This is a genomic window from Geobacillus sp. PLS 41 (assembly GCF_056494105.1).
In genome coordinates, this window is record NZ_CM151395.1 from 2,181,059 (window position 1) to 2,642,431 (window position 461,373).

Annotated in this window: 433 protein-coding genes, 11 tRNA genes, 1 rRNA gene, 2 other RNA genes, 27 pseudogenes and 2 riboswitches (2 of these 476 only partly in view); of the genes and pseudogenes, 203 read left to right on the forward strand and 271 right to left on the reverse strand. The window is 52.8% G+C overall.

All coding sequences use genetic code 11. The features are described from left to right. From ACVX3G_RS10895 to ACVX3G_RS10975, 17 genes are all read left to right on the forward strand, one after another. Positions 1-480: the end of a GntR family transcriptional regulator gene (locus ACVX3G_RS10895; RefSeq protein ID WP_011231396.1), read on the forward strand. It extends 615 nt beyond the left edge of the window; the window shows 480 of its 1,095 coding nt (coding positions 616-1,095); its start codon lies beyond the left edge, outside the window; it ends in the stop codon at positions 478-480. Between the two features lie 92 nt (positions 481-572). Further along, positions 573-1,259: an L-ribulose-5-phosphate 4-epimerase gene (gene araD / locus ACVX3G_RS10900; protein WP_025038918.1), complete on the forward strand. Its 687-nt coding sequence runs from the start codon at positions 573-575 to the stop codon at positions 1,257-1,259. A gap of 16 nt (positions 1,260-1,275) precedes the next feature. Beyond that, complete coding sequence (locus ACVX3G_RS10905; RefSeq protein WP_011231394.1) at positions 1,276-2,970, forward strand: ribulokinase; 1,695 nt, start codon at positions 1,276-1,278, stop codon at positions 2,968-2,970. Between the two features lie 16 nt (positions 2,971-2,986). Continuing rightward, entirely contained in the window at positions 2,987-4,477 is a 1,491-nt protein-coding gene (gene araA, locus ACVX3G_RS10910; RefSeq protein WP_014195981.1) for an L-arabinose isomerase, read from the forward strand. Between the two features lie 432 nt (positions 4,478-4,909). After that, positions 4,910-5,956 carry an aldose epimerase family protein gene (locus ACVX3G_RS10915; protein WP_014195979.1) on the forward strand — a complete coding sequence of 349 codons (1,047 nt, stop codon included), beginning with the start codon at positions 4,910-4,912 and terminating at the stop codon, positions 5,954-5,956. Between the two features lie 264 nt (positions 5,957-6,220). Continuing rightward, positions 6,221-7,558 carry a xylose isomerase gene (gene xylA / locus ACVX3G_RS10920; protein ID WP_014195978.1) on the forward strand — a complete coding sequence of 446 codons (1,338 nt, stop codon included), beginning with the start codon at positions 6,221-6,223 and terminating at the stop codon, positions 7,556-7,558. Positions 7,559-7,571: 13 nt separating this feature from the next. Beyond that, on the forward strand, positions 7,572-9,071 hold the full coding sequence (gene xylB / locus ACVX3G_RS10925; RefSeq protein WP_014195977.1) for a xylulokinase: 1,500 nt from the start codon (positions 7,572-7,574) through the stop codon (positions 9,069-9,071). A gap of 115 nt (positions 9,072-9,186) precedes the next feature. Next, positions 9,187-9,489, forward strand: coding sequence for a hypothetical protein (locus ACVX3G_RS10930; protein WP_014195976.1), 303 nt, complete (start codon positions 9,187-9,189; stop codon positions 9,487-9,489). A 304-nt stretch (positions 9,490-9,793) separates the two neighbouring features. Then, a complete protein-coding gene (locus ACVX3G_RS10935) occupies positions 9,794-10,828 on the forward strand; it encodes a nitronate monooxygenase (RefSeq protein WP_014195975.1) in 1,035 nt (344 codons plus the stop codon). Positions 10,829-10,904: 76 nt separating this feature from the next. Next, positions 10,905-12,092: an iron-containing alcohol dehydrogenase gene (locus ACVX3G_RS10940; RefSeq protein ID WP_014195974.1), complete on the forward strand. Its 1,188-nt coding sequence runs from the start codon at positions 10,905-10,907 to the stop codon at positions 12,090-12,092. A 221-nt stretch (positions 12,093-12,313) separates the two neighbouring features. After that, positions 12,314-12,715 carry an acyl-CoA thioesterase gene (locus ACVX3G_RS10945; protein ID WP_014195973.1) on the forward strand — a complete coding sequence of 134 codons (402 nt, stop codon included), beginning with the start codon at positions 12,314-12,316 and terminating at the stop codon, positions 12,713-12,715. 18 nt (positions 12,716-12,733) lie between these two features. Further along, entirely contained in the window at positions 12,734-13,138 is a 405-nt protein-coding gene (locus ACVX3G_RS10950; RefSeq protein WP_014195972.1) for a DnaA N-terminal domain-containing protein, read from the forward strand. A gap of 337 nt (positions 13,139-13,475) precedes the next feature. Next, on the forward strand, positions 13,476-15,902 hold the full coding sequence (gene nirB / locus ACVX3G_RS10955; RefSeq protein ID WP_014195970.1) for a nitrite reductase large subunit NirB: 2,427 nt from the start codon (positions 13,476-13,478) through the stop codon (positions 15,900-15,902). A gap of 151 nt (positions 15,903-16,053) precedes the next feature. Next, positions 16,054-16,374 (forward strand): nitrite reductase small subunit NirD, encoded by a 321-nt coding sequence (gene nirD / locus ACVX3G_RS10960; protein WP_014195968.1) that lies wholly within the window; start codon positions 16,054-16,056, stop codon positions 16,372-16,374. Further along, positions 16,371-18,518: an assimilatory nitrate reductase catalytic subunit NasC gene (gene nasC, locus ACVX3G_RS10965; protein WP_014195967.1), complete on the forward strand. Its 2,148-nt coding sequence runs from the start codon at positions 16,371-16,373 to the stop codon at positions 18,516-18,518. Before nirD ends, nasC begins: the two co-directional genes overlap by 4 nt. Positions 18,519-18,752: 234 nt before the next feature. Beyond that, positions 18,753-19,955, forward strand: a complete 1,203-nt coding sequence (locus tag ACVX3G_RS10970; protein ID WP_014195966.1) for a nitrate/nitrite transporter — start codon at positions 18,753-18,755, stop codon at positions 19,953-19,955. Between the two features lie 276 nt (positions 19,956-20,231). Next, positions 20,232-20,738: a MarR family winged helix-turn-helix transcriptional regulator gene (locus ACVX3G_RS10975; RefSeq protein WP_014195965.1), complete on the forward strand. Its 507-nt coding sequence runs from the start codon at positions 20,232-20,234 to the stop codon at positions 20,736-20,738. A gap of 81 nt (positions 20,739-20,819) precedes the next feature. On the opposite strand, the gene ACVX3G_RS10980 is transcribed toward ACVX3G_RS10975, so the two are convergent. Next, positions 20,820-20,957 (reverse strand): hypothetical protein, encoded by a 138-nt coding sequence (locus ACVX3G_RS10980; RefSeq protein ID WP_011231352.1) that lies wholly within the window; start codon positions 20,955-20,957, stop codon positions 20,820-20,822. Next, positions 20,917-21,132 (reverse strand): Fur-regulated basic protein FbpA, encoded by a 216-nt coding sequence (locus ACVX3G_RS10985; protein WP_014195964.1) that lies wholly within the window; start codon positions 21,130-21,132, stop codon positions 20,917-20,919. Before ACVX3G_RS10985 ends, ACVX3G_RS10980 begins: the two co-directional genes overlap by 41 nt. Before the next feature lie 180 nt (positions 21,133-21,312). Here ACVX3G_RS10985 and ACVX3G_RS10990 point away from each other — a divergent pair, with 180 nt between their 5' ends. The 4 genes and pseudogenes from ACVX3G_RS10990 to ACVX3G_RS11005 all read left to right on the forward strand — a co-directional run. After that, a complete protein-coding gene (locus ACVX3G_RS10990) occupies positions 21,313-21,618 on the forward strand; it encodes a MerR family transcriptional regulator (protein ID WP_011231350.1) in 306 nt (101 codons plus the stop codon). A 299-nt stretch (positions 21,619-21,917) separates the two neighbouring features. Then, the gene (locus tag ACVX3G_RS10995; protein WP_011231349.1) at positions 21,918-22,229 is read left to right on the forward strand and encodes a PTS sugar transporter subunit IIB; all 312 of its coding nucleotides are present in this window, start codon (positions 21,918-21,920) and stop codon (positions 22,227-22,229) included. Position 22,230: 1 nt separating this feature from the next. Then, the gene (locus ACVX3G_RS11000) at positions 22,231-22,563 is read left to right on the forward strand and encodes a PTS sugar transporter subunit IIA (protein WP_014195963.1); all 333 of its coding nucleotides are present in this window, start codon (positions 22,231-22,233) and stop codon (positions 22,561-22,563) included. A 14-nt stretch (positions 22,564-22,577) separates the two neighbouring features. Continuing rightward, positions 22,578-23,231 (forward strand): annotated as a pseudogene (locus ACVX3G_RS11005) (PTS transporter subunit EIIC); the annotation flags it as partial. A 139-nt stretch (positions 23,232-23,370) separates the two neighbouring features. Here ACVX3G_RS11005 and ACVX3G_RS11010 read toward each other — a convergent pair. Then, positions 23,371-24,735, reverse strand: a complete 1,365-nt coding sequence (locus ACVX3G_RS11010; protein ID WP_014194571.1) for an ISLre2 family transposase — start codon at positions 24,733-24,735, stop codon at positions 23,371-23,373. Between the two features lie 191 nt (positions 24,736-24,926). On the opposite strand from ACVX3G_RS11010, the pseudogene ACVX3G_RS11015 reads away from it, so the two are divergent. From ACVX3G_RS11015 to ACVX3G_RS11045, 7 genes and pseudogenes are all read left to right on the forward strand, one after another. Next, positions 24,927-25,613, forward strand: a pseudogene (locus ACVX3G_RS11015) (PTS transporter subunit EIIC); the annotation flags it as partial. Positions 25,614-25,639: 26 nt separating this feature from the next. Beyond that, positions 25,640-27,052, forward strand: coding sequence for a glycoside hydrolase family 1 protein (locus ACVX3G_RS11020; protein WP_014195961.1), 1,413 nt, complete (start codon positions 25,640-25,642; stop codon positions 27,050-27,052). 158 nt (positions 27,053-27,210) lie between these two features. Beyond that, on the forward strand, positions 27,211-27,924 hold the full coding sequence (locus ACVX3G_RS11025) for a GntR family transcriptional regulator (RefSeq protein WP_023634484.1): 714 nt from the start codon (positions 27,211-27,213) through the stop codon (positions 27,922-27,924). Between the two features lie 445 nt (positions 27,925-28,369). Further along, positions 28,370-28,945, forward strand: a complete 576-nt coding sequence (locus tag ACVX3G_RS11030; protein ID WP_020279320.1) for a YkoP family protein — start codon at positions 28,370-28,372, stop codon at positions 28,943-28,945. 60 nt (positions 28,946-29,005) lie between these two features. Further along, positions 29,006-29,854, forward strand: a complete 849-nt coding sequence (locus ACVX3G_RS11035) for a metallophosphoesterase (protein ID WP_014195957.1) — start codon at positions 29,006-29,008, stop codon at positions 29,852-29,854. 174 nt (positions 29,855-30,028) lie between these two features. Next, a complete protein-coding gene (locus ACVX3G_RS11040; protein WP_014195955.1) occupies positions 30,029-31,534 on the forward strand; it encodes a Na+/H+ antiporter NhaC family protein in 1,506 nt (501 codons plus the stop codon). Between the two features lie 63 nt (positions 31,535-31,597). Then, on the forward strand, positions 31,598-32,524 hold the full coding sequence (locus ACVX3G_RS11045; protein WP_014195954.1) for an endonuclease I family protein: 927 nt from the start codon (positions 31,598-31,600) through the stop codon (positions 32,522-32,524). Positions 32,525-32,662: 138 nt separating this feature from the next. Here ACVX3G_RS11045 and ACVX3G_RS11050 read toward each other — a convergent pair whose 3' ends face one another. After that, positions 32,663-33,619: a bile acid:sodium symporter family protein gene (locus ACVX3G_RS11050; RefSeq protein ID WP_025038914.1), complete on the reverse strand. Its 957-nt coding sequence runs from the start codon at positions 33,617-33,619 to the stop codon at positions 32,663-32,665. Positions 33,620-33,846: 227 nt separating this feature from the next. Here ACVX3G_RS11050 and ACVX3G_RS11055 point away from each other — a divergent pair, with 227 nt between their 5' ends. The 4 genes from ACVX3G_RS11055 to ACVX3G_RS11070 all read left to right on the forward strand — a co-directional run bounded on the left by ACVX3G_RS11055 (position 33,847) and on the right by ACVX3G_RS11070 (position 36,529). Further along, on the forward strand, positions 33,847-34,068 hold the full coding sequence (locus tag ACVX3G_RS11055) for a FeoA family protein (protein ID WP_014195952.1): 222 nt from the start codon (positions 33,847-33,849) through the stop codon (positions 34,066-34,068). Further along, a complete protein-coding gene (gene feoB / locus ACVX3G_RS11060; protein WP_014195951.1) occupies positions 34,068-36,062 on the forward strand; it encodes a ferrous iron transport protein B in 1,995 nt (664 codons plus the stop codon). Before ACVX3G_RS11055 ends, feoB begins: the two co-directional genes overlap by 1 nt. 15 nt (positions 36,063-36,077) lie before the next feature. Further along, positions 36,078-36,224 (forward strand): FeoB-associated Cys-rich membrane protein, encoded by a 147-nt coding sequence (locus ACVX3G_RS11065; RefSeq protein ID WP_014195950.1) that lies wholly within the window; start codon positions 36,078-36,080, stop codon positions 36,222-36,224. 113 nt (positions 36,225-36,337) lie between these two features. Next, on the forward strand, positions 36,338-36,529 hold the full coding sequence (locus ACVX3G_RS11070) for a hypothetical protein (RefSeq protein ID WP_014195948.1): 192 nt from the start codon (positions 36,338-36,340) through the stop codon (positions 36,527-36,529). Between the two features lie 170 nt (positions 36,530-36,699). On the opposite strand, the gene ACVX3G_RS11075 is transcribed toward ACVX3G_RS11070, so the two are convergent. Both ACVX3G_RS11075 and ACVX3G_RS11080 read right to left on the reverse strand, forming a co-directional pair. Then, a complete protein-coding gene (locus ACVX3G_RS11075; RefSeq protein ID WP_014195947.1) occupies positions 36,700-37,122 on the reverse strand; it encodes a type II toxin-antitoxin system death-on-curing family toxin in 423 nt (140 codons plus the stop codon). Positions 37,123-37,142: 20 nt separating this feature from the next. After that, entirely contained in the window at positions 37,143-37,424 is a 282-nt protein-coding gene (locus ACVX3G_RS11080) for an AbrB/MazE/SpoVT family DNA-binding domain-containing protein (RefSeq protein ID WP_014195946.1), read from the reverse strand. 191 nt (positions 37,425-37,615) lie between these two features. On the opposite strand from ACVX3G_RS11080, the gene ACVX3G_RS11085 reads away from it, so the two are divergent. The 3 genes and pseudogenes from ACVX3G_RS11085 to ACVX3G_RS11095 all read left to right on the forward strand — a co-directional run. Beyond that, entirely contained in the window at positions 37,616-37,897 is a 282-nt protein-coding gene (locus ACVX3G_RS11085) for a hypothetical protein (protein ID WP_155824524.1), read from the forward strand. Between the two features lie 312 nt (positions 37,898-38,209). Then, on the forward strand, positions 38,210-38,806 hold the full coding sequence (locus ACVX3G_RS11090) for a DUF5317 domain-containing protein (protein ID WP_014195942.1): 597 nt from the start codon (positions 38,210-38,212) through the stop codon (positions 38,804-38,806). 253 nt (positions 38,807-39,059) lie between these two features. After that, a pseudogene (locus tag ACVX3G_RS11095) lies at positions 39,060-40,355 on the forward strand (GGDEF domain-containing protein); the annotation flags it as partial. A 144-nt stretch (positions 40,356-40,499) separates the two neighbouring features. Here the strand turns inward: ACVX3G_RS11095 and ACVX3G_RS11100 are convergent. Continuing rightward, complete coding sequence (locus ACVX3G_RS11100; RefSeq protein WP_479454545.1) at positions 40,500-41,813, reverse strand: ISLre2 family transposase; 1,314 nt, start codon at positions 41,811-41,813, stop codon at positions 40,500-40,502. Positions 41,814-41,927: 114 nt separating this feature from the next. Then, positions 41,928-43,586, reverse strand: coding sequence for an IS1634 family transposase (locus tag ACVX3G_RS11105; protein ID WP_014194949.1), 1,659 nt, complete (start codon positions 43,584-43,586; stop codon positions 41,928-41,930). A 362-nt stretch (positions 43,587-43,948) separates the two neighbouring features. Between ACVX3G_RS11105 and ACVX3G_RS11110 the strand changes: the two are divergent. The 6 genes and pseudogenes from ACVX3G_RS11110 to ACVX3G_RS11135 form a co-directional block, all read left to right on the forward strand. Then, a pseudogene (locus tag ACVX3G_RS11110) lies at positions 43,949-44,434 on the forward strand (HD-GYP domain-containing protein); the annotation flags it as partial. Positions 44,435-44,769: 335 nt separating this feature from the next. Next, on the forward strand, positions 44,770-45,522 hold the full coding sequence (locus ACVX3G_RS11115; RefSeq protein WP_014195939.1) for a DeoR/GlpR family DNA-binding transcription regulator: 753 nt from the start codon (positions 44,770-44,772) through the stop codon (positions 45,520-45,522). Then, positions 45,519-46,430, forward strand: coding sequence for a 1-phosphofructokinase (gene pfkB / locus ACVX3G_RS11120; RefSeq protein ID WP_014195938.1), 912 nt, complete (start codon positions 45,519-45,521; stop codon positions 46,428-46,430). The genes ACVX3G_RS11115 and pfkB overlap by 4 nt, the downstream gene beginning before the upstream one ends. 24 nt (positions 46,431-46,454) lie before the next feature. Beyond that, positions 46,455-48,326: a PTS fructose transporter subunit IIABC gene (locus ACVX3G_RS11125; protein ID WP_020278816.1), complete on the forward strand. Its 1,872-nt coding sequence runs from the start codon at positions 46,455-46,457 to the stop codon at positions 48,324-48,326. Between the two features lie 132 nt (positions 48,327-48,458). Further along, entirely contained in the window at positions 48,459-49,325 is an 867-nt protein-coding gene (locus ACVX3G_RS11130; protein ID WP_047757904.1) for a permease, read from the forward strand. A gap of 15 nt (positions 49,326-49,340) precedes the next feature. Then, positions 49,341-50,189: a TIGR03943 family putative permease subunit gene (locus tag ACVX3G_RS11135; protein ID WP_047757903.1), complete on the forward strand. Its 849-nt coding sequence runs from the start codon at positions 49,341-49,343 to the stop codon at positions 50,187-50,189. Positions 50,190-50,232: 43 nt separating this feature from the next. On the opposite strand, the gene ACVX3G_RS11140 is transcribed toward ACVX3G_RS11135, so the two are convergent. Beyond that, positions 50,233-51,240, reverse strand: coding sequence for an MBL fold metallo-hydrolase (locus tag ACVX3G_RS11140; protein ID WP_047757902.1), 1,008 nt, complete (start codon positions 51,238-51,240; stop codon positions 50,233-50,235). A 90-nt stretch (positions 51,241-51,330) separates the two neighbouring features. Here ACVX3G_RS11140 and ACVX3G_RS11145 point away from each other — a divergent pair, with 90 nt between their 5' ends. Beyond that, positions 51,331-51,732: a secondary thiamine-phosphate synthase enzyme YjbQ gene (locus ACVX3G_RS11145; RefSeq protein ID WP_014195933.1), complete on the forward strand. Its 402-nt coding sequence runs from the start codon at positions 51,331-51,333 to the stop codon at positions 51,730-51,732. A gap of 126 nt (positions 51,733-51,858) precedes the next feature. On the opposite strand, the gene map is transcribed toward ACVX3G_RS11145, so the two are convergent. Both map and ACVX3G_RS11155 read right to left on the reverse strand, forming a co-directional pair. Beyond that, positions 51,859-52,608 carry a type I methionyl aminopeptidase gene (gene map, locus ACVX3G_RS11150; RefSeq protein ID WP_014195932.1) on the reverse strand — a complete coding sequence of 250 codons (750 nt, stop codon included), beginning with the start codon at positions 52,606-52,608 and terminating at the stop codon, positions 51,859-51,861. Positions 52,609-52,871: 263 nt separating this feature from the next. Next, the gene (locus ACVX3G_RS11155; RefSeq protein WP_014195931.1) at positions 52,872-54,176 is read right to left on the reverse strand and encodes an ATP-binding protein; all 1,305 of its coding nucleotides are present in this window, start codon (positions 54,174-54,176) and stop codon (positions 52,872-52,874) included. 269 nt (positions 54,177-54,445) lie between these two features. Here ACVX3G_RS11155 and ACVX3G_RS11160 point away from each other — a divergent pair, with 269 nt between their 5' ends. Together ACVX3G_RS11160 and ACVX3G_RS11165 are read left to right on the forward strand one after the other, a co-directional pair. Continuing rightward, complete coding sequence (locus ACVX3G_RS11160; protein WP_158534153.1) at positions 54,446-56,812, forward strand: immune inhibitor A domain-containing protein; 2,367 nt, start codon at positions 54,446-54,448, stop codon at positions 56,810-56,812. Positions 56,813-56,971: 159 nt separating this feature from the next. Further along, entirely contained in the window at positions 56,972-57,148 is a 177-nt protein-coding gene (locus ACVX3G_RS11165) for a hypothetical protein (protein WP_014195929.1), read from the forward strand. 102 nt (positions 57,149-57,250) lie between these two features. Here ACVX3G_RS11165 and ACVX3G_RS11170 read toward each other — a convergent pair whose 3' ends face one another. Continuing rightward, a complete protein-coding gene (locus ACVX3G_RS11170; RefSeq protein ID WP_025039430.1) occupies positions 57,251-58,369 on the reverse strand; it encodes an RNA-guided endonuclease InsQ/TnpB family protein in 1,119 nt (372 codons plus the stop codon). A gap of 146 nt (positions 58,370-58,515) precedes the next feature. On the opposite strand from ACVX3G_RS11170, the gene ACVX3G_RS11175 reads away from it, so the two are divergent. Continuing rightward, positions 58,516-60,174 (forward strand): IS1634 family transposase, encoded by a 1,659-nt coding sequence (locus ACVX3G_RS11175; RefSeq protein ID WP_014195927.1) that lies wholly within the window; start codon positions 58,516-58,518, stop codon positions 60,172-60,174. A gap of 411 nt (positions 60,175-60,585) precedes the next feature. On the opposite strand, the gene ltrA (ACVX3G_RS11180) is transcribed toward ACVX3G_RS11175, so the two are convergent. Beyond that, entirely contained in the window at positions 60,586-61,845 is a 1,260-nt protein-coding gene (gene ltrA / locus ACVX3G_RS11180; RefSeq protein WP_011230853.1) for a group II intron reverse transcriptase/maturase, read from the reverse strand. Positions 61,846-62,607: 762 nt separating this feature from the next. Here ltrA (ACVX3G_RS11180) and ACVX3G_RS11185 point away from each other — a divergent pair. The 3 genes and pseudogenes from ACVX3G_RS11185 to ACVX3G_RS11195 all read left to right on the forward strand — a co-directional run bounded on the left by ACVX3G_RS11185 (position 62,608) and on the right by ACVX3G_RS11195 (position 64,165). Beyond that, entirely contained in the window at positions 62,608-63,402 is a 795-nt protein-coding gene (locus ACVX3G_RS11185; RefSeq protein WP_014195925.1) for a uroporphyrinogen-III synthase, read from the forward strand. A 22-nt stretch (positions 63,403-63,424) separates the two neighbouring features. Further along, positions 63,425-63,526: pseudogene (locus ACVX3G_RS11190) on the forward strand (pyruvate synthase alpha chain); the annotation flags it as partial. Between the two features lie 111 nt (positions 63,527-63,637). Further along, entirely contained in the window at positions 63,638-64,165 is a 528-nt protein-coding gene (locus ACVX3G_RS11195) for a hemerythrin domain-containing protein (protein ID WP_021322595.1), read from the forward strand. A 217-nt stretch (positions 64,166-64,382) separates the two neighbouring features. Here the strand turns inward: ACVX3G_RS11195 and narI are convergent, their stop codons facing one another. From narI to ACVX3G_RS11215, 4 genes are read right to left on the reverse strand one after another with little or no spacing between them, the layout of a single operon-like run. Further along, a complete protein-coding gene (narI, locus tag ACVX3G_RS11200; protein ID WP_014195922.1) occupies positions 64,383-65,087 on the reverse strand; it encodes a respiratory nitrate reductase subunit gamma in 705 nt (234 codons plus the stop codon). Next, complete coding sequence (gene narJ / locus ACVX3G_RS11205; RefSeq protein ID WP_014195921.1) at positions 65,063-65,638, reverse strand: nitrate reductase molybdenum cofactor assembly chaperone; 576 nt, start codon at positions 65,636-65,638, stop codon at positions 65,063-65,065. The genes narI and narJ overlap by 25 nt, the downstream gene beginning before the upstream one ends. A 53-nt stretch (positions 65,639-65,691) precedes the next feature. Beyond that, positions 65,692-67,161: a nitrate reductase subunit beta gene (gene narH / locus ACVX3G_RS11210; RefSeq protein WP_021322596.1), complete on the reverse strand. Its 1,470-nt coding sequence runs from the start codon at positions 67,159-67,161 to the stop codon at positions 65,692-65,694. Further along, positions 67,151-70,837: a nitrate reductase subunit alpha gene (locus ACVX3G_RS11215; protein ID WP_021322597.1), complete on the reverse strand. Its 3,687-nt coding sequence runs from the start codon at positions 70,835-70,837 to the stop codon at positions 67,151-67,153. Before ACVX3G_RS11215 ends, narH begins: the two co-directional genes overlap by 11 nt. A 171-nt stretch (positions 70,838-71,008) precedes the next feature. Here ACVX3G_RS11215 and ACVX3G_RS11220 point away from each other — a divergent pair, with 171 nt between their 5' ends. From ACVX3G_RS11220 to yidC, 5 genes are all read left to right on the forward strand, one after another. Further along, positions 71,009-71,512: a metal-dependent hydrolase gene (locus tag ACVX3G_RS11220; RefSeq protein WP_011231316.1), complete on the forward strand. Its 504-nt coding sequence runs from the start codon at positions 71,009-71,011 to the stop codon at positions 71,510-71,512. 86 nt (positions 71,513-71,598) lie between these two features. Beyond that, positions 71,599-72,351, forward strand: a complete 753-nt coding sequence (locus ACVX3G_RS11225) for an alpha/beta hydrolase (RefSeq protein ID WP_014195917.1) — start codon at positions 71,599-71,601, stop codon at positions 72,349-72,351. Positions 72,352-72,496: 145 nt separating this feature from the next. Continuing rightward, on the forward strand, positions 72,497-76,657 hold the full coding sequence (locus tag ACVX3G_RS11230; protein WP_014195915.1) for a bacteriocin-processing peptidase family protein: 4,161 nt from the start codon (positions 72,497-72,499) through the stop codon (positions 76,655-76,657). Between the two features lie 85 nt (positions 76,658-76,742). After that, positions 76,743-77,009, forward strand: coding sequence for a hypothetical protein (locus tag ACVX3G_RS11235; RefSeq protein WP_011231313.1), 267 nt, complete (start codon positions 76,743-76,745; stop codon positions 77,007-77,009). Between the two features lie 44 nt (positions 77,010-77,053). After that, entirely contained in the window at positions 77,054-77,803 is a 750-nt protein-coding gene (yidC, locus tag ACVX3G_RS11240; RefSeq protein ID WP_014195914.1) for a membrane protein insertase YidC, read from the forward strand. 57 nt (positions 77,804-77,860) lie between these two features. On the opposite strand, the gene ACVX3G_RS11245 is transcribed toward yidC, so the two are convergent. Beyond that, positions 77,861-78,043, reverse strand: coding sequence for a hypothetical protein (locus tag ACVX3G_RS11245; protein ID WP_236620464.1), 183 nt, complete (start codon positions 78,041-78,043; stop codon positions 77,861-77,863). A gap of 226 nt (positions 78,044-78,269) precedes the next feature. Here ACVX3G_RS11245 and ACVX3G_RS11250 point away from each other — a divergent pair, with 226 nt between their 5' ends. Then, on the forward strand, positions 78,270-78,821 hold the full coding sequence (locus ACVX3G_RS11250) for a cysteine hydrolase family protein (RefSeq protein WP_014195912.1): 552 nt from the start codon (positions 78,270-78,272) through the stop codon (positions 78,819-78,821). Between the two features lie 86 nt (positions 78,822-78,907). Beyond that, positions 78,908-80,377, forward strand: a complete 1,470-nt coding sequence (locus ACVX3G_RS11255; protein ID WP_014195911.1) for a nicotinate phosphoribosyltransferase — start codon at positions 78,908-78,910, stop codon at positions 80,375-80,377. A 143-nt stretch (positions 80,378-80,520) separates the two neighbouring features. Here the strand turns inward: ACVX3G_RS11255 and pepF are convergent, their stop codons facing one another. Then, positions 80,521-82,377, reverse strand: coding sequence for an oligoendopeptidase F (pepF, locus tag ACVX3G_RS11260; RefSeq protein ID WP_014195910.1), 1,857 nt, complete (start codon positions 82,375-82,377; stop codon positions 80,521-80,523). A gap of 93 nt (positions 82,378-82,470) precedes the next feature. On the opposite strand from pepF, the gene ACVX3G_RS11265 reads away from it, so the two are divergent. Together ACVX3G_RS11265 and ACVX3G_RS11270 are read left to right on the forward strand one after the other, a co-directional pair. Beyond that, positions 82,471-83,361 (forward strand): aldo/keto reductase, encoded by an 891-nt coding sequence (locus ACVX3G_RS11265; protein WP_014195909.1) that lies wholly within the window; start codon positions 82,471-82,473, stop codon positions 83,359-83,361. 12 nt (positions 83,362-83,373) lie between these two features. Further along, the gene (locus ACVX3G_RS11270) at positions 83,374-85,530 is read left to right on the forward strand and encodes a DNA topoisomerase III (protein WP_020278829.1); all 2,157 of its coding nucleotides are present in this window, start codon (positions 83,374-83,376) and stop codon (positions 85,528-85,530) included. A 75-nt stretch (positions 85,531-85,605) separates the two neighbouring features. Here ACVX3G_RS11270 and ACVX3G_RS11275 read toward each other — a convergent pair whose 3' ends face one another. Beyond that, positions 85,606-86,049, reverse strand: a complete 444-nt coding sequence (locus ACVX3G_RS11275; RefSeq protein ID WP_014195907.1) for a GNAT family N-acetyltransferase — start codon at positions 86,047-86,049, stop codon at positions 85,606-85,608. Positions 86,050-86,171: 122 nt separating this feature from the next. After that, the gene (locus tag ACVX3G_RS11280; RefSeq protein WP_025039122.1) at positions 86,172-87,053 is read right to left on the reverse strand and encodes a glycerophosphodiester phosphodiesterase family protein; all 882 of its coding nucleotides are present in this window, start codon (positions 87,051-87,053) and stop codon (positions 86,172-86,174) included. A gap of 176 nt (positions 87,054-87,229) precedes the next feature. Here ACVX3G_RS11280 and ACVX3G_RS11285 point away from each other — a divergent pair. The 21 genes and pseudogenes from ACVX3G_RS11285 to cobO all read left to right on the forward strand — a co-directional run bounded on the left by ACVX3G_RS11285 (position 87,230) and on the right by cobO (position 104,881). Continuing rightward, a tRNA-Gln gene (locus ACVX3G_RS11285) sits at positions 87,230-87,302 on the forward strand. Between the two features lie 257 nt (positions 87,303-87,559). Next, positions 87,560-88,045: a ribonuclease E activity regulator RraA gene (gene rraA, locus ACVX3G_RS11290; protein WP_008880144.1), complete on the forward strand. Its 486-nt coding sequence runs from the start codon at positions 87,560-87,562 to the stop codon at positions 88,043-88,045. Positions 88,046-88,096: 51 nt separating this feature from the next. After that, positions 88,097-88,351 (forward strand): hypothetical protein, encoded by a 255-nt coding sequence (locus tag ACVX3G_RS11295; protein ID WP_008880145.1) that lies wholly within the window; start codon positions 88,097-88,099, stop codon positions 88,349-88,351. After that, positions 88,341-88,721, forward strand: a complete 381-nt coding sequence (locus ACVX3G_RS11300; RefSeq protein WP_008880146.1) for a retropepsin-like aspartic protease — start codon at positions 88,341-88,343, stop codon at positions 88,719-88,721. Before ACVX3G_RS11295 ends, ACVX3G_RS11300 begins: the two co-directional genes overlap by 11 nt. A 17-nt stretch (positions 88,722-88,738) precedes the next feature. Beyond that, positions 88,739-88,879, forward strand: a pseudogene (locus tag ACVX3G_RS11305) (RraA family protein); the annotation flags it as partial. A 60-nt stretch (positions 88,880-88,939) separates the two neighbouring features. Beyond that, a riboswitch (cobalamin riboswitch) is annotated at positions 88,940-89,132 on the forward strand. A gap of 181 nt (positions 89,133-89,313) precedes the next feature. After that, positions 89,314-89,688 carry a (2Fe-2S) ferredoxin domain-containing protein gene (locus tag ACVX3G_RS11310; RefSeq protein ID WP_025039121.1) on the forward strand — a complete coding sequence of 125 codons (375 nt, stop codon included), beginning with the start codon at positions 89,314-89,316 and terminating at the stop codon, positions 89,686-89,688. Between the two features lie 2 nt (positions 89,689-89,690). Continuing rightward, entirely contained in the window at positions 89,691-90,398 is a 708-nt protein-coding gene (locus ACVX3G_RS11315) for a HoxN/HupN/NixA family nickel/cobalt transporter (protein ID WP_223812636.1), read from the forward strand. Position 90,399: 1 nt separating this feature from the next. Continuing rightward, on the forward strand, positions 90,400-92,181 hold the full coding sequence (gene cobJ, locus ACVX3G_RS11320) for a precorrin-3B C(17)-methyltransferase (RefSeq protein ID WP_014195899.1): 1,782 nt from the start codon (positions 90,400-90,402) through the stop codon (positions 92,179-92,181). Positions 92,182-92,216: 35 nt separating this feature from the next. Further along, entirely contained in the window at positions 92,217-93,044 is an 828-nt protein-coding gene (locus ACVX3G_RS11325) for a sirohydrochlorin chelatase (protein ID WP_008880154.1), read from the forward strand. 15 nt (positions 93,045-93,059) lie between these two features. Beyond that, positions 93,060-93,836, forward strand: coding sequence for a precorrin-6A reductase (gene cobK / locus ACVX3G_RS11330; RefSeq protein ID WP_008880155.1), 777 nt, complete (start codon positions 93,060-93,062; stop codon positions 93,834-93,836). A 58-nt stretch (positions 93,837-93,894) separates the two neighbouring features. Next, complete coding sequence (locus ACVX3G_RS11335) at positions 93,895-94,542, forward strand: precorrin-8X methylmutase (protein ID WP_014195898.1); 648 nt, start codon at positions 93,895-93,897, stop codon at positions 94,540-94,542. A 6-nt stretch (positions 94,543-94,548) separates the two neighbouring features. Next, positions 94,549-95,667 carry a cobalt-precorrin-5B (C(1))-methyltransferase gene (locus ACVX3G_RS11340; RefSeq protein ID WP_014195897.1) on the forward strand — a complete coding sequence of 373 codons (1,119 nt, stop codon included), beginning with the start codon at positions 94,549-94,551 and terminating at the stop codon, positions 95,665-95,667. Beyond that, complete coding sequence (locus tag ACVX3G_RS11345; RefSeq protein ID WP_031206571.1) at positions 95,633-96,838, forward strand: bifunctional cobalt-precorrin-7 (C(5))-methyltransferase/cobalt-precorrin-6B (C(15))-methyltransferase; 1,206 nt, start codon at positions 95,633-95,635, stop codon at positions 96,836-96,838. The genes ACVX3G_RS11340 and ACVX3G_RS11345 overlap by 35 nt, the downstream gene beginning before the upstream one ends. Continuing rightward, on the forward strand, positions 96,835-97,536 hold the full coding sequence (cobI, locus tag ACVX3G_RS11350; RefSeq protein WP_015374899.1) for a precorrin-2 C(20)-methyltransferase: 702 nt from the start codon (positions 96,835-96,837) through the stop codon (positions 97,534-97,536). Before ACVX3G_RS11345 ends, cobI begins: the two co-directional genes overlap by 4 nt. Next, positions 97,533-98,306: a precorrin-4 C(11)-methyltransferase gene (gene cobM / locus ACVX3G_RS11355; RefSeq protein ID WP_011231288.1), complete on the forward strand. Its 774-nt coding sequence runs from the start codon at positions 97,533-97,535 to the stop codon at positions 98,304-98,306. The genes cobI and cobM overlap by 4 nt, the downstream gene beginning before the upstream one ends. 1 nt (position 98,307) lies before the next feature. Next, positions 98,308-99,507 (forward strand): cobalt-precorrin 5A hydrolase, encoded by a 1,200-nt coding sequence (locus ACVX3G_RS11360; protein WP_021322610.1) that lies wholly within the window; start codon positions 98,308-98,310, stop codon positions 99,505-99,507. Beyond that, positions 99,453-100,817 carry a cobyrinic acid a,c-diamide synthase CobB gene (locus ACVX3G_RS11365; protein ID WP_021322611.1) on the forward strand — a complete coding sequence of 455 codons (1,365 nt, stop codon included), beginning with the start codon at positions 99,453-99,455 and terminating at the stop codon, positions 100,815-100,817. The genes ACVX3G_RS11360 and ACVX3G_RS11365 overlap by 55 nt, the downstream gene beginning before the upstream one ends. Continuing rightward, positions 100,810-102,312 carry a cobyric acid synthase gene (locus ACVX3G_RS11370; RefSeq protein WP_014195893.1) on the forward strand — a complete coding sequence of 501 codons (1,503 nt, stop codon included), beginning with the start codon at positions 100,810-100,812 and terminating at the stop codon, positions 102,310-102,312. The genes ACVX3G_RS11365 and ACVX3G_RS11370 overlap by 8 nt, the downstream gene beginning before the upstream one ends. A 220-nt stretch (positions 102,313-102,532) precedes the next feature. After that, positions 102,533-103,588 (forward strand): nicotinate-nucleotide--dimethylbenzimidazole phosphoribosyltransferase, encoded by a 1,056-nt coding sequence (gene cobT / locus ACVX3G_RS11375; protein ID WP_011231284.1) that lies wholly within the window; start codon positions 102,533-102,535, stop codon positions 103,586-103,588. Continuing rightward, positions 103,585-104,355: a uroporphyrinogen-III C-methyltransferase gene (gene cobA / locus ACVX3G_RS11380; RefSeq protein WP_008880165.1), complete on the forward strand. Its 771-nt coding sequence runs from the start codon at positions 103,585-103,587 to the stop codon at positions 104,353-104,355. Before cobT ends, cobA begins: the two co-directional genes overlap by 4 nt. Next, entirely contained in the window at positions 104,336-104,881 is a 546-nt protein-coding gene (gene cobO, locus ACVX3G_RS11385) for a cob(I)yrinic acid a,c-diamide adenosyltransferase (protein ID WP_479454546.1), read from the forward strand. Before cobA ends, cobO begins: the two co-directional genes overlap by 20 nt. 40 nt (positions 104,882-104,921) lie before the next feature. Here cobO and ACVX3G_RS11390 read toward each other — a convergent pair whose 3' ends face one another. The 3 genes from ACVX3G_RS11390 to metA all read right to left on the reverse strand — a co-directional run bounded on the left by ACVX3G_RS11390 (position 104,922) and on the right by metA (position 106,436). Next, positions 104,922-105,071: a hypothetical protein gene (locus ACVX3G_RS11390; RefSeq protein WP_011231282.1), complete on the reverse strand. Its 150-nt coding sequence runs from the start codon at positions 105,069-105,071 to the stop codon at positions 104,922-104,924. Between the two features lie 185 nt (positions 105,072-105,256). Further along, complete coding sequence (locus ACVX3G_RS11395; protein WP_011231280.1) at positions 105,257-105,355, reverse strand: YjcZ family sporulation protein; 99 nt, start codon at positions 105,353-105,355, stop codon at positions 105,257-105,259. A gap of 172 nt (positions 105,356-105,527) precedes the next feature. Next, the gene (gene metA / locus ACVX3G_RS11400) at positions 105,528-106,436 is read right to left on the reverse strand and encodes a homoserine O-acetyltransferase MetA (RefSeq protein ID WP_014195890.1); all 909 of its coding nucleotides are present in this window, start codon (positions 106,434-106,436) and stop codon (positions 105,528-105,530) included. A 119-nt stretch (positions 106,437-106,555) separates the two neighbouring features. On the opposite strand from metA, the gene ACVX3G_RS11405 reads away from it, so the two are divergent. The 3 genes from ACVX3G_RS11405 to ACVX3G_RS11415 are packed head-to-tail and all read left to right on the forward strand — an operon-like array spanning position 106,556 to position 108,772. Further along, the gene (locus tag ACVX3G_RS11405) at positions 106,556-107,071 is read left to right on the forward strand and encodes a hypothetical protein (RefSeq protein WP_014195889.1); all 516 of its coding nucleotides are present in this window, start codon (positions 106,556-106,558) and stop codon (positions 107,069-107,071) included. Positions 107,072-107,131: 60 nt separating this feature from the next. Beyond that, the gene (locus ACVX3G_RS11410) at positions 107,132-107,608 is read left to right on the forward strand and encodes a glutathione peroxidase (protein ID WP_014195888.1); all 477 of its coding nucleotides are present in this window, start codon (positions 107,132-107,134) and stop codon (positions 107,606-107,608) included. 18 nt (positions 107,609-107,626) lie between these two features. Further along, positions 107,627-108,772 (forward strand): conserved virulence factor C family protein, encoded by a 1,146-nt coding sequence (locus ACVX3G_RS11415; RefSeq protein WP_014195887.1) that lies wholly within the window; start codon positions 107,627-107,629, stop codon positions 108,770-108,772. Between the two features lie 53 nt (positions 108,773-108,825). Here the strand turns inward: ACVX3G_RS11415 and ACVX3G_RS11420 are convergent, their stop codons facing one another. Further along, a complete protein-coding gene (locus ACVX3G_RS11420) occupies positions 108,826-109,209 on the reverse strand; it encodes a DUF4183 domain-containing protein (RefSeq protein WP_011231275.1) in 384 nt (127 codons plus the stop codon). A 441-nt stretch (positions 109,210-109,650) separates the two neighbouring features. Here ACVX3G_RS11420 and ACVX3G_RS11425 point away from each other — a divergent pair, with 441 nt between their 5' ends. Further along, positions 109,651-110,034, forward strand: a complete 384-nt coding sequence (locus ACVX3G_RS11425) for a DUF4183 domain-containing protein (protein WP_015374894.1) — start codon at positions 109,651-109,653, stop codon at positions 110,032-110,034. 93 nt (positions 110,035-110,127) lie between these two features. Here the strand turns inward: ACVX3G_RS11425 and ACVX3G_RS11430 are convergent, their stop codons facing one another. Continuing rightward, positions 110,128-110,574, reverse strand: a complete 447-nt coding sequence (locus ACVX3G_RS11430) for an NUDIX hydrolase (protein WP_011231274.1) — start codon at positions 110,572-110,574, stop codon at positions 110,128-110,130. A 250-nt stretch (positions 110,575-110,824) separates the two neighbouring features. On the opposite strand from ACVX3G_RS11430, the gene ACVX3G_RS11435 reads away from it, so the two are divergent. The 14 genes from ACVX3G_RS11435 to ACVX3G_RS11500 all read left to right on the forward strand — a co-directional run bounded on the left by ACVX3G_RS11435 (position 110,825) and on the right by ACVX3G_RS11500 (position 121,683). Then, positions 110,825-111,262: a BrxA/BrxB family bacilliredoxin gene (locus tag ACVX3G_RS11435; protein WP_011231273.1), complete on the forward strand. Its 438-nt coding sequence runs from the start codon at positions 110,825-110,827 to the stop codon at positions 111,260-111,262. Between the two features lie 98 nt (positions 111,263-111,360). Next, a complete protein-coding gene (locus ACVX3G_RS11440) occupies positions 111,361-111,492 on the forward strand; it encodes a YuzL family protein (protein WP_011231272.1) in 132 nt (43 codons plus the stop codon). 647 nt (positions 111,493-112,139) lie between these two features. Further along, entirely contained in the window at positions 112,140-113,324 is a 1,185-nt protein-coding gene (locus ACVX3G_RS11445) for an LL-diaminopimelate aminotransferase (protein WP_014195882.1), read from the forward strand. Between the two features lie 21 nt (positions 113,325-113,345). Continuing rightward, positions 113,346-113,924, forward strand: a complete 579-nt coding sequence (locus ACVX3G_RS11450) for a YpjP family protein (RefSeq protein WP_025039120.1) — start codon at positions 113,346-113,348, stop codon at positions 113,922-113,924. A gap of 91 nt (positions 113,925-114,015) precedes the next feature. Beyond that, complete coding sequence (locus tag ACVX3G_RS11455; protein WP_011231269.1) at positions 114,016-114,720, forward strand: anthrax toxin lethal factor-related metalloendopeptidase; 705 nt, start codon at positions 114,016-114,018, stop codon at positions 114,718-114,720. 74 nt (positions 114,721-114,794) lie between these two features. Next, positions 114,795-115,589 carry a thymidylate synthase gene (gene thyA / locus ACVX3G_RS11460; RefSeq protein ID WP_011231268.1) on the forward strand — a complete coding sequence of 265 codons (795 nt, stop codon included), beginning with the start codon at positions 114,795-114,797 and terminating at the stop codon, positions 115,587-115,589. A gap of 13 nt (positions 115,590-115,602) precedes the next feature. Next, positions 115,603-116,097 carry a dihydrofolate reductase gene (locus ACVX3G_RS11465; RefSeq protein WP_011231267.1) on the forward strand — a complete coding sequence of 165 codons (495 nt, stop codon included), beginning with the start codon at positions 115,603-115,605 and terminating at the stop codon, positions 116,095-116,097. A gap of 179 nt (positions 116,098-116,276) precedes the next feature. Then, positions 116,277-116,720 (forward strand): YndM family protein, encoded by a 444-nt coding sequence (locus tag ACVX3G_RS11470; RefSeq protein WP_011231266.1) that lies wholly within the window; start codon positions 116,277-116,279, stop codon positions 116,718-116,720. Between the two features lie 315 nt (positions 116,721-117,035). Continuing rightward, positions 117,036-118,307, forward strand: a complete 1,272-nt coding sequence (gene ilvA / locus ACVX3G_RS11475; protein ID WP_011231265.1) for a threonine ammonia-lyase IlvA — start codon at positions 117,036-117,038, stop codon at positions 118,305-118,307. A gap of 106 nt (positions 118,308-118,413) precedes the next feature. Beyond that, positions 118,414-118,665, forward strand: a complete 252-nt coding sequence (locus ACVX3G_RS11480) for a YpmP family protein (protein ID WP_021322613.1) — start codon at positions 118,414-118,416, stop codon at positions 118,663-118,665. A gap of 107 nt (positions 118,666-118,772) precedes the next feature. After that, positions 118,773-119,645 (forward strand): DegV family protein, encoded by an 873-nt coding sequence (locus tag ACVX3G_RS11485; protein WP_014195877.1) that lies wholly within the window; start codon positions 118,773-118,775, stop codon positions 119,643-119,645. Positions 119,646-119,681: 36 nt separating this feature from the next. Continuing rightward, positions 119,682-120,254, forward strand: coding sequence for an SCO family protein (locus ACVX3G_RS11490; RefSeq protein WP_014195876.1), 573 nt, complete (start codon positions 119,682-119,684; stop codon positions 120,252-120,254). Between the two features lie 74 nt (positions 120,255-120,328). Beyond that, a complete protein-coding gene (locus tag ACVX3G_RS11495; RefSeq protein ID WP_011231261.1) occupies positions 120,329-121,111 on the forward strand; it encodes an SGNH/GDSL hydrolase family protein in 783 nt (260 codons plus the stop codon). After that, positions 121,108-121,683: a YpmS family protein gene (locus tag ACVX3G_RS11500; protein ID WP_014195875.1), complete on the forward strand. Its 576-nt coding sequence runs from the start codon at positions 121,108-121,110 to the stop codon at positions 121,681-121,683. Before ACVX3G_RS11495 ends, ACVX3G_RS11500 begins: the two co-directional genes overlap by 4 nt. Before the next feature lie 88 nt (positions 121,684-121,771). Here the strand turns inward: ACVX3G_RS11500 and ACVX3G_RS11505 are convergent, their stop codons facing one another. Then, positions 121,772-123,136, reverse strand: coding sequence for an RsmF rRNA methyltransferase first C-terminal domain-containing protein (locus ACVX3G_RS11505; RefSeq protein ID WP_014195874.1), 1,365 nt, complete (start codon positions 123,134-123,136; stop codon positions 121,772-121,774). 28 nt (positions 123,137-123,164) lie between these two features. After that, entirely contained in the window at positions 123,165-123,758 is a 594-nt protein-coding gene (gene plsY, locus ACVX3G_RS11510) for a glycerol-3-phosphate 1-O-acyltransferase PlsY (RefSeq protein WP_011231258.1), read from the reverse strand. A 175-nt stretch (positions 123,759-123,933) separates the two neighbouring features. On the opposite strand from plsY, the gene ACVX3G_RS11515 reads away from it, so the two are divergent. From ACVX3G_RS11515 to ACVX3G_RS11530, 4 genes and pseudogenes are all read left to right on the forward strand, one after another. Beyond that, the gene (locus tag ACVX3G_RS11515; protein ID WP_021322616.1) at positions 123,934-124,359 is read left to right on the forward strand and encodes an OsmC family protein; all 426 of its coding nucleotides are present in this window, start codon (positions 123,934-123,936) and stop codon (positions 124,357-124,359) included. 83 nt (positions 124,360-124,442) lie between these two features. Further along, positions 124,443-124,595, forward strand: a pseudogene (locus tag ACVX3G_RS11520) (P-II family nitrogen regulator); the annotation flags it as partial. Continuing rightward, a pseudogene (locus ACVX3G_RS11525) lies at positions 124,592-125,446 on the forward strand (ammonium transporter); the annotation flags it as partial. The pseudogenes ACVX3G_RS11520 and ACVX3G_RS11525, both read left to right, overlap by 4 nt. 265 nt (positions 125,447-125,711) lie before the next feature. After that, the gene (locus ACVX3G_RS11530) at positions 125,712-127,334 is read left to right on the forward strand and encodes a bifunctional metallophosphatase/5'-nucleotidase (RefSeq protein WP_011231255.1); all 1,623 of its coding nucleotides are present in this window, start codon (positions 125,712-125,714) and stop codon (positions 127,332-127,334) included. Positions 127,335-127,503: 169 nt separating this feature from the next. Here ACVX3G_RS11530 and pepT read toward each other — a convergent pair whose 3' ends face one another. Beyond that, on the reverse strand, positions 127,504-128,739 hold the full coding sequence (gene pepT, locus ACVX3G_RS11535; protein ID WP_011231254.1) for a peptidase T: 1,236 nt from the start codon (positions 128,737-128,739) through the stop codon (positions 127,504-127,506). A 310-nt stretch (positions 128,740-129,049) separates the two neighbouring features. Between pepT and ACVX3G_RS11540 the strand changes: the two genes are divergently transcribed. Next, a complete protein-coding gene (locus tag ACVX3G_RS11540) occupies positions 129,050-130,267 on the forward strand; it encodes a threonine synthase (RefSeq protein WP_020279619.1) in 1,218 nt (405 codons plus the stop codon). Positions 130,268-130,352: 85 nt separating this feature from the next. Then, positions 130,353-130,485: riboswitch (FMN riboswitch) on the forward strand. Positions 130,486-130,641: 156 nt separating this feature from the next. After that, a complete protein-coding gene (locus tag ACVX3G_RS11545) occupies positions 130,642-131,226 on the forward strand; it encodes an ECF transporter S component (protein ID WP_011231252.1) in 585 nt (194 codons plus the stop codon). A 44-nt stretch (positions 131,227-131,270) separates the two neighbouring features. On the opposite strand, the gene ACVX3G_RS11550 is transcribed toward ACVX3G_RS11545, so the two are convergent. Then, positions 131,271-131,885, reverse strand: a complete 615-nt coding sequence (locus ACVX3G_RS11550; protein ID WP_021322617.1) for a sulfite oxidase-like oxidoreductase — start codon at positions 131,883-131,885, stop codon at positions 131,271-131,273. A gap of 332 nt (positions 131,886-132,217) precedes the next feature. On the opposite strand from ACVX3G_RS11550, the gene ACVX3G_RS11555 reads away from it, so the two are divergent. The 5 genes and pseudogenes from ACVX3G_RS11555 to ACVX3G_RS11575 all read left to right on the forward strand — a co-directional run bounded on the left by ACVX3G_RS11555 (position 132,218) and on the right by ACVX3G_RS11575 (position 136,774). Beyond that, entirely contained in the window at positions 132,218-132,904 is a 687-nt protein-coding gene (locus tag ACVX3G_RS11555) for a DUF969 domain-containing protein (protein ID WP_014195864.1), read from the forward strand. Then, on the forward strand, positions 132,905-133,867 hold the full coding sequence (locus ACVX3G_RS11560) for a DUF979 domain-containing protein (protein WP_014195863.1): 963 nt from the start codon (positions 132,905-132,907) through the stop codon (positions 133,865-133,867). 29 nt (positions 133,868-133,896) lie between these two features. Beyond that, complete coding sequence (gene pcp / locus ACVX3G_RS11565; protein ID WP_429894050.1) at positions 133,897-134,544, forward strand: pyroglutamyl-peptidase I; 648 nt, start codon at positions 133,897-133,899, stop codon at positions 134,542-134,544. Between the two features lie 41 nt (positions 134,545-134,585). After that, a pseudogene (locus ACVX3G_RS11570) lies at positions 134,586-134,825 on the forward strand (transporter, sodium/bile acid symporter family protein); the annotation flags it as partial. 278 nt (positions 134,826-135,103) lie between these two features. Then, positions 135,104-136,774: a DUF6044 family protein gene (locus ACVX3G_RS11575; RefSeq protein ID WP_021322620.1), complete on the forward strand. Its 1,671-nt coding sequence runs from the start codon at positions 135,104-135,106 to the stop codon at positions 136,772-136,774. A gap of 44 nt (positions 136,775-136,818) precedes the next feature. Here the strand turns inward: ACVX3G_RS11575 and ACVX3G_RS11580 are convergent, their stop codons facing one another. Beyond that, entirely contained in the window at positions 136,819-137,451 is a 633-nt protein-coding gene (locus tag ACVX3G_RS11580) for a DUF2238 domain-containing protein (protein ID WP_020279622.1), read from the reverse strand. Between the two features lie 307 nt (positions 137,452-137,758). Between ACVX3G_RS11580 and ACVX3G_RS11585 the strand changes: the two genes are divergently transcribed. The 9 genes from ACVX3G_RS11585 to ACVX3G_RS11625 all read left to right on the forward strand — a co-directional run bounded on the left by ACVX3G_RS11585 (position 137,759) and on the right by ACVX3G_RS11625 (position 139,509). Continuing rightward, positions 137,759-137,848: a putative holin-like toxin gene (locus ACVX3G_RS11585; RefSeq protein WP_021322622.1), complete on the forward strand. Its 90-nt coding sequence runs from the start codon at positions 137,759-137,761 to the stop codon at positions 137,846-137,848. A 342-nt stretch (positions 137,849-138,190) separates the two neighbouring features. Then, a 5S ribosomal RNA gene (gene rrf / locus ACVX3G_RS11590) occupies positions 138,191-138,307 on the forward strand. A gap of 9 nt (positions 138,308-138,316) precedes the next feature. Continuing rightward, a tRNA-Val gene (locus ACVX3G_RS11595) sits at positions 138,317-138,391 on the forward strand. Positions 138,392-138,395: 4 nt separating this feature from the next. After that, positions 138,396-138,467, forward strand: a tRNA-Ala gene (locus ACVX3G_RS11600). A gap of 6 nt (positions 138,468-138,473) precedes the next feature. Continuing rightward, positions 138,474-138,556, forward strand: a tRNA-Leu gene (locus ACVX3G_RS11605). 17 nt (positions 138,557-138,573) lie between these two features. After that, a tRNA-Ser gene (locus ACVX3G_RS11610) sits at positions 138,574-138,666 on the forward strand. A gap of 586 nt (positions 138,667-139,252) precedes the next feature. Further along, a tRNA-Thr gene (locus tag ACVX3G_RS11615) sits at positions 139,253-139,325 on the forward strand. A gap of 10 nt (positions 139,326-139,335) precedes the next feature. Further along, positions 139,336-139,417, forward strand: a tRNA-Tyr gene (locus tag ACVX3G_RS11620). A gap of 18 nt (positions 139,418-139,435) precedes the next feature. Next, a tRNA-Ile gene (locus ACVX3G_RS11625) sits at positions 139,436-139,509 on the forward strand. Positions 139,510-139,738: 229 nt separating this feature from the next. On the opposite strand, the gene ACVX3G_RS11630 is transcribed toward ACVX3G_RS11625, so the two are convergent. Then, positions 139,739-140,587, reverse strand: coding sequence for an MBL fold metallo-hydrolase (locus ACVX3G_RS11630; RefSeq protein WP_011231248.1), 849 nt, complete (start codon positions 140,585-140,587; stop codon positions 139,739-139,741). A gap of 146 nt (positions 140,588-140,733) precedes the next feature. Here ACVX3G_RS11630 and ACVX3G_RS11635 point away from each other — a divergent pair, with 146 nt between their 5' ends. From ACVX3G_RS11635 to ACVX3G_RS11665, 7 genes are all read left to right on the forward strand, one after another. Further along, entirely contained in the window at positions 140,734-141,033 is a 300-nt protein-coding gene (locus ACVX3G_RS11635; protein ID WP_011231247.1) for a phasin family protein, read from the forward strand. Positions 141,034-141,084: 51 nt separating this feature from the next. Then, positions 141,085-142,761: an ABC1 kinase family protein gene (locus ACVX3G_RS11640; protein WP_014195854.1), complete on the forward strand. Its 1,677-nt coding sequence runs from the start codon at positions 141,085-141,087 to the stop codon at positions 142,759-142,761. Between the two features lie 365 nt (positions 142,762-143,126). Beyond that, a complete protein-coding gene (locus tag ACVX3G_RS11645) occupies positions 143,127-143,717 on the forward strand; it encodes a CBO0543 family protein (RefSeq protein WP_021322623.1) in 591 nt (196 codons plus the stop codon). A 491-nt stretch (positions 143,718-144,208) separates the two neighbouring features. Further along, positions 144,209-144,628, forward strand: a complete 420-nt coding sequence (locus ACVX3G_RS11650) for a CoA-binding protein (protein WP_031205874.1) — start codon at positions 144,209-144,211, stop codon at positions 144,626-144,628. A gap of 175 nt (positions 144,629-144,803) precedes the next feature. After that, positions 144,804-146,741 (forward strand): DNA topoisomerase IV subunit B, encoded by a 1,938-nt coding sequence (gene parE / locus ACVX3G_RS11655; protein ID WP_021321610.1) that lies wholly within the window; start codon positions 144,804-144,806, stop codon positions 146,739-146,741. Positions 146,742-146,800: 59 nt separating this feature from the next. Continuing rightward, positions 146,801-149,245 (forward strand): DNA topoisomerase IV subunit A, encoded by a 2,445-nt coding sequence (gene parC, locus ACVX3G_RS11660; protein ID WP_014195852.1) that lies wholly within the window; start codon positions 146,801-146,803, stop codon positions 149,243-149,245. Next, positions 149,242-149,586 carry a PilZ domain-containing protein gene (locus tag ACVX3G_RS11665; protein ID WP_013145319.1) on the forward strand — a complete coding sequence of 115 codons (345 nt, stop codon included), beginning with the start codon at positions 149,242-149,244 and terminating at the stop codon, positions 149,584-149,586. The genes parC and ACVX3G_RS11665 overlap by 4 nt, the downstream gene beginning before the upstream one ends. Positions 149,587-149,690: 104 nt before the next feature. On the opposite strand, the gene ACVX3G_RS11670 is transcribed toward ACVX3G_RS11665, so the two are convergent. Next, positions 149,691-150,422 carry a MerR family transcriptional regulator gene (locus ACVX3G_RS11670; RefSeq protein ID WP_014195851.1) on the reverse strand — a complete coding sequence of 244 codons (732 nt, stop codon included), beginning with the start codon at positions 150,420-150,422 and terminating at the stop codon, positions 149,691-149,693. 296 nt (positions 150,423-150,718) lie between these two features. Between ACVX3G_RS11670 and treP the strand changes: the two genes are divergently transcribed. The 7 genes and pseudogenes from treP (at position 150,719) to ACVX3G_RS11705 (ending at position 160,077) form a co-directional block, all read left to right on the forward strand. Next, positions 150,719-152,137 carry a PTS system trehalose-specific EIIBC component gene (gene treP, locus ACVX3G_RS11675; protein WP_011231239.1) on the forward strand — a complete coding sequence of 473 codons (1,419 nt, stop codon included), beginning with the start codon at positions 150,719-150,721 and terminating at the stop codon, positions 152,135-152,137. A 114-nt stretch (positions 152,138-152,251) separates the two neighbouring features. Further along, positions 152,252-153,943, forward strand: coding sequence for an alpha,alpha-phosphotrehalase (gene treC / locus ACVX3G_RS11680; RefSeq protein ID WP_318549777.1), 1,692 nt, complete (start codon positions 152,252-152,254; stop codon positions 153,941-153,943). Positions 153,944-153,965: 22 nt separating this feature from the next. After that, positions 153,966-154,679, forward strand: a complete 714-nt coding sequence (gene treR / locus ACVX3G_RS11685; RefSeq protein WP_014195847.1) for a trehalose operon repressor — start codon at positions 153,966-153,968, stop codon at positions 154,677-154,679. A gap of 215 nt (positions 154,680-154,894) precedes the next feature. Continuing rightward, positions 154,895-156,307: a Na+/H+ antiporter NhaC family protein gene (locus ACVX3G_RS11690; RefSeq protein WP_011231236.1), complete on the forward strand. Its 1,413-nt coding sequence runs from the start codon at positions 154,895-154,897 to the stop codon at positions 156,305-156,307. 408 nt (positions 156,308-156,715) lie between these two features. After that, a pseudogene (locus ACVX3G_RS11695) lies at positions 156,716-157,159 on the forward strand (acyl-CoA thioesterase); the annotation flags it as partial. 135 nt (positions 157,160-157,294) lie between these two features. Next, complete coding sequence (locus ACVX3G_RS11700) at positions 157,295-158,794, forward strand: aminotransferase class V-fold PLP-dependent enzyme (RefSeq protein ID WP_014195845.1); 1,500 nt, start codon at positions 157,295-157,297, stop codon at positions 158,792-158,794. A gap of 104 nt (positions 158,795-158,898) precedes the next feature. Next, the gene (locus tag ACVX3G_RS11705; protein ID WP_011231233.1) at positions 158,899-160,077 is read left to right on the forward strand and encodes an acyl-CoA dehydrogenase family protein; all 1,179 of its coding nucleotides are present in this window, start codon (positions 158,899-158,901) and stop codon (positions 160,075-160,077) included. Positions 160,078-160,174: 97 nt separating this feature from the next. Here ACVX3G_RS11705 and speE read toward each other — a convergent pair whose 3' ends face one another. Next, the gene (gene speE, locus ACVX3G_RS11710) at positions 160,175-161,050 is read right to left on the reverse strand and encodes a polyamine aminopropyltransferase (RefSeq protein ID WP_011231232.1); all 876 of its coding nucleotides are present in this window, start codon (positions 161,048-161,050) and stop codon (positions 160,175-160,177) included. 296 nt (positions 161,051-161,346) lie between these two features. Then, on the reverse strand, positions 161,347-161,790 hold the full coding sequence (gene nsrR, locus ACVX3G_RS11715) for a nitric oxide-sensing transcriptional repressor NsrR (protein WP_011231230.1): 444 nt from the start codon (positions 161,788-161,790) through the stop codon (positions 161,347-161,349). A 171-nt stretch (positions 161,791-161,961) separates the two neighbouring features. Between nsrR and hmpA the strand changes: the two genes are divergently transcribed. The 7 genes from hmpA (at position 161,962) to ACVX3G_RS11750 (ending at position 169,436) form a co-directional block, all read left to right on the forward strand. Continuing rightward, positions 161,962-163,197, forward strand: a complete 1,236-nt coding sequence (hmpA, locus tag ACVX3G_RS11720; RefSeq protein ID WP_020279469.1) for an NO-inducible flavohemoprotein — start codon at positions 161,962-161,964, stop codon at positions 163,195-163,197. A 223-nt stretch (positions 163,198-163,420) separates the two neighbouring features. Then, the gene (gene purU, locus ACVX3G_RS11725; protein ID WP_014195843.1) at positions 163,421-164,323 is read left to right on the forward strand and encodes a formyltetrahydrofolate deformylase; all 903 of its coding nucleotides are present in this window, start codon (positions 163,421-163,423) and stop codon (positions 164,321-164,323) included. 109 nt (positions 164,324-164,432) lie between these two features. Then, the gene (locus ACVX3G_RS11730; RefSeq protein WP_011231227.1) at positions 164,433-164,807 is read left to right on the forward strand and encodes a replication termination protein; all 375 of its coding nucleotides are present in this window, start codon (positions 164,433-164,435) and stop codon (positions 164,805-164,807) included. A 159-nt stretch (positions 164,808-164,966) separates the two neighbouring features. Then, the gene (locus tag ACVX3G_RS11735) at positions 164,967-165,809 is read left to right on the forward strand and encodes an ATP-binding protein (RefSeq protein WP_369792898.1); all 843 of its coding nucleotides are present in this window, start codon (positions 164,967-164,969) and stop codon (positions 165,807-165,809) included. Positions 165,810-165,819: 10 nt separating this feature from the next. After that, positions 165,820-167,724 (forward strand): nitric oxide reductase activation protein NorD, encoded by a 1,905-nt coding sequence (locus tag ACVX3G_RS11740; protein ID WP_020279470.1) that lies wholly within the window; start codon positions 165,820-165,822, stop codon positions 167,722-167,724. Positions 167,725-167,741: 17 nt separating this feature from the next. Continuing rightward, entirely contained in the window at positions 167,742-168,983 is a 1,242-nt protein-coding gene (locus ACVX3G_RS11745; RefSeq protein WP_020279471.1) for a DHH family phosphoesterase, read from the forward strand. A 258-nt stretch (positions 168,984-169,241) separates the two neighbouring features. Continuing rightward, a complete protein-coding gene (locus ACVX3G_RS11750) occupies positions 169,242-169,436 on the forward strand; it encodes a hypothetical protein (protein WP_021321620.1) in 195 nt (64 codons plus the stop codon). A 255-nt stretch (positions 169,437-169,691) separates the two neighbouring features. Here ACVX3G_RS11750 and ACVX3G_RS11755 read toward each other — a convergent pair whose 3' ends face one another. Beyond that, positions 169,692-170,531 carry an LAGLIDADG family homing endonuclease gene (locus ACVX3G_RS11755; protein WP_317889445.1) on the reverse strand — a complete coding sequence of 280 codons (840 nt, stop codon included), beginning with the start codon at positions 170,529-170,531 and terminating at the stop codon, positions 169,692-169,694. A gap of 533 nt (positions 170,532-171,064) precedes the next feature. On the opposite strand from ACVX3G_RS11755, the gene ACVX3G_RS11760 reads away from it, so the two are divergent. Next, positions 171,065-172,201, forward strand: a complete 1,137-nt coding sequence (locus ACVX3G_RS11760) for an IS110 family RNA-guided transposase (protein WP_020959521.1) — start codon at positions 171,065-171,067, stop codon at positions 172,199-172,201. 510 nt (positions 172,202-172,711) lie between these two features. On the opposite strand, the gene istB is transcribed toward ACVX3G_RS11760, so the two are convergent. Both istB and istA read right to left on the reverse strand, forming a co-directional pair. Further along, positions 172,712-173,467, reverse strand: a complete 756-nt coding sequence (gene istB / locus ACVX3G_RS11765) for an IS21-like element IS5376 family helper ATPase IstB (protein ID WP_014195837.1) — start codon at positions 173,465-173,467, stop codon at positions 172,712-172,714. Continuing rightward, entirely contained in the window at positions 173,464-174,666 is a 1,203-nt protein-coding gene (istA, locus tag ACVX3G_RS11770; RefSeq protein WP_014195836.1) for an IS21-like element IS5376 family transposase, read from the reverse strand. The genes istB and istA overlap by 4 nt, the downstream gene beginning before the upstream one ends. A 270-nt stretch (positions 174,667-174,936) precedes the next feature. On the opposite strand from istA, the gene ACVX3G_RS11775 reads away from it, so the two are divergent. The 3 genes and pseudogenes from ACVX3G_RS11775 to ACVX3G_RS11785 all read left to right on the forward strand — a co-directional run bounded on the left by ACVX3G_RS11775 (position 174,937) and on the right by ACVX3G_RS11785 (position 177,687). Next, positions 174,937-175,500 carry a DUF6431 domain-containing protein gene (locus tag ACVX3G_RS11775; protein WP_011229674.1) on the forward strand — a complete coding sequence of 188 codons (564 nt, stop codon included), beginning with the start codon at positions 174,937-174,939 and terminating at the stop codon, positions 175,498-175,500. A gap of 142 nt (positions 175,501-175,642) precedes the next feature. Continuing rightward, positions 175,643-176,894, forward strand: a pseudogene (locus ACVX3G_RS11780) (IS481 family transposase). Continuing rightward, the gene (locus tag ACVX3G_RS11785) at positions 176,887-177,687 is read left to right on the forward strand and encodes an ExeA family protein (RefSeq protein ID WP_033845196.1); all 801 of its coding nucleotides are present in this window, start codon (positions 176,887-176,889) and stop codon (positions 177,685-177,687) included. Before ACVX3G_RS11780 ends, ACVX3G_RS11785 begins: the two are co-directional and overlap by 8 nt. Before the next feature lie 390 nt (positions 177,688-178,077). Here the strand turns inward: ACVX3G_RS11785 and ACVX3G_RS11790 are convergent, their stop codons facing one another. Beyond that, positions 178,078-179,214 (reverse strand): IS110 family RNA-guided transposase, encoded by a 1,137-nt coding sequence (locus ACVX3G_RS11790; RefSeq protein ID WP_020959521.1) that lies wholly within the window; start codon positions 179,212-179,214, stop codon positions 178,078-178,080. 448 nt (positions 179,215-179,662) lie between these two features. On the opposite strand from ACVX3G_RS11790, the gene ACVX3G_RS11795 reads away from it, so the two are divergent. Both ACVX3G_RS11795 and ACVX3G_RS11800 read left to right on the forward strand, forming a co-directional pair. Then, positions 179,663-180,850 carry an IS701 family transposase gene (locus tag ACVX3G_RS11795; protein ID WP_011229811.1) on the forward strand — a complete coding sequence of 396 codons (1,188 nt, stop codon included), beginning with the start codon at positions 179,663-179,665 and terminating at the stop codon, positions 180,848-180,850. A 534-nt stretch (positions 180,851-181,384) separates the two neighbouring features. Further along, positions 181,385-181,813, forward strand: coding sequence for a DUF3888 domain-containing protein (locus tag ACVX3G_RS11800; protein ID WP_011230515.1), 429 nt, complete (start codon positions 181,385-181,387; stop codon positions 181,811-181,813). 175 nt (positions 181,814-181,988) lie between these two features. Here ACVX3G_RS11800 and ACVX3G_RS11805 read toward each other — a convergent pair. The 3 genes and pseudogenes from ACVX3G_RS11805 to ACVX3G_RS11815 form a co-directional block, all read right to left on the reverse strand. Continuing rightward, a pseudogene (locus tag ACVX3G_RS11805) lies at positions 181,989-182,402 on the reverse strand (IS1634 family transposase); the annotation flags it as partial. 267 nt (positions 182,403-182,669) lie between these two features. Beyond that, positions 182,670-183,116 (reverse strand): RlpA-like double-psi beta-barrel domain-containing protein, encoded by a 447-nt coding sequence (locus ACVX3G_RS11810; RefSeq protein WP_011230514.1) that lies wholly within the window; start codon positions 183,114-183,116, stop codon positions 182,670-182,672. A gap of 58 nt (positions 183,117-183,174) precedes the next feature. Continuing rightward, positions 183,175-183,750, reverse strand: coding sequence for a hypothetical protein (locus ACVX3G_RS11815; RefSeq protein ID WP_025039373.1), 576 nt, complete (start codon positions 183,748-183,750; stop codon positions 183,175-183,177). 720 nt (positions 183,751-184,470) lie between these two features. On the opposite strand from ACVX3G_RS11815, the pseudogene ACVX3G_RS11820 reads away from it, so the two are divergent. The 3 genes and pseudogenes from ACVX3G_RS11820 to ACVX3G_RS11830 all read left to right on the forward strand — a co-directional run bounded on the left by ACVX3G_RS11820 (position 184,471) and on the right by ACVX3G_RS11830 (position 187,300). Further along, positions 184,471-185,607, forward strand: a pseudogene (locus tag ACVX3G_RS11820) (IS4 family transposase). A gap of 363 nt (positions 185,608-185,970) precedes the next feature. After that, the gene (locus ACVX3G_RS11825) at positions 185,971-186,849 is read left to right on the forward strand and encodes an IS982-like element ISGsp1 family transposase (protein WP_014195149.1); all 879 of its coding nucleotides are present in this window, start codon (positions 185,971-185,973) and stop codon (positions 186,847-186,849) included. After that, positions 186,839-187,300 carry a hypothetical protein gene (locus ACVX3G_RS11830; protein WP_081472550.1) on the forward strand — a complete coding sequence of 154 codons (462 nt, stop codon included), beginning with the start codon at positions 186,839-186,841 and terminating at the stop codon, positions 187,298-187,300. Before ACVX3G_RS11825 ends, ACVX3G_RS11830 begins: the two co-directional genes overlap by 11 nt. A 211-nt stretch (positions 187,301-187,511) precedes the next feature. Here the strand turns inward: ACVX3G_RS11830 and ACVX3G_RS11835 are convergent, their stop codons facing one another. Then, positions 187,512-188,087 carry a ZIP family metal transporter gene (locus ACVX3G_RS11835; protein WP_014195148.1) on the reverse strand — a complete coding sequence of 192 codons (576 nt, stop codon included), beginning with the start codon at positions 188,085-188,087 and terminating at the stop codon, positions 187,512-187,514. Between the two features lie 167 nt (positions 188,088-188,254). Further along, positions 188,255-189,913: an IS1634 family transposase gene (locus ACVX3G_RS11840; RefSeq protein ID WP_110107765.1), complete on the reverse strand. Its 1,659-nt coding sequence runs from the start codon at positions 189,911-189,913 to the stop codon at positions 188,255-188,257. Between the two features lie 399 nt (positions 189,914-190,312). On the opposite strand from ACVX3G_RS11840, the gene ACVX3G_RS11845 reads away from it, so the two are divergent. Both ACVX3G_RS11845 and ACVX3G_RS11850 read left to right on the forward strand, forming a co-directional pair. Then, positions 190,313-190,762, forward strand: coding sequence for a MarR family winged helix-turn-helix transcriptional regulator (locus tag ACVX3G_RS11845; RefSeq protein ID WP_014195805.1), 450 nt, complete (start codon positions 190,313-190,315; stop codon positions 190,760-190,762). An 86-nt stretch (positions 190,763-190,848) separates the two neighbouring features. After that, positions 190,849-191,946 (forward strand): hypothetical protein, encoded by a 1,098-nt coding sequence (locus ACVX3G_RS11850; protein WP_014195804.1) that lies wholly within the window; start codon positions 190,849-190,851, stop codon positions 191,944-191,946. Positions 191,947-191,965: 19 nt separating this feature from the next. On the opposite strand, the gene ACVX3G_RS11855 is transcribed toward ACVX3G_RS11850, so the two are convergent. The 11 genes from ACVX3G_RS11855 to ACVX3G_RS11905 all read right to left on the reverse strand — a co-directional run bounded on the left by ACVX3G_RS11855 (position 191,966) and on the right by ACVX3G_RS11905 (position 200,913). Beyond that, complete coding sequence (locus tag ACVX3G_RS11855) at positions 191,966-192,112, reverse strand: MerR family transcriptional regulator (protein ID WP_223812633.1); 147 nt, start codon at positions 192,110-192,112, stop codon at positions 191,966-191,968. 37 nt (positions 192,113-192,149) lie between these two features. Further along, complete coding sequence (locus ACVX3G_RS11860; RefSeq protein WP_223812632.1) at positions 192,150-192,353, reverse strand: hypothetical protein; 204 nt, start codon at positions 192,351-192,353, stop codon at positions 192,150-192,152. A gap of 27 nt (positions 192,354-192,380) precedes the next feature. Continuing rightward, the gene (locus tag ACVX3G_RS11865; protein WP_015374815.1) at positions 192,381-192,806 is read right to left on the reverse strand and encodes an NUDIX hydrolase; all 426 of its coding nucleotides are present in this window, start codon (positions 192,804-192,806) and stop codon (positions 192,381-192,383) included. Positions 192,807-193,202: 396 nt separating this feature from the next. Continuing rightward, positions 193,203-195,410 carry a catalase/peroxidase HPI gene (gene katG, locus ACVX3G_RS11870; RefSeq protein ID WP_014195800.1) on the reverse strand — a complete coding sequence of 736 codons (2,208 nt, stop codon included), beginning with the start codon at positions 195,408-195,410 and terminating at the stop codon, positions 193,203-193,205. Between the two features lie 311 nt (positions 195,411-195,721). After that, the gene (locus ACVX3G_RS11875; RefSeq protein WP_014195799.1) at positions 195,722-196,969 is read right to left on the reverse strand and encodes an RNA-guided endonuclease InsQ/TnpB family protein; all 1,248 of its coding nucleotides are present in this window, start codon (positions 196,967-196,969) and stop codon (positions 195,722-195,724) included. A gap of 245 nt (positions 196,970-197,214) precedes the next feature. Then, the gene (locus ACVX3G_RS11880) at positions 197,215-197,484 is read right to left on the reverse strand and encodes a hypothetical protein (protein WP_014195798.1); all 270 of its coding nucleotides are present in this window, start codon (positions 197,482-197,484) and stop codon (positions 197,215-197,217) included. Between the two features lie 24 nt (positions 197,485-197,508). Next, on the reverse strand, positions 197,509-198,009 hold the full coding sequence (locus ACVX3G_RS11885) for a hypothetical protein (protein WP_014195797.1): 501 nt from the start codon (positions 198,007-198,009) through the stop codon (positions 197,509-197,511). A 300-nt stretch (positions 198,010-198,309) separates the two neighbouring features. Further along, positions 198,310-198,498 (reverse strand): hypothetical protein, encoded by a 189-nt coding sequence (locus ACVX3G_RS11890; protein ID WP_049787568.1) that lies wholly within the window; start codon positions 198,496-198,498, stop codon positions 198,310-198,312. Positions 198,499-198,633: 135 nt separating this feature from the next. After that, the gene (locus ACVX3G_RS11895; RefSeq protein WP_014195795.1) at positions 198,634-198,996 is read right to left on the reverse strand and encodes a LysE/ArgO family amino acid transporter; all 363 of its coding nucleotides are present in this window, start codon (positions 198,994-198,996) and stop codon (positions 198,634-198,636) included. Beyond that, positions 198,993-200,441 carry a PH domain-containing protein gene (locus tag ACVX3G_RS11900; protein ID WP_014195794.1) on the reverse strand — a complete coding sequence of 483 codons (1,449 nt, stop codon included), beginning with the start codon at positions 200,439-200,441 and terminating at the stop codon, positions 198,993-198,995. Before ACVX3G_RS11900 ends, ACVX3G_RS11895 begins: the two co-directional genes overlap by 4 nt. After that, on the reverse strand, positions 200,431-200,913 hold the full coding sequence (locus ACVX3G_RS11905) for a PH domain-containing protein (RefSeq protein ID WP_014195793.1): 483 nt from the start codon (positions 200,911-200,913) through the stop codon (positions 200,431-200,433). Before ACVX3G_RS11905 ends, ACVX3G_RS11900 begins: the two co-directional genes overlap by 11 nt. A gap of 205 nt (positions 200,914-201,118) precedes the next feature. Between ACVX3G_RS11905 and ACVX3G_RS11910 the strand changes: the two genes are divergently transcribed. Next, positions 201,119-202,483, forward strand: a complete 1,365-nt coding sequence (locus ACVX3G_RS11910; protein WP_020279720.1) for an amino acid permease — start codon at positions 201,119-201,121, stop codon at positions 202,481-202,483. A 51-nt stretch (positions 202,484-202,534) separates the two neighbouring features. Here the strand turns inward: ACVX3G_RS11910 and ACVX3G_RS11915 are convergent, their stop codons facing one another. The 5 genes from ACVX3G_RS11915 to ACVX3G_RS11935 form a co-directional block, all read right to left on the reverse strand. Beyond that, the gene (locus ACVX3G_RS11915) at positions 202,535-202,711 is read right to left on the reverse strand and encodes a hypothetical protein (protein ID WP_223812631.1); all 177 of its coding nucleotides are present in this window, start codon (positions 202,709-202,711) and stop codon (positions 202,535-202,537) included. Positions 202,712-202,951: 240 nt separating this feature from the next. Beyond that, positions 202,952-203,518: a YdhK family protein gene (locus tag ACVX3G_RS11920; RefSeq protein ID WP_025039082.1), complete on the reverse strand. Its 567-nt coding sequence runs from the start codon at positions 203,516-203,518 to the stop codon at positions 202,952-202,954. Positions 203,519-203,644: 126 nt separating this feature from the next. Then, entirely contained in the window at positions 203,645-204,202 is a 558-nt protein-coding gene (locus ACVX3G_RS11925; protein WP_025039083.1) for a TVP38/TMEM64 family protein, read from the reverse strand. Positions 204,203-204,233: 31 nt separating this feature from the next. Further along, on the reverse strand, positions 204,234-204,914 hold the full coding sequence (locus ACVX3G_RS11930) for a response regulator transcription factor (RefSeq protein ID WP_011231185.1): 681 nt from the start codon (positions 204,912-204,914) through the stop codon (positions 204,234-204,236). A gap of 2 nt (positions 204,915-204,916) precedes the next feature. After that, positions 204,917-206,290: a sensor histidine kinase gene (locus tag ACVX3G_RS11935; protein WP_013523746.1), complete on the reverse strand. Its 1,374-nt coding sequence runs from the start codon at positions 206,288-206,290 to the stop codon at positions 204,917-204,919. 215 nt (positions 206,291-206,505) lie between these two features. On the opposite strand from ACVX3G_RS11935, the gene ACVX3G_RS11940 reads away from it, so the two are divergent. The 3 genes from ACVX3G_RS11940 to ACVX3G_RS11950 all read left to right on the forward strand — a co-directional run bounded on the left by ACVX3G_RS11940 (position 206,506) and on the right by ACVX3G_RS11950 (position 209,745). After that, positions 206,506-208,599: a DNA topoisomerase III gene (locus ACVX3G_RS11940; protein WP_025039084.1), complete on the forward strand. Its 2,094-nt coding sequence runs from the start codon at positions 206,506-206,508 to the stop codon at positions 208,597-208,599. Between the two features lie 121 nt (positions 208,600-208,720). Beyond that, complete coding sequence (locus tag ACVX3G_RS11945) at positions 208,721-208,918, forward strand: hypothetical protein (protein ID WP_014195787.1); 198 nt, start codon at positions 208,721-208,723, stop codon at positions 208,916-208,918. Then, complete coding sequence (locus ACVX3G_RS11950; protein WP_014195786.1) at positions 208,918-209,745, forward strand: serine/threonine protein kinase; 828 nt, start codon at positions 208,918-208,920, stop codon at positions 209,743-209,745. Before ACVX3G_RS11945 ends, ACVX3G_RS11950 begins: the two co-directional genes overlap by 1 nt. A gap of 149 nt (positions 209,746-209,894) precedes the next feature. On the opposite strand, the gene ACVX3G_RS11955 is transcribed toward ACVX3G_RS11950, so the two are convergent. The 7 genes and pseudogenes from ACVX3G_RS11955 to ACVX3G_RS11985 all read right to left on the reverse strand — a co-directional run bounded on the left by ACVX3G_RS11955 (position 209,895) and on the right by ACVX3G_RS11985 (position 214,945). Next, positions 209,895-210,674 carry an enoyl-CoA hydratase/isomerase family protein gene (locus ACVX3G_RS11955; RefSeq protein ID WP_014195785.1) on the reverse strand — a complete coding sequence of 260 codons (780 nt, stop codon included), beginning with the start codon at positions 210,672-210,674 and terminating at the stop codon, positions 209,895-209,897. A 39-nt stretch (positions 210,675-210,713) separates the two neighbouring features. Then, complete coding sequence (locus ACVX3G_RS11960) at positions 210,714-211,484, reverse strand: SDR family NAD(P)-dependent oxidoreductase (protein ID WP_014195784.1); 771 nt, start codon at positions 211,482-211,484, stop codon at positions 210,714-210,716. Positions 211,485-211,553: 69 nt separating this feature from the next. Next, positions 211,554-212,153 (reverse strand): annotated as a pseudogene (locus ACVX3G_RS11965) (SDR family NAD(P)-dependent oxidoreductase); the annotation flags it as partial. Positions 212,154-212,533: 380 nt separating this feature from the next. After that, complete coding sequence (locus ACVX3G_RS11970) at positions 212,534-213,814, reverse strand: IS110 family RNA-guided transposase (RefSeq protein ID WP_012749415.1); 1,281 nt, start codon at positions 213,812-213,814, stop codon at positions 212,534-212,536. Positions 213,815-213,918: 104 nt separating this feature from the next. Beyond that, positions 213,919-214,077: pseudogene (locus ACVX3G_RS11975) on the reverse strand (SDR family NAD(P)-dependent oxidoreductase); the annotation flags it as partial. 307 nt (positions 214,078-214,384) lie between these two features. Then, complete coding sequence (locus ACVX3G_RS11980; protein WP_011231177.1) at positions 214,385-214,648, reverse strand: hypothetical protein; 264 nt, start codon at positions 214,646-214,648, stop codon at positions 214,385-214,387. A 30-nt stretch (positions 214,649-214,678) separates the two neighbouring features. Further along, positions 214,679-214,945 (reverse strand): hypothetical protein, encoded by a 267-nt coding sequence (locus tag ACVX3G_RS11985; RefSeq protein ID WP_011231176.1) that lies wholly within the window; start codon positions 214,943-214,945, stop codon positions 214,679-214,681. Between the two features lie 153 nt (positions 214,946-215,098). Here ACVX3G_RS11985 and ACVX3G_RS11990 point away from each other — a divergent pair, with 153 nt between their 5' ends. Together ACVX3G_RS11990 and ACVX3G_RS11995 are read left to right on the forward strand one after the other, a co-directional pair. After that, on the forward strand, positions 215,099-215,305 hold the full coding sequence (locus tag ACVX3G_RS11990; RefSeq protein WP_011231175.1) for a hypothetical protein: 207 nt from the start codon (positions 215,099-215,101) through the stop codon (positions 215,303-215,305). A 154-nt stretch (positions 215,306-215,459) separates the two neighbouring features. Further along, complete coding sequence (locus ACVX3G_RS11995; RefSeq protein WP_014195782.1) at positions 215,460-216,710, forward strand: trehalase family glycosidase; 1,251 nt, start codon at positions 215,460-215,462, stop codon at positions 216,708-216,710. 35 nt (positions 216,711-216,745) lie between these two features. On the opposite strand, the gene ACVX3G_RS12000 is transcribed toward ACVX3G_RS11995, so the two are convergent. The 5 genes from ACVX3G_RS12000 to chrA form a co-directional block, all read right to left on the reverse strand. Continuing rightward, positions 216,746-217,531, reverse strand: coding sequence for an ABC transporter ATP-binding protein (locus ACVX3G_RS12000; RefSeq protein WP_014195781.1), 786 nt, complete (start codon positions 217,529-217,531; stop codon positions 216,746-216,748). Then, the gene (locus ACVX3G_RS12005; protein WP_212744051.1) at positions 217,528-218,655 is read right to left on the reverse strand and encodes a nitric oxide synthase oxygenase; all 1,128 of its coding nucleotides are present in this window, start codon (positions 218,653-218,655) and stop codon (positions 217,528-217,530) included. Before ACVX3G_RS12005 ends, ACVX3G_RS12000 begins: the two co-directional genes overlap by 4 nt. A gap of 280 nt (positions 218,656-218,935) precedes the next feature. Then, positions 218,936-221,053: a YhgE/Pip domain-containing protein gene (locus ACVX3G_RS12010; RefSeq protein WP_025039061.1), complete on the reverse strand. Its 2,118-nt coding sequence runs from the start codon at positions 221,051-221,053 to the stop codon at positions 218,936-218,938. Between the two features lie 87 nt (positions 221,054-221,140). Next, positions 221,141-221,575: a DMT family transporter gene (locus ACVX3G_RS12015; RefSeq protein ID WP_025039060.1), complete on the reverse strand. Its 435-nt coding sequence runs from the start codon at positions 221,573-221,575 to the stop codon at positions 221,141-221,143. Positions 221,576-222,015: 440 nt separating this feature from the next. Continuing rightward, positions 222,016-223,224, reverse strand: a complete 1,209-nt coding sequence (gene chrA / locus ACVX3G_RS12020) for a chromate efflux transporter (protein WP_025039059.1) — start codon at positions 223,222-223,224, stop codon at positions 222,016-222,018. 75 nt (positions 223,225-223,299) lie between these two features. Here chrA and ACVX3G_RS12025 point away from each other — a divergent pair, with 75 nt between their 5' ends. Next, positions 223,300-223,806 (forward strand): QueT transporter family protein, encoded by a 507-nt coding sequence (locus ACVX3G_RS12025; protein WP_011231162.1) that lies wholly within the window; start codon positions 223,300-223,302, stop codon positions 223,804-223,806. 10 nt (positions 223,807-223,816) lie between these two features. Here the strand turns inward: ACVX3G_RS12025 and ACVX3G_RS12030 are convergent, their stop codons facing one another. Beyond that, entirely contained in the window at positions 223,817-224,068 is a 252-nt protein-coding gene (locus ACVX3G_RS12030) for a hypothetical protein (protein ID WP_227016070.1), read from the reverse strand. 2 nt (positions 224,069-224,070) lie between these two features. Beyond that, positions 224,071-225,073 (reverse strand): annotated as a pseudogene (locus ACVX3G_RS12035) (DMT family transporter). 302 nt (positions 225,074-225,375) lie between these two features. Between ACVX3G_RS12035 and ACVX3G_RS12040 the strand changes: the two are divergent. Beyond that, on the forward strand, positions 225,376-225,819 hold the full coding sequence (locus ACVX3G_RS12040) for an OsmC family protein (protein ID WP_011231160.1): 444 nt from the start codon (positions 225,376-225,378) through the stop codon (positions 225,817-225,819). Between the two features lie 191 nt (positions 225,820-226,010). Here the strand turns inward: ACVX3G_RS12040 and ACVX3G_RS12045 are convergent, their stop codons facing one another. From ACVX3G_RS12045 to ACVX3G_RS12140, 20 genes are all read right to left on the reverse strand, one after another. Beyond that, a complete protein-coding gene (locus ACVX3G_RS12045; protein WP_025039057.1) occupies positions 226,011-227,225 on the reverse strand; it encodes an ABC transporter substrate-binding protein in 1,215 nt (404 codons plus the stop codon). 126 nt (positions 227,226-227,351) lie between these two features. Continuing rightward, the gene (locus tag ACVX3G_RS12050; RefSeq protein ID WP_025039056.1) at positions 227,352-228,059 is read right to left on the reverse strand and encodes an ABC transporter ATP-binding protein; all 708 of its coding nucleotides are present in this window, start codon (positions 228,057-228,059) and stop codon (positions 227,352-227,354) included. Further along, positions 228,052-228,816 (reverse strand): ABC transporter ATP-binding protein, encoded by a 765-nt coding sequence (locus tag ACVX3G_RS12055; RefSeq protein ID WP_011231157.1) that lies wholly within the window; start codon positions 228,814-228,816, stop codon positions 228,052-228,054. The genes ACVX3G_RS12050 and ACVX3G_RS12055 overlap by 8 nt, the downstream gene beginning before the upstream one ends. A 2-nt stretch (positions 228,817-228,818) precedes the next feature. Further along, on the reverse strand, positions 228,819-229,856 hold the full coding sequence (locus ACVX3G_RS12060; protein WP_011231156.1) for a branched-chain amino acid ABC transporter permease: 1,038 nt from the start codon (positions 229,854-229,856) through the stop codon (positions 228,819-228,821). Continuing rightward, a complete protein-coding gene (locus ACVX3G_RS12065) occupies positions 229,856-230,719 on the reverse strand; it encodes a branched-chain amino acid ABC transporter permease (protein WP_025039055.1) in 864 nt (287 codons plus the stop codon). Before ACVX3G_RS12065 ends, ACVX3G_RS12060 begins: the two co-directional genes overlap by 1 nt. A gap of 95 nt (positions 230,720-230,814) precedes the next feature. Continuing rightward, the gene (locus ACVX3G_RS12070; protein ID WP_020279659.1) at positions 230,815-231,405 is read right to left on the reverse strand and encodes a TetR/AcrR family transcriptional regulator; all 591 of its coding nucleotides are present in this window, start codon (positions 231,403-231,405) and stop codon (positions 230,815-230,817) included. A gap of 20 nt (positions 231,406-231,425) precedes the next feature. Then, positions 231,426-232,595 carry a thiolase family protein gene (locus ACVX3G_RS12075; RefSeq protein WP_011231153.1) on the reverse strand — a complete coding sequence of 390 codons (1,170 nt, stop codon included), beginning with the start codon at positions 232,593-232,595 and terminating at the stop codon, positions 231,426-231,428. 80 nt (positions 232,596-232,675) lie between these two features. Further along, positions 232,676-233,080 (reverse strand): MaoC family dehydratase, encoded by a 405-nt coding sequence (locus ACVX3G_RS12080; protein ID WP_011231152.1) that lies wholly within the window; start codon positions 233,078-233,080, stop codon positions 232,676-232,678. After that, positions 233,077-233,526, reverse strand: coding sequence for a MaoC family dehydratase N-terminal domain-containing protein (locus ACVX3G_RS12085; RefSeq protein ID WP_011231151.1), 450 nt, complete (start codon positions 233,524-233,526; stop codon positions 233,077-233,079). The genes ACVX3G_RS12080 and ACVX3G_RS12085 overlap by 4 nt, the downstream gene beginning before the upstream one ends. Before the next feature lie 18 nt (positions 233,527-233,544). Next, on the reverse strand, positions 233,545-234,309 hold the full coding sequence (fabG, locus tag ACVX3G_RS12090) for a 3-oxoacyl-ACP reductase FabG (RefSeq protein ID WP_011231150.1): 765 nt from the start codon (positions 234,307-234,309) through the stop codon (positions 233,545-233,547). Positions 234,310-234,345: 36 nt separating this feature from the next. Then, the gene (locus tag ACVX3G_RS12095) at positions 234,346-235,524 is read right to left on the reverse strand and encodes an acyl-CoA dehydrogenase family protein (protein WP_011231149.1); all 1,179 of its coding nucleotides are present in this window, start codon (positions 235,522-235,524) and stop codon (positions 234,346-234,348) included. A 179-nt stretch (positions 235,525-235,703) separates the two neighbouring features. Further along, the gene (locus ACVX3G_RS12100; RefSeq protein WP_011231148.1) at positions 235,704-236,447 is read right to left on the reverse strand and encodes an NAD-dependent protein deacylase; all 744 of its coding nucleotides are present in this window, start codon (positions 236,445-236,447) and stop codon (positions 235,704-235,706) included. A gap of 189 nt (positions 236,448-236,636) precedes the next feature. After that, positions 236,637-237,386 (reverse strand): oxygen-insensitive NADPH nitroreductase, encoded by a 750-nt coding sequence (gene nfsA / locus ACVX3G_RS12105; RefSeq protein WP_011231147.1) that lies wholly within the window; start codon positions 237,384-237,386, stop codon positions 236,637-236,639. A gap of 95 nt (positions 237,387-237,481) precedes the next feature. Beyond that, positions 237,482-238,315: a pirin family protein gene (locus tag ACVX3G_RS12110; protein ID WP_011231146.1), complete on the reverse strand. Its 834-nt coding sequence runs from the start codon at positions 238,313-238,315 to the stop codon at positions 237,482-237,484. 452 nt (positions 238,316-238,767) lie between these two features. Further along, complete coding sequence (locus tag ACVX3G_RS12115; protein ID WP_011231143.1) at positions 238,768-239,097, reverse strand: type II toxin-antitoxin system PemK/MazF family toxin; 330 nt, start codon at positions 239,095-239,097, stop codon at positions 238,768-238,770. Then, positions 239,097-239,366, reverse strand: a complete 270-nt coding sequence (locus ACVX3G_RS12120) for an AbrB/MazE/SpoVT family DNA-binding domain-containing protein (protein ID WP_011231142.1) — start codon at positions 239,364-239,366, stop codon at positions 239,097-239,099. Before ACVX3G_RS12120 ends, ACVX3G_RS12115 begins: the two co-directional genes overlap by 1 nt. 233 nt (positions 239,367-239,599) lie before the next feature. Continuing rightward, a tRNA-Ser gene (locus ACVX3G_RS12125) sits at positions 239,600-239,689 on the reverse strand. A 9-nt stretch (positions 239,690-239,698) separates the two neighbouring features. Continuing rightward, positions 239,699-239,771 (reverse strand) — tRNA-Ala (locus tag ACVX3G_RS12130). 10 nt (positions 239,772-239,781) lie between these two features. After that, positions 239,782-239,858, reverse strand: a tRNA-Pro gene (locus tag ACVX3G_RS12135). A 331-nt stretch (positions 239,859-240,189) separates the two neighbouring features. After that, complete coding sequence (locus ACVX3G_RS12140) at positions 240,190-241,245, reverse strand: RNA-guided endonuclease TnpB family protein (RefSeq protein ID WP_011231141.1); 1,056 nt, start codon at positions 241,243-241,245, stop codon at positions 240,190-240,192. Positions 241,246-241,371: 126 nt separating this feature from the next. Here ACVX3G_RS12140 and ACVX3G_RS12145 point away from each other — a divergent pair, with 126 nt between their 5' ends. After that, positions 241,372-242,136 carry a hypothetical protein gene (locus tag ACVX3G_RS12145; protein ID WP_011231140.1) on the forward strand — a complete coding sequence of 255 codons (765 nt, stop codon included), beginning with the start codon at positions 241,372-241,374 and terminating at the stop codon, positions 242,134-242,136. A gap of 13 nt (positions 242,137-242,149) precedes the next feature. Next, positions 242,150-242,617, forward strand: a complete 468-nt coding sequence (locus ACVX3G_RS12150; RefSeq protein ID WP_021321939.1) for a hypothetical protein — start codon at positions 242,150-242,152, stop codon at positions 242,615-242,617. Positions 242,618-242,685: 68 nt separating this feature from the next. On the opposite strand, the gene ACVX3G_RS12155 is transcribed toward ACVX3G_RS12150, so the two are convergent. From ACVX3G_RS12155 to ACVX3G_RS12195, 9 genes are all read right to left on the reverse strand, one after another. Next, positions 242,686-243,666 (reverse strand): ABC transporter permease, encoded by a 981-nt coding sequence (locus ACVX3G_RS12155; RefSeq protein WP_011231139.1) that lies wholly within the window; start codon positions 243,664-243,666, stop codon positions 242,686-242,688. After that, positions 243,659-244,573: an ABC transporter ATP-binding protein gene (locus ACVX3G_RS12160; RefSeq protein WP_011231138.1), complete on the reverse strand. Its 915-nt coding sequence runs from the start codon at positions 244,571-244,573 to the stop codon at positions 243,659-243,661. Before ACVX3G_RS12160 ends, ACVX3G_RS12155 begins: the two co-directional genes overlap by 8 nt. Further along, the gene (locus ACVX3G_RS12165) at positions 244,570-245,367 is read right to left on the reverse strand and encodes an SGNH/GDSL hydrolase family protein (RefSeq protein WP_011231137.1); all 798 of its coding nucleotides are present in this window, start codon (positions 245,365-245,367) and stop codon (positions 244,570-244,572) included. The genes ACVX3G_RS12160 and ACVX3G_RS12165 overlap by 4 nt, the downstream gene beginning before the upstream one ends. 9 nt (positions 245,368-245,376) lie before the next feature. After that, a complete protein-coding gene (locus tag ACVX3G_RS12170; RefSeq protein ID WP_011231136.1) occupies positions 245,377-245,676 on the reverse strand; it encodes a transporter suffix domain-containing protein in 300 nt (99 codons plus the stop codon). Positions 245,677-245,900: 224 nt separating this feature from the next. Next, entirely contained in the window at positions 245,901-246,857 is a 957-nt protein-coding gene (locus ACVX3G_RS12175) for an MBL fold metallo-hydrolase (RefSeq protein WP_011231135.1), read from the reverse strand. Positions 246,858-247,144: 287 nt separating this feature from the next. Then, positions 247,145-248,032, reverse strand: coding sequence for a sulfite exporter TauE/SafE family protein (locus ACVX3G_RS12180; RefSeq protein ID WP_479454547.1), 888 nt, complete (start codon positions 248,030-248,032; stop codon positions 247,145-247,147). 266 nt (positions 248,033-248,298) lie between these two features. After that, complete coding sequence (gene glnA / locus ACVX3G_RS12185; RefSeq protein ID WP_011231132.1) at positions 248,299-249,657, reverse strand: type I glutamate--ammonia ligase; 1,359 nt, start codon at positions 249,655-249,657, stop codon at positions 248,299-248,301. A 225-nt stretch (positions 249,658-249,882) separates the two neighbouring features. Beyond that, positions 249,883-250,269 (reverse strand): gamma-glutamylcyclotransferase family protein, encoded by a 387-nt coding sequence (locus tag ACVX3G_RS12190; protein ID WP_011231131.1) that lies wholly within the window; start codon positions 250,267-250,269, stop codon positions 249,883-249,885. A 259-nt stretch (positions 250,270-250,528) separates the two neighbouring features. Then, positions 250,529-251,092, reverse strand: coding sequence for a thioredoxin family protein (locus ACVX3G_RS12195; protein WP_033004757.1), 564 nt, complete (start codon positions 251,090-251,092; stop codon positions 250,529-250,531). Positions 251,093-251,228: 136 nt separating this feature from the next. On the opposite strand from ACVX3G_RS12195, the gene ACVX3G_RS12200 reads away from it, so the two are divergent. The 3 genes from ACVX3G_RS12200 to ACVX3G_RS12210 all read left to right on the forward strand — a co-directional run bounded on the left by ACVX3G_RS12200 (position 251,229) and on the right by ACVX3G_RS12210 (position 254,017). Beyond that, a complete protein-coding gene (locus ACVX3G_RS12200) occupies positions 251,229-252,203 on the forward strand; it encodes a coiled-coil domain-containing protein (RefSeq protein WP_020753905.1) in 975 nt (324 codons plus the stop codon). A gap of 156 nt (positions 252,204-252,359) precedes the next feature. Beyond that, a complete protein-coding gene (locus ACVX3G_RS12205) occupies positions 252,360-253,364 on the forward strand; it encodes an LLM class flavin-dependent oxidoreductase (protein WP_047757850.1) in 1,005 nt (334 codons plus the stop codon). 5 nt (positions 253,365-253,369) lie between these two features. Then, a complete protein-coding gene (locus ACVX3G_RS12210) occupies positions 253,370-254,017 on the forward strand; it encodes an MOSC domain-containing protein (RefSeq protein WP_068896060.1) in 648 nt (215 codons plus the stop codon). 159 nt (positions 254,018-254,176) lie between these two features. Here the strand turns inward: ACVX3G_RS12210 and ACVX3G_RS12215 are convergent, their stop codons facing one another. The 8 genes and pseudogenes from ACVX3G_RS12215 to ACVX3G_RS12250 all read right to left on the reverse strand — a co-directional run bounded on the left by ACVX3G_RS12215 (position 254,177) and on the right by ACVX3G_RS12250 (position 264,721). Beyond that, positions 254,177-255,982 carry an ABC transporter ATP-binding protein gene (locus ACVX3G_RS12215; protein WP_047757848.1) on the reverse strand — a complete coding sequence of 602 codons (1,806 nt, stop codon included), beginning with the start codon at positions 255,980-255,982 and terminating at the stop codon, positions 254,177-254,179. Further along, positions 255,966-257,702 (reverse strand): ABC transporter ATP-binding protein, encoded by a 1,737-nt coding sequence (locus ACVX3G_RS12220; RefSeq protein ID WP_047757847.1) that lies wholly within the window; start codon positions 257,700-257,702, stop codon positions 255,966-255,968. Before ACVX3G_RS12220 ends, ACVX3G_RS12215 begins: the two co-directional genes overlap by 17 nt. Before the next feature lie 406 nt (positions 257,703-258,108). Continuing rightward, positions 258,109-258,534, reverse strand: coding sequence for an STAS domain-containing protein (locus ACVX3G_RS12225; protein ID WP_011231124.1), 426 nt, complete (start codon positions 258,532-258,534; stop codon positions 258,109-258,111). A gap of 93 nt (positions 258,535-258,627) precedes the next feature. After that, entirely contained in the window at positions 258,628-259,050 is a 423-nt protein-coding gene (locus ACVX3G_RS12230; RefSeq protein ID WP_011231123.1) for an ATP-binding protein, read from the reverse strand. Between the two features lie 15 nt (positions 259,051-259,065). Beyond that, entirely contained in the window at positions 259,066-260,511 is a 1,446-nt protein-coding gene (locus ACVX3G_RS12235; protein WP_068896054.1) for a SpoIIE family protein phosphatase, read from the reverse strand. Between the two features lie 228 nt (positions 260,512-260,739). Beyond that, a complete protein-coding gene (locus ACVX3G_RS12240; RefSeq protein ID WP_060787786.1) occupies positions 260,740-261,843 on the reverse strand; it encodes a GerAB/ArcD/ProY family transporter in 1,104 nt (367 codons plus the stop codon). Positions 261,844-261,897: 54 nt separating this feature from the next. Further along, positions 261,898-263,100 (reverse strand): Ger(x)C family spore germination protein, encoded by a 1,203-nt coding sequence (locus ACVX3G_RS12245; RefSeq protein ID WP_318550112.1) that lies wholly within the window; start codon positions 263,098-263,100, stop codon positions 261,898-261,900. Then, positions 263,097-264,721: pseudogene (locus ACVX3G_RS12250) on the reverse strand (spore germination protein). The gene ACVX3G_RS12245 and the pseudogene ACVX3G_RS12250 overlap by 4 nt, the downstream one beginning before the upstream one ends. A gap of 125 nt (positions 264,722-264,846) precedes the next feature. Here ACVX3G_RS12250 and ACVX3G_RS12255 point away from each other — a divergent pair. Continuing rightward, positions 264,847-265,074: a YczF family membrane protein gene (locus tag ACVX3G_RS12255; protein WP_021322398.1), complete on the forward strand. Its 228-nt coding sequence runs from the start codon at positions 264,847-264,849 to the stop codon at positions 265,072-265,074. A 69-nt stretch (positions 265,075-265,143) separates the two neighbouring features. Here ACVX3G_RS12255 and ACVX3G_RS12260 read toward each other — a convergent pair whose 3' ends face one another. The 4 genes from ACVX3G_RS12260 to ACVX3G_RS12275 form a co-directional block, all read right to left on the reverse strand. Then, positions 265,144-266,853, reverse strand: coding sequence for an ABC transporter permease (locus ACVX3G_RS12260; RefSeq protein WP_479454548.1), 1,710 nt, complete (start codon positions 266,851-266,853; stop codon positions 265,144-265,146). Beyond that, positions 266,828-267,727: an ABC transporter ATP-binding protein gene (locus ACVX3G_RS12265; protein WP_031206536.1), complete on the reverse strand. Its 900-nt coding sequence runs from the start codon at positions 267,725-267,727 to the stop codon at positions 266,828-266,830. The genes ACVX3G_RS12260 and ACVX3G_RS12265 overlap by 26 nt, the downstream gene beginning before the upstream one ends. Beyond that, entirely contained in the window at positions 267,693-268,100 is a 408-nt protein-coding gene (locus ACVX3G_RS12270) for a GntR family transcriptional regulator (protein ID WP_021322395.1), read from the reverse strand. The genes ACVX3G_RS12265 and ACVX3G_RS12270 overlap by 35 nt, the downstream gene beginning before the upstream one ends. 120 nt (positions 268,101-268,220) lie before the next feature. Beyond that, positions 268,221-268,499, reverse strand: a complete 279-nt coding sequence (locus ACVX3G_RS12275; protein WP_014195736.1) for a YetF domain-containing protein — start codon at positions 268,497-268,499, stop codon at positions 268,221-268,223. A gap of 262 nt (positions 268,500-268,761) precedes the next feature. Between ACVX3G_RS12275 and ACVX3G_RS12280 the strand changes: the two genes are divergently transcribed. The 5 genes and pseudogenes from ACVX3G_RS12280 to ACVX3G_RS12300 all read left to right on the forward strand — a co-directional run bounded on the left by ACVX3G_RS12280 (position 268,762) and on the right by ACVX3G_RS12300 (position 274,232). After that, positions 268,762-269,856: a GerAB/ArcD/ProY family transporter gene (locus ACVX3G_RS12280; RefSeq protein ID WP_021322393.1), complete on the forward strand. Its 1,095-nt coding sequence runs from the start codon at positions 268,762-268,764 to the stop codon at positions 269,854-269,856. Continuing rightward, positions 269,853-271,388, forward strand: a complete 1,536-nt coding sequence (locus ACVX3G_RS12285) for a spore germination protein (protein ID WP_014195734.1) — start codon at positions 269,853-269,855, stop codon at positions 271,386-271,388. The genes ACVX3G_RS12280 and ACVX3G_RS12285 overlap by 4 nt, the downstream gene beginning before the upstream one ends. Beyond that, on the forward strand, positions 271,385-272,533 hold the full coding sequence (locus ACVX3G_RS12290; RefSeq protein ID WP_014195733.1) for a Ger(x)C family spore germination protein: 1,149 nt from the start codon (positions 271,385-271,387) through the stop codon (positions 272,531-272,533). The genes ACVX3G_RS12285 and ACVX3G_RS12290 overlap by 4 nt, the downstream gene beginning before the upstream one ends. 121 nt (positions 272,534-272,654) lie before the next feature. Next, positions 272,655-272,791: pseudogene (locus ACVX3G_RS12295) on the forward strand (MFS transporter); the annotation flags it as partial. Positions 272,792-272,939: 148 nt separating this feature from the next. Then, a complete protein-coding gene (locus tag ACVX3G_RS12300; RefSeq protein ID WP_014195731.1) occupies positions 272,940-274,232 on the forward strand; it encodes a sensor histidine kinase in 1,293 nt (430 codons plus the stop codon). 74 nt (positions 274,233-274,306) lie between these two features. Here the strand turns inward: ACVX3G_RS12300 and ltrA (ACVX3G_RS12305) are convergent, their stop codons facing one another. From ltrA (ACVX3G_RS12305) to ACVX3G_RS12405, 21 genes and pseudogenes are all read right to left on the reverse strand, one after another. Then, positions 274,307-275,566, reverse strand: a complete 1,260-nt coding sequence (ltrA, locus tag ACVX3G_RS12305) for a group II intron reverse transcriptase/maturase (protein WP_011230853.1) — start codon at positions 275,564-275,566, stop codon at positions 274,307-274,309. Positions 275,567-276,175: 609 nt separating this feature from the next. Continuing rightward, positions 276,176-276,382 carry a DUF6501 family protein gene (locus tag ACVX3G_RS12310; RefSeq protein WP_014195730.1) on the reverse strand — a complete coding sequence of 69 codons (207 nt, stop codon included), beginning with the start codon at positions 276,380-276,382 and terminating at the stop codon, positions 276,176-276,178. A 146-nt stretch (positions 276,383-276,528) separates the two neighbouring features. Continuing rightward, positions 276,529-276,723, reverse strand: a complete 195-nt coding sequence (locus tag ACVX3G_RS12315) for an NETI motif-containing protein (RefSeq protein ID WP_015374752.1) — start codon at positions 276,721-276,723, stop codon at positions 276,529-276,531. Between the two features lie 124 nt (positions 276,724-276,847). Continuing rightward, the gene (locus ACVX3G_RS12320) at positions 276,848-276,997 is read right to left on the reverse strand and encodes a YflJ family protein (RefSeq protein ID WP_011231104.1); all 150 of its coding nucleotides are present in this window, start codon (positions 276,995-276,997) and stop codon (positions 276,848-276,850) included. A 156-nt stretch (positions 276,998-277,153) separates the two neighbouring features. Next, positions 277,154-277,564: pseudogene (locus ACVX3G_RS12325) on the reverse strand (zinc ribbon domain-containing protein); the annotation flags it as partial. Between the two features lie 197 nt (positions 277,565-277,761). Next, the gene (locus ACVX3G_RS12330) at positions 277,762-278,895 is read right to left on the reverse strand and encodes an IS4 family transposase (protein ID WP_110107770.1); all 1,134 of its coding nucleotides are present in this window, start codon (positions 278,893-278,895) and stop codon (positions 277,762-277,764) included. Positions 278,896-279,278: 383 nt separating this feature from the next. Then, entirely contained in the window at positions 279,279-279,728 is a 450-nt protein-coding gene (locus ACVX3G_RS12335; RefSeq protein WP_025039205.1) for a hypothetical protein, read from the reverse strand. 190 nt (positions 279,729-279,918) lie between these two features. Then, complete coding sequence (locus tag ACVX3G_RS12340; protein ID WP_014195725.1) at positions 279,919-281,862, reverse strand: hypothetical protein; 1,944 nt, start codon at positions 281,860-281,862, stop codon at positions 279,919-279,921. Beyond that, the gene (locus ACVX3G_RS12345; RefSeq protein ID WP_014195724.1) at positions 281,855-282,106 is read right to left on the reverse strand and encodes a hypothetical protein; all 252 of its coding nucleotides are present in this window, start codon (positions 282,104-282,106) and stop codon (positions 281,855-281,857) included. Before ACVX3G_RS12345 ends, ACVX3G_RS12340 begins: the two co-directional genes overlap by 8 nt. A gap of 280 nt (positions 282,107-282,386) precedes the next feature. After that, positions 282,387-284,099, reverse strand: coding sequence for a DHA2 family efflux MFS transporter permease subunit (locus tag ACVX3G_RS12350; RefSeq protein ID WP_014195722.1), 1,713 nt, complete (start codon positions 284,097-284,099; stop codon positions 282,387-282,389). 10 nt (positions 284,100-284,109) lie between these two features. Beyond that, entirely contained in the window at positions 284,110-284,748 is a 639-nt protein-coding gene (locus ACVX3G_RS12355) for an HlyD family secretion protein (protein ID WP_014195721.1), read from the reverse strand. Positions 284,749-284,751: 3 nt separating this feature from the next. Then, complete coding sequence (locus tag ACVX3G_RS12360) at positions 284,752-285,192, reverse strand: MarR family winged helix-turn-helix transcriptional regulator (RefSeq protein ID WP_011231100.1); 441 nt, start codon at positions 285,190-285,192, stop codon at positions 284,752-284,754. 203 nt (positions 285,193-285,395) lie between these two features. Then, positions 285,396-285,584, reverse strand: a non-coding RNA gene (ssrS, locus tag ACVX3G_RS12365) — 6S RNA. A 63-nt stretch (positions 285,585-285,647) separates the two neighbouring features. Beyond that, complete coding sequence (locus tag ACVX3G_RS12370; RefSeq protein WP_025039203.1) at positions 285,648-287,201, reverse strand: acyl-CoA carboxylase subunit beta; 1,554 nt, start codon at positions 287,199-287,201, stop codon at positions 285,648-285,650. Between the two features lie 170 nt (positions 287,202-287,371). Then, positions 287,372-288,154 (reverse strand): enoyl-CoA hydratase, encoded by a 783-nt coding sequence (locus ACVX3G_RS12375; RefSeq protein WP_014195719.1) that lies wholly within the window; start codon positions 288,152-288,154, stop codon positions 287,372-287,374. 13 nt (positions 288,155-288,167) lie between these two features. Next, complete coding sequence (locus tag ACVX3G_RS12380) at positions 288,168-289,067, reverse strand: hydroxymethylglutaryl-CoA lyase (protein ID WP_014195718.1); 900 nt, start codon at positions 289,065-289,067, stop codon at positions 288,168-288,170. A 14-nt stretch (positions 289,068-289,081) separates the two neighbouring features. Next, positions 289,082-289,294, reverse strand: a complete 213-nt coding sequence (locus ACVX3G_RS12385) for an acetyl-CoA carboxylase biotin carboxyl carrier protein subunit (protein WP_014195717.1) — start codon at positions 289,292-289,294, stop codon at positions 289,082-289,084. 22 nt (positions 289,295-289,316) lie between these two features. Further along, positions 289,317-290,669, reverse strand: coding sequence for an acetyl-CoA carboxylase biotin carboxylase subunit (gene accC, locus ACVX3G_RS12390; protein ID WP_014195716.1), 1,353 nt, complete (start codon positions 290,667-290,669; stop codon positions 289,317-289,319). Between the two features lie 64 nt (positions 290,670-290,733). Beyond that, positions 290,734-292,368 (reverse strand): AMP-binding protein, encoded by a 1,635-nt coding sequence (locus ACVX3G_RS12395; protein ID WP_011231093.1) that lies wholly within the window; start codon positions 292,366-292,368, stop codon positions 290,734-290,736. A 59-nt stretch (positions 292,369-292,427) separates the two neighbouring features. Continuing rightward, positions 292,428-293,570 carry an acyl-CoA dehydrogenase gene (locus ACVX3G_RS12400; RefSeq protein ID WP_011231092.1) on the reverse strand — a complete coding sequence of 381 codons (1,143 nt, stop codon included), beginning with the start codon at positions 293,568-293,570 and terminating at the stop codon, positions 292,428-292,430. A 136-nt stretch (positions 293,571-293,706) separates the two neighbouring features. Further along, positions 293,707-294,333 (reverse strand): TetR/AcrR family transcriptional regulator, encoded by a 627-nt coding sequence (locus ACVX3G_RS12405; protein ID WP_011231091.1) that lies wholly within the window; start codon positions 294,331-294,333, stop codon positions 293,707-293,709. 258 nt (positions 294,334-294,591) lie between these two features. On the opposite strand from ACVX3G_RS12405, the gene ACVX3G_RS12410 reads away from it, so the two are divergent. Both ACVX3G_RS12410 and ACVX3G_RS12415 read left to right on the forward strand, forming a co-directional pair. Beyond that, positions 294,592-294,840, forward strand: coding sequence for a hypothetical protein (locus ACVX3G_RS12410; protein WP_013145420.1), 249 nt, complete (start codon positions 294,592-294,594; stop codon positions 294,838-294,840). Positions 294,841-294,846: 6 nt separating this feature from the next. Beyond that, the gene (locus ACVX3G_RS12415; RefSeq protein ID WP_014195715.1) at positions 294,847-294,981 is read left to right on the forward strand and encodes a hypothetical protein; all 135 of its coding nucleotides are present in this window, start codon (positions 294,847-294,849) and stop codon (positions 294,979-294,981) included. A gap of 49 nt (positions 294,982-295,030) precedes the next feature. On the opposite strand, the gene ACVX3G_RS12420 is transcribed toward ACVX3G_RS12415, so the two are convergent. Beyond that, positions 295,031-295,819, reverse strand: a complete 789-nt coding sequence (locus tag ACVX3G_RS12420; RefSeq protein ID WP_011231089.1) for a GNAT family N-acetyltransferase — start codon at positions 295,817-295,819, stop codon at positions 295,031-295,033. Positions 295,820-295,986: 167 nt separating this feature from the next. On the opposite strand from ACVX3G_RS12420, the gene ACVX3G_RS12425 reads away from it, so the two are divergent. Further along, a complete protein-coding gene (locus ACVX3G_RS12425) occupies positions 295,987-296,244 on the forward strand; it encodes a DUF6154 family protein (protein ID WP_015374743.1) in 258 nt (85 codons plus the stop codon). Positions 296,245-296,812: 568 nt separating this feature from the next. Here ACVX3G_RS12425 and ilvA (ACVX3G_RS12430) read toward each other — a convergent pair. Then, positions 296,813-298,021, reverse strand: coding sequence for a threonine ammonia-lyase (gene ilvA / locus ACVX3G_RS12430; protein ID WP_011231086.1), 1,209 nt, complete (start codon positions 298,019-298,021; stop codon positions 296,813-296,815). 528 nt (positions 298,022-298,549) lie between these two features. On the opposite strand from ilvA (ACVX3G_RS12430), the gene ACVX3G_RS12435 reads away from it, so the two are divergent. The 3 genes from ACVX3G_RS12435 (at position 298,550) to ACVX3G_RS12445 (ending at position 301,446) form a co-directional block, all read left to right on the forward strand. Beyond that, a complete protein-coding gene (locus ACVX3G_RS12435; protein WP_014195711.1) occupies positions 298,550-298,681 on the forward strand; it encodes a hypothetical protein in 132 nt (43 codons plus the stop codon). A 38-nt stretch (positions 298,682-298,719) separates the two neighbouring features. After that, positions 298,720-299,982 (forward strand): two-component system sensor histidine kinase NtrB, encoded by a 1,263-nt coding sequence (locus ACVX3G_RS12440; RefSeq protein WP_011231085.1) that lies wholly within the window; start codon positions 298,720-298,722, stop codon positions 299,980-299,982. Positions 299,983-300,078: 96 nt separating this feature from the next. Next, the gene (locus ACVX3G_RS12445) at positions 300,079-301,446 is read left to right on the forward strand and encodes an MATE family efflux transporter (RefSeq protein WP_011231084.1); all 1,368 of its coding nucleotides are present in this window, start codon (positions 300,079-300,081) and stop codon (positions 301,444-301,446) included. A 98-nt stretch (positions 301,447-301,544) separates the two neighbouring features. On the opposite strand, the gene ACVX3G_RS12450 is transcribed toward ACVX3G_RS12445, so the two are convergent. The 7 genes from ACVX3G_RS12450 to ACVX3G_RS12480 form a co-directional block, all read right to left on the reverse strand. After that, the gene (locus ACVX3G_RS12450; RefSeq protein WP_011231083.1) at positions 301,545-302,438 is read right to left on the reverse strand and encodes a DUF1028 domain-containing protein; all 894 of its coding nucleotides are present in this window, start codon (positions 302,436-302,438) and stop codon (positions 301,545-301,547) included. A 139-nt stretch (positions 302,439-302,577) separates the two neighbouring features. Beyond that, entirely contained in the window at positions 302,578-302,718 is a 141-nt protein-coding gene (locus ACVX3G_RS12455; RefSeq protein ID WP_011231082.1) for a YjcZ family sporulation protein, read from the reverse strand. 33 nt (positions 302,719-302,751) lie between these two features. Next, on the reverse strand, positions 302,752-302,850 hold the full coding sequence (locus ACVX3G_RS12460) for a YjcZ family sporulation protein (protein WP_011231081.1): 99 nt from the start codon (positions 302,848-302,850) through the stop codon (positions 302,752-302,754). A gap of 125 nt (positions 302,851-302,975) precedes the next feature. After that, a complete protein-coding gene (rarD, locus tag ACVX3G_RS12465) occupies positions 302,976-303,905 on the reverse strand; it encodes an EamA family transporter RarD (protein ID WP_011231080.1) in 930 nt (309 codons plus the stop codon). 185 nt (positions 303,906-304,090) lie between these two features. Continuing rightward, the gene (locus tag ACVX3G_RS12470) at positions 304,091-304,195 is read right to left on the reverse strand and encodes a YjcZ family sporulation protein (RefSeq protein WP_013145431.1); all 105 of its coding nucleotides are present in this window, start codon (positions 304,193-304,195) and stop codon (positions 304,091-304,093) included. 197 nt (positions 304,196-304,392) lie between these two features. Next, a complete protein-coding gene (gene corA, locus ACVX3G_RS12475; RefSeq protein WP_011231079.1) occupies positions 304,393-305,349 on the reverse strand; it encodes a magnesium/cobalt transporter CorA in 957 nt (318 codons plus the stop codon). A 237-nt stretch (positions 305,350-305,586) separates the two neighbouring features. Then, a complete protein-coding gene (locus ACVX3G_RS12480) occupies positions 305,587-306,465 on the reverse strand; it encodes a cation diffusion facilitator family transporter (RefSeq protein WP_014195708.1) in 879 nt (292 codons plus the stop codon). A 177-nt stretch (positions 306,466-306,642) separates the two neighbouring features. On the opposite strand from ACVX3G_RS12480, the gene ACVX3G_RS12485 reads away from it, so the two are divergent. Further along, on the forward strand, positions 306,643-307,341 hold the full coding sequence (locus ACVX3G_RS12485; RefSeq protein ID WP_011231077.1) for a class I SAM-dependent methyltransferase: 699 nt from the start codon (positions 306,643-306,645) through the stop codon (positions 307,339-307,341). Between the two features lie 38 nt (positions 307,342-307,379). Here ACVX3G_RS12485 and ACVX3G_RS12490 read toward each other — a convergent pair whose 3' ends face one another. The 3 genes from ACVX3G_RS12490 to ACVX3G_RS12500 form a co-directional block, all read right to left on the reverse strand. Then, positions 307,380-308,198, reverse strand: coding sequence for a M15 family metallopeptidase (locus tag ACVX3G_RS12490; protein WP_011231076.1), 819 nt, complete (start codon positions 308,196-308,198; stop codon positions 307,380-307,382). 49 nt (positions 308,199-308,247) lie between these two features. Next, positions 308,248-308,958, reverse strand: a complete 711-nt coding sequence (deoD, locus tag ACVX3G_RS12495; protein WP_014195705.1) for a purine-nucleoside phosphorylase — start codon at positions 308,956-308,958, stop codon at positions 308,248-308,250. A 515-nt stretch (positions 308,959-309,473) separates the two neighbouring features. Further along, positions 309,474-309,881: a hypothetical protein gene (locus ACVX3G_RS12500; RefSeq protein WP_011231073.1), complete on the reverse strand. Its 408-nt coding sequence runs from the start codon at positions 309,879-309,881 to the stop codon at positions 309,474-309,476. A 126-nt stretch (positions 309,882-310,007) separates the two neighbouring features. Here ACVX3G_RS12500 and ACVX3G_RS12505 point away from each other — a divergent pair, with 126 nt between their 5' ends. After that, the gene (locus tag ACVX3G_RS12505) at positions 310,008-310,166 is read left to right on the forward strand and encodes a hypothetical protein (protein ID WP_008879283.1); all 159 of its coding nucleotides are present in this window, start codon (positions 310,008-310,010) and stop codon (positions 310,164-310,166) included. A gap of 35 nt (positions 310,167-310,201) precedes the next feature. Here the strand turns inward: ACVX3G_RS12505 and ACVX3G_RS12510 are convergent, their stop codons facing one another. Together ACVX3G_RS12510 and ACVX3G_RS12515 are read right to left on the reverse strand one after the other, a co-directional pair. Beyond that, positions 310,202-310,366: a hypothetical protein gene (locus ACVX3G_RS12510; RefSeq protein ID WP_011231072.1), complete on the reverse strand. Its 165-nt coding sequence runs from the start codon at positions 310,364-310,366 to the stop codon at positions 310,202-310,204. A 105-nt stretch (positions 310,367-310,471) separates the two neighbouring features. After that, a complete protein-coding gene (locus ACVX3G_RS12515; protein WP_013145439.1) occupies positions 310,472-310,789 on the reverse strand; it encodes a hypothetical protein in 318 nt (105 codons plus the stop codon). Between the two features lie 222 nt (positions 310,790-311,011). Here ACVX3G_RS12515 and ACVX3G_RS12520 point away from each other — a divergent pair, with 222 nt between their 5' ends. Then, on the forward strand, positions 311,012-312,133 hold the full coding sequence (locus ACVX3G_RS12520; protein WP_011231070.1) for a DUF2515 domain-containing protein: 1,122 nt from the start codon (positions 311,012-311,014) through the stop codon (positions 312,131-312,133). Between the two features lie 11 nt (positions 312,134-312,144). Here ACVX3G_RS12520 and ACVX3G_RS12525 read toward each other — a convergent pair whose 3' ends face one another. Continuing rightward, positions 312,145-312,324, reverse strand: coding sequence for a YozD family protein (locus ACVX3G_RS12525; RefSeq protein WP_011231069.1), 180 nt, complete (start codon positions 312,322-312,324; stop codon positions 312,145-312,147). Between the two features lie 130 nt (positions 312,325-312,454). On the opposite strand from ACVX3G_RS12525, the gene ACVX3G_RS12530 reads away from it, so the two are divergent. Beyond that, the gene (locus ACVX3G_RS12530; protein WP_013145441.1) at positions 312,455-312,577 is read left to right on the forward strand and encodes a hypothetical protein; all 123 of its coding nucleotides are present in this window, start codon (positions 312,455-312,457) and stop codon (positions 312,575-312,577) included. Here ACVX3G_RS12530 and ACVX3G_RS12535 read toward each other — a convergent pair. The 4 genes from ACVX3G_RS12535 to ACVX3G_RS12550 form a co-directional block, all read right to left on the reverse strand. Further along, positions 312,559-313,203, reverse strand: coding sequence for a hypothetical protein (locus tag ACVX3G_RS12535; RefSeq protein WP_011231068.1), 645 nt, complete (start codon positions 313,201-313,203; stop codon positions 312,559-312,561). The genes ACVX3G_RS12530 and ACVX3G_RS12535 overlap by 19 nt on opposite strands. A 131-nt stretch (positions 313,204-313,334) precedes the next feature. Further along, a complete protein-coding gene (locus tag ACVX3G_RS12540; RefSeq protein WP_011231067.1) occupies positions 313,335-313,553 on the reverse strand; it encodes a YozE family protein in 219 nt (72 codons plus the stop codon). A gap of 346 nt (positions 313,554-313,899) precedes the next feature. Further along, positions 313,900-314,901 carry a biotin synthase BioB gene (gene bioB / locus ACVX3G_RS12545; RefSeq protein WP_011231066.1) on the reverse strand — a complete coding sequence of 334 codons (1,002 nt, stop codon included), beginning with the start codon at positions 314,899-314,901 and terminating at the stop codon, positions 313,900-313,902. A 157-nt stretch (positions 314,902-315,058) separates the two neighbouring features. Further along, positions 315,059-316,498: an NAD(P)/FAD-dependent oxidoreductase gene (locus tag ACVX3G_RS12550; RefSeq protein ID WP_014195700.1), complete on the reverse strand. Its 1,440-nt coding sequence runs from the start codon at positions 316,496-316,498 to the stop codon at positions 315,059-315,061. Between the two features lie 179 nt (positions 316,499-316,677). Here ACVX3G_RS12550 and ACVX3G_RS12555 point away from each other — a divergent pair, with 179 nt between their 5' ends. Beyond that, complete coding sequence (locus tag ACVX3G_RS12555; protein WP_011231064.1) at positions 316,678-317,271, forward strand: DUF502 domain-containing protein; 594 nt, start codon at positions 316,678-316,680, stop codon at positions 317,269-317,271. Between the two features lie 42 nt (positions 317,272-317,313). On the opposite strand, the gene ACVX3G_RS12560 is transcribed toward ACVX3G_RS12555, so the two are convergent. Both ACVX3G_RS12560 and ACVX3G_RS12565 read right to left on the reverse strand, forming a co-directional pair. Continuing rightward, positions 317,314-318,252 carry a magnesium transporter CorA family protein gene (locus ACVX3G_RS12560; protein WP_014195699.1) on the reverse strand — a complete coding sequence of 313 codons (939 nt, stop codon included), beginning with the start codon at positions 318,250-318,252 and terminating at the stop codon, positions 317,314-317,316. 315 nt (positions 318,253-318,567) lie between these two features. Continuing rightward, positions 318,568-318,714 carry a hypothetical protein gene (locus tag ACVX3G_RS12565; RefSeq protein ID WP_011231062.1) on the reverse strand — a complete coding sequence of 49 codons (147 nt, stop codon included), beginning with the start codon at positions 318,712-318,714 and terminating at the stop codon, positions 318,568-318,570. Between the two features lie 181 nt (positions 318,715-318,895). Between ACVX3G_RS12565 and ACVX3G_RS12570 the strand changes: the two genes are divergently transcribed. Next, a complete protein-coding gene (locus ACVX3G_RS12570; RefSeq protein ID WP_011231061.1) occupies positions 318,896-319,186 on the forward strand; it encodes a HesB/YadR/YfhF family protein in 291 nt (96 codons plus the stop codon). 23 nt (positions 319,187-319,209) lie between these two features. Here the strand turns inward: ACVX3G_RS12570 and ACVX3G_RS12575 are convergent, their stop codons facing one another. The 18 genes and pseudogenes from ACVX3G_RS12575 to ACVX3G_RS12660 all read right to left on the reverse strand — a co-directional run. Next, positions 319,210-319,629: a PaaI family thioesterase gene (locus tag ACVX3G_RS12575; RefSeq protein WP_020279119.1), complete on the reverse strand. Its 420-nt coding sequence runs from the start codon at positions 319,627-319,629 to the stop codon at positions 319,210-319,212. Beyond that, on the reverse strand, positions 319,629-319,895 hold the full coding sequence (locus ACVX3G_RS12580) for a hypothetical protein (protein ID WP_014195697.1): 267 nt from the start codon (positions 319,893-319,895) through the stop codon (positions 319,629-319,631). Before ACVX3G_RS12580 ends, ACVX3G_RS12575 begins: the two co-directional genes overlap by 1 nt. A 130-nt stretch (positions 319,896-320,025) precedes the next feature. Continuing rightward, positions 320,026-321,684: an IS1634 family transposase gene (locus ACVX3G_RS12585; RefSeq protein WP_014194949.1), complete on the reverse strand. Its 1,659-nt coding sequence runs from the start codon at positions 321,682-321,684 to the stop codon at positions 320,026-320,028. A 166-nt stretch (positions 321,685-321,850) separates the two neighbouring features. Then, positions 321,851-322,267, reverse strand: a complete 417-nt coding sequence (locus ACVX3G_RS12590) for an acyl-CoA thioesterase (RefSeq protein WP_011231058.1) — start codon at positions 322,265-322,267, stop codon at positions 321,851-321,853. Positions 322,268-322,383: 116 nt separating this feature from the next. After that, entirely contained in the window at positions 322,384-322,611 is a 228-nt protein-coding gene (gene tlp / locus ACVX3G_RS12595) for a small acid-soluble spore protein Tlp (RefSeq protein WP_014195696.1), read from the reverse strand. A 30-nt stretch (positions 322,612-322,641) separates the two neighbouring features. Beyond that, positions 322,642-322,785: an acid-soluble spore protein N gene (locus ACVX3G_RS12600; RefSeq protein ID WP_011231056.1), complete on the reverse strand. Its 144-nt coding sequence runs from the start codon at positions 322,783-322,785 to the stop codon at positions 322,642-322,644. Positions 322,786-322,840: 55 nt separating this feature from the next. Continuing rightward, complete coding sequence (locus ACVX3G_RS12605; protein WP_011231055.1) at positions 322,841-322,972, reverse strand: FbpB family small basic protein; 132 nt, start codon at positions 322,970-322,972, stop codon at positions 322,841-322,843. Positions 322,973-323,093: 121 nt separating this feature from the next. Beyond that, the gene (locus tag ACVX3G_RS12610) at positions 323,094-323,615 is read right to left on the reverse strand and encodes a TlpA family protein disulfide reductase (RefSeq protein ID WP_011231054.1); all 522 of its coding nucleotides are present in this window, start codon (positions 323,613-323,615) and stop codon (positions 323,094-323,096) included. A 112-nt stretch (positions 323,616-323,727) separates the two neighbouring features. Continuing rightward, positions 323,728-323,880, reverse strand: a complete 153-nt coding sequence (locus tag ACVX3G_RS12615; protein WP_014195694.1) for a hypothetical protein — start codon at positions 323,878-323,880, stop codon at positions 323,728-323,730. A gap of 249 nt (positions 323,881-324,129) precedes the next feature. Beyond that, on the reverse strand, positions 324,130-324,978 hold the full coding sequence (locus ACVX3G_RS12620) for a sulfurtransferase (RefSeq protein WP_014195692.1): 849 nt from the start codon (positions 324,976-324,978) through the stop codon (positions 324,130-324,132). A 120-nt stretch (positions 324,979-325,098) separates the two neighbouring features. Continuing rightward, positions 325,099-325,374, reverse strand: coding sequence for a YpbS family protein (locus tag ACVX3G_RS12625; protein WP_011231051.1), 276 nt, complete (start codon positions 325,372-325,374; stop codon positions 325,099-325,101). After that, a complete protein-coding gene (locus ACVX3G_RS12630; RefSeq protein WP_013145453.1) occupies positions 325,371-325,559 on the reverse strand; it encodes a hypothetical protein in 189 nt (62 codons plus the stop codon). The genes ACVX3G_RS12625 and ACVX3G_RS12630 overlap by 4 nt, the downstream gene beginning before the upstream one ends. After that, positions 325,559-329,308 carry a dynamin family protein gene (locus ACVX3G_RS12635; protein ID WP_025039383.1) on the reverse strand — a complete coding sequence of 1,250 codons (3,750 nt, stop codon included), beginning with the start codon at positions 329,306-329,308 and terminating at the stop codon, positions 325,559-325,561. Before ACVX3G_RS12635 ends, ACVX3G_RS12630 begins: the two co-directional genes overlap by 1 nt. A 178-nt stretch (positions 329,309-329,486) precedes the next feature. After that, positions 329,487-330,110, reverse strand: coding sequence for an isoprenylcysteine carboxyl methyltransferase family protein (locus ACVX3G_RS12640; RefSeq protein ID WP_025039382.1), 624 nt, complete (start codon positions 330,108-330,110; stop codon positions 329,487-329,489). Continuing rightward, positions 330,107-331,174, reverse strand: coding sequence for a type III polyketide synthase (locus ACVX3G_RS12645; RefSeq protein WP_011231047.1), 1,068 nt, complete (start codon positions 331,172-331,174; stop codon positions 330,107-330,109). The genes ACVX3G_RS12640 and ACVX3G_RS12645 overlap by 4 nt, the downstream gene beginning before the upstream one ends. Positions 331,175-331,414: 240 nt before the next feature. Then, a complete protein-coding gene (locus ACVX3G_RS12650) occupies positions 331,415-332,128 on the reverse strand; it encodes a hypothetical protein (RefSeq protein WP_033845428.1) in 714 nt (237 codons plus the stop codon). Between the two features lie 157 nt (positions 332,129-332,285). Continuing rightward, positions 332,286-332,588: pseudogene (locus tag ACVX3G_RS12655) on the reverse strand (solute carrier family 23 protein); the annotation flags it as partial. An 80-nt stretch (positions 332,589-332,668) separates the two neighbouring features. Then, a pseudogene (locus ACVX3G_RS12660) lies at positions 332,669-332,893 on the reverse strand (type I phosphoribosyltransferase); the annotation flags it as partial. Between the two features lie 294 nt (positions 332,894-333,187). Between ACVX3G_RS12660 and ACVX3G_RS12665 the strand changes: the two are divergent. The 3 genes from ACVX3G_RS12665 to ACVX3G_RS12675 are packed head-to-tail and all read left to right on the forward strand — an operon-like array spanning position 333,188 to position 335,477. Then, positions 333,188-333,334: a cytochrome c oxidase subunit 2A gene (locus tag ACVX3G_RS12665; protein WP_011231044.1), complete on the forward strand. Its 147-nt coding sequence runs from the start codon at positions 333,188-333,190 to the stop codon at positions 333,332-333,334. A 21-nt stretch (positions 333,335-333,355) separates the two neighbouring features. Continuing rightward, complete coding sequence (locus ACVX3G_RS12670; protein WP_011231043.1) at positions 333,356-333,826, forward strand: cytochrome c oxidase subunit II; 471 nt, start codon at positions 333,356-333,358, stop codon at positions 333,824-333,826. A gap of 1 nt (position 333,827) precedes the next feature. Further along, entirely contained in the window at positions 333,828-335,477 is a 1,650-nt protein-coding gene (locus ACVX3G_RS12675; RefSeq protein ID WP_011231042.1) for a b(o/a)3-type cytochrome-c oxidase subunit 1, read from the forward strand. Positions 335,478-335,610: 133 nt separating this feature from the next. Here ACVX3G_RS12675 and ACVX3G_RS12680 read toward each other — a convergent pair whose 3' ends face one another. From ACVX3G_RS12680 to gpsB, 5 genes are all read right to left on the reverse strand, one after another. After that, positions 335,611-337,113 carry a carboxypeptidase M32 gene (locus ACVX3G_RS12680; protein ID WP_014195688.1) on the reverse strand — a complete coding sequence of 501 codons (1,503 nt, stop codon included), beginning with the start codon at positions 337,111-337,113 and terminating at the stop codon, positions 335,611-335,613. A 118-nt stretch (positions 337,114-337,231) separates the two neighbouring features. After that, positions 337,232-339,169, reverse strand: coding sequence for an ATP-dependent DNA helicase (locus ACVX3G_RS12685; RefSeq protein ID WP_011231040.1), 1,938 nt, complete (start codon positions 339,167-339,169; stop codon positions 337,232-337,234). Positions 339,170-339,291: 122 nt separating this feature from the next. Continuing rightward, entirely contained in the window at positions 339,292-340,434 is a 1,143-nt protein-coding gene (locus ACVX3G_RS12690; protein WP_014195686.1) for a THUMP domain-containing class I SAM-dependent RNA methyltransferase, read from the reverse strand. Positions 340,435-340,581: 147 nt separating this feature from the next. Next, positions 340,582-340,978, reverse strand: an RNA gene (gene rnpB, locus ACVX3G_RS12695) — RNase P RNA component class B. A gap of 99 nt (positions 340,979-341,077) precedes the next feature. Further along, the gene (gpsB, locus tag ACVX3G_RS12700) at positions 341,078-341,374 is read right to left on the reverse strand and encodes a cell division regulator GpsB (RefSeq protein ID WP_011231037.1); all 297 of its coding nucleotides are present in this window, start codon (positions 341,372-341,374) and stop codon (positions 341,078-341,080) included. Here gpsB and ACVX3G_RS12705 point away from each other — a divergent pair. Next, a complete protein-coding gene (locus ACVX3G_RS12705; protein ID WP_014195685.1) occupies positions 341,373-341,567 on the forward strand; it encodes a hypothetical protein in 195 nt (64 codons plus the stop codon). The genes gpsB and ACVX3G_RS12705 overlap by 2 nt on opposite strands. A gap of 42 nt (positions 341,568-341,609) precedes the next feature. Here ACVX3G_RS12705 and ACVX3G_RS12710 read toward each other — a convergent pair whose 3' ends face one another. The 15 genes and pseudogenes from ACVX3G_RS12710 to cysK form a co-directional block, all read right to left on the reverse strand. Continuing rightward, on the reverse strand, positions 341,610-341,855 hold the full coding sequence (locus ACVX3G_RS12710) for a CotD family spore coat protein (RefSeq protein ID WP_014195684.1): 246 nt from the start codon (positions 341,853-341,855) through the stop codon (positions 341,610-341,612). Positions 341,856-342,293: 438 nt separating this feature from the next. Next, positions 342,294-343,559 carry a ribonuclease H-like domain-containing protein gene (locus ACVX3G_RS12715; RefSeq protein WP_011231034.1) on the reverse strand — a complete coding sequence of 422 codons (1,266 nt, stop codon included), beginning with the start codon at positions 343,557-343,559 and terminating at the stop codon, positions 342,294-342,296. 83 nt (positions 343,560-343,642) lie between these two features. Beyond that, positions 343,643-345,919 (reverse strand): DEAD/DEAH box helicase, encoded by a 2,277-nt coding sequence (locus ACVX3G_RS12720; protein ID WP_011231033.1) that lies wholly within the window; start codon positions 345,917-345,919, stop codon positions 343,643-343,645. 245 nt (positions 345,920-346,164) lie between these two features. Then, on the reverse strand, positions 346,165-346,950 hold the full coding sequence (locus tag ACVX3G_RS12725) for an IclR family transcriptional regulator (protein ID WP_025039208.1): 786 nt from the start codon (positions 346,948-346,950) through the stop codon (positions 346,165-346,167). A 175-nt stretch (positions 346,951-347,125) separates the two neighbouring features. Next, entirely contained in the window at positions 347,126-347,914 is a 789-nt protein-coding gene (locus ACVX3G_RS12730; protein ID WP_023634476.1) for a fumarylacetoacetate hydrolase family protein, read from the reverse strand. 6 nt (positions 347,915-347,920) lie between these two features. Beyond that, a complete protein-coding gene (locus ACVX3G_RS12735; RefSeq protein ID WP_011231030.1) occupies positions 347,921-349,138 on the reverse strand; it encodes an NAD(P)-dependent malic enzyme in 1,218 nt (405 codons plus the stop codon). Positions 349,139-349,326: 188 nt separating this feature from the next. Beyond that, positions 349,327-351,511, reverse strand: a pseudogene (locus tag ACVX3G_RS12740) (malate synthase G). A gap of 107 nt (positions 351,512-351,618) precedes the next feature. Beyond that, positions 351,619-353,064 (reverse strand): FAD-linked oxidase C-terminal domain-containing protein, encoded by a 1,446-nt coding sequence (locus ACVX3G_RS12745; protein WP_014195677.1) that lies wholly within the window; start codon positions 353,062-353,064, stop codon positions 351,619-351,621. Next, positions 353,061-354,422 carry a (Fe-S)-binding protein gene (locus ACVX3G_RS12750; protein ID WP_014195676.1) on the reverse strand — a complete coding sequence of 454 codons (1,362 nt, stop codon included), beginning with the start codon at positions 354,420-354,422 and terminating at the stop codon, positions 353,061-353,063. The genes ACVX3G_RS12745 and ACVX3G_RS12750 overlap by 4 nt, the downstream gene beginning before the upstream one ends. Continuing rightward, entirely contained in the window at positions 354,422-355,744 is a 1,323-nt protein-coding gene (locus ACVX3G_RS12755) for an FAD-binding oxidoreductase (protein WP_033012479.1), read from the reverse strand. The genes ACVX3G_RS12750 and ACVX3G_RS12755 overlap by 1 nt, the downstream gene beginning before the upstream one ends. Positions 355,745-355,996: 252 nt before the next feature. Continuing rightward, positions 355,997-356,893 (reverse strand): NAD(P)-dependent oxidoreductase, encoded by an 897-nt coding sequence (locus ACVX3G_RS12760; RefSeq protein ID WP_011231025.1) that lies wholly within the window; start codon positions 356,891-356,893, stop codon positions 355,997-355,999. Next, on the reverse strand, positions 356,890-357,687 hold the full coding sequence (hyi, locus tag ACVX3G_RS12765) for a hydroxypyruvate isomerase (protein WP_031213236.1): 798 nt from the start codon (positions 357,685-357,687) through the stop codon (positions 356,890-356,892). The genes ACVX3G_RS12760 and hyi overlap by 4 nt, the downstream gene beginning before the upstream one ends. Positions 357,688-357,870: 183 nt before the next feature. Further along, complete coding sequence (locus tag ACVX3G_RS12770) at positions 357,871-358,509, reverse strand: Bax inhibitor-1/YccA family protein (RefSeq protein ID WP_013523641.1); 639 nt, start codon at positions 358,507-358,509, stop codon at positions 357,871-357,873. A gap of 48 nt (positions 358,510-358,557) precedes the next feature. Then, on the reverse strand, positions 358,558-359,679 hold the full coding sequence (locus ACVX3G_RS12775; protein ID WP_020278860.1) for an AbrB family transcriptional regulator: 1,122 nt from the start codon (positions 359,677-359,679) through the stop codon (positions 358,558-358,560). A 556-nt stretch (positions 359,680-360,235) separates the two neighbouring features. Then, complete coding sequence (cysK, locus tag ACVX3G_RS12780; RefSeq protein WP_011231021.1) at positions 360,236-361,159, reverse strand: cysteine synthase A; 924 nt, start codon at positions 361,157-361,159, stop codon at positions 360,236-360,238. A 222-nt stretch (positions 361,160-361,381) separates the two neighbouring features. On the opposite strand from cysK, the gene ACVX3G_RS12785 reads away from it, so the two are divergent. Continuing rightward, a complete protein-coding gene (locus ACVX3G_RS12785) occupies positions 361,382-362,485 on the forward strand; it encodes a sensor histidine kinase (protein WP_014195670.1) in 1,104 nt (367 codons plus the stop codon). A 187-nt stretch (positions 362,486-362,672) separates the two neighbouring features. Here the strand turns inward: ACVX3G_RS12785 and ACVX3G_RS12790 are convergent, their stop codons facing one another. Then, positions 362,673-364,607, reverse strand: coding sequence for a hypothetical protein (locus ACVX3G_RS12790; RefSeq protein ID WP_021321814.1), 1,935 nt, complete (start codon positions 364,605-364,607; stop codon positions 362,673-362,675). A gap of 195 nt (positions 364,608-364,802) precedes the next feature. On the opposite strand from ACVX3G_RS12790, the gene ACVX3G_RS12795 reads away from it, so the two are divergent. From ACVX3G_RS12795 to ACVX3G_RS12805, 3 genes are all read left to right on the forward strand, one after another. Then, positions 364,803-364,988 (forward strand): DUF892 family protein, encoded by a 186-nt coding sequence (locus tag ACVX3G_RS12795; protein WP_011231015.1) that lies wholly within the window; start codon positions 364,803-364,805, stop codon positions 364,986-364,988. Positions 364,989-365,008: 20 nt separating this feature from the next. After that, positions 365,009-365,305 (forward strand): spore coat protein, encoded by a 297-nt coding sequence (locus ACVX3G_RS12800; RefSeq protein WP_011231014.1) that lies wholly within the window; start codon positions 365,009-365,011, stop codon positions 365,303-365,305. A 331-nt stretch (positions 365,306-365,636) separates the two neighbouring features. Continuing rightward, the gene (locus tag ACVX3G_RS12805) at positions 365,637-366,998 is read left to right on the forward strand and encodes a S8 family peptidase (RefSeq protein ID WP_011231013.1); all 1,362 of its coding nucleotides are present in this window, start codon (positions 365,637-365,639) and stop codon (positions 366,996-366,998) included. A gap of 279 nt (positions 366,999-367,277) precedes the next feature. Here the strand turns inward: ACVX3G_RS12805 and ltrA (ACVX3G_RS12810) are convergent, their stop codons facing one another. The 5 genes from ltrA (ACVX3G_RS12810) to ACVX3G_RS12830 form a co-directional block, all read right to left on the reverse strand. Further along, a complete protein-coding gene (ltrA, locus tag ACVX3G_RS12810; RefSeq protein ID WP_011230853.1) occupies positions 367,278-368,537 on the reverse strand; it encodes a group II intron reverse transcriptase/maturase in 1,260 nt (419 codons plus the stop codon). 576 nt (positions 368,538-369,113) lie between these two features. Beyond that, positions 369,114-369,689, reverse strand: coding sequence for a YitT family protein (locus tag ACVX3G_RS12815; protein ID WP_014195667.1), 576 nt, complete (start codon positions 369,687-369,689; stop codon positions 369,114-369,116). 167 nt (positions 369,690-369,856) lie between these two features. Continuing rightward, positions 369,857-370,027 (reverse strand): twin-arginine translocase TatA/TatE family subunit, encoded by a 171-nt coding sequence (locus tag ACVX3G_RS12820; protein ID WP_011231011.1) that lies wholly within the window; start codon positions 370,025-370,027, stop codon positions 369,857-369,859. Positions 370,028-370,135: 108 nt separating this feature from the next. After that, entirely contained in the window at positions 370,136-370,315 is a 180-nt protein-coding gene (locus tag ACVX3G_RS12825) for an H-type small acid-soluble spore protein (RefSeq protein WP_011231010.1), read from the reverse strand. Further along, positions 370,316-370,477, reverse strand: coding sequence for a hypothetical protein (locus tag ACVX3G_RS12830; protein WP_235046464.1), 162 nt, complete (start codon positions 370,475-370,477; stop codon positions 370,316-370,318). 125 nt (positions 370,478-370,602) lie between these two features. Between ACVX3G_RS12830 and ACVX3G_RS12835 the strand changes: the two genes are divergently transcribed. Beyond that, entirely contained in the window at positions 370,603-371,598 is a 996-nt protein-coding gene (locus ACVX3G_RS12835; protein WP_011231008.1) for an acyltransferase family protein, read from the forward strand. A 90-nt stretch (positions 371,599-371,688) separates the two neighbouring features. On the opposite strand, the gene thiE is transcribed toward ACVX3G_RS12835, so the two are convergent. The 25 genes from thiE to ACVX3G_RS12960 all read right to left on the reverse strand — a co-directional run bounded on the left by thiE (position 371,689) and on the right by ACVX3G_RS12960 (position 396,236). Further along, complete coding sequence (thiE, locus tag ACVX3G_RS12840; RefSeq protein WP_011231007.1) at positions 371,689-372,354, reverse strand: thiamine phosphate synthase; 666 nt, start codon at positions 372,352-372,354, stop codon at positions 371,689-371,691. 5 nt (positions 372,355-372,359) lie between these two features. After that, the gene (gene thiD / locus ACVX3G_RS12845) at positions 372,360-373,160 is read right to left on the reverse strand and encodes a bifunctional hydroxymethylpyrimidine kinase/phosphomethylpyrimidine kinase (RefSeq protein ID WP_011231006.1); all 801 of its coding nucleotides are present in this window, start codon (positions 373,158-373,160) and stop codon (positions 372,360-372,362) included. Positions 373,161-373,178: 18 nt separating this feature from the next. Then, complete coding sequence (thiM, locus tag ACVX3G_RS12850) at positions 373,179-373,988, reverse strand: hydroxyethylthiazole kinase (RefSeq protein WP_011231005.1); 810 nt, start codon at positions 373,986-373,988, stop codon at positions 373,179-373,181. A 172-nt stretch (positions 373,989-374,160) separates the two neighbouring features. Further along, entirely contained in the window at positions 374,161-375,183 is a 1,023-nt protein-coding gene (locus tag ACVX3G_RS12855) for a glycosyltransferase family 2 protein (RefSeq protein ID WP_014195663.1), read from the reverse strand. 1 nt (position 375,184) lies between these two features. Next, positions 375,185-376,864, reverse strand: coding sequence for a DUF6044 family protein (locus ACVX3G_RS12860; RefSeq protein WP_011231003.1), 1,680 nt, complete (start codon positions 376,862-376,864; stop codon positions 375,185-375,187). A gap of 385 nt (positions 376,865-377,249) precedes the next feature. After that, positions 377,250-378,230 carry a phosphotriesterase family protein gene (locus ACVX3G_RS12865; protein ID WP_033845429.1) on the reverse strand — a complete coding sequence of 327 codons (981 nt, stop codon included), beginning with the start codon at positions 378,228-378,230 and terminating at the stop codon, positions 377,250-377,252. Then, the gene (locus ACVX3G_RS12870; protein WP_033845430.1) at positions 378,230-379,912 is read right to left on the reverse strand and encodes a long-chain fatty acid--CoA ligase; all 1,683 of its coding nucleotides are present in this window, start codon (positions 379,910-379,912) and stop codon (positions 378,230-378,232) included. The genes ACVX3G_RS12865 and ACVX3G_RS12870 overlap by 1 nt, the downstream gene beginning before the upstream one ends. A 100-nt stretch (positions 379,913-380,012) precedes the next feature. Then, complete coding sequence (locus ACVX3G_RS12875) at positions 380,013-380,252, reverse strand: HAD family hydrolase (protein WP_011231000.1); 240 nt, start codon at positions 380,250-380,252, stop codon at positions 380,013-380,015. 26 nt (positions 380,253-380,278) lie between these two features. Next, positions 380,279-380,809, reverse strand: coding sequence for a 2-thiouracil desulfurase family protein (locus tag ACVX3G_RS12880; protein WP_021322571.1), 531 nt, complete (start codon positions 380,807-380,809; stop codon positions 380,279-380,281). Positions 380,810-381,075: 266 nt separating this feature from the next. Then, positions 381,076-381,846: a 5-oxoprolinase subunit PxpA gene (locus ACVX3G_RS12885; RefSeq protein ID WP_011230998.1), complete on the reverse strand. Its 771-nt coding sequence runs from the start codon at positions 381,844-381,846 to the stop codon at positions 381,076-381,078. Then, positions 381,843-382,814 carry a 5-oxoprolinase subunit C family protein gene (locus ACVX3G_RS12890; RefSeq protein ID WP_014195657.1) on the reverse strand — a complete coding sequence of 324 codons (972 nt, stop codon included), beginning with the start codon at positions 382,812-382,814 and terminating at the stop codon, positions 381,843-381,845. Before ACVX3G_RS12890 ends, ACVX3G_RS12885 begins: the two co-directional genes overlap by 4 nt. Beyond that, positions 382,807-383,499, reverse strand: a complete 693-nt coding sequence (gene pxpB, locus ACVX3G_RS12895; RefSeq protein WP_013145505.1) for a 5-oxoprolinase subunit PxpB — start codon at positions 383,497-383,499, stop codon at positions 382,807-382,809. The genes ACVX3G_RS12890 and pxpB overlap by 8 nt, the downstream gene beginning before the upstream one ends. Then, positions 383,496-384,245, reverse strand: a complete 750-nt coding sequence (locus ACVX3G_RS12900) for an IclR family transcriptional regulator (RefSeq protein WP_013145506.1) — start codon at positions 384,243-384,245, stop codon at positions 383,496-383,498. The genes pxpB and ACVX3G_RS12900 overlap by 4 nt, the downstream gene beginning before the upstream one ends. Before the next feature lie 131 nt (positions 384,246-384,376). After that, positions 384,377-384,811 (reverse strand): GNAT family N-acetyltransferase, encoded by a 435-nt coding sequence (locus tag ACVX3G_RS12905; RefSeq protein WP_021322570.1) that lies wholly within the window; start codon positions 384,809-384,811, stop codon positions 384,377-384,379. A gap of 333 nt (positions 384,812-385,144) precedes the next feature. Next, positions 385,145-386,665: a bifunctional ADP-dependent NAD(P)H-hydrate dehydratase/NAD(P)H-hydrate epimerase gene (locus ACVX3G_RS12910; RefSeq protein WP_011230993.1), complete on the reverse strand. Its 1,521-nt coding sequence runs from the start codon at positions 386,663-386,665 to the stop codon at positions 385,145-385,147. A gap of 340 nt (positions 386,666-387,005) precedes the next feature. Continuing rightward, positions 387,006-387,404 (reverse strand): hypothetical protein, encoded by a 399-nt coding sequence (locus ACVX3G_RS12915; RefSeq protein WP_021322568.1) that lies wholly within the window; start codon positions 387,402-387,404, stop codon positions 387,006-387,008. A gap of 63 nt (positions 387,405-387,467) precedes the next feature. Beyond that, positions 387,468-387,875: a thiol-disulfide oxidoreductase DCC family protein gene (locus ACVX3G_RS12920; protein WP_011230991.1), complete on the reverse strand. Its 408-nt coding sequence runs from the start codon at positions 387,873-387,875 to the stop codon at positions 387,468-387,470. Then, complete coding sequence (locus ACVX3G_RS12925; protein ID WP_011230990.1) at positions 387,875-388,558, reverse strand: SOS response-associated peptidase; 684 nt, start codon at positions 388,556-388,558, stop codon at positions 387,875-387,877. Before ACVX3G_RS12925 ends, ACVX3G_RS12920 begins: the two co-directional genes overlap by 1 nt. Before the next feature lie 95 nt (positions 388,559-388,653). Further along, positions 388,654-389,589 carry an alpha/beta hydrolase gene (locus ACVX3G_RS12930; protein ID WP_011230989.1) on the reverse strand — a complete coding sequence of 312 codons (936 nt, stop codon included), beginning with the start codon at positions 389,587-389,589 and terminating at the stop codon, positions 388,654-388,656. A gap of 122 nt (positions 389,590-389,711) precedes the next feature. Further along, a complete protein-coding gene (locus ACVX3G_RS12935) occupies positions 389,712-391,394 on the reverse strand; it encodes an acyl-CoA dehydrogenase family protein (protein WP_011230988.1) in 1,683 nt (560 codons plus the stop codon). A 23-nt stretch (positions 391,395-391,417) separates the two neighbouring features. Further along, positions 391,418-392,953 (reverse strand): class I adenylate-forming enzyme family protein, encoded by a 1,536-nt coding sequence (locus ACVX3G_RS12940; RefSeq protein ID WP_014195650.1) that lies wholly within the window; start codon positions 392,951-392,953, stop codon positions 391,418-391,420. Continuing rightward, positions 392,950-393,339: a MerR family transcriptional regulator gene (locus ACVX3G_RS12945; protein ID WP_011230986.1), complete on the reverse strand. Its 390-nt coding sequence runs from the start codon at positions 393,337-393,339 to the stop codon at positions 392,950-392,952. The genes ACVX3G_RS12940 and ACVX3G_RS12945 overlap by 4 nt, the downstream gene beginning before the upstream one ends. 364 nt (positions 393,340-393,703) lie before the next feature. Continuing rightward, positions 393,704-394,492 carry an ABC transporter permease gene (locus tag ACVX3G_RS12950; protein ID WP_011230985.1) on the reverse strand — a complete coding sequence of 263 codons (789 nt, stop codon included), beginning with the start codon at positions 394,490-394,492 and terminating at the stop codon, positions 393,704-393,706. 2 nt (positions 394,493-394,494) lie between these two features. Next, entirely contained in the window at positions 394,495-395,268 is a 774-nt protein-coding gene (locus ACVX3G_RS12955) for an ABC transporter permease (RefSeq protein ID WP_014195648.1), read from the reverse strand. After that, positions 395,265-396,236, reverse strand: a complete 972-nt coding sequence (locus ACVX3G_RS12960; RefSeq protein WP_011230983.1) for an ABC transporter ATP-binding protein — start codon at positions 396,234-396,236, stop codon at positions 395,265-395,267. The genes ACVX3G_RS12955 and ACVX3G_RS12960 overlap by 4 nt, the downstream gene beginning before the upstream one ends. A gap of 161 nt (positions 396,237-396,397) precedes the next feature. On the opposite strand from ACVX3G_RS12960, the gene ACVX3G_RS12965 reads away from it, so the two are divergent. Beyond that, positions 396,398-396,784, forward strand: a complete 387-nt coding sequence (locus ACVX3G_RS12965; protein WP_014195646.1) for an Mce/MlaD family protein — start codon at positions 396,398-396,400, stop codon at positions 396,782-396,784. A 376-nt stretch (positions 396,785-397,160) separates the two neighbouring features. Here the strand turns inward: ACVX3G_RS12965 and ACVX3G_RS12970 are convergent, their stop codons facing one another. Continuing rightward, complete coding sequence (locus tag ACVX3G_RS12970; RefSeq protein WP_033007621.1) at positions 397,161-399,149, reverse strand: acetoacetate--CoA ligase; 1,989 nt, start codon at positions 399,147-399,149, stop codon at positions 397,161-397,163. 237 nt (positions 399,150-399,386) lie between these two features. On the opposite strand from ACVX3G_RS12970, the gene ACVX3G_RS12975 reads away from it, so the two are divergent. From ACVX3G_RS12975 to ACVX3G_RS12985, 3 genes are read left to right on the forward strand one after another with little or no spacing between them, the layout of a single operon-like run. Beyond that, positions 399,387-399,644, forward strand: a complete 258-nt coding sequence (locus ACVX3G_RS12975; protein ID WP_014195644.1) for a FeoA family protein — start codon at positions 399,387-399,389, stop codon at positions 399,642-399,644. Continuing rightward, positions 399,634-400,368 (forward strand): FeoB small GTPase domain-containing protein, encoded by a 735-nt coding sequence (locus ACVX3G_RS12980; RefSeq protein ID WP_014195643.1) that lies wholly within the window; start codon positions 399,634-399,636, stop codon positions 400,366-400,368. The genes ACVX3G_RS12975 and ACVX3G_RS12980 overlap by 11 nt, the downstream gene beginning before the upstream one ends. Continuing rightward, entirely contained in the window at positions 400,337-401,731 is a 1,395-nt protein-coding gene (locus ACVX3G_RS12985) for a nucleoside recognition domain-containing protein (RefSeq protein WP_014195642.1), read from the forward strand. Before ACVX3G_RS12980 ends, ACVX3G_RS12985 begins: the two co-directional genes overlap by 32 nt. 249 nt (positions 401,732-401,980) lie before the next feature. Here ACVX3G_RS12985 and ACVX3G_RS12990 read toward each other — a convergent pair whose 3' ends face one another. The 11 genes from ACVX3G_RS12990 to ACVX3G_RS13040 all read right to left on the reverse strand — a co-directional run bounded on the left by ACVX3G_RS12990 (position 401,981) and on the right by ACVX3G_RS13040 (position 412,637). Then, positions 401,981-402,607 (reverse strand): histidine phosphatase family protein, encoded by a 627-nt coding sequence (locus ACVX3G_RS12990; protein WP_025039197.1) that lies wholly within the window; start codon positions 402,605-402,607, stop codon positions 401,981-401,983. A gap of 36 nt (positions 402,608-402,643) precedes the next feature. Continuing rightward, a complete protein-coding gene (locus ACVX3G_RS12995) occupies positions 402,644-402,796 on the reverse strand; it encodes a peptidase U61 (RefSeq protein ID WP_013145567.1) in 153 nt (50 codons plus the stop codon). Then, entirely contained in the window at positions 402,793-403,248 is a 456-nt protein-coding gene (locus tag ACVX3G_RS13000; protein ID WP_011230961.1) for a GNAT family N-acetyltransferase, read from the reverse strand. Before ACVX3G_RS13000 ends, ACVX3G_RS12995 begins: the two co-directional genes overlap by 4 nt. A gap of 48 nt (positions 403,249-403,296) precedes the next feature. Then, positions 403,297-403,599, reverse strand: a complete 303-nt coding sequence (locus tag ACVX3G_RS13005) for a DUF5634 family protein (protein ID WP_013145569.1) — start codon at positions 403,597-403,599, stop codon at positions 403,297-403,299. Between the two features lie 77 nt (positions 403,600-403,676). Then, positions 403,677-405,656 carry a putative bifunctional diguanylate cyclase/phosphodiesterase gene (locus ACVX3G_RS13010; protein ID WP_025039196.1) on the reverse strand — a complete coding sequence of 660 codons (1,980 nt, stop codon included), beginning with the start codon at positions 405,654-405,656 and terminating at the stop codon, positions 403,677-403,679. A 134-nt stretch (positions 405,657-405,790) separates the two neighbouring features. Continuing rightward, on the reverse strand, positions 405,791-406,528 hold the full coding sequence (locus ACVX3G_RS13015; RefSeq protein ID WP_014195638.1) for an IucA/IucC family C-terminal-domain containing protein: 738 nt from the start codon (positions 406,526-406,528) through the stop codon (positions 405,791-405,793). Beyond that, the gene (locus tag ACVX3G_RS13020; protein ID WP_011230957.1) at positions 406,528-407,340 is read right to left on the reverse strand and encodes an ABC transporter ATP-binding protein; all 813 of its coding nucleotides are present in this window, start codon (positions 407,338-407,340) and stop codon (positions 406,528-406,530) included. Before ACVX3G_RS13020 ends, ACVX3G_RS13015 begins: the two co-directional genes overlap by 1 nt. 12 nt (positions 407,341-407,352) lie before the next feature. Beyond that, on the reverse strand, positions 407,353-408,405 hold the full coding sequence (locus ACVX3G_RS13025; RefSeq protein WP_014195636.1) for a FecCD family ABC transporter permease: 1,053 nt from the start codon (positions 408,403-408,405) through the stop codon (positions 407,353-407,355). After that, positions 408,402-409,403: a FecCD family ABC transporter permease gene (locus tag ACVX3G_RS13030; RefSeq protein WP_014195635.1), complete on the reverse strand. Its 1,002-nt coding sequence runs from the start codon at positions 409,401-409,403 to the stop codon at positions 408,402-408,404. The genes ACVX3G_RS13025 and ACVX3G_RS13030 overlap by 4 nt, the downstream gene beginning before the upstream one ends. A 234-nt stretch (positions 409,404-409,637) precedes the next feature. Further along, positions 409,638-410,774 carry an IS110 family RNA-guided transposase gene (locus ACVX3G_RS13035; RefSeq protein WP_020959521.1) on the reverse strand — a complete coding sequence of 379 codons (1,137 nt, stop codon included), beginning with the start codon at positions 410,772-410,774 and terminating at the stop codon, positions 409,638-409,640. Between the two features lie 582 nt (positions 410,775-411,356). Beyond that, positions 411,357-412,637 carry an IS110 family RNA-guided transposase gene (locus ACVX3G_RS13040; RefSeq protein WP_012749415.1) on the reverse strand — a complete coding sequence of 427 codons (1,281 nt, stop codon included), beginning with the start codon at positions 412,635-412,637 and terminating at the stop codon, positions 411,357-411,359. A 278-nt stretch (positions 412,638-412,915) separates the two neighbouring features. Here ACVX3G_RS13040 and ACVX3G_RS13045 point away from each other — a divergent pair, with 278 nt between their 5' ends. Beyond that, positions 412,916-413,887, forward strand: a complete 972-nt coding sequence (locus ACVX3G_RS13045) for an ABC transporter substrate-binding protein (RefSeq protein ID WP_014195632.1) — start codon at positions 412,916-412,918, stop codon at positions 413,885-413,887. Positions 413,888-413,971: 84 nt separating this feature from the next. On the opposite strand, the gene ltrA (ACVX3G_RS13050) is transcribed toward ACVX3G_RS13045, so the two are convergent. Next, on the reverse strand, positions 413,972-415,231 hold the full coding sequence (ltrA, locus tag ACVX3G_RS13050) for a group II intron reverse transcriptase/maturase (protein WP_479454549.1): 1,260 nt from the start codon (positions 415,229-415,231) through the stop codon (positions 413,972-413,974). A gap of 960 nt (positions 415,232-416,191) precedes the next feature. Here ltrA (ACVX3G_RS13050) and ACVX3G_RS13055 point away from each other — a divergent pair. After that, positions 416,192-416,683 carry a PCYCGC motif-containing (lipo)protein gene (locus ACVX3G_RS13055; protein ID WP_014195631.1) on the forward strand — a complete coding sequence of 164 codons (492 nt, stop codon included), beginning with the start codon at positions 416,192-416,194 and terminating at the stop codon, positions 416,681-416,683. A 163-nt stretch (positions 416,684-416,846) separates the two neighbouring features. Here the strand turns inward: ACVX3G_RS13055 and ACVX3G_RS13060 are convergent, their stop codons facing one another. From ACVX3G_RS13060 to ACVX3G_RS13080, 5 genes are all read right to left on the reverse strand, one after another. Further along, positions 416,847-417,575: a 3'-5' exonuclease gene (locus ACVX3G_RS13060; protein WP_014195630.1), complete on the reverse strand. Its 729-nt coding sequence runs from the start codon at positions 417,573-417,575 to the stop codon at positions 416,847-416,849. Next, positions 417,568-418,620, reverse strand: coding sequence for a DUF294 nucleotidyltransferase-like domain-containing protein (locus ACVX3G_RS13065; protein WP_021322064.1), 1,053 nt, complete (start codon positions 418,618-418,620; stop codon positions 417,568-417,570). Before ACVX3G_RS13065 ends, ACVX3G_RS13060 begins: the two co-directional genes overlap by 8 nt. A gap of 17 nt (positions 418,621-418,637) precedes the next feature. Beyond that, positions 418,638-419,939: an ammonium transporter gene (locus ACVX3G_RS13070; protein WP_014195628.1), complete on the reverse strand. Its 1,302-nt coding sequence runs from the start codon at positions 419,937-419,939 to the stop codon at positions 418,638-418,640. Positions 419,940-420,114: 175 nt separating this feature from the next. Further along, positions 420,115-420,522 carry a VWA-like domain-containing protein gene (locus ACVX3G_RS13075; protein ID WP_014195627.1) on the reverse strand — a complete coding sequence of 136 codons (408 nt, stop codon included), beginning with the start codon at positions 420,520-420,522 and terminating at the stop codon, positions 420,115-420,117. A 153-nt stretch (positions 420,523-420,675) separates the two neighbouring features. Further along, complete coding sequence (locus tag ACVX3G_RS13080; RefSeq protein WP_014195626.1) at positions 420,676-420,864, reverse strand: YozQ family protein; 189 nt, start codon at positions 420,862-420,864, stop codon at positions 420,676-420,678. Between the two features lie 154 nt (positions 420,865-421,018). Here ACVX3G_RS13080 and ACVX3G_RS13085 point away from each other — a divergent pair, with 154 nt between their 5' ends. Together ACVX3G_RS13085 and ACVX3G_RS13090 are read left to right on the forward strand one after the other, a co-directional pair. Continuing rightward, on the forward strand, positions 421,019-421,147 hold the full coding sequence (locus tag ACVX3G_RS13085) for a hypothetical protein (protein ID WP_014195625.1): 129 nt from the start codon (positions 421,019-421,021) through the stop codon (positions 421,145-421,147). 15 nt (positions 421,148-421,162) lie between these two features. Further along, positions 421,163-421,675, forward strand: coding sequence for a YndM family protein (locus tag ACVX3G_RS13090; RefSeq protein ID WP_013145584.1), 513 nt, complete (start codon positions 421,163-421,165; stop codon positions 421,673-421,675). Positions 421,676-422,013: 338 nt separating this feature from the next. Here the strand turns inward: ACVX3G_RS13090 and ACVX3G_RS13095 are convergent, their stop codons facing one another. Continuing rightward, positions 422,014-423,204 carry a toxic anion resistance protein gene (locus ACVX3G_RS13095; protein ID WP_014195623.1) on the reverse strand — a complete coding sequence of 397 codons (1,191 nt, stop codon included), beginning with the start codon at positions 423,202-423,204 and terminating at the stop codon, positions 422,014-422,016. A gap of 2 nt (positions 423,205-423,206) precedes the next feature. Further along, on the reverse strand, positions 423,207-423,851 hold the full coding sequence (locus ACVX3G_RS13100; protein WP_014195622.1) for a 5-bromo-4-chloroindolyl phosphate hydrolysis family protein: 645 nt from the start codon (positions 423,849-423,851) through the stop codon (positions 423,207-423,209). Between the two features lie 159 nt (positions 423,852-424,010). On the opposite strand from ACVX3G_RS13100, the gene ACVX3G_RS13105 reads away from it, so the two are divergent. Both ACVX3G_RS13105 and ACVX3G_RS13110 read left to right on the forward strand, forming a co-directional pair. Then, entirely contained in the window at positions 424,011-424,139 is a 129-nt protein-coding gene (locus ACVX3G_RS13105; protein WP_013145587.1) for a hypothetical protein, read from the forward strand. A 20-nt stretch (positions 424,140-424,159) separates the two neighbouring features. Then, positions 424,160-424,822: an SIMPL domain-containing protein gene (locus tag ACVX3G_RS13110; protein WP_014195621.1), complete on the forward strand. Its 663-nt coding sequence runs from the start codon at positions 424,160-424,162 to the stop codon at positions 424,820-424,822. Here ACVX3G_RS13110 and ACVX3G_RS13115 read toward each other — a convergent pair. From ACVX3G_RS13115 to ACVX3G_RS13135, 5 genes and pseudogenes are all read right to left on the reverse strand, one after another. After that, positions 424,812-425,561, reverse strand: a complete 750-nt coding sequence (locus tag ACVX3G_RS13115; protein ID WP_011230940.1) for a zinc ribbon domain-containing protein — start codon at positions 425,559-425,561, stop codon at positions 424,812-424,814. The two genes, ACVX3G_RS13110 and ACVX3G_RS13115, sit on opposite strands and share 11 nt — an antisense overlap. A 134-nt stretch (positions 425,562-425,695) precedes the next feature. Beyond that, a pseudogene (locus tag ACVX3G_RS13120) lies at positions 425,696-426,250 on the reverse strand (MFS transporter); the annotation flags it as partial. 159 nt (positions 426,251-426,409) lie between these two features. After that, on the reverse strand, positions 426,410-427,465 hold the full coding sequence (locus ACVX3G_RS13125) for an RNA-guided endonuclease TnpB family protein (RefSeq protein ID WP_014195619.1): 1,056 nt from the start codon (positions 427,463-427,465) through the stop codon (positions 426,410-426,412). Between the two features lie 4 nt (positions 427,466-427,469). Next, positions 427,470-427,876: pseudogene (tnpA, locus tag ACVX3G_RS13130) on the reverse strand (IS200/IS605 family transposase). Positions 427,877-428,020: 144 nt separating this feature from the next. Continuing rightward, positions 428,021-428,263: pseudogene (locus tag ACVX3G_RS13135) on the reverse strand (MFS transporter); the annotation flags it as partial. Positions 428,264-428,534: 271 nt separating this feature from the next. Between ACVX3G_RS13135 and ACVX3G_RS13140 the strand changes: the two are divergent. Beyond that, a complete protein-coding gene (locus tag ACVX3G_RS13140) occupies positions 428,535-429,671 on the forward strand; it encodes an IS110-like element ISGka2 family transposase (RefSeq protein ID WP_014195317.1) in 1,137 nt (378 codons plus the stop codon). 445 nt (positions 429,672-430,116) lie between these two features. Here the strand turns inward: ACVX3G_RS13140 and ACVX3G_RS13145 are convergent, their stop codons facing one another. From ACVX3G_RS13145 to ACVX3G_RS13165, 5 genes are all read right to left on the reverse strand, one after another. Continuing rightward, positions 430,117-430,851: a CAP domain-containing protein gene (locus tag ACVX3G_RS13145; RefSeq protein ID WP_011230938.1), complete on the reverse strand. Its 735-nt coding sequence runs from the start codon at positions 430,849-430,851 to the stop codon at positions 430,117-430,119. Positions 430,852-431,317: 466 nt separating this feature from the next. Then, positions 431,318-431,542, reverse strand: coding sequence for a glycosyl hydrolase-related protein (locus ACVX3G_RS13150; protein WP_013145591.1), 225 nt, complete (start codon positions 431,540-431,542; stop codon positions 431,318-431,320). Between the two features lie 79 nt (positions 431,543-431,621). After that, complete coding sequence (locus ACVX3G_RS13155; protein WP_014195616.1) at positions 431,622-432,377, reverse strand: SIS domain-containing protein; 756 nt, start codon at positions 432,375-432,377, stop codon at positions 431,622-431,624. Between the two features lie 145 nt (positions 432,378-432,522). Next, the gene (locus ACVX3G_RS13160) at positions 432,523-433,959 is read right to left on the reverse strand and encodes an NAD-dependent malic enzyme (RefSeq protein WP_014195615.1); all 1,437 of its coding nucleotides are present in this window, start codon (positions 433,957-433,959) and stop codon (positions 432,523-432,525) included. Positions 433,960-434,317: 358 nt separating this feature from the next. After that, on the reverse strand, positions 434,318-434,869 hold the full coding sequence (locus ACVX3G_RS13165; protein ID WP_011230934.1) for a DJ-1/PfpI family protein: 552 nt from the start codon (positions 434,867-434,869) through the stop codon (positions 434,318-434,320). Between the two features lie 145 nt (positions 434,870-435,014). Between ACVX3G_RS13165 and ACVX3G_RS13170 the strand changes: the two genes are divergently transcribed. Next, positions 435,015-435,743 (forward strand): NAD-dependent deacylase, encoded by a 729-nt coding sequence (locus ACVX3G_RS13170; RefSeq protein ID WP_014195614.1) that lies wholly within the window; start codon positions 435,015-435,017, stop codon positions 435,741-435,743. Beyond that, on the forward strand, positions 435,740-436,612 hold the full coding sequence (locus ACVX3G_RS13175) for a fructosamine kinase family protein (protein ID WP_014195613.1): 873 nt from the start codon (positions 435,740-435,742) through the stop codon (positions 436,610-436,612). Before ACVX3G_RS13170 ends, ACVX3G_RS13175 begins: the two co-directional genes overlap by 4 nt. A 24-nt stretch (positions 436,613-436,636) precedes the next feature. Here ACVX3G_RS13175 and ACVX3G_RS13180 read toward each other — a convergent pair whose 3' ends face one another. From ACVX3G_RS13180 to gltB, 5 genes are all read right to left on the reverse strand, one after another. Continuing rightward, positions 436,637-438,730 carry a GDYXXLXY domain-containing protein gene (locus ACVX3G_RS13180; RefSeq protein WP_014195612.1) on the reverse strand — a complete coding sequence of 698 codons (2,094 nt, stop codon included), beginning with the start codon at positions 438,728-438,730 and terminating at the stop codon, positions 436,637-436,639. Between the two features lie 151 nt (positions 438,731-438,881). Beyond that, positions 438,882-439,586: a hypothetical protein gene (locus tag ACVX3G_RS13185; RefSeq protein WP_021322065.1), complete on the reverse strand. Its 705-nt coding sequence runs from the start codon at positions 439,584-439,586 to the stop codon at positions 438,882-438,884. A 167-nt stretch (positions 439,587-439,753) separates the two neighbouring features. After that, positions 439,754-440,338: a phosphatase PAP2 family protein gene (locus tag ACVX3G_RS13190; RefSeq protein ID WP_021322066.1), complete on the reverse strand. Its 585-nt coding sequence runs from the start codon at positions 440,336-440,338 to the stop codon at positions 439,754-439,756. Between the two features lie 212 nt (positions 440,339-440,550). Next, positions 440,551-442,035, reverse strand: a complete 1,485-nt coding sequence (locus ACVX3G_RS13195) for a glutamate synthase subunit beta (protein ID WP_011230928.1) — start codon at positions 442,033-442,035, stop codon at positions 440,551-440,553. A 146-nt stretch (positions 442,036-442,181) separates the two neighbouring features. After that, on the reverse strand, positions 442,182-446,741 hold the full coding sequence (gltB, locus tag ACVX3G_RS13200) for a glutamate synthase large subunit (protein ID WP_021322067.1): 4,560 nt from the start codon (positions 446,739-446,741) through the stop codon (positions 442,182-442,184). 125 nt (positions 446,742-446,866) lie between these two features. Here gltB and gltC point away from each other — a divergent pair, with 125 nt between their 5' ends. Continuing rightward, on the forward strand, positions 446,867-447,778 hold the full coding sequence (gltC, locus tag ACVX3G_RS13205) for a glutamate biosynthesis transcriptional regulator GltC (protein WP_479454550.1): 912 nt from the start codon (positions 446,867-446,869) through the stop codon (positions 447,776-447,778). A 301-nt stretch (positions 447,779-448,079) separates the two neighbouring features. Here the strand turns inward: gltC and ACVX3G_RS13210 are convergent, their stop codons facing one another. Beyond that, positions 448,080-449,066, reverse strand: coding sequence for an NADPH:quinone oxidoreductase family protein (locus ACVX3G_RS13210; RefSeq protein ID WP_021322068.1), 987 nt, complete (start codon positions 449,064-449,066; stop codon positions 448,080-448,082). A gap of 220 nt (positions 449,067-449,286) precedes the next feature. On the opposite strand from ACVX3G_RS13210, the gene ACVX3G_RS13215 reads away from it, so the two are divergent. Further along, on the forward strand, positions 449,287-449,856 hold the full coding sequence (locus tag ACVX3G_RS13215) for a Uma2 family endonuclease (protein WP_011230924.1): 570 nt from the start codon (positions 449,287-449,289) through the stop codon (positions 449,854-449,856). 248 nt (positions 449,857-450,104) lie between these two features. Here ACVX3G_RS13215 and ACVX3G_RS13220 read toward each other — a convergent pair whose 3' ends face one another. The 9 genes and pseudogenes from ACVX3G_RS13220 to preA form a co-directional block, all read right to left on the reverse strand. Further along, positions 450,105-451,457: an aspartate aminotransferase family protein gene (locus ACVX3G_RS13220; protein ID WP_011230923.1), complete on the reverse strand. Its 1,353-nt coding sequence runs from the start codon at positions 451,455-451,457 to the stop codon at positions 450,105-450,107. A gap of 29 nt (positions 451,458-451,486) precedes the next feature. Further along, entirely contained in the window at positions 451,487-452,953 is a 1,467-nt protein-coding gene (locus tag ACVX3G_RS13225) for a CoA-acylating methylmalonate-semialdehyde dehydrogenase (RefSeq protein WP_033845442.1), read from the reverse strand. Between the two features lie 396 nt (positions 452,954-453,349). Beyond that, positions 453,350-454,630, reverse strand: a complete 1,281-nt coding sequence (locus ACVX3G_RS13230) for an IS110 family RNA-guided transposase (protein ID WP_012749415.1) — start codon at positions 454,628-454,630, stop codon at positions 453,350-453,352. Between the two features lie 378 nt (positions 454,631-455,008). Further along, positions 455,009-456,186 (reverse strand): annotated as a pseudogene (locus ACVX3G_RS13235) (PucR family transcriptional regulator); the annotation flags it as partial. Between the two features lie 61 nt (positions 456,187-456,247). Continuing rightward, positions 456,248-457,906: an IS1634 family transposase gene (locus ACVX3G_RS13240; protein ID WP_014194949.1), complete on the reverse strand. Its 1,659-nt coding sequence runs from the start codon at positions 457,904-457,906 to the stop codon at positions 456,248-456,250. 102 nt (positions 457,907-458,008) lie between these two features. Further along, a pseudogene (locus tag ACVX3G_RS13245) lies at positions 458,009-458,530 on the reverse strand (PucR family transcriptional regulator ligand-binding domain-containing protein); the annotation flags it as partial. Positions 458,531-458,836: 306 nt separating this feature from the next. Next, entirely contained in the window at positions 458,837-459,067 is a 231-nt protein-coding gene (locus ACVX3G_RS13250) for a hypothetical protein (protein ID WP_011230920.1), read from the reverse strand. Positions 459,068-459,146: 79 nt separating this feature from the next. Beyond that, complete coding sequence (gene hydA, locus ACVX3G_RS13255) at positions 459,147-460,562, reverse strand: dihydropyrimidinase (protein WP_011230919.1); 1,416 nt, start codon at positions 460,560-460,562, stop codon at positions 459,147-459,149. An 18-nt stretch (positions 460,563-460,580) separates the two neighbouring features. Beyond that, positions 460,581-461,373: the 3' portion of an NAD-dependent dihydropyrimidine dehydrogenase subunit PreA gene (preA, locus tag ACVX3G_RS13260; protein WP_011230918.1), read on the reverse strand. Its footprint extends 497 nt past the window's final position; only the last 793 of its 1,290 coding nucleotides appear in the window; its start codon lies beyond the right edge, outside the window; it ends in the stop codon at positions 460,581-460,583.

Sequence of the window (461,373 nt, forward strand, 5' to 3'; positions counted from 1 at the left end):
CGGATTGCTGGTTTCTTTAAAACCGACGATTTGCAAGGGGTGGATCGTTTGCGCGGCTTTATTCGCGCCCATCAGCAACACGAGGTGCCTGTGGCCACGGAGTATCTTCTTTCCTACGCAACAGAGGAGAAATGGACAAAGCCGCTTGAGGTGGCGCGGGAGTTTTTGCAACGGCCGAAAGAGGAGCGCCCGACAGCCTTTGTGTGCTACAACGATGAGCTGGCGATTTTGCTTCTTGAAGTCATTCGCCAACAAGGGTTATCGGTTCCCGATGACATTTCGATCGTTGGCTTTGATGACTCTACATTTGCGACAGCGACGGAGGTGAAATTGACGACGATTCGCCATCCGAAAACAGAAATGGGCGTTCAAGCGGCTGAGATGCTCATTCAAATGATCGAACAACGATCAGTCGATAAAATTGGCGATATCATTTATCGACCGGAGCTAATTGTCCGTAACTCAACAAAGGAAATTTAAAAAATGTATGAGATATCAAAAAAATTATAGAAAAATTGTACGTACAATAGTATAATGGAGGTGAGGAGTTTTTTCATAGGGAGTGGGAGCCAATGCTTGAGGAGTTGAAACAAGCCGTATTAAAGGCCAACCTGCAGCTCCCGCAATACCGCCTCGTGACATTTACGTGGGGAAATGTGAGCGGGATTGATCGGGAGCGCGGGTTGGTTGTCATTAAACCAAGTGGAGTGGCGTATGACAAGCTGACCATTGATGATATGGTGGTCGTGGATTTAACTGGAAATGTGGTGGAAGGGGACTTAAAACCGTCGTCGGACACCCCGACCCACCTCTGGTTGTATAAAAAATTTTCTGGTATCGGTGGAGTTGTTCACACCCATTCGACTTGGGCGACGATTTGGGCGCAGGCTGGAAAAGGAATTCCAGTATTAGGGACGACGCACGCGGACTATTTTTATGGGGAAATTCCATGCACTCGTCCGATGACCAATGAAGAAATTCAAGGAGCTTATGAACTAGAGACCGGAAAGGTCATTACGGAAACGTTTCGTTTTCTCGATCCGCTGCAAATGCCAGGTGTCTTGGTGCACGGCCACGGACCGTTTGCTTGGGGGAAAGATCCAGCGAACGCGGTTCATAATGCCGTTGTCTTGGAAGAAGTGGCGAAAATGGCGGCAAGAACGTACATGCTCAATCCAAATGCAAAGCCGATCAGCCAAACGTTGCTTGATCGCCACTATTTGCGCAAGCATGGCGCAAACGCTTACTATGGGCAGTAAAGGGAGGGAGACCGAGATGGGGAAAAAGTATGTCATTGGCATTGACTATGGCACCGAATCGGGACGAGCCGTTCTCGTTGATCTAGAAGGAAACGAAATTGCGGACCATGTCACTCCGTACCCCCACGGAGTTATTGATGAAGTATTGCCAGAATCGAACGTACAACTCGAGCCAGACTGGGCGCTGCAACACCCGGCTGATTATATTGAAGTATTGGCGACCGCTGTTCCAACGGTATTGCAAAAGTCTGGGGTCAACCCAGCTGATGTGATCGGGGTCGGCATTGATTTTACTTCATGCACGATGCTGCCGGTCGATGCTTCTGGCGAGCCGCTTTGTCTAAAGCCAGAATTCAGGAACCGTCCGCACAGTTGGGTGAAATTGTGGAAGCACCATGCCGCTCAAGATGAGGCGAACTTGCTCAATGAAATTGCGGCCAAACGAGGCGAAGCATTTTTGCCGAGATACGGCGGAAAAATTTCATCCGAATGGATGATTGCGAAAATTTGGCAGATTCTAAACGAAGATCCGGAGATTTACGAACAAACTGATCTTTTCCTCGAGGCGACTGATTGGGTCATTTTCAAAATGACCGGCAATATCGTCCGGAATAGCTGTGCGGCGGGCTATAAGTCCATTTGGCATAAACAGGACGGCTATCCAAGCAAGGAGTTTTTCCGGGCGCTCGACCCGCGGCTGGAACACTTAACAGAAACGAAACTGCGCGGCCCGATCGTTCCGCTTGGTACGAGAGCAGGTGTGCTGACCAATGAAATGGCCGCTATGATGGGCCTCCTTCCGGGAACAGCCGTTGCCGTCGGAAATGTCGATGCCCATGCGGCCGTACCAGGCGTCGGGGTTGTCGAGCCCGGCAAGCTGGTGATGGCGATGGGAACATCGATTTGCCACATGTTGCTTGGCACGGAAGAAAAATATGTCGAAGGCATGTGCGGCGTTGTGGAAGACGGCATCATTCCAGGATATTTCGGCTATGAAGCCGGGCAGTCAGCGGTCGGCGACATTTTCGCTTGGTATGTTGAACAAGGCGTCCCGGCTTATGTGAAAGAAGCAGCGGAAAAAGAAGGAGTTAGTGTCCATGAGTGGCTGGAAAAGCGCGCTGCTGCCTATCGTCCGGGGGAAACCGGGCTGCTCGCGTTGGACTGGTGGAACGGCAACCGCTCCGTGTTGGTCGATACCGATTTAACCGGGCTCATCGTCGGATATACACTGCTGACAAAACCAGAAGAGATTTACCGCGCATTGCTTGAAGCAACGGCCTTTGGCACACGCAAAATTATCGATGCTTTCGTTGAAAACGGTGTCAAGGTTGACGAATTGTACGCATGCGGCGGATTGCCGCAAAAAAATAAGCTGCTCATGCAAATTTATGCCGATGTGACCAACCGCGAGATCAAAATCGCGGCGTCGAAGCAAACCCCGGCAGTGGGGGCTGCCATGTTCGCGGCGGTCGCGGCCGGCAAAGAGAACGGCGGTTATGAATCAATCGTTGAGGCGGCGCGAAACATGGGAAAAGTGCGTGAAGAGACGTTCAAACCGATTCCGGAGAATGTCGCGATGTACGAGCAGTTGTACCAAGAATATACGAAGTTGCATGACTACTTCGGCCGTGGGGAAAACGATGTCATGAAACGGCTTAAACATTGGAAAGAAACCGCACGAGCGGCGAAAGAATCTATGACTTTATCGTGAACGGGGAGGAGCAATGATGCTGTCATTACGTCCTTATGAATTTTGGTTTGTGACAGGAAGTCAGCACTTGTACGGAGAAGAAGCGTTAAAACAAGTCGAAGAACATTCAAGAATCATGGTCAATGAATGGAATCGCGATTCGGTATTTCCGTTCCCATTCGTTTTGAAACCGGTCGTCACGACGCCAGAGGAAATCCGGCGCGTTTGCCTTGAGGCGAATGCGAGCGAACAATGTGCCGGCGTTGTCACATGGATGCATACGTTCTCGCCAGCGAAAATGTGGATTGGCGGCCTTTTGGAGTTGAGAAAACCGTTATTGCATCTTCACACCCAGTTTAACCGTGATATTCCGTGGGACAGCATCGATATGGACTTTATGAACTTAAACCAATCAGCTCACGGTGACCGAGAATACGGATTTATCGGTGCGAGAATGGGAGTTGCCCGGAAAGTGGTCGTTGGTCATTGGGAAGACCCAGAAGTCCGCGAGCGGCTGGCGAAATGGATGCGGACGGCCGTCGCCTTTGCGGAAAGCCGACATCTTAAAGTTGCCCGTTTCGGCGATAACATGCGTGAAGTGGCAGTGACGGAAGGGGATAAAGTCGGAGCGCAAATCCAATTCGGTTGGTCGGTCAACGGCTATGGCATCGGGGATTTAGTCCAATCCATCCGCGATGTTTCCGAACAAAAAGTGAATGAGTTGCTCGATGAATACGAGGAGCTATATGACATTGTGCCCGCCGGCCGCCAAGAAGGGCCCGTTCGCGAATCAATTCGTGAACAGGCGCGGATTGAACTCGGGCTGAAAGCCTTTTTGCAGGATGGGAACTTTACCGCTTTCACGACGACGTTCGAGGACTTGCATGGGATGAAGCAGCTCCCGGGACTTGCCGTTCAGCGACTCATGGCGGAAGGATACGGTTTTGGAGGCGAGGGAGACTGGAAAACGGCTGCGCTTGTCCGGCTAATGAAAGTGATGGCTGATGGAAAAGGGACGTCATTTATGGAAGATTACACGTACCACCTTGAGCCGGGCAACGAACTGATTCTTGGCGCGCATATGCTCGAAGTATGCCCGACGATTGCCGCAACCCGGCCGCGCATCGAAGTCCATCCGCTTTCGATCGGTGGAAAAGAAGATCCGGCCCGTCTTGTGTTTGACGGCGGCGAGGGTGCGGCGGTCAACGCGTCATTGATCGACTTAGGGCACCGTTTCCGACTCATCGTCAATGAAGTCGATGCGGTGAAACCGGAACACGACATGCCGAAATTACCAGTCGCCCGCATTTTATGGAAGCCTCGCCCGTCGCTCCGCGACTCCGCTGAAGCATGGATTTTAGCTGGCGGCGCCCACCATACGTGCTTCTCATTTGCGGTTACAACAGAACAGCTGCAAGACTTTGCGGAAATGGCGGGCATTGAATGCGTCGTGATCAATGAACATACGTCCGTCTCGTCCTTCAAAAATGAACTAAAATGGAACGAAGTGTTTTGGCGGGGGCGGTAAGATTAAACCAGCGTGTAAATCCATATGGCACGACATCAAGGGCATGGGCTGGAAGAAGGGTTCATGTCCTTGTTTTCCATCAAGTATTTTTATGTAAAAGTTGGCAATCAATAGAGGAGGTGATCTCTAATGTTTAACCAAAGCAATCAACGCGGGAGAAGTTATATGGACATCTTTTAGCATCAATTTGAGTTGGACAAAAATATTTCTTAATTTTTTGAATTTTGTATTGAAAAAAATATACACAATGGTACAATTAAGTTAAAAGTTATACGTACAATATATAATATAATCTACGTAAAACATGTAGTTGTAAGGTCAAATTGTTTTCGGATCCTTTAAAAAGGATTTGAAATAAACTAGGGAGGAGAGGTGGTTAATTTTAAAAGCGTTTTCAATAGTAGTGACAGCTCATAAAGGAGGAGAATCGAGATGAACATTACATACGAAAAGTGGTCCGAATGGAATGGAAACGACGTGTTCTTATTCACCTTGACAAACGACCGCGGCATGGGACTGTCGGCGACAAACTACGGATGCATCGTGACGGACATCCGCGTTCCCGACCGGAACGGCAAGATCGAAAATGTCGTGCTCGGGTTTGGCCGGTTTGAACCGTATTTAACCAACGCTCCTTATTTTGGGGCGGTGATCGGCCGGGTGGCGGGGCGCATTCAAGGGGCGAGTTTTGAGCTTGATGGCGTCACGTACCGGTTGGCGAAAAATGAGAACAACAACCACTTGCACGGCGGCCCGAACGGATTCCATCGTGTGCTTTGGCAGGCGGAACCGGTTCAGCGCGATGATGCGGTTGGGATCGTCTTTTCGTACACAAGCCCGGACGGGGAGGAGGGATATCCGGGAACGGTTCATGTTCAAGTAGCGTATTGGCTCAATAATAACAACGAATGGACCGTCACGTACCGGGCTCGTTCGGACAAAACGACGCTCGTCAATTTGACGAACCATACGTATTTTAACTTGAGCGGCAACGGCAAGCGTGATATTTTGGATCACACGCTGACCATCCAAAGCTCCCGTGTGTTGGAGCTGAATGAGGAGTTGATTCCGACAGGCCGCGTCTTGGATGTCGCCGGCACGCCGTTTGATTTGCGGCAAGGAAAGACGATACGGGAGGCGGTCGAATCCGGGCATCCGCAAATCGAACTCGTTGGCGGGGGCTATGACCATCCGTTTTGGCTCGACCGGCATCATGACAAAGAGATTGTGCTTTCCGATCCAGAGAGTGGGCGGATATTGACCGTCGAGACGGATGAAGTCGGCGTCGTCGTGTACACGTCGAACCAGTTGCCGGAAGGGTTGGATTTGGGCGGCGTGCCGTCGCGGAAATATCTCGGCATTTGCTTAGAAACGCAAGGGCTGCCGGATGCGGTTCACCATCCGCAGTTTCCGTCGATCGTATTGCCGGCTGACAAGGAGCAGGTGTCGATGACAAGGTATCGATTTAGTGTTGACTAAGTTGAATTTTAAAATCTGAAAGCAGTTGTGGAAACAGAAAGTCATCATAACAAGTGTCGGGATGTAAAGCATTACGTAATAAAAAACGGTAACATCTAGAGTGTGGGGGATCGTATGCCCATCCCCCCTGTAAAACTTCAACCAACATAGTTGTGGTTTTACAGGTGAGAATACTTTGTTTATATGATAGACAAACAAATATGAAAGCGTTATAATGAAACTAAAGCCAATCATTCTTGCTTATTTCAGAAGGAGGACTTGAATATGGCATACTTCCCGAATGTCGGCACCATTCCATATGAAGGACCGGAGTCGCGCAATCCGTTGGCGTTTAAGTTTTATAATCCGGAAGAAAAAGTCGGCGACAAAACAATGGAGGAGCATTTGCGCTTTTCAGTGGCCTATTGGCATACGTTTACGGGGGATGGGTCGGATCCGTTTGGCGTCGGCAATATGATTCGTCCATGGAATAAGTACAGCGGCATGGATCTGGCGAAGGCGCGCGTGGAGGCGGCGTTTGAGCTGTTTGAAAAGCTGAACGTTCCGTTTTTCTGCTTCCATGACGTCGACATTGCGCCAGAAGGGGAAACGCTCAGCGAGACGTATAAAAACTTGGATGAAATCGTTGATATGATTGAAGAGTACATGAAAACAAGCAAAACGAAGTTGCTGTGGAATACGGCGAATTTGTTCAGCCATCCGCGCTTCGTTCACGGGGCGGCGACGTCGTGCAACGCCGATGTGTTCGCCTATGCGGCGGCGAAAGTGAAAAAAGGGCTCGAGATCGCCAAACGGCTCGGGGCGGAAAACTACGTGTTTTGGGGCGGCCGGGAAGGTTATGAGACGCTTTTGAACACAGATATGAAGCTCGAACTTGACAATTTGGCCCGCTTCTTGCACATGGCGGTTGACTATGCGAAAGAAATCGGCTTTGACGGCCAGTTTTTGATCGAGCCGAAACCGAAAGAACCGACGAAGCATCAATATGACTTTGACGTGGCGACGGCGTTGGCGTTCTTGCAGACGTATGGGCTGAAAGATCATTTCAAATTCAATATTGAAGCGAACCATGCGACATTGGCCGGGCATACGTTTGAGCATGAGCTGCGCGTCGCCCGCATTCATGGCATGTTGGGCTCGGTCGATGCCAACCAAGGCGATACGCTGCTTGGCTGGGATACGGACGAATTCCCGACCGACTTGTATGCGACGACGCTGGCGATGTACGAAATTTTGCAAAACGGCGGCCTTGGACGCGGCGGCTTGAACTTTGACGCGAAAGTGCGAAGAGGCTCGTTCGAACCGGAAGACTTGTTCTACGCTCATATCGCCGGGATGGACAGCTTTGCGATCGGCTTAAAAGTCGCGCATCGATTGTTGGAAGACCGCGTGTTTGAACAGTTCATCGAAGAACGGTACAAAAGCTATACGGAAGGCATTGGCCGCGAAATTGTCGAAGGAACGGCCGATTTCAAAAAACTCGAGGAGTATGCCTTGCAGCTCGGCGACATTCGCAATACGTCCGGACGTCTTGAGCGCTTGAAAACGTTGCTGAATCAATATTTGCTCGAAGTCAGCGCGCCGAGTGGATCTCGTTCGTGAAAGAGGGATGAGCGTGGAATATGTCATTGGCGTCGATTTAGGAACAAGTGCGGTGAAAGTGTTGCTTGTCGACCGCAATGGGCAAGTCAGAGGGGAATGGACCGAGTCCTATCCCCTCTACCAGCCTCATTCCGGCTATAGTGAGCAGCGCCCGGACGATTGGGTGGAGAAGACGATTACGGCGTTGCGCCGCGTTTGGGAGACCGCGGGCATTTCCCCAGAGTCGATTGTGGGCTTGAGTTTTTCTGGGCAAATGCACGGGCTTGTGCTACTTGATGGCGACGGGAACGTCGTGCGCAACGCGATTTTATGGAATGACACGAGAACGACAGCCGAGTGCCGGGAAATTGAAGCGAAAGTCGGTCGAGAGACGTTGCTTTCGATCGCAAAAAACGAGGCGCTTGAAGGGTTTACGCTGCCAAAACTGTTGTGGGTGAAAAACCATGAACCCGAGCTGTATGAGCGGGCGCGGGTGTTTTTGTTGCCGAAAGATTATGTCCGCTTCCGCTTGACCGGGCACATGGCGATGGATGTATCGGATGCGGCGGGGACGCTGCTGTTGGATATCAAAACGAAAACGTGGAGCGAGGAGATCGCCCGGGCGGTGGATGTCGACCTTTCGCTTTGCCCGCCGCTTGTTGAGGCGACGGCATGGGTCGGGACGCTGCGTCCGGAGGTGGCGGAACAGACCGGGCTGCCGGCATCGGTGAACGTGTTCGCCGGCGGGGCGGACAACGCTTGCGGCGCGGTGGGCGCCGGCATTTTGGCGGAAGGGAAGATGATGTCAAGCATCGGCACATCCGGCGTTGTGCTTGCCTATGAACAAAGCGGGGAAAAAGATTTCGCTGGACGAGTGCATTACTTCAACCATGCCGAGCCGAACGCCTACTATATTATGGGGGTGACGCTGGCGGCGGGCTACAGCTTTGACTGGTGGAAGCGGACGTTTGCCGAGGACGTGCCGTTTGCCGAGATCGTCCAGCGCGCTGCCGAGTCGCCGATTGGCGCCAACGGCTTGTTGTTTACGCCATATTTGGTCGGCGAGCGGACGCCTTATGCGGACGCCGATATTCGCGGGTCGTTTGTCGGCATTGATTCGGCGCAGACGAAATGGGATTTCGCCCGCGCGGTCATCGAAGGCATTACGTTCTCGCTCAACGAGTCGGTGGAGATCATCAAAGCGAGCGGCAAAACGATCGATTCGGTCGTCTCGATCGGCGGCGGGGCGAAAAGCGCTGAGTGGCTGCAAATCCAAGCCGATATTTTCGGCATCCCGGTGGAAAAACTGAAAAACGAACAAGGGCCGGGACTGGGCGCCGCGATGATCGCCGCCTGCGGCGTCGGCTGGTTTGATTCGCTCAAGGAATGCGCCGACGCGTTCAAACAAGTCGATTCCATCGTCGAACCGCGGCCGGATGCGGCGGCGAAATACAAAGAGCTGTTTGCGATTTATCGCGATGTATATCCGCGTACGAAAGAACTGGCGAAACGGTTAAAGGTGTTTCGGCCGTGACGATAAACTCCCTAAACCAGTGGATGGTTTGGGGAGTTTTTTGTTTGATCAAGCAATAAGGCAGGATGACCCGCCACGTTTGTCGAAAGGAGAACTTGAAAGGTGGAGATGAAACATGGACATTCGAAAAGAATTCGAACATCTTCAATATTTCTTTGACTCGTATTACAATCAGACGTTTTACAATGCTCAATTAGAAGAACAGTTTTTGCGATTTCTAGCGGATGAACCGGAGTGGGTGGTTCGTGCCTTGAAGCTGGAAGTAGAGAAGCTCGAACGCATCCACCATCGCCGCGATACGGAGACATGGGCAAAAATCGAAGAACTTGTTCATGAAAACAGCATGCGCTATTTTTCGTTTGAGGATGGCAAAACGTTTATCGAAGTGGCCAGCCGTTTGTTAAAGGATATTGAGTAAAGGGACAAATCATGAACAAACAGCCTGTTTATTGGACGTCAGGTGACAGCGATTAGGCATGGATCGTATTGTTCGCTTTATGTTTCGATCGATTGATTGAACAACGGATAACACCTGTTCTTACCATATGTATGTGAGATGTTGAAAACGCGCCGCGTTGGCCGGACAGCTGTCGTTCATGGAGCGTGCAAAAGACATAGTCGGCGTAAAGATTGATTCGACAAAGGGGGAGGAAATCCGAGCACGAAGCGCGAAAAAATAGGAGAGGGGCAAAACGGTTTTAGCCGAAAGAAGGGAGATACGTATGTTCTCTACACTTCCCATCCCGATCATCCAAGCCCCGATGGCTGGCGGAGTGTCGACGCCTAAACTGGCGGCGGCGGTGTCGAACGCCGGAGGGCTTGGTTTTTTGGCCGGCGGGTACAAGACAGCGGAGGCCATGAGGAAGGAAATTCACAAGCTGCGGACGTTGACGGACCGGCCGTTTGGGGTGAATGTGTTTGTGCCGGGGGATAAAACAGTGGATGAAAAGGCGCTCGAACGCTACCGCGCCGTGCTCGAATCCGAGGCGGAGCGGCTTGGGGCGTCAGTCGGCGAGCCGAAATGGGAGGACGACGACTGGGCGGCGAAGCTTGATGTGCTTCTTCAGGAGCGAGTGCCGGTTGTGAGCTTTACATTTGGTTGCCCGGACAAAGAAGTGATCGCCGCCTTGCAAAAGGCGGGATCGTTTGTGATCGTGACGGTCACGGCGGTGGAGGAAGCTGAAATGGCAGCCGAAGCTGGGGCGAATGCGCTTTGTGTGCAAGGGGCGGAAGCGGGCGGGCATCGGGCGTCGTTTGGCAACGATCCGGAACAGGATGAGGCGCTTGAGTTGTTTCCGCTGCTGGCCCGAGTGCGGGCGGCGGTTCAGGTTCCGCTTGTGGTGGCGGGCGGGATCATGGATGGGCGCGGCATTGCGGCGGCTCTTAAAGCCGGGGCGAGCGCGGTGCAGCTCGGGACGGCGTTTTTGCGCTGCCCGGAAAGCGGGGCGCACCCGCTTCATAAACAGGCGCTTGCCGATCCGCGGTTTGTGGAGACGGCCGTGACGAGGGCGTTTACCGGCCGGCCGGCGCGCGGGCTTGTGAACCGGTTTATGGCGGAGTATCGCGCCATGGCGCCGGCGGCGTATCCGCATGTGCACCATATGACGAAGCCGCTGCGCGCCGCATCCGCCAAGGCGGGCGACCCGGAGGGAATGTCGCTTTGGGCCGGGACGGGATATCGGCTGGCGCGGGAGCTTCCGGCGGCGGAGCTTGTCGAAGAGCTGAAGCGGGAGCTCGAGGAAGCTTGGCGAGCATAGGAGTTTGGTTATGCGGAATGGAAAGAAAACGCGTTCATTCTTCCGAAAAAATGTTGAATAAGGGGGAGAGAAAACCATGACCGCATCCCGCATCGTCTTTCCACCGCTCAGCCATGTCGGCTGGGGGGCGCTTGGCCAGTTAGTTCCAGAAGTAAAAAGGCTTGGGGCAAAACACGTGTTGGTGATCACCGATCCAGCGCTTGAAAAACTCGGCCTCGTCGAGCAAGTGGCATCTCCGCTCCGGCAAGCAGGGTGCAGCGTGCATGTGTATACGGATGTTGTGCCGGAGCCGCCGCTTGAAACGGGGGAAAAGGCGGTGGCGTTTGTCCGCGACGGAGAGTTTGATCTCGTCATCGGGGTCGGCGGCGGCAGCGCGCTGGATTTGGCGAAACTGGCCGCTGTTTTGGCCGTGCATGAAGGTTCGGTCGCCGATTATTTAAACTTAACTGGAACGAGAACACTTGAGAAAAAAGGATTGCCGAAAATATTGATTCCGACGACATCAGGCACCGGGTCGGAGGTGACGAACATCTCCGTGTTGTCCTTAGAAACGACGAAAGACGTCGTGACGCATGATTATTTGTTGGCGGATGTGGCGATCGTCGACCCGCAGCTTACGGTTTCCGTCCCGCCGCGGGTGACGGCGGCGACGGGCATTGATGCGCTTACCCATGCGGTTGAAGCGTACGTGTCGGTCAACGCGAGCCCGACATCGGATGGGTTGGCCATCGCCGCCATGCGCCTGATTTCTCGCTCATTGCGCAAAGCGGTGGAAAACGGAACGGACAAACAGGCGCGCACCGATATGGCGAACGGCAGCTACCTGGCCGGTTTGGCGTTTTTCAACGCCGGGGTGGCCGGCGTGCATGCGCTCGCTTATCCGCTTGGCGGACAGTTTCATATCGCCCATGGCGAATCAAATGCCGTGCTCTTGCCATATGTGATGGGCTACATTCGCCAAAGCTGCACGAAACGAATGGCTGATATCTTAAACGCCCTCGGTGGCAACTCGAGCTTTTTATCAGAGGAGGAGGCGTCGCACCGCTGCGTCGAGGAGCTCGAGCGCCTCGTCGCCGATGTCGGCATTCCGAAGACGCTCGGCGGTTTTGGCATTCCGGAAAGCGCATTAGAAAGTCTGACGAAAGACGCCGTCCAGCAAAAACGGCTGCTCGCCCGCAGCCCGATGCCGCTTTTGGAAGCCGACATCCGCGCGATTTATCAAGCAGCGTTTGCCGGGACGATCATGGAACCGAACAACAAGTGAGAACACAAAAACAGGGGCTGCTTCAGGCTCCTGTTTTTTCTTTGGCTGTTGGAAATAGGGTCTCGCTCCTCAGGTTGGATCCCCCTTCCGCTCAAGGGGTGACGTTTTTCACGTTTTCTTGATGGTGAAGCAGGAATTTCCGCATCGTGGAGCGAACCCATATACATCAGTCGCCTAAATTCGACAAAAGAAGATTCCGGTTCTGTTGAGGGGGAGCGTTTATGTTTACGACTGTCATTACGCCGCGCGTCTCGGAGACGGACGGCGTCGGCCATATTAACAATACGACCGTGCCCGTTTGGTTTGAAGCGGGGCGGCATGAAATTTTCAAGCTGTTTACGCCTGATTTGTCATTCAAACGTTGGCGAATGGTGATCATCCGCATGGAAGTCGATTATGTCAACCAAATGTATTATGGGCAAGATGTGACCGTGTATACCGGCATTGAACGCATCGGCAACACAAGCCTTACGATTTATGAAGAAATTCATCAAAACGGTGTGGTCTGCGCGAAAGGGCGGTCGGTGTATGTCAATTTCAATTTTGACACCGGGCGGCCCGAGCCGATTCCGGATGACATTCGGGCGAAATTGCGCGAACATGTATGGCAGCCAAGAGAGTAGATGAAAGGAGGTGACAGTGTGAAGGAGCATCATCTTTGGGAGCAAGTGAAAACGAAGCTTGCGCAAAAGCTGCCCGGCCCGTCGTTTGACACGTGGTTTGCCTCGACGTCGGCGACGGTGGATGACGATTGGCTCATCATTGAATGCCTCAACGACATTCAATGTGAATGGCTGCAAACAAGATACGGCGAACTCATCAGTGAAACCGTCCGCGAAGTGTTCGGCCGCGAGATGCGCATCTTCGTCTCTGTCCACGGCGAGCGGCAGAAAATCGAAGAGCGGCTCGAACAGCGATTCGGCGCTCCGATGACCTTCCGTCAATACGTCACCCGCCTTGAGCGGCAGATGGAGGAGCTGGAGCGGCGCATTGACCACTACGCGCGCATCATCGATGAACTGCTGGAATCCCGTCCGATTCACTGATGATCCCCCTAATAAAGCACCCTCCAAACAAGAAGCGGCCTCCGCTCCATCAAGCGGAAGGTCGCTTCTTTATGTGATAAAAAGTTACATGGTTCCAACAAATACGTATATTACTCTGATTTTTCATGCGATTATTCATGTTTTTTGTTAAAAGTGTGTTATATAAACTTACATAAAAAATACATGCTTCATGTTTGACGTGATATGATGGGCACAACCAAGGCAAAGGGGGAATGTGAGGGTGATGAAAACAAGAACGGTCGGATTATGGGAGATGCTGGTGATGACGATCCGGCTTTGGCTGCATCGATGACAAGAAGTATGGAGGGATGACGATATGAAACGAAAACTCGTGTTAATCGGCAACGGCATGGCGGGGGTTCGCTGCATCGAGGAGATTTTAAAACTTGACCGCGAGGCGTTTGAGATCACGATTTTTGGCAGCGAACCGCATCCGAATTATAACCGCATTTTGTTGTCGAAGGTGCTGCAAGGAGATACGCGCCTTGATGACATTACGTTGAACAGTTGGGAATGGTACGAACGAAACGGCATTCGGCTGTTTGCCGGCGAAACGGTGACGGAAGTCGACATCAAGCGGCGGCTTGTTCGGACCGACCGTGGGCGGGTAGTCGAATACGATGAATTGATTTTCGCGACAGGGTCGAATCCGTTTATCTTGCCGGTGCCGGGGGCGGATTTGCCCGGGGTGACGGCGTTTCGCGATATCCAAGATTGCGAGCGGATGATCGAATATGCGAAGACGTACAAAAAAGCGGCGGTCATTGGCGGCGGCTTGCTTGGCTTGGAGGCGGCGCGCGGCCTGCTTCACTTAGGAATGGATGTCGATGTCATCCATATTTTCGACTATTTGATGGAACGCCAGCTTGATCCGACCGCTTCGAAGCTGCTGCAGCGGGAGCTGGAGAAACAAGGGATGAACGTTTTGCTTCGCAAGGAGACGGCCGAATTGTTCGGCAACGGCCGTGTGGAGGGAGTGCGGTTTAAGGACGGTACGTCCATTGCCGCCGACTTGGTGGTGATGGCGGTCGGTATTCGTCCGAATGTTGATTTAGCGCGGAGAAGCGGCATTGAAGTGAATCGAGGGATCGTTGTCAATGACTACTTGGAAACGAGCGTGCCGCACATTTACGCGGTCGGTGAATGCGCGGAACATCGCGGTGTTGTGTATGGGCTCGTCGCTCCGCTTTATGAGCAGGGGAAAGTGCTGGCAGAGGCGATTTGCGGCCGAAAAGGAAAGCCGTATGAAGGATCTGTCGTTGCGACTCAGCTGAAAGTGTCCGGTGTCGACGTGTTCTCGGCTGGTGAATTTATGGATGGCGAAGGGACGGAGTCGATCAAACTGTATGACGAAGCGCGCTCGGTGTACAAGAAAGTCGTCGTTCGCCAAGGGAAAATCGTTGGGGCGGTGCTGTTTGGCGATACGAGCGAAGGTCGAAAGCTGTTCGATATGATCCAGCGCGGCGATTCGGTTGAGGCGCTTTCTCTTTCGTTATTGGCGCCGGCTTCATCGGGAGGAAAAGGAAGCCTTGTGGCGGCGATGGCGGATACCGATGTCGTCTGTGGCTGCAACGGGGTGACAAAAGGCGCGATTTGTCAGGCGATCGCCGAACACGGGCTCAAGACGGTCGCCGAGGTGCGCGACTATACGAACGCGTCCCGCTCATGCGGCGGGTGTAAAGGGCTTGTCGCCGAGCTGCTTGAGCATATGCTCGGCGAGGAAGCGAATCGGTATGCGGTGAAAGAAACGATCTGCGGCTGCACGGACCTAAGCCGTGAGGAAGTGCTCGAGGCCATCGAACAAAGACGGTTGATGACGGTCAAAGAAGTCATGAGCGTATTGGGATGGAAAAACGAGGAAGGCTGTTCCAAATGCCGTCCGGCGCTCAATTATTACCTGGGCATGTTGTATCCGGGTGAGTACGATGAAGAAGCGGAATCTTTGTTTGTCAATGAACGGCTGCACGCCAACATCCAGGCCGATGGCACGTACTCCGTTGTGCCGCGCATATACGGCGGGGTGACCACAGCCGAGCAGCTGCGGAACATCGCCGATGTCGCGGAAAAATACAACGTGCCGATGATTAAGATCACAGGCGGGCAGCGCATCGACTTGCTTGGGGTGAAAAAAGAAGATTTGCCGCGCATTTGGGCCGATCTCGGCATGCCGTCAGGCTACGCCTACGCCAAGGCGCTGCGGACGGTGAAAACGTGCGTCGGCAAGCAGTTTTGCCGCTTTGGCACGCAAGATTCAACCGGGCTTGGCATTCGGATGGAACAAACATTTGAGCGGCTGAAAACGCCGCATAAAGTGAAAATGGCCGTCTCCGCCTGCCCGCGCAACTGCGCGGAATCGGGCATTAAAGATGTCGGCATCGTCGGCGTCGAGGGCGGATGGGAGATTTATGTCGGCGGCAACGGCGGCACCCATTTGCGTGCAGCTGACTTGCTTTGCACGGTCAAGACGGAAGACGAAGTGATCGAGATGACCGGCGCTTTTTTGCAATATTACCGCGAGTCCGCGCATTATTTGGAACGGACGTCCAAATGGGTCGAGCGCGTTGGGCTTGAGCATATCCGCGAAGTGCTGTTCGATGTGGAAACGCGCCGCGCGCTGCTTGAGCGGCTTCACAAAGCTCTTTCGGCGACAAAAGATCCGTGGCGGGAAATCGTCGAAAACGAGAGACTGCAGCAACTGTTGTTCCGCGATATCGGCGACAAAGAGCCGGTGCCGGTGAAATGAAGGGGGATGACGGCGGGCGAACGGAAAGATGGGCGGGCAAAAAAGCCGGTTGCTTCCGCCGCCCAGCCTTATCCAGCGTTTCAGCGGAGAGAAAAGAGGCTGCCCAACAGGCTGGCCTTTGACTATGCATCCATGCGAGGAGGATCAAGTGATGATGAGAGTAGAAGTGGGAACATTGGAACAGCTGCCGAAGCGGCTCGGAAAATGCGTGCGGGTCGGGAATCGTGAGCTGGCGTTGTTCCGGACGGGTGACGATCAAGTATTTGCCGTTGAAAACCGCTGTCCGCATAAAGGAGGTGATCTGTCGCAAGGCATTGTCAGCGGCGAGTATGTGTTTTGTCCGCTTCATGATTGGAAAATTTGCTTAAGAGACGGTCAGGCGCAGGCGCCGGATGAAGGGTGTGTCAAAACGTACCGCGTGGCTGTGGAAGACGGCTGTGTATATGTCGAGTTGCAGGAAACGGGTGAATGACGATGACGAATGAATTGCTGCGCTACTTTCGCGCCAAGGAAAAAGAACGGGCGTCGGAAACGGCGGCCGCGACGCAATGTCCGTTTTGCAGCGTCCAGTGCACGCTTCAGCTGGTGGAGGAGCGGATTGTAGAGCGGCGCCGCTACAAGGCGGTCCCGACCGACAACCCGACGTCCAACGGCCGCCTTTGTTTAAAGGGGATGAACGCCCACCAGCACGCTTTGCATCCCGAGCGGCTGTTGGTTCCGCTTGCGAAAGTGGACGGCCGGTTTGTGCGGGTAAGTTGGGAGGAGGCGCTTTCGCTGATCGCGGAACGAATCATCTCCATTCAGAAGGAAGATGGAGTTGATGCGTTTGCCGTTTACGGCGGCGGATCCTTGACGAACGAGGAGGCGTATTTGCTTGGAAAATTTGCCCGCGTGGCGCTCAAGACGCGGCACATCGACTACAACGGACGCTTTTGCATGTCGGCAGCCGCAGCGGCCATGAACGACGCATTCGGTCTTGACCGCGGGTTGACGAATCCACTGTCCGATATTCCGCTCGCTCAGACGATCATTTTGGCTGGGACCAATATCGCCGAATGCCAGCCGACGTTGATGCCGTATTTTTATGAAGCGAAGAAAAACGGCGCTTTTATCATCGTGGTGGATCCGCGGGAAACGAAAACGGCGGCGTTGGCGGATCTGCACCTGCCGCTCAAGCCCGGAACGGATGCGGCGCTGGCCGTCGGCATCGGGAAAGTGCTGCTTGACGAAGGATATATCGATGAAGCGTTTGTGCGCGAGCGGACGGTTGGGTTTGCCGAATGGAAACAGCACATAGAAGCAGTGGAGATGGATGAGATCGTCCGGCTGACTGACGTGCCGGAAGAGAAGATTCGCTTGGCGGCGCGAAAGTACGGGGAGGCGGCCGATGCGATCGTGCTCACGGCGCGCGGCTTGGAGCAGCAGGCGGACGGCTATGCGGCGGTCAGACACTGGATGAATGTCGTATTGGCGACAGGGAAAATCGGCCGTCCCGGTTCGGGTTTTGGATCGATCACTGGGCAAGGAAACGGACAAGGCGGCCGCGAGCATGGACAAAAAGCCGATCAGCTGCCGGGCTACCGAAGCATTGAGCATCCGGAACACCGCCGGTATATTGCGAACATATGGGGCATTTCGCCGGATGAGCTGCCGCGAAAGGGGGTGTCAGCATATGAAATGATGCAAAAGATCGATGCGGGCGAGATCACCGGGCTGTTGGTCATGGGGTCGAACCCCGTCGTCTCGAGCCCGAATGCGGCGTTTGTGGCCAAAGCGATGCAAAAACTGAAGTTTCTTGTCGTTGCGGATATGTTTTTGTCCGAAACAGCCGAGCTGGCCGATCTCGTGCTGCCTGTTTCGTCGTATTTGGAAGACGAAGGCACGGTGACGAACGTCGAAGGGCGGGTGTGCTTTCGGCCGGCGGCTCGGAAGCGTCCTGGGGAGGTGAAACATGATTGGGAAATTTTATGCGCGATTGCGCACAAGCTTGGCAAGGGCCGCTGCTTTTCCTTTACGTCAGCCGAAGAGATTTTCAACGAACTGCGGCTGGCAAGCCGCGGCGGCAAAGCGGATTATTACGGTGTGACGTATGAGCGGCTTCGGCGCGAACGTGTCTACTGGCCTTGCCCCGATGCACATCATCCTGGGACTCCTCGACTGTTTACGGAACGGTTTGCTCATCCGGACGGCAAGGCTCGGTTTGCGGTTTTGCCGTTTCGGCCGGAGAAAGAGGAGACGGATGAATGGTATCCGCTTTATTTAACGACCGGACGGGTGCTTGCTCATTATTTGAGCGGAACGCAAACGCGGCGGAGCCCGGCGCTTTCGGCGCGGCAGCCGGAGGCGACCGTCGAGATCCACCCGAGGACAGCCAAACGATACGGGATCGGCCCAGGGATGCTTGTGCGCATTGAAACGCGGCGCGGTGCGGCGGTCGTCCGCAGCCGTTACAATGACCAAATTCGCGAGGATACCATTTTTGTCCCATTCCACTGGAGCGGCCTTGGGCAAATCAACAACGTCACGTCCGATGAGCTCGATCCGCATTGCCGGATGCCGGCGTTTAAGCGGTGCGCAGCTCGGGTGCGGCCGGTTGTTGATTTAGGGAGAAATTAGCCATCAAGATTCAAACATCGTTCTGCCTCTCATCAGCAGTTGGAAACCGCACTCATCAAGGTTCGCGAGCGGGGAACGCTATGGTGATGGGTCTAGTCAATCGCCGAATTTTTCAATGAATCACGAATGCAGAAAAAAACTTCCCAGCAATACGGCGGGAAGTAGGTGGAGAAATCGCTTTCATTTCCATTTTAACATAACAAACACTCTGTGCCAAGGGGGAGTCGGGGGAAGATGGCGAGGAAATCGTTTTGGCGCGTCGGGCATGCGCCGACGCTATTGTCGTCGTTTCTCTATTTTGATATTAGTTTCATGATTTGGAACTTGCTTGGTGCGCTCGGGGTGTTTGTCGCTGAACAGTTTGCGCTCACGCCGGCGGAAAAAGGGATGATGGTCGCCATTCCCGTGTTGGGCGGGGCGCTGCTTCGCATTCCGATGGGGATGCTCGCCGACCGCTGGGGCGGGAAGCGGGCTGGTCTGCTTGGCATGGCGGTGACAGCTGTGCCGCTTGTGTGGGGGTGGCAGTTCGCTGACCGGATGTCGGATGTGTATGCGCTCGGATTTTTATTAGGGGTGGGCGGAGCCAGCTTTGCCGTTGCGTTGCCGCTTGCGAGCCGCTGGTATCCGAAAGAATATCAAGGGCTGGCCATGGGGATCGCTGGGGCCGGAAACAGCGGGACGGTGCTGGCAACGCTGTTTGGCCCGCGGCTGGCGGAGGCGTATGGGTGGAACGCGGTGTTCGGATTGGCGCTCGTCCCGCTAGTTGTTGTCTTTTTTCTATTCGCTTGGCTGGCGCGTGAATGTCCAACAGCGGTGAAACCCGTTTCGTTGCGTGAATACGGAGCCGTTCTCCGTCGAAAAGAAGCATGGCTGTTTTGTTTCTTCTACAGCTTGTCATTCGGCGGATTTGTCGGGCTGACGGGATACTTAGGCATTTTCTTCTTTGATGAATACGGCGTCAGTAAAGTCACGGCCGGCGATTTCGTCACCGCCGTCGTGTTTGCGGGCAGTTTCATCCGCCCGATTGGCGGCTATCTCGCCGACCGGATCGGCGGAATGCGGCTTCTTTCCTTGTTGTTTGCCGCTGGGACTTTGTTGCTGGCTTGCATCGGTACATTGCCGTCTCTTTTCGTCCTGTTCGGATTGATGGTTGCTCTTTTCCTTTGTTTTGGCGCGGCGAACGGTGCTTTGTTCCAAGTCGTTCCAACCTGGTTTCCGAAAGAAGTCGGTTTGTTGACGGGCATCATTGGCGCCGCTGGCGGACTGGGAGGGTTTTTGCTGCCGAACGTGCTCGGGGTGATGAAGCAGTGGACCGGCTCTTCGGCGTATGGGTTTTGGATGCTTGCTTTCGTTTTCGCGATCGCGGTGATGGCTGCTCGTCGCCTTCAAGGGACGACGGTTACGATCGAACATTTCTCTCAAAAAGCAGCAGAATGAATGGGGCAACCCAAAGAGGCGCTGCAAACTTTCAAAGGAAATCGTTTGATTGAACGAAAAAACTGGTGGAAAACAGTCCTTTCTTTAGGTTGACAAAGAGGGGGCGGTTTTGCGACGTCCACCCTTATCACTGATTTCGGAAGGCTCTCGCCTCTGTAAGGAAACAGGCGGAGCCTTCTTCATCATCTTCCTTCAGAAAGCCTCCAACGGGTTTCAGACGAAGAGGGAGATCGATATAGTAGGGAGAAGGAGGCAGGTGTCCAACCTTGAAAAGAAATGGAGGAAGAAATCGTGTCAAACGATCATGCGCTGCGTTTAGACCATCAGCTTTGTTTTGCCATTTATGCTTGTTCTCGTGAATTGACGAAGTTATATCGTCCTTTTCTTGAAGAAATAGGGATTACATATCCGCAATATCTCGTTTTGCTCGTGTTGTGGGAACAAGGGGAGACAACGATGAAAGAGCTTGGAAAACGATTGTATTTGGATTCTGGCACACTGACGCCAATGTTGAAAAGAATGGAGGAGAATGGTCTCGTTCAACGGTTGAGATCGCCAGAAGACGAACGGGTTGTGCGCATTGTTTTAACAGAACAGGGCGAGAAAATCAAACAAAAGGCACAATGCATACCAGAAGAAATTGTCAAACGAGTAGGGCTTTCCAATCAAGAGTGGAGCGAATTGTTGATGTTGCTGCGGTCGTTGCTTGTGCGGCTGAATGATGAACAACATTCTTCTTGGTCAAATGTGCCCGTACTCCAAAGCTGTCCGCGGCAATATTGATGTAACCCTGTCTATTGAAGAATGATGATGAGAAAAGGTGCCCGTGAAGAAATTCAGGGCACTTTCTCATTTGCGATCGTTTTACAATCGATTTTGCAAAAATCGAAGCAGTTCATCTGCTCGGTTGCCGATGAGCGCGATCAGTTGCTCAAACATCGCATCGCGCTCCAGATCGAGCTCAATGATGCGCTTGGCCAGTTCGAGCGCTTGTTTGTCCATGGCGGCGTCCTCCTTCGATCGTCTGGGCGGGGTGGAATCGTTCGTATTCGCGTCGCAGTTCGGCCATTGTCCATTCTTCAAGCCGATCACGGTCAGCGGCTAAGCCGAACCGTACGAGCTGTTCAATATAAAATTGCTTTTTCTTCCGCACGGCGCTTCTCATCCATGTCCCCATTCGATTCCCTCCCTGTTTTTACCTTTACCATACTATCTTTTTCTTCAGTGTACAGCAAATGTGTTAAGCTCATTTACAGGAAATTTAAAAAATATGTTAATTTTATTTACAAAAGTTAACGAGCTAACATCATTTTTTGTATAATTACGTTAGAAAATATAACGCATTGAGGTGAGGAGTATGACAGCTCATCCGCAAGAAGATCACTACAAATACAAAAAAGTCATTTCGATCGGGGTTGTCAGCGAACTGACCGGGCTGTCGCAACGGCAAATTCGTTATTACGAGGAACGGAAGCTTGTGTTCCCTGACCGTTCGAAAGGCATCCGCAAATATTCGTTCGCCGATGTGGAGCAGTTGATGAAAATCGCCAATCAGCGCGAAGAAGGGGTATCGACTTGGGAAATCCGTCAAGAGATGACCAAAGAGCTGCGCGAGCGGATGTTGAAAGGGCAAATGAATGCGCATTTTCGGAGGCGTTCCTAGGGGCGCGGGCAGATTCGAATTTTGGATGCATCCCCTGCTTGGAAGCAAAGCATGCGGAAAACCGCCTGGCCGTGTGCCAACAGGACGTAAACACAGCGGCGTTTGTCCAATCGTAAGAGCATAGTTGTTTGGCGCGCACAGAGATTCGTGCGTGCTTTTTTGTTTGCAGGATTAAAAGGTTGATTTTAAAAATATTAATCTTTTTTATTAAATGACTAGACAAATAAAAATAAATGTATATAATTTAAATTGAAAACGATATCATTTATTTTACTCAATGAAAAGAGGAGGAATGAATCATGAAACGGATTTTATTGGCGTGCAGTTCTGGCATGTCGACAAGCTTGCTAGTGACGAAAATGCAGGAGTATGCAAAATCCGTCGGTGAGGAGGCAGAGATTTGGGCGGTCGGCCAAGATCAGGCGAAAAAAGAGATGGCCCAAGCCGATGTCATTCTTATTGGCCCACAAATGAGCTTTTTGAAAGAGGAATTGCAAAAAGAAGCGCAAAAATACGGCATTCCAGTCGATGTCATTGACATGGTGGCTTATGGGATGGCGGATGGCAAAAAAGTGTATGAGCAGGCATTGAAATTGATGGGGGACAAGTAAGATGGAAAAAATCGATGTCAATCAACTCACCAATGAACAAGTCGCTTTCCAGTTGATTTTGCATAGCGGCAATGCCCGCAGCAAAATCGTCCAAGCCATCCGTGAATACCGGACCGGACAGGTCGGAGAAGCGGAGCGGCTGATTCAAGAAGCAGAGCAAGATTTAAGCGTCGCCCACGATGTTCATTTTCAGCTCATTCAAAAAGAAGCGGGCGGAGAAGAAACAAATCTTACGTTGCTTCTTATGCATGCGGAAGACCATGTCATGTCAACGCTGGCGATGAAAGAGATTGTAAAAGAAATGCTTGCGCTGTTGAAAGAACGAAATCTATAAAAGGGGGCTGCTTGATGAGCCAAACATTATTTGAAACATTAAGCAAAGTGCTCGTTCCGATTGCTGGGAAATTGAACAATAGCCGTTATTTGCAAGTGTTGCGCGACGCGTTTATGTTGGCGTTTCCGTTGACGATTTTCGGTTCGATCGCGGTCGTCATCGCCAACTTGCCGTTTTTGGACAAGGTGATGAGTGAAAACAGCCTCAATACACTCAAGGAGATGCTCGGCGTTGCTCCAAATGCAACAATGGGCGTGATGACGATTTTCGTTGTATTCGGCATTGGCTACTATTTATCGAAAAGTTATGAAGTCGAAGGGATTTTCGGTGGTGCGATCGCGCTGGCATCTTTTCTCTTGTTGACGCCATTCGTTTTGCAGGTTGAAGGGAAAGAGGCTGTGCAAGGAGTCATCCCGCTTGACCGTCTAGGAGCAAAAGGGATGTTTCTTGGCATGATTACCGCATTTGTCGCTGGGGAAATTTATAGGAAGATTGTGCAAAAAAATATTACCATCAAAATGCCGGCCGGGGTGCCGCCGGCGGTTGCGAAGTCGTTTGCGGCGTTGATTCCGGCGGTAGTCACCCTGACCTTCTTCCTCGTCGTCAATATCATTGTAACACAAATTTTTAAAACAAACATGCATGATGTCATTTACGAGTCAGTCAAGACTTTGTGGAGAACATTTTTTCGGTTCACTACGGGTGTTGTCAATCACTAGTTAGCGAACCATTTTCAGGAATTGATATCGTAAGCGCTTTCGGACTCTCATCCCTCATCTTGAGGCGATGATACGATATTCCATTTTTTTACACCCAACCACCATCCCGGAGCGCCGACAACGCTTGATGGATCGGCGTCCCGGATGACCGCTGCAGACACGGTAGATTCTGACGCACCACATCTGCCCATAACCGTCCGGCCTTCCGTTTGGCCTGTTCGATCCGCTTGGACTTTGTTGAGGCCGAGACGGCCGACTGGGGCTCTTGCTCCTCCCACCGTCCCTTTCTCCACCCGATCCCGTCGATTCGGGCTGCCATCGCCCTCAGAAACGCCCGAAGCCCTTGGTCTTTCCAGCTGCGGCGGGATTTCACCCGATGCGCAAACCGGCTCATCACGCTCTCGGCGTGGCCCATCGGACGCATGCCGGTCGTCTCCACCCCTTGCTCCGACAGCCACTCCCGATAGTCCCGGATGCATCCCGGCATCGACTCGATCCGGCGGATCATGGCAGCCATCTGCTTCTCTTTCGCTTCGTCCTCCAACGTGCCGACCGCGCTGTTCAGCTCCACGAGAAGCCCCTCTTCGTCTTGTTTCGCCAGCTTCTTCCGCACCTCCCGCCAACGCGAATGGCCGGACAGACACTGACGCAACTCCCGCGCCACATGAAATCGATCCAGCTGAAAGCACGCCCGCTTCCCAAAATACTCCCGGCAGGCCGTGATCCACGACGCCGCGTCGCCGTTGATGATCAAAAGGTCCCGGCACGGATCATAGGCATATTCGTTCATCAGCCACTCTTCAAACCGTTCCCACACGTCTCCCTCCCCTTCATGGAGGTAGTGGCGCCGGTTCACGAGCTCAAGCTGCGAACCGTTTCGTTTCCATCCCTCGTGAATCGCCAGGATTTTCTCTTCTTTCGCCCGTTTCCCTTTCCCCTGGCGGGAAATGAACAGCCCATCCGCCTCCACAAACAGCACTCGGCCGTGCCGTTGGGAAACAGGGTGGTGCAGCGAGACAGGGGCCTCCAGCACCAGTTGGCGAATCGCCTCGTGGCTTAGGACCGCATACCCCACGATCGACTCCAACGTACGGGCCGCTTTGCGGTAGGAAGAGCACTCTACGGCCAACTCGACCGCCGTTTCCTCGAGGCAAGGGCTGATCGACTGCGCTCCATCAAAGCCCAGTTCGGCATCCAGCAAGAAGGTATACGCCCCCGCCTGCCGATCATAGTAGTAGTTCCGTCGAAACGTCACTTCTCCAAACAGCGTTTGGATCGTGGTCGGCCGTTTGTCTTTCAGCTGATACCGGCGCTTGTCCCGCGCTTCCGCCAGTTGTTGATCAATCTCCTCCAAAAGGGCCGCCAACAAGACAGCGAACACCTTTTGAAGAGTTCTGACTAATTGTTCCTCCAGCTCTTTTAATAAAGGCCATTCTGTGGTAAGATGTTTCATGGACTCTCTCCCTCCTGTTTTCGGTTGATGTTGACAATCACCATCATAGCAGGGAGAGAGTCCTTTTTGCATGACATTTGCTTTTTTCTACCGCGCTTCGCTTGGTGGCCCCGACGAGCGTCGCGAACAAAAGTTCGCAACCCTCGTCGGGGATCATTTCGGAATGTCACCCACAAATATTTTACTCACACGTCATTTACAACACAGTGCAGGCTCCGCTTGTTGGGCTCGGAAGCGGCATTGTTCCAACGCTGATCGCGATTTTTGTTACGCAAATTTTATGGTTTTTCGGGTTGCACGGGCAAATCATTATCAATTCGGTGATGGATCCGATTTGGAACACACTGTCGCTCGAAAACTTAAATGCGTATACGAAAACGGGGGAAGTTCCGCATGTCGTCAGCAAGCAGTTCATTGAAATTTACACGGTTGGCATGGGCGGAACGGGGATGACGCTTGCTGTCATTTTCGCCATCTTGCTCTTTATGAAGAGCAAGCAAATGAAGCAGGTGGCCAAGCTCGGGCTTGGACCGGGAATCTTTAACGTCAATGAACCGATTATTTTCGGCTTGCCGGTTGTGATGAATCCGCTTGTCATCGTCCCGTGGATTTTGGCGCCGATGGTCGTCACGTTGGTGACGTATTTGGCGATGTCCTCAGGCCTTGTCCCGCCGCCTAACGGCGTAGCGGTGCCATGGACGGTGCCGATTTTCATCAACGGCATTATGGCGACGAACTCGCTGGCCGGCGGATTGCTGCAAGTGGTCAATTTCCTGATTGTGCTTGTCATTTGGTTTCCATTCTTAAAGTTCATTGACCGGATGAACTTGCAAAAAGAGCGGGAAGAGGGGCAAGACGCTGCGAAAAGTGCATCATAACGATACAGCAAATGAGGTGAATCACGATGGAACAACGATCAAAGCAACCAATCACGTATCGCTTTCCTGCCGGATTTTGGTGGGGAAGTGCGACATCAGCGACGCAAATCGAAGGAGCGGCAAACGAAGGGGGGAAAGGGAAGAACATTTGGGATCATTGGTATGAGCAAGAGCCTCATCGCTTTTTTCAAGGCGTCGGCCCAGAAGTGACATCCGATTTTTATCATCGTTACAAAGAAGATATTGCGTTAATGAAGGAGATCGGCCATAATTCATTCCGGTTTTCCATTTCATGGTCGCGCTTGATTCCGGATGGGGTTGGTGAGGTCAACTCGGAGGCGGTGCGGTTTTACAATGCGGTCATCGATGAATTGCTGGCGAATGGGATTGAACCGTTTGTGAATTTGTACCATTTTGATATGCCGCTGGTGATGCAAAACATTGGCGGATGGGAAAATCGCGAGGTTATCGATGCTTATGCCCGCTATGCCAGCCTTTGCTTTCAATTGTTTGGCGATCGGGTGAAAACATGGTTTACGCACAATGAACCCATTGTCCCTGTAGAAGGCGGGTATTTGTACGATTTCCACTATCCGAATGTAGTTGACTTCCGCCGCGCCGTGCAGGTGGCTTACCATACGATGATCGCCCATGCCAAAGCGGTTGCCGCCTTCCGCAGGGCGGCGATACAGGGTGGAAAGATCGGCATTATTTTGAATTTAACGCCGTCTTATCCGCGCAGCCAACATCCGGCTGATGTGAAAGCAGCGCATATCGCTGATTTGTTGTTTAACCGCAGTTTTTTAGATCCTGCGGTAAAAGGAGAATACCCGCAAGATTTAATCGAGTTGTTGGCTGAACACCGTTTTTTGCCGGTGATGGAAGTCGGTGACCGCGAACTCATCAAAGAAAATACGATCGATTTGCTTGGGATCAACTACTATCAACCGCGACGTGTGAAGGCGAAAGAACATCTGCCCAACCCGGACGCCCCGTTTTTGCCTGAACGGTTTTTCGATTACTATGCCATGCCGGGGCGGAAAATGAATCCGTATCGCGGTTGGGAAATTTATGAAAAAGGTATTTATGATATTTTAATTAATATAAAAGAAAAATATGGAAACATTGAGTGCTTTATTTCTGAAAACGGGATGGGTGTTGAAGGAGAAGAACGGTTCCGTGATGAAAGCGGCATGATTCACGATGACTACCGGATTGAATTCATTCAAGAGCATTTAAAATGGGTGCATCGCGCGATTGAAGAAGGAACAAATGTTAAAGGTTACCATATTTGGACGTTTATGGACAATTGGTCGTGGACCAATGCCTATAAAAATCGGTATGGGCTCGTGGCAGTCGACTTGGAGAACGGTTTGAAACGAACCATTAAAAAAAGTGGTTATTGGTTTAAATCGTTGGCAGAAAACAACGGATTTTAAACGGAAAGCAAGGCGTCCCGGGCAGCGGGGCGCTTTTTGTCGGTTGGGAGGACGGAGCGGCAACGCAAAAGCAGTGAAGGAGAAAGCCGCATTGGCTATTGTGCAAACAGATGATTGTTCGTACAATGAAAATAGGACAATGACGAGGGATGAAAACGATGCCAAAATATGAGCAAATTTCTAACGAAATACGCAGACGAATTAAAGAGGGAGTGTATTCCCTAGACGAGCCGATTCCTGATGAAATCTCGCTCGCTGAGGAGTTTGGCTGCAGCCGGATGACCGTGAAACGGGCGCTTGATCTGCTTGTGTCCGAAGGGCTGTTGTATCGAAAGCGCGGCCATGGCACGTTTATTGTAAAATCCGCCATGCTTGATGGATTGGTGAACGTCGTCAGCAACGAAACGCTCGGCTTGACGAGTTTATTGAAAGGTCGAAAGGTGACAAGCCATATTATCACGTTTGAAGTGCTGTTTCCATCTGATGAGGTGGCTGCTCATTTGTGCATCGACGCGAACACACCGGTGTACCACTTAATCCGGCTGCGCAATGTGGATGGCGAACCGTACGTCATTGAACGGACGTATATGCCCGTCCATTTGATCCCGGGGCTCAACGAAACGGTGCTTCATGGCTCGATTTATCGTTACATCACTCACGAACTCGGCTTAACGATTGCAGGGTCGCACCGAAAGATCCGCGCGGATAAGCCGAATGAGCTTGATCGCCAGTACTTGCAGTGCGCACCCGACGATCCGGTGTTGGAATTGGAACAGGTTGGTTTTTTGAACAATGGAGAGCCCTTTGAATACTCCTTTTCCCGTCATCGGTACGACAAATTCGTATTCGTCACCGTCAGCACCCGCCGCTAAACGGCGCCTGCTTTCGCGATCCGGGAAGGCAGGCGCGTTTTGTTTGCCGTTCAGGGTTGTTCTTTCCGTCTTTCTTCTAGAGAGTTGGTGGTTTATTGAACGCTCTCCCACCTACGCTAACGCTTAGAGGTGGGAGATTCTTGGGAACACCCGCCCAACGGCAGGCTATGAACCAAGCCATCCCCGTGCGTCCCACGGTTCGACTGCCCTACAACGACAGCAAACGAAGCCCTTCCTGCAAAAACCCGATCGTTTGGTTGATCAGCTCCGCTTGTGTTCGGGTGGGATACAGCCTGGGGCAGGGGGTGAAATGGAACTGGACCTCAGTACGCGCGTCTCCCGACTGGTTATGCAGCGATTTTTTCTCCTTTTTTCTCCATTTATAATGGCGCTCGATCGATTCCATAATGTAAATGGATAGAACGAGCAGGGAAGGATGCCGCCAATGAGAAGCAAAGCGACGCAGTGGCTGTTGTCTGTATGGGGACTGATGGATCCGCTCTATTATGCATGTTCCCGCCTCGAATATGTTGGTGGGAAAGAGAACGGCTGTCGTTCCATTTTCCGCGTCCGTTTGCTTCGATACAAGGGTGAAACCATTCACCTTTCGGACGGAACGACGATCGCGGCCAATGACTGGCTGTTGAAAATTCACCTTCATAATGTTCGTCTGCTTCGCGAACTGATGCAGTATCGAAGCGATATTCAAAAAGGACGTTATATTTTCGAACAAGTGAAAGCCGGTTTGCCGTATGTTGCCCATCATCTTTACCATCACAAACAGTCCTCCCGCATAAAAGGGATCATCGGCGTGACGATGTTAAACAAAGGTTGTGAGAGACTCGGATTTGATGCCATTGACATTGGCAATTCATTTTATCGTTGGTTTAAAATGGCATCCCATTGGCCGATGATGACAGTGGCCCAACACCGTCTCATGCCGCTTGTCCGCCCGCCGAAATATTTGGTGATGTCAAAGGAAAAATTGTTTTCGTTGTACGGCTGCCATCTCATCCACTAACTCCCTCTTTCTTCTCTCCTCCGTTTCACTATAATGGGTATCGAGGGAGGAGAGAAGACGATGACTTTCTTTTTTGTTTTTCTTGCAATCTTGTTATTGCTTGCTTTGGCCATTCGCAAAGCCCACCGCAACACGTATGAAGCGGTTTTGCATAAAGTCCAAGTCGGCCGTTCAGAGGATGGAGACGGAGCCCTTCGGATTTTGCAGCTATCGGATTTGCATCTTGAAAAACTGTCGATCACCCCAGACGATTTATACGAAAAGCTGAAAGAGGAAGCGATCGATTTGATCGCGTTGACGGGCGACTTTTTGGACCGTGAGGAAAGCATCGCCAAGCTCAGTCCGTATTTGGCCGCGCTGAATGCATTGAAACCGACGTACGGCATGTATGCGGTGTTTGGCAACCACGATTACGTGCTTCAAGGCGAACCGTTTGCGCGCTTGAAAGCGACGCTTGAGGCGCACGGCTGCGTCGTCTTGCAAAACGAGACGAAAACGATCACCGTCAACGGTCAAACCGTCAATATCATCGGCATCGATGACTTTTACACGGGGCGCAGCGACATCAAAAAGGCATACGCCGGCGTGAAAGACGGCATCAACCTCGTGTTGACGCACGATCCGGACATCGTGCCGCATATGAAAGACTATCATTTTGACTACTTGTTGTCCGGCCATTTCCACGGCGGGCAAATTCATTGGCCAAAGCCGTACCATTTGGCGAAAATGAGCAAAACGCTCACCGAGCGGAACATGATCAAAGGTTATCATGAATGGGAGGGGAAACCGTTTTATATCAACGAAGGGCTTGGGCAAACCGGGGTGAACATTCGAATCGGCTCGAAGCCGGAAGTGACGCTCCACTTGTTGGCGCTGCCGTCCCGAAGAGAAGCAGTGAAAGCTGTCTAATTGGCAGCTTTTTATTTTTTTATTAGGCAGGAAAGCGGTTTCGCTTGCGCGTGCCACCATGCGGCGCGCTTTTTGTGTGGACTCGTCTCCCTGTTGTTGGGGGAAAATCAATGACCGTTTGCATAGACAAGGGAAACAATCGCCATACTTTTTAAAGAAAGGAGTGAATGGCCAATGGAACCGTCGTGGAAAGCTCTCTTGCCATTTTTAGTTGTCATCCCGATTTCAATTTGGACGAAGCAAGTGATCCCTGGACTGTTTGTCGGGCTGTTGGTCGGCAGCTATTTCATGACGCCGTCGTTGCTTGGCGGGCTGCGGACGATGCTTCATTACGTCGTCGATAACTTGATGCAGACGAACAACATTCGCATCATCATTTTCTTGTATGTGTTCGCCGGTCTTGTCAGCATGATCAAATATACCGGGGGAATCAAAGGGTTCGTCCATCTCGTCAGCAAAAAAGTGAAATCGGCCAAAACCGCCATGCTGCTGACGTGGATTTCGACGATGGTGACGTTTAGCGACCCCGATTTTCGCATCGTCACCGTCGCGCCGATCATGAAGGCGCTGCGCAAACGGCTTGGGCTGTCGTCCCAGCAAATCGGCTTTGCCATTGAGGTGACATCCAACCCGGTTGTCGCGCTCATCCCAATTGCCACCGCGTTTGTCGGCTATATGGTGTCGGTCATCGATAAGGCGCTTGATACGGCTGGCATCGGAGCGGAGCCGTACATCGTGTACGTCCGAAGCATTCCGTTTAACTTTTTCTCGTATGCCATTATTGCCGTCGGGCTCTACTACAGTTTTTTTGTCTATTCGCGCCAAAAACAAGCAGCAGTAAGCGAAAAGCGGAAAGAGGCGCCGATTCGGAGCTGGAACGAGCGGTTGGCGCTCGAAATGGCGGAAGAACAGCGGCCGGCTGACAATGAACCCAATGAAGCGCAAGGGGAAGAAGGAGACGCGATGCAGACGTGCCCGCGCGCCTACCAAAAAGAAACGCCGGTCAAGCCGTGGAATTTGATCGTTCCGCTTTCGATCGTGCTTGTCTTGACGTTGTTTTTAAGCTGGTGGGACGGCCGCCGGGGGGCAAGAACGTTTTGGCAGGCGTTTTTGCAAAGCGATGCGCTCGGTGCGATGTTGGAGGCGCTGTTGTTTACCGTGATCATTACAGTGGCCTTTTTCCTTTGGCAAAAGTTTAAGCTGAACGATTTATTGACTCATTTTGTTAAAGGCGGCAATGAGCTGATTTCCGTCATTTTAATGCTGGCGCTCATTTGGGCGCTGTCGGCTGTGGCGGAGGATTTAGGGTTTTCGCAATACATTACGGGCCATGTCAAAGAATGGATTCCGCCGTTTTTCGTCGCTCCGATTTTGTTTTTGCTTGGCGCCGTCATTTCCTATTTCATCGGCTCGTCATGGGGGACGTGGGGGATGTTGATGCCGCTTGGTGTAACGCTCGCGAGCCAGTCAGGAGCGAATATTTTGCCGGTCATCGGCGCTGTGTTTGCAAGCGGCACATTCGGGGCGTTCGCGTCGCCGCTCAGCGACAATACAGTGACGCTTTGCACCATTTTGGATTTGCCGGTGATGGAATACGCGCGCACGAAGTTGATCCCATCGTTGATCGCCGCCGGCATCGCCGCCGTTTTGTTCGGCGCGACATCGTTTCTTTTGCATTAACGCTGTTGTCGCCCTCTTTCGCCTTCCATGATACACTAAAAGAAAAAAGAAAGGGGAGCGCCGATGGGAGAGGCGGAACGGCGGCTTGAGGAGCTTGGCCAATGGCAAACGGAAGATGTTGCCGCCCAGCTGGAGCAGTTGAACGAGCGACTCGCGGTGGAGGACGCGTATTATCGTGCGGATGAAGACCAACGGGCGCGCGAACGGTATTACCGCCATCTGCCGCTTGAAGGGGACGGATTGGTGTTGTTTGTCTGCTATCACGAACTGGTGGCGCATACCCATAAGCGACGGCTGCCGTATTTTTTCAGCAAGGACGAATATTTGTACACATGGGTCGACTTGCAGCCGGACGGAACGGTGCGAAGCTTGTACTCCGGCGAGCGAAAAGACCCGAAGATGTTGATCGTCCAAGATGTCCAAACGATGAAACGGCGCTACGATGAATTTCGCCAGTTGTTGAAAAAAATGAAGCATGGGCTCGGCGATGTGCACGAGCGGGTGAAAACGATCGAGCAGCAATGGAAATTCAATGCCGAACATGTCGTGCCGCAGTCTTGGTTTGGCGCCCGCGAACCGATGAAAGGCGATTTGCATCATTTATTCGTTTGCCAGCCGGAGTGCAATACGATGCGGTCGAATTTTCCGTACGCGGATTTCCCGTTTTACAATCCGGAAGATCCCGACGAGCAAATCCAAAACCGTTGCGGAGTCGTTCATAATGGCTATTTCGAGCCGGAATACGGCAAAGGGACGGCGGCAAGGGCGATGTTGTACTTTCTGCTTCGCTACCCAAAGGCGATCGCAAAGTCGTTTCGGCGCAAAATCGATATTCCGCTCCTTGTCCGTTGGCACGAACAATTTCCACCGACGGTGTATGAACATCATCGCAACAGCGCGATTTTTTTCATCCAAGGCAACCGCAACCCGTTCATTGATTTTCCTGAACTGGCAGGGCGGATGGTGTTTCCGTTTGAAGGGGCGCTGTGAAATGAGGTGAAAGGCGGGTGCCTGCCTTTTGTCCCGGGTGTCAAGGAATAAGAAAGATGAGCGGAAAAGCTGTCTCCGAAAAACGATCATTCATTTCGGAAGACAGCTTTTTTGTTGCTAGGCAAAGCGTGAGAGGGGTTAAGCGGAAATCGTTTGTTCATCCGCCTGGCGATCTGCTTGTTTGCGGAAGTATGTTGCGACCATCGGACCGGAAATATTGTGCCAGACGCTGAAAATGGCGCTCGGAACAGCGGCGAGCGGCGAAAAATGGGCGGTCGCTAAGGCCGCACCAAGCCCGGAGTTTTGCATGCCAACTTCGATGGAAATCGCCTTTTGTTTTGGCGGTGACAGGCGAAACAGTTTGGCAAACCAATACCCAAGCAGCAAGCCCAATCCGTTATGAACAACGACAATAAGAAAAATAAGCAGTCCGCTTTTGGCAATGGCCGCCTGGTTTTGTCCGACGACGGCGGCGACAATGGCCACGATGGCGATGACCGAAACGAGCGGCAGCGCCGGGATGCACGCTTTGACTTGCTTTTGGAACAGAGCCTGGGCGATGAGTCCTAAAAGGATCGGAATCAGGACGACTTTGACGATCGACCAAAACAAAGCTGCGGCCGATACGGACAGCCATTTTCCCGCTAAAAGCAAGATGAGCGAAGGCGTCAAAATCGGCGCTAAAATCGTCGAAACAGACGTGACGGCGACCGACAGAGCCGTATCTCCTTTCGCCAAATACGTCATGACGTTGGACGCCGTTCCGCCCGGACAGCAGCCGACTAAAATAATGCCGAGCGCCACTTCGCGCGAAACCGGCAGAAAGTAAGCGAGCAAAAACGCGATAAGCGGCATGATCAGAAATTGGGCAACGACGCCGATCAACACATCAAGCGGACGTTTGAATACTTCTTTGAAATCATCTGCTGAAAGCGTCAATCCCATGCCAAACATCACGATGCCTAAAAGCGGCACAATATACGGGGCGATCCACGTAAACGCGCCGGGAGCGAAAAAAGCAAGCGCTCCGAACAAAAGCACCCAAATCGCAAACGTATTGCCGACAAAGTTGCTGATTTTTCCTAGTGTGTTCATTGAGCTTCCTCCTTGAGCAAAGATGGGAAAGATATACAAAAGATTATATACACTTTTCAGAAAAATTCAACTGATGAGGTAGCGAATTTTGAAGAAATGGTGACAATGAGGAATGATTGTGAAAAAAGTCACTCCTTTTTTCTTTGCTTATGGTATGATTGAAATTGAGAAGAAGAATCATTATTGACCTACATGAGAGACGGATAGAAAAACAGGGGGAAATGATCATGGTGCTGACTGATTTGCATAAAGGGGAAACAGCGGTCGTCGTCCATTTGGCCGTCGAGCAGGAGGCACTGAAACAGAGCCTCCTTCATCTAGGGGTCAAAGAAGGAAAAATGGTGCGGTTGAAAGCTGCGATGCCGTTTGGCGGACCGGTGATGATCGAAGTTGATGGGCAGGCCATCGGCTTACGGCGCAAAGAAGCGTCGGCGATTGAGGTGAAATGATGGCGTACGTAGCGCTGTTTGGCAACCCCAATACTGGCAAAACGTCATTGTTTAACTGTTTAACCGGCTCTTATGAATATGTTGGCAACTGGAGCGGGGTAACGGTCGAGAAGAAAGTAGGAGTGCTTCGCCAACACGGTGTGCCGGTCGTCGATTTGCCCGGCATTTACTCGCTCCAGCCGCTGTCCCGTGATGAAGGAGTGGCGACTGATTTCTTATTGACCGAGCCGTGTTCAGTGATCGTCAATATCGTTGACGCGTCGCAACTCAAGCGCAACTTGCATTTGACGGTTCAGCTATTGGAATTTGGCCGCCCACTCATCATCGCTTTGAATATGGTGGATGTCGCTGAAAAGCGCGGCGTCAAAATCGATGCCGCCAAGCTGTCGCGCCATCTCGGCGTCCCAGTTGTTCCGGTCATCGCCCGGACGGGAAAGGGGACAAAGGAGTTATCCCGCACCATTTTGTCGGCAAAAGACGGACACCATTCCCGCATTTTTATTGATTACGGCGTTGAGGTGGAACGCGCGATCTGTCGCATTGCCGAGCAACTTCCCGATGACATGCCGGGAGATAAGCGCTGGATGGCGTTGCAATTTCTAGAAGGAAACGAGCGCATCGCCGCCTATTTGCGCGGGCGGTTGGATCTTTCTCCGCTTCTGGAAGCCCGCGCAGAGGCGGAACAGAAGCTCGGATCTTCGGTCGCCGAACAGATTTATGAGACGCGTGACCGCTGGATCGGTGAGGCAATCGCTGTTGCGGCGATCGCGCTTGAGAACAAACCGTTGACATGGACGGAAAAAATCGATGTGGTTGTGACAAACCGTTATGTCGGGCTGCCGATTTTTTTGGCGCTGATGTATCTCGTGTTTATGCTCACGTTTAACTGGCTTGGGACGCCGCTTGCCGATCAGCTTGACGCTTTCTTCTCAGGGCCGCTCACTGATTGGCTGTCCCGTCTTCTCGACTGGGCGGGGGCGTCGCCGTTTATCAAGGCACTCGTTTTGGACGGGATTGTCGCTGGGGTCGGCGGGGTTCTGGTGTTTGTTCCGCAAATTTTCATTTTGTTCTTTTTCATCTCGCTTCTCGAAGACTCCGGGTACATGGCGCGCGTGGCGATGGTGATGGACCGGATGATGGAAGCGATCGGGTTAAACGGCAAGGCGTTTATCCCGATGATCATCGGCTTTGGCTGCAACGTTCCCGGGGTGATGGCGGCGCGCACGATCGAGCAGCCGAAAGAACGGCTGTTGACGATCTTGGCGCTGCCGTTTATGTCGTGTTCCGCCCGCTTGCCGGTGTACGCCTTGTTTGCCGGCACGTTTTTCGTCCGCGAGCAGGCGCTTGTCGTGTTTTCACTTTACGTGCTTGGCATTGTAGTGGCTTTGGGGCTCGCCAAGTTGTTCTCATCGACGCTCTTGAAAAACGAAAGTTCGCTGTTTGTCATTGAATTGCCGCCATACCGCGTGCCGCAGGCGCTCACGTTATGGCGGAGCACATGGGAGAAAGGGAAAGGGTTCGTTCGCAAAGCCGGCACGTTTATTTTTGGCGGTTCGGTCGCCATTTGGCTGTTGACGTACATCGGGCCGCATGGGGTCGGCGTCGCGATGGATGACAGTTTTCTCGCCGCCATTGGCGGCCTCATCGCTCCGTTGCTCGCCCCGCTTGGCTTTGGCGCCTGGCAGGCGGGCGCGGCTTTGATCACCGGTTTTTTGGCGAAAGAAGTTGTGGTGTCGACGATGAATATTATTTACCACGTTCATGAAGCAAGCGGGCTGAAGAAAGTGATTGCTGCCCAGTTTACGCCGCTGTCGGCGTTCAGCTTTATGGTGTTCGTTTTGCTTTACACTCCGTGTCTGGCAACCGTGGCGGCGATCCGCAAAGAAACCGGATCGTGGAAATGGACGCTGTTGTCAATCGGATGCGCGCTGACGGTTGCGTATGTCATTTCGTTTGCCGTCTATCAGTTTGGGCATATGCTTGGTTATTCATGAAAGGAGAGAGAATCGATGATCGCGAATCTTGTGATCGGCGGAGCGATTTTTGCCTACGCCGGCTGGACGCTGGTTCGCCACGTGAAAAAAAGCGCCAAAGGGGCGTGCGCGTCATGCCATGCGGCTGACCATTGCCGAGGCAGCTGCGGGACGGAGAGGTAACCCGTTCAAGACGAACGGATTCCTGACGATGATCGGAATCCGTTTTTCTCATTTTCCGACGAAAGACTTTCGCTTCCATGTTGTAGGATAGCCAAAAAATAAGCGGGGATACAATGGGCAAACTTTCGTTTCAACGGGATCTGGAGGACAAAAGATCAGGCCGCCCTTTGTTTTGGCTGTTGGGTGTTGTTGCCTCAATGATGGCCGAAACACCGGGGGTAGAAAGCTTTTTTCGTTCAACCGTTGAAACTCAAGGGAAGACCGTGAGTGTGGAGGATAAACTTTTGACAATACCTAAAAATTGAGGATAGCGAAAAGGCGGCTTTGGATCAAGGTTCGCACAGTTGTGTAAAAACAAAGCAGCAAAAAACGATGTTGTTGTCCTGTCATCCAAGTTTACTGGGTTGGCGATGGAATTTCACGCAATAATTGAACTTGACCCGGCTTTGGCCCGCTCTTTTCCTCACTCTTTTCCTCATTCTTTTCGTTTTTGGATGGGACGGATGTAACTCTCTAATTCGTGGGCAAGATGCTGGATGCAATCATTTCCCCGGAACTTGGCATCCTCGACAAGGTACACCGTGAAATCTTCCGCTTCTTTATTGGTCATAGTGAATTCATATCCATTCAAATCAAGGAACGTGACGAATACGGTTAAAGCCGTCCGCTTATTGCCGTTGTGGAAAATATGACCTGTCGCGATGGAATGGTAATAGCAGCAAGCCTTTTCAATAATCGAAGGGAACTGTTCCTCCCCGAACAATTTCGTTTTCGGTCTTTCCAACATCCACGCGAATTTATCGGGGAATTGGATCCCCGCTTGTTCTGCGTCGTCGTACATTTCCATGACCGTGTAATGGATAAATATGATTTCTTCCGCTGTCAAATAATAAACCATGTTTTCCTCCGGTTGCTCCTTTATCTATATTTCAAGTTGCGCAGCGCTTCGTCATATTTGGAGATCGCGCGGTTCATCGCCATCACGACTTCAGGACGGACTTCTTTTGGAATTCGGTTTGCGCGTTTCATCACGATTTCCCCTCGTTCCTTGTCGTAATATATTTCGATTTCATCGCCTTTATTTAGGTTTAGCATCGTGGCTAAATCTTTCGGGATGCTAACGGACAAACTATTCCCGACTTGGCTAATCCGACGTGTATACGTTTTGTCATTCTTGCTTCCCAACATTTCCGCGTCCATTTCTTTTTCATCTCCTTTCCATAATATGGACAAAAAGGACGTTTTTATCCATAAAATTATTACTGTATAAACAATTATAACAATGATCTTCCGAAAAGCAATACGGAATAATAAAAAAGGGCTTTTTGTCTTTCAACGAGAAAAACGCATGCCGCATTTCTAGAATCGATGTCGTTAGGAGGGAAAGAGGAGTGCCGCATAAAGTGAGCTTGTACGGATATACCGTCTGTGTGTTATGCCATGCCGGACATAGTGAGGTCGGAAGCGTCAAGCAGTGGAACATGAAACAGCCGCGTCACGGAACGGATCAACGACGGCTATCTTTATTATTGCTTGGGGGATTTAGTTGGTTTATCAAATATCTTTGTCTTGCAGAAGGAATGAGGGATATTCATTGTTGCGACGGACCATCCGTTTATTATCTTGCGCGTGAAGCCAATCCACATAAGCTTGGAAGCGGAACGGTGAGATGAACGAGGATGGCTTGCTGGCTGTGGGCAGGCGCGCCCAAGAATCTCCTGCCGCTAAGTGTTTGCGCAGTCGGGGGATCATTCCATTGAGGGTAGGTTCTTTGTCACTATTCAATGGATATACATGCCGCTGTTTTTGTCGTTTCTTGTTTCGAAGAATGGCGAAAATGAAAAGAAGGAAACGATATTCATCAAAATTTGTTTGCAGTTAGGACGAACGGACTATTTACATGGAATGAAAAAAACGGTAAAAATAGAAGTGAGGATAGCAGTTTAGAAAAAAGAGAAAATTCTGTTTATCAAGGGGACAGCATTATGGTTTACGATGGAATCATTTTGTCGTTGTTGATCGGCTGGTTTCGCGGCGGAAGCCTGAAAGGGTTGGCCAACATGAAATTGCGCTTCGGTTGGCTGTTCCCGATCTTATTGGCGGTGCAGTTTGTGGTCTTTTTCCTGCAAGAGCGGGTCGCATGGATCTCGAGCATGAGCAACGGCATTTTTCTCCTCGTCTACATCACCGGGCTCGCGTTTTTATGGCTCAACCGCCATCAGCCGGGGTTTTCGGTCATCTTCGCCGGCGTCTTGCTCAACTTTATCGTCATGGCCGTAAACGGCGGACGGATGCCGGTATCGATCGAAGCCGCCCAATTTCTCGGCCGCGAATACATCGAAGCGTTAAAAGCCGGTCTGTACGGCAAGCACCAGGCGATTACATCGGATACGCTTCTGCCGTTTCTTGGCGACATCATCCCGCTGTCTCCGCCGTACCCGCGCCAACAAGTCATCAGCATCGGCGACGTCGTGATGAACGTAGGGGCGTTCTTGTTCATCCAGCATCTGATGCTCAGCGCACCGCGGCATAGAGCAGATGATGCTGAAGAAACAACGGGTGCTCCTGCGATCAATAAATAAAATGTTAAGGGGGAAAAGGACATGAAATTCAAAGCAAAACAAGTATTGATCAATTTGTTCATCCTCGGTTCGGTGATTGTGGCGTTGACGTCGGGGTTTAAACTCATTGAGTAGAAAATAATAATGTTGATCTAATAAAGAGGGAGGCGATACTCCTTCTTTAAAATTTTTTAGCTGAGAGTGATTTTGTATGGTTTTTGAACGGTTAAAAAACAAAGAAAAACTATATACTGTTGTTGTCTCTCTTTTAGGGATGTGTATATTTGCTACAGAGGTTCATATCCATTCTCAATCCTTAAAAGATTGGGTTTTAGTATATATATTGACTGGTTCTGTCGTTTTGTTGAATCTTTTTCCTATTATCTTGCCCCCTAAAGCTAATTCTTTTTCAATGGATTCTGCTGTTTACTTGGCTACCCTGTTTTTATATGGATTGAACTTTACGTTACAGGTTCTTTTTATTTTTAGTTTGATAGAATTGTATCGTAATCAACGAATGTCTGCATGGAGACATTTATTTAATTTCTCAATGTATTGTTTGATGATATCAGGTGCTTATTACTCATTTTTATTCTTCGATGGGAATATTGGGAAGATAAATGTCCATCATTTACTTCCTTATTTGATTAGTTTGCTAGTTTATTTTAGTATTAATGTATTATTGATTTTTCTTTTCTTCTATTTCATTGGACAAATATTTAAAGGTGCTCTAGAGTTAGGCGTCTTAAAAGAGGCGTGTGTTGGTTATTCAGTAACATTGCTTCTTTCAATGGTTTTAGCCATTTTATTGTCGGAAGAGAAATATTTTGGCTTGTCCTTATTTATTATTTTAGTAACGATATTGTCTATTGTTTTTAGGAAATTTTTGGAATTATACCAGTTAGTATCCAACCGCGCCAACAGAGATCACCTCACCGGCCTATACAACCACGGTTTTTTCAAAGAAACGCTCAAGGAGCAGTTTTCCGACTGCAAACTGCTTAAACAGCCGTTGACATTGGCGTTCCTTGATCTAGACGATTTTAAAAAATACAATGACCGAAACGGCCATTTGCAAGGCGATCGTTTGTTGACTTTTTTCGGGAAACTGCTGCAAAAAGCAGTCGAAGGGACGAACTTCACGGTCGCCCGCTATGGCGGAGAAGAGTTTGCCATTTTAATGCCCAACACGACGAAAGAAGACGCGTACGCGTTTTTAAACCGGTTGCGCAAAGAAGTGAACGATACATATTTTGAAGGCGTCGAGCATATTCCGTATCGTTGCCTGTCGTTTTCGTGCGGCATCGCCGAGATGGAAAAAGATATGTACGAAAGCGAGGAATTGATCCATCGCGCCGATCAAGCGCTGTATTACGCCAAGGCGCAAGGGAAAAACAACGTGCAGCTGTATGATAAGCACAATATGTGCTTGGATGAGATTAAGTTTAAGCAAGATTTGGAAGCGCTCGAGCAGCAAGTGAAATTTTTTCTTTCCAAAGATGTCTATACATACCGCCATAGCAAACGGGTGTTTAAATATGCGTTGGAGTTTGGCAGTCGTCTGAGTCAGTCAAGACTTTGTGGAGAACATTTTTTCGGTTCACTACGGGTGTTGTCAATCACTAGTTAGCGAACCATTTTCAGGAATTGATATCGTAAGCGCTTTCGGACTCTCATCCCTCATCTTGAGGCGATGATACGATATTCCATTTTTTTACACCCAACCACCATCCCGGAGCGCCGACAACGCTTGATGGATCGGCGTCCCGGATGACCGCTGCAGACACGGTAGATTCTGACGCACCACATCTGCCCATAACCGTCCGGCCTTCCGTTTGGCCTGTTCGATCCGCTTGGACTTTGTTGAGGCCGAGACGGCCGACTGGGGCTCTTGCTCCTCCCACCGTCCCTTTCTCCACCCGATCCCGTCGATTCGGGCTGCCATCGCCCTCAGAAACGCCCGAAGCCCTTGGTCTTTCCAGCTGCGGCGGGATTTCACCCGATGCGCAAACCGGCTCATCACGCTCTCGGCGTGGCCCATCGGACGCATGCCGGTCGTCTCCACCCCTTGCTCCGACAGCCACTCCCGATAGTCCCGGATGCATCCCGGCATCGACTCGATCCGGCGGATCATGGCAGCCATCTGCTTCTCTTTCGCTTCGTCCTCCAACGTGCCGACCGCGCTGTTCAGCTCCACGAGAAGCCCCTCTTCGTCTTGTTTCGCCAGCTTCTTCCGCACCTCCCGCCAACGCGAATGGCCGGACAGACACTGACGCAACTCCCGCGCCACATGAAATCGATCCAGCTGAAAGCACGCCCGCTTCCCAAAATACTCCCGGCAGGCCGTGATCCACGACGCCGCGTCGCCGTTGATGATCAAAAGGTCCCGGCACGGATCATAGGCATATTCGTTCATCAGCCACTCTTCAAACCGTTCCCACACGTCTCCCTCCCCTTCATGGAGGTAGTGGCGCCGGTTCACGAGCTCAAGCTGCGAACCGTTTCGTTTCCATCCCTCGTGAATCGCCAGGATTTTCTCTTCTTTCGCCCGTTTCCCTTTCCCCTGGCGGGAAATGAACAGCCCATCCGCCTCCACAAACAGCACTCGGCCGTGCCGTTGGGAAACAGGGTGGTGCAGCGAGACAGGGGCCTCCAGCACCAGTTGGCGAATCGCCTCGTGGCTTAGGACCGCATACCCCACGATCGACTCCAACGTACGGGCCGCTTTGCGGTAGGAAGAGCACTCTACGGCCAACTCGACCGCCGTTTCCTCGAGGCAAGGGCTGATCGACTGCGCTCCATCAAAGCCCAGTTCGGCATCCAGCAAGAAGGTATACGCCCCCGCCTGCCGATCATAGTAGTAGTTCCGTCGAAACGTCACTTCTCCAAACAGCGTTTGGATCGTGGTCGGCCGTTTGTCTTTCAGCTGATACCGGCGCTTGTCCCGCGCTTCCGCCAGTTGTTGATCAATCTCCTCCAAAAGGGCCGCCAACAAGACAGCGAACACCTTTTGACTCACATTTCGCACCCTAACAAGGTCAAAACAAAGGATTTTTTATTTAGTTTTTCAGAATAACTTTTTGACCAACACAACGAGCGATGGCAATCCTTTTTTTACCATCGCTGGTCGTTCCGTATCACGTTACACGTAGATGCTCTCATCCATGCCCAATCCCTGCAGAATCCTTCGCTGATCAGGGGTAAGGGAGCGATCCAGTGAGCGTTGGATGCGCCCATCCGGCAGCTTGAACAGGACGACGTTCACATATTGAAACAGCTGAAAAATCGCCTGTCCCGTCGGCCGGGTCAGCTTGCGGCCTCCAGGACCCTTCAACGGGTGTTCTGGAGTAATAAACTGACGCACTCGGCGCTGAAAAACGCGGTAAATCGCCAAGGCCAACAGAAACAAATAGCCTAATACTGCGACCCGTTCTGGTTTTTTGACGTAAATCTCATCCGTGAAAAACGGATCTTTCAAAAAAGCGAAGTTCATTTCCACCGAGATCTGCCCTTTATACAGCTTCAAGATCTCTTGGGCATCCATGGGTTGGCCCTTCCATTCCTTCGGAACGGTCGTGACGAGGACAAACCGGGACGCTTTCCGTCTCGCCTGTTCCCACGCGTCTTGGTCGAATTCGACGTCAAGGTGCAAGAAATACAGCGTCTCCACCTCGGGTTCCGCCCCTTTTTTCGGCCGTCCGCGCCGTTTTTTCAGGCGTACGATCTCTTCGACCGCGGCCTCAACCCGATGAAACCGGGGGCGAAGGGACGCCTTGAGGGACGCCAAGGCTTGTTCGGCATCTTCCCGGCAGGAGAAGGGGTGACGCTCCCAACGGGCTTGTTCCTCGCGAAGAAGCTCCGCTTCTTTGGTTCGTTCTTTTTCAAGCGTCTTTCCTTTTCGCTGGTCGAGCGCGCTCGATTCAACAACGATCAGCCGAACGGGGTGGCCTTCATACGTCGAGGCCGTTTCCCATACCCGGTACGTGGCGCCGTTTCTCTCCGCCAACGTAAAGGGATCGCTCCACGTCGTGTCCTCAGCATCCGCTTCGGCCAGCGCGGTTTTCACGATCCGGAGCGACGAAGGGCCTCTGGTGATCAAAAAGGCGTTGGCCGCTTTGGTTTGCGCCAGGGTCTCTTTCGTCATCGCGGCGGAATCGGCCACGTAAATCCATTCGTCTTCGATTTTGGCCTGCTTCAGCTGTTCATGGACACGAGACAGCACCTCGGGATTCCATGTTTTATCGGGCAGGTTGCCATCGTGCACATCGCCGTAAAACGGGATGCCGTCCTCGTTGCCGACCAGTCCGAAACCGATCTGTTTTTGCCAACGATGATGGCGGTTGTAGCCATGTGTGATCTGCAAAGCCTCTAATGAGGCCGATTCATACGCGCCGTAAACCGTCTTGTCCGTCGTATCGGCGTGAAAGGCTCGGAGGGAAAGGCCTTCTTTGCGATAAATGTGAATCAAGCAAGTGCTGATCACCTTGTGAATATCGGCCTCATACAAGCGGTCGAGATGACGAGCCAAGGCATCGTCGTTCAACCAGGAAGGATGGAGACCGGGACGGATGAGTTTCTCTAGATCGATCTCCTGAGCCCATCGTTCCACGTGAACGAGGGCTTGCCGGCCGTCAAACATATTGTAGATGATGGCCTGAACGGCATCGCTGACTCGAGTCTGGCACTGTGGATCAACGGGAACGAGATGGTCAATCAATTGGGGCAGGCCCAGTTTCTTGAATAGGGCACTTATTATATTCAAATAATGATTGCGATAGACCTTTTTGACTTGAACGTTCATAAGAGAAAAACTCCTTTACGTTCCTTGTGTGTCAAGGATTCATTCGACATCGGAACGAAAAAATCCTCCCGATTTTCGTCGAGAGGGTGCGAAATGTGAGTTTTGAAGAGTTCTGACTAATTGTTCCTCCAGCTCTTTTAATAAAGGCCATTCTGTGGTAAGATGTTTCATGGACTCTCTCCCTCCTGTTTTCGGTTGATGTTGACAATCACCATCATAGCAGGGAGAGAGTCCTTTTTGCATGACATTTGCTTTTTTCTACCGCGCTTCGCTTGGTGGCCCCGACGAGCGTCGCGAACAAAAGTTCGCAACCCTCGTCGGGGATCATTTCGGAATGTCACCCACAAATATTTTACTCACACAGTCGTCTTGATGAGTTGACCGACCATGAACGGCAGACGCTCATTTTAGGGGCGCTCATCCATGACATTGGCAAAATTGAAGTGCCGCGCGATATTTTAAATAAGCGGGGAAAGTTGGAGAAGCATGAATGGGAGATCATTAAAAAGCACGTAACGTGGGGACGCGAGATTGTGGCGGCGGAGAAGCGGTTTGATGATTTGCTTCCGCTTGTCGAGCTGCACCACGAACGATATGATGGGAAAGGGTATCCGTACGGGCTGAAAGGGGAAGAAATCCCGAAACTGGCCCGCATTTTGTGTATTATCGATTCGTTTGACGCCATGACAACCGAGCGTCCGTACCAGCCGACGAAAACGTTTGAAGAGGCGCTTGAGGAAATCAAGCGCTGCGCAGGAACGCAGTTTGATCCGGTCTATGCGGCGAAGTTTATCGCGTTTGTGCGGAAGCATTATTTGCCGCTTGCCGAGATGGAGCAACTGAATTAAGTGAAAGAAGGCACTTGCCGATGGCAAGTGTTTTTATTTTTGGCTTTCCGTGAAAATCCTGCGCCGGCAAGCGGTGATTTTCAATCCCCGGGTGGAGGGCAAACCATTGCCCATGGACCTTTCTGTGAAAAATCAAGCGTCGGTGGGCTGTGACGTTCATGTGCTGGGAGTAGAGAGGAACATTTACTTATGGATGAGATTTTGATCGATTTTGATTGATTGAATTATTTATTTGATTTATATTGATAGAAAATGAATGTTTTTGATTGATTTTTTCACTATCTTGGGATATGATAGAGTTGTAAGCGATATCCCCGATGATCGGAGGTGGGAGTGTGCTGACAGAAGAACGTCACCGCTTCATTTTGGACCTGTTGGCGCAAAAAGGAGTCATCAAGCTGCAAGAGCTCGTGGAGGCGACTGGGGCGTCGGAGTCGACGATTCGCCGCGATTTGACGCAGCTTGAAACCGAAAAGAAACTGCGCCGTGTGCACGGCGGGGCGGCCTTGTTGCAGCAGAAGCGCGAAGAGTTAAGCGTATCGGAAAAGTCGCTGAAATATATCGAAGAAAAGCGGCGGATTGCCGCGTATGCGGCCAGTTTGGTCCAAAAAGGAAACTGCATTTATTTAGATGCGGGAACGACAACGTGGGAAATGATTCCACATTTGGCTGACAAAGAGGTCATCGTTGTCACGAACGGCGTGATGCATGTCGAGCGGTTGCTTGAGCAAAATGTGGCGACGTATTTGATCGGCGGCATGATCAAGCCGAAAACGAAGGCGTTGATCGGGCGCGGCGCCATCGAGTCGCTGCGGCAGTATCGCTTTGACCAATGCTTCATCGGCGCCAACGGCGTTCATTACGACTATGGTTATACGACGCCGGATCCGGAAGAAGCGCTGGTGAAATATACGGCGATGCAGCTGGCGCAACGCGCGTATGTGCTTGCTGACCATTCGAAGTTGAATGAAAGCGCGTTTGCGAAAATTGCTGATTTGCATGAAGCGGTGTTGATCACCGATGAATTGGATGAAGAGTGGAAAGATTTGTATCGAACAAAAACAACAGTAGAGGTTGTGGCTCCGTGATTTACACATGCACGTTGAATCCATCTGTTGATTATATCGTTCACCTCGATGAGCTGCATGTTGGTGAACTGAATCGTTCGGTGAAAACGTTCACATTTCCGGGCGGGAAAGGGATCAATGTATCGCGCGTGTTGAAGCGTTTGGATGTTGACAGCACGGCGCTTGGATTTGTCGGGGGATTTACCGGCGGGTTCATTGAAAGCGAGCTTCGGAAAGAAGGCATTGCCTGCGATTTTGTTCATGTCCCAGGGCAAACGCGCATTAACGTCAAACTGAAAGCTGGGCGGGAGACGGAAATTAACGGTGAAGGCCCGATGATTGCCGATGACGATGCAACGCAATTGATAGCGAAAATCGGAGCGCTTTCGGCCGGTGATGTGCTTGTGCTCGCCGGAAGCGCGCCGATGTCGCTGTCGGCGGACATGTACGAGCGATTGGCGGCTCGAGCGGTGAAACGGCGTGTTCGTCTTGTTGTCGATACGAGCGGTCCGGCGCTCGAGGCGCTGCTCGCCTGCCGGCCGTTTCTTGCCAAGCCGAACCACCATGAGCTGGCCGAACTGTTTGGCGCCGCTGTGCTGACGAAAGAAGACATCATCCTCTATGGCCGCCGGTTGGTTGAAAGAGGAGTAGAGCATCTCATCGTCTCGATGGGCGGCGCGGGGGCGTTTTACTTCGGCCGGGAAGCAACGCTGTTTGCCGAAGCGCCAAAAGGAACGGTGAAAAATTCGGTCGGGGCGGGTGATTCGATGGTCGCTGGGTTTTTAGCCGCCCATACGAGCGGAAAACCGATCGAGGAAGCGTTCGCTTACAGTGTCGCCGCCGGAAGCGCGACCGCGTTTTCGGAAGATTTATGCACGAAAGAGGAAGTCGAAGCGCTCGTCGACCGCGTCCGCGTCGTGCGTTTATAGGAGGAAATCAAGGGGGGCGTACAGATGAACGTCACGGATTTGTTAACAAAGGAAACGATGATTCTTGAACTTCGGGCAAAGACAAAAGAGGAAGTGATTGATGAATTGGCCGCGAAACTCGCCGAGGCGGGGGCGGTCAGCGATGTGGAGGCGTTCAAACGAGCGATTTGGGCGCGCGAACAACAAAGCACGACCGGCGTTGGAGATGGCGTTGCCATTCCGCACGCCAAAACGGCGGCGGTCAAGCGCCCGGCGGTGGCGTTTGGCCGTTCGACCGCCGGGATTGATTACGAGTCGCTGGACGGCCAGCCAAGCCATTTGTTTTTCATGATTGCGGCCCCGGAAGGCGGGGAACAGACGCATTTGCAGGCGTTGGCGAAACTATCGTCGCTGTTGATGGATGCCTCGTTCCGCACCCGGTTGGAGCGTGCTTCGGATGAAGAGGAGATCCTCCGTTTGTTCAAAGAGAAAGAGAACAAAAGGGAAGAACCGTCTCTGCAAGGCGCCCCATCTGGCGGCCGACGGAAAGTGCTGGCGGTGACCGCTTGTCCGACAGGAATCGCTCATACGTATATGGCCGCTGATGCACTGAAAGCGAAAGCGGCGGAAATGGGGGTGGCGATCAAAGTCGAGACAAACGGCTCCGATGGAGTGAAAAACGCTCTGACGGCGCAGGAGATTGAAGAGGCAACGGCGATCATTGTCGCAGCCGATAAACAAGTCGAAATGGACCGCTTCAACGGCAAACACGTCATTCAAGTGCCAGTCGCCCAGGCGATTCGTCAGCCGGAGAAGCTGATCGAGCAGGCGTTGCGCCAAGATGCACCGATTTATCGGGCGAGCAGCACGGCGCGAGGCAGCGCGGGAGCGGCGAAGCCGCGCACCGGTTTTTACAAGCATTTGATGAACGGTGTATCGAATATGCTTCCGTTTGTCGTCGGCGGCGGGATTTTGATTGCGCTTTCCTTCACCTTCGGCATTAAAGCGTTTGATCCGAAAGATCCGTCGTATCATCCGTTTGCCAAACTGTTAATGGACATTGGCGGCGGCAATGCGTTTGCGTTAATGGTTCCTGTGCTGGCCGCGTTCATCGCCATGAGCATTGCCGACCGGCCGGGGTTTGCGCCGGGGATGGTCGGCGGTTTTCTGGCGGCGAACGGCGGGGCGGGTTTCTTGGGCGGATTGATCGCTGGCTTTCTGGCCGGGTATTTGGTCGTCGGGCTGCGCAAACTGTTCAGCCGCTTGCCGCAGTCGCTTGAGGGGATTAAACCGGTGCTGCTCTATCCGGTATTCGGCATTTTCCTCACCGGCGTCATTATGATGTATGTGGTCATCGATCCTGTCAAGGCGTTGAATGAAGGGCTGAAACATTGGCTTTCCGGCATGGGAACCGCCAACTTAGTGCTGCTTGGCGCGGTGTTGGGCGGCATGATGGCGGTCGATATGGGCGGACCAATCAACAAAGCGGCGTATACGTTTGGCCTGGCGATGATTGAAGCTGGCAACTTTGCGCCGCATGCAGCGATTATGGCTGGCGGGATGGTGCCGCCGCTCGGATTGGCGCTGGCGACAACGTTCTTTAAAAAGAAATTCACGAAAGCCGAGCGGGAAGCCGGAAAAACGTGCTATATCATGGGCGCTTCGTTCATTACCGAAGGGGCGATTCCGTTTGCCGCGGCTGACCCGGTGCGGGTCATTCCATCGATTATCGTCGGATCGGCTGTTGCGGGAGCGTTGACGATGTGGTTCCATATCGGGCTGCCGGCGCCGCACGGAGGGATTTTCGTCATCCCGATCGTCAAAGGCAGTGCATGGCTTTATATCTTGGCTATTTTGATTGGTTCCATCGTAACCGCATTGATGGTCGGGTTGTGGAAAAAAGAAGTGGAAGAATAATAGAAGAAGAGGCGTTTCGCCAAAGGCGGAGCGCCTTTTTTGTTATGGAGTTTGCTATTTTTCTTACCAAATTTTCATGACAATGGTCATTTATCATGATAAAATGAACGGTTGTAAATGAGAGGAGAACCCATGATGAACACGTTTTTGCAGCTGAATACGATTTTTATCAGCATATTGATTGAATCATTGCCGTTCGTTGTGCTCGGGGTGTTTGTTTCCGGAGTCATTCAAATGTTTGTCAGTGAAGAGGCCGCACAACGGTGGATACCGAAAAACCGCCTTTTGGCCATTGTTTATGCCACATTGCTTGGGGTGTTTTTCCCTTCATGCGAATGCAGCATCGTGCCGATCACTCGGCGGCTCGTCGCCAAGGGGGTGCCGCTTTACGCGGCCGTGCCGTTTATGTTAACGGCGCCCGTCATCAATCCGGTTGTGCTGTTTTCGACGTATATCGCTTTCGGAAGCAGTTGGACGATGGTATTGTGTCGGGCGCTGTTCGCTTGCGCTGTCGCCGTCGCTGTCGGTGTCGTGATGGCGATTCGGCATGAAGGCAGCGAGTTGCGCCATGAACGGCGCGAGATGCCGATGATGCCCCGTACTTGGAAAGAGAAAATCGTTGGCACCCTGCGCCATACGATCGATGAATTTTTTGCGACCGGGAAGTATTTGATCATTGGGGCGTTCATTGCTTCGGCGATGCAAACGTATGTGAAAACGTCGGCGCTTGTGGCGATCGGCAATGGGAAAGTGGCGGCCTCTTTGGTCATGATGGCGCTCGCCTTCGTGCTGTCGCTCTGTTCCGAGGCGGACGCATTTATCGCCTCGTCGTTTCAAAGCACATTTCCGTTTCACGCGCTGGCAGCGTTTCTCGTTTACGGGCCGATGCTCGATGTGAAAAATACGCTCATGTTGTTTCAGTCATTCCGAGCCCGGTTTGTGTGGAAACTGATTTCCTATATCACGTTGTTTGTGTTTGCCGGATCGCTATTGATCTAGCAAGGAGGTGGCGGCATGATTCGCATGTATATTTTGCTTGGGTTTGCGTTTTTGTTTTTTCATTTATATATTACTGGAGAGTTGAGCAAATACATTAATATGCGGTATTCGTATATTTCGTTTAGTGCGATGTTTGTGTTTGCTTTTTTAACGATTGTGCAATTTGTGCTGGCAAGCCGCAACGAGGAACCGCGCGATCATGGGGAAGAGTGCTGCGGCCATCACCATCATGAGCCGTCCGCACGCTGGAAGCGGGCGGTGAATTACCTTATTTTTGTTTTTCCGCTGGCTTCCGCCTTCTTGTTTCCCGTTGCGACGCTGGATTCTGAAGTCGTAAAGGCGAAAGGGATTCATGTTCCTGGGATGGCGGCTGACGGCAGCGATCCGTTTGCCCAGCGGCAGTTTTTGCGTCCGGATACGAGCATGTATTATGGGCGGGACGATTATCAAAATGCCATGGAAAAAGAGCTGAAAAAATACGGTCGTCTTGCTCGCTTGGAGTTGAATGATCAAAACTATTTAAATGCCATGGAAACGATTTATCAGTTTCCCGGTGCATTCGCCGCCCGCGACATTGAATTCACCGGGTTTGTTTACCGTGAGGAAACGACGCGCGCCAATGAGGCGTTTCTCCTTCGCTTTGGAATCATTCATTGTGTTGCGGATTCAGGGGTGTACGGGTTGCTCCTTCAGTTTCCAAAGACGGTGCCGCTTCAAAATGATGAATGGATTCATGTGAAAGGTACGCTATCCACCATGTATTACCAGCCGTTTCATATGACGCTTCCGTATGTAAAAGTGACGTCATGGGAGAGGGTGGCCAAACCGAAGGAGCCGTACGTATACCGCCAATTCAATGAATAAGAGCGAGCCGCGGACTGGCTCGCTCTTTTGGATAAAGTTGCGCTCATTCCTTTTGCCGCGCTTGTTTCACCATGGTGATTGCGCTTGTTTGGCTGAACGAATTGTCGAATTGGGAAAGGGCCGTCAACGCTTGGGCGGCATCGATCACCTCGCCGAGCTTCAAGCAAAGCAAGCGCTCCTCTTCCAACCCGCGCCGCCGCCACTCGGTCCATAGACGGTCGAGCGCTTCTTTCGGCGTATCATCGGCGAGGCGGAACGCCCCGTAATGCATCGGCACAAACAGGCGGGCCCGGCAGTCCAAAAACGCCTGCACTGCTTCTTCCGGTGTGGTGTGCTGCGGCCCCATAAACCATTCCGGTTCGTACGCGCCGATCGGCAAGAGCGCATAGTCGATGGAAAAGCGTTCGCCGATGTCGCAAAAGCCGCGGAAGTAGCCGCTGTCGCCAGCAAAATAAACCGTCGGTGCGTCGTCCGCTTCAATGACCCACCCGCCCCAGTGCGACGTATTCGTATCCCAAAGCGTTCGCCGCGTCCAATGTTGGGCGGGAACAAATGTGAGCGATACGCCGTGAAAGGAGGCCGTTTCCCACCATGACAGTTCGGTGACACGGCGATAGCCGCGGCGGCGGAACAAGCGGCCGAGCCCCTCGGGCACGAATATGTGCGGGTCACCGTGCAAACGGCGGAGGCTGCCGAAATGCAAATGGTCATAGTGGCCGTGGGAAATGAGCACAACGTCCACGGGCGGCATCTTGTCAAGCGGAACACCAGGAGCCGTCAAGCGTTTGGCCGCGCCCATCCAATTCGCCCAGACGGGATCGGTGACGATGGTGATGCCATGAAGTTGAACGACAAAGGTCGAATGGCCGACCCAGCAGAGCTGCGGCCGTCCGTTCGGCTTCTGAAGCCGCTCGTATTGAGGCGGTGAAACATGCGGCACGACGTAGGACAAATCTTTTTGTTTTTGTTTCCGCTCCCGCTGCCAGCGGCGGAAATCGGCCCATGTTTTGTGCGTCGAGACGCCGTCTAAGTTTTCATAGCGCTTGGCCAATGATTTCTCACTCCATTTTTTGTATTATATTATTTAGAGTAGCAAACCTTTTTTGCGAAGTACAAAATGTTTGCCCAGGTGGTGGAATGTATGCTTCGTTCGTTTACAATCCGCACGGCAAAGCGGGATGACATGATCGACATTACTTCATTCGTCGAGGAGACGGTGCGCCAGGCTAACGTGACGGAAGGGATCGCTGTCGTTTATTGTCCGCATACAACGGCTGGCATCACCATTAACGAAAACGCGGATCCAGATGTCAAGCGCGACATGATGCGCCGTTTTGATGAAACGTATCCGTGGGAGCATCCGCTTGACCGCCATATGGAAGGAAACACGGCCGCTCATATGAAAGCGAGCACGGTTGGCGCGTCGCAGCACGTCATTATTCACGAAGGCCGGCTGCTGCTTGGACGCTGGCAAGGTGTGTATTTTTGTGAATACGATGGGCCGCGCCAGCGGACGTTGTATGTGAAGGTGATCGAAGGTTAGCAACCATAATTTTATTATGTAAACAAAAGGAAAAGAATAAGGCGGAGAGACGATAGATAGGTTAGCAAGAAGTTTGGGCGAATTATGGATAACCCCCGGACAAAGTGTTTTGTCCGGGGGTTACCGTTACGCCGGCGTCGTTAAAATGAGCGGCCCGTTTTTTGTAATGGCGATCGTATGTTCATATTGCGCTGAATACGAGCCGTCGATCGTTCGCGCCGTCCAGCCGTTCGGATCCATTTTGCTTTGCCATGCCCCCATGTTGACCATCGGTTCGATCGTGATGACCATCCCTTCCTTTAAACGCATCCCTTTTCCTTTTTCACCGAAGTGGGGGACATACGGCTCTTCGTGAATCGTCGGGCCGATGCCGTGTCCGGTGAAATCGCGGACGACGGAAAAGCCGTGCGCTTCGACGTACGTTTGAATGGCGTGGCCGATGTCGCCGATCCGATTGCCGAGAACGGCTTGCTCGATTCCTTTATAGAGCGACTGCTCGGTGACGTTAAGCAGCTTTTCCACGTCTTTGCCGACGTCGCCGATGGCGTACGTCCAGGCGGAATCGGCGAGCGCTCCGCGCAAATTGACGACAAAATCGATCGTGACGATATCGCCTTCTTTCAGCGGCTCATTGCGCGGAAACCCGTGGCAAATTTCATCGTTAATGGAAGCGCATGTCGCATACGGATAGCCGCGGTATCCTTTTTGTTCCGGTTTGGCGCCGTATTTGGCCAAAAACGTTTCAACGAACCGGTCGATTTCCATCGTTGTGACGCCCGGTCCGATGCGTTTGGCGATCTCTTGATGACAGGCGGCGAGCAGCTTCCCCGCCTCGCGCATCAATTGAATTTCCCGTTCCGTTTTGACGTGAATCATGCAACTGTCTCCTTTTCCCTCGATGTGTTTCGCTTCGATAGTATTGTAGCAGAAACCGCTGTGATGTTAAACTAGGGCGATCCGTTCGCAACTGGGGATCTATTCCTGAATTTTACCCAAAAATAGTTTACTCATCTGTGCGAAGGGCGGCTAAAGGAAAAGATGCCCAGACCAAAAGAAAAGGCCCTTTGATGGCTGGGCATACAGGATATCGATATGTTGACCTTTGTTCACAAGAGCCCTTGCGGCCGGTCTTCGCTATATCATAAGGCGGCAAACAGCTGTTTTTCTTTATCAGAAATCGTTGAGGAAGAAGGAGACGGTGCGAGCGGCAAATAAATCGACACCGTCGTTCCTTTATGTATTTCGCTTTCGATGCGAATCGTTCCGTTCATCGATTCAATGATGCGGTAGACGACCATCATTCCGAGCCCCGTGCCTTTGACGCCTTTCGTCGTAAAATACGGTTCGCCAAGCCGTTCGAGCTGTTCTTTCGTCATGCCAACGCCGGTATCAGCGATGCGGATGAGCACACGTCCGTTGTCAATGGAGACGTATACTTGCAACGTCCCGCCGTTAGGCATCGCTTCGATGGCGTTTTTCATTACATTGAGCAAACATTGACGGAATTTTTCGCGCTCACCGATGACGGAAAATGGGGCAAGCGTCGCTTGAATATCGACGCAGCTCATATTGGCGAGCGGGCGGAGGATGTCAATGACTCGCTCGATTTCGAGCTTCACGTTCAGCTTTTCCGGCGTCTCGGGCGCCGGCTTGGCAAACGTCAAGTAATCGGTGATGATCGCTTCAGCTCGGTCAAGCTCCTCAATGGCGATGCGCGCATACTGGCGGCGTTTGTCGGCAGCGAGCGGCTGCTCTTCGATCAGTTGGATAAACCCACGCGCCGCGGTGAGTGGATTGCGAATTTCATGAGAGATGGAAGCAGCTAAATGGGTGACGGCTTCCATTTTCTCGGCGCGAATCACTCGTTTGCGCAGCGCGATGTTATGGTGCACCATTTCCTGAAACGAACAAACGATGAGCATGCTGATGGGCTGTACAAACAAAAAGATAAGCGCAACGGAAGGCGGAGGAGAAACCGCAGCAGCCATCCACTCCGCTATGGCGACGGTCAATAGGCCAGAGCCGAAGCTGAGCGATGCAGCGAACAGCGTGCGCTGTTTGGTTGGCAGCTCGACAAACCGTTTTGTCAATAAACTGCTTGTTGCAGCGATGGCGATGGAAACGACGACGGTGACGAAGACGCCAGCTCCGCCGAACAGCGAGCGGTAGGCGATCGCCGTAAACGCTAAAACCGTCGCCGCCCCCGCTCCGCCGTACAAACCGCCAAGCCACAGAGGAATTTGCCGCAAGTCGAAGATGAAATCGCTCTCTGTTCCGACCGGGAGGGTGATGCATAACATGATCACGACGGCGTAACAAATGGTCGGCAAATAAAGGCGGAATCGTTTTGGTCTCTTCTCCTGCTCCGTACAGAGGGGAACGAGGAACACCGGCAGAAGGATGAAAAACAAGTTGAGCAAAAAGTCTTTGAAAATATTCAGCATCGCGGCACCTTCTTTCCCATCGTCAAGCTGCATAACCAGAATTTCTACAAAAACTGCGAATATATTACATTGTAACTGGAAAACTGTCTGGATGTTAAGGTGAAATCGATAGCCTTTTTTTGCTATAAATCTCGTTTTTTCGACAAATATAGGTAAAAAGAACTATTTTGTTCTTGATAAAAAATACCCTTTATTTTTTTATATTATTCTATAATATTTTAATTGTATATATTTTCTATCAACCTTTTATTTGATATGGAGGGATATTTTTGAAAAAACGGTCGATTCCATCACTTGTTGCGGCGCTGTCGCTCGGCATCGGGCTGTGGGCATCTCCGGCGGAAGCGCCGAAAGCGGCTAACGCCCCCGGCATTCCAGCTGTGAAGCAAGGGGGACCGGTCGATTTTGCGATTGCCAATGAGGAAAAGCTGGCGGAAATGTTGAAACGGAGCGGAAAGCTTCGCGCTGATGCGACTCCTGCTGAGGTGGAACAAGCAGTGCGCGACTATTTGCGGCAAAAGGCGATTCATATGCCGCGGGGAAAAGGAGAATTATACGATAAAGAGGCAAAGCGCGCCGAGGCGATGCAGGACGGACAGCAGACAAATGGCGTGCTGAACGGGAAAGGGAAAAAGCTCGGACAATCGAAAACGGCTTCCGTGCCATCCGTCAAGCCGGAGCCATGGAACGGCGGCAAGCGGGTCGACCGTGTACTCGTTTTGCTCATCGAGTATCCGGACTTTCCGCATAACAACATTCAGCCAACTGAAACGGATATGTATTATAAAGATTATACACGCGAACATTATGAAGATATGATTTTCGGCGGCGATGACGGCTATTACGATGGACCGAATGGCGAGAAGCTTATCTCAGTAAAAAAATATTATGAAGAGCAATCAGGCGGCAGCTATTCCATTGAAGGAAAAGTGGCAGGCTGGTATCAGGCGAAGTATCCGGCTAAATACTATGGCGGAAATGTACCGGCGCCGGATGGCAATGACGTCAATCCACGGGCGCTTGTGCGCGAAGCGCTGGCGGCAGCCGCCCAGGATCCGACCATTGATTTGCGTGAGTTTGACCAAGAGGATCGCTACGATTTAGACGGCGACGGCAATTATCGCGAACCGGACGGTTTGATTGACCATTTAATGATCATTCACTCCAGCGTCGGAGAAGAATCGGGCGGCGGTTCGCTCGGCGGCGATGCCATTTGGTCGCACCGCTGGAATTTAGGATCGGTGTACCGCATTCCGAATACGACGACGGATGTGCCGTATTGGCGCGGCCAACTGGCGGCTTACGATTATACGATTGAGCCGGCTGACGGGGCGGCAGGAGTGTTTGCTCACGAATACGGCCACGATTTAGGGCTGCCGGATGAATACGATACGATTTACTCCGGTCTGGGCGAGCCAGTTGCCTATTGGTCGATTATGTCAAGCGGAAGTTGGGCGGGACGCATTCCGGGCACCGAGCCGACCGGCTTCAGCGCCTGGGCGAAACAGTTTTTGCAGTCGACCATGCCCGGCAGCAACTGGCTGAGCGGAACGACCGTTGAGTGGAACGAAGTAACGCCAAACGGTGTTGAAGTCGTGCTCGATGAAGCGAACACGAAAGGGACGAACAACGATGCCGTGCGCATCAACTTGCCGGACAAAGAAACGGTCATCACGACCCCGCCAAGCGGTGCGTATGCCTATTTCTCCGGCAGTGGAAACAACTTAGATCATACGATGTCAACGACGATCGATTTGACGAGAGCGTCCAAGGCGACGCTGGCATTTGATACATGGTATGCGATTGAGAAAGACTGGGATTATGGGGCGGTAGAAGTAAAACCGCATGGCAGCAACGAATGGACAACAATTCAAGGAAACATTACGACGCCCGACAATCCGTACGGGCAAAACCCGGGCAACGGCATTACCGGTACGTCAAACGGCTGGGTGAAGGCGGAATTTGACTTGTCGGCCTATGCAGGACAAACGATTGACCTTCGCTTCCATTACATCACCGATGTGGCGGTGTCGGAAGCTGGCTGGTATGTTGACAACATTCAAGTGACGGCAGATGGAACAATCGCGCTCACAGACGATGCAGAGGGCGACAGCGCTTTCGCGTTGGACGGTTTTGCGAAAAGCGACGGCATCGCGCGCTCGAAGCATTATTATTTGCTTGAATGGCGCAACCACCGCGGCGTCGATGAAGGGCTCGCCCATATTTTGCGCGGCGACCGGCTTCTTTCGTACGATCCAGGGCTTGTCGTCTGGTATGTGGATGAAGGCTATGACAACAACTGGACGGGCGTCCATCCGGGCGAAGGGTTTCTTGGCGTTGTGGATGCCGACCAGCATACGTTAAAATGGTCGGGCAATACGACAGCGTCGACTCGCTATCAAGTGCACGATGCGGCGTTCAGCCTGCAAAAAGGAGCCCCATTCCGCGTGGCAATCAATGGCTCACAGCTGATCGACAACGATACATCGCCGACGCCGGTGTTTGACGACAGCCGGTCGTATGACAATAAAGGGGCCGTCGACGCCGGCCGGAACGTGCCCAACTATGGCCTAAAAATCCGCGTCATCGGTGAAAGCGTTGACCGCACGGCAGCGCGTGTGTTGATCCACCGCTGACCACCTCCAAAGGCGCACGGAACATTTCCGTGCGCTGAACATTTATCGACACGGTTTGTCATCCCTTCGTCGAATTTGTTGATTTTTCTTTCCCCCTTTTTTCCGCTTTTTCCGTTTATAATCATAAGTAGGATCGGATGAGAAGGGGGAACAATCAGAATGGAATGGTATGAACAGCTGTCGGCGTGGATTGCCGAGAAGCAGCCGGTGCGTGTAAAAACCTATCAAGGGGAAGCGGTCGTGCTGCCGGTCAAGCTGTATCAGGACACGCGCAAACTGTTTGTTTACAACCGGCAAATGCGTCTAGTCAACTACCCCCACTTCGCTAACGCTTGAAGTGGGGGCTTGCAACTCCCCAGAAGTGCGAGCGGACTTCGTCCTCCTTCCTTGACTTGGGGTTGCATTAGGGGCAGGTTGACAACTACCCAACGACGCAGGTCATGCCTGTGTCGTTCCTTCAACGATGTACTCTATTCCTTTTCGTTGAAGGTTCATAGCACCAATGCGGTCATCGTTTGAGGTGTATCCGCATGTTCGGCAACAAAAGGTGTGTGTACGCTTGTTTCGATTGGCTTTTTCCGTATGACCACACTTTGGACATGTCAAAGAGGTGTAATGCGGAGCAACCACCATCACTTTTGACCCATGCAAACGTGCCTTATACTCTAACAGTTGACGGAACTGATAGAACGCCCACGATACGGTTTCATATCGGTCATGGATACGTACACGTTCTGTTTTTTCACGAATGCCTGTTAAATCTTCTAATACAAAAAGGGTACGTTCTCCATATTGACGAACGAGTGCCTTCGTGACAGCATGGTTCACATCCGTCATCCAACGGTTTTCTCGTTGTCCGATTGTTTTCAACTTCCGACGCGCAGAAGCCGTCCCTTTTTGCTGGAGGGTTTTTCGCATTCGTTTGTACTTGGCACGCATATGCTTGATTTTTCGTCCGTTAAAAAAGGTAGTTTTCCCTTGCGAATCATAAGCTGTTGCAAGAAAGTTAACACCCACATCGACACCGACCACTTGGCGAATGTTGTGTTCATCTACGGTTGGAATTGTTTTGGTCATGGGGATGTGCAAAAAGAATTTGTTATGCTTGTAGACGAGTTTGGCTGTGCCAAACGTCCATGAGCCATCAAAATATTGTTCCATGCCTTTTGGTTCGAACGGTACTTTGATTCGTCCTTCTAGCGTATTGACAGAAAATACGCCTTGAACAAGCGAATAATCTCGATTCCAAACGAGATCATATTCAAGTTTTTTAAAGCGAACCAATGTCCATTCGTGACCATTGCTTTTTAGGGAACGGTATCTAGCGATCACCGTTTTAATCACAGATTGCGCCATTTGCGAACGCAAAGCGTAGTTTGATCGAAGTAGACGATAGGTCATGTCGTGTAACTTGGCTTGTACAAGCACTTTTGTGTCAAAAATCACAACAGACACAGCGTTGCACGCTTGTCGATAAGCGGAAAGGGTGGCTTTCAATACTTCTGCTTGTTCCGCTGTTGGGTAAATTTTGATTTTGGCTGTTAACGTCATGTCCATTTGTCTCACCTCTCTTTCACTAAATATATTATATAATATATTATATCTCACATTTCGCACCCTCCCAACGAAAATCGGGAGGATTTTTTATGTCCATCGTCGAATGAATCCTTGACATACAAGGAAAGTGAAGGAGTTTTTCTCTCATGAACGTTCAAGTCAAAAAGGTCTATCGCAATTATTATTTGAATATAATAAGTGCCCTATTCAAGAAACTGGGCCTGCCCCAATTGATTGACCATCTCGTGCCCGTCGATCCGCAGTGCCAAACGCGAGTCAGCGATGCCGTTCAGGCCATCATCTACAATATGTTTGACGGCCGGCAAGCCCTCGTTCACGTGGAACGATGGGCTCAGGAGATCGATCTAGAGAAACTCATCCGTCCCGGTCTCCATCCTTCCTGGTTGAACGACGATGCGTTGGCCCGTCATCTCGATCGCCTGTATGAGGCTGGCATTCACAACGTCATCAGCACTTGCTTGATTCATATTTATCGCAAAGAAGGCCTTTCCCTCCGAGCCTTTCACGCCGATACGACGGACAAGACGGTTTACGGCGCGTATGAATCGGTCTCGTCAGAGGCCCTGCGGATCACGCATGGCTACAACCGGCATCATCGCTGGCAAAAACAGATCGGTTTCGGGCTGATCGGCAACGAGGATGGCATCCCGTTTTACGGCGATGTGCACGACGGCAACCTGCCGGACAAAACGTGGAATCCGGAGGTGCTGTCCCATGTCCACGAACAGCTCAAACAAGCCAAGATGGAAGACGAATGGATTTACGTGGCCGATTCCGCCGCCATGACGAAAGACACTCTGGCGCAGACGAAAGCCGCCAACGCCTTTTTGATCACCCGAGGCCCTTCGTCGCTTCGGATCGTGAAACGGGCATTAGCGGAGGCCGATTCGCCTCACATCCCGTGGAGCGACCCCTTTACGCTGGCGGAGAGAAACGGCGCCACGTACCGGGTATGGGAAACATCCTCCACCTATGAAGGCCACCCCGTTCGGCTGATCGTCGTCGAATCGAGTGCGCTCGACCAGCGAAAAGGAAAGACGCTCGAAAAAGAACGAACCAAAGAAGCGGAGCTTCTTCGCGAGGAACAAGCCCATTGGGAGCGCCACCCTTTCTCGTGCCGGGAAGACGCTGAACAAGCCTTGGCGTCCCTCAAGACGTCCCTTCGCCCACGGTTTCATCAGGTCAAGGCCGCGGTCGAAGAGATCGTACGCCCGAAAAAACGGCGCGGACGGCCGAAAAAAGGGGCGGAACCCGAGATGGAGACGCGGTATCTCTTGCGCCTTGACGTCGAATTCGACCAAAACGCGTGGGAACAGGCAAGACGGAAAGCGTCCCGGTTTGTCCTCGTCACGACCGTTCCGGAGGAATGGAAGGGTCAACAAATGGATGCCCAAGAGATCTTGAAGCTATATAAAGGGCAGATCTCGGTGGAAATGAACTTCGCTTTTTTGAAAGACCCTTTTTTCACGGATGAGATCTATGTCAAAAAGCCAGAACGAGTTGCGGTATTGGGCTATTTGTTTCTGTTGGCCTTGGCGATTTACCGCGTTTTTCAGCGCCGAGTGCGTCAGTTTATTACTCCAGAACACCCGTTGAAGGGTCCTGGAGGCCGCAAGCTGACTCGGCCGACAGGACAGGCGATTTTTCAGCTGTTTCAATATGTGAACGTCGTCCTCCTGGAGCTGCCGGATGGACGCATCCAACGCTCACTGGATCGCTCCCTCACCCCTGAACAACGAAGGATTCTGCAGGGGTTGGGGCTGGATGAGAGCATTTACGTGTAACGTCATACGGAACGACCAGCGATGGTAAAAAAAGGATAGCCATCGCTCGTCGTGTTGGTCAAAAAGTTATTCTGAAAAACTAAATAAAAAATCCTTTGTTTTGACCTTGTTAGGGTGCGAAATGTGAGTTATATCATATATTATATCATATTTTTTAGTGATACAAAAACAAAAAAAGCGATTCCTCCCCCACTTACTCCCTTTGGTCGTTGAAGTGGGGGTCTCCTCGCCAAAGACGATGAACATTCCGTTGGACCGGCTCATTTCCGTCGAGCCGACGCGCATCATCGGTTCCTTTGACCGTCGGGGAGAAGAGGCCATGGTACATACTCGTTGAATCGAGTAGGAGAGGGTGACTAACCCTCGTCCTCTCACACCACCGTACGTACCGTTCGGTATACGGCGGTTCCATTAAGTCTGACGCAGAGATTCATATCGTTGATAAAGACTCTTCAGCCCTTGGCTCTCCCAATAGGAGTTGCCAAGGGCTTTATGCAGGATGGGACTGGCGGCCACTCTCCAATATTTCTTCCGAGTGTTTCCCCATTCATATGCTTTCTGCTTGGGCACTCCTAAACTTTGCAGTTTTCGGACTCTGGTTCTCGGAAGTTTCCACTCTTTCCATTGGCACATGCGCAGCCTTCGTCGAATCCATCCATCTAGTTCTTTGAACACACTTGGGGTCTCTGCTAGCGAAAAGTATCCACACCATCCCAGAATGTATTGATTGAGCTGTTCGATTCGTTCGGGCATGGGAATCGGTTTCGATCGGCTCGTCATGGTGCGTATCCTTTGCTTCATGCGCCGAATGCTTTCCTTTGCAATTCGGATTTTTGGCTCCTTACTTGGGGTGAAGCTAAAACCGAGGAATTTTCTCCTCCACGGACGATCCACTGCCGATTTGGTTTCGTTGACTTTCAGCCGGAGTTTCTTTTCGATGAATGCCGTGATCGATTTCATCACCCGTTCCCCGGCCTTCTTCGTCCTTACGTAGATATTGCAGTCATCCGCATACCGTACAAACTTGTGCCCTCGTTTTTCCAATTCTTTGTCCAGCTCATCCAGGAGAATGTTGGACAGGAGTGGACTGAGCGGCCCTCCTTGTGGAGTCCCCTCTTGTGTTTCCATGACCACCCCGTTGATCATGACCCCTGCCTGTAGATACTTCCGTATCAACTTTAGGAGGATTTTGTCTGGAATTCGTTTCGCTAATATCCCCATCAGTTTGTCATGGTTGACTCGATCAAAGAACTTTTCCAAGTCGATATCTACCACCCATGTATATCCTTCCTGAATATACTGCTTCGCCTTTTTCACCGCGTCGTGTCCTCTTCGACCGGGACGAAACCCGTAGCTGTGTTCCGAAAAGGATGGGTCAAAGATCGGCGTGAGCACTTGGGCGATGGCCTGTTGGATGAACCGGTCTGTCACGGTCGGGATTCCTAGTAACCTGACTCCTCCGTTCGGTTTCGGGATTTCGACCCGTCGGACCGGGCAAGGTTCGTAGGTCCCTTCTTCTAAAGCGTGCCGTATCGCGTCCCAATGTTCCACGAGGTGTCTTCGCAGGTCTTTGACGGACATTCCATCGGTTCCATGGGACCCTTTATTCTTTTCCACTTGTTTGAGTGCTCGCAGGAGATTCTCTCGTGACATTACCTGTTTCATCCACATTCCGATTCTTCCTCTCTACGTGAACGGTCCGTTCTATTTGTGCCATCTTCTTCTCCACCCTCTTGAGGTTCCCCATGGACTTCACCATTTCCCCCCTCAAGCAGGCCCTTTCGGGTTATCTGCTTCATCAAAGAAGATGAACGCCTAGTGGCCGTTCTCCTTCATGGTTCGGTCCTTCCCCTTCTATCTAAGCTAGACGGGTACTATGACCTCTGCTGACTTCTGTCCGTTCAGCGTTGGATCGCTCCAACGGTTGCCAAGCGCACTTGGCTTCCCGGACAGACCTCCCCGGGTAAGAGTGCAGTCTTTCCTTCCATCCATCTGCTTCATTTACTCGGTATCACCTTCGGCAGAAAGGGCTTCGTTTTGTCGTGCAAACTCACCCAATGATACCCAGCCTCCTATGAAGTTCGTGTTCCTCAGACCGGAAGTTTGCCGCCCGCTTCCTTCAGATTCTGCGTCGCCGCAGACACCCTTGCGTTAAGCTAACTGCTACTTCTGCCTTCGCAGTTCGGGACTTTCACCCTATAGACTGCACCCATGCCGGGCGCACACGGAGGGCACGCGTCTTTGGGCGCGTGTTTTTTTGATGGTGGTCGGCTGTTTCTGCCTGCGGTCTGTTCTGTTGCGCTGGGCTCTATACCCAATGAAGGCGGCATTCGCGTTGCGATGTGCCAGGGAGCGGAATGGTTTTTGTTGCATAGGCAAAGACTATCTTTTAGAATGGAAAGGACGAACGACTGACCATAAGGGGGAAGGGACATGCATGGCAAACGGATTGCCTTGTGCGCGTCACGCAAACTGGACGAAATGACAACGCTTATTGAAAAGCAAGGAGGAACGGCCATCATTCGTCCGGCGCAAGGGACCGTCTTTTCAAAGGGAAGCGAACTGGGAGAGGAAATGCGAACCGTCATCGCCATGCGGCCGGACTGGATCGTATTTACGACGGGAATCGGCTTTGAGGCGCTGTTGGAAGCGGCCGACCGGGAGGGAATGGCTGCTCAATGGCATCGAACGATCAAGGAAGCGAACGTGGCTGCCCGCGGCTATAAAACGGTGACGGCGTTGAAACAAATCGGCGTCACCCCGGTGGCCGCAAGCGAGGACGGGACGACGAAAGGGTTGATTGCTGCTCTTTATGGGCACGACTTTGCGGAAAAAAACGTTGTTGTACAGCTGTACGGCGATACCGCGCCAGCCTTGAAGCAGTTTTTTCTTGAACAAGGCGCTTTGTATACGGAATTGTTGCCATACCGGCATATCGCTCCGGATGAGGAGACACTGGCGACATTGTATAAAGAAATCGTCGGGCGCGAAGTCGATGCCGTCTGTTTTACATCGGCGATGCAAGTCCGCTTTTTCTTTTCGTTCGCCCGCGAGAAAAAAGAGATTGCACCGCTGCTTGACGCGTTTCGCACCGATGTCGTGGCCTGCGCCGTTGGCAAAGTGACAAAAGAAGCATTGGAAGAAGAGGGAGTCGATCGCGTCATCGCCCCGGAACATGAGCGGATGGGAGCGATGATTGTGACGCTTGCCCGTTATTTTCAACAATAAGCCCTGTTGAGGGTTGTTTTATATGAAAGGGCGGGGCGAGCATGAAACGAAGCTCATTCCAGCAGATGGCGAGCACGGTTCGGCGGGGATTTGCTACGGCGCGTCGCTCATGGGGGCGAGCGTGCTGTTTTTTTTGCGCTTGCCTGTCGGCGGTGTGATATGACTCACAACGATGGAGATGCTGCACACAGTATAATGGAAACAACGGACGGATCATAAAAAGGAGGAATTGATGATGCATTCATTTTGCCATATGGGCGGCCCTGAAGGGGTGAAATTATGCGCCGGTCTGGCGCAATTAAAACAAGAACACGGCCCGCTGCGCGCCCAAATGGAGCAGCTGCTTGCCGCAGCGGAGGCGATCGGCCGCGGGGAAAATGACCGCAACTGGCGTGAGCCGCTCGCTGATTTGAGAGAAAAAGTTGAATCGTTCGTCGCCGCCCTAGATCCGCATTCGGAGCGGGAAGAAGGCGTATTGTTCCCAATGATGGCTCGGTACATCGGGCGGACGACCGGCCCTATCGCCGTTATGGAATACGAACACGAACAGGCGAAAACGCGCCTTTCCATGTTTTTAGAAAAGACCGCCCAGCTGCCGGAGAACATCGACAGCAGGCAGGCGTTGACGCTTGCCGGCGCGGTGATTGAGGCGTATCATATTTTGGATGAGCACTTCATGAAAGAGGAGAACGTGCTCTTCCCGATGGCCGAGCAGTTGTTGTCCGATGCGGAGAAAGAGGAGCTGTTTGCGCGCATTAACTAAGTAACAAATGGAAAACAGGATGCCCCAAACGACGGGCATCCTGTTTTTTATTATTGGTTCATTTGTTGGCAGGTTGTTATGCGATCGTTAGGGTATGCGGAAGCGCACGTTGTTTCGTTCCCGCCGCCGTTAAAGTTGACAGGCAGGCTGTTAGGCAATCGGTTTGCCCCCTCCGCCTGTTCAGTTTAGGGTTCCTGATGTGACGCCCGCCGCTCGCTTACTTGGCGCGGTTGACCGGCTCTGCTTGTTTTGGCATTCGCTTTCGATAGACGACGTAGCTGCGCTGCAAGTAGCGGAGCGGGAAGCTGAATACGTGAACGAGACGGGTGAACGGCCAGACGGCGAACAAACCGAATGCAGCGAGAATATGAATCTGAAACCAAAGCGGCACCGCTTCCATATAAGCTGGGTTCGGACGGAACGTAAGAAGGCCGCGAAACCACGGGCCGATTGTCGTCCGGTAATCAAACCCGTGCGAATCGATGTTCAGAAACGTCGACGACAACCCGCTGGCGATCACGACAAGCAAAAATCCGAGCGCGACCCAGTCGCCGGTGCTGCTTGTCACCCGTACGCGCTTGACCGTCAAGCGGCGGCGAAAAAGGATCACGAAACCAACGAAGGCCGCCAAGCCGGCCGGAATGCCGCCTGCCAAGGCGAGGGCGTGGTACATCTCTTCTGTCACGCCAAGCGCCTCGTAAAACGGCTCGGGAATGAGAATGCCCATCACGTGGCCGACAAACACGAACAAAATGCCCCAGTGAAAGAGAAGGCTTCCAAGGCGCAACTGCCGTTTTTCAAGCAGTTCGCTTGATTTGGATGTCCAGCCAAACTGGTCGCGCTGGTAGCGCCAAATATGGCCGGCGACAAATAGGACAAGCGCCAAATACGGAACAATCACCCAGAGAAATTGGCTGGCCATGCCGTTGCACCTCCTTTCGGGAGCGGCGTCACGCCGAGTTGAGTGAATGTGTGATTGAGCGCGTCAAACAGCTGTGCATACGGGCTGCCTGCCGCTGCCAGCCGGTCGCCGATTTCGCGGATATGGCCGGCATAATCGGCGAGCAAGGCGGTCGTATGCTCTTGATCTGCATAGGCCATCCATTCAAGCATGAGCGGCAAGTAGTCGGGCAGCTCGTGATCGGAGACGGCGAATCCGGCCGCCTCGTAGCGCGCTTTTAAGGCGACGAGTTCGATTCCGCGCTCCCGCTGCTCGCCGTTTGTCATATACGTCAAGTACAAATTCGTTTTTTTGCCGAAATCAAATGTTTCGACATATTGCTCCATCCGCTCTCGAGCCGGGGTGACCGCGAGCTGTTCGGCCACTGCCAAAAGCGGCGCACGGACGGTTTCATCGTCAAGCGAGCGGATGGCGTCTAGGCAGTCAGGAAGCGATTCGGCCCACTGTTCGTCCGGGTAAGACAACAAATACGATACACATAGAAAGACCGTTTGTTGTTGTTCGCTGTTCATCGTAAATCCTCCATTTCATTGTTGAAGGGGCGGGGCTCGCCTTCTTTCTCCTTTTACAGCGTGCCGCAAGCGCCCGGGCCGCCGGCAAATGCAAGCCCGCAGCTGCCTTGTTCCGCGTACAAGTCAGCGACTTCTTCGCGGTGCGATGCTGGAATGACGAAGCGGTCTTCGTATTTGGCAATCGCGAGCAAACGGTACATCTCTTCAATGTCTTCACGGCTTAAGCCGAGCGATTCAATGAGGCGGATGTCCGGCTGTTTGTTCGTTTGTTTCGCCCGCATATACGAACGCATGGCCGCCATTTTTTTCAACGTCGTACGGATGTGCGCCGTATCGCCCGCCGTCAGCAAATTCGCCAAATATTCGATCGGAATGCGCATTTCATCAATGGCCGGGAAGATGTCATCGGCGCTCGCTTGGCTTCCTTTTCCTTCGATCGTATTCATGATCGGGCTCAGCGGCGGAATGTACCATACCATTGGCAGCGTCCGGTATTCCGGATGCAGCGGCAAAGCGATTTTCCAGTTGACGATCATTTTGTAAATCGGCGAGCGCTGCGCCGCGGCGATCCATTCGTCCGGGATGCCGGCTTCTTTCGCGGCGGCGGCGACGGCTGGATCGTTTGGATCAAGGAAAATATCAAGCTGGGCGTGGTACAGCTGTTTCTCATCTGTGACGCTCGCCGCTTCTTTCACTTTGTCAGCGTCATACAGCATCACACCGATGTAACGGATGCGGCCGACGCACGTTTCCGAACAAATCGTCGGCATGCCGGCTTCGATGCGCGGGAAGCAGAGCGTGCATTTTTCCGCTTTGTTCGTTTGCCAGTTGAAATACACTTTTTTGTACGGGCAGCTTGTGACGCAATACCGCCAAGCGCGGCAGGCGTTTTGGTCGACGAGGACGATGCCGTCCTCGTCGCGTTTGTACATGGCGCCTGACGGGCAGCTCGATACGCATGACGGATTGAGGCAATGCTCGCAAATGCGCGGCAAGTACATCATAAAGACATTCTCAAATTCCGCTTGGATCGCCTGCTCCATTTTGACAACGTTCGGATCACGCAAACCGGTGATATGGGCGCCGGCCAGATCGTCTTCCCAGTTCGGCCCCCATGACAGCTCCATCCATTCGCCGGTGATGCTTGATTTCGGCCGCGCCACTGGCTGGTATTGTTTTAGCGGGCTGTTCGTCAACGTTTCATAGTCGTAATTCCACGGTTCGTAGTAATCGTCGATCGTAGGCTGGTACGGATTGTAGAACAAGTTGACGAGCCGCATCGCTTTCGAGCCGGATTTGAGCCGCAGTTCGCCGTTTTTCAACTCCCAGCCGCCTCTATACTTCTCTTGGTTTTCCCATTGTTTCGGATAGCCGATTCCGGGTTTCGTTTCAACGTTGTTAAAGTACATGTATTCAGCGCCGGGGCGGTTCGTCCATGTGTTTTTGCACGTGACGCTGCACGTATGGCAGCCGATGCATTTGTCCAAATTCATCACCATGCCGACTTGCGCTTTAATCTTCAAGCCAATCAACCTCCTCGAGTTTGCGGATGACGACGTACAGGTCGCGTTGGTTGCCCGTCGGTCCGTAATAGTTGAATCCGTAGCTTAACTGTGCATATCCGCCGATCATATGCGTCGGCTTTACGTGGATGCGCGTCGGGCTGTTGTGCGTGCCGCCGCGGTTGTTTGTCAGCTTCGTGCCCGGCACGTTAATATGGCGGTCTTGCGCGTGGTGCATAAACGCCATGCCGCGCGGCAGCCGGTGGGAGACGACGGCGCGGGCGACGACGACGCCGTTTTCGTTGAAACATTCGATCCAGTCGTTGTCGTTGATGCCGGCTTCGGCCGCATCATCTTTGTTCATCCACACGGTCGGCCCGCCGCGGAAAAGCGTCAACATCGGCAAGGAGTCGAAATACATGCTGTGGATCGACCATTTGTTATGCGGCGTCAAATAGTTCAAGATGACTTCCTTTCCGTTTTCTTTCGGGCGTTTGTTTGAAAACGGACGGTGCGGCAACACCGGCTTGAACGTCGCCATCGTTTCGCCAAACTCGCGCATCAGTTCATGATCGATGTAAAACGACTGCCGGCCGGTCAACGTCCGCCACGGGATGAGCCGTTCGACGTTCGTCGTAAACGGCGAGTAGCGCCGCCCGCCTTTTTCCGAGCCGCTGAACGCCGGCGAGGTGATGACCGTTTTCGGCTGGGCGGTGATTTGTTCAAACGTAAAGCATTCTTCCTCGCGTTCTTTCGCTAAATCGGCCAATTTCAAATCCGTCTTTTTCTCAAGCGCCTCCCACGCTTTCACCGCCATTTTGCCGTTTGTAGTTGATGACAGCGTCAAAATCGCTTCAGCCGCTTTTTTCGCTTCGCTGATATCCGGGCAGCCGTCGGCGATGGAAGCGCGCCGGACAGTGCCGAGCCGGCGTTTCAACTGTTCATACTCGTCTTTCGCTGACCAGGCAATCCCTTTTGTGCCGATCGGCTGGCGGGCGACATTTGGACCTAAGGCGGTCATTTGGTCGTAAAGAAGGGTATAGTCGCGTTCAATGACGTGAATGTTCGGCATCGTTTTGCCCGGAATCGGTTCGGTTTCGCCTTTGCTCCAGTCTTTCACTTCACCGAACGGCTGCGCCAGCTCTTGCGCCGTATCGTGCAACAGCGGAGTGGCGACGACTTCTTTCATCGGCTTTAAGCCGGCTTGTTTGGCGACATCAGATACGGCTTTCGCAAGTGATTTGAAAATATCCCAGTCCGAGCGCGCTTCCCAGAGCGGAGGCACGGCTGGATTGAACGGATGGATGAACGGATGCATATCCGTGCTGCTTAAGTCATGTTTTTCATACCATGTCGCTGCCGGCAGGACGACATCGGAGTAGAGCGCTGTGCCGGCCATGCGGAAGTCCAAGTTGACAAGCAGATCGAGCTTGCCTTCCGGCGCTTCATCGCGCCAGCGGATTTCTTCCGGGCGCAGGCTGTCGCGGTCATCGTTTAACAAGCCGTTCGTCGTGCCAAGCAAATGTTTTAAGAAGTATTCGTGCCCTTTGCCGGAGCTTGAGATTAAGTTGGCGCGCCAGACGATCAAGTTGCGCGGAAAATTCGCCTCGTTGTCCGGATCTTCGATCGCAAACTGCAATTCTTTCTTTTTCAGCTGTTTCGCGACGTAGGCGCCGATCTCTTCCGGCGTGCGGGCTCCATGGCTTACTGCTTCGTTATACAGCTCGATGCCGTTTTTGTTAAACGTCGGGTACGACGGCAGCCAGCCAAGCCGCGCGGCCAAGACGTTGTAATCGCCAGGGTGTGAATAGCGCGCTTTTTTGGCCAGCGGTGAGATGAGCTCATCGACCGGCCGCTCTTCATAGCGCCATTGGTCGGTCGCAAAGTAAAAGAATGACGTGCCGTTTTGCAATTTCGCTGGTCCGACCCAGTCGCGGGCGGTGGCGATTGTCTGCCATCCTTCCACCGGCCGCAGCTTTTCCTGCCCGACGTAATGGGCCCAACCGCCGCCATTCACCCCTTGGGCGCCGACGAACAAGACAAGGTTCAAGACGGCGCGGTAAATCGTATCGGAGTTGAACCAATGGTTGATCCCGGCGCCGACGATGATCATCGACCGGCCGTTTGTGTCGATCGCGTTGTCGGCAAACTCACGGGCGATTTTCACGACGAGTTCGCGGTCGACGCCGGTGATCGCTTCTTGCCATGCTGGCGTGAATGGCACCTCGTCATCGTACGAGCGGGCGACTGTGCCGCCGATGCCGCGGTCAATGCCGTAGTTGGCCAAAATCAAATCATAGACGGTCGTGACGTAAACGTCTCCTGTTACGGTTTGCACTTTTTTCACTGGAACCGCGCGTTCGATCGTTTTTCCGCCCTCAGCGGTGAAATATGGAAGCTGGATCGAGATGACTTCATCTTCGCTCCCTAAAAACGACAGGCGTGGCTCAAGCGGCTGTTCTGTTTCCTCATCAACAAGACGCAAGTTCCATTTTCCTTTGTCTTCCCAGCGAGCGCCGATCGTTCCATTCGGCACGACAAACGAGTCGGTGTTTTCATCATAGATGACCGGCTTCCATTCGGCATTGTTCGTTTGTTTGCCAAGGTCTTTCGCCAACAAGAAGCGGCCGGCCGTCCATGCGCCGCCGTTTTGTTTTAAGGTGACGACAAACGGAAAATCGGTGTACGTTTTGGCATATCGTTCAAAATATGGAACGGTCCGTTTGACGTAATATTCGTTTAAAATAACATGCCCCATCGCCATCGCCAAGGCGCCGTCCGTCCCTTGCTTCACCGACAGCCAGTCGTCGGCGAATTTTGTCGACTCGGCGTAATCTGGGCTGACGGAGACGACTTTCGTGCCGCGGTAGCGCACTTCGGCTAAAAAGTGAGCGTCCGGAGTCCGGGTGAGCGGGACGTTCGAGCCCCAGGTGATGATGTAGCCGGCGTTGTACCAGTCGCTTGACTCCGGCACGTCCGTTTGGTCGCCCCAAATTTGCGGCGACGCCGGCGGCAAGTCGGCGTACCAATCATAGAAGCTTAACATCGGCCCGCCCATCAGCTGCATGAAGCGCGATCCGGCGGCATGGCTGACCATCGACATGGCTGGAATCGGGGAGAAGCCGACGTTGCGGTCCGGGCCGTATTTGACGACCGTATACAATAAGGAAGCGGCGACAAGCGTCAATGCTTCATCCCAGCTGACGCGCACGAATCTGCCCTTCCCGCGCGCCTGTTTGTAGCGCTTCGCTTTTTCGCGGTCTTCAACGATGCTTTTCCACGCCTCAAGCGGGTTGTTTGGATGATGGGAGAGCGCCTCGCGCCACATGTCAAGCAAGATGCCGCGGACATACGGGTATTTGACGCGCAGCGGGCTGTACATATACCATGAGAAGCTCGCGCCGCGCGGGCAGCCGCGCGGTTCAAAGTCCGGCATATCCGGCCCGGTCGACGGATAGTTGAGCTGCTGTCCTTCCCAGGTGACGATGCCGTTTTTGACGTAAATGTTCCAGCTGCACGACCCCGTGCAGTTGACGCCATGGGTCGAGCGGACGACTTTGTCGTGCTGCCAGCGGCGACGGTACGCATCTTCCCAGGCGCGGTCGCCGTAGGTTGTTTCGCTATGGCCGTCGGCTTGGCGCTCGATCGGCCGAATATATTTGAAACGGTTGGCAAGCGGAGATCGTTTTCGTTTCATTTGCTTCACTCCTTATTAGCGTTGTGTACTTTTAACTATAGCCATGATGTCAATAACGCGATGTTAACTTTGTCACACTTGGCATCATTGTCACAAATCCGTCAAAGAAACGAACAAATATTCTTTTCTGTGGTATAATGGGGAAAACGATAAAAGTTTGAGGGGATTTCGTTGCGATACTCCAGCCATGTCATTGCCACATTATGCCTCGGCGCGGCGGCGGCCGCGCATACAAAGCTGCCGTTTACCGCCGCCTATACGGCGGGGCTTGTCATCGGCAGCCTTCTTCCTGACATTGACGAGCCGTCGTCATACGTCGGCCGCCGTTCGTTCGGCGTCGCGGGGAAAGTAAAAGAAGCGTTCGGCCATCGCGGCATGACGCATTCGCTCATCGTCTGGGGGGTGCTTGCCGCCCTCGTCTGGCGCGACTCGGCGTCGCCGTTTACCGCTGGGCTCGTGCTCGGCTACTTGTTTCATATTGTGGAAGACTTTTTTTCTGTTCAAGGGGTGCCGCTGTTTTGGCCGTTTTCGTCCAAGCGGTGGAAAGTGCCGCTCTATCGGACGGGAAAAGGGATGGAGAAAGCATTGGTTGGCATCGCTTGGATCGCATTCGTCTATTTTGGCGTCAACGGCTTGTTTCACGAATGGTGGCGGTCATGGTTGTCGATGTGGTAACGGCGTCCGATCAAAAAAGGAAAAAAGAGGTGCGGCGGCGAATATAGTGAGAGGAACGGATTTGACTAGATAAGGGGGAGAGGAAGATGAGCGAACAATATCCGGTGCTCTCGGGCGCCGAGCCGTTTTACGCCGAAAACGGGCCGGTCGGGGTGCTGCTCGTGCACGGATTCACCGGCACGCCCCACAGCATGCGCCCGCTCGCTGAAGCGTATGCGAAAGCCGGCTATACCGTTTGCCTGCCGCGCTTAAAAGGGCACGGAACGCATTACGAAGACATGGAACGGACGACATTCCACGATTGGGTCGCCTCGGTCGAAGAAGGATATGGATGGCTGAAACAACGATGCCAAACCATTTTTGTCACCGGGCTGTCGATGGGCGGGACGCTCACGCTTTATTTGGCGGAACATCACCCAGACATCTGCGGCATCGTGCCGATTAACGCCGCTGTCGACATCCCGGCCATCGCCGCCGGGATGACGGGCGGGGGCGAGCTGCCGAGGTATCTGGATTCGATCGGTTCGGACTTGAAAAATCCGGATGTGAAAGAGCTGGCATACGAGAAAACGCCGACCGCTTCGCTTCTTCAGCTGGCTAGGCTGATGGCACAGACAAAAGCGAAACTCGATCGCATCGTCTGTCCGGCGTTGATTTTTGTCTCCGACGAAGATCACGTCGTGCCGCCGGGAAACGCCGACATCATCTTTCAAGGCATTTCATCGACGGAGAAAGAGATCGTCCGCCTCCGAAACAGCTACCATGTGGCGACGCTCGATTACGATCAACCGATGATTATTGAACGGTCTCTCGAATTTTTCGCCAAGCACGCCGGATAAAACGAATCGGTATATGGCTGATCCTGTTCAAAGGAGAGGCCATTTTTTGTTTGTCGGTATTTTTGTGAAAAAATATGTGGCTGTTTTGCCGGGCTTGTTCTACACTTATAAATAGCTGGAAAAAGAATAAGGGAGTTTTCTTTGTATGAATCATATCAAACCGATCGCATTGCTCGTTGAAGAAAAACGAATCGTGGATGCCCTTGCCCAGGTGCGGCCGCATTTAGAAAACATGGGATTGTTTCAATGGCGGCCGCTCATGGCGTCATGGGACAGCATCGAGCCGTTTCGGGCGCTCATCCGGCTGTTTGATTATGCGCTCATGTACCGGCATAGCGGGCTTGTCGCGCGGTACGCCCACCGGAAGTTCAACACGTTGCAGACGCTCGCTTGGGTGTGTGATGAGTGGCTCGAGAACCGCCGGCCGCTCGATGTGGAAGAGGCGCTCACCCCGCGTCTTACAGAAGCGCTCGAAGGCCGGGTGGAGGAGCCGAGGGAATCGATCGCCCGGGCGGCGTTTGCGTTGGTGCGCGCTTTATTGGATATGCAGCGGATCGATGAGGCGCACGAATGGATGGATGTGGTTGCCCGCTATGAGACGGTGCCGATGCATGACAAGTGGGGCTATTTTTATATCGAGACCGGCGACCGGAAGCGCGCCGAACAGGTGATTCGCGCCGGTCTCGATGACCCGGAGCGCGGCGACATGTGCTATTTGCTGCTTTCGGATTTGTACGCTCTTGACGGCCGCCACCACGAGGCGCTTGCCGTTTTGGAGGAAGGAGGGCGGCGCTTTCCGCAAGTGCTGGCGTTTTACGCTGAGCGCGTGCGCCGCTTGCGCGATGTGCGCGCCTACCGTGAGGCGCTCGCGGCGATGGATGAACTTGACCGCCTGAATCCGCTTCATATGCATCGCCGTTATTTCGCCCATTTGCGCGCCGAACTGTATTACCAGCTTGACGAATGGGAGAAGCTTGAATCGCTTGTGAAAGCGGAGCCGCAGCTTGAAAAAACGCCGTACGCCCGAGCGCTTGGGCGGCAAAGGAAACGGTCGGTGGTGCTGCCGCTTGTGCCGGTCGTGCAAAAGCATAACTATTGCGTGCCGGCAAGTTTGGAAATGATGCTTCGATTGCTTGGCTCCCCCCGTACGCAGGATGAAGTGGCCCAACATATTTTTGATGTGCGCGGATCGAAATTGTCGACGACGGTTCATTATTTGGAAGAGCTTGGCTTTGTTTGCCGCTTTTTCGTCGGCTCGCCGCTTCGTTGGAAGCGGCTGATTGATGAGGGCGTTCCGGTGCTGTTAAGCGTCGATTATGAACAGTCATCGCACGTGCAGGTGTTGTTTGGCTATGACGAGCGGCTTGGGGCGTTGTACGTGCAAGACCCGAATCTATTTGATCCGTTTGTTGTTTCCGAGGACGAGCTTGCCAAATGGTATGCAGGGACGCATTATTTGTCGATTGTGGCGCTTCCCCGGGAAAAAGCGGCGCTCGCCGCCGAGCTCCCCGAAGAGGAAGACCGCTATTTCCGCGAATTGCATGCGTTGGCCGAAAAGATGGATGAGGACGAGCAGGCGCATTTCGACGCGTTTGTCGCCTTTTTGCGCAAGCATGAGCACATCCCGTACACATGGCTGTATGTCATGAAGCATTTTAGCAGCGATGAGGCGAAGCCGCTTGTGTTTGATTACACCAGGCGCGTCTTGAGCGAGTATCCCGAACATAACGACTTGCTGCTGATGGCGGCGAAAGCGTATGTCTACACGCAAGAAATGGAGAAGGCTGAAGACGTGCTCAAACGGGTGAAAGGAAAGGCACAAAGCCCGCTCTACCATTATTTGCGCGGCCGAATCGCCTTTTTTGCCAGCCGCTACGAAGAGGCGGCTCGCTATTTTCGCACCTCGCTCCAGTTGGACCCAGATCAGCCGGAAGTGTGGAGCTATTTCGGACTCGCCTCGGCGTACGCCGGTCATATCGAAAAAGGGCTCATCTCTTCGCGCGTAGCGGTCAGCTTATATCCGGGCGATTTGTTTATCGAAACGAACCATGGTGTGCTGTTGTTCCACGCGAAGCGGTTTGCCGAAGCGCGCGCCTGGTTTGATCGTCTTGTGCGCCGCGAACGGCGGGATGCCCAGCTTTGGTATGAGCGGGCCCGCTGCGATCGGGAGCTCGGCCGCCGGCGCAAGGCGGAACGCGGCTTTTGCGTCGCCAAAGCGCTCGACCCGCAGGAACCGTACCCGTATTTGATGTTGGCTGACTTGTATGATGACGACGGTGATCGGGAAAAAGCGAAAGCGGTGTTGGAAGAGGGATTGGCCGCCGCCTGGCGGTTGGCGCCGCTTTACGTCCGCCTTGGCGATCTCTATATGGAGGAAGGAGAGGCGGAACAAGCGGTTTCGTGCTACGAAGAGGCGATCCGCCATGACAGCGATGACGTGTTTGCCCATCTAGGCTTGGCGGCCGCCCTCGCGGAGCGCGGGGATGTGGAAGCGGCGCGCCGGTATGTAATCAAGCAGCGCACCCGTTTTGCCAACAACAGCGAATATTGGCTCAATGCAGGCAAATGGCTCATCGCCCACGGTTTCGCCGATGAGGAGGAAGGACGCGAGACGGCGCTGTCGTGGTTGGAGGAAGGGCTGCGCCTCGCCGAGTTTGATGCCGAAGAAGCGTACGAGTTTTACATCGACCAGCTGACAACGCCAACTCTTCGAGAGCGCGGCCGGGCGTTTTTGAAACAGCTTGTCTCGGCTCGCCCGAAACTCGCTTCGGCCCATTCCGCTCTCGGCGTCCTTTATGAGCGGCAAGGCCGGCCGTCCAAGGCCATGGCGTTTTACCGAGAAGCCGCCGCCATGGGCCATTGGCTTTCACTCTTCCGGCTGGCGGAGCTGTGCGCCTCGCTCGGACGCTACCAAGAGGCGAAACAACATTATGAGGCGTGTCTCAAAGCCGATCCGTCGTTTGTCCTCTGCCATTTTCGCTTAGCTGCGCTCTATGAGGCAGAAGGAAACGAAGAGCGGCAGCACGCGCATTTGCTTCAGGCGGTTCGCCTTGCTCCGCTGCGAGTGGATAGCGAACAGCTTGCAGCGATCATAGAGCCTCCGGCGCTGCTTGAGGCGTTGGCCGATGCCCGTCCGCGTGGAGGAGATGTGTGGTACTATGACAGCCTCGGGTATGTATATGGAGCGCTCGGACGCCGCGATCAAGAAAAGGCGGCGGTCGAGAGGGCGCTTGCTCTTGACCCGGATCACAGTGAAGTGCTTCGTCATTACGCGAATGTGCTTAGCCGGGAAGGACGCACGAAAGAGGCAATCAAGCTGCTCGAGCGGTTGATGGTGCGCCATCCCGACGATGAATCGTTGTATTCGGCATATGTCGCCTTATTCCCGAAAACGATGCGCGGCTTAGGGAAGCTGCGCCACCGGCTGGAGCGGCTGAAGATCGGCCGTGAGGCGAAAAGCGTTGTTTATCGGAATGCGGCCGCCGCTCTCCTTCCGTATTTGGAAGAGGAACAGAACGAAAGCGACGAGCCGGTGCGGTGGTGGACAAAAGCGAAAGAATGGATGGGCAGGTTTTCCTTGTTTTCGATCGTCATTGATTTGTATGAGGAGGCGATTCGCCTCAATCGCAGCGATGCGGAAGCCTATGGGCAGCTCGCCCGCCTCTATGCGGCGATCGAGCTGGAGGACGATGCCATCAAAACGTGGCGCCGAGCGCTCGCCCGCGTTTGGGATCCTTCATTGGCGCGTGAATTCGTCGAACACTTGTTGAAGGCCGACGATGAGAAGAAGCGCCAAGAAGCCAAGCGGTGGCTTGAACGGCTAGTGGCTGATGACCCGGACGATGTCGAACTGCGCGTGTTGCAGGCGGTCGTTTGGCTTCAAGAAGGGCAGCACGAGAAAGCCGAGCGGCAGCTGGAGGCGATCGTGGCGGAAGAACCGCTCGCCCGTGAGGCGCTCATGTTGCTTGGCGAACAGTATATGGAAACGGGCCGCTATCAGGAAGCGGCGGCGCTTTGGGAGCGCTACGCCGATTGGTATCCTGAGGATGAAGAGCTGAATATGCAGCTCGCGGCTGCTTATGAAGCGGCAGGGCACATTGAGCGGGCTTTGGCTGCCATTGAACGGTGCGTCCATATGGCCAAAGATGCTCGACTTCGCTACGAACGAGCCCGCTGTCTCGCGCTGCTTGGACGCTTCGATGAGGCGAAGCAAGAGCTTGAGGCGGCATTTTCGGCTGATGAAAGCGGAGAGCTCGCCATGTTGGCGGCTGACGAGCCGGCATTTCACCGCTTGGAGCGGATGTGATCAATTGTTGCTTTTCTTTTGATGGAAAGTTTGCTATTGTATGAGAAGAGAAGATGGACGGGGCAAAAGGGGGTGGACGGGACGCATGGAAGCGCCTATTGATTTGCTTGTGTATATGTCGCTTGTCGGCGCGTTATGGATCATCATGAAAGGGTATATGGGCGCACATCGGACAGCGAAATCATTGTTTTACGAGCCGGCGTTGGCCTCGGTTCGCGAGCGGGAGGCGGGAGGAGGCGCCGAACGAGCGGCGCTTCCATGGCGCCCGCTGTTTTTGCCGCAGCGGCGGAAAATTCCCGTTCGGGAACGGACAAGCCGAACGGATGAGGATGGAAGGCCCTTTCCTTTATGATGAAACGGCATGATTTTGCAACATGATAGTAAGGAGGGCTTTTCATGAAAAAATGGGTATTGGTGCTGCTTGGTGCAGTCTTGCTTCTTTCCGGCTGCAACCGCAACGAACCGATCAATGAACATAGCCAAGGCATTTGGAACCATTATTTTGTCTACCCGATGTCGAAGCTCCTTTTGACGCTTGGGCACTGGTTTGGCGACAACTACGGCATCGCCATTATCGTGCTGACGCTCATCGTCCGTTTTTGCTTGCTGCCGCTCATTTTGAAGCAGTTCCGCGCATCACTCGCCATGCAAAAGCTGCGTCCGGAATTGTTGAAGCTGCAAGAAAAATATAAAAGCAAAGACCCGGAAACGCAGCGCAAGCTCCAGCAAGAAATGATGCAGCTGTACCAAAAGCACGGCGTCAATCCGGCGAGCGGCTGCCTGCCGGTGTTAATTCAAATGCCGATTTTTATGGCGCTTTATTACGCGATTTCGCGGACGCAAGAAATTAAAACCCACTCGTTCCTATGGGTCGAGCTTGGCCACCGCGATCCGTATTTCATTTTGCCCGTTTTGGCGGCGTTGACGACGTTCATCTCGCTCCGCCTCTCGCCGTCGATGGCCGAAGAACAAATGCCGCAAATGGCGATGATGTCGTACATCATGCCGGTCATGATCTTTATCGGCGCCAGCTCCGTCCCATCGGCGCTGTCGCTCTATTGGGTTGTCGGCGGTTGCTTCTCGATCATCCAGTCGCTCATTTTGCGCAGTCAGCTGAAAGCGGCGAAAGCGGCGGAAAATAGCTGACGGATCAGTGAAAATCCCGCGCCTGCTTCAAGCAGGCGCGGGATTTTCGCTTTGCGCTTATGGTTGCGCCGCTTTGTTGATTTGATTCAGCTGATAATTGTTGAACGGCACCCAACGGAGAGGCTCAGTGTAGCTGATCATGCGAATCCGGTTTGACGCAAATTTATTCAGGAAGACGACGGATAAACCGACGGCAAGAAGCACGAGCAAAAAAACGATATTGAAAAAAAGGGGGATCATATCGGCATATCCTACTTTCTGTTTTTGTAAATATTCGTAAAAACCATTCGTCAGAAAGGAATCACTTTTCCGCTGAGCGATGGAAGGCGAGTTTTGCATCATCGGCTCGCTTTCTTATGCAATCTTCTGCTTGCCCAGATTTTGCATGCTGGAGTAGAGTAAAAGTATAGCAGCGGCAATGTACAGCAAGACCCGTTTGTTAGACAAACACGCAGGAGGGATTTTCATGAAGAGAGCACTCATTAACATCGACTACACCGTCGATTTTATCGCCGATCATGGCGCGCTCACATGCGGGAAGCCGGGGCAGGCGATTGAAGAAGAACTTGTACGGGTGACGAAACAGTTTATCGATCGTGGAGATTTTGTTGTCTTCGCCATTGACAAACATGTGGCGGGAGATCACTACCATCCGGAAACGAAGCTGTTTCCGCCGCATAACATTGAAGGGACGGAGGGCCGAAAGCTGTACGGGGAGCTCGAAGAGGTGTATCAAGCAAATAAGCATAAAGACAACGTCTACTGGATGGACAAAACGCGCTACAGCGCGTTCGCCGGGACCGATTTGGAGCTGAAATTGCGCGAGAGAGGCATCACGGAAGTGCATTTGGTCGGCTGCTGCACCGATATTTGCGTCCTCCATACGGCGGTCGATGCATACAATAAAGGCTTTCGCATCGTCGTCCACCGGCGGGCGGTCGCGAGCTTCGACGCGGCGGGACACGAATGGGCGCTCCGCCATTTTCGCCATACGCTAGGCGCAGAAATAGTGGAATAATGGAGAAAACATGATAGAATAGACGATGAACGTTCTTTTTCTCCATTCGGCGGCGCAGTCATTCGTATGTTGGAGGTTGCACATTCATGAAAAAATATGCCGATGACAGTTTGATGCTTCATACGGACTTATATCAAATCAACATGGTCGAGACGTATTGGGAAGATCGTATGCATGAGCGCCGCGCTGTGTTTGAAGTGTTTTTCCGCAAGCTGCCGTTTGGCAACGGCTATGCGGTGTTCGCTGGGTTGGAGCGTGTCATTCAGTTTTTGCAACAGTTCCGATTTTCTGACAGCGACATCGACTATTTGCGCCAAGAACTTGGTTACCGCGACGACTTTTTAGACTATTTGCGGACGCTTCGCTTCACCGGCACGGTCCGTTCGATGCGCGAAGGGGAAGTGGTGTTTGCCAATGAACCGATTATGCGCATCGAGGCGCCGCTCGCCGAGGCGCAGCTCATCGAAACGGCTATTTTAAACATTATCAATTTCCAGACGCTCATCGCCACGAAAGCGTCGCGCATTAAGCATATTCTCGGGAACGAACCGGCTTTGGAGTTCGGCAGCCGGCGGGCGCAGGAGATGGATGCGGCGCTTTGGGGGGCGCGCGCAGCGTATATCGGCGGGATTGAGGCGACATCGAACGTGCGCGCCGGGAAGCTGTTTGGCATTCCGGTCGCCGGAACGCACGCCCATTCGATGATTCAAGCGTATCAGGATGAATACACCGCCTTTTTGAAGTATGCACGCCGTCATAAAGACTGCGTATTTCTCGTCGATACGTACGATACGTTGAAGTCCGGGGTGCCAAACGCCATTCGCGTCGCGAAGGAGCTGGGCGACCAAATCAACTTTATCGGCATCCGCATCGACAGCGGCGATCTCGCCTATTTGTCGAAGGAAGCGCGGAAAATGCTCGATGAAGCCGGATTTCCGAACGCGAAAATTTTCGCCTCGAACGATTTGGATGAAGATACGATTTTAAACTTGAAGTCGCAAGGGGCGAAAATCGATGTGTGGGGGATCGGCACAAAGCTCATTACGGCGTACGATCAGCCAGCGCTCGGCGCCGTGTACAAAATGGTGGCGATTGAAAACGAACGCGGTGAGATGGTCGATACAATCAAAATCAGCGGCAATCCAGAGAAAGTGACGACGCCGGGGCTGAAGCGGGTGTACCGCATCGTCAACAAAATCAACCATAAAGCGGAAGGCGACTACATCGCCTTAGAGAGCGAAAACCCGCAGCAAGAAGAGCGGCTGAAAATGTTCCATCCGGTGTACACGTTCATCAGCAAATTCGTCACCAATTTCGAAGCGCGTGATTTGCATGTGACGATCTTCGACAACGGCCGGCTCGTGTATACGTCGCCCCCGCTTCCGGACATTCAAGCGTATGCGAAAGAAAGCTTGCGCTTGTTTTGGGAGGAGTACAAACGGACGCTCAATCCCGAGCAATATCCCGTCGATTTGAGCCAAGCGTGCTGGGACAATAAGATGGAAAACATCCGCAAGGTGAAAGAAAAAATTGCAGGCGCATCTTTAAGTGAATAACCGCCTTGGCTGCGGGGCAAGCGCATGGTGTCGCTTTGCGCGCGATCGACCGCCTTAACCGGTCCGGCGCGTTGCAGCGCAAAGCGATATTCTTTTTTCCGCCGCAATAACAAAGGTGTCCCGAACGGCGCGGGACACCTCTTTCATGTAGACCGCTGACGGTTTTGGCTTGGCAGCTGTCGATCGAGTTCGTCAACGAGTTCGGCGAAATGACCTAAGACCCGCTCGATCGGTTCGGGGCTTGTCATATCCACTCCGGCTCGCTTGAGCAGACGGATCGGGTCATCGGATGCGCCGGAGCGCAAAAATTGTTTGTACCGCTTCACCGCCTTGCCGCTTGTATCGGTTTGGATGTCGCTCACAATGGTGTACGACGCCGCGAGCGAAGTGGCATATTTGTATACATAAAAGGCGTCATAAAAATGCGGGATGCGCAGCCAGCCGTGCGCGGCGCCGGGATCGGCGGCGTACGCCGGGCCGTAATACGTTTTGAGCAGGCCAAGCCAAAGATGGTTCAGTTCGTCCGCTGTCAGACTGCCGCCTTGGCGCACTTTGTCATGAATCATCCGTTCAAATTCGGAATACATCACTTGCGTGTACAACGTGCCGCGGATTTGCTCGATTTGTTCGATGAGCAGGCGGAGTTTTTCTTCTTTTGTTTTCGCCTGTTTGTACAAATAATCGAGCATGAGCCATTCGTTCGCGGTCGAGGCGACTTCGGCGGTGAAAATCGAATGACCGGAATAATGGTACGGCTGCGCGCGGTTCGTGTATACGGAATGCATGGCGTGCCCAAGCTCGTGAGCCATCGTCAATACGCCATCAAGCGAACCGTTGTAATTGAGCAAGATGAACGGATGGGTGTCATACGCTCCCGTGTTGTAGCCGCCGGTATATTTTTTCGGGCGCGGGAAGACATCAAGCCATCGTTCTTGAAACGCTCGGTGCACCTGTTTGATATAGTCGGCGCCGAGCGGCTTGAGTCCTTCCACTATGAGCGTCTTCGCCGTTTCGACCGGAATCGGTTTCATTGTTTCGCCGACGAGCGGCACGTACAAGTCATAGCTATGGACGCGGTCAAGCCCGAGCGCGCGCCGCCGCAGTTCGACATAGCGGTGAAGCGCCGGCAAGTGGCGGCGAGTGGCGGCGATCAAGTGATCGAACACTTCCTTTGGTACGTCATCGGCGGCCAGCGCGGCGGCAAGGCCGGATGGATAGCGGCGCACGTTCGCATACAATTCATCCGCTTTGACCGAGGCATACAGCGTCGCGGCTGCGGTTTGTTCCATGGCTTCATAACTTTTGGCTTTCGCTTCAAACGCCGCCTTTCGATAGCGGCGGTCCGGGTGCTCGAGCATGGCGGCGTATTGGTCGTCGGTCAATGTCACTGTCTTTCCGTTCGGCATCTTGACAGATGGCGGCTCGTAATCGCCGCGGGCGGCGTGGTCATAAATGTTCTCCGCTTCGCCGAGCGCCGGCGATAGTTTCGCGAGCAGCTGTTCTTCGCGTTTCGTGAGCGTATGCGGCTTTTGCTCACGCAACTCATGGAAGTAATAGCGGTACGCTTTCAGCGGTTTGCTTTTTTGGAGCTTCCTGAGCGTCCGCTCGGGTAGGGCGAGCAGTTCCGGCTCGATAAACGCTGTTTTCGCCGCATATTGGGCGGCGAGCGCTTCCACTTTTGCCCCGAGCCGGGCCGCCGTTTCATCTTCAATGTTGATATCGCGTTTTAAATGGGCGTAAAGCGACAGTTTTTCGAGCTTGCGGGCCGTTTGTTCGTTTAGGGCGAACAGTTTGGCGATCGTCTTCGCATCGTCAAGCTTCCCTTCAAACGCCGCCAGTTTCGGCAAGGCGTTTTTCACCGTCTTGTAGTCGCGCATCCATTCGTGTTCGGATGGGTAAATGTCGGCCACATTCCATTCGTATGCAGTTTCGGCGGCTGATGTCGGCCATGGGGAGGCCAAAAGAAGCACGGCGGCGAGCCCAAGAAGCCAGCGCTTCATATCATCACGTCCTTTCCGTTTTTTCCTCTTGTTGGTAGTATGCGCAAGCGGAACGATTTTAGCCAAAACCAAAAAAAGAAAGGGAGACGATCAATGGAACGAATCCGTTTAGCGGACGATTTGACTTTTTCCCGCCTCATTCACGGCTGTTGTCGGCTTGCGGACTGGGGCTATTCGCGCGAGCAGCTGCTCGGGCTCATTGAATTTTGTCTTGAGCGCGGCATTACGACGTTTGACCATGCTGATATTTACGGCGACTACACGTGTGAATCGCGCTTTGGCGAAGCGCTGGCGTTAAAGCCAAGCTTGCGCGGTCAGATCGAGATTGTGACGAAATGCGGCATCAAGCGGCCGCCAAAATACGGGATGAAATTATATGATACAAGCAAAACCCATATCATCGCCTCGGTCGAGCAGTCGCTCGCCAATTTCCGCACGGATTATATCGATGTCTTGCTCATTCACCGTCCGGATCCGTTCATGAATCCAGAAGAGGTGGCCGAGGCGTTTTGCCAGCTGAAACAGGACGGAAAAGTGCGCTATTTCGGCGTCTCGAACTTTAAACGTTCGCAGTGGGAAATGCTTCAGTCGTATTTGCCGTTTCCGCTCGTGACCAACCAAATCGAAGTATCGGCGTATCGGTTGGAAAATCTTGAAGACGGCACAGTTGACCTTTGCCTTGAGAAGCGCGTTCCGCCAATGGTATGGTCGCCGCTCGCCGGTGGAGCGATTTTTTCCGCTGACGATGACCGGGCGGTGCGGCTGCGCGGGACGTTTGAACAAGTGCGGGGTGAGGTGGGCGCTGAGACGATCGACGAAGTGCTGTACGCGTGGCTCCTCGTTCATCCAGCGCGGATGATGCCGATTGTCGGCTCGGGGAAACAAGAACGCATCGAGCGGGCGGTGCGGGCGCTGTCTTTGTCGCTTTCCCGCGAGCAATGGTTCGCCATTTTGCAAAGCTCCATGGGGCATGATGTGCCGTAAGGGGAAAGGGCGATGAAAGTCATTATCGCGGAAAAGCCGGACCAAGGGGCGACGCTCGCCTCGATTTTTCGGACGAAAAAACGGCAAGGCTATATCGAAATTTTGCCGAATGACTTGTTTCCCGACGGGGCGTATATGACATGGGCGATCGGGCATTTGTTCCAGCTCGCCCCGCCGGAGCGGTATCGGCCGGAGTGGAAGCGATGGACGCTCAACACGTTGCCGATCATCCCGGAACGGTTCGAGTATGAGATCGAAAAAGCGAAGGCGAAACAGTTTCAAGTGGTCAAGGAACTGTTGCGAAAGCCGGAAGTGACGGAAATCATCCATGCCGGCGACGCGGGGCGCGAAGGGGAGCTCATTGTGCGCAACCTCATCCGCCTAAGCGGCGTGAACAAGCCGATGAAGCGGCTTTGGCTGTCGTCCTTGACCCCGAAGGCGATCGAGGAAGGGTTCCGCCGCCTGCTCGATGAGCAGACGACGCGCCCGCTCTATGAGGAAGCGTACGCTCGCGCCTGCGCGGATTGGCTCGTCGGCATGAACGCCTCGCGCGTGTACAGCCTGTTGCTGAAAGAGCGCGGGATGAATGATGTGTTTTCCGTCGGGCGCGTGCAGACGCCGACATTGGCGCTGATCGTCCGGCGTGAACGGGAAATTGAGCAGTTCCGCCCTGAACCGTTTTGGGAAGTTGTCGCCTCGTTTGTCATTGGCGACAAGCGTTATGAAGGAAAATGGACGGATAAAAACGGCCAAACGCGTCTTGGGGACGAGGAGATGGCGAAAAAGATCGCTGCCTTTTGCCAAGGAAAACGGGCGGAAGTCGCCGACGTCCGCACGGAGCGGAAAACGTATCAGCCGCCCCTGTTGTTCAACTTATCGACGCTGCAGGCGACAGCGAACAAGCTGTACCGCTTCTCGCCGAAAAAGACGCTTGATGTGCTGCAATCGCTCTACCAAAAAGGGATCGTTTCGTACCCGCGTTCCGATTCGATGCATGTGACGAAAGGGGAAACGGAAACGTTCCCTGCCATTTTGCAAAAGTTGTCATCGTTTCCAGCGTACGCGCCGTATTTTCCGCTGCCGCAGCCGTCGATTTTACAGAATAAGCGTTATGTAAACGAGAAAAAAGTCACCGACCACTACGCGATCATCCCGACTGAACAAGTTGTTGCCCCGGAGAAGCTGTCGGACGACGAGCGGAAGGTGTATGATTTGGTCGTCCGCCGCTTGATTGCCGCCCACCACCAGGCGGCGGTCATCGATTATACGACCGTCACGACGCTCGTTGACGGTCGGGCTCGCTTCGTTTCGAAAGGAAGGCAGGTCGTCGAGGAAGGATGGCGCGCGGTCATCCGCCCGCATGAGGAGGAGAAAGATGCTGCGCTGCCTCCCCTTGAGCGAGGGGAGGCGGGGAAAGCGGCCGCTGTAAAGGTGAAAGAAGGGAAGACCGAGCCGCCGAAACGGTATACAGAAGGCGAACTCATCACCTTGATGAAAACGGCGGGAAAATTTTTGGACGATGAGGAACTGGAAAAAGTGCTCGCCAAAACGGAAGGGCTTGGCACGGAAGCAACAAGGGCGGCGATCATTACCATGCTGAAAGAGCGGAAGTATATTGAAGTGAAAAAGAACCTCGTGTACGCGACCGACAAGGCGAAAGTGTTGATCGAGGCGCTTGGCGGCACGATCCTCGCCTCGCCGGAAATGACGGCGAAATGGGAGCAGCGCTTAAGCGAAATCGGCGAAGGGAGCGCCTCGCCCGCCGCCTTTATGGAACAGGTGAAAAAGTTGGCGCAAAAAGTGGTCGCTGACGCCATCGCCGCCGCGCCGAATTGGAATTTCAGAGGGGTTGACACCGCCTCGATCCAGCGGACAAGGAAGAAAAAAACGATGGGTGAGAAGCTTGGGCCGTGCCCGCTTTGCGGCGGGACCGTCATCGACAAAGGAACGTTGTACGGTTGCGACCAGTACGCGAAAACAAAATGCTCGTTTACGATCTCCAAACGCATTCTCGGCAAATCGATTTCGGCGGCGAATGTGAAAAAGCTGCTGGCGCAAGGGAAAACAAATGTCATAAAAGGGTTTAAAAAAGGCGGGAAAACGTTTGACGCCATACTCGTTTGGGATGAAAACGAGAAGAAATTGTCGTTTCAGTTTCCGAAGCGGTGACGAAGGCAACAGGCGTTGGGGGATGGGAGGTTTGGCGAAAAGGCGGACCGATGGCGGCCCGCCTTTTTTTGCCCTTTACTCCGTTCGCGGCTCTTGAATCCGCTCCATCAACCGCTCCGGCTCGCTCGGCGCGGCAAAGCCGAACTGCCTGTACAGCCCGTGCGCGTCTTTGGTCGCGAGCATCACCTTGCGGACAGCGGCGACATCAGGATGGGCGAGCACGCATGATAACAGCCATTTCCCGAGACCTTGCCCACGGTATGCTTCATCGATGAACACGTCGCACAGATAGGCGAACGTCGCCCGGTCGGTGATGACGCGCGCCATGCCAATTTGCCTGTCGCCGTGAAAAAGGGAAAAGCAGAGCGAATGGTCAAGCGATTTGAGGATCGTTTCGCGGCTGCGCTCATTCGCCCAATACGAGCGGGCAAGGAAGTCAAACACGCGCTCAAGCTGGACGCGGCGGCGGTCCGTCGTCACGGTAAATGGGCCGTTTTCGTAATCGATGATCGTCCACATGATCTGGCCTCCTTTTTCTCAAATGATACACCGAATCGGGTCAAATGGGAACGATTTTCGTTTTTATTAACCATAATAACATTATGTAAACAATAAGCTCCCCCTGGCTCCCTGAAGGCCGGTCAATGGCGGGGCAGACGACGGCAGGCGGCAATGCGGCCAGGGCGGTCTGGATAATCGGTGAACAGGCCGTCAACGCCCATGGCGCATAGGCGAGCGAGATCGTGTGGTTCATTGACGGTATAGACGTGAACAATGAGCCCGCGGCCATGGGCGGCGCGCACCCACTCTTCGGTGACGGCCGAAAGCGGCAAGCCGATGCCATCGGCATAGACGGCGATTTGTTGCAGCAGCTCGTCGCGGCCGCTGTGCGCTTCCTTCTCGCCGACCAATTGAATGAGCCGAATGCCGTGCGGGATGAGCGGCCGGAGCGCTTGCAAGCTTTCCGGGTGGAACGATTGAAACATGACGCGGCGCTGTTGCAGGAAACCGTGTTTTTTCAATAGATGGACGACCGCCTCTTCGATGCCGGGCTGTTTCGTTTCGATGTACAACGGGGCTTCCACACGCTCCGCTTTCAGCATCTGAATCACCTCATCAAGCGTCGGGATGCGCTCGCCGGCAAAGCGTGGATGAAACCACGACCCGGCATCCAGCCGCCTCAGTTCAGCGAACGAAAAATCATTTACCCGCCACGGAGCACGGCGCGGGTAGACCGTTTCGGCATTTGTCGTCCGGGCGAGCGTCGCATCATGCAGAGCAACGAGCTTCCCGTCTTTGGCTGCGCGCACATCGACTTCGATATAGTCCGCCTGCATGCGGGCGGCAAGGCGGTAGGATGAGAGCGTATGCTCCGGCGCGTATCCGGACGCGCCGCGGTGGGCGATGACGGCGGTTTTCGGCTGGCTGGATGGCTGCCAGGCAGCCGCGGCCGCTAAGACGATCGGCAACGATAACAAAAACAATGTGCAAAGATAGAAGCGAAAAACCGTGATCCGGCGCATATACATCTCTCCCCTTCCAGTTATCATATCGGGAAAACAAGTGCGAGGGAAAAACGAGGTGATATAGTGGGGAAAGGATGCTTGTACCGATAGTTTCGCACATCAAGCAAAGGGATATTCAGTTTGATGCATAAAGTGCGTTATCATGCCGCATACTGTAAACGACAACAAAACGTTGGGCTATAGCCAAGCGGTAAGGCAACGGACTTTGACTCCGTGATGCGCTGGTTCGAGATCCAGCTAGCCCAGCTGAACGTCTGGTCAAACCGGAGGGGCTTTGAGCCGGTGAAAACGGTCTCCGCTATATATCGGCGCGGGGCCGTTTTTTATGGTTTCAATGCGATCGGTGGAATACATCGAAGCGATTAACCGCCACACAATGGTTTGGTTCACATCGCCGCGTTCGTGTCAGTCGTTCGAATGAAAGATCGTCGACAAAAAACTGCTGAGGCAGAAGGATTTTGGCGAATGACGGCGAATGCAAAACATGAAAGGGGAGAGCGACAATGAAAACAGCCGATTTATGCGATCAATTTTTAGACGAGTTGCAAGTATGCGAGTTGCCGTTCCAATCGTACGGCGGAAAGCGGGCGTTTTCCGGGCCGATTGCGACGGTCGATGTGTTTGAAGACAACGTCCTTGTCCGAGAAGCGCTGGAGACGGTGCCGCCGGGGACGGTGCTCGTGGTCGATGGAAAAGGCTCGCGCCGCGTCGCGCTATTAGGCGACCGGCTGGCGCAAATCGCTTGCGAGAGGGGGCTTGCTGGCGTCATCATCCACGGCTGCATCCGCGATTCAGCGGAAATTGGCGCCATGCCGATTGGCGTGATGGCGATCGGCACATGCCCGGTGAAAAGCAAAAAAGAGGGAAAAGGCTCACGCGACGTTGCGCTCGAGTTTGGCGGCGTCCGCTGGGAGCCAGGGGCGTACGTGTACGCTGATGCGGACGGCGTTGTCGTCGCCAACAAAGATTTGTTGGCGAAAAATGGTTGACGGCTGCGGTTGAGTCTCGTTCAATACAACGAACAGGTTGAGGCGATGGAGATGGAATGGCAGGAAGTGCGTTCATTGTATCCAAATCAATTTGTGAAATTACAAGTATTAAAGTCCCATTTAGAGGGAGATCAAGAAATCATTGAAGAGGTGGCTGTTATCGGAACGGTTTCGGACAAGGATGCAACTCGTGAGTTGCTGCAATCGAAAGGGAATCAGCTTGTTTATCATACTAGCCACAAGGAGATTGTTTTAAAAGTTCGGGGAGCGATTGGCCTGAGAGGGAAATTTCATTATGCAGATTGAATATCGTGAAGGCTTGCTGTTTGCATCGATCGAAATCGTTTATCAAGGAAGGTCTAAGTTGATTCATAATATGGTGATTGATACTGGTGCGGCGAAAACAGTGATTTCTCAAAATGCAGTAGAAGATATTCATTTGCGGGTAGAGCCGGGCGATCGTATTGTGGCTTATTACGGAATCGGTGGGAAAGAGTACGCGTTTACAAAAAAATTAGACTGTATTCAGCTAGATTCTTTCCAGCTAAGAGAGTATGAAATTGATTTTAGCGGGATGGACTATGAGGGGATTAACGGTTTGTTAGGATTGGATATATTGCTGGGCGCTGGATTTGTCTTAGACCTGGACAAGTTGGAGATGTATCGTTCTGGTTGAAATGGAACGCCCGCTCGAAATGCCAAAAAGAAGGAAAAGGCGCCCGCGACGTTGCGCTCGAGTTTGGCGGCGTCCGCTGGGAGCCAGGGGCGTACGTGTACGCTGATGCGGACGGCGTTGTCGTCGCCAACAAAGATTTGTCGGCAAAAAACGGTTGACGGCAACGCATTGGTTGTACTACGATGAAAACGGATGCTTGTTCCATGACAGCGCATATATGGCGGTAAGACAAACAAGGTGCCTAGCCCGCTTAGGGCTTGGGTGAAAAAGGGAAGCTCGGTGAAAATCCGGCACGGTGCCCGCCACTGTGATGGGGAGCTTTGCGGCAACAAGTCACTGAAGGATGCTTCGGGAAGACGCCGCCAAGCGATGATCCTAAGTCAGGAGACCTGCCTTGTTTGGATCGGACGGATGCCTACGGGACTATAGGCAGACGTGCGGGAGAATGACGGCTTTAGGGGCCCTGTTTGGGCCGTTTACGGCTTTCGTATACATTTTTCTGCACCTCTGCTGTAGAGGTGCTTTTTCTTTTGTCGAAAAACCGTCCGTCTGCCGCATTTCATTCTACCATTCTAGCAAAAGGGGGGATTTGGTGGCGACGTGGGATTTGCGGGGAATGAAGCATCATGTGCTCATTTGCAACGGAGGGACGTGCCTCCGCCATGGCGGAGATGACGTGACAACCGCGGTGCGCGAGGAAATCGCCCGCCTTGGGCTTGACGACGCTGTCCATACAACAAGGACGCGCTGCAACGGACGCTGTCAAGATGCGTGTGTGATGATCGTCTACCCGGATGGCGTCTGGTACCGGTTGATGACACCGGAGAAGGCAAAAGAGGTCGTCCATCGCCATTTGCAAAACGGCGAGCCGCTTCGCGCGTGGGCGACGTATGAATACCGTGAAGACGGGTTGACCCGTCTTGGTGGGACGGAGTCGGTTATTGGCGTTCGAAAGAGGAGGACGTAATGATGGAATGGGCCAGTTATGTAATGTTAGCGATATTTCTCGGCATGCGTCATGGGATGGACAGCGACCATGTCGCGGCCATTGCGGATATGGTCGGAAGCGAGTCGCGGCGAAGACAGCAGTTGGCGCTCGGAATCATGTACGCTATTGGACACGGAGCAATCGTGTTTGTCATGGGGGTGGCGGCGCTCATGGTCGGCGCCCGGCTTTCCGAGTCGTCAGCCGCCGCCATTGAGCTCTTAGTTGGCGTTACGCTTGTGCTTCTTGGCGGGATGATGCTTTTTTCTCTTTTTCGGCGGGGTGAGGTGAAAAGCCGGTTTCAGCTCCTTTATGAGTTCGGCCATACGGTTACTCGATGGCTGCGGGGAAGGCGGGAAATGGACAGTTGCCGTTCTTTTTCGCATGTTGGTTGGGCTGGCGCCTTGATCATCGGCATCATTCATGGCATTGGCGTCGAAAGCCCGACCCAGCTAGCCATTATCACCCACGCGGTCGGAAAAGTGCGTGTGAGCGCCGCTGTCCTTCAGCTTGTGCTGTTTGTCGCCGGCTTGCTCATTGCGACGATTGCTACAGCGGCTGGATTATCGTGGGGATTTTGGAAAGCAAAGCAGCGGGAACGACTGTTTTATGTCCTTGGTGCGGTCACAGGGATTTACAGCATATGGTTAGGGATGTCGATGATAATCGAGATATGGAGAGGGGGGCTGTAAAGTGGGCGGCAAATTGCTCATTGTCGGCTTTGGCCCGGGAAGCGTCGACCATATGACGAAACGGGCTCGGGAAGCGATTGAAGAAAGCGACGTCATCATTGGCTACAAAACGTACATCGAACTTGTGCGCGATCTCATTGCTGGAAAAGAGATCATTAGCACGGGCATGACCGAAGAAGTGAGCCGCGCCCAAGCGGCGGTGAAGTGGGCCGAGCGCGGCAAAACGGTCGCCGTCATTTCAAGCGGCGACGCCGGGTTGTACGGCATGGCGGGGCTCGTGTATGAAGTGTTGATCGAAAAAGGGTGGACGAAAGCGAGTCCGATTGAAGTCGAAGTCATCCCCGGCATTTCCGCCATTCATTCGTGCGCTGCATTGCTTGGGGCGCCGATTATGCACGATGCGTGTACGATCAGCTTGAGCGACCATTTGACGCCGTGGGAGCTGATTGAAAAGCGGATTGACGCCGCGGCGGCGGCCGATTTTGTCATTGCGTTGTACAATCCGAAAAGCGGGCGGCGCACTCGGCAGATTGTGGAGGCGCAACGCATCCTGCTCCGCCATCGTGCGCCGACAACGCCCGTTGGACTCGTGAAAAGTGCGTACCGCGAACGGCAGCATATCGTTCTCACCGACTTGGCGCATATGCTGGACCATGAGATCGGCATGTTGACGACGGTGATTATCGGCAACTCAACGACATTCGTCCATGACGGCGTGATGATCACGCCGCGCGGCTACCAGCGCAAGTATCAACTAGCAGCCGCCGTCCAGCCGCTCAAACCGCATGAACGGCTGCGCAAAGAGGCAGAGCCATGGGCGCTCGACCAGACGAAGCCGCTGAGAGAGCCGGATGAAGGGAACGGAGGAGCGCTTCAGCCGTTTGCTACAGCTGCCTCCGCTTTCGACGACGAGAAAGACCGTGGTTTTGCCGCCGTTGCGGTTTTGCCGCCAGCTGTGGACGCGGCGGCGAAGGAAGCTGGATTGGCACCGGCAGCTTCCGCTTTTCCGCTGCCGGAGGAGCCATTCGCCCAAACGGAAAACCGGCCGTCATCCGCTCTGTTGCATCGGGTGAGAGAAACAGCGGAGGACGCGCTTGCAGCATTGGAAAGAAGAACGACAAAGAAGGCGTCCGCCGTGCTGTTCGAAGCGGCAGTGAGCCCAGGGGTGGCCAATAAACAGTTCACCCCGGAACAGCTCATCGCGCTCGCCGAAGCGGTCGGACCGGACGGGAAAATGACGTACACGCCGGATCATTATATCAAAATCGAGCGGGTGACAGAGGATCCAAAAGGGCTTGTCGATCGGCTCGCTGCTGTCGGACTGATGGTGATGCCGGTTGGTGATGTGCTGACGGTGAAGGCATGCGACTTTTGCGATGGAGAGAAAAAAGACGCGATTCCATATGCCGAGGAATTGGCGCGGCGATTTGGGGGCATGGCGCTGCCGAAAGAGTTGAAGCTTGGCATCAACGGCTGCGGCATGGCATGCTACGGCGCGGTGCGCGAAGACATCGGGCTTGTGTACCGGAAAGGGAAATTTGACTTGTTTTTAGGCGGGAAAACGGTCGGCCGCAACGCCCATCCTGGCCAGCTCGTTGCGGAAGGCATCCCGCCGGAAGAGATGGTGGCCATTGTGGCGGACATCATTGAACAGTACAAAGAACATGCTCATCCGAACGAACGATTTCATAAGTTTTTTGCCCGCGTGAAACAAATCGGCCGCTTTTCGTACGAGGAGGCCAAGACGGCGGCGAAGATCGAAACGCCGGCATGCGGTGAGTAACCTCGGATGGAGCGATATAAGAGAGGAGAACGAACATGAGAGCCATTTTATTTGTCGGCCATGGCAGCCGCGACCCGGAAGGGAACGAGCAAGTGCGGCAGTTTGTCGACCGCCTGCGGCCGCGTTTGCGCGATTCGTTTCATATTGAAACAAGTTTTTTAGAATTTGGCCGTCCGTCGATCGGCGAAGGAATCGAACGCTGCGCCGAAGCCGGGGCAATGGAAGTGGCGGTCATTCCGCTCATTTTATTGCCGGCCGGGCATTCGAAGCTGCATATCCCGGCGGAAATCGATGAGGCCAAAGCGCGCTATCCGCATATGGTGTTCCGCTACGGCCGCCCCATCGGCGTCCATGAGCAGACATTTGCTATTTTGCGCGAACGATTGCAAGAAATCGGCGAGCGGCCGGAGCAGCCGGATGACGGAACAGCGGTCATTTTGCTTGGCCGCGGCGGGAGCGATCCGGATGCGAACAGCGACTTGTATAAAATCGCCCGCCTCTTTTGGGAACAGACCGGCTATGCGCTCATCGAGCCGGCGTTTATGGGCGTGACGACGCCGTCGCTTGATGATGCTGTCCGCCGCTGTCTCATGCTCGGAGCTAGGCGGATCGTTGTTCTTCCGTATTTTTTATTCACCGGCATCCTGATTAAGCGGCTTGAGCAGCAAATGGCGCAATACCAAGCTGAGCACTCGCATATCTCGTTTGCGCTTGCCGGCTATTTTGGATTTCATCCGAAGCTTGAGGAGATCGTGCTTGACCGCCTCAACGAGGTGCTCGGCCAAACGGTGGCGATGAATTGCGACATCTGTCAATATCGGCTGCACGCCGCCCATCATCACCATCATCATCACCATCATTGAAGGAGGAAGCGTCCGATGATTTTATTGTTAGCTGGAACAAGCGATGCCCGCGAATTGGCGGTGATGATCCAACAAGCCGGCTATAACGTAACCGCGACGGTCGTCACCGATCACGCGGCCGAACAGCTCCGATCGGCCGGCATTCGCGCCTATGTCGGCCGCTTGGATGCGTCCCAGCTTGCCGATCTGGCCAAAGCCGAGGGGGCCAAAGCGATTGTGGACGCGAGCCATCCATTTGCTGAAGAGGCGTCAAAAAACGCCATGCAAGCGGCAGCAGACGCCGGGTTGCCCTACATTCGCTACGAGCGGCAGGCGTCTTCGTTTTCATCCGAGAAGGTGACATTTGTCGACAGCTATGAAGAAGCGGCTGACTTGGCGGCGGAAAAAGGCGGCGTCGTGATGCTGACGACCGGCAGCAAAACGCTCGACATTTTCGCCGCGAGGCTCATCGGTCGCCCGGACGTCAAGGTGATTGCGCGGATGCTGCCGCGGAAAGACAATCTCGACAAATGCGAGCGGCTCGGGTTTTCCCAAGAGCAGATCGTCATGATGCAAGGGCCGTTTACGAAAGAGCTCGATCGGGCGCTATACCGCCATTTTGGCGTCACGGTCGTCGTCACGAAAGAAAGCGGCAAAGTCGGGTTTGTCGATGAGAAAATCGCTGCCGCCGAGGAGCTCGGCATTGATGTCATCGTCATCCGCCGCCCACGGTTGTCATACGGCATCGTGCATCACGATTTTGCCGGCGTGCTCGAGGCGTTGAAGCAGCATGCGCCGCTTCCGGCCGTGTAAAGAATGGGATTCTAGCGGCCGCTCATGCAAGCGATCATGAAGAAAGGAGAGAATTGTCATGGACTTCCATACAACATTTCGTCCGGCGACGGTGCAGCCGGAACAAATTGAAGCGCGCAGCTTTCAAATCATTGATGAAGAGATCGGTGAGCATTCATTTACAGAAGAACAATACCGAATCGTTCAGCGCGTCATCCATGCATCGGCTGATTTTGAGCTGGGCAAAAGCCTCATTTTCCACCCGGATGCGATCCGCTCAGGCATTGATGCCATTCGCAGCGGCAAGCTCGTCGTCGCCGATGTGCAAATGGTGCAAGCCGGCGTCAATCAAGCGCGGCTTGCGAAGTTCGGCAGCGCGGTGCGCGTCTATATTTCTGATGAAGACGTGATCGCTGAAGCGAAACGGTTGAATACGACGAGGGCGATTGTGGCGATGCGCAAAGCGGTGAAAGAAGCGGAAGGCGGCATTTTTGCCATCGGCAACGCTCCGACAGCGTTATTGGAGCTCATTCGCCTCATCAAAGAAGGAGAGGCGCGGCCGGGATTGGTGATCGGCTTGCCGGTCGGATTCGTCTCGGCGGCGGAATCGAAAGAAGAATTGGCGAAGCTCGATGTGCCGTTCATCACCAACCGCGGCCGCAAAGGAGGAAGCACCGTGACCGTCGCTGCCTTGAATGCTTTATCGCTGCTCGCCGAGCGAGCGTGACGAACGATGGAAACGAAAAAAACGCTGCGTGAAGGGTATACGACCGGATCGTGCGCGACAGCGGCAACGAAAGCCGCGCTCACGGCGCTCATCACTGGCCAAGTGCAGGCGGAGGCGACGATTCGGATTCCGATCGGGCGGGTGGTGACCTTTTCGCTCGCCTCTTGTTCGTTCGATGGCGAAACGGCGACGGCCTCGGTCGTGAAGGATGGCGGCGATGACCCAGATGCGACGCACGGCGCGCTCATCGTTTCCACTGTCTCGTGGGCCTCGTCGCCGGGCGTTCATATCGACGGCGGTGAAGGGGTCGGACGCGTCACCAAACCCGGCTTGCCGGTGCCGGTCGGGGAAGCGGCGATCAATCCAGTGCCGCGGCAAATGATCCGCGAAGCCGTCAATGAAGTGCTGGCGCAATACGGTCTACATCGCGGGGTGAAGGTCGTCATTTCTGTGCCCGGCGGCGAGGAAATCGCCAAAAAAACGTTGAACCCGAGACTAGGCATCATTGGCGGCATTTCGATTTTGGGGACGCGCGGCATCGTCGTTCCGTTCTCCACCGCCGCCTACCGGGCGAGCATCGTGCAGGCGCTTCAAGTGGCGAAAGCGAACGGCTGCCGCCATGTTGTCATCACGACCGGGGGGCGGAGCGAGAAATACGCCATGCAAGAATATCCACATTTGCCGGAAGAAGCGTTTATCGAAATGGGCGATTTTGTCGGCTTTACGCTGAAACAATGCAAACGGCTTGGCATCAAGATGGTGTCGATGGTCGGGATGATGGGGAAATTTTCGAAAGTCGCTCAAGGAGTGATGATGGTGCACTCGAAAAGCGCCCCGGTCGACTTTGGCTTTTTGGCTGCCATCGCCGAGCAGGCAGGTGCTGGCCCAGAACTGGTGGCTGCGGTGCGCGGCGCGAATACGGCGGCGCAAGTCGGCGACATGATGCAAGAGGCCGGTTGCATGAAGTTTTTCGAGCTTTTGTGCGAAGCGTGCTGCCAGGCGGCGCTTCACGAAGTGGGAGGCGGTCTGACGGTGGCGACGTCCATTTACACAATGAACGGACAACAATTAGGAAAGGCGGTGCAGACCGATGGGGACGATGAAGTTGATCGGTGTGGGTGCTGATGGGCAAGCAAGTCTTCCTGAGCTGTATCGACGCTGGATTGATGAAAGCGAGCTGCTTGTCGGCGGCGAACGGCAGCTGGCGATGTTTCCTGAATACAAAGGAGAAACGATCATCATCCGCCGCGGACTGGCGGAGCTGGTGGAGCGGCTCCGCCATGAGACGCGCAACACGGTCGTGCTTGCTTCCGGCGATCCGCTCTTTTACGGCATCGGCAGCTATTTGGCCGGCAAATTGCCGATCGACGTGTATCCGGCCGTCAGCTCAGTGCAATGGGCGTTTGCGAAAATGGGCGAGTCTTGGCAAGACGCGGCGTTTGTCAGCGTCCATGGCCGGCCGCTCACCGGTTTGGCTCAGCGGGTCGACGGGCGGCGCAAAGTCGCCATCTTAACCGATGAGACGAACTCGCCGGCCGCCATCGCCCGCTATTTGCTCGAGTACGGCATGACGGAATATGAGGCGTTTGTCGGCGAGGAGCTCGGCGGGCCGAATGAGCGATGCCGGTTTTTCAAGCTAGAAGAAATGGCAGAAACCGAGTTTCTTCCATTAAATATAGTCATTTTGCGGCAAACCGCTCCTGGTCCGATTTGGCCGCTCGGCATTGACGATGATGAATTTTTCCAACGCAAGCCGGACAAAGGGCTGATTACAAAGAAAGAAATTCGCGTCTTAAGTGTAAGCGCCTTGCGCTTGCGCCCGGACAGCGTCGTCTGGGACATTGGGACGTGCACCGGTTCGGTCGCGATTGAAGCGGCGAAAATCGCCCGCGACGGGGCGGTGTTTGCGATTGAAAAAAATGAATACGACCTCGAGATTTGCCGGCAAAACTTGCGCAAATTCCGCGTTGACATCACGCTTGTGCACGGCAGGGCGCCCGATCGGCTCGATGAGTTTGCCGACCCGGATGCCATCTTTATCGGCGGCACGTCAGGCGCGATGTCGCCGTTGTTGGACGTCTGTGCGAAACGGCTGAAGAAAAATGGACGCATCGTGATCAACGCGGCAACGGTTGAGACGCTTGCTGAAGCGGGCTGCGAGCTGCGCAGCCGTGGATTTCATGTTGACATCACGCTCGCGCAAGTGTCGCGAAGCAAGCCCATTTTAGAGTTGACGCGCTTTGAGGCGCTCAATCCGGTGTATATCATGACAGCCAAGCGGGAGGGAGACGAGTGACCGGCACGTTGTACGGCATCGGTGTTGGCCCGGGCGATCCAGAGCTCATGACGGTGAAAGCATACCGCCTCCTAAAAGAAGTGGATGTCATCGCCTATCCAAAAAAAGGGCGGCAAAGCAAAAGCTATGCGGAACAAATTATTGATGCGTATTTTGCGCCAGAGGAAAAACGGCGGCTCGGCCTGCATTTTCCGATGACAAAAGACCGAGCCTTGCTTGAGCCGAAGTGGAACGAGGCGGCGGACGCCATTTGGGCGGAGCTGTCGGCCGGGCGCGATGTCGCGTTTGTGACCGAAGGCGATCCGCTGTTGTACAGCACGTTCATCCATTTGATGCACGTAATGGAGCGCCGCTATCCGGAAGCGCCGATTGAAGTCGTCCCCGGCGTCAGTTCGGCCAACGCTGCTGCCGCTAGGCTTCGTCTGCCGCTGGCGGATGGTGATGAAACCGTGGCGATCGTGCCCGCCCGCGACGATGTTGAGGCGATGAAAGCAGTGCTTCTTGAGCACGATTGCGTTGTCTTTTTTAAAGTGGCGAAAGTGATCGATTTGCTGGTTCGTCTGTTGCGGGAACTCGACTTGCTTCATCGCGCCGCTGTTGTGACGAAAGTGACGTCCGGCGAGGAAGTCGTGTGGAAGATCGAGGAGCTCGACGGAGCGGAACTCGAATATTTGACATTGATGGTGGTGAGAAAGTGAAGCTGTATATCGTAGGGGCGGGGCCGGGAGCGCCGGATTTGATCACGGTTCGCGGCGCCGAGCTTCTCGCTGCTGCCGACGCCATTTTTTACACCGACTCGCTAGTGAGCGCGGAATTGATCGAGCGCTACCGGAAGCCGGATGCTGACGTTTTCCATACTGCCGGCATGCATTTAGAAGAAATGGTCGCGGCAATGGCGGAGCAAGTGAAACAAGGACGGCTTGTCGTGCGCGTCCATACCGGTGATCCATCGATTTACGGGGCGACGCTTGAGCAAATCGCCTTGTTGAAAGAAGAAGGAATTGAAGTGGAAATCGTCCCCGGCGTCAGTTCGGCGTTTGCCGCCGCGGCCGCCGTGCAGGCGGAGCTCACCGTTCCGGAATTGACGCAGACGGTCATTTTCACCCGCGCCGAGGGGCGGACGCCGATGCCGCCGCGTGAGAAATTGCAGGAGCTGGCGCAGCATCATTGCACGCTCGTTCTTTTTTTAAGCGCGACGCTTGCCAAAAAAGTAAGCGCGGCGCTCCTTGAAGCGGGTTGGAGCGGTGATACGCCTGTCGCGATCGTCTATAAGGCGACATGGCCGGATGAAGTCGTGATTCGTTCCACCGTTGCCACAATGGCTGACGATATGCGGCGCCATGGTGTGACGAAACACGCGATCATGTTGGCCGGTTGGGCGCTCGATCCCCATATTCATGAGCGCGGCTACCGTTCGAAGCTGTACGACCGCACGTTTACGCACGGATATCGAAAGGGGGAGAAGTAAGGTGGGAGTTGCTGCCGCGAACAACAAAAGACACGGCGCCTATGCTGTCGTGGCCATTACGAAACACGGGGTCGAGATCGCCCGACGCCTTGGAGGCGCTCTTGCGGGAGCGGACGTTTATTATACGGATAAATTCGCCCGCGGCGATGAAGCCAAGCACGGGATCCGCTTGTTTTCCGGCAACGTCAGGGCCTTGTTGCCGGAGTTGTTCGCCCGCTATGACGGACTCATTTGCATCATTTCGCTCGGCGCTGTCGTACGGATGATCGCTCCGCTGTTAAAAGACAAAAAGACCGATCCTGCGGTCGTGGTGATCGATGATAAGGCTGAACATGTGATCAGTGTTCTTTCCGGCCATTTGGGCGGAGCGAACGAACTGACGCGGCGCGTTGCTGCCATTTTAAGCGCCCGCCCGGTCATTACGACCGCTTCTGACGTGCAGCAGACAATCGCCGTCGATCTGTTCGGTCGCCAGTTCGGCTGGGAATGGGAATCAGCTGACAAGCTGACGCCGGTGAGCGCCGCGGTCGTGAATGAAGAGCCTGTCGCGATCGTGCAAGAGTCGGGGGAAACCGGCTGGTGGCCGGAAGGGCGGCCATTGCCCAAAAACATTGCCGTGTACGGCTCGATCGCGGAAGCGCTCGCTGCCCGCCCGACGGCGGCGCTTGTGGTCACTCACCGGCTGCTTGCGCCGGAAGAAGAAGCGATTTTGCAAAACGGCGTCTTGTATCGCCCGAAAGTGATCGCCCTTGGCATCGGCTGCAACCGCGGCACATCGGCTGACGAAATCGAAGCGGTCATCCATGAGACGCTCAATGAGCTGCGCTTTTCGCTCAAAAGCGTCAAAGCGGTGTGCACCATTGATTTGAAAAAGGATGAACAAGGACTTTTGGAGGTAGTCAACAAATATAGATGGGAATTGGTTGCATATACGCCAGAAGAGCTGAACACGGTGCCGATCGAAGCGCCGTCGGAAACGGTGTACCGCTACACCGGCGCGTATGGGGTGAGCGAGCCGGCGGCGAAATTGTACAGCGGGGCCGATCGGCTGGCGCTGGTGAAAAAGAAGTCCGGCAATGTGACGATTTCCGTAGCGCTCATCGATCATCAAAAGAAAGCGACCATGCAGGGAAAGGGGAAAGAGGCATGCGACGGCTTGTCATCGCCGCACCGGGAAGCGGCGCCGGCAAAACGACCGTGACGCTTGGATTGATGGCGGCCATGAGGCAGCAAGGATATACGGTGCAAGGGTTTAAATGCGGCCCGGACTACATCGACCCGACTTACCATACGGCTGTGACCGGCCGGCCGGCGTGCAACTTGGACAGTTGGATGATGGGAAGCGAAGCGGTCAAAACGGTGCTCGCCAACGGTTGTCAAGGGGCTGATATCGCCATCATCGAGGGGGTGATGGGGCTGTTTGACGGGAAACAGCCGCTTTCTGACGAGGGGGCGACGGCTGAAATCGCCGTATTGACCGAAAGCCCGGTGCTGCTTGTCGTCGATTGTTCCGGCATGGCCCGCAGCGCCGCCGCCATCGTCCATGGGTTTCAAACGTTTCGCCCCGATGTGCGCCTCGCCGGCGTATTTGCCAACCGCGTCGGCAGCGAAGGGCATTTTCGGCTCGTCAAAGCGGCAGTCGAGCAAACGTGCGGGGTGCCGGTCGTCGGGTTTCTCACGCAAGACGAAGCGTTGGCGCTGCCAGAGCGCCATTTAGGGCTCGTGCCGTCGGTGGAGCGCGGCGAACTGGATTCGTTTTTTGCCGATCTGGGGAGAAAGGTGGCGCGCACGATCGATTGGGAGACGCTCCTTTCGATTGCAGAAGCGCCAGCCCTTTGTTCTCCGGCGCCGCTCATTCGCCCTTCGCGGCCGTATCGCGTGCGCGTGGCGGTTGCCAAAGATGCTGCCTTTCATTTTTACTATCCGGAGAATCTGGAGATGCTTTCTGCCTGCGGCGCGGAGCTTGTCTACTTTTCTCCGCTCGCCGGCGAGCCGCTTCCGGATGGGGTGAACGGATTGTATATCGGCGGCGGGTTTCCGGAAGAGTTTGCCGCCGAGCTCGCCAGGCAAGCCGCTGTCAAACAGTCGATCCGCGCCGCCATCGAACACGGGTTGCCGACGTTGGCCGAGTGCGGCGGGTTTATGTTTCTCACCGAACAGCTTGTTGCGACGGACGGTTCGGCCTATGAGATGGCGGGCGTCATCCCGGGGAAGGTCGTGATGAAGACGAAGCTCGCGGCGCTTGGCTACCGCGAAGTGCGCGGTCGAAATGGAAATTTTCTATTGCCGGAAGGAGAAACAGCGCGCGGCCATGAGTTTCACTACTCCGTTTATGAGCCGCGCGGTGAGACGCCGTTTGCCTACGAAACGAGCGGCCGGAAAGGAACGAAGCCTGACGGTTATTTGGCGCACCGGCTTGTCGCTGGCTATGTCCATTTTCATTTCGCGTCCGCCCCGGCGATGGTTGAGCGGTGGCTCGCCGAATGCGAGAAGGTGACCATCAATGGCTAAGGCGCTGCCGATTATGTTTCAAGGCACCCATTCTGATGCCGGCAAAAGCGTCATCGCCACCGCGTTTTGCCGCATGTTCGCCCAAGACGGCTGGAAGACGGCGCCGTTCAAGTCGCAAAACATGTCGTTAAACTCCTACGTGACGCCGGACGGAAACGAAATCGGACGGGCGCAAGGAATTCAGGCCGAAGCGGCCGGAGTGGCGGCGCGCGCTGAGATGAATCCGATTTTGATTAAGCCAAGCCGCGAGCATGAATCGCAAATCGTTGTGCTTGGCAAACCGTACGGCAATATGCAGGCGTTCGCTTACCGGAACGAGTTTTTCCACCAAGGGCTGGCCGTCATCCGTCAGTCGCTCGAAACGTTGATGAACGAGTATGACCGGATTGTCATTGAAGGAGCGGGAAGCCCGGCGGAAGTAAACTTAAACGACCGCGAGTTGGTCAACATGCGCATCGCCCGTCTCGCCAACGCCCCGGTCGTGTTGATCGGCGATATTGAGCGGGGCGGGGTGTTCGCGAGCCTCGTTGGAACGCTGTCGCTGCTTGAGCCTGAGGACCGAAAGCGGGTCATTGGGGTCATCATTAACAAGTTTCGCGGCGATGTGTCACTGCTTAAGCCGGGGCTTGATTGGTTTGAGCAGCACACCGGCGTGCCGGTGCTCGGCGTTGTCCCCTATTTGCCGGATTTGACGATCGATGCGGAAGATTCGCTGTCGCTTGAGCGGTTTGCTTCATCTGTCGGGGGAGAGGAAGCGATTGATGTCGCCGTCATCCGCTATCCGAAAATCGCCAATTTCACCGACATCGACCCGCTTTTGGCCGAACCGGACTGCCGCGTCCGGTTGGTGACGCACGGCGACGAGCTTGGAGCGCCGGATGTGATCGTGCTTCCCGGCAGCAAAAACACGATCGAAGACTTGATTTATATGAAGAAAAGAGGACTCGCTTCCCGCATTGTGTCGCTTGTCAATGAAGGAAAAGCGAGAGTCGTCGGCTTATGCGGCGGCTACCAAATGCTTGGCGCCGTCATCCGCGATCCGTATGGAGTCGAGACGCCGCTCCCCGAAGTAAAAGGACTTGGTTTGCTGCCGATTGAAACGACGCTTGAGCGGACGAAAATCACGATCCGTACGGAAGGGATGCTTACGTGGGCGGGCGAGCGGTTTTCGGTGCAAGGATACGAGATTCATATGGGCCGCTCGGCGCCGCTTCCTGGCTATGCGCCGCTTATTGAGGCGGACGGCCGCCATGAAGGGGCGAAGCACAGTGATGAGCGGGTGCTGGGCACGTACATGCACGATTTGTTTCATAACGATGCGTTCCGCACCGCTTTTTTGAATGCTATTCGCCGCGAAAAGGGAGCTCCGTTGCACGGCGCTGTATCGTTTCACACCCGTAAGGAAGCGATGTTTGACCGGCTTGCCGCCCATGTCCGCGAGCATGTCGACGTCGGACGGATCGAACAGATGATGCGTCAATTTCAGCGGCTGTGATCGATATGGAAAATGGTGGTGCGGAGGAACGGCCGATATGGCCCGCTTTTGCCGAGCGATTGGCTCGGTTTGGGGGTGCGAATTCCTCTGTAAAGCGGGGGTGGCCGGCCTTCCACTGCGCTAAAGCGTGACGGGGGAAAGCTGCTTTTTCGCCCCTCAATCATAGACGAGAAAGGAGGAAGCGCCTATTCCCGCTTGATGGGGATATGGTGCGACCGTGATGAATGCTTCCATCCCACCGATCCGCCGTGAAATGGTGGAACAAGCACGTGATTACATCAATCAGCTGACGAAACCGCCCGGCAGCCTCGGCCGTCTGGAAGAAGTGGCGGCCGCGCTTTCCGGTATGACTGGAGAGCTGCTCCCACGCGTCACTCCGCCCGGAGTGCTCGTGTTTGCGGCCGACCATGGCGTCGCGGAAGAAGGGGTGTCCGCCTATCCGGCCGAAGTGACGGCGCAAATGGTGTACAACTTTGCCAACGGCGGAGCGGCAATCAACGCCTTCAGCCGGCAAATCGGCGCGTTGCTTCAAGTCATTGATGTCGGTGTTGCCGTGCCAATTGCTGATGAGCGTGTCATTCAGAAGAAGGTGCGCCCGGGAACGAACAATTTCGCCAAAACGGAAGCGATGACGCCGTCCGAGGCCGAACAGGCGCTTTATGTCGGTTACGAGCAGGCGGCATCCATCATTGAACAAGGCGCCCGCACGCTTATTGTCGGCGAAATGGGCATCGGCAATACAACCGTTGCGAGCGCTTTATTGGCCACGCTCTCCGAGGAGCCGCTTGAGCGCATCGTTGGCAAAGGAAGCGGCATTCAAGAGGAGATGCTTGCCCATAAACGGGACGTCATCCGCCGGGCGCTCTTGCTTCATCGGCCGGATCCGGCGAAGCCGCTTGAATGGCTTTCGAAAATCGGCGGGTTGGAGATCGCTGCTATGGCCGGGGCGATGCTGGCAGCCGCCGAACGGCGCATCCCGATTTTGCTTGACGGTTTTATTTGCACGGTGGCTGCCCTTGTGGCCCGCCAGTTTGCCGTGAACGTCACAGACTATATGATTGCCGGCCATCGTTCGCAAGAGCCGGGGCACAGTATAGCCCTTCGTTTGCTAGAGAAGGATCCGCTTTTGGATCTCGGCATGCGCCTTGGCGAAGGAAGCGGCGCGGCGGTAGCGTTTCCGCTCTTGATTTCAGCAATGGCGATGGTGAACGAAATGGCGACGTTCGCCTCGGCGGGCATTTCCACGGCCAATGCGAAAGGGGAGAAGGGGCGATGACCGTCGGCAAAGTGTATTTAGTCGGCGCTGGGCCGGGTGATGAAAAGCTTATCACGGTTTACGGCCGCGAATGCCTAGAACGGGCGGATGTCATTATTTACGACCGGCTCATCAACCGTAAGCTGCTGCGCTACGCGAAGCCGGACGCTGAGCTTCTTTACTGCGGCAAAGAGCCGGGAAAACATGACACGGTTCAAGAACAAATTCATGAGCTGCTCGTTTGGCATGCGCAACAAGGAAAAACGGTCGTCCGCTTAAAAGGCGGCGATCCGTGCATTTTTGGCCGCGTTGGTGAAGAGGCGGAAGTGTTGGTGAAAGCCGGAATTCCGTTTGAAATCGTTCCAGGGGTGACATCCGGCATCGCTGTGCCGGCGTACGCCGGCATTCCGGTCACCCACCGTGATTACGCCGCCTCGGTGGCGATGGTCAGCGGGCATCGGAGTGAGCGGATCGATTGGGAGGCGCTGACTCGAGGATGCGATACGATCATTGTCTACATGGGAGCGGCCAACTTGTCGGATATTTGCGGCCGTTTGATGGCGGCCGGAAAGCCGTCGGATACGCCGGCGGCCATCATTGAATGGGGGACGACCGAGCGGCAGCGCACGGTGGCGGCGACGCTTTCGACGCTGTCAGACGAGGCGGAACAGGCGGGCATTTCCCATCCGGCCATCATCATCATCGGCGATGTCGTTCGTCTGCGTGAGACGCTCCAATGGTTTCCGGAGCGGCAAGGGGGCGTGGTCGATGCCGACGCCTCGTCGTAGCGGGCGTGTCATCGTTTATACGGGCGACGGAAAAGGAAAAACGACGGCCGCATTGGGGCTTGCCCTGCGTGCCGTCGGCCGGGGAATGAACGTCGCGGTTTTGCAGTTTTTGAAATCGCCGGAACGAACATACGGCGAGCAGTTGGCCCTAGAGCGCCTTGGCGTCGACGTCCGTCAGCTCGGCGCCGGCTTCACATGGACGAAAACGCCGGACATCCACCGGGAAGCATTGAAGCGTGCCTGGGCGGTGGCCAAAGAATATGTGTATTCCGGACGGTATGATATGATTGTGCTCGATGAACTGAACAATGTGTTGGCCATTGACCGCTTTCCCGTTGAAGATATCGTATCAGTCAGCGAGGTGCTCGAGCTGATCCGCACGCGCCCGCCGTCGCTCCATCTTGTCATCACGGGGCGCGCGCGCGCGCCTGAGCTGATGGCGGCTGCCGATATCGTTACGGAAATGAAGCTCATCAAGCATGACTATGAACAAGGAAGGACCGCGATGAAAGGGATTGAATTTTAGAAGCAAAAAAGCGGCCGTTTTTTAGCCGCTTTTTTGCAGGTTAGGCATTTTCATCGGTTTTGTCATTTTGGATTTTGTTTTGCCGACGTCCTTTGCTGTTATCGCCGGAAACCGGGCCGCGAAGCAAGGCCATCGGATCTTGCGTTGGCGCGTTTTGATTGCGGCTGCCGTTGTTTGGGCGTTTCGTCATGAGCTCCACCTCCTTTGGCTGCCGTTGTCATACGTTTAGCATGGACGATGCCTTCATTCCTATGCATGGTTGTCTACAGCCCAGCATAAAAAAAGCGGGAAGCGTTCGTGTTCCCGCTTTCCCGCTGCAAGCCGGCCGGATGCTGGCAAACACGGCGGCCGGATGAAGGCAATCAGTGATTTCGGTTAGTAGGCATATCCGCCCAAGCAGGCACATCCAACAATAATCAACAAAATAAACAGAACGACAATCAACGCAAAGCTGTTTCCATGCCAAGCGCCCATCATGTTCACCTCCTGGTGGAATCTATCGTATTGTATGTCAAAAAAAACTAAAAGAACAGGGCGATTGTCGAAACACGAAAACAATCGGCCAAAATGAGAAAAACGCCTTGCATATGTTTCAGCAAGGCGTTTTTTCGGGATGGTTCAAGTGAAATGATTGCATATATTGATTTCATTCCCATTCATAAGGCGTTTCTTGATACACGTAATAGTTCAGCCAGTTGACAAACAGTAAATTGGCATGCGAGCGCCATGTGTTCAGCGGCGGCTGGCTTGGGTCATCATTGGGAAAGTATGATTCTGGGATGTGAATCGGCAGCCCTTTCGCCAAGTCGCGTTCATATTCTTCTTTGAGCGTTGTCGCATCATATTCTGGATGACCCGTTAAGAAAATGCGGCGCCCGTCGTTCGATGCAACGAGGCAAACGCCGGCTTTGTCGGACATGGACAAAATTGTGAGATCTGGCACTTTTTCGATGTCTTCGCGCTTGACGTCGGTATGGCGGGAGTGCGGCATGCGGAACACATCGTCAAAACCGCGCAATAGTTTCACGTTTTTCGCTTCCACCGTATGGTTGAACACACCGAAGCATTTTTCCGGCAATGGGTATTTCGGAATGCCGTAGTGATAGTATAAGCCAGCTTGTGCTCCCCAACAAATGTGCAACGTTGACGTGACGTTCGTTTTCGTCCATTCCATGATATCGGTCAGCTCATCCCAATACGTAACTTCTTCGAACGGCAATTGCTCGACCGGGGCTCCGGTGATGATCATTCCGTCGAACTTGCGATGGCGGATGTGCGGGAAAATCGTGTAAAATTGTTCTAAATGATGTTTGCTTGTCGTTTTCGGCTCATGGGTCGCCGGGCGCAAAAAGGTGACGTTCACTTGCAGCGGCGAGTTGCCAAGCAGCCGCAGCAACTGTGTCTCTGCTTTTTCTTTTTCGGGCATCAAGTTTAAAATGATGATGTTGAGCGGCCGGATGTCTTGGGAGTAAGCCCGTTCTTCGTCCATCACGAAAATGTTTTCCTGTTCGAGTATTTCTTTCGCCGGCAAGTCTTTTGGAATGTTGATTGGCAATGGTGTCCCCTCCGTTTCTGTCTCGTTACTAAATACCTTAATTATAAAAACTTTGTCAACATTCTTCAATTGATTTTTTTGACCTTAAACAGCTGGTGAACAAAAAGGGGGAATTCCGATTGGATCCGACAGCCTTTGACAATTTAAAAACGGTGTTGGAAGGGGCGGTATATGACGCGGATTTGCAAGGGCGCATTGCCGTGGTCGAGCGCCGCGACCTTGTCGATTTGGCCCGTTTGTTTCGGGAGTACGCCATTTCATTTCGGCTGAATGATGCGCCCGATCCGCTCGTCGTCTGCACCGCGCGGCTTTCGCTTGATTTTGCTGAGCTGGTCAATGAGCGGCTCTATCACGGCCGGGCCGGCTGTCGGCTCGCTCTTCTGTTTACCCTTCCGGTTCGCCGCTCGTCCGTTTGTGCGCTCATTGAAGGAACGCTGCGGACGATTTGGGGGGAGGAGCGAATCATCCGGCAAACGCTCCGCTTTCCATTTCCACATGAACGCGGCCCGTATGAAAATGAAGCCGTGGTCGAATTTGCACGCCTCATTTATGAGGAAAACGCCGCCGATTTGCCGGAGATGGTGCCGTATATGGTTTCATCACTTGAACAATTGCAGCTGTTCGCCGGGCAGTAACGATGCAAAAAGTAGAAACAAACCATGAAATCCGCTATGATGGAGATGAGGTGAAAAATCATGAGTGTATATGAATTCAGCGCCAAAACCATTCGCGGAGAGGAACAACCGCTTTCCGTCTATCGAGGCAACGTGCTGTTGATTGTCAACACGGCGAGCCGTTGCGGCTTCACCCCGCAGTATAAAGAACTGCAGGAGCTGTATGACGAATATCGCGATCGCGGGTTTGTTGTGCTCGGCTTTCCGTGCAACCAGTTCGGCGGCCAAGAGCCGGGGACGGAAGAGGAAATCGAGCAATTTTGCCAGTTGAATTATGGTGTGACGTTCCCGCTGTTTGCGAAAGTGGATGTGAATGGTGATCACGCCCATCCGCTGTTTCAATATTTGAAAGAAGAGGCGCCGGGGGCATTGGGAACAAAGGCGATCAAATGGAATTTCACGAAGTTTTTGGTCGACCGCAACGGCAAGGTTGTAGCTCGTTTCGCACCGCAAACAAAGCCAAGCGAGCTGAGAAAGGAAATTGAAAAGCTGCTGTAAGGCAAGGAGGGGTAACGCTTGCGCATTCAAGCGATTGAGCCGACGCCAAGCCCGAACACGATGAAAATATTGCTTGATGAAGAATTGCCTTCCGGCACGCGCCATAACTACAAACCGGACAACATCAGCGAAGCGCCGCCGCTTATTCAAGCATTGATGCGCATTGACGGAGTGAAAGGCATTTACCATGTCGCTGATTTTTTGGCTATTGAACGCCATCCGAAATACGACTGGCGCGACATTTTGGCGAAAGTGCGCGAAGTGTTCGGCGAGAAAGTGGATGACGGCGCCGAGGCAAAGCCGAAAGGAAACGAACATTTCGGCGAAGTGAAAGTGTTCGTGCAAATGCTGTACGGTCTGCCGATGCAAGTGAAGCTTGTCGATGGGGAGCGCGAACACCGCGTCGGGCTGCCGAAACCGTTTATGGACGCGGTCATTGAGGCGCAAAAATACGCAGGAAATGTTGTGCTTGAGCGCAAATGGGTCGAAAAAGGAGTGCGCTACGGCACGTTTGAGGAAATCGGCCGCGAAATGGTCGATGAGCTGTCGGCAGCCTATCCGCCCGAGCGGCTGGAGCGGATCGTCAACATGTTCCGCCGCGGCGAGCAGGAAAAAACGGTGCAAAAGCGTCCAAGCCTCAAAGTGACGAGCGAGATGCTCGATGACCCGGATTGGCGCAAACGGTATGCCGCGCTCGAACAGATGGCCGAGCCGACCGAGGACGATATCCCGGTGTTGGCCAAGGCGCTCAAGGATGAAAAAATGGCGATTCGCCGCCTGGCGACGGCGTATCTCGGCATGATCGGCGGCAAAAAGGTGCTTCCGTATTTGTATGAAGCGTTAAAAGATCCTGCTGTCGCTGTCCGCCGCACCGCCGGCGACTGTTTGTCCGACATCGGCGATCCGGAGGCCATTCCGGCCATGATCGAAGCGCTAAAGGACGAAAGCAAGCTCGTCCGTTGGCGCGCGGCCATGTTTTTGTACGAAGTCGGCGACGAATCGGCGCTGCCAGCGTTGAAAGCGGCGGAAAACGATCCGGAGTTTGAAGTGAGCTTGCAAGTGAAAATGGCCATTGAACGGATCGAAGGCGGCGAAGAAGCGAAAGGGTCTGTGTGGAAGCAAATGACGGAGAGCCGGAAGAAAGAAAACGAAACAGAACAGTAAACCAGGCGCGCCCATCGGTGCGCCTGTTTTTATGATCGAAAAGAGTACGGCTGTTACGTCGTCACAGTAGTGTTGGAGCTTGGAGCGAATTGGACAATTTCGAGCACAACCGGGGTGTTAGCTGGAATCGAGCCGCTTCCGGTCGGGACGGTAATGGACAGTGACCCGACGCCGGTAGCTCCTGGGGTGTACGTCGATATCCCTTCCATTTGCAAAACGCCGTTAATGTACACGTTAAAGTAGCTATTGTTAGTTGCCAATGCTGGCAGCTGTGTCGCTTGGCTGCCGTCGTCTTGCAAAAAGCTGGCTGCGTCGATCGTTAAGGTTGCTCCTTCTGCTGTTTCAGCTGTTGTGATGTAAAAAAATCTTGCGACGTCTGGTGCAACCTCTGTCGTGGTAGTAGCGGCGACAAACAATTTAATTAATTGCAAAGCCATACAATCTCCCCTTCTCCATTTTGTGTTTAACATGCTGTGGCCCCGAAGCTGAGCCAATTATCATCCGTTCTTTTTAGTATCTGGAACTCTGTTGGCAATCAGCCGGTGCCATAGGTTCATTTTATTGTATGGATTAATTACAGAGGATGGCTCGGCGATTGCCGTAATGGGAGAAAAATGATGTTTTTGCCCTGCTATACCAGCCTGTTTTACCAGTGAATTTGAATTATGAAACAAACATTTTAAACGAATTTGGTCGTTTTATGATCCTGTTATAATAGACGGAATTAAGTGGAATATAGTGATTTTTTACTACCGTTCATTAACCTGCCATTTTGTTTGCTATTCACTTTGAAGATGGGAGGTGAATATACTAATGCAAAATATCTTGCGGAGTGAAATGATCACGAAACAATATGGTGTGTTTGGGTGAGCAAACGAATGAAACGGACATCTTCAACAGCAAAACATGTGATTGCTGCTTCCAAAGTATACGATTGGACCCATGCTGTACTGACCATTCCCCTCCGTGTGGCGCTCCACTTCCCTCCGCGTGTCTTGCAGGCGGAAACGTACCAGTATAACACCATATCAGACGGAGTGAAAACCGTCTATACAGACGGCGATGAACTGAGAGAGTACGGCGACCGCGGTATTTTAGATCCGAAACATGTATCATGGATCAACTTGTTTATTAATGGGGTGCTGCAACCGGAAAAACTGTATGAGGTGGAAAAGGGGAAACTGACGTTGAAAACAGCCGAGCCGCCGCCAAAAGGTGCGCCGATTATTCTTCAATTTATTACCATTAAAATGGGCTTCTAAATTTTTTTGCCCCTCCAGCTGCGGATTTGGTTCTTAGAAAAGAGTGTTTTCAACAATGGTGAAGCCTTGGAGAGAGCTCCAAGGCTTGGCTCGTCATCCCCTGAAATATTGTTCGATAAAATCTTTAACAAGAGGAGAGAGTTCGTTTGGCAATTCATGAAAAGGGAAGAATTTCACTTCCAGCGATTCTTCCCCGTCTTCTTTCAGTTCTCCACCGCGGATATCACGGGTGAGATAAACAACAGTGACTGGGTAATATTGATCTCCATTAGGCAGCCGAACAAAATATTTTTTTCCAGAAAACACATCGACTAGTTCCAGTTTGCCGATTTCCAGCCCTGTTTCTTCCCACACTTCCCGCCGGGCTGCTTCTTCTGCGGACTCCCCCAACTCCAACAAACCGCCGGGCAGTCCCCATAAGCCGTCGCGGCGTTTCTGCAATAAAATCCGCCCGCATTCATCGGTGACAGCGACCCCGGCTCCCGCCAAGATGATCGGCCGGGTTCCAATGATTTTTCGCAGTTCTTCAATGTATCCCATGTGCACGCTCCTTTCATGGCCATCGATGGCATAGTATATGTTTGGTCGCTGACAATGGCCGCGGCGGTTGATAGAAAGCGAAACGAAATCGCTCGTTTGATGGCGGCCAAACGGGTGCGTTTAGCCCCGTTTGTTCTGAATGATGCCGTTTAGAGACATGCGGCCGTGGACGGTTCTCTTCATTGATTTTTCAAACGAAAATATAGTATGCTGATAGCGCAGCGATGATGAATGTGGAGGGATGAGGGCAATGTCAATGGCTTACGAAGACTATATGCGCCAACTCGTGCAGCCGATGCGCGATGAACTTGTCCGCGCCGGTTTCCGCGAATTGCGCACAAGCGAAGAAGTCGAGCAGTTTATGAAACAAGTGGAAGGAACGACGTTTGTTTTTGTCAACTCAGTGTGCGGCTGCGCCGCTGGATTGGCGCGCCCCGCGGCGACGCAGGCGGTGTTGCGGAGCGAGAAAAAGCCGGACCATTTGGTGACGGTGTTCGCTGGCCAGGATAAGGAAGCGACAGCGAAAATGCGCGAGTACTTTGTCGGTTATCCGCCGTCTTCGCCGTCGATGGCGCTCTTAAAGGGGAAAGAAGTCGTTCACTTCATTCCGCGCGAAGACATCGAGTTTCACTCGATGGAGGACGTGATGGAAAATATTTTGGCTGCGTTTGACAAATATTGCGGCTGATGCGGTGCGAGCGAGGAGCGAACCGCTTGCGTTGATTCGCTTTCGTTCCGCATACAACGGCGCGTTGGCGGGAACGATAAGGGCGGAGGTGATCGGGCGTGCCGAAGCGGAAAAAAGATCGTTCGAAAACGGGCGTCAGCGCCCCAGATGTTCGAGGGCAAGGCACGACGGAGACGGAGACAGGCGCGTTCGAGCTTGACTCTGCCCGCAAAAAAACAAAAATCGATTAAAAAGGAGCTCCCGATGCGGGGCTCCTTTTGTCGTTTTCATGCGCAAACTCCCTTCGCATCCAACAGAATGCCAAGGGAGCTGGATGGATCGCCAAGAGCGTTTAGGCGTTGGCGATACAACTATAAATAAAGTAAAGCAATGTAATGAGGCTGGCCGCAAAAAAGATCGTGTTCATGTTTCATTTTTCCCGCCTTTCTGTCTATATTTTCGCTGAGAATCTATGATACACTATTCATGTGAACTACCCCCACTTCGCTTTGCTTGAAGTGGGAGCTTCTCAGTTCCACGACGAAAGCATTCTTTCGTCTCCCTGAGCGTGACTTCGGGTCGTCCCAACCCTAGGCATCCGACGATTCGGAGTTCTTTCGCGCCTTGGATATTTTACGCATGGAAGGCTTTGCTTGGTTTTCGCATTGGATATTCTCCATGCAACCCCCTATATCCAGTTCACAAAGAACATGATATACCTTGATTTTATCATGTGTTTTGGCTGACGCCAACCGACATCCATTTGTCGCTGATCGCTGGGCTGCAACCTTCACGCGGTTGAAGCGGGTGTCTTCTTTCGGAACTATGATAAAAGTATATACCAACAAAAGCAAAAAGAAAATGCAGTTTTTGTCTTGTCAAGGGAGAGGAAGACGAAATGAAAAAAGCGAAACGAATGAACGCGTTTTCGGCATCGATTTTCGCCGAGTTGACGGCGTATCGTCAAAAGCAGCGCCACCTTCATGACGAGTGGATCGACTTGAGCGTTGGCAGCCCGGATTTGCCCCCGGCGCCGTTTGTGCGTGAGGCGATCGCCCGCTACGCCAACGAGCCGAATGCGTACGGCTACACATTAAAGGGCATTCGCGAGTTTCATGAAGCGGTCGCCGATTATTATCGGACGGCGCATGGCGTTGTGCTCGATCCAGAGACGGAAGTGACGTACGTGATCGGGTCACAAGACGGGCTCGTTCATTTGCCGATGGTGTTCGCTGACCCGGGGGATGTCATTCTATTGCCGGATCCCGGGTACCCGGCGTATGCGGCGGGGGTGGCGATGGCGGAAGCGATGCCGTATTTTCTGCCGCTGAGGGAGGAAAACAGCTTTTTGCCGGATTTGCGTGCGATCCCGGAGGACATCGCCAAACGGGCGGCGATCATGTTTCTTAACTTTCCAGGGAATCCGGTGCCCGCCGTAGCGACAGAATCATTTTATCGCGAAGTGGTTGAGTTTGCGAAGCGGTACGATATCCTCGTTGTTTCCGATTTTGCTTACGGCGAGCTGTATTATGACGGAAACAAACCGGTGAGTTTTCTTTCTGTTCCAGGCGCAAAGGACGTTGGCGTGGAGATCAATTCGTTGTCAAAAAGCTACAACATGGCCGGCTGCCGGGTCGGCTACTTATGCGGAAATGCCGAGGTGATTCGTGCGTTTGCCGAGTTTAAGTCCAATTTGGATTACGGCATTTTTTGGCCGCTGCAAAAAGCGGCCGCGGAAGTGCTCCGCCATGGCGCCGGCTTTTGCGCCCAGAGCCGCATGATGTATCAAGCGCGCCGCGATGTGCTCGTGGATGGACTCGCTGACATCGGTTGGACGGTTGACCGTCCGCAAGCCGGCATGTTCGTGTGGGCGAAAATTCCGGACGGATGGACGTCGCTTTCGTTTGCGAAGGCGCTCATCGACCAAGCCGGCGTCGTTGTGACGCCTGGGCACGCGTTTGGGCCGAGCGGCGAAGGGTATGTGCGCATCGCCCTTGTCCAGCCGGAAGAAGTGTTGCGCCGGGCGGTCGCAAAATTAAAAGCGACCGGCTTGTTCGCGTCTTTGGCCGCTGATCGGCGGTAGCGGGAGGTGAAGGCGATGAAGCTGCCGTCTTGGCTTCGAAAAACGCTTGTTGCCGCCATTACCGTCTGCACGTTTGGACTCGTCACACCGCCCGCTTCGCTGCTCGCGGCCAAAGATCCGCCGTCAGATGATGCATCGTCTTCCGACTGGCAGCACAGTCCAACAAGTCGTGCCGAGGAAGCGGTTTCGTTGACGCGAGCTCAATTCATTGAGCGGACGATGGAAAAGGCCGTTGCCCAGTCCCATGAAAAATTCGGCCGCAAAATCGCTCCGGTCATTGAAGATGAGTTTCGCGCCGTCATTTTGCCGCGCATGGAAGAAGTGATCGCCGAGCTTGCCGATCGTTATCCGGAAGAGGAGCTCCGCTATTTGGCTGTTTCGGAAAATCCGTCTGGCGGGCAAGGAGAACGCATTTTCCATATTTACCGCGCCGATACGGGAGAAGATGTCATTCGCTTCCACGTCCGCCGCGAACATCCGCCGCAAGACGGATATTGGTTTCAGTTTCACTATCATACATGCGATGATGGGTTTCAAGCCCATCATGAACTCGGGAAAATCTACTGGTCAAAAAATACGCCGCCGAACTGGCGTACATAATCGCCTACGGTTCTTTCCTGATTTTGCGCGTTTTTTCCCGCTTCGTTCTATGATATGATTTTCATAGATTGAAAGAAGCGGGGGAACCACGATGAAACGGCTGTTCACTAGTTTGTTGGCGGCGCTGTTCGCCGTTCCGCTTCTATCGTTCTCACCGTATCCGGCTGCCCATGGCGTGCTGCTTGAAGAAAGCAGCCTTGGTCTTAGGGGTGTTCCGTCTCATGATGTGCTTGGCCGCATCATCATCGTGCCGGAGACGGAGTTTTCCGCCTCTGAAGCGAATGAAATGATCCGGACGCTCGCCCGCATTGATCGCACGATTTTAGAGCAGGCGGCGGACCACCATATTTACATCCAACTGTTGACCGGCCCGATCACCGATGAGCCGACGGCCCGCCATTTGCGCGGAAAAACGCCGCGCGGTTATATGCCGGGTTCGAAAACATGGGATGACGTGCCGGGCATCGGTGGGTCGCATTTAGTGCTTGTCCGCCTCGGCCATAGCGAAAAAGGAAAAGGGCATGGCTCGGTCAATTTGGAGCTGCATGAGTTTGCTCATTCGCTCGATTACATCGTATTTGACCGCATTCATGAAACGGACGAATTTCAAGCGATTTGGCGGGAGGAGGCGCCGCGGCTCTTTCCTGGCGAATATTATTTTTTGACTTATCCGGAAGAGTATTTTGCCGAGTCGTTTGCCTATTATTATGCAAGCGACAAGACGCGGCAAACGTTGCGGGCGGCAGCGCCGAGAACATATGCGTTGATCCGCGGATTGGCGGAACGGGCCTCGTAAAAGGCTCGTTTTTTTATGGACAAGTGGTTCACCATGCGTCGCTTTATGGTATGATAGAGCGTGAGGTGAGAACATTGCGGCAATATTTGCAGCTTTTGGAGGATATTTTGGAAAACGGCGTCGAAAAAGAAGACCGCACGGGCGTCGGCACGCTGTCGGTGTTCGGCCGCCAGCTCCGCTTCAACTTGCAAGATGGATTTCCGCTCGTGACAACGAAAAAATTGCATATCCGCTCCATCATTTATGAACTGCTTTGGTTTTTAAAAGGCGATACGAACGTCCGCTATTTGCAGGAGAATGGCGTGACGATTTGGGACGAGTGGGCGGACGAAAACGGCGATCTCGGCCCGATTTACGGCGCGCAATGGCGCTCATGGAAAGGGGCGGACGGGAAAACAATCGACCAGATCGCGTGGGTCGTCGAGGAGATCAAACGAAATCCGAATTCACGCCGGTTGCTTGTGAGCGCTTGGAACGTAGCGGAATTAGACGAGATGAAGCTGCCGCCGTGCCATTATGCCTTTCAGTTTTATGTCGCGAACGGTCGGTTGTCGTGCATGTGGCAGCAGCGCTCCGTTGATACGTTTTTAGGGCTGCCGTTTAACATTGCCAGCTACGCGCTGTTGACGCATATGATCGCCCAGCAATGCGATCTCGATGTCGGCGAACTCATTTTCACCGGCGGTGATGTCCATTTGTACAAAAACCATCTCGAACAGGCGAAACTGCAGCTGACGCGCGAGCCGCGCCCGCTGCCGAAGCTCGTGATCAAACGGAAGCCGCCGTCCATTTTCGATTACGAATACGACGATTTTGAAATTGTCGGCTACAACCCGCATCCGACGATTAAAGCACCGGTGGCTGTGTAAAGGAGAGGACGCGATGATTTCGCACATTGTGGCAATGGATGAAAACCGGGTGATCGGCAAAGACAACCGCTTGCCTTGGCATTTGCCGGCCGATTTGGCGTATTTTAAACGGGTGACAATGGGCCATGCCATCGTGATGGGGCGCAAGACGTTTGAAGCGATCGGCCGGCCGCTTCCCGGCCGCGATAACGTCGTTGTCACGCGCAACCGCTCGTTTCGTCCGGAAGGCTGCCTTGTGCTTCATTCGCTCGAGGAAGTCAAGCAATGGATCGCATCGCGCGCTGATGAAGTGTTTATCATCGGCGGGGCCGAACTGTTTCGGGCGACGATGCCGATTGTCGACCGGCTGTATGTGACAAAAATTTTTGCTTCCTTCCCCGGCGATACGTTTTATCCGCCCATTTCTGACGATGAATGGGAAATCGTTTCCTATACGCCAGGAGGGAAAGATGAAAAGAATCCGTATGAACACGCCTTTATCATTTATGAGCGGAAAAAGGCGAAATAGATGGGACACGGGCATGGATATGCGTTTGTCGTTGGCGTACGAAACGTTTGCGAGACGCCCCCAAAAACGGGGCGTCTTTTTGTTTGAGATCGGAACATTTTGAAAACGTGTTTCTGCATAGAAGCGGGGCGAAAAAGGAACGATAATCAATAGAACCACAATGGAAATGGAGGAAGACGATGAAACATATCGTTCCGTTTGTCGTCAAGCTCGCTGCTTGGAGCGTCGTCTTGTTTTCGATGTTTACGATCTTCGATGCCCCGCTTTCCTTGATTTCACTCATGACGATCGTGACGGCGCTTGTTTCTTATATGATCGGCGATCTGTTCGTGTTGCCGCGCGTCGGCCATTTTGTCGCTGCCGCTCTTGACGTGCCGCTTTCCTTTTTGCTTATTTGGCCGGTCAGCTTTGCCCTCATTGCCCCGTCCGTCAACATGGCATACGGCGCGTTTTTCAGCGCCTTGGCGATCGGGGCGGTTGAAGCGTTTTTCCATTTGTATATGGAAAACCATGTGCACGAAGAAGCAAGACGGGAAGAAGCGCACCGCTGGTATGATGAAGGAAGATGGGCGACGGAATTTGCCGAGGAAGAAGAGTTCAAAAAAGAGGACGACCGGGCATAGCGCCGGTCGTTTTTTCTGTCCGCTTGCGCATGAAGAAGTAGTTCGCCGTACATATGCTGCACAATTCGCCGCGTTGCCGTCTGGCAGGACGGCTAGAGAGAGGTTTCGAGCAGGAAGGACGGCGCTCATCGGATGGCGTCAGTCCAAAAGCGTGAATCCGGTCGGCGGAAGCGTCCGGTAAAGCGGGATAATCGCGATGATCGCGAGCCAGCCCATCTTCACTCAAAAACTTTTCGAAAATTCCCTTTTCTTTTTGCGGATTTGTGATATAATCTACAAATCAAAGACAACTTAGAAAAGAAAGGGAACGAGAGCATGGAACAACAGCTGAAACGGAAGCAAGGGGCGGTATACGTCGAGGACATTTTGATCGCGTATCATACGCTGAAGGATGTTGTTTTCCATACGCCGCTGCAAAAAAATCCGCTGTTATCCGAGCGCTACGAGTGCAATGTCTACTTAAAGCGCGAGGATTTGCAAGTCGTGCGTTCGTTTAAGTTGCGCGGGGCGTACAACCGGATGAAGCATTTAACCGATGAGGAGCGGAGAAACGGGGTGGTATGCGCCAGCGCCGGCAACCATGCCCAAGGGGTGGCCTATTCATGCCGGGCGCTTGGCGTGCACGGGAAAATTTATATGCCGGCGACGACGCCTCGGCAAAAAGTGTCGCAAGTGCAGCTGTTTGGCAAAGACATGGTCGAGATCGTGCTTGTCGGCGACACGTTTGACGATTCCTACAACGAAGCGGTGAAGTGCGCCGAGGCGGAAGGGCGGACGTTCATCCATCCGTTTGATGATGAATACGTCATTGCCGGACAGGGGACGATTGGCGTCGAGGTGTTAAACGACTGTGATGAACCGATCGACTTTTTGTTCGCCAGCATCGGCGGCGGGGGATTGATGGCCGGACTAGGGACGTATGTGAAAAGCATTTCTCCGTCCACCAAAGTCATCGGGGTCGAGCCGGCTGGCGCCCCATCGATGAAAGCGGCGCTCGAGCGCGGACATGTGGTGACGCTCGATGAAATCGACAAGTTCGTTGACGGCGCTGCCGTCAAGACGGTCGGGGAAAAGACATTCGCCTTATGCCGCGGGGTGCTTGATGACATCGTCGTCGTTCCGGAAGGAAAAGTATGCACGACGATTTTGGAGCTGTACAACGAAAACGCCATTGTCGCTGAACCGGCAGGGGCGCTGCCGATCGCCGCGCTTGATTTTTACAAGGAACAAATCCGAGGCAAAACAGTCGTCTGCGTCATAAGCGGCGGCAACAACGACATCGACCGGATGCAGGAAATCAAAGAGCGTTCGATGATTTACGAAGGACTGCAGCACTATTTCATCGTCAACTTCCCGCAGCGGGCTGGGGCGTTGCGTGAGTTTTTGGATGAAGTGCTTGGGCCGACCGATGACATCACCCGGTTTGAATACACGAAGAAAAACAACAAAGAAAGCGGACCGGCGCTTGTGGGCATCGAACTGAAACGGCGCGAAGACTACGCGCCGCTCATCGAGCGGATGAAGAAAAAAGGCTTCCCGTTCCAAGAAGTGAACAAAGACCCGAACTTGTTCCATTTATTGATCTAACGAAAAAAGACGAAAAAAGTCGGAACAAATTCGCCGCATTCCGACATACTTTTTCACCGGATTGGTGTATAATAAAAGTAAATCGGTGAAAAAGAGGATTGATATTTTGCTATTCAAAAGCCTCGAGTTTCAAAACGCGTATGGGCAGAAGGTCAAGATTATCGAAATTCCAGTATTGGAGGAAGAGAATACGTACCGATTCATGGTCCAACTGCGCTTGGAGGCGTTTATTGCAAAAGTGTATCGGTCGAGAACAAACCGTTCCGTTTACTCGTTCCGCGAACATTTGAAGAAAGTGCTGAAATGGCCGGTATATGAACAGATCTTTAAAGAAACAGTGTTGAAACATAACGCGTAACGATGGTTGTTTTGCCCATTGCGGCAAAACAACTTTTTTTGGGTGGGATTTTCGCTGGTTTCATTATATAATGGAAACGAGATGACGCCAGGCATAGGAGTGAATCAATGAAAAAAGTAAAAATTGTGACCGACTCGACGGTTGATGTGCCGTCTTCGGTGCTCGCCGAGCACGGCATTGAAGTCGTTCCGCTTCATTTGACGGTTGACGGCGAGGCGTTTGTCGACCGGGTGACGATCACACCAGGGCAGTTTATGGCGAAGATGAAGGCAGCGCGTGAACTGCCGAAAAGCTCGCAACCGTCGGTCGGTGAGTTTCTAGCTGTCTATGACCGGCTCGGGGCGGACGGAAGCGAGATCATATCGATCCATATGGCCGGCGAGCTGAGCGGCACGGTCCGTTCGGCTGAGCATGCGGCGGCCCTGACCAAAGCGAACGTGACGGTCGTCGATTCCCAATTCATTTCGTATGCGCTTGGATTCCAAGTGCTTGAAGCCGCCCGCTTGGCGAAGGCGGGTCGAAGCGTTGACGAGATCATCCGGCGCTTAGACGACGTGCGCCGTCGTACGCGGCTGTATGTGGTGCTCGATACGCTCGATCATTTAGCGAAAGGCGGCCGCATCGGCCGCGGCAAAGCGCTCGTCGGCTCGTTGCTGCGCATCAAGCCGATCGCTGCGCTTGTTGACGGGCTGTATACACCGGTGTCGAACGTGCGCAGCTTTTCGCAAGCCATCGCCGATTTAGCGGGCCGGTTGGTTGAGGAGAAGGCGGAAGCGCCGGTGCGCGCGGTCGCCATTGCCCATGCCGATGCCGGGCGCTGGGCGGAGCGGCTGAGAGAAGCAGTCGCTGAGGCGATCGGTTCTGTGCCGGTTGACATTGTTGAAACGACGCCGGTTATTTCGATTCATACCGGACCCGGCGCGCTTGCGCTGATGTATTATACGGAAGAAGGGGAGCACAAGGGGTCGGGCGCAGTTTGAAACAAAGCGATACAGGATGAAAGGGACGAGCAGTGGATGTGGAAACGAATCATGATGATGGCAGCCGTTTGTTTGCTGGCGGCGTGCGGAAAAACGATTCCGGACGCCAAAAACTGGCCGGTGGAGGACTTTACGTTTGTCGATCAGACGGGCAAGCCGTTTGGGCTTCGCGACTTAAAAGGAAAAGTGTGGGTCGCCGATTTTATTTTTACAAACTGCGAGACCGTTTGTCCGCCGATGACGGCCCATATGGCGAAATTAAAACAAATGGCAAAGAAAGAAGGACTGGATGTCGAGTTTGTCTCCTTCAGCGTTGATCCGGAAGTCGATACGCCCGAAAAACTGGCGGCGTATGCGAAACAATTTACAGACGACCTATCAAACTGGCATTTGCTGACCGGATACAGCCCGTCTGAAATCAGCGAGCTGGCGCAAAAAAGCTTTAAAACGATCGTGCAAAAGCCGGCCAATGGCGATCAAGTCGTGCATGGCACCAGCTTTTATTTGGTCGGGCCAGACGGAAAAGTGGTTCAGACGTACAGCGGCGTGCAAGATGTGCCATACGAAACAATTTTAGAGCATATCAAAATCGTGCAGTCGTCGCAATGAGGCAAAAACGGCTACCGCCTTTTTGCCTTCTTTTCGTCTTTCCCCTTGTTGCGGCAAAAGGCAGGTGTCAAACAATGAGACGGTGGGGATGGTTGTTGTGCTGCTGGCTGCTCGCCGGATGCGTGTCGCTTTCGGCGGGCGGAAAGCCGGAGCGCCCGCATGAAGCCGCCGTCAAGCAGACGGAAGCAAAGCCGCTTCCGAAAGATATACATTTGGTCGCTTTAGGCGATTCGTTGACGGAAGGAGTGGGGGACGGCGAAAGGAAAGGCGGGTATGTCGGCCGCCTTGTCCCGCTCCTTTCGGCAGAAGACGGGGTGCGGACAGTCACCGTAGCGAATTTCGGGAAACGCGGACGGCGCATCGCTGAATTGGAACCAGTCATTCACGCCCATCAAGCGGAGCTCGGGCGGGCTGATATGATCTTGATCACCATTGGCGGCAACGATGTGATGAATGTCGTCCGCTCGCACTTTTTAGACTTGTCGCGCCAGCGGTTTCAGCAAGCCACGGAAATATTTGCCGACCGACTGGATCATCTATTGATCTCGCTTCGCACGATCAATCCGGATGCGGTCATTGTGCTTGTGGGTCTATACAATCCGTTTTCCACGACGTTGCCGAATATTCCGGAAATCAATGATGTCATTACCGAGTGGAACAAGGCAAGCCAGGCGGTGCTTTCCCGTTATGACCGAACGATTTTCGTTGATATTCAAGACATCTTCATCGACCGCGACGAATTGCTTCATCGCGACGAATTTCATCCGAATGCCGCAGGATACGAACAGATGGCCATGCGAGTGCATGAAGCGTTAGATCAACAAAAAGAGTGGTGGGTAGGGAGCTTATTGCAATGAATTGGAAACGAGCGTTTTGGATGTTGGCGGCTGTCAACGCCGCGGTTCTTGTTTGGACTGTCGCCTGGCTGTTCGAACCCACTTCACCGGTGAAGCGGCCGGCGCGCCCAAATGTGGAGGGAGCTTCGTTTACAGTATACTCGAAGAAGGAGCATTTGAACGCCGTCATGAACGACTATTTGGCAGAAAAAACGAAAGGCCATCCGCTGCAATACCACGTTTGGCTCGCCGATCGCGTCTATGTTTCAAGCGAAATCCCCATTTTAGGCCGCTCGGTCGAACTTGTCGTCTCGTTTGTGCCCAAAGTAATCAAAGGAGGGAATGTCGAGCTCACGGAGCCGACGATTTCGCTCGGCGACTGGAAGCTGCCAGTGACGTATGTGCTTCGCTACTTGCAAAAGCACGCCCCGCTGCCGGATGAAGTGGCGATTGACCCGGAGCACACCCGCGTCTACGTCGCGCTCACGGACATTCGCTTTGGCAACGGCTATCAAGTGGCGGCAAAAAAAATCGATTTGGCCGCCGATGAGATCGTGTTTACCTTAACAATTCCGACGAAGCAGCACCAGTAAAAAAGGGCTGACCTAAAACGCACCCGCGTTTTGGGTCAGCCCCTTTTTTGCGATTGGGAGCTCCTTTGCCATCTGCTTTTCCGACGTTTTAGACGAGGCGCAGCCCTTTTGGATAAAAGTTTTTCACCGTTCCTTTCACTTCTTTCCCCCAGGCGAACGGAAATCCATCCACGGCCACAAGCAGCCAACCGCGGTCGCCGCCGGTGGAAAGCGTCTCGCCGCGCCAATATTGGACGATTTCGCGGCTCGCGCTCGATAGGTCAAGCACATGTTTCGCTTCCTCTGTCCGCAACGCCAAGGCAAGGGCATGGTTCGGCTCAAACCGCTCTTTTTTCACATCCCCTAAGTGCAACCCGGCGCGGACGATTTTCAAACCGGACAAATCCGGGCAACGCTCGGGCAACACAGTCAAATGGGCGCCAAATGACACGAACGTGCCGTCTCGCTCTGTCCGCAATGCCTCTTGTTCAAACTGGCGATACAGGCGGATAGCGGCTTTTGGCGCGCTCGATTTCGCCCACCGCCCTCGCCAAGGTGAGGTGGGCCGCTGTTTTTGGAGTTTGGCGACAAAATGCCCTTCCCCTTTCAGACGGTGCGGCCAAAGGCGGGCGGTGTGTACGAGATCGGATCGATTGGTTTTCGTCCATTCCGGCCGCCCTGGCTCGATGCCGCCGATTTTCGCAATGGGTAACAACTGCAAATCCTCGTACGTCTCAAGCAGCCATTCAATCGTTTGTTCGTTTTCCTCCGGAGAGAACGTGCACGTGGAATAGACGAGAATGCCGCCTTCTTTCAGCATCGCATAGGCGCTTTCCAAAATGCGCCGCTGTCTGGCCGCACATTCTTCCACATAAGCCGGGCTCCAAAACGAAGCGGCCTCTTCATCCTTGCGAAACATGCCTTCGCCGGAACAGGGGGCGTCGACTAAAATTTTGTCAAAAAAGCCCGGAAACTGCTCGGCAAGCGCCTCGGGAGTTTCATTGACGACAACGGTGTTCGTCAAGCCGAACCGTTCGACGTTCTCTGCGAGCGCTTTGACCCGTTTCGGGTGGATTTCGTTGGCGACAAGCAGCCCTTTGTTTTCCATCATCGCTCCAAGCTGGGTCGTTTTCCCGCCAGGGGCGGCGCACAAGTCAAGCACCCTCTCCCCAGGGGCGGGACGCAGCGCTTCGGCGACCGCCATCGCGCTCGGTTCTTGAATGTAATACAGGCCGGCCGTATGGTACGGATGCTTTCCCGGCTGTTCGTCCGGCTCATAATAAAACCCGGTCGGGCAAAACGGCACCGGGGAAAGGGAAAAGGGCGCCGTTTTTGCCCATGCGCCCGGGTCGGTTTTCAACGGATTGACGCGCAAGCCGTTGATTTTTTCATTTTCATAAACAGCGAAAAACTCGTCTGCTTCTTCATCAAGCAGCTTCTTCATTTTCGCGACAAATGCTTCCGGCAATCTCAACGCAGCAAACTCCTTTCTCCGTCCGTCGTCATGAGCGTTTGCCTGGCCATTTCACTTTTGGCTCCGTTTTGTTCAAGATGCGTTGAATGTTGGCGCGATGACGATAAAAGATAAACGAAGCCAGCAACAATACCGCCACCGTCAATGGAATGTCGTCCGTGAAAAAGACGGTGTACACGACCGCATACAGCGCCGCGGCCATCGATGACAGGGAGACGTAGCGTGAAACAGCCAAGACGACAAGAAACACGGCGATGAGCGACAAAAAGAACAACGGCGAATAAAACAGCATCACCCCGCCTGATGTCGCCACCGCCTTGCCGCCGCGGAATTTGGCGAACACCGGATACATATGGCCGACCACGGCGATCGCCCCGGCCAAAAGCGGATGCACGGGGACGGAAAAAAGCATCGGCAAGCTCGCCGCCAGCGTCCCTTTTAGCATATCCCCGACAATGACGATCGTGCCCGCTTTCGCCCCGAGCACGCGGAACGTGTTCGTTCCCCCGAGATTGCCGCTTCCATGTTCGCGGATGTCGATCCCGTAGCCGATTTTCCCGACAAGAAGGCCAAACGGAATCGAGCCGAGAAGATAAGCAAGAAGCAAAATGAGTGCGGTCATCGAATCAAACACCCTTTACTCAACAAGTTTGTGCATGTTTCTATTTTAACATGCATGAGCGAAAACGGTAGACAGGAATTTTGCATTTCAAGGACATAGCCGCTAAACTGAAAAGAAGAAACGGGCTGTCGGAAAGTCCGTCCGACCCCGGACAGATGAGAAAGGAGCGACCATGATGAAAACGACGGTTGTATGGAACGGAAACATGTCATTCAGCGGCCAAAGCGCTTCCGGTGTGGTGATTCCGATCGACGCCGCGAAAGACGTCGGCGGCAACGATTCAGGCGCTCGGCCGATGGAGCTGTTGCTTCACGCCTTGGCCGGCTGCACCGGCATTGACATCGTTTTAATCTTGCGGAAAATGCGGCTTGACGTCCGCGCGTTTTCGATGGAAGTCGAAGGAACGCGCGCCGATGACCACCCGAAGCGGTTTACCGACATTCATATTCATTATGCGCTCGAAGGCGATTTGCCGGAAGACAAAGTCGCCCGCGCCATTCGGTTGTCAAAAGAAAAATATTGTTCCGTTTCCCATTCGTTAAATGCCGCCATTACAGCGAGCTATTCGATCAACGGCGTGCGCGGGAAGGAGACGATCTAACAAGGAGAAGGGCTTGACGTTCATGGCCGTTTCGCGTGGCATAGCGTCGAATGACAATACGATGAAAAAGGTGTTCCGATACGATTAAAGGGCTGAAACAGATCGGCATCACCGGGTTTACCGTTTCGCAAGTCGTTGGGCGGGGAAAACAGAAGGACACGCAAGAAGTTTACCGAGGAAAAAACTACAAAGTGACGCTTCACCCGAAAGTGAAGCTGGAAATTGTTCTTTCCGATTTGGGATGAAAGATTTCGCAGGGTCAGCAGCGATTCATGCGCTCGGCGGCTTTGCGGCACTGGCGATCGCCAAGCGGCTTGGGCCGCGAAAAGGGCGGTTCAACTCGGACGGTAGTGTGAACGTATTTGCGCCGAGCAATATTCCGCTTGCTTCGGCTGGGGCGTTCATTTTATGGTTTGGCTGGTTTGCGTTTAATGCGGGCAGTACGCTCGACGCATCCAATAAAGCATTGGCATCGATCGCCCACAACACGATGCTGTCAGGGGCGGCCGGAGGCGCGTCGGCGCTCTTCGTGACGATGAAAAAGTACGGAAAAGCCGATCCAAGCATGGTCATGAACGGTGTATTGTCCGGTCTGGTGGCCATTACGGCCGGTTGCGCCTTCGTTTCGCAATGGAGCGCGGTGCTGATCGGTCTTGTGAGCGGCGTCATCGTCGTCTATGCGACGCTGTTTGTCGATGCATTGAAAATTGACGACCCGGTCGGTGCGGTGGCGGTTCATGGGTTTAATGGGGTGTTTGGCACGCTCGCCGTCGGCTTGTTCGACTCGACGCAAGGATTGTTGACGACCGGTCATGCGTCGTTGTTCATCACCCAACTGCTTGGCGCGTTGACAGTCATCGTTTGGGGCTTCGTCAGCGGTGCGCTCATCGCGAATGTGTGCGACAGCACGGTCGGGCTCCGGGCGACAGAGCGTGAGGAAGAAGAAGGTCTCGATATGGCGTACCACGGCATTCCGGCTTACAATGAACTCGAGCGGTTTGCCGATCTCCCGGGCGGGTTGTACGATTTTGAGGAGACGACCGGCATTCGCGTTGCTCCGTTAAACAAGAAAAACGCGGTCGGTTGAACGCTCTCCCACCTACGCTTGTGCTTCGAGGTGGGAGATTCTTGGGAACACCCGCCCCACGGCAGGCTGTCCATCGAGCTAAAAAAGAAAGGCTGTCCGATCAACAGACTCTATCGGGCGGTCTTTTTTGTTTCTGTTGTTCTCAACAGTCAGTTGTGAATTTACAAAATATTTACGAAAAATCATCCTTTCTGCTCTATCATTGTACTGACTCGCAAGGATATAATGGGAGTGAACGAGAAGGCGAGAGAAAGGGGAACCGGGAATGAAGAATTCCAAACGATGGGGAAGACGGGTGCTATCCGCATTGGCTGCTGCAGCGGTGCTGGCCGCGGCTCCAGTTGGGGCGGCAGGGAACGGGAAAAGCAAGGGGAAGCCGCCTGCTTCTTCGCACCGTTATATTGAGGTGCAGCTGTTAGGCATTAACGACTTCCACGGCCAGTTGAATGTGACGAGAAAAGTCGGCGGGCGGGAAGTTGGACGGGCTGATTATTTAGCCGCTTATTTGAAACAGCGGGAGGCGGAAAACAAAAATACGCTGCTCGTCCATGCCGGCGATGCGGTTGGCGCCAGCCCGCCGGTATCGGCGCTGCTAGAGGACGAGCCGACGATCGAAGTGCTCAATAAGCTCGGCTTTGACGTCGGCACCCTTGGCAACCATGAGTTTGATGAAGGAGTAGCGGAAATGCTCCGCTTGATCCATGGCGGATATCACCCGGCGACCGGCGATTTCGCCGGAGCAGATTTTCCGTACGTGAGCGCCAACGTCGTTGATGCGCAAACGGGAAAGCCGATTCTCCCGCCATATGTGATTAAGCGGGTCAACGGCATGCCGATCGGATTGATCGGCGTCACGCTCACGGAAACACCAACGATTGTGACGCCAAGCGGCGTCGCGGGAGTCAAGTTCATCGATGAAGCAACAGCGATTAACAAAGCGGTCCGGGAACTGAAGAAAAAAGGGGTGCAAACGATCGTCGTTCTCGCCCATAACCCAGGCGTATCCAATCCGGATGGGACAAACGCAAGCGGGGAAATTGTCGATATCGCCAAAAATGTCGATGATGAAGTCGATGTGATTTTCGCCGGTCATAACCATGCCTATTTAAATGCGGTTGTGGACGGCAAGCTGCTCGTTCAGTCGTATTCGTACGGCACGGCGTTTTCTGATGTCGATTTGAAAATCGACCCGCGTACGAAAGACGTCGTCGCCAAAAAAGCGGAGATCGTGACGACCTATCATGACGGCATCACTCCGGACCCGGAAATCCGTGCCCTCGTCGAAAAATATGAAGCGAAAGTGGCGCCGCTTGTCAATCAAGTCGTCGGCACAGCAGCCGAAACGATCACCGATGAACAAAACGAAAGCGGCGAGTCCGCCTTGGGCAATTTGATCGCCGATGCCCAGCGGGCGGCGATGAAAACCGATTTTGCCTTTATGAACCCGGGCGGCATTCGCGCCGATATTGAACAAGGCGAAGTGACGTGGGGCGAATTGTACAACGTTCAGCCGTTCAACAACCAGCTCGTGAAAATGACGCTCACCGGCGCGCAAATCCGCCAGCTTTTGAATCAACAATGGCAGCCAACCCAAACGCGCATGCTGCAAATCTCCGGCCTCCGCTATACATGGAGCGCCAGCAAGCCGGTCGGAGAAAAAGTCATTGACATTCAGCTTCCTGACGGCACACCGCTAAAACCGGACGCCGAGTACACGGTGACAGTCAACAGCTTCCTCGCCGACGGCGGCGATGGGTTCACGGTGTTGACGCATGGGACAAACCGCGAGGTCGGCCCGGTCGATTTGGATGCCCTTGTCTCGTATATTCGCGGTCTTGAGCAACCGTTCTCAGCACGGATCGAGGGGCGGATCAACCGGCTTCCGTAACAGGTGTTGACCGAGGAAAAAGGATGGAAGGGCGAACGGTCGCTTATCTAATGAAGAAGGTGTCCCCAAAAGACTCGGGACACCTTTTCTTTACTCCTAATGGGCGGGCTTGCAGCCGCTTGTGCTTGGACGATCGAAAAAAGATCGTTCAAGAGAGTTTTTCCGCAGATCAAGATGCTTTTTGCTCGAACAGCTTGATGATCTCCACGATCACTTCGGCCGCTTTCACCATATTGTCGGCGGAAATGTATTCGTAGCGGCCGTGGAAGTTTTCGCCGCCGGCGAAAAGGTTCGGCGTCGGCAGCCCCATGTAGGAGAGCTGCGACCCGTCTGTACCGCCGCGGATCGGTTTCACCTTTGGTTCAATGCCCAAGTTCGTCATCGCTTCGTGGGCGATGTCAACAATGTGGCGCACCGGCTCGATTTTTTCGCGCATGTTGTAATATTGGTCGTTGATTTCGAGAGTGATTCGGTCGTTTCCATATTTTTGCGCAAGCGAAGCCGCGATCTCTTTCATTTTCGCTTTGCGAGCCTCAAACTGTTCGCGGTCAAAGTCGCGGATGATGTAATGAAGCTTCGTTTCCTCTACACTGCCTTGGAACGAAAGCAAATGGTAAAACCCTTCATATCCTTCCGTATGCTCAGGCGCCTCATGGGCTGGCAACTGCTGCTCGAACTCCATGGCGATTTTGATCGAGTTGATCATTTTTCCTTTCGCTGTGCCCGGATGGACGTTTTTGCCTTTGATCGTGATTTTCGCTTCGGCAGCGTTAAAGCTTTCATACTCCAATTCGCCAAGCGGCCCGCCGTCGACCGTGTAGGCAAATTGGGCGCCGAATTTGGCAACGTCAAATTTATGCGGCCCGCGGCCAATTTCCTCATCCGGCGTAAAGGCGACGCGCACTTTGCCGTGCTTGATTTCCGGGTGTTGAATGAGATAGTTCATCGCGGTCATAATTTCGGCGATTCCGGCTTTATCGTCAGCACCAAGCAGCGTCGTCCCATCGGTCGTGATGAGCGTATGCCCTTTGTAGTGAGCGAGCTCCGGGAAATCGTTTGGCGACAAGATGATGCCTTGTTCTTTGTTTAACACGATGTCCCCGCCGTCGTACGAGTCAATCAATTGCGGGTTGACGTTGGCTCCGGTAAATTCCGGCGCGGTGTCCATATGAGCCAAAAAGCCGATCACTGGCACGTTTTTGTCCGTATTGGCCGGCAACGTCGCCATCACGTAGCCGTTGTCATCGATCGTCACATCTTCCATCCCGATCGCCTTCAGCTCTTCGACGAGCATTCTCGCCAGCTCCCACTGTCCCGAAGTCGATGGGCACGTATGGCTGTTTGGATCGGATTGAGTGTTGACTTTCGCGTAGCGGATGAAGCGTTCGATGAGTTCCTGTTTCATTGGTTCATCTCCTTATGTATAAGTTTTTCTGGATCAGCGAATCATTCCGCCGATGCAGTGAGAAAAAAGAGGCGGTTTCCGTTTTATTTTACCATATGCGGCTTCAAACGGTAAAAAAGAGGGGACCATTTCCTACTTGGCGCTATGATGCCCCAAAGTTGGCGTACTGGCGTACGGACGCTGCCATTACAGGCGCCGGCGGCAGAGGACGGTTATGGTATAATGAAAAGGCCAGTGTCTCGTCAGAAACGCGAAAGTAGGTGCTTTCTGCCTCGTGCGGATGAAACAAATGGAAAGGAGAAGCCAAACCATGTCATTCAGCTACGTGTCTCATCTGTATTGTCCGAAGTGTGAACGTACATACGATGTCGACCAAATCCATCAACTTTGCGAATGCGGTTCGCCGCTTCTTGTCGCTTACGACTTGGAGGCGATGCGCCAAAAAGTCAAGAGGGATGTGCTGAGGGAACGTGAAGCGAATTTATGGCGTTATCATGAGTTGCTGCCGGTAAAGCATCCTGAACATATCGTGTCGCTCGGCGAAGGGATGACGCCGCTTGTGCCGATGCCGCGCTTAGGACGGGAAATCGGCATTGAAGCGCTCTACATGAAAGACGAAGGGGTTATTCCAACAGGGACGTTTAAAGCCCGCGGCGCGGCGGTTGGGATTTCTAAAGCAAAGGAATTGGGCGTCAAACAGCTCGCGATGCCGACAAACGGCAACGCGGGAGCGGCGTGGTCGCTATACGCGGCGCGGGCGGGCATTCAGGCGACAGTCGTCATGCCGGTTGAGGCGCCGGAACTGACGCGAAAGGAATGCGCCATCGCTGGGGCGGAATTGTATTTCGTCAACGGCCTCATTAGCGATGCCGGGCAAATCGTCGCCAAAGCGATCCGCGAATACGGCTGGTACGATGCGTCGACGTTGAAAGAACCGTACCGGATTGAAGGGAAGAAAACGATGGGGCTGGAGATCGCCGAACAATTCTCGTGGCAGCTCCCGGATGTCATTTTGTATCCGACCGGCGGCGGCGTCGGGTTGATCGGCATTTACAAGGCGATCAAAGAACTGCAGGCGCTCGGCTGGGTGGACGGCCGCATGCCGCGGCTGGTCGCTGTGCAGGCCGAGCATTGCGCGCCGATCGTCAAGGCGTGGAAGGAGAAAAAACGTGAATCGGAGTTTTGGCCGAACGCCCATACAGTGGCGTTTGGCATCAATGTGCCGAAAGCGCTTGGCGACTTTCTTGTTCTTGAGGCGGTGTATGAGACGGACGGTTGCGCTATTGCCGTCAACGATGAAGCGATTTTGGCTGAACAGCGGACGGCAGCCGAACTCGAAGGGGCGTTCATTTGCCCGGAAGGAGCGGCGGCGTTTGCGGCGGCCCAAAAGCTGCGCGAGAGCGGTTGGATTCGTGATGGGGAGACGGTCGTCGTGCTCAACACGGGGACGGGATTGAAATACGCCGATTTGGTTCAAGTCGCCCCACCGGTGCTCGAACCGGAAGATTCGCTTCCGATGCGGGAATAATCAAGCCGCAAGCAAAAAATCGTAGACAAATCCAAAAAGGAATTGTATACTAAATTCATCGGAATAATGAAAAAACGGATAAGCGATTCATCTTCGGGGCAGGGTGAAATTCCCGACCGGCGGTGATGAGGCGCTTGGCCTCTCAGCCCGCGAGCCGCAAGGCAGGATCCGGTGCGAGTCCGGAGCCGACAGTATAGTCTGGATGGGAGAAGATGAAGGTTTGCCGGCGTTCGTTTTGGCGCATGCGAACGTCTAGTTGCGCACACCCTTTTTCTCCCTTAAGCCTCGTTCGGTTTAAGGGAGTTTTTGTTGGCGCTCGCGGCGGCAGCCTTCTTCTTGTGAGGATGAATCACGAGAAGGGGAGGAGAACAAACATGAAACGCATTTCCATCCGCGCCTTTGTCGGCATCGGAGTGTTGGGCGCCATGGCGCATGTGCTCATGATGCTCAACTTTCCGCTGCCGCCGTTTCCGAACTTTTTGCTTGTCGACTTCAGCGACATCCCGGCGCTTGTCGCCGCGCTGTTGTACGGCCCGCTCGCCGGCGTGGCGGTCGAACTCTTGAAAAACGTGTTGAACTATGTTTTTGTCGGCAGTGCGACCGGCGTTCCGATCGGCCAAATCGCCAACTTTACCGCTGGGGCGGCGTTTATTTTGCCGGTTTCCTATATTTATGGGAAAGCCGCATCGAAAAAAGGCTTGCTGCTGGGGTTGGCGGCGGGAACAGTGACAATGGCGCTCGTCATGAGCGTGCTCAACTACTACGTCTTTATGCCGGCGTACACCCTTTTCCTTGGCGCTCCGCAGATGAGCGCGCCGGAAGCGAAGGCGTTGGTGGTATCGGCGATTTTGCCGTTTAACGCCGTCAAAGGAGCGATGGCGGCCATCGTATTTCAGCTTCTCTTTTGGCGTCTTCGTGCTTGGCTTGAGAAACAAGCGGCATCCCGCCAAGCCGCTTGATGATCAAAAAGCGAGGGATTTCCGACCCCTCGCTTTTTGCTTTGTCAAAAGCGAATCCGCGGCACCCACTCGGCAAACCGCTCCTCTTTAAACGGATTGGCGGTCATCGAATAGCCGCGCTCCTCCCAATAGCCCGGCTCATCTTCCTTCATAAAGCGGATGCCCGACGCCCATTTCGCCCCTTTCCATAAGTAAAACGTCGCTGGCGGGATGAACCGGAGCGGATAGCCGTGCTTCGGCGAGATGTCCTGCCAGTCGTGATGCTTGTCTTTCCATCGATAGACAAACAAGGCATCGTCGCCCATGAGCGCCTCAAGCGGCAAGTTCGCCGAATAACCGAACCGGTCGCCGTTTAAATATCCGTAAATTTTCACGTATTTCACATCAGGATCTAGCTCCACAAAGCGCAAAAACTCGCGGAAGGCGATGCCTTCAAACGTCGTGTCGAATTTTGACCATGTTGTGACACAATGCATATCGATGGTTGAAACCGTCTTCGGCAGCTGCATCACTTCTTGATACGACAGCGAAACTTCCTCTTTCACATCGCCGAACAATCGGAAATTCCACGTCGCTTCATCGAATTCGTACACATCGCCCTCATGCAAAATCGGCCATTTTTCCGTTTCGAATTGGCCGGGAGGGAGTTGTTTGGTCATGGTTGGCACCTCCTTTTTCTGCTAAATTTCTCTTAATTATTCATGATACAAAATAGGGGCAAGGGATGCAACGAAGAGGGGGCTTGATGTATCATGACGGGTTCGGTCAAGTTGATGTTTTATTTTGTAAAGTAAATTTTCGGTAAGTATTTATTGATTTTTAATTTTTCCCAATTATATAATGATAATAACAAATTTGAAACTATTGTTCCGAAATGTGGAACGACAGATGGAGGAGAGGGGGATGCCGACTAAGAAATAGAGTGGGGTGAACGACGTAACGATTTGTATTAACATTTGCCGTAAAATGTGCTGGAGAGGAGAAGAGAAACATGGTGCTCATTGGAGTGTTGATCGTCATCATCGGCTTCATTGTTCGCATTAATCCACTTCTTGTCGTGACAGCGGCTGGATTGGCGACAGGATTGCTCGCCCATCAATCGCTGTATGACATTATTGAACAATTTGGAACAGCGTTTACGACCAACCGGTATATGGCGGTGTTCATCGCCACATTGCCCGTCATCGGCATTTTGGAACGTTTTGGATTGCGTGAACAGGCAGAAAGTGTCGTGGCGAAAATCAAAGCCGCGACAACAGGACGAATCTTGACCGCTTATTTGATCATCCGGGAAGCGGCTGCAGCGGCTGGGCTTACTTCCATCGGCGGCCATGCTCAAATGGTTCGTCCGCTCGTCGCTCCTATGGCAGAAGGAGCGGCGGAAGCGAAATACGGAAAACTGCCGGATCATGTCCGGGATGACATTCGCGCTCATTCCGCAGCGGTGGACAATATCGGGTTGTTTTTTGGCGAGGATGTGTTCATCGCCATCGGAGCGATTTTGTTGATGAAAGGATTTTTTGATCAAAACGGCATTCCTTCTGATCCGCTGCATATGGCGTTATGGGCGATCCCAACGGCCGTGGCCGCGCTGATCGTTCACAGCATCCGCCTGCATCGGCTGGACCGCTCGCTTCACAAGCTCTTTCATCGGGAGAATGGAAAGGGGAGAGAGTGAATGTGGTTGTCCATTGAAGCGGTGTACATATTTTTAGGCATTGTGGTTGTGTTGGGAAGCTTGTGGACCTTTGCCGATCGTCAAAACCCGAAGCGCTTCACATCAGGGTTGTTTTATTTCCTTTATGGTGTGACACTGCTGTTCGGCAGCATCATTCCCCCGTTTTACACCGGAGTGCTTGTGCTTATCATGGTGGCCATTGTCGGAACCGGGGGATTGAAGCTCGGAAGCTACCAAGAGGCGACGCCGGAAGAGAGAAGACAACATCGCGATCGATTGAAACATCGCCTGTTCATTCCGGCCTTGTTGATTCCGGTTTTGACTGTCATCGGTGTGACATGGCTGAAAAATGTCAAGGTTGGAAACGCTTTTCTTTTCGATCCGAAAAACGTGACTCTTGTGTCTCTCGGGCTAGCGACGTTCGTTGCTTTGCTCGTCAGCATGGCGATGACTCGGACCACTCCGTTTATGGCAGTTAAAGAATCGCGCAGGCTGCTTGAATCAATCGGCTGGGCCGCCCTCTTGCCGCAGATGCTGGCAACGCTAGGGACGATTTTTACGACTGCTGGGGTAGGCACCGCTGTGTCCAATTTGGTAGGAAACATCATTCCGACTCATTCATTGTTTTGGATTGTGGTGGCCTATTGTATTGGCATGGCTTTGTTTACGATGATCATGGGCAATGCTTTTGCCGCGTTTCCGGTCATGACAGCGGGGATCGCTGTTCCACTGCTGATCAAACAATTTGGCGTCGATGCGAATCATGTGGCCGCCCTCGGGATGTTTTCCGGCTACTGCGGCACCTTGATGACGCCGATGGCGGCGAATTTCAACATCGTGCCCGCCGCCTTGCTTGATTTGAAAGACAAAAACCACGTGATTCGCGTGCAAGTGCCGACAGCGTTGATTCTGTTGGCGTTCAACATCGCTGCAATGTATGTGGTCACTCTCATGGATTTATAATCCGATAACGGGAAAGGACTGAAGATACGATGAAAAAAGTGCTCGTGACCGGATTTGATCCGTTTGGAGGAGAAACGGTGAATCCATCGCTGGAGGCGGCCAAGCAAGCAGCCGGATGGAAAAACGATCGGTATATCGTTGAAGTTCGGGAGATTCCAACCGTATTTGGCCAATCATTAGAAATCTTGCATGATGCAATGAAGCAAGTGGATCCCGATATTGTGATTTGCGTCGGACAGGCGGGAGGGAGAGCCGATATTTCCGTTGAAAGGATAGCGGTGAACATCAATGATGCCCGCATTCCCGACAACAAAGGTCATCAGCCGATTGACGAACCCGTTGTTCCAGGCGGGCCTGTTGGCTATTGGTCAACTTTGCCGGTCAAAGCGATTGTCCATGAGTTGAGGCGTCACGGCATACCAGCCTCTGTCTCTTATACAGCGGGAACGTTTGTCTGCAACCATGTGTTTTACGGATTGATGCATTATATTGCCCAAGTGAAGATGCCCATTCGGGCCGGATTTATCCATATTCCGTATCTGCCGGAACAAGCAGCCCGGCATCCAGGACAGCCTAGCATGGCGTTAGAAACGATTGTGAAAGGACTGCGGATTGCCATTGACGTGACGGTCGAACGTGAAGAAGATATCCAAGCGGTTGGCGGGCAAATTTGTTAAGGGGGATTCGTCCAGTTGCCTTTGACTTCAGCCTGCCCCTTCTGCTCGGCATGGATTTGGCTAAACAAAAAGCGGTCGCCATGGAGGTAGGAATGCAAAACTCCGGATTGAGCGTGGCAATTGCCACAGCGAATTTTTCACCCTTGGCGGCTGTTCCAAGTGCGATTTTCAGCGTGTGGCACAACAATATATATATATCCGAAGCGATCCTCGCGGCGATTTTCAGCCGGAGGGAAGAGAAGGACCATCTGATAGGATTAAAGGAAAAGTCAAGGGTGTAGAAGCAGGTGTAAACAGCGGTTTTGTAAGAGAGAGGCCGCTGTTTTCTATTGTGTATTGTAGTGGGGAAGCTATCTACCATAAGTTGTCCTTAATATTTTAAGATAGGTGTGCATAGAGAAAATAGAAGGGGCAAAAAATGCGAATGAAGAGGAGACTGAGAAGAACGCGCAGCCCCCCTTTTCATAAATCACCACCCTCTTCGACCGTCCTTAGGAATAATTTTCTCCTAATTGCACATCGTATCCAATAGAAACTTGGAAATAGGAGCGTCATGCCGATGGACGTACAAAGCGAGCGGCGATTTTTCCTTTTGGCGCTTGGCGTCATCGCCCTTTACGTGTCCCCGCTCTTTCTCCTTGGCGAAAACGCCCATATTCGCGTCCACGATAATTTGGATTCCAATATCGCTTGGTATAAGGTGCTCTCCGAAAGCGGAAAAATCACCGGGCCGCTTGACGCGAAGATTCCGCAAATCGCCAACGGCAAGTTGTCAAGAAATGCCCTCGGTTCGGAGTTGACCGGCATCGTCTGGCTGCACGCGTTATTTCCCACGATGACTGCTTATGCGCTCAGCCAAACGATCACAAGGGTGGTGGTATTTGTCGGCATGTATTTGTTGTTGAAAACGCATTTCCTGCCCGAGCCGCGTTGGATGGCTGTTCGCATCGGCGTGGCGCTCGCATTTGCGCTGACGCTGTTTTGGCCGTCGGGGATGTTAAGCACGCTCGGCATGCCGCTTGCGCTCTGGGCGTTTTTGAGCATCCGGAAAGGCGAGGGGGAGTGGAAACATTACGTCGCGCTCACGCTTCTCCCGTTTTATTCCAGCTTTGTGCTCGGGTTCTTTTTCTTTCTTGCCGCCATGGGCACTCTTTGGCTTTTGGATGTGCTGCGCGGGAAGGGGTGGAACATCCGCTTTTTGACTTCCATCGCTTACATGACGCTGTTGTATTTGCTTGTCGAGTACCGGCTTGTGTACTCGTTTTTATGGGAAGACGAGCCGACAAGCCGGGATGAGTACTTCCATGCCCGGTTGTCGTTTTGGCATTGCGTCCGCTTGACGTGGAAAAACTTTATCCTCGGCCACCATCACGTCATGACCGAGCATACCTTTTTTATTTTGCCGGCCTGGTTGATGGCCTTGTATCTCGTTTTCATGAAAAAACGATGGAAGCAAGAACGGTTATTTCTTTTCCTATTCGGACTGAATTTCGCCCTGTCGGCGTGGTACGCCTTTTGGTTTTATAAAGGGTGGCTGCCGCTTACCGAGCGGTTTCATTTTTTGGACACGTTTAACTTTGCCCGCTTTCATTTTTTGCGCCCGCTTGTCATTTATGTGCAGTTTGCGCTAGCGCTGAAAATCGTATGGCAATACAGCGAAAAAGGAGAAAAGTGGGCGAAGCGGCTGCTAGCGGCCCAAGTGATCTTGGTGTTTTTGATTAACGAAGAAATCGTCTTCCGCTACGAGCCGACGGTGAAGCAATTTTACGCGGAAAAACAGTTCCAAGAAATCAAGCAATACATCGGGCTCCCGGTGTCCGACTACCGCGTCGTCAGCATCGGCATTCACCCCGCCATCGCCCAATACAACGGGTTTTACACGCTCGATACGTACAACAACTTTTATCCGCTGTCATACAAATACGAGTTCCGCAAAATCATTGAACGTGAACTGGAAAAAAGCAAAACGATCCGCACATATTTTGACGAATGGGGCGGGCGTTGCTATATTTTTACAGCAGAACTTGGAAAACGGTATATGTTTACAAAACAGTCGAAAAAACGGCTGAAGAACTTGCAGCTGAATACAGAACAGTTGAAAAAAATGGGCGGCCGCTATATTTTCTCGGCGGTTCCGATTGACAATGCGGCGGAAAATGGACTCGTGTTGGACCGTGTATTCACGTCCGATGAGTCGGCGTGGACGATTTATTTGTATAAGGTGAATTGAAAACAGCGGCTTCTCTTGAAAAGAGAAGCCGCTGTTTTACGAGCCTAGCTACGGGGCTGATCCAACCGCGCAAGTTGCCGGTCGTGCCACCTTGAGAGCAGCCATAGGGCAATCAGTGTCCCAATCAATGTGCATACCATATCCCATTGGGTGTCCCAAATATCGCCTTGTGTGCCCAAAAAGTCTTTCGATGCCTTTCCTCCTTTGGAGATGATGGAGACGAGCCATTCGATGATTTCATACAGGGCGGCGATGGCGAGCGACATGCTTGTGACGATCGTGAAAAGCCAAGGGCCGCGCGACAGCGGCGTTTTCCGCAGCGCAATCTCCCTTAGGACGAGGGCGAACGTCCCTTTGAGGAAATGGCCAAACCGGTCGTAATGGTTGCGTTCGAAATGGAACGCATCTTTGATCCAGTTAAAAAAAGGAACTTTGGAGTAAATATAATGGCCGCCGATCAACATGAGGACCGCCAGCATGGCGATGATGACATACGACATCGTTGTCAGCCGGAAACGTTGATACAGGGCCATCACGATCACAAGCCCCACAAGCGCTGGGGCGACCTCAAGCGCCCACACCGCATAGCTGGTTGGACGAATGGCCGACCAAACGAACACAGCAGCGACGATCAGCAACAACAGCCCATGAATGCGGGTTTGCCTTGCTTGTTCCACCTTTTTTTCTCCTTGGAACAGCGAGATTCGTCTATGATCATTATTCGGAAAAACGCGGATTTTATGCGCTTGATGAAAACGTCGGAGTTTCAGCGGGCTATAAGAACCAGAGAGGAAGGGGCCGTGAAGATGCGGCGCGAAGTAACAGGCAAGGTGGGGGGATACCTCGGGTAGGGAAACATTCCTAATTTTCAACGAGGACGCGAATGTATATTCGCATTTGTTTGATTTGATGGTATAATGAAACATGCACAGCCATATGCAGGGTGGGCAGTGGCCACTCCCTGAACGAAAGGGGGTGGTGCTGATGATGTCGATTGCCGACGCGCTGACGCTTATGATTGCGTTTGCGTCACTCATCGTCGCGGTGATCGCCGTATCCAAAGACAAAAAGTAACCCACCCTGCTAGGCCGAGGCGAGGGTAGGTTACGATGCCCGAGGCTTGGGCCACTGCGCTTCTTGCAGCGGCTGTGTATGGACAGGGCATTGGTGGCCGCCAATGCCCTGCTTTATTGTACGTTCCTTCTTCTTTATTATACGCGTATAAAGAAGGGGATGACAAGAACTTTAGAGAAAGGGACAGTGAAGATCGAAAAAAATGAAAAAGAGGGTTGACTCTTTCATTTTTTTATAGTAAATTTTACATTGTCGTTCCGATTCTGAAGGAACTGAAATATAAAGATACAAAAAAACTTGACAAACTTTTGGATTGCTTTATAATAGAAATCGTCGCCATTGCCTAGTGGTGATAGCGGAGGGGAAACACCCGTTCCCATCCCGAACACGGAAGTTAAGCCCTCCAGCGCCGATGGTAGTTGGGGCCAGCGCCCCTGCAAGAGTAGGTCGCTGCTAGGCAAACAACGTGGAGTATTAGCTCAGCGGGAGAGCACCACGTTGACAGCGTGGGGGTCACTGGTTCGATCCCAGTATACTCCACCATCATGGGGCGTTAGTTCAGGGGGAGAACGCTTCGCTGGCAGCGAAGAGGTCAGGGGTTCAAATCCCCTACGCTCCATTGTATGCGGTCGTGGCGGAATGGCAGACGCGCTAGGTTGAGGGCCTAGTGGGGGCAACCCCGTGGAGGTTCAAGTCCTCTCGACCGCATCGCTCCAAACAGCTATGGAGGAGTACCCAAGTCTGGCTGAAGGGGTCGGTTTCGAAAACCGATAGGGGTGTCACAGCCCGCGGGGGTTCGAATCCCTCCTCCTCCGCCATAAATATTGACTTAGCTCAATTGGTAGAGACGAGCACCTGCTTCGTCGAGTCGGCTTCGAGTTGCCTCGACGCATCCTGCTTCCTCGAAACAGCTTGTAGAGGAAGAGGCACAGAGCACAACAATGAGCCACCTTCTTGCATTTATTTTATGCCGACTTAGCTCAATTGGTAGAGACGAGCATCTGCATCGTCGAATTTGCTTCGAGTTGTCCCGACGCACCCAGCTTCTTCGAATTGGCTGGTAGAGGAAGGGACACAACAGAAACCAACGAATCACGGTCTATTTATATCGTGCCGACTTAGCTCAATTGGTAGAGACGAGCACCTGCTTCGTCGAGTCGGCTTCGAGTTGCCTCGACGCATCCTGCTTCCTCGAAACAGCTTGTAGAGGAAGAGGCACAGAGCACAACAATGAGCCACCTTCTTGCATTTATTTTATGCCGACTTAGCTCAATTGGTAGAGACGAGCATCTGCATCGTCGAATTTGCTTCGAGTTGTCCCGACGCACCCAGCTTCTTCGAATTGGCTGGTAGAGAAAGGGACACAACAAATGAACAATGAGCCACGATTTATATCATAATTATGCCGACTTAGCTCAATTGGTAGAGCAACTGAATCGTAATCAGTAGGTTGCGGGTTCGAGTCCTGCAGTCGGCATCACGATTACGGAGGGGTAGCGAAGTGGCTAAACGCGGCGGACTGTAAATCCGCTCCCTTTGGGTTCGGCGGTTCGAATCCGTCCCCCTCCATTTTTATTTCTTATAAGCGGGCCTATAGCTCAGCTGGTTAGAGCGCACGCCTGATAAGCGTGAGGTCGGTGGTTCAAGTCCACTTAGGCCCATCACTTATGATGGACGACAAGAATGATTCTTGTCGTCTTTTTTGCGTTGTCGCTAAAGGCATAATGTGCTCTACCATCTCCATGGAGAATCCTCTGACTTTCACATGTCAACGAAAGGGTGCCCCCGTTCAGACACCCTCCCTTGGTTTTTACTTGAAAGTGGTTTTAGCAGAGAAACTTCCGCTTCAAACAAAACTAGAAGCCGTTCACGGAACGATAGTCCGTTTGCCTAATGGACGTACTTCCCATAATCAGGGGTAGCGATACGGTCAAAATCACGGGCGAGTTTTGTCAACCCTTCACGCAGCTCTTTGCCGGCGACAGGAGCACCGTGTCCGGTGATGGCGACTGACGGAAAGAGTGCGGCTAACTTGCGCACCGACTCGCGGGCGGCGCGCCAATCGATGGTATAATAGCGCGGCGGGCCGCTGATTTCGATTTGTTGGGTCAACACTTTATACAGTGAATCTTGGCGGACGGTGACGAACGCGTCGCCGGCGATTAAAGCGGCGTCGCGCGGCCGAAATAACGAAATGTGGCCTGGCGTGTGCCCCGGTGTGTGGATCCAGCGAAATTCCGGCAAGTGCGGAACGGTGCCGTCCGCAGGGAGCGGCTGGACGCGGTTGCCTAATTGAATCGGCTCGTTCGGAAAAAACGGCGAGATTTTGGCGATGAAGCCGCCCTCGACGGAAGCGTCAGGTTCAGGATAGCTCGCCTTTCCAGTCAAATACGGCAGTTCAGCCGGATGGGCATACACCGGGACATTCCAATGCTTGACAAGCTCAACAATCGCTCCAACGTGGTCAAAATGGCCGTGGGTTAAAACAATGGCTTGCGGGCGGCTGCCGCTGCCAAAGCGGTCTTCCACGACTGAAACAATGTCATCGGCTGATCCCGGCATGCCAGCGTCGACCAATACAAACGCGTGGTCGTCCGGGCGGCCGACAAGACAAATGTTCACGATTTGGATCGTATGGCAGTACAAATCGGGCAGCACGCTGACGCCGAGGCCGCTTGCTGCCGATGTCGCGTGAATAAAATGATAGTCTTCTCCGTAATGCAATGGTTCGTCGGCCATCAAACCCCTCCTTTGAATCGTTGTCCAACGATAGCATGCCGCATCGACCTGTCTCCTATACAAAAGAGCTGCCGTCTAGCTCGACATGGATCGCCAAAGAATGGTACAATAAGGAAAACACAATGGCACAAGGAGGCTACAAACGAATGAGCATTTTGAAGAAAGGATTGGCATTCGGGCTGGGATTGGCGATTGCAAGCAAAGAACAAGTGGAAAAAATCATTGACGAGTTAGTCAAAAAAGGGGAATTGTCGCTTGACGAATCGAAGGAAGTGATCGATCAATGGAAACAGCAGACCGAAGCGCGGAAAACGGAAGTGCAGCGGCTTGTACGCGAGCAAATCAAGCAGGTGATCGATAAACTCGACTTGGCGACGAAAGAAGACGTGCGGCAGCTCGAGGAGCGAATCCGCCGTCTTGAAGAAAAGGAACAAAGCGGGCAGTAAACCGATGCGGCCTGTCCGCTCGCTTTTTGCCGCCTTAGGAGAGATGTCTCGATGATCGGAAAACGGATGCGCCATATCGGAAGGTATCACGAAATCGCCGCCTCCTTGCTTCGGCACGGATTCGGGATGATCGTCGATGAGCTCGGCTTTTCGTCGTTTCTTTCGTTGCCGCCGCGATGGAGAGCGGAGCAAGGGAAAAAGGAAGGAAAAACGGTTGGGGAGCGGCTCCGCCTTGTGCTCGAGGAGCTCGGCCCGACGTTCGTGAAGCTCGGGCAAATTGCTAGCACACGGCCGGATTTGATTCCCGCTCCGATCATCAGTGAGCTCGAAAAGCTGCAAGACCAAGTTCCGCCGTTTCCGTTTGCCGATGTCCGCCGGATTGTCGAAGCGGAGTTTGGAAGTTCGCTGGAAACACTCTTTCGTTCATTTGAGGAAATGCCGCTCGCTGCCGCTTCGCTTGGACAAGTGCACCGGGCGGTTCTTCCTTCCGGACAGGCCGTGGCGGTGAAAGTGCAGCGCCCGCACATCGCTGCGCGGGTGGAGACGGATCTGGAAATTTTGCAAGATTTGGCCGTGCTGGCGGAACGCCGTCTCGATTGGGCGGCAACCTACCAATTGTCTGAGATCATCGATGAATTGGTGCGCTCATTGCGGCAGGAGCTGGATTATACAGTCGAGGCGCGCCATGCGGAACGGTTTGCACGGCAGTTTACCGGCGATTCGTCGGTGTATGTCCCGAGGGTGTTTTGGGATTATACGACGAAAACAGTGCTCACGATGGAATATGTCGAAGGGATCAAACTCGGGGAGATCGAGCGGTTGAAAGCGAACGGCCACTCCTTAAAAACGATCGCCGAGCGTTTGGCTGAAGCAACCTTTAAACAAATGTTTGAGCATGGATTTTTTCATGGCGACCCTCATCCTGGCAATGTATTTGTTCTTGACGATGGAACGCTTTCCTTCATTGACTTTGGCTTGATGGGCCGCCTTCGACCTCATGTCAAACATCATCTTTCTTCACTCATCATCGCCTTAATGCGGCAAAACACGGATGGGGTGTTGGGTGCGATTTACGGTTTAGGAATTGTTCCTGACGGAGTCGATGAAGGAAAATTGCGCGATGATATTGACGAGTTGCGGGAGAAATACTACCGCGTCCCGCTCGGTGAGATCAGTCTTGGGGAAGCCGTCGAGGATTTGCTTTCGGTGGCATTTCGCCATGGCATTCGCATCCCAAGCGATTTGACGCTGTTAGGGAAAGCGCTGTTGACGGTCGAAGGGGTCGTGGAGACGCTTGATCCGCAGTTTCGCATCATGGATGTGGCCGAACCGTTTGGGAGAAAGCTGATGAAAGAGCGTCTTCGGCCTGACCGTGTAGCGGAAACGGCGTGGAAACGGATTTTCGACTACGGTGAATGGCTGCTTCGCTTGCCGGACAGCGTAAAGGAATGGACGAAAATGATGCGGCATGGCAAGCTTCGGCTGGAAATCACGGCGCCTGATTTGGAAACGCTGCTAAAGAAGCTCGATCAGATTACGAACCGGCTGTCGTTTAGCATCGTTCTTCTTTCGCTGAGCATCGTCCTTGCCGGGCTGATGATCGCTTCCTCGCTCGGGCGGCCGTCGACGCTGCTGTGGAAGATTCCTGCTGTTGAAATCGGATTAGGCGCGTCCGCTTTTCTGTTCGGTTGGCTGCTTTACTCGATTTTTCGTTCGGGAAAATTTTAGCGTTTGTTGCGCAATGATTTCTTTTTTCGGAGATTCTTGAAAGTTTGATGCAGTCCGATCCATGAAAGGGGCTGACCCAAAAGGCGATCTCTCCTCAAGAAAGACACAATATATAGTGTGACAGAGAAGCGGCTGGTGCTTATATATAGCGATGAGAGAGGGTGTCCCAGTCCTTTTGGGACACCCCCTTTTTTCATCAATAATAATAAATTTGCACGAAGCACATTTGTTAAGCCATGCTAGACAGCTTGATGGGGTGGAAAGCCGGTGAGGGCGCCGGAATAAATTCCACACTTTGGATTATACTAACAGTGCTGTCTGAGACAGCGTTTAGGGAGTGGGAAATGGGTTAGGGAGGATCGATGATGACGTTTTCTCTTCCTGTTGTTTGGACGGTGGAACTGGCAGCGGTCATGTTGAGTATAGCGGGAAGTTTTTGGATCGCCAAACGGCATATACGGAGATATGCGGTTTTGTATGCATTCAGTGCGGTGACAGGCATCGTTCTTTGCCTTGCGTTTGTCTATGCAGGCTTTTACTCCTTCCCTGTTAAGCTCGTTCCTTATACACCGATTCCGCTCGTTGAAATGGCAACCGTCATTCCGTTTTTCGTTTTGTTTGGAGTCAAGTACAGTCCGGAAAGCTGGGCATGGAAGTTGCCGTTTTACTTTGCGATGGTGCAGTTGATTATGTTGTTCGAGTTGGTTGCTCTTGTATCGCCGCTCCCTCTGATTGATTATAAGGAACAGTGGGATGTGTGGGATTCATACACCGCCTGGTGGCTGTATTTGCTTTTCTTTGAGTGGATGGGCGGAAAAATCGTCCCCCAAAAAGCGCGCTCCCCGCTTGCGGCTTCCTCTTTCCGCTACGGCCGGTGGGGATGGATGATCGTCCATGCGATTGCCATGACTACCGTTTTTTTAGCTGGAGTGTACGCCGGGTGGAACATAAAATAACTGGCAGCAGGCCATCCATGTTCGGACAGCCAGCAAACAGAATGTCTGGATGCGGACGAGAAAGCGGATCGATGCGTAGGCGATGAATATGATGTTCAAGTTTGCGTCTGTTGTGGCCGGCCTAGGGTGTGTGGGCGCTGTGCAAAAAAGATCGATGATTTTTTCCTTTTTCTATTGGCTGGGCAGGATTTTGATCTGGCTGGAGCGAAACTATATAGATGCAACGAAATCGTTTCACATATCCTTGACGGAAAAGTGGCTCATCCATTTTTGACTGTCGAAGGCAAGCCATAGGCTTGCCTCCGTCACGCTAAGGCGTGACGGAAGACCGAACAACGACTCGCTTAAAGACCCATTCATGGGTCTTTAAGCGGTGTTGTTCGGTCACTCGACAGTCGGATGAAATGATCGGTAAAAACGAAAAATGTTAAAGCTTTAAATTGCATCTATATAGTACAGCAAAAAGGAGAATAAAGGAGGGAGAGACCTCGATGTCCATTGTCAACCCAAGCCGGGAAGAAATCGGTGAAATTTTGCGCAAGGCGAAACGGATTGCCGTCGTTGGGTTGTCCAACAATCCGGAGCGCGAGTCGTATATGGTGGCGAAAGCGATGAAAGACGCTGGATACGAAATCATTCCGGTCAATCCGATGATCGATGAGTGGGAAGGCATTCCGGCGGTTGATCAACTAACCGATATCGAAGGCCATGTCGACATCGTCGATGTGTTCCGCCGCTCTGAGCATTTGCCCGAGCTGGCCCGCGAGTTTGTGCAAATCGATGCGGACGTATTTTGGGCGCAGCTTGGCGTCGTCAATGAAGAAGCATACGCGTTTTTAAAGGAAAAAGGCTATACGGTGATTATGGATCGCTGCATTAAAGTAGAACACGCGCTCACGAAACGCCCGTAACAGGCGAAGCGCGCCATTGACGAAACGGCCATCTTCTCTAAGATGGTCCTTTCGTTTTTCAGGCGCCGTTGTCCGATTTTGTCAAGCGGTGTCAAAAGACAATGGACAGCTGGTCATTTTATGATACAATAAAACAGAAACAGATGTTCTTGTTTTGGCAGAAAGGGGTGGGCTTGTGGCAAAGCAAGCGATACATGACTATAACGAAGATGCCATTCAAGTGTTGGAAGGGCTCGAGGCAGTCAGGAAGCGGCCGGGGATGTACATCGGCAGCACCGACAGCCGCGGGTTGCATCATCTTGTTTATGAAATCGTCGACAACTCGGTCGATGAGGCGTTGGCCGGATACGGAAACTACATTTTCGTGCAAATACATAAAGACAACAGCATCACGGTTTTGGATGAGGGGCGCGGCATGCCGGTCGGGATGCATAAGCTCGGCAAGCCGACGCCGGAAGTCATTTTGACCGTGCTTCATGCCGGCGGCAAATTCGGCCAAGGCGGCTATAAAACGAGCGGCGGCCTGCACGGAGTCGGGGCGTCGGTTGTCAACGCCTTATCAGAATGGCTGGTCGTCACGATTCATCGCGACGGCTTCATTTACCGGCAGCGGTTTGAGCATGGAGGCAAACCGGTGACGACGCTAGAGAAAATCGGCACAACGAACAAAACCGGAACCATCATTCAATTTAAGCCGGACCCAACGATTTTCAGCACGACAGTCTTCGATTATGAAACATTGAGTGAACGGCTGCGCGAATCGGCGTTTTTGTTAAAAGGGCTGAAAATCGAACTCGTTGACGAACGGACCGGCATGCGCGAGGTGTTCCACTATGAAAACGGAATTGAAGCGTTTGTCGCCTATTTGAATGAGGAGAAAGATGTGCTCCACCCGGTCGTTTATTTTGCTGGCGAGCAAAACGGCATTGAAGTCGAGTTTGCGTTCCAGTTTCATGACGGTTATTCGGAAAACGTGCTGTCGTTTGTCAACAACGTGCGCACAAAAGACGGCGGCACGCATGAGGCGGGTGCGAAAACGGCGATGACGCGCGTTTTTAACGAATACGCCCGCCGTGTCGGTTTGCTCAAGGAAAAAGATAAAAATTTGGAAGGAACCGATATTCGCGAAGGGTTGTCCGCGGTCGTTTCGGTGCGCATCCCAGAGCACTTGCTGCAGTTTGAAGGGCAGACGAAAGGAAAGCTCGGAACGAGCGAAGCGCGTTCGGCCGTCGATGCGGTGGTGTCCGAGCAGCTCATGTACTTTCTGCAAGAAAACCCGGACGTAAGCGCGATGCTCATTAAGAAAGCGATCCGGGCCTATCAGGCGCGTGAAGCGGCCCGCAAAGCGCGCGAAGAGGCGAGAAGCGGCAAAAAGCGGAAAGGGAAAGAGGCGCTCTTAAGCGGCAAGCTGACGCCGGCGCAAGGGCGCAATCCGCAAAAAAATGAGCTCTATCTCGTTGAAGGCGATTCGGCGGGCGGTTCGGCGAAACAAGGGCGCGACCGTCGATTCCAGGCGGTGCTTCCGCTGCGCGGAAAAGTCATCAACACGGAAAAGGCGAAACTTGGCGATATTTTGAAAAACGAGGAAATCAATACGATCATCCACGCCATCGGCGGCGGCGTCGGGGCTGACTTTTCGCTCGATGATGTCAACTACGACAAAGTGATCATTATGACCGATGCCGACACGGACGGCGCCCATATTCAAGTGCTGCTTTTGACGTTTTTTTACCGCTACATGCGTCCGCTGATTGAAGCGGGAAAAGTGTACATCGCCTTGCCGCCGCTTTACAAAATCAGCAAAAAAAGCGGCAAAAACGAAATCGTCGAATATGCGTGGACGGACGAGCAGCTGAAAGAAATTACGAAAAAAATGGGCCGCGGCTATACGATTCAGCGCTATAAAGGGCTCGGCGAAATGAACGCCGATCAATTATGGGAAACGACGATGAACCCACAGACGCGTACGCTCATCCGCGTGCGCATTGAAGATGCGGCCCGCGCCGAACGGAGGGTGACGACGCTCATGGGCGACAAAGTCGAGCCGCGCCGCAAATGGATCGAAACGCACGTCGCCTTCGGGCTCGAAGAGGAACCGGGATGGATCGGCTGATGGCGGCGTGAAAAGGCGCCGCCTTTTTGGTGCTGATGTGTTAGGAAAGGAGAATGACGATGGCAGAACGATTGCTGGAAATGCCGTTAGAGGACGTGCTTGGCGACCGCTTTGGCCGCTACAGCAAATACATCATCCAAGACCGGGCGCTGCCCGATGCGCGCGACGGGCTGAAGCCCGTGCAGCGCCGCATTTTGTATGCGATGTACATGGATGGCAACACGGCTGATAAACCGTTTCGCAAGGCGGCGAAAACGGTTGGAAACGTGATCGGCAACTTTCATCCGCACGGCGACTCATCGGTGTATGAAGCGATGGTGCGGATGAGCCAAGAGTGGAAGCTGCGCAACGTGCTGGTGGAGATGCACGGCAACAACGGCAGCATCGACGGCGACCCGCCGGCGGCGATGCGCTACACGGAAGCGCGCCTGTCGGCGATTGCCGCCGAATTGCTTCGCGATATTGACAAAGAAACTGTTCCGTTTGTGCCGAACTTTGACGATACGACCGATGAGCCGACCGTCCTGCCGGCGATGTTTCCGAATTTGTTGGTGAACGGCTCGACCGGGATTTCGGCCGGCTATGCGACCGACATTCCGCCGCATGCGCTTGGCGAGGTGATCGACGCCGTCTTGATGCGGATCGACCGGCCGGATTGCACTGTTGACGAGCTGATGACGGTTCTTCCTGGCCCCGATTTTCCGACCGGCGGCATCATCCAAGGGAAAGACGGCATCCGCAAGGCGTATGAGACCGGCCGCGGGAAAATCATCATCCGCGCCAAAGCCGCCATCGAGCAGGGAAAAGGCGGGAAAAAGCACATTGTCATCACGGAACTGCCGTATGAAGTGAACAAAGCGAATTTAGTGAAAAAAATTGACGAGCTTCGCCTCGACAAAAAGCTCGACGGCATCGCCGATGTGCGCGATGAAACGGACCGGGACGGGCTGTCGATCGTCATCGAATTGAAAAAAGACGCCGATGCGGAAGCGATTCTCAACTACTTGTACAAAAATACGGATTTGCAAGTGCCGTACAACTTCAACATGGTGGCGATCCATGAGCGCCGGCCGAAGCTGATGAGTTTGCCGGAGCTGTTGGATGCCTACATCGCCCACCGGAAAGAGGTCGTCACCAACCGCTCGCATTTTGAGCTGAAAAAAGCGAATGAGCGGAAGCACATCGTCGACGGTTTGATTCGGGCGCTTTCCATTTTGGATGAGGTGATTGCCACGATTCGTGCTTCAAGCGACAAGCGCGACGCCAAAGAACGGCTGATGGCTCATTACGGATTCACCGAAGCGCAGGCCGAGGCGATCGTGACGCTCCAGCTGTATCGGTTGACGAACACCGACATCACGGCGCTGCGTCAAGAAGCGGAAGAACTGGATCAAGCAATTGCGGAACTTACGGCGATTCTCGCCGATGAAAAGAAGCTGCTTGGCGTCATCAAAAAAGAGCTGAAGGCGATGAAAAAGCAATATGCCGATGAGCGGCGGACGGTGATTGAAGAGGAGATTGAAGAGCTGAAAGTGAAGGTGGAGGCGCTCATTCCGGCGGAAGATGTGATCGTCACCGTGACAAAAGAAGGATATGTGAAGAGGACGAGCTATCGTTCATACAGCGCCTCAAACGGTCAAGACATGGGCATGAAGGAAACGGATCGGCTGCTCGCCCAGCTCGAGATGAATACGACCGATGTGCTCTTGCTTTTCACCCGCCGCGGCTACTATTTATACTGCCCGGTGCATACGCTCCCTGATATCCGTTGGAAAGAGGTCGGCCACCACATTTCCCATCTCATTCCGCTTGAACGCGACGATGAACTCGTCGCCGCTGTTCCAGTCTCTTCCTTTAACACCGGGGAGCAGCTCATCTTTGTGACGAAACAAGGGCTCGTAAAGCGAACGGAGCTCGCTCAATACCAAGTGCAGCGCTACACCCGCCCGCTTGTGGCCGTTAATGTGAAAGAGGATGATGACGTCATCGCCGTCTACGCGACGGATGGATGCGGCCATCTTTGGCTTGCGACGCATGATGGACATGCGCTCTTGTTTGCCGAGGAGGAGATCAGCCTTGTTGGCGTGCGCGCGGCTGGCGTGAAAGGGATTCAATTGAAGGAAGGGGATTTTGTCGCCGCTGCGTGTCCCGTTCGCCTAGAAGAGGGGGGCTCGTTCGTCGTCGTGACGCAGCGCGGAGCGGTGAAAAAAGTGGCGATGAGCGAGTTTGAGCCGTCATCACGGGCGAAGCGCGGCGTTGTGATTGTGCGCGAAGTGAAATCCAACCCGCACCGAGTTGTCGGCGCCGTCTTTGTCAGCAGCGATGAGGAAATGGTCGGATTGCGGACGGAAAAAGGGGTGGTCGAGACGATCGAAGCCGCTTCCCTTCGTCTCTCCGACCGCTACAGCACGGGTTCGTTTGTCGTTGACACTGACGAAGCCGGGATGGTGGTGGATGTCTGGAAAGAACCGACGAAGCTGCTTGGAAAAGGGGAGGAAGGATGAGGTTTAAGCGTCAAGAACCGTTCCGGTATCAGTTTGGCCGGCCGCTCCCGGCTGAACTGCGCACAGCCGATGGTGAGCGCAGCGTCTACATTCACGATCTAAGTCCGCACGGGATGAAAATCGAAACGGAAGGCCGCCTTCCCTTTTCAACAGGGGGAACGCTGGTTGACATCTCGTTTTGGCTAAACGCTGCCCCCTTTACGCTGCGGGGGCAGCTTGTCTGGGAAAGACCGTTTGTCCACGCCTACTATTATGGCGTCCGCCTCCATGTCACCAAACAAGAAGAAGCGCACTTGATCGAAGCCATCAAACGACATGCGGCCGAGAGCCGCCGAATATGACGCAAAAAGGGGCCCGAGTTTTGGCGGGGCCCTTTTTTGATTTTTGACGGAGGTATGGCGCATCCAAAACGGGTGCCCTTGTCACATGGATGCCAAAATCGTCTTCACCAAAACTTCCACCATTTATTTGCCCGTGTTCGAGCAGCGCTGGTGCTGGCAGCGGTTTGCCGAAACGACAACACGAGCTCGCGAAACGCTTTTTCCCGTTCTAAAATGCGCAGTTCGAGCTGTTTTCGCTCCTCTTCCTGCCTTGCCTTTTCCTCGTGACAGAACGCGACGACCGTTTCCAAATGTTCATGCAGCTGTTCCGTTTTTTGCTGCCATGCGTCCTCGTAATCGCGGAGTGAACGGCGCACCGTTTCGGCAGCTGCCGTCGTTTGCTCCTCGATGTAGTCAAGGCGGCCTTTCACCTCATCCATCGCTTGCCGGACCGTGGCTGTCGTTTCCTGTTTCAAGGCGTCGACGATATCGTCTTTTAAGCGGGCCGCCAACTGCTCGGCTATGTATGGCATCCCTTGATGCAGCAGGCGGGGCACATCGATGATTTCCCCTTCCATGACGGCTGTTTCCACTTGAGCGGCTGTCTCGTTGGCTCGCTCTGCCGGTTGTCCGTCCATTTGCCTGATCATTTCAGCCACTTCACGCGGATGGCGGCCGTCCTCAAGCCAAGTGCGGATATGGCGAAACCGGTCGATCAGCTCGTCGGTGTACATGCGTGCCCCCTCGGTTGTGCGTGGGACGGCAATCGATCCGGCGAACTGCTTTTCCCATTGTTTCAAATCGCGGGCGGTGACCCCGATTTTTTTCGCTGCTTCGCGGAGTGTATAGGTTTTCATCGCATTTCCTCATCCTTTCTCGTCTTTTGGCATTGATTTGCATTATGTTTTATTTTCCTACTCGGTCGTTGATTTTCCTGCCGCTTGACAAAACATAACAAAAGAAGTGGAAGTTAGCAAAAAAACAACAACTATTGTCGAAAAATGAAGAAGGTCATCGAAAGATGTTGACAAACTTGTATATACAAGATAAAATGAATTCAGGTTGTATATACAAGTTTGTTTGCAACCGGTTGCTGAAAGCGATTTAACGCTATAGCGGTCGTTGTTAAGGAAAGAAAAGGGAGGCGTTCATCATGGGGGCATACCAACAAGCAGCCGCGCAAATCGTTGAAGCCATCGGCGGCAAAGAAAACATCGTCGCCGCCACGCATTGTGTGACGCGGCTTCGGTTTGCGCTCAAAGAGGAAGGAAAAGTCAATAAGGAAGCGCTTGAGCGCATCGATGTCGTCAAAGGGTCGTTTTCGGCAAACGGCCAGTTTCAAGTCGTCATCGGCCAAGGGCTTGTCGATAAAGTGTATGACGACCTCATCGAGCTGACGGGCATCGGCCGGGCGACAAAGCAGGAGATTAAAGACGCTGCGGAAGCGAAGCTCAATCCGCTGCAACGCGCGATTAAGACGCTGGCTGATATTTTCATTCCAATCTTGCCGGCAATCGTGACGGCCGGTTTGTTAATGGGGATTAACAACGTCTTGACAGGCCCAGGCATTTTTTACGAAGGGAAATCGTTTGTCGAGGTGCACAAAGAATGGGCCGATTTGGCGAACATGATCAACTTGATCGCCAATACGGCGTTCGTCTTCCTGCCCGGTTTGATCGGCTGGTCGGCGGTGACGAAATTCGGCGGCAGCCCGCTCTTAGGGATTGTCCTTGGTTTGATGCTCGTCCACCCAGATTTGCTCAACGCTTGGGGCTGGGGAGCGGCGAAAGAAAAAGGAGAGATTCCGGTTTGGAACTTGTTCGGCTTTGAAGTGCAAAAAGTCGGCTACCAAGGACAAGTGCTGCCGGTGCTGGTGGCTTCCTACGTGCTGGCGAAGCTGGAGCTGTTTTTGCGCAAGCGCATTCCGGATGCGTTTCAGCTGTTGCTTGTCGCGCCGCTTGCGTTGCTCATTACGGGCTTTTTGGCGTTCATCGCCATTGGGCCGATCACATTTGCGATCGGCAATGCCATTACCCACTTGTTTGTCACGATTTTTGACACGGTTCCGGCTCTTGGAGGATTGTTGTATGGAGCGTTGTATGCGCCGCTTGTCGTCACCGGGATGCACCATACGTTCTTGCCGGTTGACTTGCAGCTGATTGCCAATACCGGTGGCACGTTCCTTTGGCCGATTTTGGTCATGTCAAACATCGCCCAAGGTTCGGCAGCGTTGGCGATGATGTTTGTCGCGAAGGAGGAAAAGCTGCGCGGTTTGTCGTTTACGTCGGCTGTTTCCGCGTATTTAGGCATCACGGAACCGGCGATGTTCGGGGTCAACTTGCGCTTTCGCTTCCCGTTTATCGCAGCGATGACAGGGGCGGCAATCGCTGGCATGTTCATCACGATCAATAAAGTGATGGCCCCGTCGATCGGCGTCGGCGGCCTGCCGGGTTTCTTGTCGATCGTGCCGCAAAAGTGGACGCCGTTCTTTATCGGCATGGCGATCGCGATTGCGGTGCCGTTTGCGCTGACGTTTGTCTTTGGGAAAGTGCGTAAAGCCGCCCGCTCATGATTGCCGTGTGTGGAAGCAAGAGAACGATGTGCGAAATCATTTATTTCCCGCCCGTACCATTGGCCGCCGATGCCAATGGTATGTTTTTTATCCCGACGAACGAGGTGAAGAGAGATGTCAACAACCCCTTGGTGGAAAAAAGCAGTCGTTTATCAAATTTATCCGAAAAGCTTCTACGATACGAATGGAGACGGCATTGGCGATTTGCCGGGCGTGATCGAGAAGCTCGATTATTTACAAAAATTGGGTGTCGATGTCATTTGGCTGACGCCGATCTACGCGTCGCCGCAGCGCGACAACGGTTATGACATCAGCGATTATTTCCGCATCCATCACGAATACGGAACGATGGACGATTTTGACCGTCTGCTTCACGAAGTGCATGCGCGCGGCATGAAGCTGGTGATGGACATGGTCGTCAACCATACCTCAACCGACCATGAATGGTTTCAGCAGGCGCGCTCCTCGAAAACGAACCCATACCGCTCGTTTTACATTTGGCGCGACCCGAAGCCGGACGGCGGAGCGCCGAACAACTGGCAATCGAAATTCGGCGGCTCGGCGTGGGAATACGACGAACAAACCGGCCAATATTACTTGCATTTGTTCGATGTGACACAAGCGGACTTGAACTGGGAAAACGAAGAGCTGCGCCGCCGCATTTATGACATGATGCATTTTTGGCTCAAAAAAGGAGTGGACGGCTTTCGGCTTGACGTCATCAACTTGTTGTCAAAAGACCAGCGCTTCCCGGATGATGACGGTTCGGTGCCGCCGGGGGACGGGCGCCGCTTTTATACGGACGGACCGCGCATTCATGAGTTTTTGCAAGAGATGAACCGCGAAGTGTTTTCGAAATATGACGTCATGACGGTCGGGGAAATGTCGTCGACGACGATCGATCATTGCATCCGCTACACGAACCCGGAAAACCACGAGCTCAATATGACGTTTAACTTTCACCACTTGAAGGTCGATTACCCGAACGGAGAAAAATGGGCAGTCGCCCCATTTGATTTCCTTGCCTTAAAACGCATTTTGTCCGAATGGCAAGTCCGGATGTATGAAGGCGGCGGCTGGAATGCGCTCTTTTGGTGCAACCACGATCAGCCGCGCATCGTGTCGCGCTATGGCGATGACGGGACGTATTGGAAAGAGTCAGCGAAAATGCTGGCGACGACGATCCATTTGATGCAAGGGACGCCCTATATTTACCAAGGCGAAGAAATCGGCATGACCGATCCGAAATTCACCGATATTCGCGACTACCGCGACGTTGAGTCGCTCAACATGTACCGGATTTTGCGAGAACAAGGCAAAAGCGAGCAAGAAGTGATGGAAATTTTGCAGCGAAAATCGCGCGACAACTCACGCACGCCGATGCAATGGGACGACAGCCCGCATGCTGGTTTCACGTCCGGGACGCCGTGGATTCGCGTCGCCGACAACTACCGACGCATTAACGTGAAACAGGCGCTCGCCGACCGCGACTCGATTTTCTACCACTATAAGCGGCTCATTGAGCTGCGCAAACAGTATGATCTCATTACGACCGGGCGCTATGAGCTGCTGCTTGCGGACGATCCGCATATTTTCGTCTATATGCGTCATGGCGATGGAGAAAAGCTGCTTGTTGTCAACAATTTTTATCCAATCGAAACGACGTTCACGCTGCCGAAAGAAGCAGGAGCCGATGGCTATACGGGAAAACTGCTGCTTGCCAATTATTCGGACGCGCCGGCCGATTTTCGCCGCATGCAGCTGCGCCCATACGAATCGGTTGTTTATCTTTTGCGCCGGCCGTGATACAATACAAGCGGTGATTCTTATGCATGAAAACAAATATTTAACCATTTACCATGACCTCATTTCCCGCATCCGCCGCGGAGAATGGAAGGCGTACGACAAGCTGCCATCGGAACACGAGCTGGCCGCCCGATATGAGACATCGCGCGAGACGATTCGCAAAGCGCTCCATTTGTTGTCCGAGCACGGCTATATCCAAAAAATGAAAGGAAAAGGATCTATCGTTCTTGACGTCGGCAAATATGACTTTCCCGTATCCGGATTGGTCAGCTTTAAAGAACTGGCGCAGACGATGAAGCAGCCGGTGCGGACGATCGTGCATGAACTGGCGATCATCAAGCCGGATCGCGAGCTCAGGCAGCATCTGCGCGCCTCAAGCAAAGACGAAGTGTGGAAAGTCGTGCGCGTCCGGGAAATCGGCGGAGAGCGGATTATTTTGGATAAAGACTTTTTTCTGAAAAAGCATGTGCCGCTATTGACCAAAGAGATTTGCGAAGACTCGATTTATGAATATTTGGAAACGAAGCTGCATTTGCCGATCAGCTTTGCGAAAAAAGAAATATCGGTCGACGAAGCGACGGACGAAGACCGGCGCTATTTGGATTTGCATGGCGATGACCGCGTCGTTGTCGTCAAAAACTATGTGTATTTAAGCAATGCTGCATTGTTTCAATATACGGAATCGCGTCACCGGCTCGACAAGTTCCGATTTGTCGATTTTGCGCGCCGGAAATGACAACGCCTTCTGTGCCCCAGGTTGTTTGGGAGTCAGCCCGGGGCGGATGGAAGTGTGGGCCACGCTGCAAACTGCAGCGCGGCTTTTTTTTGTTTGCGTGGGCAACATAAATTTTATAAATAAAACTATGTTCTAAATCTTCAATGAAAATCATAAAAAAACTGCATTATGGCTATCCTTCTTGGTAACAACATCATCGCAAAGGAGGCGCCGACGTGGAAGGAACATGGTGGTCGCTGTTGCCTTTTCTGCTCATCATTCCGTTGGCGGTATGGCTGAAAGAAATTTTGCCCGGCCTCGTGGCCGGATTGCTCGTCGGAGCGTTTTGCCTTGAGTGGTCGGCTGTCGGCGCGATTGAGCGCGCTGTTTCCGCTGTTCTTCACGCCCTGACCGATCCGGAGCATATGAAGGTGGCCGCGTTTTTGTATTTGTTCGGTTCGCTTGTCGGCATGATGCAAATTACCGGCGGGATCAAAGGGTTTGTCGAGAGACTCTCCGGCCGCATCCGCTCGAAGCGGGGGATTTTGTTGTTCGTTTGGCTGACGGTGCCGGTGACGTTTTTTATGCCGATGTTTCGCATTATGCTCCTTGGACCAGTGATGAAAGCGGTCCTTCGCCAGTTTCGCATCGACCGCCGCCGCATGGCGTACATGATCGACGTCTCGACCGAGCCGATCATCGTGCTTTTGCCAGCGGCGACAGCGTTCGTCGGCTTTATGACTTCCGTTGTCGCCGCGGCGCTTGAGCAAAACGACATTCACGAATCGCCGTATGACGTGTTTTTGCGCAGCCTGCCGTACAACTTGTTTGCGATTGTCGCTCTGGCCGTCGGGGTGTTGACGACGATGTTGAACATCCGGATCGGCAAACCGCGGGCGAAAAAAGGAGAAGGGGAAACGAATACACTGCACGGGCTCGGATTGCGCAAGGAGCTGGCGCTGATCAACGGGGAGCCGTTGCACTTGTTTGTCCCGCTGGCGCTGTTAATCGCGCTGACGTTTGCCTTTTTCGTGTACGACGGGAGGAAACGCGGGGCAGAGAATTGGTGGGAGGCGTTTTCCGCGGCCGATGCGACATGGGCGATGCTGTTGGCGCTGTTTGTGACCATCCTTTTGTCGATGATGTTTTATTTGTGGCGCCGACAATCGCTCTCAGAGTTGACGTACCACTTTTTTGCCGGAGGAAACGAGCTGATGGCGCCGATCGGCATGCTCGTTCTCGTATGGGCGGTCTCGGCGGTGGCGGGGGAACTCGGATTTGCGGAGTACGTGTCGTCGACGTTCGGCACATGGCTGCCGGGGGCATTCGTGCCAGCGGCCGTGTTTTTGGTCGGATCGTTTTTATCATACTTTATCGGTTCTTCATGGGGAACGTGGGGCATTTTGATGCCGCTTGGCGTCACGCTTTCCCATGCGACCGGGGCGCCGCTCGAGGTGACAGTCGGCGCCGTGTTTGCGAGCGGGACGTTTGGCGCCTTTGCTTCGCCGCTTGGCGATACGACGATTACAACGGCAGCCATTATGGATATGGACTTGATGAGCTATGCGAAATACAAATTGCGCCTCTCTCTCCTTTGCGCCGGCGTGTCGCTTGCAGGATACGTTCTTTTGCCGCTTTGGGCCGGTTGACCGCAGACGCCCCGTCTGCCCTCGCCGGGCTTTTTTATCTACCCTGAAAATGTCAAAACTATATAGGTTCCAATTGTTCGTTACCATTTGCACTTCGATACATGCGGATGCAATCTAATGTGTCAGGCAATCGGCGAAGTGTAAACCAAAAATTCAACTTAATTGAAAGAGATTTTCATCCTTTCGTGCAACGTACTGGATTCGCGACAATATTTCATGTCACAAACAATGTTCTAAATAATCAATAACCCAAAAAAACAATTGCATATCCCAATCAATCGGAGTATGATAAAAACAACATACTGACTAGTTGGTAGCTGCAAATCAAACTTGCTCCCGCCCCATGCTCACCCAAACGAATATTGTGGGCGAAAGGGGCAAAAAAAAGCAAGAAAGGAAGAGGGAGAAATGAAGACGCACATCATTACCGTCAACCCACGCTTTTGTGAAACTGATGCGCTCGGACATTTAAGCAACATTAGCTATTTTATTTATTTAGAAGAAGCGCGCACCCGCCTGTTTGATGAATTGCGTTACGGCGGGCGAACGGACGACTGGCATTTTATTTTAGCTTCCACCAAGTGCGATTTTATCAACCAAGGATTCTTCGGACGACGATTGCGCGTGGAAACCAATGTCTCCCGGATCGGCAATAAAAGCTTTCAATGCATTCATCGCATCATGGAAGAGGAAACAGGAAGACTGATCGCCATCGGAGAGGCAGCGGTCGTCCATTTTAATTTCCAAACCCAAACGAGCGAACCATTGCCCGATGACTTGCGGACCATGCTTGCCGAATACCTTGCGCCGTCCGTGGGGGAAACGATTTCGCCGTTATCGTGCAAAAAAAGGAGTAAAAAAGGGAGTGGAATATCATCCGCCTGTACGGCGGATTTTTCATTTTCAACTTTCCCACGTTTTTTGGACCGAACCACCGAAGGCGACATACTTTGTAAATAGACGAAATGGCGGAAAGGGGGAATCAACATGGCCATTCACGCTGTGATCGGCAATGCGGTGTATACATGCCGCGGAGAGCTTGAGACGTATTTTCAGCCGTTTCGCGATGGAACGATCGGCCGCTTTCATCCGTTTTCTACGCCGTTTGGCAAACAGCGGCTTATTTACGCCGACTGGACGGCAAGCGGGCGGCTGTACCGGCCGATTGAAGAGAAGCTGACGCATGAGCTCGGTCCATTTGTCGGCAACACGCATACGGAATCGAATGTGACCGGAACGAAAACGACGCTTGCCTATCGCTATGCAAAAGAAATCATCAAACAGCACGTTCATGCCGGGAAAAACGACGTCTTGATCATGCAAGGCGCCGGGACCACAAGCGCCGTCAACAAGCTGCAGCGTCTGCTTGGCTTGCGCGTACCGGAACGGTGGAAGCGCCGCTTGTCCCTTCATGATGAGGAGCGGCCAGTCGTTTTTGTCACCCATATGGAGCACCATTCAAATTTATTGCCATGGGTGGAAACCATCGCGGAAGTCGTGGCGGTCCGGCCGACAGAGAACGGGGATGTCGATCTTGACCATTTGCGCGAGCTGCTGGAGCGCTACCGAGATCGGCCGCAAAAAATCGGTGCATTTACTGCTTGCTCGAACGTCACGGGGTTGGAAACCCCATATCATAAGCTGGCGAAAATCATGCACGAGCATGGCGGCCTTTGCTTTGTTGATTTTGCTGCTTCCGCTCCGTACGTCCGCATCGATATGCATCCGGACGACCCAATGGAGCAGCTTGATGCCATTTATTTCTCTCCCCATAAGTTTCTCGGGGGGCCGGGAAGCGCCGGCGTGCTCATCTTTGACAGCCGGCTTTATCATCAGCACGCTCCGGATCACCCCGGCGGCGGGACGGTGTACTGGACTGACCCGTGGGGGAACTATGAATACATCCAAGCCATTGAGGAACGCGAAGATGGCGGAACACCGCCGTTTTGGCAAACCATCAAGGCAGCGTTGGCCATCCAGCTGAAAGAGCAAATGAACGTAAAACAGATGCGCGCCCGCGAAAAGGAACTTGTTTCCCTTCTTTTGCCGGCGCTAAAAAGCACTCCCGGCGTCCGCGTGCTTGAAGGACATCGGGACGACCGTCTTGGCATCATCTCATTTGTCATAGATGGATTGCATTACAACCTTGTTGTCAAACTGCTGAATGATCGCTTCGGCATTCAAGCGCGCGGCGGCTGTTCCTGCGCCGGACCATACGGCCACTATTTGCTTGGCATCGACAAGGAACAATCCGCTGCGCTGCTTCAAGAAGTCAAAAACGGCAATCCTCTCGCCAAACCAGGATGGGTGCGTCTGTCGCTCCATCCTACGATGACGAACGAAGAAGTGTATGCGATCATCCGCGCCGTCCGTCAAATCGCCCGCTATGGCCGCCGCTGGCAGGAGGAATACGAGTACGATGCTGGGAAAAATGAGTTCGTCCACCGTGACGATGATCGGTACATTCGGCATTTCTTTCTCTTTTAAGCTTCCGAGAGCAAGGACGGTCATTTTCCCGTGCGTTTTTGTTTTCAGTCCTAGCCAGAACTCGGTACAATAAAGGCATCTTGACCAAAAGAAGGGGAGAACCGATGAACGAATTGTACCATTTGCTTGTGCGGACCGATCGGGAGCAACAATTGTACAACCAAGCGCGCCGCCTTGCGGAACGATTTGTCCAACGGGCAGCGCATGATGACGAACAGGCAACGTTTCCATTTGCCGATTTTGCCGATTTAAAAGAGGCTGGATTCCTTTCCTTGACCGTCCCGACTGAATACGGCGGCCAAGGGGCATCGCTTTATGAGCTTGTGCTCGTGCAAGAAACGATCGCCCAAGGCTCTGGGGCAACGGCATTGTCGTTTGGTTGGCACGCCAGCATTCTCATGCGTTTATTTTTGCTCCGCCGCTGGCCGGAGCCCGTTCTCGCCCGTTTGGCGAATGAAGTCGTTTGCCGCCACGCGCTCATCAACAGCGCCCACTCTGAACGGACAACTGGCAGCCCGGCGCGCGGCGGTAAACCGGAAACGACGGCCGTCTTTCGCCATGGCCGCTGGGTGCTTCGGGGGCGAAAGACATTTGCATCGTTAGCCCCTGCGCTCGATTACGTATTGATTTCCGCCACGATGGAAGACGGTCGGGTCGGTGAATTTCTCGTGCCGATGTCTGCTTCAGGCATCCGCATCGAGCCGACGTGGAACACGCTTGGCATGCGGGCGACGCGCAGCGATGATCTTGTTCTTGAAGAAGTCGAAGTCGACCAAGAGGCGCTCGTAGAGACGCTTGGAGAAGCGAACGAAGCCGCTCCGGCGCAAGGATGGCTGTTGCACGTGCCGGCTTGTTACTTAGGCATCGCCATTGCGGCGCGCAATGAGGCGCTTCGCTTTGCCAAGACGTACCAGCCTAATACCCTGCCTCACCCAATCGCCCTAACACCCGAAGTGCAGCGGAAAATCGCTGAAATGGAATGGCGCCTCACCCATGCGCGCCATTTCCTGTACGCGGTCGCCGACTTATGGGATCGCTATCCGGAAAAACGGATGGCGATGAAAGAGGAGTTGGCAACAGCCAAATTGGTCGCCACCAATACCGCGCTTGAAGTCGTCGATTGGGCGATGCGCATTGTCGGCGGACAAAGCTTGTTTGCTGACAATCCGCTTCAGCGGCATTACCGTGACGTCCGCGCTGGATTGCACAACCCGCCGGCGGATGACTTGACGTTTCAATGGCTTGCTAAGCGGGCACTGACCCACAACCCACCGGCGCAATGAAACAAGAAAGCGGGTGGAATAATAGAAAGATCACTCAAATGACACAAAAAAAGCTGTCCCCTCACAAAGCAGGGACAGCTTTTTCCATGCCAAGCCGTTATTCCACCTCAAGCGCCGAGCGCAAAAACTCGGGCAAGGCGAAACATTGACGAAAGACCGCATCATTGACGTATTTCGTGTCGTTTGGAATGGTTGTCTGCGCCGGAAAATCGAGCGGCCGTTTCGAGCCGATCGTAAAGCTCCACAGTCCGCCTGGATACGTCGGCACCACCGCGGTGTACACAAGCACATGCGGGAACAGTTCGCGAATATTGCGGTACGTCCGTTTCAAGATATCCAAGTGGAAAATCGGCGACTGGCTTTGGCAGACCATCAGCCCGTCTGCTTTCAACGCGCGATGGACGTTGGCGTAAAACTCCGGTGAAAACAAGGCTTCCGCCGGGCCGACTGGGTCAGACGAGTCGATCATAATGACGTCGTAGACGTTTTCTTTCTCTTGCACAAACACGACGCCATCATCATAAACAAACCGCACGCGCGGATCCGATAAGTTGCCGGAGACGGCTGGCAAATGCTCTTTGCACGCCCGGACGACTTTTTCGTCGATTTCCACCATATCGATGGCTTCAAGATGAGCGTATTTCGCCGTCTCACGAGCTGCGCCGCAGTCGCCGCCGCCGATGATGAGCACCCGCTTCGCTTCCGGATGAAACTGCAGCGGCACGTGCGAAATCATTTCGTTATAAATATGGCCGTCAATCGAGGTCGTTTGCACGACGCCATCGAGTACGAGCATGCGGCCAAAATCGTACGAATCCAAAATCATCACATGCTGGTACTCGGACGGCTCGGCAAAAATCACCTCTTTGATTCGATAGCTGATTTTTAAGTTGTCGCGATCATCTTCGGTGAGCCAAAGCTCTCCATTGTCCATATGCAAGTAAGGTGGCAAAGCGCTTCCTTCGTGTTTCATTGTGACCTCCTTTAGTCATGCAGATGTTTTCACACCTTTCTAATCTTAATATATTCTTCGTCTTGTGGCAAACAAAGGGGATGTGATCGGCCGGTGCCGGACGTATTCATCCCGCCGCCCATGTTTGACGACTGGTTTCGTTTTTCCACCTGATGATCGTTCTTGCCGCCACATCCCGCGCAAAGGCCGCCATCGGTTTCGCATCATCCCGCGTCTTCCTTCCGTAGAGCGATGCCTAGTGATCGTGTGCCTGCCAAACGCCAAAAAACTCTCCAGCTTATAGCCAGAAAGTTTTCTCAACCGCGCCGCTCTTTCAATAAAGAACGAAGCGACGCTCGGTCTTCAAGCAAATCGGCGAGCGTATACGCATCCAGCACACGCAAAAACGCCTCTAACGCCTCGTGAAGTGCGAAGCGAAGCCGACATACCGGCGTTAAGACGCACTCATTGCCGTGGGCGGCAAAACACTCGACAAGCGACAAGTTTTCCTCCGTTTCGCGAACAACCGCGCCGATGACAATCTCCGCGGGGCGTTTCGCAAGGCGGATTCCACCGTTGCGCCCACGGATCGTTTCAATGTAGCCGAGTTTGCCAAGCTCATAGACGATTTTGCTTAAATGATGCTCTGAAATGGAAAAGGCAGCGGCAATGTCTTTGATGTTTGTTTTTTCTTCTTCATCAAGCGCGCCTAAAAACAAGAGGACGCGCAAGGCGTATTCCGTATAGTTCGTCAACTGCATCGTGATTCACAACCTTTAAGCGACATTCTTGATCCCATTGTACCACACCTGATTCGAACGGAGAATTGTGAACAATTTATTAAAGATGTATTTGAAATATTGTTTTTTCGCAGTGATCATGGTTGAATAAAAGATGTATTAAAAATACATGTTTTACAAGGGGATGAAATCATGACAACGACAACGAAATTGCATCCAAAAACGATTGAAATTGTGAAATCAACGGTGCCTGTCTTGGAAACACATGGCGAACAAATTACGAAGCGGTTTTATGAACTCATGTTTTCCAATCATCCGGAACTGCTCCATATTTTCAACCACGCCAACCAAAAGCAAGGGCGGCAGCAACGCGCCTTGGCCGCAGCCGTGTATGCGGCAGCGCGCTATATCGACCAGCTTGATGCTATTTTGCCGGTTGTGCGGCAAATCGGCCATAAACACCGCAGCTTAGGAATCAAACCAGAACAATACCCGATCGTCGGAAAGCATTTGTTGCTGGCGATCAAAGACGTGCTCGGCGACGCCGCCACCGACGAAGTGATCACGGCTTGGACGGAAGCATATGAAGCCATTGCGTCCGTTTTCATTCAAGTGGAAAAAGAGCTCTACGATGAGGCAGCGGCCAAACACGGAGGCTGGCGTGACTTTCGCCGATTTGTCGTCGTGAAAAAGGTGAAAGAAAGCGGCGTCATTACTTCGTTTTATTTGGAGCCGGAAGACGGCAAGGCCATCAGTGATTATTTGCCGGGTCAATACGTGAGCGTCAAACTGTCGATTCCGGGCGAGACGTATACGCATATTCGCCAATACAGCTTATCGGATGCACCTGGAAAAGGGTATTACCGCATCAGCGTCAAACGGGAAGCAGCTACAGCGGACAAGCCGGCCGGCATTGTTTCCAACTATTTGCATGATCATGTCCAAGAGGGCGACGTGCTCGAGCTTAGCGCTCCAGCCGGCGATTTTACGCTTGATTTGTCCAAAACGACGCCGGTTGTGTTCATCAGCGGCGGCGTCGGCATCACTCCGCTTTTGAGCATGGCGCATACGTTGGCCATCCGCCAACCGACCCGCCCAGCGGCGTTTTTGCATGCTGCTTTGAATGGCCGCGTGCACGCGTTTGATAAGGAGCTTCGGATGTTGGCGGAACGCCCGTCATTTTCTTACCGTATTTGTTACGAGTCGCCATCCGACGAGGATCGCCGCCATCCACATTTTGGCAAAGAAGGGCGGATCGACCTCGCATGGATGCAATCCGTGATCCCGACGAAAGACGCAGACTTTTATTTCTGCGGCCCGATGCCGTTTATGAAAACCGTCTATCGTGCCCTAAAACAATGGAGTGTGCCAGAGGAGCACATCCATTACGAATTTTTCGGCCCGGCCGGCGATTTGACGAAAGACTGAGAGAGGTTTTTCGCTTGCCAGGGGGATGACCCAAAAGGGTCATTTTTCTTAACAAAACACAACATATTGTTTCTTAATGATTGTTTTATACCTATATACGGTAATAAGAAAGGGTGTCCCGATCCTTTTGGGACACCCTCTTTTGTTATCTTCCCTGTTGGCAAGTTCATGAATTTTTTGTATGATGAATTGCAAGAAAAGCAAGAAAAGGGAGAGACAACGCATGACGACATTTCGCCAACATCGCTGGCAATCATTTTTGCAAGGTTACGAGCAGCGCGCTCGAATCCTTATCTCCTGCCCAGATCGCCCGGGCATCGTCGCGGCAGTGACGTCGTTTCTGTACGAACAAGGGGCGAATATCGTTGAATCGAGCCAATATTCGACCGATCCTGAGGGAGGGACGTTTTTTCTCCGCTTGGAGTTCGACTGTCCAAACATCGCCGAGCGAAAAGAAGAGATCGAAGCGGCGTTTGCCCCGATCGCTGCTGAATTTGAGATGCGTTGGCAGCTTCGGCTGCACAACGACATTCGGCGAATCGCGATTTTTGTCTCCAAAGCCGAGCATTGTCTGCTTGAACTTCTTTGGCAATGGCAGGCGGGAGAGCTGATCGCCGACATCGCCCTTGTCATCAGCAACCACCCCGACTTGCGCGAGACGGTCGAGTCATTTGGCATCCCTTATGTGCATATTCCGGTGACGAAAGAAACGAAAGCGGACGCCGAAGCCGAACAAATCCGTCTGCTTCGCGACTATCAGATCGACACCATCGTGCTTGCCCGCTACATGCAAATTTTGTCGCCGGCGTTTGTCGCTGAATTCCCGGGACGGATCATCAACATCCACCACTCATTTTTGCCCGCCTTTATTGGCGCGCGTCCGTATGAGCGGGCGTATGAGCGCGGCGTCAAATTGATCGGCGCCACATCGCACTACGTCACCGACGATTTGGATGAAGGGCCGATCATTGAGCAGGACGTCGCCCGCGTGGACCACCGCCACCATCCGGACGACTTAAAGCGGATCGGCCGACTGATCGAAAAAACGGTGCTCGCCCGGGCGCTTCGGTGGCATTTGGAAGACCGGGTCATCATCCACGGAAACAAAACGATCGTGTTTTATTGAACCCAAGCGGGAGAGGATTTTTCCTTTCCCGCATGGTATAATGAAGACAAGCAGGATTTGGCCGCCCAAAGAGCGAAATTTCATCCGTAGGGAAGGAGGGAAAAAGCCTATGGGAGAAAAACGGACGCCCAGCGGTTTTCTGTTAAAACAACGTGCGTTTTTAAAATTGTATTTGATTACGCTCACCGAACAGGAGCGGCTCTACGGGCTGAAGCTGCTTGATGTATTGCGCCAAGAGTTCAAGCCGTTCGGCTACCGGCCGAACCACTCCGAAGTGTATAAGGCGCTGCACGATTTGATCGAAGACGGCATTTTAAAACAAGTGAAACAGAAAAAAGAGGGAATGAAGTACCAAGAAGTCGTTTACTATCGGTTCGCCGAGGGCGGACAGGAAAAGGCGAAGCTGTACAAACGCCAGCTCAAAGCGGAGCTTGATCGGTGCGCGGCGCTCATTCGCAAGGCGATTGAGGACAACTTCGGTTGAGAGCGCCTCGTTTTTTCTTTGTTATATTTACATAATATATTTATGGTCTAGTTCTTTTGTTTTGCGTCCCGCCGGGCGATCTAGTAGAATGAGAGGGGAAGATCGCCACAGAGAGGAAGTCAGAAGATGGGAACATGGCCGTTGACGGTCACGAAAGAAATGGAAAAGCGAAAAGAACTGTTCCGCCGCGATCCGGATCGCGCGTTGATTGGAGCGGGCGGGTACAAGGCGGCAGATGAGGCGATCGTGCACGATGCCGCCATTGCGCTCGCGCTTGGGAAAAACGTGCTCTTAAAAGGCCCGACCGGATCGGGAAAAACGCGGCTTGCTGAAACGTTGTCCGCTTTGTTTGGTCAACCGATGCACAGCATCAACTGTTCCGTGGACTTAGACGCCGAAGCATTGCTCGGTTTTAAGACGATCGTGCACAAAAACAGCCAGGCGGTGATCGAGTACGTGCCCGGACCAGTCATCCAGGCGATGACAAAAGGGCATTTGCTATATATTGACGAAATTAATATGGCGAAACCAGAGACGCTGCCGATTTTAAACAGCGTCCTTGACTACCGGCGGCGGCTCACGAATCCGCTCACCGGCGATCTCGTGCAGGCGAAACCGACATTTGGCGTCATCGCCGCGATCAATGAAGGCTATATTGGCACCGTACCGCTCAATGAGGCGCTCAAAAACCGGTTTGTCGTCATCAATGTGCCGTATGTACAAGGAGAAACATTAAAATCGGTATTGTTGGCGCAAACTACATTAACGGATGAAACGTTGATCGATCGTTTCGTCGCCCTGTCGGCTGATCTGCTTGTGCAGGTGCGAAACGGACAAATCGCCGAGGAAGCGGCTTCGGTGCGCGCTTTGTTGGATGCGTGCGATTTGGCGGCGTACATGCCGCCATTGCGGGCCATTGAACGAAGCATCGTCGATAAGCTCGACGATGAACGGGAACGGGCCGCAGTGCGCAACATCGCTGAAACGTGGTTTGACGAATAGGAGGCTCGGCATGGAGCGGTTTATGATGTTCAATGACCGAACGGTCGACTCGAGTTTGGTCATGCAGCTTTCTGACCTCGCCCAAACGCTCATGCGCCGCCGCGACGTTGCCATCCAGTTCGCCGCCCATTCCGGCGTGCATTGTGTCAAGCCGGTCGTTTACGTCAGCCATTTTTGGGATGGGTATCCACCATTGGAGCGGGAAACGGCAATGAAAAGCGACGTCGGCTTGCGCATCATCGGCACGTATCGGCACACCGACCGATTGGCGGTTCGCGCCTTCCGACATGCGGTGGAATCCCGACCGCTCTCCAAGCTTTCCAAACAGCTGTTTACATTCGCTGAAGATCTTCGCTTGGAAGCCGTCTGTGAGCGGGAACGTCCCGGGATGAAGCGATGGTTCCGCACGCGCCGCCGCTTGTACCGCCGCTACTTCACTCAGCAATGGCAAGCGAATCGAACGCGCGGCGCTTGGGCTGATCAGTTTTTGGCGGGGATGTATTTGCGGCTCACGGCCGATTCGCCGCTTGATGATGCGCCGCTGGCTCCGATGGCGGATGAAGCGGTGCAGGCGCGCCTTGAAACGTTATGGCCGCAATTTTTTGATGCTTCCTCGACAGCCGAGGTGGCGGACTGGGCGTTCGCCGTTGTGGAACTGATGAAGGACGTGCTGCCTCATGATATGGTCAATGCCTATACATCGCTGCCAATCGTTGAGGATGATGCGGACGAGAAAACGATGACGCTTCAAGATCTCAAACGGACCAACCCATTGGAAAACCGCGATGCCCTTCAAGAGGCCGATGGAGAGGCCAAGCGGCAAGTGCTGCCAACGTGGCATCGGGAAACGAGCCGGGCGGGTGGAAGCTTTCTCCGCTTTGAGCTCGAACGAGGCAGCCGCACCGAGATCATCAGCGATAAGGCGAGGCCGGGTGAAGACGGTGATCAGGCGCTGGCCGTCGTGAAAGGAACGTCTCGGCCGACGGCGCGAAACGAGTATGGCCTGGAAGCGCAAGCATCCTTCAGCGAACAGCCGCCGGCTGGAAACAGTGCGCCGTATGGCGAGGCCAACCGCCAAGCCGATCTTGTGCTTCTTCCTTCGTCGCCAAACCTCGCGCATCTTGAGCAATACCGCGCCAAACAGGCGGCGGTGGCGCCGTACCGAAAACGGCTTGTGCGCATCATGGAACAATGGCTTGAACACAAGCGCTCCGCTTGGCGCATGAACTTGCCCGTCGGTCGGCTGCGCAAACAATTGGTGTCGTTTTTCACTGATGAGCGGCCGCGCTTGTTTTACAAAAAAGGCGAGCCGACGCGGCGGTTTGATGCAGTCTTCGGCCTGCTTGTCGATTGCTCGGCTTCGATGCATGACAAAATGGAAGAGACGAAAACCGGGCTCGTTCTTTGCCATGAGGTGCTGAAAACGTTGCGCGTGCCGCACCAAATTGTCGGATTTTGGGAAGATGCGAACGAAGCAGCCGCTTCGCGTCAGCCGAACTATTTGCAGATGGCGGTCTCATTCCATCGCTCGCTTGAGCCGTCGAGCGGCCCGGCGATCCTGCAGCTCGAGCCGCATGAAGATAATCGCGATGGATTGGCGATTCGCTGGATGACCGAACAGCTCCTCAAGCGCCCGGAAGCACAAAAAGTGCTGCTCGTCTTCTCTGACGGCGAACCCGCCGCGTACGGATATGAACAAAACGGCATCATCGATACGCACGAAGCAGTCGCCGAAGCGCGCCGCCGCGGCATTGAGGTCGTCAATCTCTTTTTAGGCCACGGGGCCGACGATGAGTCAACGCGGCGGACGATTGAAAACATCTATGGTCGCTTCCGCGTCTTTGTTCCGCATGTGAGCGAGTTGCCGGATCGGCTGTTGCCGCTCTTGAAAACGTGGTTGCAAAAAAGTTTGTGACAAAAAGGTGGGACCCCATGATCAAATTATTCACTGACAGCGATCTAGACGGCATCGGTTGCGGATTGCTCGCGAAGCTGGCGTTTGCCGAGGTGAACATTTCGTTTTGTTCCTATCGCAATTTGGATGAACGGGTCGTCCAATTCTTGCAAAGCGACGAGGCCAACGGCGCCATGTTGTTTATCACCGACTTGGCCGTCGGCAAGGAAGTGGAACAGCAACTCGCCGAACGGGCGGCGCGCGGCGGCCATGTGCAAGTGATCGACCACCACGTGACGGCGCTTCATTTCAATGACTACCCGTGGGGACAGGTGGTGCCGGTGAGGGATGATGGCAAAAAGACGTGCGCCACCTCGCTCTTTTACGACTATCTCGTCCGCGAGGGAAAACTCGCACCTAATGAAACGCTAGATGGGTTCGTCGAGCTCGTCCGCCAATACGACACGTGGGAATGGGAAGAGAATGGGAATTTGCAAGCGAAGCGGCTGAATGATTTGTTGACGATTTTCGGGCTTGACGGCTTTTGGGAGACGATGAGCGAGCGGCTCGCCTCCAGAGAACCGTTCTCCTTGACCGAGACGGAAGAGCTGCTTCTCGATATGGAAGAGAAGAAAATTCAGCGTTACATTCGGCAAAAGCAAAAACAGCTTGTTCAGCGCTGGCTTGGTGACTATTGCATCGGCGTCGTCTTTGCCGAGCGCCATTTGTCGGAATTGGGCAATGCGTTATCCAAGCGTTATCCTCATCTTGACTTGATCGCTTTAGTCAACATGGGGACGAAACATATTGGCTTTCGCACCATTCATGATGACGTCAACGTCGCTGAGTTTGCCCTGCAATTCGGTGGCGGCGGCCATCCCAAGGCGTCCGGCTGTTTGATCGATGATACAACATTTCCGCTGTTTGTCGTCGAGACGTTCCCGCTTCTGCCGGTATACGGTGATGCGGAACAAAACCAATTGAACAAAAAAGACGAGGCCGAAGGAGTGTTTTGGACAAATCACCATGGCCAATGGTGGCTGAGTCGTAAAACCGCTCAAGGTTGGAACGTGTATGCCGATGGGGGAGAGACCCATACGTTCCCAGAGGAAATCGCCGGCGAACGCTGGCTGAAGCGGCAGTTTGCCGCTGGCCTTGCCCATGATGCAGCCGTGCTCGACTTTTTAAGCGTTCGGCTCGGACGAGACAAAGATGCCATTCAAGCCGACTATAAAGCGGCCGTCAAACAATACAAGCAACAAACCGGCATTGAATCATGATGCCGGTTTTCTTTTTCTAAGAAACTGAACTGTGCTAAATCGGATTGCGGCGCTAACCGGCAAGGTCATCACAACCCGCAAGGTCCAACAGCCACATATGCGCAAAAAGAAAAAGGTGTTCCGATCTCTTTTAGGAAGGATTGGGACACCTTTATTTGTTGCGGAAACGCCGAAGAGAAAATGTTAACATAATTGTAACAGTTTTTGTGTTTAGGAAAAACAGTCTTTGATTATAATAATAATAGGGAGGTGAAGACGGTGAAACAGTATGTCTTTTCCTTCTACACAGTCCAAGGGAAAACGATTGTGTGGGAAGAGGCCATTTCGGCATCTGGGATGATGGAAGCCTTTTCAAAAGCCCAACGGCTTCTGGTGAAACATAAGCAAGAAAAAGGCGTGCCAGTTCGCGTTCGGTATAAAGGCGTCCGCTATCGTCAAACGGATATTGCCTAAACGAAAGGAGAAAGGATGAGATCATGCGGTCCCTGCAGCTGCCGACGCGCAGTGGGTAACGTGCAGCTTCTTGAATGAGAATCAAGAGGCTGCGCGTTTTTATTTTATTTTAGGTGGGCGTGTCGATGGGCGTTTTTTGTTTTGTCTCACTATTATGAGACTACTTGTTATCGAAACAGACTCTTTCGTAACTTCTTATAATTTATATTATGTCTACTAAAATGTAAAAAATATATGAGTGGCGTTTGATTACCACTACTCTTTCTTTATTTGATAAAATTCTTCGCTAAATTGTTTGTCTTGTTTCAACCATCTAAAATAAGTTCCTAATGTAATTCCAACTGTTTCACATGCTTGATGAACGCAATAGCTTTTTCGATATTCATCGATAAAAGCTTTTTTTCTTGCTGCAACAGCTTGTTTTGTTCTTTTTAATTTCGCATTTTGCAATGTTTCTGCATCCATATTTTTATCTGGGAACGCTTCAAATTTGCGTTTTAAATATAATCCTTTATCGTGATAAATCCAGTCATAAAATTCCTTAATCGTTTTTCTGCCGCTCATATATAAACGAATATGTTTTTCTTTTTTGGTTAAGTACACGTCAAATCCTCGCGCTTTTAGATGATGTTCTAATACCGTCATGAAATCGAGAGAACCGCCAACAAAACTGACTAAATAGCCACGAGAATAAATATTTCCATCACCGTCAAAATAGCCTCTTATAAAATGATTTAAATACACTTCTGGAACATACGGAAATTTTATATCCAGTGATTTATTTGGTGTGACACCATGTATCTCCATTAGATCGTTTTTCATAACTTTGCTATTGAGATATAACATATAAACACCAGTTTGCTTATTTTGATAAAGTGGTTGATTAGACCCTAATTCGTCTCTGATTTGTTCTAAAATATATTTTTCTTTTTGCGCGAATCCGATCGTTTGAAAATCATTGGAGATAAAACCGTCCGCTATAAAAAAACCTAAGATATAAGCCATATTTTTAGACCAAGTCTTGAAATAATCTTCATTTAACTTATACTTATAACTTATACTTACGCTTCCAACTACCAAACGGCCTTTTTTCAATATTATGATCAGACAAAATCATTCTTATATATCTTGGGGACACATTGGAAAGCTTTGCAATTTCGGTGGTACTAGCACCTTCAAGATAAAGTTTTATAATTTCGTCTATTTCCAACGTTCGTTTTATATTTTTTCTTGTCATCTTTAAAACCCCTTCCATAATTTATTTAAAATATATTATAAGAACAAACGTTCTTATTGTCTATATAAATTAAAATATTCGTAATAATCCCTTCCCCACTTTAATTAATGAATGGAAATAAATCACAAAAAACATCCATGAGTAAATTTTACTCCCCACCCAGGCATGAAAATCCATCTCTCCTTCCATAATGGAGGATGAACGCAAACAGTTTGGAAAGACGTGCTTTTTAATGGTGGTTCGACCCTGTACAAAAAACTGTTTGAGTCCATTTGGTGTTCCACCCATTGTAAGCCCTTTTCATTTGGAAAAGGTGACTACGAACAGAAAAATGCCTAACGAACAAGTGGACTCACTGTTTGCGAATTCATCAATGGAAGGAGTCCGGATCATGGATGTGCTTTATCATCGTTGCGCAGGTTTAGATGTTCATGCCAAAACGATTGTCGTTTGTGCGCTTTGGGGAGAAGAAGACCACATTCAAAAGGAGATCGAAACGTTTTCGACGTTTACCAAAGACTTGTTTCGCCTCCTGAAATGGCTCGAGGATCGAGAAATCACTCATCTAGCGATGGAGAGTACGGGGGTTTACTGGAAACCGGTCTTTAACATTTTAGAGGACTACTTTGACATTACCTTGGCCAACGCTCAGCGAATCAAGAATGTCCCAGGGAGAAAAACGGATGTATCCGATGCGGAATGGATCGCTAAATTATTGCGTTATGGACTGATTGAAAAGAGTTTTGTGCCACCCGCGCCAATTCGAGAATTGCGGGACTTGACCCGTTTACGCAAAAAGTGGGTGGGTCAATTGATTGCGGAAAAAAACCGAATTCATAAAGTATTGGAGTGTTCCAATATCAAGCTGGGTACGGTGATTTCCGACATCTTCGGAGTATCGGGCCGAAAACTCTTGACCCGTTTAATGGAACAGGGGTACATCGAAGAAGCCGATATCGACGCTTGCCTTCACGGAAGAATGAAAGGGAAAAAGCAACAAATTCAGGAATCGCTCTTTGGGACATTAACCGAACATGAGTTGTTCATGATTCGCCAATCGTGGAAGCACATCGAGTATTTGGAAAGCTTGATTCAGGAGATGGACCAACGCATCGACCATCTCTTACAACCGTATCAACAGGAAGTGGATCTTCTGATGACGATTCCTGGAGTGAAAAAGGAAACCGCCGCCGTCATCATCGCCGAAATCGGAGTGGATATGGGACAGTTCCCGACACCGCAGCGCCTCGCTTCTTGGGCTGGGGTGGCCCCGGGAAATCACGAAAGCGCTGGAAAACGCAAAAGTACACGAACGGTAAAGGGTAATCCTCATATTAAATCCGCGTTATGCGAGGCGGCATGGGCGTTATCCCGATGCAGGAATCAACCGTTGGCGGCGAAATTTTGGTCATTGGCGGCTCGCCGGGGAAAGAAAAAAGCACTCGTTGCGATCGCGCACCGAATGCTTGTCACCATTTACTGCATGCTTTCCCGAAAAGAACCGTTTTGGGGACCACAAGTAAGTTAGTATAGCCAAAATGAATACAGAATATACGAGATGCCTAAAAATAAGGCACCTCTGCTTTCCTGTTGTCTTTTTTGGCCATTTGTAGTGTATCCAAACTGATCACAGGATATACAGAGTTGACCGGGTTTTATGGATTTTCACAGAAAAAAAGAGACAGTAAAGTGTAAGTACTGTCTCATCACGCCGCTTTATTCCTTATGCTCCAGGCTGCTTTTCACAATTACTGATAAATTGAGTGGAGGCATCGTCCTGTATGAAACAAGAGCAGATTCCGCAATCCTTCTTTCATAATTCTTAATCTCAACAAAAACAATTGATTTATCTAACAACACGATGCGTATTTATGGGAAAGGAAAAAAAGAGCGCTTACTCCTCCCTTCATCCCATGGTTGTCCCTTTAACGAAAAGCTATATGGAAAGTTTAGAGGAATATCAGCTCCACCCTTCCCAACTGTCAAGGCCGATTATTTTTTCCCCAAAATCGCCGGTTTAAAATTCCCCAGAAGGACCTCATTGATCCTTCTGTTTTTCTTGTTGGAGCCTTTTTTCCCGCAATCGATAGCTTTCCCCCTTTAGGTTGAAAATAATAGAATGATGCAGTAATCGATCTAACATCGCTGTCGCAAGAACCGAATCTCCCACGATTTCTCCCCATTCCCCAAAGCTTTTGTTGGAAGTGAGGATAATCGGGGCATGTTCATACCGACGGGCGATGACCTGAAATAAGTAATGAGCGCTGTTCGGGTCCAATTTTAAGTACCCCATTTCATCAATAATGAGAATGGTTGGCTTCACAAACATGCGAAGCTTTTTTTCCAGCTTTCCTTCCTGGTCGGCTTTTCTTAACTGAGTGACCAAATCATGGGCGGTAATAAAATACGTTTTATACCCTCTTGCGATCGCCTCCATTCCAATCGAAATAGCCAGATGCGTCTTTCCAATCCCCGGCGGACCGAGAAAAAGAATATTCTCCTTTCGATCAATAAACGATAAGGTAAGCAGCTCTCGAATCCGACGCTCATCCACGGAAGGAAGTGCGTTAAAATCAAACGTATCGATCGTCTTGCGATATGGCAGTTTGGACAGCTTGATGAGCGTTTGGATCGATCGTTCCTGTTTTTCGACGATTTCTGCCTCTAATAAGCGGAATAAAAACTCCGAATATGGTATATTATGAGTAGCTGCGTATTCTGCCATGGCGGACCATCGTTCCGCCATGACAGGCAAATGGAGTCGGTGGCAATACTCGTGTATTCGTTCTTTCATGAGCTTTCCCCTCGCAGGAATGCGTCATAAACGGACAATGGACGAGTATCCACTTCCACCGAAACAGGCGAAATGGTGGCGGCCATTTCCGTCTGTTTCTTTTTTATTTTTTCGGCGAATGAAATCACTTTTTTCTGTTGGTCCACGTGAGAAATCTCCTCCCCTCGAAAGTACAATCGAATATCTCCATTTAATCGCTCCTTCACCAGAATTTCTTTGCCCGCATACTCCGACGATAAGAGCCATTGTTCCCCTTTGTAAGAGAAACTGCCATCCCAATGCACCTTCCGATAGGAAAGATAGCTCGTATCGTAATCTTTCAACGGAAGAGGCTTGAGTGACTCCTCGGCCCAACGCTCTTGCGGAGAAATACCGGTAGTGGCGTTTGGCTTCCGATTCGCCACTTGATCGAGCCAACGATGGAGAAGGAAATTTAATTCCTCGATGCTTTCAAACGCTGTCCCCACATAGAAGTGATCCATGATATACTGAATGGCTCGTTCGACTTTTCCCTTTGTCTGGGCCCGGTAAGGCCGGCATACTTTTGGAATAAATCCATAGTAACTCGCAAATTCGGAAAATCGTTGATTCCATTTCACCACTCCTTGTTCTCGCCCGTCTGTAACGGTCTTCATATTGTCAAATAACACCTTCTTCGGAACCCCGCCAAAGTACTTGAAGCTCTGAATCAGGCATTCCATTAAGTGTTCCTGATCCTGGCTGGTCGTAAATACCGCGTATTTCATCCGCGAATAGCCTAACGTGGCCACAAATAGCGATAACTTGACTTTTTTCCCTTCGATCACGACCTCCCCAACTTCTTTCCAATCGACTTGCATTTGTTCGCCAGGAAGCGTTTCATAACGAACGGTGTATTTCTTTTTCGCCGTCTCTCGGAAAGGTTTCATATAGTCTTTTAAAATCGTCTTTCCTCCCGTATAGCCCTGTTGTCGAATTTCAAAAAACAACTTTTCGCTATTAAACACCCCATCTTCTAACATTCGTTTTTGAAGATACGGCTTAAATGGATCTAACTTGCTTTTTCTTTGTTTTCGCTTGGATTTGGAAGGAGGATTGGGGGAGTGAATATATTTTCGGACGGTTTTCCGATCGATCCCCAATTCCCTCGCAATATCGGAAATACTCATTCCCCTTTCATACATCTCTTTGATCATAAAAAATTCCCCTCTCGTAATCATGAACCATAGCTCCTCTCGTTGACACTATGGTTCTATTGTAAGTGGGGAATTTTATTCCGGCTATATTGGGGATTTTATCATCGGCTTTAACAATAAAAAGGAGTTCAATTCGCATATGTGTAAATTATCACTTTATTTCCGCACAAAAAAGACTCTTTTTTGCACATTCCTTCGGAATATCCCTCTCCCCCTTTCCGAAAGAATGTGCTAAATTTTTTGTGAATTATTTCGGAATGGGACATGGGTGATTTCCAGAGGGGGGACGAGGACGTGATTCGGTTTCATGACTTTCAGGTCGATGTCCAGACATATGCCCAGCGGGGAAAACAAAACGACTTTCCCCTTCTTAAGCGGTGCCCTCATTGCCAGGCAAAACGCCCTCTTTATCGCCATGGGTACTACGAACGAAATGCCGTGACGTCGCATCAGTCTTATCGCATTTGGATCGCTCGGTATCGCTGCCCGGAGTGCAGGAGGACGGTGGCCGTGTTGCCTTCATTTCTTCTCCCTTATTTTCAGTATACGTTGCCCACCATATGGAGAGTGGTGAAAGAACGGTTGGGCCTGACTCCGAAACGGGGGATGGAGGAGGCTCCACTCCTTCCTACGGATGAAGGGGTTTTATTTTATGTCCGACGTTTATTCCGAAATTTGAACCACCTTCATTGGTTTTTTGCGGAGCGCTGGAGAAAAATTGGTCCTGCCATCGCCCAAGCGAGAGAACGAGCCCTATGGTGGATCCAGACGATGGAGGAGATCGGCCTCTTTTTCGTCATCCAAGAGATATGGGAGCACCGATCGACGCATCTTTTTGCACGTACATTCAGTTCCTGATTTTACTTATATCCCCTTATATGGAATCATTTATAGATTCCACAAACCTTTCCTCTCGACGGTCGGGGGAATGATCCGATAGGATAGAGACAGGATGGACCGATAAGGTCCTAGAATGGGATGAACGAAGGAGGAGATCGAAATGAATGAGTCGATGAGACAGGAGATCGCTTTATTTCGGTATGGATTGATCGCTCCATTGGTGAATGGACAAGTCGATCCAAAAACGTACTTGAAGGAAGTAGCGGAACGGATCCATCAAGTTCCCCACCATGGAGAGAAACGCATCGCCGCCAAAACGATCCTCGACTGGTGCACGCAGTACAAAAAAGGGGGCTTTGAGGCGCTGAAGCCGAAACGACGGTCGGACCGTGGCCATTCCCGGAGGCTGTCACCTGAAGAAGAGGATCACATTTTAGCCCTGAGAAAAAAACACCCCCACATGCCCGTGACGGTGTTTTACCAACACCTTATCGAGCAGGGGGAAATCCAATCCATCTCTTATTTCACTATATACCGACTTTTAAAAAAATACAACCTCGTGGGGAAAGAAATTTTACCGATTCCTGAACGAAAACGATTCGCGTACGATCAGGTCAATGAGCTCTGGCAAGGTGATTTGTCCCATGGCCCGTTGATTCGCGTGAATGGCAAAACGCAAAAAACGTTTTTGATTGCCTATATCGATGACTGCTCTCGGGTCGTGCCGTACGCTCAGTTTTTCTCTTCCGAGAAATTTGACGGGTTGCGGATCGTAACCAAGGAAGCGCTGCTTCGATACGGAAAGCCGAAGCGAATTTACTCGGATAACGGCAAGATTTATCGGGCGGAACCCTTGCAGTACGCCTGCGCGGAGTTAGGGATCACCTTGATCCATACCCAGCCGTACGATCCGCAAAGCAAAGGGAAAATCGAACGATTTTTCCGCACCGTACAGACGCGGTTTTACCCGTTGCTCGAAATGAATTCACCGAAGTCGCTCGAAGAGCTAAACGAGCGATTTTGGAAGTGGTTGGAGGAAGATTACCATCGAAAACCGCATGCCTCGTTGAACGGGAAGACGCCACATGAAGTGTTTCAATCGCAAGTCCATTTGGTGTCGTTCGTCGGTCGAGGATTCGGATTGGCTCGACTCGATCTTTTTGAAACGCGAATACCGTAAAGTGAAGGCCGATGGTACGATCACGTTGAACAAGCAGCTGTATGAAGTTCCGTCCCGGTTCATCGGACAATCGATCGAACTCCGTTATGATGAACAAGGCGTGTATGTGTACGAAGACGGCCAACGGGTCGCCGAAGCGGTCCTTGTTCGCTTCGAGGACAATGCCTATGTGAAACGCCATCGGTCACCGTTTGCGACGGTTCCGGTAGAGGGAGGCGAAAACGATGTATAAAACGTTTTATTCCCTTTCCCGGGAGCCGTTTTCGAAGGAGACGAATCCACCAGAGGCTTATCAAGGGGCCTCGTATCAAGAGGCCCTCGCCGCTTTGGACTACGTGAAACGAACAAGAGGGATCGGGTTATTGATTGGTGAACCAGGGTCCGGCAAGACATTCGCCCTTCGGGCGTTTAAGGAATCCATGAATCCGTCACTGTATCACGTCGTTTATTTTCCATTGTCAACGGGAAGCGTGATGGACTTTTATCGCGGCCTTGCCTTCGGGCTCGGGGAAGAGCCGAAGTACCGCAAGGTCGACTTGTTTTATCAAATCCAACAAGGGATCGAGCGCTTGTATCATGAACAACGGGTAACGTCAGTGTTCATCCTTGATGAAATGCATTTAGCGAAGGATGCCTTTCTGCAGGATATCGCGATCCTGTTCAACTTTCACATGGACTCAACGAATCCGTTTGTCTTGATTTTGGCGGGGCTGCCCCATTTACAGGAAAAACTACGGTTGAATCAACACCGTCCGCTTCACCAACGAATCATCATGCGATACCAGATGGGGCCCCTTGATAAGGAAGAAGTGGTGGGATATATCGAACACCGCCTGAAACAGGCGGGGGCGAAACACCCGATTTTTACCCCAGCTGCCTTAGAAGCGATCGCCCTGCAGTCGCAGAGGTGGCTGCGGATCATCAACAACCTTGCCACCACTTGCCTGTTATACGGGGCTCAATTAAAAAAACATATGATTGACGAAGACATTGTGCGTATGGCAGCCGAAGAAATGGGGTACTGACACAACAGGGGCTGATCGGCCCCTGTTATGTTTCATCCCGATCCATCCTCATTCTAGTTAATCATCCGAAATAATGTGCAAACGTTCGGAAATAATCTGCAAAACCTGGAATAATTCGCAAAGATTTTGCACATTATTTCCGAATTCGTTCGAAATAATTTGAAAAAGGGATTCTGAAATAATGTGCTAATTTACAATAAAACCCACAATCTTACTTTGAGTACATGTATTCAAAGTGCTCTATTTTCTGTGAAAATCCATAAAACCCGGTCAACTCTGTATATCCTGTGATCAGTTTGGATACACTACAAATGGCCAAAAAAGACAACAGGAAAGCAGAGGTGCCTTATTTTTAGGCATCTCGTATATTCTGTATTCATTTTGGCTATACTAACTTACTTGTGGTCCCCAAAACGGTTCTTTTCGGGAAAGCATGCAGTAAATGGTGACAAGCATTCGGTGCGCGATCGCAACGAGTGCTTTTTTCTTTCCCCGGCGAGCCGCCAATGACCAAAATTTCGCCGCCAACGGTTGATTCCTGCATCGGGATAACGCCCATGCCGCCTCGCATAACGCGGATTTAATATGAGGATTACCCTTTACCGTTCGTGTACTTTTGCGTTTTCCAGCGCTTTCGTGATTTCCCGGGGCCACCCCAGCCCAAGAAGCGAGGCGCTGCGGTGTCGGGAACTGTCCCATATCCACTCCGATTTCGGCGATGATGACGGCGGCGGTTTCCTTTTTCACTCCAGGAATCGTCATCAGAAGATCCACTTCCTGTTGATACGGTTGTAAGAGATGGTCGATGCGTTGGTCCATCTCCTGAATCAAGCTTTCCAAATACTCGATGTGCTTCCACGATTGGCGAATCATGAACAACTCATGTTCGGTTAATGTCCCAAAGAGCGATTCCTGAATTTGTTGCTTTTTCCCTTTCATTCTTCCGTGAAGGCAAGCGTCGATATCGGCTTCTTCGATGTACCCCTGTTCCATTAAACGGGTCAAGAGTTTTCGGCCCGATACTCCGAAGATGTCGGAAATCACCGTACCCAGCTTGATATTGGAACACTCCAATACTTTATGAATTCGGTTTTTTTCCGCAATCAATTGACCCACCCACTTTTTGCGTAAACGGGTCAAGTCCCGCAATTCTCGAATTGGCGCGGGTGGCACAAAACTCTTTTCAATCAGTCCATAACGCAATAATTTAGCGATCCATTCCGCATCGGATACATCCGTTTTTCTCCCTGGGACATTCTTGATTCGCTGAGCGTTGGCCAAGGTAATGTCAAAGTAGTCCTCTAAAATGTTAAAGACCGGTTTCCAGTAAACCCCCGTACTCTCCATCGCTAGATGAGTGATTTCTCGATCCTCGAGCCATTTCAGGAGGCGAAACAAGTCTTTGGTAAACGTCGAAAACGTTTCGATCTCCTTTTGAATGTGGTCTTCTTCTCCCCAAAGCGCACAAACGACAATCGTTTTGGCATGAACATCTAAACCTGCGCAACGATGATAAAGCACATCCATGATCCGGACTCCTTCCATTGATGAATTCGCAAACAGTGAGTCCACTTGTTCGTTAGGCATTTTTCTGTTCGTAGTCACCTTTTCCAAATGAAAAGGGCTTACAATGGGTGGAACACCAAATGGACTCAAACAGTTTTTTGTACAGGGTCGAACCACCATTAAAAAGCACGTCTTTCCAAACTGTTTGCGTTCATCCTCCATTATGGAAGGAGAGATGGATTTTCATGCCTGGGTGGGGAGTAAAATTTACTCATGGATGTTTTTTAGGGGTAGTACCATCGTAGCTGACGCCACCTGCAAAGTAAATGTTGAAAATTGTTAATAACAGATCTGTAGATGAGCAAATTCACTGACATAAATTGACAACTAAACAAAAAAGGAGACATGAACCCGATTCCTTGGTTAGAATAGATGTACCACCAACTATCCACAAGGAGGTTCATGTCTCATGAATAGATTAGCACATCACCAAGGAATCCACAAGTTTTTCTTCACGCTGGGGTTGACGCTGCAGCTTTCCAAACCGGTCATCAAGCATCTCATTCATATTGTCGATGCCTTGACCACCAAGGGATTCTCGGGAACATTGACTGATATTCATTACTGGAGCTTTCATCCGAATCATCGAACGACGCTCAGTCACTTTTTCACGAAAAGCCCTTGGAACGAGGAAAGGCTGCTTGGGAAGCTTCAAGAGTGGATCCTTTCCCAGGTCGAACGACTGGCCAAACGGAAGAATCAACCCCTTTTTGTTTCGATTGATGATACGATTTGCCAAAAAACAAAGCCTTCGTCACGGGCTGCGCACGCCATTCAAGGGTGCGACTGGCACTACTCGCATAAAGATCATCAATCGGTCTGGGGGCATTCGCTCGTTTGGCTGATGGTGCACACCTTCACGCAGGCGTTCCCATTTGCGTTCCGCCTGTATGACAAGAAAGCGGGAAAAAGCAAGATCGACCTGGCGATCGAGATGCTTTCCTCGCTCAAGGTGAAGCGGGCTCAGCCGGTGTATGTGCTCATGGATTCGTGGTATCCGTCCAAAAAGCTCATTGAAGCCTGCTTGAAACAGGGATTCCATGTCATCGCGATGCTCAAGACGAACCGGATTCTCTACCCGAAAGGCATCGCCATCCAAGCCAAGCAGTTCGCCCGCTATGTCGAGTCCAAAGACACCCGCCTCGTCACGGTGGGGCAGGAGCGTTATCGCGTGTATCGCTATGAGGGGGCCATCCATGGCCTCGATGACGCGGTGGTGCTGCTGGCTTGGAAGGCGGATCAGCCGATGGCGCCGGAACATCTTCATTGCATCTTGAGCACCGACCGGGAACTCGGGGACGAAGACATCTTGCGTTACTACGCCCAGCGCTGGACGATCGAGTGCTTTTTCCGGCAGGCGAAAGATCAACTGAAGCTGGATGGATACCGCGTTCGCCACATTCGGGCGGTGAAACGGTATTGGGCGGTGGTGCTGTTGGCCTGTGTGTACAGCATCGCCGAATCCCGACAAAACCTCTCCACCGGGCTGGAGCTTCTTCGATCGCGGAAAGACCACAGCGTCGTCGAGTTCATTTATGACGCTGCAAAGCAAGATATTCCCATTGATGTGATCAAAAAACAGCTCCGTATCGCGTAAGGGGTACCCTGTTTGTCTCTCTAACCATGGAAATTATTGTAATGAAAAATGCTCATCTACAGAACAGATCATTAATTTCGAATAGAGTTCCGACACCTGCCGTTTGCGTTGATATCAAACCTATCGTTCGTTTTGAGTAGCGTTTGCCAACTACTTACAGAACCATATGTTTGTTCCTTAATTTGGAACATCCAACATATGATCCCAATATAGCCGAGCTCATAATATTTTCCGCCCATCTAATTACAAAGGTTGAATTATAGTAAAGACTTGAATATACTTCAGTGTATTTTTCAGACCCTACCAATGTGATTTCATGGTTTACCAAACTCCCGTAATTGAATTACAAGAGTAGAGCCCCAGAAATGCCATGTATGGTCGCCATTAGCAATAGCCACTCATCACTACCATTATAATTTGAACAAGCCCTCCGCCCATAAAATAAACCATTTTAATCGGAAATTTCATGAATTATTTTGACTTAATATCTGCAAAATATAGTTTGATCACGATAATAAAAGGAGGAATTCAAATATGAACAGGAAACTTATAGGAGTAATGTCCCTCTTTTTGATAATATTATTCGGAATGTATGGTGTCGGGACTAAAATTGTCGCCAAATCAAAAATTTATGAAACAGAGTCAACAACTGCATTAGTGGTTAATAAAAATGATTTAGAGGACCTTTCAATTTACTTCTTAACGCCTTATATAACCAAAGCAGTACAGGATTATTATGGAAAACCATCTGGAATTCAGTGGTGGAAGCCTAAAATATTAGAGATTAAAAATTTAGAACCCGGGAGTCGTTATAAATTCTTACTCAAAATTCGTGTAGAAACATTTAAAGGGGCTCACAACCCTCCTTACGGAATTGATATAATAACACTTGAAATCGATTTTGACAAAATTCGTATTATTGATTACAAGCACATCGAAGAGAAGATAAAAAAACAAACATAGGGTATTACCTCTTTTATTTTTCCTAAATAATGGGCTCACTAATCAGCGAGGAACAGCTGAGCTTATACAGCTACTTTCTCCTGCCCGAGTTCGACAGTGACTAGGCAAATAAATCGCCTCTCAGTCCTTGATGCAGAAGGGCTGAGAGGCGATTAGGTATACTTGTGGCGTGTATCTAGGAGCGAGGATGAATGTCTAGGATCTTCGGGGGAGGCTCTAGTCCTAGAGTCGCAAAGGTTTGCCCTTATTTGGAGGTCAGTTCTGTCCGCTGATAAAGGTCCCCGTATTTTGAAGAAAAATGTCCGAGTGTGAGACGCTAGCATTCCTCTCTTACTTTCGGCCACGATTCGTTGGTCCGAATCTTTACGATGCGAACCAGCAAGAGAACCAGCCAACTGAGCAGCACATGCACACGAATGTGGTCTTCCAAGCGATGATACATGGGTCGCAATTCCAATGTCGATTTCAGTGTACGAAAAGCCAGCTCGATATCCACCAGCTGCTTATATCCCAGCGCGACATCCTCGGCAGACAGTGTGTCATCGGACGTGCGGATAAGATATTTGCCATCATACTTTTCGGCTAAACGTGTGCCTATGGAATTCAGTGTTTTTTCCTAGGTTGACAACCCCAAAGTCCTTGATATAACGGGATTTCTGGACTTTTTATTTGCCTAAAATGGCCCTCAAACTGTCGAACTCGGGTCCTGGTTAGTGTAGTAAAAGCAGTTTCAAATTCATATCTCCGAGCAAACAAGAAAAAAGCAGGATGTTACCCTGCTTACTAATCCAATTCCTTGTTTCAGGAGATTTTATTTCATTGAAATGTTGAGAGCTCTGATCATTATTCGTAAATATTAATAAGTTACAGTGTAGCTAACAGTTTTTATACCGAATAGTTTGGCTTGATTTATATCACTTGAAGTATAACCGAAATAAATATCAAACCATTGTCGAGTTAAACCTCGGGAGCAAAATACATCCCCCATGTCCTCAACTGTAAAATATTGCATAGAAGTTCCAGACGGAGTTTTTAAAACTGTGGAAGTTTTAATAACTGCTCCGAAAGGAAAAATTGTTCCTGAACTCGGACTACCGCAAGTTTTAGGATGTACTGCAGCAGTTTTATATTTTTGAGGGGTTGTACCATAATAAGTTAACGAACCTGCTGGTGCAGTATACGCTGTTACATCTTGATTTAAATAAGTGTAGGAGGCTGCACTAGCATAATCAATAAAAAGTGAAGTCAATAGGATCGCTGAAAAAAGACTCGTAACAATCTTAGTTTTAAGCTTTTTAAACATGTTAAACACACCTTTCACAAGAAAATTTGTTAATTAATCATTATTTTATCAGTAAATACTAAGATGTTATCTTGGTAACGAATTTTCCAGTCCTAGCATTGAAGATAATCTTTATAAACCTACCCTTTTTATCCCTACCAACCACTTCAACAGTCGGGTCACTGTTTAACTTTCGCAAAACAAAATGGTATCCTTCGGCCCAACCTTTTCCTGGTAATAGGTTATATTCCTTTTTTGCTTTATCAACAATTTTATCGCTATCAAAATGAATCTTGTTTAAATCTACTATATTTTCATTGTTTACAGGTTCAGTCAATGCTAATTTTTCTACTATTTTTTGATTATGAATTGTATATAACATTTGATCATCTGTACCTGGTTTAGCTAGAATTACATTCCAATATCTTCTTTTCCCGTGTTCCCCTTTACTTTTACTTTCTTTTTCCCTATCGTCAACACTTAATACATAATAGATTTCTGCATCTTTACTCCACTCCTCTCTAGCTTTTTCCTTTGCAAACCTACAGGCTTCTAAAAGTGAAAATTCTTTTGAAGAGGCAGAACTGTTGGAATGGTAAGTAAACACAATTGCTAGAATAAATATTGTGAGAACACAATAAATAAGTTTCTTCATCAATTACCTCCTTTTGGATATTAAGGTTTTTATAAGGTTCATCACCAAAAGTTGTACTTGCACCTGTCATGAAAGTATGTTAGCTGTTTCTAGCCGAACCCGCAATGCAAAACGCTGGATATTTCGGTATCCGTATCCCCGACGTTTCATCAGCTTGATCTTGTAGCTCTTCACCAAAAGTTGTACTTGACTGTTTCAGATCATGTCTTGCTTACATGCATAAGGAAAATCAGTAAATCAACGATTTTCCTACATGGTGACACGAGAAAAAGCCTCGCTTGTCAAGTACACGTTGTGGTGATGAACCTTTTATAAACATAAATTCTATTAATATGGTAAAACTCCTTTGTAGAAAAACTACTTTTATTGTCGAAACTTGATAAGAATATAATGAAGTGAGTTGTAAAATCACCATTTAATTACATATGCTTTGCGGATGGTGTCAGCTACGCTGGTACTACCCCTTTTTAGAATAAAGTTCCCCATATAATTTTTGAATTTGCTTTTTCAATAATAAATTTTCCTCTTCTAAAACCTTGACCCGTCCTTTTAAGTTTTTTATCAATACCTCTTCGGACTTTAAAATTTTTTGTTTTTGAAGCTTTAAGGCACCATTTCAGGCGTGTTGATTATCCAATAAAATCCAAAGGGTATAGAAAAAAGAGCACCTTTCCTGTAGAATGTGAGTAGCGACACAAACAAACCCAGGAGGTGCTCTCTATGAACAAGCATACCACACTCCCGAATTTGATGCAAAAACTTGTTTCGGATGAAGAGATTCAACGGATTGCCGAAGCGGTTAGGTATCGTGATTCGTCTCGAACCTTTACGTTGCGCGAGTTGATTCACTTCTTCCTGCTGGCCGCCATGCATCAATGGAAAAGCTTTCGCCACGGAGCCGATGTGGGGCCTCTGTATGGATTGCCGCGATTCCATTATTCCACAGTATCCAAGAAAGCGAAAGAAGTTCCCTATGACATCATGAAACACGCTTGTTGGCGTTGATCATTTCCAAGTGCAACCGCCAAACCCGCCGTTCGCTTCGGTTTCCCAAACCGCTTCGGGTGGTGGATTCGACGACCGTCACGGTCGGGAAAAACCGCCTGCCATGGGCGCCGTATCACGGCGAACGCGCCGGAGTGAAGCTGCACGTCGCGTATTCGCCGGAATCCTCGCTGCCGGCAGACGTGGTGGAAACCATCGGACTGCGTCATGATGGCCCGGTGGGAGAACAGTTGACGAACGCTCAACAAGTGCTGGTGGAAGACCGGGCGTATGTCAAAATCGAACGCCTCGATCGATTTGTGGAGCAGCATCAGCTCTTTGTCATTCGGATGAAGGACAACATCGAACTTCATCAGAAAAAAAGCTTGAAACGCCTTTCCAGCACATCCTCATCGGTTCAAGCCGACTTCACGTGCCAGTTGGGGACGAAACAATGCCGCTCCACCAAGCGTCACCGGGTGATGATCTTTCGAGATGCGAATGGCCGCGACATTCGGGTCGTGACGAACCTCTTCCATGCGTCTGCGGAAACCATTGCCGACATGTACCAACAACGTTGGACTGTTGAGGTCTTTTTTCCGTTGGGTGAAGCAATATCTGAATGTCCCGACCTTGTTTGGCACGACGGAAAATGCGGTATACAACCAACTGTTTGCGGCGTTCATCGCGTATGTGTTGCTGCGATGGCTGTATGATCAAACCAAAAAACAGACGAACGTCTCTCTTTCCTTCATTTCGTTCGTTCGCCGTTTTTTCTCTGGGCAGCTTCCTCTCGATTGGAAATCCGGGATGGCCGCTGCTTTGTTTGAGTATGCCCAAATTTATGGAAGACGTATGTCTAATTTTGGATAATCAACACTCGTGATTTGATTTAAAAGAAATAATCTATATGCAATAACCTTAAGGGATTTGATATTTTATAAGACCAAATCAGTATACGATTTGTTTTTTTATTTTTCGCTGAAATATCAATATTTTTTGACTAAATCCTTTTTAATGATTTTGGTATTTTATGTTAAACTGAATATATAGATTACTCAGAAAGTTATCAAAGGGAAAATTAACCCACGAGGGGGGAAGTGTATGAAAAAGTTTTTAATTACATTATTAACCCGTGGTGCTAGATAAAACTCAGACAAGCATAAAAATAGCCCTTGCTGGCGGATCTCCAGTAGAATGAAAGTGTCACCCAACATTCGAAAGGAGAGATCCCCCATGCAAGAGCACTTTCATTTTACTACAGATCCAGCCAAACTTCAAAAACAATATGCCGCTATTTTCTATTTTGTTTCTGCCCAACTGTCGTTGATTCAAATGTATCTTCATCGCCGCAACCGTCACTTGGTCAAGCAAGAAGACGAAGTGGTCATGGCGGTTCACCTTTTGGGGAAGCTGCTGGGCTTTTCTTCCGAACGAGCCTGGCATCGTTTTGTCACGGGAAATTTGTTCACAAACGGCTCGTTTCTTGAACGCTCCCGATACAACCGCCGCTGCCGAGCGCTTGGTTTCGCCATCAAATGGATCCGTCATGAGCTGGCGAAACGTGGCCAACACCATGCTTATGCGGTCGTCGACAGCTTGCCTCTTCCGTTGTGCCATCCCGCAAGAATGCAGCGCGTCAAGCGGTTTCGAGGGATCGCGGATATGGGGTATTGTGCTTCCAAAAAGCAATGGTACTACGGTTTCAAGCTGCATCTTCAAGTGACCAATCAAGGGCTGGCCATGGGCTATGTCGTGACGGAAGCGTCCTGCCACGACGTCAAAGCCGCTGAAACGGTGATGACTCAAATCCCTCATCCCTACAACTTTGGGGACAAAGGGTACATCAGCCACGCTCTTCGAGAAAAGCTGTACGAAGAACACCAAGCCGCGTTCTGGACACCGTCTCGACACAATCAAAAGCACGGCCCATCCAAGGCATGGGAAGAATGGATCAGGAAAAAACGCAAAGTCATCGAGACGGTGTTTTCGATTCTCGTAGACCAATACCGGATCACCGACATTCGAGCGAATTCCATGGCCGGGTTTGAAGTGGCACTCGATGGCATCTTGTTGGCTTATTCCTTGGTCACACTAGGGCTGGTTGAGCGCTGACGCTCAACTAGCACCACGGGTATTATTAGTATTAATTGCGTTAGGCATTGGGGGGGATTTTGTTACTGGACTATTTAGTGCTAAACCACCTTTACCAATCATAACTGTTGGAGAAAAAAAGGTAGAAGTGGCACAAGGTTCGTATTGTTGGAATGGATTACTTAATTCTGTTTGTGCCGATACAAGTTCTCCGCCAGAACTCATTAAAAATCAAGAACTAAAACCTGTGATTGTACCACCAGATTCCCAATTGAAAATAGAATTCAAAGATGAGCCTAAAGAAAATACATTAGTAGTAAATAGATGGCTTACAAATGAAAAAACAGAAAATGTTCCAATAAATGATAATGTGATACTATTACCAAAAGAAAAAGGTGTATATGTGTATGATGTTTCAGCGAGATGGGAAAAGGGAGATTCAAGTTATGCCTTTGTAATTGAAGTACGGTAGTAACCTTTTAGTAACAGTCTTAATTGAACAAGTCAATATAATTTTAGTTTAAAACGCTTGGAATAAACCCAAGCGTTTTAATGTGCTTTTTACTTTGTTAAATTTGGTTCGAATTTTGTGCTAATTACGCTGTTATTTGTACTGTTTTTCTTGATTTTGTACTTCTGAACCGAACCCGTTAACTTAACATGCACCTTTTTAGTAAAGTCTTTTATAGAAAAAACAAGTAAAATGAAACCAATACAAAACCGATTACAGCCATAATAACGCAGTATATTTTGGTAGATGTGCGTAAAGCTGTTCCAAAAATTTCTTTTCCCGTCACGGAAAGCATTACCCCCATCGCCAATGCGATAATCATTGCTACTAGCCAAGGGACACCCATCCCATAATTACTTCCGATGAAGGCTCCAACTCCTATGGGGGCGGAGGCTATGGTTGCCCCAAGTATGATGCTGATAATTCCAAACCCAGCCATCAGCAAGGGAGTAAAAACAGCAATCCCTTCTGGAATATTGTGAAGCATGATCGCAGTCATCATTGGTTTAGTCAATGAATCGTGAGTATTGGCTCCAAGTGCGATGCCTGTTGGAAAATTGTGTAGGGCAATACTGAATGTTAAAAATAGACCAGAATGTACAAATAAGTCTTTTTTAGCGTCATTGGTAATAATGATCACATGATGGGAAACCTTTTCTAGATGCTTATAAATAAAATAACCAAAAATCAATCCGACAATAGCAATAAACCAACCTCCAATTTCTATGCTTTCAGGCAAAATTTCCATCGCGACCAGTCCAAATATCATACCACTACATACTGAAAACTCACATTTCGCACCCTAACAAGGTCAAAACAAAGGATTTTTTATTTAGTTTTTCAGAATAACTTTTTGACCAACACGACGAGCGATGGCTATCCTTTTTTTACCATCGCTGGTCGTTCCGTATGACGTTACACGTAAATGCTCTCATCCAGCCCCAACCCCTGCAGAATCCTTCGTTGTTCAGGGGTGAGGGAGCGATCCAGTGAGCGTTGGATGCGTCCATCCGGCAGCTCCAGGAGGACGACGTTCACATATTGAAACAGCTGAAAAATCGCCTGCCCCGTCGGTCGGGTCAGCTTGCGGCCTCCGGCGCCCTTTAATGGGTGTTCGGGTGTGATGAACTGGCGCACCCGGCGCTGAAAGACGCGGTAAATGGCCAAGGCCAAGAGAAACAAATAGCCCAATACCGCAACTCGTTCTGGCTTTTTGACATAGATCTCATCCGTGAAAAAAGGGTCTTTCAAAAAAGCGAAGTTCATTTCCACCGAGATCTGCCCTTTATATAGCTTCAAGATCTCTTGGGCATCCATTTGTTGGCCCTTCCATTCCTCCGGAACGGTCGTGACGAGGACAAACCGGGACGCTTTCCGTCTTGCCTGTTCCCACGCGTTTTGGTCGAATTCGACGTCAAGGCGCAAGAGATACCGCGTCTCCATCTCGGGTTCCGCCCCTTTTTTCGGCCGTCCGCGCCGTTTTTTCGGGCGTACGATCTCTTCGACCGCGGCCTTGACCTGATGAAACCGTGGGCGAAGGGACATCTTGAGGGACGCCAAGGCTTGTTCAGCGTCTTCCCGGCACGAGAAAGGGTGGCGCTCCCAATGGGCTTGTTCCTCGCGAAGAAGCTCCGCTTCTTTGGTTCGTTCTTTTTCGAGCGTCTTTCCTTTTCGCTGGTCGAGCGCACTCGATTCGACGACGATCAGCCGAACGGGGTGGCCTTCATAGGTGGAGGATGTTTCCCATACCCGATACGTGGCGCCGTTTCTCTCCGCCAGGGTAAAGGGTTCGCTCCACGGGATGTGAGGCGAATCGACCTCCGCTAATGCCCGTTTGACGATGCGGAGCGACGAAGGGCCTCGGGTGATCAAAAAGGCGTTGGCCGCTTTGGTTTGCGCCAGAGTGTCTTTTGTCATCGCGGCGGAATCGGCCACGTAAATCCATTCGTCTTCCATCTTGGCTTGTTTGAGCTGTTCGTGGACACGGGACAGCACCTCCGGATTCCACGTTTTGTCAGGCAGGTTGCCGTCGTGCACATCGCCGTAAAACGGGATGCCGTCCTCGTTGCCGACCAGTCCGAAGCCGATCTGTTTTTGCCAGCGATGATGCCGGTTGTAGCCATGCGTGATCCGCAGGGCCTCTGACGAGACCGATTCATACGCGCCGTAAACGGTCTTGTCCGTCGTATCGGCGTGGAAGGCCTGGAGAGGAAGGCCTTCTTTCCGATAAATGTGAATCAAGCAAGTGCTGATCACCTTGTGAATATCCGCCTCATACAGGCGGTCGAGATGACGAGCCAACGCATCATCATTGAACCAAGAAGGCTTCAGCCCCGGCCGGATCAGCTTCGACAAATCGATCTCATGCGCCCATCGCTCCAAATGGACGAGTGCTTGTCGTCCGCTCAAGATATCCAGAAGGATCAGCTTGACCGCATCGCTGGTTCGGGTTTGGCATTGGGGATCCACCGGAACCAGCCGATCGATGAGCTGGGGAAGGTCAAGATCTTGGAAAAGGGCACTTATTATATTCAAATAGGAACTGTCATAAATCTCACAAATTTGAACATCCATGGTGGACAAACTCCTTTGCATTCCTTGTGTGTCAAGGATTCATTCCACATCGATGCAAAAAAATCCTCCCGATTTTCGTCGGAAGGGTGCGAAATGTGAGTTATTTTCATTTTTATGACGTTCTTTGGATGTTTTCACTCCGTTCATTCAAGTTTACAAAATTCGGATCGTTAGCACAAAGCATTGCTTAGTTGGACATTGTTTTGATCCTCTTTTGTTTGTAGGGTAAATGGCCATAATTGCTTAACCAACCGGTGATGATTTGTCGTTCGCAACCGATTGACTGAGAAGCGGGCCGTCGCCTCTTTTCTCATGCAAACTAACATTTAACTTCACTTAAATATTTAGATTGTTTTATAATATAAATACAAAACCTTACCATAACGAAGGTGATGTCAGATGGACGATATCAAGGCTTTGTATTTGGCCATTAAAGAAAAAAACGATGCAGTGACCGCGTTTTTGCTGCAAGAGATTCGTGCGATGCTCGGCGCTGAGTATCAAGACTTAACCCAAAAGCAAGTGATGTTGCTGGAGTTATTGAGGCATCAAACCATGACGATCAATGAAATCGCTGAGTCCTTTTCGATGACTCCGAGCGCCGCCAGCCAGCTCGTCCGAAAGATGGAAGAAAAAGCCTATGTTCGCCGGGACATCAATCCTGCTGACCGTCGTGAAATTATCGTGCGCCTAGGCCAAGCCGGTCAAGCGTATCATAAGAAAATGGATGAAGTGGAATTGCATTTAATGGAGAAATATTACGGGAAACTTCGCCGAGAGGACTTAGAGAAGTTGAAGGAAATCAATGATAAACTGTATGATCTCATCATGAAAGAACATCGGTCGTAATCCCTTCTTCTTTCAGGAAGGGATCTGCACAATATTTAAGTAAATTTAATAATTAATATTGGTTAATTATTAAGGAGGAACATTTTATGAACCAAACTCAGAGCGTTCATTATATGCGGTTTATCACTGCTTCTGTATTGGCTGTGTTCATTCTTTATGTAACGGTACGAAAACATGTTCATGTTTTCGAAAATTCGTCTGTGCTATTGTTGCTTGTCGCCGTTTTTCCACTCTATTTAACCGTTGTTTACCGAATGACCATTGGGCGGGTGAAGTATTCATGGAAAGTGTGCGTGAGCGTGGCTGCATCTGGGCTCGGTATCTTGTATTGGATCATTCCCGCTCCGCTTCGCGAGCAATACAAGGTGATCAAATATGTTTTTTTCGTAATGGAAGGCGGGATCATTCTAATCGAATTATGGATCGCTTGGTATATCGTTCGAAACCTCGGGGCACTCATTCGCACCTTTCGCGCTGAAAAAACGAACCATTTTTATTTTTTAAGCACCTATGCGCATACCATTGAAGCCGTGTTCAAGCGTCCGGTCTTTTTGCTGCGCCTCCTCACAACAGAGGCCGCTGCTTTGTATTACTTAACATATCGCAAAAAAACACGCCAATTGTCATTGCCATATCCCACCTATTCCTATCATGAGAAAACGGAATATTTTGGTTTCTTTTTAATGCTCGTGCATGCGATGCTGATTGAAATTATTGCTGTTCATATTTTAGTGATGAGATGGAGTGAAATCGCTGCTTGGGTGGTCACGTTTTTTGATGTGTACTTCCTGCTCCTTCTTATTGCCGATTATCGAGCGATTACCCTATCCCCGGTCGTGTTGGCGCCTGATAAACTCCATATCCAATTGGGCATCCGCAGTTTTGTCGAAGTGGAATACACCAACATTGAGCAGATCACAAGGGAAGTGACCGCGAAACAAAAACGAAAAAAAGAAACTGATGCTTATTCAGTGACATTGCCTAGTTTTTTTGAAGAAGAACCAAAACTAGAAATCCGCTTGAAGCAGCCGGTGGAAGTGACAGAACTGTTCGGCCGAAAAAAAACGGTGCGAAAGCTATATGTTACAGTTGATGACATCCATGGCTTTTATGACAATTTGTTGGAAAACACCAAGCGATTGCTTCACATGAATAAAGAAATCGGCTCCGCGAATCCGCGATGAGCCGATTTTTTTGATTCGACTAACCTTTTTTCATCATGTAGTGCTCCATGGCCTGCTGCAGCCATTGTCCCTCTTTCTTTGTGAAAGGAGACGGCATCCAGTTGAGCACTTCGGCATCTCGCCCCATCTCCTCCACACGTTCAAGTTGTCCAAGCGTTTGCGTCATATCGGGACCAACAAACGTCAATCATATACTGTTCGATTCATGTTTTCACCTCTGGATGACCCACAGGAATGCCTGGCAACTGCTTTGTTTTTTGGATCAGGTGAACCCATTCTTGATCTATAGCCCTCATCTCTGCCTCGGACTGATGACATAACGACTGGATCAGTTCTTTCGGCACATATTGTTCGAGCCACTGCCGCTGTTCTTTCACCGTTTGCAGGTTATGGATGAGGTCCATCATCATCCCAACGAGAAGAACCCCATCGTTTTATATGTAGTTCAATAGTTCACGCGGCGCAAAATCATTGCTGTTCTGCAATTCTTCCTTACTCCACCATTTTACCTGTTGCCATGCCTCCTTTTCCTCTTTCGTCATATTTTCGAACGATAATCTAGTGTCCGATGGAATCACAATTTTGTAATAAATCTCACGACTAATAAAAGGACCTTGTTTCCCTTCGATCCATACATCCAGTTGGAATAGGGGCTCGCCGAGAAGGTCGACAACAATGCCTAGTTCTTCGTATAACTCCCTTTTTAACGCTTCCCCCGGCGTCTCGTTTTCTTCAATCCCTCCCCCTGGAGTCACCCATAACACTTTGTTTCCTACCACATCCCGAAATTCAAATCTCTGAAGAAGAATTTCATTCCGTTCATTGATGATTACGGCTCTAGAACATTTGCGTATGTTCATGAAACGCTGCCCCCTATATCAATGATCATTTTCAGCTAGACAAAGTCATCAGTCTCATGGTGAGAGAATCGTAGCATGGCACTCGCGATGCATAGAATTCCATCGTATTCTCCATTGTCCTTCATTATTGTTCTCGCAACAAGACACGAATGGCCCAAACCGCGACATCCTGATTCACTCGTGAGTGTTGATTCCGTTTTGATTTCCTCATCCCCCAGCTTTATGTTATCTCCTTTTGATCTAGTACTATTTTATCCTATTTAGTAATATTTCCCCTAGCTCTTCGCAAAATCAGTTTTTACGGTGAAGATTTTCTTTGCCTATGCAGCCGTTTGGTATTCTACAAAAACGAGGCAGAGGGAATCTTCTCCCTCTGCCTTGTTTTTCTTCCCTTTATTAAGCGGTGACCGATTCCCTTGCTTTTTTCACCAGATCAAAGCGGTCGGCGTTCATGACTTTCACCCAAGCGTTGATGAAATCACGGACAAATTTTTCTTGGTTGTCGTCTTGGGCGTAAAATTCCGCGTAGGAACGAAGAATGGAGTTGGATCCGAAAATGAGATCTACCCGGGTCGCCGTCCACCGCACTTCGCCGGTTTTCCGGTTGCGGATTTCATAAATGCCGCTGTCTGTCGGCACCCATTCATAGTTCATATCCAACAAGTTGACAAAGAAGTCGTTGGTCAGCACCCCGATGCGGTCAGTGAAGACGCCATGAGGCAGATCGCGATAGTTCGCGCCCAACACGCGCAAACCGCCAACTAAGACCGTCATTTCTGGGGCGGTCAGCCCGAGGAGCTGGGCTTTGTCGACGAGCAGCTCTTCCGGCGGAACGCTGTACTCTTGCTTTTGATAGTTGCGGAAGCCATCTGCGAACGGTTCCAACACGGCAAAGCTTTCGACATCGGTTTGCTCTTGTGTCGCATCGCCGCGGCCAGGGAAAAATGGCACTTTGACATCAAAGCCGGCGTCGCGGGCTGCCTTTTCCACCGCAGCGCTGCCGCCAAGGACGATCAAGTCGGCGATGCTTACTTTTTTCGGCAGTTCGCGCTGGATGTCCTCGTAGACGGACAGCACTTTGGCGAGCCGCTCCGGTTCGTTCACTTCCCAGTCTTTTTGCGGCGCGAGACGAATGCGGGCGCCGTTGGCTCCGCCGCGCTTATCCGAGTTGCGGAACGTGCTGGCCGAGGCCCAAGCTGTTTTCACAAGTTCACTGACGGTCAGGCCCGAGTTCAAAATTTTGGCTTTGATTTCTTCAATTTCCGCTTCTGTCAATTCGTAATCGACTTCTGGAATCGGATCTTGCCAGATGAAATCTTCTTTCGGAACTTCCGGGCCGAGATATCTCGTTTTCGGTCCCATATCCCTATGGGTAAGCTTGAACCATGCCCGGGCAAACGCCTCTGCAAATTCTTCTGGATTTTGATGGAATCGGCGGGCGATTTTTTCGTATTCCGGGTCAAACCGAAGCGCCAAATCGGTCGTCATCATCATCGTCGGAACTTTTTTCGACGGATCCTCGGCATCCGGAGCCAAGTCTTTTTCATCCGGGTCGACCGCCATCCATTGCCATGCCCCGGCTGGGCTCTTCGTCAGCCACCAGTCATAGCCAAACAGCATGTCAAAGTACGACGTATCCCACTGGGTTGGCGTCGGCGTCCAAGCGCCTTCAATGCCGCTTGTGATCGTATCGCTCCCTTTCCCTTTTCCGTAAGAGCTGATCCATCCCAGCCCTTGCGCTTCAATCGGGGCGGCTTCCGGCTCGGGACCGACGTGCGTGGCAGGGCCGGCGCCGTGCGCTTTTCCGAACGTATGACCGCCGGCGATCAAGGCGACCGTTTCTTCATCGTTCATCCCCATACGGCGGAACGTCTCGCGAATATCGCGCGCCGCTGCTTTTGGATCCGGCTTGCCGTCCGGCCCTTCTGGGTTGACGTAGATTAACCCCATTTGCACCGCGGCGAGCGGGTTTTCGAGCTCGCGATCACCGGAATAGCGTTCAGAGGCGAGCCACTCTTTTTCCGATCCCCAATAAACGTCTTCTTCCGGATGCCAGACGTCAACGCGGCCGCCGCCGAATCCAATCGTTTTTCCACCCATCGATTCAATAGCGACATTGCCCGCCAAAATGAACAAATCGGCCCAAGAGATTTTGTTCCCGTATTTCTTTTTGATCGGCCATAACAACCGCCGCGCTTTATCCAAGTTGGCGTTGTCCGGCCAGCTGTTTAACGGGGCAAAGCGCTGCGTGCCGGTCGAAGCGCCGCCACGGCCGTCGCCGATGCGGTACGTGCCAGCTGAATGCCAGGCCATGCGGATAAACAACGGCCCGTAATGGCCATAGTCGGCCGGCCACCAGTCTTGGCTTTCCGTCATCAGTTTGCGCAAATCTTCTTTGAGCGCCCAATAGTCTAGTTTTTGAAACTCCTCAGCATAGTTGAACTCTTCATCATGAGGATTCGTTTTTCGGTCATGTTGATGGAGAATGCTTAAGTTCAGCTGGTTCGGCCACCAGTCTTTGTTCGTCGTTCGATTCGAAGACTGATTCGTTACGCTTCCGTGAAACGGACATTGGGCTGCATTCTGACGATTTTGATTTTCCATTCTCCTGTTCTCCTTTCCCTTACTTAACAAAAAATAGGAATTCCATCATTACCATTTCTAACTGTTTTGTTGCCAGTCAAAAATGATAATGATTTGTACATTAGAATTATACTAAATTTATATTTGATAGTAAATAATAAAAGATACCTTTTATTATTTTTATTTGTGTTGCTATACCAGTCCAAGGTATGCCACTATTAATTTATGTTTCAATTGATTTAGAATTCAGTTATTTTTTAATATATGAACTACCCCCACTTAATTTTCTAGCGAAAATTTGAAGTGGGGGCTTCCAAAGAAGTTTGACTGCTTCAAGCAATCCTTATTCTTTGAGGCGTGTCCACTTCGCCGCTAGAGCATAAGACACTCAGGTCTACAGCTTTACTTTTCTTTAAGATGTTTAATGCGCCATTGACATCAGCATTAATTAGTTTGCCAGACTTTGTTCGATACAAGCCGCGCTTAATACGTTTGCCGCTGAACTTATATTCTTTTGGATTGTCGGCATTATATTCAGGAATCTCATCGCCGTCAAAAAAGCTGGCTTGAGACGTATAGGATTCTTCCTGTTTCAAGAATTCAATGCCGTAAAATTCACAAAGATATTCTAGTTTTTCTTTTATGTTACCGAGAGGAATATTGACAAAGTTTTGATTTGTCTTTTTTCCTAGATTAATATTGCGTTGCCATGTTTCCGCATAGCCAATGACAAGTTTGCCAATTTGATTTTCAATACAGTAGTTAATGATGTAACGGCAAGTCTTGTTGATATAATCATTCACTTTATTATTGCGATTCATAGCAAGCAAAGCCTGTTTACGAGTGGTGCCTTTGATTTTTTGCTTATCTTTTATGCTTTGAAGTCTGGCATTTTCTTTGTTAAACCATTGATTTATACTTTTTAATCTCCGCCCATCAATGATGAATGATCTGCCGTCTGATGTGACACAAGTGGCAAAATTGTTTAATCCTAAATCAATTGCCAGTGCTTTTTGGTCATTTAATTCTCTTTGATCTTCAGGCATTTCATATTTGTACTGAATCTCAAAGAACCTGGCATGATGCTTAGGAATGATTTCAATCTGCTTAATCTTTTTGTCCAGTAACACAGGCGGAATCGTTATCGTGATAGGCTTGTGAGTCTTTTTAAATAGGCGAGAATACGGTATCGTGAATTTGTTGCCGTCTATACGAATCTGGCCAATGATCAGTGAATGAAAGCCATCTTTTTTAAGATATTTTGGAATACTGATAGCCTTGTGGTCATATTTTCCTTGTTTGGCAAGACTGATCAAACCAAAGAAAGATTTAAAGGCTTCATTGACCTTTTTTAAAATTTGCTGTGCCATGTTGCTGTTTAACAGCTTATAGTTTTCGTTAGTTTTGGCAAGATGATAATTTTTCTCATAATTAAGAAATTCCTTGTGTTCAAAATAGTATTGTCTGACATTGTACAATCCGACGTTGTACATGTTCTTGGCAATATGGCACAGTTCTCGAAGAGTCAAGTATTCTTCTTTGGTCAAACCATTTAGCTGTTGTTTGATACAAAAATACATGTTTTCACCTCCCATCTAACTATATGATACTATATTTTACTGAATCTATCCTATTTTCAGCAAAATATAGTTAAGGCGATTCATCTCCCACTTACTCCGCTTCGCTTCGTTGAAGTGGGAGTCTTCTCGCCTAATTAAGATAAAAACATTTCAACCACTTACATGATATATAGTCAAAAACCGGTCATTCATCTCCTCATGAAAATGAGGAGGATTCTGACCGGTTTCTCCTAAAGCGGGCACCGTTAAGAAGGAAAATAGAGCTCTACAGCCCGATGCTGGCCATAAAACCGATAACGCCTCGGGAAATCGTGTACGATCTCATAGCTTGGGTAGTCATCCAACCGAATGGACCAGCGAATGCGCCCATCTTTGATGAAAGATAGCAGACCGTCTGATCGTTCGATGCCATCAAAGAAAAACCCGTCACGCGCCACCAGCTCGTCTTCTTCATAGAAGTTGACGACAACTTGGCGATGGCGGTATTCCGTCAGCAAAGAAAGCAAGTCACCCACGTTTTCTCTCTCCCTTACACGTGATTAGATCGGCCAAAATAGATGAAGGAGAAACAAACCGGCAAACAGCAAGGCAGAGACAAGATGAAACGTTCTTCTCCACCCTGACGCTTTTTGCCGCCGAAGGACACCTGCAAACAAGGTGATGGCCAACATCGCGAGGCTTGCATAACCGGTCACCAGTTTCCCATGGCCAAAACCGATCACCGCTCCGAGTTTCCATGCCATCACCACTCCGTGAAAGACAATCAAGCTCGTTCCGACAACCGCGAGCGGGATGTGGGCTTTCATCATGCTTCTTGCTATCCGCGCTAACGTGACTTTGACCTTCCGGATTTTTGTTTTGCGGATGACAAGGAAGATAAAATACATATTGACATTGACCAAAAACAGCAGCACCGCCACTTGCGCCAGCCATTTTCCTGCCAACACCGCAGCCGAGTCGTTCGGGCGGAACAGCCAGATATAAACCGCCGTGCCGATCACCAACAGCGCATTAATGATCATCCAAACATAGTGGGCCATACATCCCTCCATGGTTGTTCCGTTTACCATCCATTTTACCCCAAAAAACCATCCCGCCGGAGTGAGGATCATCACACCACAAACGCAGGGGGGTGGCACTTCCGATGCCTAGACGCTTCCCCTCATTGGCGGTTTTCACTCAACCAACGCCAATCGATTCATCCCATGTCCAAGAGAGCGACGCTCTGCCTGAGATGAACCGATGGCTACTTTGTCACCAGGGCTCGATGGTCCATAACCGTTTGTCTCTAACCGGTGCCGCAGCATCTAAACTCGACGGCGGGCATCGTCTTTCGCTTGTTATAACGCCAGATATACCCCGATTCCTGCCGCTAGCACAATGGCCAATCCGGCATAAATCAACGCTAGGCGGGTGAGATTGCCTTTGGTTGCTGATGTGTACTGTTCGTCTCCCCGCCCCGACAGTGCGAGCGTGCCGATGAGGCCTGCAAGCATCACGACAGCCGCGGCAATCATTGAGATCGTCAACGTTCTTCCCCCTCTTTCGTTTGCCTGTCGGAAAAATGATCCGCCCATGCGATTCACGCTCCGTTTGCATCTTTCTTCCCTTCTTTTCTTTCGTTGTTTCCTATTTTAGCAGATCATTTGTTCGTTAGGAACAACTCAGGTCGCTTTCAAGGCGGCAAAAGCGATTTGTTTGCGGGGCGGAAACCGTTCCGCCGCTTCGCTTTCGCCTGTTGCAGGCTCGCTCTTCCATGTACTCCAGCCCATATACAGCCAAAAAAGAATGCCAGCCCCCATCACGGCTGTTCTCAGCCAAGCGGAACCAAGCCAAACGAGCGAGACGCCCAAAATGGCGAGGAAAATCAACAACGTATCACACAACGACGCCGTCAGCACCGCCGGCAAGGCATGCCGCCAACGCCGCTGGACTGCTCCTTGGGTCAAAATGAACACGTTTTGCATCCCCAATGGCAAAATGAGTCCAAACGCAAGGATAAGCCCGTGAAGAAAGGCCTTCATCATGTTTGGTCCCCCTTTTCCCCTTGCAGCCAGCGATAGATCGAAGCGGCATCTTCTTCATCCACATCCACGACACGGGAGCGGGTGCCGACCGGCATGACGGAAGCCGAGATTGTCGCCAACTGTTTTTTTCTTTGCCACCATGTCGTTGCGATTTCCAACGATTGGACGTGACGCTTTAACAAATGCGCGGTCGTTCGCCGAAACCAGCCGTTGCGGAGCGACAGCTGCTTCGAGGAAAGCGCCCAGCCGGCCGCTTGATAGCGCCGCGCCCCGATCCACAGAGCAAGCGGCAACACAAACAAAAGCCCTGCTCCCCATGGACGCTCCATATACGCGGCAACTCCAACCGGAATCGTCAACCAATAAAGCGGGCGAAGCATATATCGACTTTTTGCACGCTGAGGAAGCGGACAAAATGGCACATCGAGGCGATACTCGGGCAAACAAGCCTGAACAATGGGGACGATGCGATGCTTTTTGACCAGCGGGCAAAGAACGACTTCCCCTGACGGTCCGCCATCGAGCGCTCCGCCGGCATGAATAATGGATACAGAGGCGTATCCGAAAAAACGGCGCAGCCAATTCTCATGAATCACGATGCCTTGGACGCGGGCAACTGGGACGGACACCGCTTTTCGTTCCAACCATCCGCGAGCAATCACAATCGTGTCTTCTTGTTTCCGCACGACAAACGAAGCGTACCGGATCATATTTTGCACGATGGCCACTCCATAGGCGGCCAAGAGAATCGACAAGATCAATAGAGCAATATACCATCGTCCATGTCCGTTCCATGTCGACTGAATATCACGGACAAGCGCCTCATACGGAATGAAGTCGCTAAATTGCGACAAAAACGCACATAAAGCGGCGACCACGCCAAGCGCCCCACCGCTTGTCAACGAAGCGACCCATACTTCTTTCATCGATAAGGTAAACAGAACAGGATGTGGGCGGTTCGCGAGTGGCTCCGGATGGGAAGCGTTTTCCGCCTTGTGTTTCGCCTGTTCCACGCATCGTTGCAGGCGGCGGGCTTCTTCCCTTGATATGGCCCGAAGCGTCACTTCTGCTTCACCGAGGGCATCGCCCGCCGTCTCAATATGCACTTGGACGACCCCCGCCATCCGCTGCCAGATTCCCTCTGTCACCGAAATCCCATGAATGCGCTCCAACGGAATGGAACGTTTTTTGCGAACAAACACCCCTTCTTCAACGACCAAGCAAGTGTCATCCCACTCATATGTAAAACGAAGCCAAGAAAGAACGCCCATGACCAGCGTGTAAATGAGGGCGGCCAACGGCACAAGAATATCGGTCCATGAAAACCCATGGCGACTGCCGGCTGCCATGATGACTAGAAGAGGAACGACCATATTTTTTAATTCTTTTCCTAGCCCGGCCATAATGGCAATCGGATGGAGGCGGCGTCTTGCTTTACGCGTCATTGTCATCCGCCACCTTCGCCCACTCCGCAATCAAGCAGCAAAGCCGTTCTGCTTCTTCCATCGGAAGAGCGGGAATTTCATGAGCGGCCGCCGCCGTGAACACCGCGATGGAAGCCAATCCATACCGCTTAAGGAGCGGGCCTTGCCGCACATCGACATACTGAACGCGGGTCATCGGAATGAGCGTTCGCTTCGTGGACCAGACCCCGCGCTGAATGTCGATTTCTTCTTCGCGAATAGCGTAACGCCAACGGCGCTGGCGAAGCACAGGCACCCATCCCACCCATAGAACCACTTCAATCAACCAGATGCCGGCTAACATCCCCAAACACCATTTCGGGACATGAAAGCGCGCCAGCACCCACGCCATTCCGCCAATGACGGCGCCAGAAACCAATGTCCCCAACGCTCCGGTCCAACGCCACACGGTGATGGCTTTTTCCGAAATCGGTTTACCGCTGTTGCGAAGCATCCTACCAATCTCCTTTTGGCGAGTTCAAAATCTGTTTCCAGTATAACAAAACATTTCCACATTAACGACATGTTTTTTGCGAAACATTGACAGAAAAACAAAACGATTATATTCTAAAACTATCTTTTTTGCTTAATTGCATAAAAGCATAAAAGCAAAAAAGCACATCATGAAATGAACTTCGTGTGAGAAAGGTTGTTGCTGTATGGAACATTCCCGCCCCTCATTGCAAAAAGGGCTGCTGCCCCGCCATGTGCAGTTGATGGCGCTCGGCGGCATGATCGGCACCGGCATTTTTAAAGGAAGCGCCGAGGCCATTCATATCGCCGGACCAAGCGTCGTGCTCACGTACTTGATCGGCGGCGTGCTGTTGTTTTGGATTATGGCTGCACTGGCCGAGATGGCGATCGCGTATCCGGGTTCGAACGTTCAACATTTGATCCGCCGGGCGTTTGGCTTTCGCCTGTCATGGATCGTCGGCTGGCTGTATTGGATCAATTGGACGTTGGTCACTGTTGTCGAACTGCTGGCTGCCGGCAGCTTTCTGAACTATTGGGTTCCGTCTGCGCCGTTATGGCTGCTTGCCCTCCTGTGCGCGTGTCTGATCATGGGGTTGAATCTTTTCCCTGTGAAGTATTACGGGGAAGCGGAATTTTGGCTGGCTGGCCTGAAAGTGGCGGCGCTAGTGGTGTTTATCGTGCTCGGGGCGGGCGTATGGGCTGGCGTGATCCCAAGCGGCATAAGCGGCTCGTTTCCGTCTGCCGGCGACGGCGGATGGTTTCCGCACGGGTTTGCCGGAACGCTCAGCGCCTTGCTTATCGTGATGTTTTCCTATGGCGGAGCGGAGCTGATCGGGGTGGCGGTGACGGAGATGAAAGACGCCGAGCAGGTGCTGCCGCGCGTCATTCGCACCACAATCTGGCGGGTTGTCGGCTTTTATCTTTTGCCAATGGCCATCATTTGCGGCATTATGCCATGGAACACCGTTTCGGAAACGAACAGCCCCTTTGTCCAAGTGTTGGAAGCGATCGGGTTGCCCGGCGCGGCCCATGTCATGAACGCGGTGTTGCTCATTGCCGTCTTATCGGCGGCCAATACAGGCGTCTATGCGACTTCTCGGTTGCTGTACACCATGGCTGAACAAGGAGAAGCAAGCCGCCGCTTGCAGCGGACGACGAAACACGGGGTTCCGCTGTACGGGATGGGCATGGTCGCCATCTGCATCGCCGCTGGCGTGATCGGCGCCTACTTGGCGCCCGGGCGGATCATCGGGGAATTGATGACGATTCCTGGGTTTACCGTGCTCATCGTTTGGATGATGATCGGCGCCGCTCAGCTGAAGCTGCGGCCGCACTACAAAACGAAGCCGTTTTTCCGAACGAAAGGGTTTCCGTACACAACGATGGCGGCGGTCGGGGCGCTCGGGGCGATTTGGCTTGGCTTTTTGCTTCAAAGAGAGCATCGAATCGGTTCGCTTCTCTGCGTGGCCGTCTTGGTTCTCTTATTCATCTATTCCACTGTCAAAGAAAAGCAGCATCAAGCAACAAAAGCGCCCGGGCGAACGGCGTAACCAAACCGCCTCTTTTCGCTCGGGCGACAGCTAGAGACGGGCGTCCTTTCATCATAGACGGCGCCCGTCTTCCTTTTTTCGTGTCCAACCGTTCCCACGATATTCGTCCCATGCCCGCCAGGCCATGGTCGCCATGCCGAGCGCGAGAATCAGCGCCTGTCCGTCCATCTGGTGTTCCGTCCATAAGTGATGCCCTGCCGCTCCGATGCCGTAAAGCAACCAAACCACTGAAAACCACATAACTCCCAACCAAAATCTCCGCATCGTTTCTCCCTTTCTTTCTCCCGTTTTCCCGATCGCTCCGTAAGACTCAGGCGAAGCCGCCTATATTGTCTATTTTTTGAAAAAATAGGGGATTTTCGTATAATTATACCACAATTTTCACAAATGAGCCGAAAAAAACAAGCCATTCCCCTATGCTCCAAGGGAAATGGCTGCGCGTTTTGCGGAAACACCGATGATGATTCGTTAGTTGGCCGGCGACAGCTCGTCTTCGGTCACCCATTTGTGGTTGGTCACTTTTTGGCCAGTTTCCGTATCGATGTAATCGACCATATACACCGTCGTTTGTTTCGCCGAATCAATGACTGCTTTGGCCCCTTTCATCCCTTCCATGTGATCGGCATTCAAGACGACTTCATCGCCCGGCTGGAACGGTTTGTCTCCGGCGTTTTCGATTTCTTCGTGAATGACCCATTTATGGTTTTTCACTGGGTCCCCGCCTGTAGTTGGGGTGTATGTGACCGTATAGACGATCGTGTCAAAGGCACCGGTGACAGTCGCCTTGGCTCCATCCATTCCCGGCATATGGTCGGCATGGATGATGACTTGGCTTCCAATCGGATACTTTGGTTGTTTCGCTTCCTTCAATCCAGCCGGCACCTCTCCTGAACCCGAGTGGTTCATTCCCTCATGACCGGTGTGAGAAGCCGTATTTTCCTTTGGCGCTTTGTTGTCGTCTGCACCGGTGCAGGCGGATAGCAAGAGCGCTGCCATGACCGAAGTTGTGCCTAGCAACATTTTTAATTTTTTCATCGTTTTCACCCTCCTTGCCTTGTTAGCATACCGGACATTTGTGCAGATTTTGTGGAGATGGCCTTGGATTTGCCGCTAAAGGCCGTATGGCGCCTAGGCTGACTGTCCTTTTGGGCGGGGGCTGTTTCACCCCGCTGCTTTTTGCCCTATCTTTCGCCAGACGAACCACAAAAGAACGATCGATGCAACAGCGAGCATCAGTTTGCCCGCCCAGGCGGCCTCGAGGAATTGATGGACGGCATACGCTTCCATCCATAAAGCTGGGAGCTTGCCGAGCGAACTGGCGGCCGCAAAGACGAGGAAGGACGTGCGGCCGATGGCGGCGACAAACGTTACCACCCCTGATGGCACAAACGGCAACAGTCGAAGCGCGAAAATAAGCCCAAACGCCTCCTTGCCACTTGCATGAAGCAACGGCTTCACCTTGGGATGGGAAAGCCATGTCGTCTCGCTCCATCGGCGAAGTCCTTTTCGATACAAGACAAACGAGACGACCGCTCCGATCGCCTCGCCGGCAAACGACACCCAAAAGCCGGGCCAAAATCCGAAAACGGTCAAATTGGCGGCAGTTAAAAAGGCGCTTGGGACGACTCCGAGCACGCTGATCACCACATTGCAGGCTAGACTCAAGAAGTACGCCGCTCCGCCGTATGCTTGAAGGAACTCAATCATCCGTTCTTCCATTTGACCCAAACGCCTCTCTTTCCGAAAATGGTTATGACTTGCGCCCTTCCCATTTGTAGCCGACGCCCCAGACCGTCTGCAAATATTCGTCCGCTGGGAACCCCGCTTTCCGCAATTTTTCGCGGATGTTTTTCATGTGGGAGTCAACGGTCCTCTCTTCCGTATCAGCGAGATAGCCCCATAGCGATGCGATGATTTGCCCTCGGCTGAACACCTGATTCGGGTGCTTTAACAGCAGTCCCAAAATGGCAAATTCTTTCGGCGTCAACGCAATCGGCTTATCTTCGTAGCGGACCGTATGTTCCTCTTCGTCCCATACAAGCCCGGCCGCGCGAATGGCGGAACGACCGCCGGCTGTACGGCGCAGCACCGCTTCAATGCGAGCAAGCAGTTCCGCCTCGTCAAACGGTTTCGTCACATAATCGTCCGCTCCGATTTTCAATCCTTGGACAATATCCGCCGTCTCATCGCGAGCGGTGACCATCATGATCGGCACATTCGAAAACGATCGGATGCGGCGGCACGTTTCCCATCCGTCGAGTTCTGGCATCATGACATCAAGCAGCACCAAATCGGCATGATGGCGCCGCAAATAGTCAATGGCTTCCGCCCCCGAACGCCGTTTCACGCAGCGGTAGCCGTTCGGCGCTAAATACAATTCCAATAAATCGAGCATCCGCTCTTCATCATCAACCAACAGCAAGGTATACATCGTTATCCCTCCGGCAGCGTAATGAGGATGGTCGTTCCTTTTCCTTGTTCGCTTCGAGCAGCGATCGTCCCCCCGTGCGCCTCGACGATTTCTTTGGCAATCGCCAAACCGAGTCCGGTCCCGCCGCTTGTCCGCGACCGCGATTTGTCAACCCGGTAAAACCGCTCGAAAATCCGGGGCACATCTTCCGGCGGAATGCCGGTTCCTTCATCGGACACGGCAATGACGATTCCTTGCTTTTGAAGGTGAACGGCGACGGCCACCGTCGTGCCGGAAAACGCGTACTTTCGTGCATTGTCAAGCACGTTGATCATCACTTGCTCGAACCGCTGCCGATCGATCGCGGCCATGACCGAACCGGGGCACTGGCACACAAGCGACAGCGATTTTTCCTGAAACGCGGGGCGCAGTTTTTCACACAATTTTGTCAAAAACGAACAAAGATTCGTCGGCTGCTTTTCAATCTGGAACGAGTGTTGCTCCAGTTTGGCTAATTCAAACAAATCTTTGACCATCTTTTCAATCTTTTCCGCTTCTTCGTAAATGATCGCCATATAGTTCGCCCGCTGCTCCTCAGACAGATGCGGACGCCTAGCAATGTCGGCGTATCCTTTCACATACGTCAGCGGCGTGCGCAATTCATGAGAGATGCTCGCTAAAAATTCGCTCCGCTCTTGTTTCAAATACGCCAAATCGTTGGCCAGCGTTTGAATCGCTCTCCCGAGTTGCGCCAGCTCGTCGTTGCCTTTCATCTCGAGGCGGACGGAAAAATCCCCCCGGCTGAGCGCCTCGGTCGCCTGTTTCATGCGAAGGAGCGGCATCGTGATGGCGCGGGAGAAAAAGGCGATGGTCAACACGGTGATCGCCACCGACAGCACGCCAACGACGATAAAATGATGCTTCAGTTTATACACCATCGTCCGGATCGAGCGGGTGTCTTGAAACATATACACATATCCTCTTGTTTCACCCCTGATTTGAATCGGGCTGACGGCGGCGATATGCGATGCCCGCTTCCAGTCGGTTTCGACCATCATTCCCCGGCGGGGAATATGGCGACCGTTCGTTAAAGGAATGATGCGCTTGGCAAACGGAACAATGCCGCTAGAAGCCGATACAATCCGGCGCCGGGCGTCAGTGATGGCGACATCGGTTTCCGCCTCTGATTCCATCATCACGACATGCGCCAACGTCGTTCGATCGTTATTTTTCTCCAAGACGTTGCGGTGGCTGTTTCCCCGCGCCAACAGCTGCGCGAATTCTTCCTCGATGCGCGCATGGACGAGCGTAGCGTAGAGGGAAACGAACAGCACCATTTCAATGGCCAAGACAAAGGCAAAAAACAGCATTCCGAGTTTCCATGACAGTTTTCGCACGGATTCCTCTCCTCATCCATCAAGCCCGAGTGTCATTTCAATTTTACTATTTTATTTGGCAAATGTGCAGAAAGTGTGGAGATGCGGCTTTGCGCCGCGCCAAGGCGTCTTGTCCTGCCAAGGAGACAAACCTTGGCGGATGCGTCTTTTTCCTTCTTCCTTTATACTAAGAAGCAGACTGTGCTCATGTAGAGACGACAGAAAGGGGTTTATCGATGAAATCGCTCGTGTTAGCGGAAAAGCCGAGCGTCGCCCGCGACATCGCCCGCGTGCTCGGCTGCAAGCAAGCACATAAACATTATTTTGAAGGAAAGCAGCACATTGTCACCTGGGCGCTCGGCCATTTAGTGGAGCTGAAGATGCCGGAAGACTACGACCGAAAATACGAAACATGGCGGCTGGAGGACTTGCCGATCATCCCAAAGAAAATGGGCTTGAAAGTCATTCGGCAAACAAGCCACCAGTTTCGCGCCATTGAACGGTTGGCGAAACGACCGGATGTGAAAGATGTCATCATCGCGACCGACGCGGGCCGCGAGGGGGAACTGGTGGCGCGCTGGATTTTAGAGATGATCGGTTGGACGAAGCCGATTTGGCGGCTATGGATTTCGTCGCAAACCGACCGCGCCATCCGCGACGGCTTCCGCCAACTCAAGCCCGGGGTGCAGTTTGAACGCCTGTATCAATCGGCCGTCTGCCGCGCGGAAGCCGACTGGCTGATTGGGTTAAACGTCTCGCGCGCCTTGACGACCAAATACAACGATCCGCTCTCAGCCGGGCGGGTGCAGACGCCGACGCTTGCGATGATCATCGAGCGCGAACGCGAGATCCAATCGTTCGTTCCCGTGCCATATTGGACAATTCGGGCCAAGATCGGGTCCATCACAGCCGTATGGGAGCGGCATGGCGGACATCGTCTGTTTGACCAAGACAAGGCCAACCGGCTGATGACTCGTCTCAAAGGCCAGCCGGCGCGCGTCACATCGATCAAACGGAAACGAAAAAGCGAGCCCGCCCCGCTGCCGTATGACTTGACCGAACTGCAGCGGGACGCAAACAAGCGGTTTGGCTTTTCGGCGAAAAAGACGCTCTCGGTGTTGCAGCGGCTGTATGAACAACACAAACTCGTCACGTACCCGCGCACCGATTCGCGTTATTTGCCAAGCGATATGGAAGCGACGATGACCGAGCGGTTGTTGGCGATGAAATCCGGTTATGAGGACGTCATCGCTCCGCTCCTTGCCAAAGGCAAAGCCAAAGCAGCCAAGCGGGTATTTAACGATGACAAAGTGACCGATCATCACGCCATCGTTCCAACGGATGAGCGGCTCAACCTTAGCAGGCTGTCGACTGATGAGCGCAAGCTGTATGATCTCATCGCCCGTCGCTTTTTGGCGCTGTTTTTCCCGCCGTATGAATCCGAAACGACGACAGCTGTCTTTGACATCGGCGGCGAAATGTTTGTCGCCAAGGAGACGGCGGTTGTGAACTTCGGATTTAAAGCGGTTCTCGGCAAAGAAGAAACGGATGCCAAACCGACGTTGTCACACCTCGCAGAAGGTCAGACGCTCCCATCGGTGCAGCTTGAGAGGGAACAATCGTTCACCGAACCGCCCGCCCGTTATTCGGAAGCTGATTTGCTCGCGCAAATGGAGAAATACGGGCTCGGCACGCCGGCGACAAGAGCGGACATCATCGAACGGCTGGTTGAAACCGAAGTAGTCGAGCGAAAAGACGGACGGTTTTATCCGACGAAAAAAGGGAAACAGCTGATTGAGCTCGTCAATGAAGAGCTGAAATCGCCGGAATTGACCGCCCGCTGGGAGCGGGAGCTGGAGGCGATCGCCCGCGGGAAAGGAAATCCACAACAATTTTTGGCCAACATCCGCCGGCAAACCGAAACGCTTGTCGCCGAAATCAAGCAGAGCGAGCAGGTATACAAAGCGCCAAACCTCACAAATCTCACATGCCCAGAATGCGGCGCGCTTTTAAAAGAGCGGAAAACGAAAGACGGACGGATGCTTGTCTGCTCGAACTTAGCGTGCCGCTACCGCCGCCGGCGCGACCCGAAACTGTCGAACCGCCGCTGTCCGCAATGCCACCGGCGCATGGAAATGCATGAAGGAAAAGCAGGGATGTATTTCCAATGCCGCCCGTGCAATATTGTCGAAAAAGCGGACGAGACCAAACGCATCGCCGCAAAAGGCAGCGAACGGGCGCTTCTCAAAAAATACAGCCCGGCCAACGAATCGTTTGGCACGAGTTTAGGGGAGCTGCTCAAGCAGGCGTTGAACGAAAAAAAGGAATGAGGTTGCCACACCGCGCTAGGGGCTAATGCCCCTGGCGGTTTCTTTTTCATCTTTGAAGTCTGAAACTTCCTTCTCATTGCCTCGTATATATAGGTAAATCTATCGCAAAGGAGCGATCGCGATGTTGAAAAAATGGCTAAAAGCACTTTTCGACCATCCCCATCATCCGTCGCACTACCATAAACATTACAGCAGCAGCGACCACCATTATTACAACCCGACGTATCACTCGCACCATCACCCGTCCCAGTACGGCCATCACCATTACAAAAAGAAACATCACAGCGGCAGCTTTTTCTCGAGCTTCTTCGGCAGCTGATGAAACGTTTGTTCGAACGCCATCCGCTCATCGCCCGCTGGTTTGACCGGCCGCATCGGAACGGAACTATACTTCATGGCCGCTATGAAGTCATCGAAGAGCTCGGGATGGGAAGCTACGGCATCGCCTACAAAGGGTGCGATCACCTGACAGGCCGTCTTGTCGTCATCAAACAAGCGCGGCGGACAAAAGGAGAAGACGGCCGCCGCTTGCTTCGGCGCGAAGCTGACGTGCTCGCCCGCCTGCGCCACCCGCAAATTCCGAGGCTGTATGATCGGTTTGTGGAGCGCGGACAGCCGCATCTCGTGATGGAGTATATCGACGGAGAAACGGTGGAAGACCGGATTTTCAAGCTGGAAGCCAAGTACACGGAACAAGAGGCGTTTCGATTGTTAAAGGAGGTGCTTGAGGTCGTCCGGCACGTCCATGCTTTCGGCATCGTCCATCGCGATTTGCGCATCCCGAACATCATTTGGCGCGATGGAACGGTGGCGATCATCGATTTCGGCTTGGCCTGCCGCATCGGCGAACCGGTGGATTTCCGCGATGACGACCCGCTGGAAAAGCGGCTGCGGCGCAAACCGCATCCACGAAGCGATTTCTATGCCCTTGGACACTTCACCTTGTTTTTATTGTATTCTGCCTATGAACCGATAAGTGACGAGGAAAAAAGCTGGGAAGAAGAACTTGACTTATCCTCGAACGCCCGCAGGATCTTGCGGAAAATGCTGCAGCTGGATGCGCCGTATGACCATGTTGACGAGTTGATCGACGACGTGGATCAGTTGCTCGCAGAACCCATCCGGAATCAAGCAGGGGCGCTTTGACGTTTGATCGCACCGTTCCCCGACCAACCACCCCTTTTCCCCATTTGGAAAGGGGGCTGTTTCATTTGAGGCGAAGTGAAAACAAAATACGCCCCGTCTCCCGCTGATGGAGAAACAGGGTGCAACGCTCTTTCGGCACTGCCACTCGCTTATTTTCCTTGGAACACCGGGCTCCGTTTCTCTTTAAACGCCGTCACCCCTTCGCGATGGTCTTCGGTTTCCACCATCAACCCTTGAACGAGACGCTCTTCTTCGAGAATCTCCTCAAGTGTCGCGGTCAGCGCGTGCTCAATCAGCCGTTTTTGTTTTCCGATGGCTTTCGTGGGCCCACCCGCCAGCTTCGAGGCGAACGATTCTGTCGCCTCGCGCAGTTTCTCAGCTGGGACGACCTCGCTTAGGACGCCCAATTCATACAGGCGACGGGCTGAAATCGGATCGGCGGTGAAGAAAAACTGTTTCGCCAAATGCGGACCGACAAGCCTTGGGAGCCAATACGACCCGCCACCGTCGGAGACAAGGCCGACTTTCGCAAAGCTCAAAATGAATTGACTGTCTTCGGACGCGAGGATCACATCGCAAGCCAGCGCCAAATTGAACCCAGCTCCGGCCGCCACGCCGTGCACGGCGGCCATGATCGGTTTCTCGCATGATTTCATCGCCAAAATGAGCCGGTTGAGTCGGCCGATATGCTCATACGCCTGCGGGGCGCTCGACTGCCCCATCGTTTTCACATCCCCGCCGGCGCAAAACGCCCGCCCAGCGCCGGATAAGACGATGACGCGGACGGCATCATCCGCCGCGGCCCGTTCGATTTCATCCGTCAGTCCGGCAATCATCTCCGGGCTGAAGGCATTGAGCCGCTCCGGGCGATTCAGCGTCAACCATAATACAGAACCGGATTGTTCCACAAGCAAATGCGAGGTTTCCATATTCCTTTCCTCTCCTTTTCCATTTTGGACTTTTCAGTTTCATTTGATGAGCCATCCGCCATCGACCAACACATCAGAGCCGGTCATGTACGACGCTTCCGAAGAGGCAAGAAACGCAATGACGTTGGCGATCTCTTCCGGCGCTCCCACCCGGCCTAAGGCGGTGTTGCGCTCGATGGCTTTCACAAACCGCTCGTTTTGCAGTCCGCGCTCGGTAAGCGGCGTCTCGACAAAACCGGGCGAGACGGAATTGACGCGGATGCCATACGGCGCCAGCTCCAAAGCGAGCGATTTGGTCAAGTTGATGACCCCTGCTTTCGCCGCGCTGTAATGCGGAATTTCCGCCCCGGCCTGATGGCCGGACAATGACGCTACGTTCACAATCGCCCGATTGGCGCGCTCGCGTTTTGCCCCTTCGATCATCAGCGGAGCGAGCGTTTGCGAGACAAGAAAGACGCTTTTCATATTGACGCGCTGCACATCATCCCACTCTTGTTCGGTGAGCTCGAGCCATTTCGTATGGGTCGAAATGCCGGCATTGTTGACGAGCACATGCAAGTCGCCGTACCGATTTTGGACGTATGCGGCCAAGGCGCGCACTTGTTCGCGGTCCGTGACATCGGCCGCAAACCGATCGGCCACCCCTGGCACCCCAAGACGCGTGATGTCTTGCACCGTTTCTTCCAGTTTGACGGCTGTGCGGCCGACAAGCACGACAGTCGCCCCTTCCTGAGCCAGGCGGACGGCCGTCGCCCGGCCAATGCCGCTTCCCCCTCCAGTAATCACAGCGACGGTATTGGCAAAACGCATCGTTTCCTCTCCCCTCTCGTTTGTGCGACCTTTGTTTTCATCCGTTGCCCCGTATCAGCCGTCCGACGTCTAAAACGTCAGCCCGCCGCCGTCGACCGACAATGTCGCGCCGGTGATAAACGACGCTTCATCGGACGCCAAAAACAACACCGCGTTCGCCACTTCCTCTGGCGTCCCGATGCGGCCGAGGGCGTTCGCTTTCGAAATGATCGGCCATTTGCGCTCATCTTGTTTCCACGGCGTGATGATGTTCGTATCAATGACCCCCGGTGCAATGGCATTGACGCGAATGTTAAACTTCCCATATTCCAATGCCGCATTTTTCGTCAACAAAATCACCCCGGCCTTCGAGGCGTTGTAGGCCGATTCGTACTTTTTCCCTTTGATTCCAAGCAGGCTCGATGTGTTGACAATGGCCCCGCCACCGCATTGCTTCATCACGGGCACCGCGTATTTGATGCCAAGGAACACTCCTTTCAAATTAACGTTGATGACCCGGTCCCACTCTTCTTCAGACAAGTCGGTGCTCCGCACTTCCGAATGGCCGATGCCGGCATTGTTAAAGAGAATATGTAGGCCGCCAAAGGCATCAACCGCCGTTTGGACAAGGCGGCTCACTTGCTTGGAATCGGCTACGTCCGTTTGGACAAAAATCGCCTCCCCTCCCTCTAGAAATGTTGATTTATCAAGGCTTTTCGGCCCCTCAGGGGTGTCCAAAAAATATTTTTCGACAAAATCCCTTACATCCTTTTTCAGTTTTGTGGATATCTTACAGACCTAGGGTGCGCTTCGCGGCCACGGCTGGGGATATTTTCCTTCCGTGGGGAGAAGCGTATTCGATGCACCCTTTGGATCTCCGCGTCGCTGATGAGGACGAACCCTCCCATGTCTCCGGGCGTCTTCGCGCCAACATTCCCTCGTTCGGTCTCGTCATCAGGCGGAGGCCGGCCAAGCTCCTTTGGGGACTCAAGGTCGAATGGATGAAATCACGCCAGCTTCTCCGGTGTCATCCTGTTGTCCAACGATTCTTCCGTTCGCAGGGGGAGGCCTTAGGCCGCCCGTTGCACCTGGGACAAGACGTCCTGTTTCATTCGCTCCGCGTCAAACGCTTGTTTCTTCGTACAAATCGCAAACAGCACATTCAACAGCTTCCGGCACAAGGCGACGATGGACTGCTTTCCGGTCAGCGGATTGACGGATCGGGTCGTATAATACTCATGCAGCTCGCGAAACGCCTCGTTATGCCGAATCAGCGGAATCATCGCCCGAAACAGCACCGATCGCAGCCGTTTCCGTCCCCGTTTGGAGATGTGCTTTTGCCCTTTGCGCTGGCCGGAGGAATTCTCCTTGAGCGTCAGGCCCGCCAACTTCACCAATTGACGCGGGTCCCGATAATGGGCGAAGCTGCCGATCTCCGCCAGAAGATCGATGATCGTGGCGTCTCCCAACCCGTCGACCGTTTTCAACCATTGGTACTCCATCGTCGTTTGAACCAATGCCTTCAACTCGGCGTCCAGTGCAGCGATCTCCGCCTCCAATTGGCGGTATCGGCGGACGAGCGCGGCGATCTCAAACCGGGCCATCGCTGTCCCTTCCGTCACCCCAATCGAGTCCTTCGCGGTGTTGATCAACGCCTGAATTTTGGCCTTCTGCGGGCATTTCATCCCTTCGCTTTGCCGGTACACCTCAAGAAGCTCCTCCACCGTCCGGCCGGCCATATCAGCCGGAAGCGGCGTCCACTCCAACACCGAAAGCGCCGTTTTCCCCAGGTCGCGAAACACCGTCCAAAACTCCGGAAAATATCGGTCGGTCCAGCGGACGATCGCGTTTTTCACCGCCGTCTGTTCCTTGCGGAGCTTCTCTTTGAGCGTGCTCCCCACGCGCAAATCGGCTTCAATCTCGTGCAGCAGCCGGGGAACGAGGAATCGTCCGTCTTTTGCCAGTCTGGCAATGACCAGGGCGTCTTTGGCGTCGTGTTTCGTCGGCAGGTTGTCATCAAGTTCTTTCGACCGGCACACATGCGCCGGGTTGACCATGACCAACGGGATCCCGTGCTCCTCGAGGAAGTAGGCGAGGTTCAACCAGTAGTGCCCGGTCGGCTCCACCGCGACGATCACCTGCGGCTTTCCGAACGCTTGCATCGCCTCCTGAATCGCTTCATACAGCTGGCGAAAGCCCTCTTTCGACTGGAAGATCGGGAACGATTTGCGAAGCACACGCCCCCGGTCATCCACGAAGCAGGCGTAGTGGGTTCGTTTCGCGATATCGATGCCCACGACAAGCGTTTGTTCGGTGACTTGATCAATTTTATAGTTTTGTGTACAATTCATCTGAAGTCCTCCTTGGTATGGTGAGTGATGTGTTTGACACCCCTGCATCATACCAAGAGGGCTTTTTTTGATCAAGTCCCCGGAAAAGCTCCTAACGGGAATGCTCCTTTTTCCCGAATCAGGCGGACCGTTTCTTCCCCTCCTTCCTCATTGATGTCGCTCACCGCCACTTTGGCGCCTTCTTCCGCAAAGCGAATCGCCGTCGCCCGGCCGATGCCGCTCGCGCCGCCGGTGACAATCGCCGCTTTTCCTTTTAGCCTCATGATCTTCCCACCTTTCGATCCGCTTCTGAATCCGTTTTCAACAGACGATATACCAACCGGTTAGTATGTTGTTTCTTTTATTATACATCACATTTAGAATATTTTAAACATTTTTATACCCCTAATCGGAAAAGCCTGCACTTCCAAACAAAGACGAAGCCAACGGCAATCGAGCCTGCTTCCCCTCCTAACGCGTCTCCTTCCTTCAATGAACACCATGCCGTTCAGGAAAAAAGAGGAGCCTCGGTTTTGGCTCCTCGTTCATTCATCGATGAGGTCAGCGGCGCTGCCGGCGGTTCGGCCTTCATCAGCTCCCCTGTCCTGAAATTTGGAAAAAGAACGATCGACACACGGAATCCAATGACTGCAACCGCTCGATCAGCCCCTGCAAATCGCACGTATGGAGCGTATCGCTCAGTTCGCGGCCTTCCTCCGTCACCAAGTACAAGTGAATTTCCATGCATCCGTCCCAGCGGACGTTGGCGTCAAGCCAGCCATCTTCGCTCTCAAGCTCCAGCCCCACCGTCTCCCCTTGGTCATTTTCGTGTTTTGTTTTGATGACCCATACCATCCTTCGTTCCGCCCTTTCCTGTTCGCCGCCTCACTCTTGTTGTTCCGCTCCGATTCCTGACACCGGGGAGCCAGTGGACGTATGTTCATTCACCCAACGGAGTGCCGCGTCCACCACTGCATCGGCGTCAGAAAGCTGGGTGCGGTGCTCAATGATCCAATTGAGCCCGTCTTGCGGATCAAGGTCATGTTGTAAACATTCCACCAAAAATGACTGGACACATGCCGCATCGCTCCGCTCCCACGCTCCGCACTGGCGGCGCCAAATCGCTTCGATCGCATCTTTCCCGAACTGCATTGAGTTCCTTCCCTCCTGTTGCCCATATTGTCATCCATAGTATGCCTACAACAGATGACAGGGCTCCACAAAAGAAATTGGCGGGAAAGGATTTGATTTCCATTTATACGGCCTCCATCAATGGCCATACTGAGAATATGGAGGTGTTGATTCATGAGAGAGCCTTGGGAAGAACGCGGCGCCACTTCCAGCCTGCCGCGCTATACCCCGGGAATTGGCGTTCCCGATGAAATGAGCCCGATTCGCGACATCGCCCGCGGTTTTGAAAACGGTCGGCCGCCGGTCATGGAAGTCACGCCAGCTGACAGCCGCCAAACGGCGGATGATATTGATTTTCCGCCGGTTGACCGCGCGTTTTGAAAAAGTGGCAACAAGGGCGTCCTTGTTCGGTGGCCCTTGTTGCTCGGCTTCCGTTTTCTTCCTCTGCCATCGCCGTGCACTCGATTGGCGGCATGACCGGGTCGTTTTGGCCATATACATAGCCATATAGACCATTCCCATGGAGGGACAGCCGTTGCCGATTGAGCTTCCGGACATCACGGCCATTTGCCCGGATCCAGCCGTAGAGCATGTGTTTTCTTCCATTCACCAACGGTGGGAACAATTGGTCAAAACAAGCTCGCCTTACTCCAAAGGAGAACTGTTTTCCCTTCCGTTTCCATACGTCGTTCCCGGCGGGGTGTACCAGCAGCTCTTTTACTGGGACAGCTATTTCATTATATTGGGACTGAACATTTCAAGGCTGCACGAACTCGCCCGCAACATCGTCAACAACTTCTTTTACGAGTTGAAAACGTTTGGAATCATTCCAAACAGTTCCGAACTGGCCCACTTAAGCCGTTCCCAGCCTCCGTTATTGACGTCGATGATCGAGGAGGTATGGCGCGGAGACAAAGAGTGGCTCCGCTCCGCTTACGAATGGGCCAAAATCGAATACAAAGAAGTCTGGATGGACGAAACCACTCACTATCATCCCCAGATCGGCCTCAATAAATATTACGATCGGCTTGAGTCGATGCTGCGGGTAAAGGGGGAGGCGTATCTCCATTTTGACGAAATGTATATCCCGCCTGCGTTTTGGCATGAAAGGGTCGAGGCGGAGTCCGGTTGGGACTATACAGGCCGTTTTCACCGGCAATGCGGCTATTTCATTCCGGTGGATCTCAACGCTTTGCTTTATAAGTACGAAACCGATTTAGCGGCGTTTGCCCGCCTTTTAGCTTTAAACGGCGAAGCGGAACAATGGGAGCAGGCGGCTAAGCGGCGAAAAGACTTGATGAATCAATATTTATGGAACGAGTCGTTTGGCATGTATTTTGATTTTCATTTCCTCAACGGGCGGCAGCACTGCTATTATTCGTTGGCTGCTTTTTATCCGTTATGGGCTCGGGCGGCCTCTAAACAGCAAGCAGCGAAAGTCGTCCGGCATTTACCTTTGTTCCTTCAACCCGGCGGATTGGCTGCCTCCAATGTCCAAACCGGATTTCAATGGGATTTTCCGAACGGCTGGGCCCCGCTTCACTGGATTGTCATCAAAGGGTTGCAAAACTACGGCTATGACCTTGAAGCGCAAGAGATCGCCCGGCGATGGATTCGGCTTTGCACCAAAGTGTATTTGGAAACTGGCAACATGTACGAAAAATATAATGTGGTCGACATGAGCATCCGCACCATCGGCCGCTACCCTTCGCAAAAAGGGTTCGGCTGGACCAATGCGGTCTATCAAAAAATAGCGGTTGACCTTCTTGGGTGCACGGTATGTTGAGGCAGTCGGCCTAGGAACGGCTGCCAACGGCCGCCCTACCGATGGACGGACACCCACGGCCGGCCGTCTTCCCAATGAACGCGGATCGGAAGGCGAAACGCTTCTGAAAGCCGCTCGTCGGTTAACACTTCCTCTTTTTGGCCAGCCGCAAGGATGCGCCCGTCTTGCAAAAGCAAGACATGGGTAATGGAGTCGACGATTTCTTCGATATAATGGGTGACGTATAAGAGATGGCACGGCTGAGTGACGATCTGTCCGATCAATGCTAAAATTTCTTCGCGGGCCAATAAGTCAAGGCCGACCGTCGGCTCGTCCAAAATGAGCAGCTTCGGATTCGCCATCAACGCTCGGGCGATCAATGTTTTTCGCTTTTCTCCTTGCGACAACGTTGCGTACCGCTTTTCTTGGACAGCTTCGAGGCGGAAAGACTCGATTAACGATTGCGCTTTGGACCGATCGTCCTCAGTGACGGCATCGTACAGGCCAATCGTCGCAAACTTGCCGCTGATGATGACATCTTCAACCGTTTCCGTTTGCAGCGTGTCGTGAAATTGATCAAGGAGCGCGCTGCTGACAAACCCGATGTGCCGGCGCAACTCCGGCAGACTCGCCTGTCCAAACCGATAGCCTAATACTTCCACCTCACCGCGCGTCGGGTACTGATAGCCGGTGACGATATTGAGAAGCGATGTTTTCCCGGAGCCGTTTAGTCCAAGAATCGCCCATTGCTCGCCTTCTTTCACCTCCCAGTTGATATCACGCAAAATCATGCGCCCTCCTCTTGCCCATGACACATCGCGCATGCGGATGATGACGGTCATTGTTCCTCTCCCCTTTGTCGTTCGTATGGACGGTCCTGATAGAAAAAGTTGGGCAACATGGTCGTGTTGTCATAAGTTCGGTGAAAAATGTGCGTTGTTGCCGGAGAAAGAGGCGGAATCAGCCATGTCCAATCGCCGGTGACATGGCGGCCGGCTGCTTTCTCTTGCTGTTCAAACAACTGAAATTGGCGCGCGGCGGTATGATGGTCCACGATGCTGACGCCCGCCTTTTTGTAGGAATACAAAACCGCGATATTCAATTCGACCAACGCCTTGTCTTTCCATAATGATGCGTTGGAGTTAGTGTCAAGCCCCATACAAAAGGCCACTTTCGGAAGCATGTTGTAGCGATAATCATCGGCAAAATTGCGGGCTCCAATCTCCGTACCCATGTACCACCCGTTAAACGGTGCTGCCATATAGCGAATGCCGCCAATTTCTAGACACATATCTGAAATAATCGGGACCGCGTACCATTTTAACTGCAGATCGCGAAACCACGGAAACTCCGGATGTTCAATTGGCACCTCAAGCACCAATTCTTTAGGGATCGGTGTCCAAACAGGCTTCTGGCTGCCTACCTGGATCACCAAGGGCAACACGTCAAAAGGCGTTTTTTCCCCCTTCCACCCAAGCTGTTCACAGGCGCGGGTGAACGTGAGGGAGGATGAGTCGCCGATGATCCCTTCTTCGGTTTCATAACCGGCATAACGAATCAGTTGATGATTCCAAATGCGCACTTCCCCATTTGGACGGAAGATCGTGATCGTCGGCCGGATTTTCCCGCCATTGGTCGCAAACTCAATATGATGGAATAGATACGAAAACACCTCATCCTCGGTGACCGCTTCTCGCGCATCGATGACATGGAGCGATTGCCAAAACAAGCGGCCGATGCAGCGGTTGCTGTGGCGCCAAGCCATCTTCGCCCCATAGCTTAACTCTTCGTACGTATGGCGGTACGTGCCGGTTTGTTCCACTTCCCAACGGATTTCGTTCAACCGCCGCCTCATTTCTTGCTCACTTTTTCCAAGCTCCCGATAGCTGGCCATGATAAACTGTTTCGCTTTTGTCATCAACTGCTCATCTTGCTGTCTGAGCTTATCGCTCTCGATCGTTACCATATATGCTTCTTTTTCCTCCACTTCGCCGTCATTCCAATTCCAATCAAGAGGCAAATGCCCCCGACCCACCACATTTGCTCGATAAACATCGAAATCGCCAAAAAAAGGAATGCAACACCAAGCAGTCGACGGATCGACACAATTCTCTCCCCTTTTCCCCGCCATTCGTTCTCTCATCTCGCAAAACGAGAAGCATGCATCCTACGGGGCCATTGAACAGGAAGCAACGCTCTCGTCCTTATTGTAGCAGATGCTTCCAAAAGAAAATAGAGCAAATGTTTCAATGAAACAACCCGCTTAGGGCGGCTTTCTCTTTCAGCACGCGCATCCATGGGCTTAACGGGCCTTTCAACACAAGCCCGGCCAAAAGGGCGGAAACGGCAAACAAGAGAAGCCGCTTGACATCATGCTCAACATTTTCCCATACGATCCCGCCGACTGCCTCGCGCATGACATCAATGGCGTAGGTAAACGGCAGCCAAGGGTTTAATTGCTGAAAGAACGGAGGAATCAGCTCAATCGGATACGTGCCTCCCGCTCCGGCAATTTGCAAGACGAGCAACACAATCGCCATCGCTTTTCCCACATTGCCGAACAAGGAAACAAGCGAAAAAACCACCGCCATAAAGACAAAGCTGCACAAAAGGCCGAACGTCATGAACCATCCCGGCTCACGGACGAAAATATTCGGCAAGATGAAAGCCGCTCCAGCCGTCACGACCATCGCCTGCAAAGCATTCAGCGTCCAAAAGGTCAACAACCGTCCGGCATATCTTTCCCGCTCATTCGCTTCCGAAAACGAAGAAGGATCGGTCGACAAGACGGAAACAAGCAACAAACATCCTACCCATATGGCCAGCACCGTGTAAAATGGATTCATGCCTGAACCATAGTTCGGCAGCGGGAAAAGGCGGAACGTTTTGACGTCAATCGGGTGGGCCAAAAAGGCGCCTTTCGCCTGTGGATCTTGTTTCAACAAGCGAATCAGTTCGTCGATGTTGGTTTCTCTTTTGATTTTCGATAGGAAGGCGGCCAGCTCGCGGACCTGGCGGGAGAGAAATGGATATTGAGCCTGTGCGGTCTTTAGCGCTTGTTGCGCGGCCGCTAAATCACGATCTGTGTTTGACAACCATTGCTCTGCCTCATTTAACGCTTGATCCATGCGAAGAAGCGTTTGTTTCGCTTGTCGCACCTGTTCCCCTGTTTGATTCCATTTTGCCCGCAGCATAGGCAGCAGCCGTTGGCGATATGCTTGATCAAGTTGCTGCGCCTGTGCGTCCAATAAGGCCATTTGTTCACGCAGGTGAGTGATCTTCCCTTCGACGCCTGTTGGATGTTGTTTCACTAGCGCCGCTGTTTCTTGAATAGACGCTAGCGTCTGCTCGATACGGCTGATGGTGCGCTGCACAGGTTGAAGCGAAGAGGAATCAATCGTCCCCTCCCATGTTCTCAACGTTCGGCGCAATTGCTGAACCAATGGGCTCGCGTCTGTTGCAGCCTGTTGGATGAGAGTCGCCCAACGCGCTTGCTTTTCCGGTGTATCGAGGGACTGTGGCATCTGCTCCGCAACGGAATAGAGTACATGAACCACCATTTCCACCGGCTTTTCCCATAAGTGCGATGAAGCATTGACTTGCATGAACAACTTCTCAACGCGGCCTGTCCATTCTAAACCGCGCCGCACCGTTGCTCTGGCAGCCGGCAGAAGCTCGCGGCCTGTACGAACTAGTGATCTTGCCTCTCCCACATCGCGATCTAGGGCTTTCAATTGTCGTTGAATCGTTGGCAATTCGTTTTCCAAACGAAACACAAACGCTTCAACGCGGCGAATGGTGGGAAGCTGCTGTTCGAGCGTCACTCCCGCTTGGTGGAACAAGGAAAACAATGCGGTATTGACCACCCTCACAAACTCATCGCTGACTCGCGCTGACAATGTACTTGCTCCGCGCTCCGTGATTTTGGGAGCGATGGCGTTCCGTTTGTCGTTTTCATAATAGTAAATAACCGCCCTTTTCGGACGTTTCTGCACTACAGTGGCTAATTTAGCCGAGAAATCAGCCGGAATGACGATCGTCGCAAAGTAGTCTCCCCTCCGAACGCCTTCCATTCCTTTTTTCCGCGTGACAAATCGCCATCCCAACTGGTGGTTGTTTTTTAAGGTCTTGACGATCTCATCGCCGGCGCGAAACCGGTGACCGGTCAACTCCGCCCCTCGGTCTTCGTTCACGACGCCGACCGGTAAATCCTCTGTATGGGCATAAGGGTCAATCGAAGCCTCTACATTGATCCAAGCGTAAAGCGATGGAAGAACGATCAGACCGAGAGCCAATATGGATGCGGCCCAGTTGGTCGTGAGATGTTTCAAATCGCTCATATAAATGCGCCATGCCTGTTTCACTTTGATCCGCTTCCTTTCAAGTCGATCATGCTGTTGTTAGTATGAGCGGATCACGGAAAACTAAACCAACTTGGCCAGTCCTGTTGTTCATTTGCGGAAAAAAAGCCAAAGCGCCAAAAACAAACAGGCTATAGCAACGAGGCGCGTCATGTCAAACGGAATGCGCTGTCCCCCGAATAACCCGAAGTGATCAATGATCGAGCTCATGACGAGCTGGCCGGCGATCACCGCCGCCAATGAATTGGCAACGCCGACTTTCGGAACGATCAGCACCATGACAAACACATAAAAAGCGCCGAGAATGCCGCCCGTCAGCTGCCATTTCGGCACAGAAAACATGGCCAGCAATTCTCCTTTTCCGAAAAACAACTGCACTAAAAATAAGACGATCGTTCCGATTAAAAATGACACGAACGCCCCTTCCAACACACCAACCCGCTTGCCGAGGCCGCCGTTCACTCCTGCCTGTACGGAGGCAGCCATTCCGGCCGTTAGAGCGAGCAGCATCCATACCCACTTCATCGGCTCCCCCTCCTTTTGCCTTTATACGCCTGCGGATCAGGCGGTGAGCTTTCCTTTCAGCGCACAGCCCTACGCCCTGCCGGCGCTCTTTTGTTTCTGCCGCCTCGGTATTGCGTCCATGCAAACGAAAACCATTTGATCAAACTCATCACTAATACACTGACACCGGCCAGTAAGGAAACGAGGTTGACGATCGACGCCATCGTGCTCGCCACGACGGTTGGCGGCGGCTGGCTTGCGGCGCAGATCGCACTCGACACCCTTGTTTTCTGGTTTGACCTCCCGCCTGCTATTGTAACCATCCATTTTCTCATAGCATTTTTCTTGGCTGGCGCTGCTGCTGATCGAACTGTACGTCTATTTGCATTTGCCGTCCATTGCAGGGGCAAAGCAGAAAGCGCCGTTGTCCATTGGACGGTAACGAATGGTGTTTGGCGCGATCAGCCGAGCCAAGCGCGCAGCCATCCGCCGACGAACGAAACAAGGACGACCGCCCATGCTGGCCACTTCCACACAACAAGAAGAAGAAAAGCCCCAAGGGAAAACGCCAAATCGGCCGGTCCCTTCACCGCTTTCGTCCAGATCGGGTCATACAGCGCCGCAAGCAAAATCCCGACCACAGCGGCGTTAATGCCGGCAAGCGCCGCTTGGAAGCGTGGATGACGGCGAAGCCAGTGCCAAAACGGAAACGCGCCAAGAACGAGCAAAAAGGATGGAAGAAAAATGGCTGTGGTAGCCACTAGCGCTCCCTTCCAGCCCAACGCCGCCATTCCAATATACGCGGCAAACGTAAACAGCGGCCCAGGGACGGCTTGGGCGGCGCTGTAGCCGGCTAAAAACTGATTGGCGGTGACCCACCCTTGCGGCACCACTTCCGCCTCCAAGAGCGGCAACACCACATGACCGCCGCCAAACACGAGCGCCCCAGCGCGGTAAAAGCTGTCAAACAGCGCCAAAAGCGGTGAATGGATCCAAGTGCGAATGAGCGGCAGCGCAACAAGCAACACGGCAAACAATGAAAGCAACGTCAAACCGGTGGAACGACGAATGGAAGGCGGGATGCCTGCCGCAGACGAAGAAGGTGCGACGTTTTTTCGCAATCCAACAGCGCCAATGCCCCCCGCTGCGGCGATGACGGCTACTTGGCTCCACGCGCCCGGCGCAAGAAGCACGGCGGCCGCCGCTATGATGGCGACCGTTGCCTCGAGGCGGCTAGAGGCGAATTTGCGCGCCATCTCCCATACGGCTTGTGCCACGACCGCCACGGCCACCAACAGCAAGCCGTGCATCCAGCCGGCGTCACCCCAAGAATGGTGTTGCAGCCAAACAGCAACCAGGCTGAGGGCGACCGCTGACGGCAGCGTAAAACCAAGCCAAGCTGCCAACGCCCCCCAAACGCCGGCGCGCATAAATCCGATGCCGATGCCGACTTGGCTGCTCGCTGGACCAGGGAGGAATTGGCATAAAGCGACCAAATCGGCATACGTTTTCTCGTCAATCCATTTTTTTCGTTTGACGTACTCTTCGTAAAAATAGCCGAGATGAGCGACCGGACCACCAAATGACGTTAAACCGAGGAGAAGCGCTGTTTTTCCGACTTCCCAAACCGATCGCCGCCGGCTTGTTGCTTGTTGATCCGTCAAGGTCAACGAGATTCACTTCCTTTTCGTTCATTCGTTTGTCGTGCTACAATCATATTATCATCAATGCGAGGAGAGGACGTTATGAACATTCGGATCATAGCGGCAAATGGCTTGATCGCCGCCGTGTATATCGCGGTGACGACGCTCATTCAGCCGTTTGGCTTTACGAATATTCAGTTTCGCGTGTCAGAAATATTGAATCACTTGGTCGTGTTCCGCAAAACATACGCTGTTGGCATCGTGCTTGGCGTCTTTTTTGCCAATTTGTTTTTCTCGCCGATTGTCGCGTATGATCTTGTATTCGGCGTTGGCCAGTCGGTGTTGGCGCTGCTCATCACGATCGTCTCTATGCGGTATGTCCGAAACGTTTGGGCGCGCATGGCCGTCAATACGCTGTCATTTACTGTGACTATGGCCATTATCGCCTTCGAATTGAAACTGGCGCTCGGCTTTCCGTTTTGGCTCACATGGCTGACGACGGCCATCAGCGAGTTGGTCGTCATGGCCATCGGCGCGCCGATCATGTATGCCGTCGGCCGCCGGATTGCTCCAGAAGCCTTCCGGGCCGCTGACGGCCGCAACGACTGACCAAGTGTTCCTACGGCATCGAGCGCACCGCCCATTCGATGATCAATGAACAGACAGCGGCGAGCACCGAAGCCGCCGTCATGGTTGTTAGCATAGACCGCAGCTTGGGATGAATATTGGGGCGAAAGTGAAGGATGGCGAGACTGACAGCAACCCCTCCGACCCATACGACAAGACCCACGGGCGTCATAAGCACGTCCCAGTCGCTAATCCAGAAATAAATCACAGCCGCATGGCAGGCCAGCAGCGCATATAGGATCATCCTCACTGCTCTTCCCCCACGCGATAGGAACGCCAGGCTGCTGAAACCGGGTGGGGCCGGCCGGTTCACCGTCTTTGCAGACTCAAAACTATGCCAGCAAATCCCCGCCACAATGACCGCTAAGCCGACAAACGCCCAGCCGTTCGGAAACGGAGCCGATAATAACAGCACTTCGCCGATAACGGCAAAAATCACTTCTCCGGATTGCGTCGCTTCAACAGCAGCCAGCTTCCGCTCATTTCCTTTCGCCCGGTCAGTGGCGATGAAAAAAAGCGTCGTCGCGATAACGCCCGAGCTGATAGCGACAATGAGCGACTGCGCCGTTTGCCCAGCCGAAGGAACTCCGGCTGTCGCCCATCCAATCAGCGCCACGACGAACCAAAACGGCAAGCTGGCGATCGTCATCCCGAATACGCGTTGAAACGCGTCAAGCCGTCCGGCACAATGCTCGATCATTTTTCGGTTGCCCAGCGGGTAAGCAAAGGCGGCGATGAGCACAGGAAAGATCCCCAACGCGATTTCTTCCCATGTGAGATGGCCTGCTTGCTGGAACTGAACGAGCACGACGCCGAGCAAAATAAAAAATGAAATGAAGAGCGCCTGTTTTTCAATCGGGCGGCGCACGGACACAGTTTCGTTTTGCGTTTCAATTTGTTCTGTAAACAGCGGGCTAAGCAGGACGCCGGCGACGATCGTGCACTGCCATGTGCCGGCTACAAGCCATCCTGGGCCGTACGCAGCGGCGTACGTGAGCGGCGCGTAAAACAGACCGAAACCGACCGTCCCCCAGACGATCCATGTCCATGGATGGCTCTTCATGTCGCGCCAAACCGGACTGAGATTGCGGCGGGCAAGAAGAATGACAAACAACAGCGGAACCGTAAAGAAAAAACGAAGTGACGAGCTCCACGTCCAACTTCCGCCAGCTAGCTCCATAGACCGGTTCAATATGAACGTAACGGCAAAAAAGAACGAGGCGGCAAGGCCGAGGGCTATTTCCCGCATGGTCGGTCTCTCCCCTCCTGTGATTAGATTCATCATGTGGCAGAGCAGTTTTATTTTATCGCATTATTGAAAATTTTTCTATTTGTTTTCTTTGATTATTTAGAACATAGTTTTTTATGATAAGAAGTACACAATAAGAATTGATCAACCCGAAACAGTGCTTCCAGGCGGCAATCCTATCATTACCGCATCCATTCTTCTGTCCGTCACCTCCGTTTTCTTTAAATTCTTACTTGTCAAATAGGTATTTATGTATTATTCTTAATTTATATATTATTCTTATTTATCAGGAGGTTTTTTTCATGCCTAAGCTTACCTTTTCCTCTGATGTCAAATGGTCTGGCGAAGGAGTACGCTCGGTGGCTGACATTAACGGCAAACAAGTCATCATTGACGAACCCCCAGCCTTGGGAGGCACCGATCAGGGGCCGAATCCCGTAGAGTTGGTCCTAGCCGCACTAGGCGGTTGCATCAATGTACTGATTTCTCTGTTTGCCAGCCATCACGGGGTCGAACTGAAAGGAGTTCAAGTACACGTAGAAGGAGATTTAGATCCCGATGGCTTTATGGAGAAAGCGGACGTTCGGCCTGGATTCTTAGAAATTCGTTACCATATTGATATCGACTCTCCTTCCGATCCAAAAAACGTCCAAGCTTTGATTGAACACGTTGAACGTGTCTGCCCGGTAAAAGACACCCTAAGGGGCGTCCCCACAGTGTCTATAGCGAATCAAAAAACGTCATAATGCGAAAATGGAAAAGGCTGTCTGGAAAAAGTCGTGCGATGACCTTTTCAGACAGCCTCTCTATTGCTCCATCCATATACCGCTCCATCTACGGATCCTTGAGAAGATGCACACTTCAGGGCTCATGCAAAGAGCATTCCCATTGAAAGCCCGATGATAAGGTGCCTCTGCTTGTCAGTCTGCATGGTGTATTATTGTTTTATTAACTCAATCGGCACAATTTTTCCATTTTCCACCGCAGCCACGACGATTTCCGATTCAAATCCGCCATCGTCGCCGATGCTTGGGACGTTATACACTTTCTTTTCGTCTGGAATGTTTTTCAAGCCGTCGTTCATATGTTCGCGGATCGCTTGCGGGTCATCGACGGTGCCTGCGGCTTTCATCGCCTCGACGAAAGCGTAAAGCGCCAAATAGTTGTAAGCGGCTTCCGATCCCGGATCTTCATTGAACTTTGCCCGATAGTTTTTCACAAACTCTGGAACCGCGGGTTGATCCGACTCGACAAGCGGCATGACGCCGATCGAACCTTCAAGCATGTCATAAGAGCCCGTCACCCGTTTCATCTCATCGAGTTTCGCTTGGTCCATAATGATAAAGCCGCCTTTAAAACCAAGTTCGCGCGCTTGTTTCGCCACTTTTGCCGTCGGTTCCGAAGCGCCCCCGATAAACAACACATCCGGTTTTTCTTTCAATGCATTCGTCACGATCGTAAAGAAGTCGGTGTCTTTCGTAAAGTCAATCGATGATTTGTAGACGACTTTTCCGCCTTGTTTTTCCCAATACGGCAACAGTTTTTCTGTCCAGTCTTTCCCGTATTGCGTCGCCGTCGGCAAGGCGGCCAGTTTCTTGCCGAAATGCTTCATGGCATAATCGGTAAACGTCGGGATGTAGCCGTCATAGCGCGGCGGAATGCGCACGGTCAGCTTATTGCCCGTTTGTGTAATTTTCGGCTCACTCGTATACGCCGCGATGATGAAATTGTCCGTTTGGTTGAACACTTGCAGCGCCATGACGCCACCGCTGTGCGGCGTGAAAATGATCGGCGTATGATGCTCTTGCACAAGGCGTTTGGCGTTCGCTGCCGTTTCGTTTGGCAAATATTTGTCATCTAATGGGACGAGGTTAATTTTGTATTTCTTTCCTTTCACCTCAAAGCCGCCGCTGTTGTTGATTTCCTCGGCCGCCATTTTCAAGCCGTTTAACGTCCGTTGGCCATAATAGGCGGCCGGGCCGCTCAGCGGGCCGCTGTAGCCGATGTTGACCGTGCCCGTTTCACCGCTGCCTCCTCCGCTATTGTTTCCGCCGTTGGCGTTATTGCTGCTTGGCGAATTGTTGCACGCCGCAAGCATCAACATCATGATGGCCGCGATCATAGCGGCGATTGACCATTTTCTTTTTTTCATTCTACTCCCCCCTATTGATGATCTATTATTTTGAATATTTAGATAATATTTAGCACACCCGTTATTCACCCCCTTTCAGTGCCATCTCCTCTCCTTACTTTCGCTGATGGACAAGGATGAGGCCTATCATGCACCAATGTACGCTTTGCGGACATCGTCGTTGGCGAGCAGCTCCTCCGCCGTCCCTGAGGCAACGATCGTTCCATTTTCAAACACATAGCCTTGATGGGCGATCGACAGCGCCGCATGAGCGTTTTGTTCCGCCAACAAAATCGTTGTTCCTCCCTCATTGATTTGCTTAATCGTCGCAAACATTTGCTCGACAATCAACGGGGCGAGTCCGATTGACGGCTCATCAAGCAAGAGCACCGCAGGACGTGACATTAAGGCGCGTCCGATGGCGAGCATTTGCTGCTGGCCGCCGCTTAACGACCCGGCTGGCGCGTTTTGCTTGTCGCGCAAAATCGGAAACAGTTCGTATACATGTTCAATCGAGCGGCGGATGCCTTCTTTGTCCTTCCGATGGACGTAAGCGCCCATCAGCAAATTTTCGTATACACTCATGCGCGGAAACAGTTTGCGCCCTTCCGCGCATTGCACGACGCCGCGCCCGACGATGCGGTCAGGAGGCAGCGAATCAATGCGCTCGCCATCGAGGCGGATTTCCCCCCGCACTGGTTTGTGCAGCCCGCTGATCGTGCGAAACAATGTGCTTTTCCCGGCCCCGTTGGCGCCAAGCAAAACGGCGATCTCCCCTCGCTTGACGGAAAACGTCACATCGCGAATGGCCGTAAAACTCCCGTAGCGGACGGATACGTTCGCAACTTCAAGCAATGGCGCTCCCTCCTAAATACGCTTGAATGACCGCCTCGTTGTTTCGCACTTCCTCGGGCGTTCCTTCAGCGATTTTTTCTCCGTAGTTTAACACCATAATGCGGTCGGCAATTTTCATGATCATCGACATTTTGTGCTCAATCAGGCAAACAGTCAGGCCGCCTTCTATCATTTTGACGATCAACTCCTCAAGCCCTTCCGTTTCATCCGGGTTGATGCCGGCTGCCGGTTCATCAAGCAGCACGAGCTCCGGATCGGTCGCCAAGGCAAGCGCGAACGCCGCCCGCTTTTTCTGCTCCTGCGACAAGTTGGCCACCATCCGATCCGCCACATGGGTTAGACCGACAAAGTCGAGCACTTCCATCGCTTTTTCTTTGCATGCCTGTTCCTCGCGGCGGTGCCGTTTCGTGCGCAAAATGGCATCAAATAAGTTGGATGACGTGCGGAGACGATGGCCGATGATGACGTTGTCGATCACCGTCGCCTGTTCAAACAAGTGAGTCGTTTGAAACGTGCGGGCGATGCCGAGCTTCGCCCGTTCGTTTGCCGGCAGGCGGGTAATATCGCGCCCTTTGAACGTAATCGTCCCTGACGTCGGCCGGTACAAGCCGCTGATTAAATTGAAAAACGTCGATTTGCCGGCTCCGTTTGGGCCGATGATGGCGTTGATCTTCCCTTGCTCGACGGAAAAGGTGACATCGTTGACCGCCAGAAGCCCGCCAAACCGCTTCGTCAACCGTTCAACGTGCAAAAGCATCGTTATCCCTCCTCTGCGTGCCGCTCGCCTCGTCCTTGGCTCGAGACGGCCAGTTCCGCAGCAACTCGGTTCGCTTCTGGATCGAGACGGCGCGCTTCTTCACGCTTTGCTTTCAAACGGATGACCCCCCCGGCAATGCCGTGTGGGTAAAAGATGATGAGCAACGTCAGCACCGGACCGAAAATCAACATCCGGTAATCTTGCAAAAACTGCAATTGTTGGGACAGAAACGTAATCAGCAACGTCCCGACGACCGGACCGGCGAGCGTGCCAATCCCACCGACAAGCAAATACGTTAAAAAGTCGAACATGACGCTGACGTACGCAATGTCCGGGCCAAGAAAGCGGATGAACGATGCGTACAGCGCTCCGGCAAGCGATGTAAAAAAGACCGAGAGAACAAACGAGGCGAGTTTGTTTTTCATCGTCGAGATGCCAAGCGTCAACGCGAGCTCCTCACTGTTGCGAATGGCGATGTACGTCCGTCCGGTCAACGAATAGACAAGGCGGTACATGGTGAAGATGACCGCAACCAAGAAGCATAACACCAAATAATATTGGGCGACGGGCGTTTGAAACGAGAGCGGACCGATGTCAGCCGGCGCCGGGATGCCGATAAACCCGCGCACTCCGCCGGTTAAACTGTCCCATTTGTCAATGATCAAATAGATAATATAGCCCACACAAAGCGTATAAATGGCGAAAAAGTGCTCTTTCGTCCGCAGCGCAACAAGCCCGATGACGGCCCCAAGCAACGTGGTGAACAAACAAGCAAGCACGAAAGCCAACCAAAACGGCACGCCGGCTTTCACCGTCAAAATGCCAAGCGCATACGCGCCAATCGCAAAAAACCCGGCGTGGGCAAGCGACAAATAACCAGTATAGCCAGCAAATAAATTCAGCCCGTAAACAGCGATCATCCAAATGAAGGAGATCGTCATCATGTGCAAGTAATAGCTGTTGGTGACAAGCAACGGAAAGGCAAGCGCCAGCGCCGCAAGAACGGCGATCCATAAGCGCCGGTTGGCGAATACAGCCATCAATGTCCCTCCTTGGCAAACAGTCCGTTCGGTTTGACCGTTAAAATGATGACGAGGATGGCAAAAGCGATAATATCTTTGTAGTCGTTCGACACATACGTCGCTCCTAAGCTTTCGCTGAATCCTAAAATATAGCCGCCGACAATGGCGCCCGGAATGCTTCCCATGCCGCCGAGAATGATGATGACAAACGCCTTCAAGATAACAAGATGGCCCATGCCGGGAAACACGAGGTTGATCGGCGAAGCGAGCGACGCGGCAAGCGCGGCCAAACTGCCGGAAAGAAGAAATGTCATCATGGCGACTTTATTCGTGTTGATGCCGACCAAATTCGCCCCTTCGCGGTTTTGCGCCATCGCGATGATGGAAGCGCCGATGAACGTCTTTTTCAAGAAGAGGTAAAGCAAGATCATGATGATGACAGCGGATGCGATGATGAGGATGCGTTGAATAGTCAAGGTCAAGCCGAAAATGCTGACAACGTCGCCGTATGGGGTCGGCATCGTCTGGTAGTCCGCCCCCCAGACGAACTGGGCGAATGCTTCCAAAAACAACAAAATGCCGATCGCCGCAATTTTGTCATGGAGCGGCGGTGCGTCGCGAAGCGGATAAAACACAAGCCGTTCCATCAATACACCGAGCATCCCGACCGCGGCCATCGACACGACAACGGCCAACCCGTACGGCAGCCCGGCTTTCGTCATCGCAGTGAGCGTGACATAACCGCCCATCATATATAACGCGCCGTGGGCAAAGTTTGGAATGTGCAAAATGCCATAAACAAGCGTCAAACCTAACGCGACAAGGCTGTAAACGCTTCCAACTGTCAGCCCGTTTAACAGCTGCTGGATGAATAGCTCCATCCCGATCCCCCTTTTTGTTTGCCGTTTGGCCAGACCATCAAAGCGGCGCGCCGATCTTTCATTCGGTCTGGCCGCCCGGATTGCCTGGCTCCGCCTCATTTCGACCGCTTTTCTCCAGCTCTTGGCGCCTTTATGCCGTGCAAAATGAAATCAACGAAAATGTCCGTCAGTTCTTCTTCAGAGATGTCTCCGTCAGGCCGGAACCAATAATAGCTCCAGTTGGTGATGCCAAGCAGGCCAAACGTGATCATTTCTGCATGAAGCGATGGCTTGAATTCCCCGCGGGCGATCCCTTCTCGAACCAGCTGTTCATACCGCTTGCGAAACAACCGCCGCTTTGCGCGGATTTCCGCCAAATGGTCATCAGCCAAATGCCGCATTTCGCGGAAGAAAATGCGGGCGCTTTTCTTCCGTGTGCGGATATTGCAGATGACCATATGGACGATGGCCCGCAATTTCTCCGTGCAGCTTTTCTCGGGATCTTGGACAATGCAGGCTTGCTGCCGAAGCAAATCGTCCAGATAGGAAACACAAATATCACATAGCAACTCCTCTTTGCTTTTGTAATAGTAGTAAAAGGCTCCCTTCGTTGCCCCGATCGCTTCGACGATTTCCTGCACCGACGTTTCTTTGAATCCTTTGCGTTCGAACAACTCTATGGCCACTTCCCTTAATTTTTCTTTCATCCTCCACGGTCTCCAATGCGTCATTCTCTCTCAATGATGGTCGCAATCCCTTGGCCGCCGCCGATGCACGCCGTAATCAGCGCATACTTCCCGCTGCGGCGTTTCAATTCATACACCGCTTTTGTGATCAAAATCGCCCCGGTCGCGCCAAGCGGATGGCCGTGGGCAATGGCGCCGCCGTTTATGTTCACTTTTTCCGGATCCATTTCAAGCTCGCGGTCGCAGGCGATCACTTGCGCGGCAAACGCTTCGTTGATTTCGATGATGTCCATCTCATCAAGCGTCAACCCCGCTTTTTCCAACACTTTTCTTGTCGCCGGCACCGGACCGATGCCCATGATGTTCGGGTCGACCCCGGCGACCGCATGGGCGCGGATGACGGCAAGCGGCTTTACGCCAAGCTCCTCTGCTTTTTCCCGCGACATGATGACGAGCGCGGAGGCGGCATCGTTCAGTCCCGAGCTGTTTCCGGCTGTCACCGTTCCGCCTTCCAAAAATGCCGGCGGCAGCTTCGACAGCGCTTCCATCGTCGTGTTCGGGCGCGGATGTTCATCCGTATCGAAGACGAACGGCTCGCCTTTTTTCACCGGCACGGCAATGGGCACGATTTGCTCGTCAAATCGCCCTTCCTGCATGGCGCGCGCCATGCGCTGCTGGCTGCGCAAGGCGAATGCGTCTTGTTCTTCACGGCTGATGCCGTATTTTTTCGCTAAGTTTTCCGCCGTAATCCCCATCGGCGGATCGCCGATTTCTTTCGGCGATAGCTGCGATTTGCGGAAGCTTGGCGGCGTCGAGCTGTACGGTTTTTCCGGGCGGTCCATCAAATACGGCGCGCGGCTCATGCTTTCCACGCCGCCGGCAATATACACATCTCCGTCGCCGGCCCAAATGGCTTGCGCCGCTAAATTGACGGCGTTAATGCCCGAACCGCACTGCCGGTCGACCGTCACTCCCGTCAGCTCGAGCGACAATCCGGTTTGCAGCGCGGTCAGCCGAGCGATATTGCCGCCGCCGCTTAGGACGTTGCCCATAATGACATCATCGACATGCTCCGGACCAATATTCGCCCGCCGCATCGCTTCTTTGATCACTTCCGCGCCGTAAATATGCGCCGGCATCGTCGCCAAAGCGTCTCCTTGGCGGGCGATGGCTGTTCGTACGGCCGACACAATGACGGCATCTCGTCTCATCCTGACTCCTCCTCATCCCCTTTGTAGTACGAAACCCGGCAACTGGGCGTTCTCGATGTTACCGGGCTCGCTGCCTTGCTTCATTCATACAGAGAAAACACGGCTTCGCCCTTAATGACTTCTTTTCCATGCTGGTTGACGGCGGCGACGGCAAAACGGATCGCTTTCTCGTCTTTTTCCTTCACCGTTGCTTTTAAGGTGATGACATCGTTTAAAAACACCATCGACTGGAAGCGGACGAAATAGTCTTGGACAAACCCTTCTTCGTAGTACGGCGTAAACAGCTTCGCGAGATTGCCCATCGTCCACATGCCGTGGGCGATAATGCCCGGCAGGCCGGCTTTTTTCGCCTCTTCATCGATCGTATGAATCGGGTTGTAGTCGCCTGATGCGCCGGCGTATTTGATTAAATCGAGCCGGGACACCGGGGGAAGCGTCACGTCGGGAAGCGACTGCCCTACTTGCCAATCGCGGATCGTCGTCATACGCTCATCGCCTTTCTAACCGCCTCGTTGATCATGATCGTCGAGGTGGAAGTGAAAATGAGATTTCCGTCAGCGTCCTCGCCGTTGTTGGCGATGACCAAAAAGCCGAGCAGGCCCATGCTGCTTTGTTTTTCGTAATAATCTTTCACTTCCGCATAGCAATACAGCTCTTCACCGACAAACAGCGGACGCTCATAATGGAAGCGCTGTTCGCCATGGATGAGCCCTTTGGACGGCAATTTCAGCCCTTCAATGACGCCGTAGTCAAACACGCGCGGAAACGTCGGCGGGGCAATGTTGCGCCCGTAGCGCGACCGTTTCCCCGTCTCTTCGTCCCAATAAATCGGGTTTGGATCGCCGATCGCCTCCGCAAACTTTTTCACCGCTCCGCGCTCAACGACATTTTTCACTTTCGCTGACCGTTTCCCGATGTCATGTTGGTACATGCCCCGTCCTCCTCGTTTTCAGCATTTCGGACCGCCGGCGACATACAGCACTTGGCCGTTGACAAACGACGACCGCTCATCGGCGAAAAACGCGACTGCATGAGCGATGTCTTCCGGACGGCCGCTGCGCCCGACCGGGATGTTGGCGACGCTCGCTTGGATGAGCTGCTCAAACGAAATGCCAAGCCGCTCGGCCGTCGCTTTCGTCATATCGGTTTCAATAAACCCAGGGGCGACGGCATTCGTCGTGATGCCGAATTTGCCAAGCTCAATCGCCAGCGTTTTCGTAAATCCTTGGATGCCGGCTTTCGCCGCCGAATAGTTCGCCTGGCCGCGGTTGCCGAGCGCGGATGTCGACGAAATGTTGATGATGCGCCCGTACCCTTTTTCGACCATATATTTTTGCGCGGCGCGGGCGCAGTAAAACGCGCCTTTTAAATGGACGTCCATCACCGTTTGCCAGTCGTCATCGGTCATTTTAAACAGCAAATTGTCGCGGATGACGCCGGCGTTGTTGACGAGAATATCGAGCGAACCGAACCGATCGACCACTTCTTGGATCGTCGCTTCTACTTGTTCGCGGTCGGTGACGCTCGCCACCTTGGCGTAAACGTCATACCCTTTTTCCCGCAGCTCCGCAGCCGTCGCTTCAAGCGCTTCTTCATTTAAATCAATGAACGCCACTTTCGCTCCTTCTTCCGCGAAGCGGGTGACAATCGCCTTGCCAATGCCGCGGCTTCCTCCGGTCACAAACGCCACTCTTCCTGCAAACCGTTGGCTCATCGTGTTCTCCTCCCTTTCGATAACGCTTTCATTTTTTTAGATGAACTGTCCAAGCTTGACGTGCCCTTTGATCAAATTGCGGGCGATAATGAGGCGCTGAATTTCATCCGTGCCGTCGTAAATGCGCCACAATCTCGCTTCACGATACCAGCGCTCGATCGGCATTTCTTTCGTGTAGCCCATGCCGCCGTGGATTTGCATGACGCGGTCGACGACGCGGTTGCCCATGTTCGCGCCAAACAGCTTCGCCATCGAGGCTAAATGGCGGTTGTCCTCCCCTTGGTCAAGCGTAAAGGCCGCGTTTAACACAAGCCATTTCGCCGCTTCGATTTCTACCGCCGAATCGGCAATCATCCATTGGATCGCCTGCCGCTCGGCGATCGGTTTGCCGAATGTGACACGCTCCTTCGCATAGTCAATGGCCATTTGCAAAAGCCGCTCGGCCGCTCCGACCGCACGGGCGCCGACGACCCAGCGGGCGTAGCCGATCCACTCAAGCCCAAGCTTATAGCCGTGATGCAGCTCGCCTAAAATGTTTTCTTCCGGCACGCGCACGTTTTCGAAAATTAAGCTGGCTGGAGTGGAAGGTCCCATCGTATGTATCGGTTCCGAACGCCAGCCCATCTCGCGGTCGACGATAAAACACGTCACCCCTTCACGCCCGTTCGAAGCTTGGTGACGCTCTTTGTCGGTGATGGCGATCACCATGACGAAATCGGCTTCATTGCCGCCGGTAATGAATGTCTTCTCCCCGTTTAACACCCACTCGTCGCCGTCTTTCACCGCCGTCATTTTAATGTTGCGCGTATCTGATCCTGCTCCCGGCTCGGTCATGGCAAAGCACGATTTTTTCTCGCCGTTGATCGTCGGGATCAAATATTTTTTCTTTTGCTCTTCATTCGCGTAATACAAAATGTTGTCCGCCGATCCGCCAAACTGGAACGGAACAAGCGTTTTCGACACTTCCATCAACACAATCGCCTGCATGACATGGCCCAAATTCGCGCCGCCGTATTCCTCCGGCGTGTTGATCCCCCAAAACCCCGCTTCCTTCGCTTTGAGCTGCAGCTCTTTTAATTTTTCGGGCGGGAGCCCAGGCTTCCCTTCGCGCTCATTGCGCAATACTTCATTTTCGAGCGGCATCAATTCTTTTTCGACAAACTTGCGGATCGCTTTTTGCACCATGCGCTGCTCGTCCGTTAAGCGCAAATACATGATGGTCCCCTCCCTTTTCCGTTACGCCTTTATGCTCGACTCCACTCATCAAAATACCAACCGGTTGGTATGTTATCTTTATTATATTCGAATGTTCTGAAAAGTACAATACCTTTTTTGATTTTCGTCCAACGGGAAAACGCCATATGCGTTCTCCCGTTGGCATGGAATCTATCGATCTATTCCGCCTGTATTTGCTTGCGCACGCTAGCGACCGTTTTCCCGATTCCGCCATAAATGACAAGGTCAAACATCCCGTCCATTCTTGTCGCTGTTTTGTTGATCAATACTTTCCTTGTTGCCGGCGATTCGGCGGCGACATAAAACGGGATTTGATTCACGGGCGCCACTTCCAAACTTGTTCCCATCGCCAGAAGCAAGTCGCTGGCGGCCGCCGCAGCAAACGCTTCTTCCATGCGCGGCACGAGCCCGCCAAACAAAACGACATCCGGTTTGACAATCGTCTGGCACTTTTCACAGCGCGGCACCTCGTGACGGTTGATAAACGACAGATCATACTTGTTGCCGCATGACGGGCATGTCGCCGTCTGCAGCGTGCCGTGCAGCTCAATGACATTCGTGCTTCCTGCTTTCGTATGCAGCCCGTCAATATTTTGCGTCAAAATCGTCACCGTCTTGCCCATCTCCTCAAGCCAGCGGAGAAACCGATGCCCGTCATTCGGGGCAAAGCCGCCCATCATTTTTAATGAAAACATCCGCTTGAATCGACGCCAAAAATCAACCGGATCTTTTTTGTAATAATACTCTGACAAATAATATTCGACATTGTCCTCTTGGGCGTAAAGGCCGTTTTCGCTGCGAAAATCAGGAATGCCGGATTCCGTGCTCATCCCCGCCCCGGTCAGGACGGCGATCGTATTCGCCTCTTTGATCCATTGCGCCAGTTGCCGGATTTGGTCCATCCTCGTTCTCTCCTTTCCTACGAACCTCTTGGTTTTGCCAGTCTCGCCTTCGGTTCTTTTCGAGGCCATAACGTATAGCTGAAACTCCAGACAAAATCAATCACTAAAACCAATGTCCAACGGGCTGGCATAGTTTTCTCACAAATGGAATCGCCTGCAAGAAAAACCCCTCTTCCGAACGAAGAGAGGCTACCGTAAATTGAACCCTTTCCCTTCCACAAACTCCTTCATGTACATCCGGACTTGGCGGCTGAGCGTATCGGCCATCTGCCCGGTCCATGTGTCGCGGCGGCGGCCGTTTGTCCGCTGCTCATAATACGCCGAAACCGTTTCGTTGTAGCGTTGCAATTGTTCGAGGAATCGGGCGCGGTCTTGGTTGTATTCGTCCTCATGATAAACGTGTTCAAACGGCAGCCGCGGCTTTGGATCCGGCGTTTGCGCAGGATAGCCGACGGCAAGCCCGAACAGCGGAATGACCCGTTTCGGTATGTTAAGCAGTTGGCATACTTCCGGCAGGTTGTTGCGCAGCCCGCCAATGTAGCAGATGCCAAGCCCCATCGACTCCGCGGCAATGGCGGCGTTTTGCGCCGCAAGCGCCGTGTCAATCAGCGCAACCATAAACTTTTCCGTACTCTCAAGCGATGGAAGCACGTCTTTTCCTTCTAGCTCGCCAATGAGCTCATGGCGGTGAAAATCAGCGCAAAAGACAAAGAAATGGCCGTTATGCTCGACATAGGATTGATTTCCCGCCAGCTCGGCGAGCTTCCGTTTTTTCTCCGGATCTTTCACCCCGATGATCGAGTACGCTTGAACATAGCTTGAAGTCGATGCCGCCTGGGCGCATTCGACGATCGTGCGGATTTGTTCATCCGTGAGCGGCCTGTTTTCAAACCGGCGGATCGAACGGTGCTGGAGAATCGTTTCGATGACTTGGTTCATGACTATGTCCTCCTTGAACAGCCCAACGGCTTCTTTTTGTGAACATGATAACAAAAAAGAAAGAGCCATACAACGAATCGGCTCTTTCCCTTCCATTATCGCCCAAACCGCCCTTCCTGGTAATCGCGAATCGCCTCGCGGATTTGTTCCGGCGTGTTCATGACGAACGGCCCGTAGGCGACGACCGGTTCGTTCACCGGCTCGCCGGCATAAAGAAGAAGGCGGAGTTTTTCGCGGGCGGTCACGTTTAGCTCCGTTTCCTCGCCGCGGTTGTGGCGGCTGAAAAACAGCGCTTGCCCGGCTTTTCCTTCGATGTTGTCGGCACCGAACACGCCACTCCCCTCAAGAATGTACAAAAACCCATTGTAATGCCCCGGCAAATCTTGCACGACCGTTGTTCCCGGTTCGACAATCATTTCCACCATCGTGACGGGAACGATGTTTTTCGTCGGCGCTTTGACGCCTTTCGATGACCCGGAAAAGACCCGGATCGTCGCTCCCTCTTCCTTGCGCACGGGCATGTCTTTGGAGCGCAAGTTTTGGTAGCGCGGCTCGGTCATTTTGTACGCGCTCGGCAAGTTGACCCATAGCTGAAGGCTGTGCACGGTTGAACCGGACGCCGGGTCTTCCTTATGGACGACGCCGCGGCCGGCCGTCATCCATTGCACATCTCCAGGCCCGAGCGTGCTGTGGCCGGCTTTGCTGTCGAAATGTTCAAGCTCGCCGCTGATCACATACGTGACCGTCTCAATGCCGCGGTGCGGATGGACGTCAAACGTTCCTCGCTCAAAAATATCTTCCATCAGCAGCAAAAACGGATCATACTCTTGCCAGTTCCCGGGCTCAAGCACCGAACCGCTGCGATGAATCGGACTGTTGGTGGTCATTTGCACGGTTTTCACGCGACGAATGCGGCGTTGAATCGCCATAACCTCTCCTCCCTTATGTTGCGCAATCCCGGCCGTTGCCGAAAGGAGTGCAGCTCAATCGGCAAACCGTTTCCTCCTTCATCGTACCGGATTCAACGAAAAACAGGCAAGTCATCTGCCTGAAAAATGGCGGCCATACCGCTCGCAAAAAACAAAAAACCTGCCGGCACTCGGCAGGTGGACGTTGGAAGAGGGATTCCAATCCCACCATAAAACTATTGATACAAGGATGAATGGACATGCTCGTTCATCACGTGCAAAATTTGTGCAAAATAATCTCCAGTGTGTCAATCCATGCAAAAAGGCGGGACAATCCGCCTTCTTTTCGTTGCTCGATTCTGCCTTTTTAACAAAATATCCGAAGGAAGTCTCCCGCCTCAAGGAGCGTGAAGGGCAAAAATGTACGCAAAAAGTATGCTAAAAGTGAACAAAAGGCCAATATAAATGGCCTTTCACGAAAGAAAAGTATGAATCAGATCCAAGCAATCCGAAACAACTTCATTGGGCGCCCGTCCTACTATTTGAAGCTGTCGGGCGCGCCAATCTAAACTTTTGACCTGATCGGTTAAAATCACGCCTTCAACGGCCAAGCCTGATGGCAATTCCACTTCAAATGGATATCCTTTTTGTTGCCGGGTGATCGGGCAAAGCACCGCAAACCCTGTCAATTGATTGAACCGCTTTGGTGATAGAACGATGCCGGGCCTTTTTCCTGCCTGCTCATGCCCTGCTTGTGGATTGAAATTGACGTAAACAAGATCCCCACGATCCGGCGCTTGCATCAGAACAATTCATTCCCTTCTGTTCCAAAATCAATTTCAGCATGGCGATTTTCCGGCGTGATTTTAGCCAAAAGTTCCTCCAATGTCGGCTTTTTCTTTTTCGGGATCAACTTGATCGCTTGGTTCTCAACGATCATCTCCACTTCTGATCCTTGATGAAGCGCTAAACGTTCAGCAATCACGCTTGGGATACGAACCGCAAGGCTGTTTCCCCATTTTTGAACTGTTATTGTCATGATTGACACTCCTTTCTGTTTGTTTAATTCCATTATACCTCTCTCCTTTCATTTCGTATATACATAGTATATACATAAATTCAAAAAAAGATGCCATCGAGACGGTGTTTTCGATTCGAAACGAACGATTACGATTGATGATAAGACGCTGAACATAAAGATTTGAAGAAAAGTCAAAAGGATTCCCAAAAAATGAAAAACGACTGCCAACGCAGTCGTATCAAGGGTTTCATGATTTACAATTTGACAGGATCGGATATTAGAAATGGAGGAAGAGGGATTCGAACCCCCGCGGGCTGTGACACCCCTAGCGGTTTTCGAAACCGCCCCCTTCAGCCAGACTTGGGTATTCCTCCGTATGAAAATGGAGCCTATCGGATTCGAACCGATGACCTCCTGCGTGCGGGGCAGGCGCTCTCCCAGCTGAGCTAAGGCCCCATGTCTATAATGGTCGGGAAGACAGGATTTGAACCTGCGACCTCACGGACCCGAACCGTGTGCTCTACCAAGCTGAGCTACTTCCCGACATAGGCTGGTTTACCTTGCGACAATTTACATTTTATATGAACCTCAAAGGAAAGTCAATAGTTTTTTTATCTTTTTTTCGCCATAACGGATGAAAATTTATCTTTTTTCTGAAACGACCTGCATAGCTGCCGCTCCTTTTTTCCTATACTAAAAACACAGCAACCGTTTGACACTCCACACGCCTAAAGGGCGTGGGATTCTTGGGTCGTTTGCGTCCTCATCCATTTCTGGTTCAGACAACGCCCAAGTTCAGGGGTGTGTCATCACCCCGTCCCATCGGGTTAGGATGTACCCCCATGGGCGGCGCACCTGTGACCAGTGCGCTAGGTTAGGCGACAAAGCCCGAAATCGCTTTGGCGATGTTGATGGCGCCATTCAAGTCGGCGTGGAGGGTGTATCCACACCTTTGGCATCGGAAGTGGATGCCGTTTCGGTTCGCTTTCTCTCGATAACCACATTTACACGTTTGGCTCGTGTAGGTTGGATCCACCCACTCCACCCGAATGCCCGCCATTTCCGCTTTATAGGCGATCATCGTTTGCAGTTGATGAAACGCCCATGAATGAAGGCTTCGCCCCGCTTCTTTGGCCAATTTGGCCCGTTTCCGAATCCCCGTCAACGCTTCCATCCGAATCACGCCAACACCGTTGGCGAGCGCAACATTCACGATTTGACGGCTGATTTTGTGATTTTGGTCCTTCATCCAGCGGGATTCTTTACGGCCGATTTTGCGAATCATATGAAGCTTCTTCTCTTTGCCCAACGTTCGCCGCAAAGCCGCATAGCGTCGGCGCACAAAAGCGCATTGGTTCCCTTTGAAAAACAACGATTTCGTTCCCACGCTGGCCACGGCGAGATAGCGAAGCCCAAGGTCAACCCCCATCACCTTTGTTTCGTGCCGCGGCTTGACTTCAAAGGTGATCGCGATCGCCAAATACCATTTCGTTCGCTTTTTGTAGAGTTTGGCGGCCCCTTGTTTGACGGTTCCATCGAGCAGCCGCTTCAGCCACGCTTCTTGGTAGGGGCGCGCAACCACTGGCACGCCAATTCGCTTCTCCAGTGTGGGGAAGGAAACCGTGTAGAACGCTCCTTTCTTTTCCACCTTCACGTTTTGATTGTTAAAGCAGCACCAGAATGTTCGAAACTTCTTTGCCTTTTGGCTTTTCTTTTGAGACTTCACTTCTCGAATCGTCTGATTCACGACGGCGGAAGGAAACCGCTGCGACGAAAACTCTTTAAATAATTTGCTCGTCGCTTGATTCAGCTTGGGATGATTCAACAGCCAATTGGCAAACGAGGTATTCACTTCTGTCATCCGTTCGTACATGTCCTGTTTGACTTTCGTTGGGTTGTGCAGCTCCAGCTTTAGTGTGATGGTCGGCATGGATTCACCTCCTTGCAACAATGACAGGATGCCATTTCCATATGAAGAAAACGACTCACTTTCATCCCACGCCTAAAGAGCGTGGGCTTTCTCGTTCGCGAATCTGTAAAGGAAAGGGGGCGCTTTGTGAAACTCATTCCGCCGGCGCGGCGCAAACGGGCGCATTTGTCGCAATTGACAACCACCCATTTCCATTTGCGTCATCCGCTTGTCGTCGCCTTTTTTTCCTTTTCGTTTCCGGGTTTCGGCAATTTGATGCAGCAACGCTACGCCACGGCCTTTATGTTAATCCTCTGGGAGCTGTTTATCAACACAAAAGCCCATATCAATACAGGTATATTATACTCGCTGCTTGGCGATTTTGAAAAGGCAAAAGCCGTTCTTGACGAACGATGGCTCATGTTTTATGTGGCCATCTACATGTACAGCATTTGGGACAGCTACCGCGGCTCAGTCGACATGAACAAGCTGTATTTGCTCGCCGACCGCGAAGATGCGCCGATCTCTTCCATCCGAATGGGAATATGGGATATTAATTATTTGGACAAGCGCGAGCCTTGGCTGGCGCTGGTCTGGTCGGTGCTCGCCCCGGGCCTTGGCCATTTGTATGTCCATAAAGTGATCACCGGCCTGTTTATCTTCACCTTTACCATTTTGGTATCGTATTTCGCCCACTTGCCCGAAGCGATTACGTACACGCTGACGGGCCGATTCGATTGTGCAACGAAGATCATCGATATGCAGTGGGCGCTTTATCTGCCATCGATTTATTCGTTCATCTTTTACGATGCTTACGTATCAGCGGTCGAATACAACAAGTTGTTTGAAAAAGAACTAGCCCACTATTTGCGGCGCCGCTTTCAGCCGAAACGGTTCGCATGGCCGATTTGATGGGAGGCGTTTCATGATTGTCATTGCCACTTTCGAGAGCCACCTATTCGTTGAACTGGCGATTTCAGCGCTTCAAGAAAAAGGGATTGCTGAACATCAGATTTTTGCAGTCCCGCTCAACCGCTCTGCCGAACCGCCGCGCCTGCTTGATACGCTCCATCACGCCAACGGGTTCAGCTTCCTTGACTTGGCGGCGATTTTAGGAACGTGCTTGATGCTGCTAGGGGCGATTTACGGCTATGTGTTGGCATGGGGTCCGATCATTTGGGGGATTATCGGGGCGGTTTCAGGCATCGGAATCGGCATTTTGCTCAAATGGTGGGTAAACCGAAAATCCACGCACCGTCAAAGCCGCACAGGCGCTGATATCGTGCTTCTCATCCGTTGCGATGAACAGCAATGGCCGGCCGTGGAGCAGTTGCTGCGGGGCCATCACGCGCTTGGACTCGCCGGCGTTCACGACAAGCAGCCGAATAGATAGGCATTTCATCCCCTTTCACTGAAAAACCCGAGGGAACACCCCCTCGGGGTTTCGCCGCTCTGCCGTTTTCAATAGACATCTCGCCGCATAAAGACAAAAAAAGCGACAAGAAGCCCTGCAAGCCCCCAGACAGCCAGCACGGCCATCGAAAAGCCAAGCGTCATCCCCTCAATCGGCGGAGCCGCTCCTTTTATGTAATCCGTCAGCCGCAAATTGACCATAAACAAATATTTTGCCGAATGCCACGACGACACCATGTTCGACAAAATCGCGCCAGAAATCAATGCTGCCAGCATGATGCCCATCACCGCCGCCGTGCTCCTAAGCAGCACGGAAAACATAAACGTCAGTGTGCCGACGACAACGCTCACAAACGCTGCCAGCCCGAGCTCGATCAAAATGTATTTCCATTGCGGAATCATGTGGACATTCGCTGTATTGAGATCCTCTCCTTGCTGGACAAATCCGGTCAATAGCGGCAGACGGAAGCCGCCATATCCAAACACGAGTCCGGAGATGGCATACGACAGCACCGCCGCCATCAGCATAATGAGCGACACCGACAGGAGCAACGCGATATATTTGCTCAACAAAATTTTCCACCGCTTCACCGGCCGAACGAGAAGCAGCTTGATCGTTCCAGCGCTTGCCTCGGACGACACTAAATCGGCCGCAACCACCATCACTAAAAGCGGCAAAAACAAGTCGATGGCGTTTTCGATAAACGTGCGCATAAACGTCGGCGCTCCAGGGGCGGACGGATTAATGTTGTGCTCTAAGTAGTACTGCTGCTGCTTGAGGCGGATTTGCAAGTATTTCCGCCATTCCTCAGACATGCTCGGCGACTGCAAGCGGTTTTGCAAATCGACGATTTGCTGCTGCAGCTGCGTCCGCCAGTCGGTCGTGCCAAGCCGTTTTCTCAACTCTTCCGTCTCGCGGTATTGGGCGTATGTAAACAAGGCGACGAGCACCGCAATGATGGCGGCGATCACCCATAGCCGCTTTTTGCGGACGATTTTCAACATTTCATTATACACGAGCTTACTCAATCGTTTCGCCCCCTGTCAGCTCGATAAACAAGTCCTCGAGCGTCGGCAGCCGCGGTTCAATTTCCGAAACCGAGACGCCGGCTTGGACAAGCTTGGCGTTCCAAGCGGCTAGTCTCGACGGCTCATATGGCGTGACGATCGTCTCTTCATCGGCGCGCAACACCTCGGTTTCCGCCGCTAACAGCGCCCGCGCCCGATCCGTTGGAGCGGCTTTCCAGACGACGCGCGCCTGTTGGTTTAACAGCCGCTCAACCGTGTCCACGGCCAAGAGCCGTCCTTTCGCCATAATGGCGACGCGGTCGCACATTAATTGAATTTCACTTAACAAATGCGATGAAACAAGGACGCTCAACCCTTCCGTTTCCGCCAAAAAGCGGATGAAGGCGCGCATTTCGCGAATGCCGGCCGGGTCAAGGCCGTTGGTCGGCTCGTCCAAAATGAGCACCTTCGGCTTTCCAAGCAGCGCCTGAGCGATGCCGAGCCGCTGCCGCATGCCGAGCGAATACGTGCCCACTCGGTCATGGATGCGCTGTTCAAGGCCGACGAGCTTCGCCACTTCCATGATCCGATCTGCACCAATTCCCGGCATCATGCGGGCGAAATGTTCAAGGTTTTCCCAGCCTGTTAAATACGGATACATTTCTGGGTTTTCGACGATGCAGCCGATCTGGCGGATCGCGTCGGTAAACTGGCGGTGAAGATCATACCCGCAAATCGCCACCGTCCCCGACGTCGGCCGAATGAGCCCGACGAGCATGCGGATCGTCGTCGTTTTTCCCGCGCCGTTCGGCCCTAAAAAACCGAATACTTCCCCCTCATGCAACTCAAACGAAATGCCTTTAATAATTTCCTTGCCGCGAATCGTTTTCCGCAGCTCTTTGACCGCTAACGTCACTTGTTTGGTCATTGCTCACCCTCCTCCGTCAACGTGATGAGCGAGGCGACGCGCTCTCCAATCCGCTTGTAGCCTGCCGCGTTTGGATGAAAATGGTCGCTGTACAAATAGTCGTTGACATGGAGGGCAAACAAATCAAACGTCGGCACCGCGACGATGTTCGGATAGCGGGCCGCCACTTCCGCTGATGCAAAATTCCAATCGCGCACAACCGCCGACGTCCATTTAGCATCGTCTAAATCGCCAAACGGGTTGTACAAACCGATCGCAAAAATGACCGCTTCGCTGTTGAAGCGGCGCAGCGCGGCGAAAATGCGGTCTAGGTTGGCTACATATCGCCGTTTCGCCTCATTCAGCTGCTTTCGATCCAGTTTCAACGCTTCCCCGCCTTGAAACAAGTCGTTGCCGCCGATGGTCATCACAATAAGATCCGCCATGGCGACTTGCCGCTGAATCTCAGGCTGGCCAAGCTGGCGAAGCAGTCCGTCAGAGCGAAGGCCGCGGATGGCCAAGTTCGTCACACGGATCGGTTTGTCCGTTTGCCGGCGAAGCTCATCGACCATATAGCCGACATACCCTTTTCCGCTTTCATCGCCCGTTCCTCTCGTCAACGAATCGCCAAGAGCAACAATATCCATTTTCTCGTCATGTTGCCTTGTTTCAGCCGTCGGCGGCCGTTGTTCTTTCGTCGGCGGCTTGGCGGCCGAAAAAAACTGGTCTTGCACCGCCAATGCCAGGCCGCCAAGCCAAAGCACTCCGGACAGGGCGGCAACGGCTATGAGAAGCGCAACTGTGCTCCGTCGCATGCAACCACCTCATTTCTTCATCGTTGTCATCTCTCGCGATCCGTCTTGGAATTGTTCGCCATCATTGGTTTGATCCGACAACCGCCGTTTTATTCGCCAATGTTTCAGATCCCAATACTTCTTCAGCTTCGACGCCGCTTCCTTTCCAACCAACAGCGCCCCGATCCAAAACATGATTTCCGCCGCCACAATGGCAACCGCAACGATCGACGCTTTGGCCGCAGTCGAAAACGGTAAAAATGGCGCGATGGGCGGAATGACCCAAACGACGAACGATGCGATGATGAACCCGACGCCAATGTGATGCATGACGGACCGCCTCTGTTTCACTCTTCCGTTCCCCCTTGCTCATGGACGCTCTTTCCAACAGGAATCAGGATCGCTTATTTCCACTCTAACATATACACCGCGATTTCACGAAATGATCCGCCTAAAAACCGAACACACACAAAAACAGTTTTTCCCGTTTTTCCAATTTTCGCTTTCCCGTCAAAAAAAGAAACCCAGCCGAATCGGCCAGGCCAATCGAATGATCACCGTTGTTTCTGCCAATAATCGATCAACCCCATCGCGCACACTTGCAAATCAAGCTCGATCGCCGCATGCGCCGACGACGAAGATGGAGCGCCATGATCATCAAGAAACGCCATCACTTCGCCGCGCAACCGGTGCGCTGCCATTTTCGCCTGCTCGGCAGCCGGCGCTTCCGGATGACGGTCGACCGCTTCTTTTCCCGCCGCCACGAACTTCGGCAGCCAAACGCGAAGCTGGCGGAACGCCTCCTGCGGGTCATCCAGCATGCCAAAATGGCCAAAATAAATGCGTTCCGGTCTCAGCTCCTCAAGTCTTGCCGCCGACTGCTTCATGGCCTCGGGATCAAATTGGTTCGGAGATGTTGAAGGCAGGCAAAACGTAAGCCCCGCTTCTTGCAGCTGCGGATAAAAAACGCCGATCGTATCGCCGGTGAACACGCCGCGGCTGTACGAATCATAAATCGAAACGTGATGGTTCGCATGCCCCGGCGTATCATAAAACACAAGCGTCCGCTCCGCACTCAACTCCAACGTTTCCCCGTCCTCTTTCACGATCAATCGCTCTTCTGGCACCGGAAGAATCGGATCAAAGAGCGACTCAAACTGCGCGCCGTACACCGCCTTCGCTCCAGCGATGAGGCGCGATGGATCAGCCAAATGCCGCTTCCCTTTCGGATGGACGACAACCATCGCATTCGGGCAATGCTGAAGAAGCAACCCCACGCCGCCCGCATGATCCAAATGAATATGGGTGACGATGATATAGCGAATATCAGACGGATCAATATGAAGCGCTTTCAACCCAGCAAGCAAATGCGGCACCGACGGGCTTGGCCCTGTTTCCACGATCGCCAAGTTCTCTTCGTGAAGCACGTATGTACCGGTGCGCTGCGGCATGCGCAAATCATACAAATCGATGAGTGAAATGCGGCGGCCGAGATCAAGCGGCTGTGCCATGTTCCCTCTCCCCCTTTGGTTGATGATGCAGAATATTTTAACATAGAAACCGGCTTCCCGCTACAGGGGATGATAAAAAAGCAGCCCCTGCCCAGAGGGCAAGAGCCGCCTTCTCGTTTCAACTGTCGTCAACGGGGCAACAACTGCTCCGCGCGCTATTTTTGAGGGCAGGCGCTGTCGACCGTTGCCCTCCGCAGCACGAACAAGCTCCCTGATGCTCAACCCGATCGCATCCAACGCTGCCGCCAACGGAAAGACACTGTCGTTTGCCAAGCGCCCCCTAATGCTTACGACGACAACTCCCTGCCAGTCGCCTTTCCTTTCCGCCCGTTTCGGATCGCCAGCCATACCGCCGCGGCCCAACCGATGACGATGAGGCCATAAACGGTCGGATACACCGGCGCAGGCGCCTCCCAAGCGTGCAGGAGCGTGCGGACGTTCGTCAAAATAATCAACCCGCCGACCAACACTCCAAGCAAATGGGACGGCAGTTTGCGCACAAGCCAAGCGGCGATCGGTGCAGCGACGACCCCGCCAGCCATGAGCGTCAGCACCCAGTGCCAGTTCACTTGCTCCCAACCAAGCGAAATGACGAATCCTAGCGTCGCCGACAGCGCGACGGCAAATTCGGATGTATCGACGGTGCCGACCACCTTGCGCGCTTCCATGCTTTTATTGGCCAACAACACCGGCGTCGCAATCGGCCCCCATCCTCCACCGCCGGTCGCATCAAGGAAGCCAGCCACCAATCCGAGAGGGACGAGCTGCTTATTGGACCACTGTTTTCCGGGCGTCGACGGCGCGCGGCCGTTCAACACTAAAAATCGATAAATAATGTAAAAGCCAAGCGCCAACAAAAACAAGGATACATATGGTTTAATCAAATCTCCCGGCAAGTTGCTTAAAAAGCATGCTCCGACAAACGCGCCGACCGACCCGGGAATGATGAGCCTAAAGGCCATGCGGCGGTCGACGTTGCCGAACTTCCAATGGGAAGCGCCAGATGCCGCCGTCGTCACCACTTCCGCCAAATGAACGGACGCCGAGGCGACGGCCGGAGCGATGCCGAACGTCAACAGCAGCGTCGACGACGTGACGCCATACGCCATCCCAAGCGAGCCGTCAATCAGCTGGGCGATAAATCCTACAAACACAAAAACGATCAGTTTTTTCATTGGTTTCCCTCCGTTTTCAATGGTTGAGCGCGTTACTTATAATTTAAATCTCATTATTCATAGATGTCAACTATGAATTTTAAAAAAATAAAAAATGCGATCATTTATTTTAGTCCCCGCTCGCAAGATGACGTTGCGAACACCAACGGCTTGGCGGCCGACGGACGGAAGGCGCCGCGCGGCCGTCCATCAAGACAAACAGCCGCCTGCAGAAAAAAGGCGCCCCGAATATGGCGACGGGACACCTTTTGGATGCTGGCTTTCGATCAGAACTTCCCTTGATACCGCTCGACTTCCCAAGCGTGGACCGCCGTGCGGTAGCTGTTCCATTCGTCTTTTTTCATCGCGACGTATTCGTTGAATACGTGCTCGCCAAGCGTCGCGCGGCCGATGTCTCCGCTTTCGAACGCAGCGATGGCCTCGCCCAAGTTTTCCGGCAAGTTGTCAATGCCAAGCTCCGCACGTCGTTCTTCCGACATATGGAAGATGTCTTCATCAATCGGCGCCGGAGCGGTTAACCCTTTTTCGACACCGTCAAGGCCCGCTGCCGCGATGATCGCATACGCCAAATACGGATTGGCCGACGGATCCGGGCAACGGAGCTCAACGCGCGTCGCAACACCGCGTTTGGCCGGAATGCGGATGAGCGCCGAACGGTTGGAAGCGGACCAAGCGATGTAGCAAGGCGCTTCATACCCTGGCACAAGCCGTTTGTACGAGTTGACAAGCGGGTTCGTAACCGCCGCGAAGTGTTTTACGTTTTTCAGCAAGCCCGCGATGAATTGGTACGCTGTTTCTGACAACTGATTCGCATCGTTCGGATCAAAGAACGCATTTTCGCCATCTTTGAAGAGGGAAATGTTGACATGCATGCCTGAACCGTTGATGCCAAACACCGGTTTTGGCATAAACGTCGCATGAAGACCGAACTTGCTGGCAATCGTTTTGACAACCCATTTGTACGTCGTCGCATTGTCAGCCGCACCGAGCGCATCGGCATATTTGAAGTTGATCTCATGCTGGCCTTCCGCCACTTCATGGTGCGACGCTTCAATCGTAAAGCCCATCGCTTTTAAGGCGCGGTAAATTTCAAGGCGAACGCGTTCGCCCAAGTCTTTCGGAGACGGTTCGAAATAACCGCCGCCATCATGGAGCTCAAGCGTCGGATTGCCGTTTTCATCGGCTTTGAACAGGAAAAACTCCAGCTCTGGGCCGACCGAGATCGCATACCCTTTTTCCGCCGCCCGCTCCACCGTTTTTTTCAACACGTTGCGCGGGTCGCCCTCAAACAGCGTGCCGTCCGGATTGGTCACCGAGCAGAGAAAGCGCGCTTCCGCATAGCCTTCCTCGACCGTCCACGGCAAAACAGCAAACGTATTCAAATCCGGAAGAAGATACAAGTCGGAACGGTTGATCGGCGAGAAGCCTTTGATCGACGAACCATCAAACATGATTTTCCCTTCGACAACATCATCAAGCTGTTCAGCCGTCACGGTCACGTGCTTTAAGATCCCTTCAATGTCGACAAACTGCAAATGAAGAAGTTCAACGTTCTTTTGTTGGATCGTTTCTTTAATTTGTTCAAGCAATCCCGTTTGGGTGGAGGAAACGAACGATTTTGACATGTCACATTACCTCACATTCGCACGTTTATTTTTCTAACATGATTTTATTATAGAAAAAGAGCGGCGGTTTGACAATACCTTTTTAATAATTTTTCTGTATTTTTATTAGGAAATGTTTGCAATCGCTTTCAAAACACATTAAGGAGATATGAATATTTATGCAAAAAAAGAAGGAGGCGAAAAGAGGCCGCCTCTTTCGCTTCCTTCAGCCATCCGCTCCTGATGTCATGTTTTCTTCATCCTCCGCCATGATCCGGACGGAATAAGCGGAAAACCAGCCGCTTTTTCCGGCAGATAGACGTACACATACCCTTCGATCGGTTTGCACGCGTCGCGAACCCACACCCGCTCATATTCATTGTTGCTCCGCCCCTCGACGTAGTCTTCCAGTTCGTCCATCGCCTTGAGCCCTTCTTCTGTCACGGTCAGCCACTCCCCCTCAACTTCCCCCTCTTCCCCAAGCACAAGCGCAGGGTATGGGCCAACGTTGTATAAGCGGCCGTTTACTTTCCCTGAGCATACAGCGCGAACGTACGGAGCGACCACTTCATGGTTTTCTTCGCCAGTCAGCAGCGTGCCATACACAAACACCCGATATCGCCCTTCCGCCATCTCCTCGTTCTCCTTTTGTTTACATAACATAGATTATGAAAACTCAAGGAAAGGAAACAAAAACAATGGAAGCCCTTCCTCTCATCCATCCTTGCCGCTCCGAGGCGGCGCCAGTGTGAATTTGTTCAGTAGATCGCGGCCACAAAAACGCCGTGCCGGCTGCACTCGCAAGCCAACGGCACGGCGATGGCGATTCCGCAACGAACGAATGATGCTTTCTCCATCATACCCGCTTCACAATGAAAAGTCAAGCAAATTGTTACAGTGCTTGTTTCCATTTAATGCTGCAGCCGATGCTCGGCTTTTGCTTTTCTGGGACCGGCCGGCCCTCGAGCAAAGCGTCAAGCGCGGCGCGGATCGACTCCCCAGTGACCGGGATGCCGTTATTCGGGCGCGAGTCGTCCAACTGGCCGCGGTAGACGCATTTCAGATCCCGGTCGAAAATGTAAAAGTCCGGGGTGCAAGCGGCGTCGTACGCTTTCGCCACCTCTTGCGTCTCATCGTACAAATACGGAAACGGATAGCCGAGCTCTTCCGCCACCTTTTTCATGTTTTCCGGCGAATCGTCCGGATATTGTTCAACGTCGTTCGAATTGATGGCGACAAACGACACCCCTTTGGGCATGTAATCGTTCGCCAAGCGGACGAGCTCGTGCTGGACATGTTTCACAAACGGACAATGGTTGCAAATAAACATCACGACCGTCGCGACGTCCGATTTTACATCGTCAAGGCGAACGAGCCGGCCATCGACGGCGTTCGGGAGAGCAAACGGCGGCGCCTGTTTGCCAAGCGGAAACATGTTCGATTCAACAGCTGGCATCAACAACACCCTTTCTCCGCTATTTTCTTTCATTATAGCAAAAGACAGCCAGATGCCACAAATGCGGCGCCCAAACCGAACCGCACAGCTCGGCATATGATGCCACATAGACGAACGGAAAGGAGGCTTTTGCGCGTTGATTTATATGAATAAACACATGACCCCGCGCGTGTACGGGCCGGCTGCCGCGCCGCCCGCATCCCACCCGGTGTTTTATTACCGCCGCACGGACGCTCAACAAATGCTCGAACAGCAAAAACAACAGTTCGATCAGCTGGCGGAACGGCTCGCCCAGCTTGAGGCCGCCATCGAAGAAGGGCAAAAGAAACAGGAGGAACAGCGCGAACAAATGGCCGACGTGTTCGCCCGCCTCGAACAGTCGCTTGCTGCCGGCTGGGCGCGGCAAAGCGGGCAGCTTGCCGAGGCGCTGGCTGAGCTCGAACAAACAGTGACCGCTGGTCAAGCAGCACAAACCAACTATTACGAAGAAATGGCCGCCATGGTTGCCTCGCTTCAGCAAGCGGCCGAAACCGGGCAAAAGCAACAGGAAGCGCAAAGCGGGCAGTGGGCGGAAGCGCTCGCCCGCATCGAGCGGCTGCTTATGGAAGCACAGGCGGGGCAAGCCGCCTTGGCCGGAACGCTCGAACGCCTCGAGCAGTCAGTCATCGCCCAGCAGGAGCGGGAGGAAAGGCGGCAATCGCGGTGGGAAGAGCAGCTGGCCAAAGAAGAAGCGGCGCAGCAGGCCGTCATCGAAGCGCTCACCGTGCAAAGCGACACGATGCGCCGGCTCGAACAGCGGACGGCCGAACGCGAGCAGCTCGCCGAAGGAATGGCCGCCCGCCTCGAAGGGCAAGAAAAACTGTACCAAAAGTTGATCGAACAGCTCGAGCTGCAGCACGTGTTCCACGAGACGGTCATCGAACGGCTTGAAGCGCAAGAGGCAGCGCAATACAAAGTCACCCGCCAGCTTGACAGTTTAAAAGAAGCGCTGTATGAGCGATGTTCATTTATCATTGACAGCATGAAACAGCTGTTTCATTCCTTCTTCCCTAAGCGCGGCCCCAAACCCGACCGCCAGGCGGCCGAACAAAAGCAGTCCGTCAGCTTGTGAACTGCCGTGCATCTTGACGGGATTGACCGATCCGCCGGCGGCGGATCGGTTTTTGCCGGACGGGCGGGCAAATGAATGGACAAATCGAAACAAAACAGCGCATAATAGAAACTAATCATTTTTCCCACCGCTGCGGCGGAAGAAGGAGGAATCGCAATGGCGCTGCAACTGAGCGTCCTCGATCAGTCGCCGATCGCGGAAGGCATGACAGCGGAAGAAGCGCTCGAGAACACCGTCAAGCTCGCCCAGCATGTTGAGCAGCTCGGCTATAAGCGGTTTTGGGTGTCAGAACACCACGATACGAACAGCCTTGCCGGTTCGTCGCCGGAAGTGCTGCTCGGCCATATCGGGGCGAAAACAGCGACGATCCGCATCGGCTCGGGCGGCGTGATGCTGCCGCATTACAGCCCGTACAAGGTAGCGGAAAATTTCCACGTACTTGCCGGACTCCACCCCGGCCGCGTCGACCTCGGCGTCGGGCGGGCGCCCGGGGGGATGCCGCGAGCGACGATCGCGCTGCAAGGCGACAGACGACGGTCCGTCGACCGCTACCCGGAGCAAATTGACGACTTGCTCGGCTATTTGTATGACGCCTTGCCGCCGGTTCACCCGCTGTATGGCGTCAAGGCGACGCCGATCGTGCAGTCCCCGCCGGAACTATGGCTGCTCGGCTCCAGTTCGGAAACGGCGAAGCTGGCAGCCGACAAAGGGCTACCGTACGTGTTCGCCCAGTTTATCAACGGGGAAGGCGGCGAACATTATATGCGGCTGTACCGCGACCGGTTTGTTCCATCGCCGTATTTGGCCGAGCCGCGCGGAATGGTCGCAGTGTTTGCGATTTGCGCCGAAACGGATGAAAAAGCGGACTGGATCGCCGGCAGCCTTGATCTGTCGCTTCTTATGATCGAGCAAGGGATGGCGTTCAGCGGCACGCCAAGCCCGGAAAAAGCGGCTGCGTATCCATACAGCCCGTATGAGCGCAAACGGGTGGAAGACAACCGGCGGCGGATGATCGTCGGCAGCCCGGCGCGCGTCAAAGACGAGCTGTACCGGCTGAGTGAAGCGTATGAAACAGAGGAAATCATGCTCGTGACGATTACATACGACTTCGAGGATAAACTCGCAAGCTTCCGGCTCATCGCCGAGGCTGTATGGAGGTGAACACGATGCAGATTCTCTCCATTAATGTCGGGAAGCCGAAAACGATTCACATCGGCGGCCAGTGGATCACAACCGGCATTGACAAAACGCCGGTCGCTCATCCCGTTGCGGTCGGCAAACAAAACTTGGCTGGAGATGGACAAGCTGACCTCGTCCATCACGGAGGAGAAGATAAAGCGATTTGCGCCTATCCGTCCGAGCATTTCGTCTATTGGGAAGAGCGATACGGCCGCCCGTTTACGGCGGGGGCGTTTGGCGAAAACTGGACGCTTCTCGGTTTGACGGAAGACGATGTGTGTCTTGGCGACATGTATGCCGCCGGCACGGCGCTCGTACAAGTGTCACAGCCGCGCCAGCCGTGCTCCAAATTGGCGTTCAAACATCAGCTGCCCGATTTGCCGAAAGCCGTCTGCCAGACAGGAAAAAGCGGGTTTTACTTTCGCGTTCTCAAAGAGGGCGTCGTCGCTCCAGGCGCGCCGCTCGTTCTCGTCGAGCGGGGCGCGGGGGCGCTATCCATCGCGTATATCAATCACATTTACTATCATGAGCGGGACAATGCCGCCGCCATAAAGCAAATCGCCAGCCATCCGGCCTTATCCGCAAGCTGGCGCGAAGCGTTTCAAAAGCGCCTCTCCGAGCGAACGCGTCCTTAAGCCTATGCTGGCAAGACACGCCCGACACAAGCCGGCGTTTCACATAGCGATAGAAAGGCGCCCTGATCGTCGACCCTCGCGACACATGGCTTTGTTCAACGATCGGGGCGCTCGTTTTCGGTTCAGCGGGAGAGCGGCGTCGCCGCGCAGGCGCATTCCTCATCGGGCCGCATGCACACTGCGCTTCCAATAGCGGCAATACAACTGGAAATAAAATCCTTTTGCGGCCAACAGCTCTTCATGCGTCCCTTGCTCGATCACTTTGCCTTCGTTGAGCACAAGGATGCGGTCGGCATGTTGAATCGTGTTCAACCGATGGGCGATGACCAAGCACGTCCGGCCGTTCATGAGCCGCGCGAGCGCTTCTTGAATGCGCACTTCGGTCACCGTATCGATGTTGCTCGTCGCTTCGTCCAAAATCAAAATGGCCGGGTCGGCGATCATCGCCCGAGCGATGGCCAACAGCTGCCGCTGCCCTTGGCTGATTCCGCCGCCTCCTGGGGCCAAAACGGTGTCATAGCCGTCCGGCAGCTTCATAATAAAGGAGTGGGCATTCGCCTGGCGCGCCGCCTCCTCGACTTCTTCATCGGTCGCCTCAAGCCGGCCGTAACGAATGTTGTCGCGGATCGTTCCGGCGAACAAAAACGTATCTTGAAGCACAAATGCCATATGCCGGCGCAAACTCGCCCGCTTGATCGTCCGGCTGTCGCGCCCGTCGATCAAAATCACTCCTCGATCTGGATCGTAAAAGCGGGTCAACAGCTGCAATACGGTCGTTTTGCCGGCTCCAGTTGGGCCGACAAGCGCGACCGTCTCCCCTGGGGCGATGGAAAAGGTGACGCCGTCGAGCGCCGGGCGCTGTTTGTCGTAAGAAAAGACGACTTGACGAAACTCAATGCGTCCATCAAGCCGGTCCAAGGCCACCGCTTCCCGCTCGTCTTCCTCTTCTTTCGGCAAATCCAAAATTTCCAACACCCGTTCAGCGCCAGCCAACGCCGACAGCAACGTGTTCCATTGGTTGGCCAGGTCATTAAGCGGTCTGGTAAACTGGCGGGCGTATTCGACAAACACGACGATCGTCCCGACCGATATCGCTCCTTTGGCCGCCAGCCATCCGCCGACGCCAGCGATGAGGGCGAAGCTTACGTTGTTTAAAAAGTTCATCAGCTTCGGGATGAAGCCGGAATACGTTTGCGCCCAAAACCCGGCTTGTTTCAGCTCGGCGTTTTTGCGCGCCAATTCAGACTCCATCCGCTCTTCTTGGGAAAACAGCTTCACGACTTTCTGTCCGGAAATGACCTCTTCGATAAAGCCGTTCATCTCACCGAGCGCCCGTTGCTGCTCACGGAAACGCACCCGCGTCCGGTTTGTGATCCAGCGCATGCCCACATACATCAGCGGCACGACAACAAGCGTTACGATCGTCAACACCACACTCTGTGAAAGCATGACCACTATAGCGCCCATCAAAGTCAACGTGCTCGAGACGACCTGGACAACAGTACTGTTAAATGTCTGGCTCATATTGTCGATGTCGTTTGTAATCCGGCTCATCAGCTCCCCTTGCTGGCGGCGGTCAAAAAACGAAATCGGCAGCTCATGAAAATGGCGAAACAACCGCTCTCTGATCGCATGCACCGTCCGCTGGCCGACATCGATCATCCAATAGTTTTGCAAAAACGTCGCCGCGCCAAGGGCCATATAAATGGCAAGAAGCAAAACGAGCGTCGCTAAAAAACCGTCCGTCCTCCGCTCGACGATGTACACATCGACCGTCCAGCCGATGACGTACGGACCGGCGAGCGCCAGCGCTGAGCTGACGACAACCATGGCCATAGCCGCAAACAGCTTTCGCTTTTGCGGAGCGATAAATGCCCAGAGCCGCCGCAAGGTGCCGACGCTGTTTTTTGCCCGCTGCGGACTTGCGCCAACACGCGCTCCGTGCGGGCTATGCCGTAGTGACATCCACCGATCCCTTCTTTCCTTCCTGCGTGGCGACGATGCGTCGATACAGTTCGCTTGCCGCCAGCAGTTGTTCATGGCTTCCTTGCGCGATCAGGCGGCCGTCTTCCAAAAGCAAAATGGTATCCGCCGCCATCGCTGTGCTCACCTTTTGCGTCACCATCACCGTCGTGCACGCATACCGCCGCAACGCTGCGAGCAGCTTTGCTTCCGTCTCTGCATCGAGCGCGCTTGTGCTGTCATCCAAAAGCAAAACGCGCGGTTGCCCAACCAAGGCGCGGGCGATCGACAGCCGCTGCTTTTGCCCGCCTGATAAATTGACGCCCTTTTGACCGATCCGTGCGTCGTATCCATCCGGAAACCGAGTGATTGTTTCATGAATTTGTGCATCGCGAGCCGCTTGCACAAGTTCTTCCATCGACGCAGTGATGTTGCCAAAGCGGAGATTGTCCGCGACCGTCCCTGAAAACAGCAGCACTTCCTGCGGGACAAAGCGCACCGCCGTCCGCAGCTGTTCGGCGGAAAACTCGCGCACATCGACGCCATCAATCAACACGCGCCCGGCGCCTGGTTCATACAGCCGGGGGATGAGCTGAAGAAGCGTCGATTTGCCGGAACCAGTCGCCCCTAAAATAGCCGCCGTTTCTTGCGCGTGGATGACAAACGATACGTCAGAAAGCGCGTCAAGTTCGCTGTCTGGATAGCGGAACGAAACGTGCTCAAAGCGAATTTCCCCGCGCCGGACGATCGGTTCATCGGCTCTGTGCTCCCCGCTTCGCTCTTCCGGCACCTCAAGCAGTTCAGCGAGGCGGGCGGCCGAGGCGCGCGCCCGCGAGAACGCCATGGTAATAAACGTAAACATCGACAACGCCGCCGTCGCCCGCGTCGCGTAGTTGACGACGGCGACGACTTGCCCGGCGCTCGCCGTCCCGGACTCAACATCCAGGCGGCCGAAAAACAGCAGAGCGAGAATGGCCGTGTTCATCAAAACCAACAACACCGGGCTGATCGTCTCGATGAGGCGCAGCACGCCCATCGTCCGCTCCATGAGCGCATTGTTCGCCGCCGCAAATCGCTCCTCTTCATATTCTTTTCTCATCCATGCTTTGATGAGGCGCATGCCGGCCAAATTTTCACGCATCACGCCATTCACTCGATCGAGCGCCCGTTGGACGGCGGAAAAGGACGCCGCTGCCCTTTGCACAACCCACAATAAAAAAGCGGCGGAAAGCGGAACCGCGACCGCTAAAACCAACGCCAGACGAGCATGGACGACAAACGCCATCGCGACGCCAAAGACGACCAGAAGCGGTGCACGCAAGGCGATGCGCAAACTCATAAACAACATGTTTTGCACTTGGGTCACATCGTTCGTCATCCGGGTGATGAGCGAGGCCGGCGCCAACTGCTCGATGCGCGCAAGCGAAAACGATTGGATTTTGGCAAACAGCGCCGTCCGCAGCGCAAATCCGTACTCCTGACCGACGTAGGCAGCAGCAAATGAGTTGGCGATGCCCGAGGCAAACGCCAACAGCGACGCCCCGAGCATCACTGCTCCCCACGTGAAAATGGCCGCAACATCCTGTTTCATGACACCATCGTCGATGATTTTCCCCATCAACAGCGGCTGCCAAAGCTCGATGATGAGCTCGGTCAACATAAACAACCAAGCCAACGCCATCCACTTCCAGTATGGCCGCAAATAGATAAGCACCCGCCCCATGTCTGCGCCACTCTCCTCTCCATTCCGATCGCGGGGCCCAGCCGCCGTTCATCGTTGTGTATAATTTTATTCTAAACCCGAAATATTTATTTGACAATGAGAATGCATTTGCAGAAGCAGGGATGCTCCCGGCCAAGAGGAACAAAACCCCCGAACGAATGTCTCATCGCTCGGGGGCCATCGGCGGCAATAGGGGAACAACTGGTCTGTTCAGTCGTTTCGATCGAGATGCCCGACTGGCGGGTGACTGAACAACACCGCTTCCAGACCCATGCATGGGTCTGTGAAGCAGGGGGTTATTCAGTCTTCCATCACACCTTGCCTTCAGCAGTCGGAAAAATAGACGACACGCTTTTGGGCCAGCGAAATGTGAAACCTTCCAGTTGATTCGGCATGAGAGCCATGTCTATGACGAACGCTGACGCCATGCCGAATAAAGCGCCTCCTGGCTAATATGGTCGAAAGAGCTTGGCGGTGCAAGGGACAACAGCTGTTGTTCATCGCCAACGATCGGCAACAGCCGGTCGAGCTTGGCCATCAGCAAAATCTTTTCTATAGCGGCGTTATCCCGGACGACGATGGCCATGACGCGGCTTTCGCTGACGATTTGCTTAAAAAAGCGGACAAGGAGCGCTAATCCAGTACTGTCCAAAAATCGAAGGCCGCTCACGTCGACAACGACAAGGCGGCGCTTGACAGCAGCCACCGCCGTCGCCAGCTTTTGTTCCGCCGCGAGCTGCGTATCATAGGCGAGCCGTCCAGTTAGCTTGATGCATTCGTATGCGCGTTCTACAACCATTTCCAATTCAAACGACAACCGATGCTGTTTCATTGTATCCCCCTATCGTTGACCAGCCATGCCTTGCCCTCGGCCACCACCCGCATTCGTTCCGATCACATGGGTGCATCATGGCACCAAAGCCAGTTATGTTGCATTCCGACTCATTTTCATGACAAGCATCCGACGGCCGCCCTTTTGCTCAACCCACATAACGTCATCCATAATTTCTCGGATGAATAGCAACCCTCGTCCCGATTCGGCGAGCAATACATCAGAGAGCGTCATTTGATCAAGCTGCTCGATCACTTCCGCCGGAACGCCGCCGCCCTCGTCTTCAACCGCCACGGCCACATCAGCGCTTGTGACGAAAAAGGAGAGCGAAATCGTCCCCGCCTCCATCCCCGCCCGTTGAACAGCTTTAACGGCATTGACGACCGCTTCATGCACCGCCAACACAAACAATTCCGCATCACGGACAGCAAACAACGAAGCAGCCTGCTCCGCAAGGAGATGGCAAACCAAAACCGCTTCCTCGTCCGCCCGGCAGCGCACGATCCATTCACACACTACCAAGCGCCCCTCCTATCCATGAACCGTGATGGACAATAAGCAAATGTCGTCGGAAGGGCTGACGAGCGGCGGACCTTGGCTGATTAAACGCTCGAGGAAGCGTTTATCCGGCAAATGGCGGCACATTTGCGTACATAAGCGAATTTTTTCAATGCTTTGCAAAATCGACGGGTCGATCTCCTCTAAAATGCCGTCTGTATACAAAAGGAGGCGGGCCCGCTTGTCGTAATGAATCACCCCTTTTTCAAACGGCAAGGAAAACGGGCTGCCAATCGCCAAACCGCCTTTGTCCAACTCATGGACGCTTCCATCGTCAAACACGAGCAGCCCAGCCGGATGGCCGGCGTTCGTATATTCAATTTTTCGCTCTTTCGTGTCAATCACTAAATAAATCATGGAAAACAGGTGACGGATATCGTTGGTCTCATCCGGAAACAACGTTTGCACATGTTTTTCCAGCTCGCTCGCCACCGAGACCGGGTCGATGACGCGCACGATCAATCCGCGCAAAAGCGAGCGGAGCAGCATGCTCACCAAGGCTGACGAAATGCCGTGTCCCATCACATCGATGACGATCACCCCGTAGCGGTACAGGTCGATTTGATAGCACGCGTAAATATCGCCTGACAAATCATCGGATGGAATATAGACGGCATCCATCGTCACCGCCTCGTTTTGAATGAGCGGCGTCAGCAAATTTTGCTGAATTTTTTTGGCCAGCTCGACTTGGCGCCGCCGCTCCGCCTCTTTTTGCTTTTGCTTCGTCTCATCTTCGATAAGGACGATATATCCGTCCCCCTGAAGCACGGGAATGACCGTATAGGCGACATTGGCGGACGTGCCGTCCGGACGCTGAACCATCCCTTTGCCGCATCGCTGCTCTTTGGGAGGAAATGGAAGCCATGTTGGGCCGCCGCAACGAAAGAGCGACCATACCGGGCGGCCGACCGCCTCTTCTTTTCGGCGTCCAAACAGCCGCTCTGCACTAAGCCCCCAATCTTGCACAATTCCGTCCGCCGCCACCGGAACAACCGCAAACGGGGCGGAATCGCAAATGACTTCGAGCCACTCAGACGGCGTCGGTCGATCAGCCGGAGGCATAGCGGTTTGTTCAACAAAATGCCAAACGAGCCATTCTCCTTCGCTGCCTGATAGCCGATAGACGTTCATCCAGCTCATGTATGTTTTCCCGCTTTTCGCTACATGGCGCGCTTCTCCTTGCCAACATCCGTCCCTTTTTACCGCCTCGGCGATGCCATCCAACAACGCAGCCGACCACTCGGCTGAAAACAGAACGCCGACCGGCCGCCCGACTAATTCGTGTTTGGTAAATCCGAGCCATCTTGGCGTCGGCTCGCTGACCGCAACAATCAAAAGTTGACGGTCGGTCATCACCATGCCGCTGCCCAACTGCTCTGCGTCTAGCTGATCGATCGCCTGTACATTCGCCTTCACCATCGTTCAACCCTTTTTCGTTATAATCAAAATCAATAGCCTTCAGCTGACACCGGCTTCCCGAAACAAAAACGCGCATCGGCGCCGGGTTGTTTCCACCCCGCCTTCGGGTTGCATGTTCAGCACCACATTTCGCCCATTGTTCCCATTGGGAACAGATTATTGTTGGTATTCGCGGTCTTTTGTTGATTTTCCTGCTCGCTGGCGCAGAAATCTTCTAGTCCGTTTTTCTTATTTTGCCGATGATCCAAACCGCCGGCGAATCGCCGCAATCACAAGCAAGAGCACCGGAATGATGATTTGCAGCGGGATGTGCAGATAGAGCGTGACAATCTTTAATCCTTCATGAATATGTTCCCAGTAGTTGCTGGCCATCGCCACCGACCACAATAAGACAAGCGCCCCAAACGGATAAACAAGCCGCTGGTGGTTCGAAAACCCGAATACATGAGCCACCCCCACGACGCCGGCATAAAAAAAGATGGAGACTTTGAAAAACCCCCCGATCACTAGAGCGACCATAAAAAAGACATCAAGCCGCTCTAAAAAGTGAGCGACTTGAATGCGGCGGATCGTATCGAGCAACGGAAACGATGAACGTGACACCGCATCAGCTCCCAAGACGGCCGTATTAACGGCCATAATGATCGCCAGGTTGATCCCGGTCAACACCATCCCGGCAACGGCGGCCCGCCGCGCTTTTTCCGGACGATTCAAGTATGGAAACAGCATGGTAAACACGATCATTTCGCCAAACGGCACGTACAACGTTTCCGTGAACACCGTTTTCCACACCCGTTTCCACCCTTCCTCTAATACCGGTTGGAGCTGGGTGAGATCAACAACTCCGGAAGCGATAACTAAGATGAATCCAACAACCGCCAGTATTTGCAATAACGTATAAAGCAGTTCGCCGGTGCGCGCCAATACTTCGATGCCTTTATAGGCGCTGTACATGACCGTCATAGCCATAAGGACATTCAAAACAAACAGCGGCGTTTCCGGATAGGCAAACGTGAGCAACAGTTCGCCAAAGTCACGCAACACACGGGCGGCGATATAGAAAAAATAGGTAATATAGAGAACCGCCAACAACTTGCCGAGCGGCTTGCCGACGATATGTGTCACATAGGAAGTCAGCGGCTGATCGGGGTAATAATGAAACAAACGCTCGTAAACCAAAAACAGCAACAGCCCAAGCGCCAGACCGAGCAAAATGGCGATCCACATATCTTGCTTGGCGCTGACGCCGAGTGGAATGACCATCGCACTGCCATGCTCAAACAACACAATCAGGACAAACAGCTGGCGCACATTGATTTTGCTATGTTCCATCTCGCTCCATCGCCCCTCACTCCACCGTATCCAAGTTTTTTGAGCCGAAAACGCTTATTTGATGTATGGCGTATTCCGCAATCCCGTGCGTCGAATGGAAGCATCCACTTTTACTGTCACCCGAAGATGAGGGAAATAGCGGTCATCCCACTCTTTTTTGATTCTCTTCCATAAGAGGGGATCGGCGCGATGCACCGCCTCGCCAAAACCAAAAACATCGGTTTTTTCATGCTGGGCCGTTTCAATCGCCTGTTTCACTTCCCGTTCAATATCCCGGCCAATCGCCTTTTCCAATTGAAACAATAACCGGTAATCAGCCAAATTGATCGGGACGTACGTCTCACTGATATCCCCTTCTGTTTGAATGTGAACCAAAATCGAAGGCTGGCCGTTTTTCAATTTCACTTTTAACCCCGTTTTCACTCCCATCGTTCGATAAGCAATCGCTTCTTTTTTTCCTTTCCAGGGGATCGTAATATTCGTTTGTTTGATTCGATCCAACACCCAAAGCACGCCTCGTTCCGTTGAGCCGTTCACCCAGCGAACAAGACGGTCTTTTTTAAATAACGCCAGTCCATCCAAGCTGATGCGAGCATCTGGCACAGAGGATTGAACGTTTGTTTGCCGTTTGCCCTGCTGTGGGTTTCCTTCAATGACAACACCCGTCACGACTGTATTTCTTCCTGAAGATGTCAAACCACGAATCGCCCACCAGACATCAGTGTTGATTGTCTGCCCCCAGGACATCTCGGAAAACTCCAACGTCTTAATAATTTGATTGGCGGAAATTTTGTCAATCGGTGTTAATACGCTTAACACCTCTTTCGCTGAGTGGCCATGAGCAATAACCAGCCGCGCTGTCGTCCGAAACTGGTGGCTCCGTTCCATCGCATCGAATACGCCATTCAACCCTTGGCGCGCCACTTCTTCGCCGATGACCACCAAGTTGGTATGAGCGTAATACAGGATGCGCGACAGCTTTTTCGAGGCTTTCCGGCTTGCCTCGACCAACGTGTCTCCGGTCGACGTATAAATGGAAATGGGCACGCCGCCCGCTCCGCCTCCTCGTTGGAGCGCCCCCGCAACGTTGCCCGGGTTGACGACTTGAAACGAGGCCAAATATCTGCCGTCTTTTGTTTTATCGAGGCCGACGGCAATGACAACGGCCAAATCGGTTAACTCTTTTTTACTCCAACAGCCAGCCAGCAGCACCGCACAAACAAAAAAGGACACAAACATGGCGATAGGTCGTTTCATGATCCATCCTCCTTTTCCCGGCGTGTTGGTGCCGGAGGCTTCGGTTTCTGATCCCCCGATTGGCGAATGATATTTTTCTGGTTAATCAGGCGCGGCCGCTCGCGGTACATCCATGTCGGAATCCGAAACAGGGTATCGCCTACATTGGTTGAAATAAATGGAGCAAGCGGCGACATGTATGGCATGCCAAACGAGCGCAAGCTGCATAAATGGAGAATCATGACCAGCAGACCCATTATAATGCCATAAAACCCGAACATCGCCGCTAAAAACATCAACCCAAAGCGGATGAGGCGGGCTGAGATGGCGATGGCAAACGACGGCGTTGCAAAGCTGGCAATCGCGGTGAGCGAGACAACGATGACCATGGCCGATGAAACGAAGCCGGCATTGATCGCCACCTCACCGATGACAAGCGCCCCGACAATCGACACCGCTTGCCCGACCGCACGCGGCAGCCGAATCCCCGCTTCGCGCAAAATCTCAAATGTCACTTCCATGATCAATGCCTCGACAAAAGCGGGAAACGGCACAGCCTCACGCTGGGCGGCAATGGCGATGACGAGCTGGGTCGGGATCATTTCTTGATGAAACGTCATCGCAGCAATATAAATAGAGGGCGCGACGAGCGAGAGAAAAAAATCAACACGCGTAAAAAACGAAGAGCGGTCGCAATATCAAAACGGGCATAATAATCCTCCACCGCTTGAAAAAATTGGATAAACAAAGCCGGCACAATCAGGATAAACGGCGTCCCCTGAATCAAAATCGCAATCCGCCCCTCCAGCAAATTCGCCGCCACCACGTCGGGACGCTCGGTATGATAGATCGTCGGAAACGTCGTAAACGTTTGATCTTCGATTAATTGTTCAATATAACCGGACTCAAGCACGCTGTCCGTATCAATGCGGCGCAGGCGCGCTCTCACTTCCTCGATAACCTCGTCATTGGCAATGCCTTTGATGTACATGATCGCGACATCCGTTTGCGTCACGATGCCGATTTGCATCGTTTCCAGCCAAAGATTGGGATTTTTAATGCGGCGGCGGATCATCGCGGTGTTCGCGCGCAACGACTCCGTAAATCCCTCGCGCGGCCCGCGGACGGCGATTTGCGTTTGCGGCTCCTCGATTGCACGATATTGGCCGCCTTTCGTGCTGGCGCTGACAGCGGACGGCACCCCGTCCAACAAGATGATGGTCTCTCCGGAAAACAGCTCCAAAAACAGGTGTTCCCAATCGACGACATGCTTCACACCGCCCACCGCGGCCAACTTTTGTTCGATCCACGGAAACCATTCTTTTTCTGTTAATGACAGTGGAAATGACGCCTCCAGCAACGGCGTCAGCAAAAACTCGTACACATGTTTTTCGTCAACAAGGCCATCCACAAAGACGATGGCTGCTTTGATTTGCCTCTCTTGGCCCAGCGAAAACCGACGGATGACGACATCGCTGCTTTGTCCAGTCGTTTGGCGGATGATGTCAAGGTTGACGGCTAATTCAGCTGACATCGGCTCTTGCGGGACGTCCGCCGCCTCGCCGCTATGGTCCGGTCCTTCTTGTTTCACCCCGTCATTGATCTGCTTTTTTTGTCGGCCCATTCCCCATTGAAACAGCATGTTTTTCCTCCTCACTCCGCTTCCTTTTTATCCCTCATTATGGACACGAAATCGGGAGGACATACGCCCGTGCATCGGTTTTGAATCAATAGCAAAAACTAAAGAAAAACAGCAGGTGGAACACCATGAAACTAATTGTTGTTTGGCTGATGTTTGCCTTGCTCGCCATAGGAACGATGGTAAGCATGGATCAGTTGATGGGGATGACCTTGCATCAATCGTTGCATATCGTGCTGAACCCATTTCGAGTAATGAAGGCACCAGAACTGTTTATTTTCTCATTGTTCGTCCTTTCACTATTGCTCGATCTGTTGAACGTTTGGATGTGGAAACGAAAAAACAAAACGTCTTGACCAACAGCCGGGGGCAAAAAGAGGAAGGTGCCCCAAAAGCAACGGGACACCTTTTCTCTTCATCGGGCGTTACCTTTTCTGTATTTGCTCCCAATGATGCTGTTGTTGCAACCACTCGCGAACATGGGTGCTGTGTGAAGACAAGGGAACGGTAAACGAATCGCCGTCGCTTTGCAGCAATTCAATATTCCCCTGCCATGTGCTCCCCCCGCCGATGATGTCCTCCACCGGCTCATTCCACAAATCTTGTTTGAGCGCCTGGACAAACGACTCAATCTCCTTCGGCTCGGCAAGCACAACCTCTGCCCGCCCGGTTTCCACATTTCGGATCGTCACCTGACGGATCGGCGCATAGCCGCTTGGGCGAAGCAGCAAATAATATTGCTGCTTATATTCGTTTGAGCCCATGATGCGCTGAAAATACAGCATGTACGGTTCAATCGGCACTTCGTAGCGGCGGAGGAGACGCGTGCCGTCTTTGAGCACATACCCGATCACAATCGGCCGGACGTTGCCAAAACGTGACGGGAGCGGCTGATCGTGCACAAGCTGCGCATGAAGCGCCCTGACAGCTTTGATGTTGTCCTTCGTGCGCAAAAACTGATCGAATGCTTCAAACTCTCTTTCCATCAAGTTAGGATTTTGCCAATTCATCACCGACTGGCCGAAATAGACTTTCTCAATATCGGACAAATTCGGAACGTGTCTCACATATCCAACCGGATCAAGGCGCACAGTCAAAAATAAGACCGACATCACAGCGGCAAAGGCGATATACCCTTTCCATTTATGAAAAACACGCCATGTTTTCATCACGACCATTTGCGCAACGGCATACCCGATAAGCGAAAACGCAACATACCCAAAGATGATCCATCCCCACTGCCGTTGGACTTGTCCAAAGTAGAACCCGCCGGTCAAGCACATGCAAAACGCCACTCCATACACAAACAGTGGGCGAAGCACTGAAAAGGCGAGCGCCTGCCCGGCCGCTTCCGTCGGCCGCCGCTCGTACAGCCAAATGGACAAACTGAAAAATAGAAGCGACAACAGCAGCAACATCCCGATTTCTCCCGCACTCATCGCTTGATCCGTCAGCATCGCATAACGAATCGGCAGCGCCCAATCCATCAGATTTCCCGATAAATAGTACCCATCAGGGAATCCATACAACCATAACGGCAAATTGCTAAACAGCAGCACCATGATGCCTGTCGGAAAAAAGAGAGCAATATTCGTTAACACAATATGAACGATCGATTGGCCGACGAGCACGCCGACCATGACACCTAGCGCAAAAATCACCGTCTCTACGACAAGCGTCTCGCCAAGCCATCGTCCCACATCCCCCGCTCCAATCGGCCACGGGAGATCAAGTCCGTACAGACATCCGATCGCAACCAAGGCGGTCAACACGAGCGGAACCGCCAAAAAGAGCCATCCAATAAGCATCTGCCCGGCAAGCAGTTCGGTGCGGCGGATGGGCAAGCTATGGATGAAATCAGCCGACCGTTTCTCATGCATATAGCGAACCACGCCGGCCGCCGCCAAAATCGGAACGAGCCAAGCGCACAGCGCTTCCATTCCATTGGCTATATCATACACACTGTACCATTGCGGAATATTGCCGACCTTTGGGTCATATTGAGAATACGCGAGCGCCATCGGCAGCACAATCGCCGCCAGCCATAGCAGCCAGTGAATGATGGCAATCCAGCCGATTTGACGAAGATTTTGCCCCCACATGGCGCGGTTAGCCGACCACTGTTTCACGGACATGAGCATCGCCCCCCATTTCATACATAAAAATTTCTTCAAGCGACAGCGGCAGCACATCAAGGATGAGAGGATGAAATGCGCGGACCGTCTCCTCTATGCGCCGCTTTTCCCCGCGGACAATAAGAAGAACGATGCTGCCGCGCTCCTCGCGATGCACGATGTCAAGCCGTTCGGCCAACTCGCTCGGAAACCCGCCGCGAAAGGCGGCTTGCAGCTTATGCATCCCCGCGCGCAGCTCGTCCAAATCGCGCTCGAGCTGCACCACACCGTGCGCCATCAGTCCGACCATGCCGCATAAATCTTCGAGTTCGCGCAAATTGTGTGACGAGATGACAACGGTCATTTCCCGTTCTACTACTTCATCGATTAACAGCTGTTTCACATGGCGACGGACGAATACGTCGAGCCCATCAAGCGGCTCATCCATAATAAGCACGTCCGGCCGGACGGAAAAAGCAAGCCAAAACGCCGCCTGGCGCTGCATGCCTTTGGAAAACTGCTGAATCTTTTTGTTTGGATCAAGCGCAAAGACGGACTGCAATTCCAGAAACCGTCCGCGGCTGAACGAAGGGTACAGTTGCTCGTAAAAATCCGCCATTTGCCGAATTGTCGCGTGCGGAAAAAAGTAGACAAAGTCTGGCAAAAATAAAATTCGCTGCTTCACTTGAACGTTTTCCCACAACTCCTCGCCATCAATTGTAATCGTCCCGCGGTCTTGGCGGAGAATGCCGGCCATCATCTTGAGCAGCGTCGTTTTTCCGGCGCCGTTCGGGCCGAGCAGCCCGTAAATCGCTCCTTTTGGCACCATCATGTTCGCGCCCTTGACGGCCGCAAACCGATCAAACGTTTTCGTCACGTCCACAAGTTGAATCACGATTCTCCCCCTCTTTCTCTCCTTCTCGAACCCATTGCCATAACTGCTCATTCGTCACCCCTAAAAACCGTGCTTCCTTGACAAGGCGGACAAGCTGCTCACGGACCGTAGCGATCGCCTCGATGTTTGGTTCTTTCGAGCGCGGGGCAACGAAGCTGCCTTTCCCTGGAATCGAATAAATCCAGCCGTCGCGTTCCAGTTCGCGGTACGCTTTTTGAATCGTGTTCGGATTCACCATCAGCTGTTTCGCCATCGTCCTGACCGATGGCAGCTGATCGTGCGGCTGCCATAGTTCGCGGACGATCATTTCTTTCATTTTGTCAATCAGTTGTTCGTAAATCGGCTGGCGACTGCGGATATCAAGCTCAAACATCTCCCCTCCTCCTCTCATTGTCACAACCGTACTATAACTAATAGTACACATAAAACAGAAGAAAGGCAAGAGTTTTTTCCAAAATAAAGAAAGAATCCATCCCTGGATTCTTTCTTCCTCTCATTCCGACGCCGTCGGCCGCCGCGTTGACCGTTGCCGCTCGGCGGGCTGATACGTCTGAACAAACAGCCCATCTCCTTCGAGCCACTCGGCGATCAACACGTCTTTTGGCGAGGCAATTCCTTGTTTTTGCAGTTTGGCGGCCAGCCATTGCTCCGTTTTCCCAAGCTCCGCTAATTCGTCTGCCAACAGCTGGCCATCCCGGATCAGCGTCACCGGGACATACACCGGGTGGGGTGGCAGACGGAAATCTTCACGCCGATCGTCAAATGAAGCCATTTCATGCTGCGCCCCCCTTGCATGCCGTTGATGTTCGCCCTTTCTTCCCTGTATTGTGCCCCCTGCCGCCTGAGAAGTTTCGCTGTTGGTTTGCCGTTGGAACGGATAAATTCCCCTGGACTGGAAACACTATCGTTTTAGAAAGCCAATCAGCGGCATTTCATCAGAAAAGAAGCCGGTTCAGCAAGGTTTCTGGAATCAGCAGCCTTTTGCCCTACATCCCCCGCCCTTTGGAGATTGCACGGAAAGAAAGGGATTCATGATGAACGGACAACCGCTTAGCGCCCTGCAATTGTTATTCATGATCATGCTGTCGGTCGGGCTGATGAATCATGTCATCATCATCCCCTTTATGCTTGAGGCCGCCCACCGCGATGCGTGGATCGCCGCCTTGGGAGCGTTGGGAGGTTTGCTCCTCTGGCTGCCGCTGCTTTATTTCACCATCCGACAACTGAACGGCGAGCGGCTGTTTGACTGGCTCAAGGCCCGGTTTTCGAGCGCGGCTGCTTATGCGGTGGCCGGTGTCAGCAGCGCATTCTTGCTTCTTCATAGTTTTGTCACGTTAAACGATACGGTCACGTTTACCACCACCTCTTATTTGACGGCGACGCCGAGATGGGCGCTGATTTTGGTCATCGTGGCCGTTTGTTTTTATAACTCGTACCAAGGCATCGACTCGATTGCCAACACTTCCATGATCATTTGCCCGTTCGTCATCGTGTTTGGTTTTTTCGTTATGCTCTCGACCACGCCTCATAAAGATTATTCACTGCTCAGACCAACGCTTGAACATGGTGTTGGACCTGTGCTCAACGGCATGATGTACGCCGGAGCGGGATATGTGGAAGTGATCGTTCTATTGTTTCTCTCCCATCGCCTGCCTCGCCCATTTTCATGGAAGGCGCTTGCCGCGATTGCCTTCTTCACCGCCGGGCTGAGCATCGGGCCGACGATTGGCGCCATCACCGAGTTTGGCCCCGAGCAGGCGACGCGCCTTCGCTATCCGGCATTTGAGCAATGGCGGATGGTCAGTTTAGGGACGTACATTGAACATGTCGACTTTATGTCGATCTACCAGTGGATATCAGGCGCCTTTATCCGCATCTCCTTGTCGATGGCGCTCATTGTAGAGCTGTTCCCGATCCGCCATCCGCAAACCCGCCGTTGGGTGCTCATTGTCCTTTACTTGGCGATCACATTGGCGGCGCTGGCGCCGGTCAGCGATGAACAGTTTTTGTATTTTGTCAAACATGGGGTGCTGCCGGCATCGCTGCTGTTTAGTCTTGCGCTGTCCGTTGTGTTAAGTGGTTTCGCTTTGTTGGCATACCGAAAAAAGAAAAGAGGGGTGGCAGGATGAAACGACCCATGCGCGCCGCCGAAGGCAAGCGGTTGAAAGACGATTACACAGGGCTCGAGACCGTCATCATCTCCGAAGAGGCGTTGCGCACGATGTACGCCAAATGCCCGGATGTCATCATGACGGAAGCCGCGATTCCATCCTCTTTGCCTGACGGCTCGGCGGCTGTGGTGCACTTGCTGTTTATTTATTGTGAAGAACTGTGCGATACGCAAATGCTGCAAAAGGCCATTTATCCGATGTTCCGCGAGCTGTGCGAACACCATCCATGCTTTTCGGCCGCCGACATCGAGGCCCGCAAACCGGCGGCGCTTGAGTATATGGGAAAAGAAGTGCGGATCGATGATCTCAACTTCAAGCTGTTTAGCGGTGATTTGCTCATTTATTTTCACGAAGCCGATGTCTTGTACACGATGCCGCTCGCCAGCCCGCCAAACCGCGATCCGGAAGAGCCGAGCACGGAAGTATCGATCCGTGGACCCAAAGATGGATTTATTGAAGAAATCAGCAAAAACGTGGCGCTCATCCGCAAGCGGCTGCGCTCGCACCGGCTCGTCTATGAACCGTTTGTCATCGGCACGCGCAGCCAGACAAAAGTCGGGCTCCTCTATGTCGATGATATTGCCAACACGACCATCATCGATGAGGTGAGAAGCCGTCTGCTCAGTTTGTACATCGACTCGGTGACAAGCACCAATCAAATTGAGGAGTGGTTGTCTGACACCCGGTTTTCTTTGTTCCCGATGTTCGGTTATACCGGGCGGCCCGATTTTGCCGTCAATTCGCTCCTCAACGGCCGTTTTATCATCTTGGTCGACGGGGCGCCGACCGCCTTGATCGGCCCGGGCAATTTAACGTTTTTGCTGAACACGTCGGAAGATAACAACACGTTTTTCTTGTTTGTCGTATTTCAGCGCCTGCTTCGGCTCGTCGGCACTTCGGTCGCCATTTATTTGCCGGGCGCCTGGGTCGCCTTGACCTCCTTCCATCCGGACCAGCTTCCGTTCACCTTGCTGGCGACGCTCATTTTGTCGCGCCAAGGAGTGCCGCTTCCAGTGCCGCTGGAGATGTTTGTGATGATGATTTTGTTTGAGGTGTTTAAGGAAGCCGGGATGCGTCTGCCAATCGCCATCGGGCAGACGCTGTCCGTCGTCGGCGGCTTAATCATCGGCCAGGCGGCGATCAACGCGGGGCTTGCCGCCCCGGCCACACTCGTCATCGCCGCCATTTCCGTCATCTCGACATTCACGCTCGTCAACCAAAACATGGCCGGCAGCGTCACCTTGCTGCGGTTTATTGTCTTGACGGCTTCCACCGTTCTTGGCCTGTTTGGCTTCATTCTGTCGCTGTTTTTCATCTTGACTTATGCAGTCAACTTGCGCACCTGCGGCATTCCGTACTTGACGCCGCTGGCGCCGCCGTCCAAAGATATCGGGAAAGCGTTTATCCCGAGCACATGGAAGCAGTTCCGCACGCGCGACCGCATTGTCCGTCCAAATGATCTCATTGCAAAAGAGAGGGAACGAAAATGAGGAAGCGAGTCATTCCCATCATCGCCTCTATCATGCTGCTTGGCGGTTGCTGGGACACACGCAACATCGATCACACTGTCTACATTCATTCAATCGGGATCGACTACAAAGATGGCCAAGTAATCGCCTACGTGCAATTGATCGATTTCACCGCCCTTGCCAAAGTCGAAGCGGGGGGCGGCAGAGAAAAAGCGGCGATTTCCGTCGGCAAAGCCGCTGGCGAAACGTTTAATATCGCGACCGACAAAATCTACCCTTCCATTCAACAAAGGGTGTCATGGGGCCATGTAAAAAGCATTGTCTTTACGAAACGGGCCTTGCAAAAAGGCATCGTAGCCGATGTGATCGACGTGCTGAACCGTTACAATGAAATTCGCCATACGGCGTGGGTGTACGCGACCGATGAGCCGCTGTCCGAGCTGTTTGAAGCGACGCCGTTGTTGAACGCTTCCTCGTATTATTCGCTGTTGTCCAATCCGGAAGAAATCTTTCAACAAAGTTCGTTTATCCGCCCGATCCGTCTCAGCCAATTGATTGCTGCGATGGATGAAAAAGCTGATGTAGCTAGACTCCCTTATTTAACAATTGAAGACAATCGTTGGGTGGAAAATAAGAAGCCAAAACAAATGTTGGCTATATCCGGCATTTGTTTTCTTCACGATTACCGCCTGCAAGGATGCGAGGGCCGTTCCGATTTGCAAGGGCTTCGTTGGTTGGAGCAGGACGTTCGGCGCACCCCGATTTATGTCAAGCAAAAAGAGAAAACCGTTGCCTCCCTAATCGTCCATAATCCAACAACGAAGTGGTCGGTCGACGTGAAGAACGGAAAGTATGCTTTTACTGTAAACGTCAAGGCGCAAGGAAATCTCCTCGAACTGCGTGAACCGCTCTCACGAAAACAACTGACCAAACTGGCGGAACAAACGGTGAAACAAGAAATCCACCGCTTATATAAACTTGGGAAAGAGCAACAGATCGATATATTGAATCTAGCGGAGCAACTGTATCGCCAGCGTCCGGATCTCTGGAAAAAACATCAGATCAACGGCCTCATCCCACTCCATAACAACACGCTATTCGTAAACGTCGAGCTCGTCATCAGTGCATCTGGAAAAGAAAAGCTGAATTACCGCGCTGGCGATTGAAAAGACAAAAATGAAGCGCCCTCTTGCCTGCGCTCACGCTGGGAAATGGGGCTTTCTCTGGTGGCAAGGATCAAGTATAATTTAGCCATATTAAGATCTATGGTTGGAACGGGGGAGAACGATGGGGGTTCATACGGAACGAACAAGCGCCGTCAGCATGACCGTCTACCCGATTTTGTTCGCATCAGCCTCGGCCACTTTTTGAACGATGCGATGCAGGCGGTCATCCCGGCGCTCTTTCCGATTTTGCGCTCGACGGCGGCTTCGTTTACGCTCGCTGCCGCTCCTTGGCGCCTTGGCGGTTTGGCTGCTGAAAGACCGGACATAGCCAATGCATATTTTTCTTTCAATCTCTTTCCGCTATAATGAAAGGTGATGATGTCTATTCAGTTAGGAGATTTTTCGTATGGCCGGTTTATACATTAACCAGCACGTCTTGAACAACTTATTTTATATTTTGGTCACGATCTTTGCCTTTTCCTTTATTTATGACCATAGTCGAGCGATCCGGCAGCGCCCGCTCTATGGCCGGGCGCTGCTTGGGGTTTGTTTGGCGTTGGCGGCCGTGTTGTGCATGAAATTTCCGATTTACATGGATCCGCTGTGCGTCCATGATTTCCGGCAAATTCCGTTTTTGCTTGGAACATTGTATGGCGGCGGCGCAGTTGGGGCGGTGCTGTTTGTTTTCTTGATGGGTGCGCGCACCATATTGTACGGTTTTCAGCCACTTACAGTGGTCGTCTATGCCATTATGTTCGCGGCAGCGGCCGCCGCCGCCCCGCTGTTTCGGAAACTGCCCCGGTCCGGCAAGCTGCTGACTGCGCTGTGGCTGACGTTTTTGCTCGCGGTGCTGACGACATTTGTCGCCGTGATTGTTGCTGATTTTCCGGTAACGAAGCCATATATCGTGTATTTTATTATGATGCCGCCGTTCGTCATGATGTTCGCTGTCTATTTGATGGAGACGCTTCATGAGGCGCAGCTCGCTCGGGCAGAGCTGATGAAGATGGAAAAAATGGAGATCGTCAGCCAAATGGCGGCCAGCATTTCCCATGAAATCCGCAACCCGCTCACCGTCGTCAAAGGATTCATCCAGCTGCTGCAAACGGGTCGGCTGCCGCGCGAAACCGAAGAGCGGTACATTCGCATCGCCTTAGAGGAACTCGAGCGGGCGGAAGCCATCATCCGCGACTATTTGACGTTTGCCAAACCGGCGCCGAAAGAAACCGAGCCGATTAATGTGTCCACCCAGCTTCAGAAAGTGTTGCAAATGATTACGCCAATGGCGCATATGCATTCGATCCATGTATCCTCTTCCCTCGAAGATGGCATCGTCATCGGAAACGTACAATATTTCCAACAGTGTTTTCTCAACTTGTTGAAAAACAGCATTGAGGCGATGCCAAACGGCGGCACGCTTCATGTCGCGGCTGAGAACCGGGGGGCATCAGTCGTCATTACCATTTCCGACAACGGCGTTGGCATGACGAAAGAACAAGTGCGCCGCTTCGGCGAGCCATACTTCAGCACAAAAGAAAAAGGCACTGGGCTTGGTGCGATGGTCGCCGTCAAAATCATCGAACAAATGGGAGGAACGTGGACGATCGAAAGCGCCGTACAAAAAGGGACGACGTTGACGATCACGTTGCCGGCAAGTCGGGTGGGACCGCCGACGGCAGAACAAAGCGCCGTCGGCTGAATCGAGTAGGAGAGGGTGACTAACCCTCGTCCTCTCACACCACCGTACGTACCGTTCGGTATACGGCGGTTCCATTAAGTCTGACGCAGAGATTCATATCGTTGATAAAGACTCTTCAGCCCTTGGCTCTCCCAATAGGAGTTGCCAAGGGCTTTATGCAGGATGGGACTGGCGGCCACTCTCCAATATTTCTTCCGAGTGTTTCCCCATTCATATGCTTTCTGCTTGGGCACTCCTAAACTTTGCAGTTTTCGGACTCTGGTTCTCGGAAGTTTCCACTCTTTCCATTGGCACATGCGCAGCCTTCGTCGAATCCATCCATCTAGTTCTTTGAACACACTTGGGGTCTCTGCTAGCGAAAAGTATCCACACCATCCCAGAATGTATTGATTGAGCTGTTCGATTCGTTCGGGCATGGGAATCGGTTTCGATCGGCTCGTCATGGTGCGTATCCTTTGCTTCATGCGCCGAATGCTTTCCTTTGCAATTCGGATTTTTGGCTCCTTACTTGGGGTGAAGCTAAAACCGAGGAATTTTCTCCTCCACGGACGATCCACTGCCGATTTGGTTTCGTTGACTTTCAGCCGGAGTTTCTTTTCGATGAATGCCGTGATCGATTTCATCACCCGTTCCCCGGCCTTCTTCGTCCTTACGTAGATATTGCAGTCATCCGCATACCGTACAAACTTGTGCCCTCGTTTTTCCAATTCTTTGTCCAGCTCATCCAGGAGAATGTTGGACAGGAGTGGACTGAGCGGCCCTCCTTGTGGAGTCCCCTCTTGTGTTTCCATGACCACCCCGTTGATCATGACCCCTGCCTGTAGATACTTCCGTATCAACTTTAGGAGGATTTTGTCTGGAATTCGTTTCGCTAATATCCCCATCAGTTTGTCATGGTTGACTCGATCAAAGAACTTTTCCAAGTCGATATCTACCACCCATGTATATCCTTCCTGAATATACTGCTTCGCCTTTTTCACCGCGTCGTGTCCTCTTCGACCGGGACGAAACCCGTAGCTGTGTTCCGAAAAGGATGGGTCAAAGATCGGCGTGAGCACTTGGGCGATGGCCTGTTGGATGAACCGGTCTGTCACGGTCGGGATTCCTAGTAACCTGACTCCTCCGTTCGGTTTCGGGATTTCGACCCGTCGGACCGGGCAAGGTTCGTAGGTCCCTTCTTCTAAAGCGTGCCGTATCGCGTCCCAATGTTCCACGAGGTGTCTTCGCAGGTCTTTGACGGACATTCCATCGGTTCCATGGGACCCTTTATTCTTTTCCACTTGTTTGAGTGCTCGCAGGAGATTCTCCCGTGACATTACCTGTTTCATCCACATTCCGATTCTTCCTCTCTACGTGAACGGTCCGTTCTATTTGTGCCATCTTCTTCTCCACCCTCTTGAGGTTCCCCATGGACTTCACCATTTCCCCCCTCAAGCAGGCCCTTTCGGGTTATCTGCTTCATCAAAGAAGATGAACGCCTAGTGGCCGTTCTCCTTCATGGTTCGGTCCTTCCCCTTCTATCTAAGCTAGACGGGTACTATGACCTCTGCTGACTTCTGTCCGTTCAGCGTTGGATCGCTCCAACGGTTGCCAAGCGCACTTGGCTTCCCGGACAGACCTCCCCGGGTAAGAGTGCAGTCTTTCCTTCCATCCATCTGCTTCATTTACTCGGTATCACCTTCGGCAGAAAGGGCTTCGTTTTGTCGTGCAAACTCACCCAATGATACCCAGCCTCCTATGAAGTTCGTGTTCCTCAGACCGGAAGTTTGCCGCCCGCTTCCTTCAGATTCTGCGTCGCCGCAGACACCCTTGCGTTAAGCTAACTGCTACTTCTGCCTTCGCAGTTCGGGACTTTCACCCTATAGACTGCACCCATGCCGGGCGCACACGAAAAAACGGATGCCCTGTTTTGGACATCCGTTTTTTCTTGGTGATTGGCGCGATCATTTGACTTCCTCAAAATAATCTTTGTAAAACCCGCCGACTTTTCCGCTGTTGTCAATGACAAAATAAAACTCGTCGGTTTCGTTTTTTACTTCATATACTTTGCCCGGCGTCAATACATTGCTGACCATGTACTTTTCCGCGTTCGTGTGAACGCACTTTACTTTTTTGATCGTCGGCCGGGTCGCCCATGTGTGATGAATCATGGCGTCATCTCCTTCTCTTTATATTTTTCCCCTTCTTTATTGTAGCGACCCGGACAACCGGCTGCAACGTCCCATTCGCCATTTGCCGCTATGGCCGACGCCTCAAATCGTTGGCGGCGGCGGGCAACCGTGCTAACGACCTGTTGCTACGGCTCATCGCGCACCCCCTCAAATTCGATGATGCGCCCGCACGGCTCAACCATCGTTTCGCCGTTCGTTTCCACTTCGCGGAAAATTGGCTGCTCGATGCGGCGGACAGGGCGGTAGCCTTCCTGTTTCATTCGCGCTAAACAGGCGGCGATCGTTTCCCCTTCCGCTACAGTAAACCGTTTTTTCTTCATCGCTTTCCTGGCCAAAGAGGCGCGCCCTCCCTCCTCCCACTAGAAATGTTGACATATCAAGGCTTCACGGCCTTTCCTTATAACTATTGTACCTCAAAAAAGAAGCCGGATCGCTTCATCCGGTTCAGCATGTTTTCTGCACATATTTTCGGTACAGCCCGTACAGCTCCGCCGCCTTGTACGTTTCAATTTTTTTCCGTCCAACCGGATGACGGGCGATGCCCGCCTTTTTCAACTCAGCCACAAGCCATCCTTTCGAGCCGAAATGCGCCATGGCGCTCCCCCCCCTCTTTTGTCATCCGCTTGTCTTTATGATGTATATGTGTGCAAAAAGGGAGCAAGAACATTGTTGTCCATATGGCGTGAACTACCCCCACTTAATTTTCTAGCGAAAATTTGAAGTGGGGGCTTCCAAAGAAGTTTGACTGCTTCAAGCAATCCTTATTCTTTGAGGCGTGTCCACTTCGCCGCTAGAGCATAAGACACTCAGGTCTACAGCTTTACTTTTCTTTAAGATGTTTAATGCGCCATTGACATCAGCATTAATTAGTTTGCCAGACTTTGTTCGATACAAGCCGCGCTTAATACGTTTGCCGCTGAACTTATATTCTTTTGGATTGTCGGCATTATATTCAGGAATCTCATCGCCGTCAAAAAAGCTGGCTTGAGACGTATAGGATTCTTCCTGTTTCAAGAATTCAATGCCGTAAAATTCACAAAGATATTCTAGTTTTTCTTTTATGTTACCGAGAGGAATATTGACAAAGTTTTGATTTGTCTTTTTTCCTAGATTAATATTGCGTTGCCATGTTTCCGCATAGCCAATGACAAGTTTGCCAATTTACAATCCGACGTTGTACATGTTCTTGGCAATATGGCACAGTTCTCGAAGAGTCAAGTATTCTTCTTTGGTCAAACCATTTAGCTGTTGTTTGATACAAAAATACATTTTTTCACCTCCCATCTAACTATATTATACTATATTTTACTGAATCTATCCTATTTTCAGCAAAATATAGTTAAGGCCACGAGTGTTGATTATCCAAAATTATACATACGCCTTCCATAAATTTGGGCATACTCAAACAAAGCAGCGGCCATCCCGGATTTCCAATCGAGAGGAAGCTGCCCAGAGAAAAAACGGCGAACGAACGAAATGAAGGAAAGAGAGACGTTCGTCTGTTTTTTGGTTTGATCATACAGCCATCGCAGCAACACATACGCGATGAACGCCGCAAACAGCTGATTGTATACCGCATTTTCCGTCGTGCCAAACAAGGTCGGGACATTCAGATATTGCTTCACCCAACGGAAAAAGACCTCAACAGTCCAACGTTGTTGGTACATGTCGGCAATGGTTTCCGCAGACGCATGGAAGAGGTTCGTCACGACCCGAATGTCGCGGCCATTCGCATCTCGAAAGATCACCACCCGGTGACGCTTGGTGGAGCGGCATTGTTTCGTCCCCAACTGGCACGTGAAGTCGGCTTGAACCGATGAGGATGTGCTGGAAAGGCGTTTCAAGCTTTTTTTCTGATGAAGTTCGATGTTGTCCTTCATCCGAATGACAAAGAGCTGATGCTGCTCCACAAATCGATCGAGGCGTTCGATTTTGAAATACGCCCGGTCTTCCACCAGCACTTGTTGAGCGTTCGTCAACTGTTCTCCCACCGGGCCATCATGACGCAGTCCGATGGTTTCCACCACGTCTGCCGGCAACGAGGATTCCGGCGAATACGCGACGTGCAGCTTCACTCCGGCGCGTTCGCCGTGATACGGCGCCCATGGCAGGCGGTTTTTCCCGACCGTGACGGTCGTCGAATCCACCACCCGAAGCGGTTTGGGAAACCGAAGCGAACGGCGGGTTTGGCGGTTGCACTTGGAAATGATCAACGCCAACAAGCGTTTCATGATGTCATAGGGAACGTCTTTCGCTTTCTTGGATACTGTGGAATAATGGAATCGCGGCAATCCATACAGAGGCCCCACATCGGCTCCGTGGCGAAAGCTTTTCCATTGATGCATGGCGGCCAGCAGGAAGAAGTGAATCCACTCGCGCAACGTAAAGGTTCGAGACGAATCACGATCCCCAACCGCTTCGGCAATCAGTTGAATCTCTTCATCCGAAACAAGTTTTTGCATCAAATTCGGGAGTGTGGTATGCTTGTTCATAGAGAGCACCTCCTGGGTTTGTTTGTGTCGCTACTCACATTCTACAGGAAAGGTGCTCTTTTTTCTATACCCTTTGGATTTTATTGGATAATCAACACGCCTGAGTTAAGGCGATTCATCTCCCACTTACTCCGCTTCGCTTCGTTGAAGTGGGAGTCTTCTCGCCTAATTAAGATAAAACAAAAAAAGAAGCGGCTTCTGCTAACGGGTTCGGTTCAGAAGTACAAAATCAAAAAAAACAGTACAAATAACAGCGTAATTAGCACAAAATTCGAACTAAATTTAACAAGGTAAAAAGCACATTAAAACGCTTGGGTTTATTCCAAGCGTTTTAAACTAAAATTATATTGACTTGTTAAATCAAGACTGTTACTAAAAGGTTACTACCGTACTTCAATTACAAAGGCATAACTTGAATCTCCCTTTTCCCATCTTGCTGAAACATCATACACATAAACACCTTTTTCTTTTGGTAATAGTATCACATTATCATTTATTGGAACATTTTCTGTTTTTATATTTGTAAGCCATCTATTTACTACTAATGTATTTTCTTTAGGCTCGTCTTTGAATTCTATTTTCAATTGGGAATTTGGTGGTACAACCACAGGTTTTAGTTCTTGATTTTTAATGAGTTCTGGCGGAGAACTTGTATCAGCACAAACAGAATTAAGTAATCCATTCCAACAATACGAACCTTGTGTCACTTCTACCTTTTTTTCTCCAACAGTTATGGTTGGTAAAGGTGGTTTAGCACTAAATAGTCCAATAACAAAATAACCACCAATGCCTAACACAATTAATACTAATAATGGAATTAAAAACTTTTTCATACACTTCCCTCCTCGTGGGTTAATTTTCCCTTTGCTAATTTTCTAAGTAATCTATATATTTAGTTTAACATAAAATACTAAAATCCTTAAAAAGGATTTCGTCAAAAAATATTGATATTTCAACAAAAATAAAAAACCAAATCGTATGGTGATTTGGTCTTATAAAATATCAAATCCCTTTCAATTATGGTTATTGCATATAAATTATTTCTTTTAAATCAAATCGTTTTTTTGCAATGCCTAATCGTTGAGCAGGTGTTCCTACTGTCTCTTTTGTTTTGTATGCTAAACAAAAATTGTAGTAAGTCCGAAGTATGGTAAGAGCCATTTGAGCATACTTTGGGTTAAAGTTTGAATAGATATAGCTTTTTCCGTCACCACGAGCTGTTGTCAATGGTCTTTCTAAAATAGATAGCCGTCTTCGAATGTGCTGGATAAAGGTATTCGTGGCGTTGTCATTCACATTTAAAACAAGATTGGCAATGTCCTTCGGTTCGAATGATGAAAGATTGGTTGTACAATCAACCCATCGAAATCCTCTGTCAATTGTCGCAAGCGGATGTTCAATCGGATTATCAGCGTATTCATAATGACTGCTGCCATCTGAAATGACTTTTTTATGAAATTGGTGTGTATGAAATAATTCTTCCAGTTTTAGAAAAGCCAATTTTCGCAAAGACTTTGTATCATAACCAGAGTTAATTCCCCAGTTGATTAAATCCACTCTTGCTTGAACAAATTCCTCACGAGCTTGTTTCCGAGATTTTGTTTTATCCGTTTGACAAAGAAAATGGTGGGCATCAGATAAGCGAATTTCTTTGGCAAATACACGATAAAGGGAAGTCATCAATGAATTGTCTTTATCTGTCACAAAACGCCACTCTGAAGCCTTTACAAGCTGTTTAATAAGCCAATAATGAGCAATCGTTGTATAAGTTGAATTAATGTGTAATCCATCAATATACTTGGCTCTGTGTTCAATTTTATCTAATTCGGCTTGATACTCGACATAAGTTTGTGTGTCATTTTTAGACGGAGGCATCGGATAATGAGAATATTTCGGAATGCGAGCGTGTTTCTTGGCAAATTCATTTAGGTGGTCTTCTTTTAAAAGAACGGTATCAAGGGCAATATCCCTCAATGAAATATCCCAATCAAATGCCACATCGCTTCGGAACACATACCTTGAGAATAAATCGGCAGTAATCACCACATTGGTTGGGAATTGACTTTCCTCTAAATCATCATACTGGCTGCCACCCATTCCTTTTTTCCGAACATTGTTGAGGAAATAGGTCATTTTATCGGTATTGAGCCATATTTCTTTAAACTGCATATTTTGAAGCGGTTTTGTTTCGTGCCGTTCCAAAAACTCCAAACATCTTCGATAAACAAATTCTAATTTATCGTAATAGGTACCTCTCCCAATTTCCAAAAGTTCGCAAGTTCTGGTAATCGGAACCCGACTTAACAATAACTTTGTAAACCAAAGAAGAATATCACTTCGTTTTTGATTGTATGTGATAGATTGCTTACGGTTAGGTAATACATTGGTAAACTTCTTGCACGTCTTACATTGCCATCTTTGTGATTTACCTGTGCTTTTTCCACGTTTATAGAATGCCTTTGGTTCGTTAAAAGGCGTACAATCTTCCGCAATACAACAATCTTTATGAAATTGATAATCGGGTTCAACATCTTGGATACTGTTGATTCTGATTAATCGTTCAATTTCTTGTGCGATAGACCAATTCGATAGTGTTATGGCGTGGCAGTCCAAAGTAGCTCCTTTTGTTAGATTAATTGGGTCTGGATTGCATTTAATGGTTTTGTCCGTTCCAGTTCCTGATAATTTATACCGACTTGGTTTCCCTTTTGTTTCAAATCTTTCTTGAGGAAGACCGTGCCACTTACAATACGGATTGGAACAATGATTGTATTGAATTTTGTAGATGTTTCCGTTCCAAGTGAATTCAGTTGGTTTGAACAGTAAATCTTTGTATTTAGTTCCGAACTGCTTTGGTGTTAACAATTCGTAATCTTTTGTTCTTTCTGCTGTTTCTGCCATCGAAACAGGGGAATGTACATTCACAAGATTATCTTCTTTGGTAGCCAATCTCTTTAATTTAGCCAAAGTTATCGCTCTCCAATAAATATTCGATTTCCAGTTGTTTTACAATTCTTTTGTTATTTCGTTTTTTGCTAATCCATTTGATGAAATCTTTATCTTCTAACAAGTTGAGAAGAAATGTATCAACAACTTCGCTTTCCGTGTACTCAGTGTATTCTGAATAGGTTTTTATAATCGCTCTTACTCGCTCAGAAATAAGCCAATCAACACGACTCGCATTGTTATTTTTGGGCTTAATAAACTTCATTTTATTTACACCTCGCAATAAAAATCGTCATACATTTAGTATGTCCAATTAGCATCAATTTTAACACATATTTGGAATACTGTCTGTTGGTCAGCAGTCACTTGCTAATTAAGATGCTAATTATAATGCGATTAATGGTCATAAATTAAATAAAACATTGATATATCAAGAAACAAAAGGGAGTCCATTTCATATGCGAATTGGACTCCCTTTTGTATTACTTTTTTTAATTTTGTACTCAACAACCGAACCCGTTAGGCTTCTGCGCCGCTTCCTTTGTTTACGCTGATGGCGATTTATGCTTTTTTCCCTTTAAGAAAAACGCCATCATTAACGCCAATACCGTCAAGCCGGTGGCGACGAAAAAGGCGTCGTTGATCCCCTCGACCGTTGACTGTTGCTGCACAAGTCCATACAACAGCTGAGCGATCGCCTCATCACTTGGGATGGCCTGTTTCAGTTGGCCGACAAGGCTCATGAACAACGGATTGTTTTCCGTCATTTCATTGCGATAAGCTTCCACATGGAATTTCGTCCGGTTGGACATGATCGTCACCAAAAACGCCGTCCCGAGCGAAGCAGCCACTTGGCGAATCGTATTCGACATCGCCGTGCCGTGGCTGTACAGATGGCGCGGCAAGGCGTTTAACCCTTCGGTCATAATCGGCATCCCGAGCATCGACATGCCGAACATGCGGAAAATGTAAAGCCAAATCAACTGGCTGTATGGCGTATCCATCGTCAGCTTGCTGAATTCCCACGTCGTCACGGCGGTGATGATCAAGCCAACGATAGCGAGCATCCGCGCGCCGATGCGGTCAAACACCCAACCAGAGATCGGCGACATCACCGCCATGACGATCGCCCCCGGCAGCAACAGCAAACCGGCATCGAGCGGCGTAAAGCCGCGCAAGTTTTGCAAATACACCGGAAGCAAGACCATGGCGGCAAACATCGCCATGTTAATGACCGAACCGATGACGGTCGCCAACGTAAACACTGGGTAGCGGAACACACGGAAATTGAGCACCGGATGCTCCGAGCGCAGCGAACGCCATGTGAACATGATGAGGAACAAGGCGCCGATGACAAGCGAAACAACCACTTCCGTCTCGCCCCATCCTTTGCTTCCGGCCTCGCTGAAGCCATACAGAACGCCGCCAAACCCGATCGTGGAGTAGACCGCCCCTTGCACGTCCAGCACTGGATTGCCTTTACGCGGCGTATGTTTCAGCCAGACGGAGGCAAGCACAATGTCTAAAATCGCGATCGGCAACACGACGTAAAACAACAGCCGCCATGTATAATGTTCAACGATCCAGCCAGACAGCGTCGGCCCGACCGCCGGCGCAAACATCATGGCGATTCCGACCGTTCCCATGGCCACCCCGCGGCGTTCCGGCGGGAAAATCGACAACATAATGACCATCATCAGCTGCATAATAATGCCGGCCCCGACCGCTTGTGTCAACCGCCCCGTGAGCATGACGGCAAACGACGGAGCGATCGAGCAGACAAACGCGCCGATGGCGAAAAACGACATGCCCGATAAAAACAACCGTTTCGCTGGAAACTTGGCGATTAAAAACGGGCTGATCGGGATGAGCACTCCGTTGACGAGCATATAGCCGGTCACGAGCCATTGAATCGTCGACGTTTCCACGTTGAAATCTTGCATCATATGCGGCAAGGCGACGTTGATCAACGTTTGATTCAAAATGGCGACAAACGCACCAAGCATGACCGTCGCCACAACCTTGCCGCGGCTGCCGATATCCCCAAGGCCGCCTTGACCGGCTGGAGCGGCCGGACGCCCATCCGTTCCTGTCGACGGCTCTGCTTTCGTTTCCGCTAACGGTTGAGCGTTGGCTTCCGCCGCTTCATCTGCCGCCTTCACCGCGGCTGAAGCCGGCTTGCGGCGGCGCAGCGCGATGTTGACCGCCGCCAAGACCAAAACGGCAAACACAATATAACCAATGACAAATGCTGTCATCCTCAATCACCTACTTATGGATGCGGACGGTGACGTTCATGCCCGGCACAAGTCCGGCTCCGCTGTAATTGTCAATGGAAATCGTAACGGGAATCACTTGGGTCACTTTCGTGTAGTTGCCGGTCGCATTGGAACTTGGCAACAGGCTGAACGTATTCGCTGTCGCGTTGCCGATTTTTTCGACTTTGCCGCTGAATTTGCGATCCGGATACGCATCGACATAAATATCGACGTCTTGCCCGATTTTCACGTCTTCAATATCCGTCTCTTCAATATTCGCCGTCACCCACAAATCGTTCAAATCAAACCCGCGGGCCAGCGGCATCCCCGCGGCGACAAACGAGTCCTTGACTGCGTTTTGCTGCACGATCGTCATCCGATGCGGCACTGTCACCGGAATCGTTGTTTTGCCGTCAAACACCTCGCCGATTTCTTCCCCAGCTGAGAAGGTTTTTCCCGTGTCGCCCCGCCAGGATGTCAGCTTCCCGGACAGCGGCGCAGCGACGGAGATGACCTGGCCGTCGATGCGGGCGTTGTCCGTTTTAATGTAGTTCGTTGCTTCATTCACATAGTAGTAGGCGGCAAAGCCTCCACCGACAAGCAAAATGAGCACAATGATGTTCAGCGCAACCAATCGTTTCACGTTCACCGTCTATTCCTCCCCGAGTAAAATCGCTTTAATTTTTTCATGAAGATGCAAAAACTGTTCAATCTCCTCTGGAGAGACGAGTTCTTGAATGCGGCCAAGCCGCCGGCGCAGCACCGACTGCTCGCCAAACGCTTCCGACACCGTCTCTTTTCCTTTTTCCGTCAAACTCAAAATGACCGCGCGCCGATCTTGCTTCGACGGCTCTCGGACAACAAGGCCGGCGCCGACGAGCCGGTCAACCGTGCCGCTGACATTGCTGTTGCTTAAGTTTAATTTTTCCGCCAAGTCATTCAGGCGAATATGCTCTTTTTTCAGCAGCGTATATAAGACGATCAGCTGCACCTCTGTCACCCCGACGCGGGCGGCGTCCTCGCGGATGAGGCGATAAAGCGCCTTTTGCGTCCGGAAGACAGCGTACATGATGTCCCGGCTGATCCCTTCCATTCATCCCCCCTCCTTGCCTCATCTTTCTTGTTGGAATAGTTTCAATACGAATTATTCCTGCACGAAATATGATTATAACATGAAAACAGGGAAAATCAACTATATTGTTTCATGTCTTTTTGAGAAAACATACGCAACGAAAAAAGAGTCCAACCGGATGTTTTGCATCCAGTTGGACTCTTTTGCCAACTCCTCATTCGTGAATCCGCGCCGCTGTTGCCGTTGGCTGAATGCAGTTTCTCAACCACGCTCCACCAGGTGGGTGTTCGCAGAAGCGTTCCTGTCGTCCCCGCAGACGAATAAGGGGCATGACATTCCCGCTTCAATGTAGAACTCCCTTTTGATTGCCATCGGTTGAAACTTCATTCTACAACGCACAACGCAGCAGCGGATTGGTGATTATTATCATACACAATCTTTCTTCGTTTGACAAGGGGGACGTTTATCCAGTTTTTTCAAACCGGATACACCCCGTGTTTCCGCTCGGAAAAGACCATATATTTGGACATATACGCGGCAAACCGCCGGATGAGTTCGTCGCGCAAGTCGTTCGGCGCGACGATGCCATCAACGACCAATTCAGAAGCGAGCCGGTAGATATCGATGTCGCGCCGGTATTCCTCGCGTTTTTGTTCGACAAACGCCGGCCGCTCTTCCGGCGGCAGCTCGGCGATTTTGTTCGCATAAACGGCGTTGACGGCCGCCTCCGGCCCCATGACGGCGATTTGCGCGTTCGGAAGCGCGAGGCAGCAGTCCGGTTCAAACGCCGGGCCGGCCATGGCATACAACCCGGCGCCGTACGCTTTGCGGACGATGACCGAGATCTTCGGTACGGTGGCTTCCGCCATGGCGGCGATCATTTTCGCCCCATGGCGGATGATGCCGGCCCGCTCGACCTTCGTGCCGATCATAAAGCCAGGGACGTCGGCCAAAAACAGAAGCGGGATATGGAACGCGTCGCAAAGCGTGATGAATTTCGCCGCTTTATCAGCCGAATCGTGGAACAATACGCCGCCTTTGACGCGCGGCTGGTTGGCGATGATGCCGATCGGCTGGCCGTTAAGGCGCGCCAGTCCCGTAATGATTTCCGGCGCAAACAGTTTTTTGATTTCGCAAAACGATCCTTCGTCAATGATTCGCTCAATCAAATCATACATGTTGAACGGCGCATTTTGGTTTTCCGGCAAAATGTCTTCGATCGTTTTGTCGAACGATTTCGGCGGCTTCGCCTCGACCACCGGCGGTTTTTCGCCGTAATGGGACGGAAAATATGACAAATAACGGCGCGCATAGGCAATCGCTTCTTCTTCGGTTTTCACGAGCACGTCGCCGCAGCCGGAGACGGTGCAATGCATGCGAGCGCCGCCCATCTCTTCGAGCGTGACTTTTTCCCCAATCACCATTTCCGCCATGCGCGGCGAGCCCAAGTACATCGAGGCGTTGCCCTCGACCATGATGACGATGTCGCAAAACGCCGGAATATAAGCGCCGCCGGCTGCTGACGGGCCAAACAACAGGCACACTTGCGGCACTTTGCCGGACAGCTTCACCTCATTGTAAAAAATGCGCCCTGCCCCGCGCCGGCCGGGAAACATTTCGAGTTGGTCCGTAATGCGGGCGCCGGCCGAGTCCACCAAATAAATGATCGGGCAGCGCAGTTTTTCCGCTGTCTCTTGAATGCGGATGATTTTTTCGACGGTGCGCGCTCCCCATGAGCCGGCTTTGACCGTCGAATCGTTCGCCATCACGCAGACGGTGCGGCCGTTGATTTTGCCGATCCCGGTCACCACCCCGTCAGCCGGCAGGCCATCCGCCAAACAGTTGGCAAACAAGCCGTCTTCCACTTCCAAGCCATCGTCAAGCAGCAAATTCAGCCGCTCGCGGACAAACAATTTCCCTTGGGCCGCATTTTTTTCATGATATTTTGGCGCCCCGCCTTTCTTGATTTCCGCCGCTCTTTTCTCCAGCTCCGCTGCGAGCGTGTCTTGCTGATTGGCTGTTTCCTTCATCTCTTTGTTTCCCCTCCTTGTTTTGATAGATCTTGCTGTTCCATCCCGCTTGTTCGGCTGGAGCAAGGTTGGATGCCGTGTTTTATTTATCGCTGTGAAAAGGCCGATGCGGCGCAAGCGCTCCGTGCGGCTTCCTCCTTCCAAACCGCCCCCTCCTTGTCCAAGCGGGCTTACTCGCCTTTGTACACCGGCTTCCGCTTTTCTTTAAACGCCTGCAATCCTTCCAACCGGTCTTTCGTCGGAATGGTCGCCTCATAGGCGAGCTGCTCAATCGCGAGGCCCGTCTCCAAATCAACGTTGAATACGCTTTGGATCGCCCGTTTCGCCTGACGGACGGCTATCGGCGCATTGTCAGCGATTTGCTGCGCGAGACAAAGCGCACGCTCCATCAGCTCGGCGCGCGGCACGGCGTATTCGACAAGGCCGATTCGCTCGGCTTCCTGCGCTGTAATCCGTTTGGCGGCAAAAATCAACTCTTTCGCTTTGCCGAGGCCGACAAGGCGCGGCAGCCGCTGCGTCCCCCCCGCTCCCGGAATGATGCCGAGCGACGTTTCCGTCAGCCCGAGCTGGATATCGTCGGCGGCAAACCGGATGTCGCAGGCGAGCGCCAGCTCAAGCCCCCCGCCAAAGGCCGAGCCGTTTAACGCGGCAATGACCGGCTGCGGCACTTTCTCGACCTCGTTGATCGTTTTGCTGATTAAAGCGACGGCCTGACGGACTTCGGTTTCGTTCATCCCTGCCCGCTCTTTCAAATCGGCTCCGGCGCAAAACACTTTGTCTCCGGCCCCGGTCAAAATGACGACGCGCACGTCTTTTTGAAATTTGATTTCTTGCAAAAGCGCACCAAGCTCCAACAAAAGCGCTCTAGAAAGCGCGTTGGCTGCTTCCGGGCGGTTTAATGTCACAATGGCGATGCCGTTTTCTTGTGTTTCAAACGATACAAGTGCGCTCACGTTTTCTCCCCCCTTATGATCCAACCGTTTGCAAATACCGGCTCGAAAGCGGGCGGCCGATTTTGTCGCGGATAAACAACGCCGCTTTCGTCAGCTGCTCGACATCGATGCCGGTTTCAATCCCCATGCCGTGAAGCATATATACTAAATCATCAGTGGCGACGTTTCCCGACGCTCCGGGAGCGTACGGACAGCCGCCAAGGCCGCCAAGCGAGCTGTCAAACGTCGTAATGCCCATCTCCATCGACACCAAAATGTTGGCAAGCGCCGTTCCTCTTGTATCATGGAAATGCATGGCAATCCGTCCGGCCGGAAAGCGGCGAAGCACCTCAGCAAGCACGTCCTCCACTTGCTTGGGCGTCGCGACGCCGATCGTATCGCCAAGCGACAGTTCGTCAACCCCCATCGCCAACAACCGATCCGCCACCATCAGCACTTGATCGACGGCAACTGCCCCTTCATACGGGCAGCCAAAGACGGTGGAAACGTAGCCGCGCACCGTTTTGCCTGCTTGTTTTGCCGTTTGCACGACCGCTTCCAGCACCGGAAATGTGGCAGCGATCGTTTTGTTAATATTTTTTTGGTTGTGCGTTTCGCTCGCTGACATAAAGACGCCGACTTCGTCAATCCCCGCGGCCAACGCCCGCTCAAGCCCTCTTTCGTTCGGCACGAGCGCCGCATACGTGACGCCGGCTTTTCGGCCGATGCCGGCTGCGACCTCAGCGGCATCGGCGAGCTGCGGGATCCATTTCGGATGGACGAAGGAAGTCACCTCAATGTACGACAGCCCCGTTTCGGACAATAAGTTGATCCACGCGATTTTATCGGCGGTCGCGATCGGCGCTGCTTCGTTTTGCAGGCCGTCGCGCGGGCCGACTTCTTTGATCGTCACCTTTGCCGGCCATCGGCTCATGCTCTGCTCCCCCTTTATTCAATCTCGACAAGCACGTCGCCTTCGTTTACGAAATCTCCTTCCTGCACGTGGATGTGCTTCACGACGCCGGACGCCTCAGCCGCAATCGGAATCTCCATTTTCATCGATTCTAAAATGATGACATCTTGGCCTTCTTCTACATGATCCCCGACAGCCACCAATAATTTCCATACACTTCCAGCCATTGTTGCCGTTACTTGGGTCATCGTGTCTTCCTCCGTTTCTGCTTCATTTTGCTTTTGCTGGCTTCCAATGCTTCGAAAGGAAATCGGTCGTCGTATCCCCCGCTTGAAACGCCGGATGGGACAACACGGCCTCAAGCAGCGGAATGTTCGTTTTAATCCCTTCCACGCGATAGTGTCGAAGCGCTTCGAGCAAGCGTTCAATCGCCGTTTGCCGATCCGGTCCTTTGGCGATTAGTTTGGCGATCATCGGATCATAAAACGGCGTAACCGCGGCGCCGCTTTGAACCGCCGTTTCATGACGAATCCATTCGCCTTGTGGGGCGGAAAACGCCGTAATGCGGCCGGGCGACGGGTAAAACGTGTTCGGGTCTTCGGCATAAATGCGCACTTCAATGGCGTGACCGTCGCGGCGAATCTCTTCTTGTTTATAGCGGAGCGGCTCGCCGGCGGCGATGCGCAGCTGCTCTTCGACGATGTCGATGCCGGTGATTTCTTCTGTCACCGGGTGCTCGACTTGCAGCCGAGTGTTCATCTCAAGAAAATAAAAATTTTTCTGTTCATCGACGAGAAATTCAATGGTACCGGCATTTGCATAACCGATGTAACGCGCAGCCCGCACCGCCGCCTCCCCCATCTTCCGCCGCGTCTCTTCATCCAAAAACGGCGACGGCGCCTCTTCGACCACCTTTTGATGGCGGCGCTGGATCGAACACTCGCGCTCCCACAAGTAGACGCAGTTGCCGTAGGAATCAGCGAGCAGCTGAATTTCAATATGGCGCGGGCGATCGATATATTTTTCGATATACATCGTCCCGTCGCCGAAAAACGAAGCCGCCCGTTTTTGGCTCCCTTCAAACGCTTGGCGCAGCTCGGCTTCGTCGCGGGCGATATGCATGCCGATGCCGCCGCCGCCGGCTGACGCCTTCAGCATGACTGGATACCCAATCGAAGCCGCCGCTTTGGCCGCTTCATCGGCGCTATCAAGCGCAAAGGAGACGCCTGGGACGATCGGCACGCCGGCTTGTTCCATCGTCCGCCGCGCTTCGATTTTGCTGCCCATCGCCGCGATGACGTCCGCCTTCGGACCGATGAAGACGATTCCTTCTTCCTCGCAGCGGCGGGCAAACGCTGGATTTTCCGACAACAGCCCGTAGCCGGGATGGATCGCCTCCGCTTTCGCCGTTTTGGCAACCTCTATGATTTTTTCGATATTTAAATAGCTTTCCGCGACGCGCGGCTTGCCGATCAAATACGCCTCATCCGCGAGCGAGACGTGGAGCGAATCCGCATCCGCTTCGGAATAGACGGCGACGGTCCGGATGCCGAGCTTTTGGCACGTGCGGATGATGCGGACGGCGATTTCGCCGCGGTTGGCAATCAATACTTTCGAAAACATCGTCTCACCCTTTCACGAAAACTGAGAATGCCGCCGGGCGGACGAAACCGCCCGGCACGGCGGTTTACGTCGTCAAGCCGAGGCGCTGTTTCGCCATTTCCCGCAATTTGAATTTCTGAATTTTCCCAGATGCCGTCATCGGGTACGAGTCGGTAAATTCGATATAACGCGGGATTTTATGCCGGGAAATGTGGCCGCGGCAAAACTCGCGAATCTCCTCAGCCGTCGCCGTTTCGCCGTCTTTTAAGATGATCCACGCCATCACTTCTTCACCGTATACCTCATCCGGCACGCCAACGACTTGGACGTCCAAAATTTTCGGATGTTTGTATAAAAACTCTTCGATTTCACGCGGATAAATGTTTTCGCCGCCGCGGATGATCATATCTTTCAGACGGCCGGTGATGCGGAAGTAACCGTTTTCATCCATCGTCGCCAAATCGCCGGTATGCAGCCAGCCGTCTTGGTCGATCGCTTCATTTGTCGCTTCCGGGTTGTTGTAATACCCTTTCATGACATGATAGCCGCGCGTGCACAGCTCCCCTTGCACACCGGGCGGCACTTCCTTGTTCGTTCCCGGCTCGACGATTTTCACCTCGACGCCCGGCAAGGCGCGGCCAACCGTTTCGACACGCAGCTCAAGCGGATCGTCGGTGCGCGTTTGCGTGATGACTGGGGACGCTTCCGTCTGCCCGTAGGCGATCGTAATGTCTTTCATCCCCATTTTCTCGATGACCGCCTTCATCACTTCGACCGGGCAAGGGGAGCCAGCCATAATGCCCGTGCGCAGCGACGACAAATCGTATTTGGCAAAATCCGGGTCGTTGAGCTCGGCGATGAACATCGTCGGCACGCCGTGAAGCGCCGTGCACCGCTCCGCTTCCACCGTCTCGAGAACCCGCTTCGGATGGAACTCCACAACCGGCACCATCGTCGCCCCGACCGTCACGCATGCAAGCGTGCTCATGACGCAGCCGAAGCAATGGAAAAACGGCACCGGAATGCACAATCGATCGCCTTCGCCAAGTCCCATGCATTGCGCCACTTGGTGGGCGTTGTTGACGATGTTGTAATGCGTCAACATCACCCCTTTCGGGAATCCAGTCGTCCCGGACGTGTATTGCATGTTGATCACATCGTGCGGGTCGAGGCTCTCCATCCGTTCATCGAGTTCTTCTTCCGATACGTCGTGCGCCATCGCCAAGATGTCGTTCCATGTAAACATGCCCGGGTGCCGTTTGTCGCCAAGAAAGACCACGTTTTTCAGCTTCGGCAGCCGTTTCGATTGCAGCTGTCCGGGCGCTGATGTGCGCAACTCGGGAACGATTTCGTACAAAATATCGATGTATGACGAATCGCGGTATTGCTCGATCAAAAACAGTGTTGTCGAGTCGGACTGCCGAAGCAAATACTCAAGCTCCGCCGCGCGGTAGTTCGTATTGACCGTCACGAGGACGGCTCCCATTTTGCCGGTCGCAAACTGGCAGGCGATCCATTCCGGAACGTTCGTCGCCCAAATGGCGACATGCTCCCCTTTTTCGATGCCAAGCCGCATCAACCCGCGCGCAACGAGGCGGCAATAGTCGTTAAACTGCCGATACGTCAGACGCAAGCCGCGGTCGGCATACACGACCGCCTCGCGATCCGCATATTGCCTGGCTCGCTCTTCCAACAATTTCCCCACCGTCACCGTCAACATCGGCCGTTTCCTCCCCTTTGTCCGAATTCATTGTTATGGATATGCAGGCATTTCCGCTTTTAGCATCCCAGTTGGCGGGCGATGACGAGCCGTTGGATTTCTGATGTGCCTTCGCCGATTTCCATGAGCTTGATATCCCGCAAATGGCGCTCAACGCCGTACTCTTTCATATAGCCGTATCCGCCGTGAATTTGAATCGCCTGGTTGCAGACGCGGAACCCCATTTCCGACGCAAACAGCTTGGCGAACGATGCTTCTTTTGTAAACGGTTTCCCTTGGTCTTTCAACCAAGCCGCCTTGTACACCATATTGCGGGCAAGCTCAATTTCCATCGCCATGTCAGCGAGCTTAAACTGGATCGCTTGAAACTTGGAAATCGGCTGGCCAAACTGAACGCGTTCTTTCGCGTATTGAAGCGCTTTCTCAAACGCCGCTTGCGCGATGCCGACGGCTAAAGCTGCGATGGAAATGCGGCCGCCATCAAGCGTGTACAAAAACTGTTTAAACCCTTTTTGCGGGTCGCCCAAGACGTTTTCTTTCGGCACGCGGACGTTCTCGAAAACAAGCTCGCACGTATTGGACGCGCGCACGCCCATCTTGTCGTAATTCGAACGGATCGTAAATCCTGGGGAGTCAGTTGGCACGATGAGAGCGGTGATGATGTTTTTGCCGCGCGCATCTTTGCCTGTCACGGCGGTGACAATGACTTGCCGCGCGTATTGGGCGTTCGTGATCCAGCATTTTTCGCCGTTGATGACATATTCATCGCCGTCCAGCACCGCGGTCGTGCGCGTGCCGCCGGCGTCCGATCCGGCGTTCGGCTCCGTGAGCCCAAAAGCGCCAAGCGTCTCTCCTTTGGCCATCGGCACGAGCCATTTTTGTTTCTGCTCCTCTGTTCCAAAGTAATAAATGGGACTCGCCCCAAGTGACACGGCGGCCGCATAGCTTAGCCCGGTGCCGCCGCAGGCGCGGCCGATTTCCTCAACGGCGATGGCATACGAAATCGTATCGCCTCCAGCGCCGCCGTATTCTTCCGGAAACGGCAAACCCAATAGCCCCAACTCGCCCATTTTGCGGAAGACATCCAGCGGAAAATGCGCCTCTTCATCCCATTTCGCCGCGTATGGGGCAATTTCCTTCTCAGCAAAGTCGCGAACCATTTCTTTAATCATTTGTTGCTCTTTTGTTAATGAAAAATTCATCCTGTCCCTCTCCCCCATAGAAAATGTTCTATCATTTGAACCGACTAGTCGGTTTTAGTAAGAAAACGAGTGTAAACGGTTTTGATTTTTGAAGCGTTTTCAAAACCGACTAGTTGGTCTGTATACGATCAACAACTTATTCGGCGGCCGGCCGCAACAAAAACCGCGCCGCCGCTGGGTTTTCTGGTGTGCGGAGCACCGCATGCAAAATGAAATCGGCAAAATACGCCGCGATCTCCTCAATTGACAACGGACCATCCGGATTGTACCATTTGTATGTCCAGTTGACCATGCCGATAATGGACATGCCAGTAATCTCCACCGACAGCTCCGGACGAAACTCGCCGGCCTCGATTCCCTCGCGGATGACGCGAAAAATAATTTGTTTAAATTCTTCGCGCTTTTCATTGATCGGTTCGGCGTATTCCGGTTTTAAGTACGTGCTTTCCTGGTAAAACACGGTGATGTGTGGTTTATACAAATGAAACACTTTGACAAACGACTGAACGATGGCGTACAAGCGCTCGGTCGGCGTAGGGAAGCCCTCATACGCCTCCTGCGCTTTTGTCAGCGCATACGTAATAAAGACGTCATGAATATGGTAAAGCAACTCGTCTTTTGATTTAAAATTATGGTAAAACCCGCCTTTCGACGTATCGCTTTCCGCGACGATGCGGTCGACCGTCACGCCATGGTAGCCATATTTCTCAAACAAATGAAGAGCGGTGTCGATAATGCGGTCTCGAAGCGGTTTCTCTGCCATAACAGTCTCCTTCGCCTGAACTGTAAAACATTTCGAAAAAAGCAAAATCTTCTTCTTGTTTATTAAGATACTCGACAGTTGCAGCCATTGTCAACAAAAATCGTTCCGGCGCCCGAAAAATGGAGGCGTCTTTCGCCGCACATCGTCCGATCGGCTGCGCGAGCCCTATCCCCTAGCCGCACGAACTGAAACAAAACAGATGACCTATACATAATCACGGCCGTTTTTCCAAAAGATAAAAACCGGAGGTGGCTTTCATTGGAACCGATGCTATGCCCAAACTGCAAAACGAACCGGACGCGGTTTCATCTCATTGAGCAGCACCCGCGTGCGGTCAAGCTCGATCCGCACACCGGCGACATCGAGCACGAATACACAAACGAAGCGCTCGAACCGTTCCATCTCCCGTACCGCGGCCCGAGCTACCGCGTCCAATGCGGCGTCTGCGGGCTGATCGAAGATGCGGACATGTTCATTCAGCGCGCAAAATCGTCTCCATTGAGGTGATTCCATATGGCGAACAAAAAACAAACACCTTCTTCCATCGTAGACCAAAAACAGCTCGTCAACGACAAGGCAAAAGCGATGCAAGAGCGCGGCGGCGAGCACATTCGCCGCGGCACGCCCAACGGCGCAGACGGACAATAACCGCCAGCCTGCTTTTGTACACAAGCAAGCTGGCGGGACTTCCGCCCTTCTAACGGTACATCGCCCACAATCCGATATCGCGAAAACCAAGGCGATGGTAAATGCGGCCGGCGGTTGGATTGTCGTAAAACAAGCACGGCATCTTCCCTTCAGCGAGCAAATCGCAAACGAGCTTCGCCACGATGGCGCTCGCATATCCTTTCCCGCGATGTCCTTGATCCGTGCAGACGCCGACGATCATCGCCGACAATGAGTTTTCCGCTGATGTCGATGCGGCGGCCACCATTCGGCCGTCTTGTTCAATGTAGTACGTTCTAGCTGAATTGGTTTCCATCCCTTTCACTAGCATATCGCGGGACGACGGCCTCGTTTCAAATTCGGCAATGCGGCGCCGCAAGTCGAGAATCCGGTCGACATCGGCCAATTCGGCTTTTTTGACGGCGAACGCCCCCATTTCTTGACGGGCGTATTCATCCGTCCGACACTCGCAAAAGTAAAGCGTTCGCTTCTCCCCAAGCGGCAGCCGCTCTTCGAACTGCCTGGCAATGTCCGCCTTGCCGGACAGCTGGATGGACGATGATTGGGCTGTCTCGCGGATGAGACGAGCAAAGCCATCGGCATCAAAATCGCCAGGCGCGTACGGAATGTAGGAATCGTAATAACGGAGCAGCACCGCCTTCAGCGAGCCGGCATCGTCAAACTGCCCCCAAACGTCTTGGAAATCGGCGTCATAGCCAAACGACTCAATATCGCCGATGATAAATAAATTGAACGACGGATCTTGCCGCAAAAACGAAAATACTTGTTGATCGTCTTCGGCCGTTAACCGGCGAATCATAGAATTCCCCCGCTTTTCGAATGATATTTTTTCCATTATACTATGAATCATCCCTGTTGCCAATGGCATTTGTGGCGTCAAACCGAGAGGACTGCCGATGCCCCTAAGTCTGCATCGGCCAACTGCAAAGAAAGGAGGAAGCCCGCTCTCAAAAAAGCGAGGCGACGATGCCGATGAAGTTTACTGACGATCTGTACGAATACTATAAAGATCGACTGACCGGAGATGAAGAAGACGCCGAAGCGGTGGCGATGTCGATTTTGGATGAACTCGACCGCCGCGATGTGCTCAAGCTGATCGGTGAGATGACTGATGAAGAGCTGCTTGGCATGTTCGGTTTGTATGTCCTGGAAAGCTTGAAAGCGAAAATGGCCCGCGAAGGCCTCGGCGCGACGCGGCCGCAAGATGCGCCGCGCGTGCATTGACAAAACAAAACGGCTGTCCCCCATGTCATAAGGAACAGCCGTTATGTTGGGCAAATGATGGTTTCGTATTCATCCTATTTCGCGCAGGAGACTCCCACTTCAACGACCAAAGGGAGTAAGTGGGAGAGGAATGTGCGTTCCCCCTTTCTTTTGTGTATGATATAATAAAGGCATGGAGAAAACCGTTCAATAAAGGCACTCCAATAACGGCTGCTCGATGGATGGAGTTGGTTGCAGGAAACGTTGCAACCGTAAAACATCGAGCGTAGGTCTGTCTGTTGTGTGTGGAAGCCAAGTACTGCCAACAGACACACCGAGAGAATCGGTAACGATGCAGGCATGACCTGCGTCGTTGGGCAGTCGTCAACCTGCCCCCTGATGCAACCCCAAGTCAAGGAAGGAGGACGAAGTCCGTTTGCACTTCTGGGGAGTTGCAAGCCCCCACTTCAAGCGTTCGCGAAGTGGGGGTAGTTGACTTGGCAGCCCTGTGAACATGATTTCCAAGACGGCTTTTCCACTGTTTGCTTAACAGACAGTGGCGAAACACAAACCGTTTTCCATCGCGCGCTCATCGGTAAAACTGTACATCGTAGCCTTCTTTCAACAACACTTGGTAGATTTGCTGAATGTGGTCTTCGTTTTTTGTCTCGAGCGAAAAGTGAATTTCCGCCTGACCTGGCAGCACTTTGGCGCCGATGCGCTGATGATGAATCGACATCACGTTTGCCTCAAGCTCCGCAATAATGCGCAGCAGCTTGTTCAACTGGCCCGGCTTGTCGGAGATGACCGTTGTAAACGTAACGAATCGCCCGGCTTCGACGAGCCCCCGCTCGATGATGCGGGAAATGAGCGTCACATCGACGTTGCCGCCGCTTAAAATGGCGGCGACTTTTTTGCCGCGAAACGGCAGCTTTTGATACAACAATGCCGCCAGCGGACAAGCTGCCGCCCCTTCGATCAACAGCTTGTTCCGCTCGAGCACATACAGCATCGTCCGCGAAATTTCCGCCTCTTCCACGCATACAACGCCATCGACGTATTGCTCAATGTATTGGTACGTAATATTGCCCGGCTTTTTCACGGCAATCCCATCGGCGATCGTATTCGATGCGGCAATGGAGACGGGCTGTTTATGGCGTATGGCCGCCGTCATGCCGGGGCAAGCCGATGACTCAACGCCGTACACTTCAACCGACGGCTTCAGCTGTTTTAACGTAAGCGCCACCCCCGCAAGCAACCCGCCGCCGCCGACTGGACAAAGAACGACATCGACGTCGGGAAGCTGCTCGATCAGCTCTAAGCCGATCGTCCCTTGGCCGGCCATCACCGCCAAGTCGTCAAACGGATGAACAAACGTCATCCCCCGTTCACGCTGCAACTCTAACGCATATTCCAAAGACTCGTCAAACACATCGCCGTACAGCACGACTTCCGCCCCGTAGCTTTTCGTCGCTTCAATTTTGCTGAGCGGCGCGCCTTTTGGCATGACGATCGTGCACGGAATATGAAGCATGCCGCTCGCATAGGCGACCCCTTGGGCGTGGTTGCCGGCCGAAGCGGCGATGACGCCGCGCGCCCTCTCTTCTTCCGTGAGCGACATAATTTTATTGAATGAACCTCTTACTTTAAACGAGCCCGTTTTTTGCAAATTTTCGAGTTTCATATATACATCATTGCCAGACAGCCGGCTGAACGTTTGCGAATGCTCAAGCGGCGTTTGATGGACGATGCCTTTCATTTTCGCTCGCGCTTGTTCAATGTCTGCTAATGTCAACATCATCAAACCACCCTTTCTGATCGGCGATCGGTTCGTTTTCGCTCCGTTTTATTATATACAAAGCATTTCGCCGCCGACAAATGTTGCTTTTCTTTTGGATGGTCACTCTTTTTATTGATTATTTAGCACATAGTTTTTTATTATAAAATATATTGTTGAACGAACCCATCACTGCGATCCGTTGCATTTTGTCAGCTGCTTGAAGGTAGGGGATTTGACAAAAACCATCGCAAAACCGATTCTTTTCCAGTTGAGAAACTGTGTACAATCGTCTTCTCTTTTTTGACGAACTTTGGCATGGTATGCAAAAACCATTTTTGTTCATTCCATTGATGATTTAGCACATTGTTTTATCAATTAGGAAATTCGTCTTCATTTGGCTGTGATCCATCAAAACCTAATAGCGCCAATGGAATCCTTCGCCCGTTTGATGGGAGAAAGCGGTTGGGAAGATCCACGATAGGCAAATGCGAGCGAATTTGCTAATATGAAAGAAAAGCATTCGGAATACGAAAGGATGAAGCGATTGTGACTAAAAAGTTGTACTATACAGCGCCGGATGTTGCCGCGTGGACAACGGCGATGACAAGCGTCCGCCAAGGCGGCGAAACATATGTCGTCAGGATGTCCGCCATAGCCAACGGAGGGCGGTTTTTGTAAAATAAAAAACGAAATGTGCAGCTAAGGAGTTTGGAAAGATGAACGATCGACTCGTACAATCGCAAATCGAAGAACTCGAACGAAAGCTGCGCGCTTATGAGCGGCTCATCGAAAAGCTTCCGTTTCCGTTCACCTTTGCCGATTATGAAAGTGGAATCGCCATCGAAAAAAAGCGCGGCGACGTCCGGCCGCACCTTCGCACCATTCCGCCGTCCCTTGAAAAGGAAGCCAAATGGCAGTGGGATATTGACTTGCATCGCGACGTACCGTTTGAAAAAGTGGAAGCCTTTTTGACGCCGTTGCTCGATCTCGTTCCGCACCACATTGTCTTTGTCGACGCTCAAGGGATCATCACGCTTTGCAATTTGCAGGCGGCTGTTGACACCGGCGTGGATCGCGATGCCATCATCGGCAAACATATTCGCGAGCTGCTGAAGCTCCCTGATGAGCTGATCGCGACGCTCGAATCGCTTGAAAAAGGCGAGCCGCTTTACAATTACGAAGTGCTCGACCGATTTTACGGGATCGTCAACACCCGTTTTATTTACAACGATGACGGATCGATCAAACGAGTCATCAGTATGTTTCAGTCGCTCAATATGATGAAAGAAACAGAAAAGCTGGCGGTCGCTGGCCGCATCGCCGCCGGCATCGCCCATGAAATCCGCAATCCGCTGACGACGGTGCGCGGATATTTGCAACTATTGAAAAGCGACTTGCCGGATCGCATCGCCTCGCTCGTTGAGCGGCTTTTAATTCCTGAGCTCGACCGGGCGAACGACATTATCACGGATTTTTTGAATATCGCCAAGCCGGCGGACGTCAAAATGGAGACGTTCAACTTGCACCGCTTTTTGCGCGACGATGTCGGCGTCCTATTGCAAAGCGAAGCGCTATTGCATAACGTCGACGTCCATTTTGACCTTGATGACCAGCTTGACGATTACGAAATGAACGGCGACCGCAGCCAGCTTTTGCAAGTGTTTTTAAACTTATTTCGCAACGCCGTGGAAGCAAAAGTGGCGAAAACGATGAGGGTGTCGATCTGCAGCCGAAAAATCAACCATCTCGTTCAGCTTCGCTTCTGCGACGATGGACCCGGCATTCCGCCGTCGGTCATCGACCATGTTTTCGATCCGTTTTTTTCAACGAAGGAAACGGGAACTGGGCTCGGCCTGTCATTATCGAAAAAAATCGTCGAACTGCATCGCGGGACGATGAAAGTGCAAAGCGACGCGCACGGCACATGTTTTTTGATCGAATTCCCGCTTTGCAGCCAACCGCCGTTTCTTTCGTCATAAATCGCTTCCGAAGAGGGGGCCATCCCAGCTTCGGAAGTGGGGAGATTGATGATTTAGAACAATGTATCACTTTATCACAGAAAAGGAGGAGCCATTATGGCAACGACCGCTCCGCCCAACGGCAAATGGCGGCGCCTGTTCGCCTTGTTTCTTCCCATTTTTGTTTCGCAAACCGGTCAATATGCCATGAACTTTGTCGATGTCGCCATGTCCGGTCATGCGAGCGCCGAAGATCTTGCCGGCGTCGCGATCGGCTCAAGCCTATGGGTGCCGGTGTTTACCGGCGCCGGCGGCATTTTGCTCGCCCTGTCCCCGATCGTCTCACACCATTTCGGCGCCGGACGGCATGACTCGATCACTCGCGCCGTCGCCCAGGCGCTCTACTTGGCTGTCGCGCTTGCTGTCGCCATTGTCCTGATCGGCGCCGCTGCCGTGCCGTTTATCTTGAAACAGATGTCTTTGGATGAAAACGTTCGGCATATCGCCTTTCATTATTTGCGCGCCTTGTCGTTTGGGATCATCCCTCTGTTTCTTTATTCTGTGCTCCGCTATTTCATCGATGCGCTTGGGCAAACGAAAGTGACGATGTGGATTACGCTCACCGCCTTGCCGGTCAATATGCTGTTCAACTGGTTGTTGATTTACGGGCATGGCGGATTTCCGCGCCTTGGCGGCATCGGCACTGGTTACGCGACGGCGATCACGTATGCGTACTGCTTCGCGGCCGCTGCCTTTGCCGCTTTGAAATTTCGGCGCTTGGCTCCCTATCGTGTACTCGTCCGTTTCTACCGTCCGTCATGGGCCGCATGGAAAGAGTTGCTGAAAACCGGGGTGCCGATCGGGTCGGCCATCTTTTTTGAAACGAGCATTTTCGCTGCTGTGACGCTGCTTGTCGGCCGGTTTGGCGCGGAAACGGTCGCCGCGCATCAAAGCGCCCTCAACTTCGCTTCACTGTTGTATATGATTCCACTCAGCTTATCGATGGCGCTGACGATCGCCGTGGGCGTTGAAGCCGGGGCCAACCGTTATGAAGCCGCCAAACAATATTGCTTGATCGGCATCACCCTCGCCTTGGCCGTCGCCGCCGCAGCAGCGCTGTTCCTTTCCGCCTTCCGCAGCCATGTCGCCCGGCTGTATACAAACGATCCGACAGTGGCGGCGTTGACAGGGAAGTTTTTGCTCTATGCGATCTTCTTTCAAGTTTCCGATGCCATCGCCGCTCCCATCCAAGGAGCGCTGCGGGGCTATAAAGAGGTAAACGCCGTTTTTTGGTCCGCTCTTCTCGCCTATTGGGGCGTTGGGCTTCCGCTTGGCTGCGCGCTCGCTCTACTGACTGCCGCCGGGGCGTTCGGCTATTGGATCGGCCTGATCGCCGGATTGGCAACGGGCGCGCTGTTTCTCAGCTTTCGCCTGCGGGCCGTTTGGCGCAGACATGACAGCGGGCGTGCGCCATGCGCCTTTTAAGAGGGAGCGGTCGATAAACAAGGATGTCCCGCCCAGTTCTAGGGACATCCTTTTTGTTGCAGCATGATGGATCATGCAGTCGACAAGGCCGGTTTCCCTTAGCCGACCTCGTTAGGCGACGGCTGCTGCTTCATATACTGTAATACATCGAGGTCGATTTTTCCTTTCTCCACTTGGCGCTCCTCAAAATTTTCTGTATGTATATACACGGTCAGCGCCTCATGAAGCGCCTCGCGATCCGCCGAGCGCTCTTTCGACAAATAACCGAGACGGACCAAGTGGGCGGCCACCTCTTCCTTTACCGTTCCTTCAATCGCTGCCACTTTTTCGGGACGCGGTTTCTCAAAGTAAAGCTGGCGCAACTGATACAAGCGAATAAGCTCCTCGATCGGCCGCGGGTGATCATCGACGCGCAAGTCGATATAACGGTCATTGTAGCCGCCATATCCCCCTCCTTCTTTCACGACAAGCAAGGCGGCCGACTGTTGCCCGCGGCGGTCGCCCCCCGCTGCCTGACCAGCTTGAAGCGCCTTTAACAATCGCTCGGCGAGCGGACCTTTTGTCTGCTCAAACGCCCTTCCCATTGCCAGCACCGTTTCCTCGCCGGCTAAAATATTGCCTTGAGCCGCATAGTTCGGCCCGGTGATGCCCCCGGCCCACGGGTAACATTTTTTCCCGGTGAACGTCGCCGCCCGTCCTTTCGCATCCACGATGCCGACTTGGCGCAAATCGCGCTCACTGTCATCGGCAACGAGCAACTCAAGCGTTTCTTGCGCCGATTTCCCTTTTGCCATCCATTCGAGGCCGCGCGGTCCGTACGACGTGTTGGCGTACGATTGCGTCGCCACCGCTCCGACGCCCGCTTTCGCCCACGGAACAACCGCACCAACGCCTAAAAATTTCGATTGAACAGCGATGCCAAGCTCCCCGGTCGCCGGATCGAACGCGACGATCGAAAACGTCGCGACGATGTCTTTTGCAATATGTGTCATTTCCCCGTCCTCCATATGCTTTCCATTTTCTCATCGTTTATGATTTCTCCACTTCCTTTCGTTGTTCCTGCCTGTTCACAAAAAAAGCGGGGGAAACAGCCGTTGCCCGGCCGTCTCCCCCCGCATGCCCATCATCCGCCTAGCACCATGTTGCCCCGACGATAATGAGCAAAATAAACAAAACGACGATCAGCACAAAGCCGTAGCCGTAGCCGCCGTAACCCGGATAACCGAAGCCATAGCCGCCCCAGCCCCAGCCGCCATAAAAGCCATATGGCATATTCGTCACCTCCTTGCTAGCAAGTAAGAGGCATCAGTACACCCAACCACCGATACATGCACATCCGACAATAATCAACAAGATGAACAGAACGACGATCAACGCGAATCCGCCGCCGTAAGCTGCACCCATTTGCCAGCACCTCCTTCGTTTTTGTACTAGTAGACTATTCAGAAGCCGAGGAAATGGTTAGATGTTTCGGCAAAAATGGGTATTTGCCGCAACGTAAAAAAAAACGGTCCATCCGCGGACCGATGTTATGCTCCGAGCGAGTTTCGCTTCCATTTTTTCCGCCCCGGCGCTTGCTTGATTTGAACAGCGGAAAACAAAATAAGCGCCGTCCAGATGCAGCTAAACGCATAAAAATGCGCTTTCGTAAACGGCTCGCCGAACAAAAAGACGCCAAGGAGAAGGCTGATCGTCGGCGAAATGTATTGCAAAAAACCAAGTGTTGTCATTGACACACGCTTCGCCCCTTTGGCGAAATACAAAAGCGGCACGGCCGTCGCTGGCCCGGCTCCAGCCAACAGCGCCCATTGCCACCATTCGGCCGTCTTGACGAGGGCTGGCGTTTCGTTGTACACACATAATAAGTAAACGGCTGAAAGCGGCATGACGGCCATTGTTTCAAGCGTCAAGCCAATGGACGAGTCAACGCTGGCCAGTTTTTTCACTAAGCCGTAAAACCCGAACGTCAACGCGAGCGATATGGCGACCCACGGAAACGCGCCATATTCCGCCGTCATCGCCGCCACGCCGGCGGCGGCAAGAAAAACAGCGGCCCACTGCCCAACGCTCAACCGCTCGCGCAATACGATCGTCCCAAGCGCCACGCTGACAAGCGGGTTGATATAATAGCCGAGGCTCGTTTCAACGACATGATGATGATTCACCGCCCATATGTAGACAAACCAGTTGGCGCTGATGAGCACGGCAGCAGCGGCGATCCCCCATGCCTTAGCCGGCTTACGGCGCATCGCCCGAAGCTCCCGGCGGAAGGCGCCAAGCTGCCCATTCGCTGCCAGAAGGATGGCCATAAACACGAACGACCACACGATGCGGTGCGCCAAAATCTCAAGCGCCGGGCGCGCCTCTAGCAGCTTCCAGTACAGCGGCAATACTCCCCACAGCAAGTACGAAGCAGCCGTATACAAGATGCCTTGCTTTTCTTCGCTCCAATGCCCCACGTCGTCTTCTCCTTTTCCATGATCATTTCTGTTTCATTATACCGCCGCCGCTTCACTTTATCCATCAAAACACTCACCCGCATCGCTCGACGCGGTTGCCCAATGGAGAAGGGGCGCAGCTGAATATGAGCACCCGCCCCCTTCGCGGCCCGTTTGACCGCCGTCCTTTCTTATTTTTTCGCTCATCAAGCGACACAGGCACAGCCAACAATAATCAGTAAAATGAACAGGACGATGACGACCGTATAACCGCTGTTGACAAAACCGCTCACGGCGGGCACCTCCTTCATCGGTTCACAGGGCCATCATATGCGCCCGCCCGCCCAAACGGCCGGGCGAATGCCCAAATTTCTAGAAGATTGGTGAAAAACCGCGTTTTCTTCAAAAAGATTGGTCCACGAACGCACGGAAGAGCCGTTGATCCATTGGCGAAAGCTCCTTGCTGGAGCGTTTTCTCCGTTAAATCACCGACCTTCTAGAAAAACGCCTATTTTTCTTTCGTCCCCGTCTCTCCCCACCAACCTTTTCGCTTAAAATAGAGGGCGATGAGCATAGCAACGGTTGCCATGAGCAACAAGGCAAACGGGTAGCCGTATCTCCATTTCAGCTCTGGCATAAACGCAAAATTCATGCCGTATACACCGGCGATAAACGTCATCGGCAAAAATATGACGCTCACCAATGTCAATGTCTTCATAATGACGTTCATATGATCTGATTTGAGCGACAGTTGCAAATCGAAAATGGCGGACAATGATTCCTTAAACGCGTCGAGCGCGGCGGGCACGCGTGAGAATCGCGACGCCACTTCCTCGATATACGGATTCGTCTCTTGATTGATATACGGCAAATCAGCGTGGCGGATCATTTTGATCGCTTCTTCCTGCGCCTCGGCGATTTGGCGCAGCTCATGAAGATGTGTTTTCATCCGATAAATCTCGCGCCCGATTTCGTTGGCAAACGGGGTCGCAAACACTTGCCGTTCAAGCGTCTGAATGCGGTCAGCGATCTGATCGATGACTTGCAAAAAACGGATGGCGGCCAAGTCTAAAAAGTGATACAGCACGTACCCAGGATACAGCGCCTGACCGCGATGGTTCAACAAACGTTCTTTCACTTGATCAACAAGCGGATCGTTTTCATCCATATAGCTGATCATATATTGGCTGCCGGCCAGCAAACGAACGTTCACTGTCCGGCCGGACGGACGAACGATAAACAGCGATAAGAAGAAACATCCTTCGTATTCGTCAAACGTGGGAATATCTGTCCCGTTCATCAGCCGCTGTTGGGCGAGAGGGTGAATGGACAGCGAAGAAAGAAGCTGCTCCAAATCCGGCTTGGCGGCGGCGGTGAAATGAAGCCAACACGACTGGCTGCCTGCCGGCGCATGGCGTTTGTACGTTCCGTCAACCGTCAAACGAAAGTTATGCTCGATCGCCATAGACTGACGTCCTTTCCATGCAAACGATTTTAATTGTATTGTTTGCTGTTTGCCGCAAAACTACTCCCCTCCCGCCGCCAAAAACAAGTCAGCGGCAACGGTTTGGCCGCATCCGCTCGCTGTTGGCGACAAGCAGCTTCTCCCGGCTGCATCCCGGCTGCAAAGCGTCACATCCCGACAAGTCATTCGCTGTCTAGGCGCCTCGCCGCGTCCGCCCGCCAATGCGCCCGAAGCCAGTCAGCGCACCGCTTCCGGTTCCACATGGACGTGCGTCGCCCGAATGTTATGCCGGTTTCGCATCAAACGCTCGACTTCATCAGCGATTTCATGACTTTTTGCCACCGTCAAATGCGAGTCAACGCGGATCGTCACTTCCAGCACAATGTCGTTGCCTAACATGCGCGCTTTAATGTCAGCGACATCGCGCACGCCGCTCACCGCCGCGATTTCGTCTTTATAAACGGCGAGCTGCTGTTCATCAAAACCGTCGGTGAGCGTATGCGCCGTCTCCATAAACACCTCCCACGCCGTCTTGCCAATCATCGCCCCGATAACAAGCGCCGCCAGCGGATCAAGCCATGGCCACCCAAGCCGCGCGCCGGCGATGCCAATGGCGGCGCCAATGCTCACCAGCGCATCCGATAAATTGTCTTTCGCCACGGCCGCCAGCGCCATGCTGTTCGTCCGCCGCGCCAGCCGGCGATTGATTGCATAAACGCCAATCATAACGGCCGCCGAGGCGAGCGCAACCACAGCCGCTAAAACGTCAGGAGCCGTTGCCTTTTCCTTGCCGAACAGCGAGCGGATGCCGCTTGTGATCACGTCAATGCCAATGGACATCATCAAAAAAGCGGCCAACAGCGAGGAGATGTTCTCCGCCCGCGAATGTCCGTACGGGTGGTTGCAATCACGCGGTTTTTTAGCGATTTTCATGCCGATATAGACTGCCGAGGAAGCGATAATATCACTCAAATTATTCCAACCGTCCGCTTCCACCGCATCCGAGCCGAACACCGCCCCAGCCAACAGCTTGCCGGTCGAAAGGAGAAGATAGACGAAAATGCTCAGCAGTGCGCCCGCCTCGGCTCCTTGTTTTCGATCCACTTTCTTCACCAACCTAGCCATCTCATTCTTGCACGTATCAGTGTACCAGCTTGAAGCCGGTTGGGTCTACAGCAAGAAAATTTCCTTTTTTCATAAGAATAGGGACAAGCAAATTTTTTTGTCTAAAGGCAAAATCGAGCGCATTTGCGTATGATAAACCAAGTCGAAACAAAAAAAGGAGAGGAACAGATGTCTGCATATTTAGACTGGTTGGCGGACATGGGGATCGATGGCGCTCACCCAGGCGGTTTTGAGTTAACAAAACAAATCTTACGTAAACTTAAGATCGACCGTTCGACATCCGTGCTTGACGTCGGCTGCGGCACCGGACAGACGGCGGCTTATATCGCCGAACAGTACGGGGCCAACGTCACCGCCATCGACATCCACCCGACGATGATTGCCAAGGCGAAACAGCGTTTTGCCTCCAAGGCGGTCTCAGTCCGTTTGCATCGCGCCTCGGTCGAAGCGCTCCCGTTTCCCGCCGGGACGTTTGACCTTGCGCTTTCTGAATCGGTGCTTGCTTTCGTTTCATTGCCAAACGCGCTCGCCGAAATCCGCCGCGTGCTCAAAAACGATGGCCTATTCGTCGGCATTGAAGCGTGTCATGAGCGGCTGACCGCCGCCGAGCAAAAGCAAATCGCCGCCTTTTACGGCTTCCGTCAGCTCATGACATCAGCGGAGTGGAAAGAAGTGCTCGAACAAAGCGGCTTTGGCTGCCGCCAGTTTTCCTACGCGGCTGCGGCCGAAGCGCCAAGCCTTGGGGCACCCATCGTCATCGCCCTTCCGCCGACACCGGAGATGGCGAGCATGTGGCAGATGCACCAACAGTTGACAGCTCAATTCGGCGACCGTCTTGGCTATTGCGTCTTTTGCTGCGAACCATAGCTGGCAAGAAAAACGGCGTCCTCGACGAGACGCCGTTTTCACACTTTTTTCACTACTTTGAAATATTCTTCAAGCGTCAAGCCGCGCTTTTTGATCACCGCGGCCGCCTTCCGCCCAACATAGCGGAGATGCCACGGCTCATACTTGTAGCCGGTCACCGCTTCCTTTCCTTTCGGGTAGCGGATGATGAATCCGTACTCGTGCGCATGGGCGGCTACCCATTGCCCTTCTTTTGTCGCCCCGAACGATTGGGTCAGCTGACAGCCGGCCGAGCGGCTGCTGATATCGACCGCCAGCCCTGTCTGATGCTCGCTCTGCCCTGGGTGAGCGACCGCTTGAACCGCTTTTTCCTTCCCTTTTTGCCGCACTTCTTCAGCAAAAATCACCTGCTGCCGCTCGTATGAACGATAAGCGGACACGGCCACCAGCTCAATGCCATCACGGCGTGCGGCGGCAAACATCTCCTCAAGCGCCGCGGCCGCTTCGGCCCGCATATGCCGTTTTTCCGCGTTCGGGTCAGCACACACAAACGGCACGCGCGGCACGACCAAGTCCGCCGGCTTATAGCCAGGCGGGAGCGACTGTTCTTTATTGACGAGCACCAAAATGTTGTCAGGGTTTTGAATCACTTTTTGTCCGTTTTGCACCTCGACGATGTTCCAATATTTCGCCTCGAGCTGCAAATCGGGATCGACGGGGCCCTCGCTCGTTTTCCCCTGTTGATAATCGCTTGGGTGCACCGCGCTTTCCGGCGGCTGGCCGGACGGGCCGGCCGCACCGTTGCTGCCGCTCTCCCCTGTTTGGCAGCCGGCGAGCAGCAGGCACACCAACATCGCCGCTTGCCATCGCTGGTTCATGTTCCTTCTCCTTTTCTGTTTTCCCAGGCCCAAGCGCCCGGCATCCCAATCACGCGCCATTGCGGATCGCCGCTTCAAGCGCCACTTCAATCATCTCGTTAAACGTCATTTGCCGCTCCTCAGCCGTCGTTTCTTCTCCGGTGAGAATATGGTCGCTGACCGTCAGCACCGACAGCGCCCGGCAGCCGAATTTCGCCGCCAGCGTATAGAGCGCCGCCGTTTCCATCTCGACGGCCAATACACCGTAGCGCGCCCACGTTTCCCAATTCGGTTCATCATTGTAAAACATGTCGGCGGTGAACACATTGCCGACTTTTAGCGCCAGCCCTTTTTCCACACCTACTTCATACGCCGTCCGCAGCAGATGGAAATCGGCGGTTGGCGCATAATCGCGGCCGCGGAAAATGAGCCGGTTCATGTTGGAATCGGTCGACGCGCTCATCGCCAAAATGACGTCGCGGACGCGCACATCCGGCTGAATCGCTCCGCACGTTCCGACGCGGATGAGCGTCTTTACGCCGTAGCTTTGGATCAGTTCGTTCACATAAATCGAAATGGACGGCACGCCCATGCCGGTCCCTTGCACGGAAATGCGCTCCCCTTTATACGTCCCGGTAAATCCGAGCATGCCGCGCACTTCGTTGTAGCATACCGCTCCTTCCAGAAACGTTTCGGCAATGTATTTGGCGCGCATCGGATCACCCGGCAGCAAAATGCGCTCCGCGATCTCCCCTGTCTTCGCTCCGATATGTACGCTCAATGGGATTCCTCCTTTGGTTTGAACGATCGTTGTCGGGCCATGCCCTCGTCTATCATATCATATGTTTGCGGAAAATGGCAGTCTTCCTTCGAGTAGCCGAGGCGGCGAACGGGCATACTATGTGTGCCTGCCCGAGGAGAAAGGAGGAAAAGACCGATGAAAAAGAAACTCGAACAAGCGGTGGAATACGCCAACAAAACCAATCCATCGTCCAAATCAAACAATCAGCCGTCCACATCGAAAAAGGAAAAGACCAAATTCTAACATCATTCCGAAAGAAGTCTCCCACTTCGAAACGTGAAGGTGCACGAGCACCCGTCCATGTGGGAGATGAATGTTGGCCGGCAATCGCTGTCGGATCGAATCACATGTTGTTCAAACGGGCACCTTCGAAACGAAGGGAAGCGGAAAGGGTCCTTGTGCGGCTTGTCGTTTGGCACATATGCAAATCGCTGAAAGCTCCCCCTATGCACTCGCGTAGGTGGGTGAGTCGTTTGCGGGGGAGCCGCTCTCTTTTATGATGTTTTGGATCGGCGGTAATCGCTGCGATGACGGCGCGCCAAATACCGCTCATTGATATACAGCACCTTTTTGTCTTTGCTGCGCGTATATTTTTTCTCGCGCTCGCGCCGCCTGGCGACAAGCCAACAGGAAAACAAATACAGTGGAAAGACGAGCTGCATCGCGCCGGCAAAGACATACCAAAAACCGTTGATATCGGCCAAATCGCGCAAGTACACGTCGATGCCGCTGAGCCGATAGTACATGTCAGCAACGATGGCAGCGATGATGACGACGTTGACCGCATGGAGAAGGGGCACGCTTCTCCAGCGGAACAAGAGTCGCTCAACTTGCCCTTTGACCCAAAGCAATGCCGCAATCGAGACGACGCACAAGAGCAGCGACAGCGCCAGTGCGGCCATCGTTTCGCCCCCTTCCCTCTTTTCTCCTGCGCCCGCCGCATGATGCCGCCTGCAAACATTTTCCGTCGATGAACCGCCGCCAGACCGCATACACTAACGACAACGACGGTTCAAGGAGGGAAAACGATGGGCAAAAAACACCGCAACCGCATTAACGGGCAGAAAAAGAACAACCATATTCCAAAAGAAGCATTGATCGCTGAAGATGAGGCGCATGCCAAAGAATATTCCGCCGCCGGCGGCCGGAAAAACGGTCCGGGCCATCACGACAATCCAGAATCGTGACAAACCGCAGAAACCCTTGTGCGATACAAGGGTTTCTATCGCGGTTCCGACGGCTCGGATTCGTCCCAAGCAAGCGTGACGACTTTTGTATATTCCCCGCGTTCAATTTCCTCTTTTGTCGCTCTTTCATTCAGCTCCTCATCGTCGTCGATGCCCGGGGCCACCGTCGGCATGTCGCGCCGCCGTTCGTCATGTTCCATCAAGTCCGCCCCCTTTCCTTTCTTATCCGTTCCCGAAACAAGGGGGCTTTATTCATATTATATCATCTCTAGCTCTTGCTGGCGACTATATTTTTGAATATTCGGTCAACAGATGAGCTGTCGTTCCACTTGTTTCCATCCGTCTGGACAAAGGCGATAGTACGTCTGTCCTTTCCGCCCTTCATCGATCAGCACAACGTCCCCAGTCCGCATAAATCGAGCTTGACAGTTTTTCGGCATCAGATCGGCGACATTAAACATCCGATACAACACCGCCAGCACTTCATCATGTCCGGCCGCCGTCACCGTCATGCGGCACACTTGCCGGTAGCCTTTCGTTTCCCCAAAGCGCGGTGTTTGAAAAACGACCGCCTCATATGCACGTTTTGTCATCCACATCCGTTTCCCCCATAAACGAACCATTGTTTTCCTCTCCCTTCTCCCAATAAATCGGCCCTCCGCGCCCCATACTATGGTTGATGTCGAATTCGATCGCGAATCGTCTTCGGAGCCGAGACAAACGTGTATTATACTTATTTGGTGATTTGGCGTGTCGATTCCTTCAGCAAACGAGCACTCCTTTTGTCGAAACGATCGCGGTCTTCTGGCAAAAGTCCACAAATGATGCAAAGGAGAGACAGCCTGATGCCGACTCGCCCGTTCGCTTGGCTGCGCCATCCGCTTCAGTATGCCTACCGCTCCTTTTTGTACCGCCATCCGGTCCGCCTCGCCGATGACGGCCTGCTTCGCCGGATGGCCGCCCGCACAACTGTCCCGACTGACGGACCGCTCAGCGCGGAAGAAAAGGGCATTGTTGCCGCCATTCGCCGGAAAACAGCGGAACATAACCGCAACAACGTGACGCGCACCGCCGCCTACTTAGCGTTTTTTGAGCGCCATCGGGAAATTCATTGGGCGTTTTTAGCCCATCTCGTCTCGCGCAACGGCGGTTGGAACATGACTGATTTGCGCGGCGGCCTTCTTCCGTTTTTGCTGCCGGAACAAATCATTGCACCCCTTTTTTTGTTTTTGGAGCGCGCCAATGCCCTCATTTTTCATGATGCCTATCCGCAGCTTCTGCTGTACGAAGAAAGCAAACGGAGGGAGACGCCGCTGTTTCATTTGTTGCCGGCGCTAGCGGTGTCTTCGTTTATGAAGCCGATGTGGGAACATTTTTGGGAAACGGGGAATGCCGCGCTTCTTACGGTTGCTCTGATCATCAACGAGCAGCAGTACATCCAGCTTCGCGTCATCGAACATCCGTTTTTCCGCACCCGCGTGCTGTCAAGCTGGCCGTTTATTGTCGAGCAATGGCTCGGGTTCAACGATGTGCTCATCCCATATGCCAAAGGCCGCCGCGTAGCGCTTGCCGGAACGACCGTGCGCGATTTCGCCGACGTCCACCACCGCATCCATATCGGCAAAACGCTGTACAGTCTGCTGCTGTTTGACGCCCGGCTGTTTCGCGGCGCCTGCCGCTTTGCCCGCTGCGTCCCCCACAGCGGCTCACGCGCCGACTTCTGGCCGCAATCGTTCGCTGAAACGCCTGATGGGCACCGCTTTTACAGCCCCCGCCTTGAGGAAGCTTGGCCGGATCTTGCGCACCCGTTCCACGATCATCGCGATTGGTTCACCGATGAGGCGATCATGCAGGCGCTTGAAACGCTCCCGCTTCCGGCCTCGGGCGACATGACCAGCCGCTACGAGCGGCATTTGGTCATGATGAAAACAGCCGCCATCGCGGCGGCCAAATCAACTTCATCATAAAACGACGAGGACTACTCCCCATCGATGTCAATCTCTTCATCGATGATGCATTTTTCAAGCAAATAGTCAAACGTAATATCCGCGAGCTCCTCAAGCTCCTCTTGCGTTGGCACAAAGCCGCGGCGGATGAGTTCTTGGTAAAAAAACTCAGCGATTTCTTCCGTATCGATAATCACTTCAATTTCCTTCACCGCATCTCGCCCCCTTTGTAATGTTGTATGTCGCCGCCTTCCGTTTTATGTCAAAAATCATGTTGTACTATTTTTTCAGTCTCCCCCATACATATGTACCAACAAAACAAAAAACACGGAGGCGGACAAAATGGACAAATTCACTGCGATCGATAAAATGATGGAAACAGTTGTCAATGGATTGGGCGCGATCGTCATTTTCGCCGGCATTCCTTATTTTCTTTTTATTCTTTATCAATTTCTATCCTGGTGATTGGCGATTGTCCGCAAACGTTTTACAACTGTTTCCATCATCCGTTGGTACTGTTCATCGCCGAACCATTCATATAACGCTTTATAATCGTTGTACATGTCAAGGAGCTCGTCGACCGACGGCCCTTTCTCTCCGCTGTCGGCCGGCGGCAATAGAAGCGACGCTTTCACCGGCGCGGCGATGACAATATCTTGCACGAGCGTGACGGACGTCTCCTCTCCGTCGGCAAGCGGAATGATGTCTTCCAAATGGACTTCAATCTCCCAACCATCCGTCAGCCGTTTCAATTCGTAAATCGTCTCTTCCCATCCTTCCCCGTAGTAGCGGTAAATTTCTGTCCGCACCCCGACAATTTTGAACAAATGGCCGCCATAATCGCGGACGCGGACAATTTCGCCGAGAAAAAACGGCAACTCAATTTCAATCTCTTCCGCGATCCATAAATCACCCACAAACTCAGACAATAAAATGAGCGCTTGCTCGGCAAACAAGCTATGGCCATGGTTGATTTCGTATAAAAACACACCGTCAATCTGCTGAATATCGGTGATCGTTCCGACCGTTCCGTACAATGTATTGACGACGATGTCGCCGACGGAAAATTTCGGGCGTTTCGGCGCGCTCATTGGCATCTCCACCCTTTGGAACAAATAGTTAGTATAGTATATGCATGCAGAGAAGGGTGGACACCTGCAACCGCGCGGAAAAAAGCTATTTGAAAGCGCTCCCAATTTATGAAATGGGAACGCTCCCTTAGTTACGCTTCATGCAAAAATTGCTCCCATAGCTCATCAAACACAACCATACTTTCCAAATAGTCACCGTTAAGCTCCAAATAGCCGCTCAGTTCTTCATAGTCCGTCGACCCTTTTGGAAAGCTGTGGTCTTCATACGCTCCGTTCGCAAACCGGACGACCGGATCTTCCTGGTGTCCATGGCGGAAGCGCAGCAAGTAACGGTAGAATGACTTTGCCATGTCCCCCATCCTCTTCCTTTCCTTTTGTTGCTATTATAATGAGCTTTTGGCTGTTTGTGAAGCCTTTTTTCGCAGCTTGTATTCCCATCGTACGCGTCGGGTTGGCTTTTCATGCCAAAAAAGCGCGTCAAACGGCGCAATAGGGGTTCAATCCGCTTTTCTCGTCAGAGCATAGGCAGGCCAAGTCCACCGTCTTATCATGCGCTCCGCTTCTCGCCAAGGCTTGCGATGCGCCATCGTGGCGTCCCATCTGAAACCGCATGGCGCCTCCCATGCCTCCCGCTTCGCTAGGTCTTGTCCTCGGTGAGCGCACATACAAAAAGCCGCCATCTTCCGGCGGCATCGTTCATGATACGACTCCGGCTTGCGGAGCCGGGGCAAATTCGATTTCAAACCCAAGATCCTCAAGCATTTGATAATCGGCTGACTTTTCTTGCCCGGCGGTCGTCAAATAGTCGCCGACAAAAATCGAGTTGGCGGCATACAGGCCAAGCGGCTGAAGTGAGCGCAAATTCACTTCTCGCCCGCCGGCGATGCGGATTTCTTTGGTTGGATTCATATAGCGAAAAAGGGCCAGCACCTTCAAACAGTAACGCGGGTTTAATTCGTTCGTGCCAGCCAGCGGCGTGCCGTCGATCGCATGCAAAAAGTTGACTGGAATGGAATCGGCGTCAAGCGCCCGCAAACTGCGCGCCATATCGACGACATCCCGCTTCGTTTCTTTCATGCCGATGATGACGCCGGAACAAGGCGAAAGACCAGCTTCTTTCACCGTTTCCACCGTCCGCACCCGATCGTCGTATGTATGGGACGTCGTAATGTTCGGATGGTGCTGCTTCGATGTGTTGATGTTATGATTGTAGCGATCCACCCCCGCCTCTTTCAGCCGGGCCGCCTGCTCCGGCTTTAAGATCCCAAGGCAGGCGCACACTTTCAGCCCGAACCGCTCTTTAATTTCCTTGACCGCGGACACAACGGTGTCGATCTCTTTATCGCTCGGCCCCCGGCCGCTGGCGACGATGCAGTACGTCCCAATGCGCAAACGGTGTGCTTCTTCCGCGCCGCGCAACAACGTCTCTTTGTCGACCATTTTATACGTTTTCACCGGCGCCGTCGATACGGCGGACTGCGAACAGTAGCCGCAGTTTTCCGGACAGAGGCCGGATTTGGCGTTGATGATCATGTTCAGCTTCACTTTGTTTCCATAATAGGCGGAGCGAATCCGGTACGCCCCTTGCAGCAAAAGGAGCAACTCCTCATCCGGACAATCCAATATCGCCAATGCTTCCTCATCGGTCAGCTCGTGGCCTCCCAACACTTGCTCGGCCAACACCAGCCAGTTTGCCATCTCTCCTCTCCCCTTTCCATATCATTACATTTATCGTAACGGACCAGCCGCATATTTGTCAACTATATTTTCATTTCAGTTTACTTTTTAATCCGTCCCCAGGCAGACAGCAAAAAAACAGGCCCCCGTTTGAAGGGGCCTGCCCTCGGTTCCTCACCTAATGCGTCAATTTCTCGACGATGTCGCGGGCGATCCAGACGCCGCAGGCGCTCGCCTGCGCAAGGCCGCGCGTAATGCCGGCGCCGTCGCCGCCGACATACAGCCCGGCGATTTCGGTTTCAAAGCGGTCGTTCAGTTTCGGACGCGCCGAATAAAACTTCGCTTCCACCCCATAAAAGAGCGTATGCTCAGAGGCAAGCCCCGGAGTGACGTGGTTGAGCGCCTCCGTCATTTCGATCAAGCTTTTCATCGTGTTGTACGGCAAAACGAGGCCTAAATCGCCCGGCACCGCTTCTTTTAGCGTCGGTTCGATGAACCCTTCTTTGATCCGCTTTTCCGTCGATCGCCGTCCTTTTAAAATGTCGCCGTATTTTTGCACGATGATGCCGCCGTTGGACAAGGCGTTCGCCAGCCGAGAAATTTCATGGGCGTATTCGTTCGGCTTGTCAAACGGATCGGAAAACTTATGTGAAACAAGAAGGGCAAAGTTCGTGTTGTTGCTGCCGAGCTTTGGATCTTTGTACGCATGGCCGTTGGCGAGCATGATGCCGGAATGGTTTTCGACGACGACATGTCCGGACGGGTTGCTGCAAAACGTGCGCACTTGCGTCCCAACCGACGTGTTGAAAATGAATTTCCCTTCATACAGATGTTCGTTAATTTCTTGCATGACGATGTTCGATGTTTCCACGCGCACTCCGATGTCAACCTGATTGTTGATCATCCGCAAACGGCGCTTGCGCAAGATTTTGCTCAGCCAAACCGAGCCATCGCGCCCCGGAGCGATGACGACTTTTTCCGCTGTCAACGTTTCTCCGTTTTTCAGCACAACGCCTTTCACTCGATGGCCGCTCTCCGTCCGCTCGGTCACGATATCATCCACTTCCGTTGTAAAGCGCATCGCAATCCGCTCGCGCAAATATTCAAAAATGCTTTTCAAAATTTCCAAATTTTGCTCTGTACCCAAATGGCGGACGTACGCGCGCAATAGCTTCAGCCCGGCCGCATAGGCGCGCCGCTCGATCTCTTTCACTTTATCCGTCATCGGGTCGGTGATCGATGTCGTCGCTCCGTGCTTCAAGTTGATCTCATCGACATAGCGGATGAGCTCAAGTACGGTCGAAGCCGGCAAATAGTCGGTCATCCAGCCGCCGAATTCGCTCGTGATATTGAATTTGCCGTCCGAATACGCCCCCGCTCCGCCGAATCCATTCGTGATCGAACAGGCCGGCACGCAGCCGGCATAGTCTTTTTTGCCGGCCGGCGGCGGACACTTTTCAATTTTTCTTTGCAAAATCGGACAATTGCGTTTATAGATATCGTGCCCTTTATCGATTAAGAGCACGTTCGCTCCAGGGAGTTTGAGCGTCAGTTCGTAGCAAGTGAAAATGCCGGCCGGCCCGGCGCCGACCACGATCACATCGTAATGATTGTTCATGATCCATCCCCCATTTCCCATGTTCCATTCGAAAGTATACGGAACATTTGGCAGTTCGTCAAGGAAAAACACGAACTTTCTTACCGAATACAACAGAAAATGTTCGATATAATAGAGAGTTGTATAAAGCCAAAAAAATTGGTATGGTGGTAGAGAATGAATAGCGGGGAGGGAAAGGGATGCGTTTTTTCGTGAAACATTTTCTAAACGGCATGCTGACGATCGTGCCAATTTTACTCGCCGTCTATGTGTGCTACAAAGTGTTCACCGTTTTGGATGGGCTGCTTGGCCAATACGTCCGTCCGTATTTGGATGGCCGCTACATTCCCGGCCTAGGCCTATTGGCGACTGTCGCGCTGATTACCGTCTGCGGTTGGCTATCGACGCAATACGTAAGCGGCCGCCTCATTCGACTGATCGACCGGTTGCTTGAAAGCATTCCCTTGATGAAAACGGTTTATTCCGTCGCCAAAGATACAATCGCTTCCTTCGTCGGGGAAAAACGATCGTTTTCGCAAGTTGTGCTCGTTACAATGCCAGAAAGCGGCTGGAAATGCCTCGGCTTCATGACAATGGATGATGTCGGCGCTTGGCACGATCCTCTCGCCGACTACGTCGCCGTCTATATCCCGCAGGCGTTTCAAGTCGCCGGGCTCACCCTGCTCGTCCCGAAAGAGCAAGTGGAAGTCGTCGACATCTCGCCGGAAGAGGCGATGAAATTCATCCTCTCCGGCGGTGTGGCCGTCCGAAAGCAAAAGCGGCTGCCCCAATGACAGGGCAGCCGTTCGCATGGCCATCCAAAACGCGCCTGGCCGTCAAAAGTATCGCTTTTTCCAAAAGATGTACGCCGTCGCCGCTGACAGTGAACCGGCGAGCGCCATCGCGATCAAAAAGGCGTACGGAGAGTGTTGGTACGGAATCGGTACGTTCATGCCGTAGAAACTCGCCACCATCGTCGGCAGCGAAATGACGATCGTAATGGCCGTCAAAAACTTCATCACAATGTTTAAGTTGTTTGAGATGACCGAAGCGAACGCGTCCATCATGCCGCTTAAAATGCTGCTGTATACTTCGGCCATTTCAATCGCCTGCTTGTTTTCAATAATGACGTCCTGCAGCAAATCCTGGTCATCTTCGTACATGCGCAAATAATTGAGGCGCATGAGCCGCTCCATGACGATGTTGTTCGCCTTCAGCGACGTCATAAAATACACTAAGCTTTTTTCCATGCTGAGAAGCGAAAACAGCTCCTTGTTTTTCATCGATTGGTGCAATTCTTTTTCGATTTCGCTCGTCCGCCGATTGATTTGCTTCAAATAGCGCAAATAATACGTTGAAATCATGTACAGCATTTGCAACGCAAACCGCGTCTTCATAAACGTGTAAAAGTTTTTGATTTTGTTTTTGGAGAATTCTTCGAAAATCGGATTCTCCTGCAAACAAACCGTAATAAAACACGTGTTCGTAATGATCATGCCGATCGGAATCGTCTCGTAAATCGGGCCGTCCACTTCATCATGGGCGACAATCGGAATGTCGACGATAATGAGCACATGGTTGTCTTCCTTTTCGACGCGCGACCGCTCCTCGTCATCCAACGCGTCTTTGATCGAATCGATCGGAATGTCCAAATGGTGGGCGATGTAGCGAATTTCGTCTTCCGTCGGGGCAACGAGATTGATCCAGCAGCCATTTTCAATATGATCGATTTCGCGCATTTTGCCGTTGGCATCGGACAAATACATTTTCATCATCTGGCATCCTTCCTCCTTTTCACGCGAGGAAGGCGGCGCCTCTTCCTTTCCGTCCGGAGCCCGTTTTCGTATGATGAGCAGCCGACAAGAAAAGGAACAGGCCGCGTTCCCCGCTATATTCCGGTTCCGGTTCGTTCGGGCTTGAACTACTCATATACGAAAACGCCACTCCTTTCGAAAAAGATGTCCCTCAAGTAATGATAGCGCGGACCGGCCCGTTTGTATAGTAGGTGCCATAAAAAAAAAGCAGCCTACTGGCTACTTTATTCACAAAACAGCGCGATGTTCAACCATCGCCCGCTCGATTCGGCTTTTTTATTCGCTCGATGGCGTCGTGTTGAAAAAATCAGGCGCTTGTTTGTCAATTTGCCGACGGTTGGAACGGCGCGGGCGTTGCTCTTTCTTTTCGCCCATCACCCCATCCGATTCATAGCTTGGCGCAAACGGCCGCTTCTTGCTCACCGTCTTCACCCCCCTCGCTTTTACTGTTCGCCGTCGGCCGGCATTTTACTCGAGCCAGTCAGGGCTAGGTTAATCCATTTTCTGGAAATTGTTTCGCCCTCAAATTGTCAGCCAATGTTCACACAATCGTTTTACCGGCGCCGTCCATTCACTTATAATAAACAAGTGAGGAGGGGAAGCCATGAACATCATGATTACAAAAAAAGCGTTTGATTGGTACAAGCGGGAGCTCGGGCTGAAGCCGGGCGATGCGATCCGCTTTTTTGCCCGCTACGGCGGGTGCAGCACCGTGCAAAAAGGGTTTTCGCTTGGCATGGCCAAAGACGAACTGGTCGACAAGCCGGCGGCGCAGACGACGGTTGATGGCATCACCTTTTTTATTGAAGAGAGCGACCAATGGTATTTCGATGGACGTGATTTGACTGTGGATTTGGACGAAAAAAGCAATGAGCCGGTTTTTCTCGTCCATTGAATGTCCCGCGGCGATTGAAAAAGCTAGCCTTGGCGCTCGCTTTTTCGAATAATGGCGATCGTGCAGCGGGAGATGCAGACGAGCTCCCCTTGTTCGTCCGTAATGCGCACATCCCACACCATCGTCGTCCGACCGCGGTGCAACACCGTCCCTGTCGCCGTCACCGTCCCGCGGCGAACGGCGCGGACGTGATTGGCGTTGATTTCCAATCCAACGACGTTTTCCGTGTTGGGGTCCACAAGCGCGTACGCGCCGATGCTGGCGACCGTCTCCGCTAAGGCGACTGAGGCGCCGCCATGCAGCAGCCCAGCCGGCTGGTGCGTGCGCCAGTCGACCGGCATCGTCGCGACGACGCGGCCTTCGCCAACCTCAACAATTTCGATGCCGAGCGTATCGATCAACGTATGTTTCGACATTTCCTTCACAACGGCCAAATCGATCATCATTCCTTCTTCCCCCGTTTCGTGAATCGTTCCAGTTCAAACAGCCGTCCTTCCTGCTGCAAAATGCGCGTTTGCGTCTCACCGAGCAAATCGAAATGCGGAAACTCACCGCGCCGATCGATCCACTCTTCCTTCAGCCCGTACTGCCGCCCCCAAGCGGCGAGTTTTTCGACATCGGCGCAGCCGACTTTCGTCACTGTCGTGCAATGCGGAAACCGTTCGTCGTACCAATAGTGGGTCAAAAAGGCGATTTCACCGCGCTTCACTTCTCACATTTCGCACCCTAACAAGGTCAAAACAAAGGATTTTTTATTTAGTTTTTCAGAATAACTTTTTGACCAACACAACGAGCGATGGCAATCCTTTTTTTACCATCGCTGGTCGTTCCGTATCACGTTACACGTAGATGCTCTCATCCATGCCCAATCCCTGCAGAATCCTTCGCTGATCAGGGGTAAGGGAGCGATCCAGTGAGCGTTGGATGCGCCCATCCGGCAGCTTGAACAGGACGACGTTCACATATTGAAACAGCTGAAAAATCGCCTGTCCCGTCGGCCGGGTCAGCTTGCGGCCTCCAGGACCCTTCAACGGGTGTTCTGGAGTAATAAACTGACGCACTCGGCGCTGAAAAACGCGGTAAATCGCCAAGGCCAACAGAAACAAATAGCCTAATACTGCGACCCGTTCTGGTTTTTTGACGTAAATCTCATCCGTGAAAAACGGATCTTTCAAAAAAGCGAAGTTCATTTCCACCGAGATCTGCCCTTTATACAGCTTCAAGATCTCTTGGGCATCCATGGGTTGGCCCTTCCATTCCTTCGGAACGGTCGTGACGAGGACAAACCGGGACGCTTTCCGTCTCGCCTGTTCCCACGCGTCTTGGTCGAATTCGACGTCAAGGTGCAAGAAATACAGCGTCTCCACCTCGGGTTCCGCCCCTTTTTTCGGCCGTCCGCGCCGTTTTTTCAGGCGTACGATCTCTTCGACCGCGGCCTCAACCCGATGAAACCGGGGGCGAAGGGACGCCTTGAGGGACGCCAAGGCTTGTTCGGCATCTTCCCGGCAGGAGAAGGGGTGACGCTCCCAACGGGCTTGTTCCTCGCGAAGAAGCTCCGCTTCTTTGGTTCGTTCTTTTTCAAGCGTCTTTCCTTTTCGCTGGTCGAGCGCGCTCGATTCAACAACGATCAGCCGAACGGGGTGGCCTTCATACGTCGAGGCCGTTTCCCATACCCGGTACGTGGCGCCGTTTCTCTCCGCCAACGTAAAGGGATCGCTCCACGTCGTGTCCTCAGCATCCGCTTCGGCCAGCGCGGTTTTCACGATCCGGAGCGACGAAGGGCCTCTGGTGATCAAAAAGGCGTTGGCCGCTTTGGTTTGCGCCAGGGTCTCTTTCGTCATCGCGGCGGAATCGGCCACGTAAATCCATTCGTCTTCGATTTTGGCCTGCTTCAGCTGTTCATGGACACGAGACAGCACCTCGGGATTCCATGTTTTATCGGGCAGGTTGCCATCGTGCACATCGCCGTAAAACGGGATGCCGTCCTCGTTGCCGACCAGTCCGAAACCGATCTGTTTTTGCCAACGATGATGGCGGTTGTAGCCATGTGTGATCTGCAAAGCCTCTAATGAGGCCGATTCATACGCGCCGTAAACCGTCTTGTCCGTCGTATCGGCGTGAAAGGCTCGGAGGGAAAGGCCTTCTTTGCGATAAATGTGAATCAAGCAAGTGCTGATCACCTTGTGAATATCGGCCTCATACAAGCGGTCGAGATGACGAGCCAAGGCATCGTCGTTCAACCAGGAAGGATGGAGACCGGGACGGATGAGTTTCTCTAGATCGATCTCCTGAGCCCATCGTTCCACGTGAACGAGGGCTTGCCGGCCGTCAAACATATTGTAGATGATGGCCTGAACGGCATCGCTGACTCGAGTCTGGCACTGTGGATCAACGGGAACGAGATGGTCAATCAATTGGGGCAGGCCCAGTTTCTTGAATAGGGCACTTATTATATTCAAATAATGATTGCGATAGACCTTTTTGACTTGAACGTTCATAAGAGAAAAACTCCTTTACGTTCCTTGTGTGTCAAGGATTCATTCGACATCGGAACGAAAAAATCCTCCCGATTTTCGTCGAGAGGGTGCGAAATGTGAGTCACTTTCTCTTTCCATGCCGCGAGCTCGTGTCGGCGGATGCCAAACGCCATCGCACCGCTCCCCTTTACCGCTTCGCCCGCTCATATGCTTCATGCCAGTCAGGAAAATATTTGCGGATCACGATCGGCCGAAACGTATCGCGCTTGACGCAAACATGCTGCGACTTTCCGGTCACCGCCACCTCGCCGTCCGGGGCGAGAATCTCGTAGCCGTATGTCACGCGGATGCCGTCATAGGCGTCAATCCATGTGCGGACAGTCGCCGTTTCCCCGTAGTGAAGCGGCTTTTTGTACGACACTTGCAAATCGACAACAGGCGAAATGATGCCTTCTTTCTCCATGTCAGCATAATGAAAGCCAAGCTGTTTGATCAATTCCGTGCGCCCGACTTCCATCCAAACTAAATAGTTCGCGTGGTAGACGACGCCCATTTGGTCTGTTTCCGCATAACGCACTTCAATTTGTTTTTCTGCCACTTTCACGTTCGTTCTCCCTCCATTTTTTACCGGGCCTCCTCTTCTATGTTACCATTCGCCCGTCGGCTCGCTCAAGCGGTAGACAAAAAAACGAAGCCGCCCCCGCATGAGGGCTGCTTCGTTTACTGGCAGCCGTGTTCCCGTGCAGCTGCTTCGTCTCGGATTTCCGCGCGCATCGCAGCGATCGCTTCTTCGCGGCGGCGGTTTTTCGCACGGATCTTCTCCTGCTCCTCCGGCGACGCAAACTGCATCGTTTCTTCGGCTTTTTCTATGTTCTCAATGGTGTTTTGCACCATTTCTTGCAGCTTTTCCACATTGTCGCTGCGGTCATCCGGTTTCGGACGCGGCATGAACGCTTCCTCCTTTGCGCGAGTTTCCGGCTATTCGCCCTTCGTTTGGATGACTTGGGCGTGCTGGCCGGACTGGTCTTGCATTTGTTTGCCCTTGTTTCCTCCTGCGGCGCGAGGCTGTGTGCCGATATGGTTCGGCACAAAATGTTTGCGGCTTCCTTTCGGATTGCTCATTGTCTTCGCCTCCTCGCCATCTAGTCTGTCCGCCCGGAGAACCGCTATGCATGGGTCATTCTGCTTTTTTGAGCATCCGCTCTTCCAGCTTTTTCTCGATTTTTTCGAGCGCTTCCCGATCGTTCAACAATTGCCGTTTGTTCTCGCTGATCAGTTCTTGGAGAGTCATTTTGCGGGATCGTCTCATCGCTTCAACCTCCCCTCACTTTTATTGTAATCTTATTCATGCCCAAAAAAGATAAAAATTATGACAACTTTTTGAAAAATAACGAACCACGAAGAAAGCGCCTTTCGCTGCAGCCATCTGCTCAACGAAAAAGCGCTGTTTCCTGCTCGAGCCGCTTCGCCGTCACCGGGCCGACAATTTTTCGCCGAATGACGCCGTTTGGATCGATAATATACGTCGTTGGAATCGTTTGGATTCGATATTGACGAAGCGCTTCGCCGCGCACATCGAGGCCGACTGGAAACACGAGCCTGTTCGCTTTCGCAAACCGCTCAGCGTTGTCCAACGTATCTTGCGTCGTCAAATGAACGGCAAGGAGCGCAACTTCGCGGCCATGCCGCTCGTAAAACTTGGCAAGCTCCGGCATTTCCTTTTTGCATGGCGGGCACCACGACGTCCAAAAGTTGAGGACGACCGCTTTGCCGCGCAGCGCCGACAACTTAACCGACTGGCCCCCAAGCGCCGGCAAGGTCAAGTCGGGAGCCGTCTGATCCACTTCCGGACCGGCTCCGTTTGCTTCATTCGGTTTGTCAGCCGCCATCACATTCCAAAGGCCATAGCCGGCGACAGCCAAGAACAAAAGAACGACTAGCCATTTCCGCACGTTGTCCCCTCCCTACCGGCGCCTCCCGCCGCTCTGTCCACGATTATAGCACATACGTTTGCCATTTGCCAACCATCGTGCTTAAAACGAAAAAACGAGGGGCGCGCCCTCATCATGATCGGATGTTTTTATGATCGTTTTTCATTTTCTCCGCTTCGACTTCTGCGTACGAAGCGAATTCGCTCCCCCATTCGTTAAAGCCGTTTTTCTTCTTCGCGTTGTTGTTTCGTTGGGCATTGGCATTGCCAAGTTTTGTCCGGCCCATGCGTCTCCTCCTCTGCTTCCGTCGGTTCACCTATAGTATCCGCCGGCGGCCAAAAAACTATGCATACAGCGGCTTCAACCGGCGGCCGAAACAATGGAAGAAAAGCGAAACAAACACTAGGTGAAAATCGTTGAAAATCAACAACGCTTCGACCTCATGCGGACCGAAAAAAGAAAACGAAAAGAAAACAACGGTTCCATCCGACAACACCGAGGCGTCGAATGATGTTTCAGCCCGAATCGGAGAAAACTAAGCATCGGATGACGGGTCACCCGTTTCAATCGGGTGGTCCGGATAGGAAATCCAGTCGCTGAAACTGCCGACGTACAGCCGAACGTTGTGATAACCAGCTTCGTGGAGCGCCAACACGTTCGGGCAGGCGGTGACGCCGGAACCACAGTAAACGATCAACGGCTGCCCACGGTCAAAATCGGCAAACCGAGCCGCCTGCTCGACAGCGCTTTTCCAGTAGCCGCCTTCCGTCATTCCGTCTTTCCAAAACCGGTGCACCGCTCCTGGGATGCGGCCGGCTCGGCGGTCGATCGGTTCTTCCAGGCCGGCATATCGCTTCCATTCACGCGAATCAATGAGCACAACCGAGCGATCGCGGACGGCGGCGCGCACATCCTCAACCGTCGCCAGCCATGACCGATCCGGACGCGGCCGAAACGGGCGGGACGCCACAGCAGGGACGACGTTCGTCACCGGATGCCCTTTCTTCTTCCATTCACGATAATTGCCGTCCAATACGTATACGTGGGCATGGCCGAAATAGCGAAGCAGCCACCAGCAACGCGCCGCCATCGCCCCGTCTTGGTCGTCGTAAGCGACAACGGTCACCGTTTCATCGATGCCGACCCGGCCAAACACGTCCGCCGCTTGCTCGGCCGACGGGAGCGGGTGGCGGCCGCCGTGCTCTCCGACTGGGCCCGACAAGTCGCGTTCCAAGTCCATATACACGGCACCAGGAATATGATCTTCCTGGTAAACGGCCGCTCCTTTCGCAGGATCGCCAAGCCAAAACCGACAATCAAGAATGCGCGTGTTTTCGTCGTGCAAATGGCGAAGGAGCCATTCATGGGAAACAAGCGACGCCATATGTCCTCCCCCTCTTTGTTTTTGCTGACGCCAAACGTTGTTTCTTGATCGGAACGGAAAGCAGCCAATCATCAACAGGACGCCGGCGGCGCCGACACGCTCAACCAGCGCTCGCCATCGTCACGATCGCTCTTTCCTTTCAAGCCGGCTCACGTACTCGCGCACCATCTCCGGCGTCACGCACCGGCGCGCCGGCACGAGGCCGCTTTTGGCCAGTTCGTTCATCCGCTTCGTCACTTCATTGATCCCATCAACCGTAAACGACTCGCCGCGGCGGCACCGCTCGACCGCTTCGTCGATGAGCCGCTCGCGCTCGGCGTCGAGCATAGCAAATTGCTTCAAGATGGTATGCTGTTTTTGCACATGGGCAGTGATCGCGTGATGCACTTCGCTCAATGGTCCTCGTCCTTTCCTGCTTCTTTTTCCATCAAACGCCGGACGTTCGGTTTCGGCGTCCAACAGTTGAACCGATAGTTCGGTTTCGTCGCATAGCCGAGCCGGCGGCAATACGTGTACAGCCCGTCGGCTCGCTTTTCTATACGGTAGTGGATGCATGTAGCGCAAGCGTGAAACCGGTTCATCAACGCGCCTCCCCGACGCGGCCCGAAAGAAGGCCGCGAAGCGCCGCTTCGATGCGGGCGAGCGCCTCATGATCCGCCGCTTCGGCGAGCGCGGCAAGCAAGCCCTCCATATAGCTGTCGACTTGTTCCGCGAGAGCGGCCGAAAGTGCGGCGACGGCAGCCTTGTATTGTTCTGCGTACGTCGCCACAAGCCGCTCTTTTTGCTCAGCCAAATAGGCGTCGATCGGCTCGACAAGCGCCGCCTCAATTTCCTCTTTCATCCGCCGCTTTTCGTCGCGCTCAAAAAACGATTTGGCGTTTTTATACAGCGAAAGCGCCTTGGTAAACCGCACCCGGTCTACATCCCCAAGGGCGTTGGCAAACTCCGGCGCCGAAAAGGCAAACGGCTCAGGCGGCGTGAGCGCGAGCGCATCATCGAAACGACGAAGCTCATGGAATAGGCGCGAGAACTGCTCGGCCAGCTGCTTGTGCAAAAACGACTCAACACGCAAGCTCGTCGCCCGCAACTCTTGGGCCAAATCAAAGCCAACCGATGCGAGCAACTCGTCGAGGCAACGCTCAAGCGCCCGACGCGCCGGGCCTTGGTCGTCGCGGAGCACCGCCGGGTTGAACGCCTCCTTAAACACATCGTTGAGGCGGAAAAAGACGCGCTGCTTGACGTAATAGAGCAATTCGTCGACTTCCTGGCGAAGCGCCTGCCGGCCGTAGGCATCATCAATGCCAGCAAGCACGGCGTGCATCTTCGTTTTCACCGCCTCAAGCGCCTGCCGTTTCTCCGCTTTTTCCGCTTCGCTTTGCCCAGCGGCGCGCGCGAATTCCTCTGCCGCCCGCCGCGCCCGCTCAAGCTCGGCATATGCGCTCTCGACGGCGACTTCCGCCAGTTCTTCCGTTAAGAAGCGGAAGAAGTCGGTTTCAAAGGCAGACAAGCCGGAGTCCGCCAAGACGCCGCGCGGACCGGGCTCGGCCCCCGTTTTTTCCGCCAGCGCCAAGCGGCTTGAGAGCGCATAAAGGCGCGGGAAGCGGATGCCGAAGCGGGCGAGCTCTCCGTTCATATAGGAAATGACGGCCTCAAGCTCCTCTTTCGACTGGGCCAAATCAGCCGCATTGATGACGAAAAACATTTTATCAAGCGCAAACGTGTCTTTCACGCGCCCAAGCTGAAGCAAAAACTCGCGGTCTGCTTTCGAGAACGCATGGTTGTAATACGTCACAAACAACAACGCATCAGCATGCTTCATGTAATGAAACGCCACTCCCGTATGGCGGGCGTTAAGTGAATCCACCCCCGGGGTATCGACAAGCGTCACCCCTTGGCAGGTGAGCGGACAGTCGGCGTACAACACGACCTCATCTAAGAAACATGACACCGCTTCGTCAGCGACATACGTCTCGAGTTCTTCCCAACCGATGGAGACGATCTCCCCGAATCGACCGTTCATCCGCTCATAGCCGGCCGCGGCAGCTGCCAAAAAAGCCACATGCGGCTTTTGCGCCGGATGTTCGGCTCCCGATTCGGCCAGGCGGGCGCAAAGGCGGAGCGCTTCATCCCATGTATCCGCCTCATGGCCGCACTGCCGAAGCGACGATTGCACATCCGCCCAAATTTGCAGTTCGCTTTTTACCTTGACCACCGCCGTGCCGTGCGGGTGCTTGTGATCGGGCGGGGCGATTTTGCTGATGGCGGCGGTTGTCGGGTTGGGCGACGATGGCAGAAGCGGGGCGCCGAGCAAGGCGTTCGCCAGCGACGATTTGCCGGCGCTGAAGGCGCCAAACAAGGCGACGGTAAACGATCGCTCGCGAAGCCGACGCGCCTTGTCGCGCAATGGTCCAGCGAAGCGGCCAAGCAGTTCGGACCGTTCAAGCCAAGCCGCCGCCTCCTCAAGCCGCTCGGCCGCCTCTTCGCTCCGCTGTTTTCTGCCGCTTGAAAGCGTCCGAGCTTCGTCCGCTCTTTCGCTCACTCCGAGGCCGGCCGCTTCCTGACCGAGCGCTTGCTCTTTGACGGAAAGATGGCTTGTTTCCGCTGGCTTGGATGCTGCTTGCGGTTTTGCCGTCTCGGCATGACGCGCTTTCCGGAAGACTGGCGGCGCCGTCAACGCGGCGAGACGGTTTTCATCAAGCGATGCAGACTCGCATGGAGCAGCGATCAGCTGCTCGAACGCACGCCGGCGCTCGTCCCGCTCGGCTCTGAGGCGGGCAAGGCGGGCGGCGAGCTCCACTTTTTCGCGCGCCGCCGAAAGCTGTCCGTTCAATGTTTCTGTTTGGGCGGCCGCCCGTTTGGCGATTTGTTCCTTCAGTTCGGCAAACAAGGCGAGCGCCGAGTCACGGTAGCGTTTTTTCAGCGCCGCCGCCACCTCATCCGTATAATTTAATAGCGCGGCGCCGCTTGATTCCGCCCCTTGTTTGACGAGGCCGGCAAGCATCGTCTCATCCCACTCCGCCGTCCATTGCTGGCACTCGCTGAACCAATCGTCATCAGCATGCCATTCTTTCCCAAACTGAACAAGGAGCTGGCGGACGTGCCATTCGATCTGCGCCGCCGCTTGCGCTTTGACGCTTTCATAAAACGCCTCAAGCCGCCGCTTGCGCTCTTGCTCCGTTTTTGTCTTCGCGAACAACAAGCCCACTTTGAAATTCGGCTGCATCGCCTGCAAGTACGCCTCAGCCCGCTCCCTCGTCTCAAACGGCATCACGTACGCGTTTTGCAGCACGCGCTCAAGCTCCGAACGGAACGCCTCCTCCGCCCGCGACGGCGCTGTTTGCCAATCGGCAAGCTCCGCCTCAAGGCGATCGAGCTCCGCGATGGCCGCCGCCTCGTCATCGGCGCCGCCAAGCGCCTCGAGGCGCGTCTCAATCGTTTGCTCAAGCAGCTCGTGCCGCGCGCGGAGATGCTCAAGATGGCCGTCCGCGATCCGTTTTAACGCCGACTCGGCGCCGCGGACGAGCCATTCCTCCTTGTCGGCAAACAACCGGCGCAAACAAGCGACAAGCTCATGCCATTCGTTGTGCGGATGTGACGGGTCTTTCAGCGACAAGAAAAACAAACGGGCCGCCTCAACTCCCCAACGCCGGAACGCCTCGGCGGCCGAGGCGCGAAATTCAGCGAACGGCAGCTCGTCGTCGCGATGTTTATCGATTTGGTTGATGATCAAATAAACGGTCTTTCCTTCATCTGTTAATTGCTTCGTAAATTGGAAGTTTAATTCCGCCTGCACATGGTTATAATCCATGACGTAAAAGACGACATCCGCCAAATGAAGCGCTGACTCCGTCGCCAGCCGGTGGGCGTCATCGGTCGAATCGATGCCCGGCGTATCGAGGATCGCGACCCCCGGCGGGATGGCGTCCGTCGTTCGGCTGATTTCAATCCATTCGATCGTCTCCCCGTCCCGGCATTGGGCGCGAATCAAGTCCGGGTCGTACGGCGGTTCATACTCGACCGGCTCATCGCGGTGGAAAAAGACGCGCACATAGTCCGGACCGGCTTTCACTTTGACGAGATTGGCGCTCGTCGGAATCGGGCTGGACGGCAGCATCGGCTCGCCGAGCAACGCGTTGATCAAACTCGATTTGCCGGCGGAAAAATGACCGCAAAACGCGACAATGAGCTCACCGGATGCCGCTTTTTCGATGAGCTGCTTCACTTTGTCCGCATGCTCCTGGTCATCCGCGGACTGAAGCTGATCGTGCATGTCGATCATTTTCGAAAGCCACAGCCGCAATGACGGCCGCTCAATCGCAATATGCCCCATGACCAAAACCCCTTTGTCTCCCTCAATGTCATTTACATTCATTTTACTGCATTTCGCCCCGTTTCCCAATAGAAAAAAAGAAAAATCCTGCCGTAACCCGACAGGATGACATAGAGAAAGAGGCAACGCCCTGCCGCCGCCCGCAGGCGAACGGCGAACAGATGCCATTATAGACGGCTCAAGGGCTGTTTTTTATTTGTCCGCTGCTTTCAGCTTGCCGCATCTTGCGAATGGCAGCCTCCCCCCTTAACCGGGGCAAAAAACGCGGCCGCTCCCGAAACGCCTCCCGGTAGTCGGTGAGCGCCGCCAGCGCTCTTTCCTCAACCGCGATGCGAATCGACAGCAAAAATGCGTTCAAAAGCGAAAAGACAAGCGCGGTGATCGGCGCTTGAAACAAAAGCGGCAACAGCGCAATCTCTAAGGCGACAACCACATAGTTCGGGTGGCGAAGCCATCGGTACGGCCCTTTTTTCACTACTTGGCCGTTTGGTACGATCAAAATTTTCGTATTCCAAAAACGGCCGAGCGACCCAATTGTCCATACGCGCAGCCCTTGCACGACAAGAAAAAGCGGAAACAAAAGCGGCCAGCGGCGCGACGGGCGCGCGCCCTTTCGAAGCGCCTCAACAGCCAACGACAAAAAGAAACCGACATGCATCAATACGATCAACGGGTAATGGCGAGCGCCGAACTCCCGCGCCCCGAGCGCTTTCACATACTGTTCGTTCCGTTTTGCAAGCCGAAGCTCAATGACGCGCATGCCGGCAACCGCCAAAAACACGAACCAAAACCGCACGATCATCCCCCCCATTGAAGCAGCACCATTTCCGCACTAAAGCCCGGGCCGAGAGCGATAAGCAGGCCGTGCCCGGACGAAAGCGGCTGCCGCATCATCTGTTCGAGCACAAAATACACGGTGGCCGACGACATGTTGCCGTAGCGGGCGAGCACGTCTCTAGCGGCTTTTGTCTGTTCCGGACCGAATCCGAACGCCTCCTCGTACGCTTCAATGACTTTCCTCCCGCCCGGGTGGGCGATGAAATGATGAATATCCCCAAGCCCTAACCCATGTTCCTGCAAAAACGACTCGACTTGCGGGCGCAGCCAATAGCGAACGATCGCCGGAATGTCTTTTGAAAAGATGACAAACAAACCTTCGTCGCGAACATCCCAGCCCATCACGTCTTCCGAGCCGGGCATGAGCACCGAGCGGGCGGCGATGACACGCGGCGCGCCAGCTGTCGGCGCCGCTCCGTCGCCAGCCACAAGCAAGCACGCCACGCCGTCGGAAAAAAGCGACGTACCGATCACATTGCTTTTGGACCAATCATTGAGTTGAAACGTCAAACTGCAAAACTCAACGGCGATCACAAGCGCCTTGGCATTCGGAAACGCCCGGCAATAGTCGGCTGCCCGGGCGAGCCCAGCCGCCCCTCCCGCACAACCGAGCCCCCAAATCGGCACTCTTACGGCATGAGGGGAGAACGGCAATACGTTCATCAGCCGCGCCTCGATGCTCGGCGTCGACAGCCCTGTCGTTGAGATGTAAAACAGCGCATCGATCTCCTCATGCAAAACAGGGCCGGACGAAGCCTTGCGCAAACAGTCATTGACCGCCTCTCGGCTGTAGCGGACGGCACGGTCGATGTACACCCCATTTTTTTCACCGAAACCGCGCGGCGCGCTGTACCAGGCAAGCGGTTGGACAAACGTGCGCGTATGAATGCCGCTGTTGTCAAACGCCTGCAGCAGCCGCTCCGCACGCGCCATTCGACCGGCGAACAGCCCGGCGACATGCTGCTTCACCTCGTCTTGGGCGGCCGTATACGGCATCCTTGCTGTGCCGACAGATAAAAGAACCGGCATACAAACACCTCGGTCTGTTCCTCTTTATTCTATTAGGATGCGCAACAAGCCAAACTATATGCAATGGAAAATATGTTTGTACACCCGTTTTTTCAGGAACAGCGAATGGATTTCTAGTTTTCGCAGCCAAAAAAAGTTATGAAAAGTTGCTGCAATCAAAAAACAGGCGCGGACAAAACCGGCCTGTTTTGGAAGGAACATGATCATCAGCGAGGATGTACAATAGGAGAGGTTCGTTATTTATCTCGCTTTTAGCGCGCGGATTTCACTTTCATGCTCGAGCAAGTGCAAAGCGAGGGATTGAAGTACGAGCTCTTGCCGCGCTTGTCCGGCAATGACTTCATTGACTTTTTGTTGCATTTCTGTGAGGGTTTGTTTCATCGCCGAAATTTCATGGAGCGTTTCTAACGTTTCCACGACAGCTTGCCGAATAAACGGCAATTCGGCAACGTCCTCTTTCGTCGCCATCGTTTGTTCCATGCGCCCAATCCGGCTGTCGAGCGCCGCAATGTCGTCTCTGTTAGCCGCCACGGTCTCTTCGAGTTGCCCGATGCGCCCATCCAGCGCTGCGACATCCTCTTTCGTTGCCATCGTCCGCTCGATGGTCCCGATGCGCCCATCCAGCGCTGCGACATCCTCTTTCGTTGCCATCGTCCGCTCGATGGTCCCGATGCGCCCATCCAGCGCTGCGACGTCTTCTCTCGTCGCTGCCACGGTCTGCTCAAGCCGCCCGATGCGATCATTCATCCGGACAACGTCTTCTCTCGTCGCTGCCACGGTCTCTTCGAGTTGCCCGACGCGTCCATTTAACCGCGCAACATCCTCTTTCGTCGCGCTCACCGTTTGTTCAAGCCGATCGATGCGATCATTCACCCGCACAACATCCTGTTTGGTCGCCATCTGATTCCGTATTTGCCGCAGCTCATCGAAAAGGCGCTCCACCCATTCATCCATTGTTTCACCCCCTTTCCTATTCGCTTTCCATTATACCATCATCCCTCCACCAGTTTCTATCATTTTCTCTGCCAATCGACACGCCAATAAAAAAGCCACCCCCATTTCCCGAGCAGTGGCCGGAAAACGAAGATGGCTATAAAAGCGATCAACACCATTATGAAATTTTTTGTTCCTGCAGCGGCAGTGCAGCCGATTTTCTTGCCTTACCGAAATGGAAGACGGCGTTTAAGATGATGGCGGTCATGCTGCCGGCGACGATGCCGCTGTCGGTTAAAATGCGCAAGCCGGTCGGCAGCTCGGCAAACAAGTTCGGCACCGCCGTCACCCCAAGCCCCACGCCGACCGAGCAGGCGATGATCAGCAAGTTCTCTTGCACAGTTAGGTCAACTTGGCCTAACATTTTCACACCGTAGGCAATGACCATGCCGAACATCGCGATCAGCGCCCCGCCGACGATGAGCGGAACGACGATCGCCCCGGCGTACATGGCCAATACATGTTGGATGCCGAGCGATCCGACTTGCCACCATTTCATCTTCATCGACTCATCACCTCGTCAGCAAATTGAATGGCGCCGCCATCAAGCGATGCGATGCGGGCGAGCGACGCAACGCGGAAGCCGCGCGAACGAAGCAGCCGGCCGCCGTCTTGAAACGCTTTTTCAATGACAATGCCGATGCCGACCATATCAGCTCCCGCTTGCTCGATGATCTCCACCATTCCGAGCGCCGCTTGGCCGTTGGCTAAAAAATCATCAATGATCGATAGGCTTAATCTCTTTGCTGCATCCCATTGCCTGTTCAATCGCCGGCGCTTTACATGCCAGCAAAAAGAACATTGGCGGGCTCTGCTGCCGCGAGAGAAAATGACGTCTTCATCATTTTTTCACAAACGTCACCATTTGTTCACACTTCCAGCATCGTTTTTGTGAGAAAAGTCACTGTTGCCCCAGTTTTGTACAGTTATGATAGTGTCAAAGCAGGGAAATTGGCCGTTTGGCGCACCTGCCGAATTGCTGTTATGGGGGATGAATCCAACAAAGAGGAGGGATACGGCATGGCAAAACTGATCACAGCGGCCCGGCAAACGAAAAAGGAAAAAGAGCCGGCGCTCAAAGGCACGCTGGCCTCTGTGTTTCTGCTCGGCTTTTTCATCATTTTTTCTTGGGTCAGCGTCTACTTTTTATTTTTGCACCGCCTGTAAGCGGCAAAGGAGGGAATCGGTATGCACATCCATAAGTATGAAAAAATTTGGCTTGCGTTTGGCATCGGCTGTTTGATCGTTTTTTTGACGGTCGTCGGCGTAAGTGCATTCGCCGCCGGACAGCAGCCGCCGAGCTGCCTGACGACGATCGATCCAGAAAAAGTCGATTCGACCCCGCCGTTTGATCATCCGGGGCTCGTCAAAAAAGGAGACAAGGAATACGAGTTGAACATCGTCGTCGCCGCGTTTTCTTTTACACCGAATGCGATCGAAATTCCAAAAGGAGCGAAAGTGACGATCAACGTCACTTCGAAAGACGTCATCCACGGATTTGAAATCCCGGGAACGAACGTGAACATGATGGTCGAACCCGGTTATGTGAACAGCTTAACAACCACGTTTGACAAACCGGGCGAATATACGATTCTTTGCAACGAGTATTGCGGCGCCGGCCACCATATGATGACGGCGCGCATAAAGGTGGTGGAGTAACATGGCACAACCGTTGGAAAAAGTCGATCGCCGCGATGCGAAACTGGCGCTTGCCCATTTGTTCGTCGCCTTTACCGCCCTCGCGCTCGGGGGGTTCGCCGGCCTATTGCAAACATTAGTCCGTTCCGGCAAGTTTGAGCTCCCGGCTGGGATCAGCTATTACACGATTTTGACGACGCATGGCGTCTTGCTTGGACTCGTGCTGACGACGTTTTTCATTATCGGCTTTCAGTTCGCCGCGGTCAGCCGTACAACCGGGGCGCTCTCAGACGGTTCGCGCCGGACCGGTTGGATCGGTTTTTGGCTGATGACAATCGGAACAGCCATGAGTGCGTTTTTCATCTTAACCGGCAAGGCATCTGTCTTATATACGTTTTACGCGCCGCTGCAAGCGCACGCCGGCTTTTACATCGGCTTGGCGCTTGTCGTCGTCGGCAGCTGGGTGAGCGGCTTTGCGATGTTCGCTCATTATGCCCGCTGGCGGAAAACGCACCGCGGTCAAGTGAGCCCGCTGCTGGCGTTCATGTCAGTGACGAATATGGTGCTATGGCTCGTCTGTTCGCTTGGCGTCGCCGCCACCGTCGTCTTCCAGCTCATTCCGTGGTCGCTTGGGCTCACGGATCGGGTGAACGTGCTCTTGAGCCGGACGCTGTTTTGGTATTTTGGGCATCCGCTCGTCTACTTCTGGCTATTGCCGGCGTATATGGTTTGGTACGCCGTCATTCCGAAAGTGATCGGCGGCAAAATGTTCTCCGATTCACTCGCACGGCTGGCGTTTATCTTGTTTTTGCTGTTTTCGATTCCGGTCGGCTTCCATCACCAATTGCTTGAGCCGGGAATTTCGCCGTTTTGGAAATACGTGCAAGTCGTCTTGACGTTCATGGTCATCATTCCGTCGCTCATGACCGCGTTCGCCATGTTTGCGACGTTTGAATCGTACGGCCGCTCGCAGGGAGCGACCGGCTTGTTCGGCTGGCTGCGGAAACTCCCGTGGAGCGACGCCCGCTTTTTCGCCCCGTTTGTCGGAATGCTGTTTTTTATTCCGGCCGGCACCGGCGGGATTATTAACGCCTCGCACCAACTCAACCAAGTCGTCCATAATACGATTTGGGTGACCGGCCACTTCCATTTAACGGTGGCAACGACTGTCGTCCTAACATTTTTTGGTGCGTCATACTGGCTCATTCCGCATTTGACCGGCCGGGTGATGACGAAAGCGATGAACCGGCTCGCCATCATTCAAACGATCGTTTGGGCGGTTGGGATGACGTTCATGTCCGGCTCGATGCATTTTGCCGGTCTGCTCGGCGCACCGCGACGCTCGGCGTTCTCAACGTACAGCAATTCGCCGCAAGCGCTTGAATGGATTCCGTACCAAATCGCGCAAGCGGTCGGCGGCACCATCTTGTTCATCGGCATTATTTTGATTCTCGTCATCGTGATCAACTTGGCCTTTTTCGCCCCGAAAGGCGAAACGGAGTTTCCGGTCGCCGAGGCAGCTGCCCCGTATGAACGGGCTGCGCTGGCGCTTGAAAACTGGAAGCTTTGGATCGGCCTCGTCGTTGCGCTCATTTTGATCGCCTATACGGTGCCGATCATCGACATCATTCAAAACGCTCCGCCGGGGTCGAAAGGATACAAATTATGGTGAAACAAGAAGGTGTCCCCAAGCGATCGGGACACCTTCCTCTTTATGTGCATAAAACCGAGACACAATAGGACTTTGTCGACAGAAAAACTAAACGAACAGCGTAAGAACGATGTTTGCACTGACGCGCCTGTTTCTATAATCGATAAAGCGCCTTATATTTTTCTTCTAAATATTGAATAAGATAATCGGCTTTCAGCGTTTCGCCCGTCGCATCGCGCACAAGTTCGAGCGGCTTTTTCATTTTTCCAAACTGGTGGATATGAACGGTCAGCCATTCACGGATCGGTGCGATGTTCCCCTCTTCAAGCAGCCCAGCTACATCCAACTCTTTTTCCATCGCTTGCTTGAATTGCGCCGCATACATATAGCCGAGCGCATACGATGGGAAATAGCCGAAGCTGCCGCCGGACCAATGGACGTCCTGCAACACGCCGACCGCATCGTTGTGCGGGCGGATGCCAAGGTATTGTTCATATTTCTCATTCCATACATCCGGCAAGTCGATCGCTTCCAGCTCCCCAGCAAACAGCTGCTTTTCGATTTCATAGCGGATGATAATATGGAGCGGATACGTCAGTTCGTCCGCTTCAATACGAATGAGCGACGGCTTCGCTTCATTGATCGCCCGGTAAAACGCATCAAGCGAAACGTCGGCGAACTGCGTGGGCGCGTATTGCAAAAGGCGCGGATAATGCCGCTTCCAAAACGCATAGTGGCGTCCGATCATATTTTCAAAAAAGAGCGACTGCGATTCATGAATGCCCATCGACGCCCCGCTTGCAAGCGGAGTGCCGACAAGCGCCTCGGAAATGTGTTGTTCATACAGCGCATGGCCGCATTCATGGATCGTGCCAAACACCGCGGTGCGGAAGTCGCGCTCGTCGTAGCGCGTCGTAATGCGCACATCGTTCGGGTTGAGCCCGATCGCAAATGGATGGACCGTCTCATCAAGTCTCCCCTTGCCAAAATCATAGCCGAGCTCTTTAAGCAACTCAAGCAGAAAAGCGCGCTGCTTTTCTTTTGGAAACGGCGCGAACAAAAAGGACGTGTCCGGCTTGTCGGACGCGGCGGAAATGGCGTGCACAAGCGGGACGATGCGTTCGCGCAGGCGGCTGAACAGTTCGTCAAGCAAATCGACGGTCATGCCCGGCTCGTATTGATCGAGCAGCGTATTGTACGGGTGTCCTTCATACCCCCAATAACGGATAAAGCGGCGCTGAAACTCGATGATTTGCTCCAAATACGGGCGAAACCGGGCGAAATCAGCAGCCGCTTTCGCTTCTTCCCAAACGCTTTCCGCTTTGGAACAAAGCACGACAAACTCTTTGTATTCATCCGCTGGAATTTTTTTATTGCGCTCGTATTCTTTTTTGCATTCATCAAGCGTTTTCTTTGTCACGTCATTCAGCTGCTCGTAGACGGCTTTGGGCGACAGCTTGGCGATAAAGGCTGCCATCTCCTCGGATGTCGACATGCGAAACACTTCTTCTGACAGCATGCCGATCACTTCTGATCGCTGCTCGACCCCTTTTTTCGGGGCGCCAGTCCGCAAATCCCAATACATGAGGCCAATCGCTTCGCGGTAGCCCGTCATTTTTTTCACGTATTGCAAAAACTGCGCTTCGATTGGTTTCACTATACTCAGTCCCCCTATGTATTTCATGGCCGTATCATCATTTCCATAACAAGGTGCCATTTTCCTGCTTGCCAGCGAGAAAATGCTATTTTTGTGGAAAATGAAAAAGGGAAGAATATCATTCTTCCCTCACCGCTGTCGGCAACACGTCTTTGATCGCCGCAATGACCCGTTCATCTTCCCTGTCGGTGACGAAAATGGAAACAATGCCGCGGTCATCGCGCGTGCGGATGAGCCGTCCGACTCCTTGGCGAAGGCGAAGAAGCATATACGGCACATCGACGTCCCAAAACGGGTTGCTATACGCTTTTCGCTTCGCCTGAAACACCGGATCATTCGGCGGATACGGCAGCGACCAAATAATGACGTTCGAAAGCGACGGCCCCGGGATGTCAAGTCCTTCCCATAAATGTTCGGAACAAAGCACCGTTTCCTCGTTACGCTGAAACTCGGCGACCAAATCGCTGATTTCACGGTCGCCTTCAAACAAAAACGAAAATGGTTCGCCGGCTGCCGCCTCTTTAAACTGAAGAAGCTCCTCGCGCGTCGGGAACAAGATGAGCGCCCGGCCTCCGGTTTCGCGCAATTTTTCAAGCGCATATGCGTATTTTTTGGCAAACAGCGTCTCATCCGCGCGGAACGTCGGCATAAAAATCGTCATCTGTTCGTCGTAATCAAACGGCGACGGCACGCTGAACGATAAATAGTCATCAATGCCTAAGCTTTGGGCGATATAGGCAAACGATTTTCCGCTCGATAGCGTCGCTGACGAAAAGATAAACGGCATTCGTTTGCTGAACACTTTTTCGCGCAACACTTCTTGAACGGTGCGCGGCATGACGACAAACGTCGCCTCTTGACGCGACGACTCAAGCCACGTAATGGCGTCGGCGTTTTTCAAAAACAAATCGAGTGAATACTGGATTTGGTCCAAATATTCATCCACAATGTTCAGCTGGTAATGATCGATCGTATACGTCTCGCTTTCAAACACAAGCTCGTTGCCGATTTCGACCATTTGGCCGCGGAGCCGCTTCGCCCATTGTTCAAGACGCGGCGACGGCAAAATTTCTTTCCGGTTCGAACCCGGAACGTCTTTCGCGCACGCTTTCAGCTCATCAAAAAAGCGCGTGCTCGTCTCCAGCGTCTCCTCAATTAAATAGGCGAGCTCTTCACGGATGTCGTTTTCAAGAAGACGTGTCAGCAACGTCTCAAGCGTCGTCTCTTTCATTCGATATGTCAACGCCTTTTGCGCAGCGAACTCCAATAAATGCCCTTCGTCAAACACGACACAGCTCGCTTCCGGCAACAGCGGCAGCTGTCCTTCCCGCTTGCGCGCTTCATACGTCCAAACATGTTCCATATAAAAATCGTGCGAGCAGACGATCAAATCCGCCGCCTTCCGGTAATAGTCGCGCCAAAGCGTCTGTCCGCAGCGATGCCGCTTTTCGCACGTGAAACAGTCTTGAAACGGATCCCAGGCGATTTTTTTCCACTGCTCATCAGTCAGGTGGGCGTATTCTTTTCGGTCGCCGTAGCGGTAGAACGACTGCAGCGGTTTGTTGTCATGGACGAAGGCCGGAAGTTCATCGTAAATTTGCTCATACAGCTCGATGTCGTCATCGTCATACGTCGTTACTTCTTCCAGTTTATTCAAACATAAATATTGATCTGGCGATTTCGCCAGCCGGACGTCGATTTCCAGCCCGAGCACGTTGGATAGCTTCGCAATATCGCCTTCCTTTTTGACGAGCTGCTCAATGAGCGTCTCATCGGCGCAGGCGATAATGGCCGGCTTACCGGTATAGCGGGCGTAGCAGACTGCATACAGCAAATACACGATCGTTTTCCCTGTGCCAACTCCCGCTTCGGCGAAGATCACCTTTTTTTCTCGAAACGCCCGCTCGAGCTGAAACGCCATATAAATTTGCTCGTCGCGCAGCTCAAAGCCGGCTTCCGGCAAAATGTCATAAAAAACATCGCCGATCCACTGGCTCAACTTATCAAAAAAGTTTTCATTTTTTTCTACAACAAACGGATAACGTTCATGGCCCATCGTCGCCACCCCTCCAATTGGCATAAACTCCCCCGGCATATCATGCATAAGCGCGCAACAAGTTTGTTGCGCGCTCGATCCCTAGTAACAAAACAATATTATGATCGATGGCCGCCGAGAAGTCAACTTCGAGCTTCGCGCGGCGGCCGCGGCCCCCAGTACTGGTAGTAATGGGTTTCAATAAAGCCGTTAAACAGTTTGCGCCGCTTCGTCGCCGGGCGGCCGTAATGCGTTTCAAAACCGCGGTGGGCGGTTAAAATGTACACCGACCACGTATCCAAGGCGGCGAAGGCGCGGCCGATGGCGCGATAGAGCGCTTCGACCTCCCGTTGTTCGCCAAGCCGTTCGCCGTATGGCGGGTTGCCGACGATCACCCCGTATTGTGCATCGGTCCGAAACTGCTCGGCGCGGCCCTCCCGAAAAGAAATGAGATCGGAAAGCCCCGCTTCGGCTGCATTCATCTTGGCGATCTCGACCATGTGCGGGTCAAGGTCAATCCCGCAAATATCAAGCGGTTGGTCGTAACGCGCCATCTGTTCCGCCTCTTGGCGCGCCTCTTCCCATACCGATTCCCCGATCCACGGCCATTGCTCCGAGACGAAATCCCGGTTAAACCCTGGGGCGATGTTTTGGCCGATCAGCGCCGCCTCAATGGCAATCGTGCCCGACCCGCAAAACGGATCGACGAACGGGCGCTCGGGCGTCCAATTGGTGAGCAACACTAAGGCGGCCGCGAGCGTCTCTCTTAGCGGCGCCTCCCCTTGGCGAGCACGGTAGCCGCGTTTATGCAGCCCGGCGCCGCTTGTATCGATCGTCAACGTAGCGATATCTTTGTGAAGCGCCACCTCGATCCGATACAACGGCCCGGTTTCCGGGAACCACGACAAATGATAGCGCGCTTTTAAGCTTTCGACGACTGCCTTTTTCACAATGGCTTGGCAGTCGGAAACGCTGAACAGCGTTGATTTGACCGACTTCCCGATCACCGGAAACTCGGCATCTTTCGGCAAGTAATCGGCCCATGGCAACGCCTTCGTTTGTTCAAACAACTCCTCAAACGTCGTCGCTCGAAACTCACCGACTTTCAGCTTCACGCGGTCAGCGGTGCGCAGCCAAAGGTTGGCCCGGCAAATGGCGAGCGCATCGCCTTCAAACGTCACTTTGCCGTTCTCCACTTGGCACTCATAGCCAAGCCGGCGCACTTCTTCCGCGACGACTGATTCGAGCCCCATCGCGGCCGTGGCAATCAGCGAAAACGAAGTCATCCTGTTCCCCCTATCTGATAGATGTATGTATCCTCATTCATGGCCTATACTTCCATTATAGTCATATGGAAGGAAAACACACAAAAGAGAAAGCCCTCCTTCCTGCAGGAGGGCTTTCCCACGATTCCAATCACCGCGTTAATCATGTTCTGTAAGCCATGTTCTGTACCTTCGTACTGCAAGCGGCTTTCGCCTCGTACTCCGGCGGTAATCATCTATCTACAGGCAGCGTACGCCGCCTGTCCTTCCCTCCGTTCATTTCCTTCGGGAAGGTGCCCCTACCATCATTTGGGTTTCTCGCTCGTGGGGTTTACCGCGTTCCACCTCTAAGGTTTCCCTTAGAGCTGCGTCACTGTGGCACTTTCAGGGTAATCGAACCATATCCGCATGCGGACGTAGGTTCTTTCCCCGCCGTCAGCCCAGCCGAAGCCAGACTGCCCTAGCTTATGGATTCGCTAGGCACGAACACTACGGGCATCTCAGCACCGTGCGAGCATGGACTTTCCTCTACGGCCGAAACCGGCCGCAGCGATTACCCGAACATGATTAACGCTGCGAGCATCTTACAGTATAGCTGATCTTGGTGTGAGAATCAAGAAGAAAAAATTAGAAATCCCTGCATCAACTTCGCCCTGCCGGCTGGTTATTCATACAGTTTCCGGCCAAACACATGCTTTTCTAAGTTGGAAAGGCGCTGCAAAATGTCGTAGTTCGTCGTTCCCGCCGACATCGCCGGCCGTTTTTGAAGCTCCTCGACTTGCCGCTTCAGCCGGGCGTTTTCCTGGCGCAACTCGTCAATTTCTTGCTGAAATGCTTCATAATCTTTAATAATGAGATCCAAAAATTGATCCACTTCGTCTTGGTTGTACCCCCGTATGCTTACCTTAAATTCCTTTTCTAAAATGTCTTTCGGCGTCAGTTTCACTTGATGGGCTGACATGGCTTTTCACCTCAATCCGCATTCAACGATCATCTTCTCTTTATTTTTTCAGAAATTCAGCCGGTTGTCAATTGACGGTTGGCTTGCCGCATCGATCGGGAAGCCGCATGGCGCCCACGCAGACTTCCCGGCGGCGCCGAAACGCCGTCCTCCCGCCCAAACGCCGCCGGCTGCCGGCGTTTTCCATCCGTAAAAAAACAGAAGCCGACAAAGCGGCTTCTGTTTTTGGCCCTTACTATCGCAGCGGAAACGGCGGAAATGGCATCGGTCCCGGACCCGGGCAGTACAGATGGCGATTGGCAGCCTGAGCCACCGCCGATTCCGTATGCGGGAAATAATGTTGATGTTCATACAGGTGATGATAAACATGCATCGTATGCGATGGATGGATATGCGGCACAATCGTTGCTTCGAAATGATGCAAAACGTTGCAACGAGGCGGATGAACGATCGGCGCCGTTACATTCGGCAGGCAATGCATCATATTCCTCTCCTTTCATCAATTTAGGCTGTTGCTTGACAATACTAGCCTATGATGAACGGAGTGGACTCGTACTAGTATAAACACCCATTTTGAAGAGCCATTCGCGCCAACAATCTACCGGCTCTCTCGCTCCGGTGCTTCGGACGTTTTGGCATAGTCATTCGTCTTTTTGAATCCGTTATGCGGCGCCGGCCTCTCTGACGTTCATTAATAGATATAATTGAACACGACAAACGTCAAACCGACGACAATAAAAAAGAGATACAAAATTTTTTTGTACATGCTCCGCATCGTCTTCTTCTCCCTGCCATCGTTTTCGTTCATTCCGATGCCATTGTACACGTTTTTTCTTTTTTCTACAAGATTCACAACAAAAAGACGAAACATTTTCGTTTTCTGTCATATTTTGCGCTTGCCAGGGAAATGGACGAGTTCTCACCCGTTTTTCTTGCGTTCAAGCCGCGCGAGCCGCCTGCGCCATTCCGCTTCTTCTTTCTCGCTATGTTGTCGGCTCATCCTAGCGAGCGACCGCCACGCTTCATATGCCATAACGGCATAACGGTGCGCTTCGGCCGCATCCCGGAAATAATGTTCATACACCTTCGCCAGTTCAAGCCCGGCCTTCGCCTTCCAATAGCCATTTCCGTGGATAAACAAGTCGCGCCAAAGGAGAGCAGCCTCTTCATATCGTTTTTCTTTTCGGTATAAAAGAGAAAGCTGCCATTTCGCCGTCTGCGCTTCCTTCGCCCCTTTGCCGCTCGCCTCCTCGTACACCCCCCTTGCCGCCGCTGTTTCCCCGACCGCTTCGAACCAACGGGCGGCGGCCAACTGCTCCTTGGGGTCAGCGAGCCGGTCCGCTTCAAGCAGCTGAACGGATAGGTGAATGTAGAGAGCAATGAGCGACAACACGTCGCGCTCGTTATGGCGCAATACTGGCATGAGCCGGTCTGGATGGGGCGTTTGCAAAAACTCCTTGTACATCATCGGCGCCAAAAAGCCCGGCACATCATCGCCCCGCTCGACATAGAGAATGTGCCGCTCCACTTCCGAAAGGCGCAGCGAATCCAATTTGTCTTTCCATAAGCGGCGGGCGGCGTGATACAAATCAAAATGACCGAACGCTGGCAGTTTTGGCACCATGTTGCGGACAAGCGCATGGCGCGTTTTCAGGCGCGGCCAGTCGAACGCTTTTCCATTATAGGTAACAAGCGTCGTATAATCGACGTCAGACAAAAAACTTTGATAGAGCGCCACTTCCGCCCCTGGGTATGGCAGAAGGTGCTGGCGGATGGTGACGAAATCGCCAAGAATGCGGGCGTGGCCAAGCAAGAACATGATGTTTCCCGCCCCGCTTGAAAGTCCCATCGTCTCCGTGTCAAAAAAGAATAAGTCGCTAACGGCAAAGCCGCGGCAGGAGAGCGGATGGGAAAACGGCGCTTCCTGCCATCTTTCGTGCACTTCATACAGCGCTCCGAGCCGATAGCGGCCGTGCTGATAGTCAAGCGGATACACCGTTTCCCGAATGAGGCAGTAATCGCCGGCAAACCAATACGGCTTGGCGCCGTACTCCCGCCAAACGTCGGCATACGGCACGTCCGTCACAGGTCGTCCGTCCGGTTTCTCCTCTTCTTTTTCTTCATCGTTCTCCTTTTTATGCCGGGCGGCAAGCAATTCTTTCCATTGCGCCAACTTCGGCTTCATCCGTTCACCCCCTCCTTGCTTGACGTCGGCTTGCTTCTATAAGTTGATTCTCCCACACTCGGCAAAAACACGCATGACGACGCTTAAACGGACGGACCGGCCCAAACGGCAAGTTGTTCGTCCAAAAACTGGACAAGTTCGCGCTTCAACGACGGTCCGTCAGCGCTTGAAATGCCGATGCACGATGGGCAGCCGTCCGCACACGGGCAGCGTTCGACCCATTCTTTCACATGTTTCATGATCTCTTCATACCGTTCAAACACCGCCTCCGACAGGCCGACTCCGCCTGGATAGCGATCATAAAGGAAAATCGTCGGCCGTCCGGAATGCGGCGCCTTAAGCTGCGGCACGACGTGAAGATCGGAGCGGTCGCACATGACAAACACCGGCACGAGATGACCAAGCACATTGGCGATGCCGACAAGGAGTTGTTCAAACAGCGCCGGGGAAAACCGTGACGGCACCGCCTCCCACTCGATCCACGCCGCCGACGTATGAAGCGTTTCCTCCGGAAGGCGGATCGGCCCTGATCCGATGTTTTCAAACGTCGACAGCTTCAGCTTTTTAAAAATCGTCGCCATCGCTCGGACCGATACATCACCGTAACGCACCGCCATTTGTCCGCGCGTTTCGCTCCGGTCTTCCGACAGCACATCAAGCCGGACAGCCAAATTGGCGTCCGTAAAATATTCAACATCGACTTGGCGGACGTACGCCTTTTTCTCCTCCCAGTCGAGCTTTTCAACTTGGTATTGTGCTCCTTCGTGCAAATAAATCGCTTCATCATGAAGCAGCGTCATCGCGCTGAAGCGGTCCATTTCGCCGATGACGCGATGGTGGGCGGTGTCGGAAATATCGATGATGACGACGTTTTCCTGAGCCGCGGAGCGCAAACTGATATCATGCGCGGGAAACGCGTCGCTCATCCAGTGCCAGCGCCCAGCGCGTTCGTTTAGCACCCCTTGCTCGGCCAAAAAGTCGAGCACCTCTTCGACCTCGACGCCGCCGAACGTCTCGCCGCGCCGGAACGGAAGCTCATAGGCGGCGCATTTGATATGATCGACCAAAATGAGCAGATTGTCCGGGTTGATGCGCGCCGCCTCCGGCGAGCGGGCGAAAAAGTATTCTGGATGGGAGATGATGTACTGATCGAGGGGGCTTGCGCTTGCGATCATCACAACGAGCGAATCGCCCTGGCGCCGGCCGGCGCGCCCGGCTTGCTGCCACGTGCTGGCGATCGTTCCCGGATACCCTGTTAAGATGCACGCTTGCAATTGGCCGATATCAACACCGAGCTCGAGCGCATTCGTGCTCACCACACCGATAATCTCCCCGCTGCGCAACCCTTTTTCAATGGCGCGCCGCTCGTTCGGCAAGTAGCCGCCGCGGTAGCCGCGGATCGTCGTATCGCCGATTCGTTCGTTCACCACCGCCTGCAAATGGCTTAAAATCAACTCGACACGGACGCGGCTGCGGGCGAAAACGATCGTCGGAATGCGGTTGACAAGCAGCTGTCTTGCGAGCTCAACGGCCGTTTTTGTCGCGCTTTGGCGGATGTTCATCGTCCGCTCGACAACCGGCGGATTGTAAAACACGAAATATTTCCGCCCGCGCGGCGCCCCATTGTTGTCAATAAGCGCCACCGGTTCACCGATCAGCCGCTCCGCCAACTCTTTCGGATTGGCGATCGTCGCCGACGTGCAAATAAACGTTGGTCGACTCCCGTAAAAGGCGCAAATGCGCTTTAAGCGGCGGATGACGTTCGCCACATGGCTGCCGAATACGCCGCGGTATGTATGCAGTTCATCGATGACGACGTAGCGCAGCTGTTCAAAAAGAGAAATCCATTTCGTATGGTGCGGCAAAATGGCCGTATGGAGCATATCTGGGTTGGTGATGACAATATGGCCCGCTTGACGGATTTTTTGCCGCAGCGCCGGCGCCGTGTCGCCGTCGTATGTATGGCTGTAAATCGACACCCCCATCTCGGCGATGATCTCGTTTAGTTCATTTTTTTGATCTTGAGCGAGCGCCTTCGTTGGAAAGATATACAGGGCGCGGCTTGATGGCTCTTTGGCAATGGCATCGAGCACCGGCAAATTGTAGCAAAGCGTTTTCCCTGAAGCGGTCGGCGTCACGGCGACAATGTTCCGCCCGCTTTGGACCGCGTCATAAGCGGCCGCCTGGTGCGTATACAACGAAGCGATGCCGCGCGCTTTGAGCGCCGCGCCAAGCCGCGGATCGAGTTCGTCTGGAAACGGAACGAAATTCGCTTCTTTCGGTTCGATTTCATGCCAATGCACGACATTCGGATCTTGGCGAAGCTGTTCGATCCATTCCGACAGCGTCTGTTTTTTCACGTCGCATATCACCTCGTTTCTATTTTACATGCATTCCGTTTGTTTGCACTACAAAAAACGCCCACCAAGAGGCAGTCCTCTCTCGTTTCAAACTGGCAGACAACCGATATATCGGAGCCGGCCGAACGACAGAACGTTCGATTGTATCTGAACGGTTTTGGAAAAAGGATGCCTTCCTCTCATCTTCCCCGCCAAGGCGGCATCCACATGGGTCATTCTTCTTGGCACAAAAAAACGTCCAGCCGCTACAGCTGGACGGAATGGGCTCCACGATAGCCGAGCCTTGCCGACAGTTCTTTGCCGATCTGTCGCATGCGCACAGTGAGCGATGTGATGCGGTCGTCCGTCATGCGGATCGTCGGGCCGGAAACGCTGATCGCCGCGACGACGCCGCCAGTATAGTCAAAAATCGGAACGGCAACACATCGGATACCGTACTCGTTTTCTTCCAAGTCAAGCGCATACCCGTTTTGCCGGACGGTCTCAAGTTCGCGGAAAAATGCCTCGCGGTCGGTGATCGTCCAATCGGTATGCTTCGGCAGTCCTTTCCGATCGATGATCTCCGAAGCCACCGCGGGCGGCAAATGGGCTAAAATGGCCTTGCCGACCGCCGTGCAATGCATCGGAGCCCGCTTGCCGACTTTGGAGTGCATGCGCAGCGTCTCCGTTCCTTCCAATTTTTCAATATAAATGACTTCCCCTTGATCATAGACGACGAGGTGGATGACCTCGTTCGTTTCTTTTTCGAGCTCGCGCAAATATGGCTTCGCCTCTTGGCGCAAATCGATCGAATCAAGCAGCTTTGAGCTGAGCTCTAAAAACTTGTAGCCGAGCTTATACCGCTCCGTTTCCGGATGTTGTTCGATATAGCCGTATTGGGCAAGCGTCGTTAAAATGCGGTACACCGAACTTTTGTTGATGTCCATTTGTTTCGCGATTTCCGTCACGCCCAGCCCGTCCTTTTTCGTGCTGACGATTTCGATAATTTGCAGCGCCCGGCGGACCGATTTGACCGTGTTTTCTCGTTCCATCGCATTCACCTCGATTTGTTCTCTCCGCTCGCCATTATACACGAACAGCCGGGCTTTTGCAGGCGGGAGAGCAGCGCAGGCGCGCATGGCAGCGAGCGCCGCCTTAACGGACGGAACGTATTCACCGTCAGGACGCGCCTGATGCCTTGTTTGGCCCAGAGATGCCGCAGGTTCGTTATGAACGTCGGATGGAAACGGCTGGCGCTTTGGCGGCGACGAACGTATTGCGGAGCGTGCCGATGCCGTCCACATCGCATTCAATGACCGTCCCCGGGCCGACAAGCTCGGCGCCGACCGGGCTTCCCGTCAAAATGACGTCGCCCGGTTGCAGCGTCATGACATGAGACAAATACGAAATCATTTTGCTGATGGAAATGATCATCAGCTTGGTCGAGCTGTTCTGCTTTTCTTCACCATTGACCCGCGCTTTCACCGATACAGCCCGAGGATCGAGCTCTGTTTCAATGACCGGGCCGAGCGGTGTAAACGTATCGAACGATTTTCCGATCGTCCAATGGCCGTCCGGGTGGAAAAACTGCGGCGCGGTGACATCGTTGGCGACCGTATAGCCGAAAATATACGACCACACGTCTTCTTCGCTCACCTGTTTTGCCTCTTTGCCGATCACAACCGCCAGCTCGGATTCAAATTTCACTTCACCAACCCCGCTCGGAATGACCACCTCCGCTTCCGGCCCGACGACCGACGAGGATGGTTTAAAGAAAAAGACAGGAATATCTGGCAGTTCCACCGGCAGCTGTTCACTGGAGGCCACATAGTTGGCGCCAATGCCGATCACATGGCGCGGCGCAAGCGGCGCCACGAGCGAAACGCGATCATAGCGAAATACGTTTCCCGTATAATCCCAAGCGGTGAACATATTTCCTTCGATTTCGCGGATCACTTCACCGTTCACCACACCGGCGCGAATCGCGCCATCAGCGAGAAAACGGGCAAATTTCATCGATGGCTACCCCTCTCTGACACGATTTTGTTCCTCAACTTTTTCCTTGACTCGAGCCACCCCGGTCTCCATGGCGGCACGGGCGACGGCGGAAGCGACGGCCTCGACGACGCGCCGGTCAAACGGGTTCGGGATGACATACTCTTCCGTCAGCTCTTCCGGCTGGATGAGCCCGGCGATGGCTTCGGCAGCGGCAATTTTCATCGCCTCATTAATTTGCGTCGCCCGCACATCGAGCGCGCCGCGGAAAATGCCAGGGAACGCCAACACGTTGTTCACTTGGTTCGGCAAATCCGACCGGCCGGTCGCGACCACGGCGGCGCCGGCGGCTTTTGCCTCATCCGGCATGATCTCAGGCACCGGATTGGCCAAGGCGAATACGACCGCCCCGCGGTTCATCGTCCGAACCATCGCCGGCGTCAACGCCCCAGCAACCGAGACACCGATAAACACATCCGCGCCTTGAATGACGTCCGCAAGCGTCCCGGAGATACGGCGGTGATTCGTTTGCCGGGCGATTTCTTCCTTGATAGCGTTCATCCCATGCGAGCGCCCTTCATAAATCGCTCCTTTTGTGTCGCAAACGATCAGTTCGCCGACTCCGATCGACAGCAGCAATTTGGCGATCGCCACCCCGGCAGCGCCGGCGCCGTTGATGACAACCCGGCAATCGGCAAGCTGTTTGCCAACCACTTTCAAGGCGTTCGTCAGCCCAGCGGCCACGACAATCGCCGTGCCATGCTGATCATCATGAAACACCGGGATCGCCATCTCTTGGCGAAGACGCTCTTCAATGACAAAGCAGGCGGGGGCGGCGATATCTTCCAAATTGATGCCCCCAAACGCCGGTTCCAGCAACTTGACCGTTTGAATGATTTGTTCCGGATCTTCAGTATCGAGGCAAAGCGGCACGGCATCGATCCCGGCGAACGCTTTGAACAAGGCGGCTTTCCCTTCCATGACCGGAAGCGCCGCCCGCGCGCCAATGTTGCCAAGCCCAAGCACCGCCGTGCCATTCGAGACGACGGCGACAAAATTGCCCTTCACTGTATAGTTGTACATTTCGTCTTGGTCGACGTAAATTTCTTTGCACGGTTCAGCCACTCCCGGCGAATAAATGAGACTTAAATCATTGGCATTCACGACCGGCACTTTCACTTCAACTGACAGCTTTCCTCTTGCCTGCCGATGGACAAGCAACGCTCGTTCTCGCAAATGTTCCATCACTGATCCCTAGCTACTAGCCTTCCCCATCCCCTTGTACCGCCTTTTGTGCTGCTTTGCGTTTGACAACCGGCCAGTAGTAACTAGGAGCTGCCTCCTTTCTCCATTTATTTTCTTAATTTTCTGATCATAATAGATAGGAAGGAACAAGGTCATCCATCCCTTGTTCCTTATACAGCTTTTGGCGTTTATTGCTGAATGGCGGCAAATTTCGCTTTTGCTTCTTGACGGCGGCGGTGCAAAATCGGCTCGGTATAGCCGTTTGGCTGTTCATAGCCGCGGAAAATGAGATCGCACGCCGCTTGGAACGCCACCGAATCATCGTAATTCGGCGCCATCGGACGATAGTTCGGATCGCCGGCGTTTTGTTCGTCGACGACTTTCGCCATCCGCTTGAGCGTCTCAAGCACTTGCTCTTTCGTGCAAATGCCATGATGGAGCCAGTTGGCGAGAATTTGGCTCGAGATGCGAAGCGTCGCCCGGTCTTCCATCAGTCCGACGTTGTGAATGTCCGGCACTTTCGAGCAGCCGATCCCTTGGTCGATCCAGCGGACGACATAGCCTAAAATGCTTTGGCAGTTGTTGTCGAGCTCTTCTTGAATCTCTTCCGCTGTCCATTGCGGATGGTCAACGACCGGGATTTGCAACATGTCGTCGCGATAATCGTTCCGATCGTTCGCCAGTTCGCTTTGCACAGCGGAGACGTTCACTTGATGGTAATGAAGCGCATGGAGCGTGGCCGCTGTCGGCGACGGCACCCATGCCGTATTGGCGCCTGCTTTGAGCTGCGCTCCTTTTTGCTTCAGCATTTCTGCCATCAAATCCGGCATCGCCCACATTCCTTTGCCGATTTGCGCCCGGCCGCGGAAGCCGGCGGCAAGCCCAACGGCGACGTTCGATTTTTCATACGCCTGCAGCCAAGTCGATGATTTCATCTCGTTTTTGCGCAGCATCGGCCCCGCTTCCATCGACGTATGAATTTCGTCTCCGGTCCGGTCGAGGAAGCCGGTGTTGATAAAAATGATGCGGTCGCGCACTTGGTAGATGCAGTTTTTCAAGTTGAGCGACGTGCGGCGCTCCTCGTCCATCACGCCGATTTTAATCGTATTCCGCTCAAGGCCGAGCATATCTTCGACACGGTCAAACAGCTCGTTGGCAAACGCCACTTCCGCCGATCCGTGCATTTTCGGCTTGACGATGTAGATGGAACCTTTGCGCAGAATTCAAGTAGCGTGTATTGCCGATGAGCGAATGTTTCATAATCAAGCTTGTAATGACGGCGTCCATGATCCCTTCATGCACTTCCTCGCCATTCGCATGCAAGATCGCGTTGTTCGTCATTAAGTGCCCGACGTTGCGCACGAACATGAGCGAACGGCCCGGCAGCACGAGCTCCCCGCCATCCGGCGTTTTGTATACGCGATCCGGGTTCAGGGAGCGCGTCATGATTTTGCCGTTTTTCTCAAATGTCGCTGTCAAATCGCCTTTAACGAGACCAAACAAGTTGCGGTAAACGAGCACTTTGTCTTCGGCGTCAACGGCCGCCACCGAATCTTCACCGTCCATGATCGTTGTCACGGCCGCTTCTAGGACAATGTCTTTGACCCCGGCTTGATCCGTTTTTCCGACCGCATGCTCGCGGTCGATTTGAATTTCAATGTGAAGGCCATTGTTCTTCAGCAACACCGCTGTCGGATGTTGCGGGTCGCCTTGGAAGCCGACGAATTTTTCCGGCTCTTTCAGCCCCGTCGTCGCCCCGCCTTCTGTCGTCACGACAAGCTGGCCATCAACAATGGCGTACTGGACAGCGTCTTTATGGGAATATTGCGCCAGCGGCACCGCTTCATCTAAAAACTGCCGCCCGTAGGCGATGACTTTCGCCCCGCGCACCGGGTTGTACGACGAACCGCGCTCGGCGCCGTCTTCTTCGCTGATGGCATCGGTGCCGTACAGCGCGTCGTACAGGCTGCCCCAACGGGCGTTGGCAGCGTTTAATGCATAGCGGGCGTTCGTCAACGGAACGACGAGCTGCGGCCCGGCTTGCACGGCAATTTCATCATCGACATTGTCGGTCGTAATCTCAAAGTCCTCGACTTCCGGCTCCAAATAGCCGATGTCTGTCAAAAATGCTTTATATTCGTTAAAATCAAAGCGGCCGCGATGCGCTTTATGCCACTCATTCAATTTTTCTTGAATTTCGTCGCGGCGGGCGAGCAATTCTTTGTTGCGCGGCGTCAAGTCGGAAATGAGCGCGCCGAAATCGCTCCAAAACTTGTCTTGATCCAACCCGCTGTTCGGCAGAAGCTCCTCGTTGACAAAGTCGTACAACACTTTGGCGACTTGGATGTTCCCTTTTTGTACGTATTCGCCCATTATTCTCTTCCCCTCTCTTGTTTCTTATTACGAAACATCGTTTCTCAATTTCTCTAAAAAGATGATACCATGAAACGAAATGACTGGCAATCGTTTTCAAAAAATTTTCATTTCACTGTCGACGGCATCTTTGTCTCTACACAACGCCCCGGCGTCGGGAACAGCTTGCCGGCGTTGAGCAAGTTTTTCGGGTTAAACACGTCGCGGATTGCCGTTTGCGCCAAAATTTCCTCATCAGTGAAAATGAAGCGCATCTCTTCTTTTTTCTCAATGCCAACGCCATGTTCCCCTGTAATTGATCCGCCGACCGCCGCGCACGCCTTGAGGCATTCGCTTCCGGCGGCAAGCGCCCGCTCCGTCTCCCCAGGCTTGCTCGCATCAAACAGCACAAGCGGGTGCAAATTGCCGTCGCCGGCGTGGAAAATGTTTGCGATTCTCAGTCCATACTTGCGGCTGATATCGGCGATTTCCCGCAGCACTTCCGGCAGACGGCTGCGCGGAATGACGCCATCTTGCACTAAATAGTCAGGCGAAATCGCCCCCATGGCGCCAAAGCCGGTTTTCCGGTTCGCCCACCAGCGGGCCCGTTCTTCCTCTGACTGGGCGACTTTCACTTCGCGCACATGATGGCGGCGGCAAATCGTTAAAATATCGTTGATTTGTTCGTCGATCCCGGCGGAAATGCCATCCACTTCAATGAGCAACAGCGCGGCGATGTCTTTCGGATGCCCGACCGGAAACGCGGCCGCTTCGACCGCCTCGATGGCCGTTTGGTCCATCATCTCGAGCGCCGCCGGCACGATTCCAGCGGAAATGATGTCGGAAACGGTCTGGCTCGCATCTTCCACTTCGTCAAAATAGGCGAGCACCGTCTGTTTGGCCTCGGGATTTTTCAACAAACGGACGGTGATTTTTGTCACGATGCCAAGCGTCCCTTCCGACCCGGTCAGCAGCCCGAGCAAATCGTAGCCTGGCGGATCGGGAACGCCGTTTCCGCCGATTTCAATCACTTCGCCGTTCGGCAAGACGACTTCAAGCCCTAAAATATGGTTCGTCGTCACTCCGTATTTTAAGCAGTGGGCGCCGCCAGCGTTTTCAGCGACGTTGCCGCCGATCGTGCAGCAATATTGGCTTGACGGGTCGGGCGCATAGTAATAGCCGCGGTGGGCGACCGAGTTCGTCAACTTCAAGTTGACAAACCCCGGCTCGACGACGGCGCGCCGGTTTTCGAGATCGACGTGCAACAGCCGCTTCATCCGCGTTAGGCTGATGACGACTTCGCCGTTTAGCGGAATCGCCCCGCCGCTTAACCCCGTGCCGGCGCCGCGGGCGAGAAACGGAAGATCATGCTCATGGCAGTATTTGACGACCGCCGCCACTTGCTCCGTGCTGTTTGGAAATACAACCGCCCTTGGCAAATGGCGGTGGACGGTGAAGCCGTCGCAGTCATACGCCATTAAATCTTCTTTCCGGTATAAAATCGCCTGTTCCCCAACGATGCGGGCGAGCGCTTGGATGTGCGGGTCGTTCGTTGCAATCGGCCGTTTTCTCATATGCGCACGTCCTTCCCTTCTTCTTTTTGGTACGCCCAATCGAGCAGCTGCACCGTATGGACGATTTTTTGGTTTCGTCCATGTTTCATGACGCCAAGCGCCATTTGCAGCATGCAACCTGGATTGCCCATCGAGATCAGCTCCACCTCTTGCGGCACGTGTTGCATTTTGCTCTCAAGCACCGCTTGTGCCATCTCCGGATGGGTGAGGTTGTAAATGCCGGCGCTGCCGCAGCAACGATCGGCGTTTGGCATGGCGACCATTTCCACCCCCGGAATGCTTTCAATCAAAGCGCGCGGCTCTTGGCGGATGCCCTGGCCATGGGCCAAATGGCACGCATCATGGTAGGTGAGGCGCACGTTCAATTCCGCTTTCGGTGGTTTGAAGCCCGTGTCATGCAAAAATTTGGACACATCCTCAACTTTGGCGGCAAATTGCTCCGCCTTTTCATGCCATTCCGGGTCATGGCGGAACAGTTCCGGATATTCTTTCAACATGCAGCCGCAGCCGGCGGCGTTAACGATGACATGGTCGACATGTTGAAACGCCTCAATATTTTGCTTGGCGAGCTTCCGGCCGGTTTCGCGGTCGCCGGCGTGAACGTGAAGCGCCCCGCAGCACGTCTGGTTCGGGACGATGACGACATCGTTGCCGTTATGGGTCAATACACGGATCGTCGCTTCGTTAATATCACTAAACATAACATCCATGACGCATCCGGTCAAAATCGCGACGGTTCGCTTTGTTTCCCCCTTCGCCTTAATGAGCGGCTGATGTTTATACTTTCTCCGAACCGGCGTACCGACCGCTGGCAAAATCGCCTCCATCTCAGCCAAGTGATCGGGCATGACACGCAGCAGTCCGGTTTTGCGCGCCACCGTCTGCAAGCCGCTTTTTTGGTACCATTTCAGCAGGCGGCCGAGCCAATCGAGGCGCGACGGATGCGGAAAAATGCCTTTTAAGAAAACGTCGCTGACAAGCGCCTTCCAACCGGTGAGCGGAACCGCCTGGCGGAGCTGGCCGCGCACTTGTTCAATGAGCCCACCGACATCGACATCGGCCGGGCAAGCCGTCGTGCATGCACGGCAATCCAAGCACGTAAAAATCGGATCGAGCAAATCAGGCGTCAACTCAAGCTTCCCTTCGCCGACCGACTTCATCAAATGAACGCGGCCGCGCGGAGAGTGCTGTTCTTCACCCGTCTGTTCGTACGTCGGGCATGATTCTAAACACATGCCGCAATGAACGCAATCAGCCCACTTGCTCGGGTCCGGCAAATCGTGAAAACGATAGTTGCCAAGACTCGCGGTCGCACACGCCGGGCTGTCCGCCCGTTCATTGGTCATCGTGCTCATCATTAAATCCCCCCAATAAAGCGTTGATCGTTGACCGTTTTGTTCGGATCGATTTTCCGCTTAATGCCTTCGAGCAAGAAAAAGTACGACGGCTTTCCGCCCCAGACGTCGACGCGCTGGCGCAGCGAAAGCGGCAAATGTTTCACAATCGCGTAGCCGCCAAGGCGAACCGCCGTTTGGCGCAGCTCCTCGATTGCGGTCAACACTCCCTCTTCGCCGCCGTGCATATACGCCTGACAAAGCCCGTGGCCCAATCCGCCGTGCGCCTCGATGCGGACATGGCAACGGTCAGCGATTAAAACGCTTTCACGCAAGATGGAGAGTACATCCAAGTTGACAACCCCGATTTTCACTGCCGCTTCAACACCGTTTTCCGCCTGCTCCAGACGCCCGTTCGGTGCCATCGTGTAAAACGTCCGCCAAAACGCCGCCGTCTCTTCGCCGGCTAAAATGGACATTTCCACCGCTTTCGGCCGCAGTCGTTCAACCCAATGCTCTTGGTAATGGACGGCGTTTTCCACATCTTCAAACCCGATCACAAGCGTATAAACCGGCCGTCCCGTCAGCCGCTCGGAAAGCGCCGGGTTGAGCAGTTCAAAACAAATCGGCTCCATCATTGTATCAAGGAACGAAACGGCAAACGAGCGAATGTCATGAAGATCGCCGCTTGGGAACGACAGCAACACAACGCTTTCATATTTCGCGAGCGGTCGAAGCTTGAGCGTAATCTCGCTCAGCACCCCGAGCGTCCCCATCGCCCCAATGAACAACTTATTCATATCGTAGCCGGCGACATTTTTTACCACTTTGCCTCCGGAACGAATGACGGTCCCGTTCGGATAGACGACGCGCAGCCCGATGACCGAATCGCGCGCTGCCCCATAGCCGAGCCGCTTCGGACCGCTATCGTTCGCGGCAATGACCCCTCCGATCGTCGCTTCCTCCGGCCAAAACGGGTCCAAGGCGACCTTTTGCCGATGCGGAGCGAGCGCGCGCTGCAAATCACCAAACACCGTTCCGGCTTTGACAGTGACCGTCATATCGGCGGCCGCATGTTCGACAATGCCGGCATAGTGTTCCAACGACAGCAAGATGTCCGCCTGTTCCCGCTGCCCGCCAAACCCCCGTTTTGTGCCGCGTCCAGCGATGACGACTTTTTTGCCATGGCGGTCGGCATAGCGGAGCACCGCAGCGATTTCTTCCTCTGTTCGCGGATAGACGGTCACCGCCCCATCATTGCCGAGGGGGTGGAACGATTCATTCCGTTTGATCTGTTCTGGATGCAAAAACGCCTGCAGCTCCTCAATCCATGTCAATGAAAGCATGAGCGCCCTCCTCCGTTTCGTAATAAGAAACATCGTTTCTTTTTATCAGTAAAAAAAAGCGAGCCGCTCGAACCGTTTTCTTTATCAGGCGGAGGGTGTCCCAAAAGAATCGGGACACCTTTTCCGATCACCGTCATATATACAAGTGATTTAGCCCAAAACAACCTTTGGGGCCAGCCCTCCTGCTACTTCTATTAAACCATCGCTCATCCATTTTTTCAATGAATTTTTTGAATTTAGGGATCATTTTGTTCATTCCGTCTCTTCCACCACCACTCCGACCCGCTGCTCGAGCGGCTGAATGACCGCGGCCATATCCAAGTCAGCAAGGCCTGCGGCGATCGCTGCGGCAAACGCTTCTTCTGCTTGAATGCCGAGTCGGCGGCCAAGGCCGATTTCATCCATCAACTCGTTCGCCAAGCGCACATCTTTATGTACATACTTGACCGCCCCGCCAGGAGTGAATCGACGCGGCAACACGAACTGCTCCATATGGCGGCGCAACATCCGGCTGTCTCCATAGCTTTCTTTTAACAGCCGATACAGCTTCCCGGCATGAAGCCCATAAGCGACGCCAGCGACCATCGCTTCCGCCGCGGCGACCGAATGGACGGCGACCAAGTACTGGTTGATCGCTTTTGCCGCGCTGCCGGCGCCGCTTTCTCCTAAATATTCAACCGTTTTTCCTAACACCCGAAGCAACGGACGCACCCGCTCCCATGCTTCTTTCGCCCCGCCGACCATGATCGTCAGCGCCCCTTGCTCCGCCCCTTCCGGCCCGCCGCTTACCGGCGCGTCCAAATAGGCGACGCCGTGCTCATCGGCGCGCCGAGCGACAAACCGGCTTGTTTTCGGACCGACGGTTGTAAAATCAAGGCAAATCGTCCCCGGATGGGCCGCGCTAAGGACGCCGCCTTCACCTGTATACACCTCGATGACATCATCCGGCATCGATAAGCACGTGCAAATGATATCCGCCTCGCCAGCCAGCTCTGCCACTGTCGCCGCCTGTCGGGCGCCAAGGTTGACAAGCGGAACCGCTTTTTCTGTCGTACGGTTGTACACCGTGACATTGAATCCCGCTTCAAGCAGCCGTCTAGCCATGCGCGAGCCCATCACGCCCAATCCAATAAAGCCGACGCGTGTCATCGTCCGCCTCCCCCTTTCATTCCGCGGTATTCATCATACCAAACAAAACTTTCGCTGCTTTTCCCTGATGGAATGTACTCAAGTCCAATCGCTCCATTGTAGCCGTGCTCTTGCAAAAATGCGAAAATCTCGCGATACGGAAGCTCTCCCGTCCCCGGCTCATGCCGCCCGGGGGCATCAGCGAATTGCACATGCGCGATGAGCGGTGCGTAGTCGGCAAACGTCGCTGTCACATTGCGTCCGAGCCGAGCCATATGATAGACGTCATATTGCAATTTCACATTCGTCCGGCCGAGATCGCGTATGATCGCCGCCGCTTCCTCAATATCGGTTAAAAAGTAGCCGGGCATATCGAACGGATTGATCGGTTCAATCGTCAGCGTCAAACCATGAACAGCAAGCGTTGCAGCCGCTTCGTCAATGCGGCGCATATACGTCTCCTTCGCCCGCTCGCGCGGCAAGTCCCTTGGCAACACTCCGGCCATGCAATGAAGATTCGGTACACCGAGCGCGAGCGCATAACGCACTCCTTCCTCCAGTGCACGCCGGAATTCATCATGACGGTCAGAAAAAATGGCGAGCCCGCGCTCCCCCTTTTCCCAATCGCCAGCGGGCAAATTCAGCAAAACAAGCGACAGCTCAAGCTGCTCGAGTTCATCAGCAATCGCCTCAGGAGCCACCGAGTACGGAAACTGGCATTCAACGTGCGAAAACCCATGCTGCTTCGCCTTGGCAAACCGGGCGAGAAACGGCGCTTCCGTGAAAATCGTCGATACATTGACGGCAAACTTCATCATGAGGCTCCTTTCTTCTCCATTTCTTTCTCTATATTCGCCCCACCGTTTGCCGATTCCTGCCTCACCGCGTTTCCCCTTTAATGCCGTAAAAAAACAGCCGCACCATTTCGACTTGCCGCTTTGATCAATGCCACGGTCATGGAAAAAAGGCTGCCCCAAAGGAGCAGCCCTTTTTGGCGCTCAATCCTCATCGCTGGCGAAAAAACGCAAAATGTAGACAAACAAGTTGATGAAATCAAGGTAAATATTGACCACAATCATCGGGATGTCCGCTTCCGTAAAGCCATAGCGGGCCAAACGGTTGATGTCGTAAATCGTAAAACCAAGGAAAATCAGAATCCCCAAAGCGGCGATGCCCATTTGCCCTACGCTTGAGAATGGGATGAACCATTGGATGATCAGCAAGCCAAGGAGCGCAAACGCGCCCAGCATCAAAAACCCGCCGAGGAACGAAAAATCTTCTTTCGTTCTCGCTGCGTAAATGGCAACGCCGGAAAACGATACAACGGCCAGCGCAAACGCTTTGAACACCGCCGCCGCGCCGATGATGGAAATGTAATAGCCGATGAGCGGATAGAGCGTCGCCCCCGAGACAAACATAAACGCAAACATAAGCGGATAGCCGACAGCTTTTTTCACGCGGGCGAACATCATGACCAACAGCAGCACAAGTTCAAGCGCGTAAAGGGGCAAATACAGGCCAGCCGGCACCCATTGCCCGGCATACAGCCCCGCCGTCGCAACGGCCAGCGCCGCTAAAAAGGAAACCGCCAACTTCGCCACTGGGCTATGCGGACGATAAACGGTCGAATGGTTCATGGCAACCCCCTCCTTTTTCTTTCTAGTTTAGCATATATTTGTTTCTTGTCACAGTCCTTTCTTTTGGATTGACGCAGACTGCATGGACCGCCCACCATGATGTATGGTCCATCGTTCGATCCACCGAAACCAGCGGGCGGCAAACCATTTTTTCAGCACCGGTGGAACGACAAGCAAAATGAAAAAAATGCGGAACATTTGATAACTTGTCACAACGGCAAGGTCGGCATGCGCCTCCCGCGCCAAAATTCCCATTTGATCCATGCCCCCCGGCGCCAAGGCGATGAACGCTGTCAAATACGACACGCCATGCAGAGCCGTTAAGACAAATGCCGAAGCCATGGAAAACAAAATGAGCGCAAGACCGGTAACCACAGCGGCCAGCACGGCTCTTCCCTTTTCCGCGATGCGAGCCGGTTTCAGCATTAAGCCTAGATAAGCGCCCATCGCGATTTGCGCGATATCTAACAAAGGAGCTGGCAAATGGGGCGCCGGCGTCCCGGCAATGACCAGAGCCGATGTTCCGATGATCGGGCCAAGCAAATAGGCAGTCGGCAGTTTGATGCGCCTTCCGATGATCGCGCTGGCAACCGTGACGATCAAATACAGCCAAACAAGACCGACGCTCCAATGCGCCCCTTGTCCGCATTCTGCGCCCGTCCCCGCCTCAGCGCCGCCGGAAAAGAACGGGCTTAAGGCGATAAGCGGGACGAGAAACACGACGCCCATCAGGCGCATCACTTGAAAAAACGTGACAATCGTTGCATCGACACCGTCGAGCTCCTCGCCCAACACAAGCATTTGCGACAATCCGCCGGGGATGCTGCCGGTGACAACCGAACGGAGCGGAATCCTTGTCCATCTCGCGACAAGGCAAGAAACAAGGAAGCTAAACAACAAAATCAACACCGTCGCCAGCAACATCGCCGGCAATTGTCGGCCCATCTCCACAAGCGTTCCTGCCGTCATCGATGTCCCTAGCGTATAGCCGATCGGAATGAGCGCAGCGTTGCGAATGCCGACCGGCCAATACAACTTTCCCTTCAAAAAACGACCAACCAAAAGCAACGCAGCTGCTGGACCGAGCATCCAATGGAGCGGAACGCCAAACAAGGCGAAAATGAAGCCGCCGAGCGCCGCGATCACCAGCGTCAACGCGATGCGCGCCATGCTGTTCCGCCCTTGTTGTCTTTCCAAAGCCAAGCGAACACTTCCTCTCCACCTTACATCAACGAAATTGTGCTTGCTGTCAATGAACAAAACTTGACAGCGCAGCGATTGTACTTGACTGCCGGTTTTATCGACAGCGGACGGCGGCGCGAAGGCAAAAAGGGACGGCAACTGTTGCTCTACTATCCGCTTTCTGCAAACTATATAGATGCAACGAAATCGTTTAACATATCCTTGACGGAAAAGTGGCTCATCCATTTTTGACTGTCGAAGGCAAGCCATAGGCTTGCCTCCGTCACGCTAAGGCGTGACGGAAGACCGAACAACGACTCGCTTAAAGACCCATTCATGGGTCTTTAAGCGGTGTTGTTCGGTCACTCGACAGTCGGATGAAATGACCGGTAAAAACGAAAAATGTTAAAGCTTTAAATTGCATCAGAAATACCAAACAAAAACATTCCTCTCCTGTTTAGCAGAGAGGAATGCTTCTCTTCCCATGAAAGGCAAGGAGCAGTGAAGCCAACGGCCCTCGCTTTTTCGCCGATGCGCCGTCCGCTTAATCAGCGAATAAATCGGATGACAAATACCGCTCGCCGGAATCGGGCGCCATGCAAAGGACGCGGGCGCCTTTGGGGAGCTGTTTCGCCACTTTGATGGCGTAATAGGCACTGGCAGCGGCCGAAGCGCCGACCAAAATGCCTTCCTTCGCCGCCAGTTCGCGCGCCATCTGTTGGGCATCCTCATCTTTGATCAAAAAAATGTCATCATAAATCGAGCGATTTAAAATTTTCGGGATAAACCCCGGACCCGTGCCGGGAATTTTGTGCGGCCCCGGCTTGCCGCCCGACAACACAGGCGAACCGTACGGTTCAACGACGTAAATGCGCAAATTCGGGATGCGTTTTTTCAGCTCCTCCCCTGTTCCGGTCACCGTCCCGCCGGTGCCGGCGGTTAACACGAACGCATCGAGCCGTCCATCAAACGCTTCATAAATTTCCACCGCTGTTGTATGCCGGTGTGCATCCGGATTGGCCGGATTTTCAAACTGCATCGGAATAAAGCTGTCAGGGATTTCGCCAGCAAGCCGGTTTGCCTCATCGATCGCCCCTTGCATCCGCTTCTCCGCCGGCGTCAAATAGACTTCGGCTCCGTACGCCTTTAAAATTTTCACCCGTTCGACCGTCGCATTGTCGGGCATCGTAATGATGCAACGGTAACCTCTGGCGGCGCACACCATGGCCAGGCCGATGCCGGTGTTGCCGGACGTCGGTTCAATGATCGTGCTTTTTCCCGGTGCAATTTTCCCTTCCGCCTCGGCGCGGCGGATCATTTCCCAAGCGGGCCGGTCTTTGACGCTGCCGCCCGGATTGAACGATTCAAGCTTCATATACACATCCGCGCCGTCCGGGTCAGGAAGACGCTGCAACTTTACAATCGGCGTGCCGCCAATCAAATCTAAAATCGAGTCATACAATTTCACGATCGTCCCCAACCTTTAGCAAAATATTTGTTTGCCTCATTCATTATAAATGATTTTTCTTTTTTCGTTCAAACAGTCTGTCCCGCCCGCAGCACCAGGTTTTTTGATCGTTTTTCGCAAAAGGACGTTCGTTTGGCCGGACCGATTGCGATTTTTCCCCTGTTCTAGTCCGATATTCCCCCTTATAATAAAAAATAAATGATGGAAAGCGAGGTGGCTTTTTTGGCATCTGCGGCACAGCAGCTCGTCACCCATTTAGAAGCCCATTTGCCGAACTTTCTCGCCTATTGGCGGCAACATATGAAAATTGCCGACGATGACAAATACATCGATCATGTCGAACAAAACGGCTTAGCAGTGTTTGAGCTGGTCAAAGAAGCGCTGTTGCGGTCGCTATCTAGCGAGACGGTCGAACGGTTAGCCAACAAAATCGCGAAAGAACGTGCGGAAATGAATGTCGGCATCGGCGCTCTCGTCTACAACGTCAACCTTGGGAGGCGGCTCGTCATCAACCACGCGCTCGCCGCGCCGCTGCCGGTCGACGAGCTGTCCCCGCTCATCGACCATTTGAACGAGCTGTTTGACCAATTTCTGTTTCATGCCATCACAAAATACAATGAGTTAAAGGAAAAAGAACTGCATGAAAAAAACGCGCTCATTGCCAGATCGCATCAAGACCGGCTGACGCTGCTTGGGCAAATGTCATCGAGTTTTGTCCATGAGTTTCGCAATCCGCTTACGGCTATTATTGGTTTTATTCAATTATTGAAGTTTGAGCATCCGCATCTTCCTTATTTAGACATTATCGACCATGAGTTGCAGCAGCTGAAATTTCGCATTTCGCAATTTTTGCATGCCTCACGCAAAGAAATTGTTGAAAGCGAAAAAGAAACGTTTTCGCTGTACCAGTTGTTGGAGGAAATTATCGAGTTTTTATACGCCACGATCGTCGACAGCGATGTCGACCTTTCGGTGGCGATCGATGAATCCATACATATATTTGCCTATAAAGATCAGCTGCGCCAGGTGCTGGTAAACATTTTGCTCAACTCGATCGAAGCGGTGAAAGAGAGGGAAAAACCGCGGCGGATCAACATCGCCGCCCGTTGCCAAGACGGAAGCATCATCATCGAAATCGCCAACAACGGTCCGTCAATTCCAGCCGACATTGTGGAAACGATTTTCGAGCCGTTTTTTACAACGAAAAAACTCGGAACCGGCATCGGCCTGTACATTTGCAAAAAAGTGATCGAAGACCACGGCGGGGATATCTGCTGTTCTTCCGACGACAACATGACGACGTTTTCCATCCGCCTCCCTGCATGACGAACAGCGAAAATGGGCAAGATGGATGAAAAAAAGGTGATGCCGATGAAACTCGCACTGACAGTAAAAACATGTTTCGCTCATCGCTTTCCCTCCCTTGCCTATTAGTGTGAGCCGTCTTATAACAGCGTTGCAAGGGAACTATTCCCAGCGGCATGAGCGCAGAACAAACGACCGCACAATGCGGTCAGCGCGAGGTGAGCGACAACAAATAGTCCAATACCGCCTCTTGCTCTTCCTTCGTAAATCCGGCTTGACGGTCGATCCAATACCGGTGCCCGGCGCCGGTCACATGCACCGTCCGCAAGTCGGAGTCCTTGGCGTTGGCGGCGATGACGCGCTCGCGCCACGTCCGGTCGATCAGCGCCCGCAGACTGTTGCGCGCATCAGGGGCGATGCCTTTTTGAACGGTGCCCGAAAGCCCGAGCTCACCATTCGGCCCAACCGCCACGCCGCCATCATGCAAGTATGGAGCGCTCCAAGCGAGCCCGATCAGGCTCGGCACTTTATACCCTCCCGGTGAATCGCCATGAGCAAAGGAGAGCCGGATTTGTTCTCGGTCTAACTGATCAGTTGGCACTTTCAACACTTTCGCCCCTTTTGGAATCGGCACCGGCGTGTCAGGAGCGTACAACACCGGCTCTCCAAACACTTTTTCTGTTTTCTTCAGCGCTTTCGCCCGCGACGGCTCGGTGCCCACTACATCAGCAGCGATGACTCGGTTGTTCGTCAAATACGCCCCGGCATGGCAGCGGATGCAACCGGCGCGGACAAACACCTCTCTTCCTCTCGCCGCCCGCTCCTCGCTGATCCGTTCATTTGGCGGCGGATTGAGCGTATTTTGCCAAGCGGCCACGGCATTGTTTTGCTCATTGAACCGATAACCCGGCTCGCTGACGATCAACCCATCTGGAGCGACGAGCGATACTTTCGGAAACTGCGGCGGCGCGACAAACTGATTAACGCCGGCCGTTTTCGGCGTCGGGTCGACTTTCGCGAAAAAGGCGGACGGTTTCTCCTTTGTCGTCGGCTGATAGCGAAACCGCGGATGGGCGGCGTTTTGCAAAATCGTGCCGAGATACACTTCTTTATCAATGCCAAACAGCGCATCGCTAATTTCCGCCTGCGCGAGCGAATCGGCATTTTGCGCGTGCACGTTGTTGCTGAAAGCAGCCAAGCCATGGAATGAGCCGGCGGCGGCAAAGCCGCTCCACCCGTACGGATGGTCGCCGCGTGTAAACGAATCCGGAATTTGCGCCGGATTCGCTTTCATATCGATCGTCGAATCAAAATTGCCGCGCGGCCAGCTGGCAAAAATGCGATCCACGTCCCGCTCAAGCAGCTCCGGATCCGGCAGCGCCGCTTTGCGCCCGTGCGAATCGATGATCGTCCGATCGAACGAGCGGATATATTTTTTCAGCGAGCGGATATTGGCATGAGTAAAATAAGCGCTCGAATTCGTCGCCAACGCCATGAGCATTCCGGCATTCAAATCGTTGTTCGGCGCCCCTTCCACCACTTTTTTGGTCACTGGATCGACGGTCGCATGGCAGGCGGCGCAGCTGATGCCGACGCGCATGCGGCCGCCGTCGGTGACGATCGGCATCCCGAGCGGCAAGTATGACCCTTTGGGCACGTCGATGCCCGTGTCGATCAACTCGCCTTTTTTATATGTGCGGCCGCCGATCGTCACATCTTCGGCAAGCGGCACGCGCAAATTCGTCGTCCCTTCTCCTTTTAATGCGACAATAGCTTTGGCCATATTGGCAAGCGTCAGCGGCCCGTCGACAATACCCATAATGTCGGTCAAAAACACTTCATTGCCGAACGTTTCTTTATAAAACACCTCCTTGCCGAGACGAAGCAACCGGTCATCGACGACAACCGCCCCTTCCTCTTTTTGCAAATGCTCGTTTCTAGCCGACAACGCTTGGATGCGGCGGTCATCCGCTGCGATCCATCGCCCCCACACATCGATTCCAGTCTGTTTGCTCGCTTCATACGGCGCAATATCGCTCCCATCCGGCACAAACGCATACTCGCCTCGGCGCAAAAGAAGAACGGCCCCGGCAACCAAAAGAAGGAGAACAGCAACGCTTAGCACAATGAATGTTTTTCTCACCCGTTTCCCTACCTCCTTCATAAAGCGGATTGCGCCCATAGTATGCCCCGCTCTAGGCAAAACTTGAGCGCGCGGACTCCTTCTTTTCCCCATTGTCGCGATCGTTCAAAGCGCCACGACCCGCTTTTCCCATCATTCCCCACCCATACTGCAAACAGCCGGACACATACTATGTCACGGAAGGTGGTGAGAAGAATGAACGCGGCAGGAACACACGAAACGCTTGAGCTGCACGAACTGCTTATGTTTAAAAGCACCTGTCTTGCCAAAAGTGCCGCCATGCAGCAAATGGCAAGCGATCCACAATTGAAATCGCTCATTCAACAAGACATGCAAAAGACACAGCAGCACATCCGCGACTTGCAAAACTTGCTGTCATAAGGACAAAAGGAGGGACAACGATGCAGGCAACGATGACACCGACCGGCGTATTGAACGATCAAATGATCGCCGCTGATTGCCTGATCAGTGCGAAAAACGCCATTAAAGGATGCGCGATGGCCATTGCCGAAGCTTCCACCCCAGAAGTGCGCAACACGTTAAAGCAACATTTGAATGACGCGATCACATTCCATGAACAGATCAGCCAATATATGGTCAACAAAGGGTACTACCATCCGACGAACGTTCAAGAGCAGCTGCGCCTCGATCTGCAAGCAGCGCAGCAAGTGCTGTCTAGATACAATCAAAACGTTTAACATATCTTTGACAGAAAAGCCGCTTATCTATTTTTCGACTGTCGAGGGCAAGCCACAGGCTTGCCCCCGTCACGCCTTGGCGTGACGGAAGACCGAACAACCATCCGCTTCTCAGACCCATACATGAGGCTGAAAGCGGCGTTGTTCGGTCTCCCGACAGTCGATCAAATGCTCGGCAAAAGCCGCAAATGTGAAAACTTCAAATTGCATCTGTATGCAATCGGTCGGCCGCTGAAGAAGAAAATGGGATTTCACCATGGCAAAAGGTGAATCCCATTTTTCATGATTTGTCCGTCAATCGCCCATCCTAACAACAAAGGAGGTGAACAGCGTGAAACGCCGATACCGAATATGGGCCGCGGCCAGCGCGGTTGTTGCTCTACTCGTTGCCGCAGCCGTCTTGGGGCGACCGGCTCCAGAAGAAAACGCCCCGGCTCCACCGCGGCTGAAGCCGTTTGACGCCGAGGTCGCACCCACCCATCCAACCGTTGTCGCCTTAGACAGCTTAAGCGCAGGCGAGCAGCTGAAACAGCAGTTGAACAAGCACCCGCGCATTCGGGAAATCCTCCATAATCGCCGCGGTGACCGAAGCCATTATTTCGCCAATGAGATCGTGGTCCGCTTTCGGGCATTGCCATCGGAAAGCCGTCTTCAACAAATGGAGGCAGCCATCGCCGGCCAGTTCATCAAGCAGGTCGACCACGTGTTTGTATTCCGCTCGCGCGAGCAAACGTATGAGGAAATGCGCCGCTATTTCCGCTCTCTTCCAACGGTTGATTATTGCGAACCGCACTACATTTACATGCAAAATGAGTGGAACAAGCCGGCGCCGGTGCCGAACGATTCGTTTTACGCCCGCTACCAGTGGAACTTGCCGGCCATTCATACCGAAGACGGCTGGACGCTGTCGCGCGGCAAGCGGAATGTGCCTGTCGCCATCATCGACAGCGGAGTCGATTTGACCCATCCCGATTTAACCCGCCGCCTTCTGCCCGGATATAACGTATTGGCCGACGACCGCTCTCCGAATGACGAAAATGGCCATGGCACCCATGTCGCCGGCATTATCGCCTCACAGCCGAACAACGGCGAAGGAGTCGCCGGCATGACATGGTTCAACCCGATCATGGCCGTCAAAGCATTAAATGCGGACGGCTATGGAACGAGCATTGATGTAGCGAAAGGAATCCGCTGGGCGGTCGACCACGGGGCAAAAGTCATCAACTTAAGCCTTGGCAACTACCAACCGTCCTCGGTGCTTGAGGAAGCGATCCGCTACGCCGACGCTCATGATGTCGTGCTTGTCGCCGCTTCCGGCAACGACAGCACGTCGCAGGCGAGCTTCCCAGCCGCTTATCCAGAAGTGATCAGTGTTGGCGCTGTCAACCCGGATCTTTCCTATGCGCTTTATTCCAACTACGGCGACTATGTGGATGTCGTCGCGCCTGGAACGAACATTGCCAGCACGTTTGCCGGCCACCGGTACGCCGCCCTTTCCGGCACGTCGATGGCCGCGCCGCACGTCACCGCACTCGCCGCTTTGATCCGCTCCGTCAACCCGCGGCTTTCGAACGATGAAGTGCGCGACATTATTCTCGAAAGCGCTGACGATTTGGGAGAGAGAGGAAAAGATCCGTATTACGGCTATGGGCTGATTAACGTCTACCGCGCGCTCGAGCTGGCTAAGCAATAACCGATGCTCCTTCCGCCAATGATTGGGGAACTCGTCGCTGGGAAAGGTCAAACGGACAAAATTCTCATCTCCTGTGCGAACGATGTTAAAAACTCCCCCACAGCATAAATCAGCAAACAGCCGGAAACGGCGCCTCTGGGGGCGAACAGCCCACGCCGGCAAGCGATGCCATATTCCATAGAGGCGCGCCTAAATTTCTGCTGAAATCGAGTAGGAGAGGGTGACTAACCCTCGTCCTCTCACACCACCGTACGTACCGTTCGGTATACGGCGGTTCCATTAAGTCTGACGCAGAGATTCATATCGTTGATAAAGACTCTTCAGCCCTTGGCTCTCCCAATAGGAGTTGCCAAGGGCTTTATGCAGGATGGGACTGGCGGCCACTCTCCAATATTTCTTCCGAGTGTTTCCCCATTCATATGCTTTCTGCTTGGGCACTCCTAAACTTTGCAGTTTTCGGACTCTGGTTCTCGGAAGTTTCCACTCTTTCCATTGGCACATGCGCAGCCTTCGTCGAATCCATCCATCTAGTTCTTTGAACACACTTGGGGTCTCTGCTAGCGAAAAGTATCCACACCATCCCAGAATGTATTGATTGAGCTGTTCGATTCGTTCGGGCATGGGAATCGGTTTCGATCGGCTCGTCATGGTGCGTATCCTTTGCTTCATGCGCCGAATGCTTTCCTTTGCAATTCGGATTTTTGGCTCCTTACTTGGGGTGAAGCTAAAACCGAGGAATTTTCTCCTCCACGGACGATCCACTGCCGATTTGGTTTCGTTGACTTTCAGCCGGAGTTTCTTTTCGATGAATGCCGTGATCGATTTCATCACCCGTTCCCCGGCCTTCTTCGTCCTTACGTAGATATTGCAGTCATCCGCATACCGTACAAACTTGTGCCCTCGTTTTTCCAATTCTTTGTCCAGCTCATCCAGGAGAATGTTGGACAGGAGTGGACTGAGCGGCCCTCCTTGTGGAGTCCCCTCTTGTGTTTCCATGACCACCCCGTTGATCATGACCCCTGCCTGTAGATACTTCCGTATCAACTTTAGGAGGATTTTGTCTGGAATTCGTTTCGCTAATATCCCCATCAGTTTGTCATGGTTGACTCGATCAAAGAACTTTTCCAAGTCGATATCTACCACCCATGTATATCCTTCCTGAATATACTGCTTCGCCTTTTTCACCGCGTCGTGTCCTCTTCGACCGGGACGAAACCCGTAGCTGTGTTCCGAAAAGGATGGGTCAAAGATCGGCGTGAGCACTTGGGCGATGGCCTGTTGGATGAACCGGTCTGTCACGGTCGGGATTCCTAGTAACCTGACTCCTCCGTTCGGTTTCGGGATTTCGACCCGTCGGACCGGGCAAGGTTCGTAGGTCCCTTCTTCTAAAGCGTGCCGTATCGCGTCCCAATGTTCCACGAGGTGTCTTCGCAGGTCTTTGACGGACATTCCATCGGTTCCATGGGACCCTTTATTCTTTTCCACTTGTTTGAGTGCTCGCAGGAGATTCTCCCGTGACATTACCTGTTTCATCCACATTCCGATTCTTCCTCTCTACGTGAACGGTCCGTTCTATTTGTGCCATCTTCTTCTCCACCCTCTTGAGGTTCCCCATGGACTTCACCATTTCCCCCCTCAAGCAGGCCCTTTCGGGTTATCTGCTTCATCAAAGAAGATGAACGCCTAGTGGCCGTTCTCCTTCATGGTTCGGTCCTTCCCCTTCTATCTAAGCTAGACGGGTACTATGACCTCTGCTGACTTCTGTCCGTTCAGCGTTGGATCGCTCCAACGGTTGCCAAGCGCACTTGGCTTCCCGGACAGACCTCCCCGGGTAAGAGTGCAGTCTTTCCTTCCATCCATCTGCTTCATTTACTCGGTATCACCTTCGGCAGAAAGGGCTTCGTTTTGTCGTGCAAACTCACCCAATGATACCCAGCCTCCTATGAAGTTCGTGTTCCTCAGACCGGAAGTTTGCCGCCCGCTTCCTTCAGATTCTGCGTCGCCGCAGACACCCTTGCGTTAAGCTAACTGCTACTTCTGCCTTCGCAGTTCGGGACTTTCACCCTATAGACTGCACCCATGCCGGGCGCACACGAAAAACGATGGGGATTCGGGCTATACCCCCATCGTTTTTTCGCACGTCAACATCGTCGTCACCGCTCCGACGACCGTGACGACGACAAGCGAGTGGACAAACGGCACTGAGTCGATGATCATGCTCCCAGCTGAAATAATGCAGGCGTCAATGACAAAAATGATGATCCCGACGTTCCAGTTCGTCCATCTAGCGATAAACTGGGCGAGCAGGTCGGTCCCGCCCGTGCTCGTCTCCTCGCGCAGCATCAAGCCGATGCCCGCGCCGACCAGCACCCCGCCGATGACCGCGCTCAAAAGCGGATCCAACACCACCACGCCGCGCAAAACGGACAATACGTCAATCATCCATGAGGAAAATAAAAGTCCGTGCAAGCTGTTGTAAAAAAACGGGCGGTAGTAAAACCATGCGGCTGCATAAAGCGGAACGCTTAAGACGATCATCGTCAACCCAGCCTGAACGTGCCACACGTATTTGGCGATCAGCCCGAGCCCGATCATCCCCCCATCAAGCAAATGGTGAGGGACTAAAAAGACGTTGATGCCAACGCCAAGAAGCAGACTGCCGACAATCACCGCCGCCATTTTTTTGATCATCACGAAACCCCTCCGCCACGGCTTATCCCAACGAGCCAACATGCCTCCATATATATGTATATGGCGCCCCTTGACAGAGCTTGTCTCTTTTTTGCCGCATCGCGGAGGAAATGGCTGGTCACGGACGAAATGCAAAAATAAGAGGCCAGGCCTCTATGCCCAACCTCTTATTTTTGCGCTTTTGTCGTCTCGTCATCGTCGATGATGCCTTTTGTCGCATTCTTAAATTCGCGCAGCGTTTTCCCGGCCGCTTGTCCTAACTCCGGCAGCTTTTTCGGCCCGAAAATGAGCAAAGCGAAAAAGACGATGAGCGCAATTTCTCCAAAGCCGATGTTCATGTTTGTCACTCCAATGTTCAAGCGTCGTTTCTTGAATCATTATACCATAGAAGAACAGACAGTGTCATCGTCTTTCCCTTGACAAAACGGCGACAATTTGCACATCTCTCATTGTTCCTCAAGCAGTCGCACCGGTACGTCTTGTTCGTGTTCCGGCTCATCGGTGAAATAAACGCGAGCCATTTCGCGCTCATCATCGACGTGCTGAATCACCACTTGTTTCCCTTTATACATCACCGGAACGATCTCCCCGGCTTCAGCCATTCGCTTCGCCCGCAACAGTTCCATTTACTCCTCTCCTTTCGCACTGTCTTCCGCCTGTGCCCGCAAGCTTTTCCAAAACAACTCGTCGTTGCAGACAATCTCATGAAGCTCGCCTTCGTCTCCTTTGGCGTTGATGATTTCAAGCAACTGCGTCATATCGCCTATTTCGCGCCGATTGTTTTTCACCGAATCATCACCTTTCTTTGGCAAACTGATGACAGCGGACATCCCATCGCTTCGTTTCCTGCGTTGACTCCCTCAAAAAGAAGGAGTATGATTCGAATTGGTGTGTACAGAAAGGAGGAAACACTATGAAGGAGCGGGACTATTATTTTGACAACGCAAAATGCGCGCTCATGCTCCTCGTCGTGTTTGGCCACTTTCTGCGCCCGTACATTGATGACGTCTTATGGGTGCACAGCTTGTATACGTGGATTTTCTTTTTCCACATGCCGGCGTTCGTTTTCATTTCCGGCTATTTCGCAAAAAAATTCCACGAGCACGGCTACTTGCAAAAGATCACGAAAAAATTGCTCATCCCGTACGTTCTGTTCCAGCTGGTGTATTCGATCTACTATTTCTTCCTGTATGACAAACAGTCGCTGGAACTTGACTTATTGACCCCGCATTGGAGTTTATGGTTTTTGCTCAGCCTGTTTAGCTGGAACGTGCTGCTGTTATGGTTCGGCCGGCTGCCAAAGCGGATCGCATTGCCGATGGCGCTTCTTTTCGGCCTTGCCGGCGGGATGATGGAAGTGGAAAAATGGCTGAGCTTGTCGCGAACGCTCACGTTTTTCCCGTTCTTTTTGCTTGGATTTTTCTTTCAAAAGTCGGCGATCGAGCGCTTGTTTGCCGCCCCAGTGCGCCTCGTTTCGCTATTCGTGCTTGTTGGCATGTTTTTCGTCATCCATTTCGGGTTTCCGGATTTGCCGCAAGATTGGCTGTACGGCTCGAAATCGTACGATACGCTCGGCGTCTCGGAATCAGCCGGCATTGCGAGCCGCCTCGCCATTTATGGGGCGAGCCTGCTCATGATGTTTGGCTTTCTGTCGCTCATCCCGAGCCGTCGCTTCTCCTTTTCCGTGCTCGGGGCGCGCACGTTTTACATCTATATCTTGCACGGGTTTATTTTAAAATATTTGCACGAGACGCCATTCCCAGACTTTATTATGGATGTGCACGGCTATCCGCTTCTGCTTGCACTGTCGGTTGCCATGATGCTCATCCTTGGAAGCAAGCCGGTCGTCCGGCTCGTGCGGCCGCTGTTGGAATGGCGATGGCCGAACTGGCGGCAGACAACGACCTAGCAGTCAAAAAAGAAGGTGTCCCGAAATATCAACGGGACACCTTTTTCCATTTATGGCGCTTTGCCTACAAGTGGAAACCGACTTTTTCATTCAGCGCGTGCGGGCTGCCCGCACCGCTTCCGCTAAGGCGGCGGCCGCCGCCTTTGGCGACGGAGCCGAAGCGATGGCGCTGATGACGGATACTCCATCCGCCCCGGCTTCCACAACGGTTTTGGCGTTCGCAGCCGTAATGCCGCCAATGGCGACGATTGGAATGGTGATGCCGGCTTCGCGCAAGCGGCGGAGAACATCCGGTCCTTGCGCTTCCTTTGCATCCTCTTTCGAACTGGTCGGGTAAATCGGGCCGACGCCGAGGTAATCGGCGCCCGCCTCAACGGCCGCCATCGCTTCTTCGACGTTGTGCGCTGAGACGCCCAAAATTTTATCGCCGATTTTTTCCCGCACGCGCCGCGCGTCCTCATCGTCTTGACCGACATGGACGCCGTCGGCATCAATGGCGAGGGCCAGCTCGACGTCATCGTTGACGATAAACGGCACCCCATAAGCGCGGCAAAGGCGCTGCAGCTGCCGGGCGAGCGCCTCTTTGTCCGCCCCTTTTAAAGCGCCCGGCCCTTTTTCGCGGAATTGAAACAACGTCACACCGCCGTCAAGCGCTTCTTTCAGCACATCGGCGGCCGGACGTTCGCTGTTTTGGCTTCCCATAATGAAGTAAACAGCCAGCCGCTCCTTCATTTCGCCGCTCGCGATGCGCACCATCGTTCTCACTCTCCATATTGGCGGTACGCCCAATGGTTCGTCGGCCCATGGCCTTGGCCGATGCCGAGCGGGTGGGCAATCGCCGATTGCACAAACGCCTTCGCCGTCGCGACAGCGTCGACAGGATGCCGCCCTTTCGCCAGCTCAGCGGCGATCGCCGCGGCAAATGTACACCCGGTTCCGTGCGTATGGCGCGTGTCAATTCGCTTGCTTTTAAAATAGGAAAATTCGCTGCCGTTATACAGCAAGTCGACGGTTTCTTCGCCATCATCGTCATGGCCGCCTTTCACGACGACATAGCGGGCGCCCATCCGGTGGAGGAGGCGCGCGGCTTCGCGGCGGTCATCCATCGTGCGGATGACAACGCCCGTCAACGCTTCCGCTTCTGGAATGTTCGGTGTAATGACAAGCGCCATCGGCAGCAGCTCTTCTTTCAGCGCGGCCACCGCTTCCTCTTGCAACAGCGGAGCGCCGCCTTTGGCGATCATCACCGGGTCGACGACCAGCCGCTCCCATTTATGTTTTTTCACTTGTTCAGCAACCGTACGAATGATCTCGGCACTAAAGAGCATGCCGGTTTTCACCGCATCCGCGCCTAAATCGGCGGCCACCGATTCGATCTGGGCGGCGACTGCTTCCGCCGAGAGCGGATAGACTCCTTGCACGCCAAGGGTGTTTTGCGCCGTCACCGCCGTGATCGCTGACATGCCAAAGACGCCGAGCTCCTGGAACGTTTTCAAGTCAGCCTGAATGCCGGCGCCGCCGCCGCTGTCCGACCCGGCAATCGTCAACGCTTTGTACACCATCGTGTTTCTCCTCCCCTTTTACCGTTGTTCCACCCGGCCATGCCGTTTGACATCATCGACGCTTGTATACGCCAACGCGTCCAAAAACGCCGTCTGGAAGCTGCCCGGTCCGCGCTCCCCGGCTTTGGCCGCCGCCTGCTCCGCTGCGACGCCGTAATACACAAGAGCGGCCACCGCCGCTGCCGCCGCATCGCGCTCAACGGCCGCAAACGCTCCGATGACCGATGTCAGCAAGCAGCCCGCTCCGGTCACTTTCGTCAACAACGGATGGCCGTTCTGAATAAGATACGTCGTCTGTCCGTCCGCAACGACGTCCTCTTTTCCAGTAATCGCGACAACGGCGCCGAGCTGCTCCGCCGCCCGTTTGGCCAACGCCACTCGATCGCCGCTGCCGCCGCCGGCATCGACTCCTTTAATCGTCCACGCCTCACCAATCATATTGGCGATCTCCGCCGCATTGCCACGGATCACGGCAAGCTTGACTTGTTCCGCGATGCGGCGCGCCGTCTCCGTCCGGTAGCGCGTGGCCCCGGCCCCGACCGGGTCGAAAATGACCGGCACGCCGGCTTCATTGGCTGCCTGGCCGGCGACAAGCATCGCTTCCACCTCTTTGTCATTCAACGTCCCAATATTGAGGACAAGCGCTCCAGCGAGCTTCGCCATCTCGCCCACTTCCTCTTTCGCATACGCCATCACCGGCGAAGCGCCAAGCGCAAGCAATCCATTCGCCGTCCAATTCGTCACAACGACATTCGTGATATTATGGACGAGCGGATTCTCCTCTCTTACCCGCTCGAGCAGTTCCGCCCATTCATGCCAATTGGCCATTTCCGGTTTCTCCCCTTTCCAAGCCCTTTCGCCGGCCATACACTGGCTTTCGCCGTACTTTCGGCCAATAGAATGATCCATTCTCCCCATCCATCAGTCTACTCTTTCTTTTTTTGAATTGCAAGACAAAGAAAAAAGGCGGCCGCCAAAGCGCACCTCCCTTTTTGTTCCATTACGAACGCGTCCATTCGGCCGCCCCTCCCTCTTCGGACGGCGCCGCCGGCGACAGCCGCTGCGGCAGCGGCCAATTCCACAAATCCAAATCGATGATATAGCGCGGCCGCCGTTTTGTTTCTTTGTAAATTTTTCCAATATATTCACCAATCAGCCCGAGCGCCATCAGTTGCAACCCTCCTAACAGCCAAATGGACGTAATGAGCGACGTCCAACCCATTTCCGTATGCCCGACCCATTTGAGGAAAAGAAAATAGGCGCCAAACATCAAGCTGACGACAAACGAGAGAAACCCAACGAGCGAAATGAAACGGATCGGGGTGACGCTGAACGACGTCACGCCGTCAAGCGCAAAGGCGATCATTTTTTTCAGCGGATATTTCGTTTTCCCGGCCAGCCGCTCTTTTCGGTCATAATAAACCGTCGCCGACCGAAAGCCCAAAAGTGGAACGATGCCGCGCAAAAACAAGTTCGCTTCCCCGAACTGTTCAAGCGCGTCCACAGCGCGCCGGCTCATAAGGCGATAGTCGGCGTGATTGTAAACGAGATCGACGCCAAACGCCTTCATCAACCGATAAAACCCTTGCGCCGTATGGCGCTTGAACCATGTATCGGCATCGCGCCGCCGGCGCACGCCGTAGACGATGTCATAGCCTTCACGAAACTTTTGCACAAATTCCCGAATCGCCGCTACATCATCTTGCAAATCGGCGTCGATCGAAATGAGGCAATCGGCATGCCTTTTCGCGGCGAACAGCCCAGCAAGCAGCGCGTTTTGGTGGCCGGCGTTATGCGCCAGTTTCAGCCCTTTCACTTCCGGGTGACGCAAACTCGCTTTGTATATGATCTTCCATGTGTCATCACAGCTGCCGTCATCGACGAACAAAAGCGCGCTGTTGGATGAAATGAGCTGCTCTTCAATCAATTGTTCGCGCAACTCCCGTAAGCGGCGGATCGTCTCCGGCAGCACCTCTTCTTCGTTGTAACACGGCACAACAATAGCCAACGTCGGTTCGAACATGTCACCTTCCTCCCTCCGGCACGACTTTGTATAAATAGATGGTCCACGCGGACTCTTTGGAACGGAACACCCGCTCAAGGCGCAAGGCGTTTTCGTCGGCATTTTCAATCGGCAGCGCTGAAAAAATGTAGCGCCCGCCCATGTTATAAAACACGTTTGTGTTCAATTCCAAGCTGCGAATCGTCCGCTTCGAGTTTTTCTGAAACATATACCGCTTGCCGAGCTCATCGACGAACAAATAGCAGCGCCCGCCCCATTCATCGAAATACTCGCGCAGTTTTTTGTTTTTCGCAAGCTCCTTGGCGATGATGCGGCGAAACCGATGCTTGTATTCGAGCGGATAAAAGTTGTTGTACGTATCGAGTGTGTAAAAGCCGTTGTATTGAGCGATCGCCGGGTGGATGCCGATGCTGGCGACACGGTATGTATGCACCGGGCGGCCGATATAGCGGCGAATGGCGGCAAACTGCTTTTCCGCGTAAAACTCGCGAAACGACGGCTTGTCGCGGTAGACGATTTCCTCATTGCATAAAGCAAGCACGACAAGCTGCAAGACAATGGCCGCCGCACCGACCGCCCGCCACCTTCGGCCTTCCTGCCAAAAAATTTTCAGCGCCAGTGCAAACAAGACGTAAATCACCATTGGCCGCAAAAAATGGTAGCGGGCGAAATTGAACTTATCGAGCAAATCAAACCGTTCGGTGAGCGGCAGCCATCCTTTGTAAAACCAAAACGCATACCATGTCGACAGCGCGAAGTTCAACCCGTGCAAAATCAAAAACAGTTTCTCCCGCCGCCAGCTTTTCCGCTTCCATACAATGTACAAGGCAACGAGCGTCACCGGTAAAATGACGAGCCCATGCACGGTCATGACGTGGGTGTGGCCGAGCACATAGTTTTTGAACGTCAGCCGGATGACGCGCCAAAGCGGCAGACGGGCGTGGAAATATTCGTCGCGGCTTGTCGGCTCATTGGAAAACAAGAGCGAATGGACAAGCCGGTAATCGACCGCCAAATAGAGCATCGTCATATAGACGATGGCCGCCAAAAACCGCCAATTCCAACCCTTGCCGCGGATGACATCAATGAGCCACCAAATCCCAAGCGCGCTCAAGAAAAAGAAAAATCCAAGCACGAAGCTCGAATAGAGCGGCAAAAGCGTCAACACCGCCCAGTTCACCCATGAACGCTCGCCGCCCCGAATGTTTAAAAACGCCCAAAGCGCAAGCGGCATCCCGAGCGTACTTAACATTCCCGATGGCCAAAACGGCGTCAAGGCAAACGTCAACGAAGAGCCGATGCGAATCCATCCCCAGCGCTCGCCCGGCAGCACATGTTTTCGCAGCAGCAAATACATGCCGATGAACGCCAATACGCGGGTTGCGGCTTGACTGAGCCCATAGGCGTAAATGGATGGAAACAGGGCGTGAAGCCAAACGATGCCGCTGAATTCTGTGCCGAACGCGTTGCGCGGCAGGCCGTTGATGATTTGCGGAATGACGCCATCGACCGGTCCGAACAGCTCACCGCTTCGAGTGAGCACCTTATACCAGGCGATGTTCGAATCCAAATTGTCGTGGACGCGCATATGCGCATCCTCGCCAAGCACAAAATACGGCGACACGTACAAGGCGATGACAACGAAAGAGAAGATCAGGATTCGCTTTTCGATGGCCGGCACCTTTTCTCCCCCTTTCGCCCGGCTCTTGTCTTTCTTTATTGTTCAACCCAACAGGAAAATTATTCATGAGAATGGAAAAAAACGGACCCCTGTCCAAACAAAAAACCGCCGTCGGCCGGATGAAGCCGGATGACGGCGGTTTTCTATTCGTCTATTTACCTTTCGATCAGCCTTTTGCATGCAACACAACGTTGCCCAAAAAGCTGGTGATGGAACGAAAAAACGCGCGAACCATGGAGATTTCGCTCTTGAACGCTCTCCCACCTACGCTCACGCGTGGAAGTGTGGGGTCTTCTCGGTTTAGGATGATAAACAACCGCTTTTCCGCGCGTTCGCAACAACGATTTTGCAGAAAGCGCGGTTTTTACCGACCTTACAAACGGCGTCAAGCCGAGAACAGCGCCGCCGGATTGCCGATGAACATTTGCTCAAGCACTTCGTCGCGGATTCCTTCATTTTTCAGCGCGGGGATGATGTTCACAAACAAATGCTCGACATGCCAATTTTTCATCATTTCCGCAAACGGTTCCGGCAGCGTAAACGGACGACCGAGCCAAACGTTGACAGTGTCATGCGACAGCATAATTTGTTTCTCGTACCCATCGCGGAGCAGAGCAAGGAGCGTCCGCACCCGCTCCTCATCGGTCGGCGCGCCGACCATCCCTTGGATGCCGAAGCGGTCAAACGCAATGTAAACGCCGTAAGCAAGCGTCTTTCGATGATAGTCCGGGTCCGTGTTGCCGCACATATGGCCGATGACAATTTTTTTCGGATCGGCGCCGTGCTCAAGCAAATAGGCGGCTTGTTCCGGCCCCATCTTTCCTTCTTGCGTATGGGTGATGATGACCGCGCCCGTCTCTTTTTGCGCGCGGGCGGCGGCGCGGAAGAACATCTTTTCGTACTCGGTGATGCGCCCTTTGCTCGAGGCGAGCTTGATGACACCCGCCTTGATTCCGGTATCGGCAATGCCCTCGGTCAGCTCGGCCATAAACATGTCGTAAATGTCATCTTCTGCTGTTCCGAGAAGCCGGCGGAATTGGAAGTACGGCGGCGCCCCTTCCCCTTCATAATAATAGCCGGTGGCGCAAATAATGTTCAGCCCCGTCTCTTCAGCGACGCGCCGCAAAAACGCCGGGTTGCGCCCGCAATCGTTCGGCGTCGGATCGACAACCGTTTGAATGCCGTGCCGCTTCATCTTTTCCGCCGCCTCGACTGCGACGCGAAGCGACTCGTCTTCACGGAACGTGCCGCGCGTCACATCGCCTTGAAACCCTGGATAACCGAAGAGGAAATGCTCGTGGATGAGCGTTTTGCCAAGCTGTTCCACCGGCACCGGCCCGCATACCGTTTCTACCATCTCCGCCATCAGTTGTTCACCCCTTTCCCCGCTTTTTCATACTCCTCTTCCTGCAGTTTCCGCCAAAGCAGCTTGCCGCTTGACGTCATCGGCAGCGATGAGCGGAATTCAACGAGGCGCGGATATTTGTACGCCGCCATTTGCGTCTTGGACCATTCAATGATCTCTTCTTCCGTTACTTTGCCGACATACTCGTCATGAAGGACGATAAACGCCTTCACCGTTTCGCCGCGGCGCGGATCCGGCACGCCGACAACGCACGCCTGCTGAACAGCCGGATGTTTGTACAAAAGCGACTCGACTTCGGTCGGCCACACTTTGTATCCAGAAGCGTTGATCATCCGTTTGACGCGGTCGACGATGAAAAAGTAGCCTTCCTCATCCATCCGCCCGATGTCGCCGGTGCGGAAAAACCGCTTGCCGTCGAGCTCGATGAACGCTTCTTCCGTTTCTTTTTCACGCCGGTAATAGCCGCGGAACACTTGCGGACCACAAACGATGATCTCCCCGACTTCGCCGACGCCAAGCTCCCGCCCCGTCGCCGGGTCAATGATGCGCGCGTCGACGTCAAACGACGGAACGCCGAGACATTGCAATTTCGGCCGGTCCGGCGGATTGAAATGCGTCTGCGAAATCGTCTCCGTCAGCCCGTAGCCTTCAAAATAACGGACGCCGGTGAGCTGGAACAATTTTTCCCCGACCGCTTCCGGAAGCGCCGCTCCGCCGCCGGAAATGCTCGAAAGCGAGGAAATGTCATACCGGCCAAGCGCCGGGTTGGCCAAAAAGTCGATCAGCATCGTGCTGATGTTCACCCAATGCGTGCAGCGGTGCAATTCAATCAGCCGGGCGGCCGCGTCCCGATCCCAGCGCGTCATCAACACCATGGCGGCGCCGGCGAAAATCGGCGTATGCATGCTATGGACCATCCCCGTGACATGGAAAAACGGCAGCGTCGCCAACGCGACCGAATCGCTCGTCACATCGCCCCAGTGGTAGGCGCCGACGATGTTGGCGTTCACCGTCCGGTGCGGGTGGATGCAGCCTTTTGGCACCCCGGTCGTCCCGGATGTGTATGGCAAGACGGCGATGTCATCAACATGGCCGTTGTATGGAAGCGGCGGCAATTGGGCGCCGAGGCAGTCCGCCCATAAAAGAATGCGCTCATCCCCAATGGCCCGCCGCGGCGCCGCCACTTCAGCCGGAAGCGAAACCGGCGATTCATCGGAAGCATAATCAGAATAAGCGGCGACGATGATTTGTTCCAACGCCGTTCGTCCAAGGAGCGGGGCCGCTTTGTCAAGCAGCTCCTGTCCAACGATGGCGACTCTCGTTTCGCAATCATTGACGTAAAAGGAAAGCTCCTCTGAGGTGTTCATCGGATTGATCGGCACGACGATCGCTTCAGCGCGCAAAATGGCATAGTAGGAGATGACAAACTGCGGAGAATTTTGCATGTACAATAGAACGCGGTCGCCCGGTTTGACGGACAGCTTTTGCTGCAAATAGCCGGCCAACGCGTTCACTTCATCGAGCAGCTGTTTGTACGAATACACGGCTCCGTAATAGTAAATCGCCGTTTTGTTCGGATAGCGCTTCACCGTTGTTTCCAAATGGTCGACCAGCGTCGTCTCCGGCACAGCCAGCGTTTTTGAGAGCCGTTTCGGCCAATACGGGTAATGTCTCGTATTCATTCCGTTTTCCTCCTCCTTTTCACGCGATCGTTCACTGCGGCAGCCTCCACGCAAGCAGCATTGGATAGCTTTTTTTACTGACCAGTTGGTATATAGCCGACTATTTTTTATTGTACACGCTTTCATAAATATTTTCAATAATTTTCTGAATATACAAAACAAAAATACACCGCCTACAACAGGCGGCGAGCACGGCGCGGTAGTCGTCCCAAAAGCGCGGCCGATCTGCTTCACGAAGACGTTTCGCCACCTGCTCGGCATAATAGTCAAAATGCTCCGTTTCCTCGTATAATGTTCCGTCCAAATCAAAGACGATCGCTTTGATGTCTGCTCCGTGCATACCGTTTCCCCTTTCTTGGCCCGTCATCATTTGCTTGTTCGTTTTTGGTTGATAGACAAAAGCCAATATGGCAAAATATGATTCTGGAAAAGCTTACCATTATGTTGCAAAGAGGAGGAACACATGATGAGATTCGTGATCCCGCTTGTCCTTTCCTTTGCGCTCGCAGCCAGCTTTTTCTTCGACTCGTTCCGTTCGGCCGAAGCGGCAGCCAAAATCAAAACGTATCCAAACTGCACCGCGCTGAACAAAGAGTATCTAGGGGGCGCGGCCCGCTCCGCCTCTGTCAAAAACAAAGGAGGTGGCAAATTCATTTCCCTCGTCCAATCTCGGTTCGTCGACGACTGCACAAGCCGCCTTTCCTCGCCTCGTTTCACAAGTCGGACCGTCTCCCGCGGAACCCCAAGCCCAATGGCCACTTCTGGGCATACAGGCACAAGCCGAGCAAACTCCCCTAAACGAGAGACAAACGAATTGTGAATGATATCGCCGTTATACCGGCAGGCAGAAAAGCCGAGGCATTCGCTGACCACCACTGTCGGAATGGCGTAGTGCATCCTTTTGTACTCCTTTCTCGTTCCGTCACCTCTCTTTGTTATTGTAACCAATTGAAGATCGACTGTCATGAAGGCCATTTCATTGAGCCAGCCAAAAAATCGGTATAAGTTAGAAGAAGCAATAAACAGCTCCAAATGAAAACAGCGCCCTAAGCGAGTTTCCTGCTTAAGGCGCTTATTCGGCAGCTGCTGCATGGCAGTGCACACGCCCATATACACCATTAAAGAAGACGGCAAGGGCGCCAAATATGGTGTTCCGGCTTTCTTCATCGTCTTTCCTCTCGGCGCGGCGCCTGAATGGCGATTCCTTCGTTTTGCAAGGCTTGATAGAGCCGCTTGGCAAATCGCACCGCCTGTTCATTGTCGCCATGGAGACAGACGGTGTCGGCTTCAATCGCCACGTCCGTCCCTTGCACCGAGCGAACGCGCCGGTCGCGGATCATCATAAGCACTTGCGTGACCGCTTCGTCTTCATCCGCGATGATGGCGCGCGGATCGCTTCTTGGGGTGAGCGAACCGTCCGCCTGATACGTCCGATCGGCGAACACTTCGCTCGCCGTCCGCAAGCCGCAGGCGCGGCCGGCGCGGATGAGTTCGCTTCCCGACAAGCCGTATAAGACAAGCATCGGATCGACATCATGCACCGCTTTGGCGATCGCTTCGGCCAGCGCCGCGTCTTTCGCCGCCATATTGTACAAGGCGCCGTGCGGCTTAACATGCGTCATCACGCCGCCTTCCGCCTTCACAAACGCAGCCAGCGCGCCGATTTGGTAGACTACATAGGCGTATACCTCCTCTGGCGAAACGGCCATGGCGCGCCGTCCGAAGCCAAACAAGTCCGGAAACCCCGGATGGGCGCCGATGGCAACGCCATGCTGGATGGCGAGTTGCACCGTCCGCCGCATGACGAGCGGGTCGCCGGCGTGAAACCCACAGGCGATGTTGACAGAGGTCACGTACGATAAGATTTCTTCCTGCCCAAGCCTATACACCCCAAAGCTTTCGCCGAAATCGCAATTCAAATCAATCGTCCTCACCGTTCTCCCTCCCATTGACGGCGAATGGCCGCAATCCATCGAGCCAGCCGTTGCTGTTGTTCCCGATAAAGCCACATCGCTTCTTCCGGCTCGATCGGCTGAAATTGGATAAAGTCACCCGGACGAGCCTGCGCGAGAATCGGCAAATCCACAGACGCAACCTGGGCGATGCGCGGGTAGCCGCCGGTTGTCTGGCTGTCCGCCATCAATACGATCGGCTGGCCGGATGCCGGGACTTGCACCGTGCCGAAAACGACCGCTTCCGAGACCATCTCCCGCTCGCGCACAAGCGCCAACGCCCGTCCAGAAAGCCGATAGCCGATCCGATCGGACTGCGTCGTCACCTCATAGCGGGCGGCGAAAAACTGGCGGCGGCTCGCCGGCGTAAATTCGTCATACTCCGGACCGGGAACCGCGCGCACCGTTTTCGTTTTCCCACCAATATAGCGGCGGGCGGCCGAAGCAAGACCCCAACGCATCCGGCCGATAACACGACGCCCATGAGTAACGCCGACCGGCAGTGCATCGCCCCGCTGCAACGGGCGGCCTGAAAGCCCGCCAAGCTGGGCTGGAACGTACGTGGAACGACTGCCCATCACGGGCGGGACGTCGATGCCGCCTGATACAGCGATATACGCCCGAAACCCCGTCCGACACACCCCTACTTCGAGCACATCGCCCGATTTGACGATCTCCGGTTTCCAAAGGGAAATCGGCTGCCCATTGAGCGTGCACGGGAAATCGCCGCCGCATACCGCAACGACGGCCTCGACGCGAAACCGAAGCGTCGGTCCGGCCATCGTCGCCTCAAGCACCGCCTCATCACCGTTGTTGCCGACAAGCGCATTAGCCAGGCGATACGCCCACGCATCCATCGCCCCGCCCGCCGGCACGCCGGCATGCCGGTAGCCAAAACGCCCGCCATCTTGCACGGTTGTAAACAACCCAGCCTCGATGACGTCAATCATGTTCCTCGCTCCAACGTGCAAATTCATCAGCCCCAATCGGCTGAAACGCGACGATATCGCCAGCCGCAAGCAAACTTGGCTTCTCTCGGTGCGGGTCAAACAGCTTCAGCGGCGTTCGACCGATCAGTTGCCAGCCGCCCGGCGTCGCAAGCGGGTAGACGCCCGTCTGTCCGCCGGCGATGCCGACCGAACCGGCAGGCACTTTTGTGCGCGGCACCGACCGCCTTGGCGTCGCCAAGCGCGGCGACAGCCCTCCTAAATAGGCAAATCCAGGAGAAAAGCCGATCATATAAACTCGGTAGCGTCCGGCCGAATGGAGCGCTATCACTTCGTCTTCTGTCATCCCATGGAAACGAGCGACATCCGGCAAATCCGGACCGAATTCGCCGCCGTAACAGACGGGAATGACGACCGTCCGCGCCGAACGCCGCACCGCTTGTTCAGACCGCCTGATGTTTTTCCTTAGCCATGCGCCTATGCCGATGTAATCGATCACCAATGGATCATAGTAGATGGTGAGTGACGAAAACGCCGGCACGATCTCCTCGATGCCTTCTTTTCGCTCGGCCTGAAGCCGGGCGGCCGTTTGGTGGACGATATCATTCACGTCCTCGTCAATGCGGTCTGAAAACCGAACCGTCACCGCATATTCGCATAATGGAAACAACGTATACTCCACCGTCATCCCTTCCCCCGAAAGCCGAGTTCGCGCGAAATGTCCATCGCCGCCTGCTTCAATCGCGGAACGATGCGCGCCACATCATCTGGCGAAAAGCGCTGTTCCGGCCCGGCAACGCTCAGCCCGGCAACCGCCGCGCCTTCATGGTTGAAAATCGGCACCGCAACGGCGGCCGAATAGTTTTCCAGCTCAGAATAGCTGACCGTATAGCCGCGGTCCCGGTCTTCTTCCAACAACCGGCGCAGCGCTTCTTTGTCGGTCACCGTATGTTTGGCGATTTTGACAAGCTCGACTTGTTCTAAATAACGTTCCCGATCCGCCTTGTCCATAAACGCGAGCAAGACACGAGGGCACGCCCCGGCATACAGAGGGGCGCGCCGCCCGACTTTCGTATAGACGCGCACCGGCTCGGACGTCTCGACTTTTTCAATATACAGCGCCTCATCACCGTCGCGAATGACAAGATTCACCGCTTCGTTCGTCTCCTCTTTCAGCCGCTTCATCACCGGCAGCGCCGCCCGGCGAATATCGAGCCGCTCGGCGACGAGCGCGCCAAACGTCAAGAAGGCTAAACCGAGCTCATAGTAATCGCCTCGTTTTTGCAAAAAACCAAGGACAACAAGCGACTGCGCCATCCGGTACACCGACGTTTTGGGCATCCGAAGCCGCTCGACCATTTCCGGCAGCGTCAACCGTTCGCAATCGAGAAACAAATCAAGCAGTTCTTTTGTTTTTAAGACCGTTTTATTCATCATTGCCCCTCTGTTCCGAATATCAGAATATTAATTCCAAAATACGAGTTATATATTTTTTATTATAATGAAAAGTGGAACAACTTTCTACCACAAAATGAAAAGCGCCCGCTGAACGGACGCCGTTGGATTCAAATCGATAAGCGTTTCAAAAACACATAACTCACTTTTTGATATTCCATTTTTTCCTCATAGAAGCGATGGGCGTCAACCCGCTGCAGGCCGGATGACAGCGAGACAATCCCGTAGCCTTGCTCCTTCGCCCATTCGTGCACATGCGACAGCAACGCTTTTCCATACCCTTTCGAACGTTCGGCTGATGTCGTGACCAAATCGCAAACCCAAATAAAACGGCCGTTATAGAGCGTGATCATCGGCATGAATCCGACAACGGCAACCATTTTGTCCTGATCATATAACGCCGCAAGCTTATACCCTTCTTTTTCTTGCGCTTCACGCACAAGCGCGACATACGTTTCTTCATCCAAATGAGTGCGCAGCTCCCGCATGACCGGAAAAGCGCTTCTTACTTCCTCCTCCGTCTCGAGCCAAACAAATTGCGGCATGACTCCCATCTCCCTTCTTCTATTTCTACATTCATGATATCCATGTTTGTCCAAAAATGGAACTTCCGCCTTTCCGCAACGTTGATCATCGTTTCGAAAGAAGACTCCCGCTTCAAGCGCGTGAAGGGCGCAGCCCAGCGATCAGTGGAAGATTGTCGGCTGATAAACCAACGATTACAGCTGCAGCCGCAAATACGGCCTCAGCGGTAAAGTTTGCGCCCGAACCACATGCCTTATGCGCAGAAGGCTGGGAGAAAGAAAACGCCAGCCGGTTATTCGCAAGCCAGCTGGATCGTTTTCATCCCCCAGCGCCCCTTTCAATGGACCGGTTGATCACGCCAGCGAAGCGAGCACAGCCGGCAAGGCCTCCACAACGTCCGACGCCAATACATCCCAAGGCGAATGACCGTGTTGAACAAGCCAATCAGCAGCCTTTCCATGCACGAACGCCGCATTGCTCACCGCAGGCTGCACCGCCTCGTGCTGCAACAAAAACGCCGCCACGATGCCCGTCAACACGTCACCGCTGCCGCCTTTCGCCAAAGCCGGGTTGCCGGTCGTGTTGACATATTGCGATCCATCCGGCGCCGTAACAATCGTATACGGCCCTTTCAACACGACATACACGCCATATTCCATCGCCAACCGCTTGGATAACCCAAAGCGGTCGTGCTCGACCTCGCGAATGGAGCGACGGACGATGCGCGCCATTTCCCCCGGATGCGGGGTGATCACCGTCGGCGCGCTTCGGCGGCGCACCTGTTCAGCGTAATCATCCCAGAAAAATAGGGCATCGGCATCGAGGATAAGGGGCACCGGCTTTCGCACCAACTCCCCAACAAGACGGCGCACCCCTTCCGTTCTCCCCATGCCTGGACCAACGGCGAGCGCATCGACATCCAGCCCGTTCCAATCGGCCGCGCCGGCAAACGCTCCCCCTTCGGCCGGCCATGGCCTGCACATCGCCTCGGGCATCCGATTGGCAACCGCTTCGTACACTGTTTCTGGAACAGCCATGGTCACAAGTCCGGCCCCGCTTCGCAGCGCTGCCTTGGCGGCGAGCGTCACTGCTCCTGCCATAGCTTTCGATCCGCCGACTACAAGCAGTTTGCCATACGTTCCTTTATGCGAGGACCGCCTCCGCTTTGGCATCGTCCGCATGACATCGCTTCGCTCCCACACGAACCGACGGGCTGCATTCGTTTTGACCACGAGCGGCGGAATGCCGATATCTACAACAGCGAGTTCCCCGTAATAATCGGCCGCTGGGAATGTGTACGCCCCAAGCTTCGGGCATTGAATGGTGAGCGTCATATCCGCGCGAACGGCCGCGGCGACATCACCGCCATCCGCCGGCACCCCGCTTGGCACATCGATTGCATACACAACAGCCCGCGAGCGGTTCAGTTGTTCAATGATTTCTTGATACGGAGAGCGAACCTCGCCTTTCACGCCGATGCCAAGGAGCGCATCAATGATCACGTCGTAGTGCGGCGCACGCATCGCAAACTCTTGTTCATTCCCTTCATACGGAATCCACGAATACCCGGACCGCTCGTACACCTCAAGCGCGGTGCGCGCCGCTCCTTTCACCTTTTCCTTTGGTGGAATGAGCCATACATCGGTTTCGTAGCCGCAGCTTTTCAACATACGGGCAACGACAAACCCATCCCCGCCGTTGTTGCCCGCCCCGGCAAGCACCGCCACCCTATCAGCGCGCGGAATCCGCCCTTTCAGCACCCGAAACAGCGCCTGCCCTGCGTTTTCCATCAACGAATCAGCGCTGATGCCGATCCGCTCCGTCACTTCTCGGTCGATGGCGTACATTTCATCAGATGTTACGACCGGAATCATTCTCCTTCCTCCTCTCTTCTTTTGGCCTTCGTCCCCTTTGGCGCTCCATCTTTTGCACATGTTGGCCATGGGAGAATCAGGCTTTGAGAACGAACCACGATGTCCGATGGAACGGTCTTCATGGAGCGTTCATGAAACGTTTGGCATTCCCTGCCGCGCCTTCCCATCATCAATGTATGATTTAGGGAAGCCTTGCCGGAACAGCCGGCGGCTGCGTCTAGGCGCATTTTCATTGGAGCGGCGTCATCCCTTTATCGCCGTGTTGCTCGCCTTGTCCTACCCGCTTATCCGCTATGCAGAAAAACGACGGCCATCGCCTTCACGATGACCGCCGCCTCGATTACGGCTGCTTGGCGATCACTTGCAGCCCAAACTGCAGGCAATCGTCGCAAATTGCCGCCAGCGGACCTTTGGCCAGCCTTGGTTTTTCTTTGAGACAAAACGAGCAGCGGCCGCCGCCATGCGCCTCTTCTGCCTCCAAGGCCAGCGTTTCCTCAAGTTTTTCCAATGAGAAGACAGCCAACGCCTCGTATACGTTATCAAGCAAATGATCATCAATATAGGCACATTTTCCTTCCCAACGGAGCGCGATGAGTTTCGCCGCCACCGCCATCCCTTCGTAAAACCGGCGCCGATCCTCGTTCTCCCTTTGCTCGGCCATAGCGATCAATTCATCGGCAAAACGCTCAAGCGCCCGAGGCGTGCATTCATCAAGCCACCGTGTTGTTCCGTTTGCCATATCCATTTCCCCTCCCACGTTTCTTTCCCTTTTCAATACGACAAACGGGCGTATTTTCCTTCTTCACCACAGCGGCCATTCATCAAGAAAGCGGGATCGCAGCTCAGGCGGCGGCAGCTGACAATGATCGCGCTTCAGAGTGAGACGATGCCGATGGTTGGCGACCGTGTCATATATATGATCGCGCAACAGCCGAGGGATGAGAAATCCAGACGCTGCCAGCCAATTCCAAGGCCAAGCAAGACGACGTCCGATGCGCAGGACAGCATCAGATTTTACATAACAGCACCCGTTCTCGATGAGGACGACGCTGTCTCCCGCTGACATCTCCTGCTTGGCTAACAATGCTTGACCAACGGCGCTCTGTTGCGCCGCAAAGCGGAACACCGCCTGGCGGTCGCGGGCGGCGATCCAGTGTGCGCTCGCATGGCAAAACAGGCAATCGCCATCAAATAAGATGACAGGATGCATCACGTTCCCTCCATTGACCGGCTGTCGACCGGCTCGATGCAGGCGATCACGTCGTTTTTCGGCGAGTTGACCAGCGGCGCCACTTCGTACATGCGCATCTCGCTGCTCGGATACGGACGCAGCAACGATTTCAAATACTCGCTGTCGTCTAAACGCGGATCCAGCCAGTCTTCATGCTGCTCGGGAGGCAATATGACCGGCATCCGATCGTGAATGGGGGCGATGAGCTCGTTCGCCCTCGTCGTCATGATCGTGCACGTCTCAAGCGGCCCGCTCGCTCCCTCCCAGCGCTCCCACAGACCGGCAAACCCAAACGGCGCATCCGTTGCAAGCGTAAACCGATACGGCACTTTTTTCGATCCCTCTTTTTTCCACTCATAAAATCCATCGGCTAAAATCAAACAGCGCCGCCGCTTGAACGCATGGTGAAAACTCGCCTTCTCATCGACTGTTTCCGCCCGGGCGTTGATCATTTTGACACCGATGCGATCATCTTTCGCCCAAAACGGCACAAGCCCCCAGCGCATCATTTTGCCGATTCGCTCCCCTTCTTCCACAATGACCGTCAACACCTCCTGGCTCGGGGCGATGTTGAACCGAGGCGCAAGCGAACCTTGATAACGGAAACGAAACAACGCCCGCAATGTTTCCAAATCAACTGTCAACGTAAACCGACCGCACATGGCATTCACTCCTCGATTCGTTGATCAATGCCATCTTCATTCTCTATTTCTTCCATTATAATACAAAAAGCGGCCGAACACGAATCGCAGCCGCCTTACGAAGAAGTTTTTACCAATGAGCGCAAAAACGCCGACACTCTTTCTACATACTCATCGCTGTAGAGAGAAAAACTTTTCACATGATCCGCTTTGTCCGTCAGCCATAGTTGAAACGCATGCGGATGGGTGTTGTACAACTTCACACTTTCTTTGTATGGAATCGAACGGTCGTCTTTGCTGTGGATGAACAAAATCGGCCTCGGCGCGACACGATCGACCGCATGGATGGGCGAAGACACACCCAAATCCAAATCCGCAAGCGCCGGGACGATCGCTAAAATCAAATACGTAAACGGCACATCGGGCAAGTGCGTCCATACCGGCATATTGGCGCGCAAATACGATTCGAGGTCGCTAAACGGGCTGTCCGCAATCACCCCGCGAACATCGCTGTCTTCTGCCGCCGCCAAAATCGATGTCGCCGCCCCCATTGAAACGCCGTATAAGGCGACTGGCTCGCGATAGTGCCGCTTCGCGTAATCGATGACGCCAAGCAGATCGTCTTTCTCTTTGACGCCGATCGTAATCATATCGCCTCCCGACTCGCCGCTCGCGCGAAAATCAAACAAGATGACGCGGTACCCGTCGTCAACAAGCCGCTTGGCGAGCGGCAAAAACGGCACGTTTTTCTGAATCCGGTTGCCGGCATACCCATGGGCAAAAATGACCGTCATCTTCGCCGCTCCTTTAGGCGGAATGATCCAGCCTTCGAGCGCCGTTTTCCCATCTTTGCTTGTAAATGTCGCACTTTCATACGCCATGCCATAGTCTTTCGGCGTCATGGTAACCGGCTCGCGCGGTTTATGCGTCAGCTGCCAGCCGACATAAACGGACAAACCGACGCAGGCGAGCAACCCCAAAATGACAACGCCAATGGCCGCAGAAATCCAAACGCGCCGTTTTGTCCGGCGCGGCGTGCGCACCACTTCCATGTCCGTTTTCCCCTTCCTTTCTTTCATCCTACTTGTTGAATTGCTCATTTGGCAGTCAAAAAAAGAGATGTCCGCCAAAAACGAACATCCCTTTCGCCCATGGCCCGCTTCATGCCGCCAACTTACGAATGCGCGAGCGGCGCAGACGCTCCTTTACATCTGACGATCAAGTCAAACTCGCGCACCGACGTCATGCGTTCATCGACGAGCCCGCGCTCCCAAACATGGCGCAAAAACAGCTCAGCGATCAACCTGTTCCGTTCGTCTTCTTGCCCGCGTTCAAGGGCGATGATGCTCAAATACAGATCGCACATCCGATTGGCGATCGCTTTCGCGTGGAACGTCTGGACCTCTTCCGACTGGCCGTTAAGACGCGCCAGTGCTGCCCCCCATTCCTTAAGCCCTTCTTCGACCGGGCGGGCGAGCGGCTTCACGTCAGCTGCCAAACGCTCAAGGCGCTCCTGCATCTCGGCGGCAAACCGTTCGTGGATGCGATATTTGCGCATCAACCGCAGCACCTCGAGCGCCAAAATGTTCGCCGTCCCCTCCCAAACCGTCAGCACTTGCGCATCGCGCAACAGGCGTGGCGTGACAAAATCTTCAATATACCCGTTGCCTCCATGCATTTCAATCGCCTCATGGCTGAACGCGATTGCCTCTTCGGCGGTGCGCATCTTAAGGAGCGCAATCAGCAGCCTGAGCCATGCTTTCTCCGCCTCGCTCGCTTCATGCGGCGCGGCCATGACGCGGTCAAACAAGGCGATCATGTCAAAGCAGGCGCTCGTTTCCACTTCCTGTCTCGCCGTCAAATTGGCAAGCGTCTCGCGCACCATCGGGTAATCCGTCAAGACATGGCCAAAGGCAGTGCGTCGCTCAGCGTATTGTTTCGCCTCTTCAAGCGCCCGCTTCATGATGCCGACGGAAGCAACCGCATTGCAGACGCGCGAGAGATTAAGCGCTTCCATCATATAGTAGAAGCCTTTCCGCGGATCGCCGACCACATACGCCTCGGCCCCGTCAAACACGACTTCGGCCGACGGCACGGCGCGCACTCCTAACTTATCTTTCAGGCGGCGAATCGAGATGCCGTTTAACGTCCCATCCTCCTTGCGCCACGGGACAAGGAACAAGCTCAGCCCTTTCGTCCCCGGCCCGCTCCCGTCGATGCGCGCCAATACAAGCGCCACGCCGCAGCGGCCGGCATTGCTGGCAAAATATTTTTCCCCATATAGTTTATAATGGTCGCCGCACGGCACAGCACGCACCGCGTTGGCGCCAACGTCCGACCCGCCTTGGCGCTCGGTTAAAAACGTCGCCCCTTCATACAGTTCGACCTCACCGGTGGAAGTGACATGGGGCAAGTACCGTGCTTTTAACTCGTCGTCGGCGAAATGTTCAAGCACATAGGCGGTTGCCATCGTCAGCGTCACCGGACAATAAAACCCGGGCTCAGCTTGGGATAAAATGTACCCTTGGGCGTACGAATACATGTAGTTTCCTTTTCTTCCAAGCTCGGGAATCGGTTTGTGCACATAACCGACAATGCCCGTTTCGTACGTCTGTTTTGCCGTCTGCACGTATCCTTCGTTTACCCATACTTCGGAAATGTCGTTCCCAAACCGGTCGTACTTGATGAGGCGCGGCTGCCCTTCGCGGTCGGTGTGCACGGCGCGGCGGTCGACGTCCGTCAAGCAAAATTCGTAAAACGACGCGAGCTTTTCTTCCGCATACCGATACAATTCGTCATCCAAATGCCGTTTCAAATTCGCCAGCAAATTCGGATCGACTTCATAAAGCGGTTTCATCGTCTCTCCCCTTTCCCCTCTTCTTATCGTCCCTGTGCTCCCTGCGCCGTCGTCTCCCACATCCGCAGCACTTGTTTCAACACTTTTCCCGTCGCATTGCGCGGCAGTTCAGCGATCGCCTCATACAGACGCGGAATTTTATAGTCAGCCAGCTTGTCAGATAGGAAACGCTTGCACTCTTCCGCAAGCGGTTCGAGAGGTTGGCTCAATACAACAAACGCTTTTGCTGTTTCGCCCCACTCCGGATGCGGCACGCCGATCACGGCAACATCGGCGATCGCCGGATGCGTTCGCAGCACATCTTCGACTTCCTTTGGATAAATGTTGACACCGCCGGAAATGATGACATCTTTTTTCCGGTCGACGATCCAAATGTAGCCGTCTTCATCGCGGCGCGCCAAATCGCCGGTGTACAGCCAGCCGTCTTTGATCACCTCGTTCGTTTTTTCTTCGTCCTTGTAGTATCCTTTCATGATGCTCTCCCCGCGCAGCACGATCTCCCCGACCTCGCCGGGCGCAACTTCCTGTCCGTTCTCATCGACGAGGGCCACCTCGCAATGAAGAGCGGCATCTCGGCCGACGCTCCCCGCTTTTTCGCCATGCTCCTCAGGAGACAAGTACGTCCCGTTCGGGCCGGCTTCGGTCAAACCGTATAAACACATCATCCGCCCGGCGCCAAAGCGGCTGGCGACAAACTTCACTTCCTCACGCGACAGCGGAGCCCCGCCGTACATCCAGCAACGGACCGAAGAAAGGTCGTATTCGTCAAACCGCGGATGCTTCGCCGTCAACAAATACGCCACTGGCGCGCCGAAAAAGTGGGTGATCTTGTGACGCTCGACCAGTTCGAGCAACGCATCCGGGGAAAACGCAGGCGCTAGGACATGGGTCGCACCGACGTACGTGCCGCCTATGAAAAACAAATGAAGCGGCGCTGAGTGGCTGAGCGGCATGAGATGCAGCAGGCGGCTTTGACGGTCGATTTTCGTTTCGATCACGATCATGTCCGCAACCGTGATCACATTGCGATGCGTGAACAACACCCCTTTTGGCCGCCCCGTTGTCCCCGATGTATACAAAATCGTCGCCTCATCATCCTCTTTGGCTGGGCAGACGATCTCTTCTGGATCACCCGAATCGATCAACTCCTCGAGCGACAGCCAACCGCCTTCCGCCTTCCCGGTCTTCACCCAGATTCCATCGCTTCCACCGACAAGCGGGGCGAGCACTTGATGCACCCAATCGTGGGCGATGAGCGCCTTTGCCTCGCTATGGCCGAGAATATACTGCACCTCAGCCGCCGTCAAGCGCGCGTTAATCGGCACAACAACCGCGCCAAGGCGCAAAACAGCAAAGTACGAAACGGCAAACTCCTTGGTATTGGGCATATACAGCGCGACTTTATCGCCGCGTCCGACACCAAGCCGAGCCAATGATGAGGCCAAGCGATTGACCATGCAGTTGACCTCGGCATACGACAGCGATGATTCTCCTTCGATGACCGCCGTTTTCTCTGGAAATTTCCTCGCATTCCGGGCGAGCAGCTCTGAAATGTTCATCCATCCGATTCCTCCCATTCTCGCAATCGCTGTTCAAAATCGGAAAGCAGCGCTTCCATCTCCGCCTTCAGCTGAAGCAAATCCTCGATCCGCTCGCTCACCTCCTTCAATTTCCGCCGCCCGTATTCGACCGTTTTTTCAAGCTGTTTCTTCCCCGTGCGATCCTCATCAAACAGCGCAATCATCTCATGAATTTCGTCAAGCGAAAAGCCGAACCGTTTGCCGCGCAAAATGAGCTTGAGTTTCGCCCGCTCCTTTTTCGTATACAGCCGCTGCCCTGACTCGGTCCGAATCGGGGAGAGCAATCCGCGTTCTTCATAATAGCGGATCGTCCGTGTGCTCACATCAAACTCTTGCGCCAAATCGGAAATGGTGAAATAGTGCATGGCCATCCCTTTTCTAGAATCAATATTCTGAATTTTATTTTAATTGACGTTTACGTAAAAGTCAACGAATATGAAAGCAAAGAAACAGTCATCCTCCCCCTTCTCCGTGTCCATTCTCTCCGCCATCCAACCATCAATATGGAAAAAATGGATCTGGGAGCCGTCGGCGAAAGGAGACATCCTAAGCCAATGCAAAGAAAGAGACAGTCGACCGAACGCACAGGTCATCAGCACTGAAACGCTTTTCCATTATTCATGGCGGCCAGAAGCGAATCGGACGGCATGGGTCGATATACGCGCCGCTGATTCCCTGGCGAAATCACCATGACAAAAGAAAAAAGCCCCTGTCTAAGGAGCCGTTTCCTCACCCGCCCGCCCCGGTGTAAAAGCGCAAGGCAAACCGCCAAAAGCGACGGGCCAGCCATAAAAAGAGAATGGCCGCAGCCAAAGCCGCCAGCGCTGTCGGGATGCGCCATTTTCCAAGCAGCGCCAAAGCCGGCGTATTGGTGATCAACACCGCCGGCAAGATGTAGGTAATCACCAACCGCACCGCCCCGCGGTACATGCTGCCGGGAAAGCGGGCCGTATCAAAAAACGAATCGAAAATAAACGACAAGTCATCGATGCGCACGACCCAAAACGAGGTCGTCATCAACATCATCCATAGCGAATAAATGAGCAAAAGAGAAGCGGCCATCACGATCAGAAACATGCATACGTCGGCCGCCGATGGCACGTAGCGTTCAACATACAAGCCGAAGCCGATGACGCCGATGCCAAGCGCCACATCGATAAGCCGCCAAAAGACAAGGTGGCGGAAGCTGACGTAAAACATGCTGTCGACCGGTTTCGTCAAAATATAATCGAGCGTGCCGCGCCTGACATGCTCAAGCAGCCTTGGCATGTTCGGGCGGAGCGCAAAATCGATGAATCCGCGCAGCGTATTAAAGACGCCGAGCAGCACAAGCACTTCCCCATACGTCCAGCCGCCTAAGCGATCCGTCTGGTAAAAAAAGATATGGACGGTCAACAGAGCGATTGCGATGCCAAAAAAGCTGGCGATAAAATTGCCGAAAAATTCGCTCCGGTATTCCATTTCCTCGACCAAACAAGCGCGGAAAAACTCGCGGAACACCCGCCCGTATCGCCGCATGTTCATCCACCTACCGCCTGATTTTTTCTCATCCCCGCTTTCCACAGCCATTGCAAAGCACCAATCAGCGCCATCATCCACCCGGCGGCGATCGCAAAGCCGCGCGCCAACTCTCCTCCATCCGCCGCCCCGGTGGCGATTTCGATCGGAAAACTGATCATATAGCGAAACGGCAGCCACTCGCTCCATTCGCGAAGCTGCGGCGGAAGCAGCTCAAGCGGCGCGATCCGTCCTGACAAAAACAACGAAATGACGTCGATCACGCCGTACACAGCCGCCACTTTCGTCATCCAAAACGCAAGCAACCCGCACGAGTAACTAAGCAAAAAACGAAGCGCCGCACCCAATACAACCGCCATCAAAAACAACATGATTTGACTTGCCGTCATGTGAGGACGAAGCGCCGGCCAAAATGTCGCTGCCACTACCCAGACAGGCACTAAAATGACGGCAAACAGCCATTTATAAATGATGTTTTCCGCGATCGCCCAATGGATCGGGTGAAGCGGCCGCAGCAACCAATTCGAAAACGTCCCTTCGCGAATTTCACGGTCCAGCTCCCATACATCCCACGCGCTCGTCATTCGTTCGACAAAAATGACGGCCATAAAATAAAAGACAAACGAATCGCTCTCTTCCGGATGAATGTTCATCCAGACAAACATCGTGATCAGCGGCTGCGTGATCGCACCCGTCATCCAGACGAACGTCGCCAAACGATACGCGAGCATTTCGATGTATTTCATCCGCAACAAAGCGATATATTTGCGAATCATACACGCTCCTCCTGAAACGCGCGCGTAATCACTTCCTCAAGCGGCGGGTCTTCAATATTGATGTCGCGGACATCAAACCGCTCTAATAACCGCGCTGCTGTCCCCGCCGCCTTCTCGCGCGCCACCCGCAATACGACTGTTCCTTCTTCGATTTCCGCCACTTCGCCATACTCTCCCCAATCCATGTCCGGAACCCGTGAAAACCGGACTTCCAATCGCTTGTACGGCGCCAGCTTCTCCGTCAGCACTGACAGTTCCCCGTCGTAAATCAATCGCCCGTAGTTGATGATCATCACCCGGTCGCAAAGCGCTGCAACATCACCCATGTAATGCGATGTCAACAAAATCGTCGTCTCGTGCTCCCGATTGTAGTCAACGATAAAGCGACGCACGTTTTCTTGCGTATGAACGTCAAGCCCGATCGTCGGCTCATCCAAAAACAACACTTGCGGCCGATGCAAAAGCGCCGCCGCCAGCTCGCAGCGCATCCGCTGCCCGAGCGACAGACTGCGCGTCGGCTTGTCCAACAGCGGCGCCAAGTCGAGCAGTTCCGTCAATTCCTCGAGCGTCTGGCGGAAAGCCCGATCGTCGATGTCATAAATGGCTTTATTGACCAAAAACGTCTCCATCGGCGGGATGTCCCAAATGAGCTGGCTTTTTTGCCCCATCACCAAGCTCATCATTTTTTTAAACTCCGGCTTTTGCTCAAACGGCACAAACCCGCCGACCGTGATCTCTCCTGATGTCGGATGCAAGAGGCCAGCAAGCATTTTCATCGTCGTCGTTTTCCCCGCCCCGTTTGGACCTAAAAAGCCGACAATCTCCCCTTTTTCAATCGTAAACGAAACGTCCTTCACCGCCTCAATGACGCGGTAGTCGCGCCGCCATAAACTGCGCGCCGCCTCAAGCCATCCCGCTTCGCGGCGATGGACGCGGAACGATTTATGCAAATGGCTGACACGGATCACCATGTTCATCCTCCAGTATGTGCATACTACTGACATTCTTTTGTTATATCACATTCGAAGGACGCGCCGCAAAGAAAAACGTTTCGTCATCTTTCTTCTATCATCTCTTTCTTTCGTCATGTATAATAGAAGGAGAATCGAACCAGAAAGGGGATTGTCGAATGGGAGCGATCTCAAATGAAATGATTTGGCAAGCCATTAAAGAACTTGCCGAGCAGCTGCAACAAACGAACGGACAAGTGCAGCAACTGGGCCAACAGGTGCAACAAACAAACGAGCAAGTGCAGCAACTGGGCCAACAAGTCCAACACCTTAACAGCCAAGTGCAGCAGCTGAACCACCAAGTACAGCAAACTCATGAGCAAGTCGACCAGCTCGCCAAACAAGTGCAGCAAACGAATGAACAACTCAACCAATTAAGCCAGCAAGTGGCCGACATGGACAAACGGATCACCGATGTCGCCAACGGCCAAAACATTTTAGTTGAAGAGCTGTTCGAAAACAAAAAGGAGATCAAGCGGGTCAAGACGGCGCTCAATATGTACTAGACGTCAGTCCGCTCCATTTCGTTGATCTCTTCGACGTTTAAAGCTTGTTCCATATCCTGTGTGAACATAGCCATCATCAAACAACATCCCCCTGCTTACGTCATACTAAAACTCCGAATCATCGTCGCCGCAAATGAAGCCCGGAAGGTTCTCCTAAACAGATCTTCCGGACTTTCTCATCATGAAAACGGACACCGTCTCGTCTCATCGCCCCAACATCTCTTTCACCGTCGTCCGCTCCTCAATCACCGATGGATTTCCAAACTGGCCTAGTCCGCTTGCTTTCTTCCATGCCCCCGACTCCTCTATTTATAATTCACTAATACATAGAAAGGTTGTTATTAAGCATCGTCACTTAATAACAACCTTTCGCATTTCAGCTTGTCTGCGTCTTCGCCGCCAGCGTCTTCGCCAGCTCGAGGAAAAAGTCGAGCGCCTCTGGATTGGCCATTGAGCCCGGGTTGACTGCCTTTTCGAGCGGGAAGCCTAAGAGCAGTTTCCGGATCGGAATCTCCATTTTCTTTCCATTTAGCGTTTTCGGAATTTGCTTCACCTCGTAAATTTCATCTGGAACAAAGCGCGGCGAGACGTGTTGCCGAATCGATTGGCGGATGCGTTCTTTCAGCTCGTCATCGAGCACTGCGCCCGGCTTGAGGACGACAAACAGCGGCATAAACGATTGCTTGCCCATCATTTCCAAATCGACAATGAGGCTTTCGAACACCCCGTCGACCGCTTCGACCGCACGGTAAATTTCGCTCGTGCCCATGCGGACGCCGGCGCGGTTGATCGTCGAGTCGGAGCGTCCGTAAATGACGCATCCCCCTTGTTCGTCAATTTTAATCCAGTCGCCGTGCTTCCAGACGCCCGGGTACGTGTCAAAATAGCTGTTCCGATACCGTTCGCCGTCTGGATCGTTCCAGAAAAAGAGCGGCATCGACGGCATTGGTTTTGTAATCACAAGTTCACCGACTTCATTCACAAGCGGCTGGCCGTTTTCGTCAAACGCCTGCACATCCGCGCCCAACGCGCGGCACGAGAGGATGCCGGCGCGCACCGGCAAAATCGGCGAACCGACGACAAACGCGGTGCACACATCCGTTCCGCCGCTGCATGATGCCAGGCAAATGTCATCCTTGACGTTTTCATACACCCAGGCGAACCCTTCGACCGTCAGCGGCGAACCGGTCGAGAGCACGGCCTCGAGCTTTGACAAGTCATATTGCTCTTTTGGCTTCAGGCCGAGCTTCATGCAGATGTTGATAAACGCCGCGCTTGTGCCGAAATGGGTGATGCCTGCCTTCTCGGCGAGCTCCCATAAAACGTTGCCATCCGGATACGTCGGGCTGCCGTCATAGAGCACGATGGTCGACCCGGCCAGCAGTCCGCCGACGAGAAAGTTCCACATCATCCATCCAGTCGTCGTAAACCAGAAAAACGTGCTGTCTTTCGTCAAGTTTTCTGAAATAGTCAATGCTTTCAAATGTTCAAGCAAAATGCCGCCATGCCCTTGGACGATCGGCTTCGGCAAACCGGTCGTTCCCGAAGAATACAAAATCCAAAGCGGATGGTCAAACGGAACGTCTTCATAGACGAGCTCCGCCTTGTCCGCCACGACATCATCCCACAGCACGACGCCCTCATCCGGTGCTTCCATCTGCCCGCGCCAATACGGAAGCAGCACCGTCTTTTTCAATGACGGCAATTTGGCGCGCAATTCGGATACGACCGGCATTTTGTCAAATTCTTTGCCGTTGTATTGGCAGCCGTCGACGGCAAACAAGACAGTCGGCTCGATTTGCGCGAACCGGTCAATGACGCTGCCAGCGCCAAAATCCGGCGAGCAGCTTGACCAAATGGCGCCGATCGAGGCGCACGCCAAAAACGCCATCACCGTCTCGGGGATATTCGGCATATACGCGACGACGCGGTCGCCGCGCTTCACTCCCATCGCTCGCAATGCTTTGGCGATCGCCGCCGTTTTTTCGCTGAGCTCCTGCCATGACACTTCCCGGTACGGCACGCGCTCTGAACGGAAAATGATGGCCGGGCGGTCGGCGCGCGCATGCCGGAAAATATGTTTCACATAGTTGAGCGCAGCGCCTGGAAACCATTCCGCCCCTGGCATCTTCCGCTCCCGCAGCACGCACTCATATGGCGTTGCCGCCTGAACACCACAATATTCCCAAACCGTTTCCCAAAATGACTCAAGCTCCTCGACTGACCATGTCCATAGCTCGCGGTACGAAGAGAAGGAGAGCCCTTTCTGTTCTCTCAACCACTCCATATATCGATAAAGGTTGGAGTTTTTGATTTGTTCCTCCGTCGGCTGCCAAAGAATCGTCCCTTCCGTAATCGCTTTCATTTCATCGTGCGTCAATGGACGCCGTCACCGCCTTTCTGCCAATAGTTTGTTCAGACTATTCATATGATAACATGATTTCCTACTGTTTTGAATAGTTGTTGGTTCGACAACTCTGTCAGAAAAAGATGAAACAAATTTGTTGACAACAGCGAGGCAACTGGAATATGATAAATTCAAAAGTTGGTCTAATCCAAAAAAATGTCCTTAACAAAAAATATTAACCGGAGGGAAACTTTTATGGCACAAGGAAAACGTTGCCGCCTCTCCGATATGAAACCGGGCGATCGATTTCGCATCGAAAAGGTTGATGTTCCTGATCCTGTGTTAAAACGACGATTGCTTGATTTGGGATTTGTACCCGGCGGGGAAGTGAAGGTGGGACAAAGAAGCCCGCTTGGCGACCCGACCGCCTATCGCGTTTGTGGCACGACGATCGCATTAAGGAAAGAAGAAAGCGACTATATTTACGGGGAGACGATTGATCATGATGGATAAAACATATACCGTTGCCTTAATAGGAAATCCGAACACCGGCAAAAGCACGTTGTTCAATGTCTTAACGGGCCTGCGCCAACATACCGGCAACTGGCCCGGGAAAACGGTCACTCATGCGGAAGGAGAATGCCGCCACCGCGGCGCATTGTACCGGATCGTCGACTTGCCGGGAACGTATTCGCTCTATTCCAATTCAGCCGATGAAGAGGTGGCGCGCGATTTTCTTCTGTTTCAACGTCCTGACGTCACGGTCGTTGTCGTCGATGCGACGGCATTAGAACGCAACTTGAATCTAGCGCTTCAAGTATTGGAAATGACCGACCGCGTCATTATCGCTATCAATTTAATGGATGAAGCGAAAAAGAAAGGCATTCATATCAATACAAAAAAATTAGCCGCCAAACTCGGTGTGCCGGTCGTGCCGATTTCGGCCCGCAACCGGGAAGGAATCGATGCACTGCTTGATGCGGTGGATGCCATGGCGCATGGCCGCATTCACACCACCCCGCTTTCCATCCGGTACAGTCCGGAAATCGAACGAGGCATTGCCAAGCTCTTGCCCCTTGTCAAGGAACTGATGGGTGACACGCATCCTGCTCGCTGGATCGCTCTTCGTCTCCTTGACGGCGATACATCGCTGCTTCAAGCGCTGAAACAACCGCCGCAACGATTGATCAAGGAGGGGAACGCGTATGCCTGCTGCGGATCTGTCAAATCAGTTTGACCAGCTCATGAACGAAGCCAAGTCATTAGCACCGGCTGACACGCGTGAACAGATCGTTTCTGCCATTTTCCAAACGTCCGCTGCGCTTTCTCAAGAATGTGTCACGCATACAGCGGCCGCAAAACGCGATCGAACGGAACAAATTGACCGGATCGTCACGTCGAAGCGGTGGGGATTTCCCATTATGCTGGCGCTTCTCGCCGCTGTCCTTTACATGACGATCGCCGGCGCCAACGTCTTTTCCGATTCGCTCGCCCGCTTGTTCGGAACGATCGAAACGTATCTCACCATGGCCTTTCAAGCGATTCACGCCCCCGACTGGTTGCACGGCCTCATTGTACTTGGCCTATACCGCGGCACGGCTTGGGTCGTCAGCGTGATGCTGCCGCCGATGGCGATTTTCTTTCCCGTATTCGCTTTGCTCGAAAATTATGGCTACTTGCCGCGTGTCGCCTTTAACATGGATCGCTTGTTTAAAAAAGCGGGGGCGCATGGCAAACAATCACTGACGATGGCCATGGGCTTCGGCTGCAACGCGGCGGCCATCATGTCGACGCGCATTATCGAATCACCGCGCGAACGAATGCTGGCCATTTTGACCAACAACTTCGTCCCCTGCAATGGACGTTGGCCAACGCTGATCCTGCTTTCCTCCTTATTTATGGCAGCCGGCTATACAGGCGGATGGAAAACGTTCGTTACGGCGGGTGTGGTCGTCGCCATGGTGTTGTTTGGCATCGTCGTCACGTTGACCGTTTCATGGGTCTTATCCAAGACGGCCTTGCGCGGCATTCCGACCCATTACACGCTGGAGCTGCCGTCGTACCGACGCCCGAAAATCATGGAGACGATCATCCGGGCCACCCTCGACAAATCACTCTATGTGCTGAAACGGGCGGTAACGGTTGCGGCGCCGGCCGGCATTCTGACATGGGTGCTCGGCAACGTTCACGTGGGAGATACGACCGTGCTGGCGTATTTAGCCGACTGGCTTGACCCATTTGCCAAAGCATTGGGATTGGATGGCTACATTTTGATGGCGTTCATTTTAGGCTTGCCAGCCAATGAAATTGTCGTGCCGATTTTGCTGATGGGCTATTTATCCGCGGGGGCGCTCACTGAAGTCGATGGCCTGCATTCTCTAAAACAAATTTTGCTTGACCACGGCTGGACGTGGCTCACCGCCCTCAATATGATGCTGTTTTCCCTGCTTCACTACCCATGCGGCACGACGCTCGTCAACATTTACAAAGAAACGAAAAGCGCGAAATGGACGTTCGTCGCCTTTGCCTTGCCGACAGCGATTGCCATTGCGGTCACCTTTACGACCGCACAGCTGGCGAGATGGCTCGGGCTCGTATAAACGGCGCAGCCCCGCTTCCCGATCGAGGAAAACGGGGCTGTTTTTTTGGACAACTAGACTTGATAAGAAAAAGCAGTTCTTCACCAAACGTTGTACTGGAAGGCGCCCACTCATAGCTTTCATCCATTTCTTGAATCATGAATGAGGTTGCATGATGGCGCAAGAAACCGATCCGATTGGCCAAGCGCATATTATGGCGATGAACCGAAGAAACAGCGCCGCCTCCAATTCTCCATCCTTCTTCCCTATCTATACTTCCTTGACTTCTTCTAGATGGGAAACATCGCCTTCCACAACCAGGTGAAACACGTCCGCATTCACCTCCACAATCGTCACACTCGTGCCGTACATATACGGCGGCGACCACAGGTGGTCAAGCGGCGTGTCTTTGAACGCCGCCATGAGCGTTTTCAGCACGACGCCGTGAGTGACGATTAACACCGTTTCTCCCTCGTGCCGATCAACGATGCTCTGCACCGCTTCAAGCGCCCGCTGCTGCACGTCACAAAACCGCTCGCCTCGCTGTGGAGCGTACAGATGGGGCGCGTTCCAAAAATGGTCGAACGCGATCGGATCCATTTGCCGAATCTCGTCATGCGTCTTTCCTTCCCAATCGCCAAGATGAATCTCGCGCAGCCGCTCGTCTTGATAGATCGGAATGAGCCGCCCGCCGCGGACAATCTCCGCCGTCTCAAGCGCCCGGCCGCTTGTGCTTGTGTAAATCGCGGCCAATTCCACCGCTTCAAGCCGCTTTCCAAGCCGCATGGCGTCTTGCCGCCCTTTTTCCGTGAGCGGCGAGTCTTGCCAGCCTTGCATCCGCCTTTCGACGTTCCACTTCGTTTCCCCATGTCTGGTCAAATACAAGGTTGTCGCCATGTCTTCCCTCATGTCTCCTCTCTATTAATCTACCTCTCATTCAACCGCCCGCTCAGGCAAGCGAAACGCAACAGATCCGCTTTTGTCCGTTTTCATCTCTGCTTGAATGCCTTTTGGCAACACTGCCATTGGATCTGTATGGCCAAAATCGGCATCATACACAACCGGAAACTCGTACCCGCGTGTCATCCGCTTCGTTTCACGAGTTTCGTTAACTCGATTCTTTCCGGCGTTTCGATGCGCTCGATGGCACGAAACCCATGGCGTTCGTAAAAGCGAATGGCCGGCGCGTTGCCGCTTCCGGTCGTCACGACGATCTCGCTTATCGACGGCTCTTGCTTGATGACAAAGTCGAGCAACGCGCTGGCGATCCCTTGGCGGAAACAATCCGGATCGACCATCAGCCGGCAAAGGCGAAGCGTCTTCCCATTCCGCTTGCAAGCGATCGCCCCAACGAGTCGTTCCCCTTGAAAATAGCCGAAAAAGCGCTCGCCGCATCGTTGCAGAGAAGCGATCGTATCATGAAGCGGCGGGAGCGCCGTGCTGCCGATGATCTGCGCCTCGATCGTATACGCGCGCCGCTGTAGGTGCAGCACCTTAACGGCCGTTTCGTCGTCTGCTATGTGAAGTTCCGCAATCATGCTCCTCTCCCTTTCGATGGCGAAAAAGCGGCCGAGCCCGGCCGCTTATCATGAATGAATCACTTCCTCCATCGCCTCTTGCAGCGAATGAAAGCCTTTTTTCTCCCGACCGTCTTTTCGAACGGTCCATTCCTGCTTCTCAAGCGCCAGTTCACCGCGTTCGTTTTTTACAAACGGCATGTGAATGGTGATCATCTCATCGTCTTTGTTGATCGTATAGCCGACATAATAGCGATTGCCTTCACCATGCTCTTCAAAAATGCCGACTTGGTCGAGTCCATAGGCTTCCATCATCGGCTCGAGCGTGTCGATGAACTCCTCGATCACAACGCTTCTTGGCGCAAATTCCATGGTTTTTCCTCCTCTTGCCTAGTCATCAAGTGTAGTTTGCGGCAAGCCGAGGAAACTCATGAGTGGAAATGACCGACTTATGACGAAGGCCCATTGCAAGCCGTGCGGTTGTACTCCTCAAGCCATTGCTGCAACTTTTCCGCTTCGAGCGAGCGGCTGAAGTAAAACCCTTGTGCATAGTCGCAATGCATTTGCGAAAGAAGCGCCACTTGCGATTCACTCTCCACCCCTTCGGCCAATACTTCAATATCCAGGCTTTTTGCTAAATGAATGATCGTATCAACAATCGTGGCATCTTTCGAGTTTTCCGCAATGCCTTCAATGAAACTGCGGTCGATTTTCAACAGCGACACTGGCAAATTGCGGATGTAAGCCAATGATGAAAAACCGGTTCCAAAGTCATCGATCGCCGCCTGCACACCGAGACGTTGCAATTCGGTTAAAATGTGCTGCCCTGTTTCGATGTTTTCCATCAGTCCGCTTTCGGTCACTTCCAAAATGAGCCGATCGGGCGAAAGCCCCGTCTCCCGCAAAATGCGCTTCACATGCTCGATGAGCTCCGGACGATTGAGCAAAAACGGCGACAAGTTGACTGCGAGCTTGAGGCCCGGAAATTTTCTTTCCCACTCTTTCACTTGACGGGACGCCTGTTCCAACACCCATAATGTAATTTCAAAAATAAACCCGCTTTCCTCCGCCAACGGAATGAAATCGAGCGGCGGAATTTCACCGAGCGACGGATGACGCCAGCGCAAAAGCGCCTCAACCCCCATCGCCTTTCCTTTAGCAAGTTGCACTTTCGGCTGATAGCATAAATACAACTGCCCGCGCATAATGGCAAACGGCAAATCTTGCTCGATCACCGCATGCCGATGCTCGGTCGGCCGGTAAAAGGCATAGCCGTTCCGCCCCCGCTCTTTCACTTCGTACAACGCTTGATCGGCATATTTCATCACTTGCTCGATCCGATCGCTGTCTTTCGGGAAAAAAGCGATGCCGATCGACAATGTTGATTGAATCAGCTGTTTTTCGTAATAAAACGGCTCGTGAAACGAACTGACAAGCTGTTCCGCCAAGGCGGTCATCTCTGTTTTCGTTATGTTCGGCAGCAAGAGAACAAACTCATCACCGCCGATGCGGGCAAAAAAGTCGCCGGGACGCAACGCCCGCTCGACGCGCTTGACCGCCTCGCGCAAAAAGTAATCGCCGGCTTGATGGGAAAAATGATCGTTGATCCATTTGAATTTGTCAAAATCCAAATAACAAAGAGCAAACGGCGTCTGACTCGCGATCAGCTCATGAATATGCCGCTCGAAATAGCTGCGGTTGGCGATGCCCGTGAGCGAATCGAAGTAAGCAAGCTGACGGAGCTTTTCTTCGTACCGCTTCCGCTCGCTGATGTTTTTCACGGTCACAATGACGCAATCGAGCGTCCCCGCTTCATCGATGATCGCCTTCCCTTGCGCCTCCATCCAAACCCATTCGCCTTTCTCGCCTTGCTTGCGAAATTCGGCGGATTGCGTCTCGTATGTATCGTACAGCTCAGCCAATTTTTGTGCCACGACCGGGGCGTCATCAGGGTGGACAAATGTCAGCACCTCTTCGTATGACACTGGAAGGCGCTTGTTTGTTTTTCGCTTCCATGACGGCGGAATGTATGACAACTCACGATTGGGAGAAAAAATCAACACGTAATCGTTCGAATGCTCAACAATCAGCTGCAGACGCCGTTCCGCTTCGGCAAGCCGCGCTTGCAGGCCGCTCTCCTCCGCTTGGCGGCGAAGAACGCATAAGACGGCGGCCGTCTGTCCGTTTTCACCGATGATCGGCGACACGCCCGCAACCAATAAGCCGTCAAGCAACTCCCAGCGAAAGGCAGCCGGGCGCTGTTTCACCCGTTCAACCAACGCCCGTCCTTCGACGGACAGCGTCCTCTGTTCTTCTTCACTCAGCGCCAAGCCGGCAAAAGCCGGATTGTTGTAAATGATCACGCCTTGCAAATTCAAGATGACCACTGCTTCTGTGAAGTGATGGAAAAAGGCCGTATATTTGTCCATGCAATTGCTACCTCGCCGTTTCACCAAAATAAGCGATGTCCACACTTCCATTTTCACGAAAATCACGGCAAAAATCAACAAATTTCGCAAACATTTTGTCAAAAATATGGAACTGCCCACCGGCGGCCTTCCGGTCACCCGGTTTGCCGCTGGCGGGCGCGAGTGGGACACGTTTGGCAGCACGTCCCTCCTTTTGTGTGCACGTACAGGCAGCACGTCGTCCGCTGCATGCCGCTTGCTCCTTTAAAAAAGCGGCGAAGTGGGTTGTCTTTTTGTCCAAACAACCGGCCGTCGGCTTCATGAATAAGGAAGCGGAAATCATCGCGCAGCCGGTCGGCGACCGGGGCAAGCGACTCATCCTCAAGCCAACGTTCATATACCCAATACACGTAAATCGCGACATTTTCCCATAAGACGAGCGGCGATATGCGCGTCAGACGCCGCAACCGAGCGATGAGCGGAGCGAACAAGCCGGCGAACACGTCGCGAACGACTTGCTCGCGCCAGCGGCTGCGCTCAATGCCGCACGCCTCCGCTTCCGGCGGCTCAAAGCGAAACCGCGGCATCCACATCTCCCCTTCGCCGTCCGTGTCAAGCCAAATTCGTCCAGGATCGAGCACAAGCCGCTTGTTCCATACCGACATGGCGTATAGCGCCATCGGTGCCAAAAAGCTTAATCGTTTGACGAGCATCGACGCCGCAACGGCGTCATTTGCCGCTCCCATCTCGGTGCGGACGTGCGCGACATACTTCGCGAGCTGCCCGTCGTCATGAAGCAGCCAAGCAAACAACATCGACGACGAGACATCAGCCGCCCCGCTTGAAAAACGGTACGTTTCCAACGTTTTCATTTCGTCTTCACGCAGTCTCATCACGATACGCCTTCTTTCTGTAAAATTCGCCGTCCTTTCCCATACGGAATGCAAAGCGGGGTGCCAAAGATCGGATCGTACGTGATTTGGCAATCCATTTGGAACACATCTTTCACGAGCTGGCGGGAAATGACGTCTTCCGGCTTTCCTTCGGCATACACCGTTTTATCGCGAATGGCGACGAGATGATGGGCGTAACGGCACGCTAAATTCAAATCGTGAAGCACCATGACGATCGTCCGCCGTTCTTTTTCATTCAGCTCAAACAATAAATCTAAAATGTCAATTTGATGCGCGAGATCCAAATACGTCGTCGGCTCGTCAAGCAAAATGATGTCTGTTTCTTGCGCTAATGTCATGGCGATCCATGCGCGTTGGCGCTGTCCGCCGGAAAGCGAATCGACCGGCCGCTCGGCGAATTCGGCGAGTCCAGTTGCCTCTAGGGCCCGCACAACCGCCCGCTCATCTTCGTCACTCCATTGCTTGAACCACGTTTGATACGGGTAGCGCCCTTGCTTCACAAGTTGCAACACGGTCAGTCCTTCCGGAGCCATAGGCGACTGCGGCAAAATGGCGAGCCGGCGGGCGATTTCTTTTGTCGGCTGTTTGGCGATTTCTTTTCCATCCAGCAGCACAGCGCCGCTTGTTGGTTTTAGCAGCCGGGCCAAGGCGCGCAGCAACGTCGACTTGCCGCAGCCGTTCGCGCCGATGAACACCGTGATTTTTCCTTTTGGAATCGTCAAGTCTAAACGGTCAATAACGATCGCCTCGCCATAGGATAGCGTCAACTCTTTCGCCTGCAACCCATGCATGCGCATCCCTCCTTATAATTTCCGACTTCGGTACAATAAATAAATGAAATACGGTGCTCCAATCGCCGCGGTAAACACTCCAGCCGGAATTTCCGTCGGCGCCAAAAGCAGCCGCCCAGCCAAATCCGCCCCCATGACGAACACACCGCCTAACAGCGCAGCGGTCGGAAGAAGAGCGCCAAACGCCGAACCGACAAGGCGGCGCGCCATATGCGGCGCCATCAGCCCGACAAAGCCGATGCCGCCGGCGAAAGCGACCGCGCCGCCGGTGAGCGCGGTGCTAAGCAAAACAAGTCCTAGCCGTTGCCGTTCGACCGCGCCGCCAAGCCCAATCGCCAGCTCATCGCCCAGCTCCTGCACATTGACATGCCGCGCGGCCAATATCGCCACAAGGAGCAGTCCGATGACCCATGGCGCCATGAGCGAAACGTGCTGCCAAGAAGCTCCATACACACTGCCCGTAATCCACACGTTTGCCTGGCTCGCCCGATAGATGGGTCCTGTGATCATCAACAGTGTCGTCAACGCCTGCATGAGCGCAGAAACGCCGATGCCGACAAGCACGAGCCGAAGCGGGGCGAGGCCGTTTTTCCACGCCAGCATATACACGAGCCAAGCAGCGGCCGCTGCGCCGAGAAAGGCGGCAAGCGGCAGCCAGTGGATGCTGACGGTCAAAGAGTTGTTTTCATCGCTAAACAGCGCCAAAAAGCCAACGACCGCGGCCGCCGCTCCGCCGGTGATGCCGAGCACATCCGGCGAAGCGAGCGGATTGCGCACCATTCCTTGCAAAATGGCACCCGCGGCAGCCAGCGCCATTCCGGCCAACCAAGCGACAAGCACACGCGGCAGGCGGAACGTCACAATCACCGTCTGATGAATTTCCTCTCCGTATCCGAACAGCGCGGCAGCGGCCTCAAGCGGGGACATGCGCATTTCGCCGCTGCCAATGCTGATCAGGAAAAGTAAGACGGCCGCTGCTATGAGCGCGGCGAGCACCGCAACAGCTTTTTTGTCATAGAAAAACGAGATGTGTTTTCCCATTCGGACCGTGATGTATTTTTTCATTTTGCGGCGATCCCCCTGCGGGCAATGTAGATGAAAAATGGAACGCCGAGCAAGGCGGTGACGATGCCGACCGGCACTTCGCGCGGCATCAGAACGTAGCGCGCCCCAATATCGGCCATAAGAAGCAAAATCCCGCCAAGCAAGGCGCAATACGGAAGCAGCCAGCGGTGGTCGACGCCGGCCAGCGCCCGCGCCATATGCGGCACCATGATGCCGATAAAGCCGATCGGACCGGCAACAGCGACCGAACCGCCGGCGAGCAGGACAACTAAGAGAGCGGCGGCCGCTTTAATGAAGGTTGTCCGCTGCCCGAGCCCTTTCGCTACATCGTCTCCCATCATTAAGATGTTGACATGGCGCGCCAGCAGCATGGACCCAAGCCAGGCGGCGGCCAAATACGGAAAGACGGCTGCCAACAGCTCGAGCTTCCGGCCGGCGACCGACCCGGCCAGCCAAAAGAGCACTTCTTCAAGCGCTTTTTCATTCATCGCCAGCATCCCTTGCGTCAGCGAGGCAAATAAAGCCGCGACCGCCGTGCCGGCAAGCGTCATTTTGAGCGGCGTCAGCCCGTCTTTCCCCGCGGCGCTGATCACAAACACGATCAACGCCGCCATCGCCGCCCCCATAAATGCGACCCAAGACAACATTTGCAATGAAGAAATGGAAAAAAAGGTGACCATCACAACAATCAAAAAACCGGCCCCGGCGTTAATGCCGAAAATGCCTGGCGAAGCGAGCGGGTTTCGCGTCAGCGCTTGCATGAGCGCTCCGGCCATCGCCAAGCTGGCGCCAACGGCAGCCGCAATCAACGCTCGCGGCAGCCGAACCGTCGCCACGACTAAATGGGCATTCGATCCATCATTGTCGATGAGAGCCGCCACCGCCTGCCGCCAACTCGTATCGGTATATCCGCAAACGATGCTCATCCACATGGCGGCAAGCAGCACAATCAGCAAACCGATGAGGCCAACCATTTTTTGACGGTTTGTCACCAGCATCTCTGAGATCTCCCTTGCTTCATTTTCTATATCTCTATCGTCAAGTCTATTTGATAATGACTCTCATCGTCAATATTTTTCACCATCTTTTCTGTGAAAATCCATAAAACCCGGTCAACTCTGTATATCCTGTGATCAGTTTGGATACACTACAAATGGCCAAAAAAGACAACAGGAAAGCAGAGGTACCTTATTTTTAGGCATCTCGTATATTCTGTATTCATTTTGGCTATACTAACTTACTTGTGGTCCCCAAAACGGTTCTTTTCGGGAAAGCATGCAGTAAATGGTGACAAGCATTCGGTGCGCGATCGCAACGAGTGCTTTTTTCTTTCCCCGGCGAGCCGCCAATGACCAAAATTTCGCCGCCAACGGTTGATTCCTGCATCGGGATAACGCCCATGCCGCCTCGCATAACGCGGATTTAATATGAGGATTACCCTTTACCGTTCGTGTACTTTTGCGTTTTCCAGCGCTTTCGTGATTTCCCGGGGCCACCCCAGCCCAAGAAGCGAGGCGCTGCGGTGTCGGGAACTGTCCCATATCCACTCCGATTTCGGCGATGATGACGGCGGCGGTTTCCTTTTTCACTCCAGGAATCGTCATCAGAAGATCCACTTCCTGTTGATACGGTTGTAAGAGATGGTCGATGCGTTGGTCCATCTCCTGAATCAAGCTTTCCAAATACTCGATGTGCTTCCACGATTGGCGAATCATGAACAACTCATGTTCGGTTAATGTCCCAAAGAGCGATTCCTGAATTTGTTGCTTTTTCCCTTTCATTCTTCCGTGAAGGCAAGCGTCGATATCGGCTTCTTCGATGTACCCCTGTTCCATTAAACGGGTCAAGAGTTTTCGGCCCGATACTCCGAAGATGTCGGAAATCACCGTACCCAGCTTGATATTGGAACACTCCAATACTTTATGAATTCGGTTTTTTTCCGCAATCAATTGACCCACCCACTTTTTGCGTAAACGGGTCAAGTCCCGCAATTCTCGAATTGGCGCGGGTGGCACAAAACTCTTTTCAATCAGTCCATAACGCAATAATTTAGCGATCCATTCCGCATCGGATACATCCGTTTTTCTCCCTGGGACATTCTTGATTCGCTGAGCGTTGGCCAAGGTAATGTCAAAGTAGTCCTCTAAAATGTTAAAGACCGGTTTCCAGTAAACCCCCGTACTCTCCATCGCTAGATGAGTGATTTCTCGATCCTCGAGCCATTTCAGGAGGCGAAACAAGTCTTTGGTAAACGTCGAAAACGTTTCGATCTCCTTTTGAATGTGGTCTTCTTCTCCCCAAAGCGCACAAACGACAATCGTTTTGGCATGAACATCTAAACCTGCGCAACGATGATAAAGCACATCCATGATCCGGACTCCTTCCATTGATGAATTCGCAAACAGTGAGTCCACTTGTTCGTTAGGCATTTTTCTGTTCGTAGTCACCTTTTCCAAATGAAAAGGGCTTACAATGGGTGGAACACCAAATGGACTCAAACAGTTTTTTGTACAGGGTCGAACCACCATTAAAAAGCACGTCTTTCCAAACTGTTTGCGTTCATCCTCCCTCTAGAAATGTTGATTTATCAAGGCTTTTCGGCCCCTCAGGGGTGTCCAAAAAATATTTTTCGACAAAATCCCTTACATCCTTTTTCAGTTTTGTGGATATCTTACAGACCTAGGGTGCGCTTCGCGGCCACGGCTGGGGATATTTTCCTTCCGTGGGGAGAAGCGTATTCGATGCACCCTTTGGATCTCCGCGTCGCTGATGAGGACGAACCCTCCCATGTCTCCGGGCGTCTTCGCGCCAACATTCCCTCGTTCGGTCTCGTCATCAGGCGGAGGCCGGCCAAGCTCCTTTGGGGACTCAAGGTCGAATGGATGAAATCACGCCAGCTTCTCCGGTGTCATCCTGTTGTCCAACGATTCTTCCGTTCGCAGGGGGAGGCCTTAGGCCGCCCGTTGCACCTGGGACAAGACGTCCTGTTTCATTCGCTCCGCGTCAAACGCTTGTTTCTTCGTACAAATCGCAAACAGCACATTCAACAGCTTCCGGCACAAGGCGACGATGGACTGCTTTCCGGTCAGCGGATTGACGGATCGGGTCGTATAATACTCATGCAGCTCGCGAAACGCCTCGTTATGCCGAATCAGCGGAATCATCGCCCGAAACAGCACCGATCGCAGCCGTTTCCGTCCCCGTTTGGAGATGTGCTTTTGCCCTTTGCGCTGGCCGGAGGAATTCTCCTTGAGCGTCAGGCCCGCCAACTTCACCAATTGACGCGGGTCCCGATAATGGGCGAAGCTGCCGATCTCCGCCAGAAGATCGATGATCGTGGCGTCTCCCAACCCGTCGACCGTTTTCAACCATTGGTACTCCATCGTCGTTTGAACCAATGCCTTCAACTCGGCGTCCAGTGCAGCGATCTCCGCCTCCAATTGGCGGTATCGGCGGACGAGCGCGGCGATCTCAAACCGGGCCATCGCTGTCCCTTCCGTCACCCCAATCGAGTCCTTCGCGGTGTTGATCAACGCCTGAATTTTGGCCTTCTGCGGGCATTTCATCCCTTCGCTTTGCCGGTACACCTCAAGAAGCTCCTCCACCGTCCGGCCGGCCATATCAGCCGGAAGCGGCGTCCACTCCAACACCGAAAGCGCCGTTTTCCCCAGGTCGCGAAACACCGTCCAAAACTCCGGAAAATATCGGTCGGTCCAGCGGACGATCGCGTTTTTCACCGCCGTCTGTTCCTTGCGGAGCTTCTCTTTGAGCGTGCTCCCCACGCGCAAATCGGCTTCAATCTCGTGCAGCAGCCGGGGAACGAGGAATCGTCCGTCTTTTGCCAGTCTGGCAATGACCAGGGCGTCTTTGGCGTCGTGTTTCGTCGGCAGGTTGTCATCAAGTTCTTTCGACCGGCACACATGCGCCGGGTTGACCATGACCAACGGGATCCCGTGCTCCTCGAGGAAGTAGGCGAGGTTCAACCAGTAGTGCCCGGTCGGCTCCACCGCGACGATCACCTGCGGCTTTCCGAACGCTTGCATCGCCTCCTGAATCGCTTCATACAGCTGGCGAAAGCCCTCTTTCGACTGGAAGATCGGGAACGATTTGCGAAGCACACGCCCCCGGTCATCCACGAAGCAGGCGTAGTGGGTTCGTTTCGCGATATCGATGCCCACGACAAGCGTTTGTTCGGTGACTTGATCAATTTTATAGTTTTGTGTACAATTCATCTGAAGTCCTCCTTGGTATGGTGAGTGATGTGTTTGACACCCCTGCATCATACCAAGAGGGCTTTTTTTGATCAAGTCCCCGGAAAAGCTCCTAACGGGAATGCTCCATTATGGAAGGAGAGATGGATTTTCATGCCTGGGTGGGGAGTAAAATTTACTCATGGATGTTTTATGATATTCTCATGATTTTTTCATTTTTTATTGACAATGATTATCGCTGTTATTTATGATATTAGCGTAAATGAAACTCATTATCAACAATAAAGGGGGATTTCACTGTGAAACGGAAACATCTCACTCTTCTGTCCGCCTTCATCCTTTCTCTCCTTCTTCTTGCCGGCTGCGGCGGAAAACAGGAAGAAACGGCCGAGCCGGCGGAAAACAAGGAACCGAAATCTGAAGGAAGCTATACGGTCGAACACGCCATGGAAACAACAGAAATCAAAGGGACGCCAAAACGGGTCGTCATTTTAACGAACGAAGGAACGGAAGCGCTGCTCGCGCTAGGCGTGAAGCCGGTCGGCGCGGTCAAATCGTGGACGGGCGATCCGTGGTACGACCACATTAAAGACCAAATGGACGGCGTCAAAGAGCTCGGTTTGGAATCAGAGCCGAACGTTGAAGCGATCGCCGCCTTGAAACCAGATTTGATTATCGGCAACAAACTGCGTCATGAAAAAATTTATGAACAGTTGAAACAAATCGCTCCAACCGTTTTCTCTGAAACGCTGCGCGGCAACTGGAAAGACAACTTTATGCTCTATGCGAAAGCCGTAAACCAAGAGGCAAAAGGGAAACAAGTCATTGCAGAATATGACAAACGCATTGAAGACTTAAAAGCAAAACTCGGTGACAAGCTGAAGATGAAAGTATCCATCGTCCGCTTTATGGCCGGCGACGTGCGCATTTACCATAAAGACTCGTTCTCCGGCGTTATTTTGGATCAACTTGGCTTCGCCCGCCCGGAATCGCAAAACGTAAACGACTTTGCGGAAACCGGCGTGACGAGAGAACGCATTCCAGCAATGGATGGCGACATCCTGTTCTACTTTACATATGAGACGGGGGACGGCAAAGCGAGCGAACTTGAAAAAGAATGGATCAACGACCCGCTCTTTCAAAACTTAAATGTCGCTAAACAAGGAAAAGTATACAAAGTGAGCGACACGATTTGGAACACGGCTGGCGGTGTGCTCGCAGCTCATTTGATGTTGGATGATATTGAGAAATATTTCTTGCAAAGGCAATAATCGCCCGCTAATCGAGTAGGAGAGGGTGACTAACCCTCGTCCTCTCACACCACCGTACGTACCGTTCGGTATACGGCGGTTCCATTAAGTCTGACGCAGAGATTCATATCGTTGATAAAGACTCTTCAGCCCTTGGCTCTCCCAATAGGAGTTGCCAAGGGCTTTATGCAGGATGGGACTGGCGGCCACTCTCCAATATTTCTTCCGAGTGTTTCCCCATTCATATGCTTTCTGCTTGGGCACTCCTAAACTTTGCAGTTTTCGGACTCTGGTTCTCGGAAGTTTCCACTCTTTCCATTGGCACATGCGCAGCCTTCGTCGAATCCATCCATCTAGTTCTTTGAACACACTTGGGGTCTCTGCTAGCGAAAAGTATCCACACCATCCCAGAATGTATTGATTGAGCTGTTCGATTCGTTCGGGCATGGGAATCGGTTTCGATCGGCTCGTCATGGTGCGTATCCTTTGCTTCATGCGCCGAATGCTTTCCTTTGCAATTCGGATTTTTGGCTCCTTACTTGGGGTGAAGCTAAAACCGAGGAATTTTCTCCTCCACGGACGATCCACTGCCGATTTGGTTTCGTTGACTTTCAGCCGGAGTTTCTTTTCGATGAATGCCGTGATCGATTTCATCACCCGTTCCCCGGCCTTCTTCGTCCTTACGTAGATATTGCAGTCATCCGCATACCGTACAAACTTGTGCCCTCGTTTTTCCAATTCTTTGTCCAGCTCATCCAGGAGAATGTTGGACAGGAGTGGACTGAGCGGCCCTCCTTGTGGAGTCCCCTCTTGTGTTTCCATGACCACCCCGTTGATCATGACCCCTGCCTGTAGATACTTCCGTATCAACTTTAGGAGGATTTTGTCTGGAATTCGTTTCGCTAATATCCCCATCAGTTTGTCATGGTTGACTCGATCAAAGAACTTTTCCAAGTCGATATCTACCACCCATGTATATCCTTCCTGAATATACTGCTTCGCCTTTTTCACCGCGTCGTGTCCTCTTCGACCGGGACGAAACCCGTAGCTGTGTTCCGAAAAGGATGGGTCAAAGATCGGCGTGAGCACTTGGGCGATGGCCTGTTGGATGAACCGGTCTGTCACGGTCGGGATTCCTAGTAACCTGACTCCTCCGTTCGGTTTCGGGATTTCGACCCGTCGGACCGGGCAAGGTTCGTAGGTCCCTTCTTCTAAAGCGTGCCGTATCACGTCCCAATGTTCCACGAGGTGTCTTCGCAGGTCTTTGACGGACATTCCATCGGTTCCATGGGACCCTTTATTCTTTTCCACTTGTTTGAGTGCTCGCAGGAGATTCTCCCGTGACATTACCTGTTTCATCCACATTCCGATTCTTCCTCTCTACGTGAACGGTCCGTTCTATTTGTGCCATCTTCTTCTCCACCCTCTTGAGGTTCCCCATGGACTTCACCATTTCCCCCCTCAAGCAGGCCCTTTCGGGTTATCTGCTTCATCAAAGAAGATGAACGCCTAGTGGCCGTTCTCCTTCATGGTTCGGTCCTTCCCCTTCTATCTAAGCTAGACGGGTACTATGACCTCTGCTGACTTCTGTCCGTTCAGCGTTGGATCGCTCCAACGGTTGCCAAGCGCACTTGGCTTCCCGGACAGACCTCCCCGGGTAAGAGTGCAGTCTTTCCTTCCATCCATCTGCTTCATTTACTCGGTATCACCTTCGGCAGAAAGGGCTTCGTTTTGTCGTGCAAACTCACCCAATGATACCCAGCCTCCTATGAAGTTCGTGTTCCTCAGACCGGAAGTTTGCCGCCCGCTTCCTTCAGATTCTGCGTCGCCGCAGACACCCTTGCGTTAAGCTAACTGCTACTTCTGCCTTCGCAGTTCGGGACTTTCACCCTATAGACTGCACCCATGCCGGGCGCACACGAAAGGCAGAAGCGGTCAGCTGCTTCTGCCTTTTCCCTCTTCCATCATTCCTGCCCTGTGGCTCGTCTCGACGCTAACTTCATTTCCCAAGGGCAAAAATATATAGATGCAATTTAAAGCTTTAACATTTTTCGTCTTTGCCGGTCATTGCATCCGACTGTCGAGTGACCGAACAACGCCGCTTCCAGACCCATGAATGGGTCTGTGAAGCGAGTCGTTGTTCGGTCTTCCGTCACGCTAAGGCGTGACGGAGGCAAGCCACACGCTTGCCTTCGACAGTCGAAAATGGGCAAACCACTTTTCTGTCAAGGATATGTTAAACTTCTTTGTTGCATCTATATAGTTGCTGCTTATCCATCGGTATGGTACATTCAAAATGCAAACCTCGCACGGAAAGGAAGAAAGATGGTGAAACGCTCTACCTTCATCACCGCATGTGTATTGTCATTCAGCGTTCTGCTCTCAAGCTGCACCGATGACGGCGTTCAGGAACAAAGCCACTCGCAGATGACGAAAACCGCCACCGGCGATATTCGGGAGACGACAAAATCGATCGAGCATTTGCCAAGCTTTTTGAGCGCGTTTGAAGAAGAGATGGCTGCCTTGTACCAACAGGCTGCTGAACACCGCGAGCTGCTTGAGAATATCCCTTGCTATTGCGGCTGCGGGCAATCAGCTGGCCATAAGAACAATTATGACTGCTTTGTCTATGAAAATAAAAAAGACGGCTCGGTCGTCTGGGATGATCATGCGACCAAATGCGGCGTCTGCCTCGACATCGCCGCTGAATCGATCGCCGCTTACGATCAAGGGAAATCGATCAAAGACATTCGGCATATGATCGATGAAAAATATAAAGAAGGCTACGCCGAACCGACGCCGACAAAGCCGCTCTAATACGAACGAAAAAAAGCGCCAAATCCGGCGCTTTTTTCATTGCAGCCAGTCCCCCGTTTGCCCCACCGAGCGCCCACTGCTTTTCGATCAACAGAAACAAGGCTGCTGAAACTGGATTTCGCTCCTCTCAAGGAGAGTTCACAAAGGCTTCGCACAGGCAACATCAACACCGGCTGAGCGCGGCGTACAAGTCATGCAATGTTTCGATGCCGCGCTGGCGGAATTCATCAAGCAAGATCGCCCATAGCTTCGCCATCGCTTCGACGTCGCCATCCGCCGTATGGCGGCGCGGGCAACGGATGCCATAACAAGCTAACGCATCGTCAAACGTCGGGCACGAATGGCCGATCAGCGTCATCATCGGCTGCAAGTCGACAAAACGTCCGCTCCATTTTTGCCGATAATGGCGCCAAAGGGCATGGCGCAAAAACGCCAAATCATGGCCGATATGATAGCCAATTAAGACGCCGGCGGCAATAAACGGCACAAACGTGCGCAGCGCCTCGGCAAGCGGCGGAGCGAACACCACATCCTTCGCCTCAATCCCGGTCAAGGCGGAAATATGTTCCGGAATCGGCTTTTCCGGCTTGACGAGCGTCATGTACGCATCCGTCACGACTCCTCCAACCGTTTTCGCTGCCGCCATGGCCAAAATTTCATCGCCTTGCTCCGGGGAAAAGCCGGTCGTTTCCATATCGATGATGACAAACGGGATGTCAGTCAAACGGTCATGCCAATCGATGATGTGCTGTTTTTCCTTTTGCAGCGAGCGAAGCCATGTTTCCTGTTGCAGCGAATGGTCATGCCCAAATAAGGCGGATGATGCCTCGCGCGGAACGCCGAGCGACAACAAGCGGAGCGCCCGTTGCCAAAACCGGTGCCGCTCATGCATGAATGTTAGCCACCCGCCGGGCGACAAAGCGCTGCAACCGTTTTGCGGTGCGCATCGCTTGTTTCAGCTGCTTTTGTTCCGTCCGCTCAAGCGCCCGCCATAACACATATTCACGTCCGTCCCCCGCCTCAGTGCTGTACTTAAGGCGAATCGAATAGTAAACAGAAAGCGCCTCGCAAACGGCGTCGGAAAGCGGCGCCGTCAATACGCCATTCGCTTCAAGCGCCCGCCGCCGCTCGGCTGTGCCCGCCGTCGGGACGTGCGCAAAACAGGCCAACCATTTCAGAGCGTTAGTGAGTTGCACGTAGCCGCTTTGTTTCATATGAACGGCCCCGCTGTACGGCCCCCATCGCTCCGTTTGCACGTTGCCCAGCCAACCGAGCGGAACCGGAGGAAATTGAACGTGCTCGCCCATGCGCGCCAACAGCGGCGGCCGTTTGGCCACCGCCGCAAACAGCGCCTTTCTTGCCTTCTCAGCCAATTCTGTTTCCCCATAAAGAGGCCGCATATCCATTGCAATCAACAAAAAACGAATGTCGTTCGGCCACCCGCTGTCTAAATAGGAAGAAAGTTGTTGCTCCCAACCGCGGACCGACTGCGCCCACCGCTTGTTCGTCGCCATCACGTAACCGGAGCAGTACGGATAGCCGGCCTCATGCAACATGTCCACCCCAACCGCCGCCATATGGCGGATGAATTCATAACAAGCCGCCTCCTCTTCCTCAGGACAGTCGAATAAAATGCCGTGGTCCTGGTCCGTCCAAATCGTCGGCTCACACCGGCCGATGCTTCCCATCACATACCAGCACCACGCCGGGGGACGAATGCCGACCGACCGTTTCATCGTCTCCCGCTCCGCAAGGAAGAACGCGCGGCGAAGGATGGCTTCATGCACACAAACGACGTCGCCTGCAAGCTGCTTCATTTGTTCAGGTGCTAGACAGCGCCGCAGTTCGCGCGCCAGTTCATCGTGGCAAAAACGAAGTTCGGCGGCCGACTCGGCTCGGTTTAGCCGCTCGACCACCTTTGCCGCCAACGATTCCATCACCTTTCCCCTCCTGGCTACTGCTGGGCGAGGGTCTTGGGCTGATACGTCGGATCGAGCTGTTCCGGATAGCCATAAGAACCGTGCTCGCTAATATCAAGACCTGAAATTTCTTGTTCCGCCGTGACACGCAGCCCGATCGTTTTCTTCAGGGCATATAAGATGACAAACGAAACAGCAGCGACATACACCGCAGCGCCGAGCACCCCGACCGTTTGCACAATCAGCTGATCAAATCCGCCGCCGTAAAACAGTCCAGCCTTCCCGATGCCCGTGATCTCGACTAAACGCGGCGAGGCGAAAAACCCGGTTGAAATCGTGCCAATAATGCCAGCGACACCATGGACGGAAAAAGCATAAATCGGATCGTCAATCCCTTTGCGTTCAAAGTAGATGGATGTCCAGAACGTAAACGACCCCGCCACTGCACCGATCACAACCGCCGCCCACGGTTCGACGAACGCGCACGCGGCGGTAATGGCAACCAAAGCCGCGAGCACGCCGTTGACCATCGCTGGAATGTCCGCTTTGCCGACCAAAATTTTCGCCGTCACAATCGCGGCGATCGCTCCCGCCGCGGCGGCCAAATTCGTCGTCAGCGCGACATAGCCGAAAAATCCGTCGCCAACCGCCATCGTGCTGCCAGCGTTAAAGCCGAACCAGCCGATCCATAAAATCAATCCGCCAATGACCGTATATACTTGGTTATGCCCAGGAATGACGTTTGGAGTCTTATCTTTATTGAACTTGCCGATGCGCGGCCCAAGCAAAATTGTAGCCACGAGTGCCGCAATCGCTCCTTGCAAGTGAACAACGGTCGAACCGGCGAAATCTTGCATTCCCATTTTTCCAAGCCAGCCGCCGCCCCACACCCAATGGCCGATCACCGGGTAAATGGCGATCGTAAAAATCGTGCCGAAAAGAAAATAAACAGACAGTTTCGCCCGCTCAGCGAAGCCGCCCCAAGCGATGGCCAGCGACACGCCGGCAAAGCCGAGCTGGAATAAAAATTTGAGCTCGAGCGGCACATTCGCCCACGACAACGAGTCAAACGTTCCTTTTCCTTCTTTTAAAAACCATCCTTCCGTCCCGATGAAGCTATTCCCAGCCCCAAACGTAATCGCAAAGCCGAACGCCCAAAACGCCAATGAGGCGATGGCAAAGCTTAAAATTTGTTTGCCAGCCACATGCCCGGAGTTTTTCATGCGCGTTGATCCGGCCTCAAGCAAAGCAAACCCTGCCTGCATGCCGATGACGAGCACCGCCGAAAGCATGACCCAGAGTGCATCCAGCCCAAGCGTCAACGTTTTTTCATCCATTTTACGCATCCCCCTTTTGTCATTTATCATCCCTTTTATATGTCATAATATATAACATAAACCAACCAAAAGCAACGCGTGTTTTTGGTTGCAATCGGTTTCAAACACAAAAAGTTTGTTAAATTTCTTAACAAAAAAAGAATGCCCCTCATCACGAGGGGCATTCCTCACAGTGTTACGCCACACGAATGGGCTTGCCAAACGGCACGCGCGGCATATAATCGTCCGGCACAAGCCAAAACACTTCATAGTCGACTTCGAGTTCTTCATAAAAATAGCCGGTTACATCGGTGATGTAAAACAACGTATCGATTTTTTGCGCAGCGGCCCATTCCAACACTTCGGTGTACGACGATTTCCCGTGCTTGAAATATTTAATCGTCGCCACGCCAACCGGAGAGACATCGCGAATTTTAAAATCCGCTTGGACGAGCAGCGTATCCGGACGCAGCTTTTCAAACAGCTTCACAATGTTTTGAATGAGCATTGGCCGCTCCGGACGGTTTGATGTGTCGATCGCCAACGCGATGGAATGGTCTTTCCGCTCTTTGAGCAACGCCAATAAAGCCCGCTGCCATCTCACGATGATCATCCCCCTTATATCGGTGAATCGCCGTGCGCACTACTAGTATAGACGACGATGGGGGAAAGTACGAACTGTTTTTCTTTCCTTTTTCCCCTCCCGTTTCACAAACATAAACCAAAACGCCAAGGAACAGCTCCTTGACGTTTCTTACTACTGCGAAAGGGGGATGTTCGAACCATTTTCTTGATTCACTGCCGCCTCAATCGTTCCTTCTGCATACACATCGCTTACCTGTTCGCGCGTCTCAGAGAGCGCCTCATACACAAACGACTCGTCCCCGCCATCTGCCGGATCGTATTGCTGCCCCGCAATCGCAACGGGCCGTTTCTTTTTCGTCATCCACCATTCCTCCTACATGAATGCTGTTTCGTGATTAGTGTGAAAACAAGAGCGAAAAATGAACAGAGGAAGTTTATGGATGATGAATGCATATAGAAAGGCAAACGTGGCAAACTAACGAATAAACAACGATCAAGAGAGGATGATAGCCCCGATGAGAAAGCCAACACGAAACGACAGCGTTGAACAGCAACAAAAAAAGCAGCAACCGGACAAAGACAGGGAAAAACAGCCGGGATGCGGCGATAAAAAACTAGAAGGTCCAAACCATCCAGCAGAATAAAGGCGGCGAATCCCAATGAGACATTTGCTTGCGTTAGTGCTGAAATATTTGCTGACCGCCACGGTGATGTTTGCCATTTTACCGCTGTTTTTGCGCATTTCATCGGCAGAGATTTTATGGTTCAGCCTTTGGCTGACGCTTGTCGCCTATGCGCTCGGCGACTTGTACGTTCTGCGGCGCCTTGGCAACGTCTCAGCGACGATTGCCGACTTTGGACTTGTGTTTGTGGCGGTATGGATCGGCATCGGTGCGTTTTATGACATCGCCGGCGCCGCCATATTAAACGCGGCGTTTTTCTCTGCTCTGCTTACAGCGTTCGGAGAATTGCTGTTTCACGCCTATGTGCTGCGATTTGTCACTGTCGAGCACGGTGAAAAAGACGCCCCGCTCATCGGCCGCCAATGGCAAACGGAGGCGGCAGAAGAGTTTGATGTCCGCGCCGCCCGCCCGGACGGCAACGATCGTGAACGAGCGGAACAAGAGGATGAACAGCATCATCAAGAGCCTCCCCATCCCCCCATCCTATGAAGGAGGAACAAATGTTGGCGGCTGCAGTCTGAGACGCCAGCCGCTTCTCCTTCCTTCCAAACAGGGCTTCAACGTGAATGACTCCACCTTTGTTTGGAACATTCAATGGCTGCATCTCCACTTCGTTTTGGGTTGCGCCCTGTACAAAAGGGAAGTGGGGGAGCTTCAATTGGGAAATCATAACACAGATGGCGAACGAAAAAACGGGTGTCTTCTCGTTCGCTAGACACCCGTTTCGCATGAGGATCTTTGGTTTTTCGGCGCTTTCTTCTACAGCCATGGGCGGATCCATCGGACGTTTGGCCGCAAGCCGAAACAGGACGATCTCCTATCCGCCCTTATTGCTCCGGTCGCTTCAGCGCAAGCAGCGTCTGTTTCAATTCCGCTTCCATCGCCGCCAGCTCGCGTTCGGCCTGCTGCCGTTTTAAGCGGCCTTCCGCTTGGATTTTCAACGTTTCTTCGAGCGTAGCGATCAAATTTTCTTGTGTTCGCTTCAACGTTTCGATATCAACCAAGCCACGCTCGTTTTCCTTGGCGATTTCGATGCTGTTTGTTTTTAACATCTCCGAATTGCGCAATAACAGCTCATTCGTCGTTTCGGCGACCTGCTTTTGCGCCGCAGCCGCCCTTTGCTGCCGAAACAGCGTCAAGGCAATCACGACTTGATTTTTCCAAAGGGGGATGGCATGCAAAATCGACGATTGAATCCGCTCGACAAGCGTTTCGTTCATATGCTGAATCATGCGGATTTGCGGTGCCGTTTGAATCGTCACTTGCCGGCTGAGCTTTAGGTCATGCACCCGCTTCTCAAGCCGCTCGGCAAACTGCCGCAAATCCTGTACATCCTGCCATGCCATTTGGTCGCCGGAGCGCTCCGCTTCCGCTTGCTTTTCTGGAATCGTCTTCGTCCGCAGCTCTTCGAGTTTGTATTCCGCTGCCGCAATATAAATATTGAGCGCTTCAAAATAGTCTTTGTTTTTTTCATAGAGCGTCTCAAGCATCATGATGTCGCGAAGCAACAAATGCCGGTGCTTCTCAAGCCGATCAGCGATTTTGTCAATTTCAACGCCGATTTTTTGGTATTTCGCCACCATCTCTTGCAGCGGCTTGGCCACTGCGCCGAACAAGCGGGACAGCCACCCTTTTTTCGCCGGCATTAGGTCATCGGGGTTGACCTCCTTAATTTTGGCCATCAGTTCGCTGATCACTTCGCCGACCGGCCCAGCGTCTTTCGTTTGCACATGATGCAAAATCGCATGAGAAAACTTCGACAGCTCGGCTTGCGCCGCCACACCGTATTGCAAGACGGCCTGATGGTTGGCCGGGTCGATTTGTTTGGCGAGCGCAAGCGCTTTTTCCCGATGCTCAGGCTTCAACGCATCAAGCGCGCGCGCCGGCTTTTCTTCCTCCTTGAGCCGCGATTCGGCCGGCGAAGAAAACGGCTTTGCAAGCAGCTCATCAAGGGAACTTGTCCGTTCCAGCCCTTGCAGCCAATCCGTCGATTCCATCCCGTGATTCCGTTCGTCCATCGTCATTCTCCTTTCTTTGACAGCGGCAGACGAAGCCCATCCGATTGTCGGAGCGATCGCTCGAGCCATTTCGCTTCCGTTTGCAGCGACCAGATGTCGTTCGATAACACCTCAAGCAACTGCCGTTCAGCCGCTGAAGTCAGCTCGTCAAGCACTCTTTCCGTCTCCTGCAACGCTTTTGCCATATCGGCGCTTTGCACCGGCTGCTGCGCCAAATAAACGTATTTCTCCACCATCTCCACCGCCGTCGGCCATTCGTTTAAGAAAAATGGCTGGGCGAGGCGCAGTTGATGTGGTTGTTGCTCGATGGCGCGAATGATTCGATCGACGATGGCACTCAACCGGGAAACCGTTTGCCACATCACCACAGAACGAAGCCGATAGCGAGCGCGACGCAGCCGCTTCCATAACGCGCGCGCTTCGCCAAGCTGGCTGCGAACGTAGACAAGCTCCTCAGCGGACACATCAGCCGGCAGGCGATGATGCCGCCTTTTCATGATGGCGGACACCCCCCACATCGCCCCCATTCCGGATAAAATCGAAGGCCAAAAGCGAAAATCAGCAGTGATGAATACGATCACCGCGACGATGACCCCTGCGTTCCATGAGACAAACCAACGCCATATCGTACGAAGCAGCTGCTTCATTGTCCCTCTCCTTCTTTATCTTTTCTTTCATTATAGCATGTCCATTCCATGATACGTACAAGCGCCCAAAGAAGTTTCATCGCCAACTGGACGGCGCGCATAGGACAATGGCCGTTTCGAATAGGCTATAGTAACAGGGCCATCGAAAGGGGAATCGGGATGAAAGCGATCAATTGGCAGCTTGTCTCCTTTGTCGCGATCTCGCTGTTGAAAGAATATTGGTGCTATGCCGGACTGCCGCGCGTCTACTATTGGCAGGCGGCGGATGATGACAAAAAAACTGCCTAACAGCAGAAGGAGGGAACACGATGCAGCCTTGGCACCGCCCCACACCGCCAACCGCCTCCCGCGCCGCACTGACCGTCACCGGCCAAGGGACAGTCATCGCCAAGCCAGACACCGTCCTCATTGCGCTCGGGGTGCGCACCGAACACGTCCATATTCAAGAAGCGCTTGCTGACAACGCGAAACGCACCGACGCAGTCATTGGAGCACTCAAGGCGCTTGGCGTGCAAACAGAAGATTTGGAGACGACGGCGTTTTCCATCTATCCCCAATACGAACATCACAATGGAGCCGACGTATTATCCAGCTATGGAGTCGAACATTGGCTTGAAATCACCGTCCGCGACCCTAAAAAAGCCGGCGCCATTTACGAGGCGGCCGTTGCCCATGGAGCAAACCTCGCCCGCGGCTTGGAATTCCGTCTAGCAAACGAACAAGCCTATTACCAGCAGGCATTGGCGTTGGCCGTGAAAAACGCCAAAGAAAAAGCGCTGGCCATCGCCCGCGCTCTCAGCTTGCCTCTTTATGACACGCCGATTGAACTGAAAGAACAGTCATCGATCCGGCCGACGCCATACGGTCCGGCTGTTCTCAGCGTTCCCTCATCAGCGCCGCCTGTGCAGACGCAAGATGTTGTCATTACCGCCGTCGTGGAAGCGGTATTTGCTTATTCGTTCATTTCGTGATGTCGACTTCATGGACACGAGCGCCGCCAAACAGCTCGACGCGGGTGGTTTTCTTTTTCCCGTTCGAATGGACGATGGTCACAGCGTATGCGCCCGGCAAATACGGGCCGATTTTTTTGACAAATGGGTCTTTCGTCGCCTCCTCTTCCGTTTTCACCCCATTGACGACAAGCGACGCCTCCGGATCATCGACGCGCACATGGAGAAAATAGAGGGCTGGCTCAAACACATACCGGTCCTCAAACACATGAATCGTAAACACCGGCGGGTAAGATGTCAATCCTTTAATATACACGTGGCCGCTCTTGCGCTGGCGGGCAAACTCCCGATCTAGCTGTTTATACGCTTCTGGGTGCCGTTCCACATACGCGAACAACGGCGCCAACGTTTTCTCGTTGATCGGCACGCTTTCCTCCGTCACCCGCAGCATCGCCTGCAAAGCGGCCACATCGCGGTCTTCGATCGCATCTTTTAAACGCATAATGGCCATTTCTCGGCTCGCGGCCGTCTTCAACGCCCCATACCCGCTCCAAAGAAGCGTGCTCGCCCCCCACAGAACGACGATGGCGACAAGCAGCCAGCCGATGAGACGGTATTGCTTTTTTCTCCTCTTTTCCCGAGACAAAACGCGCGCCTGCTGCCTCTTTTCGCTGCGCGCCAACGCCGCGGCGCCGTTCTGACCGCCGCGGCTTCCCGTTTCCCCCTCAATGGCATCCGGTTCGAACACGCGCGGTTTCATGAGCGCTTCCCCTCTCCTTCTCGCTGCCTAGTTCCACTTTATGTCAGAGACAGGGAATATATGTTACACGAACAACGGTGCGCTTTTTATTATACCCGCCTGAGCGAAAAACGGATAGCCGTTTGCACCGCCCATTATCGCGAAAACGAAGCGTTCGGTTGCTCCATTCGCCGCCCGACTTGTTGAAACATCCAGGCGTATAAGGCCGCGCTTCCTAGCGCCAGCATCCCAAGGACAACAAACGTCCATGCATAGCCGATCCATTCCGCCGCGGCGAGCGACAGCGGCGCCAACATCCGCCCAATCGTAAAACGGAGACTGGCGGCGGCAAAATATTGGCCGCGCATCGCCTCCGGAGCCAAGCGGGAAATGAACGACTGCTGCAAGCCAGCTGTCATCAACTCAGCCAGCGTAAACAGCGCCATGACCGCGATCAATCCGAGCAGCGAAGACGTTTGACTAAACAGCCACATCGAGATGCCGTATAAGACGGATGAACCGACAAACGCCTGCCGCTCCGAGTAGCGAGACATCCAACGCGTCACAGCCACCGTGCATAGTGCGACCAACAGACCGTTTTCGGCAATGAGCCAACTAAAGGCGCTCGCGCCGTCAATCGTCCATCCTGCCAATGTTTCGGCTTCGACCGTTTCTTTTGTATATACCGGGATCAGCAAGTCAAGCTGTTTGACACTCCGCACGGCTAAAGCCGTGGGATTCTTGGGTCATTCGCGTCCTCATCCATTTCTGGTTCGGACCACGCCCAAGATCAGGGGTGTGTCATCACCCCGTCCCATCGGGTTAGAATGTACCCCGATGGGCGGCGCACCTGTGACCAGTGCGCTAGGTTAGGCGGCGAAGCCCGAAATTGCTTTGGCGATGTTGATGGCGCCATTTAAGTCGGCGTGGAGGGTGTATCCGCATTTTTTACACTGAAAGTGGATGCCATTGCGATTTCCCTTTTCCCGATGTCCACATTTACACGTTTGGCTCGTGTAGGTCGGCTTCACCCACTCCACCCGAATACCCGCCATTTCCGCTTTATAGGCAATCATCATTTGCAGTTGATGAAACGCCCAAGAGTGAAGGCTTCGTCCTGCTTCTTTGGCCGATGTTGCCCGTTTCCGAATGCCCGTCAACTCTTCCATTCGAATCACGCCAACACCGTTGGCGAGCGCAAAATTCACGATTTGACGGCTGATTTTGTGATTTTGATCCTTCATCCAGCGGGACTCTTTACGGCCGATTTTGCGAATCATATGGAGCTTCTTGGCTTTTCCTAATCTCCTTCGCAAAGCCGCATATCGTCGGCGTACAAAGGCGCATTGGTTCCCTTTGAAAAACCACGATTTCGTTCCCACGCTGGCAACAGCGAGATAGCGAAGTCCAAGGTCAACCCCCATCACCTTTGTTTCGTGTCGCGGCTTGACTTCAAAGGTGATCGCGATCGCCAAGCACCATTTCTTTCTCTTTTTGTAGAGCTTGGCCGCCCCTTGTTTGGCGGTTCCGTTCAACAATCGATTCAGCCATGCTTCTTGATAGGGACGCGTGACCACCGGCACACCGACTCGCTTCTCTAATGTTGGGAATGAAACGGTGTAGAACTCTCCTTTCTTTTCCACCTTCACGTTTTGATTGTTAAAGCAACACCATAATGTTCGAAACCTCTTTGTTTTCTGGTTTTTCTTTTGGGACTTCACTTCTCGAATCGTTTGATTCACGACGGCGGAAGGAAATCGTTGTGACGAAAACGCTTTAAAAATTTTACTCGTCGCTTGATTCAGTTCTGGATGATCCAACAGCCAATTCGCAAACTCTGTGTTCACTTCTGTCATCCGTTCATACATTTCCTGTTTGACTTTCGTTGGGTTGTGCAGTTCCAGCCTTAGCGTGATCGTCGGCATGGATTCACCCCCTTTTCTTTTGAGATTCCACATAGCGTTTGATGATTTCACTTGATCCATTCCCTGCTGTACTCACGAAGAAAGAGCGTGTCCAAAGACTTGGCAGATGAGACAAGTGTTGAAATTCTTCCCTTCATCGTCGGGAAGTCACTCCTTTCACTTTTGTCATCATATCTGATGGAGAATCAGAAGGGAGGCCATTCAAGAACAAATGACAATGATCAGGCATCACTTCCATAGCAAGAAAGCAAGAATAATCCAATCATTCTCTTGGCAAATTTCTTCTACTAACTGCCTGAATCGCTCTTCCACTTTGTTCACTAACACTTTTCTTCGATAACGCGGGCAAAAAACAAAATGGTAGTTAATTAAAGATACAGTTGTTTTCGTTCTTCGATATTTTTGTTCCATATTATTAATTGTATCAGTTTAATGGTCATACTCAAACAATTAAAGATAAAAAATGGTTGCTCTAAGCAATCCCATGAAGAGATTACCGAGCAACGCCGTCTTTCATCCCACGATTCAAACCGTGGGCTTTCAGACGGCATTTTCTGTAAAACTAAGAAATCCAACAAACGGCGACGACCACCACGGGGAGCTGGCCAAGGCGAAAACGAAAAACGCCGCCCCCTGTCCGTAGGCGGATAACACCATCATCCGCTTGCGTCCGAATACATCAGCACAATAGCCGCCCATTAAATTGGTGATGACCGAGAACAACTGCGAAACAATCAACAACAACCCCGCTGTCTCTTTGCCAAAGGCATCGGCAAAATAAATCGATATAAACGGAAAAGTTCCATGAGCAATTTTTGCTCTCCACCCGGGCATGAAAATCCCCCTTTTCTTCCCATAATGAAGAATAGGCGCAAACAGTTCAACAGGACGTTATGCTTAATGGTGGCTTAGACCCTGTACGGAAAAGTGTTTGAATCCACTGGGTGCACCACCCATTGTCCGCCCTTTCCTGTGATAGAGGAAAGGTGACGACGAACGGAAAACTGCCGCATTTCTCCCGTGGATTCGCTGTTTGCGCACTCGATCATCGAAAAGGAGGATTTTCATCATGGATGTCATCTATCCTCGCTGCGCAGGATTGGATGTTCATGCCGAAACCATCGTCGCCTGCGCGCTATGGGAAGAAGATGGACACATTCAAAAGGACATTCAAACCTTCTCCACGTTCTCGAAGGGACTTGGCGACCTGCTTGAGTGGCTCGAAGAACATGGCGTTACTCATGTCGCCATGGAATCCACCGGCGTGTATTGGAAACCGGTCTTCGCCTTCCTCGAGGGCTATGTCGACTTGACACTGGCCAATCCGCAGCGGATCAAAAATGTCCCGGGAAGAAAAACCGATGTCTCTGACGCCGAGTGGATCGCCAAGCTGCTCCGCCATGGACTCGTTGAAAAAAGTTTCGTCCCCCCAGCGGATATTCGCGAATTGCGGGATTTTACCCGCCTCCGCAAAAAGTGGGTCGGACAGCTGACTTCGGAGAAAAACCGGATTCAAAAAGTGCTCGAGTCTTCCAATGTCAAACTCGGCTCGGTCCTCTCCGATCTCTTCGGCGTTTCCGGAAAAGACATCCTCGCCCGGCTGCTTGAGAAGGGATACGTGGACAAGGACGAGTTGGATCAATGCCTGCGCGGAAGGCTCAAAAAGAAAAAGCAAGCGGTGTACGATTCGCTGCTCGGCACCTTGACCGAACACGAGCTCCGTCTCCTTCGCCTCTTGTGGAAACACGTTGAGGAATTGGAGCAGTTAATCGAAGAAGTCGACCAGCACATCGACCGCCTGCTCGAGCCGTATCGCGAGGAAGTGAACCTGCTGATGACCATGCCCGGAGTGAAAAAACAAACCGCCGCCGTCATCATAGCCGAGATGGGAACCGACATGAGCGTCTTTGAAACGCCGGAACGGGCGGCTTCATGGACTGGATTGTCCCCCGGCAACCATGAAAGCGCCGGAAAGCGAAAGAGCACGCGCACGACAAAAGGCAATCCCCATCTCCGATCGGCGTTATGCGAGGCGGCATGGTCAGCAGCTCGATCCAAGACGCATCCCTTGTCCCGAAAGTTTTGGTCGTTGGCGGCCCGGTGCGGGAAGAAAAAAGCCCTCATCGCCATTGCTCGGCGGATGTTGGTGATCATCTTTTGCATGATCTCCCGCAAAGAGCCGTTCCGCCAACCACAACTTATTTAGTCTAGCCAAAAGGCAGACAGGTTATACGAGATGCCTAAAATCGGGCACCTCTGCTTTCCTATTGCCTTTTTTGGCCATTTTCAGTATACCCTCACGGATCAGGAGCGTATACCGCACTCACCAAGTGGTGGGGATTTTCACGGAAAAAACATCCAAAAGGTCGTATTCATGAGCGCCTCGCCAAACAGGCGCACTTTTAGGTTGCGGTCCCAATCGCGTATTCGCATCCGCTGTCCCCCTAATCTTTCGTCTTTCGAATTTCTTTGGAAATTATATCATATTTTTATAGGGGATCGGAGAAATATTTTTCAAATAAAAAAGGGCTGACCCAAAAGGGTGTTTTTCCTTAAACCAAACACAACATATTGTTTCATGCCTATATACATAATAAAAAAAAGTGTCCCGATCCTTTTGGGACACCCTCGACTTGCATTTCTTTTGTCTCTTACTTGCGGATGAATTGCTGCGTCCAAATATATCCATTTTCTTCAAAACCAACGCCGATGTGCGTAAAGTTTTTGTTCAAAATGTTCGCGCGGTGGCCTTCACTGTTCATCCACGCATTGACGACTTCCTGTGGTGTGCGTTGGCCTTTGGCGATGTTTTCCCCGGCAGCCGTGTACGAGATGCCGAATTTTTTCATCATCTCAAATGGAGAACCGTACGTCGGGCTGTTGTGCGAGAAGTAGTGGTTCACGGCCATATCGCGCGATTTTTCGCGTGCGACTTTGCTGAGGGCCAAGTCAACTTGAAGCGGCGGCAAGCCGTATTTTGCCCGCTCTTTATTCGTCAGTTCAACGACTTGTTGCTCATAGGCGTTTAAGCCAGTTGCTTTTTGCGGTGCTGCTGTTGGGGCCGTCGCTGGCGTTTTCGCCGGTGCTGGCGTATTCGCAGCCGGTTTCGTCGCTGGCTGTTTGACCGTTGCCGGCGCCTGCGGTTTTGTCGTTGGCTGTTTTGCCGCCGGTTGTTGTGTTGCCGGTTTTACGGGTTGGAACGACACGAACGGGAAGTATTGTTGCAGCCATTTCTCAAAATCTTGAACGTTTGTGCTGACATATTTTACTTGATACGCATTCGCTGTCGGACACGTCGTCCCAGCTGCTTCCGTTTTCGTTGCCGCGAACGAAGCGCCGGCGAGTGCGACCGAAGCTGCGATTGTTGCTACCATTTTTTTCTTCATCGGAATTCCTCCTTGTATCCTCTATTTGAAAGTTTCAGAGATATTGCGTCCGTCAGTCATGCCTACACGATGAGATTCGAAGAGGAACGGTTTCGTTGTTCCCTTGCCTTCGCCCTCATTATAACACGGGTTTTTTGTAATATTTTTGGGCTAAAATGGAAAAAACGCAGGCTGGCAACACCTGGAAAAACAAGCGCTTGTTTTCATTGCCAGTTGGCTGCCCATCACGGCAGTTGCAACGATTGGAAGCGGCATCCTTTCACTAACTGCCCTTCCTTTTTCCCCTCTATTATTCTAGCCACCCACATTTTTCTAGGAAAAAGGGAGTTGACAGCCTCTTTTTTGGACCATTTCGTTTAACAATTGTTACAGCTGTGTTACAAAACAGGGGAGATATTCACATTCTTGTTTTAAAAAAGAAGCTGGTGGCGATCAGCCCCAGCTTCTGTCATGATCTTTTTCGTTCCTAGTCGACAACGAGCACCGTTTGCACTTCATTCGGCTTCACCTCGACGGCAAACGTCCCGCATTCGTCCGCCGCGAGCGAGTCAAGCGGCTCCTCGTTGAGATTCGCGCGAAAAACGCCCGAAAACGGCTTGTTCCATTGGAACGCCGCCGTCGTTATCGTTGGCGTTGAATTGTAAAAGAGGAGCTTATCGGCATACAGCCGCACCCGTTCGTCAAAGCGCATCGATCTCCATCCCCCACCGTCTCATCGTTTGCTACTATTTTAGCAAGAACGGATGGCGGTTGGCTATAGAGCGCCTCTTCTATTGCGATAGTTGATGCCCCTTAACCAACACCGGAATGCGTTCTTTATATTTCTCCACCCATCGGCGGTTATGTTCGTCCGCCCCCTCAATGTTGCCGCTTAAAAAGATCGGCGGTTCTATTCCATTTTCCGCCATGAGGACAATCGCCTCGGCGAAAACGGCGTTTAAAATCGCGCTGCCGATCACGGTCGAAGTAGGGGCAAATGGAACGGAAACATTCGGATGAGCTAAAATCGCGTCTCCTCTCACACAATGATTGTCAATCACCAAGTCCACCACTTCATACAATAACCGACCGCTCTTATGCCGCGACGGTTGACTCTTCGAATATTCCAAAGATGTAATCGCGATCGTGTACGCCCCTTTCTCCTTTGCTGCCAACGCCACATCAATCGGAACAGGATTGCGCCCCGATGTGGACAAAACAAAAAACACATCTTCAGGACGGATATCCTCATGATTGATAAAATTTTGTGCCAAATCATTCATTCTCTCCAACATGGACGACCGCACCGCCCCTTCGTGAAGCATCAGCGGCTCGACAAAGATCGGTTTCACCGGAACAAGCCCTCCCGCCCGGTAAAACACTTCCTCTGTCAAAATATGGGAGTGGCCGCATCCGAATAACTGAACGATTCCGCCGTTTTGAATCGCTTCGCTTACCATATGGGCGGCCTTTTTTAGATTGTCCTTTTCATGGCTTAAAACGAGTTCCAGATGTTCATTGATTTTTTGGAAATATTGATTGATCATCGGCCATTCGCCCCTTAAGCGCTTGATTTCCTATCCCTAAACTAGATTTAGCCCGCCGCAGCCACAGTTAGACCCGCTCCTGCAGCCAAAAAAACGGCTTCCCCTATAAAGGAAGCCGTCCGTCGGTTCCATCGCATTCCTTGCTTTACTGCCCTGTATATCCGCCAACCGGGATATTGTCCTTCCGCGCCACCCCAGTGCGGTAAGCGGCTTCGATGACCGCTTGTCTGACGCGTTCAACGACTTTGCTGTTGAAGACGCTCGGGATGATGTATGTTTCGTTCAATTCATCCTCCGTCACGACAGAGGCAATCGCCTTCGCAGCGGCAAGCTTCATTTCCTCGTTAATTTCTCTCGCCCGGCAGTCGAGCGCCCCGCGGAAAATGCCCGGGAAGCAAAGGACGTTGTTAATTTGGTTCGGATAATCAGAACGTCCGGTCGCCATAACGCGCACGTACGGTTCGGCCAGCTCCGGATCAATTTCCGGAATCGGGTTGGCCATCGCAAACACGATCGGGTCGCGCGCCATTTTTTTCACATCTTCCACTTTTAAAATGCCGGGAGCTGAGACGCCAATAAACACATCTGCGCCGGCGATGACATCGGACAAGCTTCCTTTCAGATTATCCGGGTTCGTGATTTGCGCATATTCTTGCCAATACGGATTTTCATACGTTTCATCGCGATGGATGGCGCCGTGGCGGTCGACCCCGATAATGTTGCGTACGCCGGCCGCAAGCAAAATTTTCGTGCAGGCGATGCCAGCGGCGCCAATGCCGGTGAGAACCACTTTAATGTCCTCGAGCTTTTTGTCGACGATTTTCAACGCATTAAGCAACCCGGCCAAGAGCACGACCGCCGTGCCGTGTTGGTCGTCATGGAACACCGGGATGTCAAGCTCTTCCTTCAACCGCTTTTCAATCTCAAAGCAGCGCGGAGCGGAAATGTCTTCGAGATTAATGCCGCCAAACGCCGGGGCGATCGCTTTCACAATTTGAATGATTTCTTCCGTGTCTTTCGTATCCAAACAAATCGGGAACGCGTCCACTCCGGCAAATTCCTTAAACAGCATCGCTTTCCCTTCCATGACCGGCATCGCCGCATACGGGCCGATGTCGCCAAGCCCGAGCACCGCCGTGCCATCCGAGACAACGGCGACCGTATTCCGTTTAATCGTCAGCGAATACGCCTTGCGCGGATCCTCAGCGATGGCCGTGCAGACGCGCGCCACGCCCGGCGTGTACACCCGCGACAAGTCGTCGCGCGTTTTCACTGGGATTTTTGAATTTGTTTCAATTTTCCCCCCGATGTGCATCAAAAACGTGCGGTCGGAAACGTTGATGATTTTGACACCGCGAATTTTTTTCAGCGCCTCAATGATCAAATCGCACTGCTTCGTGTCGAGGGCGCTGACGGTGATGTCGCGCACCGTGTGAACTTTGCTTGATGAAATGACGTCAATTCCGACAATGTCCCCGCCCGCTTTGCCAATCGCGGCGGCGATATCGCTGAATGAGACGATATCTTTTTCGAACTGGAGACGAATCGTAATGTTCATCGCTGCCCCGCCTGGTAATGCCATAGATAACCGCCTTCCTTTTCTCTATTTCATGGTAAGACACTCTATGGTACAAATGTTATCTCATGAATGGGAAAAAGACAACCCTTATCCTCCATCAACCTCTTTGCCGCGGCCGCTTCTTGCTTACCGCCGCATTGCGTTTAGGCTTGGGGCTATGCGGTCCATTTTCGAATTCGCCACCGGTGCGGCCGTCCCATTCGGCATCTATTGGGCAATCAAAGCACGGAACAAAACGGAGGTCGCCAAGCAACCATCTGTCCTGCCGCCCCACACGGTTGGTCCGAACGGCAAACGGTCGGCGACACAACAAAACAACGGCCTCCCTTCCTTTAGCCCAAAGGGAGGCCATTCTCTTCCACTATTGAAGCAAGCGGAGAAACTCGCGCATAAACGCCGGCAAATCCGGCCACGCATGGGCGGAGACAAGGTTGCCGTCAACATGGACCGTATTGTCAGACACATACGTTGCTCCGAGCGCTTCGACACCGGGTTTGCAGGCAATATACGCTGTCAAGCTCCGTCCTTTCAACAAATCCGGCATCGTTTCAAAAATGAGCGAGGCGTGGCAAATTGCGGCAATCGGCTTATTCGCCTCAAAGAAATGACGGACGATGCGCTGCACGTTTTCATCAAGGCGAATGTATTCCGGCGCCCGCCCGCCTGGAATGACTAACGCATCGTATTGCGCCGGGTCAACCTCGGCGAACGATGCATGGGCGTCGATCAAATAGCCTTGTTTTTCCACATACGTATCCCAGTCGGCAAAATCATGGACAACGGTGTGCAGTTTCTTTTTCTTCGGCGCGGCAATCGTTACGTCATGCCCTTCCTCCAACAAACGATAATACGGATAATACACCTCCAGCGCCTCAACAGCGTCGCCGGTGATGATCAACACTTTTTTGCTCATGGATTCCCGCCTCCTTGTCCATTTTTTTCTTTCATTTCTATCATACTGGAAACGAGTGAAAAGGAAAAGTAAAATGATTGGTGGAAAGGTATGAAGCAGCAGAAACGAGAGTCGCTATGGTTGCGACAGTAAGGAGGGAAACAGAATGACCATCACCTCATGGCTGGCCGCCTCGCGCCACACCGTCGTGCTGACCGGCGCCGGCATGTCAACCGAAAGCGGGCTGCCCGATTTCCGCTCGCCGCGCACCGGGCTGTGGGCGCGTTTTAACCCGAGCGAACTCGCTACCATCGATGCGCTGTACCATCGCCGTGAATCGTTCGTCGAGTTTTACCAATATCGCATTCGCACCTTGCAACAATGCCAACCGCATGACGGACACCGCTTATTGGCCGATTGGGAGCGGCGCGGGATCGTGCAAACGATTGTGACGCAAAATGTCGATGGCTTTCACCAAGAAGCGGGAAGCCGACGCGTCATCGAACTTCATGGCTCGCTCCGCACCGTCCATTGTCAGCGGTGCGGGGAGTCAAAACCCAGCTTTGTCTATTTGCACGGTGTGTTGACGTGCGAATGCGGCGGAGTTTTGCGCCCGTCGGTCGTGCTGTTTGGCGAGCCGCTGCCGGAGAAAGCCATCGATCAAGCGTGGGAAGCGGCCCGCCAAGCGGACTTGTTCGTTGTGCTCGGCTCCTCTCTGCAGGTATCCCCAGCCAACCAGCTGCCGCTTGTTGCCAAGCGGAGTGGGGCTAAACTCGTGATCATCAATTGGGAACCGACGGAACTGGACGATCTCGCCGATGCTGTCATCCATCAGCGAAAAATCGGTGAAGTGCTGAACGAGCTCAATGAGCAGTTGGCGGAGGTGGATCCATGACCAAAGAAACGATGTTGCAAATGGCGCTCGAATCGATCGGCGACCACTCCCACATCCGCCATTGGCGCCGCGTATCAGGCGGCGACATCAATGACGTCTATCGCGTCCAAAGCGGCAAACAAACGTACTTTATCAAAATGCAACGTTTCCCGCCGAGTGGATTTTTCGCTGCCGAACAGATGGGCCTCGAGCTGATCAGGCAAGCACGTGCCATCAACGTTCCGCATACCTTCGGCTTCGGGGAAGCGGACGGCTGGGGCTGGCTCGTCTTGGAGTGGATCGAAGGAACAGAAACGGAACAGACGGCCGAACAGCTCGGCCGCGGCCTTGCCCGCCTCCATCAATGCCGCGGACCGGCGTTCGGGCTTGACCGCGATACCTATATCGGCATGCTGCCGCAGCGCAACGGCTGGTACGGCCGCTGGACCGACTATTACCGCGACGCCCGCCTTAGACCACAAATAACGCGAGCGGCGGAGAGAGGCCTCCTGCCCGTCAAGCGGCGCAAACGTCTCGAATGGCTGCTCGAGCGGCTTGACCAATGGCTCCCGGATGACTGTTTTCCGTCGCTTTTGCATGGCGATTTATGGAGCGGCAACTGGATTCCAGGACCAGACGGAGTGCCGTATTTGATCGATCCGTCTGTTTTATATGGCCATCATGAGTTTGAGATCGCGTTTACCGAGCTGTTTGGCGGCTTCCCAGTCCGGTTTTATGAGAGCTATCGCGAGCTTATGCCGCTCTCGGCTGATTATCATGGCCGAAAACCACTCTACCAGCTGTTTTACTTGCTCGTTCATCTAAATTTATTTGGCGAAACATACGGCAGCGCGGTTGACCGCGTGCTGGATCGTTACGCGGGGGAGTAGTTTTTCCTGCTTCCCCCGCCATCCTTATTCAGCACGGATCGCTTCGAGCAGCGCATCACCGTTTTCGCTCACGCGCACATAGGCAAACCGAACATTCTCTTGCCGTTTCATCCCCGTTTTTTCCGGAATGAAATACGATTCAATGCCATACAGGACTTGCGGGCCGTGAAACGTACCGGTGATGATCACATCCCCCGGTTGCGGCGTGTATCCCGGCCTTTTTTCCCCATTGACCATATATACGCCAGCCAAACGGTGCACCCCGTCCTCTCCTTTTCGCAGCCCGACTTGCACCCGTCCGCTTCCGTCAAGCGACGGAATGGTGGAAATATCGTACCGAAGCTGAATATAATCCCCTTGCAACATGGAACGTGGATCCAACGGTTCAAGTTCCAACTTTACTACATCACCATATCGCAACAATCGTTCTTTTTGCCACACGGTATAACCTAAAAATGAAAATTGAGCGATCACGACTATGAGCGTCAACAACGAAACGCGCCGCCCCCAGCGCACGCCCAGCCTCCATGTGAAGCCATTTCGTTTCTCAAGCCATACCGCCCATGCGAGCAACACCGCTCCCGCCGCCAGCAAACTGACCGATTTATGAAGCAAATTCCATGCGAGTTCATAATATTTCAGCACGAGATAAAGCGCTGTGTACACCCAAGCGGTCTTCCGCTCCAGTTGCCGACCGCGGAAAAGAAAGAAGGCAAGCGCCAAAATCATGGCGATATTCAACGTCACGTACAGTCCATCAGCCGCAAACACATCAACGCTTGTCGCAATCCCAAGCGCGCCGAACGCCAAGACAAGCGGAGTGAGAAACGGCGTTTCGCGAAAGCGGCCATACGCATACAACCCGCCGTTGACCAAAGCCAAGGTGAGCAACACCATCCGGCCGTCATCCATCACCGAACTTAAGGCGATCCCTAAATAGACCGTCAGCGCCGCCGTCGTCAACCGGCGCACTCCGCTGTCTGATGATCGGATGACGCCAATCGCAAGCCCAATGGCATAGAGGAACAGAGTCGACCGCGAGACCTCCCACGCCATCGCCACCCCGAGCCCATAGCCAACAGCCAGCAGTGTATAACGAACGACCGGATTCCAATGCCAGCCAAATGAGGCGGGAACGACAAACCCAAAGATGGAAATGAAAAAGAGCACGTAAGGCGACCATGACTCTGTCCAAAGGAAATACAAGCCAAGCAGGCTTTGTATGGCCAACGCGGAAGCCGCAAGCGTGACAATCGCTTGAAACGACGCCAAAAAACGCCTTCCAGCTTTCGTCTCCGCTGAAAACAGCCCAGCCCGCCGCAATAGCACAACGCCGCCGCACAGCACAGCAGCGGCCGCCATAAGCCCAATGAGAAGCAGCCACGTTTCAAAATGATCTGCGAGCAAGCGAATGTATTGAATGAACAAAAACAGTCCAGCAAACAAACTCGTCAACAACACGTACGGCCGCTGCTTGGCGATGACAAGAAAATAATAAAGCAACACGGCGAGCAACACGGTATACACGTATGGCCACCATGCGTCGCGCCCATAGGAAAAACCGGTTACGTCAATCACAAGCAGCCAACCTTGCATGGCAATATAAGCGAGATGGGCGACTAACGGCGTACGGCTGACACCAACCAGCACGCCGTTGATCGCTGCAAACAATAAGAGCAAACCAAACGACGACCATTCCGTCCACTCAATCCGATAAGCGGACGGAAAATAATAAAACCAGCACGCAAGCTGCAACAACCCAATCGCGATCACGGACAGCACCCGTTCTTTTGTCAGCAGCGCCAACAAAGCGGTCGGCGCAAGCCAGGCAAGAAACAGCCAATAACTGTCAGCATGCGAATTGTAAATTTGTCCAAGCAACGCCAACGCAATGCCAAATGACAACACCCCGCCGATCAGCATCCAGCGCCCTAAGAAACGATGGCGGCCCCAAAGCGCCGCGCTTGCGATGTAAAATGCCGCCATCATGCCGATGCTGATTCCGACTTTCACCTCTCGCCCCATCCCCGGCCAGTTGGCGGCAAAAAAATACACAATGCCGGCAATGATGCACAAAAACGCCAACGCATACCCCGTTTTCACGATCCGGGCCGCCATATCGCTTCCTCCCTGTGACTCAGATCTTTCCTCTATAAAGCATATGCTGAAAAAGCTGTCTAGAAGACCAGTGAAAACACGCCTTATTCCATCGCATTTTCCTAGTTACCACCGGCCTTTTAGACTTTTTTCTTTGTTGCGGTGAAGAACATTATGGTTGGAGATAATTTTTTAAGTGGAAAATTTCCATATCATGCTCTGTCACTTTTTTCATCAAATAATCGATGGATGCCTGTTTGGAAGAGAACTCGCGCGAAGCCAGATCAAGAGCGGCCTGATGCTTATGAAGCATGTTCTCGATGTGGCGAAAGTGGCTCCGCATTTCTGTTGCGAGGTTGTCAACTTTTTCTTCGACCCGTTCAACTTTCGCTTCAAGCCGTTGTTGCCCTTCTTTGAGCGTTTGCACGTCGCCCTTGATCATGTCCATGTCCGCTTTCAACGTTTGCACGTCGCCTTTGACCGCGTCCATGTCCGCTTTCAACGTTTGCACGTCGCCTTTGACCGCGTCCATGTCCGCTTTCAACGTTTGCACGTCACCTTTGACCGCGTCCATGTCCGCTTTCAACGTTTGCACGTCGCCTTTGACCATGTCCATGTCCGCTTTTAATGTGCGCACATCCTCTTCCACCCGGTGAAGCCGCTGTTCCAAGCGGGCTTGCCCCTCTTGCAACAACTGCACTTCACCTTCCAAGCGCGCCTGTCCTTCTTTCAGCGCTTGGATCTCGCCTTCCAAACGCGCTTGTCCTTCTTGAAGGGCCCGGACATCGCCTTCGATCCGATCGAGCCGCATGTGGATCGGATTCAACTTTTGGTCAAGCAATTCAGCCATTAGTTGCACGAGTTCGGCTTGGCTCATCGTTTCTCACCTCCTTTCCCCCATTGTATCATTGTCCCACACAACGTCATAGTATAGAAAAAGAGATTTTCTTCTCCTTTTCGACAAGATCAGACGCTAAATCAAACCGATGAATCGGCTTCATCATCAAATCAACATGGGGCAAAAAATGATTTTTTGATGATCAGCTACAAACGGCCGCCTCGATGAATCCACATCCGATAAAGAGCAAGACAGGCCGCCAAGTAAGCACCGCCAAGCACAAACCCGCCAAGCACATCAGACGGATAATGCACTTGCAAGCTTAACCGGCTTAAGCCAGTTAAGAGCGCCAGCGCCGCAAACACGCCGTAAATGGCCGCCCGTTCTCCACGCTTGGTGCGCGTTTGCGCCAAAAAATACGCTAAAAGCAGCAAGTAAATCGTCCCGATCATCGCGTGGCCGCTCGGAAAACTGAACCCCCCGATCTCGGCATGCGGCGGGCGCTCCCGCCCCACAACATGCTTGATCCATTCGTTGATGCCATACCCCCCACCAACAGCGACGACAACCAACACCATTCCATAGACATCGCGGCGGAAAAACCATAAACCAATGACAAGCATCACACTGATGATGCCTATTGTTTTCTCATTGCCGAGAAACGTAAACGGATCGAGCCATTGCCATGAATCAAACAGCTGCAGCCCACCTTCGTCAGCCGCCTTTGTCACCCCGGCTGCCACGCTTGCCCAAACAGCCAAAAAAAAGACCGCGCCGACAGCCGCTATCATCCATAATCGTCGGTTCACTCTGACTCACTCCTTGTTGATGCTTCCTCACAACCGCATCAGTCGGTTGCCCACCACTGGATATCAAAGTCGATTTGTACGGAGATCAAACCAAAAGGAAACATTGAAAGTTCCTCATTATAACTTAATATATTTTCATGAACAAAAGAAAAATCCTCCTTAAAAAGCAACACTTTTTAAGGAGGAAACAACCGTTACGACGGCAGCTTCGTCTCTCCCATCAGGAACCGGTCCACTTCACGGGCCGCCCCCCGGCCCTCGTGGATCGCCCAAACGATCAGGCTTTGGCCGCGGCGGGCGTCGCCAGCCGCAAACACGCCCTCGATGTTTGTTGTATATTTGCCGTATGGGGCTTTCACTTTGTTGTTGATCGTTTCAACGCCAAACTGCTTCAACAACGGCTGCTCTGGCCCTTCAAACCCGATGGCGATAAACACCAAATCACACGGCCATACTTGTTCCGTCCCCGGAATTTCTTTAAAGATCGCTTTGCCGTTTTCATCAATGATTTTTTCCATTTGAATCGTATGCAGCTCTTTCACGCGGCCGTGCTCGTCGCCTACGATTTTTTTCGTTTGAATGCAATATTGACGCGGGTCTGCCCCAAATTTCGCCTTCGCTTCCTCATACGCATAATCAAGCGTGAAAACGAGCGGATATTGCGGCCAAGGGTTATTGTCTGGGCGCTTGTCCGGCAAAGCCGGGTGTTTGCCAAACTGGACGACGCTTTTGCAGCCTTGGCGCAGCGCGGTCGCCACGCAGTCGGCCCCCGTGTCGCCGCCCCCGATCACGATGACACGTTTTCCCTTGGCATCGATAAACTGGCCGTCGGCAAAATTCGAATCCAATAAACTTTTCGTCACGCCGGTCAAATAATCCATCGCAAAATGGACCCCCTCAAGCTCCCGGCCTTCAATGGCCAAATCGCGCTGCTTTTGCGCACCGATGCACAAGACGACGGCGTCGTACTGAGCACGAAGTTCGTCAGCCATAATATCTTTGCCGACTTCGGTGTTCGTAATAAACGTGATGCCTTCCTCTTCGAGCAGACGCACCCGCCGCTCGACCACTTCTTTTTCCAACTTCATATTCGGAATGCCGTACATCAATAAGCCGCCGATGCGGTCAGCCCGCTCATACACCGTCACCGAATGGCCGGCTTGGTTGAGTTGGTCAGCGCAGGCCAACCCGGCCGGGCCGGAGCCGACGATGGCCACCTTTTTCCCCGTGCGCGTCTTCGGGATGCGCGGTTTCACCCATCCTTCAGCAAACCCTTTATCAATAATGGCCCGTTCGATTCCTTTAATCGCAACCGCTGGGTCGGAAATGGCCACCGTGCACGATCCTTCGCATGGCGCCGGACAGACGCGTCCAGTAAATTCCGGGAAATTATTGGTCTTTAAAAGTCGGTCAAGCGCTTCTTTCCAGCGCCCTCGGTACACCAAATCGTTCCATTCTGGGATCAAGTTGTGCACCGGACACCCCGAGGTAAGGCCGTTCAGCTCCAATCCCATATGACAAAACGGCGTGCCACAGTCCATACAGCGGGCGCCTTGGCGGGCCAGCACCTCTTCCGAAAACGGCTGTGTATATTCTTTCCAATCATCAAGACGGGAAAGCGGGTCGCGCTTTTTTTCCTCCTCGCGTGCATATTCCATAAACCCTGTTGCTTTTCCCACGATGGTTCCCCCTCCTTCTTTCCGTACACGTCCTCTCTTCTCCCCGATGCGGCCTTCCCGCCTGTTAGGCCAGTCAAAAAGCGAGCCCCGCGCGGCCGCGGGGCCAAAGCGGCGCCGCCATGCCACAGCCGCCCGAAAGGAAGACCTTATTTCGCGGCCGCTTGCAACACATGGACACCGACGGCAGCCGCTTTTTTCCGTTTCGCCACCGTTTCAAACGCCGCCAAGGCAGCTTCATCATACGAAAACCCGGATTGTTCGAGCGCTTGAATCGTTTCCACCATCAGTTTGTAGTTGTGTGGAATGACTTTGACAAACCGGCGGACATACGCATCCCACTCTTCGAGCACTAACGCCGCCCGCGGGCTTCCCGTATAGCGGTAATGGTTTTCGATCATCCGACGCACGTCGCGAATTTCTTCCTCGTCTTCGAGCCGCTCAAACGAGACGAGCTCAAGGTTGGCGGTTTGCTGCCAGCTGTCTTCGTCAGCGAGAACGTAAGCGATGCCCCCGGACATGCCAGCGGCGAAGTTTTTGCCAACCGAACCGAGGATGACGACGCGGCCGCCGGTCATATATTCACACCCGTGATCGCCGACTCCCTCAACAACGGCATGAACGCCGCTGTTGCGCACACAGAACCGTTCACCGGCGCGGCCGCGAATGTACGCCTCGCCGCTCGTCGCCCCGTAGAAAGCGACGTTGCCGATAATGACATTGTCCGCTGCGGCAAACGGCGCCTCATGCGGCGGACGGACGATCACTTTGCCGCCGGAAAGCCCTTTGCCGACGTAGTCGTTCGCGTCGCCGACGAGCTCGAGCGTCATCCCTTTCGGCACAAACGCCGCAAAACTTTGCCCGGCCGATCCGGTGAAATGGAGGCGGATCGTATCATCCGGCAACCCTTCCTCACCGTAGCGTTTCGAAATCTCGCTGCCGGTCATCGCCCCGACCGTGCGGTGGACGTTGCGGATGGCGAGGTGAAGTTCGACCGGCTCCTGCCGTTCAAGCGCTGGCTGCACCGCCGGCAAAATTTCTGTATGATCAAGCGTCTCTTCCAAACGATGGTTTTGCCCTTTGATGCAAGTGCGCGGTCCATCGACTTGGTACAGAAGACGCGACAGATCGAGATGTTTCGCTTTCCAATGCGCTTTCGCCCGCTCGCTTACCTTCAAGACATCGACGCGGCCGACCATTTCGTCGATCGTGCGGAAGCCGAGCTCCGCCATAATTTCCCGCACTTCTTGAGCGACAAAGTACATAAAGTTGACGACATGTTCTGGCTTCCCGGTGAATTTTTTGCGCAGTTCCGGATTTTGCGTCGCCACGCCGACCGGGCATGTATCCAAATGGCAGACGCGCATCATGACACAGCCTAAAACGACGAGCGGTGCCGTCGCAAATCCGAATTCTTCGGCCCCAAACAGCGCCGCCATCACAACGTCACGGCCGGTCATCAATTTGCCGTCGGTTTCTAGAACGACGCGGTCGCGCAACCCATTGAGCATGAGCGTCTGATGCGTTTCCGCCAAACCAAGCTCCCACGGCAGGCCGGCATGTTTAATACTCGTTTTCGGCGAAGCGCCCGTGCCGCCGTCATAGCCGCTGATGACAATGACATCGGCGTTCCCTTTCGCCACGCCAGCGGCGATCGTGCCAACGCCGGCTTTGGCGACGAGCTTCACGCTGATGCGCGCATCTTTGTTGGCGTTTTTCAAATCATAAATGAGTTGGGCCAAATCTTCAATCGAGTAAATGTCATGGTGCGGCGGCGGAGAGATGAGCTCCACCCCTGGCGTTGAGCCGCGCACTTTGCCGACCCACGGATACACTTTGTTGGCCGGAAGCTGCCCGCCTTCACCCGGTTTTGCTCCTTGGGCCATTTTGATTTGCAATTCATCGGCATTGACCAAATAATGGCTTTTTACGCCAAAACGTCCGGACGCCACTTGTTTGATCGCGCTGCGGCGCCAGTCGCCGTTTTCATCTTTCACATAGCGGGCCGGGTCTTCGCCGCCCTCGCCGCTGTTGCTTTTTCCGCCGATCCGGTTCATGGCGATCGCCAGCGCCTCATGGGCTTCCTGGCTGATCGAACCGAACGACATGGCCCCTGTTTTAAAGCGGCGGACGATCGACTCGACCGGTTCGACTTCCTCAATCGGCACCGGTTGCCGGCTCGAATCGAAATCGAACAAATTGCGCAAGAACGTCAACTGTTCTTCATTGGCCAGTTTCGAATATTGTTTATAGAGGTTGTAATCGTTTTTCCGGCACGCCCACTGCAGCAAATGGATCGTCTTCGGATTGAACGCGTGATGTTCGCCGTTGCGCCGCCATTGCAGCTCGCTGCCTGCATCGAGCACATCGTCTTCATGCCGCGCTCCGAAAGCGGCTTCGTGGCGCATTTTCGCTTCTTTCGCAATTTCCGCAAGCCCGATGCCGCCGATTTGCGACGCCGTGCCGGTGAAGTATTCCTCAATGACATCGTCGCCGATGCCGACCGCTTCAAAAATTTGCGCGCCGCGGTAGCTTTGCACCGTCGAAATGCCCATTTTCGACATCACTTTGACGACGCCGTCAACAGCCGCCTTGATGTACGTTTTCGCTGCTTCCCGGTACGACAAGGCGATGACGCCGTTTTCTGACGCCTGGCGGATGGTCTCGAGCGCCAAGTACGGGTTGATGGCGTCCGCCCCGTAGCCGATGAGCGCCGCAAAATGGTGCACTTCCCGCGCTTCGCCGCTTTCGACCAGCAGGCTGACGTTTGTGCGCGTCCCGTTGCGGACAAGGTGTTGATGAAGCCCGCTTACCGCCAGCAACACCGGAATCGCCACATGCGTGTCATCAACGCCGCGGTCGGACAACACGAGGAGCGCCGCGCCGTTTTCGATCGCTTCATCCGCTTTGGCAAACAGCTCATCAAGCGCCTGTTTCAAATCATCAGTAAACAGCGTAGGCAGCACCGCGCACGCAAATTCCGGGTACGGATTGGCTTTTAACGCTGCGAGCTCTTCGTTCGTCAATAGCGGAGTTTCCAAGCGGATGCGCCGCGCCGCTTTGGCGTCCGGATGCAAAATGTTCCCTTCTTTGCCAAGCAGCGTCATCGTCGAGGTGACGACATATTCGCGGATCGCATCAATCGGCGGATTTGTCACTTGGGCGAACAGCTGCTTGAAGTAGTTGAACAAACTTTGCGGCCGCTCCGACAGCACGGCAAGCGGCGCGTCCATGCCCATAGCGCCGGTCGGATCTTTTCCTTCCGCCGCCATCGGCAAAATCGTTTTTTCCACATCTTCAAACGTGTAGCCGAACGCTTTTTGCAGCTTGACAAGCTGCTTCGGCGCTTCGACGTCCTCCGGAATTTCCAGATCGCCAAGCGTGATCATTTGCTCGTTGATCCATTGGCGATATGGCTTTTCATGAGCCATTTCTTCCTTGATTTCCTGGTCAGAGATGATGCGCCCTTGCTCGAGGTCAACCAACAGCATTTTCCCCGGGCTCAGCCGCTCTTTATATAAAATGTTGTTCGGGTCAACATCGATGACGCCGACTTCGGATGAGAAAATAATGTAGTCGTCTTTGGTGACATAATAGCGGGCCGGACGCAAACCGTTCCGGTCCAAAATGGCGCCGATTTGCTTGCCGTCGGTGAACGAAATCGCCGTCGGTCCGTCCCACGGCTCCATGAGACAGCTGTGGTACTCGTAAAACGCCTTTTTCGCCCCGTCCATCTGCTCATCCCAAAACCACGGTTCCGGAATGAGCATCATCGCGACATGGGCCGGCTTCCGGCCAGCGAGAACGAAAAATTCAAACGCATTGTCCAAAATCGACGAGTCGCTGCCGTTCGTATCCAAAATCGGCACGACTTTTTCCAAATCCGCGCCGAACGCTTCCGACACAAATTGTTTCTCGCGCGCCGTCATCCAGTTGACATTGCCGCGCAGCGTGTTGATCTCGCCGTTATGGATCAAATAGCGGTTCGGATGGGCCCGCTCCCAGCTCGGGAACGTGTTCGTGCTGAAGCGCGAGTGCACGAGGGCAAACGCCGAACGGAACCGTTCATCTTGCAAATCCAAATAAAACGCATCGATTTGTTCCGGCGTAAGCAACCCTTTATAAACGATCGTCCGGCTCGAGAAGCTCGCTACATAGCACTCGTTGTTTTCCACACATTTTTCGAATTGTTTGCGGATCACATACAGCTTCCGTTCAAACGCCAACTCATCAGCCACGTCATCACTTGCCGCGACAAACACTTGGCGGATGAACGGCTGGCTTTGCCGCGCCAGTTTGCCAAGCTTTTCACGATCAACTGGAACTGTCCGCCATCCGAGCAGCCGTTGCCCTTCTTGAGCGACGATCTCATTGAACATCGATTCATAGTACGCCCGTTTCGCTTCCTCTTCCGGCAAAAAGAACATCCCGACCCCGTAGCGCCCTTTTTCCGGCAAGTTCATCCCGCCGCACACCGCTTGAAAATACTCATGCGGAATTTGCGTCATAATGCCCGCGCCATCGCCCGTTTCCGGATCGCTCCCTTGTCCGCCGCGGTGTTCAAGCTGGCGAAGCATATGGAGCGCTTTTTCGATAATGTCATGTGACGGTTTTCCTTTCAAATGCGCATAAAACCCGATCCCGCATGCATCATGCTCAAATTCCGGGCGATATAACCCTTGTGCTTCCGGTAATCCGTAGTGTTTCATGCTGCCTTCCCCTCCCGTTCCGAATTGTCTGTAATATTCATTGTAGTTTTCAAAATTAATATAAACAATATATAATTTAGATAAAATCCATCTCATTTTGCGATCAATCAAAAGGAGGGAGAAAAATGGAGCTGCGGCAGCTGCAATATTTCGTGGAAGTCGCCCGGCGCGAACACGTCTCCGAAGCCGCCGATGCCCTCCATGTCGCGCAGTCGGCGATCAGCCGGCAAATCGCAAACTTAGAAGCGGAGCTTGGCGTGCAGCTTTTTGAACGGGAAGGGCGGAACGTGAAGCTCACCCCCATCGGCCGTCATTTTTTGCCGCACGCCGAAGCGGTGTTGAAGGCGGTCGATGATGCAAAGCAACAAATCGAAGAATATTTAGACCCGGAGCGCGGGACGATTAAAATCGGGTTTCCGACAAGCCTGGCAAGCCACATGATGCCCATGGTCATCTCCGCCTTTAAAGCGGAACACCCAAACGTCTCGTTCCATCTCCGCCAAGGGTCGTACTATTATTTAATCGAAGCGGTGAAAAAACGGGAAATTGACTTGGCCTTTCTTGGACCAATTCCCGCACGCGAAATCGGCATCAAAGGGGAAATTTTATTTTCTGAACCGTTTGCGACCCTCCTGCCGAACAGCCATCCGCTCGCTCGCCGCGACCGGATCGTGTTAAACGAACTGCGCCACGACCCGTTTGTTACGTTTCCAAAGGGATACATTTTGCATCAAATCGTCATTGACGCTTGCCACCAAGCCGGATTTTCGCCCAACATCTCATCGGAAGGCGAAGATCTCGATGCCATTAAAGGGCTTGTCTCCGCCGGCATCGGCGTGACCCTCTTGCCGGAGAGCGCCCTGTCGGAAAGCTTGCTTCGCTACGCCGCCAAAGTGCCGATTGAAATGCCGCAAGTGAAGCGAAATGTCGGCATCATCGTCTCCGACCATCACGAGCTCGCCCCGTCGGTGAAAGTGTTTTACCGGTTTGTGAAAGACTTTTTCTCCGAGCTGGAGCGGTACCAATTGCGGGGATAAAAAAGACGCAGGCGCTGCTTCCTGCGTCTTTCTCTTATTCTTCTGCACGCCTGCCTCCCCCGTCCCCTTCACTCTTTTAGAAGACTGGTGATTTAATGAAAAAATCAGCTCAACAATATCCCTTCTCAAGTTAAGAAACCTTGTAAAAATGTCTCTTCTTTTCCAAAAAAAACCACCCATTTGACGAAAATGATCGTTTTTCACCGACCTTTTAGGAAGTGTTCGTGTCAAGGACAAAACAAGAAGGAATGTGGAAGCATCGAGCTTTTGGCGTTGCTTCAAGCAGACCGCGTCCCAAACGTCATCCCAGCCGCACCACCATCCGGCCGCGCAGTTCGCCGCGCAAAATGCGCTTAAGCGCTTGCGGCAATTCAGCGAGCGAAATCTCTTGAGCAATCCGCTCCAAATCCGGCTTTAAGTCGCCAGCGAGCCGCTCCCAAATGCGGAGGCGCACATCCATTGGACAATAGACAGAATCGATGCCAAGCAAGCTGACACCGCGCAAAATAAACGGATGGACCGTCGTCGGCACTTCCGCCCCTCCGGTCAGTCCACTCACCGCCACCGCTCCGCCGTAGCGGATGCGGCTTAACACCGTCGCCAGCGTCCGGCCGCCGACCGGGTCGACCGCCGCGGCCCAGCGCTGCTTATCAAGCGGACGAATGCGTTCAGCCGTGACGTCTTCGCGCGTCAACACTTCCTTGGCGCCGAGGGCGCGCAAATAGTCGTGCTCCGCCGTTTTGCCTGTGCTCGCTTCCACCGTATAGCCGCGCTTCGATAGCATCGACACAGCCAGACTCCCGACGCCGCCCGTCGCCCCCGTGACAAGCACCGGTCCGCGTTCCGGCGTCAACCCATGCTCCTCAAGCCTGTGAATGGACAATGCCGCCGTGAACCCAGCCGTGCCGATCGCCATCGCTTCTTTCAACGTCAACCCTTTTGGCAGCGGCACGAGCCAATCGCCGTGCAGCCGGGCGTACTCGCTGTAGCCCCCGAAATGCGTCACACCGATTTCATATCCGGTCGCGATCACCTCGTCCCCTTCGCGGAAGCGCGGATGTTGCGACGAGACAACCACCCCGGCCAAATCAATTCCCGGCACGAACGGATACGTTTTCACAATTTTGCCGTCCGGAATGGACGCCAATCCATCTTTGTAGTTGACGCTTGAATAATGGACGCGGACAACGACGTCTCCTTCCGGCAAATCATCCATGGATATCGTCTGCACGCCGGCGGTAAATTCTGTTTCGGTTTTGTTGACGACAAACGCTTGAAATGCGGACATCATTCCTCTCCCTTTCTTCATGCATTCTTCTCTCATGTCATTCGACAACCAAACGCCAGATTCCTTTTTTATCATCCTGAACCAAGAAGACCCTCACTCCCGCTTGTGAGCGTAAGCGGGTGATAAATAAACGTCTAATGAAAGTCCTCCCTACACTTCCTTGATTTCTTTTGCTAAACTGTAAACAAACGTATTCTTAAAAATGAAAGAGGGTGAAACAATGGGCAATATCCCTGACTCGAACAAAATTTACACTTACGCTGACTGGAAAACATGGGAAGGTCGCTGGGAACTTATAAATGGAAAAGCATATAATACGACACCTGCTCCATCTTCGGAACATCAATTTGCAGTCGGAGAATTGTATTTTGCTTTGCGCCATTTTTTCCAAAACAAACATTGTTATGTTTTTATGGCGCCGTTTGATGTATTCCTTAGCAAAAATGAAACGTATGAAACCCCTGATGACATTGTCCAACCCGATATTGCCGTGATTTGCAATAAAAAACAGATTGTCCAAAAAGGATGTTACGGGGCACCTACACTGGTTGTTGAAGTCTTGTCACCTTCAACCGCTTTAAAAGACTACAACGAAAAATTTTATACTTACCAACACTATGGAATTGCGGAATATTGGATTGTTGATACTGCTAATAAAATGATTCATGTGTACTATTTGCACGAAGGTACATATCAACGACATGCAACATACGGACAACAAGACACGCTGCATTCCGCACAATTTAAGGACTTAGCTATTCCATTAACGTATGTATTTGAATGGGGTTAAAACGGCTCTTGTTCGGAATGGCCATTCAGTGTTCATGATCGATCTTTCGTCAAACACACAGGAATCGATGATCGGGCAGCCTGCCCTGAGGCAGGTGTCTAAGAATCTCCCATCTCGAAGAACAAGCGCATAGGCGGGAGAACGTTCAGCCCTAGCGACAGCCGCCTGCTTCTATGTTTTTCCGAATGTCTGCACGAAGGCAAATAAAACACCAGCCTGTCGACCCAAGCTGGCGTTTGTCCTTCTTCTTATTGAATGGCCGCTAGCGCCCCGGTCAAGACACGCACCACAAACGAAAGTTCATCATCCGTGATGCAAAGCGGCGGCGATAAGGTGAGCACGTTGTTGTACCCGGCGACTGTCGTTCCGTTTTTGCCGATGATGAGGCCGTTTTCTTTGCATCGATGGATCACTTGATTGACAAGCGACACATCAAGAGGCTCTTTCGTCGCTCGGTCGGCGACCAATTCAATGCCGACAAGCAGCCCTTTGCCGCGCACATCCCCGACGTACGGATGGTCGGCCAGTTTCGTTTTCAGTGCCGAAAGCAGCCATTCGCCCGCTTCACGCGAACGGTCAAACAGACGCTCCTCCTCCATAATCTCGATGTTTTTCAGCGCCACCGCACAAGCAGCCGGATGGCCCCCAAACGTATTGACATGGCGGAAATAGTCGTATTCGCCTGTTCCTTTGAACGCCTCGTAAATCTCTTTCCGAACCGCCGTTGCCGCCAGCGGCAAATACGCGCTCGTAATGCCTTTCGCCATCGTGATAATGTCCGGCTTGACGCCGTAGTGTTGAAATCCGAACGCTTTTCCCGTCCGGCCGAAGCCGCAGATGACTTCATCGACAATAAGCAAAGCCCCGTGTTTTTCACACACTTCTTTGACCGCTTTCATATACCCGTCCGGAGGAATGAGCACACCGCCCCCGGTGATGATCGGCTCCATAATGACGGCCGCAATCGTTTCGCTCAACTCCCACGTCATGACATCATCAATGGCCTTTACCGCCCGCAGTCGGCGCGGATCGTCCGCCGCATCCGGGTCGCGGTAGACATCCGGCGGCGGCACGTGGATGAAACCTGGGGCGAGCGGCTCGTATTTGTATTTCCGCTGCGCCTGCCCGGTGGCTGAGAGCGCCCCCATCGAATTCCCATGGTACGCCCGGTAGCGGGAAATGATTTTGTACCGATGATGCTCCCCGCGTTGCTGATGGTATTGGCGGGCGATTTTAAACGCCGTTTCGTTCGCTTCCGACCCGCTGTTGGAAAAGAAAATCACATACTCATCGCCTAACAGTTCGTTGAGCTTTTCCCCGAGCTGAATCGCCGACAAGTGGCTTTGCGTCAACGGGAAATACGCCAGCGTCTTCAGCTGCTCATACGCCGCTTCGGCGAGTTCCTCGCGCCCGTAGCCGACGTTGACGCACCAGAGCCCGGCCATCGCATCCAAATACTGATGGCCAGCTGCATCCGTCACCCAGCAGCCTTTTGCTTCGGCGGCAATCAGCGTTGCTTGTGGGTTATATGGCTTCATCGAATGCCAGATATATCGGTCATCTTTGTCGAGCCACAGTTGGTGGGTTTGTTCAGTTTGCATGATTCTCTGCCCCTTTCACCCAACACAGGTTAAAAATCAAACCGGGAAGTAATCATCTTTTTGCGCGTGTAAAAATTCACGCCATCTTTTCCATTCACATGAAGATCGCCGTAAAACGAATCTTTCCAGCCAGAGAACGGGAAAAACGCCATCGTCGCCGGCACGCCGACGTTAATGCCCAACATCCCCGCATCGGCCTCTTCACGGAATTTCCGGACGGCCTTCGCATCCTTTGTATAAATCGTCGCCCCGTTCCCATACCGAGACTTCCGAATATAGCTGAGCGCTTCATCTAAATCATTGGCCCTCAGCAAACTTAATACAGGTGCGAAGATCTCTTCTTTGGCGATCGTCATATCCGGGGTGACATAATCAAAAATCGTGGGACCTAAAAAATTGCCTTCGGGTCTATCATCCATTTCCTTTCGTCCATCGCGAAGCAATACAGCACCCTCTTCAATCCCCTTCTGAATGTAGCCTAGCACCTTTTCACGGTGAGACTGCCGAATGACCGGGGTTAATAACACTTCCGGATCCATACCATTCCCAATAATCAACTCATCCGCTTTTTGTTTCAACCGACGGACGAACGTTTCGTTTTCCCCGACAATCACGACTGCACTGCAAGCCATGCAACGCTGGCCCGCGCTGCCAAACGCTGAGCTGATCACATGTTGTACGGCCGTCTCTACATCCGCATCTGGCATGACAATATGATGATTTTTCGCCCCCGACAACGCCTGCACTCGTTTGCCTTGCGCTGCTGTCCGTTCATACACATACTTGGCCACTGGCTGTGAACCGACAAATGAAATCGCACGAATATCCTCATGATCAATCAAGGCGTTGACCACCTCATGCGCTCCATGAACGACATTGAGCACTCCAGGAGGGGCACCTGCCTCCGTAAACAGTTCTGCTAACTTATTGGCCAAAATGGGCGTCCGTTCCGATGGCTTCAATACAAACGTATTGCCGCACACAATCGCCAACGGGAACATCCAAAGCGGCACCATCATGGGGAAGTTGAACGGAGTGATCCCTGCCACAACTCCCAACGGATAACGAAACATTTCCGAGTCAATCTCTTCCGCAATATTCGACAGCGATTCCCCCATCAGCAAAGTCGGAGCGCCGACCGCAAACTCCACGCATTCAATCCCCCGTTGAATTTCTCCGTACGCTTCTTTATACGCTTTGCCATTTTCCTGTACGACAAGCTCCGCTAATTCCTCATGATGCTGGTTTAACAAATGGTGAAATGAAAACATAATCCGCGCTCGTTTGGGAACAGGGACATCTTTCCACGTCGCAAACGCTTTCTTGGCTGCTTGCACCGCTTGATCGACATCCTCTTTGGTTGAGATCGGAACACGCGCCAACACTTCCCCAGTCGCCGGGTTCGGGACTTCTAGCGTTTCTGTGCCACTCGATGCCACCCACTGTCCGCCGATATAGTTTTTGAGAACCGTTGTTTCCGGTTTGGTGATGGACATCAGATTCTCCTCCCTCTAGAAATGTTGATTTATCAAGGCTTTTCGGCCCCTCAGGGGTGTCCAAAAAATATTTTTCGACAAAATCCCTTACATCCTTTTTCAGTTTTGTGGATATCTTACAGACCTAGGGTGCGCTTCGCGGCCACGGCTGGGGATATTTTCCTTCCGTGGGGAGAAGCGTATTCGATGCACCCTTTGGATCTCCGCGTCGCTGATGAGGACGAACCCTCCCATGTCTCCGGGCGTCTTCGCGCCAACATTCCCTCGTTCGGTCTCGTCATCAGGCGGAGGCCGGCCAAGCTCCTTTGGGGACTCAAGGTCGAATGGATGAAATCACGCCAGCTTCTCCGGTGTCATCCTGTTGTCCAACGATTCTTCCGTTCGCAGGGGGAGGCCTTAGGCCGCCCGTTGCACCTGGGACAAGACGTCCTGTTTCATTCGCTCCGCGTCAAACGCTTGTTTCTTCGTACAAATCGCAAACAGCACATTCAACAGCTTCCGGCACAAGGCGACGATGGACTGCTTTCCGGTCAGCGGATTGACGGATCGGGTCGTATAATACTCATGCAGCTCGCGAAACGCCTCGTTATGCCGAATCAGCGGAATCATCGCCCGAAACAGCACCGATCGCAGCCGTTTCCGTCCCCGTTTGGAGATGTGCTTTTGCCCTTTGCGCTGGCCGGAGGAATTCTCCTTGAGCGTCAGGCCCGCCAACTTCACCAATTGACGCGGGTCCCGATAATGGGCGAAGCTGCCGATCTCCGCCAGAAGATCGATGATCGTGGCGTCTCCCAACCCGTCGACCGTTTTCAACCATTGGTACTCCATCGTCGTTTGAACCAATGCCTTCAACTCGGCGTCCAGTGCAGCGATCTCCGCCTCCAATTGGCGGTATCGGCGGACGAGCGCGGCGATCTCAAACCGGGCCATCGCTGTCCCTTCCGTCACCCCAATCGAGTCCTTCGCGGTGTTGATCAACGCCTGAATTTTGGCCTTCTGCGGGCATTTCATCCCTTCGCTTTGCCGGTACACCTCAAGAAGCTCCTCCACCGTCCGGCCGGCCATATCAGCCGGAAGCGGCGTCCACTCCAACACCGAAAGCGCCGTTTTCCCCAGGTCGCGAAACACCGTCCAAAACTCCGGAAAATATCGGTCGGTCCAGCGGACGATCGCGTTTTTCACCGCCGTCTGTTCCTTGCGGAGCTTCTCTTTGAGCGTGCTCCCCACGCGCAAATCGGCTTCAATCTCGTGCAGCAGCCGGGGAACGAGGAATCGTCCGTCTTTTGCCAGTCTGGCAATGACCAGGGCGTCTTTGGCGTCGTGTTTCGTCGGCAGGTTGTCATCAAGTTCTTTCGACCGGCACACATGCGCCGGGTTGACCATGACCAACGGGATCCCGTGCTCCTCGAGGAAGTAGGCGAGGTTCAACCAGTAGTGCCCGGTCGGCTCCACCGCGACGATCACCTGCGGCTTTCCGAACGCTTGCATCGCCTCCTGAATCGCTTCATACAGCTGGCGAAAGCCCTCTTTCGACTGGAAGATCGGGAACGATTTGCGAAGCACACGCCCCCGGTCATCCACGAAGCAGGCGTAGTGGGTTCGTTTCGCGATATCGATGCCCACGACAAGCGTTTGTTCGGTGACTTGATCAATTTTATAGTTTTGTGTACAATTCATCTGAAGTCCTCCTTGGTATGGTGAGTGATGTGTTTGACACCCCTGCATCATACCAAGAGGGCTTTTTTTGATCAAGTCCCCGGAAAAGCTCCTAACGGGAATGCTCCTTATTCCTATCTTTGTTCATGATCTAAATATTTTGTATTGTTACACAAAATTATCCTCCAGTTTTTGATTGCCTTCACTAGACAAAGCGTAAAAGCGATTAGCCTATTTATTCCACAATGTGACCAAATTTTGAAAATGTGCGCGCCTTGGACTGAGATTTTCATGTCGGTGGAGAGCAAAAAATTGCTCATGGATGTTTTTACGAAAGAAATCCCCCTAGAAGCCTACGGCATCTTCTGCTTTTCGCTTCTCAGGGGGGAGACTTCTTACTTACAATCTTCGCAACCGATCATGCTGCACATATTTGTTTTCCATACTTTGCGAGTGTAAATATTCATATGCCTTGATCATAAACTCAATAGCGAGCCGTTTTTCCGGATTCATAAAATCCTCTCCTAAAAGCGACTCTAGTTTTTGGATTCGATGATACAGCGTTTGCCTAACGACAAATAGTCTTTGTGCGGTTTCTTTTTTTGAACCGTTACACGCCAAATATACCTTTAACGTTTCCAACAAGTTTCCATTATATTTTTCATCGTATTGAAGAACAGGCTCTAAGTATTCCATGACAACTTCATACAAATCATTGTATTTATGAATAAGGGAAATAATTCGATAGATATGCAAATCCTCATAAAAACAGCTATTGGCTCTGCCGCCAAGATGATGTTGAATTTTGATCGTCTCTAAAGCCGTCCGATAACTTTTGTCCATATGAGAAACATTTTCGATAAATTTTCCGACCCCGACAACAAATTGAGGTAATTTCTTCTTTTGAATATAATCCGATTCAAGCAAAGAATTCAGTCCTATTTTCATTCGACTTTTCCATGTTTTCATTTCCCTGTTATTGATCATAATAAATACGATGCTGCTGTGAAAATCGACAGGAAATGTCGAAAAACCTTGTTGTTCAAAAATCGTCCGGCATAGCATTTTAAAATAAATCATGTCTAAATTCGAGCATTGCTTCATTGAAGATTTAAAACGGACAACAAGCACTGTCCCTCCTTTTGGATTTGGCTCTGCCCCATACTCAGCCAAATAACTAAACACATTTTCAATGGGATGCTCTCCCTCTAGCCAGCTTTTCAACCACTCATTTTCTTCTACTCTCTTTTTTTCATCGACATACAAATCACGAAGCAGATGCTGTGCCAGCGCAGTTGCCGTACGATCCAAAATCAGCAGATCAAATTCGCTGATTTCCTTTCCGGTTGACACAATGGATAGCTCGGCATATTCATTCCCGAGAAATTGGATCGGTTGGGTGGCCACTCTTTTCTTGGAAGCTGCGTTGTCGTCAACTATCAACTGTTCTTCCTTAAATGTTTTGCTATATTTAGGAAATATCTCCACCTCTCTGCCGTTTATTTTAAAACTCACATTTCGCACCCTAACAAGGTCAAAACAAAGGATTTTTTATTTAGTTTTTCAGAATAACTTTTTGACCAACACAACGAGCGATGGCAATCCTTTTTTTACCATCGCTGGTCGTTCCGTATCACGTTACACGTAGATGCTCTCATCCATGCCCAATCCCTGCAGAATCCTTCGCTGATCAGGGGTAAGGGAGCGATCCAGTGAGCGTTGGATGCGCCCATCCGGCAGCTTGAACAGGACGACGTTCACATATTGAAACAGCTGAAAAATCGCCTGTCCCGTCGGCCGGGTCAGCTTGCGGCCTCCAGGACCCTTCAACGGGTGTTCTGGAGTAATAAACTGACGCACTCGGCGCTGAAAAACGCGGTAAATCGCCAAGGCCAACAGAAACAAATAGCCTAATACTGCGACCCGTTCTGGTTTTTTGACGTAAATCTCATCCGTGAAAAACGGATCTTTCAAAAAAGCGAAGTTCATTTCCACCGAGATCTGCCCTTTATACAGCTTCAAGATCTCTTGGGCATCCATGGGTTGGCCCTTCCATTCCTTCGGAACGGTCGTGACGAGGACAAACCGGGACGCTTTCCGTCTCGCCTGTTCCCACGCGTCTTGGTCGAATTCGACGTCAAGGTGCAAGAAATACAGCGTCTCCACCTCGGGTTCCGCCCCTTTTTTCGGCCGTCCGCGCCGTTTTTTCAGGCGTACGATCTCTTCGACCGCGGCCTCAACCCGATGAAACCGGGGGCGAAGGGACGCCTTGAGGGACGCCAAGGCTTGTTCGGCATCTTCCCGGCAGGAGAAGGGGTGACGCTCCCAACGGGCTTGTTCCTCGCGAAGAAGCTCCGCTTCTTTGGTTCGTTCTTTTTCAAGCGTCTTTCCTTTTCGCTGGTCGAGCGCGCTCGATTCAACAACGATCAGCCGAACGGGGTGGCCTTCATACGTCGAGGCCGTTTCCCATACCCGGTACGTGGCGCCGTTTCTCTCCGCCAACGTAAAGGGATCGCTCCACGTCGTGTCCTCAGCATCCGCTTCGGCCAGCGCGGTTTTCACGATCCGGAGCGACGAAGGGCCTCTGGTGATCAAAAAGGCGTTGGCCGCTTTGGTTTGCGCCAGGGTCTCTTTCGTCATCGCGGCGGAATCGGCCACGTAAATCCATTCGTCTTCGATTTTGGCCTGCTTCAGCTGTTCATGGACACGAGACAGCACCTCGGGATTCCATGTTTTATCGGGCAGGTTGCCATCGTGCACATCGCCGTAAAACGGGATGCCGTCCTCGTTGCCGACCAGTCCGAAACCGATCTGTTTTTGCCAACGATGATGGCGGTTGTAGCCATGTGTGATCTGCAAAGCCTCTAATGAGGCCGATTCATACGCGCCGTAAACCGTCTTGTCCGTCGTATCGGCGTGAAAGGCTCGGAGGGAAAGGCCTTCTTTGCGATAAATGTGAATCAAGCAAGTGCTGATCACCTTGTGAATATCGGCCTCATACAAGCGGTCGAGATGACGAGCCAAGGCATCGTCGTTCAACCAGGAAGGATGGAGACCGGGACGGATGAGTTTCTCTAGATCGATCTCCTGAGCCCATCGTTCCACGTGAACGAGGGCTTGCCGGCCGTCAAACATATTGTAGATGATGGCCTGAACGGCATCGCTGACTCGAGTCTGGCACTGTGGATCAACGGGAACGAGATGGTCAATCAATTGGGGCAGGCCCAGTTTCTTGAATAGGGCACTTATTATATTCAAATAATGATTGCGATAGACCTTTTTGACTTGAACGTTCATAAGAGAAAAACTCCTTTACGTTCCTTGTGTGTCAAGGATTCATTCGACATCGGAACGAAAAAATCCTCCCGATTTTCGTCGAGAGGGTGCGAAATGTGAGTTAAAAACCACTTGATGTCCCGAATAGTGGTGCAATAGTTTTAAAATTTCACTATAATGGTCCATTGAAAGTAATTTTTTGTTTAATTGCTGTGAATATGATTCTAGTCCGGAGATGATTTCATAGTGTTGGTTAATTAAATAAGTGTGGATGTCTTGGGTGATCTCAACGAAAGGCACTTCTTTGAGAAAGAGAATGATCGGAAAGTGATGCGCATTCGCTAAATCGATTACTTCTTGCGGAACAGAAGGAGTATGCATACCGATTTCAATACATAATCCCGAAGCGTCACAGTTGATAAGCTGTTCTACAAACGATCGAAACAGTTCCTTATTTTCCTTCCATCCTACCCCAGTAGATAAAATCAGCTCTTTTCCGTTTAACAGATGATGGATTTTCGCAACCTCGACAACATGAACCCATTTTACAGTGCGGTTGAGCCCATTATGCCCTGCAACCACTTCAACATGTTCAAAATGTTTCCGCTTTAGAATATCAGAAACCGTTAATGTAGGAGTCTTCATACACTTTGTTTCACTCCCCTTACACCAATCATGGCAATGCCATTTTAATATTAGGCAGCGTAAACGGTCGCTCCTGCTTCTATCACAAATTTTTATGTAACGGCTTGGCTATATATGGCCTTCTACGTTTCATTATACAGAAAGCAACATCATCGATCTCGTTTTATGTTATGAGATGTGACATTCATTTAGGCGATTCGCGCTCTGTTTCATGAAAATCAAAGCGCCGGCCCTGCCTCTATAATGATTGAGGATATATAGAGGAACTCGTTCCGGCGCTTATCGCGATGTGCATCGCTCTTCTCTCTATTCGTGGTGTTTTCTGAGCTGGCGGATTAATAATGACGAAAAATATTTGCGTGCATCAGCGTTTGTAATATGCAGTGTTTGGATATCTCTTGTTTCTGACAAAGAGTCTTCTTTCTCAAATTCAACAAACGATCCGCTTAAATTTTCTTTTACGCTTTTCATATAGTATCCTTGTTCAATTAAGTAATCGATCTTTTCTCGCTCACGTAGAAACTGATGGTAAGTCATCACACACCCCCCGCTTCTCGTCGTGACCCGCATCCTTACCGCCAGGCACAGCTTGTTGGTGTTCAATGATTTATTTACGTTAGGACATTTTCACCACATCTTGGTCGGCCATTAGCGCCCCATATTTCGCGCGTTTAACATATTGGCCGTACCCCGGTTTCCCGACAAATTGTTTATCACGTACCACAAATTCTCCTCTACATAAAACCGACACAGGTTCCCCTGTTACTTTCATCCCTTCAAACGGATTATAATCCACAGCCATATGGTGTGTTTCGGCTGAAATCACCCGTTCAACCGTTGGATCAAAAATGACTAAATCCGCATCCGCACCGACGGCAATGGTTCCTTTCTTCGGGAATAGACCAAACAATTTGGCGATTCTTGTTGATACAATATCAACAAACTGGTTGAGGGTAATTCTCCCTTTTTTCACTCCTTCACTGAAAAGAATACTCACCCGATCCTCAATAATAGGACCACCATTTGGGATTTTGGTAAAATCTCCCCTTCCTAATTCTTTTTGGCCTTTAAAATCAAATGAGCATTGGTCAGATCCGAGCGTTTGCAGCTGGCCGTTTTTCAAGGCATTCCATAGCACTTCTTGATGCCATTTCTCACGAAGCGGCGGTGACCATACATATTTAGCACCTTCAAAATTCGGCTTTTCTAAATAGGACTGATCGAGCACCAGATACTGGGGACAAGTTTCGCCCCATACATTCAACCCCTTATTGCGCGCTTCAGCAATTTTCTCTACCGCTTGAGCACACGATACATGAACGACGTACAATTGCGAACCAGCGAGTTCTGTCAATTGACAGGCGCGCCCCGTCGCTTCTCCTTCTAGCTCTGGAGGTCTCGTTAATGCATGATAAATCGGATCAGTATGCCCGTCCTCCAAGGCTTTTTTCGTTAAATAGTCAATCACGTCTCCATTCTCGGCATGCACCATGACAAGCGCTCCGAGTTCTTTTGCCGCGACTAGCGTCCGATACAAGGTTCCATCATCAGCTTGAAACACATCTTTATACGCCATAAATACTTTAAAGGAGGTAATTCCTTCTTCTTCGATCACTTTTGGAAGCTCTTCAAGCACATCGTCCGTTATTTCACTGATCATCAAATGGAACCCGTAATCGATCACCGCTTTCCCCGTCGCTTTGTTATGCCAAGTTTCAATCGCTTTTTTCAGGGGCTCACCTTTATTCGTTAAGCAAAAATCAATAATGGTCGTCGTCCCGCCAAATGCGGCGGCAATCGTCCCCGACTCAAAGTCGTCTTTTGTCACAGTGCCGCCAAACGGCATATCTAAATGGGTGTGCGGATCAATGCCTCCTGGAAACACATAACAACCTGTGGCATCAATCACTTCCGCTCCGCTCTCATCTAAATTTCTCCCGATTACTGCAATTTTCCCATCTTGAATGAGGAGATCGGCTTCATATATATCTGTAGCGGTGACAATTGTTCCATTTTTTATCAATTTTGTCATCATGATACCCTCCTTCATTTATAATGATTTGATATCCACACTGCAACCGCTTAGCCGGCCAAGGGCCACTTGCCGTTCATTCCATGTCATCGGGGGATGTTCGCTTGGCACTTCGACCATCTCAATCGCTCCGTCAACCGGACAGACGATGGAACATAAATTGCATCCTACACAATCTTCTTCGCGCACTTTTAAATATTCTTTTCCGTTTTCGTCTACGAGACGCTCAATGCATTGATGGGAAGCATCTTCACAAGAAATGTAGCACTTATTGCACTGAATACAGCGCTCACGATGAATTCGCGCCACAACCTTATAATTGAGGTCCAAATCTCCCCAATCAGAATACTTTGACACTGATTTCCCTACAATATCCATTACGGAAGCAATTCCTTTTTCATCAAGATAGTGATTCAACCCTTCAATCATATCCTCGATAATCCGAAACCCATGGTGCATAACCGCCGTGCACACTTGAACTCCTGTCGCTCCCATTAACATAAACTCAACGGCATCTCTCCAATTGGAGATCCCGCCAATTCCCGAAATCGGAATGCGGATACGCGGGTGTCGCGCGCATTCGGCCACCATATTTAAAGCAATGGGTTTTACTGCTGGACCGCAGTATCCCCCGTGCGCCCCCTTTCCTGCTACATGTGGAATCGTATTCCACGTATCTAAGTCCACCCCCATGAGACTATTGATTGTGTTGATCAAACTGATGGCATCTGCCCCGCCTTGGGCAGCCGCTTCAGCGGTCGCCGTAATATCGGTAATATTAGGAGTTAATTTAACAATGACAGGGGTGCGT

Coding starts and splice junctions, on each gene's coding strand:
- ACVX3G_RS12890 (WP_014195657.1), bottom strand. CDS start 382,814: ATGATTGACGTCATCGAGGCTGGGTTGTTTACAACCGTGCAAGATGGC.
- hyi (WP_031213236.1), bottom strand. CDS start 357,687: ATGAAGTTTGCCGTCAATGTATCGACGATTTTCACGGAAGCGCCGTTT.
- ltrA (WP_011230853.1), bottom strand. CDS start 368,537: ATGTGGATGAAACAGGTAATGTCACGGGAGAATCTCCTGCGAGCACTC.
- ACVX3G_RS12445 (WP_011231084.1), top strand. CDS start 300,079: ATGGCAACGACCGCTCCGCCCAACGGCAAATGGCGGCGCCTGTTCGCC.
- parC (WP_014195852.1), top strand. CDS start 146,801: ATGGCAGAACGATTGCTGGAAATGCCGTTAGAGGACGTGCTTGGCGAC.
- ACVX3G_RS12535 (WP_011231068.1), bottom strand. CDS start 313,203: ATGAGCGCGCCGAAACGCCCGAAATTTTCCGTCGGCGACATCGTCGTC.
- ACVX3G_RS12150 (WP_021321939.1), top strand. CDS start 242,150: ATGATTGTCATTGCCACTTTCGAGAGCCACCTATTCGTTGAACTGGCG.
- ACVX3G_RS11840 (WP_110107765.1), bottom strand. CDS start 189,913: ATGGATGTTCAAATTTGTGAGATTTATGACAGTTCCTATTTGAATATA.
- ACVX3G_RS11445 (WP_014195882.1), top strand. CDS start 112,140: ATGAAAAAAGCGAAACGAATGAACGCGTTTTCGGCATCGATTTTCGCC.
- ilvA (WP_011231086.1), bottom strand. CDS start 298,021: ATGTTGACATTAGCAGACATTGAACAAGCGCGAGCGAAAATGAAAGGC.
- ACVX3G_RS12510 (WP_011231072.1), bottom strand. CDS start 310,366: ATGGAACATGACGAACGGCGGCGCGACATGCCGACGGTGGCCCCGGGC.
- gltB (WP_021322067.1), bottom strand. CDS start 446,741: ATGAAACACTACGGATTACCGGAAGCACAAGGGTTATATCGCCCGGAA.
- ACVX3G_RS12910 (WP_011230993.1), bottom strand. CDS start 386,665: ATGATTCCGGTCGTAACATCTGATGAAATGTACGCCATCGACCGAGAA.
- ACVX3G_RS12015 (WP_025039060.1), bottom strand. CDS start 221,575: ATGAAGTGGGTATGGATGCTGCTCGCTCTAACGGCCGGAATGGCTGCC.
- ACVX3G_RS12970 (WP_033007621.1), bottom strand. CDS start 399,149: ATGAAAGCGATTACGGAAGGGACGATTCTTTGGCAGCCGACGGAGGAA.
- ACVX3G_RS12440 (WP_011231085.1), top strand. CDS start 298,720: ATGAACGATCGACTCGTACAATCGCAAATCGAAGAACTCGAACGAAAG.
- ACVX3G_RS12345 (WP_014195724.1), bottom strand. CDS start 282,106: ATGAAGTTTATTAAGCCCAAAAATAACAATGCGAGTCGTGTTGATTGG.
- ACVX3G_RS11940 (WP_025039084.1), top strand. CDS start 206,506: ATGAAATCGCTCGTGTTAGCGGAAAAGCCGAGCGTCGCCCGCGACATC.
- ACVX3G_RS13145 (WP_011230938.1), bottom strand. CDS start 430,851: ATGAAGAAAAAAATGGTAGCAACAATCGCAGCTTCGGTCGCACTCGCC.
- ACVX3G_RS11760 (WP_020959521.1), top strand. CDS start 171,065: ATGGATGTGCTTTATCATCGTTGCGCAGGTTTAGATGTTCATGCCAAA.
- ACVX3G_RS12405 (WP_011231091.1), bottom strand. CDS start 294,333: ATGGCAGAGAAACCGCTTCGAGACCGCATTATCGACACCGCTCTTCAT.
- ACVX3G_RS11850 (WP_014195804.1), top strand. CDS start 190,849: ATGAACCAAACTCAGAGCGTTCATTATATGCGGTTTATCACTGCTTCT.
- ACVX3G_RS11665 (WP_013145319.1), top strand. CDS start 149,242: ATGAGGTTTAAGCGTCAAGAACCGTTCCGGTATCAGTTTGGCCGGCCG.
- ACVX3G_RS11960 (WP_014195784.1), bottom strand. CDS start 211,484: ATGCGTTTTGCCAATACCGTCGCTGTGATTACTGGAGGGGGAAGCGGC.
- ACVX3G_RS11215 (WP_021322597.1), bottom strand. CDS start 70,837: ATGAAACGAAAACGATCTCCGCTTGCCAACCGTTTCAAATATATTCGG.
- plsY (WP_011231258.1), bottom strand. CDS start 123,758: ATGACCGCACTCATTTTGCTTCTTGCTTATCTTCTCGGCTCGATTCCG.
- ACVX3G_RS13155 (WP_014195616.1), bottom strand. CDS start 432,377: ATGATCAATCAATATTTCCAAAAAATCAATGAACATCTGGAACTCGTT.
- ACVX3G_RS12835 (WP_011231008.1), top strand. CDS start 370,603: ATGAAGGAGCGGGACTATTATTTTGACAACGCAAAATGCGCGCTCATG.
- thiD (WP_011231006.1), bottom strand. CDS start 373,160: ATGGTGTACAAAGCGTTGACGATTGCCGGGTCGGACAGCGGCGGCGGC.
- ACVX3G_RS11955 (WP_014195785.1), bottom strand. CDS start 210,674: ATGGAAACCTCGCATTTGCTTGTGGAACAATCCGGTTCTGTATTATGG.
- ACVX3G_RS12000 (WP_014195781.1), bottom strand. CDS start 217,531: ATGACCGTCATCATCCGCATGCGCGATGTGTCATGGGCAAGAGGAGGG.
- ACVX3G_RS12560 (WP_014195699.1), bottom strand. CDS start 318,252: ATGATGAAAATGTATTTGTCCGATGCCAACGGCAAAATGCGCGAAATC.
- hydA (WP_011230919.1), bottom strand. CDS start 460,562: ATGACAAAATTGATAAAAAATGGAACAATTGTCACCGCTACAGATATA.
- ACVX3G_RS13005 (WP_013145569.1), bottom strand. CDS start 403,599: ATGGAATTTGCGCCAAGAAGCGTTGTGATCGAGGAGTTCATCGACACG.
- ACVX3G_RS11925 (WP_025039083.1), bottom strand. CDS start 204,202: ATGGAAGAACGGATGATTGAGTTCCTTCAAGCATACGGCGGAGCGGCG.
- araD (WP_025038918.1), top strand. CDS start 573: ATGCTTGAGGAGTTGAAACAAGCCGTATTAAAGGCCAACCTGCAGCTC.
- ACVX3G_RS11170 (WP_025039430.1), bottom strand. CDS start 58,369: ATGGACATGACGTTAACAGCCAAAATCAAAATTTACCCAACAGCGGAA.
- ACVX3G_RS11785 (WP_033845196.1), top strand. CDS start 176,887: ATGTATAAAACGTTTTATTCCCTTTCCCGGGAGCCGTTTTCGAAGGAG.
- ltrA (WP_479454549.1), bottom strand. CDS start 415,231: ATGTGGATGAAACAGGTAATGTCACGGGAGAATCTCCTGCGAGCACTC.
- ACVX3G_RS11070 (WP_014195948.1), top strand. CDS start 36,338: ATGGGCAAACTTTCGTTTCAACGGGATCTGGAGGACAAAAGATCAGGC.
- ACVX3G_RS12555 (WP_011231064.1), top strand. CDS start 316,678: ATGCGTTTTTTCGTGAAACATTTTCTAAACGGCATGCTGACGATCGTG.
- ACVX3G_RS12320 (WP_011231104.1), bottom strand. CDS start 276,997: ATGGCGCATTTCGGCTCGAAAGGATGGCTTGTGGCTGAGTTGAAAAAG.
- ACVX3G_RS12675 (WP_011231042.1), top strand. CDS start 333,828: ATGGCACAACCGTTGGAAAAAGTCGATCGCCGCGATGCGAAACTGGCG.
- ACVX3G_RS11425 (WP_015374894.1), top strand. CDS start 109,651: ATGAAACGGACATCTTCAACAGCAAAACATGTGATTGCTGCTTCCAAA.
- ACVX3G_RS12285 (WP_014195734.1), top strand. CDS start 269,853: ATGAAACGACCCATGCGCGCCGCCGAAGGCAAGCGGTTGAAAGACGAT.
- ACVX3G_RS13165 (WP_011230934.1), bottom strand. CDS start 434,869: ATGAGCAAAAAAGTGTTGATCATCACCGGCGACGCTGTTGAGGCGCTG.
- ACVX3G_RS12175 (WP_011231135.1), bottom strand. CDS start 246,857: ATGGCACAGCCGCTTGATCTCGGCCGCCGCATTTCACTCATCGATTTG.
- ACVX3G_RS12215 (WP_047757848.1), bottom strand. CDS start 255,982: ATGTCACTACGGCATAGCCCGCACGGAGCGCGTGTTGGCGCAAGTCCG.
- ACVX3G_RS11745 (WP_020279471.1), top strand. CDS start 167,742: ATGATCAAATTATTCACTGACAGCGATCTAGACGGCATCGGTTGCGGA.
- ACVX3G_RS11435 (WP_011231273.1), top strand. CDS start 110,825: ATGTCAATGGCTTACGAAGACTATATGCGCCAACTCGTGCAGCCGATG.
- ACVX3G_RS11245 (WP_236620464.1), bottom strand. CDS start 78,043: ATGATCCCCCTTTTTTTCAATATCGTTTTTTTGCTCGTGCTTCTTGCC.
- ACVX3G_RS11010 (WP_014194571.1), bottom strand. CDS start 24,735: ATGAAACATCTTACCACAGAATGGCCTTTATTAAAAGAGCTGGAGGAA.
- thiM (WP_011231005.1), bottom strand. CDS start 373,988: ATGGCCAATTGGCATGAATGGGCGGAACTGCTCGAGCGGGTAAGAGAG.
- accC (WP_014195716.1), bottom strand. CDS start 290,669: ATGTTTTCGAAAGTATTGATTGCCAACCGCGGCGAAATCGCCGTCCGC.
- ACVX3G_RS12370 (WP_025039203.1), bottom strand. CDS start 287,201: ATGAAGGAAACAGCCAATCAGCAAGACACGCTCGCAGCGGAGCTGGAG.
- ACVX3G_RS12490 (WP_011231076.1), bottom strand. CDS start 308,198: ATGAACCAGCGATGGCAAGCGGCGATGTTGGTGTGCCTGCTGCTCGCC.
- ACVX3G_RS11040 (WP_014195955.1), top strand. CDS start 30,029: ATGGAACCGTCGTGGAAAGCTCTCTTGCCATTTTTAGTTGTCATCCCG.
- ACVX3G_RS12915 (WP_021322568.1), bottom strand. CDS start 387,404: ATGGCAAACGGAACAACACGGTGGCTTGATGAATGCACGCCTCGGGCG.
- ACVX3G_RS11735 (WP_369792898.1), top strand. CDS start 164,967: ATGGAAAAGCGAAAAGAACTGTTCCGCCGCGATCCGGATCGCGCGTTG.
- ACVX3G_RS13095 (WP_014195623.1), bottom strand. CDS start 423,204: ATGGACGAACGGAATCACGGGATGGAATCGACGGATTGGCTGCAAGGG.
- hmpA (WP_020279469.1), top strand. CDS start 161,962: ATGACAACGACAACGAAATTGCATCCAAAAACGATTGAAATTGTGAAA.
- ACVX3G_RS13025 (WP_014195636.1), bottom strand. CDS start 408,405: ATGAAAAAATACATCACGGTCCGAATGGGAAAACACATCTCGTTTTTC.
- ACVX3G_RS13215 (WP_011230924.1), top strand. CDS start 449,287: ATGGGCAATATCCCTGACTCGAACAAAATTTACACTTACGCTGACTGG.
- araA (WP_014195981.1), top strand. CDS start 2,987: ATGCTGTCATTACGTCCTTATGAATTTTGGTTTGTGACAGGAAGTCAG.
- ACVX3G_RS11395 (WP_011231280.1), bottom strand. CDS start 105,355: ATGGGCGCTTGGCATGGAAACAGCTTTGCGTTGATTGTCGTTCTGTTT.
- ACVX3G_RS13080 (WP_014195626.1), bottom strand. CDS start 420,864: ATGACGAAAAAGAAACGGCCCGTTGCGATTGCGGGGCAGCAATACGAT.
- ACVX3G_RS11530 (WP_011231255.1), top strand. CDS start 125,712: ATGAAGAATTCCAAACGATGGGGAAGACGGGTGCTATCCGCATTGGCT.
- ACVX3G_RS12085 (WP_011231151.1), bottom strand. CDS start 233,526: ATGTACCAACATGACATCGGGAAACGGTCAGCGAAAGTGAAAAATGTC.
- rraA (WP_008880144.1), top strand. CDS start 87,560: ATGAAAACAGCCGATTTATGCGATCAATTTTTAGACGAGTTGCAAGTA.
- ACVX3G_RS12855 (WP_014195663.1), bottom strand. CDS start 375,183: ATGTTCGAACCGACGTTGGCTATTGTTGTGCCGTGTTACAACGAAGAA.
- ACVX3G_RS11645 (WP_021322623.1), top strand. CDS start 143,127: ATGACGTTTTCTCTTCCTGTTGTTTGGACGGTGGAACTGGCAGCGGTC.
- ACVX3G_RS11630 (WP_011231248.1), bottom strand. CDS start 140,587: ATGGCCGACGAACCATTGCATTACGGAGAAGACTATCATTTTATTCAC.
- gpsB (WP_011231037.1), bottom strand. CDS start 341,374: ATGTCAGCCCATCAAGTGAAACTGACGCCGAAAGACATTTTAGAAAAG.
- ACVX3G_RS12730 (WP_023634476.1), bottom strand. CDS start 347,914: ATGAAATTTGCCCGTTTTCTCGCTGATGGCGCGATTCGCGCCGGTGTG.
- ltrA (WP_011230853.1), bottom strand. CDS start 275,566: ATGTGGATGAAACAGGTAATGTCACGGGAGAATCTCCTGCGAGCACTC.
- ACVX3G_RS12260 (WP_479454548.1), bottom strand. CDS start 266,853: ATGTCCGTGAAACAGTGGTCGGCTAACCGCGCCATGTGGGGGCAAAAT.
- ACVX3G_RS12985 (WP_014195642.1), top strand. CDS start 400,337: ATGCCTGCTGCGGATCTGTCAAATCAGTTTGACCAGCTCATGAACGAA.
- ACVX3G_RS12570 (WP_011231061.1), top strand. CDS start 318,896: ATGAACATCATGATTACAAAAAAAGCGTTTGATTGGTACAAGCGGGAG.
- ACVX3G_RS12485 (WP_011231077.1), top strand. CDS start 306,643: ATGTCTGCATATTTAGACTGGTTGGCGGACATGGGGATCGATGGCGCT.
- ACVX3G_RS11905 (WP_014195793.1), bottom strand. CDS start 200,913: ATGCTTCGCAACAGCGGTAAACCGATTTCGGAAAAAGCCATCACCGTG.
- ACVX3G_RS12710 (WP_014195684.1), bottom strand. CDS start 341,855: ATGCATTGCCTGCCGAATGTAACGGCGCCGATCGTTCATCCGCCTCGT.
- ACVX3G_RS13250 (WP_011230920.1), bottom strand. CDS start 459,067: ATGACTTACCATCAGTTTCTACGTGAGCGAGAAAAGATCGATTACTTA.
- ACVX3G_RS12950 (WP_011230985.1), bottom strand. CDS start 394,492: ATGCGGCGATACGGGCGGGTGTTCCGCGAGTTTTTCCGCGCTTGTTTG.
- ACVX3G_RS11485 (WP_014195877.1), top strand. CDS start 118,773: ATGAAAAAAGTAAAAATTGTGACCGACTCGACGGTTGATGTGCCGTCT.
- ACVX3G_RS12820 (WP_011231011.1), bottom strand. CDS start 370,027: ATGAACATCGGCTTTGGAGAAATTGCGCTCATCGTCTTTTTCGCTTTG.
- ACVX3G_RS11155 (WP_014195931.1), bottom strand. CDS start 54,176: ATGCTGAATATTTTCAAAGACTTTTTGCTCAACTTGTTTTTCATCCTT.
- ACVX3G_RS13040 (WP_012749415.1), bottom strand. CDS start 412,637: ATGAATTGTACACAAAACTATAAAATTGATCAAGTCACCGAACAAACG.
- feoB (WP_014195951.1), top strand. CDS start 34,068: ATGGCGTACGTAGCGCTGTTTGGCAACCCCAATACTGGCAAAACGTCA.
- ACVX3G_RS13185 (WP_021322065.1), bottom strand. CDS start 439,586: ATGAGCCAAGCCGAACTCGTGCAACTAATGGCTGAATTGCTTGACCAA.
- ACVX3G_RS11985 (WP_011231176.1), bottom strand. CDS start 214,945: ATGCAGTTCGGGAAAGATGCGATCGAAGCGATTTGGCGCCGCCAGTGC.
- istB (WP_014195837.1), bottom strand. CDS start 173,467: ATGAAAGAACGAATACACGAGTATTGCCACCGACTCCATTTGCCTGTC.
- ACVX3G_RS11835 (WP_014195148.1), bottom strand. CDS start 188,087: ATGGAAATTTTGCCTGAAAGCATAGAAATTGGAGGTTGGTTTATTGCT.
- ACVX3G_RS12965 (WP_014195646.1), top strand. CDS start 396,398: ATGGGAGCGATCTCAAATGAAATGATTTGGCAAGCCATTAAAGAACTT.
- ACVX3G_RS12500 (WP_011231073.1), bottom strand. CDS start 309,881: ATGGCCGCACTGGCGCTGTCGCTGCTCTTGTGCGTCGTCTCGATTGCG.
- ACVX3G_RS11910 (WP_020279720.1), top strand. CDS start 201,119: ATGGAACATTCCCGCCCCTCATTGCAAAAAGGGCTGCTGCCCCGCCAT.
- ACVX3G_RS11495 (WP_011231261.1), top strand. CDS start 120,329: ATGAGACGGTGGGGATGGTTGTTGTGCTGCTGGCTGCTCGCCGGATGC.
- narI (WP_014195922.1), bottom strand. CDS start 65,087: ATGGCCAGCCAATTTCTCTGGGTGATTGTTCCGTATTTGGCGCTTGTC.
- ACVX3G_RS12940 (WP_014195650.1), bottom strand. CDS start 392,953: ATGAACATTTCAGAGCTGCTCGCCCGGAATGCGAGGAAATTTCCAGAG.
- ACVX3G_RS12005 (WP_212744051.1), bottom strand. CDS start 218,655: ATGGTAACGATCGAGAGCGATAAGCTCAGACAGCAAGATGAGCAGTTG.
- cobK (WP_008880155.1), top strand. CDS start 93,060: ATGATTTTATTGTTAGCTGGAACAAGCGATGCCCGCGAATTGGCGGTG.
- ACVX3G_RS13010 (WP_025039196.1), bottom strand. CDS start 405,656: ATGGACAAATATACGGCCTTTTTCCATCACTTCACAGAAGCAGTGGTC.
- ACVX3G_RS11730 (WP_011231227.1), top strand. CDS start 164,433: ATGGGAGAAAAACGGACGCCCAGCGGTTTTCTGTTAAAACAACGTGCG.
- ACVX3G_RS12905 (WP_021322570.1), bottom strand. CDS start 384,811: ATGCCGCAATTTGTTTGGCTCGAGACGGAGGAGGAAGTAAGAAGCGCT.
- ACVX3G_RS12470 (WP_013145431.1), bottom strand. CDS start 304,195: ATGAAGGAGGTGCCCGCCGTGAGCGGTTTTGTCAACAGCGGTTATACG.
- ACVX3G_RS12620 (WP_014195692.1), bottom strand. CDS start 324,978: ATGGCGTCGCTTGTTTCCCATGAATGGCTCCTTCGCCATTTGCACGAC.
- ACVX3G_RS11065 (WP_014195950.1), top strand. CDS start 36,078: ATGATCGCGAATCTTGTGATCGGCGGAGCGATTTTTGCCTACGCCGGC.
- map (WP_014195932.1), bottom strand. CDS start 52,608: ATGATTCACGTCAAAACGGAACGGGAAATTCAATTGATGCGCGAGGCG.
- ACVX3G_RS12275 (WP_014195736.1), bottom strand. CDS start 268,499: ATGGCTTCATTTGACGATCGGCGTGAAGATTTCCGTCTGCCACCCCAC.
- ACVX3G_RS12955 (WP_014195648.1), bottom strand. CDS start 395,268: ATGATTCGCAAATATATCGCTTTGTTGCGGATGAAATACATCGAAATG.
- ACVX3G_RS13100 (WP_014195622.1), bottom strand. CDS start 423,851: ATGAAGCAGCTGCTTCGTACGATATGGCGTTGGTTTGTCTCATGGAAC.
- pepF (WP_014195910.1), bottom strand. CDS start 82,377: ATGAAGCGCTGGCTTCTTGGGCTCGCCGCCGTGCTTCTTTTGGCCTCC.
- ACVX3G_RS13175 (WP_014195613.1), top strand. CDS start 435,740: ATGACCAAAGAAACGATGTTGCAAATGGCGCTCGAATCGATCGGCGAC.
- ACVX3G_RS13030 (WP_014195635.1), bottom strand. CDS start 409,403: ATGCTGGTGACAAACCGTCAAAAAATGGTTGGCCTCATCGGTTTGCTG.
- ACVX3G_RS12415 (WP_014195715.1), top strand. CDS start 294,847: ATGGCGAACAAAAAACAAACACCTTCTTCCATCGTAGACCAAAAACAG.
- ACVX3G_RS11860 (WP_223812632.1), bottom strand. CDS start 192,353: ATGATGGACCTCATCCATAACCTGCAAACGGTGAAAGAACAGCGGCAG.
- ACVX3G_RS11225 (WP_014195917.1), top strand. CDS start 71,599: ATGAGCGAACAATATCCGGTGCTCTCGGGCGCCGAGCCGTTTTACGCC.
- ACVX3G_RS12920 (WP_011230991.1), bottom strand. CDS start 387,875: ATGCATCCTGTCATCTTATTTGATGGCGATTGCCTGTTTTGCCATGCG.
- ACVX3G_RS12770 (WP_013523641.1), bottom strand. CDS start 358,509: ATGAACCATTCGACCGTTTATCGTCCGCATAGCCCAGTGGCGAAGTTG.
- ACVX3G_RS11845 (WP_014195805.1), top strand. CDS start 190,313: ATGGACGATATCAAGGCTTTGTATTTGGCCATTAAAGAAAAAAACGAT.
- ACVX3G_RS11795 (WP_011229811.1), top strand. CDS start 179,663: ATGAATAGATTAGCACATCACCAAGGAATCCACAAGTTTTTCTTCACG.
- ACVX3G_RS11105 (WP_014194949.1), bottom strand. CDS start 43,586: ATGAACGTTCAAGTCAAAAAGGTCTATCGCAATCATTATTTGAATATA.
- ACVX3G_RS13210 (WP_021322068.1), bottom strand. CDS start 449,066: ATGTCCGCATTTCAAGCGTTTGTCGTCAACAAAACCGAAACAGAATTT.
- nsrR (WP_011231230.1), bottom strand. CDS start 161,790: ATGCAGTTGACGAACTATACGGAATACGCCTTGCGCGTCCTCTTGTTT.
- ACVX3G_RS11165 (WP_014195929.1), top strand. CDS start 56,972: ATGGAATGGTATGAACAGCTGTCGGCGTGGATTGCCGAGAAGCAGCCG.
- ACVX3G_RS12160 (WP_011231138.1), bottom strand. CDS start 244,573: ATGACCAAACAAGTGACGTTAGCGGTCAAAGAGCTGCGGAAAACGATT.
- ACVX3G_RS12705 (WP_014195685.1), top strand. CDS start 341,373: ATGGCTTTTCACCTCAATCCGCATTCAACGATCATCTTCTCTTTATTT.
- ACVX3G_RS13240 (WP_014194949.1), bottom strand. CDS start 457,906: ATGAACGTTCAAGTCAAAAAGGTCTATCGCAATCATTATTTGAATATA.
- ACVX3G_RS12550 (WP_014195700.1), bottom strand. CDS start 316,498: ATGAACAATCATTACGATGTGATCGTGGTCGGCGCCGGGCCGGCCGGC.
- ACVX3G_RS11390 (WP_011231282.1), bottom strand. CDS start 105,071: ATGACGAAACGCCCAAACAACGGCAGCCGCAATCAAAACGCGCCAACG.
- ACVX3G_RS12310 (WP_014195730.1), bottom strand. CDS start 276,382: ATGATTCATCACACATGGGCGACCCGGCCGACGATCAAAAAAGTAAAG.
- nfsA (WP_011231147.1), bottom strand. CDS start 237,386: ATGAACCAAGTCATCGAAACGATTCTCCAGCACCGTTCGATCCGCCGG.
- ACVX3G_RS12690 (WP_014195686.1), bottom strand. CDS start 340,434: ATGACTTCGTTTTCGCTGATTGCCACGGCCGCGATGGGGCTCGAATCA.
- ACVX3G_RS13065 (WP_021322064.1), bottom strand. CDS start 418,620: ATGGAATCGTTGGCGGCAAAGGTGGTCGAGCGGCTAAACCGAGCCGAG.
- ACVX3G_RS12520 (WP_011231070.1), top strand. CDS start 311,012: ATGCCGACTCGCCCGTTCGCTTGGCTGCGCCATCCGCTTCAGTATGCC.
- ACVX3G_RS11455 (WP_011231269.1), top strand. CDS start 114,016: ATGAAACGGCTGTTCACTAGTTTGTTGGCGGCGCTGTTCGCCGTTCCG.
- treP (WP_011231239.1), top strand. CDS start 150,719: ATGGGGGCATACCAACAAGCAGCCGCGCAAATCGTTGAAGCCATCGGC.
- ACVX3G_RS11825 (WP_014195149.1), top strand. CDS start 185,971: ATGCAAGAGCACTTTCATTTTACTACAGATCCAGCCAAACTTCAAAAA.
- ACVX3G_RS12290 (WP_014195733.1), top strand. CDS start 271,385: ATGAGGAAGCGAGTCATTCCCATCATCGCCTCTATCATGCTGCTTGGC.
- ACVX3G_RS12450 (WP_011231083.1), bottom strand. CDS start 302,438: ATGACACATATTGCAAAAGACATCGTCGCGACGTTTTCGATCGTCGCG.
- ACVX3G_RS11025 (WP_023634484.1), top strand. CDS start 27,211: ATGCCAAAATATGAGCAAATTTCTAACGAAATACGCAGACGAATTAAA.
- ACVX3G_RS11175 (WP_014195927.1), top strand. CDS start 58,516: ATGAACGTTCAAGTCAAAAAGGTCTATCGCAATTATTATTTGAATATA.
- ACVX3G_RS12515 (WP_013145439.1), bottom strand. CDS start 310,789: ATGGTTCGTTTATGGGGGAAACGGATGTGGATGACAAAACGTGCATAT.
- ACVX3G_RS13085 (WP_014195625.1), top strand. CDS start 421,019: ATGAGAAAGCCAACACGAAACGACAGCGTTGAACAGCAACAAAAAAAG.
- ACVX3G_RS12080 (WP_011231152.1), bottom strand. CDS start 233,080: ATGACGACGATCCGCGATTGGCAAGTAGGGCAGTCGCTTCCCGACGTG.
- ACVX3G_RS11550 (WP_021322617.1), bottom strand. CDS start 131,885: ATGACCAAACAACTCCCTCCCGGCCAATTCGAAACGGAAAAATGGCCG.
- ACVX3G_RS13020 (WP_011230957.1), bottom strand. CDS start 407,340: ATGCATGGGTTGCAGGCGAAAGAGTTGACGCTATCCTATGGCGAGGCG.
- ACVX3G_RS12825 (WP_011231010.1), bottom strand. CDS start 370,315: ATGGAACTGTTGCGGGCGAAGCGAATGGCTGAAGCCGGGGAGATCGTT.
- ACVX3G_RS11335 (WP_014195898.1), top strand. CDS start 93,895: ATGGACTTCCATACAACATTTCGTCCGGCGACGGTGCAGCCGGAACAA.
- ACVX3G_RS12760 (WP_011231025.1), bottom strand. CDS start 356,893: ATGACACGCGTCGGCTTTATTGGATTGGGCGTGATGGGCTCGCGCATG.
- ACVX3G_RS12930 (WP_011230989.1), bottom strand. CDS start 389,589: ATGGAAGTGGTGCGCACGCCGCGCCGGACAAAACGGCGCGTTTGGATT.
- ACVX3G_RS11295 (WP_008880145.1), top strand. CDS start 88,097: ATGGAATGGCAGGAAGTGCGTTCATTGTATCCAAATCAATTTGTGAAA.
- ACVX3G_RS11255 (WP_014195911.1), top strand. CDS start 78,908: ATGAAAAAATATGCCGATGACAGTTTGATGCTTCATACGGACTTATAT.
- ACVX3G_RS10975 (WP_014195965.1), top strand. CDS start 20,232: ATGGAGGAAGAAATCGTGTCAAACGATCATGCGCTGCGTTTAGACCAT.
- ACVX3G_RS12670 (WP_011231043.1), top strand. CDS start 333,356: ATGCACATCCATAAGTATGAAAAAATTTGGCTTGCGTTTGGCATCGGC.
- ACVX3G_RS13170 (WP_014195614.1), top strand. CDS start 435,015: ATGACCATCACCTCATGGCTGGCCGCCTCGCGCCACACCGTCGTGCTG.
- ilvA (WP_011231265.1), top strand. CDS start 117,036: ATGGAACAACAGCTGAAACGGAAGCAAGGGGCGGTATACGTCGAGGAC.
- ACVX3G_RS12650 (WP_033845428.1), bottom strand. CDS start 332,128: ATGGATGAATGGGTGGAGCGCCTTTTCGATGAGCTGCGGCAAATACGG.
- ACVX3G_RS12205 (WP_047757850.1), top strand. CDS start 252,360: ATGGCGCTGCAACTGAGCGTCCTCGATCAGTCGCCGATCGCGGAAGGC.
- ACVX3G_RS11045 (WP_014195954.1), top strand. CDS start 31,598: ATGGGAGAGGCGGAACGGCGGCTTGAGGAGCTTGGCCAATGGCAAACG.
- speE (WP_011231232.1), bottom strand. CDS start 161,050: ATGAAACACGAAGGAAGCGCTTTGCCACCTTACTTGCATATGGACAAT.
- ACVX3G_RS12815 (WP_014195667.1), bottom strand. CDS start 369,689: ATGATCAAAAAAATGGCGGCGGTGATTGTCGGCAGTCTGCTTCTTGGC.
- ACVX3G_RS12980 (WP_014195643.1), top strand. CDS start 399,634: ATGATGGATAAAACATATACCGTTGCCTTAATAGGAAATCCGAACACC.
- ACVX3G_RS12235 (WP_068896054.1), bottom strand. CDS start 260,511: ATGGTGAAGGCGAATGTACAGGCGATCGATCAGCTAGACGCAGAGCAG.
- ACVX3G_RS12120 (WP_011231142.1), bottom strand. CDS start 239,366: ATGGAATTAAACAAACAGAAAGGAGTGTCAATCATGACAATAACAGTT.
- ACVX3G_RS13160 (WP_014195615.1), bottom strand. CDS start 433,959: ATGGCATTACCAGGCGGGGCAGCGATGAACATTACGATTCGTCTCCAG.
- ACVX3G_RS11585 (WP_021322622.1), top strand. CDS start 137,759: ATGATGTCGATTGCCGACGCGCTGACGCTTATGATTGCGTTTGCGTCA.
- ACVX3G_RS13220 (WP_011230923.1), bottom strand. CDS start 451,457: ATGCAAACTGAACAAACCCACCAACTGTGGCTCGACAAAGATGACCGA.
- cobT (WP_011231284.1), top strand. CDS start 102,533: ATGAATGCTTCCATCCCACCGATCCGCCGTGAAATGGTGGAACAAGCA.
- ACVX3G_RS11030 (WP_020279320.1), top strand. CDS start 28,370: ATGAGAAGCAAAGCGACGCAGTGGCTGTTGTCTGTATGGGGACTGATG.
- ACVX3G_RS12575 (WP_020279119.1), bottom strand. CDS start 319,629: ATGATCGATTTGGCCGTTGTGAAGGAAATGTCGAAACATACGTTGATC.
- ACVX3G_RS11740 (WP_020279470.1), top strand. CDS start 165,820: ATGGAGCGGTTTATGATGTTCAATGACCGAACGGTCGACTCGAGTTTG.
- ACVX3G_RS11035 (WP_014195957.1), top strand. CDS start 29,006: ATGACTTTCTTTTTTGTTTTTCTTGCAATCTTGTTATTGCTTGCTTTG.
- ACVX3G_RS11125 (WP_020278816.1), top strand. CDS start 46,455: ATGAACGTCACGGATTTGTTAACAAAGGAAACGATGATTCTTGAACTT.
- ACVX3G_RS12045 (WP_025039057.1), bottom strand. CDS start 227,225: ATGAAAAAAAGAAAATGGTCAATCGCCGCTATGATCGCGGCCATCATG.
- ACVX3G_RS13110 (WP_014195621.1), top strand. CDS start 424,160: ATGCAGCCTTGGCACCGCCCCACACCGCCAACCGCCTCCCGCGCCGCA.
- ACVX3G_RS11130 (WP_047757904.1), top strand. CDS start 48,459: ATGATGAACACGTTTTTGCAGCTGAATACGATTTTTATCAGCATATTG.
- ACVX3G_RS11650 (WP_031205874.1), top strand. CDS start 144,209: ATGTCCATTGTCAACCCAAGCCGGGAAGAAATCGGTGAAATTTTGCGC.
- ACVX3G_RS12245 (WP_318550112.1), bottom strand. CDS start 263,100: ATGAAACGACCTATCGCCATGTTTGTGTCCTTTTTTGTTTGTGCGGTG.
- ACVX3G_RS12385 (WP_014195717.1), bottom strand. CDS start 289,294: ATGACCCAAGTAACGGCAACAATGGCTGGAAGTGTATGGAAATTATTG.
- ACVX3G_RS10905 (WP_011231394.1), top strand. CDS start 1,276: ATGGGGAAAAAGTATGTCATTGGCATTGACTATGGCACCGAATCGGGA.
- ACVX3G_RS11875 (WP_014195799.1), bottom strand. CDS start 196,969: ATGTATTTTTGTATCAAACAACAGCTAAATGGTTTGACCAAAGAAGAA.
- bioB (WP_011231066.1), bottom strand. CDS start 314,901: ATGGCAAACTGGCTGGTGTTGGCCGAGCAAGTGTTGGGAGGCCACGAG.
- ACVX3G_RS12025 (WP_011231162.1), top strand. CDS start 223,300: ATGAACATTCGGATCATAGCGGCAAATGGCTTGATCGCCGCCGTGTAT.
- ACVX3G_RS12380 (WP_014195718.1), bottom strand. CDS start 289,067: ATGAGCCGATGGCCGGCAAAGGTGACGATCAAAGAAGTCGGCCCGCGC.
- ACVX3G_RS12055 (WP_011231157.1), bottom strand. CDS start 228,816: ATGCTTTTGCACGTTGAACGGTTGACGAAGCGGTTTGGCGGGCTTCTG.
- ACVX3G_RS13015 (WP_014195638.1), bottom strand. CDS start 406,528: ATGAGACTGCGTGAAGACGAAATGAAAACGTTGGAAACGTACCGTTTT.
- ACVX3G_RS13090 (WP_013145584.1), top strand. CDS start 421,163: ATGAGACATTTGCTTGCGTTAGTGCTGAAATATTTGCTGACCGCCACG.
- ACVX3G_RS11815 (WP_025039373.1), bottom strand. CDS start 183,750: ATGAAGAAACTTATTTATTGTGTTCTCACAATATTTATTCTAGCAATT.
- ACVX3G_RS11555 (WP_014195864.1), top strand. CDS start 132,218: ATGGTGCTCATTGGAGTGTTGATCGTCATCATCGGCTTCATTGTTCGC.
- ACVX3G_RS11020 (WP_014195961.1), top strand. CDS start 25,640: ATGGAACAACGATCAAAGCAACCAATCACGTATCGCTTTCCTGCCGGA.
- ACVX3G_RS11325 (WP_008880154.1), top strand. CDS start 92,217: ATGAGAGCCATTTTATTTGTCGGCCATGGCAGCCGCGACCCGGAAGGG.
- ACVX3G_RS10985 (WP_014195964.1), bottom strand. CDS start 21,132: ATGGGGACATGGATGAGAAGCGCCGTGCGGAAGAAAAAGCAATTTTAT.
- ACVX3G_RS11270 (WP_020278829.1), top strand. CDS start 83,374: ATGAAAGTCATTATCGCGGAAAAGCCGGACCAAGGGGCGACGCTCGCC.
- ACVX3G_RS11930 (WP_011231185.1), bottom strand. CDS start 204,914: ATGTATACCTTGCTGTTGGTTGATGATGAAGAGCGGATGCTCGATTTA.
- corA (WP_011231079.1), bottom strand. CDS start 305,349: ATGGCGATCGAGCATAACTTTCGTTTGACGGTTGACGGAACGTACAAA.
- ACVX3G_RS11900 (WP_014195794.1), bottom strand. CDS start 200,441: ATGACGCGTAAAGCAAGACGCCGCCTCCATCCGATTGCCATTATGGCC.
- ACVX3G_RS11000 (WP_014195963.1), top strand. CDS start 22,231: ATGGAAAAAATCGATGTCAATCAACTCACCAATGAACAAGTCGCTTTC.
- ACVX3G_RS11055 (WP_014195952.1), top strand. CDS start 33,847: ATGGTGCTGACTGATTTGCATAAAGGGGAAACAGCGGTCGTCGTCCAT.
- ACVX3G_RS12870 (WP_033845430.1), bottom strand. CDS start 379,912: ATGAATACGAGACATTACCCGTATTGGCCGAAACGGCTCTCAAAAACG.
- ACVX3G_RS12975 (WP_014195644.1), top strand. CDS start 399,387: ATGGCACAAGGAAAACGTTGCCGCCTCTCCGATATGAAACCGGGCGAT.
- pepT (WP_011231254.1), bottom strand. CDS start 128,739: ATGAAACAGGAACTCATCGAACGCTTCATCCGCTACGCGAAAGTCAAC.
- ACVX3G_RS13035 (WP_020959521.1), bottom strand. CDS start 410,774: ATGGATGTGCTTTATCATCGTTGCGCAGGTTTAGATGTTCATGCCAAA.
- ACVX3G_RS12030 (WP_227016070.1), bottom strand. CDS start 224,068: ATGATCCTATATGCGCTGCTGGCCTGCCATGCGGCTGTGATTTATTTC.
- ACVX3G_RS11540 (WP_020279619.1), top strand. CDS start 129,050: ATGTCATTCAGCTACGTGTCTCATCTGTATTGTCCGAAGTGTGAACGT.
- ACVX3G_RS13000 (WP_011230961.1), bottom strand. CDS start 403,248: ATGATTGCGGAACTTCACATAGCAGACGACGAAACGGCCGTTAAGGTG.
- ACVX3G_RS10940 (WP_014195974.1), top strand. CDS start 10,905: ATGACCGCATCCCGCATCGTCTTTCCACCGCTCAGCCATGTCGGCTGG.
- ACVX3G_RS11135 (WP_047757903.1), top strand. CDS start 49,341: ATGATTCGCATGTATATTTTGCTTGGGTTTGCGTTTTTGTTTTTTCAT.
- ACVX3G_RS13105 (WP_013145587.1), top strand. CDS start 424,011: ATGAAAGCGATCAATTGGCAGCTTGTCTCCTTTGTCGCGATCTCGCTG.
- ACVX3G_RS11945 (WP_014195787.1), top strand. CDS start 208,721: ATGTTGAAAAAATGGCTAAAAGCACTTTTCGACCATCCCCATCATCCG.
- ACVX3G_RS12170 (WP_011231136.1), bottom strand. CDS start 245,676: ATGCATCACATTGGCGTCGGGTTCATCATCGCATCGTTCGTCGTTTGG.
- ACVX3G_RS11235 (WP_011231313.1), top strand. CDS start 76,743: ATGGAAGCGCCTATTGATTTGCTTGTGTATATGTCGCTTGTCGGCGCG.
- ACVX3G_RS11800 (WP_011230515.1), top strand. CDS start 181,385: ATGAACAGGAAACTTATAGGAGTAATGTCCCTCTTTTTGATAATATTA.
- ACVX3G_RS11265 (WP_014195909.1), top strand. CDS start 82,471: ATGGAACGAATCCGTTTAGCGGACGATTTGACTTTTTCCCGCCTCATT.
- purU (WP_014195843.1), top strand. CDS start 163,421: ATGACGACATTTCGCCAACATCGCTGGCAATCATTTTTGCAAGGTTAC.
- ACVX3G_RS13140 (WP_014195317.1), top strand. CDS start 428,535: ATGGATGTCATCTATCCTCGCTGCGCAGGATTGGATGTTCATGCCGAA.
- istA (WP_014195836.1), bottom strand. CDS start 174,666: ATGATTACGAGAGGGGAATTTTTTATGATCAAAGAGATGTATGAAAGG.
- ACVX3G_RS12270 (WP_021322395.1), bottom strand. CDS start 268,100: ATGTTTGAGCTTGATATCCGCAGTCGCCAGCCGATTTACGAACAACTG.
- ACVX3G_RS11430 (WP_011231274.1), bottom strand. CDS start 110,574: ATGGGATACATTGAAGAACTGCGAAAAATCATTGGAACCCGGCCGATC.
- ACVX3G_RS12715 (WP_011231034.1), bottom strand. CDS start 343,559: ATGAAGCCGAAGTTGGCGCAATGGAAAGAATTGCTTGCCGCCCGGCAT.
- nasC (WP_014195967.1), top strand. CDS start 16,371: ATGACGATGACGAATGAATTGCTGCGCTACTTTCGCGCCAAGGAAAAA.
- ACVX3G_RS12420 (WP_011231089.1), bottom strand. CDS start 295,819: ATGATTCGCCGGTTAACGGCCGAAGACGATCAACAAGTATTTTCGTTT.
- ACVX3G_RS11640 (WP_014195854.1), top strand. CDS start 141,085: ATGATCGGAAAACGGATGCGCCATATCGGAAGGTATCACGAAATCGCC.
- ACVX3G_RS12685 (WP_011231040.1), bottom strand. CDS start 339,169: ATGGGCCATGAACGTTATCCGTTTGTTGTAGAAAAAAATGAAAACTTT.
- ACVX3G_RS10995 (WP_011231349.1), top strand. CDS start 21,918: ATGAAACGGATTTTATTGGCGTGCAGTTCTGGCATGTCGACAAGCTTG.
- ACVX3G_RS12640 (WP_025039382.1), bottom strand. CDS start 330,110: ATGATCGTGCGGTTTTGGTTCGTGTTTTTGGCGGTTGCCGGCATGCGC.
- ACVX3G_RS11950 (WP_014195786.1), top strand. CDS start 208,918: ATGAAACGTTTGTTCGAACGCCATCCGCTCATCGCCCGCTGGTTTGAC.
- ACVX3G_RS11465 (WP_011231267.1), top strand. CDS start 115,603: ATGATTTCGCACATTGTGGCAATGGATGAAAACCGGGTGATCGGCAAA.
- ACVX3G_RS13115 (WP_011230940.1), bottom strand. CDS start 425,561: ATGAAACCGCGCGTGTTCGAACCGGATGCCATTGAGGGGGAAACGGGA.
- ACVX3G_RS12350 (WP_014195722.1), bottom strand. CDS start 284,099: ATGACAGCATTTGTCATTGGTTATATTGTGTTTGCCGTTTTGGTCTTG.
- ACVX3G_RS11515 (WP_021322616.1), top strand. CDS start 123,934: ATGAAAACGACGGTTGTATGGAACGGAAACATGTCATTCAGCGGCCAA.
- ACVX3G_RS11980 (WP_011231177.1), bottom strand. CDS start 214,648: ATGGTATGGGTCATCAAAACAAAACACGAAAATGACCAAGGGGAGACG.
- glnA (WP_011231132.1), bottom strand. CDS start 249,657: ATGTCAAAATCGTTCGTTTCCTCCACCCAAACGGGATTGCTTGAACAA.
- ACVX3G_RS12725 (WP_025039208.1), bottom strand. CDS start 346,950: ATGGAACGAGAAAACACGGTCAAATCGGTCCGCCGGGCGCTGCAAATT.
- ACVX3G_RS12075 (WP_011231153.1), bottom strand. CDS start 232,595: ATGAGACGAGATGCCGTCATTGTGTCGGCCGTACGAACAGCCATCGCC.
- ACVX3G_RS11370 (WP_014195893.1), top strand. CDS start 100,810: ATGGCTAAGGCGCTGCCGATTATGTTTCAAGGCACCCATTCTGATGCC.
- ACVX3G_RS10980 (WP_011231352.1), bottom strand. CDS start 20,957: ATGGACAAACAAGCGCTCGAACTGGCCAAGCGCATCATTGAGCTCGAT.
- ACVX3G_RS12665 (WP_011231044.1), top strand. CDS start 333,188: ATGGCAAAACTGATCACAGCGGCCCGGCAAACGAAAAAGGAAAAAGAG.
- ACVX3G_RS13070 (WP_014195628.1), bottom strand. CDS start 419,939: ATGGATGAAAAAACGTTGACGCTTGGGCTGGATGCACTCTGGGTCATG.
- ACVX3G_RS13060 (WP_014195630.1), bottom strand. CDS start 417,575: ATGCATGAGCGGCACCGGTTTTGGCAACGGGCGCTCCGCTTGTTGTCG.
- ACVX3G_RS11315 (WP_223812636.1), top strand. CDS start 89,691: ATGGAATGGGCCAGTTATGTAATGTTAGCGATATTTCTCGGCATGCGT.
- ACVX3G_RS12065 (WP_025039055.1), bottom strand. CDS start 230,719: ATGGAGCTATTCATCCAGCAGCTGTTAAACGGGCTGACAGTTGGAAGC.
- ACVX3G_RS11490 (WP_014195876.1), top strand. CDS start 119,682: ATGTGGAAACGAATCATGATGATGGCAGCCGTTTGTTTGCTGGCGGCG.
- ACVX3G_RS13150 (WP_013145591.1), bottom strand. CDS start 431,542: ATGCGCTTTGACGAACGGGTGCGGCTGTATGCCGATAAGCTCCTCTTT.
- ACVX3G_RS12165 (WP_011231137.1), bottom strand. CDS start 245,367: ATGCGACGGAGCACAGTTGCGCTTCTCATAGCCGTTGCCGCCCTGTCC.
- ACVX3G_RS10930 (WP_014195976.1), top strand. CDS start 9,187: ATGGACATTCGAAAAGAATTCGAACATCTTCAATATTTCTTTGACTCG.
- ACVX3G_RS12335 (WP_025039205.1), bottom strand. CDS start 279,728: ATGAAAAAGTTTTTAATTCCATTATTAGTATTAATTGTGTTAGGCATT.
- ACVX3G_RS12645 (WP_011231047.1), bottom strand. CDS start 331,174: ATGCCGGTTCTTTTATCTGTCGGCACAGCAAGGATGCCGTATACGGCC.
- ACVX3G_RS12750 (WP_014195676.1), bottom strand. CDS start 354,422: ATGATGAGCACGATGACCAATGAACGGGCGGACAGCCCGGCGTGTGCG.
- pxpB (WP_013145505.1), bottom strand. CDS start 383,499: ATGACGGTGGAGTATACGTTGTTTCCATTATGCGAATATGCGGTGACG.
- ACVX3G_RS11145 (WP_014195933.1), top strand. CDS start 51,331: ATGCTTCGTTCGTTTACAATCCGCACGGCAAAGCGGGATGACATGATC.
- ACVX3G_RS12605 (WP_011231055.1), bottom strand. CDS start 322,972: ATGAGACGATCCCGCAAAATGACTCTCCAAGAACTGATCAGCGAGAAC.
- ACVX3G_RS11990 (WP_011231175.1), top strand. CDS start 215,099: ATGAGAGAGCCTTGGGAAGAACGCGGCGCCACTTCCAGCCTGCCGCGC.
- ACVX3G_RS12100 (WP_011231148.1), bottom strand. CDS start 236,447: ATGGACCAAATCCGGCAACTGGCGCAATGGATCAAAGAGGCGAATACG.
- ACVX3G_RS12460 (WP_011231081.1), bottom strand. CDS start 302,850: ATGGGTGCAGCTTACGGCGGCGGATTCGCGTTGATCGTCGTTCTGTTC.
- ACVX3G_RS12990 (WP_025039197.1), bottom strand. CDS start 402,607: ATGGCGACAACCTTGTATTTGACCAGACATGGGGAAACGAAGTGGAAC.
- ACVX3G_RS12195 (WP_033004757.1), bottom strand. CDS start 251,092: ATGCCAGCTGTTGAATCGAACATGTTTCCGCTTGGCAAACAGGCGCCG.
- ACVX3G_RS11895 (WP_014195795.1), bottom strand. CDS start 198,996: ATGATGAAGGCCTTTCTTCACGGGCTTATCCTTGCGTTTGGACTCATT.
- ACVX3G_RS11420 (WP_011231275.1), bottom strand. CDS start 109,209: ATGGCTTTGCAATTAATTAAATTGTTTGTCGCCGCTACTACCACGACA.
- ACVX3G_RS12240 (WP_060787786.1), bottom strand. CDS start 261,843: ATGGAACATAGCAAAATCAATGTGCGCCAGCTGTTTGTCCTGATTGTG.
- cobO (WP_479454546.1), top strand. CDS start 104,336: ATGCCGACGCCTCGTCGTAGCGGGCGTGTCATCGTTTATACGGGCGAC.
- ACVX3G_RS12585 (WP_014194949.1), bottom strand. CDS start 321,684: ATGAACGTTCAAGTCAAAAAGGTCTATCGCAATCATTATTTGAATATA.
- tlp (WP_014195696.1), bottom strand. CDS start 322,611: ATGCCGCGTCCGAAACCGGATGACCGCAGCGACAATGTGGAAAAGCTG.
- gltC (WP_479454550.1), top strand. CDS start 446,867: ATGGAGCTGCGGCAGCTGCAATATTTCGTGGAAGTCGCCCGGCGCGAA.
- ACVX3G_RS12425 (WP_015374743.1), top strand. CDS start 295,987: ATGCCGATGAAGTTTACTGACGATCTGTACGAATACTATAAAGATCGA.
- ACVX3G_RS12360 (WP_011231100.1), bottom strand. CDS start 285,192: ATGGAAGGGATCAGCCGGGACATCATGTACGCTGTCTTCCGGACGCAA.
- ACVX3G_RS12315 (WP_015374752.1), bottom strand. CDS start 276,723: ATGAAGAAAAAACGGTTTACTGTAGCGGAAGGGGAAACGATCGCCGCC.
- ACVX3G_RS12925 (WP_011230990.1), bottom strand. CDS start 388,558: ATGTGCGGTCGGTTTACGTTGACAGTTGATTTGGAAACATTGCGGGCG.
- ACVX3G_RS11075 (WP_014195947.1), bottom strand. CDS start 37,122: ATGGTTTATTATTTGACAGCGGAAGAAATCATATTTATCCATTACACG.
- ACVX3G_RS13225 (WP_033845442.1), bottom strand. CDS start 452,953: ATGTCCATCACCAAACCGGAAACAACGGTTCTCAAAAACTATATCGGC.
- ACVX3G_RS11195 (WP_021322595.1), top strand. CDS start 63,638: ATGCATTCATTTTGCCATATGGGCGGCCCTGAAGGGGTGAAATTATGC.
- ACVX3G_RS13125 (WP_014195619.1), bottom strand. CDS start 427,465: ATGCCGACGATCACGCTAAGGCTGGAACTGCACAACCCAACGAAAGTC.
- ACVX3G_RS12505 (WP_008879283.1), top strand. CDS start 310,008: ATGGGCAAAAAACACCGCAACCGCATTAACGGGCAGAAAAAGAACAAC.
- ACVX3G_RS12455 (WP_011231082.1), bottom strand. CDS start 302,718: ATGCCATATGGCTTTTATGGCGGCTGGGGCTGGGGCGGCTATGGCTTC.
- fabG (WP_011231150.1), bottom strand. CDS start 234,309: ATGAGCCAACGGTTTGCAGGAAGAGTGGCGTTTGTGACCGGAGGAAGC.
- ACVX3G_RS12945 (WP_011230986.1), bottom strand. CDS start 393,339: ATGCACTATTTCACCATTTCCGATTTGGCGCAAGAGTTTGATGTGAGC.
- ACVX3G_RS11275 (WP_014195907.1), bottom strand. CDS start 86,049: ATGTGGACGATCATCGATTACGAAAACGGCCCATTTACCGTGACGACG.
- ACVX3G_RS11410 (WP_014195888.1), top strand. CDS start 107,132: ATGAGTGTATATGAATTCAGCGCCAAAACCATTCGCGGAGAGGAACAA.
- ACVX3G_RS12880 (WP_021322571.1), bottom strand. CDS start 380,809: ATGCACTACGCCATTCCGACAGTGGTGGTCAGCGAATGCCTCGGCTTT.
- ACVX3G_RS11700 (WP_014195845.1), top strand. CDS start 157,295: ATGGCCATTCACGCTGTGATCGGCAATGCGGTGTATACATGCCGCGGA.
- katG (WP_014195800.1), bottom strand. CDS start 195,410: ATGGAAAATCAAAATCGTCAGAATGCAGCCCAATGTCCGTTTCACGGA.
- ACVX3G_RS13230 (WP_012749415.1), bottom strand. CDS start 454,630: ATGAATTGTACACAAAACTATAAAATTGATCAAGTCACCGAACAAACG.
- ACVX3G_RS10915 (WP_014195979.1), top strand. CDS start 4,910: ATGAACATTACATACGAAAAGTGGTCCGAATGGAATGGAAACGACGTG.
- ACVX3G_RS12110 (WP_011231146.1), bottom strand. CDS start 238,315: ATGGCGATTCAACGCCGCATTCGTCGCGTGAAAACCGTGCAAATGACC.
- ACVX3G_RS11920 (WP_025039082.1), bottom strand. CDS start 203,518: ATGAAAAAATTAAAAATGTTGCTAGGCACAACTTCGGTCATGGCAGCG.
- ACVX3G_RS11500 (WP_014195875.1), top strand. CDS start 121,108: ATGAATTGGAAACGAGCGTTTTGGATGTTGGCGGCTGTCAACGCCGCG.
- ACVX3G_RS12060 (WP_011231156.1), bottom strand. CDS start 229,856: ATGGCTGTATTCGCCAACCGGCGCTTATGGATCGCCGTTCTTGCGGCG.
- ACVX3G_RS12615 (WP_014195694.1), bottom strand. CDS start 323,880: ATGGGCCGGACAAAACTTGGCAATGCCAATGCCCAACGAAACAACAAC.
- ACVX3G_RS11300 (WP_008880146.1), top strand. CDS start 88,341: ATGCAGATTGAATATCGTGAAGGCTTGCTGTTTGCATCGATCGAAATC.
- treC (WP_318549777.1), top strand. CDS start 152,252: ATGTCAACAACCCCTTGGTGGAAAAAAGCAGTCGTTTATCAAATTTAT.
- ACVX3G_RS12280 (WP_021322393.1), top strand. CDS start 268,762: ATGAACGGACAACCGCTTAGCGCCCTGCAATTGTTATTCATGATCATG.
- ACVX3G_RS11230 (WP_014195915.1), top strand. CDS start 72,497: ATGAATCATATCAAACCGATCGCATTGCTCGTTGAAGAAAAACGAATC.
- ACVX3G_RS11970 (WP_012749415.1), bottom strand. CDS start 213,814: ATGAATTGTACACAAAACTATAAAATTGATCAAGTCACCGAACAAACG.
- cobA (WP_008880165.1), top strand. CDS start 103,585: ATGACCGTCGGCAAAGTGTATTTAGTCGGCGCTGGGCCGGGTGATGAA.
- ACVX3G_RS11470 (WP_011231266.1), top strand. CDS start 116,277: ATGAAACATATCGTTCCGTTTGTCGTCAAGCTCGCTGCTTGGAGCGTC.
- ACVX3G_RS12735 (WP_011231030.1), bottom strand. CDS start 349,138: ATGGAACATTTGCGAGAACGAGCGTTGCTTGTCCATCGGCAGGCAAGA.
- ACVX3G_RS11575 (WP_021322620.1), top strand. CDS start 135,104: ATGGACGTACAAAGCGAGCGGCGATTTTTCCTTTTGGCGCTTGGCGTC.
- ACVX3G_RS11080 (WP_014195946.1), bottom strand. CDS start 37,424: ATGGACGCGGAAATGTTGGGAAGCAAGAATGACAAAACGTATACACGT.
- ACVX3G_RS12190 (WP_011231131.1), bottom strand. CDS start 250,269: ATGGCGGAAGGGCGATATCGGGTGTTTGTGTATGGCACGCTGCTGACT.
- ACVX3G_RS10935 (WP_014195975.1), top strand. CDS start 9,794: ATGTTCTCTACACTTCCCATCCCGATCATCCAAGCCCCGATGGCTGGC.
- ACVX3G_RS12900 (WP_013145506.1), bottom strand. CDS start 384,245: ATGAATAAAACGGTCTTAAAAACAAAAGAACTGCTTGATTTGTTTCTC.
- pcp (WP_429894050.1), top strand. CDS start 133,897: ATGAAAAAAGTGCTCGTGACCGGATTTGATCCGTTTGGAGGAGAAACG.
- ACVX3G_RS12530 (WP_013145441.1), top strand. CDS start 312,455: ATGGACAAATTCACTGCGATCGATAAAATGATGGAAACAGTTGTCAAT.
- ACVX3G_RS12935 (WP_011230988.1), bottom strand. CDS start 391,394: ATGAAACCGCTTTATGAAGTCGATCCGAATTTGCTGGCGAATTTGAAA.
- ACVX3G_RS10990 (WP_011231350.1), top strand. CDS start 21,313: ATGACAGCTCATCCGCAAGAAGATCACTACAAATACAAAAAAGTCATT.
- ACVX3G_RS11280 (WP_025039122.1), bottom strand. CDS start 87,053: ATGCGCCGGATCACGGTTTTTCGCTTCTATCTTTGCACATTGTTTTTG.
- ACVX3G_RS12600 (WP_011231056.1), bottom strand. CDS start 322,785: ATGAGCAATCCGAAAGGAAGCCGCAAACATTTTGTGCCGAACCATATC.
- ACVX3G_RS11185 (WP_014195925.1), top strand. CDS start 62,608: ATGCATGGCAAACGGATTGCCTTGTGCGCGTCACGCAAACTGGACGAA.
- ACVX3G_RS12635 (WP_025039383.1), bottom strand. CDS start 329,308: ATGGGGCATATTGCGATTGAGCGGCCGTCATTGCGGCTGTGGCTTTCG.
- ACVX3G_RS12225 (WP_011231124.1), bottom strand. CDS start 258,534: ATGAAACAGCATCGGTTGTCGTTTGAATTGGAAATGGTTGTAGAACGC.
- ACVX3G_RS11250 (WP_014195912.1), top strand. CDS start 78,270: ATGAAGAGAGCACTCATTAACATCGACTACACCGTCGATTTTATCGCC.
- ACVX3G_RS13190 (WP_021322066.1), bottom strand. CDS start 440,338: ATGATAGCGGCTGTCGGCGCGGTCTTTTTTTTGGCTGTTTGGGCAAGC.
- thiE (WP_011231007.1), bottom strand. CDS start 372,354: ATGGTGCGCATCGCGAGCGGCGAAATGAAGGAGCGGCTGGCTGTTTAC.
- ACVX3G_RS11810 (WP_011230514.1), bottom strand. CDS start 183,116: ATGTTTAAAAAGCTTAAAACTAAGATTGTTACGAGTCTTTTTTCAGCG.
- nirB (WP_014195970.1), top strand. CDS start 13,476: ATGAAACGAAAACTCGTGTTAATCGGCAACGGCATGGCGGGGGTTCGC.
- ACVX3G_RS12095 (WP_011231149.1), bottom strand. CDS start 235,524: ATGTATTTGCGCTTAACGGACGAGCAGCGCATGGTGCAAAAAGCGATC.
- ACVX3G_RS11705 (WP_011231233.1), top strand. CDS start 158,899: ATGAACGAATTGTACCATTTGCTTGTGCGGACCGATCGGGAGCAACAA.
- ACVX3G_RS11790 (WP_020959521.1), bottom strand. CDS start 179,214: ATGGATGTGCTTTATCATCGTTGCGCAGGTTTAGATGTTCATGCCAAA.
- ACVX3G_RS12995 (WP_013145567.1), bottom strand. CDS start 402,796: ATGACACGCGGGTACGAGTTTCCGGTTGTGTATGATGCCGATTTTGGC.
- ACVX3G_RS11670 (WP_014195851.1), bottom strand. CDS start 150,422: ATGAAAACCTATACACTCCGCGAAGCAGCGAAAAAAATCGGGGTCACC.
- narJ (WP_014195921.1), bottom strand. CDS start 65,638: ATGAACAGCGAACAACAACAAACGGTCTTTCTATGTGTATCGTATTTG.
- treR (WP_014195847.1), top strand. CDS start 153,966: ATGCATGAAAACAAATATTTAACCATTTACCATGACCTCATTTCCCGC.
- ACVX3G_RS13055 (WP_014195631.1), top strand. CDS start 416,192: ATGGTGAAACGCTCTACCTTCATCACCGCATGTGTATTGTCATTCAGC.
- ACVX3G_RS11865 (WP_015374815.1), bottom strand. CDS start 192,806: ATGAACATACGCAAATGTTCTAGAGCCGTAATCATCAATGAACGGAAT.
- ACVX3G_RS12630 (WP_013145453.1), bottom strand. CDS start 325,559: ATGAACCGGTTTCACGCTTGCGCTACATGCATCCACTACCGTATAGAA.
- ACVX3G_RS11365 (WP_021322611.1), top strand. CDS start 99,453: ATGCGACGGCTTGTCATCGCCGCACCGGGAAGCGGCGCCGGCAAAACG.
- ACVX3G_RS11050 (WP_025038914.1), bottom strand. CDS start 33,619: ATGAACACACTAGGAAAAATCAGCAACTTTGTCGGCAATACGTTTGCG.
- ACVX3G_RS11635 (WP_011231247.1), top strand. CDS start 140,734: ATGAGCATTTTGAAGAAAGGATTGGCATTCGGGCTGGGATTGGCGATT.
- ACVX3G_RS12210 (WP_068896060.1), top strand. CDS start 253,370: ATGCAGATTCTCTCCATTAATGTCGGGAAGCCGAAAACGATTCACATC.
- ACVX3G_RS11090 (WP_014195942.1), top strand. CDS start 38,210: ATGGTTTACGATGGAATCATTTTGTCGTTGTTGATCGGCTGGTTTCGC.
- ACVX3G_RS12400 (WP_011231092.1), bottom strand. CDS start 293,570: ATGAATTTTTCATTAACAAAAGAGCAACAAATGATTAAAGAAATGGTT.
- ACVX3G_RS12255 (WP_021322398.1), top strand. CDS start 264,847: ATGAAACTAATTGTTGTTTGGCTGATGTTTGCCTTGCTCGCCATAGGA.
- ACVX3G_RS12220 (WP_047757847.1), bottom strand. CDS start 257,702: ATGGGGCGGGTGCTTATCTATTTGCGGCCATACTGGAAGTGGATGGCG.
- ACVX3G_RS11885 (WP_014195797.1), bottom strand. CDS start 198,009: ATGGCCCACTATGTTTGGATGATCATTAATGCGCTGTTGGTGATCGGC.
- ACVX3G_RS12865 (WP_033845429.1), bottom strand. CDS start 378,230: ATGGCGGAGATGGTAGAAACGGTATGCGGGCCGGTGCCGGTGGAACAG.
- nirD (WP_014195968.1), top strand. CDS start 16,054: ATGATGAGAGTAGAAGTGGGAACATTGGAACAGCTGCCGAAGCGGCTC.
- ACVX3G_RS12180 (WP_479454547.1), bottom strand. CDS start 248,032: ATGAAAAAACTGATCGTTTTTGTGTTTGTAGGATTTATCGCCCAGCTG.
- ACVX3G_RS12540 (WP_011231067.1), bottom strand. CDS start 313,553: ATGGCAAAGTCATTCTACCGTTACTTGCTGCGCTTCCGCCATGGACAC.
- ACVX3G_RS10945 (WP_014195973.1), top strand. CDS start 12,314: ATGTTTACGACTGTCATTACGCCGCGCGTCTCGGAGACGGACGGCGTC.
- ACVX3G_RS10970 (WP_014195966.1), top strand. CDS start 18,753: ATGGCGAGGAAATCGTTTTGGCGCGTCGGGCATGCGCCGACGCTATTG.
- ACVX3G_RS12775 (WP_020278860.1), bottom strand. CDS start 359,679: ATGGCGCGCATCGCGTTGACGCTGGTGATCGCGGCGCTCGGCGGCTTC.
- ltrA (WP_011230853.1), bottom strand. CDS start 61,845: ATGTGGATGAAACAGGTAATGTCACGAGAGAATCTCCTGCGAGCACTC.
- ACVX3G_RS13180 (WP_014195612.1), bottom strand. CDS start 438,730: ATGGCGGCCCGGATCGTGAAAACGGGGTATGCGTTGGCGTTTTTGTGC.
- ACVX3G_RS11345 (WP_031206571.1), top strand. CDS start 95,633: ATGGGGACGATGAAGTTGATCGGTGTGGGTGCTGATGGGCAAGCAAGT.
- ACVX3G_RS12070 (WP_020279659.1), bottom strand. CDS start 231,405: ATGAAAGAAAAATTAAGGGAAGTGGCCATAGAGTTGTTCGAACGCAAA.
- ACVX3G_RS12300 (WP_014195731.1), top strand. CDS start 272,940: ATGGCCGGTTTATACATTAACCAGCACGTCTTGAACAACTTATTTTAT.
- ACVX3G_RS12800 (WP_011231014.1), top strand. CDS start 365,009: ATGCAGGCAACGATGACACCGACCGGCGTATTGAACGATCAAATGATC.
- ACVX3G_RS11545 (WP_011231252.1), top strand. CDS start 130,642: ATGAAACGCATTTCCATCCGCGCCTTTGTCGGCATCGGAGTGTTGGGC.
- yidC (WP_014195914.1), top strand. CDS start 77,054: ATGAAAAAATGGGTATTGGTGCTGCTTGGTGCAGTCTTGCTTCTTTCC.
- ACVX3G_RS11855 (WP_223812633.1), bottom strand. CDS start 192,112: ATGACGCAAACGCTTGGACAACTTGAACGTGTGGAGGAGATGGGGCGA.
- ACVX3G_RS12330 (WP_110107770.1), bottom strand. CDS start 278,895: ATGAACAAGCATACCACACTCCCGAATTTGATGCAAAAACTTGTTTCG.
- ACVX3G_RS12745 (WP_014195677.1), bottom strand. CDS start 353,064: ATGAGAAAACGGCCGATTGCAACGAACGACCCGCACATCCAAGCGCTC.
- ACVX3G_RS12140 (WP_011231141.1), bottom strand. CDS start 241,245: ATGCCGACCATCACACTAAAGCTGGAGCTGCACAACCCAACGAAAGTC.
- ACVX3G_RS12795 (WP_011231015.1), top strand. CDS start 364,803: ATGAACGCGGCAGGAACACACGAAACGCTTGAGCTGCACGAACTGCTT.
- ACVX3G_RS11560 (WP_014195863.1), top strand. CDS start 132,905: ATGTGGTTGTCCATTGAAGCGGTGTACATATTTTTAGGCATTGTGGTT.
- ACVX3G_RS12395 (WP_011231093.1), bottom strand. CDS start 292,368: ATGTTGACGGTGACGGTGGGGAAATTGTTGGAAGAGCGAGCCAGGCAA.
- xylA (WP_014195978.1), top strand. CDS start 6,221: ATGGCATACTTCCCGAATGTCGGCACCATTCCATATGAAGGACCGGAG.
- ACVX3G_RS11340 (WP_014195897.1), top strand. CDS start 94,549: ATGGAAACGAAAAAAACGCTGCGTGAAGGGTATACGACCGGATCGTGC.
- ACVX3G_RS12040 (WP_011231160.1), top strand. CDS start 225,376: ATGCCTAAGCTTACCTTTTCCTCTGATGTCAAATGGTCTGGCGAAGGA.
- ACVX3G_RS12115 (WP_011231143.1), bottom strand. CDS start 239,097: ATGCAAGCGCCGGATCGTGGGGATCTTGTTTACGTCAATTTCAATCCA.
- ACVX3G_RS12875 (WP_011231000.1), bottom strand. CDS start 380,252: ATGCACGGAGCAGACATCAAAGCGATCGTCTTTGATTTGGACGGAACA.
- ACVX3G_RS12755 (WP_033012479.1), bottom strand. CDS start 355,744: ATGCTTTCATTGACATGGATTGAGGAGCTGCAGGCGTTTTTGCATCCA.